The sequence below is a fragment of the Alcaligenes sp. 1735tsa3 genome, from assembly GCF_024134565.1.
Classification (GTDB): Bacteria; Pseudomonadota; Gammaproteobacteria; order Burkholderiales; family Burkholderiaceae_B; genus Alcaligenes; species Alcaligenes phenolicus.
Window position 1 is genome coordinate 854864 of record NZ_CP099862.1, and the last position, 461373, is coordinate 1316236.

Consider the following 461373-nt stretch of genomic DNA (forward strand, 5'->3'; position numbering starts at 1 on the left):
TGTGGCCGATCAGGCCAATACGGTCACCGCGCATCAGCACGGTGGAGAAATCCTTGATCAGGATGCGGTCGTCGTAGCCGTGTGTGACATCTTGCAGTTCAGCGACCAGCTTGCCGGAGCGCTGGCCTTCGGAAATGGCGAATTTGACGTCGCCCGAGCGCTCGCGTCGCTCGGCACGATCACGGCGCAATTGTTCCAGGCGGCGAACACGACCTTCATCTCGGGTGCGGCGGGCTTGCACGCCTTTGCGAATCCAGACTTCTTCCTGGGCCAGAAATTTGTCGAATTTGGCATTTTGTTGCTTCTCTGCTTCCAGGTATTCAGCCTTGCGTTCCTGCCATTGGCTGAAGTTACCGGGGAAACTGAACAACTTGCCGCGATCCAGCTCGACAATTCGCGTTGCCACCACATCCAGGAAACGGCGGTCGTGGGTAATGATGACCGCGCTGCCGCGGAAATCCAGCAGCAATTGTTCCAGCCAAAGAATGCCGTCAAAGTCCAGGTGGTTGGTGGGTTCGTCCAGCAAGAGCAGGTCGGGTTCGTTCACCAGGGCATTGGCCAGAGCGACGCGTTTACGTTGTCCGCCCGACAAGCTGCCAGCCAGTGCATCCGGATTCAAGCCCAGCTTGTCGATCAGGGCGTTGACGCGGGCAGGGCGTTGCCAGTCTTCGGCTTCGGTGAAATCGCCACACAGCAAATCGTAAATGCTCAGATTCGGATCCAGCTCCGGTTCTTGTTCGACGGTGGCTACTTTCAGCCCGCCCAGTCGTTTGACCTGACCATCGTCGGGAGCTTGACGTTGATCCAGAATTTTCAAAAGCGACGATTTGCCAGCACCATTGCGCCCGATCAGACCGATACGTTCGTTGCTTTGAATGACCAGATCGGCATGGTCCAGCAAAGCATGGTGGCCGAATGCCAATTGGGCATCGGTCAGGGAAATCAGATTGGTGGACATAAGACTCCAGATAAATCAGCGCGTCCTGCGAATTTCTCTATTGTCGCAGGTTACAATGCATCTGTGAGGCAGGCTGGGCAGTCGCGGTACCAAGTATCGAGGAAGGTCCGGACTCCATAGAGCAGGGTAGCGGCTAACAGCCGTCCGGCAAGTGTGGCATCGCGCCAGACGAGCCGAGGACCAGGGCCACAGAGACGAGACCACAGCAAGGGCTTGCGCAAGCAGGCACAGATACGGCGACTTCCGTGTTTTCTTGTACTTCGGTGCAAAGTGCTGTGGGGTGAAACGCGGTAACCTCTACCCGGAGCAATACCAAATAGGCATACGCAGGCTTTTAGCCCGAGAGGCGGCTCGTCTCAGTATGCGGGTAGGTAGCTAGAACCGGCCAGTAATGGTCGGTCCAGAGGAATGATTGCCGGCCAGCGGGTTCCCGCTGGCATACAGAATCCGGCCTATAGGCCTGTCTCACACTTCTCCCGGCGTTCGCCATCAATTGCACCGATTTCGTACATTTGAAAGCAATTGTTAAGGATGTTGAATCCTTGGCAAGAGTCGCTTGCGCGCATTTTTATAACAATTCACTTTTAATGCGCCCTGCAATTTCTTGATTTCACACAGTATTTTTTTTTAGTCACTTCTAGGATAGTGCGCTAAGTGCTTGTTGTGATTGAAAAAATTGCAACCACTGCCTTGACCGCAAAGGCTTTCCCCCGTAGAGTGGGGAAAAGTAGGAAATAGTGTAAAAAAGTGGGGGAAAATAGTGTTCCAAGGCAGCAGCGCACTCACACTGGATGCTAAGGGTCGGATGTCCATTCCGACTCGGCACCGTGACGCGCTTTTGCAGCAGGAACAAGGCCGCTTGACCCTCACTCGCCATCCCGACGGCTGTTTGCTGGTGTATCCGCGCAGTGTGTGGGAAGAAAAGCGCGAACAAATTGCCCGCTTCCCCATGAGTGCCCGTTTCTTGCAACGCCTGCTGCTGGGTAGTGCTCAGGACGTTGATCTGGACTCCGCTGGTCGGATATTGATCGCTCCCGAACTGCGCACCGCAGTGGGGTTGGAGCGCGACGCCATGCTGCTGGGTATGGCCACCCATTTTGAGTTGTGGAATGCGCAGGAACTGGAACGCCGACAGGCCCAGGATCTGGCTGAAAACTCCACAGACGTATTCGACACTTTTTCTTTCTGAGTAAGTCATGACGCTGGTACATCGATCCGTGCTGCTGGAGCCTACGGTGGCGGCCCTCGTGGATCCGTCCTTTGAGGCCCGGCGCTGGGCGCAAAACCCCGAAATCCAGGGTTTGGTCGATGGTGTGTACGTCGATTGCACTTTTGGTCGTGGCGGTCACAGCCGTCTGTTGTTGTCGCACTTGAGTCCCCAGGGGCGCCTGATCGTGATCGACAAGGATCCGCAAGCGATCGCCGTGGCCCAGGAGCTGGCAGCACAAGATAGCCGTGTGACGGTTGTACATAGTGGTTTTGGTGATTTGGCCCAGGCTCTGGACGAGCTGGATGTGGGGCCATTGCAAGGCGTCATGATGGATTTGGGCATTTCCTCGCCACAAATCGACGACGCAGAACGAGGTTTCTCTTTTATGCGCGAAGGTCCGTTGGACATGCGCATGGATACCAGCGGTGGTTTGACCGCTGAACAGTGGCTGGCCGAGGTCAGCGTAGAAGTTTTAAAGGAGGTCATTGCAGAATATGGCGAAGAACGGTTTGCTTTCCAGATTGCAAAGGCGATTGTTGATCGCCGCCAATCCCGCCCGCTACATACAACGCGTGATCTCGCCGAGCTCGTCGCCGGTGTCGTCCGCACGCGCGAAAAGGGTCAACATCCGGCAACCAGGACCTTCCAGGCTATACGGATTTACCTCAATCGTGAGCTCGAAGAGCTCGCGTACGCGCTTCCGTCAATTCTGAGTCGATTGGCGACTCGGGGCAGGCTTGCGGTGATTGCATTTCATTCACTGGAGGACCGCATGGTCAAACAGTTCATGAACGCAGCTGCGCGTCCCGCGCAGGAACAGTCACGTCTACCTATCCTAGAAAAAGACTTGCCCCAGCCTCTGGTGCAGTCTTTGGGCAGAATCTTGCCCACCGATGAGGAGTCCAGCGACAACCCCCGAGCCCGCTCGGCGGTATTACGTGTGGTGCAACGCACCGACACCCCCATCCCCCAGGACTGGATGCGCAGCGCCAGCGAGCGTCTGCTGCAACAGGCCGCCTATAGCCGACAGCCCGCCGGCAAGCGAGGCCGCCGATGATGCGCCTGGTCATCACCCTCTCTTTGGTGTTGATGCTTTCGGCCATCTCTTTGGTGACGGCGCGCTATCAGGCGCGCGAGCTGTTTGTGCAAACCGATCGTCTGGTCACCAAAGCCGGTGAACTGGATACGGACTGGCGTCGTCTGCAACTGGAACGGGCCGAGCTGGCCCGTAACGCTCGCGTGGACGATATTGGTCGCAACGAATTGGGCCTGGTGTTGAGCTCTCCCGAGCGCACTCTCTATTTGCAAGGGGGTGAGCTGAGCTCGACCCAGGTGCAGTCCGGAGGGCGGCCATGAAACGATTCGGTTATCACGAAAATCCCGTCCTGAGCGTCCAGATTCCATTCTGGCGCTCGCGTTTGGTGCTGGTCCTCTTGTTTCTGGGTTTTGGCGCCCTGATCGTCAAGGCTTTGTATTTGCAGGGCCTGTCTACCGAATTTTTGCAGCAGCAAGGCGAGCGCCGTTACGAGCGCACCCAGGTGCTGCCGCCCATGCGTGGCAAGGTTTTTGATCGTACGGGTTCTGTGGTGCTGGCCTCCAGTGTGCCTGTCAAAGCCATCTGGGCTATTCCTGATGATGCTCGGAATGCCAAACCCGAGCAGATCGGTCAGTTGGCCAAGCTCCTTGGTATGGGGCAGTCCGATATCGAGCGTCGTCTGTCCGTTGAAGATCGTAACTTCGTCTACATCAAGCGTCAGGTGGATGTGGATGTGGCGGCTCAAATCGCTGAACTGAAAATCCCTGGTATCCACCAACAAGAAGAAATGCGTCGTTTCTATCCCGAAGGGGATGTCATGGCGCACATTGTGGGCTTTACGAATATTGAAGACCAGGGCATCGAGGGCATTGAGCTTGCCTTCAACTCCGCCTTGTCCGGCACGCCCGGTTCACGTCGCGTAATTCGTGACCGTCTGGGACGTGTGGTGGAGGACGTACGCGCCATCATCCCGCCTACCCACGGTCAGGATTTGCACTTGTCCATTGATGCCGGCTTGCAGTTCGACGCGTACACCGCCTTGAAAAAAGGCATGGAAGACGTCAAGGCCAATGCCGCTGCGGCCGTGGTGATGGACGTGAAAACCGGGGAGATTCTGGCCCTGGTGAACTTGCCTACCTACAACCCAAACGATCGGGACGATCGTAAGGGTCCAGCCCTGCGTAACCGTGCCTTGACCGACACCTTTGAGCCCGGTTCCATCATGAAGCCGTTTACCGTGGCTCTGGCGCTGGATATCAACCGCATCACCACCGCCACCCAGTTCAACACGGGCAATGGTCAGTACCGCTACCAAGGTAGCGTGATCAGTGACGTTAGTCGCAACAATGGCATGCTGGATGCTGCCGGTATTTTGCGTCGGTCCAGCAATATTGGCATGACCATGATTTCCGAGCGCCTGACTTCGCAGGAAATGTGGAACAAGTTTACCGAGCTGGGTTTTGGCCGTTCTCCGCAGGCCGATTTTCCCGGTATTGCCAGTGGGAGACTGCGCCCCTGGGAGCGTTGGCGTCCCATCGAGCGCGCCACCATGTCGTATGGCTATGGCCTGTCGGTTTCCCTGCTGCAAATTGCCCACGCCTACACGGCGTTTGCGCGTAATGGCGACATGGTTTCCATGACTTTGCTCAAGCGCGAAGGCAAGCCCGCCAGCGTTCAGGTTTACACCCCTAAAGTGGCCGCGGAAGTTCGCGCCATGCTGGAAGCCGCGGCGGGTCCCGCCGGTGCCCGTCTGGCTCAGGTGCAAGGCTATCGCGTCGCTGGCAAGAGCGGTACGGCCCGCAAGATTGTGGATGGTCGCTACAGCAAGTCCTTGTATCGCGGCTCTTTTGTCGGCTTCGCGCCTGTCTCCGACCCTCGCATTGTCGTGGCCGTCACGATCGACGAACCACATAGTTCCAATTATTACGGCGGGCGTATTGCCGCGCCGATTTTTTCAGAAATTGTGGCCCGGAGCTTGCGACGCCTAGGTGTCCAGCCTGATGCGCCCATAGATTCGCTGGTGGCCGTTGGCCCCGGTGCGGAGAATGTACGATGAACGCCGCAGCAATATTGGAGTGGCTGGCGCAGCATGTAGCGCCCACGGCTAATCTGTGTTTGGATTCCCGCCAGATCAAGGCGGGTGATGCGTTTTTCGCCTGCCGCGGCCATCAGGGTGATGGTCGTGAGTACGAAGTTCAGGCTGTGCAGCAAGGTGCAGTAGCGATTGTGCGCGAGCAGGGCGATCAGGCGGTTGATCCCGGTGTGCCTGTCTTGCAAGTTCCCAATCTGGGTGCCTTGCTGGGTGAAGTAGCTCACGAATGGTGGGGCCGTCCTTCCGAGGCCATGACTGTCGTGGCGGTGACCGGCACCAATGGCAAGACGTCCACCGTGCAGTGGGTGGCGTCGGCCTTGAATCATTCCCAAGTGCCTTGCGGCACGATCGGTACGCTGGGCGTGACCTTGCCCGATGGCTCCAATCTGGGTGGCGTTCTGACGACGCCGGACGTGCTGACCGTACACCGTAGCCTGGCTGCTATTCGCGCCCAAGGCGGCAATGCCGTGGCCCTGGAAGCCTCGTCCATTGGTCTGGAACAAGGCCGTCTGGATGGTGTCCGTATTGATATTGCCGGGTTCACCAATCTGACGCATGACCATCTGGACTATCACCACAGCATGGAAGAATACAAACAGGCCAAGCTGCGCCTGTTCAGTTGGCCTGGTCTGCGTAGCGCCGTCGTGAACGCTGACGATGAAACGGGCCGTGAATTGATGCAGGCCGGTCTGGCTGCCCGTGTGATTTCCTACTCCATGAGCCAGCCCGAGGTAGATTTGCTGGCTCAGGACGTGCATACCGGTGCCGATGGTCAGGTATTCAATCTGGTGACTGCTCACGGCACCGCCCAAATTCTGACTCACCTGCTGGGTGAGCATAACGTGGCCAACCTCTTGCTGGTGGCCGGTGTGCTGCAAGAAGTAGGCTGGCCCGTGTCCAAGATCGCTCGCATCATGGACAAGCTGGAGTCCGTGCCTGGCCGTTTGCAAATTGTGACGCCCAAGAGCACCGCAGGTCGTCAGCCCTTGCCTTTGGTCGTGGTGGATTACGCTCATACTGCCGATGCGCTGGAACGCGCCCTGCAAGCCTTGCGTGAAGTGGCCAGCGTACGTGGCGGCAAGCTGATTTGCGTATTTGGTTGCGGCGGTAACCGCGACACAGCCAAGCGCCCCATTATGGGTGAAGTGGCGGCCCGTCTGGCTGACAGCGTTCTGGTCACGACCGACAACCCGCGTTTTGAAGATCCTGCCGAAATCATTCGTCAGATCGTGGCTGGTATGCCTGAGGCGCCGGCCGTGCAGATGGATCGGGCTCGCGCCATCCTGTCTTCGATCTGGGCTGCCAGCCCTGAAGATATTGTTTTGCTGGCCGGTAAGGGCCACGAAACCTACCAGGAAGTGCAGGGCGAGCGCTCTGTGTTTGACGATTCCGACTGGGCCAAAGCCGCCTTGCTGTGGTTGCGTGGCGTGCGTTTGAGCACCGATTCCCGCAGCCTGAGCAAAGGTGATGTGTTCCTGGCCCTGAGCGGCGAGCAGTTCGATGGTCATCGCTATCTGGAAAAAGCGAAAGAGCAGGGTGCTGTGGCGGCCCTCGTGGCTCAGCGTGATGCCGAAGTCGAGTTGCCTCAGATTGTGTTGGGCGATACGCGTCGTGCGCTGATGACCTTGGCGACCGAGTGGCGCTCGCGCTTTGACATCCCTGTCATTGGCGTGACCGGCAGCAATGGCAAGACCACGACCAAGGAAATGATTGCCGCTATCTTGCGCGCCTGGTTGGGCGAAGCAGAAAGCCTGGCAACTCGCGGTAATTTGAACAACGATCTGGGCGTACCCCTGTCGATCCTGCGCTTGAGCTCCGAGCACAAGGCCGCCGTTCTGGAAATGGGCATGAACCACCCCGGCGAAATTGCCGTGCTGGCGTCCATGGCTCGCCCCACGATTGCCCTGATCAATAACGCACAGCGTGAGCACCAGGAGTTCATGCACAGTGTGGAAGCCGTGGCTCGTGAAAACGGTGCCGTGATTGACGCGCTGCCACAAGATGGTGCGCTGGTGATTCCTGATGATGATGCCTTCAGCGCCATGTGGGCTGAGCAGGCTGGTCAGCGTCCCGTATTGCGTTTTGGCCTGAGCGGTCAGGAAACGGTCTTTGCGGCCGATATGTTTGTCGAGCCAGCTCAAACCCGTTTTGTGTTGCATGTGGCAGGCCAGTCTGCTGCCCTGACCTTGAACAGCCCCGGTATCCACAACCTGCGCAATGCCTTGGCCGCTGCCGCTTGCGCTCATGCCGCCGGTGCGCCGTTGAGCGCGATTGTGCAGGGTCTGGAAAGCTTCCGTCCTGTCACGGGCCGTATGCAGCCCAAGCAGCTGTCTTCCGGTTACCAGTTGATTGACGACACCTACAACGCCAACCCGGATTCGGTACGTGCTGCCATTGATGTGCTGGCACAGCTGAAAGGCCGCAAGGTGCTGGTGCTGGGCAATATGGCCGAGATCGGTGATAACAGCTCCGAATTGCACGCTGAAGTGGGTGCCTACGCCAAAGAGCGTGGCATGGATGAATTGCTGACCTTGGGTGGCGATGCCAGCCATGCTGCCCAGGCTTTTGGTGCGCGCGCGCATCAATTCGAGACTTTGGAAGACATGGTGGCTTACCTGCTGGCGCTGGAGCCGTCTCATGTGTTGATCAAGGGTTCGCGCAGCGCTCGTATGGAGCGTGTGGTTGCCGCCCTGGAAAACCACTTCTCCCATAATGAAGGGGCCACTCATGCTTCTTGAACTGGCACGTTGGCTATCGGACGATCATATTCGCGCCTTTGGGGTGTTTGAGTACATCACCCTGCGTGCTATTTTGGCCAGCGCCACTGCGCTGGCAATTGGCTTGTTGGCAGGACCCTGGGTGATTCGCAAGCTGACCGAACTGAAGATTGGTCAGGCTGTCCGCGCTTACGGCCCGGAATCGCATTTGCAAAAGAACGGCACGCCCACCATGGGCGGTGTCCTGATCCTGATTTCTATCGGTATCAGTACCTTGTTGTGGGCAGACTGGACCAACCGTTTTGTGTGGGTTGTTCTGCTGGTGACTTTTGGTTTTGGCTGGATTGGTTGGGCAGACGACTACAAGAAAGTCGTCAATCGTGACCCCGAAGGCATGTCCTCGCGTCAGAAATTTTTCTGGCAAGCCTTGATCGGTATCGTTGCGGCCGTGTACCTGAGCTTTGCCGTTTCGGTGCCTGCCAATACTGAGCTGTGGCCTTTGTTCAAAGAGTGGGTCCTGAGCGGCTTCACCATGCCCCTGCCTACGCAGGCTGACCTGATCGTGCCGTTCTTCAAGTCCGTCAGCTACCCGCTGGGTGTGCTGGGCTTTGTGGTACTGACCTGGGCAGTGATTGTTGGCTCCAGCAACGCCGTCAACCTGACGGACGGCCTGGACGGTCTGGCCATCATGCCTACCGTGCTGGTGGGCGCTGCCCTAGGTATTTTTGCCTACGTGGTTGGCCGGGTCGACTACTCCAAATATCTCTTGTTCCCCTATATCCCCGGCGCGGGCGAGTTGATGGTGATCTGTGCAGCCATTGCCGGTGCGGGTCTGGCCTTTTTGTGGTTCAACGCCTATCCCGCCCAAGTGTTCATGGGGGATGTGGGTGCGCTGGCCCTGGGCGGTGCGCTGGGCACGATTGCGGTGATCGTTCGCCAGGAAATCGTGCTGTTCATTATGGGTGGCGTGTTTGTGGTGGAAACCTTGTCGGTGATGCTGCAGGTGACCTGGTTCAAGTACACCAAGAAACGCTACGGGCAGGGTAGACGAATGTTCCGTATGGCGCCGCTGCACCATCATTTTGAAGTTGGCGGCTGGAAAGAAACACAGGTGGTGGTTCGCTTCTGGATCATCACCATGATGCTGGTCATGGTCGGTCTGTCTACATTGAAATTGCGATGAATGCGTTGAGTTTTCCTTCGATCCGTAAAGACGGTCTCATGCTTATCCTTGGGTTAGGCGAGACAGGCTTTGCTGCGGCTCGCTGGTCTTTGGCCCAGGGGGCCAGCATTCGTTTGGCGGATACACGCGAGAATGTGCTGGGTCTGGACAAGCTTCAGGCCCTGAGCAGTTCGGCTCTGGATACGCGTCTGGGGCAAAATGCCCTGCAGGCCGATAGCCTGAACGACGTGCATACCCTGGTGATCAGCCCCGGCTTGTCGCCCCTGGATCCTGCTCTGGCCGCCTTTTTAAGCCAGGCACGAGATCGTGGAATCGAAGTCATTGGCGAGATCGAGCTATTTGCCCGTGCCTTGAAAGATCTGGCTGATCAAGGCCATGAAAGCCGTGTGGTGGCCATTACCGGCACCAATGGCAAGACTACCGTCACGGCCATGACGCGCCACTTGCTGGAGCAGGCAGGTGTTTCTGCACTGGCCGTGGGCAATATCAGCCCTGCTGCGCTGACCGCCCTGTGCGACGCTCTGGAAAACAATGCCTTGCCGCAGGTCTGGGTGCTGGAGTTGTCCAGCTTCCAGCTGGATAGCACTTTTAGCTTGCAGGCGGATGCTGGCGTTGTACTGAATATCTCCCAGGACCATCTGGACTGGCATGGCGGCATGGACGCTTACGTCGAGTCCAAGCAGCGCATGTACAGCATGTGTGATGTGGCCTTGGTCAATCGTGATGATCCAGCCGTTATGGCCATGATTCCCGATGCCAGTCAGGAGTCGGTGCGCAGCTTCGGTTTGGACCAGCCCGCTTTGCTGGGCGATATGGGCTTGCTGACGGATGGCGGCATGCAGTGGTTGGTGACCAATGAGCCTACCGATTTTGAGCTGCCGGCCACAGGCCTGAAAAAACGTAATGCACCGGCTGAGCCTGCCGTGCGCGGTAAAGGTGGCTTGAAACGCCTGATGCCGGTTGAGGCTTTGCAGATCAAGGGGCGTCACAACGCCTTGAATGCCCAAACAGCCTTGTTGCTGGCTCGTTGTCTTGGTCTGGGTTGGGCTGAGTTGCTCAATGGTCTGCGCACCTATCAAGGGGAGCCGCACCGTGTCGAACTGGTGCGTGTGATGGACGGTGTTCAATATCTGGATGACAGCAAAGGTACTAATGTCGGCGCGACTGTTGCCGCCTTGCGCGGGTTTGATCAGCGTGTCTGGCTGATTGCCGGTGGTTTGGGCAAAGGCCAGGATTTTGAGCCGCTGGCCGTTGCGGCTGCCTCGAATGTGGCCGAAGTGTTTTTGATTGGGCAGGACGCCAAGCTGATTGCCTCTGTTCTGGACGCTCATGATGTCCGTTATCGTTTCTGCGAGGGTCTGGAAGCTGCTGTGCAAGCTGCTGCCGAGCAGGCGCGTTCGGGCGATGTGGTCTTGCTGTCTCCGGCCTGCGCCAGCATGGATATGTTCAAAAGCTATCACCATCGCGGCATGTGTTTTGTCGCCGCCGTGACCGAGATGGCACTGGATAGAGGAGAGCCGGCATGAGTCTGTTTGCTGAGCTGACCTCGGGTGTCAATGCCGTACGTCCCGGACGCACGGCATTGCCTGCGTTTGATCGCCCCTTGCTGGCCGCCACACTGATGCTGACCCTGTTTGGTTTGCTGATGGTGTATTCGGCCTCGATCGCTTTGGCAGACGGACCGCGCTATGAAAGCTACGGTCGTTACTACTTTGTAATTCGCCACGCCTTGTTCATTGTGGTGGGTGTGGTGCTGGCCATGTTTACCGCAACCGTGCCGCTGCGTGTGTGGCAGAAGTTGGCCGTGCCTCTGTTTGCTCTGGCTATTTTCTTGCTGCTGGTGGTGCTGGTTCCCGGCATTGGCCGTGAAGTAAACGGTGCACGTCGCTGGTTGCCTTTGGGCATCATCAACTTCCAGCCTTCGGAGCTGATGAAAGTAGCCATGGTTCTGTATGCCGCTGATTACACCGTGCGCAAGCAGCAGCATCTGCATACCTTTATTCGGGGTTTCCTGCCTATGGCGGTGGCCCTGGGTCTGGTTGGTGTGTTGCTGTTGATGGAGCCTGACTTGGGCGCCTTCATGGTCATTGTGGCCATTGCGGTGGGCATTTTGTTCATTGGCGGAATTAACGGCAAGTTGTTCTCTGCCTTGCTGGGCATTATGGTCAGCAGCTTCCTTTTGCTGATCTGGCTCTCGCCCTGGCGTCGTGAACGTTTGTTCGTGTATCTGGACCCCTGGAATCCTGACAATGCTTATGGCAGTGCCTATCAGTTGTCGCACTCGCTGATTGCTTTGGGCCGAGGCGAATGGTTTGGCGTGGGTCTGGGTTCCAGCGTGGAAAAACTGCATTACCTGCCTGAAGCCCACACCGACTTCATCGTCGCGGTAATTGGTGAAGAGCTGGGCTTTGTTGGCGTGGCCGCCCTGATCCTGACCTTTGGCTTTGTCGTATGGCGCAGCTTCAATATTGGTCGTCAGGCCTGCGCCATGGATCGCTTGTTCAGCGGTGTCGTCGCTCAAGGTGTGGCGCTGTGGTTCGGCGTGCAGGCTTTTATCAATATTGGTGTGGTGCTGGGTTTGTTGCCTACCAAGGGTCTGACCTTGCCTTTGGTCAGTTACGGTGGTTCGGGCATTGTGATGAATCTGGTGGCTTTTGCCTTGTTGCTGCGGGTGGATTTTGAGAATCGGCAAATGATGCGAGGTAAGCGCACATGAGCACTCCAACCATCCTGATCATGGCAGGCGGTACAGGTGGGCACATCATGCCCGGGCTGGCCGTGGCTGAAGCCATGCAGCAACGCGGCTGGCAAGTGTTGTGGCTGGGTCATCCCGAGCGCATGGAAGGTAGCTTGGTCCCACAGCATGGGATTAAAATGCTGCCTCTGCGATTTTCCGGACTACGAGGCAAAGGCGTGAAGGCATTGCTCTCTTTACCCTTTACTTTGATCCGTGCCTGCTGGCAGGCTCATCGCTGCCTGCAGGAAGCCAAGCCGGATGTGGTACTGGGTATGGGCGGCTACGTGGCTTTCCCCGGTGGCCTGATGTCTTTTGTGTCGCGCCGCCCGCTGGTAGTGCACGAGCAAAATGCGGTGGCCGGTACGGCGAATCGCTACCTGGCCAAAATGGCGACCAGTGTGTTGACCGGCTTCCCCGGTGCCTTGCCTGGTGCAGTAACTGTGGGCAACCCGGTGCGCGATGCCTTCGTAGGCCAAGGTCCGGCTGCCGAGCGTTATGCCAAACGCAGCGGACCGCTACGCATTCTGGTGGTGGGCGGCAGCCTGGGGGCCGCCGCGCTGAACAAAGTGGTGCCTGAGGCCATGGCGCTGATCCCTGCCGAGCAGCGTCCGCATGTAACCCATCAGTCCGGCCAGCAGCATCTGGAAAGCTTGCAGCAAAGCTACGCAGACAATCAGGTGCAGGCCGACTGCAAGGCCTTTATTGGCGATATGGCGCAGGCCATGAAAGAGGCCGATGTGCTGATTTGTCGCGCCGGTGCCATGACGGTAGCTGAAGTGGCTGCAATCGGCGTAGCGGCTCTGTTCGTGCCTCTGCCACACGCGATTGACGATCACCAGACAGCCAACGCCCGCTACCTGAGCGAATGCTCGGGTGCGTGGCTCAAGAAACAATCGGAGTTGACGGCTCAGTGGCTTGCGCAGTGGTTGCAAGGACTGAACCGTGAAGAGTTAAGTCGTGTGGCCAGCCACGCGCAAGAACATGCACAGTTGAATGCCACGCAGCAGATTGCCGAAGCATGTCAGCAGGCGGCAAGGAGGGTGGGATGAAACACCGCATTCAACATATTCATTTTGTAGGGATTGGCGGCTCGGGCATGAGCGGCATTGCCGAAGTCATGCTGAACCTGGGCTTTGCCATCAGTGGCTCGGATATTCAGGAAACGGCGGTGACTCGTCGCCTGGAGCAGCTGGGTGCTCGTATCGTGATCGGTCATAAAGCCGAAAACGTCGCTGGCATGGGCGCGATCGTCACCTCCACCGCCATTGCGGGTGACAACCCCGAAGTGCTGGCCGCGCGTGCCGCCCGCATTCCGGTGGTGCCACGTGCCCTGATGCTGGCCGAGCTGATGCGCTTGAAGCGCGGCATTGCCGTGGCTGGTACGCACGGCAAGACCACCACCACCAGCCTGGTAGCGAGCCTGCTGGGCGCGGCTGATCTGGACCCCACCTTTGTGATCGGTGGTCGCCTGAATTCGGCCGGTGCCAATGCCCGCTTGGGGCAGGGCGATTACATCGTGGTGGAAGCGGATGAGTCTGATGCTTCTTTCCTGAACCTGTTGCCGGTGATGGCCATCATCACCAATATCGACGTCGACCATATGGACACCTATGGTCATGACGTTGCCCGACTGAAAAGCGCCTTTATCGACTTCACGCACCGCCTGCCGTTTTACGGTAGCGCCATCGTGTGCAACGACGATGCGAATGTGCGCGAAATCATTCCTTTTGTATCGCGTCCTGTCACGACTTACGGCATTGATACCGATGCCCAGGTCCGCGCGATCAACATCGAAAGCCGTGGCACTACCATGTGTTTTGATGTGCAGCGCAAAGGGGCCACAGGCGATCTTCCCCTGCTGTCCGTGTGCCTGAATCTGCCCGGAAAGCACAATGTACTCAATGCCTTGGCTGCCATTGCGGTTGCCACTGAGCTGGGTGTCAGTGATGAGGTCATTGCCCGTGGCCTGAAAGAGTTCACCGGCGTGGGGCGCCGCTTCTCCATGGTGGGTGACTTCCCGGTTTCCCAGGAGCAAGGTGGTGGCACGTTTACCGTTGTTGACGATTATGGTCACCATCCTGTCGAAATGGCTGCTACCTTGGCGGCCGCACGTGGTGCTTGGCCTGATCGCCGCATCGTGCTGGCATTCCAGCCACACCGCTACACACGCACCCGTGATTGCTTTGAAGATTTCGTGCAGGTACTTAGCCAGGCCGATGCGGTCCTCCTTGGAGAGGTCTATCCCGCCGGTGAGGCTCCCCTTGTGGCCGCCGATGGCCGAGCCTTGAGTCGCGCAGTGCGTGTGCTCGGCAAGGTCGAACCCATTTTCGTGGCCGAAATCAGCGATATGGCACAAGCCGTTCTGGACTTTGTCCGTGACGGCGATGTGGTGTTGGTAATGGGTGCAGGGTCCATCAGCCGGATCCCTGCTCAATTGGGAGAAATGGCATGACAGCGGATTTTGGTCGGGTCGGCGTGTTGTACGGCGGCAAGTCCGCCGAACGTGAAGTGTCCTTGATGTCTGGCGCAGGCGTGCATGAAGCGCTGTGCAGCATGGGCGTGGATGCGCATTTGTTCGATATGGGCGAGAAAGGACTGACCGAACTGGCTCAGGCCGGTTTTGACCGCGTGTTTATTGCTTTGCATGGTCGTTACGGCGAAGACGGCACCTTGCAGGGTGCTTTGGAGTGGATGGGCATTCCTTACACCGGCAGCGGTGTGATGGCCTCCGGCCTGGCCATGGACAAGATCATGACCAAGCACATCTGGCAGCACCTGGGTTTGCCCACTCCCGGTTTTGCGCAACTGGATCATGTCAGCCAGGTTGCCGCTGCGGTTGAACGTCTGGGTGTGCCCCTGATCATGAAGCCGCCCCATGAAGGTTCCACCGTGGGGGTGGTGCGTGTGGATCGCCCCGAGGAGGCTGTTGCCGCCTTTGAAACCGCCATGCATTACGACACGGTCGTGCTGGCTGAGCAATTCGTTCGTGGTCGCGAATTGACTGTACCCATCATCGGCGTGGGGGCCCAGGCACGTGCCTTGCCCGTGATCGATATTGTGGCCCCACAAGGCAATTACGACTTTGAACACAAGTATTACTCGGACGAAACCCAGTACTTCTGTCCTGCAGATCTGTCGCCTGAGTTGACGGCACATATCCAGGATCTGTCCGTCCGTGCGTTCAATGCACTGGGCTGCGAAGGCTGGGGCCGTGCCGATTTCATGCTGGACGAGCAAAACCGCCCCTGGCTGCTGGAGATGAATACCTCTCCGGGCATGACCAGCCACTCTTTGGTGCCCATGGCAGCCAAAGCAGAGGGCACCAGCTACGCCCAGTTGTGCGTGAATATTTTGGCAACGGCGCGCTGCAAGGTGCAGGCCATTGCTCGCAGCCTATAGAACGGGGAGCCTGACTCATGTTTTCCGATGCACGTCTGACCAACCTGATCGCCAATACGCTGGCTTTGCTAGCGGTATCGGCATTGGTGATCAGTGTTGTGGTTTGGGCTGTGCGTCGTCCGTACTTCAATATCGAACGCATTCAGATCGAGTCCTCGCAAGGCGAACGTCTGGCCTATGTGACTCCTGAAGGGGTGAAAGCCACGATTGCCGGTCGCCTGCAAGGCAACTTCTTCACAGTAGATCTGGACAAGTCCCGCGCTCTGATTGAAACGGCTCCTTGGGTACGTCGCGCGCAGATCCGCCGCGTTTGGCCCAATAGCTTGTCGGTACGGATTGAAGAACAGCAGCCGCTGGCCTATTGGAACGAAGACGAAATGATCAACACCTGGGGTGAATCATTTTCGGCCAATAAAGCCGTGGTGCCTGATGACGTGGATTTACCCCAGCTAAGCGGTCCTCCGAATTCGGAGCGTCTGGTGGTGCAACGGTATGCCGAGCTGGCACGCTGGTTTGGGCCGCTGGATGTACAGGTCAGTGAAGTGACGCTGAGCCCGCGCTACGCCTGGGATGTGGTGTTGTCCAACGGCATGCAGCTAAGCCTGGGGCGTGACCCGGCTGCTGATATTGCCGACCCGCACGGTCGTAAAGGTGCATTGCCCTTTGCAGTACGTGTTGAACGATTTGTGCAGGCTTGGCCTGCCTTGATGCAACGGCTTGGCGACCGTGCTTTGCAAAGTGCCGACTTACGTTACCCGAATGGCTTTGCGATAACGCTGGCTCCGGTTTCATCTACCCCTGTGAAGTAAAGAACATATGACTCGTGACATCAAAGACCTGATCGTTGCATTGGACATCGGCACCAGCAAAGTGGTTGCGGTGGTGGCCGAAGTGCTGCCGGAAGGCCGGTTTGAAGTGCTTGGTCTGGGACAGCATGAATCCCAGGGCATGCGCAAAGGGGTGGTCGTCAATATCGAGACGACAGTCAATTCTATCCAGCGCGCTTTGGAAGAGGCGGAGTTGATGGCCGATTGCAAGATCCGTGAGGTCTACACCGGAATTGCAGGCAGCCACATCACCAGCTTCAACTCCAGTGGCATGGTGGCGGTGAAAGACAAGGAAGTCACAGCGACCGATGTGGCACGCGTGATTGAAACGGCCAAGGCCGTGAATATTCCCACCGACCAGCAAGTGCTGCACGTGCTCACGCAGGAGTTCATCGTGGATTCGCAAGAAGATATTCGCGAACCCATAGGCATGAGCGGTCTGCGTCTGGAAGTGCGGGTGCACATTGTGACCGGTGCCGTCAGCGCGGCGCAGAACATCGTCAAGTGTGTGCGTCGTTGTGGTCTGGAAGTACAGGACCTGATTTTGCAGCCTCTGGCCTCCAGCCTGTCTTGCCTGACGGCGGACGAGAAAGAGCTGGGCGTGGTGCTGGTAGACATTGGCGGCGGTACGACCGATATCGCCATCTACACCGGCGGTGCGATTCGTCATACCGACGTGATCCCGATCGCGGGCGACCAGATCACCAGCGACATTGCCGCCATGTTGCGCACCCCTACGCCGGATGCGGAAGAGATCAAGCTGCGTTTTGGTGTGGCCAAGCAATCGCTGGCCCATCCGGAAGAAATGATTGAAGTGCCCGGTCTGGGTGATCGTCCCAACCGACAGGTCAAGCGCCAGGCCCTGGGTGCTGTGATCGAGCCGCGTGTGGAAGAGCTTTTTACCTTTGTGCAGCAAAGCCTGCGCGAATCGGGCTACGAAGACTTGCTGTCCTCGGGCGTGGTGTTGACTGGTGGTACGGCCATGTTGCCGGGCATCGTGGAGCTGGCCGAGGACGTGTTCTTGAAACCTGTGCGTATTGCTGTGCCCAGCTATGAAGGTAGCTTGGCTGATGTCATGCGCAACCCACGTTTTTCGACCGTGATGGGCTTGTTGACCGAGGCACGCCTGCAAAGCGCTCGTGGCCGCAAGGTGGCTCAGCAAAAAGGCAGCGTCAAAGGTCTGATGGCCCGTATGAAGGAATGGTTCATGAATTAAGGGCGTTGCAAGACGCTCAGGTCGGGCAGCCTGAAAGGGCGGTCCAGGAGGCAGTTCAAACCGGGTGCGAACCCCTTGGTTGGCAGATGTTTTGAGCTGATTCCAAATTTCAGTTGTATCGGGGAAGTACGTAGAAACTTGACTAATTAAGTGTTTGAGTGGGAGTCAATCATGATGAACTTTGAAATGTTAGATACCAGCGGTAGCGGCACGGTCATCAAGGTCGTGGGCGTGGGCGGCGCAGGCGGTAACGCTGTGACGCATATGATCAACTCTGGTGTTCAGGGCGTTGATTTCATTTGCGCCAATACCGATTCGCAGGCGCTGGCCAGCAGCGATGCACCTATCCAGATTCGTCTGGGCCGCAGCGGCTTGGGCGCCGGTGCCAAGCCTGACCAAGGCCGTGCAGCCGCTGAAACCGCTCGCGAAGAAATTCGCGCAGCATTGAACGGCGCCAACATGGTGTTTATTACAGCCGGTATGGGCGGTGGCACCGGTACGGGTGCCAGCCCCGTTGTGGCTGAAGTGGCCAAGGAATTGGGCATTTTGACCGTGGGTGTCGTCACCAAACCTTTCTCCTTTGAAGGCAATCGCCGTCTGCGCATGGCCGAAGAAGGGATTGAGGAGCTGAGCAAGCACGTTCACTCCCTGATCGTTGTATTGAATGAAAACCTGTACGACTTGATGGATGAGGACGCAACACAGTCCGATTGCTTCAAGGCAGCTGACGATGTCTTGCACAATGCCTGCGCCGGTATTGCCGAGATCATCAATGTTGAAGGTAACGTGAACGTCGACTTCGAAGACGTGAAAACCATCATGGGCGAGCAAGGCCAGGCCATGATGGGTACCGCTGTGGCTTCCGGCTCGAACCGCGCTCGTGAAGCGGCTGAGCGCGCCATCGCTTGCCCATTGCTGGAAGGTGTGGACCTGCACGGTGCCCGCGGCATGCTGGTGAACATCACCTCTTCGTCGTCCCTGAAAATGCGCGAAACGCGCGAAATCATGGACACCATCCGTGGCTACGCTGCAGAAGACGCCACCGTTATCTTTGGTACCGCTTACGATGAGTCCATGGGCGACAGCCTGCGTGTGACTGTTGTTGCTACTGGCCTGGGTCGCAAGCAAGCGCGCCCACAGTTGGTACAAAACAACGAAGAAGTGTTACGTACAGGTACGGACAACATGCCTGTCATCGGTGCGGATTACGCCAACGCCGACGTGCCTGCCGTCATCCGCAATCCACGCAGCCAGGCTTCGGCTCAGGTGCGTGCACTGGAGACTGCCGGTATGGATCACTTCGACATTCCGGCGTTCTTGCGCAAGCAGGCTGATTAAAAATCAGGTTCGGCGATTACCCGAGTCGCCAATTTGATTTCTCCCACGACTCCCCCTGGGCGTTCGCGCTCAGGGGGCGTAAGTGCTTTGTTGTGTCGTGGTGTTTGACGCTTGACAATTGCTTATGATTTTAGAAAGCGTATAGTGGATAACCCGTATTACGGTTACAATAGTCTTTGCGAACAACACTTTACAAATACAAGAACAGCCATGCTTCGTCAGCGCACCATCAAGAATGTCATCAGTACCAAAGGAGTCGGCTTGCACTCTGGTCGTCGTGTCGAACTGACACTGCGCCCCGCTGCGCCTGACACGGGTATTGTGTTTCACCGTATCGATCTGCCCGAAATCGTGGATTTGCCCGCACAGGCAGACAAGGTCGGTGGTACGCGTATGGCTTCGGTGCTGATCAAGGATAATGTTCGGGTTTCAACCGTCGAGCATTTGATGTCGGCCATCGCTGGCCTGGGCATTGATAATCTGCACGTGGACCTGACGGCTGAAGAAGTGCCCATCATGGATGGCAGCGCCGGCACATTCGTGTATTTGTTGCGTTCGGCGGGCTTGCAGGAGCAGGAAGCCGCCAAGAAGTTTTTGCGTGTCCTCAAACCCATCGAAGTCTCTGAAGGCGAGGGGCAGGACATCAAGTGGGCCCGTCTGGAGCCCTACGAAGGCTTTGCCCTTCAGTTTTCTATCGATTTTCACCACCCGGCCATTGATGCAACGGCCAATTTTGCCGAGGTGGATTTTGCGCATGACTCGTACGTGAAGACTATTTCACGTGCGCGCACCTTCGGGTTCGCCAGTGAAGTCGAAGCTTTGCGTGCGGCCGGTCTGGCCCGTGGCGGCAGTTTGGACAATGCCATCGTCATGGACGAGTACCGCGTCCTGAACAGCGACGGTCTGCGTTATGAGGACGAGTTCGTCAAGCACAAGATTCTGGATGCTATTGGCGACTTGTACCTGATTGGCCACCCCCTGATTGCACGCTATGTGGCGTGCAAATCCGGCCATGGTTTGAATAACCAGCTGGCGCGTGCCTTGCTGGCCGCCCAGGATAGTTGGGAGCTGGTGACTTTCGAGTCGGCTGCCAGTGCACCCCACGCTTTTTCCAGCGAGTGGAAATTCGCTTGATACTTGCTTAGGGGCCCGATCCTGGTGCTTTGCTTAGCCGCGATGATGACGCAACAAGCGTTCGATGGCTTGCGCCAAGGGACCTTGCGGCAATGAGTCATGCAGCTTTTCAAATGATTCCAAGGCCCGTTCGTCCAGGACTTGTACCTGGCGTGCGGGCTTTTCTGTCACAGCTGCAAACAAATGGGCTTGCACGTGCACCAGCGCCTCGCTAATGTTCCAGCCAGCGGCATTCATCTGCCGTGTGACAGTGGGCAACAGCTGACGCAGCTTGGCCGCATGTGCGGCGCTGGGAACTGCCAGCGTCAATTGCTGTCTGTCTATACGGGCTACTTTACAAGCCTTGCCCAAAGCAGGTGGCAAGGCTTTGCTTACATGGGTCTGCGCCGCCATCAGCTGCCGGGCCATTTCCAGTACCTGGGAACCTTGCTGGTCGCTGGCCAGCCAACCCAAAGCGTGGCTTTGCCCGCTACTGCGTTTTGGCGCGGATGAGGAAAAAGGGGGCTTCCAGGTCATGTTCGAGGTTATACGATAGTGGATCAACATAAAGACTATACGTCCTTAGATGCCAAAGCCAAAGGGGTGCGCCGTACGGTGATCGCCCTGGTGGCCCTGGTATCGCTGGGCGTTTCCGCAGCGGCGGGAGCTCTGGTGCAGTCGCACTGGGGTGAACGCGGTGGCGTGTCGCTGGATGCGGACATGGCCCAAAGCCAGGCCGCTGCCATGCAGGACAACGTGACCCGCCTGGCCGAAAAAGTCGGCGGTTTGCAGGCCAAACTGATCGAGATGGACGGTGTCAGCAAGCGCGTGGCCAAGGCGGCCGGCATTGAGTACACCGATCCGGAGCTGGCCGGTGCCATGCCCGTGCAGGATCTGGCCGTCATGGACAGCATGGATGGAGCCGACCTTGTCTGGAACGCCGACCGTCTGGGCGAGCAGCTGGATAATCTGGCCAAACAGATGTCCGAGCAACAGGACTGGTTTCAGATGCTGGACTCCGTGCTGACCGAGCGTACCGGCAACGAAGCCCGTCTGCCCAATTACCGTCCGGTGGATTATGACGAGGTGGCCTCCTCCTTTGGCTGGCGTCGTCACCCGATTTCGGGCCGTCATGCCTTGCACGAAGGCCTGGACTTTCCAGCACCCAAGGGGACGCCTATCTATGCCGCATCCGGTGGGGTGGTATCGGAAGCCCGCTATATGACAGGCTACGGCAAGCTGGTGGAAATCAATCACGGCAATGGCATGAGCACGCGATACGCCCATGCCTCATCAATCGTTGTTAAATTAGGCGACGTAGTAGAAAAAGGGCAGTTGATCGCCCGTGTCGGATCTACCGGGCAGTCCACAGGCTCGCACCTGCACTTTGAAGTGCGCATGGCCGGACATGCCCTGGATCCCAAGCTTTTTCTGCCGGCGCGTGAGTATGTAGAACAGCAGATCGCGCAATTGGATTCGGACAAGTAGTTCCGTCTTGCAGCATGTGCGTTAAACTGATTGTTTGCTTGCGCATCCCTTTTAACCAGAGATAGGCTCGAGGCACAGATTCAAGCCCTTGCGGCCTCGCCTACATTGACGACACAAGAATGGTTTCATTGCTGAAAAAGCTTATTGGCAGTCGTAACGACCGATTGCTCAAACAGTACCGTAAGCAGGTCGCCCAGATTAATGCTCTTGAGCCTACTATTCAGGGCCTGAGTGACGAGGCCTTGGCAGCCAAGACGCAGGAGCTGCGCCAACGTGTTCAGGATGGCGCCTCGCTTAACTCGCTCCTGCCCGAGGCTTTTGCTGTAGTGCGCGAGGCGGGTGTCCGTGTATTTGGCATGCGCCACTTTGACGTGCAGATGCTCGGTGCCATTGCCTTGCACAACGGCAAGATTTCCGAAATGCGTACGGGTGAGGGTAAAACCCTGACCGCGACCTTGGCCGTGTACCTGAATGCACTGTCCGGCAAAGGCGTGCACGTGGTGACCGTCAACGATTACCTCGCTCGACGCGATGCGAACTGGATGGGGCGTCTGTACAACTTCCTGGGTCTGAGCGTGGGCGTCGTAGTTCCCCAGCAAGACAATGCCGAGAAGATTGCTGCCTATCAGGCTGACATTACCTACGGTACCAACAACGAATTTGGTTTTGACTACCTGCGCGACAATATGGAATACCGCGCCGAGGATCGCCGCCAGCGCGGTTTGTCCTACGCGATTGTCGACGAAGTTGACTCCATCCTGATCGACGAAGCCCGTACACCGCTGATCATCTCCGGCCAGGCCGAAGATAATACCGAGCTGTACGTGCGCATGAACGTGGTTCCGCCCATGCTGACCCGCATGACGCAAGAGCCTCGTCCACACGAGCCCGAGCCCGAAGGCGACTTCTGGGTCGATGAAAAGGGCCAGCAGGTTCATATTTCCGAAGCCGGTCACGAACGTGCCGAGCAGATCCTGACCGAAATCGGTTTGCTTCCCGAAGGCGAGTCGCTGTACGAGCCACGCCACATTTCCCTGATGCACCACCTGATGGTCGCCCTGCGCGCCCACAACCTGTTCTTCCGCGATCAGCAATACGTGGTCCAGGACGGCGAAGTGGTGATTGTGGACGAATTTACTGGCCGTTTGATGGCCGGTCGCCGTTGGTCCGATGGCCTGCATCAGGCTGTGGAAGCCAAGGAAGGCGTGCGCATCCAGAACGAAAACCAGACGCTGGCGTCGATTACTTTCCAGAACTACTTCCGTATGTACGACAAGCTGTCGGGCATGACGGGTACGGCCGATACCGAAGCCTATGAGTTCCAGGAAATCTATAGTCTTGAAACCGTCATCATTCCACCGAATCGTCCGCTGGCCCGTAAGGACCAAAACGACCAGGTCTTCAAAACCGATGACGAGAAGTTCAATGCCATTCTGAAAGACATTCAGGACTGCCACGAACGTGGTCAGCCTGTACTGGTGGGTACCACCAGCATTGAAAACTCCGAGCTGATCTCCACACGCCTGAATGCCGCTGGCGTCAAGCACGAGGTGCTGAACGCCAAGCAACACGCCCGTGAAGCCGACATCGTGGCTGAAGCTGGTATGCCCGGTCACGTGACCATCGCCACCAATATGGCCGGTCGTGGTACGGACATTGTCTTGGGGGGCAGCATCGAACGTGCAATTTCTCAGGTGCGTGAAGACGAGTCCCTGAGTGCCGAGCAAAAAGAAGCCAAGATCCAGGCTATTCGTGCTGCTTGGGAACCCCTGAACCAGCAGGTCAAACAGGCTGGTGGTTTGCGCATTATTGGTACCGAGCGTCACGAATCCCGCCGTATTGACAACCAGCTGCGTGGTCGTGCCGGTCGTCAGGGTGACCCAGGTTCCTCGCGTTTCTACCTGTCGCTGGAAGATTCGCTGATGCGTATCTTCGCCGGTGATCGTGTGCGCGCCATCATGGAGCGTCTGCGTTTGCCTGAAGGCGAGCCTATCGAAGCCCGCATGGTGACTCGTTCCATCGAATCCGCTCAGCGCAAGGTCGAGGCCCGCAACTTCGATATTCGTAAACAGCTGCTGCAGTATGACGACGTGGCCAACGATCAGCGCAAGGTGATCTACGCCCAGCGTAATGAAGTGCTGGAGTCGGCTGATATTTCCGACACCATCAGCAGCCTGCGCGAAGCCGCCGTCAGCCGTCTGTTCCGTGAATACGTGCCGCAAGACACCATGGAAGAGCAATGGGATATTCCTGGCCTGACCACCGCTTTGCAAAGCACCTTCCAGATTGAGCTGCCTTTGGCTGAAATGCTGGAGAAAGAATCCAATCTGACCGACGACGATTTGCATGATCGCGTTATCGAAGAATCCCAGCGTCTGCTGCAAGCCAAGATTGATCTGGTGGGTCAGCCTAACTGGGGCAACTTCGAGCGTTCCGTGCTCTTGCAGTCCATTGATACGCAATGGCGTGGCCATTTGCAGGCCCTGGATCACCTGCGTCAGGGGATTCATCTGCGCGGTTATGCCCAGAAAGACCCCAAACAGGAATACAAGCGCGAAGCTTTCGAGCTGTTTTCCGACATGCTGGACCGTGTGCGTGATGAAGTGGTCAAAGTGCTGATGACCGTGCGTATTCAGACTCCGGAGCAGGTCGAGGAAGCCGCGGTTGAGGTTCCTGCCAACTCCAATGTCCGTTTCCATCATTCGGACTACGATGCTGCCTTGAGCGGTGAAGATCCCGGTCTGGACGAAGCGGCCAAGGGCGAAGTGCCACGCGTGGGCCGTAACGATCCTTGCCCATGCGGCAGCGGCAAGAAATACAAGCAGTGCCATGGCCGCTTGAATTGATTCTGACTCAAGCTGCCCAGCCTGCAGGCTGCGAGATCAAACCCCATGAGCCCCTGGCGCATGGGGTTTTTTCTTGGATGCCAGCTTTGTTGCTGCGAACTGATCTCTGAATGGTTGTATCCCGCTCATGCAGGGCCGTTTTTCCCTGTAAGCTACGGGACGCAGCCTGGTGCTACCGGCTGTGGCTGATCGTTTCTTCTGTGTGTTTTTCTATGACAACATCTCCCTTATTACATCGTGTTGCCCTGATCGGGGCGGGCGAAGTCGCGCGTTTTTATGGTGCTGCCTTGAAGTTGGCTGGTGTGCAGGTGCCGTTTATCCTGGTGCGCCGGGAAAGTGCCGCAGCCAGCGAACTGGCGCAGCAATTGGGAGCGAAACTGTGTTTGCAGGCGGATACGGATTGGCGGAGTCTTGACGGCGTGTTGTCGGCAGTGACGGGAACACAGGCATACATAGTGGCCAAGGCCGTCATGCCGCATTTGTCTGTGGGAGCGCTGTACATGGATTTGTGTACGGCCGAGCCCCAGGACATGGAGAGCATGGACGCTTTGGCGCAAGAGCACGGAATCGAGCTGGCTGACCTGGCGATTATGGGCTCTGTGCCCTCTACAGGCGCTCAGACGGCTTTGTTGGCGGCAGGGCAAGGGGCAGGCAGGGCTGCGGCGTTTTGGCAGGCTCAGGGCGCTTCTGTGCGTATCTTGCCGGGACAGGCGGGGGATGCAATGCGCTTGAAGCTGCTGCGCAGTTTGATGACCAAGGGGCTGGAGGCCTTGGGAATTGAAAACTTGATGCTGGCCGAGCGCATGGGTTTGCGGGCCGAGCTGTATGAAGTCCTGGAGGATTTGAATCAGCGGGGCTTGCAGGACTTCATGGAGTCCTGCCTGCGCAGCCATCTGGTGCACGGCGTGCGCCGCCGTGACGAGGTTCTGCAAGTGCGTCGTCAGCTGGAGTTGGCAGGCATTGCGCCGCGAGTGACCAATGGCGTACTGGATTTTTTTGAGCACACAGCGCAGACCGAGTCTTTGCAAAAAGCTCAGGCCGTGGGGACACAGGAGAGTCTGGAAGTGTTCTTGGAAGAGGCCCGACTGTCGTCCTCACGATCTTAGTTGTTTGGAAGGACAGTTTGGTGCGCGTGTTTGAGTTTGCAGCAACTTCTGAGATTGGCTACCACGTTTTTCCCCGGGAAAAGGTAGAGAGCTTGTGCTTAACAAGATAAGGCAAACATACTGAAATCCAACGGATCAACGGATCAACGGATCAACGGATCAACGGATCAACGGATCAACGGGCCAACGCCCCGATATTTTGGTGTTCCAGTGTTCGGATTTTCAGGTTCCCTGGGGCCAAAAGATTCAAAGAGGCGATTTACTCCTTTTGATGCAGAAATCAAAAAACCGGCCAGAAGCCGGTTTTTTTTAATCATACCCGCAGGCGATTTACAGCAAGAACACCGTCGCCAGTCCCAGGAACAGCAAGAAACCTAGCGAGTCCGTCGCAAAGGTCAGCAATACCGAGGAGCCCACAGCCGGGTCATTGCCAAAGCGATCACGCAGAATCGGGATCATCACGCCCAGCGCCGCGCCAATCAACATATTGCCGATCATGGCGGCCATCATCACGGCAGCAATGGCGATCGAGCCGGAGATAAACCAGGCAAAGAATGCCGTTACCGCGCTGCCACAGACACCAACCAGAAAGGTCACCAGCAGTTCGCGCTTGATCAATGGCAGGACGTTGGAACCTGTGACTCGGCCGGTGGCAATGGCACGAATGATCATGGTCATGGTCTGGTTGCCGGAGTTGCCACCAATACCGGCCACAATCGACATCAGGAAAGCCAGGATCACGATGTGGCTGACAGTGTCTTCAAAGCGCGAGGCAATGAAGGAAGCCGTTGCCGCCGTACAGAGGTTGATCAGCAGCCAGGGAGCCCGGTTGCGGATAGCCGTACGGATGGGCGAGAAAATATCGTCCTCTTGCAGACCGGCACGAGACAGGGCCTGTTCTTCCGAGTCCTCTTGCAGCACGTCCACTACTTCGTCAATGGTGACTCGGCCAATCAGGCGGCCAATATCGTCCACCACAGGAGCAGAAACCAGGTCATAACGTTCAAAAGCCCCGGCCGCATCCGAGTCCGAATCCAGTGGGTTCAGAGTCAGATAATCGGTGGACATGACAGAGGACACCAGGGTTTCAGGCTCGCTGACCAGCATGCGGGTCAGGGACAGTGTGCCTTGCAGTTTATCGGCCCGGTCCACCACGAAAATCTGGTCAGTGTGGTCTGGCAGTTCCTGCAAACGACGCAGGTAACGCAGGACCACTTCCAGGGTGACATCCTCGCGCACGCGCACCATGTCAAAGTCCATGATGGCGCCCACGGTGTCTTCGGGGTAGCCCATGGCTTCGATCAGTTGTGCACGCTCCTCGTCCGTCAGGCCGCGCTGCACGGCTGCCACCACATCGGGCGGCAGGTCAGGGACCAGATCGGCAATTTCGTCGGCATCCATATTGCCGGCGGCAGCGATCAGGTCCGCGGCGTCCATGGAACGAATCAGGGATTCACGTGCCCAGTCCGCTACTTCCAGCAGTACGTCGGCGTCGTGCTCGGCATCCACCAATTGCCAGATGGCCTGGCGTTCCAGCTCGGGCAAGGACTCCAGAATGAAGGCAATGTCAGCTGGGTGCAGATCGTTCAGGATGGACTTGATCTCGCTCTCATGCTGGCGATGGATCAAGCCCTCAAGCAGGTTGGAGCGGTCGTCGTCTTCGAACTGGCGCTGGGCCAGCGACTCCACCACTTCCTGGCGCTTGAGGATGTTTTTCAGGCGATACAGTGCCTGCTGCGCATCCTCGGGCTCCAGACGGCGCGGCTTGGGAGTGTCACTGGGCGAAGTAGGGGGTACCAGGTTTTCCTGCATAGGCCTGCCTGTCACGAATACTTAGAGAGGGGGCAGCGGGCGGCTGCGGCGCTCGTCATCGGTAGCCACATAGGTAAGCGTGGCTTCCGTTACCTTGACCGTTTCAAGTTGCAGGCGTTTGCGTTCTGCATACACTTCCACCGAAACCGTAATGGAGGTGCGGCCTGTTTTGATGATTTCTGTGTAGAAACTGAGCAAATCACCCACAAACACGGGCTGCTTGAAGGTGAAGGCATTCACGGAAATGGTGGCAACCCGGCCTTGGGCGCGTCGTGTTGCAGGAATCGCTCCGGCAATGTCCACCTGGGACATGATCCAGCCACCAAACACGTCACCGTGAATATTGGCGTCTGTGGGCATGGGCATGACGCGCAGGGTGGGGGCTCCGTCCGGGAGCGAAGAGATGTTGCTTGAAGTAGTCACAAATACTCCCGTATTGGAAGAAAGGGTGGTGGGACAGATGCCCGTCGCGCGGAGCGCACGCCGTCAACAATAGAACCTGCCATTGTAACGGCAAGCTTTGGCCCCGCTATGAAACATTTGTTAAAGCATCAACGGTGTTGTGCCAGCCAGTCCAGAGCCAATTTGGCCCAATAGCTGGCACCAATAGGAATCAGGGCGTCGTTGAAGTCGTAGCTGCCGTTGTGCAGCATGCACGGACCCATGCCGTGGCCCTGGCTGCGGTGGTCGCCATCGCCATTGCCTAGCCAGACATAGCAGCCGGGGACTTCTTGCAACATGAAGGAGAAATCTTCGGCACCCATGGAAGGGCGGATGTCCTGACGCAGCTTGTCGGGGCCAACCAGCTCCTTGATGACTTGCGCGCAAAAGGCCGCTTGCTCGGGATTATTGATGGTGGGAGGGTAGCGGCGGTCAAAGTCGAACTCGGCCTTGCAACCCTGGGCGGCACAGCTTTGCTCGCACAGTTCGCGCATGCGGGTCTCGACCAGGTCCAGGGCTTCGGTGGAGAAGGTGCGTACCGTGCCGCGCATGACTGCTTCGTTGGGAATAACGTTATCGGCAGAGCCGGCATGAATCTGGGTAATGCTCAGCACCACGGGTTCGAGGGGGTCCACATTGCGGCTGACAATGGTTTGCAGACTTTGCGCCAGTTGCACGGCCGCCATGATGGGGTCCACGCCCAGATGGGGCATGCCTCCATGGGCGCCTTTGCCTTCAATGCGAATTTCAAAGGTATTGCTGGAGGCCATCATGCCGCCTGGCAAAACCCCGAAGGTGCCGGCAGGCATGCCGGGCCAGTTATGCAGGCCAAAAACAGCTTGCATGGGGAACAGCGTGAACAAGCCATCCTTGATCATTTCGCGTGCGCCGCCAAAACCTTCTTCGGCAGGCTGAAAAATCAGATAGATGGTGCCCGCAAAATCACGGTGCTCGGACAGGTAGCGCGCTGCACCCAGCAGCATGGCGGTATGTCCATCGTGTCCACAGGCATGCATCTTGCCGTCGTGACGGCTTTTGTGTTCGAACTCGTTCAGCTCCTGCATGGGCAGGGCGTCCATATCGGCGCGCAGCCCCACGGATGGACCTTCGCCGCCCGTACCCTTCAGGATACCGACAACGCCTGTCACGCCCAGGCCACGATGTACCGGAATATCCCATTTCTCCAGCCAGGACGCGACTTGATCGGCCGTCCGGGTTTCCTCGAAAGCCAGTTCGGGGTAGGTGTGGAGATCGCGCCGGATGGCCGCAATTTCATGCGACCAGGCGGAAATGGGTTCAAACAGCTTCATGATGCGGGCTTGTCCTTGGGTTTGAACAATAAAGTAGAGTAGAGTTAACCATAAATAAACACGTATTAGGTGACAAGCCCTTGGATACTCAGCAAAAACCTTGGCTCGAGCATTATCCGGCCTCCGTGCCCCATGAGATTCAGTTAGGCGCCGAGCAGACCTTGATCGATTGTCTGGATGCCGCCATGAAAAAGCATAAGGACAGGACTGCGCTGACCTTTATGGGGCATGACATTTCCTATGAACATCTGGACCGCAGCGCGGATGCCTTCGCGGCTTGGTTGCAGGCACAGGGGCTGGAGCGTGGCAGCCGTGTGATGCTGATGCTGCCCAATGGTTTGCCCTTCCTGATTTGCTTGCTGGGCACCATGCGGGCGGGCATGGTGGGCGTCAATACCAACCCGCAATACACCGAACGCGAACTGGAGTTCCAACTGGCCGATAGCCAGGCCCAGGTCATTGTGATTCTGGAAACCTTTGCGCATGTGCTGCAGCAAGTTCCTGACAATGTGAAGCCTGCCCACGTGGTGTTGAGTACCGTGGGTGATCTGATGGGGCTCAAGGGCAGCGTGGTGAATTTCGCCGTGCGTTATTTGAAACGCATGGTGCCGTCTTATTCCTTGCCGGGTTCGCACAGTCTGGAGGCCGTGCTGGAGCAGGGCAGCAAATTGAGCCTGAGCCGTCAGCCCGCCAAACCGGATGATCTGGCGCTGTTGCAATACACGGGCGGCACAACGGGCCGTCCTAAAGGCGCCATGCTTAGCCAGCGCAATTTGATGGCAAACGTCTTGCAGGTGGAGGCCGTGGGCTTTCCCGCTTTGGGCGACTTTAAAGGTCCGGCTTACACCATGATGGTGGCCTTGCCGCTCTATCATATCTTCGCGCTGACGGTTTGCGGTCTGTTTGCTATGTATGCAGGTATGCATATGGTGCTGGTGATGAATCCGCGCGATCTCAATTCGGTTTACAAGGCCTGGAAACGCAATCCGCCTGAAGTCGTTCCAGCAGTGAATACCTTGTTCAATGCGCTGGCGAATCACGAAAAATTCCGTACCTTGCCGTTTGCGCAGCTCAAACTGTGTCTGGCCGGTGGTGCCGCCTTGCAAAAAGCCGTGGCCGAGCGTTGGCTGGCTGTGACGGGCTGCCCTTTGATTGAAGGCTATGGTCTGTCGGAAACCTCCCCGGTGGTGGCGGTGAACTCGACGGATTCACGCGATTACAGTGGCACGATTGGATTTCCCTTGCCTTCAACCGATGTGCTCTTGCTGGACGAACAGGGGCAACCGGTTGCCATGGGCGAACAAGGCGAGCTGGCCGTCAAAGGGCCGCAGGTTATGTCGGCTTACTGGAACCAGCCGGAGGAAACCGCCAATGTCTTTACGCCTAATGGTTTCTTGAAGACAGGTGATATCGGTGTCATGGATCAGCAGGGACGTATTCGTCTAGTGGATCGCAAGAAAGACATGATTCTGGTGTCGGGCTTTAACGTCTATCCGAATGAAATTGAAGACGTGGTGGCGGCGCATCCTGATGTGCTGGAAGTGGCGGCGGTGGGGGTGCCCAGCGAGCACAGTGGTGAAAGCATCAAGCTGTTCGTGGTCAAACGTAATCCGTCCTTGACTGAAGCCGATATCAAGCAATGGTGCAAAGAGCGTCTGACGGCGTACAAGCGTCCCCGCATTATTGAGTTCCGTGATGAACTGCCCAAGAGCAATGTGGGCAAGATCTTGCGCCGCGTCCTGCGGGATGAGCAAGTCAAGCCTGAAGCGCAGGCTTGATTTGGCGGTTTTGGGGGACGATTACTCAGCAAATCGCTAAACCTGGCCTGCAACCTGATCTGTATGAAAAAAGCGAGCCGTTTAAAACGGCTCGCTTTTTTATCGGGCGATGAAGATCGGAGCAGGAAGTTTGGCAACTGGCCCCGAATAAGGCGTTAAGGCTTGGGTTTGGTCGGACGCTGTGTCAGCGACGGACGCACCATGCCCAGCAACTCATCGGCAATGTGGGCATTGCCTGCGTAGACGTGACCGCTGACGGGCCAGGGCTCTTCCTGATACAGGTCCTGACACACACCCTTGGCTTCACGCACCAGCAAGGTGCCAGCGGCAACGTCCCAAGGGGCCAGGCCCATTTCCCAGTAACCGTCGTAACGGCCACAAGCCACCCAGGCCAGATCCAGCGCGGCGGCACCCATGCGGCGCACACCACGGCTGCCTGTAATGGAGGCGTTCAGGCTGGGCATGTATTGGTCGGAAAAAGAGAAGTCGCGGAAGGGAAAGCCTGTGGCCAGGACCGAGTCCGCCAGTTTTTTCGATGAGGATGTCTGAATACGGCTGCCATTTAACCAGGCGCCCACACCGTACATGGCGGTAAACAGCTCTTCGCGATTGGGGTCGTAGACCACGGCAATGACCGGCGTGTCCTGGGCCAGAACGCCGTTATCCATTTGCGTGCCGGCCGGGGCAATCAGGGCAACTGAGACGGCATAGTGAGGAATGCCGTGCAGGAAGTTGGTCGTGCCATCCAGCGGGTCGATATACCAGGTGGGACGGCCTGTATTCACGCCGCCGCTTTCCTCGGCCACGATATCAATGTCCGGGGTGCGCTCCATCAGCACACTGATGCAGGCCTGCTCGGCTTCATGATCGGCTTGCGACACCAGATCGTTGTGCATTTTGTTGCTGATCACCAGAGAGCTACGGTCCGACGCATAGGCTTGTAAAATAGCGGCGGCGGCATGGGCTGCGGTAACAGCAGCGTCCAGGCAGGCGCTGAGCGGTAAACGTGACAATGGCATGGCAATCCGGTTTTAAAAAAGAAAAGTCTGAAGCTGAGACTTTTCATTGTACGTGTTTGTTGGTGTCAGTTTGATTAAGGCCAGTTTAAGGGGTTAGAGCGTGTGTGAGTGTTGTTATGGGCAGGAAAATTAATGGCTGCCTCTGCGTTTGAGCCCCTGGTCCCGGCCGTTCTGGAATTCAATGAGCATGGCGTGCCTGTCAGCGCGGTGTATCAGGATAGCTATCACCCGGCAAATGGCCCTTTGGGGCAGGCACGACGGGTGTTTCTGCACGGTAATGGTCTGCCCGAGCGTTGGCGGGGGCGATCCCAGTTTACGATTTGTGAAACCGGCTTTGGACTGGGGGCCAGCTTTCTGGCTACCTGGCAGGCCTGGCGTCAGGACCCGGAGCGCAGCCAGCGGCTGCATTTCGTGTCGGTTGAGGCCCATCCTTTCCGCCAGTCAGATTTGGCGATTCTGTACGCCCGCTTGCCCGAGGAGTTGCAGACCCAAGCCCAGGAACTGCTGGCAGCCTGGCCCATACTGGTGCCGGGCATACACAGGCTGGAGCTGGATAGGGGACAAGTCACACTGACCTTGGCCTTTGGGCAAGCCGAAACCATGATGCGCGAGCTGCACTGCCATGCGGACGCGTTTTACCTGGATGGCTTTGCGCCCCGTGGCAATCCTTCCATGTGGTCGCGGTCGGTCCTGGGGCAACTGGTGCGTCTGGCTGCGCCGGGGGCGACAGCGGCTTCCTGGTGCTGTGCCGGGCAGGTGCGACGTGATCTGGCCTCGGTAGGTTTTGAAGTGGAAAAAGTCCCCGGTGCCGGGGGTAAGTGGTGCACCATTCGCGCTCGCTTGCGTCCCCACCTGGGACGACGCAGCAATTTGCCACCACAGCAAGGGCGGGCGGTAGTGATTGGTGCCGGTTTGGCAGGGGCGGCCTGTGCCTGGGAGTTGGCCCGCAAAGGTGTGCCCGTTCTGGTTTGTGATCCGGCACTGAGCGAGGGCCTGGATGCAACGCATCAAGGTCACCGTCTGGCTGCCATCTCCCCCGTGTTCGCCCTGGATGATGCCCCCTTGGCCCGCTTGAGCCGTAATGCTGTTCTGCATGCCTGGCAGGGCTGGAAAGACTTGCCGGAAGCGGCTCGCCCGCGTCGAGTCGGAACCTTGGTGTTTGGGCAGGCGGGCAATAGTGATGCCGAAATTCAGCAGGCGCTGGAGCGTTTGGCCTTGGACCAGGATTGGGTGCAATGGCTGGATCGTGAGCAGGGCTCGGCCTTGGCTGGGGTGCCGCTGCAAGGCGGTGGCCTGTATTTTCCGCAAGGCATGGTGGTGAATCCCGGTGCACTGGTCGCCCATCTGTTGGATCACCCCTTGATTCAATGTCTGCCAGAGCAGGTGTCCTTGCGAGCCGGCCCGGAGCCGGAAGTGTGGGAGGTCTGCAATCGGCAGGGGGAGTGCCTGGAAAGCAGCAATCGTGTAGTGATAGCTGCGGCAGCCCAAAGCCTGAGTTTGCTGCCCGACGAGTTCTTGGCCCAGCATCCCCTGCCACGGCTGGCGGCCATGCAGCGTCTGGCCGGGCAGGTGACATACTTGCCTGCCGAACAGGCTTTGACTCGTGGCGAAGTGACTTTAAGCGGTCAGGGCTATATCCTGCCTGTAGGCCCGCAGGGGCAAGTCATTGGTAGCACCTACGAACGTTTTGGTGAGTCTGCCCAGGTCAGCCGCCAGGGTCATCAGCAAAATATAGAAAAAGTTTCTGCCATGCTGGCTCATCCCGCTGTGGCGGTGGCAACACCCGAACAAGGATGGGCCGGTTGGCGCTGTGCTTTAAGTGATCATTTGCCCGTGATGGGTTTTGTGCCGGGCCCGCCCGGTTTGTTTATGGCTGCGGCTTACGGCTCACGTGGTTTGAGTTGGAGCCTGCTGGCAGCCAGTTTGTTTGCCGCTTATTGTCTGGAGGAACCCATTCCTTTGGAGCGGCGTTTGGAGCAAGCCTTAATACCTCGCTAAGGCCCTTTTTTCGAATTATTTCGGCGAAATTTGAAGCAACATTTTCCTTTGTAGCGCAAATACGTCAAAATAGTGGCCTTGTTAAGTAATCTTGAGCGTGACCCTGCGATCAGCATCGTGCCGTTCGCTCCACTCTGACGACGTGACACAATTGTTTAATCATCTGAGTTTGTTGACGACGAAACCGGCCCAAGCCGATTTCGCTTTTGTCGAAACCGATTTTGCGCTGCGCATCGAAGCTCATGCGCCGGGTGTTTTTCGTTTCCGCTGTATGCCGGCTACCCGGCTCGATAATGAAAAGCTCAGTACCCGTGCCAAAGCTTTGGGCGATATGCTGCTGGCCCGCCATGAGGCGGTCAGCGAATTTCAACTGGAAGCAGCCGATTCGGGCTGGCGGATTGAGCAGGGCGAGCTTGCCCTGCACATTCAGGCCAATCCGTGGCGCTTTGAAGTCCGGCGTGGCGAGCAACTGCTCTTGAGCAGTGGCGATCAGCCATTGACACTCGAGCAAGAGCCCAACAGTTGCTGGCAGCTGGCTCTGGCCCTGGCCGAGGAAGATGCCCTGTATGGTTTGGGCGAAACCCTGGGCGAGCTGGACCGCCGCGAGGAAACAGTCGACACCGATCGCCCGGACGACCGCAGCCTGCCTTTGCTCTGGAGCACCCAAGGCTGGGGTTTATACATCAATACCTTCGAGCGGGTTGAACATGATCTGGGTCAGCAAGACCTGGATGCGTACCGCGCTCGTGTACACGCTGCCGACCTGGATTTCTTCCTGTTCCTGGGTGATCCCAGCGAAATTATCAACCAGTACTCCGCCTTGACGGGCCGTGCTGGTCAGCCCGGTGTCACGCCTATGGGCTTGTGGCTGGATGGCGCTCAGGCGCAGGATGTAACGTCCTTGCGTGAGTTGGCCAATCAGTGCCGTGAGCAGGGTATTGCGCTGGATGTGGCCGTCTTGCCGCCACCCGAGCCTTACGATTTTCAGCAGGACAAGCCTACGCTGGAGTGGAATGCCGCCCGCATGGCTGACCCCCGCGACGCTTTCTCTGCCTTGCAGAATGATCAGTTGCAGCTGGCCGCCTGGACTCGTCCTTGCGTACTGGCGGGCACCAGCTTGTTCGAAGAGTGGGAAGATCGCGGTTGGTTGCTTATCAATGATGACGACGGCTGCGCCTATGTCTTCCCTGGCGATGAGCTAAGCGGTGGTCGCGACTACGGTTTGCTGGACCTGACCCACAAAGACGTGTTCCGCATGTGGACCGAGCGCCAGCGTCAGATGGTCGACGATGGTCTGGGTGCCGTGCTGTGCAATGCCCGCTTTGATATTCCGGACGCCATCACCAGTCGTGGTGGCGAGTCTGGCGCCCTGTTGCGTGCGATTTACCCTGTGCTGGCACGTCAGGCCCTGTTTGATGCTGTTGCCGGTCACAAGACACCGCAAGAAGGCGTGGTTGCCAGCCGCGACCTGAGCCCATCTTCCCAGCGCTTTGCCTGGCAGTTGGGCCCGCAGGTGGAAAATACCTGGGCAGGTCTGACTGAATCCTTGAAGTCCGCCTTGGCTACCGGTAATAGCGGCGTGCCTATCCAGATTCATGGTTGGGGCAATGCGGCTGCATCGACTAGCGAAATGACGCCAGAACTGTATCTGCGTTGGTTGGCCATGTCGGTTTTCTCGGCAAACTTCAGCCTGCAAGGTGTTCCTGCTTTGCGTCCTGATGCGTTTGACGAAGAAACCCAGGCTCAGGTTGCTCATTGGCTGGAGTGGCGTTTCCGTCTGGTGCCTTATGTATTGGGCATTATTGAAGACGCCGTGCGTACTGGCTTGCCGGTACAGCGCTCCATGGCTCAAAGCTTCCCGGCAGATGCCCAGGCTCGCTTGTGGGATACCCAGTATTTGTTGGGTCCTGCCTTGCTGGTGGCTCCTGTCTTGCAGCCCGGCCAGGATATCGAGGTCTACCTGCCTGAAGGCGATGCCTGGTGGGATCTGAGCACGGGCTGGCGCTATGAAGGCGGCACCATCCTGAAAATGACTGTGGGTCTGGACCGCTTGCCGGTCTTTGGCCGCGAAGGCCATATGCTGTGTCTGGGACCGGTGGTCAAGCATACATCCGAGTTCAACTCGGCTCGTTTGCTGGATGAGGTCTGGATGTTTGGCATGCCCGAGCACAGCCCGGTTGTGATGCGCAACAAGATTCGCGTCATGCAGATGCAGGGTTCCAGCTACATCAAGGGTCTGGAAGGATTGAAGATCCTGCCGTCCGAAGGGCTGGAGGTCAAACGCCGTGGTGCCGAGGTTCGTATTTCTCGTGCCCGTTAAGCGCTAGACGAGCCTGATCGTCTTTGAATGCCTCCCGGCATTGGGGTCTGACCTCAGTCTCGGGAGGCATTTTCTATTTTCAGCAGTAAATGCTCCTGGATAGATGTTCCGATTTTGTTTCTGGAACCGGGAAAAGGGTGGGGGTCGGGCCCTAGCAGGAGGCTGTTTTCATGTTTTTTCAAGAAAAACGCCTTTTTTCCAATTATTTTGCATTTAGTGCTTGACGGCTCCTTCAAATCAGGCCATAATTTCATCTTTCAGTCGGGGGTCGTTAGCTCAGTCGGTAGAGCAGCGGACTTTTAATCCGTTGGTCGCGCGTTCGAGTCGCGCACGACCCACCACTAAACTGAAACGTAGAAACAAGGCCGCTCTTAGCGGCCTTTTTCTTTGGGCGCTTGCCTTGCACAGCCAAGGTCACATCCGCGCATTGGCCGGTCGGAAATCTTGCTATACAGTGCAGCCCTCAGTATGGTTTCAATATTTCCTTGGGTTATATCTATCTGGTCATAGTCAAATTTGCTTTATGGTAAATTTCGCTTACAGCTCAGGCTTTTATAACTCGACTGACTAACTAGGCTGAGTTCATCTTGATTCGTCTTGAACACATCTCAAAAACCTATTCCCTGGCAGGCAAGACCGTTCATGCTTTGAACGACGTTTCCTTGCAGATTCACCAAGGAGAGGTCTTCGGTATTATTGGTCGCTCGGGTGCTGGGAAAAGTACGCTGATCCGCATGCTCAATCTGCTTGAGCAACCCAGTTCAGGCCAGGTCTGGGTACAGGATCAGGACATCACACGCTTTTCGGGTGCGCAGTTGCGCGCGTTCCGACAAGGCGTGGGCATGGTGTTCCAGCATTTCAACCTGCTCCATTCCCGCACGGTTCTGGATAATGTCTGTTTTCCTCTGCGCCTGGCAGGGGTGGATCGCGCCCAACGTCACGCTCGCGCTCTGGAAGTGCTGGAGCTGGTGGGCTTGAAGGACCATGCCAATAAGTATCCCCGTCAGTTGTCGGGCGGACAACAGCAGCGCGTCGGTATTGCCCGTGCCCTGGCCAATCGGCCACAGCTTTTGCTGTGCGACGAAGCGACCTCGGCGCTGGATCCGGAAACCACCCAGTCGATCTTGCGTTTGCTGCGCGAGATCAATCAGGAATTGGGGCTGACGATTGTCCTGATTACGCACGGCATGGACGTGATTCGCTCTGTCTGTGATCGGGTTGCCGTGATTGATGCCGGCAAGATCGTGGAGTGTGGTGAAGTGCTGGATGTGTTCCTGCACCCGCATCACCCCACCACGCAGTCCTTGCTCAGTGAAAGCGGCGTGAACGCTGACGACTGGCATGCCTTGGCAGAGGGTGTGCCCGGTAGCGTCATGCGCTTGAGCGTGCGCGGTGTGGCCACAACGGAGCCTTTGATCAGCCGTATCACCAGCCAGCTGGGGCTGAATGTCAGTATTTTGCAGGGGGCCATTGGCCGCATCAAGACCGAGCCTTACGGACAACTGGTCGTGGCCGTGGAAGGCGATGCGCAGGCTAAAGCAGGGCTGGATGCCTTGCTGACTGAATTGAATGTCCAATTTGAGGTATTGCGACCATGAACTTTAGCAACCTGGATTGGGCGCTGATTGGTGAGGCCACGATTGATACCTTGTTGATGACGGGTATTTCGCTGGGCTTTACCGCAATTATTGGTTTGCCATTAGGCGTGCTGCTGTTTCTGACCAGCCGCAAGCAGATGCTGGACAATGCCTGGATCTACCAGAGCTTGTCCTTGATCGTGAATATTCTGCGGTCCGTGCCGTTCCTGATTCTCCTGATCGTCATTATTCCTTTGACGCGCATTCTGGCTGGTACGTCGTTGGGCGTGCAGGGCGCTATTCCACCTTTGGTCCTGAGCGCCGCGCCGTTTTTTGCCCGTTTGGTGGAAAACGTCCTGCGTGAACTGGACCCCGGTGTGAATGAGGCCTGCCGTGCCATGGGAGCGAACTCCCGTCAGACCGTTTTGCTGGCTTTGCTGCCTGAGGCGACGACCGGCATTGTGGCGGCCCTGATTGTGACCGCCATTGCCCTGGTGGGGTATTCGGCCATGTCCGGTGTGATCGGCGGTGGTGGCCTGGGTGACCTGGCCTTGCGCTTTGGTTATCAACGATATCAAACGGATGTCATGGTGGTGACCGTGACTATCCTGGTGGTGCTGGTGCAACTCCTGCAGGTGTTTGGAGACGCCATGGTGGCTCGCTTGAGCCGAAAATAAGTCCTGGCAGCTATCGTCATAGTCTTGCCTTTCTGAAACTGGAGTCGCTCATGTCTTTGAAGAAATTTGTTCCCGTTCTGGCCTTGTCCGTGTCGGCTCTGCTGGCCAGCGTGGCCCAAGCTGCCGAGACCCTGTCGGTTGCTGCTACCCCCGTGCCGCATGCCGAGCTGCTGGAGTTTGTGAAGCCTGCTTTGGCCAAGGAAGGTGTGAACCTGGATATCAAGGTGTTCACCGATTACGTGCAGCCCAACCAGCAAGTGGCTGACGGCCATATCGATGCCAACTTCTTCCAGCACAAACCTTACCTGGATACCTTCAACAAAGAACACAAAACCGATCTGGTGTCGGTGGCCGTGGTTCACGTTGAGCCCTTTGGTGCCTATTCCACCAAGATCAAGAGCCTGGACGAGCTGAAAGAAGGCGCACTGGTGGCGATCCCCAACGATCCCTCCAACGGTGCCCGTGCCTTGTTGCTGCTGCAAAAAGCCGGTGTTCTGACTCTGAAAGATCCCTCCAACATTCTGGCAACCTCGCGTGATGTGGACCAGAACCCCAAGAAGCTGAAGTTCAAGGAGCTGGAAGCCGCTACCTTGCCTCGCGTTCTGGCTGATGTGGATATCGCCCTGATCAACACCAACTACGCGCTGGAAGCCGGTCTGAACCCCACCAAGGATGCTCTGGCTATCGAAGGTGCAGACTCCCCTTACGCCAACTTGATCGCTGTGGCTGCCAAGTCCAAGGACGACCCACGTGTGGCCAAGTTGATCCAGGCTCTGCATAGCGAAGACGTGAAGAAATTCATCGCTGACAAGTACAAAGGTTCTATTGTTCCTGCGTTCTGAATTTGAGTGTTGATACGACTCGTTGTATGAAAAAACCTCGGGATTTCCCGAGGTTTTTCTTTTTTTAAAACTATTAAATACAAACAGTTGTGCTGCTTCGGGTAGGATAGATCAACGCTGGGGCAGGTCATGAGCCTGCGCTGACTTGGGTAAAACATCGAACTGGCTGGTTTCGGGTCAGTCCCTACAGAGGAGTAACGGATGTTCAATAAGAAAATGAAAACCCTGATGGCCGGTTTGGCCTTGGCTTTGGCTTTGCCCGCTGGGCAGGCTCTGGCACAACAAGGCAAAGAGCTGGTGGTCGCAACCGATACGGCGTTTGTGCCTTTTGAGTTCAAGCAAAACGGTAAATACACCGGTTTTGACATCGACCTGTGGGATGCGGTCGCCAAGAAGGCCAATCTGAATTACCGCTTCCAGCCCATGGACTTCAATGGCATTATTCCGGGCCTGCAAACTCGCAATCTGGATGCTGCGCTGGCCGGGATCACCATTCGTGATGACCGCAAGCAAGTGATCGATTTCTCCGATCCTTACTACGAAAGCGGTCTGGCCATTCTGGTCAACACCGATAACTCGGCCATCAAGACTGCCTCCGATCTGGAAGGCAAGACTGTAGCGGTGAAGATCGGTACCGCCACGGTGGACTTCATGCAGCGCTCGGTTCCTACTGCCAAGCTCAAGCTGTTCCCCAATATCGACAATGCCTTCCTGGAGCTGGCAACTGGCCGTGTGGACGCGGTGGTGCACGATACGCCTAACGTGCAGTACTACGCCCAGACCGGCGGCAAAGATCGTGTGAAGGTCACTGGTGCCGTGAAAAGTGGCGACTTCTACGGTATTGCCTTTCCCAAGGACAGCGAATTGGTGCCGGTTGTGAACCAGGCTTTGAAAGATATTCGTGCTGATGGCACCTACGACAAAATCTACCAGAAATGGTTTGGTAAACAGCCTGAATAAACAGGCGTAAAGCCAAGCGCATGCCAAGCGGTGATCGCGTGTCGTAACGGGATCACCGCTTTTATTTTTTGACGCTCTGTTGTGGGCGTTTATTCAAAGACAAAGGTAGCACTGTGACTTTTGAATGGGACGCTATCTGGGGGGCTTTACCCAGCCTTCTGGAAGGTACAAAAATGACGCTGCTCATTACCCTTTTGGGTTTGGTGGGTGGCGCTATATTGGGTTTTCTGACCGGGGTGATTACCACCTATATTCGGGTACCGGTCACCTGGCGCCGAGCCGCCTTGTTCGTGTTGGGCGTGTTTGCACTGGGCTTTGCGCTCAAGGGCCTGTCCTGGCTGATGAGCAATTGGCTAAGCTTTGTGCCAGCCTGGATCTGGAGCTCCATACAGGCGCTGATCGCTCTGTCGCTATTGGGTTTTTTCAGACGCTATCTGCTGTATGTACTCTCTTTCCTGTGCCAGCTTTACGTGCTGTTCATCCGCGGCACGCCTATCGTGGTGCAGGTGATGTTCATCTACTTCGCGCTGCCCATGCTGGCCAGTATCCGAATTGACGGGCTGACCGCGGCGATCTTCACCTTGATGATCAACTCCGGGGCCTATATTTCCGAGATTGTGCGTGGTGCCTTGCAATCTGTGCCCAAGGGCCTGAAAGAGGCCGGAGAGGCCATGGGCCTGCCATTTCACAAGATCTTGCGCCACATTATTGGACCGGTGGCGTTTCGCCGCATGATTCCCGCCATGGGTAACCAGTGCATCATCAGCTTGAAGGATTCTTCGCTGTTTATTGTGATTGGGGTTGCCGAGCTGACCCGTCAGGGCCAGGAAATTATTGCGAATAACTTCCGTTCGGTGGAGATTTGGGGAGCGGTGGCGGTGATCTACCTGATCCTGACCAGCCTGATTGCCCTGACTTTGAAGTTTATTGAACACCGCATGAGGATTGTATGAGTATTGTCGAGTTCAAGAAGGTAACCAAGCGCTTTGGCGACAATATCGTGCTCGACGATATCAGTCTGAATATTGATAAAGGCGAAGTGGTTGTGGTGGTGGGCCCGTCCGGGTCGGGAAAATCCACCTTCCTGCGCTGCATCAACAAGCTGGAAGACATTCAGGCTGGCGATATCGTGGTCAATGGTTTGAGCGTCAATGGTACGCCCGCTCAGGTGCGCGACTTGCGCCGGGAAGCAGGGATGGTGTTCCAGCAGTTCAATCTGTTTCCACAGATGAGCGCTTTGGAAAACGTCATGTTCGGGCCTATCCATACGCGTGGCACCAGCCGCTCTCAGGCGCGTGAGGAAGCGACGGAGCTGCTCGCCAAGGTCGGTCTGGCCGAGCGTATGAATCATTATCCTAACGAGCTGTCCGGTGGTCAGCAGCAGCGGGTCGCCATTGCTCGTGCCTTGGCGATCAAACCCAAGCTGATGCTGTTTGATGAGCCTACCTCCGCACTGGACCCGGAACTGCGTCAGGAAGTGCTCAAGGTCATGCAGTTGCTGGCTGAGGAGGGCATGACCATGGTGGTGGTGACACACGAGATGGATTTTGCGCGTCGTGTGGGGAGCCGTCTGATCTTTATTGATCAGGGCAGGGTGGCACACGATGGCCCACCTGCGGAGTTGCTGAGCAATCCACCTAGCCAACGTCTGAAAGACTTTTTGCAGCACGTGGCTTAAGAGTCTGGCTGGATCGTCGGCTAAAAAAAGCCCTTCAGGATTTTGGCGATGAAGCCAAGGGCCTGAAGGGCTTTCTTGTGACTATCAGCCTGTGCGTGACAGGTCAGCGCTTATCGGGAAGGCGTCACGTAGATGGTGCGCGTGGCAACGACGCGGTTCGCGCCATCCGGCTTGATGCGGATCGTGACCTGACGGGGCGTAAAGCCGGCGGGCAGCTCTGCGGAGCCATTGATGTAGGCGTAACGGCCGACGCTGACAGGCTGGCTGGGCAGGTCCACATTGCCGCTGCGACCATTGCTGTAGCGGCCAGCAGCAACCAACTCCATGGTGCCGGTGAATTCGGCGTCCTTGCCCTTGTCCTGCATCAGCAGCACAAAGTGGTTCAGTTGGCCGTCCGTAACCGAGAACTCGGCAGCGCGAATGCCAGGGGAGGTGCCGCGCGGGTCAGGAGGCATGGCATCGGCAAATAGCGCGATATCCTTTTCCAGCTTGGTGACCATGGCCTGCAGATCGCTGGTCTGTTTGCCCAGCTTGTCTTCCTTCTGGCTGACATCTTCAAGATCGCGACTGGTCTGGTTCAACTGAGCTTGCAGACGTTGCTTGTCAGCATTGGCGCTGTTGAGGTCATAGTGCAGTTGTTCCGACTGCTCCACGGTCAGGCGCGTAGGGCCATAGCTTTTTTGCAAGAACAGCAGGCCACCAGCACCTAGGGCAATACCTGTCAAAAGCAGGACAAACCAGCGTGGAATACGGCGTTTTCGACGGCTGGAGCCGTAGGCGGTGGGTTTGAATACGGTGCGTTTGGAGGAACCAAGCATGAGAACAGACGTTCCTGTCAGACAAGGGACTCAAAGCAAATCAAGTCCCGATTACAAAACCCATTAGCATAGACGTCATTGGGGCTACGGAGGCGGGATGGCTGGCTTTGTTGCCCTTTGTTGTGCTTGGAAACGTCTGCCAGCTAGCCTGGAAAATATCAGTTTACTGTGAGGGTGCTAACGATTCCAAGTGTTGGTTTAACTCGGCTAATCGTTCGGGGGTACCGACATCCATCCAGAAACCTTCATGCAGACTGCCCAGCACCTGCCGGCGCTCGATGGCGGCATGCAGCAGGGGGGCGGCTTTGGCAGGCTGATCTTTGGGCAGATGGGCAAAGAGTTCGGGTTTGTAGACCCCTATGCCGCTCAAGGTGGCGCTGCGGGCACCCGCAAGGGTTTTAGCACATAGGTGCAATTGTCCTTCTTGCATGCCAAAGTCGCCTTCGGGGTGGTGGGGCGGGTTGGGGGTCAGGATCAACCAGGCCTGCTCCGGGCCAGCTTGCAAACGTTCGGCCATGGCAAAGGCTTGGGCAGGATCCCAATCGGACCAGATATCGCCATTCATTAACAGGAAAGGCTGGCCCTGGAAAAAATCCAGTGCCTTGGCAATGCCACCGGCAGTTTCCAGGGCAGATGATTCAGGCGAGTAGCTCAGGCGCAGGCCCCATTGGCTGCCATCACCCAGAGTGGATTCAATCTGCTCACCCAGCCAGGCGTGGTTGATGATGACTTCTCGAAAGCCGGCTTTGGCCAGCGCGCGCAAGTGCCAGACGATGAGAGGCCGACCACCTGCTGGAATCAGGGGTTTGGGGCAGGTGTCGGTCAAGGGGCGCATGCGCTCACCTCGACCGGCCGCCAGAATCATGGCGCGCATCAGACCGTCATGCCCAAAACAGTTTGGCGACCTTCCAGGCGGTTCAGCAGGCGCAGCAAACCGTTAAAACACTCGTAGCGGCTGGCCACCTGATGTACATAGCCCAGCAGGCGGGGCATATGGTCCAGATAATGATGTTTGCCGTCACGCAGAGAGAGGCGGGCAAACACACCCAGAATGCGCAGATTGCGTTGCAGGCCCATCCATTCGTATTGCTGGTGGAACACGGCAAAGTCGGCAGGCACATCCAGGCCGGCTTCCATGGCGGCTTGCCAGTAGCGAATTGCCCAGTCCAGTTGCTGCTCTTCCGTCCAGGTAACACGCGCGTCCATCACCAGGGAGGCAATGTCATAGGTGATAGGGCCAGCCAGGGCGTCCTGGTAGTCGATAACACCGGGCTCGCTTTGGCCGGGCAGGGGCATCATCAAATTAGGGCTGTGGAAATCCCGGTGCACGAGTACAGTAGCGCTTTGCACATTGGCTTGAACCAGCTCGGCAAAGGTTTTGCGCAACATCTCCTGATCTTTTTCGCTCAGTTCGAACTGGCGATGTTTTTGGATGTACCACTCGGGGAACACCTGCAGCTCTTCCAGCAAACGCTGTTCGTTGTAGGGAGGCAAGCCTGTGGTGTCGGCTTGTTGCAATTTCACCAAGGTCAACAGCGTACTGCGGTACAGTTTGTCCAGCTCGCTTTGCGGCATGGGGTTTTTCAGCGCGGTCTGAAAATTGTCCTGACCCAGATCGCTGAGCAGCAAAAAGCCTTGTTCAGTGTCTGCTGCCAGGATTTCGGGCACGTGGATGCCCGTCGGTGCCAGCAGTTCGGTAACGTGCACAAAGGGCTTGCAGTCTTCCGTGGCCGGAGGCGCATCCATCAAAACGACGGTTCGATCCTGGGCTTGCAGGCGAAAGTAACGGCGAAAGCTGGCGTCGCTGGAGGCCGCTTGCAGGCTGTCCAGATCCAGCCCAAAACGGGACTTCAGGGTGTTCAGCCAAGTGATCGCTTGTTGCAAACGAGGGTCGGTAGCGGCAGAAATAGAAGCAGACATAAATAAAGGGAAGCAGAAGATCGTAACGGATTAGTGTTTAGCAGTGCCGCTAAACGGCAGGCTTAACTATAATACCGGGTCGCCAGGGTTTTTCGTCTCTGGTGGAACAAATGCAGGACATAAATGCAGGACACAACTGGAGGCGCAGTCTTAGTGCGAGTTGCGGCGTGGTATATCGTGTTGATGATGACAGGCATGGGGGTCGCCCAGGCTCAGTCGTCCGTGCGTCCGTCTTTAAAGACGTCCCCCGGTTTGCAAGTGCGCAAGCTCCAGGAAGAGGATATGGCCGTCTATCTGATAGGCGACCAGATGAAAACACTGGAAGATGGCACCTTGCGTCTGGAAGGCGGTGCCCAGGTCCGGCGCATTGATTCTGTCGTCAAAGGCGACCGGATCGACTATCAGGAAAAAACCGGCCAGGTGGAAGTACGTGGCAACGGCCTGATCATGCGTGATGGGGCCCTGGTGCGCAGCCCGGAGTTTGATTACAACCTGGACGCGGATACAGGGCGCATGTCGTCCCCGGAGTTCTGGCTGGGGGCCACCGGCGGTAGCGGTACCGCGACGCAGGCTGATATTCTCAGTTCCAACCATATGCGGCTATCCGATGTGAATTACTCGGGTTGTCCATGTCCTGAGCCTGCCTGGTATATCCAGTCGCCCAAGGTTGATCTGTATTCCAAGGAAAACGAAGGGGTGGCGCGTAATGGCGTCTTGTACTTCAAGGGTATGCCCCTGTTGTATTCCCCCTACCTGACCTTTCCGCTACGCAAAGAGCGCAAGTCCGGTTTCCTTTTGCCTACTTACGGCATGACGACGCGGGGTGGTGTAGACCTGAGCGTGCCGTATTACCTGAATCTGGCCCCTAATTACGACGCCACCCTGACGCCCCGCTTCATGGCTAAACGCGGCGCCATGTTGGGGGGAGAATTCCGTTATCTGGGTGACAGCTTCTCCGGAGAGTTGACCGGTAACTATCTGCCTGATGACAAGGAGCTGGGTTACAAGCGTTGGCTGTTCATGGGGCAATATCGCCAGAACCTGCCTGCCAGCTTCTATTTGAATGCGGATATCCGCCGTGTCTCGGATGATGATTACTTCCGTGACTTCAGCAGCTTTGGATTGAACGATTCCACCATTCAGGATCTGGCCAGTACGGTGACTCTGGGTTGGGGCGGTTCCAAGTATTTCCGCTCTCACGTCAGTGCGACGCGTTATCAGACTTTGCAGGACTCTTCGTCCTGGTATCGTCAGCCGCAGTACGACAAATTGCCAGAATGGTATTTGGGCGCATCCCGTTATAACTGGGGTGGCTTTGATGTGGTCAGCGATAACTACGCGACGCGTTTCCGCATGCCCTTTTATAGTGGCAACCTGAGCGAATTCGATAATATGCGCAGTACCCGTCTGGCTCCAGATGGTACGCGTTTCTCGTCTTACACAACGGTGGCTTACCCCATCGTTCGCCCAGGTTGGTACATCACGCCCAAAGCTGGCTTGCATATGAGCCAATACCAGACAGACTGGTATGTGGGTGACCCCAATATGGCCAAGTTTGCAGGCCGTTCCCGCACTCAAAGTCGTGTCTTGCCTATCCTGTCCCTGGATACCGGCATGACCTTCGAGCGTGACACCACCTTGTTTGGCAACGACTCCATTCAAACCCTGGAGCCGCGTGTTTACTATCTGTACGTGCCTTATCGCGACCAATCCTCGCTGCCCTTGTACGACACCAGTCTGGCCAGTTTCAACTTTGCCCAGGCTTTCAGCGAAAATATCTTCTCCGGTGGTTGGGACCGTATCTCCAATGCGAACCAGGTCACCGTCGGCCTGACGTCCCGCTGGCTGGATGCGGACACGGGCTTCGAGCGTCTGGTTCTGCAGGCCGCTCAGCGCTTGTATTTTGATAAGCAAACCGTAACACTGGGCGATGAAAAAGCGCGTACCAGCACTCGTTCCGATTATCTGGTCGGTGCCAGTGCGGCTTTGACCAATACGTTCTCGGTCAACTTCGATGCGCAATTCAACCCGGACGAAAAACGCCGCAACCGTCTGGCCTCCGGTATTCGTTGGCGTCCTAAACGCCTGGCAACACTGGGTTTGAACTATCGTTATGAACGTGACCCCCGTCAGGTTGTTGATCCAAACTTTACGCCCGTTGACGAAGACCATCGTGGCAAGGAATACGTCTCCATGACGGGCCAATGGCCTTTGAGCAACAAGGTGTACGCTGTGGGACGTTACGATTATTCCATCCAGGAAAGCCGTGGCACGCAAACGGTGCTGGGGCTGGAGTATAAAGGCGACTGTTGTTGGGCGGCTCGTGTGGTGATGCAACGCTATGCGGTTTCGGCCAGGGAAACCAATAAGGCCCTGTTCTTCCAGCTGGAGCTATCCGGTTTGGGCGGAATTGGCAACGACCCTATCAAAATGCTGCGTGACCGTGTGATTGGCTATGAACCCGTCACCAATCCCGTACAGGAAAAAATGATTCATGAGAGGTATGAATAATATGCGTTTCAGCTTGAAAAACCGTACCCTGTCATTGGCTTTGATGGCCGTCATGGGGCTGGGCACGGCTCAAATGGCTCAGGCGCAGTCCAAGCCCGCTGCAGCCAAGGCGGCACCCGCTGCTTCCTCCCAGTTTGTGGATGGCATTGCTGCCGTGGTCAATGACGAGGTGATTACCCTGCGTCAGGTTGATCTGGAAGCCGCGCAGGTGCTGGAACAGTTAAAGCAGCAGAAAATTCCTGCTCCTGATCATGACATCTTGCGCAAACAAGTTTTGCAACGGCTGATCAATGAGCGCCTGGAGCAGCAGGAAGCTCGCGCCATGGGGATTTCAGTCGGTCCACAGCAAGTGGATGAAGGTGTGCGCATGATTGCTTCGCGCAACAATATGACCGAAGCCCAGTTGCGTGCCGAGATTGAAAAGAATGGCATTAGCTGGGAGCAGTACCGTGCCAATCTGAAGCAGGAAATCCTGCTGGATCAGTTGCGCATGCGTGCGGTCGACAGCAGCATCAATATTACGGACGCCGACATTGATATTTACCTGCGCTCTCAAGGTGGCGCAGGTTTGGGCAATTTGGGGCAATCGGCGGCACAGGCGCAAAATGCACCTGTCAGTCTGGCGCAGATCCTGGTGCGAGTGCCTGAAGGCGCGAACTCCAGCGAAGAAGCGCGTTTGCGGACCAAAGCAGAAGGCCTGCTGGCCCAGGTTCGTTCCGGCGCAGACTTTGCCGGTTTGGCTGCCTCCAACTCGGATGGTCAAGAGGCCCTGAGCGGTGGTGCGTTGGGAACTCGTTCCTTGTCCGACTGGCCTGACTTATTTGCACAAGCTGTCCATAACCTGGCCCCCGGCCAGGTTTCCGACCTGATTCGCAGTGGTCAAGGTTTCCATATTCTGAAGGTGCTGGAGCGTGGCGGTGCTGCGCCAAGCAATACTTCGCCTGTCGCCAGTGCGGCATCGGCGCAGTCCGGTCCCATGATGGTGACCCAGACTCATGCTCGCCATATTCTGGTCAAGCTGTCCAAGGTTATGACTTCCGAGCAGGCTCGTCAGCGTATTGAGCAACTGCAAGTGCGTTTGCGCAATGGCGAGTCCTTCCAGGATCTGGCCAAGCGGTACTCGGAAGACAGCAGCGCACCACAAGGTGGTGATTTGGGTTGGCTCTCGCCTGGCGAGACTGTGCCTCCGTTTGAGCAAGCCATGGACAAGCTGCAACCCGGCAACGATACCGCCGTGGTGGAGTCCCAGTTTGGCTGGCACCTGATCCAGGTGATCGAGCGCCGTACCCGCAATATGGAAGGTGAGTACAAGCGCATGCAGGCCCGTCAGGCTCTGTTCCAGCAGCGTGCCGAGCCTGCCTTTGAAGATTGGCTGAACAGCCTGCGCGGCCGCGCTTACATTGATAACCGTTTGGACCCCGAGTCCAGCACCCGCCGTCGCTAAGGATAAGTATGGCCCAGCATCAGGCGCGCAAGCGCTTTGGACAGAACTTTCTGGAAGATGAGGCCATCATCGACCAGATTATCCGTGCGATTGGCCCTCGGCCTGTCGATAATATGGTGGAAATTGGTCCGGGCCTCTCGGCCCTGACCCGACCACTGACGCAGGCGCTGGAGCGTTTGCGTGTGGTCGAGATTGACCGTGATCTGGCAGCCCGTCTGCGTAATCACTATTCGCCCAGCAAACTGGAAATTATTGAGGCCGATGCCTTGAGCGTGGACTTCGGTGCTTTAGGCCCGAATCTGCGTATTGTGGGTAATCTGCCGTACAACATCTCCAGCCCCTTGCTCTTTCATTTGCTGGACTATGCCGATGCCGTGGTGGATCAGCACTTCATGTTGCAACGCGAAGTGATTGATCGCATGGTCGCCAAACCCGGCTCTTCAGACTACAGCCGCCTGTCGGTGATGTTGCAGTCGCGCTATCGCATGGTGAAGTTGTTTGAAGTGCCGCCCGAGGCATTCAACCCACCACCGCGTGTTGTGTCGGCAGTCGTGCGTATGGTGCCCCTGGCGGCAGATCGTCCCCAGGCGCGTGACGCGCGTGTGTTCAGCCAGGTTGTGGCGCGGGCCTTCTCGCAAAAACGCAAGATGTTGCGCGGTGGTCTGGGTGATTGGACGGCTCATATCGACTGGGAGGCGCTGGAAATTGCACCTACCAGCCGACCGGCTGATTTGTCCCTGGAACAGTACATTGCCCTGGCCGATCACCTGATGGATAAGGGCGTTATCCAAGCCGCCTGATAGACAAAACTCCATAATGAACGACACCCCAAAACGGGATATAGATTCCGTTTTGGGGTGTTTTTTTATGAGGGACACCGTTGAGGCCATACGGAATGATCGGCCATTCCTGGCTGAGTCTGCAGTGGCAGAGTTTCCTGTCCTCATGCAGAGCCCTGGCTTCTAGCCAAAGAACCAATAACAAACTGCAATCGAGGCCAGCACGCCTGCCAGATCAGCAATCAAGGCGCAGGAAACCGCGTGGCGGGCACGTTGGATGCCGACCGCACCAAAGTAAACCGCCAGCACATAGAAAGTTGTCTCTGTGCTGCCCTGCACGGTCGCACCCAGCAGGGCCGGGAAGCTGTCCACGCCGTGATGCTGCATGGTTTCAATCAACAGGGCACGAGCGGCACCGGCTGAAAAGGGTTTGACCAGAGCGGTAGGCAAGGCATCAATAAAACGCGTATCCAGTCCAGTCAGGTTCACCAGCCAGCGGATCACGTCCAGCACGATATCCAGAGCGCCAGAGCTGCGTAGCACGCCCACAGCGCACAGCATGGCAACCAGATAGGGCAACAGATCCCTGGCAACACTAAAGCCTTCTTTCGCGCCTTCTACAAAGGCTTCATACAGAGGAATCTTGCGCCGCCAGCCCATCAGCAGGAAAAGCCAGATGATGGACAGCAAGGTCAGGTTGCCCATCAGAGAGGACAGCGACTGGATGGCTGCCGCACTGAGTGTTGCCAGCAAGGCCATGAAAGAGCCCAGGATCAGCGCAAAAACGCCAAACCACAGCATCAGAACGGGATCAAATAAACGCAGGCGCTGAACCAGGGCAACGCTGAGCAAGCCCGCCAGGGAAGAGGCGGTGGTGGCCAGCAAAATAGGCAGGAACACCATCGTAGGATCGGGCGCACCTTGCTGAGCCCGGTACATGAAGATGCTGATGGGTATCAGCGTCAGGGACGAGGCATTCAGCACCAGAAACAGGATCTGGGCGTTGGTGGCCGTGTCCGGATGCGGGTTCAGCGTTTGCAGCGATTTCATGGCCCGCAAGCCGATGGGCGTGGCGGCATTGTCCAGACCCAAGCCATTGGCCGCGAAGTTCAGCGTGATCAGCCCCAGAGCGGGGTGACCGGCAGGCACGCCGGGCATCAGGCGGCTGAACAAGGGGCCTAGCCAGCGGGCCAGGGTGTCGATCAGCCCGGCCTTCTCGGCAATTTTCAAGAAACCCAACCACAGGGTGAGCGTGCCAAAAAGCAGCAGCATCAGTTGCACGGACAGGGCGGCCATATCGAACAGGCTGCGCACCATCTGCGCAAAAATTTCGCTATTTCCCCCGACCAGCCACTGGTAAAACCCGCTGACGGCGGCAATCAGGAAGAAAAACAGCCAAAGAGTATTGAGCATAGTGTTGGCAGTAAACAGGGCAGGGAAAAGCCAAGCTAGATTGTCGCAGAATACAGGCGGGTTTTAACGGCTACGGTATGTAAGGGTGGCGGCACAAATAGTCGCAAAACACGATTTGGGCCTATTTTTGCTGGGTTGGAAAATAAGGGGCCAAAAAAAACCGGCCAATTAAGGCCGGTTCTGTTTGCTTTAATCCACGCGCCCTTTGGCCTGGATCAGTTCAATCTTGTAGCCGTCCGGGTCTTCCACAAAGGCGATCACGGTGGTGCCGTGCTTCATCGGGCCTGCTTCGCGTACGACTTTGCCGCCACGAGCCTTGATGTCCTCACAGGCTTTGTAGGCATCAGGCACTTCCAGTGCAATGTGGCCATAGCCGTCGCCCAGATCGTAGGAGGGGGTGTCCCAGTTGTGGGTCAGCTCCAATACGGCGGCTTCGGACTCGTCCTGATAGCCAACAAAAGCCAGGGTGAAGCGGCCGTCCGGGTAGTCGGACTGGCGCAGCAATTTCATGCCCAGCACTTCGGTGTAAAAGGCCAGAGAACGGTCCAGATTGCCGACACGCAGCATGGTGTGCAGGATACGCATAAGGTAGAGCTCCTAGAGTTCAACCTGCCTTAAAGCAGGGGCAGGGTGCCTGGATCATATTGTCGTAACTGATTGCGCGCATTGACAAAATCAGGGTAGAGCGTTTCGACCAAGGCCCAGAAACGTGGGCCGTGATTCATCTCTTGCAGATGCGCGACCTCGTGAGCGACGACGTAATCAATGATGGATGGGTGAAAGTGTATCAGGCGCCAGTTCAGCATAATCGTGCCGTCACTGTTGCAGGAGCCCCAGCGTTTGGCGGGGGCCGCCAGCCGCAATTTGCTGGCACTCAAGCCCGACAGGTTCAAATAATGTTGCAGCCGTTGCTCAAACCATTGTTTGGCCTGTTTTTGCAGCCAGGCCTGGGTCAGTTCCTGGACACGCTGGGGTTCGGCGCCCACGGGTAGGGGTAGCGACAGGCATTGACCTCGTTGAACCTGACCGGCTTGTCCGTCGAAATGTACCTGTTGAATCTGCGGGTTCAGGCTAAGGCGGATGGGCACCCCCATAAAGGGCAGGGTATCGCCATCAACCCATTGCAGGCTTTGCAAGGCCAGTTGTTCGCGACGTTGCTGGTATTCGCGCAGCTTGCGCAGGATCCAGGCGCTTTTGCTGTGCAGCACTTGTTCTGCCTGACTGATCTTGACCCAGGAGGGCAGGGCAACGGTCAGGCCACTGTCGTTAATGGTCAACCCCAGAGTCCGGCGGCGGGAGCGTTTGAGCTGATAGCCAATGGTGTGGCCATCCAGCTGCACCTGCTGCCATTGCACGCCTTCCGGCAAGCTTTCGGGCCGGACAGTCAGGGCACTTTGGGGGGGCAGAGCAGAACCGGCGGGCGGCTTTTCTTGCCGCTGCGCCGGGTGGGGAAAGGCCGTGTCAGGAAACAGAGCCAGTTGGGGGGGGACCGTCATAGCGTTCCGGATTCAAGACGCGCATTTCGGTTTCAATCCATGTCTGTACGCGTTGGTTTACTTCTTCAGGGGTCAGCCCGGCAGGATCAATGGGAGGACCAAAGGAGATAGTAACCAAGCCCGGCGTCTTGATAAAGGCATTGCGACGCCAGCATTCGCCCGCATTATGCGCCACGGGAATAATGGGCGTGCCAGTACGGCTGGCCAGCAAGGCGCCACCCATCTTGTAGCGGCCGGTAGAGCCTGGGGCGGTACGGGTGCCTTCGGGAAACAACAAGGGCCAGCGGCCTTCGTCAATGCGCTGCTGCCCGATCTTGATCACCTGTTCAAAGGCATCCCGGCCCTTGGCACGATCAATAGGGATCATGCGCAGCAAGGCCAGCCCCCAGCCAAAGAAGGGGACTTTGTGCAGTTCACGCTTGTACACAAAGCACACCTGACGCGGCATGTAAGAAGGAAAGAACAGCGTTTCCCAGGCCGACTGGTGCTTGGACAGGATGATGGCCTTGCCATCGGGCAGGTTTTCCCAGCCCTTGGTCTGCCAGCGTATGCCCAGGATCGTGCGCGCACCCCAGACAGCCAGACGTGGCCAGCCAGTGGTAAAGCGATAGCGTATATCCAGGGGCAGTGGCGCAATAATCAGGCAGGCAAAGGCGTAGGGGATAACGGTAATCAACAAAAAGAGTTGATAGAGTGAAGCGCGGATAATGCCCATATCAGTTTCCGTGGAGCCATTTGTCGACAACAGCGGCCAGATCGGCCTCGACGCGCGTGCCTTCGGGCAAGCCGCCTTTCTCTAGGGTACGCATGCCTTTGCCGGTCTGGACCAGCCAGGGGGCACAACCGGCTTGGCTGGCCGCTTGCAGATCGCGCAAGGAATCGCCCACCGAGGGTACGGCTTGCAGGTTCACTTCATAGCGATGTGCAATGTCGCGAAACATGCCGGGGGCCGGTTTGCGACAGGTGCAGCCATCATCCGGGCCGTGCGGGCAAATAAAGATGGCGTCGATAAAGCCACCCAGCAAGGCCAGTTCACGGCGCATCTTGGCATGGATGGCATTGAGCGTGGTCATGGAAAACAAACCACGCGCCAGACCGGACTGGTTGGTGGCAATGACCACCTTCCAGCCGTTTTCGGTCAGGCGAGCCAAGGCCTCCAGACTGCCTGGGATAGCCTCCCACTCTTGTGGGCTTTTGATAAAGGCATCGCTGTCATGGTTGATGACACCGTCCCGATCAATGATGGCAAGTTTCACTAGTTAGCCAGCCTGGAAAGATCCGCAACCTGGTTCATCAGTGCATGCAGCTTGGCCAGCAAGGCCAGGCGATTGGCACGGATGGCAGGGTCTTCGGCCATGACCATGACGTCCTGGAAGAAGTTGTCCACGGCACCACGGGCCTGGGCCAGCGTGGCCAGGGAAGCATCAAATTCACCGGCTTCAAACTGGGCCTGGGCAACGGGCTGCAATTCCTGAATCTTGGTAGCCAGCTCACGCTCGGCGGGCTCGACCAGCAGTTGGTCGTCCAGTGTTGCCAGTTCGCCTTCGGCTTTCTTGAGCAGATTGCTGACGCGCTTGTTGGCGGCAGCCAGGCTCTCGGCTTCAGGGCGTTGGGCAAAAGAGGCGCAAGCCTGAATGCGGGCGTGAACCTGTTCCAGCGGTGGACGCAGGGCCAGCACGGCATCGACCACGCTGCGCTCGTAATCGTTGCTGAGCTGATTGCGGTAACGCTCGTAGATGAAGGTCTGAACCGCATCGACCGTGTCATCGGCCAGAACCCCGTCCTTGAAGAAGGAAGCGGTGGTGTTCAGCAGCGTATCCAGATTCAGGCTATTGGCCTTCAATTGGGAACCGGCTTGCAGTTGTTCGTAGGCGCTGATCAGGCCCAGAGCCGCACGGCGCAGGGCGTAGGGGTCGCGTTCGCCAGTTGGAGCCAGACCAATGCCCCAGATACCGACCAGAACTTCGGCGCGCTCGGCCAGGAACAGAATGGCTTGGGTCAGGCTGGCTTCTGTGACAGGCTGGTCCAGACGGTGACGGTATTGCTCGCGAATAGCCAGCACGATGTCCTCGGGCTCGCCATCGCCTTGGGCGTAGTAAGCGCCCATCACGCCTTGCAGCTCGGGGAACTCGCCCACCATATTGGAGTTCAAGTCCGCCTTGGCCAGCAAAGCGGCACGACGGGCATGCTCTTCATTCGCGCCCAGTTGCTTGGCAATGTAGCCAGCCACGGACTGCAGGCGCTCGATGCGGTCCAGCTGCGAACCCAGCTTGTTGTGGTACACGCTGCCGGCCAGCGTAGGAACACGCTCGGCCAGAGTTTGCTTGCGATCGGTTTCAAAGAAGAACTGAGCGTCCGCCAGACGGGGGCGCACCACACGCTCGTTACCTTCGATGATGTTGCTGGGATCGTCCACCTTCATATTGCTGACGATCAGGAAGCGATTGGTCAGCTTTTGTGTGGCGGGGTCAAACAGCGGGAAATACTTTTGATTCAGACGCATGGTCAGAATCAGACATTCGGATGGCACTTGCAGGAACTGCTCGTCAAACTGGCCCACGTACACGGTGGGGTATTCGACCAGAGCGGTGACTTCGTTCAGCAGGGCTTCCACTTCGGGATCGTTGCCCAAGGTGGAGTTCAGGCGTTTGGCTTCAGCTTCCAGGTCGGTGCGAATCTGCTCGCGACGAACTTCGAAGGAAGGAACCACCCAGCCTTGCTCCTGGACTTGTGCGGCCCAGCTGTCGGCATCACGGATGTCGAAGGGGGCATCGCACATGAAGCGGTGACCGTGTGTCTGGCGACCGGCTTGCAGGCCCAGGGCGCTGACGGGAACGATGTCCGACCCCCACAGGGCGACCAGGCCGTGAGCAGGGCGTACAAAGCGCACGCTGCTGACACCATCGGCCAACTGATAGCGCATCACTTTAGGGATGGGCAGGTGGGTAATGGACCATTCCATGGCCTCTTGCAGACCGTCTTTCAGGGCGGCGCCAGTGGCAATGCCGCTGGCGTACAGGTAATCCTGCTTGCCATCGGATTCGCGCAGCAGGTCGCTGGCCTTCAGATGCTCCAGGCCTTTGGCAGCCAGGCGCTTGGCTAGTGCCGGGGCGATCTCACCATTGGCATCCAGGCCAATATGGGCGGGCATCAGCTTTTCGGTATAAGGCTGGTCTTCGGCTTGCTGGTACGCAGCGCTGAACCAGGCCGCCAGACGGCGAGGCGTAGCATAGGCGCGCACTTCACAGTTCGGGGCCAGCAGGGCTTGCTCGCCCAATACTTTTTGCAGACCTTCGCTAAAGGCTTGCCCCAGCTGTTGCAGCGCTTTGGGGGGCAGTTCTTCGGTGAACAGTTCAATCAGCAAAGGCTGTGTCGTGGAGGCATTCATTACTTGGCCTCCGAGGATGTGTTGCTCAGCATGGGGAAACCTAGGCGTTCGCGGGAGTCGTAGTAAGCCTGTGCGACAGCGCGGGACAGATTGCGGATACGGCCAATATAGGCAGCGCGCTCGGTCACACTGATGGCGCCGCGGGCATCCAGCATATTGAAGGTGTGGGCAGCTTTCAGCGTTTGCTCGTAAGCGGGCAGGGCCAGCGGCACGTCAATGATGCGCTTGGCTTCGGCTTCGTAGTCGTTGAAATGCGCAAACAGTACATCGGTGCTGGCGTGCTCGAAGTTGTAGGTGGATTGCTCCACTTCGTTCTGGTGGAACACGTCGCGGTAATAAATACGCTGGCCGTTGTGACCTTCGGTCCAGACCAGATCGTAGACGCTTTCCACACCTTGCAAGTACATGGCCAGACGCTCCAGACCGTAGGTGATCTCGCCCGTGGTTGGCGTGCAGTCCAGACCGCCTACTTGCTGGAAGTAGGTGAACTGGGTGACTTCCATACCATTGAGCCAGACTTCCCAGCCCAGACCCCAGGCGCCCAGTGTCGGGTTTTCCCAGTCGTCTTCAACAAAACGGATGTCGTGCGCTTTGGGGTTGATGCCCAAGGCTTCCAGCGAGCCGATATACAAGTCCAGAATGTTTTCAGGTGCGGGCTTGAGCACGACCTGAAACTGGTAGTAGTGTTGCAGGCGGTTGGGGTTGTCCCCGTAACGCCCGTCTTTGGGGCGGCGCGAAGGCTGCACATAGGCAGCGCGCCACGGTTCAGGGCCGATGGCCCGCAAAAAGGTTGCCGTATGAGAGGTTCCGGCACCGACTTCCATATCGTAGGGCTGAAGCAGAGCGCATCCGTGCTTGTCCCAGTATTGCTGGAGCGTAAGTATGATTTGCTGAAAGGTGAGCATGAGCAATGGCCAGTAAAGCGAGAATCTGCAAAATTTTTCTATTTTAGCGTGAACTGCGCCCTTGCAGCAGAAAAGCGCCCGCAATGGGCTATTTTAGCCGTCCGGGCCATGGGCAAGGCCGCTGTGTACCGGGCGGTCAAGTTGTTTTTAGACGTATCATATGCGTTTGTCCAAATACTGCTTATTTGCTGACCTGATCTTGAAACAGAATCTCGGGCAGCAGTCTAAAGGAGGCTAGGTCCATGAGTGAACTTGTCACGCTTGAACGTATCGGCAAGGTATTGTTGATTACCTTGAACCGTCCCGAGGCACGTAATGCCATCAACCTGGAAACCGCGCAGGCACTGGCCCAGGCCCTGGATGAGTTCGATGCGGATCCCGGCATTGCCGTGGGCGTGCTGACGGGGGCAAACAATACGTTTTGCGCCGGTATGGACTTGAAAGCCTTTGCCAAGACAGGTCAGCGTCCCTATGTGGGCGACCGTGGCTTTGCCGGTATTTGCGAGCGCCCGCCTGCCAAGCCCCTGATCGCTGCTGTAGAAGGCTACTGCCTGGCCGGTGGTTTTGAAATTGCCCTGTCCTGCGACCTGATTGTTGCGGCCGACAGCGCCAACTTTGGCCTGCCTGAAGTGAAACGCGGCATTGTCCCCGGATCGGGCGGCATGGTGCGCTTGCCTAGCCGTATTCCTTACCACATGGCCATGGAAATGGTGCTGACCGGGGGTATGTACCCCGCTGCCCGCATGGCCGAGCTGGGTCTGGTCAGCCGTCTGGCCGAACCCGGAAAAGCCACCGAGCAGGCGCTGGCACTGGCCGAGCAGATCGCCGCCAACGGTCCTTTGGCCGTGCAAACCGCCAAGAGCATTATTTCCCAGTCGCGCGACTGGCGTCAGTCGGATCTGTTCGATCTGCAGCGCCCCCGTATCGCCGGCATTTTTACCTCTGCAGACGCCAAGGAAGGCGCGACGGCTTTTGCCGAGAAGCGCGAACCTGTCTGGCAGGGCAAATAGTTTCCCCTTGTTCATCCCGTTTTTTATATAGACGCCACCATGACCACGATCAAAGAAGACGATCTGATTCAGTCCATCGCTGATGCGGTGCAGTTCATCAGTTACTACCATCCCACCGACTATCTGGAACATCTGGCCCGCGCTTATGAGCGCGAACAGAACCCGGCGGCCAAAGATGCCATCGCCCAGATCCTGACCAACTCGCGCATGTGTGCCGAGGGCCATCGCCCCATCTGTCAGGACACCGGGGTGGTGAACGTATTCCTGAAAGTGGGCATGGGTGTGCGCTTTGATACCAAGCGCTCCTTGCAGGAGCTCTGTGACGAGGGGGTGCGTCGCGGTTATCTGAATCCGGATAATCCACTGCGTGCCTCCATCCTGAACGACCCCTTGTTCACCCGTAAAAACACGCGCGATAACACACCCTGTATTGTGAATGTGGAACTGGTCGCTGGGGATCAGGTTCACATTCAAGTGGCCGCCAAGGGCGGTGGTTCGGAAAACAAGAGCAAGTTCGTGATGCTCAACCCCAGCGATTCTCTGGTGGACTGGGTGCTCAAGACGGTTCCTACGATGGGCGCTGGCTGGTGTCCTCCGGGCATGCTGGGTATTGGCGTGGGCGGTACGGCTGAAAAAGCCATGCTGATGGCCAAGGAAGCCCTGATGGAAGATATCGATATGTACGAGCTGCTGCAACGCGGCCCGCAAAGCAAGCTGGAAGAGCTGCGTATCGAACTGTATGAGAAGGTCAATGCTCTGGGTATTGGCGCGCAAGGTCTGGGCGGTTTGACCACCGTGCTGGACGTGAAGATCAATACCTTCCCGACTCATGCCGCTTCCAAGCCTGTGGCCATGATTCCCAACTGTGCGGCAACCCGTCACGTACATTTCTCGCTGGACGGCAACGGCCCCGCCGAGCTGGCACCTCCGCCGCTGTCGGCCTGGCCTGACATTCACTGGGCGCCGGACTACAACAAGTCCCGCCAGGTGAACCTGGACGAGCTGACTCCTGAAGAAGTGGCTTCCTGGACGCCAGGTCAGACCTTGCTGCTGTCGGGCAAGATGTTGACTGGCCGTGACGCCGCCCACAAGCGTATTCAGGACATGCTGGAAAAAGGCGAATCCTTGCCTGTGGACTTCACCAACCGCGTGATTTACTACGTGGGCCCGGTTGATCCTGTGCGCGACGAGGCCGTTGGTCCAGCAGGCCCGACCACCGCCACTCGCATGGACAAGTTTACCGAGATGATGCTGGCCAAAACTGGCCTGATCTCCATGATCGGCAAGGCCGAGCGTGGCCCAACCGCGATTGAAGCGATTCGTGCTCACAAATCGGCTTACCTGATGGCTGTGGGCGGTTCCGCGTACCTGGTTTCCAAGGCCATTCGCAATGCGAAAGTGGTGGCTTTTGAGGACCTGGGTATGGAAGCCATTTACGAGTTCGAAGTTCAGGACATGCCCGTGACCGTGGCTGTGGACTCGCAAGGCGTGTCCGTTCACAACACTGGCCCTGCCGAGTGGCGCAAGCGTATCGCAGAGATCTCTTTGGTCGCTGTGTAAGACGTGAAACGGGAAGCTTGGGCTTCCCGGCGCTATAGATAGAAAACCCGCCTGAGTGTTTCTGGTCTGCTTGTAATAGCAGCGTCAGCACAACATTCAATGCGGGTTTTTTTATGTCTGTCGTTTGTATGAGCTTTGCTTGGCTGCCTGAATGTTCTGGTTTTAGGAGAGGCTCATTACCGCCACAGATGCCAGGACCGTATATTTCTGGCGGCTCAAGAGGTCGCGTAAACAAGAATTCGATCTGTTGATCTGCCTGCCGCTAGAAGCAGATGATCTCAGGCCCGCTCTTTGCCTGGGCACTGGCTTTTTCAGCATTGCCCGTTCAGGACTTGATCAGCAAGCCGCGCAGTAATAAATCCAGTGCAGCCAGCCCTTTTACCAAGCGGGCATCCCCATCCTCTCCCTGCGCAATCCAGAAGGCGGCTTCGGCCAGACTGCCGTAAATCAGGGAAGCCAGGGCGTGGGGATCTGCCTGTTCAATCCGACCTTGATCCATCAGTGCCTGAATCAAGCCTTCCATTGAACCCACGCAATACTGATGCGATTCGGGTGATGCGCCCCCCAGTACGGCCTTGGCATCACACAAGACAATGCGCTGCATTTCCGGTTCCAGCGCCATTTCCAGATAGGCATGGCAGCGGCGTACAAACCCGTCCCATGCGTCCTCGGAATTGTTTGAAATAGCCTGCAGGCGCTCGTCCATTTCCGCATCGATCTGGTCGACCACCGCCGCCAGCAAACCCTTTTTGTCACCGAAATGATGGTAGAGCGCACCACGTGTCAGGCCCGCTTGCGCTGTCAACTCGTCCATGGATGTGTCGGCATAGCCACGTTCCGCAAAGAACGTGCGAGCGGTGGCCAGCAGCGTGGCGCGGGTTTCTTCCATCTCGGCGCGGGTACGGCGTGCCATAGTTTCTCCTTACATACGAGTTGAATGTATATTTACATGCACGGCGTATGTATATATCATTTTAAACATACGCCCTGTATGTATTGTCGACGCATCACCGTGTCGTGGCAAGCGGGCGCTCACGGAGAATGTAATGGCTCAGCCTTATCGAGAACTTTTTGCCGCGCCTGGCACACGGGGATTCGCCCTGGCCGGGCTGCTGGCCCGGATTCCGCTGCCCATGATAGGGATAGGAATCATCACCATGCTGTCGCAACTGCGGGGCAGCTATGCCTTGGCGGGGGCGGTGTCCGCCTCCTTTGTATTGAGCTATGCGCTGCTATCGCCACAAGTGTCCCGTTGGGTGGACCGGCGTGGGCAAAGCCGTGTTCTGCCGCTAGCAACAGCCATTAGTGTTCTGGGCTTGTTGCTCTTGTTGGGGGCGACATGGTGGCAGGCGCCTGACTGGACCTTGTTTGCAGGCGCGGTGCTGGCCGGTTTCATGCCTAGCATGTCGGCCATGGTGCGTGCTCGCTGGACGGCGATTTATCGTGGGCAGGATCGCTTGCAAACAGCGTATTCGCTGGAAACCGTGCTGGATGAAGTCACCTTTATTGCCGGGCCGCCTTTGTCGGTGGGTTTGGCGGTCCTGGTGTTTCCACAAGCCGGTGTACTGGCTGCCGCGCTACTGCTGATTGCCGGTGTGTCGGCTCTGTTGTTGCAAAAGGGGACTGAGCCGCCGATCCAAGCGCAGGAGCAGGGCAGCCGCCCTTCGGTCCTGCGTCTGAATAGTGTGCGTTTGCTGGCATTGCTGATGGTCGCCATGGGTGTGATTGTGGGCACCGTGGATATTGTCAGCGTGGCCTTTGCCCAGCAAATGAGGCAGCCGGGGGCGGCCAGCCTGGTGCTGTCGGCTTACGCCCTGGGTTCTTGCGCAGCAGGTCTGGTGTTTGGTGGTTTGAAGCTGAACATCCCTTTGCATCGCCTGCTGCTGTTGGGCGGTTTGGCTACCGCCGCTACGACCTTGCCTTTATTGCTGGTGGCCAGCGTGGCACAGCTGGCAGGGGCGGTTTTGCTGGCTGGTCTGTTTTTCGCCCCCACCATGATTGTGGCCATGTCGCTGGTCGAGCGTGTGGTGCCGGAGCAGCAATTAACCGAGGGCATGACCTGGCTGCTGGCTGGTCTGAATATTGGTGTGGCTATGGGGGCTGCCGCTTCGGGGCGGATGGTGGATCAGGGCGGAGCCAGTTCCGGCTTTATGGTTGCGCTCTATGCCGCTGCCCTGATCGTCTTGCTTGCCTTGTGCAGCTATCAAAGTTTGCGCGCACCCGTAGTAGCCCGCTCCTGCGCTGTCTAGACTTCTTTCTTTGAGCATGTAGCGATGAATACCTCTTCTCTATCCATGACCGGGCAGCCCAGCAAGCGGCAGTCCTGGCTGGCCGTTATCGCCGTTGGCCTAGCCACTTTTTCTGTGGTCACGACGGAAATGCTGCCCGTAGGTTTACTGACTCCTATTGCAGACAGTTTGCAGACTTCCACGGGGACGGCTGCTTTGCTGATTTCCTTGCCTGCCTTGTTGGCAGCCCTGTTTGCGCCTCTGGTGGTGCTGGCCTCTGGTGGCGTGGACAGACGCCGCATTCTGTGCGGTTTGCTGGCCTTGCTGGTGATGGCCAATATAGCGTCCGCCCTGGCTCCCAGCATCGGCTGGATGCTGGCCGCCCGTGTTCTGGTTGGTTTTTGTATGGGAGGCATCTGGGCCATTGCAGGTGGCTTGGCATCCCGTCTGGTTCCGGCTCAGTCTGTAGGTTTGGCAACCTCGATCATCTTCGGTGGGGTTGCCGCCGCTTCTGTGTTGGGCGTGCCATTGGGCGCATTGATGGGTGAACTGGCTGGATGGCGCTGGGCGTTTGGCGGCATGGCGCTGCTGAGCGCTTTGGTATTGATCTTCCATCTGGCCGTGATTCCGCCCCTGTCCGTGTCGCGCTCGACCACATGGCGTCAGTTCGCCGAGCAGTTTGGCAATCGGCAGTTATGGTTTGGTTTGCTCTTGACCCTGATTCTGGTCGCGGGGCATTTCAGCGCATTTACCTTTGTGCGTCCTCTTTTGCTGTCTGTTTCCGGTATAGGTGCTCAATGGATAGGAGCCTTGTTGTTTGCTTACGGAGTGGCCGGGATTGTGGGCAATTTCCTGATCGGGATGTCGGTGGCCAAACGCACTGAAGCCAGCTTGATGGCGATAGCGTTGGGTCTAAGCATCACTGCTTTGCTTTTCTTGACAGTGGGTAGATCACCGCTGAGTGGAGGTGCGATTTTGCTGCTTTGGGGCCTGGCGTATGGCGGGGTGTCGGTAGGGCTGATGAGCTGGATGATGAAGGCCGCTGCCAATGCTGTTGAGGTGGCTACGTCGTTGTACGTGGCTGTGTTCAATATCGGCATAGCGCTTGGCTCCTGGCTGGGCGGGCAGACTGTGGATGCCTACGGTTTAAGCGCGAATCTGGGGTTGGCTGGAGCCGGATCGTTTGTTGTGTTTTTGCTGCTTTTCGGAACAATTTTGCATCAAAAAAAATGAGCAGAAAAAACGGGCCCGGACTGATTTTTCCGGGTTTGCCAGGGCGCAAGCGCGGGTTATTGCTTATTGGAGTCTTGGAGGAGCGCTGCGACGATGTCTGTCAGAACTCCTTGAAATATTCTGTACATCGTTATGTTGTACGGTATAGGGATGCTTTCTGGCTGACCTCCCTTATGGGCACACAACGTCGGTATGGGTGGTCTTAATTAAGGGCCTTGTATGACGCAACTTCAGCGCTCCATCACTATTCCGCAGCTCAACCCCACAATCTGGAACACTCTTGAGCTCGTGCGCTTACGCCAAACCCCCTGGCACAAGAAACAAGCAGTTTTTGAACAATTACAGTCGCTGGGATTAGTCCAAGCCATCCCGCAAACGACGCAGACTCCTTCCCCTTTCCCCGCTCCCCTGATAGCCATGTTGACCGAAGAAGGGCGGCAATTGCTGGAAGCTCGATCCAATCATCAAGAGGCCTTGATCAAGCTTTTGGACGCGTGATCCTTTAGCTTGAACTGGTTTGCCTGGCTTGTCCTTTGCCGGACAGGCCAGGCCGCTTGCCCTCTTTGAACGTTTTCTGGATAAGTGACGCCTTGAGCGAAAACTGTATAATGCTGTTTTTATATACAGTATTTCGATCATGGAGCTATCGCGCAAACTCGAAATTCTGGCCGACGCGGCAAAGTACGATGCCTCTTGCGCCAGCAGTGCCGCGCCCAAACGGGATTCCCGTGGGCGTACGGGTCTTGGGGCCAGTACGGGGGCCGGCATCTGTCATAGCTTCACGCCTGACGGGCGCTGCGTTTCGCTGCTCAAAATACTGCTGACCAATTTTTGTCAGTATGACTGCCTGTATTGCGTGAACCGGCGCTCCAGCAACGTGCCACGCGCGCGTTTTCGGCCTGCTGAAGTGGTTGATCTGACGCTGGATTTTTATCGGCGTAACTATATAGACGGTCTGTTCCTGAGCTCGGGCATCATACGAAGTTCGGACTACACCATGGAGAGCCTGGTCGAGGTGGCGCGCTCCTTGCGCGAAGATCACCATTTTCGCGGCTATATCCACCTTAAAACCATTCCTGATGCAGATCCCCAGCTGATTACGTTGGCTGGTCTTTATGCAGACCGCCTCAGCGTCAACATCGAGCTTCCCACAGACGCTGGCCTGAGCCGTCTTGCGCCCGAGAAAAGTGGGCATACGATCAAGCGCGCCATGGGCGTCATTCGTCTGTCCCAGGAACAGGCTCAGGAGGAGAAGCGGCCTAAAGTGCCTGCCGGGCAAAGTACACAAATGATTGTCGGTGCGGATGCAGCGGATGACCGCAATATCCTGCAAACGGCGCAGACCTTGTACGGAGCCTACAAGCTCAAGCGGGTGTATTACTCGGCATTCAGCCCCATCCCGGACAGTTCGTCGGCGCTGCCAGCCCAGCCGCCGCCGCTCTTGCGGGAGCATCGTTTGTATCAGGCCGATTTCCTGCTGCGTAGCTACGGTTTCCGGGCCGAGGAGCTGTTTCAGGATAAGGGCGATTTACCCTTGGACATTGATCCCAAGCTGTCGTGGGCCTTGTCCAATCGAGCGGTTTTTCCGGTAGATCTGAATCGGGCGCCCGAGCGTCTGATTGCGCGTGTTCCGGGTATAGGCATACGCAATGCCAAGCGCCTGGTCGAGCTTCGTCAGATGCGGGCGATCCGATATCAGGACTTGATCCGTTTGCGGTGTTCCATCAAAACATTGCAGCCGTTTGTAGTGGTCCAGGATTACCGTCCCGGCCTTGCTGAGGCTGCGTCAGACAAGCTGCGACGCATGCTCTCGAGCAATCCGCAGCAACTGAGCTTGCTATGAATCCTCCTTGTGTGACGACCTTGCTTCTTTCTGGCAGCAGGAGCCAACAGTCATGATGACTCTAACGGTGAACGGCGGTTATCTGGCCTGGCGCGAGCAGGCATTACGCGCTTTGGCCGAGGGCTGGTCGCCGGAGGAGCTTTGTTGGGCAGAAGCAAGCCCGGATTCGGGGCGGCAAGGGCAGCAAATCGGGCTGGAGTATGAAGCAATCCATACGCCGCTTTCCCCGCCTGTTTCCTTGCAAGAGCCCCAGGCGCAGCAGCCCGTTTCCAGTGTGTCTGTGCGTATTTCCAAAGGGCTGGCTGCCTTGCTGCAGGATGCGGCCCTGTGTCGTGCGCCGGCGCGTTGGGCTTTACTTTACCGTGTCCTGTGGCGCTGGCATCAGGGTGATCGCAGTGTGGAGTCGGTAGCAGACGAAGATGGTGCCCGTTTGTACGAGATGGCCAAAGCGGTACGTAAGGAAAAACACGACATGATGGCTTATGTACGGTTCCGCCATTGTGGCAAGGGCATGCAGCCCGAGTACTGGGCCTGGTTTGAACCCGAGCATGATGTGCTGGAGTGGATTGCGGACTATTTCTCCAAACGCATGGGGGGCACGTCGTGGTGTATCGCGACGCCGCAAGGGCTTGCATTGTGGGATGGTCAGAATCTGCAGCTGCTGGATGCCCCCGACAATATAGAGGCGTTACGGGTGGGCCCGGCCGATGATCAGGTGGAGGCCTTGTGGCTGCGCTATTACCAAAGCATTTTCAATCCCGCGCGGCTGAATGAAACCGCTTTGCAGCAGAGCATGCCAGTGCGATTCTGGAAAGGCCTGCCCGAAGCCAGCTTGATTCCCGCCATGATTAGCGAGGCACGTAATGGCGCCCGGCGAGTGGGGCAGTTTAGTGCGGTAGCCCGGATGCCGGGCAAGTCAGTCGCGGTGGAGGCCCACAGCGCACAGCCTTACCGCAGTGAACCGTCTGTACTGGAAGCCTGTCGTCGCTGCGGCCTTTGGGAGCATGCTACGCAAGCCGTGCCGGGAGAAGGCCCGGCAACAGCGCGCATGATGTTGCTGGGCGAGCAACCCGGTGATTACGAGGATTTGGCAGGGCGTGTCTTTGTCGGTCCTGCAGGGCGGGTTCTGGATCAGGCTTTGCAGCGTGCCGGTATTGAACGCAATGCGCTGTATCTGAGCAATGCCGTCAAGCATTTCAAATGGAAAGGGCGAGGCAAGCAGCGTTTGCATGTCAGCCCCTCTCCAACCGAAGTGCAGGCATGTGGGCACTGGTTACAAGAAGAGCTGGCGCGTCTTGAACCTGCTGTCATCGTCACCTTGGGAGCGACGGCCTTGACTGCTTTGCTGGGAACCCAAGTGCCGCTTGCTCAGTATTTGGCCAAGCCGTTTCTTTTAGGGCAGACGTGGGTAATTGCAGCTTGGCATCCTTCGTATGCGCTGCGTGTGGACTCTGCGGCCCGCCGCGAGGAAATTGTCAGCAGTATTGCTCAGGTCTTGCAAATGGGATGGCGGCTGGCGGCAGGCCCCGCTATGGACGGGGGCCTGGCAGCGGGTATCAGCTCAGCCGCTTGATTTCCTGATCTTGCACGTTGATCAACAACTCGCTCATGTGGCCTTGGGCCAGTTCAAGTTCAGGAGCCAGATCAGCCAGCGGTACCAGCACAAAAGCACGTTCATGCATGCGGGGGTGGGGTACGATCAGCCGCTCTGTGTTGATCTGCTCTTGCCCGTAAAGCAGCAAGTCCAGATCCAGGGTACGGGGGGCATTACGGTACAGGCGCGTGCGGCCGTGCTCTTGCTCGATGTGTTGCAGACGGTCCAGCAAGGTCTCGGGAGCCAGGGTGCAGGAAAAGCGAACGACAGTATTGACGTAATCCGGACCGCTGGAATCGACAGGAGCCGTGCTGTAGAAATGGGCCAGCGTCAGATCCTGGATGCCAGCAGTAGCGGCCAGTTCAGCCGCTGCTGTTTCCAGGGTTTGTCGTGCTTCGCCCAGATTTGCGCCCATGGCGACGAAAACGGTGGTGCTGCCTGGAATCACGATTCGCTTCCACCCGTTGCGTTGCTGCGCTTGGCGTTGGAGCGACGGCGGCGGGTACGGCGCTGACCGCTGCGCGAGCCGGTAGCGGCGGTGCCAGTAGGTTTGCGCACGGCAATCATATTGCTGCGTTCTTCGTCACCGGCATCGGCCAGATCCATCCACCACTGCGCCTGCACGCTATCCACCTCTTTGGCTTCGGCGCGTAGTTGTAAAAAATCCACAGCGGCACGGAAACGAGGTTGTTCCGTCATGCGCCAGATAGCGCGATTGGCGATGCGCTCAAAACGGGGCTGCATGAACCAGATTTCGCGCATATCCGACTGGAAGCGCTTTTGAATCGGCATGATGCGGCTTTGTTTTTCCAGGATCAGGTCGGCGGCTTCCAGCAAGGCTTGCTGGGGATGCATGTCCTGGGCACTGCGTCGTTCCCATTCTTGCTTGACCAGCTTCCAGAGCAGGCAGGCATAGATAAAGCTGGGGCTGACCGATTTGCCAGCACGAACGCGGGTGTCGGTGCGGGCCAGGGCCATATCCAGGAATTCAGAGCCACCGGGCAGGCGTTGAACCGGTTCCACCATGGGCAAGAGCTTGCTGTGCAGACCCAGCGCCTGCAGGCGCTGGATGCAATCCATGGCATGGCCGCAGTTCAGCAGCTTGAGTGTTTCGTCAGCCAGACGGGACTCGGGGACGTTCTCGATCAGACGCGACAAGGAACGAATGGGCGCATCCGTTGCCGGTTCGATGGTGGCATCCAGCTTGGAGGCAAAGCGCACGGCACGCAGCATGCGCACCGGGTCTTCGCGATAGCGGGTTTCCGCATCACCAATAATGCGTACCTGACGGTCTTTCAGATCGGCTACCCCGTTGTGGTAGTCGATGACGGTTTCAGTCAGGGGATCGTAGTACAGCGCGTTCAGTGTGAAGTCGCGGCGTGCGGCATCGTCTTCGATGGTGCCGTACTCGTTGTCGCGCAGGATGCGGCCATGTTCGTCCGTTTGCTTGCCGCTATCATCGGCCCGGAAGGTCGAGGTTTCGATGATTTCCTGGCCAAACACCACGTGAACCAGGCGGAAGCGACGGCCAATGATGCGGGCACGACGGAACAGGGGGCGGATTTGCTCGGGTGTGGCGTTGGTTGCCACGTCAAAGTCCTTGGGCTCCAGGCCCACCAGCAAATCGCGCACTGCGCCGCCCACGACATAGGCTTGATAGCCTTCGTGGTTCAGGACCTCGCACACTTTGATGGCATGACGCGAGACCAGACGCCGGTCTATGCCATGTTCTTCTCGTGTGTAGCGGCGCGGCCCTTTGGGACGCGCGCTTTTGGCTGGTTTGAGCAGCCGGTCGACAAATGTTTTTATTGTTCGCTTGAGCATGCGTCTGATTTTACGATTTGCTGTCCATCATGTCAGCGAACAAATCGATGACGACCCAATTGCGTTCGGTGGCCACGGCACGCAGCTTGTCGCTGGGGTTGGTTGCCACGGGGTCGGTCACCACTTCCATCAGGGGCAGATCGTTGGGCGAATCGCTGTAAAACCAGCTGCGCTCGAAGTCGGCCAAAGTTTTGCCCATGGTTTGCAGCCACTGTTCTACACGGGTGATCTTGCCAGCCTGAAAGCTGGGCACGCCGCTGATCTTGCCGGTGTAGCGGCCGTCTTTCATCTCGGGGGTGGTGGCGATCAGGTGGTCTACGCCCAATGCCGCAGCAATGGGGCGTGTCACAAATTCGTTGGTAGCGGTCACGATTGCCACCAGATGGCCCTGGTCCTGATGCTGGGCCAACAGTTCGCGTGCAGCGGGGCTGATCGAGGGCAGGATCACGGCCTGCATGAATTCGTCCTGCCAGGCCAGTAACTCTTCCTGGCTGGCATTGGTGAGCAGGCCCAACATGAATTCGGCCGATTCCTCGGCCGTCAGCAATCCCTGGTTATAGCGTTCCATCAGGTCTTCATTCAGACGAATGGCTTCAGCGGGGTCACCGACGCGGCCGGTACGGGCCAGGAAGTCAGCCCACTGGTAATCGCTATCTAAAGGAAGCAGAGTGTGGTCCAGATCAAACAGGGCAATAAAAGAAGAAGCAGTCATGACTCAACTAGAAGATTGGGTCTGGCTGTTGGCCAGAAGTTCTTTGAGCAGGGGTAAAGTGATGGGGCGTTTCTTTACCAGTGAATAATTGTCCAGCGCATCGATCAGTGCGCTCAAGCGGTTCATATCGCGATCGTAGTGAGTCAGTATCCAGCTGAGCACTTCCGCTTGCAGCTGCAGACCGCGGGCAGCGGCTCGCTGTTGCATGGCTTCGGCCCGGTGGGCGTCCGACAGGTATTCCAGCCTGAATACCAGGTCCCAGCCCAGGCGTGTGCGCAAGTCCTCGCGCACGGACATGGTTTTGGGGGCCCGGTCGCCGGAGACCAGCAGCGTGAAGGCGTCTGGCCGGGTGGCCGACTCGCGCCAGCGATTGTACAGTGCAAATACGGCAGCCTGTCCGTGCTCGTCAAAACGTTCGATATCGTCGATGGCCAAGAGGCTGGGAGGGGCTTTGTCATCGGTAGCGATGTCAAAGATGGGCTGGGAGGGTGTATCTGAACTAAAATAGCGGCTGTCGTCTTGACTGGCCATCGCCCGCAGCAGATGTGTTCGACCTGCGCCGGGCGGTCCCCACAGGTAAACCGCGCGTCCTGGACTGCACTGACGCAGAGCCTGCAACGCAGCCTGATTCGCTCCGGCAACAAAGTTGTCCAAAGAGGCAGGCGGTGCTGGAGATATATCCAGAATCAGTTGCTCGGTCATGTGTCGTACAATTTCGTCCAACTCGCAATTTTCACATATCCCACGGCTTTTCCCATGAAAAACACTACTTCTGTTTCCTTGACCTACCGCGATGCAGGCGTGGATATCGACGCGGGCGATGCCCTGGTCGATCGTATTAAACCACTGGCTGCCAAAACCATGCGTGCAGGCGTCATGGCTGGAATCGGAGGCTTTGGCGCTTTGTTTGAAGTGCCTACCCACCTTAAAGAGCCCGTTCTGGTGTCTGGCACCGACGGTGTTGGTACCAAACTACGCCTGGCATTTGACTGGCAGCGCCACGACACTGTGGGTATAGACCTGGTAGCCATGAGTGTCAACGACATTCTAGTCCAGGGCGCAGAACCCTTGTACTTTCTGGATTACTTTGCCTGCGGCAAGCTGTCGGTCGACACGGCTGCTCAAGTAGTTGGCGGCATTGCCAAGGGTTGTGAACTGTCCGCTTGTGCCCTGATCGGTGGTGAAACGGCAGAGATGCCCGGCATGTACCCCGAAGGCGAGTACGACCTGGCCGGTTTTGCAGTGGGAGCGGTAGAAAAATCGCGCATTATCGATGGCAAGTCCATTGTTCCTGGTGACGTGGTTCTGGGTCTGGCTTCCAGCGGTGCCCACTCCAACGGTTACTCCCTGATTCGCAAGATTCTCAAGCACGCCAACGCCAAGCCTACCGACGAGCTTGATGGCCGTCCTTTGGCTGACGTGGTCATGGAACCCACCCGCATCTACGTGAAATCCGTGCTGGCTGCCTTGGCTGCCCACGGTGCGGACATCAAGGGCCTGGCTCACATCACCGGCGGCGGCTTGCTGGAAAACGTGCCCCGCATCCTGCAAAAGCACTTGACTGCCCGTCTGAAGCGCGATTCCTGGACCATGCCTGCCTTGTTCCAGTGGTTGCAAAGCAACGGTAACGTGGCCGACGAAGAAATGTACCGTGTGTTCAACTGCGGTATCGGCATGATCATCATTGTTCCTGCAGACAAGGCAGACGCCATTAGCGCCACCTTGTCCGAGCAAGGCGAAACCGTTTACCAATTGGGTGAAATCCTGGAGCGTCAGGAAGGTCAGGCACAGACTGAAGTGGTCTAAAAACCTCTGATCTTTCCGTCAGTAAAAAAGCCGGCTCATCAAGCTGGCTTTTTTTATTCCTGCATCCTGCTTTGAATTGCCCTGTATTACCGCATCGAATCTGATGTATTTGATTTTCAAATAAATATTATATGGATTTGATTATGTCGTTTTTCGAGCTAATCCGAATTTAGGTATTACTCGTACATTCCATAATGTTCCCCGATCAGCAAGGCTCCTACAGTAGCGGCAAGCACATAGAAATTTCAGCTGAAATGTTAGAAGCAATTTCTTAGGGGGAAGAAAATGGAGCACAGCGATTTATCTTTGAAAGACCCGCATCCTGCTTTGCACAACGAAGACTTGGCGCCTTTGCCACGACAAAAACGCTTGTGGGGCTGGTTCGAGATTTTCAACGTCTGGTCTAACGATATTCAAAGTCTGTTTGGCTACACCTTGGCCGCCACCTTGTTCATTTCTTATGGTTTGAATGGTTGGGCCGTATTTGCTGGTATCTTGCTGGCCGGTTTTATTGTGATGGGACTGGTGAACCTGAGCGGTAAACCCAGCGTGCTGTATGGCGTTCCCTATCCTGTGATTGCCCGTATCAGCATGGGGGTGAAGGGCGCCAAATTCCCGGCCTTGGTGCGTGGGATTGTGGCTATCTTCTGGTATGGCGTGCAGACCTACTTTGCCTCCACGGCCTTGGCGCTGTTGTTCAATGCCTTGCTGGATCATCCCGGCGGGGCCTTGTTCCTGGGGCTGGATTGGGTGGGCTGGGTGTCTTACGTGGTGGTTTGCATCCTGCAGCTGGGTATTTTCCTGATGGGCATGAAGTGGATTACGCGCTTCCTGAACTGGGCGGGCCCGTTGGTGTATCTGGTGATGTTCGCCTTGCTGGCCGTGATCTGGTACAAGGCTGGCGGTGGTTTGCTCGACAAAGTGGGCGAGATCTTTGCTGGTAAAGGCTCTTACGAAGGCGGACCCTTGATGGCCTTTGGCGCGGTAGTAGGAACCATGGTGGCGTACTTTGCTGCCGTTGTGATCAACTACGGCGACTTCTCGCGCTTTGTGAAAGACGAGCGCAGCATGCGTATCGGTAACTTCATGGGCTTGCCTGTCAGCCTGGCCGTGTTCTCCTTCCTGGCCTTGTTCATTACCGCCGGTACAGCTGTGTTGTTTGGCGAAACCTTGACCAACCCTACCGATATTGTGGATCGCGTCGATAGTTTGGCTTTGACCGTGATCGCGGCTTTGACCTTCTTTGCCGCAACCGTGGGTATCAACCTGGTGGCGAACTTTATTCCACCGGCCTTTGATTTGGCCAACCTCAAGCCCGAGCTGATCTCTGCCAAAATGGGCGGCATTCTGACAGCCGTAATTGCTTTCTTTATCGGTGCCTTGTGGCTGCCCTTGATCAGCGCTATCGGCATTACGGGTTTTGTGGATACCTTGGGCGCCTTGCTGGCTCCCTTGTACGGCATCATGATTGTGGACTTCTACTTGATCCGCAAACAGCGTGTCGTGGTGTCGGATCTGTTCAGCCTGGCAGAAAGCGGTACCTACTACTTCCAGAACGGCTGGAACAAGCGTGCAATGGCCGCTTTCTTCCTGGCGGCGGTGTTCTCGGTAGCGACCGTCTGGGTGCCTGCGCTGGCGAATATGGCGGGTTACGGCTGGCTGATTGGTGCCTTGTTGGGTGGCGCGTTCCAATACCTGGCCATGCGCACCAAAGTTTTGCCCAAGCTGAGCGGCGCTTCGGTATAAGAGGCGTTTCGGGTAAAAAAACGGTCTCTTTGAACGGCCCCTTGGCAGTCGGATACTATCCGGCCGTCAAGGGGCCGTTCCTACGAGCGAGCCTGGTGTATCAGGCTGGCCAGATCTGGCGTGCCGCTTGCACAATCTGCTCGGCGGCTTGCGGGCTCTGGCAGTTGAATTGCAGACGCTCGGGTTCGGAGCGTAGCCAGGTCAATTGACGTTTGGCTAGCTGGCGAGTCGCGGCAATCGCCTGTTCGATCGCCACGTCCAGACTGACTTCGCCGTCCAGATACGACCACAGTTGCCGATAGCCCACACAGCGAATGGAGGGCAGACCGGGATGCAAATCAGGGCGCTGGTACAGCTTCTCCACCTCCTGCAGCAGTCCTTGTTCGATCATGTCGTGATAGCGAGCCGCAATGCGCTTATGCAGCCAGGATCTATCTTCTGGCTCCAGGCTCATGGTGACGTATTGGTGGCTCTCTTCTTGCGGCTGGGCTTTGTCCTTGAGCCAGTCGCTCATGGTCTTGCCGCTGATATGGAAAATCTCCAGCGCACGTTGAATGCGCTGGCTGTCGCGGGGAGCCAGTCGGGCAGCCGTCACCGGGTCGATGCGGGTCAGTTCCTCGTGCATGCCGGGCCAGCCAATTTCCTGGGCACGCTCATCCAGTTGCTGGCGAATGGCAGGGTCTGCCTGCGGTAAATCGTTCAAGCCTTCGCGCAAGGCTTTGTAATACAGCATGGTGCCGCCACATAGCACAGGGTAATGCCCGCGCGCCCGGATTTCTTGAATAAGACGGGTTGCGTCGGTGGCGAACTCTGCGGCTGAGTAACTCTCTACCGGGTCGCGTATATCCAGCAAGTGGTGGGGGATAGCGGCTTGTTCTTCGGCGCTGGGTTTGGCGGTGCCAATGTCCATGTCACGGTAAATCGTGGCCGAGTCCATCACAATCACTTCAATCGGCCAGTGTTGCGCCAGGATATGCGTGCTTGCGCTTTTGCCACTGGCCGTCGGGCCAGCCAGGCACAGAATGGGTAAATCGTTCATTGTCCACGCATAAAAAGTTTGTCCAGCTCGCTGAGCTTCCATTGGAACCAGGTGGGGCGACCGTGATTACACAGGTCGGCCCGGTCAGTTTGTTCCATCTTGCGAAGCAGAGCGTTCATCTCGGGGATGCTCAGGCGACGATTGGCGCGTACGGCGCCGTGGCAGGCCATGGTGGAGAGCAGTTCGTTGCGTTGCTCATCCAGGTGGCGTGACGAGCCTACCTGAGCCAGATCGCGCAGTACGGCACGGGCCAGCGATTCGATGTCGCCTTGGGCCAGGAGGGCGGGGACGGCACGCACGGCCATGGTGGTGGGGCCTGCCGGGTTCATGCTCAGGCCCAGATCGGCCAGGGTTTCCTGATGCTCATCCAGCAAGGCGATATCACTTTCCGAGCAACTGAATACGACCGGCACCAGCAGATCCTGACGAGGCAGTTCGCGGCCATCCAGAGCCTGCTTCAATTGTTCGTAGACCACGCGTTCATGTGCGGCGTGCATGTCCACCAGAATCATGCCCTGACGGGTTTCGGACAGAATATAGATGCCGTGCAACTGGCCCAGGGCCATGCCCAAGGGAAATTCGTCCGTTGTGCTGTCTGCCTCGCTTTGATAGCTGGTGACAGGCGTGTTGCTGGGAGCAGGTTCAATCGGGCGATACATGCTTTTCCAGTCGACATTGCCGCCTCCAGATGGCTCGCGCAGGCTGAAACTGGATTGCCAACCTTGACGGGCCGGATGGCTATACGGCATGGCGGGTTCGCTGCTGGTGTAGGAGCTGCTGGGTGCGCCAGGCGTGGCCGAAGGGTAGGGTGTGCCCGTTATAGGAGGCTGGGTAGCGCCTTCAGGTAAAGGCATGGCGGCAACAGGCGTTTCGCCGGCCATGCTGCCTTGCGCCAAGGTTTGTCCGACAGACTGCAGCACAAAGCGGTAGACGGCACCGCTGTCACGGAAGCGAACCTCGTGCTTGGCGGGGTGTACGTTCACATCCAGCGTGGATGGGGCAATGTCCAGAAACAAGGCATAGGCAGGCTGGCGATCTCCATGCAGTACATCGGCATAGGCACTGCGTATGGCGTGCGAGACGGTGCGGTCGCGTACAAAACGGCCATTCACGAACAGGAACTGTTTATCTGCACTGGGGCGAGCATGGGCGGGGTGAATCACCAGACCGCGCAAGCTGATCAGCCCCTGTTCCTGGGCAACGGGTAGGCTTTGTTCAATAAACTCTTTGCCCAAAATATCCAGCAGACGCTGTTCCAGCGTGCCGCTGCGCCAGTGGCGTTGGGGCTTGTCATTGTGAAACAGTCGGAAAGCGATCTGCGGCTGTGCCAGGGCAATGCGCTCCAGCGCGGTCACGCAATGGCCGTACTCCGTGCCTTCTGTACGCAGGAACTTGCGACGGGCAGGGATTTCGTCAAATAGCTGACGTACATCCACATGCGTGCCAATTTGCCCGGAGGCGGGCTGGGGTTCGCCTTGACCCAGTGAGTACTCCCAGGCGTGCGGGTCGTCCTGAGTGCGCGAGTTGATCGTCAGGCGGGCTACCGAGGCAATTGAGGGCAGGGCTTCACCCCGAAAGCCCATGGAGGCCACGGACTCCAGTTCTTCCAGCGAGCGAATCTTGCTGGTGGCATGTTGCAGCAGCGCCAGGGGCAATTCTTCCTGGGTGATGCCGTGGCCATCGTCGCTGACAGAGATGCGGCGTATGCCGCCGCCGTCCAGACGAATCTCGATGGCACTGGCTCCGGCATCAATCGCGTTTTCCAGCAGTTCCTTCAGGACAGATGCCGGGCGCTCGATAACTTCACCGGCTGCAATTTGGCTTACAAGCAGGTCCGGGAGTGGGATAATACGGCGTCTTGATGACATAGGGCGGCTGGCCTTGTGTGTATTCAGGGTTGAACATTACACGTTCAACGGGTTTCAAACGGTAGCGGCTTATTTTAACCGCTTGCTCTATGGTGTCGGTCTGGCCAGTATCGGACTGGCTGGATTGTTATTTTGGTGTGGAACTATGCCCGATTTACTCAGCATGATCCTTCATATTGACCAGTACCTGGGTGTGTGGGTCGAGCAGTATGGAGCCTGGATTTATCTTGTTCTGTTCTTGATTATATTTGGCGAGACTGGGCTTGTGGTTTTGCCCTTCCTGCCGGGCGATTCCCTGCTGTTTATTGCCGGAGCCTTTGGCGCTTCGGGCATGTTGGACCCGGTCATGCTGGGCGGCCTGCTGATCGTGGCAGCCGTGCTGGGTAACACCGTGAACTATCACGTGGGGCGGTATATAGGTCCGAAAGTCTTTACCCAGGAATCCCGATTCCTGGATCGTCGTGCGCTGGTCAAAACCCATGCTTTTTATGAAAAGCATGGTGGCAAGACCATTGTCATTTCCCGCTTCCTGCCTTTGTTCCGTACTTTTGCGCCTTTTGTAGCGGGCGTGGGCCATATGAATGCCATGCGCTTTCAGATGTACAACATTACTGGCGCGGTACTGTGGATTTGCAGCTTGATTACCCTGGGCTACTTCTTTGGTAATGTGCCTTTCATCAAGGCGCATTTGAACACCATTGTGCTGATTGGTATTGCGGCAGCGGCAGTGCCTGTTGTGGCTGGGGCCTTGTGGAAGATCTTCAAGCGCAAGAGCAAGGGTGATGCGACTTTGTAGGATTTGAGATCGGATTGTTTGCTTGTTAAAGGTTAAGGAAAGGACGCCAATAGGCGTCCTTTTTTATTTCGGGAACCTGTCAGATATCGCTGTTGTTGGCGAGGGGGTAAAAGCCGTCGCAAAATCTGGGTTCAAGTGTTCAAGTGTTCAAGTGTTCAAGTGTTCAAGTGTTCAAGTGTTCAAGTGTTCAAGTGTTCAAGGTAACTATTGGCACTCTCCGTATTTTTGAAAAAGCCGCCTCTGTTTCAGCCTTTAGCAAAGAATGCCTCAGTTTTCTTGAGGGGGAGCCGCTAGTCTGCAGGCGGGGCCCTGGCCCGTGCTGCGCACGGGTACCCTTGTCTCTTGAGCTATCCAGGCGCCCCGTGAACTCGCGCGATAGCTCGTCCCCCGGACGAGCTATAAGCGTCGCGCTCAAACAGCACGGGGCTTGTATCCTGGATAGCTCAAGAGCCTGCGGCCAGAACCCTGACTCGCCTGCAGACTAGCGGCTCCCCCTCAAGAAAAGGCCATGCCGATTCAGGTGCAAACAGGTCCTTGCCCAAAGATGCTCTCTTTTTCGAACAGCCTCAGACTCTACGGAAACAAAAAAGCGCAGCATTTTTGCTGCGCTTTTTTCATCGAACCAAGCAGATAGTTAGCTACGGCTGGCCAGTGCCGGAAACTCGGCAAAATATCCCCGGATGCCGGTCAGAATGGCTTGGGCAATCTTGTCCTGATGCGAAGAACTACGTAGCAGACGCTCTTCTTCCGGATTACTGATAAATGCCGTTTCGATCAGAATCGATGGAATATCCGGTGCTTTCAGCACAGCAAAACCAGCGCGTTCAACATTGCGCTTGTGCAGGCGGTTGATCTTGCCGATCTCGCCCAGCAGGCGCGAACCCACTTTCACCGAATCGTTAATCTGTGCGGCTGTGGACAGGTCCAGCAGAATCTGTGCGACCTGACGGTTGTGGGAACCCAGGTTCAGACCACCGATCAAGTCAGCATCGTTCTCTTTCTTGGCCAGCCACCGAGCAGCCGAGCTGGTGGCACCGTTTTGAGACAGGGCGTAGATAGACGAGCCACGCGCACTAGGCTTGATCCAGGCGTCAGCGTGAATACTGATGAACAGGTCGGCTTTCACCCGACGGGCTTTTTGCACACGCACTTGCAGCGGCACGAAGAAGTCCGAATCACGCGTCAAATAAGTACGCATATTGGGCTGAGCATCAATCAGACGCTTCAAGCGGCGGGCGATATTCAGCACCACATCTTTTTCACGGGTCCCACCGGGGCCGATGGCACCGGGGTCCTCTCCACCGTGGCCGGGGTCCAGCGCAATCAGCAAAGGACGATTGGGAGTACCCGGCGTGGCTGCAGGCGAAGGGGAGCGCGGTGGAGTCGTGACAGGAGGCGGCGTACGAGCGACGGGCGGCAAGGTTTGCCCTTGTACCGTAGGGACAGGCGCGTCAGGCGAGTTTTGAGCCAGGCTTTCCAGGACGGAAGCCAGGGGGTCGTTATCGTCCTGAATTTGCAAGGCCAGCAGCGGGTCTTGCGCCACACGCGGGTACAAGTCCAGCACCAGACGGTACTTGTATTCGCCAACGGGCTTGAGCGTAAAAATCTGGGGAGCGACGGCCTGTTTCAGATCCAGCACCAGACGCACGACGTCGGGGCGGTTCTGGCCCACGCGCACGGAGCGAATGTAGGGGTCATTGGGGCGGACCTTGGAAACCAGCTCCTCGATGGTGCGGTTCATGGTCAGGCCCTGGATGTCCACCACCATGCGATGGGGGTTTTCCAGTGTGAAGTGCTCGGCCTTGAGCTCGCTATCCATTTCCAGGGTGACGCGGGTGTATTCGTCTGCCGGCCAGGTACGGACGGCCACGATGGTGCTGGCGTTCGCCAGCCGCGGTATGACGGGAAGCAGGAACAGGGTGGTGGCCGTGGCGACGAATCGGCGACGGGCCTTGCCGGCTGGGGCTACTTCTGCAGGCTGGGGGCGAGTGTCGTAATCCATAGCGTTCCTTTGGCGCTGCGTGCATCCAGGGTGGCCAAACGACCGTCACCGCAATAATCCAGGTGTAAATCCAGATCGGGCTCGGGCAATAAATCCCCTGCTTTTTCGGGCCATTCGATCAGCACAACAGCATTGTCTTGCAAAATATCGCGAAAACCTGCGTCGACCCATTCTCGTGGATCGCTAAATCTATAAAAATCAAGATGATAGAAGTATAAGCTAGAAACTTTATAACTTTCAAGCAAAGCGTAGCTAGGACTTTTGATACGACCGGTAACGCCACAAGCCCGTAACAGGGCCCGAACAAAGTGGGTTTTACCGGCGCCCAGGTCACCATGAAGATGAATTCGGCCACCCACAGGCACACCGGGAACCTGACCGCTTAGCAGCGGGGCAAGGCGCTCGGCCAAGGCGGTGGTAGCGTCCTCGTCAGGCAAGGACAGGGTTAAAGCTTGCGGATTCATAGGCTTGGATCAGGTAGCGAGGGATAACCACAATGGAATGGTCAAGCCCGCTAGTATAGTGCCGATCGACATGGTCAGCGCGACCAGACGGCTATCGGCTCCCATGCGGGCAGCCAGTACGTGGGCAGAAGAGGCCGTAGGCAGGGCAGCAAATACCAGTAACATCTGGCGCTCCAATGTGCTCATATCCAACACCCAGGCAATCGCCAGCGCCGCCAAGGGCAAAGCCAGCAGCTTGATGGCCGTAATCCAGCCGATCAAGGCCCCCGCACGCCGCGAGCCTTGCAGGGACAAGGTGGCGCCTACACACAACAAACCAATCCCCAAGGCACAAGCCCCCAAGCGGCTAAAGGCCAATTGAACCGGGCCTGGTACGGACAAACCAGCCAGATTCCAGGCCAGTGCAGCAACAGTAGACAGAATCAGGGGATTTTTAAGCAGCTCGATGGCGATACGGCCTTGCTGCCCCCGCGCCAGCACGGTCACTGCCACCATATTGGCCATGGGAACAGAAAAGCCCACCAGCAAAGCCATGATAGCGACACCCGATGGCCCGGCAATCGCACTGGCCAGAGACATCCCCAAATAGGTATTGAAGCGAAAGGCGCATTGAGTCAGGGCCGCGTGCTGCAAATGTTCGGGTTTCAGAATGGGCAGGGCCAGCCAGGCCAGAACCGTGCCTACGGCAATTAAAACAGCCGCAGCGACCAATAAAGGCCAGGTATCGCCCAGATTGAGCGGAATGCGGGTAATGGAATCAAACAGCAGGGCTGGAAACAGGACGTAATAGACTAGCTTCTCCGCACCCTGGAAAAAATCCCGGCTGAAATGAAAGCGATGCAGCAGTAAAGCCCCCAGTGCAATTAACAGGAAGTCGGGCAGAATCAGCGGGAATATTGTGGCCATGATGAGGGTAAATAGAAGCAGATATAGGTATATCCCCTGTAGGTATCTGCTTTCAGAATTAACAATTGATGGGGATTAGCTGCGCTATTATTGGTTAGTTCCCCTTACCCAGGGGATGGATCTACAAAAAGACTAAAGAGGAGATGTTCCCATGATAGAGAAGTTTCCCAAGAAATTTGCGCTGCTATCCCTTTGTGCAAGTTTGTCCATGATCGGCACGGCTAATGTCGCTCATGCTCAAGCGGATTATCCGAATCAAGCGATTCGCGTCATTGTTCCTTTTGCGCCAGGCGGCTCCACCGATATTGTGGCGCGCATTGTGACCAAGGGCATGAGCGAAGTGCTGGGCCAGTCCATGGTGGTAGAAAACAAGGGTGGTGCCGGTGGCGCTATTGGAGCGGCAGAAGCGGCTCGCGCCAAACCTGACGGCTATACCTTGTCAATTGCCACCATTTCGACTCTGGCAGTAAATCCCGCTTGCCGCCCCAATGATTTGCCTTACGACCCCTTGAAAGACTTTGTGCCGGTCAGCAACTTTGCCAACCTGCCCAACGTGATCGAGGTGAACCCCAAATTCCCGGCACAGAACTTCAAGGAGTTCGTGCAGCAACTGAAAGACAATCCAGGTAAGTATTCTTACGGCAGCTCGGGCACTTGCTCGGTGCTGCACTTGTTTGGCGAAGCCTTCAAGCTGGAAACTGGCACCGACATCGTGCACGTTCCTTACCGTGGTGCCGGCCCGGCTGTAACGGATGCGGTCGGTGGCCAGATCAATGCCATGTTTGATAACCTGCCTTCGTCCATGGCCCAGATCCAGGCTGGCAACTTGCGCGCATTGGCTATTGCCTGGCCCGAGCGCCTGCCTGCTCTGAAAGATGTGCCGACCCTGGCTGAAGAAGGCTACCCGCAGCTGAACAGCCCGGCCTGGTATGGTCTGCTGGCTCCCAAGGGTACGCCGCCTGAAATCGTTGCCAAGCTGCATGCCGCTGCTGCGGAAGCCTTGAAGAAACCCGAAATTATTTCGGCTCTGGAAAAGCAGGGGGCAACACCGTCGGGTAATTCGCCTGAAGAGTTCGCCAAGGAAATCAAGGAGCAGTACGACTGGGCCCACGACGTGGTCAAGAAAGGCAATATCAAGCTGGAATAAGCCTTGGACTTTAAATGTTAGCTATAAAAAAACCGGCCTGCACAGGCCGGTTTTTCATTTCAGCCCCAAGGCCTAGCCACGATTGGCTTGCAGCACGGTCAAGGCCGTCATATTAATGATGCGGCGCACGGTCGAGCTGTAAGTCAGGATGTGTACAGGAGCATTGGCGCCCATCAGGAAAGGACCGATGGCCACGTTGCTGCCGGCAGCAGTCTTCAGCAGGTTGTAGCTGATATTGCCAGCGTCCACGTTCGGGCAGACCAGCAGGTTGGCCGAGCCTTTCAGCGAAGAGTTAGGCAAGGTGCGGCTGCGCAGGGCTTCGTCCAGCGCGCAGTCGGCGTGCATTTCGCCGTCCACTTGCAGCTCGGGAGCCTGTTCCTGAATCAGCTTCAGGGCCTCGCGCATCTTGGGACCGGAAGCGGCCGAGTCCGAACCGAAGTTGGAGCGCGACAGCAGGGCGACCTTGGGTTCCAGGCTCAGCGTGCTCAACATACGGGCGGCTTCAATCGTGTATTCCGCAATTTCCTGTGCGTTCGGGTCGTCGTTGACGTGCGTGTCAGTCAGGGCAACGGTGCGCTCGCCCAGCAGCAGGATGTTCATGGCGGCGTACACGCTGGAGTCGGGTTTGCGACCGATCATCTCGTCGATGTAGCGCAGGTGGTTGTGGTAGGAACCGATCGTGCCGCAGATCATGCCGTCGGCATCACCCAGGTGCACCATGGTCGAGCCAATCAGGGTCAGGCGGCGACGCATTTCCACGCGAGCCATTTCCTTGCTGATACCGCGACGGCACATTTTTTCCCAGTAGGTGGTCCAGTACTGGTGGAAACGGTCGTCAGACTCGGGGTTGGTCACTTCCACATCCACGCCCAAGCGCAGGCGCAGACCAAATTTCTTGATGCGGGACAGCAGCACGGCAGGGCGGCCAACCAGAATCGGGTGGGCCAGCTTCTCGTCCACAATCACTTGCACGGCACGCAGCACACGTTCTTCTTCACCTTCGGTAAAGACGATGCGAGCCTTGCCGCCTTCGCGCACCAATTGCTTGGCTACGGCAAACACGGGCTTCATGAATGCGCCGGAGTGGTAGACAAACTGTTGCAGCTTGGCGATGTAGCCTTCCAGGTCAGCGATAGGGCGGGTTGCCACGCCTTCTTCCATGGCGGCTTGAGCCACGGCGGGGGCGATGCGCACGATCAGACGTGGGTCGAATGGCTTGGGAATCAGGTAGTCGGGGCCAAAGCTCAGGCCGTAACCACCGTAGGCTGCGGCCACGGCTTCGTCTTGCTCTTCTTCAGCCAGAGCCGCAATCGCGCGGGCAGCAGCTTTTTCCATGCCACGGGTAATCGTGGTGGCGCCCACATCCAGCGCACCGCGGAAGATGTAGGGGAAGCACAGCACGTTGTTGACCTGATTCGGGAAGTCCGAACGGCCGGTTGCCATGATGACGTCATCGCGAGCGGCTTTGGCGACTTCAGGCAAAATTTCGGGGGTGGGGTTGGCCAGCGCCATCACGAAGGGACGGTCTGCCATTTTCTGCAGCATTTCAGCTTTCAGTACGCCACCGGCGGACAGGCCCACGAACACGTCAGCATTTTCGATGACATCAGCCAGCTTGCGTGCTTCGGTTTCTTTGGCGAAACGGGCCAGTTCAGGAACCTGGTGACCAGGGCGGCCTTTGTAGACTACGCCGTCAATGTCGGTGACCCAGACATTTTCTTCGGGCAGGCCCATGTCCACCATCAAGTCCAGGCAAGCCAGCGCGGCCGCACCGGCACCGGAGGTCACAACCTTGATCTTCTTGATATCTTTGCCGACCACTTTCAGGCCGTTCAGGAAAGCCGCCGTCACGCAAATGGCGGTACCGTGCTGGTCGTCGTGAAAGACGGGGATGTTCATGCGTTCGCGCAGCTTGCGCTCCACTTCAAAACACTCGGGTGCCTTGATGTCTTCCAGGTTGATGCCACCGAAGGTGGGCTCCAGACCGGCGATGATATCCACCAGCTTGTCGGGATCGGTTTCGTTGATCTCGATGTCAAACACGTCCAGGCCAGCAAATTTCTTGAACAGAACGGCCTTGCCTTCCATCACGGGTTTGGAGGCCAGGGCACCAATATTGCCTAGACCCAGCACAGCGGTACCGTTGGAGATCACGCCCACCAGATTGCCCCGGCCGGTGTAGCGGAAGGCGTTTTTCGGGTCGACCACGATTTCTTCGCAGGCGGCAGCAACACCAGGGGAATAGGCCAGGCCCAGGTCACGTTGGCTGACCAGGGGTTTGGTCGCGGCAATGGTGACTTTGCCGGGAATGGGGAACTCGTGGTAATCCAGGGCGGCTTGTCGATCTACAGGTGAACTCATCGTGTCCTCTTGCTCAGGCGCCAAACAGGTGTTTGGTGAAATCCAGGGAAGGCGTGGCGAATAGTGCGCCAGCGCCGGCTTTCAACAAGTGTAGATAATTAAACAGTCCGCAGTATTAGGGCTTATTATTGCCCTATTAGTAAATGCTTATAGATAGGGGTAAAGGCTTGGAAACAAACGATATCGCCCATCGCCTGGTACAACGACTCAGGTTGCGTCACCTGGCTCTGCTGATCGAAATCGACCGCTTGGGCTCGCTGACCAAAGTGGCGGATTTAATGGCGATGACTCAGCCTGCGGTCACTCAAGCCTTGGCCGAGGTGGAGCAAGTCTTTGGCACACCGCTATTCCTGCGTTCATCGCGTGGTATGGAGGCAACAGCGCAAGGGCAGATCGTGATTTCACGTGCTCGGGCCATGGTGCAGGACATGGAGTTGTTGAGTCTGGACTTGCAGGCGCACAGCATGGGGCGGCAAGCACATTTGCGGCTGGGGGTGATTCCCCTGGTGTCCGGCAAGCTGGTTTCCACGGCCTTGCGGGCAACTCGCCCTCAAGGGCAGGTCGTGTCCGTCAGCATCACCGAAGGGCTAACGGAAACGCTGCTGGAACAACTGCGTGATCACGCTTTGGATGCAGTGGTGGCGCGCAGCTCTCCGGACTTGAATATGAAAGGGCTGCGCCATGAAGCCTTGTACGCGCAGCAACCACGCCTGATTGCCAGCCGGGAACTGGCGGGGCGATTGGGCCGACGCAAGTTGGATTGGGCGCAATTGCAGGATCTGGACTGGATTCTGGGACCGCGCAATACCCCGATGCGGCGGCAGGTGGCGAATCTGTTTTTGCGGGCAGGCTTGTTGGAGCCGGTGCCCAGTGTGGAAACCTCTTCACCCAAGCTGATCGGTGAACTGATCGTGAATCACTCCCGTGCCGTGTCTGTGGTCCCGACCGAAATTGCTGAAGAACTGGTGCGCGTGTCCGGCGTGGCGATTGTGCCGTACTCCTTTGAGTGGGGCTTGTCGCCTATCGCGCTTTTTACGCGGGTGGCCGGCCAGCAGCGTCCGGTGGACAAGCTGTTCGCACAGGAGCTGAAACGGGTGTGTACTGATAAGACGGTGCCTTTGGAGCGGGGGGCTTTTTTCTACTAATGTCGTTCTGTCTGCTGCGGGCTGATTGCTAGTGTTACACCGTGAGCGCCCTATGCCGAGCGGGCAGGGCAAGGGCTGGAAGCAGGATGTCATACCTGCTCAAAAAACCGGAGCAGCTCAGTGGTAAGAACCACCCCCCGCTTGTATGCCCAGGAGTCTGGAAGGGGGGGGCGGTGTGCAGCGCCCGGTTGATTGATGCCGGGGCTATGCAAGCAGTGGCTTACTGGTTCACATACCAGATGGCCTTGGTTTGCTGGTACTGATCCAGGGCTTCCATTCCCTTGTCCTTGCCGCCAAAACCGGACAGTTTGAAGCCGCCAAAGGGCGCGGTGATATCACCTTCGGAAAAGCCATTTACCGAAACGGTGCCTGCCTTGATTTTGCGCGAGACACGCTGCGCCCGCCGTACATCAAGCGTGTAGAGGGAGGCGGCCAGGCCATATTGGGTATCGTTTGCCAAGGCGATGGCTTGCTCTTCTGTCTCGAAGGTCGTGATGGCCAGAACGGGGCCGAACACTTCCTCCTGGAACAGGCGGTCTTCCGGGGTGATGTGATCGAAGATGGTGGGCTCGATATACCAACCACTGCCCAGGTCACTGTGAATGCGCCCCCCATGAACCAACTTGGCGTTTTTGCCGGGGTTCTGCAGAAAGCTGGCCACTTTTTCAAAGTGCGCTTGTTCTACCATCGGCCCGATAGACACATCCGGGTCCGTAGGCAGACCTACTTTCCAGGAGCTTAGCCCCTGTTTGAGTTTTTGCAGCAGCGTGTCTTTCAGGCTGCTGTGTACGATCAGGCGGGAGCCGCAGCTGCAGTTTTCGCTCATGTTCCAGAATGCGGCCGCCAGGATGGACGGAACTGCTTCGTCCAGCAGGGCATCCTCAAAAACGACCTGGGGGCTTTTCCCGCCGCATTCCAGCACGACCTCCTTCAGATTGCTTTCTGCGGAATACTTCAGGAACAGGCGGCCCACTTCGGTGGAGCCGGTAAACGACACAATGTCCACGTCCCCGTGGCGTCCTAAAGGCTCTCCGACTTCCTCGCCTGTGCCTGTGATCAGGATCAGGGCTCCTGCGGGAACGCCTGCCTGATGTGCCAGCTGTGTCATGCGGTAGGCGCTCAGGCTGGTTAGCTCGGACGGTTTCACAATGACCGAGTTGCCGCACACCAGCGCAGGGGCAACTTTCCAGGCGTACATTTGAGCCGGGAAATTCCAGGGCAGGACGGCCGCCACCACACCAATGGGCTCCTTGGTGATCAAACCCAGTGCGTCGGAGCCGGTTGGGGAAATTCGACCAAAGCATTTATCGGCCGTCTCTGCATACCAGCTGAAGGTATCGATGGTGGCGGGCATGTCGGTGTTCAGGCATTCAGTAATGGGCTTGCCTGCGTCCACACAATCAAGTGCGGCCAGTTCCTCGGCGTGTTGCTCCAGCAAGGCCACCCATTTGAGCATGATTTTTTTGCGTTCTGCCGGAGACAACTCAGACCACTCGCCGGACTCAAAGCTTGTGCGCGCGGCAGCGACCGCCGCTTCTACATCCGAGGCTTGGCCGGCAGCGATTTTGCCAATTACGGCCAAGTCGATAGGGCTGACGTTATCGAGCAGGGCCGAAGCCGTGGTTTGATAGCCAGGAATCAAATGGGAAGCGTGCAGCTTTCCGGCGCGGGCCAACTCAAAGACAGTCTCTTGTTGCGTGGGCATTCAAGCCTCCTGTTCTACTTGATAAGCGTTGATCTGGGCCAGGAAGTCATCTCGTTCCTGCGCGTCGACTGGCAGCAGAGGCAAGCGTACCGAACCGACATCAATGCCGTGACGCACGCAGCCCAGTTTGGCTTTCTGGTTGTAGTTGCCAGACTCCATGGCGGCAATGGCGGGCAACATGGCGGCCATCATGCGACGTACCGTGTCCCAGTCTCCTTGCTCGGCGGCTTTCAGCATTTGGACCTGCTCGGCAGGAAACACATTGGCCCCGCCACTGATCCAGCTACGAACTCCCCAGAACAGGAAATCGGCTGCCTGGTCATCGCAACCACAAACAACCTGGAAATCGGGCAGATTGGCATTGACCATGGCAACCACCCGGCTGAAGTTGCCGCTGCTCTCCTTGATGCCCACAATGTTCTTGACCTTGGCCAGTTCGTAAACGGATTCAAGCTCGATCTGGATGCCAATGCGTGCCGGGAAGTTGTACATGACGATGGGCAGTTCAGTGGCCGCGGCGACCTCCTTGAAATACGCCACCACTTCATTCTGGCCGGGCAGGCTGTAAGGGGTGGGAGAGAGCATCAGTGCCTTATACCCTAGCTCTTCCGCTTCACGGATTCGGCTGATGGCTTCGGCAGGCGACATGGAGTTCACGCCGGCAATCAGTGTTGTACGGCCACGGCCAGTTCTGGCAACAATCTCCAGCACGCGGCGACGCTCCTGTGCACTGAGCGCGTAGTATTCGCCCGTGGTTCCACAAGCCACGATACCGCCTACTCCGGCTTCAATAAAGCACTCAACCAGACGTTCCAGCGCAGCTTCGTTTAACTGGTTGTTGGCGTCAAAGGGGGTAACGATGGGAACGAGGATTCCGTTCAGATTCATGATGTCTCCAGATTATTAATAGTTGATCTATCGGTTTATTCAATGACTTTGCGGGTGAAGGCGCTGAGGTAGGCCATCAGCGTCTCGGAGCCCTGCAAGGCCTGTTCGGGGTTTCCATCCTGGATGCCTTCGGCCAGGGTCAAATGAGCTTGGGCTCCGGCCTCCAGGTCCCCTTCATATTGATAGGCGTACCAGAACCGTCGGCACTGAACGATCATGGGAGTGACCGCTTGCACAGCAAAGGTGTTGCGACAGGCCTGGTGGATGACTTCGTCCAGATGCTGGTCGGCTAGCATGTAGGCGTCGATATCCTTGGCGTCGGCAGCATCCACCATGGCCTGGGCGTGACCGAGCAAGGCGCTGCGCTGGGCTGGAGTCGCCCAGCGGGCGGCGCCCTGCACAATCAGGCGCTCCAGGACACGGCGCGTTTCAATCAGAGTCAGATGTTCAGCCACACGGATTTCACTGACACGCAGGCCGCGGCGGGGCTGTTGCTCGATCAATCCCAAGGCCACCATGCGCATCAGGGCTTCACGCAAGGGGGTGCGTCCCAAACCTGTCATTTCCACCAAATCACTTTCTACAATGGCCTGACCAGGCTCCAGTTTGAGAGTGGCAATTAACTGCTCAATCGCTTGATAGGCGATTTCAGCGGCACGAGAAGAGGGGGTGGGGGCGCTACTCACGGAGACTCCAATATAAAAATTGCGTTAAAAGCCGGATACTTGCTGGGGTAGCCAGGTGGCAATCGCCGGAAACAGGGCGACGATCAGCAAGGTCAGCAATTGAGCAAGAATAAACGGCACTACACCTCGACAAACTTGTCCGTAGCTCATGTCTTTCGGGGCAATGGACAGCAGGTAGAAAATGGAAGAGGCCAGAGGCGGTGTCAGATAGCTGGTCTGAATGACAACGATCACCATCACGCCAAACCATAAGGGGTCCAGCCCGCTTGCCACAATAAAGGGCAGGAAAAGCGGAACGCAAATCAGCACGTTCGCTGTCCAGTCCAGTACAAAGCCCAGCAGAAAGACGATGCCCAGGAACAGGATGATCGTACCTGTACTGCCCAGTCCCAAGTCGCTGGTCAGCATCTGTACCAGCTTGGCACCTCCATTGGCCGCGAAGGCGCCGGTAAACATGGTGCCTCCCGCCACGATCAGCATGATCATTGCCGTAATGCGTACCGTAATCCGCAAGGCTCCACTGAAAACTTCCCAGTTGAACTGACGGTAGAAGATACAAAGAACAGCGGCGGCGGCAGCGCCCAAGGCGGCGGCCTCGGTGGGTGATGCGATCCCTTTCATCAGGGAGCCCAGAACAGCGATGATCAGCAGCATCATGGGAACCAGACCACGCATTGTGATACTGATTTTTTCCCCTAAAGGTCGGCGCATATCCTCGTCATCTGCCCGTGGGCCCAGCTCCGGCTTGAGGGTGGTGGCGATCAGGATATAGGCCACAAAGAGCGTGGTCATCAACAGGCCCGGAAAGAGCATGGCAGCAAACAGCTCGCCAACCGGAACCTGTGCCAGGGAGGCATAGACGACCGCGACCACCGAGGGAGGAATCATGGTGCCCAGGGAACCCCCGGCGCAGATCGTGCCCGCGATCAGCGAGTTGTTGTAGCGAAAGCGCTTCATGGCCGGGATGGCCATCAGCCCCACCATAATTTCTACCGCGCCAACCACGCCTGCTGCAGCGGCAAAGGTCGCCGCCATGGCGATGGTGGCAATGGCCAGCCCGCCTGGCAGGCCGCCCAGCCATAACTGCATGGTGCGAAACAGGCGTGCCGCAATGCCCGAGCGCTCCAGCAGGGCTCCCATCAGCACAAACATGGGAATCGCTGACAGGATATGGTTGGTGGCCGCTCCATACAAAGCACCATACATCTGGTCAAAGACCATGGGGCCAAAGGCGTACCAACCGGCCAGAAAAGCGGGCAGGATCAGCGCAAAAGCCACGGGCATGCCCTGAAAAATCAGCAGGAACAGAGCAGGGAACATCAGTCCGGCGATCCATAAATTCATGGGTTCACCTCGACGTCAGCAGTGTTCTGTTCTTTGACCGCACAGCGCAAGCCATGGGCCAGCAGTTGCAAGGTAAAGGCGATCAGGCCAATGGCAATGCAGGCGTAGAAGGGCCACATCACCGGGGCCCAGGGGCTGACCATTTCGACCTCGTTCAGCTTCCAGGCCATCCAGGCTTTGTGTATCCCGACTTTGCTCAAGATGGCAAACAGCGGAAACAGCACCAGCAGGTACAGGAGCACGTCAGACACACGGGCCAGGGGCTTGGGCAAGTGCTTGCGAACCACATCAATGCTGATGTGTTCGTTCTGACGCATCACCCAGGCCATGCCCAGCAGAAAAATAGCCCCATTCATCATGTACGCCACATCAAAGGCCCAGACGGTGGGGGCATGCAGAACATAACGGGCAAACACTTCCCATACCATGGCGGTTACCAGGATTGCCGCCGCCATTTCCGCCAGCCGAGCGCTTGCAAGAGCGATAAAGTCGATCAGTTTTGAAATAGGCTGCAGCATGGCAGCTCTCCTTCAGAAAGTGGGACTTAGTCTCGGATCAGGTAATTGCTTTCACTGCGCCAACGGTTCAGAAATCCGTCGTAATCAGTCAGCAAAATCTTCATGTAGTCGTTGCCCGATTGCGCTTGCGCTTCGGCTTTCTTGTGTACCCAGTCATTGCCAGCATCCGCTAACTGCTTGATGAAGGCAGGGTCCAGAGTGATGACTTCATTGCGGCCTTGGCGGTACTTCTCCATGGCTTTGATGTCGGCGTTGTAGAAGTAGTCCAGGGACTGGTGGGTGGTCAGTTCGGCAGCGGCCTCGATCAGTTGTTGCAAATCGGTCGGCACTTTATCCCAGGTTTCCTGCTTCAGGACGACTTCCCACATAAAGGTGGGCTGATGCACACCAGGGACCACAATGTATTTGGCGGCCTGATGAAAACCTTCGGGGGTATTGGAGGAGGGGGTAGCCCATTCCACCGCATCGACCCCTTTGCGCTGCAACAGGGTGTACGTGTCGCCGGGTGGCACCACGGTGGGAACGGCACCGAAATAGTCTTTCATTACGTCCGCCCAGGCACCGGAAGTGCGATATTTCAGGCCTTTCAAGTCCTCTGCAGTTCGGATGGGGGTGTTGGAGTGGGCCAGCACTTCCGTTGAACCCAAACCGACAATCATGGTTTTGAGACCGTTTTTGGAACGCAGCTCCTGCAGTTTTTCCTTGCCGCCGCCTTCATACAGCCAGACGCGATAAGCATCAGGTCCCATGCCACCGGGGTAGCCAGCAAAAATGGCATTGGCCGGGTCCTGGTTGACCAGGTAGCTGGAGGTGGAGTGCCCCGCCTCTACCACGCCGGTCTCTACCGCTTCAAAAACTTTAAGGGCGGGAACAATAACACCTGCTCCAAAGGGCTGAATCTCGACACGATCCCCCGTCATGAGCTTCACGTTCTTTGCAAAACGCTCCAGAAAATTCTGATAAAACGGGGAGCCTTCGGGTACGGAAGTTGGTACGCGCCAACTGATTTCGGCCGCTTGCGCCGAGGCCATGCTGCCCAGCAGAAACAGGCCGGCCAGGGTGGATGCAACAAGTTTGGATTTCATGTTTGTCTCCGGTGGTTTTTTTATAGTCCAGCTCCGTCGCAGGCTGGCGGCCAGCGTCAAAGCATGGGATGGATCTTAATATTTTCTAAATATATTAACAACATATTTATTTTGGGGTTTGTCCTAGAAAGCGCCGGAGGTGGCTTGCTGATTGGGTTTCGGTGTTCGTTTTGGATGGTGGAAGGACAGGGTAAGGGCGTTCCAGACCTGGTTTTGACGCGGATTTTCAGCGGTGAAATCATTCGTGATGCGGATTTTTTCATGCTTGTTTGAAGCACTGCGGGGTAGCCTTGTTGAGCTGTTTCAATCCTTTCGTCCCCGCGGTCTAGCTGGTACACTTTGCGACTGCTTTTTTAGAAGCGCACGGCGGCAGGACAGGGTCTTTGGACCGTTCTTTTGCTGTAGCACTTTCGGTAGCAGCAGGCAGGAAAATAGCTGGTTGTTTACGAACAAGAGAGGGCGTCGAATCTACTCTTGCGTGTTGTAAAGCCTGGATTCCTGCGGTGCATGTAGTGTCTGGCCCGCCTGGGCCCACTGCGCAGACAAGCCACCGGGCCCATAGTTAAATGGATATAACTTTCCCCTCCTAAGGGAAGATTGCAGGTTCGATTCCTGCTGGGCCCGCCATTCTTATGCATGACGCCTGCCCGGCTTCATGGTCCTGAAGGCTCGTTCTGATAGGCCGAGCTTTGATATCCCACTTGATGATTAGCATCCTGTGCTTTTTGCGCAGGGCTGTTCGTGCCCGCTCGTTTTCTTTTTTCGAGCCAGCCCTGTTTTGAGCAACAAGGCTGGCTTGAGCACCTGACTAATCGTTCATGATGACAATTCAAGAGTCATGCGCGCTATGGAATGCGGGAGGCGCTAATGGAACGGTCGATTGTCAAAGCCCGGAGATGAGCTTCTGGGGTTCTGTTGCTGTCCCCATGTTTTGCCGGGATTTCTTGTTGAGGACAGATAGTCATCTACATTCCCGGTCCAGAGCTTGAATCCCAGACAACTTTTCCATTTGTCTTGTTGATAAAGCCAGTGAGTTTGGCAAACGGAGCAGCGAAACAGGCTCTGTGCTCCCTGGTCTCCATAGTCCTCTGTTTTGGTGACGCGTTCCATATAAGCATGCTTAGGTGTATGCGCTTTGGAAAGCGGCAGAGTCTGGCACAAAATACACATGGTTTTATGGTCAATCTTGCCCACTTCTTGCTCCTTTTTAAATAAAGGCTATGGGAAATAGCGTGTTTTAAAAAAAGACAGCAATGTACTTTCTACAAAAACTATCAAACTGAAAGCAAGATAGTCAGCCCGCATCTTACAAATCTTGTTGGGGCTTGGGTAGTGTCAGCTGTAAAAGGATATTTCGTTCGCAAATACCCGTAAAAAAAACAGAGGAGTTCTTGGCTATCCTTGCATCAGACAAGGGGATAAGGCTGGGTCAAATCGTTTGGCTGGCTTGTCGTCGGTGTGACTCAAGTCGGTGGCAGGAAAATCAGGTGTGTCCTTGATCGAGCTCTGTTTGAATTTTGCCCAGTTTCGTTTTTATTTGAAATATATGAGGCGGGCTCCCGACTAAACTGCTTTTATTTATAAGGAATTTGCCATGAAAAACGACAAGCGTTCCTTGGAAAAAGACCCGTTTTCCTCCTCTGCGTGCAAGCAGGAGGAGCCACCCGTGGTTAAACCTTGCAAGCCAGATTCTGTAGACAGTTTGTTTGACTGCTTTGCCAAGACCGTGACCCGCTTTGCCGGCTCGCCCATCATGTTCTCTGTTGCTGTTTTAGCCGTGCTGGTCTGGGCCTTGTCCGGGCCTTATTTTAATTATTCGGAGACCTGGCAGTTAATTATCAATACCGGAACCACGATTATTACTTTCTTGATGGTGTTTTTAATTCAGCAAAATCAGAATAAAGATAGCAAGGCACTGCATATAAAACTTGATGAGCTGATTATTTCACTGACAGATGCCAATGAGCGCTTGATTGATGTTGAGGAGCTGGATGAAAAACAGCTCAAGAAATTGGAGGCCTATTATTCCTCCATCGCGTTGAAAGCACGCCGACGTCTGGACGGCGATACATAAAGATAAAAGGGCCTTGCGGCCCTTTTTTTACAGCATCTTGTTGCGTTGCTGCTCGGCCCGCGAGGCCCCGATCGGCGTTTCGACTTGCTTTTGCTCTTCTGGCGGAGGCAGCACGGCAGGAAATCCCAAGGATTGAATCCACAGCTCGCGAGACCATCCCTGGGTATGGTACAGGTGATGGCCCTCATCGGGAGCGACGGCGTCATGAGCCTGCTTGAGCAATGTTGCCAGTTTCTTGTCTTTGCTCTGCTCGCCAACCAGGCCAATCAACTGCCAATTCAGATGGTCTTTGGTTTCGGCCAGAATGACACATTCGGATGCGACCAGCTCTGCCGCTTTCGGATCCCCTGCCTGTTTGGCCAACCCCATGGCCTTGACCAGTGCAGAGGCGATCTGTTTCAGTACTTGTCGGCCGGGTGTTTGTTTGGCGGGGTCCAGTGCCAGCTCCTCAAAGATACTTTTCAGCACCTGTTGGTGTGTCAGTGTTTCTTCCAGGTAGCCTTCCCATTCTTTTTTCAGGTCCGCGTTATTGGCACAGGAAATGGCCGCTTTATAGACTTGCTCCCCACCCAATTCAGTTTCCAGGGCTTGATACAAGAGTTCATGCAGCTGTTCGGTGTTGGCTTTATGTAATGTCATTGTTCGCTCCAGTCCAGAGGTTGAGGGTTGGAACTGACACCATAAATGCTGCGGGGCGTACAGATTATGCGATTTGATGAGGAGTGATACGGGCTGTGAATGGCGTAAGGCTTGGGTAACAATATTGCCCGATCGGGTTTGAAAAGGGTTATTGGAGCTGCCCTGCAAACCGTCTGCTTGCCTGTGGTAGGATTGTGCGCTTTATCGCAGCTTCGATGCGGGCTGAGGGCCTGTGCATCGGATTTGCCACTCCATTTTTGAACGCATCGTCTCGTCCGGCTGAATCTCTTTCAGTGCCAGGCTGATGCACCGCAGCAGGGTAGTCATGACACTCCAGGGTTGGAAACGCCGCGTTTTTTACGTGGGTTTGTTCGAGTTTTTTGCCATTGTTTTTTCTTCTTTCTTGCTGGCGTACTTTGCCGGTGGGGAGGCTTCAGAGTCCGCGCCCATTGCTGTGGCGATCTCGGTGATTGCGATTGTCTGGAACTACGTGTTCAACACGGCGTTCGAACATTGGGAATCCCGCCAAGCTGTCAAAGGCCGCAGTCTGTTGCGCCGCAGTGTGCATGCCATCAGCTTTGAGGCTGGCCTGGTGATTGCTATCGTGCCTTTGTATATGTGGTGGTATCAGGTCGGCTTGCTGGAAGCCTTGCGTATGGAAGTAGCCATTCTGGTGTTCTTTCTGATTTACTCCTTTATTTTCAGCTGGACCTTTGACCGGGTATTCGGTTTGCCGGCCAGTGCGGCTTGACCCCGTCGTCCAAGAAAAAGCCGCGTAATGCGGCTTTTTTTGTTTCTGCTGGATTGGCTTTCTCACTGCACCTGAGCTTCCCGCCGCGCCTGACAGATACGGGCGTGGTGTACGTCTGCCCACTTCACCAGTTCTCGCATAGGTACCAGAAAAGACTGCCCCAATTCGGTCAGCGTGTATTCCACGCGGGGCGGTACTTCGGCGTATAAGGTCCGTTGTACAAACCCATCGGTTTCCAGCCTTTTGAGCGTACGCGAGAGCATTTGACGGGAAATATCACCGATTTCCCGACCCAGCTCATTAAAGCGCAGGGTGCCCGGTGCCAGCGATTCCAGGATCAGCAGGCTCCATTGGTCGCCAATCCGATCCAGTACATCTCGGATGGGACAGGGTTGTTCAAATTCTTCCTGAATGGGGCTGGAAGCCAATGTGGCTGCGCTTGATGAGGACATGGTGGCTTGCTTTCCTGTGTTCAATAGTCACTTCCGTGTGACCTGGTATGGCCTGCGTGACTTCTTGTGGACTGTCAAAAAACTGTCTAGCATCACGCTTAATGGTCTACTTTATAGACCAGGTCTTTATTTGAGCACACAAGGAGCTGTTATGTCTCGTATTGCATTGATAGGTGCTTCTGGCGAAGTCGGTTCGCGCCTTTTGAAAGAACTCTCGGATCGCGGTCATACGGTGACAGCGATTGCTCGCCATACTGAAAAAATTGCCAGCCTGCCCAATGTCACCGCAGTTCAGGGCGATGTGAATGATCTGGATGGTTTGATTGCGCTATTGAAAGGGCACGATATTGCAATTAGCGCGGTTCGTTTTGCGTCGTCAGATCCTTCCAAGCTGATTACGGCGGTTCGTGCGGCCGGTGTGCCTCGTTATCTAGTGGTAGGCGGTGCCGCCAGCCTTGAAGTGGCCCCCGGTCAGCGATTGATTGATCAGCCTGCGTTCCCGGACGCTTACCGGACCGAGGCCTTGGGTGGCATTGCCTTTCTGGATCAGTTGCGTCAGGAAAAAGAACTGGATTGGACTTTCCTGTCGCCCTCGGCAGAGTTTGGCCCCGGTCAGCGCACAGGCAAATTCCGTATCGGCAAAGACAGCCTTTTGGTCTCCGACCAAGGCAGCAAGATTTCTTATGAGGATTACGCCATCGCTTTGGTGGACGAGATTGAACGTCCTGCCCATTCGCGCCAGCGCTTCACCGTAGGTTATTGAATAGGGAGTGGGACTGATGAAAGGTTTAATCCGATGGGTATCTCCAGTTTTATTAGCGGGCTCTTTCTTGTTGAGCACAAATGCAGCGTTGGCTGCCAATTCGCCGACTCGTGATGTGGCTCAGGAAGAGAGCAATCGCAAGCTGGTGGTCGATTTTTACGACAGCTTCTTTAATAAGCATCAGGTGCAGGAAGCGGCGGCGGTCGTAGCTGAGGACTATATCCAGCACAACCCGGAGGTGCCGGACGGAAAAGCGCCTTTCGTGGGGTATTTTGATGGCTATTTCAAAGAGAACCCGCAGTCTCGCGCACGGATTGTGCGTAGTGCCGCAGACGGCGATCTGGTTTATCTGCATGTGCATTCGACCAATGGCAAGGCCGATCGCGGGCAGGCTGTGATGGATATTTTCCGGGTGCAAGACGGCAAGATTGTGGAGCACTGGGATGTGATTCAGGCCGTGCCGGAGCAGGCGGCCAATAGCAATACCATGTTCTAAGCTCACTATTCGGGCAACCCGTTCTTTACCACCGATAAGGCAGCAGCCTTGCGCGGCGCCGTAAGGGGGCAAGACTTTGCCCCGTTATAACGAGGACTTATGCTTACACCAAATAAAAGACCCGCCAGCCATGGCGGGTCTTTTTGATAAGGGGGTAAGCGGAGTTCTTCTTTGGGCAACCGTTTGTGCTGTTGCTTGGTGAAGTTTCGATTGCGAGTTGTCTAAGCCGCCTGCATCTTGATCTTGGCTTCGCGAATCGGCAGGTTGACGATGGCCGCCAGTACGGCCAAGACAATATCAGCCCACCACATCCAGCTGTAGTCACCAAAGCGGGTCAAGGCGATACCCCCCAGCCATGCGCCCAGAAAGCCGCCGATCTGGTGCGAGAACAAGGCCAGACCAAACAGGGTTGCCAGATAGCGCGTGCCAAACAGCTTGGCGACGATATTGGCGGTAGGGGGCACGGTAGCCAGCCAGGTCAGCCCCAGGCCGATGGCAAAGACGTAAAACACCAGATCGGTTTTAGGCATCATCAAGTACCACAGGATCAGCACGGCGCGCGAGGCATACATCAGGGCCAGCACGTATTTGCTGCGCCAGCGGGCAATGCAGGAGCCGGCGGCAATACTGCCAAAGATATTGGCCAGGCCGATCAAGGCCAGCGACCAGCTTGCTACCGAAGGTGGCAGCCCGCACAAGTCAATTTCCCCCGGTAAGTGGGTGACCAGAAAAGCAATGTGAAAACCGCAGGTGAAAAAGCCCAGACTCAGCAGCAAGTAGCTGCGATCCTTCATGGCGCTTTTCAGTGTCTCGGCCAGACCGGGACCGCTGACAACAGGAGCTGGGGTGGCTGCGGCTTTTTCGGGCTTGCTGCCCGGACTTAGCTTGCGAATCAGAGGCAGGGTCAGCAGGGCGGTCAGGGCCAGAACCCAAAAGGTCGACATCCAGCCGACCCAGCCGATCAGCTTTTGCACCACGGGGGCAAAGACGAACTGCCCGAAGGAGCCACCGGCATTGATCAGGCCCGAGGCCTGACCGCGGGCGTGATCCGGAATACGTTGGGCGGCAGCGCCAATCAAGGTGGAGAAACTGGCCGCGCCCGAACCAATATTGGCCAGCAGGCCCAGCGTCAGGGTCAGCCCGAGCCCGGTACCAATAAACGGCGTTACCGCACAGCCCAGTGCCAGAATCAGAAGGCCCGCGATCAGAACCCGGTCCGGGCCCCAGCGGTCGGAGCAGGCACCGGCAATAGGCTGGATGGCCCCCCAGGCAAGTTGGCCCACGGCCATGGCAAAGCTGATGGACATGATGCCCATGCCGGTTGCCTTATCAATGGGGCCAACGAACAGGCCAAAGGATTGGCGTATCCCCATGGTAACCATCAGGATGCCAGCAGCCGCCAAAGTCACCGTCATGACGGCGGGCTGGCGCAAGGATTGAAACATGGGGTCCCCTCTTATTATTCAGGTTTGAATTATCTGGCGAAATGTCACACAGGTGCAATCTCCTGCTTTTGTGAAGAGTGATGGAGCGGACAGTGTTGTAGTCCGCTGCTATCCAGTTCCAGTTCCAGTTCCAGTTCTAGTTGCGGGAGGAGGAGGAGGTGGTGGTGGTGGCTGCGCGTGGCAGGAAGTGCAGGGAGCAGAACCAGGCTGTTTATTGTGACGTTTGAGGGTTCAAGCAATTGCGTGACAAAAAAAAGACGGGCTGACTGCGCCGTCTTTTTATACCTGCTGCCAAGTAAGATCAGCCTTTTTCCAGGCCAGCCTGTACTGGGCGCGCCCCCAGCTTGTCGATCAGAACCTGGGGATTGATACCCAGCAAATAGCCGCGTCGGCCACCATTGATGTAAATGGTGTCAAACTCCAGCAGTTCTTCTTCCAGCCATACGGGCATGGCCTTGCGGGTGGCAAAGGGCGAGGTGCCGCCAACCATATAGCCCGAATGGCGTTGAGCCACATCCGGTTTACAGGGGGCGATCTTTTTCGCGCCGGTTTGGCGGGCCAGATTCTTGGTGGAGACCTCACGGTCGCCGTGCATCACGATGATCAGGGGCTTGGCGCTTTCATCTTCCATGATCAGGGTCTTGGCCACCCGGTGCAGGTCCAGACCCAGCTGGGCTGCCGCTTCCATGGCCCCGCCATGATCGACATAGTTGTAACTATGCTCGGTAAAGGAAATGCCATTTTTACGTAGCCACTGTGTGGCCGGTGTTTCGCTAACGTGTTTTTCTTTAGCCATATCTTGGTAGTGCGCTCAGGCGCGTGGATGATGGGCTGCGTGCAAGGCTTTCAAGCGCTCACGTGCCACATGAGTATAAATCTGGGTCGTGGAAATGTCGGCGTGTCCCAATAGCATCTGCACCACGCGCAAGTCGGCGCCGTGATTGAGCAAATGGGTCGCGAAAGCATGACGTAAAACGTGCGGCGACAAGGGGGCCAGAATACCGGCCTGAACCGCATATTTCTTGACGATCAACCAAAAGGATTGGCGGCTCATGCAGGTACCACGCCCTGTAATAAATACAAAGTCGCTGCGGCGCTGGCCCAGCAAGGCAGGGCGGGATTCCTGCATATAGCGTTCGATCCAGTGCAGGGCCTCCTGCCCCAAAGGCACCAGCCTGTCCTTGCCCCCCTTGCCCTGGTCGATGCGCAGCACGCCATCGCTCAGGCTCAGGTTCTGCAAGGGCAGTTCAGTCAGTTCCGTGACGCGCAAACCGCTGGCATACAAGGTTTCCAGCATGCAGCGATCGCGCAGCCCCAAGGGATTATGTATGTCCGGGGCAGCCAGCAGGCGTTCTACCTGTTCTTCGGACAAGGTGTGCGGGACGCGTGGGGCCTGTCGGGCGCTGCTCAGTTCCAGGCAGGGGTCGTCCTGCCGCATGCCTTCTTGCACCGTCCAATCGTAAAAGCGGCGCAAGGTGGCCAGCCTGCGGTTGGCCGTGCTGGCCTTGCTCTGACCGGTCTGGCTGGCCATCCATTCGCGCAGATCGCCGGCTTCCAGTTGCTCCAGTGGCTTGCCTTCGCGCTCTTGCTGAGCCCATTCCTCCAGGCGTTCCAGATCCTGCCGATACGCTTGTTGGGTGTTGGCAGACAGGCCGTCCTGCAACCAGAGCATGGTGATGAAATCGGAAATCAGACTGGCTTGCGTCATGGGGATGGAAGAGTCGTAAAGCGTGCTTTTGGCAGCCGGAATGAAGCTGGAAAGCCATCATGCTATCACTCCGAGATGATGAGCTTCATTCAGCAGACGGGTAGATTTACGCTATATACCTATATATATTTCCTGATTATACTAATTCGTTACACCTGCCCTTGGAGGAGAAAACAATGTTCAAACGTGTCGTATCGGTCGCTGCCTTATCCCTGTTCTTGCAAGGCACCGCGCAAGCCGATGAATTGGTTGTGGCCGCCGCCGCCAGTCTGACCAACGCCTTCAAGGAATTGGCTGGCCAGTTTGAGGCAGAGCATCCCGGCACCAAAGTGCTGACCAGCTTTGCGGCATCGGACGTGCTGTTGCAGCAGATCGTCAATGGCGCTCCTGTGGATGTGTTTGCCTCGGCCGACCAGAAAGCCATGAACAAGGCGGAAGAAGCCAAGGCTGTGGATCCTGCTACCCGCAAGAATTTTGTACAGAATCAGGTTGTGCTGATTGTGCCGACAGATAACCCCGCCAAAGTGAGCAACGCTGGCGATCTGGGCAAGGCAGAAGTCAAACGTGTGGCTTTGGGTAACCCGGCTGTTGTGCCTGTAGGCCGCTACACCCAGGCTGCTCTGGAAAAGGCCGGTCAGTGGGATGCAGTCAAACAGCGTGAAATTCTGGGCCAGAACGTGCGTCAGGTGCTGGATTATGTCGCTCGTGGTGAAGTGGAAGCCGGTTTCGTGTTCGCGACTGACGCGGCCATCATGAAAGACAAGGTGGAAGTGCTGGAAGTGCTCAAGACCACGGAACCTGTCACTTACCCGATCGCCTTGGTGCAGCGCGAAGGCCGTAATGACAAGGCTCAGGCTTTCCAGGATTTCGTCATGTCTGAATCCGGACAGCAAGTGCTGGCAAAATACGGTTTTGCCAAGCCTTGATAGGATTTTGATCGTCGGATGACTTCACTTTGGATTCCTCTGTGCTTATCGCTCAAGGTCGCCGGTTGGGCGACCTTGTTTGCCTGTGTGCTGGGTATAGGAGTGGCCTATGCCTTGTCGCGCTGGCAGTCGCGCTGGTGTGATCTGCTTGATTCCATCTTGACCTTGCCCATGGTTTTGCCGCCTACCGTCATCGGCTATTACCTGCTGGTCTTGCTGGGTCGGCGCAGTGCCTTTGGGCAATGGCTCTCCAGCATGGGCATTGAGCTGGTCTTTACCTGGCAGGGGGCGGTGATTGCCGCCACTGTCGTGGCCTTTCCCATGATTTTGAAGGCCGCGCGTGCGGCTTTTGAGGATGTGGACCCCCGCCTGGAAAATGCGGCCAGCGTGCTGGGTCTGAAGCCCTTGGCCATCTTCTTTCGTGTCAGCCTGCCTTTGGCAGCGCGTGGCATCATGGCAGGCGTTTTGCTAGCCTTTGCCCGCGCCTTGGGCGAGTTTGGCGCTACGTTGATGATCGCGGGCAGCATACCGGGGCGCACCCAAACCATGTCCATCGCCATTTACGAGGCAGTCCAGGCAGGGGAGGATCAGCAGGCATTGGTGCTGGTCGCTATTATTTCGATTACCTGTGTGCTGGTCCTGTGGAGTACCAGTGCCTTGTCACCCCGTCACGTACGCCGTAAAAGAGGGATGCAATGAGCCTGACTGTACAGATTCAACGCACCGTGGTCAGCGAGGCCCGTCATTTCGACTTGAATATTCAGATTCAAACCGAAGCCCGTCATATTGCCCTGTACGGGCCTTCGGGTTCGGGCAAGTCCTTGACGGTGCAAAGCGTGGCGGGCTTGTTGCGGCCCGACCATGGCCGCATTCAAATTGGCGATCAGGTCTATTTTGATTCTGAAAAAGGCATCAACCTGAAACCACGCGAGCGTCGGGTGGCGTACCTGTTTCAGGACTACGGCCTGTTCCCGCATCTGACGGCGGCACAGAATATTTGCTTTGGTCTGAACACGGGCTTGTTCAACCGCTCCGTGCGAGACATGCCTGCGGCTGCCCAGCGTTGGGTAGAAGCGTTTCAGCTGGAGTCGGTATTAAGCAGCTATCCCGCCCAACTGTCGGGCGGGCAAAAGCAGCGTTGTGCCTTGGCGCGAGCCTTGGCTATTGAACCTCAGCTGCTTTTGCTGGATGAGCCTTTGGCGGCCCTGGATCAGGACTTGCGTGCGCGTTTGCGGGCTGAACTGGCTCAGTTGCAAAGCCAGATCGATATTCCCACTATCCTGATCACACACGATCCTGAGGATGCCAGGGCCCTGGCCCAAGAGGTCTATCGTATTCGCGATGGACGCATTATCGAATGCTGTACCAGCGCGGATCTGGAAGTTCTTACAGCGTAGCGATCATCACGCTGGATGCCTTGAACAGTGCATAGGCGGATTGGCCTGCCTCCAGGTGCAAGCGCTGTGTGCTGTCCAGGGTGATGCTGGCGGTGACTGTCAGGCCCTGTGGCAGTTCCAGACGTACTTCTGCATTAACGGCACCAGTAATGACGTCGGTAATGGTGCCGGGCAGTTGATTGCGTGCGGACAGGGAGTTACGGGTGTCGCCCGTGCCAATCATGATCGAGGACGCTTTCAGAAAAGCCAGAACCTTCTGCCCTTCACGCAGGCCCAGGTTTTCCGTGCTTTCTCGTGTGATGGACGCGACCACGATTTGGCCCTGGCCAATATCCACATGAATTTCGTCGTTGACGGCTCCCGTTTTAATCGTGGTAACGATACCGGGCAGTTGGTTGCGAGCCGAAGTTTGCATGATCATGGTTTGGAGTAACTCCATTTGAGTCGCCACGGAAGGCATTAAACGACCAATACGGCTCATGAAGCGTTGATGCAGCCGGTCGTAGGTTTGATACAGCTCCAGCAGTTCGACGGCTTTGGGAGTCAGGGTGGCACCGCCACCACGATGACCGCCCGTACTGCGCAGCACCAGAGGTTCGCCCGCCATATTATTCATGATGTCGATGGCGTCCCAGGCCGCTTTGTAGCTGATGCCAATATGACGGGCAGCGGCAGAGATCGAGCCCTGCTCGGCAATGGCGGCCAGCAAGGCCATACGGCGGGCGCTACCCCAGGTATGGTCGCCAGTGCGCAGCGACAGGCTGCCGGTTAATTCGGGATTGGGGGTGTTTGAACTAGACATGGTGATAAGTGTAAGGGCGGGAACAAACTAGGGATAGAGCGCCGGTACAATGGCCGGATCAGCGCTGCTGGCCGTTCTGTTTTCTTGCAACCTTAACTGGTTTTTTCTATGTACGACACCCCTGCTGTTTCCATGGCTCAATTGCAGGAGCTCAATAGTGCCGAGACGGTTGTCTTGACCGTGAACAAGCGCTATGCGCGCCGCCTGCTGGGACATTTGTCGGCCCGTCTGGCGGGTGCTGGCGGGACGGTTGCCGTACCGGAAATTGTGCCTTTGGGCGCGTGGCTGGCGCAGGCCAGTGATCAGCTCTGCTTTTCCGAACAATGGCAACCATCCGCGCACCAGATGGATCGCTTTGCCGCCTTGCAGCGCTGGGAACACAGCATCGAGCAATGCGAGGAAGAGGGTTATTTCCTGGATGTAGGCCAGGCAGCGCGCCTGGCCTGTGAAGCCGATACCTTGCTGGAAGAATGGAATATCGAGCTGAAACCCGGCGAGGCCAGCGTGGATTTTGAACGTTTCATGCAATGGCGCTCTCACTACCGGCAAAGCCTGGAGCAGGCAGATCTGGATGATGCAAACCTGGCTGCGGAGCGTGTGCTCAAAGCGGTGCAGGCAGGCGCCTTGCACATGCGTCATCGCCATATGGTGCTGCATGGTTTTCATGAATATTCGCCACGCCTGCAAAGATTGTTGAGTGGTTTGCAGGACATGGGGGTAGAGATTCTCCAGCTGCAGCATGAAGAGGCTCCGGCGACAGAGGTGTATCGGGTGCAGGCGCAGGATGCGGATACGGAATGGCGCCTGGCGGTGCAGTGGGCGCGTCGTCAATTGGACGAGGACCCGGATCGCACAGTAGCCATTGTGGCCGCGCAGCTGGAAACGCAATTGCCGTTGGTGCATCGTCTTTTGCGACAGGCCATGCACACGGATCAAGGTGCTTTGCCCTATAACGTGGCGGCAGCCCGATCCTTGGCTGAGTGGCCAGTGGTTGAAGCGGCCATGGCCTGGTTGAAGGCCTTATTTACCTTGGCGACCAAGGGGCAGGCTGAGCCCGCCATGCTGGGCGAAGCCTTGCGTTTGGGAGCGTGTCAGGCAGAACAGTCTGAAGCAGGTGGCCGTGCCCGCATTGACAAGGCCTGGCGCGACAACCGCATTACACAAGTTAGCCGTAAAGAATTTGCCGACATGCTCAGCTTCCACACACCCGAACTGGCTCTGGCCTGGGGCAAGGCGGTGGAACGCTTCGAGTCCGTATCGGCAGGCGCTCAAGGAGTGGATACCTGGGCGTCGGTCATGCGCCAATGCCTGGAGGCTTTGGGCTTTCCGGGCACTAACCGTCTGGATAGTGCCCAGTTTCAAACTCTGGAGGCTTTGGAAGCCTTGCTGCTGCAATTGGCGCAGCAAGCGCCGGTCTTGGGTCGCATCAGTGCCTTGAAGGCACAAAGCGCTTTGGCCCGCATGGCCCGTGAAAATTTGTTCCAGCCACAACGAGACCCACGTTCCCGGCTGGACGTGCTGGGTTTTCTGGAAGCGGAAGGCGGGCGCTGGGATGCCGTATGGGTGCTGGGCCTGACCGATGATATTTTGCCTGCCGCGGTCAAACCCAATCCTCTGATTCCTGCCCAGGTGTTGCGTCGAGTCTCGGCACCTCGCAGTACGCCAGAGCGGGAGCTGGAATGGGCGCGCTGGATGCTGAGTGCCTTGCTACGCTGTGGGAATCAGGTTTTGCTAAGTGCGCCTTTGCATCAGGGCGAACAGGAGCTGAGGCCCAGTCCCTTGATTGCTCATTGGCCTGTGCTTGAAATGCCTTGGGCGGTGCAGGCAGAGCAGGCCGTCGCACAGGAAGCCTTGCTGGACGAGCAAGGCCCCAGTCTGAAGCTGGAAGAGCGCATACGTGGCGGGATCAGTGTGCTGGATACCCAGGCTCGCAATCCCTTGTGGGCTTTTGTGAAGTTTCGGCTACATGGTCAGGCCTTGCCCGACTACGCCCGTGTGGGCGATATGAATACACGCGGGATGTTCCTGCACCGCGCCGTCGAATTGTTCTGGCTGCGTGTGAAGGATCAGGACAGCCTGCATGAGCTGATTGGTGAGGGCTCACTGCTGGATGTGTTGCAAACGTGCATCGATCAAGCGGCGCAAGAAGAGCTGGCCGATTACGGTCCAGTGCTGCGCAGCCTGGAAATGGAGCGGGGTCTGGCCGTCTTGAATGAGTACGCTCATCAGGAAGCCCAGCGCCCACCGTTCGCCCTGGGGGCGACGGAGCATGAGTTGAGTTGGAACCGTGGCTTGTTACGTCTGAACCTGCGTCTGGACCGCTTGGATGATCTGGCTGATGGCGAGCAATTACTGTTGGATTACAAAACCGGCATAGGCGAGCTGCGGCCCGATAAAGACTGGCTGCGGCCCAGACCCGTGAATCTGCAATTGCCGTTTTATGCCGCCGCCTTGCAGGATGAGGGCCGCACCGTCAGTGGTTTGGCCTTTGTACGCTTGCATGCCCGTCAGGTCGGTTTAAGCGGTTTGGCCGCGCCCGGCATGGATATTGAGGGTCTGACCGAATTGGAGAGCGCCCAGCAGTGGACCGCCCAAATCGCGCAGTGGAAACAGGCGGTGGAAGGCTTGGCAGATGAGTTCCTGCAAGGGCAGGCCGCCAATCAGATCTGGAACCGCAACGATTTGCTGTATTGCGATGTTTTGCCCTTTTTACGTTTGTTCCAGGAAGACCTCCAAGACAATGGAGGAGAGGTGTAATGGTGACAGTCCCTAGCGATAGCCCCGCCCGTGCACGGGCACTGGACCCTGAGTCCTCCTTTCTGGTCCAGGCCCCAGCCGGGTCCGGCAAGACAGAGCTGCTGACCGACCGGATTCTGGCCTTACTGGCTCGCGTGCAGCGGCCAGAAGAAATAGTGGCCATTACCTTCACCCGTAAAGCTGCGGCTGAAATGCATGCGCGTGTACTGGAGAAGTTGGCCGCTGCCAATCAGGAACGGCCTGCCGAGCCCTACCGGGTACGCAGCTGGGAACTGGCGCGTGCCGCCATGCAGCGTAATCAGGAGCAACAGTGGGATTTGCTGGCTTACCCGGCCCGTTTAAGCATCCGGACCATCGACTCCTTGTGTGCCCACCTGGTGCGCGCCATGCCCTGGATTACGGGGCTGGGCGGGGTTCCGGCCATTACCGATAAGGCCCAGGAGCATTACGAAGCGGCGGCTTGGGCCACGCTGGAGATGGCGGAAAGCGTGCCCAGCGTGGCGCGCTTTCTGGAACATATGGATGTGAACCTGCTGCAGGCGCAAGCTCTGTTGGCCGGTATGTTGGCCAGCCGCGATCAGTGGCTGCCAGCCGTGGGGCAGGGCGGTGATGTGGCGCTTTTGCAAGACAGCTTGCGCGAGGTGGTGGAGCAGCAGCTGCAGCAGCTAAGCGATTCACTGCCACCCGGTTGGGCGCGAACCTTGGCCCCCCTGGCCTGCTTTGCAGCCTCGAATCTGGAAAGTGGCGATGTGCTGGCCTTGGCGGATTGGCAAGGCGATAACCTGGCCCCGGTCATGGACGATTTGCCGCGCTGGCGTGGTCTGGCAGCCTTGTTGCTGACGGATAAAGGCGATCTGCGCAAAAGCCTGACGGTGCGTAATGGCTTTCCCCCTAAAACGGCACAAAAAGAAATGCTGACCGAGTGGTTGAGCAATTGTCTGGGGGCTGAGCCCTGGATTGCTCGCCTGGCCAGTGCACGCCTTTTGCCCGAGCAATACTCCCCCCAACAGCAAGAAGTCTTGTCCAATCTGATTCAGGTCTTGTGGCTGGCTGCGGCGCAATTGAAACTGCGCTTTGCCGAGAAAGCTGAGGTCGATTTCACCGAGATTGCCCAACGTGCCTTGCAAGCCTTGGGTGATGCCGACGAGCCGGGCGAGCTGCTCTTGCGCATGGACAGGTCCATACGCCATTTGCTGGTAGACGAGTTCCAGGACACCAGCCAATCCCAGGTGCAGTTGCTGGAACGCCTGACCAGCGGCTGGGAGCCGGGCGACGGGCGCAGCCTGTTTTTGGTGGGCGACCCCATGCAGTCCATTTACCGTTTCCGCAAGGCGGAAGTGGGTTTGTTTTTGCAAGTCTGGCAAGCTCGACGCTTGGGCGAAGTAGAGCTGGAGCCACTGAATCTCAGTAATAACTTCCGTTCACATCCGCGCTTGGTGGAATGGGTGAACAAGGTGGGGGCGCAATTGTTTCCGGCTCGACCTGACCCGGATCTGGGCATGGTCACCTACGAACATTCGACCGCCTTCAAGCCCGATATTCCCGAGTGGGCGGTGCATTTTCACCCGTCCTGGCATTTCCGAGTGGCTAGGGGAGAGGATGCTGTGCCGTCGCAGCAAGCGGCTCAAGAGCGTGCAGTGCAGGAGGCGGTTCAGTGTGCAGCTCAAGCTCTGGAACGTTATCAGGACAGTGAGCATCCGGTGGCAATTCTGGTGCGAGCACGCTCGCACTTGCATGGTCTGGTGCGCAAGCTGGGCGAGCAGGGCATCCCGTGTCGAGCCGTAGAACTGGAACCTTTGCAACAGCGTCCTGTGGTGGCTGATCTGGTGCAATTGGTCCGTGCCTTGGCGCACCCGGCTGATCGACTGGCTTGGCTGTCTGTCTTGCGCTCGCCATTGATCGGCCTGCGTTTGGAGAGCCTGCACCGCCTGTGTGCCTTGCATCCCACACAGACCTTGGCCGAGCTTGCAAACAATCAGGATTTTGAAGACTGGGATGCCAACGAGCGTGCTCGTCTGCTATTTGCTTGCCAGATCTTGCTGGACAAAGGCAATCGTAGTGGCTTGATGCCGTTTGCTGCCTGGGTGCAAGAATGCTGGACGCGCTTGGGCGGGCCGCAAGTCTATCCAAGCCTGGCTGATCAGGCGGATGCAGAACAAGTCTTGCGTCTGCTGGAGGAGTTATGCCCTTACGGACCGCCCGACCAGCAACAATTGCAGGCCCGTGTGGAGTCGCTGTATGCCACCCCGCAAGGTACGGGCAAGGCCGTGGAGGTGATGACGATTCACAAGTCCAAGGGGCTGGAGTTTGAAACTGTCATTTTGTTTGGTTTGCACAAGCAGTCAGCAGCCGACTCCGAGCCGTTGATTCGTCTGGAACACAGTGCCGAGCGCCTGATTCTGGGGCCCATCAGCCATAAGGGCAGCGAGCAACGCGATCCGGTATCGCAGTTTCTGGCGGCGCGGGAGCGTATCCGGGCCGAGCAGGAAAGCCACCGTCTTTTATACGTGGCCCTGACGCGTGCCCGTCAGGAGCTGCATCTGTTTGCGGAATTGAGCATCACCCAGGATAAGGGCCTGCGCGAGCCGGATGGCCGCTCCTTGCTGAGCCGTGTCTGGCCGGTCCTGGATCAGCCACAGGCTCCTGTTTGGCAAGCCGAGCAGGGCGGACAGCAAGAGGAAGCCGGGCAAGGTTCTGCGGCATTGTTGCAGCGTGTGGTGAGCTTGCCGGCCGCGCCGCCCGAGCAGTTGCAGGCCGACAGCCCGCAGTATCAAAGCTGGCAGTGGTCCCTGGACACGACTCATGAAAAAGCCATTGGTACGGTTGCCCACGACTGGCTGGAAAAGCTGGGCCGTGAAGGGCTGGAGCAATGGCCGGTAGAACGCTTGCAGCAAGGCCGCGCCGTGATGCGTCGTCAACTGCTGCGTGCTGGTGTGCCAGCGACCTATCTGGATGAAGCCGCCCAATCCCTGTTTGAAGCGATTACTGCGACCGTACAGACGGAACGGGGCCGCTGGCTTCTGGGCGTCAGCCGAGCTTACCGGGAATGGTCCTTGCTGGACGTCAGTGGCCGTGTGTCGATTATTGACCTGGCCATTTCCCAGGAAGATCACTGGCTGGTGGTGGATTACAAGACTGGACGACCTGCCGAGCATGAAAGTTTGGACGATTTCAAGGCACGGATGCTGGAGCGTTATGCGCCGCAATTGCAGCGGTATTGTGAGCAGGTGCAGGCTCTGGATGGCCGGCCCGCGCAGGCTGCGCTTTATTTCCCGAGAGCCGATCTTTGGCTGCCGTATTGATGCTACACTATTGGTCGGCGGGCCCCTCCGCATGGTTCGGCGGTGAATCTGGTCAGGTCGGGAACGAAGCAGCCACAGCCGTGCAGAATCAGTGCCGGAGTCAGGCTCGCCACTTCATTTGCTTATCGGGTTATGCGCGCCCGGTCTATCTGCTTCCCTTCAGCACCGAATCCGGTACACTTTTCCTTTCGCTTATTTGTATTGATGGTTCACGCCGTCCGGAATTCGCATGACCTATCTCGTTCTGGCCCGCAAGTGGCGCCCCCGTTCCTTTGACACCTTGGTTGGTCAGGACCACGTGGTGCGCGCTCTGACGCACGCCCTGGATACCCAGCGCCTGCACCATGCCTGGCTGTTTACGGGCACACGCGGCGTGGGCAAGACCACCTTGTCGCGTATTCTGGCCAAGTCGCTGAACTGCGAAACTGGCATCACTTCCAAGCCCTGTGGCGTTTGCCGCGCTTGTACCGAGATTGATGCTGGCCGCTTTATTGATTATGTAGAGCTGGACGCCGCTTCCAACCGTGGTGTGGAAGAGATGACCCAGCTGCTGGAGCAGGCGGTCTACGCCCCCAGCTCGGGCCGTTACAAGGTCTACATGATTGACGAAGTTCACATGCTGACCGGGCACGCCTTTAACGCCATGCTCAAGACGCTGGAAGAGCCGCCAGCGCACGTCAAATTCATTCTGGCCACGACCGATCCGCAAAAGATTCCGGTCACGGTCTTGTCGCGCTGTCTGCAATTCAATTTGAAGCAGATGACAGTGCCCGCGATTGTGGGCCACCTGCAAGACATTCTGACCCAGGAAGAAATGCAGTTCGAGCTGCCTGCCTTGCGTTTGCTGGCACAGGCAGCCGATGGCTCCATGCGCGATGCCTTGTCGCTGAGCGACCAGGCCATTGCTTATAGCGCAGGCGATCTTAGCGCCCAGGCTGTACAAGCCATGCTGGGCACCATTGATCAACGCCACCTGGCGCAATTGCTGCAAGCGCTGGTCGCTTATGATGCGCAGGCCATTATGGGTGTGGCCGATGATCTGGCCTTGCGCGGCCTGTCTTATTCGGGAGCTCTGGCTGATCTGGCAACCTTGTTATCCCGTATCGCCATCGAGCAGCGCATCCCCGGCACGATTTCTGATGATGATCCTCTGGCAGAGGCGGTGCGGCAACTAGCGCCCATGCTCTCGCCCGATCATGTGCAGTTGTTTTATTCGGTAGCGGTGCATAGCCGTCAGGAGCTGTCTTTGGCTCCGGATGAGTACGCCGGTTTTGTGATGGCGTGCTTGCGCATGCTGGCTTTGCTGCCCGAGCCTGTCTCGGCGTATGTGCCACCGCCAGCAGGGCCTTCGGGGTCTGATACTGCTGGTGCTGCTCAGGCTGCTCAGGCTGCTCAGGCTGCTCCCGCTCCTGCGGCAGCCCCCGCTGCCTCAGAGCTTGCGTCGGCACCGGCTACCTCTACCGCCTCTGTTGATGCCGCCGCCTCTGCCGCGCCTCAGCAGGCACAGGCTTCTGCCCCTGTAGTCGTCCCGGTTGCTGATGTTGCCAGTGCACATGCAGCCCAAGCAGCGCCTGTCGCAGAATCCATCCCCGCTGACGACGATTTTGTCCCGGCCTGGGAAGATGCTCCCGAGCCTGCCGGTGCAGGGGCCAGCTATGACTCTTCAGAGTCTGCCCCAGCGGATGCAAGCTTTGAAGCCGGTTCCGCGACCAGTCAGCCTCAAGAAGCTGCGACTGCAGTTGCTGACAGCAGCGCTGTTGAAGCCGCCCAAGCGGCATCGACGCCGTCAGCCCAGCCAGCCGCAGAGCCCACCTCCGCATCCCAGGCTGATTCCTCTACCGACCCTGTAGCGGAATCCCCCAAAGCCCAGGGCAAGAGCAGTGCTCAGCCCCTGATGTCGTCTCAGGCTCAGGCCGCCGCCCGAGTAGAACCCGTGGCTGAAGAAGCGCCGCCAGCCGTCTCCACCCAGGACGGCCCGGAAGAGCCCGCCTGGCTGTCCGAGGGCATGGACGAAGAGTTCGAGAATTACCAACCTCTGGATATGGACGCGGCTCGTGCCGAAGAAGACGGCGATGTACCGTCTGTGTCCCTGTCTGATCGCTTCATGCCCGATACTGAACTGGGCCTGCCTGTACCGCAAAGCGGCTCGGACAGCCCGCGTACCGTCCGTCTGGGCGGCATGAAACCGGAAACCTGGCCCGAAGTGGCAACCAGCCTGCCCTTAAGTGGCTGGGCCGCTGAATTGGCCCGCCAGAGCGAATGGCTGGGCGTGAAAGGCCAGGAAATCCATCTGCGTGCCAAAATCAAGGCCACTGAAGGCAGCCAGGGCAAAGCGCGCTTGCGCACCGTTTTGTCGGAATACTTTGCCCAGTCCATTCAGTTGGTGATCGAATACGGGGATACGGGCGATGCTACCGCGCATGCCGTGGAGCAGGCCAAGCTGGCCGAGCGCCAGCGGCAGGCCGAAGAGCAGGTTGCCCAGGATCCCTTTGTCTTGAGCCTGATCCAGGACTTTGACGGCAGCGTCAAAGCCGGGTCGATCAAGGCCACTCCTTTGGTTCGGGCCGCCTGAATGGCCCCTTGTCAATTTATATCAATCAGGAAAACCAAACCATGATGAAAGGTCAGATTGCCGGCTTGATGCGCCAGGCGCAGCAAATGCAGGAAAACATGAAAAAGGCCCAGGAAGCCTTGGCCGATATCGAGGTCGAGGGCGTTTCCGGCGGTGGTCTGGTCAAGGTCATCATGAACTGCCGCCACGATGTGCGCCGTGTCTCTATCGACCCCAGCCTGCTGGAAGACGAAAAAGAGATGCTGGAAGATTTGATTGCTGCTGCCTTTAACGATGCACAGCGCAAAGCCGAGGCAACGTCGCAGGAAAAAATGGCGGGTGTTACCGCTGGCCTGCCACTGCCACCCGGTATGAAGTTCCCGTTCTAATGAACGAACCGCAGATCGCTGAGCCCGAACCGCTTCGGGCTCTGATCCAGGCTCTGCGTCGGCTACCCGGTGTGGGCGAGCGTAGCGCTCGCCGCATGGCCTACCACTTGTTGCAACACGACCTGGTAGGCGCCGACCAATTGAGCCGCGCTCTTGAACATGCCACGACGGCACTGCAGCACTGTCAGCGCTGCAATGGTTTCACTGTTCAACCTATCTGTGAAACCTGTGCCAATCCCCGCCGTGATCCGGCGTTGTTGTGTGTGGTGGAGACGCCTGCCGATCAAAACATGATCGAGGCTACGCATGGCTATCGAGGCCTTTACTATGTGCTGATGGGGCGTTTGACGCCGCTGGAAGGCATAGGCCCGGATGCCTTGCAATTTGACCGCTTGCTAGAGCGAGCCGGTGATGGCCAAGTGCAGGAAGTGATTCTAGCGACCAATTTCACCGCAGAGGGCGAAACCACCGCCCATCATTTGGCGGAAATGCTCACTAGCCAAGGTTTGAAAGTGACTCGACTGGCACGCGGTGTGCCAGCCGGGAGCGAGCTGGAGTACGTAGACCCCAGCACCATTGCCTGGGCCTTGATGGAGCGTCGCGCCACGTAAACGGGTTTGACCGCTTGGCGGACAAGGGGGGGACACCCCCCTTTGTTTTTTAGTATAAGTATCAGACCTAAATAATTAATGACCAACAACAAGAAGGGGATTGCCATGAAACTGACTCGTCGTCATGCACTCAAGCTGGTTGGAGCATCGGGATTGGCACTGTCGCTGCCAACATTGGCCCGTGCACAGGAAATCGAGAAAAAAAGCATCACGATTGCCGTCGGTGGCAAAGCGCTGATCTATTACCTGCCTTTGTCCATTGCCGAGATCAACGGCTATTTTGATGATGAAGGCCTCAAGGTCAAAGTGGCCGACTTTGCCGGTGGCTCCAAGGCCCTGCAAGCGGTTGTCGGTGGCAGTGCCGATGTCGTCTCAGGCGCTTTTGAGCACACCATCAACTTGCAGGCCAAAGGCCAGATGTACCGTGCCTTTGTGCAGCAAGGACGCGCACCGGCCATCGTTTTGGCCGTGTCCAACAAGACGATGGCTGACTATAAGTCGCCTGCGGATTTGAAGGGCAAGAAAATCGGTGTGACCGCACCGGGTTCCTCGACCAATATGATGGTCAACTTCTATCTGGAACAGAACGGTCTGAAACCCTCGGACGTGGCCTTTATCGGCGTAGGCGCTGGCGCGGGTGCGGTCACCGCCATGCGTACGGGTCAGATCGATGCCATGGCTAACCTGGACCCGGTTATCGGCACCTTGCTCAAGGAAAACGAGGTACGTGTCATTGCTGACACCCGTACCGTTGCCGACACCAAGACCATTTTTGGCGGCAACATGCCGTCGGCTTGCTTGTACGCTTCTGAAGACTTCATCACCAAGAATCCGAACACGGCTCAGGCCCTGGCCAACGCCATCGTGCGCGCCGACAAATGGATTCAGGCCAATGACGCTGAAACCATTGCCAAAACCGTGCCTGCCACCTACCTGCTGGGTGATGTAGAGCTGTACAAGCAATGTCTGGACGCCAATAAAGAAGCACTCTCGCCAGATGGTCTGGTCGATGCTGATGGCCCCGCTACCGCCTTGAATGCACTGGCCGCTTTTGTGCCGAATCTGGACGCATCCAAGATTGATACCAGCAAGATCTTCACCAACGAATTTGCTGAAAAAGCCAACAAGAAGTATCCCAATGTCTGAGGCAGCACTTTCTTTAGATAACATCAGCTGTGTTTTTGCATCCCGCGATGGCAAAGGTACGTACACAGCGGTTCGTGACGCCAGCCTGAACATTGCTCCAGGCGAGTTTGTGTCGGTTGTAGGCCCAACGGGCTGCGGCAAATCCACGCTCCTGAACGTAGGGGCGGGTTTGCTGAGCCCTTCGTCGGGCGAAGTGCGTGTGTTCGGCAAACCCCTGGAAGGGGTGAACGAGCGCGCTGGCTACATGTTCCAGGGCGAAGCACTCATGCCCTGGCGCAGTGCCGAATCCAACGTGATGGCCGGTCTGGAGTTTGCCGGTGTCCCGCAGGATGAGGCCCGCGAGCGTGCCCAGGAATGGCTCAAGCGAGTCGGCCTGGGTGGTTTCGGGGATCGTTACCCGCATCAGATGTCTGGCGGTATGCGCAAACGCGTCATGCTGGCCCAGACCCTGATTCGTGATCCCGACATCATTCTGATGGACGAGCCGTTTTCGGCACTGGACATTCAGACCCGCCAATTGATGGAAAACGAAGTGCTGGAGATCTGGATGGCGCAGCGTAAAGCCGTGCTGTTCATCACTCACGACCTGGACGAAGCCATTGCCATGAGCGATCGGGTGGTGGTTCTGTCGGCCGGGCCGGGCACTCATCCCATCGGCGAATTTCATGTCGATCTTCCACGCCCTCGTGACGTGGCCGAAGTACGCAATGATCCTCGCTTTGTCGAACTGCATGCGGCAATCTGGGCCGTCTTGCGTGATGAAGTTCTGAAGGGTTATGCCCAGCAAAAGCGTGCCTGATATGTCTAAATCTATTACTCAATCCAAGCTGGCCCTGCGCGGCTGGCAAATCTCGCTGCTCATCGTCATTCTGGCTGCCTGGCACTTTTTTACGCTGGACCCCAAAGTAGCCTTCTTCTTTGGCCAGCCACTGGAAGTGGTCAAGGTGATCTGGGCCTGGTTCGTCACCAACGGTGATATTTACCTGCACCTGGGCGTGACCTTGAGCGAAACCCTGCTTGCCTTTGCCATCGGTACGATTGCCGGTCTGGCTTGCGGTCTGTGGCTGGGGCTCTCGCCCCGTGCGGCGGCCTTGCTGGACCCGTATCTGACGGCGGCCAACTCCATGCCACGCGTGATTCTGGCGCCTATTTTCGGCATGTGGTTTGGTCTTGGCATCTGGTCCAAAGTGGCTCTGGCCGTGACACTGGTGTTCTTCATCGTGTTTTTCAACGTGTACCAGGGTGTGCGTGAAGTCAGCTCCACCTTGCTGGACAACGCCCGCATGCTGGGTGCCAGCCGTCGCCAGTTGCTGCGCCACGTCTATATTCCTTCGGCAACCAGCTGGGTGTTCTCCAGCCTGCACACCTCGGTCGGTCTGGCCTTTGTGGGTGCTGTGGTGGGTGAATACCTGGGTTCAGCCAGTGGGGTCGGTTATCTGATCCTGCAGGCAGAGGGCACATTGGACGTGAATACGGTGTTTGCCGGTATTGTGGTGCTTACGGTATTTGCGCTGATTCTGGATGGACTGGTCAGTGTGTTTGAAGACCGCTTGTTGGCCTGGCGGCCTCAAGGTGGTGGTACAGAAAAGCTCTGATTCATGTCGCTTGCGGTCAGATAGCGATCTGACAGGGCTTGCCCCGAAAACCGGCTTCTTTTTGGAGAGGCCGGTTTTTTTGTGCCGGCATTTTTGTGGCTCGGCATTTTGGTGAGCGCTGAAAGTTTAGAAAACTGAAGCCTAGTGGGGAGCACGTCGTGCCTTGAGGAAGCCGTGCACGGCTTGAGGCGTTTTTCTGCTTAGAGTCACTTTGGATAGGACTGAGCGCAAAGCAGAAAGCAGGCCTATTTAGGCTGATATATAACCCTTGATCAAGATCCGTTCATTTCCTTGCAGGCTCTTTGCTTTCATGTCCGACCGCCGTGCCTTTCGTAAAACCTGGCTTGCTCACTACAGCGAGCTGCTGGGGGCGTGGCGGCGTCGATCTCAAGTTGATCACGATGTGGAAGACGCCATGCACGACGCTGTGCTGCGCATACTGGAAAACGGCTCGGTTTCGGCCGATAATCCGGCCGCCTATCTGCAACGCAGTACCTCCAACGGTCTGATCGACCGACACAGACGGGAGGAAAAGCTGCCCATGGTGCCTTTGCATGAACTGCATGAGTCCGAGCATCCGCTGGCAGTTGGCCCGGAGTCCCAGGTTTATTCCAGCCAGATGGTCGATGATTTAAGAACGGTTCTGGATGAACTGCCGGACATTTGCAGGCAGGTGTATATTTACCAGCGCCTGGAGGGAAGCTCCCATGCCGAGATTGCCCGTGAATTGGGCATCTCCCGTGCCATGGTGGAAAAGCATATGAACAAAGCGCTGCGTCATTTGAGTACAAGGTTACAGAAGTATGCCCCCTGATGTCCTGAACGCAGCGACCGCGCAGGATCAGGCGGCCGCCTGGTTTTCTCATCTGCGCTCGGGTGATGCCTCGCCCGAGGATTGGCGTGCCTTCGAGCAATGGCGTCAGTCCGATCAGGAGCATGATCGCTGTTACCGCCATCTGGAGGCGATCTGGCAAGCGACCTTGCAGATTCCCGAGTCCGAGCTGCGGGCTGCCTTGCGGGCTTCGCGCTCATCGGCTCCGGTCAACAAGCCACGTCGTCGTTTTGCCTGGGGCATGACGGCAGGACTGTGTGCGGCGGGTGTGCTTGCCGCTGTGGGCATACGGGCTAGCCTGGATACTGAGCCTTCCTATCAAGCCACATTGACGACCCCACGCGGGTTGCACGAGGAATTGCGTCTGCCCGATGGCTCTATCCTGATGGCCAATACCGGCACACACGCGCAGATTCGTTTTTACGAGAATGAGCGTGTCGTTGATCTGTATGCAGGCGAGGTGTTCTTTGATGTGCAGCCTGATCGGTCCCGGCCGTTTGTAGTGCATGCCGGGCAAAGCAGGGTGGTGGTTACAGGCACACGATTCAATGTTCTGCATGAGCAGCAGCAATTGCAGGTGACGGTAGAGTCCGGTTCGGTCAAGGTGCAGCAGGGTGCCTGGTGGGACCGGGATACACGCTTGCTGGAGCGTGGGCAATCCGTTTATACGGCTGAGGATGCTCCTCTGGGCCAGGTACAAAAGGCGGATCTGGATACCAGCCTGGCATGGCGTAATGGCATGATTGTGTTCGAGAACACGCCGCTGGAGCAGGCGGTAGCGCAGATCAATCGTTACTTGCCGCAAGCGGCCGTTTTCGATGCACCCCGTTTTTCCTCCTACAAGGTGGCTGGGGTTTTCAGTGTGAATGAGCCTTTGGCCCTGATCCATACCTTGCCGGATCTGGTGCCAGTGAAAGTTCAAACCTTGCCCAGCGGACAACTGCGAATCAGCGAATAGAGCACGAGTTTGCCTGGCAATCCAGGCTCTGTTTTTTATTTATCAAAAATAATTCTCATTTTTGTTCCGGTGTTTTGATTCTGGTTCGTCGATAGAGTAAGGGGAGCTGTTTTGTGTCGCAGACGGCAGCGCCCATCACCTTGCCTTGAGGCCGCCTTGCGCGTGCCTTGCTACTCTTTGGACCTAGTCAGACTGTGAATACACCGACCTTTTCTGTGTGGCGCAACAAGCCCGCGATCAATACACGCTTGACGATTCTGGCAATCAGCCTGGCCTGCGCCGTCAGCGCCTTGCCGCTGGACGTACGTGCGCAGGCTCAAGCCACCTCCATCAATCTTCCCGTGCAGCCCCTTAGCAAGTCCTTGTTGCAGTTGGGGCAGCAGGCCTCGGTCCAGATTTTCTTTTCTCAGGAATTGGTGGATGGCCATCAGGCACCGGCCTTGTCGGGCAGCTATTCCCCTGAGCAGGCCTTGCAGCAGCTCTTGGCGGGCACGGGCATCACGTACAAGCGCAAGGGCAATACCATCAGCCTGACGCCGGACCCGGCCTCCTCGGTGGTCGAGCTGTCCACCATTACCGTCAAGGGCGGGATTCTGGGCGACTTGTCGCCTGCCTATGCTGGCGGGCAAGTGGCAACAGGGGGTAGCCTGGGTTTGCTGGGTTCCGTGGATGTGATGGACAACCCCTTTAGCACCACCAACTACACCTCCGAATTGCTCTATGACCAGCAGGCCAGAACTCTGGCCGATGTGGTGGTGAATGATGCGGCGGTGCGCACGACGACCTCGACCGGCGGTTTTGGTGAGGACTTTGTGATTCGCGGCTTTGCGGTAGGCAGTGGTGATGTCAGCGTGAACGGCTTGTATAGCCTGGTGTCTTCCAGCCGTGTGCCCGTGCAGATTCTGGAGCGTGTGGAAGTCCTGAAAGGGCCCGGCACCTTGATGCGCGGTATCCCACCCGGAGGGAGTATAGGCGGGGCGATCAATCTGGTGACCAAGCGGGCCGAGGACGAGCCGCTGACCCGCGTGACGGCCAGTTATGTCAGCCAGGCAAATGTGACGGCACAGCTGGATGTGGGTCGCCGCTTCGGTGAAAACAAGGAATGGGGCGTGCGCTTTAACGGCGTCAAGCGCGGTGGAGAAGCCACGTCACGCGACGGCAAGCAGGATCTGGGCATGGCCGCCCTGGGCGTGGATTATAGAGGCGCCCGTTTGCGCTGGTCTGCGGATGTCATCCACCAGGAAGACACGCTGGAAAATATCCGTTCGCAAATTGGCTTTCAAAGCGATCTGACCGAGCTGCCTGCACCTCCGGATGGCCGTACCAATTTCTACCCCGGCACTCGCCTGACCCAGCGCGACAACACCATCATGTCCCGTCTGGAATATGACTTCAGCGATTCGGTCACCGGACATATCGGGATGGGCTACCGTCATGGCAAGAATCGCCAGATTTTCCCGGTGAATGTGAAACCGGGGAATCCCAATGTGCGCCAGTCTGTAGATGCTGACGGCAATTTCAGCGTGATCTCCACGTTCTATGACTCCTATTCCAAAACGCTAAGCAGCGACGCGGGTTTGAGCGTGGATTTCGACACGGGCAGCGTGGCGCACAAGCTGGCTTTCGGAGTGAGCTATATGGATCAGGAGCTGGGCAATGCCTACAGCCCTGGCACGGAAGTGGCGGACTCCAATATCTATAATCCTGTGCCTATTCCGGCAGGTCCAACAGAGCGGCTGACGCCACAAAAAGCGTCCAGTACCGGCCTGCTCAGCTTTGCCGTGGCAGATACCTTGTCCTTTGCTGATGACCGTGTCTTGCTGACGGTGGGGGCGCGTCGTCAGACCGTGGATGTCACCAGCTTCAATACGACTACAGGTGTAAAAACCTCCGATTACAAGGCCAGTTCCATCTCGCCTTTGGCGGGGATTGTGGTCAAGCCGATGGAGAATGTCTCGGTCTTCGCCAACTTCACCGAAGGTTTGACGCGCGGCACGATTGTTGGGGACACCTACGCGAATCGTGGCGAGATTCTCAAGCCTTTCAAGTCCCGTCAGTATGAGGCGGGTGTGAAAGTGGATTGGGGTGGCATCATGACCTCGGCCTCCCTGTGGCAGATTGCCCGACCTGCAGGGCAAGAGGATGGAAACAATGTGTATGGCTACTTTGGCGAACAGCGCAACCGTGGTTTGGAGCTGAGTGCCTACGGTGAATTGATGCCAGGTTTGCGCATGATGGCCAGTGCTGGCTTTACCCAAGGCAAGCTCACCAAAACCCAGAACGGTGTGAATGAAGGCAACCGGGCACCGGGTGTACCTGCCAGCACCTATAACCTGGGTCTGGATTGGGATACGCCTTGGGTACAAGGCCTGAGCCTGAATGGTCGCGTGATTCATACCTCGTCCCAGTATCTGAACAACACCAATACCTTGAAGCTGCCCGCCATGACCCGCTTTGATGTAGGTGCGCGCTACTACGCCGATATTGCGGGCAAGGATGTGGTGATTCGCGCCAATATCGAAAACCTGACCGACAAGCGCTACTGGCTGGCTTCCAGCAACTTTGCCACGAACGGGGCAGGGCGCACATTCATGTTGTCGGCCTCCGTGAATTTCTGATTCGCTGATTGTTAACGTCAGGCAGGGCTTCGCGGCTGTATTCGATACCGCCTGGCCCTACCTGGACCTGGAAGGGAAAAACAAAATGTTGAAACGATGTTTTCTGATGTCCGTTCTGTCGGCGGCCCTGTTGAACGTGACCGCGTATGCTCAACCTACCCAGCCATCTGTGCAGCCCTTGAGTCCAGAGTTGGCGCAGCGCAGCTCGATCACGGCCGATGGCGCCTTGCGCAAGGAACTGGCTTACGGGATTTATCAGATGGCTTACAGCGCGTCTGAAAAGGCCCTGTATGTAGCCTCGGCAGAAATGCTTGATGGTGTGCGGGGCGGGGCGCTCTACAAGCTGGACCCGCAGACTCTGGATGTGCTGGGTGTGATTCACACCGATGAAAGCAATTTTGGCTTGAGCAGCAATACCGAGGGGAATGTGCTGTTCATGACGAACAGCCTGAACCCGGCAGTTGCGCGCGTGGAGCTGGGCGAAAAGGGCGGTCTGAAACGTACGGCTTTCAGCAATATGGGGACGGATGGTTTCAAGGTGGGGCCACGTACGGTGAAGCTGGATGAGGCCTATAAGCGTCTTTATGTAGGGGGCGTAGGCAATCCGGCGGTAATCTGGGTGCTGGACACGAGCAGCATGGAAGTGCTCAACACCATTGAGAATGCGGGCAAATGGGTGACCGGTTTATTGTTGGACACGGATCATCGCCGTATGTACGCAGGCAATGGTGACGGTGAAGTGCTGGTGATTGATACGGACAAGAACCAGATCCAACAGCGTTGGAAACCTGCCGGGGACAAGCCGGCGATCTTGCTCAACTTTGCTCTGGACCCGAAGCGCAACCGTTTATACGCCACGGAAAATCAGCATCAGAAAACGGTTTATGTGCTGGATGCCAGCACAGGCAAGCTGCTGGAGCAACTGGACGTAGGGGACGCGCTGGATATTGTCTATAACCCCAAGCGTGACGAGCTGTATGTGTCGCACCGCCAGCAGGGCAAGGTGTCTGTGCTGGATGCGGGCAGCTATGCGAAAAAGGCGGAATACAGCTTGCTTGCTCATCCCAACAGTCTGCTGCTGGGGCCGGACGATCAACTGTATGTCACGGTGAAAGCTCCCTTCACGCCTGACCATAAGGTCAGCGCCCGCGAAAGTGTGGTGCGTATTGATCTGAGCAAGATCTGATTGCAGCCTGAAGGTTCAAAGCAAATCAGCCCGGCGCAATGCCGGGCTGAGTCTTTTTGCTGCTCAAGTTCTTGATCAAGCAGGGATTCTGCTTTCTGGGCTTTGCAGGGTGCAAAGCCTTCTAAAGTGTTGTGCCAGTGATCAAGCCTGCTGACGCGCTTGCTGAATCAAGGAGTCCAGCTTGATGCCATCCGCGGTGAACTGACGGATGCCTTCGGCCAGCTTTTCAGTAGCCATCGCGTCCTGGTTCAAATCCGTGCGGAAAGTGATTTCATTGCTGGCACGCCATTCGGGGGCAACCGCCTTGGCGCGCGCCACATCCAGCATGGCAGGGACTTCACCTTGGGCTGCATCCAGCTGGCCCAGCAGATCCGGGCTGATGGTCAGCAGATCGCAACCGGCCAGCGCCTTGATCTGGCCGACATTGCGGAAGCTGGCACCCATGATCTCCGTGGGGATGTCATAGGTTTTGTAGTATTCGTAAATGCTGCGGACCGAGCGCACGCCGGGATCGTTCTCGCCTTGGTTGGCGCTTTCGTCCCAGTCCTGGCCAGCGGTTTTCTTGAACCAGTCGTAGATGCGACCCACAAAGGGCGAGATCAGGGTGACTTTGGCCTGGGCGCAGGCGATGGCTTGCGGCAGGCAGAACAAAAGGGTCAGGTTGCAGTTGATGCCTTCGGCTTGCAGCGTACGGGCGGCCTGAATGCCTTCCCAGGTGCTGGCCAGCTTGATCAGTACCCGTTCGCGCGGCACACCGGCCTTTTCGTAATGCTGAATGATATGGCGGGCGCGCTCGACACTGGCCAGGGTATCAAAAGACAGGCGAGCATCCACTTCGGTGGAGACGCGGCCGGGAACAATGTCCAGAATTTGTTGGCCAAAGGCAACCAGCAACAGGTCGCTGGTTTCTGCCAGGCTGGCGTGAGGGTGGTCGGCGATGACACGGTCCAGCAAGGGGCGATAGGCCGCCTGCTGGACAGCCTTCAAGATCAGGGAAGGATTGGTTGTTGCATCGGTAGGGCGATACGCACGCATCGCTTCAAAATCGCCTGTGTCGGCCACTACGGTTGTGCACTGGCGCAGGGAGTCAAGCTGAGTAGTCATGTCTGTTACTAGTCCATCGCAAAGCCATCAAACCAATCAATTACTGTAGTCGATTTTCCAGGTTTTCGTGCCTGGTTTCGGTGTTATTACCGATAAACTACCGGAAAAACCCCGTTTGAGCATATAATTAGAAGGTTTAATATTAATTTCAGAATCCGGGGTTTTTAACGTGCTGCCGTCTTTATTTCCTGAGGAGTCCCGCACTATCACTAGTGCCGTCCTAGCCCTGGCGGATGGAACCCTATTCAAAGGGGTATCAATCGGTGCCGAGGGGCACTGTGTTGCTGAGATCGTTTTCAATACAGCCATGACGGGCTATCAGGAAATCCTGACAGACCCAAGCTACAGCGGTCAAATTGTTACGCTTACCTATCCGCACATCGGTAATACCGGTGTCAATCCAGAGGACTCCGAATCCACCAAAGCCCACGCTGCCGGGCTTGTCATTCGCGATTGTCCCGCCCGCCTGTCCAACTTCCGCTCCACCCAGTCTTTGCCCGACTACCTGAAAGCTCAGGGCGTTGTGGCCATCTCCGGTATCGACACCCGCAAGCTGACTCGCATTTTGCGCGAGAAAGGCTCCATGGGTGCCTGCATCTTGGTGGGTGATGATGCTGAACGTGCACTGGAACTGGCCCGCTCTTTCCCTGGCCTGAAAGGTCAGGACCTGGCCAAGGTGGTTACCACCGACAAGTCCTACAACTGGACCGAAGGTTCGTGGGAACTGGGCCAAGGTTTCTCCAAGCCCGAAGGCGACCGCTTCCATGTGGTGGCTTACGACTTTGGCGTCAAGGCCAACATCCTGCGCCTGATGGCGGACCGTGGCTGTAAGGTCACCGTCGTGCCTGCGCAAACTCCATTGGCCGATGTGCTGGCTTACGAACCTGATGGCGTGTTCCTGTCCAATGGCCCTGGTGATCCGGAGCCTTGCGATTACGCAATCGAAGCTTGCAAGGGCTTGCTGGAGCGCAAGTTGCCTGTGTTTGGTATTTGCCTGGGTCATCAGATCCTGGGTCTGGCCGTAGGTGCTCAGACCTTGAAGATGAAAAATGGCCACCACGGTGCCAACCACCCTGTGCAGGAACTGGCCAGCGGCCGCGTGTTCATCACCAGCCAGAATCACGGTTTTGCGGTGGATGCCACAACCTTGCCAGCCAATGCCAAGGTCACGCACATTTCTTTGTTCGACCAGAGCCTGCAAGGCTTCGAGTTGACAGATCGCCCCGCGTTTTGCTTCCAGGGCCACCCCGAAGCCACTCCCGGCCCGCGCGATATTGCCTCGCTGTTCGACAAATTCATCAGCCTGATGGCTGCCCACCAGGCCAATAAATAAATCGCACTATGCCAAAGCGTTCAGACTTAAAAAGCATTCTTATCATTGGCGCAGGCCCGATCATCATTGGTCAGGCTTGTGAATTCGACTACTCGGGAGCCCAGGCATGTAAGGCCCTGAAGGCCGAGGGTTACCGGACTGTGCTGGTCAACAGCAACCCGGCCACCATCATGACGGACCCGGATACGGCCGACGTCACCTACATCGAGCCCATCACCTGGCAAGCTGTCGAGAAAATCATTGAAAAAGAGCGTCCCGATGCGCTCTTGCCCACCATGGGCGGCCAAACCGCGCTGAACTGCGCCCTGGATCTGGCCAAGCATGGCGTGCTGGAAAAATTCGGTGTCGAGCTGATCGGTGCCAACGCCGCTGCTATCGAAAAAGCTGAAGACCGCCTGAAATTCAAAGACGCCATGACCTCCATCGGTCTGGAGTCCGCCAAGTCCGGCGTGGCTCACAGCATGGACGAAGCCTGGGCGGTTCAAAAGCGTATCGCTGAAGAAATCGGTACCGCCGGTTTCCCCGTCGTGATTCGCCCCAGCTTCACGCTGGGCGGTACGGGCGGCGGTATTGCCTACAACCCTGAAGAATTCGAAACCATCTGCCGTCGTGGTCTGGAAGCCTCGCCAACCAACGAACTGCTGATTGAAGAATCCCTGCTGGGCTGGAAAGAGTTTGAAATGGAAGTCGTGCGTGATCGCGCCGACAACTGCATTATTGTGTGCTCCATTGAAAACCTGGACCCCATGGGTGTGCACACCGGTGACTCCATCACCGTGGCTCCTGCCCAAACCCTGACCGACCGCGAATACCAGATCATGCGTAATGCATCGATCGCCGTATTGCGCGAAATCGGTGTGGATACCGGTGGTTCGAACGTTCAGTTCGCGGTGAACCCCGATAACGGCCGCATGATCGTTATCGAAATGAACCCGCGCGTGTCTCGTTCCTCGGCTCTGGCTTCCAAAGCCACGGGTTTCCCTATCGCCAAGATTGCTGCGCGTCTGGCCGTGGGTTACACCCTGGACGAGCTGCTGAACGAAATCACCGGTGGTGCGACCCCCGCTTCGTTCGAGCCCACCATCGATTACGTGGTTACCAAAGTGCCACGTTTCGCCTTCGAAAAATTCCCTCAGGCCGACTCGCGCCTGACCACCCAGATGAAGTCCGTGGGCGAAGTGATGGCTATTGGCCGCACTTTCCAGGAATCCTTCCAGAAAGCCCTGCGTGGCCTGGAAGTGGGTGTGGATGGTCTGAACCAGAAAACCACCGACCGCGAAAAACTGCAGGTCGAACTGGGCGAACCCGGCCCAGAGCGTATCTGGTACGTGGGCGATGCTTTCGCTCAAGGCCTGACCCTGGACGAAGTTCACAACCTGACCAAGATCGACCCCTGGTTCCTGGCCCAGATCAAAGAGATCGTGGACATCGAACTGGCTCTGGAGCAAAAGACGCTGGCCGATCTGGACCGCGACACCTTGTTCGGTCTGAAGCGTCGTGGTTTCTCCGACCGCCGTCTGGCTTTCCTGCTGGACACCGTGGAATCGGAAGTGCGCAAACTGCGTCACCAGTTGAACGTGCGTCCTGTCTACAAGCGTGTGGACACCTGCGCGGCTGAATTCTCCACCGATACGGCCTATATGTACTCGACCTACGAGGAAGAGTGCGAATCCAATCCTACGGACAAGAAGAAGATCATTGTTCTGGGTGGTGGTCCTAACCGTATTGGTCAGGGTATCGAGTTTGACTACTGCTGCGTGCACGCAGCTCTGGCATTGCGCGAAGATGGTTACGAAACCATCATGGTCAACTGCAATCCCGAGACCGTTTCTACCGACTACGACACCTCCGATCGTCTGTACTTCGAGCCTCTGACTCTGGAAGACGTGCTGGAAATCGTTCACATCGAAAAACCCGTGGGCACCATCGTTCAGTACGGTGGCCAGACTCCGCTGAAATTGGCACGTGCTCTGGAAGCCAACGGTGTACCTATCATCGGTACCAGCCCTGAATCCATTGACGTGGCTGAAGACCGTGAGCGCTTCCAGAAGCTGCTGACCAAGCTGGGTCTGCGTCAGCCGCCAAACCGTACGGCTCGTACCGAAGGCGAAGCCATTGCTCTGGCTGCTGAAATTGGCTACCCCCTGGTGGTGCGCCCAAGCTATGTGCTGGGTGGCCGCGCCATGGAAATTGTGCACGAGCAGCAAGACCTGGAGCGCTACATGCGCGAAGCGGTCAAGGTCAGCAATGACTCGCCCGTGCTGCTGGATCACTTCCTGAACAACGCTACCGAAGTGGACGTGGACTGCCTGGCCGATGGCGAGCGCGTGTTTGTGGGCGGTGTGATGCAACACATTGAACAAGCTGGTGTTCACTCCGGTGACTCCGCTTGCAGCTTGCCTCCTTACTCGCTCAGCGACGAAACCGTAGCTGAAATCAAGCGCCAGACCGCACTCATGGCCAAGGCCTTGAACGTGAAGGGCCTGATGAACGTGCAGTTCGCCATTCAGGATGGTGATGTGTACGTGCTGGAAGTGAATCCACGTGCTTCGCGTACCGTGCCGTTCGTGTCCAAGGCTACCGGTTTGCAGCTGGCCAAGATCGCCGCTCGCGCCATGGCTGGTCAGACTCTGTCCGAGCAAGGCATTACTGAAGAAGTCACGCCGTCTTACTACAGCGTGAAAGAAGCCGTGTTCCCCTTCGTGAAGTTCCCTGGTGTGGATACCATTCTGGGACCTGAAATGAAGTCCACCGGTGAAGTCATGGGCGTGGGCACCTCGTTTGCCGAAGCCTTCGTGAAGTCGCAGATGGCTGCCAGCGTGAACCTGCCCAAGGGCGGTCTGGCCTTCATCAGCGTGCGTGCTCAGGACAAACCACAAGCGGTTGAAGTGGCTCGTGGCCTGATCTCGCTGGGCTTCAAGGTTGTGGCTACCCGCGGTACCGCCAGCGCCATCGAGCAGGCCGGTCTGGCTGTTCAAGTGGTGAACAAGGTTACCGAAGGTCGTCCGCACATTGTGGACATGATCAAGAACGGTGAAGTTTCCTTGGTCATCAATACGGTTGAAGAGCGTCGCAACGCCATCGTTGATTCGCGTACAATCCGTACACATGCGCTGGCTGCCAACCTGGCCTACTACACCACCATTGCCGGTGCTGTGGCGGCGGTTCAAGGCTTGCAGTATCTGAGCCAAGGTGAGGGCTTGAAAGTTTACGCGGTTCAAGAGCTGCACGCTCTGCTCGCGAAACACTAAGTCTTACCCGGCTGGAAAGGCGCACCTTAGTGGTGCGCCTTTTTTTGTTCTTGCATCAGACAAGACCAAGCCGTCGTATTGGGGCAGCACGCAGGCCACCGCCTGCACAGTGCAGAAGTTTTCTTCTTTGGAGATCATGTCGTGAAATGGTTCATTCTTGCCTTGTTCATCGTGTGCACGATTGTTGTGCACTTCAGGGGTCGAGTCAGGCACCGGTTTTCTCGCCAGTTGCTGGATCATTCCACCTTCACGGCTCCTCTGAACGTCTTCATGTACGGCTTTTCGGCAGTACCGAACGAGCCGTATCTGGATTTGAAACATTTTCCCGAGCTGAACAAGCTGCTGGAGCACTGCGATGAAATCCGTGCCGAGGCCGAGCAGCTATTTGGCGAAGGCCATATCAAGGCCTCGGACAAGTACAACGATGCGGGTTTCAACTCCTTCTTCAAAACCGGCTGGACGCGTTTTTACCTGAAGTGGTATGACGCGGATCATCCTTCGGCACGCGAACTGTGCCCGGTGACGACCAATCTGCTCAAGGACATTCCTTCGATCAAGGCGGCCATGTTCACCTCCTTGCCACCCGGTGCCCGTTTACCGCGTCACCGCGACCCTTATGCGGGTTCGCTGCGCTTTCACATGGGGCTGATGACGCCTAATAGCCCGGATTGTTATATCGAAGTGGACGGCCAGCGCTACCACTGGCGTGATGGCGAGGCCGTGGTGTTTGATGAAACCTTTATTCACTACGCCGAGAACAAAACGGATCAGAACCGCATTATCTTGTTTGCGGACGTAGAGCGCCCCATGCGTTACCGCTGGGCACAGGCGATCAATCACGCAGTAGGTGGTTTCTTGCTGCGCGCCGCTGCCGCTCCTAACCAGGAAGGCGACCGCACGGGTGGTATCAACCGTATTTTCGGTACGGTTTATGCAGTGCGTCGTTTCGGCAAGGCGATCAAGAAAAAGAACGAAACCCTGTACTACATCCTTAAGTGGTTGCTGGTGCTGGGCATTGCTGCCCTGATCTTCCTGTAAAAAGCAGGCAAAGATGCAAACCGTCTTTATCACGGGCGCCAGCAGCGGTCTGGGCAAAGCGCTGGCCCAGGAATATGCCGCTCAAGGTGCTTGCCTGGGTTTGCTGGGCCGGCGTCAGGAAGAACTCCAGGCGCTGGCTGAGAGCTTGCCCGGTGTGCACCGTATCTATGTGGCGGATGTACGTGACAGAGACGCCTTGCATCAAGCGGCCCAGGACTTTTTGCAGTTCACAGGGCAAAGAATTGATGTGGTCATTGCCAGTGCGGGGATCAGCGCTGGCACCTTGACGGAAGAAACCGAGGATTTTGCCGTCTTCAAAGCCATTGTGGATACAAACCTTCTGGCCATGGTGGCGACCTTCGAGCCTTTTATCGGCACCATGAAAGCGGCGGGGAAGGGAACCTTGGTGGGTATTGCCAGCGTGGCGGGTATTCGTGGTTTGCCCGGTGCGGGGGCTTATAGCAGCTCCAAGGCGGCTGTCATTGCCTATTGCGAAAGCTTGCGGCTGGAGCTGTCGCTGTACGGTGTTTCTGTTGTCACCATTACGCCCGGCTATATTCGCACAGCCATGACGGCGCAGAATCCTTACTCCATGCCGTTTCTGATGCCTGCTGAGGACTTTGCCCGCAAAGCTCGCAAGACCATCGAGCAGGGCGTGTCCTATCGAGTCATTCCGTGGCAGATGGGAGTTGTCTCGCGCCTGATGCGTCTTTTACCTAATTGGCTGTATGACCGTCTGGCTCGTCGGGCACCTCGCAAGCCACGACTGAACAAAAAAAGCTGATCATTGCCCCTGTAGCTGATTTTTTAAGCCCTTAATGGCCTCAGCGTGGCTATGCTTATGGCCGCAACCGCAACCGCAACCGCAACCGCAACCGCAACCGCAACCGCAACCGCAACCGCAATAGTGCCTGTGGCTCTTCCTGGTATGGGTCCGTCGCTATCGTAAGGATAAAGCTTGCGGGCGTGGCGCTGGAGACACTGTCAGGAACTGACGAGGTGAGTCAGGCGGACAGGACTCCGCACAAGTCTCAGGCTGGTTTATCGAACGCTGCAGCTAATCCGATCTGCGGGTACCTGCCTGATCATGGCTATGTATGGCTTAGAGTTGCTCGTCCAGTGCCGTATTCAGATGTGGCAACTGCCCCCACTGCGTACAGGTCCAGTTCAAGTCCGCATCAATGCTGAAGAAGTTCAGGCTGGTATTCAGAATTGCGTGAGTGCGCTTGGCATTCAGCGCCTGCTGGTTCAGCTTGCGCCAAACCATATCAATGACACCGCCATGGGCAAAGACCAGCAAGTTCTTGCCCGTATTGTCCTGTGCCAGCGCCTCAAAGCAGCTCAGAACCCGTGTTTGAAACTGACGCAGTGATTCGCCGCCCTCTACGGCGTAATCGATATCGACGGTGTCGTCGGGCTGATCCGGCCCATGGCGGCCTGCCGCATCCCAGGCCTGGCCTTCCAGCTTACCAAAGCCGCGTTCGCGCAGTCCCTGGACTTGCTGGATTTCAATATCCCAATGCTGACAGGCAATTGCCGCTGTTTCCGAGGCGCGTTGCAGATCGCTGCTGATGATGGCATCCACAGACATGTGAAACGCCGGGGAGCTCAGGTAGCTTTGCAGGGCACGGGCCTGTTCGCGGCCGGTCTCGTTCAGCTCTATATCCTGCCAGCCCTGTAAACGGCGTACGGCGTTCCAGGCGGTTTCACCATGGCGGATCAGACAAATAGACGTACTCATGCTGGCGTAATCACTCTGCTAGGGAATCGGACTGCCAAAGGCAGGCTGATTGTCTATTGTAATGGGCCAGTCAAGCACAGGCAGATAGAGGGGGTATATACCGCATATAGCGCGAGCATCGACGCCAAAAGGCAGTTTGAAACCTGTATTGGCTGGATCCATGTTGGGGTTTACCGCGTACTGCCTTATTTTCAGGTGCCTTGTTGAGTCTTTCACGTTTAAAATCATGCCTCAACGAATCAGCCAGTGCCTCAGGGAGCACTGCGCGACCGTCTGACGAATTGCGCTGTATTTCTTTATTCCTTTTCTGGAACCCTTTATGTCTCAGTCTTACTTCCCGCGTTGGCGCCGAGTGTCCGGCAGCGAACCCGGTGCGGTTGTGCAGCCCGACGAATGTCTAGCCACGCCGCAAAACATTGCCATGGGTGCGCAGCACGTGGTGGCCATGTTCGGCTCCACCATTCTGGCTCCCTTGTTGATGGGCTTTGATCCCAATCTGGCCATCTTGATGTCCGGTATTGGTACGCTGATTTTCTTTGTGTTTGTCGGTGGCCGGGTTCCCAGCTACCTGGGTTCCAGCTTTGCGTTTATTGGTGGTGTGATTGCGGTTACCGGCTATGCCGGTAGCGGCCCGAATCCCAATATTGGCGTGGCCTTGGGGGCCATTATTATCTGTGGTCTGGTCTATACGCTGATCGGTGTTCTGGTCTGGGTGTTCAATGCCCGTACCCAGGGTGGGGCAGCGCGTTTGATCAACCATTGGATGCCTCCGGTTGTTACCGGCTCGATTGTGGCGGTGATTGGCCTGAACCTGGCTCCTATTGCGGCCAAGGGCGCGATGGGTAGCGGCACCTTCGATTCCATGATGGCCTTGATGACCGTGTTGTGCGTGGGTGGTATTGCGGTCTACACCCGCGGGGTGGCTCAGCGCTTGCTGATTCTGGTGGGTTTGGCTCTGGCTTGCGTGTTGTACTGGGTTTTCACCAATGTGATGGGCTACGGCACCCCAATCAACTTTGCGCCGGTTGCTGAAGCCGCCTGGCTGGGTCTGCCCAGCTTTGCCGCGCCTGTGTTCCAGGCTCATGCCATGACCGTGATTGTGCCGGTGGCCATTATTCTGGTGGCTGAGAACCTGGGTCACATCAAGGCGGTTAGCGCCATGACCGGTCAGGATCTGGACGGTTATCTGGGTCGTGCTTTCGTGGGTGATGGCGTGGCGACCATGCTGTCCGGCTCCGTAGGCGGCACTGGTGTGACGACTTACGCTGAGAATATCGGCGTGATGGCCGCTACCCGTATCTACTCGACGCTGGTGTTTGCCTTTGCTGCCGTGATCGCGATTTTCCTGGGCTTTTCGCCCAAGTTCGGTGCCGTGATCCAGTCGATTCCTGGCCCTGTGCTCGGTGGCATGTCCATCGTGGTGTTTGGTTTGATCGCTATTGCCGGCGCCCGTATCTGGGTGGTGAACCAGGTGGATTTCAGCGATAACCGCAATTTGCTGGTGGCAGCCGTCACCCTGATTCTGGGGGCTGGTAACTTCTCCTTGCAGTTTGGCGTGATTCGTCTGGACGGCATTGGCTGCGCCACCTTTGGTGCTATTTTGCTGCACGCTTTGTTGCGAGGCCGTCGCCAGAATATGGTGTAGTCGGCCCAAGGCGGATCAAGACTGGCCTGGCTCTGACCAGTTTGGCCATCAGCCTGTCGCCAGCCTCGAAATAGCCTGCTCTAAACCCGTGGCCCTTGAGCTTCTGTTTTTTTACACAGGGGTTTCAGGGGCTTGCTATTTTCAGGCAGTTTGCCGACAATAGATCTCACACCCCGGTTCTTCGCGGGGTTTTTTTCTGCCGCAGAATTTCTCTGTGTCGGAAAAGCCATATTGGGGCAGCCGGCAGGTTTGGCTTGAGCAGTGTGTTTGAATGTACGCTGTAGGGTCAGCAGGACTTTCAAGTCGGCCGATTCAACCTGTTTGATTGTTTGCCCCATCATCGTTATCCCCCTATCTTCCAGGCGCTCCTGCTACGGAGCGTCTTTTACTTGTTGAGCAGGAATACTATGTCTGCGATCCCATTGACTGCGCAGGGCGCACAACGTTTGCAAGTCGAATTACACCGCCTCAAGACGGTGGAACGCCCGGATGTAATTAACGCCATCGCCGAAGCGCGAGCACAAGGCGATTTGTCCGAGAACGCCGAGTATGATGCCGCGCGCGAGCGCCAAGGCTTTATCGAGGGTCGGATTGCCGAATTGGAAGGCACTTTGTCCAATGCCCAGATTATCGAACCGGCCGCGCTGCAGGCGGATGGCCGCATCGTGTTCGGTGCCACGGTTGAAATCGAGGACCTGGAGTCCGGCAACACCGTGACTTACCAGATTGTGGGTGACGTCGAGGCCGACATCCGTGCCAACAAGATTTCCATCTCCAGCCCTGTGGCTCGTGCCCTGATTGGCAAGAGCGAAGGCGATGTGGTCGAGGTCAAGGCGCCCGCCGGTATTCGTGAATACGAAATCCTGTCGATCAGTTACGTTTGACCTTGCTTCTGACAGCAGGCTTGTCCTGCTGTTGATTCGAGCCCGCAAAAGAAAGGCCCCTGCACATTGTGCGGGGGCCTTATAATTTACGGCAGTTTAGCGTTTGCCCGAACCGCCCAGTCCGCGACGAGCGCCTGCCCGCAAGGACATGGCACTGCCAGGACGGTTGGTATTGCTACGGGGCGCGGCAGCAGGTTTGACTGCCGAGAACTTTTGAACACTGCGTGGTGCGGCCGAGGCTTTCTTCTCTTGGGTGCTGCTGCGTTCAGCTTGCATTTCAGCACGGCGAGCACGTTCCGTCTTGCGCGTACGCTGAACACCGGAAGCGGCCAGCTTTTTGGGCGTGTAAGGCTCCGAAGGCTTGCGCACCGCACGGGTAGGTTTTTCAACAGGCGCTCCCAAAACAGGGGGGCGTTCGATATTGGGTCTGTAGATAGTCAGGATTTTGCCCAGATGATGAATAGGGGCAGCATCGAGCGCATCGCAGATTTGTTCTAACATGGTCAGACGAGCCTGACGGTCATCACCGGCCACACGGATCTTGATGAGCTGGTGAGCCTGCAGGTGGACGGTGATTTCTTTGATCACGGCGTCGGTCAGGCCATTGTCTCCAATCAGGACAACTGGGCGCAGAGCGTGAGCAGCAGCACGAAGTTCGCTGCGCTCATGAGGTGTAAGGTTGAGTTTTGGCATAAAGAGATTGTACGGGAATGGCCAAGAAAAAATTCTCTAAAGAGTGGGTTCAGCAGCATATAAATGACCCCTACGTCAAATTGGCGCAACAAAAAGGGTATCGCGCGCGTGCGGCCTTCAAGCTCAGTGAAATATTGGATCTGGAGAAGATTCAGGTTCAGGGCAAGGTGGTGGTGGACCTGGGGTCTACGCCGGGCAGCTGGTCGCAATTGATACGGGAACGCATGGTCGGCCCTGGCGGTGTGCTCAATGGTCGCATTATCGCACTGGATATATTGGAAATGGAACCAATTGCCGGGGTAGAGTTCATGCAAGGCGACTTTCGCGAGGACTCTGTACTGGAGCAATTGCAAGATTCCTTAAAAGGTGCGGCGGTAGACCTTGTGATTTCGGATATGGCCCCCAACTTGTCTGGTGTGGCATCGGCCGATTCCGCCCGCATCCAGCATTTATGCGAGCTGGCACAGGAATTTGCCCTGCAGCATCTGACCGATGAAGGGGTACTGATCGTCAAAGCCTTCCACGGCAGCGGGTTTTCCCAGATCGTGGAGTCTTTCAAGCAGAATTTTGTCAGAGTCGTCGAGCGTAAACCCAAGGCTTCGCGTGATAAATCCTCCGAAACCTTTCTCGTTGCCCGTGGCTTGAAGCGCAGGTAATTTATGACTTGCCGGGCTTTGAATCGGGTAGAATGAACTATGTATGGCGCTTGTTCAGGTATGTGTAAGCATATGGAGCAAGTTATCGCAATCGCAGGAGATTGGCTTTGAACAATTCGTTTTCCAAAGTCGCGATCTGGATGGTTATTGCGCTGGTGCTGTTTACTGTTTTCAAGCAGTTTGACGGCCGGCCACCAGCCACTGATGGCGTCACTTACACACAATTCATGAATGATGCCCGCTCTGGCCGCATCAGCAAGGTGGATATTCAGGGCGATACCCTGCATGTCACGCCGGATTCTGGCCGCAGCTACTCGCTGACGTCCCCCGGTGACCTGTGGATGGTGCCTGAACTGGTGAAATCCGGTGTGCAGGTATCGGGTAAAGCCCGTGAAGAGCCTTCCTTCCTGACCAGCCTGTTCATCTCCTGGTTCCCCATGCTGCTCCTGATTGGCGTGTGGGTGTTCTTCATGCGTCAGATGCAAGGTGGCGGCAAGGGCGGGGCATTCAGCTTCGGTAAATCCCGTGCACGTTTGCTGGACGAGAACTCCAACCCTGTTACCTTTGCGGACGTGGCCGGTTGCGACGAAGCCAAGGAAGACGTACAGGAACTGGTGGACTTTCTGCGCGACCCAAGCCGCTTCCAGCGTCTGGGTGGCCGCATTCCACGCGGTATCTTGATGGTGGGCTCGCCGGGTACAGGTAAGACCCTGTTGGCTCGTGCCATTGCAGGCGAAGCCAAAGTGCCTTTCTTCAGCATTTCCGGTTCCGACTTCGTCGAAATGTTTGTGGGTGTGGGTGCTTCCCGCGTTCGCGATATGTTCGAGACCGCCAAGAAGCAATCGCCTTGCATCATTTTTATCGACGAAATTGACGCCGTGGGCCGCCAGCGTGGCGCAGGCCTGGGCGGTGGTAACGACGAACGTGAACAGACACTGAACCAGTTGCTGGTCGAGATGGACGGTTTTGAAACCGGCCAAGGCGTACTGGTCATTGCTGCAACCAACCGTCCTGACGTACTGGACCCCGCTTTGCTGCGTCCTGGCCGTTTTGACCGTCAAGTGGTTGTTGGCCTGCCTGACATCCGTGGTCGTGAGCAGATTCTGAAAGTGCACATGCGCAAAGTGCCTTTGGCTCCCAACGTGGACGCCGTGGTGCTGGCTCGTGGTACTCCCGGTTTCTCCGGTGCTGATCTGGCTAACCTGGTCAACGAAGCCGCTTTGTTCGCTGCGCGCCGTAATGGTCGCACCGTGGATATGCAGGACTTCGAGCGCGCCAAGGACAAGATCATCATGGGTGCAGAACGTCGCACCATGATCATGCCTGAGGAAGAGCGTCGCAACACCGCTTACCACGAAGCCGGTCACGCTTTGGTAGCTTGCATGCTGCCCAAGACGGACCCGGTTCACAAAGTCACCATCATTCCTCGTGGTCGTGCGTTGGGTGTCACCATGCAATTGCCCGAAGGCGATCGCTACAGCATGGACAAAGAGCGCCTGTTGAACATGATCGCCGTGCTGTTCGGTGGCCGTATCGCTGAAGAAGTGTTCATGAATCAAATGACCACGGGCGCATCGAACGACTTTGAACGTGCCACGCAAATTGCGCGTGACATCGTGACTCGCTACGGCATGACAGACTCCCTGGGGCCTGTTGTGTACGCCGAGAACGAAGGTGAAGTGTTCCTGGGTCGCAGCGTCACCAAAACCACGCATGTGTCCGAAGCCACCATGCAGAAAGTGGACTTCGAAATCCGCAAGATTATCGACGAACAGTACGCGGTTGCCCGCAAGCTGATCGAAGACAATATGGACAAGATGCATGCCATGGCCAAGGCCTTGCTGGAGTGGGAAACCATTGATGCCGACCAGATCGACGACATCATGAAAGGTTTGCCACCACGGGCGCCACACGTGCCCAACAGCAATGACAACACACCCTCCGATGGCTCCACGCCACCAGCCGCTGGTCCTCGCCCAGCCGATGACAAGGGTGCCGCGGCGACAACGCCGGTTGCTTAACTTACAACATAGGCCATGCCTATTTCATGAATTACCCTGAGTGGTCTTGTGGGCGCTTCCAGTTTGGGCTGGAGCGCCCTTTGGTTATGGGGATTGTGAATGTCACCCCAGACTCCTTTTATGACGGCAACGCACACAATGATTTGCCTCGGGCGCTGGACCACGCCCGTCAATTAATCGCCGAAGGCGCAGACATTCTGGATATTGGTGGCGAGTCGACTCGTCCCGGTGCTGAACCCGTTTCCCTGGAACAAGAGCTTGAGCGTGTCATTCCCCTGATCGAGGGCTTGCGCGACAGCGGTGTGGCCTTGTCGGTGGATACGTTCAAGCCTGAGGTCATGCGCGCCAGCCTGGCGGCCGGTGCAGACATGATCAATGACATCTATGCCTTGCGCATGCCCGGTGCCATCGAGGCCGTCAAGGACTCCAATTGCGGTCTGTGCATCATGCACATGCAAGGTGAGCCCCGGACCATGCAAGAGCAGGTTCACTACGATGATGTGGTCGTTGATGTACGTCATTTTTTGCAACAACGATGTGACGCCATAGTGAGCGCAGGCATTCAATCCGAGCGTATCATGCTGGATCCCGGCTTTGGCTTCGGTAAAACAGCGGCACATAATTATCAGTTGCTACGGGATTTGCAGCAGGCGGCAGTGCCTGGTTACCCCTGGTTGATCGGCTTGTCGCGCAAATCCATGATTGGCCATGTCACGGGGAAACCCGCCAGTGAGCGTTTGATTGGCAGTCTATCGGCAGCCCTTGCCTGCGTGGCACGGGGCGCAAAAATTGTCCGTGTCCATGATGTAGCCGCCACGCGCGAAGCGCTGGATGTGTGGAACGCGGTTGAATGTGGAGTCTCTGAATGAGCGATCGTAAGTATTTCGGCACCGATGGTGTCCGCGGTGAAGTAGGTGGCCCAACGATTAACCCGGAGTTCGCTTTGCGCCTGGGTTACGCTGCTGGGCAGGTTCTGGCTGCCCAGTATGAAGGTACAGGCCGCCCCACCGTGGTGATTGGCAAGGACACCCGAATTTCCGGCTACATGCTGGAATCGGCGCTGGAAGCCGGTTTGTCGGCCGCCGGGATCGATGTATTGCTGGCTGGCCCTGTGCCTACGCCCGCTGTGGCCTATTTGACGCGTACGCTGCGCCTGACGGCCGGTATCGTGATCTCTGCCTCGCACAACCCGTATTACGACAACGGTATCAAGTTCTTTTCCGCACAGGGCACCAAGCTGCCTGACGAGATCGAGCTGAAAATCGAGCGAGCCATTGACCAGCCCATGCACTGGGTGAGGTCCGAGTCCCTGGGCCGCGCCCGTCGTCTGGCTGACTCGGCTGGCCGTTATATTGAATTTTGCAAGAGTGCCTTCCCGAACGACTTGAACCTGAACGGGCTCAAGATTGTTGTGGATGCCGCTCATGGCGCGGCTTACAACATCGCTCCGCACGTGTTCCGCGAATTGGGTGCCGAAGTGGTTGCCGTGGGTGTTCAACCTGATGGGTTCAACATCAATCAGGAAGTGGGCGCGACTTATCCCGAGAAGCTGGCCGAAGAAGTACGCAAGCACGGCGCAGATTTGGGGATTGCGTTGGATGGTGACGCAGACCGTCTGCAAATGGTCGATTCCCAGGGACGCATCTACAATGGCGACGAACTATTGTATCTAATTGTTGCTGATCATCTGCAGACCCAGCCTGTAAAAGGTGTGGTCGGCACGCTGATGACCAACCTGGGTTTCGAGAAGAAAATGCAGGAATTGGGCGTGGAGTTTGCCCGAGCCAAAGTGGGCGACCGTTACGTGCTGGAATTGATGCAGCAAAACGGCTGGGTGTTCGGTGGCGAAAGCTCCGGTCACCTGCTGTGCCTGGACTGGCACACCACAGGCGATGGTATTATTGCCGCCTTGCAAGTGCTGACCGCCCTGTGCCATAGCGGCAAGAGCCTGCCAGAACTGATGGAAGGCCTGAAGATGTACCCGCAAATTATGGTTAACGTGCCATTGCAAGCGGGCCAGGACTGGAAAAACCATGCGGGTTTGCAACAGGCAACCCGTGAAGTGGAGCAAATGTTGGGTGACCGTGGGCGAGTGCTTATTCGTGCATCAGGTACAGAACCCAAGCTGCGCTTGATGGTGGAAGCAGAACAAGCCGATCTGGCTCAAGCAGGCATCGATACCTTGCTTGCAGTGGATTTAATGAAATAGTAATGTGGCTATCAAATACCTGAAACATTGTTTGTGCATGATGCACGAAAGTGTTTGGAGTCATCACGATGCTAAATCTTGAGCGCGAACGTACTGAAGTGGATTGGGCGAATACTTGGGCAGGTCATACCGTTGGAGGCTTGGCCTTGCGCCTGGCTCGTACCCAGGCTGAGCTTGAATGCCTTCAGCGCTTGCGTTTTCAGGTTTTCACCCAGGAAATGAACGCCGTCTTTCCAGACCAGCACAATGGTCTGGATATAGACCGCTTCGACCCCTGGTGCGAGCATTTCATGGTTACCGAACCCGAGGAAAACCGGGTTGTAGGAACCTACCGCTTGCTGACCCCTGAAAATGCCAATAAAGCGGGCGGCTATTACTCAGAGTCCGAATTCGATATCAGCGCCCTGGATGCGCTGCGCCCCAGCCTGGTTGAGGTTGGGCGCTCCTGCATCCATCCCGACTACCGTAATGGCTCGGCCATCATGATGCTGTGGGGTGGCATTGCTGCCCTGACGCGTGTAGGCGGTTACCGTTACCTTCTGGGTTGTGCCAGTGTCAGTTTGCGTGACGATGGCGTCACCGCTGCCGAAGTCTGGCGTGTGGCCCAGAAGTCCATGCAGGACAACAAGCACATTCCGCATGTGCAGCCCTTGAATCGCTATCCGGTTGAACGACTGAACAGCGATTTGCCAGCGCGCATTCCACCGCTGATCAAAGGCTACCTGAAGCTGGGTGCCACGATTTGTGGTGAGCCTGCCTGGGATCCGGACTTCAATACGGCAGACTTTCCTGTCCTGCTGGATCTGGAAGCCATGGACGAGCGCTATAAACGTCACTTTGGCCTGGTCTGATTGCGTATTGCTCAGGCCTGACCAAGTCGGGCCTGAATAGGGCCTGCGAATAAAAAGAACCCCCGAAAGTTGGATTGCAATCCAACTTTCGGGGGTTTTTTAGGTTCTGATGATCTGCTTGGCTTGGCCCACCTGGCCGCTACACGTCCAGCAGGCCTTGTCAGACCAGCTCCAGGCTCAAATCATTGATATCGCTTTGCCAAGCCTGTACTTCAGCCAGCAAGGAGGCCTGGGATAGGGGATGGCTGGCCATCCATTCGTGATCCAGATGAATCATGACGGTTTTGCCACGCGCTTGCAGGCTCAGCGGCAAGGTTTCCCTGTCCTCGCGACGGCGCATCAGCATGACGGCCAGACGCAGGCTCAGCAATGTCAGCCACCAGGCGTTATTGGACTCAAAGCGCTTGAGCTTGCCCAGCTTGCCCTGGTGACCCAGGCTCAGGAAGCTCAACAAGGCTTGGTCGTCGTTGGAAAAACCGGGCATATCGGCATGTTCCAGCACGTAGGCCGTGTGCTTGTGGTAATCCGCATGTGCAATGCTCAGGCCCACTTCATGAAGATCGGCGGCCCAGCCCAATTGACGCTGCAGTTCCTGCACTTCAGGGGTGTCGGGCAGCTTCAGTTGTGCGAAGAACTTCATCGCCGCATCGTGCACACGATGGGCCTGGCGTGTGTCGACCTGATAGCGCTTCATCATTTGCTGAACGGTCTGGTCACGCTGATCGTGTTCCGATTCGCGCCCCAGCATGTCGTAGAGCACACCCACACGCAGTGCGCCTTCACCAGGCAGCATCTGGCGAATCTTCAGCTCCTGGAAGGCGGCCATCATAATGGCCAGACCTGCCGCCAGCACGGGCGCGCGGTGAGGCTTGATACCGCTCAGATTGCGTGTGTCCACCTTGCCATCGTGTACCAGGCGTTTGCGCAGCAATTCCATGCCTTCCAGGGTAATCCCCTTTTTGGACATGCCGTTCTCTTGCAGGATGGCGATCAGACCCTTGGCGGTTCCGGAGGAGCCATACGCTTCCTGCCAGCCCGTTTTGCGGTATTGGCGCGTAATTCCTTCCAGTTCGCGACGAGCCGTCAGGATCGCATTGCTCATGCGCTCTTCGGTGATCACGCCATCGGAGAAAAACTTGTCGGTATAGCTGACACAGCCCATGTAGAGCGAAGACAGCAGCAGAGGTTTGAGGCCCTTGCCAATAATGACTTCGGTCGAACCGCCGCCGATGTCGATCATCAGACGGCGATTGGGGGAGGGGGGCAGCTCGTTGCTGATCCCCGAGAAAATCAGGCGGGCTTCCTCGTGGCCGGAGATGACCTCGATAGGAAAGCCAAAGGCCGCCTCGGCAGCCGGCAGAACCTCGCTTAAATTGCGTGCCACCCGGAAGGTATTGGTGGCCACAGCGCGAACGCGATTGGGGTGAAAACCGGCCAGACGTTCGTTGAAGCGTTTCAGAATGACTACGGCGCGTTCAATGGCATCGGGACTGATGTATTTGTCGGGACCCATGCCAGCGGCGAGTCGGACGGATTCATTCAGGCGGTCAATGGTGTAGATCTGGGCATGACCGTTGTGCTGAACCACTCGTCCAATGGATAAACGAAAGCTGTTGGAGCCCAGGTCCACAGCGGCAAGAAGTTGTTCCATGAGGCATCGCTCGGGATGATTACTGTGCGATTATAAGGACATTAATCATGGGTTTTGTTACATAAACCGGAAAATTAAGAAAAGTTAGACGAAAGCATCTTGGGAAAGGCGATGTGATATTTGCGCTCCTGCCAGGCAGAGCTGTTTTAGACTTGAATTGCTACGGGTCATAGAGCTGTAACATTCATGTAGTAAAAGTCTCACGATCCCATTTTCTTTGGCTTTTTAACGACCTCACCATGCTGCCTTCTCCAGATTCAACCTTGCTAAACCGTGAGTTGTCCTTGCTCAAGTTCAATGAGCGAGTGCTGGCCATGGCCGAAAATTCGACCACGCCTTTGCTGGAGCGCTTGCGCTACATCTGTATCGTGAGCTCTAACCTGGATGAATTCTTTGAAATTCGTATTTCCAGTCTGAAAGAACAGATTTTGCAAAATCCTCATCAAGTGGGGGATGACGGGTTTTTGCCTCAACAAGCGTTTGACAAGGTGCAGGCTGCGGCTCACCAATTGGTCGAGAAGCAAAACGACTTGCTGATGGACGAGGTCTTGCCGACCTTGATGGATGAAGGCATAGGGTTGCTGCTGACCGCGCTATGGACACCTGCTCAGCGTGAATGGGCGTATCAAACCTTTTTGCGTGACGTTATGCCTTTGCTCACGCCTATTGGTCTGGACCCGGCACATCCCTTTCCGCGCGTCTACAACAAAAGCCTGAACTACATTGTTGAGCTGAGCGGTGAAGATGCCTTCGCCCGTACTGGCACGATTGCCATTGTGCAGGCACCCCGTGCCTTGCCACGCGTGATTCGTGTGCCAGACGATATCGCCGGCATTCCCCAGGGCTATATGCTGCTGACCTCCCTGATCAGCGTATTTGTGGGCGAGCTTTTTCCCGGCATGGACGTAAAGGGCTGCTATCAGTGGCGCGTTACCCGTAACAGCGATCTGTTTGTGGACGAGGAAGAAGTCACCAACTTGCGCGCCGCCTTGCAGGGCGAGCTGTCGCAACGTAACTTTGGTGCGGCCGTGCGTCTGGAAATTGACCGTTCCATGCCCGAGCGCCTGGAGCGCTTTTTGCAAAGCGAGTTTTCGCTGGATGTGCCAGATACTTATCGCGTCAGCGGCCCGGTCAATCTGACGCGCCTGATGCAGCTGTGTAATGTGCCAGACCGTCCGGATCTTCTGTTCCCGGATTACCGTGCGCCTATTCCGGCGCCGTTTGATTCTTCATTTGAATCCCCCGCACAGTTTTTTGAGGCGATTTCCCGCAAAGACCAACTGCTGCACCATCCGTATCAGTCCTTCCAGCCCGTCTTGAGCTTCTTGCGTGCCGCAGCGGCGGACCCGGCCGTCGTCGGTATCAAGCAGACGATTTACCGTACTGGTGAAGATTCGGAGTTGATGAATATCCTCCTATCGGCGGCGCGTGCTGGCAAAGAGGTAACGGTGGTGGTGGAGCTGATGGCTCGTTTTGATGAGCAGACCAATATCAATTGGGCCGCCAAGCTGGAAGAGGTGGGAGCACACGTCAGTTACGGGGTGGTGGGGCACAAGACCCACGCCAAGATGGCCCTGGTGCTGCGTCGTGAAGGGGGTTCGATCCGGCGTTATGGCCATTTGGGTACGGGTAACTATCACCCGCGCACTGCTCGCCTGTACACGGACTTTGGCCTGATTACCGCTAATCAGGAAATTTGCGAGGACATGGACAAGGTGTTTTCCATGCTGACCGGGCTGGGTGCCTGGCGGCCCCTGAAGCGCTTGCTGCAGTCGCCGTTCACCTTGCATGACAGCATGATGGATCGCATCCAGGCGGAAACCGAGCGCGCCCTGGCAGGCAAGAAAGCCCGCATCATGGCCAAGATGAACTCCCTGCTGGAGCCCAAGATCATTCAGGCGCTTTATGATGCCAGCCAGGCCGGAGTCAGGGTAGACCTGATCGTGCGTGGTGCTTGCGCCTTGCGTCCGGGGGTCAAGGGTTTGTCGGAGAGCATCCAGGTGCGTTCAATCATCGGACGCTTTCTGGAGCACTCGCGTGTTTTCTATTTCTACAATGGCGGTCAGGAAGAGGTCTTTATTTCCTCGGCCGACTGGATGGACCGCAACTTCTTCCGCCGCGTGGAGCTGGGTGTGCCAGTGCTGGACCGCAGCCTGAAAAAGCGGGTCATTGCCGAAGCCTTCACCTATGCCTTGCGTGACAACCAGTTGTCCTGGAAGGCCAATCCGGATGGCACTTATAACCGCATCCGCAGTCGCGGTGCCCCGTTCAATCTGCATCTGAGCATGATGCAGCGCTTGGGCGGTGTGTGAAATACAGACTGTCATGAACGTGTCATATAGTCTGTTTACTATGACGACACATACAGGGTGGGCCTGTGATCTGACTATCATCAAGAGGATTTCTCGATGTTAAAACGTGTATTCAACAAGGTAAGTATTGCTCTGGCGTTCAGCGCTTTTGCGGCTACTGCCACAGCTGCAGACGTAACCGGTGCTGGTGCGTCGTTCCCTTACCCAATCTATGCCAAATGGGCGGCTGAATACGCCAAACAAACGAATAACCGCGTCAACTACCAGTCGATTGGTTCGGGTGGTGGTCAGCAGCAGATTATTGCCAAGACCGTGGATTTCGGTGCTTCGGACGACCCAATGAAGGTCGAAACACTGGAAAAAGAAAACCTGTTGCAGTTCCCCGCCGTGATCGGTGGTGTGGTGCCTGTGATCAACGTCGAAGGCATTGAGCCTGGCAAGCTGAAACTGTCCGGTAAAGTACTGGGCGATATCTACCTGGCCAAGATCACCAAGTGGGACGATGCAGCCATCAAGGAACTGAACCCCGATTTGACCTTGCCTAACAAGGACATCGTGGTGGTTCACCGCTCCGACGGTTCGGGCACCACTTTCGGTTGGACCAACTATCTGTCCAAAGTGTCCCCGGACTGGAAGTCCCAGGTTGGTGAAGGCAAGGCTGTGAAGTGGCCTACCGGTCAAGGTGGCAAGGGTAACGAAGGCGTGGCTGCTTACGTACGTCAGCTGCAGAACTCGATCGGCTACGTTGAATACGCTTACGCCAAGCAAAACAAACTGTCCTGGACCCAGTTGCAGAACAAGGACGGCCAATTCGTCCAGCCTGGTCAGGAAAGCTTTGCTGCCGCCGCTGCCAACGCAGACTGGGCCGGTACGCCTGGCATGGGTGTGATTCTGACCGAAGAGCCTGGCGCACAATCCTGGCCTATCACTTCGGCTACCTTCATCCTGATGCACAAGGTGCAGGACAAGCCCGAGAACGGTAAAGAAGTGCTGAACTTCTTTAACTGGGCCTTCGAGAATGGTGCCAAATCTGCTGAAGAGCTGGATTACGTTGCGTTGCCTAAGGACGTAACCGACCAGATCAAGGCGGCTTGGGCCTCGGAGATCAAGTCCAAAGACGGCGCTGCGGTCTGGAAGTAAGATTCGTGTTCAAATACAGGTCAGTTGTAAATTGATCCTGCGAGACGGCCCACCTCTAGGTGGTGCCGTCTTTATTATGTAAAAATTACGGTTTTGTCTTGAACGCACAGCGCGTAGCGTTATCCGGTTTGTTGGGCTGGAGCAGCCTTGGCTGTTACAGAATCTGTGAATCGGTTGCAGTGCGTTCGTCCTATTCCGGCCTGACCCTTCATCTGTCTACATGAAATCAAATCAGAACGCCTTTATGGACGGCATTTTCAAGAACATGACACGCTCGTTTGCGTTTCTCGTGTTCATATTGCTGGCTGCCATCTCTATTTCCCTGATCTATGGAAGCCGGGAATCCATTGCCGAATACGGTTTCTCTTTTCTCTGGACGAATAACTGGGATCCGGTCAATAACGAATATGGCGCGTTGGTGCCCATTGCCGGTACCTTGCTGACTTCTTTCATCGCACTCTGTATTGCCGTGCCGGTCTCGTTTGGCATTGCGATGTTCCTGACAGAGCTCTCGCCAGCCTGGTTGCGTCGCCCTCTGGGTACGGCCATTGAAATGCTGGCTGCGATTCCCTCCATTATTTACGGTATGTGGGGCCTGTTTGTTTTTGTGCCCCTGTTCCAGCGCTATGTACAGCCTGGCCTGATCTCCTTTTTTGACGGGGTGCCAGTGCTGGGTCAGATCTTTGCGGGCCCTCCCTTCGGGATTGGTGTGTTCACCGCCGGTCTGATTCTGTCCATTATGGTGATCCCCTTCATTACCGCCGTGATGCGCGACGTGTTCGAGCTGGTGCCTCCCATGCTCAAGGAGTCCGCTTATGGTCTGGGCAGCACGACCTGGGAAGTGATGTGGCGTGTGGTGCTGCCTTTCACCAAGAACGGGGTGATTGGCGGGATCATGTTGGGTCTGGGACGTGCGCTGGGTGAAACCATGGCTGTCACCTTTGTGATTGGTAACTCCTTTAACTTGCCAAGCTCGCTGTTTTCGCCCTCGAACTCGATTGCGTCTGCACTGGCCAACGAGTTTAACGAAGCCGGTGGCATGCAGAAATCCGCCTTGCTGGAGCTGGGTCTGATCCTGTTCCTGATCACCACGGTTGTATTGGCGATCTCCAAGTTGCTCTTGTTGCGTCTGGCCAAGAACGAAGGCACGTCGCGCTAAGGATCACCTACCATGTTTGATAAAAAATCCGCAATTAGTCTGAGCAACCCGATTTACAAACGCAGGCAGGTGTTTAACCGCCTGATGCTGGGTGTGTCTTTTACTGCCTTGATCTTCGGCCTGTTCTGGCTGTTCTGGATCATCTGGACCCTGATCGAAAAGGGCAGCAGTGCCATGGCCTGGTCCCTGTTGTTTGAAAGCACCCCGCCTCCTGGTGGTGAGGGTGGTTTGCTGAACGCCATTGTTGGCAGTGTCATGATGGCTGGCGTCGGTACTCTGATCGGCACACCTATCGGCATTCTGGCCGGCACCTATCTGGCCGAATACGGTCAGCGTGGCTGGCTGGCTCCGGCCACCCGCTTTTTGAACGACGTGCTGTTGTCGGCACCGTCCATCATTATTGGTCTGTTCATCTATGCCGTATACGTGGCACAGGTGGGGCACTACTCGGGTTGGGCCGGTTCCTTGGCTTTGGCTATTTTGGTGATCCCCGTGGTGGTACGTTCCACAGACAATATGTTGATGCTGGTTCCCAACGGTCTGCGCGAAGCCGCGGCGGCTCTGGGCTGCCCCAAGTGGAAGATTGTGATGTCCATCTCCTACCGTGCTGCCTTGCCCGGTATCGTGACGGGCGTTCTGCTGGCTGTGGCTCGTATTGCGGGTGAAACGGCTCCCTTGTTGTTCACCGCCTTGAACAACCAGTTCATGTCCCTGAACATGAACGCGCCGCTGGCCAACTTGCCAGTGGTGATTTTCCAATATGCTGCCAGCCCCTTTGAGGACTGGAACCGTCTGGCCTGGGCAGGTGCGGTGCTGATTACCTTGCTGGTCTTGGGTATCAATATCCTGGCTCGCAGCCTTTTCCGCCAAAAATAACGTTTTCACGGAGCGCCCTAGTCGGCCAACGCTATGAGTCAAATTATTACCTCCGACGAATCGACCAAGATTGAAATCCGCAACCTGAATTTCTTCTATGGCAAATTCCATGCCCTGCGCAATGTGAACATGTCTATCAAGGAAAAGAAGGTCACGGCCTTTATCGGACCATCCGGTTGCGGTAAATCCACCTTGCTGCGCACGCTGAACCGCATGTACGAGCTGTACCCCGGCCAGCGCGCTGAAGGTGAAATCCTGCTGGACAATGAGAACCTGCTGACGTCCAAGCAGGATATTTCCCTGATCCGCGCCAAAGTGGGCATGGTGTTCCAGAAACCGACACCGTTCCCCATGAGCATTTATGACAACGTGGCCTTTGGCGTGCGTTTGTTCGAGCGCCTGAGCAAAGGCGAAATGGACGAGCGTGTGGAATGGGCCTTGTCCAAAGCTGCGCTGTGGAACGAAGTGAAAGACAAGCTGCACCAAAGCGGTAACGGCCTGTCCGGTGGTCAGCAACAGCGTCTGTGCATTGCCCGTGGTGTGGCGATCAAACCCGAAGTTCTGCTGCTGGACGAGCCTTGCTCGGCACTGGACCCGATTTCCACGGCCAAGATTGAAGAGCTGATTGCTGAACTGAAAGCGGATTACACCGTGGTGATCGTGACCCACAACATGCAGCAAGCGGCTCGTTGCTCGGATTACACCGCCTATATGTATCTGGGCGAGCTGATGGAATTTGGTGAAACTGACCAGATCTTCGTGAAGCCCGCTCGCAAGGAAACCGAAGACTACATCACGGGTCGTTTTGGTTAATCAGACGGATACGGGCAGAGCGGCCTTGCGGCGCTTTGCCTGGAGTTTGAATAAAACCATGCCTCCACATCGGGACAGTCGTTCCTGTGTGGTAAACACCCCAATCGCTGGATTTATGTCCAATGATTGGGGTGTTTTTTTATCCATTGGGGCGGCGATGCTGTTTTGGCTCCAGTAAAGGGAGTAGCGACGGCCTTGTGTTGTGCGGGTGCCGCCTGCAGCTTGTGCCTTTACTGGCTCAATTTGCGTAAAGCATGACGTATGACTTTGCCGGTGGTTGTCATAGGCAGGGCATCGACAAACTCAATCAGCCGTGGGTACTCATGTGCAGCCACCCGGCGTTTGATGTGCTCCTGAATCTCCTTGACCAGTTCCTGGGACGGTTCGATATCCTCCTTCAGCACCACAAAAGCTTTCACGACTTCGGTGCGTTCGGGGTCGGGGACACCGATCACTGCCGCCATGGCGACAGCGGGATGCCCCATCAGGCCATCCTCAATCGGGCCGGGCCCAATGCGGTAGCCGGAGCTGGTGATGACATCATCATCGCGGCCTACGAACTGGATATAGCCATCCTCGTCCTGCATGCCTTTGTCGCCGGTCAGCAGCCAGTCACCCACAAATTTCTCGCGAGTGGCTTCAGGCCGTTGCCAGTAACCCAGGAACATAACCGGATCGGGGGACTGCACGGCAATATGGCCTTCGATGCCGGGTTTCTGAATTTGCCCCTGGTCATCCACAATCGCGACCTTGTGACCAGGCACGGCCTTGCCGATCTTGCCCGCCTGTCCTGGAAACCAGGCCGAGCAAGAGGATACGATCATATTGCACTCGGTTTGTCCGTAGAACTCGTTGATGGTGATGCCCAGTTCCTGCTTCGCCCAATCCAGCAACTGTACGCCTAGTGACTCCCCGCCACTGGCAATGGATTGCAGCTTCAAAGGCCATTGCTCGCGTGACCATTGGCTGCGACGCAGCATTTTCAGGGCAGTAGGGGGCAGGAAGGTATGCGTGACACCGTGCTCGGACATCAGCTTCCAGGTGGCCTCGGCATCGAATTTGGGGAAGCGGTAGGCCAGTACGGGTATGCCGTGATGCCAGGCCGGTAGCAGCACATCCAGCAAGCCACCAATCCAGGCCCAATCGGCAGGTGTCCACATCAGGCCTTCGCCTGTGGGCAGGAAGTTGTGCGACATCTCTACGCCCGGCAGATGCCCCAGCAGCACACGGTGGGCATGTAGAGCACCTTTGGCCGAACCTGTGGTGCCGGAGGTATAGATCAGCACGGCAGGGTCGTCTGCGCGGGTGTTCAATGTGCGCGGTGCCGGTTCGGGGTGGGCGGCAATGGCTTGCCATAAGGAAAGTGCATCGCCTTGATCCTGCTGGCTGTCACTTTGGTAAAGATGTTTGAGCTGTGGCAGGTGCTCGCGCAAGGGCAACACCGTCTCCAGGCCTTGTTGATCGGTAATCAAGGTGCTGGCACCGGAATCATTCAGCCTGTAGCGCAGCGCGTCCGTGCCAAACAGGGTGAACAAGGGCATGGCAATGGCGCCAATCTTGTAGGTCGCCAAATGCGCCAGCGCCGTTTCCAGTCCTTGAGCCAGAAAGATGGCGATACGGTCGCCTGCCTGAATACCCTGGGCTTGCCAGGCAGCCGCTAAAGAATCGGACCAGGCTTTGAGCTGATCGAAGGTGTAGCGCTTGATCTGACCATCGGGCAATTGCTGGATCAGGGCCAGACGCCCGGACCCGTCAGCCCATTTGTCGCAGGTGTCGTGAGCGATGTTGTAGTGCTCGGGGATGGACCAGTGAAATTCCGAGTAGCTTTGTGAGTAAACCGAATCAGCAGACAGCATGAGAGACACTTTTCCCAAAGGTGAAACAGACTCTCATCCTAACGTCTTGAGCGGGATGACCCTATCCGGGCTAATCAGTAGAAAAGAAAAACGGCGCTGGGGGGCGCCGTTTTTCGTCCTGCTACCGACTTCTACTGCTAAAACAACTGCGTGTTGTCACTGCTACTGCTTGCGAACATCAACTGCTTAGGGGAAAGTGATGTGATGATCAGGACTTGGTGGCCTCTTTCGTGGCGCTGTCACGTTGTTGATCGTGACCGGAGCGGTGGCCGCGACGATGCTGACCGTCGTTCTTGCGCTCTACAACCGTAAACTCGCCATTGGCACCCTCGGAACGGACACGTACAACCTTGCCGTCCTTATCGACCACCATGGCCATGATGTTGTCGCCTCGCTGATGCAGGCTGCCCACTTTGGTGTAGCCGGCATCTTTCAGGCGCTGGTAGGCGGGACCGATATCGGTGACTTGATCAGCGGTCAGCGGTTTGTGGTCGCGGGCCTGACGGGCTTGTTTCTGCGTGCTCTGTGTTTGGGCTGCGCTTGTGGCTTCCTGTGCAATGGCAGCGGTGCCACCCAACAGACTTGCGCTCAATACCAGGGCAGAAAAGAGGGAAGTGCGTTTCATATATAGCTCCTTCATGTAATCAAAAAGTGGTGCTGTCAGATTCCTGGGTAGCTTCCTTTTGAGGTGGGAAGGTTTGTTTGTCCTGTCAGCCTGGTGCCCATTATGGACAGGTGGCTCTGAATCTAAACTGAAGCCGCTGTTCATGTTATGTTCATCCGCAGCTTGCTATATAAGGGGGAGTGATCGTTTGATCCCTCTTTTTTTTCTGCACGTACCGATTCTTATGACGTCCATTAAACAATCCGCCTTGCTGATGAGTTTGGCCGCCGTTTTGACGGCGGTGATGCCATTGGCACTGGCCCATTCTCACGACTACCCTGACTGCGGCAGCAAAAAGCAGAAGGGTGATTCGTCGTGGGACAGGGAGCAGCGTTCGGATTGGTCTGGACATGATTACCTCGGGGACGATGACTGTTTTCGTCGTTTGCCCCCTCCGCCGCCTCCACCCCCGCCTCCCCCTCCTAACGAGCGTTTCGGCCCCAGCCCGTACTGGCCTCCGGGCCCGGCCTATCGGGGCCACGATCAGGCCCGCGAAGCCGTGCGCCGTGGGGAAGCCTTGCCGCTGCGGGAAGTCTTGAAGCGGGTGCGCGAGACCTATCCCGGACGAGTGCTGCGTGTGCAGTTTGAATATGACGAGCGCTTTGAGCTTTGGGTGTATGACTTGCGCATGCTGGTTGATGACAACCGCCTGTTACGTCTGAAAGTGGACGCCTTGACCGCCAAAGTGCTGCTTGTGCGCGGCGTGAAACGCTCGCATTCCCGAGGACATTAAGATGCGGATACTGGTTGTTGAAGACGAACCTACCCTGGCAGCGCAATTGCAGCAGGCGCTGGAACGGGCCGGTTATGCCGTTCAGGTGGCTCATGATGGTGAGCAAGGCCATTACCAGGGCGAGGTGGAAGCCTTTGATGCTGTAGTGCTGGACCTGGGTTTGCCGGGCATGGACGGGGTATCGGTCTTGCGTCGCTGGCGTGCTTCGGACATCAATATGCCGGTGCTGATTCTGACGGCCCGCAATGATTGGCACGACAAGGTCGAAGGCATGGATGCCGGTGCCGACGATTACGTGGCCAAGCCCTTTCACATGGAAGAATTGCTGGCTCGTATGCGCGCCTTGCTGCGCCGTGCGGCCGGTCAGGCGAACCCACGTTTGCAGCTGGGCAAATTGGAGCTGGACGCGCGCTCGTCCTCCATCAGTTGTGCGGGCATGGTCTTGTCGCTGACCAGTCATGAATACCGTTTGCTGGCGTTCATGATGCATCACCCTGGCCAAGTGCTGTCGCGTACTCAATTGACCGAGCATATTTATTCTCAGGACTTCGAGCGCGACTCCAATACCATCGAGGTTTTTATCGGCCGTCTGCGCAAGAAATTGCCCGCCGGTTATATCGAAACGGTGCGAGGTATGGGCTACCGTCTGGTGGACCCTGAAGCATGATCGCCTTGCGGGGGCATACCATTCTGGGCTCTCTGCGTGGCCGCCTGCTGCTGGGGACTTTGGCCTGGATTCTGATCAGTATTGTTCTGGCCGGTTTGGGCCTGAACCGCTTGTTTCAAGACCACGTTTACCGTCAGTTCGAGCAGCGTTTGCAAACCCACCTGGACCAGATCATGGCGGACGTGAATCTGGACAATGCGGATGGGGTGACTTTGCAATCGCGCCTGAGCGATCCTTTATTTGAGCAGCCCTATTCGGGCATGTACTGGCAGATTGCCCGCCAGGAAGCGGGCAGTGAGCAGTGGACGGTGGTTTTGCGCTCGACCTCCTTGTGGGACGAGGCGCTGGATGTGAATGCTCCCGATACACCCAATGGCGTCTTGTCGTTGACGGGGCCGGAAAAGCAACGCCTGGTTGTGTTGCGTCAGGAGCTGGACGAGGTGAATGACAAGGGACAAAGCTTGCAGATCATGGTGGCCGGCAACCGGGAGCTGCTGGCCGAACCATTAGCCCGTTTTGAGCGGATTCTGTTCCTGTCGCTAGGTGGTTTGGCCGTGGGTTTGATCCTGGCGGCAATCTTGCAAGTGGTGCTGGCCTTGTACCCTCTGCATCTTTTGCGACGTCGTTTGCTGGATGTGCAGGAGGGGCGGGAGCCACAAGTCAGTGGCAATTTCCCCAGTGAAATTCAACCCTTGGTGGATGATTTCAATGCTGTACTCAGTGCTAATGCGGGTATGGTGGATCGCGCACGGGCGCAGGCGGGAAATCTTGCCCATGCGGTCAAAACCCCGCTAACAATTATGGGCAACGCCGCGCAAGCCGAAGATCCGCATTTGGCGGCTTTGGTTAGCGAGCAGGTGGCCTTGGCCCAGCGTCAGGTTGACCACCACTTGTCTCGTGCACGAGCCATGGCGGTACGCGCCATAGGTGTGCGTACGGATGTGTCTAGTTGTCTGCAGTCCTTGTGTCGGGTGATGGGGCGTTTGCATAGCGACAAGCAGATTCATCTGGATTTACCCGATCAGGAGTTGATCTTTAAAGGCGAAGAGCAGGACTTGCAGGAGATGGCTGGAAACCTGTTGGATAACGCCTGCAAATGGGCGACGCAGAATGTGTGGTGTCAGGTGTGGCAGCAGGACAATGTGCTGCATCTGGTGGTGGAAGATGATGGTCCTGGCCTGGAGCCGGAACAGTTGGAGCGTGTGTTTGGTCGTGGCCAGCGTGCGGATGAGCGACATCCAGGCTTTGGATTGGGACTGGATATTGTGCGTGAGCTGGCGCGCAGTTATCAGGGGAAGGTGCAAGCCAGTGCGTCGGAGAAAGGGGGGTTGCGGCTGGATTTGACCTTGGCGAGTTAAGGCCGGAAGCCAGGTGCCAACGCCAACTAACTTTAACTTCCGTGCAAGTGCAGTAGCGTCGAGCGTAGAGGTACCTGAGACCAGCGGACTGAGTGGCTAGGGCGAACAAGGGGGGGCAGGTGGGGGTTATGCTTGATCATCCATGAAAAACGCCCGGCGAAGCGGGCGTTTTCCAGCACATGAATCGGGCCAGCCTTAGTTCCAGGGGCCGCCATCGCCACCCAGGCTGTAGCGTCCGGCGCCAATCAAGCCGACTGTGAGCGCACCAATCAGGAACATGCCTTGCAACTCCAAGGCCCAAATACCTTGGGCATTGAAACTGCCGATCTGGTTGCTATGGGCCAGCAACAAGGCAATGACCATGTTCATGGCTACAATCAAACCGCCGGCACGGGCGTAAAAACCCAGAATCATCAGGACGGGAGCAATCACTTCGCCTATGTACACGCCCCAGGCCAGAAAGCCGGGCATATTGTTGGCGATCAGCATTCTTTCGATTCCTCCGATGCCATAACGTATCTTGGCGATGCCGTGCAGCAGGATCAACACACCGACCGTGACACGCAGCAAGAGTTTTCCAAGATCATCACGAGACATACAGGCGCTCCATTATGTAGTGGGACAGGAAGGTGCGTTATTGTAGAAGACCGGGTTCTTAAAAGTATGACGGAGCATTTACATGACACAAAAGCAGGCTGTCGCAGCAGAACTGGCCCCCAGCGGGGTTTTGCGTGTTGCCATGAATTATGGCAATCCCGTCCTGGCCCAACGCGGTGCCAATGAGCAGTCGCCCAAAGGGGTCTCGGCGGACCTGGCGCGCAGTGTGGCGCAAGAGCTGGGCCTGAGCGTGCAATTTCATGGCTACGATGCGGCCCAGGCTGTCGTAGAGGCGGTCTACAGGGACGAGTGGGATCTGGCGTTTTTGGCGATTGATCCCAAGCGTGCGGAAAAGATTCGCTTCAGTGAAGCCTATGTGCATATCGAAGGCACCTATCTGGTGCGTGACGAGTCCGCCTTTCAGAACGTGGATCAGCTGGATCAGCAAGGCGTGTGCATTGCCGTTGGCAAAGGGGCGGCCTACGATTTGTTCCTGAGCCGTCATTTAAAACATGCCGATCTGGTACGGGCAACGACCTCTGCCGATGCGATTGATCTGTTTGTGGAAGAAGAGCTGGATGCCGCTGCGGGCGTACGACAGCCTTTGGAGCGCTATGCCCGCTCCCGCAGCGGCTTGCGTGTGCTGCCCGACAGTTTCACTGTGATTCGTCAGGCCATGGCGGTGCCGTCAGAGCGTACGCTGGCCCATGCCTGGGTTGAGGCCTTTATTGCCCGGCAGAAAAAGGAAGGGATGGTGGCGCAGTTCCTGGCTGATAGCGGTCAGGCGAATGTCACCGTACCGGAATAGGCGCAAGACGCGTATTCAATTCGTCTTGCAGGGCCTGTCTGAACAGGGCCTGCGCCTTGCCCACATCCTGTCCCTTGGATTGCAGAAGATAAATGGGCAAGTCCAGACCATTGCTGCCGGTAGAGAACTGGATACGGTGCAAACGGCCAGACTCCAGTGAGGGCCGCAGGCAAGACAAGGGCAGATTTGCCCAACCCAATCCCCGTTCCACTAGTTCCAGTGTCATGGGCAGACTGTCCGTTTTCCATTGACGCAGGCTGAGCATGGAACGGTCCTTGCGTATATCCTTGTCGGGGCTGGTAATCACAATCTGCCGGTAGGCTTTCAAATCTTCCAGGGGCCTGGGGCTGTCCTGTAGCAAGGGATGGCCGGGTGCAGCGACAGCGCTAATGGTTTCGGTCCACAGCGATTGCACAATCCCCACGCTTTCCAGTTCCCGTCCGCCATAGGCAATGCACAGATCCAGCTCGCGCTTTTGCAGTGCTTCGACCAGCGCGTCTTGGGGCGCGGTTCGCAGTTCTATGTCCAGACCGGGATAGCGTTGCTCCAGAGCCTGCAAGGCAATCAACGCCGGTTCGGGATCGACATCGCACACGATACCCAGCCGTAAATGGCTTTCCAATCCCCCCGATAATTCCTGCAAATGCAGTCGCAAACTCTGCAAGCGGCTGGCGATCAGCTTGGCGTCGGGCAGCATGGCCAGTAGTTCGGCCGTGGGTACAGGTTCACGTCGGCTGCGGTCAAAAAGCGACAGATCCAGCTCGGCCTCCAGATTGGCCACGGCCATGCTGACGGCCGATTGTGTGCGGCGCAACGCCCGCGCGGCGGCGGAGAAGGAGCCGTGTTCAACCACGGCAAGCAAGAGCTCAAGATGATCACTGGTAAGCATGGCTAAACCATAAGTAAAACTGATGGAATCTGACTTTTTCTAGAAGCTGTACTGCGGATAATCATGCTTTCTGAGCTTTTGATCAAGGATATTTATCGTGCAGGGATGGAAAAGAAGAGTCGTCTACATAGGGATGTTCGAGTTGCTGGGCATGATGGTAGCGGCAACCGTATTGGGGCACTTGAGTGGGGCAGGGGCCATGGAAAGCGGGATGCTGTCTTTCATGATCAGCACCTGCGCAGTATCGGTGAACCTGTTCTACAACATGCTGTTTGAAGCCTGGGAGCGCCGTCGTCAGATTCAGGCGCGTACGTTCTGGCACCGGGTGCTGCACGTGGCCGGTTTTCAGATTGTGCTGGTGTCTTTGCTGATCCCGCTGATTGCGTGGTGGCTAAATGTCAGCTTGTGGAAAGCTTTTTTGATGGAAGCGGTGTTGCTGGCTTTCTTTCCTATCTTCGCCTTTATCTACAACTGGGCATTTGATTCTATTTTTGGTTTGCCCGACTCGGTGGGTGTGAGCGCCAGCCAAAGTTAAATGACGCAGTGAGCCGAACCGGCAAAACTAAAAGGCCTTGCAGATTGCTCTGCAAGGCCTTTGAATTTTTTGGTCGGGGCGGCGGGATTCGAACTCGCGACCCTCTGGTCCCAAACCAGATGCGCTACCAGGCTGCGCTACGCCCCGACTAAGAAAAAAATTATATCCCGTCGTGGTGAACTTGGCAAGCATAGGCCCACATCAAAAAGGGGCTTGCACGCATTTATCGGGAGTCAGCTAATTTTCAGCCCTGTAAAGATGTGTTTCTTATGTTGGGCTTAAACATTTTAGGTGCTTATAGTTAAGTGACAAGCTGATCATAAGGCATTGTGTTCTTTGTTTTTTTCCACACGAGTAGCATTCATGCACCGGGGGCAGGCAAAGAAGTTGGGGGCGAATGCTGCTCATCATTTTTCCAAAAGGAGAAAGGACGATGAGCCAAGTTTCACAGGGTGGAATACTGACACGGCGACATTTCCTGACCATGGTCGGGTATGCCGCAGGTGGCGCGGCCATGTATCAGGCCATGATGCGTCTGGGCCATGCGGCGGAGGGCAGTTACGATGGCCCGATTCGCCTGGAAGGCAAGCCCAAGCCAGGGACCTCTGTGGTGATCCTGGGGGCGGGTCTGGCTGGCATGGTGGCCGCTTTGGAGCTGCGCAACGCAGGGTACAAAGTCAAAATCCTGGAGTTTCGGGAAAAAGTGGGGGGGCGCAACTGGTCCTTGCATGGCGGGGACAGCTATACCGAGCTGGGGGGCGCCAAGCAGGATGTCAAGTTCGACAAGGATCAATACATCAACCCCGGCCCGTGGCGGATTCCTTTCCATCACCGGGCCTTGCTGGATTATTGCAAGCGGCTGAAAGTCAGGCTGGAACCGTTTATCCAGTACAACTACAACGCCTATCTGCATAGCAAAGAGCATTTTGGTGGCAAGCCTCAGCGGTTTCGCCATATCCACGCGGATTTTCAGGGGCAGGTCTCCGAGCTCTTGTCCAAAGCCATTAATACTCAGTCGCTGGATGCACCCTTGTCCAAGGAGGATCAGGAAAAGCTGCTGGAAGCTTTGCGCAGCTGGGGGGCCTTGGACAAGAACATGGCTTATGTGAAAGGCCATGCCAGTTCCGAGGTACGCGGTTTTGAGCGTGATCCGGGAGGTGGTCTGAATGCGCAACCCGAGTTTTCCGAGCCTTTGAAATTGGCCGATATTGTGCGCTCCAGTGTTTGGCACAATATGGGCATCCATGATCTGTACGAGTTCCAGCAGACCATGTTTCAGCCGGTGGGTGGGATGGACCAGATCGGCGCTGCTTTTGGCAAAGAGCTGGAGGGCCTGTTTACCTTTAATGCCAAGGTCACTGCGATCAAGCAGAGCGATGGCAAGGTGACGGTTAGCTACAAGGATCAAAGCAAGGGTAGCGAGCACACTGAAACAGCAGACTGGTGCGTATGTACCATTCCCTTGTCGATTCTGAGCCAGATAGATCTGGATGCCAGCAAGGAAATGCACGCTGCCATTGACGCTGTGCCCTACGCTCCCTCGGTCAAGATCGGGCTGCAGTTCAAACGGCGCTTCTGGGAAGATGATGACGCGATCTATGGCGGCATCAGTTATACCGACCTGCCCATCACACAAATCTCTTACCCCAGTGGCGGCATGATGGCCGGTGGCAAAGGCGTATTGCTGGGGGGGTATATGTTCGGTCCCAGCGCCGTGGAATGGTCGTCGCTCAGTCCCGAGGATCGGGTCAAGAAGGCCCTGGAATATGGTGCGCAAATCCACCCTCAATATAAGGATGAGTTCGAGAGTGGGGTGGCGGTCGCCTGGCACCGCGTTCCCTGGACATTGGGCTGCTATGGCATGTGGACGGACCAGACACGGGCCGCGCACTACGAGAACCTGTGCCAGATTGATGGTCGACTGGTTTTAGCGGGTGAGCACGCTTCTTACGTCAACGCCTGGCAGGAAGGTGCGATCCTGTCGTCCCTGAACGCGATTTCCCGCTTGCATAGCCATATTGTGGGTAATCAACAAGCCGATTCCAAAGGAGCCTAGTCATGATGATGCGATCTCTAGCGGTTTTTCTGGCCTCGGGACTGTTGACCATCAGCCATGCGGATACGGCGGTGGTAGGGGGTGATACGGTGGTCTTTACCCAGAAAACCGGCCAGGAAATTTATGAGCAGGTCTGTGCGTCTTGCCACATGATCGATGGCAAGGGCGCTCAAGGGGCGGGCATGTATCCGTCCCTGTCCAAGAATCCGAAACTGGGGGCGCCTGCTTATGTGGTGTTCATGGTGAACCAGGGCAATAAGGGCATGCCCGGTTTTGGTGGCGTTCTAAATGACGAGCAAATAGCCGAAGTCGTCAACTATGTGCGCTCTCACCTGGGCAATGAGTTCACTGACAAGATTACGGCCAAGGATGTGGCAGGCCAGCGTCCCAAGGACCACCAGTACTTTGATCTGAACTGATCAAAGGCTGCTTGTCGTCATGCTGACACCTGATTGGAGCACGGTCTTCGCACTGGAAATACCTGTGTTGGAGTCCGTGCTGCGAGGCACAGTGGTGTATTTTGTTCTGTTCATCCTGCTGCGGCTTGCGGGACGACGGGAGCTGGGCTCGCTGGGCGTTGCGGATTTGCTGATTCTTTTGCTGATTGCCGATGCCAGTGGTAATGCGATGTCAGGCGGCAGCAATTCCTTGACGGATGGTCTGCTGGTGGCCGCAACCATTGTGGCCTGGGGGTACATAGTCGATTGGCTGATGTACCGATTCCCGGCGCTCAATGCACTGGCCACTCCGCGCAAAGTGTGTGTGGTCAGGGACGGGCAATTGCAGTGGCGCAATATGCGTCGGGAGTTTGTGACCCGCGATGAAATCCTGAGTGAAATGCGTTTGGCCGGAATTCAGTCGCTGGAAGAGGTAGCGGCGGCTTATATCGAGCCTAATGGCAAACTCAGCTTTTTGAAGGACACATCCGTGTAGTGTGAACGGGTCAGGAACAGGCAGGGCAGAAGGCTCAGGCCCGATAGCCCTGCGAAATCCATTGCATGCAGAAAATAAAGGTGCACACCGCTACGGGGAAGGGCAGCAAGGCAAAAAGCCGAATAGCCAGACTGCGAGTTTGTCCGCGCAGGCCACGCTTGTAAACATAGAGGCCGATCAGGCAGGCGATCAGGGGGAACAGAAAGACTGGCAGGAGCAGAAACAGGGTAGGGACGGTCAGGAGGCACAGCAGTAAGGCCAGGCTGCTCAGACCTAGAATTTTTGAATTGCTCATTTCCGATTCCTGATCAGGGTAGGTCGTCAGAGCATAACGCAAATAAGGCGATGCCCTGGGAGCAGGCAAAGAAAAAGGCTTAGTTCACTGTGCAATGAACTAAGCCTTTAATTCTTTAATGGTCGGGGCGGCGGGATTCGAACTCGCGACCCTCTGGTCCCAAACCAGATGCGCTACCAGGCTGCGCTACGCCCCGACTAAAGACAAGCATAATAGAACGAATTCAGGACTTCGTCAAGCCCTGAGCCTTCGGTTTTAGCGTTTTTGCAGGTGGGGCAGGGTGTAAGCCTGTTCGTGATACGCCCAGCTAGGCCAGAGCACGTGGGCAAGGGCTTCCTTGGCCAGCCCTTCGTCTATCTGGTCCAGCGGCTCGTACTTGTCCGGCGCGGTATAGCGATACTGACAAGGCGGCAGGTGTGGCATCAAGACAGTCAGGATGTCGCCTTTCAGATAACCGTAGTTCTCGAAGTACTGCATCATGGCCCGGTCGCTGTCCTGCTGGGTCAGGTCGCGCCCGATCATGGGGTGCTCGCTTTCAATGCCCATCAGGGATAGCAGGGTGGGGGCCAGGTCAATCTGGCTCATGATGCGCTCGTCCTGACGGCTGGGAACGCCTGCGCCCAGAATCAGGGCAGGAATATGGAAGTGACGCACAGGCACCAGATTGGCACCGCCCACGCGCGAGTCATGGTCGGCCACGATCAAGAATACTGTGTTGTCCCAATAGTCGGATTCACGCGCTTTTTTGAAGAAGTCCCCAATGGCCCAGTCGGCGTAACGTACCGTGTTCTCTACCGTGGCGGGATCGCCTTCCACCTGAATACGGCCAGCCGGGTATTCCCAAGGCGAGTGGTTGCTGACGGAGAAGGCCAGCGTCAGGGTGGGTTGCTCCTTGTCCTGGCTTAGCAACTGGTGCAGCTTGTTGAACATGTCCTCGTCGCTAGCGCCCCAGGTGCCGACGAACTCGGGGGACTCAAAGCTGGATTGCTCATGCAGCTCATCAAAGCCATTGCCCAGGAAAAAGCTCTTCATATTGTCAAAGTGGGCTTCGCCGCCATAGATAAAGCGTGAGCGGTAACCTTGTTCCTTGAGCAATTGGGCCAGGGTGAAAAAGCGGGTTTGCGAGCCGGGCAGACGCAGTACAGCGTCTGCCACGGTTGGGGGGAAACCGGCAGAAACCGCTTCCAGACCCCGTACCGAACGCGTGCCGGTAGCGTAGGCGCGGCGAAAGTTCCAGCCCGTTTGGGCCAGTTTGTCCAGTTCGGGGGTTAGATTGGCCCCGCCCAGATTGCTGACATATTGCGCCCCCAGGCTCTCTTCCACGATCAGGACCAGATTGGGTTTGCGCTCACGTTTTTGCACTGGCGTCTGACGATGCTGGGTGGGGAGTGTGTCAGGGCCAGCCGGCAAGGCAGCCGCATCGCGCACGATCTGGTTCATTTCTGCGACGTCCAGGCCACCGTAAATATCCTCGGCCGAGCGCTCGTTTTTCATGCTGTAGATGGCGTAGGCCACGTTATACAGCGAGTTCAAGGGCAGCGTATTGAGCATGCTGTCGCTGCTCCAGGCGACCGAAGAAGGATTGATGGGGCGGTGGGCCAAGGTGCCCCGAATTGCCAGGATGCACAGGGCCGCAGCAATCAGCATCCAGATAGGACGCAGCCACCAGCTCATCACGGGGTCGGCAGACACATGACCAAAAATAGACCAGCCCGAATACACAATCAGCCCCAGACCAATCAGGGCGATGCCTATCATCAGCTTGTAGCCTTTCCAGAGCATGCCCACTACTTCTTGAGGGTGCTTCAGATAGTCCACATACAGCCGATTGGGGCGAGTGTCGTATTCAATAATGAATTGGGGCGTGGAAACTTCCAGCAAGGTCAGCAGGAACCAGGCGAAGGTAAACCAGATGGCGGCTATCGTCGTCATGACGGGATAGTGTCCTAGCCAGGGGGCCAGCAAGACCACGGGGGCGCTGAGCGCGGCGATCATCAGGGCGTCGATACGCAAGCCGCCAATCAGGATGGGCAGCAGACCTCCGGCCTGACGCACACGCGGCCATTGCCACAAGGCAAAAGCCAGCCTGAAAGCGGTCAGCAAAATCAGGGCTGAAGGAACAAAAACGTAAACAAGATGGCGCATAAAATGTGGTCCTGGTCGACCTAATTGCCACGGACGGTGGCACTGGCATCGAATTGCACGATTGTATGTCAGTTTAATGAGCAAACTATCTTGCTAAACGCTTGGGCTTCTCGGGGAAGTGTGGCCGCATGCCGGTTCGGGGTTTAAAGACGAAAAAAAAGCAGGCCGCTTTGAAAGACAGCCTGCCGCTAAGGAGGAGTTAAGGGGAGCCAGCCCTGTGTTACCAGGGCTGGCGATAGGTTTAGGCAACGCGTTGGCTGGGTTCGGTACGAGAACGGAACTGGCTGCGTTGTTGTTCACGCTGGGCGTAGGCTTTGACGTGGCCCGCATCTTTGACATGGCCGTAGCCACGGATCAGATCCGGGTAGTTCAACCAGCGCTGGGCCACTTCCATATTGTCCGCATCCAGGTGGGCGCTGACTTCATTCAGGTCTGCCAGATAGTCTTCAATGTTCTGACGTTCCTGACGGCGTTCCTGGGTGTAGCCAAAGATATCCAGCGCACCACCGCGCAAACCACGCAGACGGGCCAGAATCTTGAACAAGCTGCGGGTCGAAGGGCCAAACTTGCTCTTGACTGGCTGACCCTGGCTGTTCTTGCGACCGAGCAAGGGCGGGGCCAGATGGTATTCAATCTGGTAGTCCTTGCCAGGCTCACCCGCAAACTGGGCACGCAGCTTGTCCAGGAAGGCCGGGTCGGTGTAAAGGCGGGCCACTTCGTACTCGTCCTTGTAGCTCATCAGCTTGGCCAGCTGCGTGGCGGCGATACGAGTCAGGGGTAGGGCCTTGTCCTGATTCAGGCGCGATTCGCGTTCCATGACCTTGTTGATGGCGTCGCGGTAGCGCTTGGCCCAGGCCGGATTCTGATACGCAGTCAGGTGTTCTTCCATGCGCTTGATCAGGGACTGCACACTTTCAGGGAAAGTGACTTCACGGGCTTTGGGTGTCGCACCTTCCATCAAGGCGTCGATACCCTTTTCAGCCGCCAGACGCCCCCACTGGAAGGCTTCACGGTTGGCTTTGACAGCGACGCCGTTCAGTTCGATAGCGCGCAGCAAGCTGTCCATATGCAGCGGAATCCAGCCGCGCTGGAAGGCATAGCCCAGCAAGATGGGGTTGGCATAGAGCGCATCGCCCATAACGTGTACGGCCAGGGCATTGGCGTCCAGATAGCGGATTTCCTTGCCTACGGCATTTTCGATATCCGTGCAGGCGGTTTGCAGCGGGAATTTCCAGTGCGCATTGCCGATCAGGTCCGAAGTCGGGCTGGCTGCGGTGTTGATAATGGTGTGGGTGCGATCGCGGCTGACACGGCTCAGGACATCCGTGGAGGCGCTAACCAGAGCATCACTGCCAATCAGCAAGGAGGCCTCGCCCGTTGGAACGCGGGTGGCATGGAGCAGATCGGGCTGGCGTGCGATTTGCACGTGGCTCAGCACCGCACCACCTTTCTGGGCCAAACCGGCCATATCCAGAACGCTGACCCCTTTTTGCTCGATATGAGCAGCCATACCCAGCAGGCCGCCTACCGTCACAACACCTGTGCCACCAATACCGGCGATCAAAATACCGTAGGTCTTGTCCAGATCCGGCAGTTTGGGCAAAGGCAGATCGGCCAGATTGAAGGACTCCAGCGAACGGCCCTGAGCTTCCGGCTTGCGTACCTGCGCCCCTTTCAGCGTGACAAAGCTGGGGCAGAAACCGTTAACGCAGGAGAAGTCCTTATTACAGGAGGACTGGTTGATGCGGCGCTTGGAGCCCATAGGGGTGTCCAGAGGCTCAACGGACAAGCAGTTGGATTTGACCGAGCAGTCCCCGCAGCCTTCACAGACCGTGTCGTTGATGAAGGCGCGCAGGGCAGGGTCCGGGTAAGTCCCTTTCTTGCGGCGACGGCGTTTTTCCGTGGCGCAGGTCTGGTCATACACCAGGATGGTGGTGCCGGGCACTTCGCGCAGCTCGCGCTGTACGCGGTCCAGCTCATCACGGTGATACACAGGCGGGTTGCCAGCCAGGGTCACGCCCTTGAATTTCTCGGGCTCGTCGGTGACCACCACAATCTTGCGAGCGCCCTCGGCATGGACCTGGGCAATGACGTCGGTGACTTTCAAGATCCCGTCTACGGGTTGGCCGCCTGTCATGGCGACGGCATCGTTATACAGAATCTTGTAGGTGATATTGGAGTTGGCTGCGATCGAGGCTCGGATCGCCAAAATTCCCGAATGGAAATACGTGCCATCGCCCAGGTTGGCGAAGACGTGTTTTTCATCGGTAAAGGGTTGTTGGCCAATCCAGGCGACGCCTTCGCCGCCCATATGACTGAAAGTGGAGGTGCTGCGATCCATCCAGACCGTCATGTAGTGGCAGCCAATCCCGGCCATGGCGCGCGAGCCTTCGGGCACGCGAGTGGAGGTATTGTGCGGACAGCCCGAACAGAACCAGGGCTTGCGCTCTACGCTGACGCGCGGCATACGGGCTTCGCGGTCCTTGGCATCCAGAATGGCCAGACGGGCCTGGATGCGGGCTTGCAGCTCCTCGGAAATGTCCATGGTGCACAAGCGGCGGGCAATGGCGCGCGCAATAATCGCAGGAGACAGTTCACCTTGAGGAGGGAGTAGCCAGGGCGAGCGCAAGCTGGACCATTCGCCGCCACCGTGTTCGGTCTCGTCAAACTTGCCGTAGACCTTGGGGCGTACGTCATCGCGCCAGTTGTACAGTTCTTCTTTCAGTGCGTATTCCAGAATCTGGCGTTTTTCTTCCACCACCAGAATTTCGGACAGGCCGGTTGCGAACTGGCGGGCGTCTTGCCCGTCCAGGGGCCAAATACAGCCCACTTTAAATAGTCGGATACCTAGCTCGGCGCATAGCTCGTCGGACAGGCCCAGATCGGCCAGTGCCTGACGGGTATCCAGATAGGCTTTACCCGCCGTCATGATGCCAAAGCGGGCTTCGGGCGAATCAATCTCGACGCGGTTCAACTTGTTGGCGCGCACATAAGCCAGAGCGGCGTACCACTTGTGGTTCATCATGCGGGCTTCTTGCGCCAGTGGCGGGTCTGGCCAGCGGATGTTCAGACCATCGGCGGGCATGTCCTCGATCTCGGGCAGGACAATGTTCAGGCTGTCCGGGTCCAGATCGACTGAGGCGTTTGACTCCACCACTTCGGTGACGCATTTCAAGGCTACCCACAGGCCGGAGAAACGGCTCATGGCCCAGCCGTGCTGGCCAAAGTCCAGGTATTCCTGCACGTTGGCCGGGTAGAGCACGGGAATACCGGCGGCGGCGAAAACGTGATCGGACTGGTGGGCAACGGTGGAGGATTTGGCACCGTGGTCATCGCCTGCCAGTACCAGCACACCGCCGTGGCGGGCGCTACCGGCCGAGTTGGCATGCTTGAACACGTCCATGGAGCGGTCCACGCCAGGGCCCTTGCCGTACCACATGGCAAAGGTGCCGTCGAAACGGGCACTGGGGTACAGATTGGTTTGCTGGCTACCCCAGACGGCGGTAGCGGCCAGATCTTCGTTCAGACCGGGTTTGAACACGATGTCGTGTTCTTTCAGGTGTTTGCTGGCTTGCCACAGAGCCTGGTCTACGCTCCCTAATGGGGAGCCCCGGTAGCCAGAGATGAAGCCTGCTGTATTCAGACCCGCACGCCGGTCCCGTTCTTTCTGCAACATGGGCAAGCGCACCAGGGCTTGGGTGCCGCTCATATAGGCGCGGCCCTTGGTGACAGTGTATTTGTCATCCAGGGACACGGATTCCAACATGGCCTTGTAAGGTTTGTTGAGTGGGGCATTCATGAGTTTGTCTCCTGCAAGAAGGATGGTTTTCGTGCAAGTTGTTGTAGTTTGTTCTTTAGTCTAGGGCAGCTTTTTGTTATCGTAAAATCAAATTTACGTGTACCTGATATCTGAAAAACGGATGGCTATGAAGCACGAAGTGACTCTGAGGCAGTTTCGATATTTCATCGCTGCGGCGGTCAGCGGGCAGTTCTCGGCGGCGGCCCAGGCGGAGAATGTCTCCCAGTCGGCTATCAGTAATGCGGTGCAAAGTCTGGAGCGCCAGCTGAATGTGGCCTTGTTTGAGCGTTTGCCCCATGGTGTGGAGTTAACGCCACAGGGACAGGCGTTCTTTCACCACGCCCATCACGTGATTGATGCCGTCAGCGATGCGCTGAACCATGCGGATTTGCGGCGACAAAATATCGAAGGGCAGATTCGGGTAGCCGCGGGCTATACGGTTCTAGGCTACTTCTTGCCTGATCTGATCAGTCGTTTCAAGCACAGCTATCCGAATATCGACATCGAGCTGGTGGATATGGAGCGCCCCGAAATGGAGGCCGCCCTGGAGGGCGAGCGTATCGATCTGGGTGTTGCTATTTTGTCGAATATCACCGATTTGGCCATGTTCGGGCACCATCGCCTGAGCAGTTCCCGCCGGCGCTTATGGGTGTCGGATCAACATGCCCTGGCCAATGAGTCCAGTGTGTCCCTGGAGCAGGTCAACAACTATCCCTACATCTTTCTGACGGTGGACGATGCCGATACGGCGGCCATGCGACATTGGGGCAGCCCCGGCTTTCCGGAGCGTGTCGCTATGCGGACCCGCTCCCTGGAGGCGGTGCGCGGTTTGGTGGCTTATGGCTTTGGGGTGACAATCTTGTCAGATATGGTTTACCGGCCCTGGTCTCTGGAAGGCAAGCGTATCCATGCCATCGGGATTCATGACCCGGTGGAGTCGGTAGAGGTGGGCTTGTTATGGCCCAAAGGACGTGAGCCGGAAGGATTGGTGGCCTTGTTTCAGCGCTTTCTGATTCAGGCCTGTGATCATGATATGGCCCGCGCCGGCATGGGAAGCCGACGCGGTGGGGGACTGTTGTAGAAGCGCTTACGGCACCAGCGCCAGACCGATACGGAACTGCGAAGAGCTGCGCTCGCGGTAGCTCAACATGGTTTCCGCGTAACCCGAGAAGTACTGGGCGTAGAGGTAGCCGTTCATGTTCAACGGTGTGCGGTTCAACGGCCAGGCAATAGACAGTTCATGTGTATTGCGGCTGCCGGCGCCCTTGTTGTACATGCCAGACAGTACTAGCCCGTTATCTTGGGCGTAGCGCAGCTTCCAGTCCACTCGACCACGGTAATGTGCCCAATCGTCGTTTTCGCCCATAAATACATAGTGTTTTATGCGTGGGGCAAACGTCAGTGTGGCACCGTGATCAAAGCGGTAATTGAACTCGGGCTGGATGAAGACCTCGTTCATGGAGCGGGAGTCATCTCCTGCTTTGCCGTTGGAAGCGTGTTCGTAGCCGGTTGCCAGGCCCATGAACAGACGTTTCTGCTCGGATTCCCAGATGGAGTCCTTACGCCAGAAGAAGCTGGGGCGGTAAGTGGTATCCACAAATGGCTTGGAGTCAGAGTGCAAGTCCCACAGTGCCGTTTGCGTATAGCCAATATAGAAATGGTCGTAGAACTTTGGATTGCTGGGGTCCGACGGCGAATGCAGACGATACTTGAAGCTCAGCTGGAAGCGGGCATTGGTGCCGCCTTTATTGCCGACAATAAAGTAGGTCGGGTCGTGAGCCGAAATTGCGTTGCTGAAGTTCTCGAAACTGGAGTTTGCGGGTTTCAGGCCTTGTCCGTTATTGATGGCTGGCCCTTCGCGTTGTGCGCCGGCCGCGACGGCCTGGGCATAGGGCAGGGCAGGGTCAATGACACGTGGGTCATGGCCAGCACCTGCGTTCACCACAGCGGCGTTTGCCGGTTGCGAGGTAATCGGGCTTTGGCCTTCCGGATTGGTGTCCAGCGCCAACATCACACGCTCGCCTTCAATATTGACGGCTTGCAAGCCGGTCAAACCATTGGGGACCACAGCTCGCCAACTGTAGGCGGTGAAGTTGTTGATGGGGATGGATGCTCGGGGCCGCGGGCTGACCAGCTCGGCCAAGCTGCGGATGACGTTGCCGTTATTGTCGCGCCACTGCAAAACCAGGTTTTGCGGGGCGGTCCAGCTCATCAAGCTGCCTGTGTCGTTGTAGACGATGGCGTCAATATCGACGGTTTCACCAGAACTGGCCTGTACTTGGCGCAACTGATAGCTGATACCTGCCTGTGCGGTATTCAGGATTGCGCTCAAGATAAGAAAGGGGGCCGATAGTATTAAAGAGTGCTTACTTAGTTTCTTTTTGGTCGGCATGGAGAAAAGTCCAGGAAAACGGGTTAATCCGTACACGACTGTACCATTTGCGACTAAAAATACTACCTATAATTATTTTTCTTACAGTATTGACACTCTGACCAGAGTGCTGCTTATCTAAAACAGATTTTCAGGCTAGAATATTCGATTGTCCTTTTCAGGTCTGTTTTTTTACAAAAAATGGGCCTTGAATTCGGTCCTTATTCCTTACGGACCGTTATCTCGGACCTTGCATCGCCTGACGGTTTTGACGATGCCACCATCACCTGGCGGGTGTAGCTCAGTTGGATAGAGCACAGGCCTTCTAAGCCTGGGGCCGGGGGTTCGAACCCCTCCACCCGCGCCAACCTTACTCCCTTTTTCTTGCGTGCTTTTTTGCTCCTAGGCATTACCCTGAGCCGATGCATTTAGTAAGTATGGTGTAAGTGTCGGGCTCTAATGTTCACCGCATAGACGTCGGCAGGCGTCTTCATAGCGCCGTTTTCAGCCTTTTCGGGCTGGGCCGGTTCAATAAGATACGCCAGCAAAATAAGGCGTTCAGAACAATGCGGAGACAAACTATGCAAGACCCCCTTGTAGGTCGGATTACGGCCAATCCTCGCTATCAGAATCTGGTCAAGACCCGGTTGCGGCTGGGTTGGATACTCACCATCGTCATGCTGGTGGCTTACTACAGTTACATCGGCATTATTGCTTTCGACAAGGAATTGTTTGCAGAGCGCTTGGGTGATGGCGTCATGACCCTGGGTATTCCTATTGGTTTTGGAGTCATTGTGTTGGCTGTTGTCATTACGGGCATTTATGTCTGGCGCGCCAATACCAAATTTGACCAGATGGCCAAGGACGTCCTTGAGGAGGTGCGTAAATGAAGCATTCCTACCTTCGTTCCGGCCTGGCTCTGGGCCTGATGCTGGCCAGTCCTGCCTTGCTGGCAGCTGGCGGCGATCTGGGCGAGCTGCAAAAGCAGCCAACCAACTGGACCGCCATCGGCATGTTTGCGGTCTTTGTGCTGGCGACCTTGTGGATTACCAAATGGGCGGCTGCCCGCACCAAGTCGGTCTCTGACTTTTACACGGCAGGTGGCGGTATTACAGGCTTTCAAAACGGCCTGGCCATTGCCGGTGACTATATGTCTGCGGCTTCCTTTTTGGGTATTTCGGCGGCGGTGATGATCAACGGCTACGATGGCCTGATCTACTCCATCGGCTTTCTGGTCGGCTGGCCCATCATTACATTCCTGCTGGCAGAAAAGCTGCGTAACCTGGGTAAATTCACCTTTGCTGACGTAGCCGCTTACCGCTTCCGTCAAGGTCCTATCCGCGCCTTTGCCGCCTCGGGCACGCTGGTTGTGGTTCTGTTCTATCTGATCGCACAGATGGTAGGCGCCGGTCAGTTGATCAAGCTGCTGTTTGGCCTGGAGTACTGGGTGGCTGTGGTGCTGGTGGGCGTGTTGATGATGGTCTACGTGCTGTTTGGCGGCATGACAGCCACCACCTGGGTGCAGATCATCAAGGCTGGCCTGCTGCTGTTCGGTGCTTCCTTCATGGCCATCATGGTGCTGGCACAGTATGGTTTTTCGCCAGAAAAACTGTTCGCCGCCGCTGTGCAGGTCAAGACAGATGCCGCTATTGCAGCCGGTAAAGATGCTGTCCAGGCCTCCACAATTGGTCAAGCCATCATGGGCCCCGGCAACTTCATCAAGGACCCTATCAGCGCGATTTCCTTCGGTATGGCTCTGATGTTTGGTACTGCTGGTCTGCCACACATCCTGATGCGTTTCTTTACCGTGCCTGATGCAAAAGAAGCACGTAAATCCGTGTTCTGGGCAACCACCTGGATTGGTTACTTCTACATCCTGACCTTCATTATTGGTTTCGGCGCTATCGTGCTGGTGTCCACCAATCCCCGCTTCCTGGAAGTTGGCGGCGATCTGATTGGCGGTTCTAATATGGCCGCTGTGCACTTGGCTGATGCTGTTGGTGGCGACGTGTTCCTGGGCTTTATGTCGGCAGTGGCGTTTGCCACGATTCTGGCTGTGGTGGCTGGTTTGACGCTCTCCGGTACATCCGCCGTGTCGCACGACCTGTACTCCACGCTGATCAAGAAGGGCGAAGCCACGAACGAGGAAGTCATGCGTGTATCGCGCACTACCACCTTGATCCTGGGTGTGGTTGCCGTGTTGCTGGGTATTATTTTCGAGAAGCAGAACATCGCCTTCATGGTGTCTCTGGCCTTCGCGATTGCTGCCTCGGCTAACTTCCCGGTCCTGTTCCTGTCCATTCTGTGGAAAGGCTGCACGACACGTGGTGCCACGATTGGTGGTTTCCTGGGCTTGATCGTTGCCTTGCTGCTGACTTTGCTCTCGCCTTCGGTGTGGGAAGCTACGCTGGGCAATCCAGCCGGTTCTTCGCCATTCCCTTATGCGTCGGCAGCGCTGTTCTCCATGCCTTTGGCTTTCGTGGCGATCTGGTTCTTCTCGATCACTGACCGTAGCCCACGTGCCGAGATCGACCGTGCTGGTTTTGAGGCTCAGTCGGTACGCTCCGAGACAGGTGTGGGTGCAGAGGCAGCGTCTGCGCACTAATCTGCTCTGACAGGCCGGGCTTGTTTGCCCGTGCCCGAGCCAGATTGTTAAGGGTGCAAAAAAACCCGGTGTGATTCAGATCACACCGGGTTTTTCATTTGCTCATGCCGCTATTGCTGTCAGTACTGCTGGTCGTGTGCTGCGGATATCAAGCACACAGCAGTCAGTCTCTCTATTCAGGGATTCAGCTTCAGGCCTGGGTCTCGGACGGGACGGGCAGGCCGTCAAAACGCTCGTAGAAGTAGGCGGCGGCCTCCGGTGCCTGTTCATCCTCGGCCCGCAAGGTGGACAGAATATAGCGCTCGGCCTTGCCGCAGACCTGACGGTATACATCCCGGCACAGCTCATAAGCCTGTTTCCCTGCCCAGCCTGCTGGCAGTAGCTCAATAGGCAGTTGAGGGTCGTGCAGCTGAATACGGCGGAACTCGTGAATCAGCAGGGTGCGAATCACAAAGGCCAGCTCGTCGTTATAGTCGTGGCCTGCATCCAGCATGGCCAGAGCGGGCGCAAAGCGCTGGATGAACTGACCGTAGCCGCTGGCCACCTGGGCCAGATCCCAACTGTCCTGAATCAGTTGGGACAGAGGGCGGGTTTGCGGCAGTTGGGAAGGTTCCAGCTTGCCCACATACACCTGCGACTGCGCCTGTGTCGCCTGCAGGATGTAGTCCAGAATCGTGTGATCCGGGTTGGGGTGCAGGAAAGCCGTGGGTGACAAGGCGCAAAAACCTTCCCACAGCAGTTCCTTGCGCAGGTCTGCCCGTTGCTTGGAGTTCATCATCAAGCTGGGCATGCTGAAGATCAGCGTCCATTGCCCGTCCCAGGCCAGATAGGTCGGGGTGTAGATGCGTTGATACGCGTGTTCGAAGCGCTGGCTGGCTTCGGGACGCAAGGTGTACTGGCTGCGTCGCCCTTCACGCTGCGCGCTCAGCCAGCCCTCCTCGGCCAGCCTGTACACGCTGGTGCGCACCAGTCGGTCGCTGATCCCGAAGGGGGCCAGCAACTGAATCAAACTGCCTAGCCAAAGTTTGCCGCCATGTGGGCGAATCACGTCGCCAAACAAGGTCATGACCAGGGACTTGGCTCGGGGAGGGCGGTTTTCCAGATGGTGGGCGGCCCATTGGGCCAGGTCGGAATAAGGAAGCTCGGACATTGTTTTTTTAATGGCGCTCAAGTCTGTTTTGGAACGGCACGCCTGTCTGTGTAGACCGTTTAAGCGCTTGATTATAAAGGGTGGGTGCGCAAGCGGATTGAAAGATTGTGCAAGCCAGGGGCTTTCTTGAAGCTTGCAGCAGTTTCTGGTGCGCACACATTACAGATAGGGGCTGGCCAGCCAGATCAGGCGGTTGCACAAGCGCTTGCCAAAGCCAATTGAACTTAAGGACTCCAGGCTGACGGCTTCGGCGTCCTCAATTTCCAGATCAATCAGGTTCTGGATTTGGCGGGCCGTGTCGCGGCTGTAGATTTCTACGTCCAGCTCGAAGTTCAATCGCAAGCTGCGCGGGTCCAGATTGGACGAACCAATATAAGACCAGACTCCGTCAATCGTCATGAGCTTGGAGTGGTTGAAGGGGCCGCTGGCGCGCCAGACCCGGCAGCCTGCGCGCAGCACCTGATCCAGTTGGGCTGTCATGGCGTAATTGACCAGGCGCAGATTATTTTGCCCGGGGATGACGATATCCACTTGAATGCCGCGTCGGGCGGCGGTGTTCAAGGCACCCAACAGGATCTGATCGGGCAGAAAGTAGGGAGACTGAATACGGATATGGCGCTGGGCAATGGCAAACGCCCCTTGCAGCATATGGTGGGTACTGGCCATGAAACGATCCGGGCCAGAAGCAATGCAGCGAGCTGGAACATGAGGTCTGGGGGCGGGCGAGGAGCTGGCATGCCAGTAGGCGGGCGATAGGTCTTCGCGAGTCGTGAACTGCCAGTCGTGGCGGAAAGAAGCCAGCAATTGCATGACTGCCGGGCCTTCCAAGCGGAAATGGGTGTCTTGAGAGGGCTTGCCGTCGCTGTACTGCGCCATAAAGGACTCACGCAGATTCATGCCGCCGGTAAAACCTACCGTGCCATCCACAATCAGCAATTTGCGGTGACTGCGCAGATTGGCGTAGGGCATGCGCAGAAAGCCCAGGGGGTTGGTCATGAACAGGGCGCAGCGTATGCCTTCGCGGCGCAGCAATCGAACAATGGGCGTACGCGAATATTTCGCCCCGATGGCATCGACCAGCACACGAATCTGCACGCCACGTTGATGGGCGCGCGACAGGGCGCTGACAAATTCACGCCCCAGGCGGTCGCTATCGAAGATATAGCTTTGCAAGGCAATGGTGCTGTGGGCCTGATCAATGGCTTCCAGCATGGCAGGATAAGCCTGATCGCCGCCGACCAGAACGCGCACATTATTGCCATTGCGTAGTTGGCTGCGGCTGACGCGGTCACCCAGAATTTGCAAAGAACGAAATGGGGCGCCGACCAGGGCACCAATGTCCGAGACGGGAGGGTGCAGATAGGTGACCTGTTCATAGAACACGTCTGCACTTTGTTCCAGAAGGCTTTGTCTGCGTACGCGGTTGATCCCCGCGATCAGATACAGAAACGGTCCCAATAGGGGCGACATGATGATGACGCCCACCCAGCTGATGGCGGCGCGGACATCATTTTTGGTCATGGCGGCATGAATGGCCGCTGAAGCGCCCAGTATCACGCTGAGCGCCAAGGCTAGATGCGGCCAGTAATCGTGCAGCAGGGAGCGCAGGTGTATCAGATGCTCTTGCATGGGTTCAGGTGCTACGGTTCTTGTCAGGCAGGTCCGGGCGTTGGTAGAGGCTGTGCATCCAGGACGGGTTCGGTTCGCCGCGGGCGGCAAACTGCTGCAGGCGGGAGGGAGAGCGCCATACGCCACCGCCTATGCCAGGCGAGGGCTGGACGCCATACCAGAACCATTGGCCGTCTTCATCCTGTGCAAGCCAGTCCCAATTGACGGGTGCCTGATCCCAGCAGGGGAAACCGAGTGTCATCAGCAAACTTCCAGAAAATGGGACAGATTAGAGTATAAGAAAGCGTGGTTTTGTGCCAGTTTCTATTACAGAGGAGGCGGGCTGAAATGCCGGGTGTTTGATGGGGGAGGGACTTTTGCTGTGCGGGCCTGCCAACTCGAAGGGCTGGGTCGCAGGCGAAAGCCAGGACTGGCCTGGGGTTCACAATCAAACACAGTTTATTGTCCAGCCTGAACTTGCGTGGGGTGTGCGAAGGCGGCAAACTTGTTACGATGAACAAACGCAAAAAAGCCCGCTGCGTGGCGGGCTTTCAAGTATGTTTTTTTCCAGTTCCTGGTCTTGTCACCATTTAAGGAGATTTGCAAAACCTTGGAAGCGGTAAATTTCTGGGGTGACCGATGGGGCTCGAACCCACGACAACCGGAATCACAATCCGGGACTCTACCAACTGAGCTACGGTCACCACTGTTTACTGCTTTTTTGCTTCTGGCCTACATCAAGGTGGGCTGTGAAGTAAAAAATGTATTCTAGCATGCTTTTTTTAAAGAATGCAACACTCGTGCAAGAATACTTCGACCCTGAGTCTTGCTCCGGTCTTGCCGGTTAGAGCGTGACTCAGGTTTAATGATTTCCCCTCGTAATAGCAAGGAAGCGCGAAATGTCTCAATTATTCGTCGTTCATCCCGAAAATCCTCAACCCCGCGCATTGGCTCAAGCAGCCGAACTATTGGCTAAAGGAGGGCTGCTCGCCATTCCTACCGATTCCAGTTATGCCGTTGTCGCCCGCCTGGATGACAAGTCCGCCGCTGACAACCTGCGTCGTTTGCGTGGCTTGGATGATCGTCATCATCTGACCTTGCTGTGTCGTGATCTGGCCGAGATCAGCCACTTTGCCAAAGTGGATAACCCGCAGTATCGCTTGTTGAAGATGGCCACCCCTGGTCCGTGGACGTTCATTTTGGAAGCTACCAAGGAAGTGCCGCGCCGCGTGTCGCACCCTTCGCGCAAAACCATTGGTATTCGGGTGCCCGACCAGAAAGTGGCCCTGGCCCTGATGGAAGAAGTCGGCAGCCCCTTGATTTCCACCACGCTGATTCCTGAGGGCGAAGACGAACCCTTGAACGACGCCCAGGAAATTCTGGACCGTTATGCCCATCAGTTGGCGGCGGTTGTCGATGGTGGACCTTGCCCCTTGCAGGCCACTACCGTGATCGATCTGACCGGCCCTACGCCGGAGGTGTTGCGTCGTGGCTCGGGTGATCCTGCCACTTTGGGCCTGTCCTGATCTGCGGGCTTGCACAAAACTCGCGTCCAGGTGCCTATCCGTGTTTCAATTCTGAACCTTGGGGCAGCACTCGCTGTCCCAATCAGACAGGCTGATGACAGGCGACTTATCGTCTTGAAAAAGTAGGGGATAAGTCCCCGGCCTGGACCAAGGATCACCATGGACTCTTTTATACAGACCTTGACGGTCTATGCTTTACCAGTCGTTTTCGGTATTACGCTGCATGAAGCTGCCCACGGCTACGTCGCCCGCATGTTTGGCGACCCGACGGCCATGCTGGCCGGTCGCATCAGCCTGAACCCACTGCGTCATATCGACCCCATCGGCACGATTGTGGTGCCGGCGGTGCTGTTGCTGTCCAGCGCCATGATGGGCATGGGCGGCATTCTGTTTGGCTGGGCCAAACCCGTCCCTGTGGATTGGGGGCGCCTGCGCAATCCCAAGCGCGACATGCTCTGGGTTGCTCTGGCCGGACCGGCCTCCAATATGCTGATGGCTATTTTGTGGGTTCTGTATGCCCATTTGATGGTCAAGATCGGGCAGGGTGACAGCCGCTTCTGGATGGGCATGGCGGTGGCCGGTGTGCAGGTCAACCTGGTTCTGATGGCACTGAATCTGCTGCCTTTGCCGCCTTTGGATGGCGGGCGCATTGTATTTAGTCTATTGCCTAATCGTTTGGCCTATCATTATTCTCGTATCGAGCCTTATGGCATGGTCATTTTGATCCTGCTGATGTTTACCGGCGTACTGTGGACCCTGATGAGTCCCTTGATTGCGCTGGGCGAAGGCATATTGAAATGGTTCTTATGATTTAACGGCTTATCCGTTAAACTTGTGAGTCATATTTTTTTTCGGCTATAGGGCCTTAAACCCGGAGATTCATCTCATCATGGCAAGTTCGGACTCTGCTATTTCCAATTTTCAGGGCAGCATGGTTGCCCTTGTTACACCCATGGATCCCAATGGGGGTCTGGATTTTGCCGCTTACCGAAAGCTGATCGACTGGCACATTCAGGAAGGAACGCGTGTGCTGGTGGTCGTTGGAACCTCGGGCGAATCGCCCACGGTGTCGGTTGATGAGCACGCTGAACTGATCAAGGTAGCCGTTGAACACGCGGCTGGCCGTGTGCCCGTGATTGCCGGTGTGGGTGGCAACTCCACTCGCGAGGCCATCGAACTGTCGCGTCACGCCCAGGAAGTGGGTGCAGACGCCGGTTTGTCGGTGGTGCCTTACTACAACCGTCCTACTCAGGAAGGCATGTACCAGCACTTCCGTGCCATTGCAGAAGCGGTGGATCTGCCGCAGTTCCTGTACAACGTGCCGGGCCGTACCGTGGCCGATCTGCAGAACGACACCGTGCTGCGTCTGGCTCAAATCCCCAACATCATCGGTATCAAGGACGCAACGGGCGATCTGGCTCGTGGCGGCTTGCTGCTGCGTGATGCCCCCGAAGATTTCATAGTGGTCAGCGGCGATGATCCTACCGCTGCTTCGTATATCTTGCTGGGCGCCAAAGGCAATATCTCCGTGACGGCCAACGTGGCCCCACGCCTGATGAGCCAGTTGTGCCAGGCCGCTTTGGATATGGACGTACCGACGGTACGCCGTTTGAATGCCTATCTGGCAGGTCTGAACAAGAACCTGTTTGTTGAGGCTAACCCCATCCCCGTGAAATGGGCAGTTGCAGAAATGGGCCTTACTCAGCTGGGATATCGTTTACCATTGACGCCGTTAAATGCACAGCATCACGAGTTGCTGCGTCAATCTTTGAAACTTGCGGATCTTCTTCCATGATTGCAAAGCCAGTTAATAAAAGCCTGATCGGGCTGTCTTTGAGCCTGTTGGTGCTGTCGGGCTGCTCGACGATGGACCAGATTATGGGCCAGGGCGAGTCGGTTAATTACAAGAGTACGGTAGCAGGCGATCCCTTGAGCATTCCGCCGGATCTGACCCAGGCCAACCGTGACGCACATTACCGTGCGCCAGAAGGTGCCACGTCTTACTCGGTCTACTCGCAAGGTCAAACCGCGCAGCAGGCCAAGGGCGGTGCCGATACGATCCTGCCTCAGTCTGATGCCATCAAGGTGATGCGCGATGGCGATCTGCGCTGGCTGGTCGTAGACCGCCCCGTGGAAGACCTGTTTCCCCGCATCGTCGATTTCTGGGGTGAGCATGGTTTTACCATTCAGTCCCAGGACCCCCGTGCCGGCTTGATTCAGACCGACTGGGCTGAAAACCGTGCCAAGATTCCAGAAAGCTGGATACGCAGTGCCTTGGGTTCCATCATTGACCAGGTCTTTGATAGCGGCGAACGTGACCGCTTCCGTACCCGCTTTGAGCGTGTCGGCAACAAGACCGAAATCTATGTGTCCCACCAGCACATGGAAGAAACACCCACGGCAGACGGTTCCGCCTTTAAATGGGTGTTCGCCAAAGAAGATCCAGGTCTGAATGCGGCCATGCTGGCTCGCATGATGGTCTTCCTGGGCTCGGATATTGAAACAGCACGTGAACAAGTAGCCAACGCTTCCAAGGATCCTTCCAGCGTTCAGGTCCAGGCATCGGATAAGGGCGATCAGGCTGAGTTGATGCTGAACGAGTCCTTTGATCGTGCATGGCGTCGTGTTGGCGTAGCCATCGACTCCGCCGGTTTCTCGGTTGAGGATCGTGACCGTTCCGCTGGCGAGTTCTTCATCCGCTATCTGGATTCGGATACCGGCGAGAAGATCGAGCAGCAAAACATCATTGGCCGCATCTTCGGCAGCCGCAACACCGCCGAAGCCACACCCTTCCGCATCAAGCTGAGCGCCCAAGGTGCTGGCACTCGCGTAACGGTGCTGGATCAGCAAGGTCAGGAGCAGACAACTCCGACAGCCAAGCGCATCATCAATGTGCTGTCTACCAATCTGCGCCCCGGCAACTGATTGTTTTGAGTCGGCCTGCGGGCCGTCTGGAAAAAGCCCTGGTTTCATGCCAGGGCTTTTTTTATGCACTAGCTCCGTTCTGAGTTACTTTGGCTCTCTTTCTCTTGTCGAAGAGGAGCCAACAGAGGCCAGGAATCTGGCGAGGTCAGCGCGATTAGCGCTGGCTTTCCCTTTACAGAAGAAGAGGTCATTGGGGGCATTTCCTGAAAGGACACAGTCTCTTTTCCAGGCTACGCTGCGCTCTCTTTGTAACGCCTGTATTGCGGTGCTCCCTGAAATGGCGCAAAGCCTTTCTTTGGCAAAGACTTGAGGGGGGCCATCTTTTATTTTGTGAGCAGAGTTAATCTTTCTTGAGCAGGGCTGGACTTTCTCTAAAACAGTAAAGATAATAGGAACCATTATCATTTAATGTGTTTTAGGGAGTGGCCCATGCTGAAATCGTTTTGCCGTAACGGTTTAAGTTTTTGCCTGCGTATGCTGCGTGGCACACAAGCCTCTGCTCACGCTCCTTCTGAACCGGGTGCTCGTATGCTGGCCATGATCGAGGCCTTGCCTCGTCGTCGTCGTGAAGCCTTTGTGCTGCATCGCTTCGAGGGCCTGAACTACAAAGAAATTGCGACACGCATGGGTACCAGCCCCCGAGTGGTTGAGCACTATATCCGCATGGCCATGTTGGCGTGCCGCCATAATCCGGCACCGCTCAATCGGGCGGACGGGGCAGTGCCGCGTCCTGCTGGTTCGTATGTCTAAGGACGAACACATGCAGCACATTGATGAGCAGGCCTTGAGCTGGCTGCTCAAACAGCACGACCCCAAACATCAGAACGATGCCCGCAGCCAGTCTGCTTTCCGGGCCTGGTTATCCATTGATCCCGAGCATCAGGCCGCCTTCTTGCGCTGGAAGCTGGAGTGGGAAGCCATGGATGGAATCAGCGAGGAGCATCTGAGTCGTTTGCGTGCAAACTCCCGGCAAGCCGCAGGCGCGGCAGGGTCGGGGACATGGCGTCAACGTTTGCTAAATAGCTGTTTGGACGCCTGGTCCACCAACCCGGCCTTGCGCTTTGCCTTGGGTGGCGCCGTGTGTCTACTGCTAGGCGTGGCGTTTCTGGGGAGTGTAGGTAGCTACTTTCTATAAGCCCTGTCCAAAGGCCTATTCTCTATCTTCCCAAGGCGAGCGTAAATATTGCGCAGCTTGCTGGATACGCTCATCCAGTGTTTTGGCTTCCAATCTGGGAATGACACCCAGGCAAGGGCTCGGCAGATAGTCATGCAGCGTTTGCAGGTTCTCCTGGGCATAACTCATCTCCGGCGCTATGTGGTTGACGACCCAGCCCAGCAAGTTCAAGCCGCTGGCGCGTATGGCTTGAGCCGTCAGCAAAGCGTGATTCAAGGCACCCAAACGTAGACCGATAACCAGCACCACAGGTAGTTGCAAGGCTTGCGCTAAATCTACGCCTGTCCGTCCTTGCCCCAAGGGCAGCATGAAGCCTCCTACTCCTTCAACGATTGCATAATCGGCTTGCTCCGCCACCGTTTGAACCGTTGTTTTGATCAGAGCCGGGTCTATTTCGATTCCTGCTTGTTCAGCCAGAATATGGGGTGCCGCAGCGGGCTTAAACAAGTACGGTGTCAGGGTTTCGGGAGCGAGCTTCAGGCTGGAATGCCGCGCCAGTGCATCCACATCTTCGTTCTGTAAACGTCCTTCTACCTCTACGGCCCCCGAAGCAATGGGTTTGATGCCGAGCGTGCGTGCGCCGCTTTGGCTTAGTAAATGAAGTAAAGCCGAGCTGACCAGCGTTTTGCCAATTTCCGTATCGGTGCCCGTCACAAAGCAGGCCCTCATGCGTATTCCTTCAGCAGACGACCCAGCCCATGCAGGCAATGCTCCACCTCTTTTGTGCCCCAGAGATAGCCGGGCATCAGGTACACCGTATTGCCGATAGGGCGTAGCATCAATCCCTGCTGCAAAGCAGAGCGGTAAAAGCGCCGGGCAAAGCCCTGGTGATCGTAGCGAGCTGGGCCCGTGTCCAGATCAAAGGCCCAGATTACCCCGCAGCGGCGCAGATGCTGCATCTTGGGATAGTGCCGGTTCAGTCTATGCAAACCTTCATCAAGTGCTTGTCCCAGCGTTTTTTGCAGCTCGTAGACGGGGTATTGCTGGAACAAGTCCAGCGTGGCCAGCGCGGCTCGGCAGGCCAGGGGATTGCCGGTATAAGAATGGGAATGCAGAAAGCCTCTGCGCAAGTCCTGGTCATAAAACCCTTGATAAATCGAGGGGCTGGATAGCACTACGGACAAGGGCAGCGTGCCGCCGGTAATTCCCTTGGACAAGCACAGCAGGTCAGGCCAGATACCGGCCTGCTCACAGGCAAAGAACGTGCCGGTACGGCCGCAACCCACGGCAATCTCGTCCAGAATCAAATGCACCTGATAGCGGTCGCACAGCTCGCGCACACCGCGCAGATAGTCGGGGGAGTGCATGTGCATGCCAGCCGCACATTGCACTAGCGGCTCCAGAATGACGGTGGCAATGTCCTGATGACCATCCAGAATCTGCTCCAGCGAGTGCAATGCGTTTTCGGTGACCTGCGTGTGTTCGTCCGGGCTAGTGGCTTGACGCAGATCGGGGCTGGCTGCGGTGTATTGCTGGCCCAGCTGTGTGCCGTAGTTTTCCCGAAACAAGGGCACATCGGTCACGGCCAGAGCACCCAGTGTTTCGCCGTGGTATCCCTGCGCGATGCCTACAAAGCGGTGCTTGTGTTCCTGGCCTTGGTTGCGCCAGTAGTGCACGCTCAGCTTCAGGGCAATCTCTACCGCGGAAGCACCGTCGCTGGCATAAAAAGCATGGCCTAAACGATGGCTGCTCAAGGCGGCCAATCGTTCGGAAAGCTGCACAACCGGCTCATGGGTCAGGCCGCAGAGCATGATGTGATCCAGTTGCTGAACCTGATCGCTAATGGCTTGCACCAGATGCGGGTGGCTATGGCCAAACAGATTCACCCACCAGGAGCTGATAGCGTCCAGATAGGCGTTGCCGTCGGCATCATGAAGCCAGGCGCCTTGGGCGCGTTTGATTGCCAGTAGCGGCACGCCTTGATCGTGATGCTGCATTTGAGTGCAAGGATGCCAGACCGCTTGCAGGCTGCGTTGGGCCAAAGGGGGAAAGGAGTTTGAGTTCATGGCAAATCACCGTAAAGAGTGGGCGGCTTCATGTAGTGCCTGGACTAGTTTTTCAATGTCCTGTTGCCGGTGGGCGGCAGACAGGGATATGCGTAATCGGGCTTGATGGCGGGGAACGGTAGGCGGGCGTATGGCCGGTGCCCAAATACCTTTTTGCAGGAGGGTTTCGGCCAGTTGCAAAGCAGGTTCTACCTCGCCAATCAACAGGCTTTGCACGGGCGTATCGGAGGGAGCTAGACGCCAGGGCAGATCCTGGCTCAAGGTTTGCAGCGTCTGGATATGCTCTTTCAACAAGGTCCGCTGGGGCTGGGCTTGTTTGATCAGCTGCAGACAGGCCAGCAAGGACGCACAATGCGCCGGGGCCAAGCCGGTGCTGTACACATAGCTGCGGGCAGATTGCGTGAACCAGTCGGCCAGCTTGTGGGAGCAGGCAATAAATGCACCGCCTTGACCGGCCGCCTTGCCAAACGTCCCCAGGTAAATCAGACGCCGTCGCTGCGTGGCCGTGAGCTGGAAATGCTCAGGCGCTCCGCGTCCGTTCTCACCCAAAATTCCCAGACCATGTGCATCGTCCAGATACAGCAAGGCATCGTGGCGTTCGCATAAGGCGATCAGCTCATCGACCGGGGCTATTGTCCCGTCCATGCTGAACAGGCTGTCCGAGATCACCAGTTTGAAGCCCGGTGTTGGCCTGCCGAGCAAATCATCCAGCCGTGCCATATCCCTATGGGGATAGACACGTAAACGAGCGCCGGATAGGCGGCTGGCATCAATCAGGCTGGCGTGGTTAAGCCTGTCACAAAAGATCGTGTCGCCTGTTCCGATCAGCGCGGGAATCACGCCCAGGCTGGCTTGATAACCGCTGACAAAAAGACGGCTGGCCTCGAAGCCGCTCCATTCAGCCAGCTCCTGCTCCAGTGCTTGAGCCAGCGCATGATGCCCACAAATCAGCGGGGATGCCGTCGCTCCGGCGACGTCTTGTGCTTCTAGCCGTTTGAGTTGTGGATGCTGACTAAGGCCCAGATAGTCATTGCTGGCGAAATTCAGCAAGACCTGGCCATTGCGTTCGATATGGGCGTTTGGCAAGGGGCGGCTGATTGCTCTGTGGCGCCACAGTTTCCTGGTCTTCAAAGTCTCCAGCTGTTGATCCATATGAGCGAGAAAGGCACTCATGACTGTGCCGCCCGGTATTGAACCGGCAAGCGGTTCCAGCCCCGATAGGCGGGGAGCCGAATACGCTCACCTTGCGTCCATTGCAGGCGAGGGAGCAAAGGCAGGAATTGCTCAAGTACGAGCTTGGCTTCCAGCTGCACCAAACCGGCTCCCAGGCAATGATGAATTCCGTGTCCCATGGATAGCTCGGCCTGATTGTTGCGGCTGAAGTCCAGATCGTCGGGATTGGCAAACACCGCCGGATCGCGGTTGGCAGCGCCCAAGAGCAAAAGCAGCAACTGCCCCTTGCGCAAATGCTGACCATGCCAGTGCTGGTCATGCATTAAACGTCTGGCTGTGTACTGAATCGGGCTGTCGTGACGCAGCACCTCTTTGATCGCGGCAGGAATTTTCTGCGGATTCGCTAGCAAGTCCTGCAGCGTTGTGGAGTCGGCCAGCAGTGTTTGAAACAGGGAGCTAAGCAGATGCCGGGAGGTTTCATAGCCTGCAAAGAGCAACATACAGGACTGTGCCAAGCGCTCGCGCCTGCCTTGAAGGGAAAGCTGCTCATCATGCAAAAGCCGCCAGGCCAACCCGCCTTCTTGCAGATTGGCACTGTTGCCTAGAAAGTCAGCCATATCCAGCAAGGCGTCCTGGGTGCTTCTCAGCAAAGGCAGATCCGGCGTGGCTTGTCCGATAAAACCTGCCAGTTGCTCTGACCAGGCCTGAAAAACAGACAAAGGCAGTTGCTCCAAGCCGAGCACGTCCATCATGACCAAGGCGGGGAGCGGGCGACAGACCTCATCAACCAGATCCACTGAACCGTGCCGCAGCTTGTCTTTTAACTCCAGGTGGATGTGCGTAACGCGCTTTTCAATCGTGCTGTGCAGGGTTTCCAAAGCCTTCGCACTAAAAGCCGCATTCACTACTCGTCTGACGCGTGTGTGACGGGGGCGGTCCAGAAAGACCAGTGTCCTAGCCATCAAGCCCTTGAAGGCTTGCAAACGAGGGGAAGGATCAGCGCCAGCCTGGGCCACCCACCCGCCAACACGCCGCACGCTTAAATCGGGATTGCGCAGGGCAGCTTGTACATCGCTGTGCCTATGAACTAACCAGGCCCCACCGCAGAAATCCGCATCCCAAACCAAAGGCGGCCCCTGACGAAGACGGGCATAAGCCGCATAGGGTGACGCAAGATCGAAATCGCCAAACATGACACCGTTTCCTGAAGATCAAAGCCAGCGCAGGCTAGCACTTGAGCGTGGAAGAGGCAGTCAATAGATTGTGTCTATTAATTCTTACAGGGTTTTTTGCCTGCAGTAGGGCTAAGTTGCAGGTTTATAGTGCTTATTGATGGGTTTTTTGTGACTAGTTTTTACAATAAAATCAGTGGTATTCAAGGCAGTAATCCTGCATGGGCAAGGGGAATGTTCTTGCCATTCAGGCCAGAAACTCTGTTCTGGCCTGAATAGGTTTTTATGAGTTACCGAGCATCAGACGCCGGAAGCCCCTCAGTACCCAGCTTTTCCGTTTTACGCTGTGGCAACTTTCCATTCAAAATAAAGTACGCCAGCAGACCGATCACCAGGCCCCAGAAAGCCCCGCCAATCCCGAACAGAGTGATATTGGCGGCTGATGCCAAAAAGGTAATCAAGGCTGCTTCACGTGATTTGACGTCTGCCATGGCTCCCGCCAGGCTGCCGCCGATGGTGCCCAGCAAAGCCAATCCCGCCAGCGTGGTAATAAAGCTCGCAGGGAAGGCCATGAACACAGCGGCCAGGGTTACTCCAAAAACGCCAACCAGAATGTAGAACACACCGGCGGCAATCCCGGCAACCCAGCGTTTGGAAGGGTCCTGGTGCGCCTCTGGCCCGGTGCAGATAGCGGCGGTAATGGCGGCTACGTTCATGGCATGGGAGCCAAAGGGAGCCATGATCAGCGAACCCAGTCCTGTCACCCAGACAATTGGGTTGGCACTGGTACGAAAACCGTCGTTACGCAGGACCAGCATGCCGGGCATGTATTGGCCGGTCAGCGTGATCAGGAATAAGGGCAAGGCGACGCTTAGCAAGGCATTCAGGGTGAATACTGGCATGGTGAATACCGGCGCGGCCAGTTCCAGTTTCAGACCACTCAGGTCTACGCGATGCTCCAGCAGCAGAAAGCTCAGGCCCAGGATCAGAATGCCTACCACTGCGTAGCGTGCGGAAAAGCGTTTGATGATCAGGTAGGCCAGAATCAGCAGACCTGCCAGTTTCGGGTCCAGTGTCATGCTGCCAAATGCGCCAATGCCAAATTGCAGCAGAATGCCAGCCAGCAGACCGGCAGCGATGCCGTTGGGGATCAGACGGATCAGGCGCTCGAAGTAGGAGGACAGGCCCAGGACGACAAAGGCTGCGGCCGAGATCAGGTAGGCGCCCACAGCTTGCTCGTAAGGAGTGCTGGCCAGAGCTGTCACCAGAAATGCGGCAGCAGGGGTAGACCAGGCGGTGATGATGGGCTCGCGCGAAACCCAGCTCAAGAGCAAACCGGTAACACCCACACCAATGGAAATTGACCAGACCCAGGAGGCGGTCAGCTCAGGGCTGAGGCCGGCTACTTTGGCGGCCTGGAAAACCAGAATAAAGGTGCCGCCGTAGTTGACGATGACCGAGATCAGACCGGCCACGATAGGTGGGATCAGGTCGCTGACTAGAGAGGATGAGGTCGATCGGGAGGTAGACATAGTGCTCTGCGCTTTCCAAAAGGAGAGATGACAAACGAGCACTATTTATAGCGATTAAATGGACTGGCCAGATAGGACGCTTTCTGGGTGTAGGGCAGACCACTTTTGAGTTGGGTAGGTGCCTGACTAGATTGAGCGGGGTGGCTACGTGATTTTGAATGTGGCCCGAGCTGGATTGAAGCTCGGCTGCAAAGCCACTAATGGTGGCTTTATGACGAATTGCTCGTCTTGTGAATCGCGTTGTTCATGATAGTGCTTTTTCTTGCTGGATGGCGTGAATAAAAAACTGTGGCAACTGCAACTGCAACTGCAACTGCAACCAGCAAATGTATCGGTTTTTCGATTCCTGAGGTGTTAGCAATAAAAAAGCGAAGCAGCCTGCAAGCTGCCCCGCTTTTTTTCTGAACTCGCCAGAGTTAGTGGCTCAGTGCTCAGTTTTCCTTGAACTGCAGCCAGCCGTCATCCAGCCAGGCATTCAGCATTTCGCGCTCATCTTCATCCAGGGCTTCGAAACTGTCGCCGGGGATCAAGAGTTCACGTTGGTCAGCCAATTGTTTCAGGGCCGGGCTGGCGGGGCAGGGGGCGACCTCACCGTTGATATACAGCTCATCGCCGCGATACATCATGCGCGAGCAGCGATCCAAAGCCAAGCGGCCTGCAGGCAGCTCGGGGTCATGCAGATCAACCGGGTCTTCGGCAATGTCGAACCAGCTATTACTGGGCAATTCGGTCAGCCAGACGCCCAGGAACCGTGAGGCCAATGCTTCGTCAAAACGAATGGCGTTCAAGGCATCCAGCGACTTCTGAACAAGCTTCTCCGGCAAGGCGGCAGGTGTGGTGCTGGCCTGGGCATCCGGGTCGGTGTAGCGCTGCTGCAGGCTCTCGGGCATGGGCATCGGTGGGTCGGCATACAAGCCAAAGCCTTCGCCACTGGCGGCGGCCAACTGATCCGAGGCGGCATCCATCAAACCACGGGCCAGCGTTGCCTGGGTAGGCGAGCGAAAGCCGATGGAAATCGTCATGCAGTCGCCCATTGCAATCCCGTCATGTGCCACGTGCGGGGGCAGATACAGCATGTCGCCGGGTTCCAGCGTGAACTCTTCTTCTACCTGGAAATTGCGCAGAATCTTCAAGGGCAGGTCGGGCACCAGGCTCAGGTCTTTTTGCTGGCTGATACGCCAGTGACGCTTGCCGTGGGCTTGCAGCAGGAACACATCGTAGCTGTCGAAGTGTGGGCCTACGCCACCGCCGTCAGAAGCAATGCTGATCATGGCGTCGTCCAGACGGGCATCGCCAATGAAGCGGAACTGACGCATCAGGGCGGCGGTGTTGTCGTCGTGCAGATCCACGCTTTGTGCCAGGGCGGTCCAGTTGGGCTGCGAGGCGGGCGGCAGCTCGTCAAAAGGCCCGGTTTCCATTTCCCAGTCTTCGCCGTCATGAATGATCAGGCGCGACTCGACTTCTTCACGCGTTACCAGCTCGCGGATATTGTCTATGCTCAGCGAGTGCTTGAAATTAGGAATGGCGCCGCGTATCAATAAAGGTTTGCGTTGCCAGTAGGTTTGCATGAACTCATGCGCGCTGATGCCGCCCAAAAGGGTCAATGGCTGGTCGATAGTCATGGACTGCCCGAACAAGAATTAAATTAGCCCGTAGCTTAACTGATCCGGCCTGTCCCGGTGTATGGCTAGCCTGCGTATCAGGCGTATCCAGCGCAAAGAATCCAGAGAAATACTCGCGATATAGAGTGATTGACTCACGGTGGGGAGGCTAAGAATGATTGATTGTCGATCTGCTCGCCAACGGCCCTCGGAAAACTGCATAAAGAAGGGAGCCTCTTGGGCTCCCTTCTGGACTGTTTAACCCGCCGCCTTCATCTCTTTTTTCCAGCGGTACAGCAAATCCAGGGCGTCGCGTGCGCTCAGGTCATCCACATCCAGTTGCTTGAACTGATCCAGCAGGTCCAGTGCTTTTTCTGTGGTCGGATCAGGCTCGGCGACCGTGGCTTCCGGAGCGCTGCCTGCATTGAACAAATCCAACTGTGCGCTAGGATCGTTTTGTGCTTCCAGACGGCTTAGCTCGCGACTGGCCTGACGGATGACCGCAGAGGGAATGCCGGCACGTTGTGCAACCTGAATCCCGTAGCTGCGGCTGGCGGGGCCTTCCTGAACTTCGTGCAGGAACACAATGCCGGAGGCCGATTCTGCGGCGGCCAAGTGCACGTTGGCAGCGGCAGGCAGCTCGTTGGGCAGGCGCGTGATTTCGAAATAGTGCGTGGCAAACAGGGTCAGTGCCTGATTGTGGCTGAGCAGGCGATGCGCGATGGACCAGGCCAGGGCCAGACCATCATAGGTGGAGGTGCCGCGACCAATTTCATCCATCAGCACCAGGCTGTAGGGGGTGGCACCGGCCAGAATGGCTGCTGCTTCGGTCATTTCCATCATGAAGGTAGAGCGGCCACCGGCCAGATCATCCGCTGCACCGATACGGGTAAAGATGCGGTCGATCTGACCAATACGGGCTGTGCTTGCCGGTACAAAGCTACCGATGCGGGCCAGCAAGGCAATCAGGGCAACCTGACGCATATAGGTGGATTTACCGCCCATATTCGGGCCGGTAATCAGCAACATGCGACGTTGCGCGTGCATTTCACAATGGTTGGGCGTGAAGCGCTCGATGCTGTGCTCCACCACAGGGTGACGGCCTGCTTCAATCCAGATGCCAGCCTGCTCGGTCAACTCGGGGGCGACCCAATTATTGTCCAGTGCGTGCAAGGCCAGGGAGGACAGGGTATCCAGTTCGGCCAGGGCGCTGGAGCACAAGGCCAAGGGGCCTGCATAGCTTTGCAGCTTGTCCAGCAATTCATCGAACAGGAACTTCTCGCGGCTCAGACTGCGGTCCTTGGCGGACAGGACCTTGTCCTCCCACTCTTTCAATTCAGGCGTGATGAAGCGCTCGGCATTTTTCAGTGTCTGGCGGCGGCGGTAGTCGTCGGGAACCTTGTCGGCCTGACCGCGACTGACTTCAATAAAGAAACCATGCACACGGTTGTATTCGACGCGCAAGGTAGCAATGCCGGTGCGCTCGCGTTCGCGGGCTTCGATCTTCACCAGCACATCGCCGCTATCGCTGGCCAGGCTGCGTAGCTCGTCCAGATCCGCATCGTAGCCATCGGCAATGACACCACCATCGCGTATCAGCAAGGCGGGCTCGGAGGCGATGGCAGACTGCAGCAAGGAAGCCAGCTCCGGGTCCAGAGCCAGACTTAACAAATGCCCATGCAAGTGTTCAGACTGAGCAAAGTTCTGTTCCAGCTCCCGACGTAGTTCAGGCAGTGTCACCAGCGCATCGCGCAAGCTGGCCAGCTCCCGAGGACGCACGCTGCGTAGCGAAATACGCGTGGCAATACGCTCCAGGTCCGGGAAGCGGCGCAGGGCATGGCGCAGCACACCCAAAGGATCGCCTGCATTCAAGCTGGCGCTTTGCTGGGTTTGGAAGAACAGGGACACCACATCCTGACGCTGCTGAACGGCGTGGTTCAAGCGCAAGGGGTGATGCAGCCAGCGGCGCAGCAAACGGCTGCCCATGGGGGTCTGGCAATGATCCAGTGTGGAGAACAGGGTTGGGCTGGTTTCACCGCTAATGGTTTCGGTAATTTCCAGATTCTTGCGCGTGACGGCATCCAGCACCAGAAAGTCCGAGCTGTGTTGAACACGGATAGCGGTGATGTGGACCAGGGACTGAGATTGTGTGCTGCCGACATAACGCAGCAGGGCTCCGGCTGCCGCCGTCGCCGCAGGCAGATCGTCCAGACCAAAGCTGGCCAAAGAATCCAGGTCAAAATGGTCCAGCAAGGTTTCGCGTGAACCGTCCTGTGCAAAGTGCCAATCCGGCAGGGTGTGGCAGCTGGCTTGCGGCAGTTCCGGGGCAGGGCGCAGCGATTCGGGATAGACCAGTTCTACCGGGCCGATACGATTCAGCTCCGTATCCAGCATGTCGGGTTCGCACTGGCTGACCAGAAACTCGCCACTGGCCAGGTTCATCCAGGCCAGCCCCACCATTTCCTGACGTTGCACCTTGATCAGTGTGCAGGCGGCGATCAGGCGGTCTGCCTTGGGAGGCAGCAAGGCGTCATCAGTTAGCGTACCGGGAGTAACTACACGCATGATCTTGCGCTCGACCGGACCTTTACTGGCAGCCGGGTCACCGACCTGCTCACAGATGGCGACGGATTCGCCCAAGGCCACCAAACGCGCCAGATAACCTTCCATGGCGTGAAAAGGCACACCAGCCATGGGGATAGGCTCGCCGTTGGAGGAACCGCGCTTGGTCAGCGTCAGGTTCAGCAGGCGTGCGCCGCGTTCGGCATCGGCGTAGAACATCTCATAGAAGTCCCCCATCCGATAGAACAGCAGATGCGAGCCAGCCTCCGCTTTGAGCTGAAGGTATTGACGCATCATGGGCGTGTGGGCGGACAGATCGGCAGCAGAAGTCATAGCGCAGTACAGGTCAGGGAATTCAACAACAAGGCCGCCCAGAAGGCGGCTGAGTCGATATTGTAGCGAGGGCAGTCAAGTGGGGGATAGGGAAGCGGCTGATTTAGTCCCGCGTGTTTCTCCTTAAGGTGCAGGGATATCCCGATTTTGAGCATGGAAGTGCTTAATGCAATAATACAAATGATAATCACTTCTATTTCTAATACGGGATATTGAAATGTTCACACGTCGCCTTGCTTTGTCTGTCTTGTCTGCCGCTTTGCTAAGTGCCGGATCTCTTGCCCACGCCCAGTCGTCCGAGGTGATCTCGCTGCCCTTGACGCCGGAGCTGGCGCAAAAGACGTCAATTACGGCAGAAGGGGCTTTGCGCAAGGATCTGGCTTACGGGGTTTATCAAACGGTTTACAGCCCGTTTGATAAGTCCTTGTATGTGGCCTCGGCAGAGCGTGCGCCTTCGGTTCGGGGTGGTGTGATCTATAAACTGGACCCCATCACCCTGGATGTGAAGGGGACGATTTATACCGATGAAAGTAACTTCGGCCTGGCGACGAACGCGTCGGGCGACACCCTGTACGTCACCAATAGTCTGGCTGCTGCCGTCTCCAAAGTTGAGCTGAAAGAGGACGGGAGCCTGGAGCGAGTCCGCTTTAGCAATACCAGTTTTGATGACACCAAAATGGGGCCACGCACGATTCGTCACGACTCCCAGCAAGGCCGTGTGTATGTGGGGGCCGTAGGTGCGCCGGCCGTGATCTGGGTGCTGGATGATCGTAATCTGGAACTGATCGACACCATTGAAAACGCAGGAAAATGGGTGACCGGTCTGCTGATAGATTCGGGATCGCATCGTCTGTATGCCGCCAATGGCGACGGCGAAGTGATGGTGATCAATACCCAAACCAACAAGATTGAACAGCGCTGGAAACCGGCGGGCGCCAAACCCGCCTTGCTCTTGAATTTTGCGCTGGATCCCAGGCGCAATCGTCTGTACGTGACCGAGACCAAAGACCAGAAAACCGTGTATGTGCTGGATGCCCGCAACGGCAAATTGCTGCAGGAACTGCCGGTGGGGGATGCCATGGATATCTTGTATAACGCTGATCGCGACGAGCTGTATTTGACTCACCGCGAGCAAGGCAAAGTGTCTGTGCTGGATGGCGGCAGCTATGCGATCAAGGCGCAATACAACTTGCCTGATAACCCCAACAGCCTGGAGCTGGGCCCGGATAGCCAGTTGTACGTCACCGTTAAAGCTCCTTCCACTCCGCAGTACAAAGCCAGCAAGCGTGAAAGTGTGGTGCGTATTGACCTGAAGAACATCAAGGCTTGATAGGTAATCGTGATGACCAGCTTATTCAAGCCTTGCCTGGGACGCTCTCTCGTCCTGTCTCTGTTTGCTCTTCATTGTCAGGCTCAGGCGCAAGACCAGAGGGATGTTGCCCAGCCGCAGGAGTTGTCCACCATTACCGTTAATGCCAGTGCGGATGCGTCGCGTCAGGGCTTGTTGCCGGAGTATGCGGGCGGTCAGGTCGCCAGCGGCGGGCGAGTGGGGATATTGGGTTCTCTTGAAAACATGGACTCGCCTTTCAGCGTCAATAGCTACACCAGCCGCTATATCGAGCAATTGCAGGCGTCGACCGTAGCCGATGTGGTGCGCCATGATCCTTCCGTGCGCGTGGCCCGTGGTTTTGGCAATTTTCAGGAAAGTTTTTTCATTCGGGGCTTTTTGACGGCGTCCGATGATATTGCCTACAACGGTTTGTTTGGTTTGCTGCCCCGGCAAGCGACGGCTGCCGAACTGGCCGAGCGTATTGAAGTGCTGCATGGCGCAGGTGGCTTTCTGTACGGTGCCGCGCCTTCCGGCGGTGGTATTGGGGGCACGATCAATGTGCTGCCCAAACGGGCTGGCGAGAGCCCGCTGACCAAGGTCGGTGCAGGTTATGGCAGTGGCGGGCAAAGCCAGATCAAGGCGGATATTGCGCGTCGTTTTGCCGATGATGCGGCAGGCATTCGTATCAATGCCATCAAACGCAGTGGTGATACGGCGGTCGACAATGAGCACACCAGTCTGGACCTGTACACAGTAGGGGTGGATTGGCGTGGTGAGCGTGTACGTTTGTCGGCGGACTTGGGCTATCAAGAACATAAGCTGCGTGAAGTCCGGCCTAATGTGGCTTTAAAGGCGGGCTTGTCCGCTTTGCCGGGCTTGCCTTCGCACACGCGCAATTTCGCCCAGCCCTGGACCTACGCTAATGAGAAAACCATTTTTGGGACGGTACGCGGGGAATATGATCTGAATGATTCCATGACCCTGTGGGCTGCTTTCGGTATGAAAGATGGCAAGGAAAAAAATCAGCTTGCGACTCAGACGGTAACGGATGCCGTTTCTGGAAAAACCACCTTCTCGCGTTTCAACAATTCCCGACGTGATGACGTGAAAACAGGCGAGTTGGGTTTGCGAGCCAGTTTTGAGACCGGGCCTGTGTTGCATGAGCTGGTCGCTGCTGCTTCTTTGTATGACCACAAAGAGAAAAATGCCTGGGCTATGGGTAGCGTGCAGGAAAGTAATCTTTATGATCCTGTGAATCACGCCTTGTCACCCTTCGCTTATACCGGGGGAGATTTGGGTTCACCCGCTTTGGTGGGACGCACCAAACTGACCAGTTATACCCTGGGCGACCTGATGTATCTCTGGGACGACAGGCTGGAAGTCATGTTGGGGCTGCGCCATCAAATCATGGAAACGCGCAGCTATGACTATGGCACCCAGGCCTTGCAGCGCAAAGATCGTCAGCAACATACCAGCCCTGCTGCGGGTGTGGTGTTCAAGCTGACTGATGAATGGGCTTTGTACGGCAACTACACGGAAAGCCTGGCGCAAGGCGATCTGGCACCGACTCGCTTTAACAATCAGCCGGTTCAAAACGCCGGGCAGCGCTTGTCGGCCTTTGTGGCCAAGCAAAAAGAGCTGGGAATCAAGTACGACAACGGTTCCATGGGCGGTGGGCTGACCTTCTTCACCACGACCAAACCGCGTGGTGTGGTGAACGACGATCTGCGTTTTGTGGAAGCGGGCAAGGATCGCCATAACGGGTTGGAGCTGAGCTTCTACGGCCAGTTGACGGACTCCCTGCGCATTCTGGGTGGGGTGACCGCCTTGGACACCAAGCAGAAAAACACGGGTGACCCGCTGAGCGAAGGTCAGCGCGTGATTGGCGTGCCGCGTTGGCAAGGCAGTCTGGGCCTAACCTGGGATGTGCCGCAGGTGACAGGCTTGTCGCTGGATACGCAGTTGCTGGCAACCGGTGCCCGTTACGCGGATTCGGCCAATGCGATCCGTGTGCCAGGTTGGGTGCGTTGGGATCTGGGGGCCAGCTATCAGCGCAAGATTTCCGGTGTGCCCATGACGTTCAGGGCCAGTGTCGAGAATGTGGCCGATACGGCGTATTGGGCTTCGGTCGGTGGCTATCCCAATAATGGCTATCTGGTCTTGTCGCAGCCACGCACGTTCATGCTGAGTGTCTCGGCGGAGTTTTAAGGAAAGGACCGGGCAGGGGGCACAGTCCTGCCTGTTCTCCACCACATAGGGCGTCCAGCAAATGTTTGACGCCCTTATCTCAAGCCCATCGCTATAACTTTTACAAAATAAATGTCCGGAAAGTGGGCTCTCAAACGTCTTTATAAGGAAGGCCTGAAAAAGGACCTCTTGCCCTGTCCGCTTGACTGTACCGTTTAGGTGGGAACCTCCTTGTCTGCTAAGTAGCGTGGAGCCGGTTTTGGTCTAAGCAAGTACCTGCCTTCTTGACCACTTTTGTTTTTTTGATCACCTGCCGCGCATGATACGGCGGGTGCAGATCTACGGTTTTTTGGGATTAGTTATGAAGTCCAAAGCAGTAAAGCGCCGCTGGGCGTTGGCCCTGGTGGCGGTGCTGGTGCTGGGGGCGCTTGCCGCACAGGCCGGGCGTTCTTCAGAGCAGTTTGAAACGGTGGCCGTGGAGCAAAGTGATATACGCGCTACCGTTGCTGCGGTGGGAACTTTGAAGCCCAGTCGCTATGTGGACGTGGGTGCGCAGGTGTCCGGGCAGATTACGGCTTTGCCGGTTGCGCCGGGCGATCAGGTTGAGCAGGGTCAGTTGCTGGTGGAAATCGATCCCAGTGTGCAGCAAGCCACCGTCGATGCAGGCCGCGCTTCCTTGGCCGCGTTCCGGGCCCAGTTGGCCGAGCAGCAGGCTCAGCTTTTATTGGCGCGTCAGCAATTGGCTCGCCAGCGTCAACTGGAGCGCCAGCAGGCCAGCCGTCAGGAAGATATTCAGATTGCCCAAGCTAATCTGGCGACTGCGCAGGCTCGGGTAGCGCATGTACAAGCGCAGATGGAGCAGACTCAGGCCACGCTGAAAGCCGATGAGGCACGCTTGGGCTATACGCGCATTTACGCGCCCATGAGTGGCACGGTCATTGGCGTGCAGGCTCGTGAAGGTCAGACGCTGAATGCCACGTATCAAACTCCCAATATTCTGCGCATTGCAGACCTGAGCACCATGACGGTGTGGACCAGCGTGTCCGAGGCCGATATTCGTCGTATCAAGCCCGGTATGACCGTCACCTTCACGACTCTGGGAGAGCAGGGCGAAACGCGGGCGCGTCAATGGCAGGCCAAGGTTCGCCAAATCATGCCTGCGCCAGAGGGCAGCACTCAGGATGAAAGCACGGCGGCGGCACCGACTGCCACACAGGCCATCATGTATACGGTGCTGTTTGATGTGGCCAATGAAGACGGCGAATTGATGCCGCAGATGACGGCGCAGGTGCTGTTTGAGATTGATCGTGCCGACCAGGCCTTACTGATACCCCTGGTGGCTTTACGCCCAGACCCTGATCGTGGTCCTGATGCTTTTACGGTGCCGGTGCTGGAGCGGGGCAAGGTGCAGGAAAAGCCGGTCGACCTGGGAGTGCGCAATCGTCACCAGGTACAAGTCGTGAACGGGCTGGTTAAAGGAGAGCACGTTGTTCTGGCGGTGCTCACTCCTGAGCGTGGCTGGCGGTGGCTGCAATGGTAGGCTCTGCACCTCCTTTGATTGAGCTACGCGACATTAACCGTATCTATGGCGGCCCGCCCAGCACTAAGCCTCCTGTGCAGGTTCTGTTCGATGTCAGCTTGAGTATTGAGCCGGGCGAGTTTGTGGCGATTGTGGGGGCCTCGGGGTCCGGTAAATCGACACTGATGAATCTGCTGGGTTGCCTGGATAAACCCAGCAGCGGCACCTATCTTTTTCAAGGTCGGGATGTCGCACAGCTCAGTCCTGATGAACTGGCCCAGTTGCGCCGTGAGACCTTTGGTTTTGTCTTTCAGGGCTATCACCTGATTCCGACTGAAAGCGCCAGTGAAAATGTCCAGATGCCTGCCATTTACGCGGGAATGGATGAGGGCACGCGCGTGGCACGCGCCGCAGAGTTGCTCAGTAGCTTGGGTCTGGCGGACAAGCTGGATAACCGGCCCAATCAGTTGTCCGGCGGCCAGCAGCAGCGGGTGTCGATTGCTCGTGCCTTGATGAACGGTGGCCGTGTCATTCTGGCCGACGAACCCACGGGTGCTCTGGACTCGCGTAGTGGTGCAGAAGTGATGGCCTTGCTGCGCAAGCTCTCGAACTCTGGTCACACCATTATCCTGATTACGCACGATCATGAAGTCGCGGCGATGGCAGACCGGATTATTGAAATTCGTGACGGCTGCATTCTCTCGGATAGCCGCCCAGAAACGGCTACCGAGCCCAAGCTTGAACAGCCTTTACCACCGCCCGAGCACCGCCGCTCGCCCTGGGTTTTGGAGATCAAGGATGCTACCCGCAGCGCCTTGCGCAGCATGTTCATTAACCGTCATCGCACGGCCTTGACCTTGTTAGGTGTGATCATCGGGGTGGCCTCGGTCATCGTGATGCTGGCGGTGGGCGAAGGTGCTCGCCAACGTGTCATGGATCAGATGGGTACGATGGGGACCACGATCATTTACTTGAGCAGTTCATCACCGCCCAATGGGGTCGCCAAGGGACAGCTGACAGAAGAGGATCTGGAGGCGATTGGCGAGCTGCCGTTGATACGACGTGTCATGCCGGTGATTGGAGATCCGATTACCGTGCGGCGTGGCAGCGTGGACCGCCAGGTGTATGTGTTTGCCGCCAATGAAACCATGCCGGATATTCATCGCTGGCAGTTGGCACAAGGTCGCTACTACACCGATGCCGAGGACCGGGATCTGGCTCCCCTGGTTGTGTTGGGACATCGTGCCGCCAAGCAATTCTTCCCCGATATGGACGTGCCGTTGGGGCAGCAGCTCCTGATCGGCAATTCACCTTTTGAGGTGGTCGGGGTGATGCAGGAGCGCGGTGCCGATTCGGGCGCGCAGGCTTACGACGATATGGTGTTTGTGCCTTATCACGCGGCGCGTGCCCGTGTGTATCAGGCCCAGACGCAGCCCGACTATGTGGTGATTGATGCGCAGGACAGTTCCACCGTTCTGGAAGCGGAACAAGACATGCGTCAGTTGCTGACACAGCGTCATGGCGGGCGAGAAGACTTTTCAATCGGGAATGCGGCGGCTCGCTTGCAGGCTGAAGCGTCCACGCGTCAGGCCATGAGCATGATGCTGGGCCTGATTGCCGCCGTGTCTTTGGTGGTAGGCGGCATCGGGGTCATGAATGTGATGCTGATGACGGTGCGTGAACGTACACGGGAAATTGGCATACGCATGGCAACCGGTGCACGGCAAAGTGACATCATGCGCCAGTTTCTGACTGAGGCGGTTCTGTTGACGATTACAGGCGGTTGCCTGGGCGTGCTGGCTGGTGCTGTGGTGGGTATCGGCCTGATTTTTGGTGGGGTGGATGTGGTGTTTTCCTTGCGGGCGGCCTTGGGCGCCTTTGGCTGCGCCGTGGTGACGGGCATGGTTTTTGGCTATATGCCAGCACGAACGGCGGCCGCGCTGGACCCCGTTCAGGCTTTGGCAGGGGAGTAAGCATGGCTCATTACCGATGGATAGCAGGGGCCATGAGCACGCTTGTGCTGCAAGCGTGCGGCTCCTTGTCCTCTGATCTGGACAAGACCCCGCCGACGCTGCCCCAGGCGTACCAACAGCAAGCCAAGGCGACACCCAGTCCTGTACTGGCCCAGGTCGAGCCGGAGTGGTGGCGTGCTTATAACAGCCCCGCCTTGAATAGCCTGATGCAGGAAGCCTTGAAGGACGTGGCGGTGCTGCGTCAGGCACAGGCCCGGATCTTGCAGGCGCAGGCTCAGGCACGCATGGCCGGAGCCAGTTTGCTGCCGGAATTGCAGGGCAATCTGTCTGCGCAAAGGGATGCGCCGTTTTCTTCCTCGCATGGAGACACTCGCTCGCAATATGTGGCCGGTGTGTTCATGAGCTACGAGCTGGATGTGTGGGGACGCAATCGTGCTCAGGCCGACAGTGCCGTGTTCCTGGCCCAGGCGGCAAATTACGAGCTGGATGTGCTGCGTGTCAGCGTGCAGGCGCAGGTGGTGCATTTAAGCCTGCAAGCCTTGGGCGACAAACAGCGCGTGGCCATTGCCCGTCAAAACCTGGCCATTGCGCAACGCTTGTTGAGCCTGCTGGAAGCACGCTTGCAGGCGGGGGCGGCTTCGCCTTTGGAGCTGGCACAGCAACGCCAATTGCTGGCTTCGCAACAGCGCAAATTGTTTGTGATTGAAGAACAGGCCATTCGCACGCGGGTGGAGCTGGCGACCTTGTTGGGCCGTACTGAAATCATGCCCGAGCCCCAGGAAGATATTGCCAGCTTGCACGTGCCGGAGCTGGAAGCAGGTCTGCCTTCACAGCTCTTGTCGCAGCGCCCTGATATTGCGCGCATCGAGGCCCAGTTGTCAGCGGCTCATGCCGATGTGCATGTGGCGCGCGCTGCCATGTATCCCAGCCTGACCTTGGGGGCGCGGGCAGGGGCATCGGGCAATCATTGGGAAGAAAGCTTGCGCCATCCGGTTTACAGTCTGATTAGCGGGCTGGTGGCGCCTATCTTCAATGCTGGTCGTCTGGAGGCGGGCAAGGATTTGAGCGACGCCCGTTTGCAGGAATGGCTGGCGCAGTATCGGCAGACCATTGTGCAGGCTTATATGGATGTGGAAGGCGTGCTGGCACAACTGCATAGCCTTGATGCCCAGGCGCAGACTATGGAGCTGGAGTGGGAGCAAGCCAGGCTGGCGTTTCAACTGGCCGAAGCACGTTATCGCTCCGGCTCGGAAACCTTGCTGTCTTTACTGGATGCGCAGCGTACCTTGTACGCCGCTCAGGATGTGCGCGTCAGTTTGATGCAGGCACGTCTGCAATCCCGCGCGGCGCTCTTCCGAGCACTGGGCGGGGGCTGGCAAGCTGGCTCAGGCAGCCTGGCTGATCAGGGGGCGGTGGCAGAGGCTGGGGTCTAGCAGGCTGGCAGCCGCCTCATCCAGCAGGATGTGGGTGTTGGCGTGCTGCTTCAAGGCTGTGAAAGGCAGCTCGGGCGTGACACCGCCTTCCTGGTAATTGAGCATGGTGCGAGCCTTGTGCTCGCCGGTGACCACCAGGGCAATTTCACGGGCGCTCAGAATATCGGCAATCCCCATGGTGATGGCCGATGCAGGCACTTCGTCCATGGAATCAAAAAAGCGGCTGTTGTCGATACGGGTGCGCTCGGACAGGGCCACCACATGGGTGCGGCTGTCAAAAGGGGTGCCCGGTTCGTTAAAGCCGATGTGGCCGTTGGTGCCTACGCCCAGCAATTGCAAGGCGACACCCCCACTGGCCGCAATCGCGGCGGAGTAGTCCTGGCAGTGCTGCTCCAGCTCTTGGGTCAGGCCATTGGGCAGATGCAAACGAGCGGCATCAAAAGGCAGTTGGCCGAACAGGTGCTGGCGCATGTAGTAGGCGTAACTTTGCTCGTGCGCTGCCGACAGGCCTACATACTCATCCAGATTGAAGCTGTTGATCTTGGAGACATCCAGCCCATTGGCACGTACGTCCTGTACGAAACGGGCGTAGACGGGTTCCATGGTCCCCCCGGTTGCCAGACCCAGAGTCGCTTGTGGATCCTGACGAATAATTTCCTGAAGACGGGCGCTCAGGTGTGCCGCAATGGCGGCGGAATCGGGGAAGACTAAAAACATAATCTTGTTCTATGTATGGGCTGAATAAGTTGAAAAAAAACTTCGCCGCAAGCACGGCGAAGTTTGATCTTTCGAAATTCTAATGGGACAAAGATGTAACGTCAGTTTTTTTTTGCAAGCAAGTGACACGTTTTAACTATCTTGTTTGCCAGTCTCTCCCAGGAAGCCACCACTTTGACGTGCCCACAAACGAGCATACAAACCACCTTTTTCCAGCAATTCCTGGTGGCTGCCTTGCTCGATGATGCGGCCCTGATCCAGCACAATCAAGCGGTCCAGTGCCGCAATGGTGGACAGGCGGTGGGCAATGGCAATTACCGTCTTGCCGTGCATCAGGGTGTTGAGGCTTTCCTGGATGGCGGCTTCCACTTCAGAGTCCAGCGCGCTGGTGGCTTCATCCAGTAACAGGATGGGGGCGTCTTTCAGCATGACGCGGGCAATTGCCACACGCTGACGCTGGCCGCCAGACAGTTTCACACCGCGCTCGCCCACATGCGCCTCCAGGCCCTCACGGCCCTGGCGGTCATGCAGCTGCGGGATGAAGTCGGCAGCGGCGGCACGCTCAACGGCCATATGCAGCAGCTCGTCGTTGGCATCCGGGCGGCCATACAGAATGTTGTCGCGCATGGAACGGTGCAGCAAGGAGGTATCCTGCGTCACCATGCCAATGGCGGCACGCAAACTGTCCTGCGTGACGTGGGCAATGTCCTGGCCATCAATGCGGATGGTGCCGCTATCCACATCATGGAAACGCAGCAGCAGGTTGACTAACGTGGACTTGCCCGCGCCAGAACGGCCAATCAGACCAACGCGCTCGCCCGGCTTGATCACCAGATTGAGCTTGTCGATCACCTGACGGCTTTTATCGCGGTAGGCAAAGCTTACGTCCTGGAATTCGATGCGACCTTGCTCGATTTGCAGGGGCTTGGCATCGGGAGCATCTACCACCGTGGGTTTTTGCGTCAAGGTATTGATGCCGTCCTGAATCGTGCCTACGTTCTCGAACAGATTGGTCAGCTCCCACATCAGCCAATGGGAATGGCCGGACAGACGCAGTGCCATGGCAATGACGGCCGCCACTACACCGGCTGTGGATTGATCAATCGACCACAAGTACAAGGCCAGGCCTGCCGAACTGATCAGCAAGACAATAGCCAGCACATGGTTGGTCACTTCAAACATGCTGATCAGACGCATCTGGGCATGGCCGGTTTCCTGGAAGCGGCGCATCGCGTTCTTGGCATGGTCAGCTTCACGGCGTGTGTGGGCAAACAGCTTGACCGTGTTGATATTGGTGTAGGCGTCGGTAATACGGCCCGTCATCAGCGCACGGGCGTCGGCCTGTTCAGCCCCGACTTTGCCCAGACGGGGCACAAAGTACACGCAGGCCAAAGCGTAGCCTACCAGCCAGAGCAGGAAGGGCAGGATCAGCAGGCGGTCAAAGCTGCCTGCCAGAATCAGAATACCGATCAGGTAGGCGCTCATGCCCACGACCACTTCCACGGCCATGAACAGAGTTTCACGCACCGCCAGAGCGGTTTGCATGATCTTGGTGGTGATGCGACCGGCAAACTCGTCCGCGTAAAAGGACATGCTCTGATTCAGCATCAGCTTGTGAAACAGCCAACGCAGGCGCATGGGGAAGTTGATGGCCAGTACCTGGTGCATGACCAGCGTATGCAGGCTGATCAGCACGACGCTGCCCAGCAGAACAGCGGCAATGGTCAACAGCGTGCCACCCTGCTGGCTCCAGAACTGGGCAGGTTCAATCGAGGGCAGCCAGTCCACGATATAGCTGAGCAGGGCAAACAGCATGGCCTCGTAGGCCGACAGGCCAATCGAGGTTACGGTCATCAGGCCAATCCAGCCGCGTGAATTTTTCGTACAGGCCCAGATGAAGGGGAAAAATCCTTTGGGAGGAGGGGCGACGTGTTGTTCGGGATAGGGATCTAATCGACGTTCAAAGAATGACAGCACCGAATGGGCTCCAGCGTACGGCCCTCTGGATGACAGGGCCGTTTAGACAAATAGAAAACCGCTTCCGGGGTATGAAGCGGCAATTTTTGATGGTACAGCAGTCATTCTGTCTGGCTGAAGAAAACCTGATAAAAACACAGTCTTTGTGTAGGGAAAGTGTCAGATATTGACCACGGTGTACGTTTAGTGGGCCAAGTCGATGCTGGAGTCTGCTTTGGGGGCTGAAGGGAGGGGGCCTTGGTGAGCGTGTCTTTGTTTCGTCGAGTGGTTTGTCTGAATAGAGATAGGGAGGCCCAAAGGTATTTGGGGTCTGGATGTTCTTATCCAGACCCCAATCAGAAAGTGGCAGTGATCTCTGGAAGGCAAATAGGCTTAGTAAGCCACCACCTGACCATCTTTACGTGGGTCGGAGCCGCCCACGTAATGATTGCCCTGACGCAGAATCAGTTGTGCACCGCCAAAGGCGAACACACCGCTGCCGGGTTCAACGACGACTTCATGACCGCGCTCGCGCAAGGCCTGAACCAGCGCCGGATCGAAAGTGGGTTCTACTGCCACCCCACGGCCACCCGTCACGCGCCAGCGTGGGGCATCGGCAGCGGCTTGCGGGTTCTGACCGTACAGCAGAACACGCAGTGCCATTTGCATATGGCCTTGCGACTGGAATGGGCCACCCATCACACCAAAAGACATTTGAGGGGTGCCATCGGCATTCATGGCAAAGGCCGGAATGATGGTGTGCGAAGGGCGCTTGCCACCGGCCACTTCATTCACATGACCGGGGCGCAGGGTAAAGCCATGACCACGGTTCTGCATGCTGATGCCGGTGCCGGGAACGACCACGCCGGAACCAAAACCCATGTAGTTGGACTGGATCAGGGACACCATCATGCCGCTGGAGTCGGCGGCGGTGACATAGACCGTGCCGGAGGGGCCAGGCAGGCCGTGCTTGGGGTCGCCTGCCTTGTCCATCTGAATCAGGGCGGCGCGCTCGCGCAGATAGGCCGGGTCCAGCAAATGCTCGGGATGATGAATCATGTGCTCCAGATCTGCGTGGTGCTCGTACAGATCTGCAAAAGCCAGCTTCATGGCTTCAATGCTCAAATGCACCGTGTCGATATGGTCCAGCGGCTGCTGGCCCACACCAGCTTGTTCCATGATGCCCAAGGCCATCAAGGCCGCCAGACCTTGTCCATTGGGCGGGATTTCGTGAATCACGGACTGGGCAAAAGGATGGCTGATGGTGCCGCACCAGTTCGCGCGGTGCTCGGCCAGATCCTGCTCGTCCATGGCGCCGCCATGCTGGCGGGAGAAGTCGGCAATGCGTTTGGCCAGCTCGCCGGTATAAAAGTCCTGACCCTGGGTGGCCGCAATGCGTTCCAGCGTATTGGCCTGGTCCTGGTTCTGATACCACTGGCCAGCGACTGGTGCTTTGCCATCACGTAAAAAGGCTTCGGCAAAACCGGGTTGATCGCCCAGACGCTGACGACCTAGCTCCCACAAGCGCGCGATTACGGGCGAGACCGGGAAGCCTTCTCGGGCGTAATGAATCGCGGGGGCGGCCACTTGCTCCAGACTCAGACGGCCCAGCTTGCTGGATAGCTCGGCCCAGGCAGAGACCGCACCGGGAACGGAGACACTTTCCCAACCCTTGTCGGGGATGGCATCGTGACCTTTGAAACGATCCGACGACCAGCCACGGGGCGAGCGCCCGGAGGCGTTCAAGCCATGCAGTTCTTTGCCGTCCCAGACGATGGCAAAGGCATCACTGCCTATCCCGCAACCCGTGGGTTCGACCACAGTCAGTGTGATGGCGGCCGCCAGGGCGGCATCGACGGCATTGCCACCGGCCTGCAACATGCGCAGGCCCGCTTGCGCGGCCAAGGGGTGGGAGGTGCTGACCATGTTCTGGCCAAGTACCGCAGAGCGGGCGGACGGGTAGGGGTTGTTCCAGTCCATACAGGTGTCAGTCTTGTTCATTGAATCTGTATTCCAGTCAGTTGGATCAGGCCTTGCCAGCGTGCGCTGTCCTCGCGGACCAGAGAAATAAACTCTTCTCGGCTGGTGCTGCGGGGTTGGTCCACGCCCAATGTTTGCAGGCGCGAGCGTACTTTGGGGTCCTGAACGGCATGTGAAAAGGCCTCATAAGCCTTGTCACGAATTTCGTCGGGCAAGCCTGCGGGGGCGTACAGGCCAAACCAGGTCACCGACTCATAGCCCGGCAGGCCGGACTCCTGAAAGGTGGGCAAATCGGGTGCCAGCGGCGAGCGCTGCTGGCCGGTTACTGCCAGGGCGCGCAACTGGCCGCTGTTCACATAGGGCATCCCGGTGGGGATGGCGTCCAGTAAAACATGAATGGAGCCGCCCAGCATATCGTTAATGGCCTGACCAGTTCCTCGGTATGGAACGTGGGACATGACGATATTGGCCTGATTCAAAAAGGCTTCGGTGCCCAGGTGCACGATGGTGCCATTGCCACTGCTGGCGTAGTTCAACTCATCAGGATGGGCGCGAGCATAGTCAATCAGCTCTGGCAGCGTTTGTGCGGGTACGGACGGGTTCACCAGCAAGACGCTGGCGGCATCGCCCAAGTGAGCGATAGGGGTGAAGTCTTTTTCTGCATCGTAGGGCAGGGACTTGTACAGGTGCGGAGCAATCGCGTGGGTGCTGCTGGTGGTGAACAGGAGGGTGTAGCCATCAGGCTTGCTGCGAGCGACTTCGCCTGAACCAATCGTGCCGCCCGCGCCCGTGCGGTTGTCCACAATGATGTTGGCGTTCATCGCTTTGGCCGCGCTTTCGGCAATCAGGCGGCTGATGACGTCGGTGGCACCGCCAGTGGGGAAGGGTACGATCAGGCGAATGGGACGATCCGGCCAATCGCTGGCATGGGCCGCCACGCTACTGACGGCCAGAACAGCACCTAATAAGGTTTGGGCAAGACGCCGCCAGGGGCGACGGGTCGATGGGGGCTGCGCATTGCTTGCGGCGTTGCTGGGTCTTGTCATGGCTATCTCCTCAATCAAGAGATGATAGGAAAGGCGATGATGCCGAACCAGCAACAAATAAGCAGGTCGGCGTTGCTATTTTGGCAAGGCTTGCGGGTCGACTTCAAGCTGCGGCAGCAACTCGTCCAGAAAGCGGCGAACAATAGAGGGCAAGCGGCGGCCAGCCAGGGCCTGCACTTCAATTTGACGATTCAGCAAGCCGCGTTCATGAATGAAACTGGCTTGCAGCAAACCTTGCTCAATCAGGTGACGAGCCGAGAGCAAGGCCGACACCGTCACGCCTGCGCCGGACAAGGCAAATTGATGCAGAGACTGCATGTGATTGCTGCTGAATACCGGGTCCAGACTCAGGTTCTGTGCGCTGCAGGCCACATCCATCATTTGCCGCACGGTGGTGTCGGGGCCGGGCAAGGCCAGAGGGTGTGCCAGAAGGCTTTTCAGGCTGATGCGTTCGGTACGGGTTACTGGGTGGCCGGGAACCGCCAGAGCCATGACAGGCGCATCGCGGCGGAATAAGGTCTTGATGTCTTTTTCAGCCGTCTGGGTGAATTTGATGCCTATATCAATCTGGCCGCTTAGCAGCAGCATGGTGATGCGGTGTGGTGGCAGTACGTCCAGTTGAAAACGTATGCCCTGATGTTTTTCACGAAACTGTGCAATGCATTGCGGCAGTAGCTGGGCGGCCAAACCTTCAGAAGAGGCGATGCGTATCAGGCCGGTTTGCAGTCCTTGCAAGGCGGCAATATCGTGCAGGGTGCGTTCGGCATCCATGGCGCTGCGACGGGCATGGGCCAGCAGTAGTTCTCCCGCAGCGGTCAGATTCATGCCACGGGCATGGCGCTCGAACAAGGCCATGCCCAGGTTTTCTTCCAGTCCGCTGATCTGGCGGCTGATGGCCGATGTGGCTACATGCAGATTGCTGGCCGCCTGCGAGATAGAGCCACAACGCGCTACTTCCTGGAAGTAGCGCAGTGCGGTCTCCTGAAGATGGCGTGGGTTCATACCAGACTGCCGCGCAGCTCGGCGGCAATCTCGTAGGAGCGCAAGCGCTTGTTGTGGTCAAAGATATTGGCGTTCAGCATCAGCTCGTTGGCACCTGTCAGCTGAATGAAGCCTTTCATCTGTTCAAGCACTTGCTCCGGATTGCCAATGGCCGTACAGCTGAGCAAGGAGTCCAGCAGATGCTGGGCCGGCGGGCTGCATTGCTCGTAGTAATCACGCACGGGGGGTGGCAACTGGCCTGGACGACCACTGCGCAGGTTCACAAAAGACTGTTGCCAGGAGGAGGCCAGCAGCTTGGCTTCGTCTTCCGTGTCGGCGGCAAAGACGTTGTAGCCCAGCATGACGTAAGGTTTTTCCAGATGCACGGAAGGCTGGAACTGACGGCGGTAAACCTCAATAGCGTCCATCAATTGAGCAGGTGCAAAATGCGAAGCAAAGGCGTAGGGCAAGCCCAAGGCGGCGGCCAGTTGAGCACCAAACAGGCTGGAGCCCAGAATCCAGACCGGCACATTCAGTCCGCGACCGGGCACGGCCATGATGCGGTTGCGCGGCTCGTCGGACATATAGTCCATCAGCTCCAGCACGTCGCGCGGAAACTGGTCGGGGTCGCTGTTCAGATTGCGGCGCAAGGCGCGGGCGGTTTCGGGGTCGGAGCCAGGGGCACGACCCAGGCCCAAGTCAATACGGCCGGGGTACAGGGAGGCCAGCGTTCCAAACTGCTCGGCAATCACCAAAGGGGAATGGTTGGGCAACATGATGCCGCCCGCGCCCACACGAATGCGGCTGGTTTGACCGGCAATGTGCCCGATCAGAACTGAAGTGGCTGCACTGGCAATACCGGGCATGCCGTGGTGTTCGGCCAGCCAGTAACGGTGATAGCCCCACTGCTCGGCATGACGGGCAATGTCCGCCGAACAGCGAAAGGACTGGGCCGGGGTAGAGCCCTGAACAATAGGGGACAGGTCTAGGACGGAGAGCGGATAGCTTGGCTTCATGGCATCAGATTCAAATTGGACTCAGGATATAGTCGATCCATCGTTAGGCAGCGTCAAGTAAACCCATAGCATAGGCAAGGATGTTCAGATGAAAGAAACCAGTCGTCGCACCGTCAATCATTACCAGGACCATGCGCAGGCTTATCGGGACGGCACGTGGGATCATGATGTCAGCCAGAATCGCGATGCTTTGTTGGCAGCCATCGGCTTGCCGGGGCCTGTGGATATTCTGGATCTGGGCTGTGGACCGGGGCGGGATCTGGTCGCGTTTCAGGCCATGGGTCACCGCCCGGTGGGCCTGGATGGCTGTGCGGCTTTCGTGGAGATGGCTCGTCAGCAAACAGGCTTGCCGGTGCTGCATCAGGACTTTCTGGATTTGAATTTGCCCGCTGTGGCTTTTGATGGTGTGTTTGCCAATGCGGTTCTATTCCATATACCCAGCGCGGAGCTGCCTGCGGTTTTGACTGCTTTGCGACACAGTCTGCGACCGGGCGGCGTGCTGTTCTCCTCCAATCCGCGTGGTCAGGGGCAAGAAGGCTGGAATGGTCAGCGCTATGGTTGCTACTACAGTTGGGAGCAGTGGTCAGAGCGTCTGGAGCAAGCGGGCTTTGACTATATCGATCACTTTTATCGCCCCACAGGCAGGCCGCCGCAGGAGCAGCATTGGCTGGCTTCCCTGTGGCGCGTACCGGCTTGAACAGGTGCAAAATGGTGAATCCCTGACCTGGCTACTTAGGTGGTTGTTTTATAAGCCTATTTTTTGCTAATACAGGGGTTTTCCCTATTTTTATGCACATCTTTTGTGGATAAGCCGGTTTTCAACAAGCTGAGGCTTGCCCGAGGAAAAAAATGGTAAAGAATTGTCGATTCTCTGCTCGCTATTTCTAAGTGCTTGATTGCACGGGGATAAGTGCAGTGATTCACGGTTTATCCTGTGACTTGTCCACATTTTATGGGGATAAGCTGGCGTCTGTTTCCGGATTTGGATGTTTTCTGTTCGTGGTTTTCAAGTGGCTGATACTACGGAAGGTTTTTCTGATTTGCCCAGTTTTTCCTATGAGCTATCCACAGTTTTCGGGGATAAGATGGTGGGCTTGCTCAACTTGGGTTCAGACCCGTCCCAAGGCTATGATGCGCACTAGCAATGTTTACCCTTGGCGGCCAGTCCCTTCGGTGCTTTGCCTTTTAATTGAGGAGATTGAAACGTGGAAAAATTGCAAGCCTGGATGACAGAGTTTCCAGCCGTTGTCGCGATTGCGCTCAACGTCGTGATTGCTTTGTTGATTCTGATTATTGGCTGGTGGCTGTCTGCCGTCGCCGGTCGTGCCATCAAGCGCATGGCAGCCCGCTCGCCTCGAGTGGATCCGACGATTGTGCCTATGGCCCAGTCCGTAACGGTCTGGACAATCCGCATCTTTGTGCTGATTGCCGTGTTGGCCCGTTTTGGTGTGCAGACCGCCAGCATTATCGCGGTACTGGGTGCCGCCGGTTTGGCGGTGGGCTTGGCCTTGCAGAACACACTGCAGAATATCGCCGCCGGCATCATGTTGCTGATGCTGCGTCCCTTGCGTGCGGGCGAGTTTGTGTCGGTTGTTGGTAAAGGTGACGGCACTGTGCAGGAAGTGGGTTTGTTCCTGACCCGCTTTGAGCAAGTGGATGGCATTCAATTCACGCTGCCCAACAGCCTGATCTGGGGCAACCCTATCATCAACTACAGCCGTAACACCACTCGTCGTTTGGACTTCGGGGTGGGCGTACGTTATGGCGATGATCTGGACCTGGCCATCAAGCTGCTGCAAGACCTGCTCAATGAACATCCTCAGGTGCTGAAAGACCCGGCTCCTTTGGTCATGGTCATGGAGTACAAGGACAGCGTAATCACCGTCAATCTGCGTGCGTGGATCAATGCTGCTGACTTCTGGGATGCCCGTTTTGATCTGTTCCGCCGTGCGGTCCAAGTGCTGAATCAGGCTGGTTTGCAGACGCCCGTTCCAGTACGTGAAATCGTGCAGTCGGTTGGCGAGAAAAAGGCTGCGTGAACATGATGGGTTCAAGGCCTGACTCCGGCTTTGAACCGTGTCCTGCAGGCTTCAAGCCCATGCGGTTCCGATAGAAAGTATGAATGCCCCGAGCCTTGCTTTTAGCGGCTTGGGGCATTTTTTTCGGGTTAGCCTGCATTGGACTTACTGCGGGCTTCTCCCATACTGTACTCTTTGCTCTGGCGCTGTTTTTCCACCTGCCCTCACGATGTTTCTGATCGACGAAAAAATCACGGTACGACGCCTGGAAGTTCTGCTGGCTTTTCTGGAAGCCGGCACGATTGCCCGTGCCGCAGAACAATTGGGCACCAGTGCGGTGAGCGTGCATCGGGCCTTGAAAAGCCTGGAGGAAGGGTTGCGCTGCCCGCTGTTCTTGCAGGAAGGCCGCAACCTGGTGCCACAGGAGTCGGCGCGCGAGCTGGCCGAAGCGGCCAAGGAAACCATACGTACCTTGCAGCACGGTATTGATGCTGCCCGCGAAGCCGGGGGGTATTCGTCGGATCAGTTGCGCATAGGCTCCATGTATTCGCTGACGATACGTTTGGTGCCGCGCCTTTTGGTAGAGCTGAAGGTTCACAAGCCTTTATTGCAGATTGATCTGGTGCTGGACTCCAACGAGAAGCTGCTGCAAAAGTTGCGGGGTGGTCATATTGACGCAGCCCTTATCGAGTTGCCACAGGAGCAACCGGATGATCTGGAAGTGCTGCCCATTTTTGATGATGAACTGATGTTTGCTGCTCCCATGGATTGGCGAGGATCGGACTCGTCCGTGGTGGATCTGGAGCGTTGTTCCAAGGAACGTTTTGTGTCGCTGACCGATGATTTTGCAACGGGGCGGGACATGCAGCGCATGTTGGCCAAAGCCGGGTTTGATGCCGATATTGTGATGCGCACCGGAGACATCTTTTCCTTGATGAGCCTGGTCAGTGGTGGTGTGGGATGCTCCCTTTTACCTGCGCGAGCCAAAGCGGTTTTTTCTGACAAGATTCAGTGGCTGAGCCTGGAGCCGAAGTATCGACATTCACAGCGTATCGGCCTGGTGTGCATGAAGTCGCGCGAGCGCAGCCCGAATGTGTTGAGCTTGTTACGGGCCTGCCGGATCGTGCGTACTCAGTTGGAAAAAGAAGGGCCGACGTCGGGCTGATGCGGGTCTGCGCAAGCCGCTGTCCTGCGTTTATCCAGCCCAGCGAGACAGCCAGCGCTGCAAGCCATCCAGGGTTTGGAACTCATCCACACCGCGCGCAGGAAGCTCCGGATAGCGTTGATTCCACATGGTCGCCAGACTGCGGCCCGGACCAATCTCCAGCACCACATTGGGCTGTCGCTCTTCAATCTGCTCCATGCACGAATCCCATTGCACGGTTTGCATCAACTGCGCTGATAAGGCCTGGGCAGCGGTAGTGGCGTTATGTACCCATACACCGGCATTGGTGGGCCAAGGCAAGGTCGGGGCAGTCAGTTCGCTTTGATTCAGTTGCTCTTGAAAGGCCTGGGATGCGCTGCTCATCCAATGGGTATGGGAGGCAATATTCACGGCCAGGGGTGTGCAACGTGCCCCTTGTTCTTGAGCGAATTTTTCCAGGGCAGCAAGCTTGTCACGTGGTCCCGCACAGACAGCACTATCAGGACCATTGCGTATGGCCAGGGCAGCGCCGTGCGCTTGGCACCATTGCTCAATCGTCCGGATTGAAACCCCACTTATGGCCACCATGCTGCTGTCCTGTCCGGCCCCGGCTTGATCCATCAAGGCGGCTCTTTGTTTGGCTAGCGTGACGGTATCGCTGGTCGATAACACACCCGCTACACAAGCGGCTGCCAGTTCACCAATGCTGTAGCCCGCCACGGCCACCAAAGATCGCCTGGAGGTTTGCAGGGCAGGGACGTGCTCCTGCAATTCCTGCCAAGCGGCCAAGGCGCAAGCTGTCAGCACAACTTGGGCATGGGCATTGGTGCTGGCCCAACGGGTATCGCGCATGGCAGCGCGCCAATCGGGAACGTGCAACTGCTCCTGCATTTGCAGCAGCAAGGGATTGGCCGGATTTATCCAGGGCAGCATGTCTGCGTATTGCATGCCTTGCCCGGAAAACAGCAGGGCGATTTTCATAGTCAGGCTCCAGTAGGGCGACGCTGGCTGGCACTGCCGGGTGCATAGGCTTGCAAGCGATCCAGCCAGCAGCAGGCCGACAGGGTGTCGGCTGCGCCGCCGGGGGACAGGCGACGCTTCATGAAGGCTTGATGCAAGGCTTGGGCGCGTTGCACCGCATCGGGGCTGAATGCACTGCCTGCTTGCAGGTAGTGCATGGCGCAGCGGCGCGCGTAGTGTAGCCCCTCCAGTCCGCCACGATGGGCCAGATTACTATCGTCAAGGACCGCCATAACAGAAAAGAAGGTATGCAAACCCACGGTTTGCAACCGCTGTTCTGCCACTGGTGTGCTGTGCGGAGACAAAGTTTTGACAGCGACTTGCCAGGCGGGCCAGGCCGTTTCAAACAAGGTGGGAAAGCCCTGGGCTGCTTCCTGGTTCGCGCCTTGCAAGCCATAGCGGCGTACCGCCCGTCCACCCGGCAGTGCGGACGAAGCTTGCAGGCTGCGGGCCTGTAAAGCCGCCCCCCATAATGTTTGAAGTTGGTCCCGAATCGTGGCGGGAGTCAGGGTGCGAAAAGGTAGGCAAGCGCCTGCGGCTGCGCACAGCAGGCCCAGCATGAAGATGGCGCCTCGGTGGGTATTGATGCCCCCGGTTGCCGCCTGCATGCGAGCCTCCGCTGCAATCCCGCGAGTTTGCAGCTGGCTGAATGGAACACGCTGTTGGCCCAGAGCCGCCATGTCCGAAAAATAATGGCGCAGGGCAAACAGACTGCGATAAAAAGTGCTGGCATCCATATCGTCATGGCTGCCGCTGTCGAGCAAGGAAACCAGCCCCGGTTTGGGAGCCAGAATCAGTTCGTCATACAGCGCCAGAACCGCCGCACGGCCTATGGCCGCACAACTCCAGGAACGAGATGGATCCATGAAGTCGGCGGCAGTGGGGCGATGCGCCAATGTTCTGGTTTCAATTGCATCAAGCAGCATGAGAGGACTCCGGAGCAGGAGCGTGCTCGGGCCAGTCCGAGTGCGCCTGAATACGTACACCATGAGTGCGTTTGATCATGACTTTGCTGCTGGCACCGCTGCGCCATTGTTGCCATTCACGCCAGGCAATGGCGGCGTCATCGGGGAACAGTAACTCGCCATCCAGGCGGGGCAAACCGGACAATTCGCTGATTGCACTTAATAGCTCCACCAGACGATCTGCTTGCGTGGCGCTCTGCACGGGTAGCAGCAAATCCAGGTCTGAACCTTCACGCACATAGCCCTGTCCTGTGATCAGCTCCCAGCCATAACTGCCATAGACCTGAGCCGTGCAGCCATGTGCTTGCATACGCTTACATAAGCTCAGCCAGTCTTGCGCCAAGGAGGCTGGCAATAAGGTTTGGGCTTCGTGGGCGAGGGGAAAACTGCCCCAAGACAGGCTCTGGTTCTGGGAAACGATCAGGGAAAGACGTTGCCGCCCCCAATCGCTCGGTAAAGGAATACCCACTTGCAACTGTCCGCTACGCAGTTCGCCTGGCTGACGGCTGACGACCAGCGGCCAGCCTCGAGCCTGCCATTGACGCAGGCTCTGGCAGACGTGGCTGGTCGGCTCCAGATCAGCCAACACCTGATCCCAGGCTGTGTTGTCCAGCGTGATCAGGTGGTGACGGCGAGCGGGCGGCTGGGCGTTCATCAGGATGCCTGCAAGACCTGTTCAATGATCTGGGCAGCCAGGCGGCGGCCACCACGTTCGGCACCATCGCTGGCGCGGCGATCCTGATCATTGGATTGAGCCAGTGCTGCCCGCAAGGAAGCACGCAGTTGCTCTGGCGAGCTGCTGTCCCAGACAGACTGAATGCCTCCCATGGCCACATAATTGCCTACGCCGGGCGCAAAGACCGGATTGGACTGCGCCAGCTCTTCCAGCATGGCTTCGGGCAGCTTGGTCACGCGGGCCATGGCAGGAATGCGCATGACGCGAATTTCGGCTTCGGGCACGGCATAGCAGGCATCGGCAATCAGACCGGAGGTGATGAAGCCACCGGACAGGGCCTGGTCGTACACCAGCCCAATGACCTTGTGGCCTTTGCGTCGGGCCAGATCCAGGCACATACCCAAGTGAGCCATGGCGCGGTTGATGCCAAGCAGCTCATCGCGGCGGCGCAGTTGCTGGCCCTGGGTATCGACCAAAAGCAGCAGGCTACGGCCAGGATGGTTCTTGATGGTGTCCAGCACGGCCTGTGCCTGGGTCAAGGCCAGGGACACGCCGATGGGGGCGTGTTCCGTCGTGCCGATCACGGCCAAGGTTTCACCATCAAACTCGGCATTGCCTTGCAAGAACAAATCCTGTTCGCTAATGCTGTGCTGCGTATCGAACAGCGATTGCACCAGTGTTTCCCATTTCATGACAGCGCCTCCTGGCTGCGTAATGCTTTGACGGCTGCAGCATCCATCTGCCCGACTTGATCACTTTGTTCCAGCCCCAGTGCTTGCCACAAGGCTTGGGCCTGATTTTCAGTTTGGTCCCATTGCTCCACAGGCAGCAGGGCTGCGCGGTGTGCCAGCAGCTGATGTTCCTGTTCCAGCTCTTCCAGGGTGACGGGACCACGAGCTGGATTCTTCAAGCCTTGTACGGCAGCGGCGCGGAAAGCGGCCACGGTGTCCGGTACAAGGTCGTCGCAATCGGCAGTCAGCCAGCGGTGTTTTCCGCCACTGGTTTGCCAGACCAAAGCGCGGTCCTTGGAGTCGTATTCTTCGACTCCGTGGGAGGCTTCAATCACTTCCGGGCCGGACATGGCCAGACGGCCGACGTCGCTCATGATCAGGTGGTTGGTGCAGCGGGCCACAATGCCCATACCCCCAAAGCAACCGTTTTGCCCGCCTACCAAAGCAATCACAGGCACTCCGGCATTACGCGTGTCCAGCAGGGCGCGCATCACTTCCGAGACGGCTATCAAACCGGCGTTAGCTTCGTGCAAACGCACACCACCGGACTCCAGCAGCAGCACTACGCCTGCAGGACGGTCAGTCATGGCTCGACGCAGCAGGCCCACCAGCTTGGCGCCGTGGACTTCGCCCACGCCACCGCCCATGAATTCGCCTTCCTGCGCCGCCACATACACGGTCTGCCCCTCCAGCAAAGCGCGGCCGATAGCTACGCCATCATCAAAGGAAGAAGGCACTCCCAACTGGGCCAGATGGGGGCTGCTCAAGCGTTGTGCGGGGGGCAGCCATTCGTGAAAGCTGTTGGCGTCAAACAGAGCCTGGACGCGCTGGCGGGCAGAACATTCCAGATAACTACTCATGACTGTGTTCCTTGTGCTTGGCTGCGTGCCAGGGCTTCGCTGGCGGCCTGGTCCAGACGCAGACTGACCACGGCAGGGGTGGCCCCCATATCGTTAATGTCAAAGTGAATACCGGCCAGCGGATGGCGCTGGTGAAAGTCCCGCACCACCGCATCCCAGATCGTGGAGAAACCACGTGCCGAGGTATGAATATGGATGGTGCATTCGGCGCTGTCCTTGGGCTCGGCCAGCACTTCCAGATTGCCCGAACCTACCACGCCCACCAGCACAGGCTGGAAGGTGCCAATAGGCTCTTGTCCTTTGAAGCTATAGGCCAGAGTTTCCAGGCCGTGAGGAATGTTTGTCATCGTGATCTCCTAATGCAAATAGCGTGGCGGGCCATTACCAGTTACGGAAGCGTGCCGGAGGTTGATACAGCCCGCCGGAGGCTTGAACCAGATCCCGCATGCTGCGTGCGGCCAATAAATTGCGGGTGGCCTGGCGTGGGTCTATGCCCAGATCCTGAGGGCGACGGATGATGCCGCGATCGCGCAGGTTCTCCACCATGCGGGCATCTCGGCCCAGGCCCACTTGCGTGTAGCCGGCAACGCCCCGTATGGCTTGCTCGCGCTCTTCGTCGGTACGGCACAGCAAGAGATTGGCGATGCCTTCTTCTGTCAGGATGTGAGTGACATCGTCGCCGTACACCATGATGGGCGGCAGATCCATGCCGGTCTGCTCCTGCAGGGTCCAGGCATCCAGGGTGTCCACAAAGGCGGGCGTCATGTGTTCGCGGAAGGTTTCCACAATCTGCACCACCAGCTTCTGACCACGTGGCGTACCGGCTGCACCTTGGCGTCCTTGGCGTGCCTCTTGCCCGGCTTTCAACCAGGCGGGGCTGGCGTGGCGACGACCGCGTGCATCTGCGCCCATATTGGGTGCGCCACCAAAACCGGCAATACGGCCCAGCGTGGCGGTGGAGCTATTGCCATGCAGGTCGATCTGCAAGGTGGAGCCGATGAACAGGTCACAGGCGTAGTGGCCAGCCGCCTGACAGAACGCGCGGTTGCTGCGCATGCTGCCATCCGGGCCGGTGAAGAACACATCGGAGCGGGCGCGCAGATAGTTTTCCATGCCCAGCTCGGAGCCGAAGGAGTGCACCGATTGCACCCAACCGGCTTCGATGGCCGGGATCAGGGCAGGATGCGGATTCAAGGCCCAGTGCTGGCAAATCTTGCCTTTCAGGCCCAGTGATTCGCCGTAAGTGGGCAGCAACAATTCAATGGCGGCGGTATCAAAACCGATGCCGTGGTTCAGGCGTTGCACACCGTATTCCGCGTAGATGCCCTTGATCGCCATCATGGCCATCAAGACCTGGATTTCGCTGATCTGGGCTGGGTCGCGGGTAAACAGCGGTTCGATAAAGTGCGGGCGGGGAGCGGGCACGACAAAGTTCACCCAGTCGGCGGGAATGTCCACACGCGGCAGGCGGGTGGTCTTGCTGTCGACCAGCTCGTTGACCTGGGCGATGACAATGCCGCCGGAAAAGGCAGTGGCTTCCACAATAGCCGGGGTATCTTCGGTATTGGGGCCGGTGTACAGATTGCCGTGCTCATCGGCGGCCTGGGCCGCGATGAGCGCGACATTCGGGGTCAAGTCTACAAAGTAACGGGCAAACAACTCCAGATAGGTATGAATGGCACCGATGTTCAGCCGTCCTGCCGAGGCCAGCCTGGCCAGGCGCGCACCTTGCGGGCCGGAAAAGCTGAAGTCCAGGCGGTTGGCAATGCCTTTTTCAAACACATCCAGATGCTGGGGCAAAGCCAGCACGGATTGCACCATGTGCAGGTCATGAATCTGCGCTGGGTCGACGCCCACCAGTGCGTCGGCCAGAAAGTCGGCCTGCTTCTGGTTATTGCCTTCCAGACATACTCGATCTCCTACTTGTAATACGGCTTCCAGCAAGCTGCTGGCTTTATCCGTGCTGCATATCTTGCCTTGCAAAGAGTCTCCCAGTGCGCGGCTGGCACGTTGCAGTCTTTGCTGGCGGGCTTGATTCTTAAGATTCCAGTTGCTGTCCGTCATTGGGTTTCCCTGTCCTACCTCTGTCGATGTGATCCGTTGAGTAAGCTGCCCGACCCTTCAGGTTCGGAGTTCAGGCAGCGCGATAGTTAATGTGCCCAGGCGATGGGCAATGCGGGTGGCCGCTTCCAGTAGCAGGTCATCTTGCCCAGGGCGGGCAGCCACTTGCAGTCCTAAAGGAAGCCCGTGGCTGCCAAAGCCGATGGGCAAGTTGATGCATGGAATGCCCAATGCCGTCCAGGCACGGCACAGCACGGGATCGCCCGTGGTGTCGCGTGTGGGAGCCTCGCCCAAGGCGGCTGCGCTCAGGATCAGGTCTGCGTCGCCGAAGATCAGCTCGGGTTGGCGCTTGACCTGATTGATCAGGCCTTGAGCCTGAATCAGTTCGGCAGGTTGAGTCTGTGCGCATTTATCCAGATAAGTCTGCAAAGCAGGCGAGAGCAGTTCCAGGTGTTGCTGGCGTTCATGGCTTAAATGGGCCAGTACTTCAGCTCCCATGATGGTTTGCTGCGCGTGGGTCAGTTCACCAAACAGACTGTCCCTGTCGCTAAGCTGAACTTCAAACTGGCCGTCATCCGTTTTCAGGTGAGTTACGGTCGCTTCCAGCCGATCACGCAAATCCTCGGCAATGTCCTCCCACCAGGGCGTGTGCAAAAAGCTCAGGCGCAAAGGGGCTTGCTGCAGGACTTGCGATAATTCCGGCGTGCTGCGCAGTGCGTTGAACACACGGCGCACATCCTCCAGCCGCTGGCCCAGGATTCCCACGGTATCCAAAGACGGGCTGATGGTTTTCAAGCCGCTGCTGGGCAAGGCGCCGAAGCTGGGTTTGAAGCCATAAATTCCGCAGAAGGTGGCGGGGCGTACCACGGACCCCGCTGTCTGGGTGCCCAAAGCTACCGGCACCACATTGGCGGCCACGGCAGCGGCCGAGCCGGATGACGAACCGCCCGGCGTGTGCTCCAGATTCCAGGGGTTGCGTGTCTTGGGAGGGCTGAACAGCGCAAATTCCGTGGTGACGGTTTTGCCAAAAGGCACGGCACCGGCCGCACGCAGGGCCTGCACAATGGCAGCGTCCTGGGTGGGGCGGTTGTCGCGATAAATGGGCGAACCATAGGTGGCTGGAGCGTCCGCCGTATTGATCAAATCCTTGATGCCGATGACCAGCCCCTTTAAAGGGCCGGTGTTGTTCTCCTGCTCTTGGGCGACACGCCGTACCTGCTCCTTGTCCAGATGGGCAAAGGCCTGAATCAGATCCTCGGTTTGTTCGTAGCGGGCAATTGCTGCCTCTGCTGCCTCCTGGCTAGATGTCCTGTTTCGGGTAGCGAAATCATTCACAGACATGGCGCGTCCTTAGATCGTGAAGGGTGCGATAAGAATAGCAATCGTCAAAATGACGGTGCCAATCAGAAAGGCCACGACGGTAAAGCCCATGACCTGTCGTACATTCAGGCGCGCAATGGCCAGCACAGGCAGGAGCCAGAAGGGCTGAATCATATTGGCCACCGCTTCACCAAAAGCCACGGCCATGGACATCAGGCCCAGATAGGCGGGGCTGTCCTGACCAATGGCCAGGGCCGACTGCACGGCGATGGGGCCTTGCACACCCCAGTGTCCGCCACCGGAAGGAACAAACAGCGAGATGATGATGGAGGCGATAAAGGTCAGGAAGGGCAGAGTGTATTCATTGGCCCCAGTCACCAGCGCGGAGGACAGAATTTCTTCCAGGGCGCGACCGCCTTCCATAGGGATATAGGCCAGCAAGCCCATGATGCCGCCATACAGCGGGTACTGCAGAATCAGCGGGCCTGCCGTTTTTGCGGACTCGACAAAGGACTTGATAAAGCGGATAGGCGTCCAGTGCAGCAGGGCACCGGTGACGGTAAACAGCATGATCATGGATGAGATGTTCAGCGCAAAACCGCTGCGCACGAAGTAGTACATACCCGCGGCAAAGAACAGCACATTCAGAATCCACAGGTTTTCCAGCTTTTCGGCTGGGGTGCTGGACTTGGTTTTGGGCAGGTCTTTCTCAATGTCCGCAAAGACGGCCGGGTCGGGTGGTAAGGCGTAGTCCGGCTCCATGCGCCAGATCGTCAGGAACAGCAGGATGATCAGGGCCACGACCGGAATCCAGCTATAGGGCTGGAAAATGGTCAGGCTGAAAGGCACCGTCATGCTGGTCAGTTGATGGATGACGTTGATGGGGCTGTTGGGATCGGTATTGGCCAGGGCAATCGAGCTGGACAGACCTTGAGTCCAGAGCAGGTAGCCCATATAGCCCGAGGCAATCAGATAACCAAAGTGCACATTGGGCAAACGGCGGGCAACCTGGCGTGCAACCAGGGCACCAGCCACCAGACCCAGGCCCCAGTTCAGCAGGCAGAAGATCGCGCCCACGGCAAAGCACAACAGGGCGCCTTCAACTTGTGTGCGGGCACGGGAGGCCAACCAGATGATGGCGCGTTTCAAGGGTGGTGCTTCGGCCAGGGTGTAGCCCGTCACCAGAATCAGCACCATTTGCAGGGCAAAGGTGAAAATGCTTTTGGGGCCCCATACCCCGCGATACCAGGCATCCACCATTCCTCCGGGGGTGGCGCCATCGACAAACAGGGCAATCAGTCCTACAACCAGCAAGCTCAGGATGACGGCGAACAGATACGGGTCCGGCATCCACTTTTCTACGTAACGCACGCAGATATTGGTAAAGCGGGTCAGCAAGTTTGGCCTGGGTTTGGCCGAGAGGGTAGCAGTGGTGTTCATGATGAACTTATCCTTGTTTTTGTCTCCCCGACCTGGCTAGTGGGTCGGCTGATGGATGTGGATGCTGGATACACAGTCCCGCTAGCGCGTACTCCTCGGTAATGACTGTTGCCTGTATCTCGCCTTCCTTTTTTATGGTGTGCCCCTTAGGGGGCTTATCGTTGTGCCCACAAGATAGCGACAGGCTAGTGCGTGGATCAATAAAGCAAATGTTGTTTTATTTACGCGCGGCGAAACGATGACGCGTTAACCCTAGGGGGAAAGGGCTTGCGAATGCTGCGACACGCGGCTTTGGGTATAAAGCCGCGTGTTTTACGGGAGATGGGGATATTTAGCTAAAACGAACTGATTAGAGGATCAGTTTGAATGGTGGATAGGGCGCTGTTTGAAATGGAGCTGTTTTTTCAGAAGCCAAGCTGGGATGAATGCGGCTGGGGAAGGGGGCAGGCTTATCGTCGGCGTAGTTTCTCTTTTTTTTGACAGGCTGAGCCTGGAGGAGCCATCTGCGTTGATTGGAAAAGCAGACAGAGGGAATGAACTTCGAGACGTAAAAAAGCACACAGGGCAGGCTGTGTGCGGATGAGGGTGTTAACGATCCCGACACCCTTCAGGGGGAGAAATCCGCCCAGATTTAAAACTTGTCGGCGACCGAATCCAGCGCGTCGCGCAGCAAACCGGCAATTTCTTTTTGCCGTGGCGCAGGCATGCGCTCGGTAATGGCCGTGACACTCATGGCCAGAATGGGGCGGCCTTTGTGATCGCACAACGCGCAGCCCACACCCAAAGCACCGCGTACGGCGTAATTGCCTACAACCGAGTAGCCCCGGATACGGGTGTTGGTGACCAACTGGCGCATCTCGCGCTGAGTCATGCCACCGTACTGATCCAGTTGATTGGCATTGCGTTCGATAATCTGCTCGATCGCTTCGTCCCCAAGTGTGGCCAGATAGGCCATGCCACCCGAACCCACGCCCAAAGGCTGACGCTTGCCGACATAAGTGGCCAGAATCTGTACCGGGTAGGGGCCAATTTCGCGCCACAGGCTAACGGAGTCGTCGCCATCGCGGCCCACCAGAAAGACCGCGTCGCCAGTCTGTTGAGCCAGCTCTTGCATGATGGGCTGCATGATGGTGACACGCGGGTCCAGTCCAAACAGGCCCTGATCCTGGCGCGTGGCGCTGTAGCGACGGCTATGGCTGCTGTTCTGAACCAGACCGTGATCGATCAGGGCGGCCAGCAGCCGGTAGATGGTGGGGCGCTGTAATTGCGTGGCGCGCGACAGGTCGGTGACGCTCAGTCCTTTGCCTTGATGATTCTGCAAAGTCTTGAGCACCAGCAGGCCGCGTTGCAAGGTGCGCGGCCCGGCCTGATCCTGCGGTTCTACGGTCTCGGGAGTGTTCATGCTTGAAAACAGCTATTGCTTACCGAAAAAGTAACTCAGTAAGAATATACGCCAGCCAAGAAAGTGTCCACTGTGTGATCGCTCATAAAAGACAATGCCCGCTGGGTGCAGCGGGCAAGAGGGGTAGCGCGTTTGAAGGCAGGTTTTAGCGATGTTCCGGGCCTGCCGACTCGTCTTTACGTTGTTCGGGGATGGGGTGGCCCGCTGTTTTGGCGGTCTTGATCATGGCGGTACACAGGCCGCGCAACATATCCACTTCGTCCAAACTAAGCTGGGCGCGACCGAACAGGTGCTGCATGCGGGGCACCAGCTTCTTGGGGTGTTTGGGGTCCAGGAACTTGACGCTTTCAATGGCCTGTTCCCAGTGCTGCAGCAAGGCTTGCACTTTGGCTTGGGGAGCCAGCTCCTTGCCAGGGTCTGCCTTGCCATCCGTATGGGGCAGCAGGCTGGCACCGCTTTCAGCCAGCAGCGCGTAGCGCAATTCCCAGGCAGCCAATTGCAAAGCCTGGGCGACATTCAGGGAACTGTATTCAGGATTGGCCGGAATATGGCAGACGTATTGGCACTGGCTGATGTGATCGTTGGTCAGGCCCACGCGTTCGGTCCCCAGCACAATGGCGACGGTTCCGGCGTGCTGGCGCAGATGCTCACGGCTCAGTTCGGCAGTCTGACGTATATCGGCGGCTGGCGGTCCTAAATAGCGGGGGCGGGCCGTCAGGGCAAAAGCCAGAGTGACCGGTTCCAGTGCATGCGCCAGAGTGGGAACAATAGTTGCTTGCTCCAAAACGTCGACGGCACCGCTTGCCAGCGAGATTGCCTGAGGGTTTTGTGCAACGTCCGGGTCTAGCGGGTCGACCAGACATAAGTCGCCAAAGCCCATGGTTTTGATCGCTCGCGCTGCTGCGCCCACGTTTCCAGGGTGGCTGGGTTGCACCATAATGAAGCGAACCCGGTGAAAATTATCATCAAATGCCGATGCTTGCGTCTGAGTCATTTAAAATAGCTACTTTGAAGCTACGCTTCCTGTGTCTGCTCACGCGATTTTGCCCTGCAACAGGGCACGCCAGGCAGGCTCAATTATTGTTAAAAAAACGGAATTTCCATGCACCCGATGCTCAATACCGCCATCAAGGCGGCTCGCCGTGCCGGCACCATTATCTCTCGCGCCAGTCTGGACCTCCAGCACCTGTCGGTTGCGCGTAAAGGCCCTAAAGATTATGTCACGGAAGTGGATCGCGCAGCAGAGGAAGCCATCATTGAAGTGTTGAGCGAAGCCTACCCCGACCACGGTTTTATCGGCGAGGAAACGGGCGAGCGCCCACCGCTGGAACCCGCAGGCGAAGGTACTCCCGAATATCAGTGGGTCATTGATCCTCTGGATGGCACCACCAACTTTATCCACGGCTTTCCGTGCTACGCAATTTCGATTGCCTTGATGCACCGTGGCCAGGCTGCCCATGCCGTTATTTACGACACCAACCGCAATGAAATGTTCACGGCCAGCCGTGGCGGTGGTGCCTTCCTGAATGACCGTCGTATTCGTGTCTCGGGCCAGACCCGTTACCACGATGCCTTGATCGGTGCACACGTGCCGGATTCGGGTGCAGGCGTGAAACCCACCTCTCCATTTGCCGATATGCTGGCCGAATGTGCTGCCGTGCGTCGCGTGGGTGCAACGGTTTTGGATCTGGCTTATGTGGCTGCAGGTCGTCTGGATGGCTTCTGCGCCGTTAACCTTAAACCCTGGGATCTGGCTGCCGGCACCTTGCTGGTGACCGAAGCCGGCGGTCTGGTGGGCGACTTTGAAGGCGAACAAACCTGGAAAGAGACTGGCAATGTGATTGCCGCCAGTCCGAAGATCTTTATTCAGATGCTGTCGCACCTGCAAGATTAAGAACCTAGACCCCGGCATTGCCGGGGTGTTCTTTTAATCACAGCGCCAAGGAGCTGAGATGGAGTGGTTGATGGACCCGACCGCCTGGGTTGGGTTACTCACACTGGTAGTTCTGGAAATTGTGCTGGGCATCGATAACCTGGTGTTCATTGCAATTTTGGTCGACAAGCTGCCTCCGGCGCAGCGCGACCGGGCTCGTGTGCTGGGCCTGTCACTGGCCTTGCTGATGCGCCTTGGCTTGCTCACGGTCATGTCTCATCTGGTGCAGCTGACCGATCCTTTGTTCTCCATATTCAGCCTGGATTTCTCAGGTCGCGATCTGATCATGATCGTGGGCGGTTTTTTCCTGCTGTTCAAGGGCACACTGGAGCTGCACGAACGTATTGAGAACCGCAGCGCTCATGCTTCCGGCTCGCGCATGTATGCCAGCTTCTGGGTCATCGTGGCGCAGATCGTGGTGCTGGATGCCGTGTTCTCCATCGACGCGGTCATTACTGCGGTGGGTATGGTCGAGCACCTGCCCATCATGATGGCGGCGGTGGTCATTGCCATTGGCATCATGCTGGTTGCTTCCAAACCCTTGACGGCTTATATCAATAGTCGCCCCACGGTGGTGATCCTGTGCCTGGGCTTTTTGTTGATGATCGGCTTCTCCTTGCTGGTGGAAGGCTTTGGCGTACATGTACCCAAGGGTTACCTGTATGCGGCCATTTCCTTCTCCATCCTGATCGAAATGTTCAATCAGCTGGCGCGTCGCAAGTTGCGTATGCTGCAGGCTGGTCGTCCCATGCGTGAGCGTACGGCCGAGGCTGTGCTGCGCATGTTGGGCAAGCGTCCCGCTTCCGGTGAAACGGCCATCGGGCCGGATCTGCCCGGTGCGGCGGCGCAAATGGTGTTCGGTCAGGAAGAACGCAATATGGTCAGTGGTGTGCTGACTTTGTCCGAACGTACCGTGCATTCGGTGATGACGCCGCGCAATGCGATTACCTGGGTGAATGTGCAGGACGATCCTGAGGTCCTGCGCGAAAAGATGACACATGAACCCCATAGCATGGTGCCAGTGTGTCGCGGTTCGCTTGATGAGGTTATTGGCATTGGTCGAAGCAAAGAGTTACTGGCAGACCTGCTGATTCATGGTCATATCCGTCTGGACCAATTGCGTCAGCCGGTTTTTGTGTATGAGTCCATCGGGATTTTGGACCTGATGGAAACCATCAAGCAAAGCCGCGGGCAGTTGGTCATGGTGACGGACGAGTTCGGCACTATTGAAGGTTTGGTGACGCCTTTGGATATTTTCGAGGCGATTGCAGGCGACTTCCCCAGCGAGGACGAAACCCCCGATATTGTCCAGGAGTCTCAGGACCACTGGCTCCTGGACGGCTCCACCGACTTGCATCATCTGGAACAGATGCTGGGTGTGGATGGTCTGGTGGATGAAGAGGAAGAATATGCCACCCTGGCCGGTTATCTGCTGACGCGTTTCGGACAATTGCCCAAGGTGGGCGATGTGTGTGTGCTTGAGCAAAGCGATGCGGTGTATCGCTTCAAGGTGGAAGAGCTGGAAGGGCGTCGCATTTCGCAGGTCAGCCTGGAACGTGTGCCATACGATGATGAACAAATCGATCCATTTCTGGCGTCTTAATTTTTATTGGCTTTGATTCGGACAACATGACTGAGCAAACTCTCTATTTGTTGAAAGCCCTGTTTCTGGGGATTGTTGAGGGCATCACGGAATTCATTCCGGTTTCCAGTACGGCGCACTTGCTGATCCTGGGCTCCTGGATTGATTTTTCGTCCGGCGATGCCAAGGTCTTCGAGGTTGTCATTCAGTTTGGTTCGATTCTGGCCGTGATCTGGATTTTTCGCGCCCGTTTGATTCAGCTGATCACCGGGGTCTTGCGCGGTGATCGCACCGAGCTGATGTTCACTCGCAATCTGCTGATTGCCTTTTTGCCCGCTGCCGTTATTGGTGCCTTGACGATTCAGTACGTTAAAGCCTTGTTCCATCACCAGATTGTGTTTGTGTTCACGCTGGTATTGGGTGGTTTGTTGATGCTGTGGGTCGAGCGCAAACCGCAGTACGCGAAGAACACGTCAGAGCTGGATCAGAGTGAAACCGCCACCTCGCAAAAGGCTACCGCCTTTGCCTTGGAAGAGATCACCTGGAAGCAGGCTTTGGTGGTGGGGTTTGCCCAATGTATTGCCATGGTGCCAGGTACTTCACGTTCGGGCGCCACTATTATCGGCGGCATGCTGGCCGGTATTCAGCGCAAGACCGCCACGGAGTTTTCTTTCTTCCTGGCCATGCCAACCATGCTGGCTGCTACGGTTTATGACCTGTATCGCAACGGTGCGTCCTTGAGTGCAGATCAAAGCACCGCGATTATTGTGGGCTTTGTTGCTGCTTTCTTTAGCGCCTTGTTCCTGGTGAAGGCGGTGCTGCGCTTTGTGTCCAGTCGCACCTATCGTCCTTTTGCCTGGTATCGGATTGCGTTGGGCGGAGTATTGTTAGTGTGGCTGATGACTTAGACCTTTGCCGCCTAAGATGTTTTGAAATCCCCGCTTGCTTGATCTGCCAGCGGGGATTTTTCTTTTCAGGGAGGCTCGGTAAATGTCGTCTTTTCACGCACATACTTTACCTACCTATCTGTCTGCTTATCTAGCGATGTACCAATTTGATAGGCACTTTTTTGGTGATTATTGTGTTCAAGGGTTTGTTGGCAAATAGCGGGTTTGTCGCCTGTCATTTGGTCTGGCCTGGTTCGGTTTCGATACGCTGCTGCTTATTGAAGGGAGCTTGGTCTCAGCAAGACGCCTCTCGGTTCGTCTGCCCCGGTATCCGGGCTGACTACTTGCCGGTGCTGCGCACCGGTACCCTGGTCGGTGTTCGGATACGGGCGCGCCCTTAACTCGCGGGGTGTCTTGTCCACCGGACAAGACACAAGCGCCCCGCTCAAACAGAAGGGCGCTTGCACCCCGTATCCGAACACCGCCTGCGGCAAGCAGTCTGAACCGCCCGGATACCGGGGCAGACGAACCGAGAGGCTCAAAGTGAGGAAGGGACAAGCAGCCTTGCTGCTCATGGTGCCAAGAGTCGGTGTTCGGGCACGAGATCAGCCTTCGGTGGTCCGCTTTGGTTGCCGCGAGCGAAAGTATCCTGTTGGCAAAAATCACGGTCTCTTTTGCGTTTTTGAGGGGGCAGTTGGGCTCGACGGGCGAGTCAGGGCTCTGGCCGCAGGCTCTTGCAGTATCCAGGATGCAAGCCCTGTGCTGTTTGAGCGGGGCGCTTGTGGTTCGTCCGGGGGACGAACCACCCCGCGAGTTCACAGGGCGCCTGGATACCGCAAGAGACCAGGGAACCCGTGCGCAGCACGGGCCGGAGACCCGCCAAGTCGAGCCCAACTGCCCCCTCAAAAATGCTTATGCAGCCACCTTGATTCCTGCCACCAGCACCGTGTGAAGAAAAACAGGTTTTATCGCAAGAAGGTATAAAAAGACGTGGAGCTTAAACCTAGCTGGCTGTAGGTGAAGTCACTCTTACTGAGGTCCCAGTGTCTGACACTGATCCTCTTGCCCCCACTGGTGCAGGCAGAGCTGTACACCTTCAATGCTGATATAGCCGCCCCGTCGTCCTCCTTCCGAGGAGTCAGACTCCCAATCCGGGAGTACCCAGCGGCGTACCGGCTCAAAGCCGGGAATGTCATGTACTGCAGGGCGATGTGTATGGCCATGAACCATGGCCTGCACAGAATGCGCCTCGCAGGCTGCCACAATAGCTGCAGGCTGCACATCCATGATGTCTTTGGACTTGTATTGCTTGCCGCGCTGGCTACCGGCGCGGGCTGAATCAGCAATACGCTGACGCAAGCTTAAAGGGCAGGCCAGATAGAGTTTCTGGAGCCAGGGTTTGCGTACCCAATGGCGAAAGCGTTGATAGGCCAGATCGTCCAGGCAGTACTCGTCGCCGTGCGACATCAGAATCAGGCCGGCAGAAGTATCCAGAACGACTTGATCAGGCAATAGCGTGGCGTGAACATGGCGGGCGTAGGTTTGGCCCAGCAGGAAATCGCGATTGCCGCGCATCAGATACAGCGGATGCTGCTGCGCGAATGTGCGCAGCGCCTCACTGACTTGAGCAAGCCAGGGAGCAGGGTGGGCGATTTGATCGTCACCAATCCAGGCATTGAAAATATCACCGCCCAGGATCAAGGCATGAGCTTGATGCTGGGCGGAGTGCAGAAACTGCAGGAAATCCTGGACGGTGTCTGGATTGTCCGGACCCAGATGCAGGTCCGCGGCAATCCAGATGTTGCCCGCAAGCGTGAGCTTATTCGACAAGCGTGGCTTTTTCCAGAACGACGTCCTCAACGGGCACGTCTTGGTGGAAGCCCTTGTTGCCGGTGCGCACGGTCTTGATCTTGTCGACCACGTCCATGCCTTCGATCACGCGGCCAAATACGGCGTAGCCCCAGCCATTGGCGGTAGGAGCGGTGAAGTTCAGGAAGTCGTTGTCAGCCACGTTGATGAAGAACTGAGCCGTAGCCGAGTGTGGGTCGGAGGTGCGAGCCATGGCCAGGGTGTACTTGTCGTTCTTCAAACCGTTGTCGGCTTCGTTCTTGACAGGAGCGTTGGTGGCTTTTTGCTTCATGTCGGCCTCAAAGCCGCCGCCCTGGATCATGAAGTTGTTGATCACACGGTGAAACACGGTGCCGTCGTAAAAACCGCTGGACACGTAGTCCACAAAGTTGGCTACGGTGTTGGGGGCTTTTTCTGCGTTCAGTTCGATCAGGATGGTGCCCTGGTTCGTCTGCAGTTGGACGCGTGGAGAGGTGCTCATAGAAGTGCCTTCAGAAGAAGTGGAAGAATCTGCTGCCATAGCCGGACTGCTCATCATAGGCATAGCCATACAGGCAGCAATAAGCAGGGTGCGCAAGCTGCGAGCCTGATCACACCATTGAAATGTGCTTGCAAACATAAGATAGGGACAACCCAGTCAAAGAAAAATCTTATTGTTGCAGAATTTGGCCAGTTTGTTGCGCACGCTGGGCTGCTTTGGGCACACCACTGGCGGCGGCCTGACGGTAGGTGTCATTGGCCAGCATCAGTTGGACTTCACCCATATTGGCGCGGGCCAGTGCGTAGGAGGGATCGGCGGTCAAAGCCATTTTCAGGGCTTCCAGGGCCAGGTCCAGCTTGTCCTGCGCAATGTACTCGGCCGCCAGATTATTCCAGGGCTCGGGCAACTCCGGGTAATAGGTGGTCATGTTCTGGTAAAGGCTGATGGCGCCATTGTGGTCACCACTGGCCGACAGGGCGCGTGCCTTCAAAAACAGCAACTGCACATTGGCACCGGGCTCGCCCCGGTCCTTGCGTTGCTCCAGCTGTTTTTCGATCGCCTGCAAGGCGTCGGCATGACGGCCCTGGGCAATCAAGGTGCTGATGCGCTGGCTGACTTCAGCGGCGCTAAGCGGCAAAGAGGTATCGACGCTGGGGGCCAGCACGTCCAGAGCACGGGCCAGACCCTTCCAGCCACGTTCAGGTTCGGGAGCGATATCCAGCAAGGGATCGTTCACCCGCGCACTGGGCGGGGGCAAATCGGGCAGGGATTGGGCGCTCACGTTTTGACCCAGGGCCAGAAAAAGGGCCAGGGTGCAAGGAGCGAGAAACCGAGTCCGTCTAGGTGTACTGAACACAGAGGGGGCGCCTATAAAATCTGGCTTGAAGACCAGGAAGGTTGGTAGATTGCTGCCTTTAACGAGGTCTGCTTGCTATACTTATTGACCATCATTCTAACCTTGCCTCTTGCCGGGCGGGAAATACGGAACCTGATCCAAGGGCAATTGTTCTGGCACAAGGTTCCGATTTTATGACGATTACAGGCCATGTTGCGCATTTATAACTCGTTGTCACGCTCTAAAGAGGTGTTTTCTCCGGTTGAACCGGGCCACGTGCGTATGTACGTCTGTGGCATGACGGTGTACGACTTCTGTCACCTGGGACACGCTCGTATGCTGGTCAGCTTTGACATCGTGCAGCGCTGGTTGCGAGCAAGCGGCTATCGCGTCTCCTATGTGCGCAATATTACCGATATTGATGACAAGATCATCCGCCGTGCCGTCGAGCGCAAGCAACTGATGTCTCAGGTAACGGACTTCTATATTGCCGCCATGCATGCCGACGAAAAGGCCCTGGGTGTGCAAAGCCCTGACTCGGAACCACGCGCCACGCAGCACGTGCCCGATATGCTGGGCATTATTGCCAAGCTGGAAGAAAACGGCCTGGCCTATCAATCCGAAGACGGTGATGTGAACTACGCCGTGCGTCAGTTCCCCGGCTACGGCAAATTGTCGGGTCGCTCTTTGGATGATCTGCGTGCCGGTGAGCGTGTTGCCCTGAACTCGGCCAAGCGTGACCCTCTGGATTTTGTGCTGTGGAAGTCGGCTAAAGAAGACGAACCCGCCGAATCCAAATGGGAGTCCTCCTACGGCCTGGGCCGTCCGGGCTGGCACATCGAATGTTCGGCCATGAGCAAGGCGCTGCTGGGCCTGCCACTGGATATTCACGGTGGTGGCCCGGACTTGAAGTTTCCTCACCACGAAAACGAAATTGCTCAAACGGAAGGCGCCTTTGGCGGTCAGTTGGCCAATGTCTGGATGCACTGCGGCCCCCTGATGGTGGACTCGGAGAAAATGTCCAAGTCCCTGGGCAATTTCCGTCGCATCCGCGATACCGTGGCGCCCGAAGGTCTGGCCGACGAAGAAAGCAGCTACATCGCCAACCCGCGTGAAGCTGAAATGTTGCGCTTCTTTATTGTGCGCAACCATTACCGCAGCCTGCAAAACTACGCACCAGATAATCTGCGCGATGCTCAGCAGGCTTTGGACCGTCTGTACCAGACCCTTCAACACGTTCCTGCCGCCGACGTCCAAATTGACTGGACTCAAGGCCCCGCTTTGGCTTTTGCCGAAGCCATGAATGACGATTTCAATACTGCCGGTGCTATTGCCGTTCTGTTTGAGCTGGCTGGCCAAGCCAACCGCGACAAGGATGCGCAGGCCGCCGGTTTGATGCGTGCTCTGGGTGGCGTGATTGGTCTGTTGCAAGTGGACCCCGCCGTCTACTGGCGCGCCAGCACACGCTTTGGTCAGGCGGCCAGCGTGGCCGGTGCCGACTCCTTGAGCGACGCCCAGATTGACGAGCTTCTGGCGGAACGCGGCCAGGCTAAACAGAATCGCGACTTTGCGCGCGCCGACGCCATCCGTGAGCAGCTTAAAGAGCAGGGCGTAGAGCTGGAAGATCGGCCAGGTGGAGCAACACAATGGCGCAGGGCCTAAGCGGCGTTCAATCCGGCCCTCAAGTTCGTTTGGTGGGCAAACCTGATTACTGGGACGACGCGTGCGCCCAGCTGATGAAGCGCGATCGTATCTTGCGCAAGCTCATCCCCCAGCATGGCGACTACTGGCTGCAACATCAGGCACCGGCTTTCACCACCTTGGTGCGTTCCATCGTGGGCCAGCAACTGGCCTCGCGTACGGCGGATCAGCTGTGGCGCAAACTGCTGGACGGCTGTGGCCAGGCGCTCTCGCCTGAACTTATTTTGGAACTGGGTTACGAGGCCCTGCACGGTTTGGGTTTGCCCAAACGCAAGGCCGAATATATTGTTGATTTGGCGACTCACTTTGATGCTCGTAAAATCGACCCCCAGGCATGGCAGTCCCTGTCTGACGAAGCCGTTATTGCGGACCTGTGCGCCATTCGTGGTGTAGGCCGCTGGACGGCTGATATGTTTCTGATTTTCAACTTGCACAGACCCGATGTTCTCCCTTTGGATGATGCGGGCCTGCTCAAGGCAATCTCTCAGCACTATTTCAGCGGCGAGCCGGTCTCCCGGTTCGAGGCGCGTGAAGTTGCTCAAGCGTGGGCACCGTGGTGCACGGTGGCTACCTGGCATCTGTGGCGCAGTCTGAACACAGTTGCGGTACGATATTAAATTAGGCCTAAACCTTAAGAACCGACATGCGAAATACATTCCTGGAATTTGAGCAGCCTTTGGCCGAGCTCGAAGGCAAAATCGAAGAGCTCCGCTATGTGCAATCTGATTCCGCTGTGGATATTTCAGAGGAACTCAGCCGTCTGCAGCAAAAAAGCCAGACGCTGGCCAAGAACATTTACGCCAAGCTCACGCCTTGGCAAACGGCCCTGGTTGCTCGCCATCCACAACGTCCATACACCCTGGACTATGTAAACCAGATCTTCTCGGACTTTCACGAACTGCATGGCGATCGCATGTATGCGGACGACCTGGCAATTGTGGGTGGTCTGGCTCGTTTCAACGGTACGCCTTGCATGGTGATTGGTCACCAGAAAGGTCGTGATACCAAAGAGCGCGCCCGTCGCAACTTTGGCATGCCGCGCCCCGAAGGCTACCGTAAAGCCCTGCGCTTGATGAGGTTGGCGGAAAAATTTGGTATCCCTGTCTTTACCTTCATTGATACTCCCGGCGCCTACCCTGGTATTGGCGCTGAAGAGCGTGGCCAGTCCGAGGCAATCGGTCATAACCTGTTTGCCATGGCCAAACTGCGTGTACCTATCATCTCCACCATTATTGGTGAAGGCGGTTCGGGTGGTGCGTTGGCGATTGCCGTGGGTGACGTGGTCTCCATGCTGCAATACTCCACCTACGCCGTGATCTCGCCCGAAGGTTGCGCCTCGATTCTGTGGCGCAGCGCAGACAAGGCTCCTGTGGCGGCTGAAGCCCTGGCCATTACCGCTCCCCGTCTGAAAGAACTGGGCCTGGTCGATCGCGTGATCAACGAGCCCATTGGTGGCGCACATCGCGACCCCACCATGATGGCGCGCCAATTGGGCCGTGCCCTGGCCGACGCCTTGCGTCAGGTCTCGGGCCTGAGCACCGAACAACTGCTGGCGCAGCGTATGGAACGTCTATTGGCCTACGGCCGTTATCAGGAAGTTCGTGCCTGATCCATTGCCTTCCAGTCAGCTGGGGGGCTTTAGCCCCTCACCCCCGCTGCTGGAGGCGCTTAACCATCACCTAAGTTTCAAAAGCGGCGATTGCGTCGCTGTCGCCTTAAGTGGTGGTGCGGACTCGGCAATGCTGGCGGTACATGCCCATCTTTGGGCCAGCCGCCGCAAAGTCACACTTCATTTTTTTCATATTCATCACGGCCTGCAAGCCATTGCCGATCAGTGGCAAGCGCATGTGCATGACTTGGCCGCGCGTTTGCAGCGGCCCTGTCACAGCTTGCGGGTCCAGGTGCAGTCTCACCGTCTAAGCGCTGATGGTATGGAATCTGCCGCGCGTGATGCCCGTTATCAGGGCCTGGCTGAACTGGCGCGCTTTGTTGGCTTGCAGCATGTACTGCTGGCCCATCATCAAGACGATCAGGCCGAAACGGTTCTGATGCGTTTGCTGCGTGGCACGGGCACAACCGGCCTGGGGGCGATGGCTCCCCGTATGCAGCGCGATCAATTGCAGTACTGGCGACCCTGGCTGGAGCAGCCCAGGGCACTTATTCTTCAAGCCAGTGATGCGTTTGCCGCAGCCACAGGCTGGCATGCGGTACAAGATCCCACCAATATCAATCCTGATTACACCCGTGGCGCAGTGCGCGATTTGCTCACGCCTGTGCTCGACGCGCGCTGGCCGGGCTGGCAAAGCCGTTTGCAGCGTCAAGCCCAGCTAAGCCGCGAAACGCAGGAAGTATTGGATAGTGTGGCCAGCCAGGACTGGCTGACACTGGAACCTGATGAAACAGGACGCAGTTTCAGTTTGGTGGCCTGGCGTAGCCTGGAGCCAGCGCGGCAAAGCCTGGTGCTCCGTTATTGGTTGCAGGAGCAGGGAGCTGGCTTGCCTACGCAAGCGCGTCTGGCAGAACTGCTCAAGCAACTGCGCGGGCTGCATGCCCGGGGACACGACAGAAATTTGATGTGGAAGCATGGACAGAGCCTGGTGCGCTGTGTGCGAGGCCGGGTGCAGATCGAATCTGCCGGTCCAGGCGACCAGCAAGCTGGCCGGGTGGCCGATCAAGCAAGTAAGTAGTTTGGGGTGGCCTGTGGCAGGAGCGTGGGCTATGGTGTTGAGTCGACAAAGTATGTGTTTTTTTGCGTGTGTATGTGGTAGAGCCTGCGCTTGGGGCACAGAAAGTCGTTAGAATAGTTGGGTTTTGTGTCTATCCCAGACCTTAGCCCTTTGATGCAGAGTAAAAGATGTCCCTGATCGTACATAAATATGGCGGCACGTCGATGGGCTCGATCGAGCGCATCCAGAATGTGGCGCGTCGGGTTGCCAAATGGCATGCCGCCGGGCACCAAGTTGTGGTGGTTCCTTCGGCCATGTCCGGTGAAACCAACCGTTTGCTAGGCCTGGCCAAAGAACTGAGTATTCAGCCTGATCCACGCGAGCTGGATATGCTGGCCGCTACGGGTGAACAAGCCAGTAGCGCTTTGTTGGCCATGGCCTTGGCTGCCCAGGGCGTTCCCGCCCGCAGCTACGCCGGTTGGCAAGTTCCCGTCAAGACCGACAATGCCTACACCCGTGCCCGCATTAGTTCTATTGATGACACCCGCATTCGCCAGGATCTGGACGCAGGCCGTGTGGTCGTTGTGACCGGCTTCCAGGGGGTGGATGATGAAGGCAATATCACGACCTTGGGTCGTGGTGGCTCGGATACTTCCGCGGTGGCTGTTGCCGCTGCCATGAAGGCCAGCGAATGCCTGATCTTTACCGATGTGGATGGTGTCTACACCACCGACCCACGCGTCGTGCCCGAAGCACGTCGCATGAAAGTGCTGTCCTTTGAAGAAATGCTGGAAATGGCCTCTTTGGGCTCCAAAGTTCTTCAAATCCGGTCTGTGGAATTTGCTGGCAAGTACAAGGTGCCTGTGCGCGTCTTGTCCTCCATGACCGACCCCATGATTTCGCTCGAAGAAGAAATGTCTTCGGGTACGCTGATTACTTTCGAGGAAGACCAAAAAATGGAAGCTGCCGTTGTCTCTGGCATCGCCTTCAGCCGTGATGAAGCCAAGTTCACCCTGCGTGCCGTTCCCGACACCCCCGGCGTGGCCTATTCCATTCTGGGCCCCATCGCAGCGGCCAACATCGAAGTCGACATGATTTTGCAGAACCTGTCGGTTCAGGGCACCACAGACTTTTCCTTTACCGTCAGCCGCAACGACGCGCTGCGTACTAAGGAACTGCTGATGAACCAGGTCGGCCCGGCTGTGGGCGCTGGCGAAATCGTGTTTGATGAAGCCGTGTGCAAAGTGTCCATCGTTGGTATCGGCATGCGTAACCACGCTGGTATTGCCAGCTCCATGTTCCGCGCCTTGTCCGAAGAGGGCATCAACATCCAGATGATCAGCACCAGCGAGATCAAGACCTCGGTGATTATTGCCGACAAGTACATGGAATTGGCGGTGCGTGCTCTGCACAAGACGTTCGAGCTGGATCAGGAAAAATAATCCCTTTAGCTATTTGCATTGGTTTTTTAAAAATGCTATAGTTACTTCTTTCCTAGAGCTGGAGACGTGGCCGAGAGGTTGAAGGTACTCCCCTGCTAAGGGAGCATACGGCTTATACCCGTATCGAGGGTTCGAATCCCTCCGTCTCCGCCAGCTGGAATTAAATTAAGCCCTTGTTTTCAAGGGCTTTTTTTATTGTCTGACGCATAGTGTCGCCAATGTTCGGGCCCACGCTCAAGCTTGGCTTTGTGCAAACCCGGTCCTGGTTCAGGCAGTAATGGCGACAACAAGACGGGCATCACGCTTTTCCAAACACAAGAACAAAAAATAATTGTTACTTTTTTATTTTGCCCACTGAGGCGAAGTGAAACGGTAGAGCGTCCTTGGCAGCAGCGTTTCAAACAGCATGGATTGTTAAAGCGCAAGGCTTTTCAGTCCAAGACTGTTGAGGATTGAAAAGGCTGTGTCGTTTTTGGCACAGGCAAAGAAAAGCAGTCATTCCCGTGCTTACAATCGACCAATGTGTTTTACGTCGTTCAAGACGGGTGGTCTTGTTTTTTAGGGCGAGCGATGATTAAACGAGTCCTCTGTATCTGTAGCATGGCCTTGATGGGCCTGCCTTTTTTGGCATCGTCAACTGAGCTGGCATTGGATGACCAGGTCGTGACTCGTTATGTGCAAAGCCTGGGTGAAATCTTGCCGGTGCTGCAAACCGTGGAGCGTAGCGAGCCGGTTTGGGATGGCGGTCTGCCAGACGGTTTCCCACCCATGCTGGAGGTGGATCAGGTCGAGCGCGGTTCGGATATTTACCGTCAATTGAACAGTCTGACGCAAAAATATGGCTTTGCCGGACTGGAGCAATGGGATAGCGTGGGACGCCATATTTGGCTGACCCGTCTCTATATCCAGGAGCGCGAAGATCTGGACTCGGTTTACGAGCAGCTGGATGCGCTGGAAGCGGCCTTGCGCGATAACGCACGCCAATACTCCACGGCTGAACTGGAGCAGTTGATGCGCACCTTCCAGATCAGTAAAAACCATATTCTGCGCCTGGTTGCAACCCGTAGCGATGTACCGCCGGTACAGGCTCATCTGGCTGAATTGGACGCTGCCCTGGCTTCTCTCGAATAAGCAACTAATCTGCTTTTTTCCATTTTCTCGGGCGTCGCAATGGCGTCTGTTCAAGTTTTGTTACCAGCAATACTGTCCATTTGTCATATTTTGACGCTTCTTTTCTGAGCGTGACAGAAGGAATCGGGGATAATTGCGCTCTGACTGAAATCTAGTGGGAAGACTGAAGCGTCATGCGTATCATCTTGATTTTGTTGGGGGCCGCTGTGCTGGCCTACCTGATTGCCAAAGGCATACGGCAACTGATGGTGGAACGTCGTCAATTAAAAGACCAGACGCGTCAGCCACATAAAGGAAGCCGTGATGAGCACTGATAAAAATCCATTTACGAAACTGGCTGCTAAAACAAAGCCAGAAGGTGGCACTGCCAACTACTCCAAGGGACTGGGTTTCCTGGGAGCGGCGGTTGTTATTTTCCTGATCCTGATCGTGGCCTCCATGGGCTCGTTCTTGCAGGTAGACCAGGGTGAACGTGGCGTGGTGCTGCGTAACGGTAAGCTGGTTCGCGTGGCCGAACCTGGCCTGGACTTCAAGGTTCCGTTCTTTGACACGGTACGTACCATTTCGGTACGTGATCACACGGTTCGCATGCAGCTTGAGGCGTACAGTTTTGACCAGCAGTCCGCCTCCATGGTGGCTTCGGTAACGTATCGCGTACCTGAAACTGATGTGGCTCAGCTGTACTCCGAGTACGGTTCACTCGATGCCCTGGAAGCCCGCTTGCTGGAACGGAAGGCTCTGGACGTGATCAAGAACGTGTTTGGTAAGTACACTGCTGCTCAGTCGATTCAGAATCGCGAGAAGCTGGGTGCTGACATCAACGAAGCCATGCGCGTGACCCTGGAGTCCGCTCCATTGCAAATGATGGGTGTGCAGGTTGAGGAAGTGTCGTTCTCCAAAGCCTACGAGCAATCGATTGAAAACCGCATGTTGGCCCAGGTTCAAATTGAAACCACCCGCCAGCAAAAAGAAACTGCTTCCATTCAGGCTGAAATCAAAGTGGTTCAGGCTGAAGCAGAAGCCCGCGCTCAGCGCGAACGCTACATGGCCGAAGCTGACGGTATTCGCCTGCGTGGTGACGCCGAAGCCAAGGCCATTTCTGCCAGGGCCCAGGCATTGGCCCAGAATACCAATCTGGTCAATTTGAATGCGGTGGAAAAATGGGACGGTAAGTTGCCAGAAAGTCTGGTTCCCGGTTCCGCCATGCCATTTATTGGACTGCGTTGATCTCCAGGCAGTCACTGACCTGAACAGGTTTTCTTCGGTAGCGTTACGGGATAGGTAACGCTACCGTTTATTTTTCCAAGGAGTTACGGATGAATGAGGAAAGGAACCCGGTCCCACAAGGCGACGGTACAAACCAGTTGGTCAGTCTGCGTAATCTGACTCTGATCAATTACGCGCTGTACATCTTGTCCATGTTTGGCGGCATCACCGCCCTGGTCGCCATCATCATCAACTACATCAAGCGCGATGAAGTGCGCGGCACCTATCTGGAGTCGCACTTTGATTGGCAAATCCGTACTTTCTGGTGGGGATTGGTCGGCGTGGTGCTGTCTTTCTTGTTGATGGCGATTCTGGTTGGTTTTGTGACCATCGTGATTGTCAGCGTGTGGATTCTGTACCGTCTGATCAAGGGTCTGCTGGCTCTGAATGACGGCAAGGCGATTGCCTGATCGCCGGATCGCCGGACCGCCGGACCGCCGGATCAGATAGGCATCGTGTTTGTTTGGACCTGGGCCCGCATACTTTCGCGGGCCTCTTTAGGCGGCACACCAAAGCGCTGCCGAAATGCCCGGCTGAAATGGGCAGAGCTACTGAAGCCCCAGTGATACGCAATTTCAGTGATGGTCTTGTGGTGATGGGCTAGACGGCGCAAATCCTGTTCAGCGCCTTGCAGGCGCATGGACCAAATCCAGTTTGTCAGTGAATCGGCCTCGCCTTCCCAGGTGCGATGCACAGTGCTGGCTGTCAGGCCCAGGCGATTGGCAATCTTGCCTATATTCAGCTCGGGGTCGCGCAGATTCTCCAATACATAGGCTTTGATCCGGTCGCGCCGCACGGTTCCCGTATCGTCCTTTAAGGACGGGCTGCCCAGATTCTCGGCCAGCGCTGCCACCAGAATACCGACCAGGCTGTCGGCAAGTGATAGATCCACAATAGGCCCGCCGGTTGGCGGGCAGGCCATCAGCTCGCTCACCATATAGGCGAGCAGGCGTGCCGTGCCGGATTGGGCGCTGGTTATTTTGCAGGCTGTCATATCTTCGGCATTGCGCAAACGCTTGCGCAGGATGGAGCCGGGCAAAGACAGGACATACTGCTCAAAGTCCTGGTCAAACAGGAGTTGATAGGGGCGGGTGGAGTCGTACAGGGCCAGATCGCCGGGTTTCAGCTTGGCGATCTTTTCATCCTGAACTAGTTGTCCCGCTCCTGCCACTTGAATACTGAGCAGAAAAATATCCTCGGACGCTCTGGAAATTTGCAGTGGCGTGCGCAGCACGGTCTGGGTGGTCGAGGAGATACGAGATAGGCTGACCTCTGCCAGTTCACGTCGCGTAATGGCCCCGAAGAAAGGGGTCGCGGAACGGGAGGGGACGGCGCATTCCAGCTGCACATAAGCTTTGTTGACGGCCTCCATCCAATAGGGGGCGCGCCGGGTAGCGGGAACTGCCGTGGTGGACCATTGCTCCATTGATGATCTCTCCGTCGTGGGTCCAAAGGCTGACGGCAGGGACTGCGATCAACTGGACTGACTAAGTATCAGGCAAGATCTTTGGTTTGAGCCAGACCAGAAAGAGTGGCGGGGGGCGATAATTTCCGACCAGGACGACGCGGATGCAGGACCGGGGAGCAGAAGGAATCACGGCCCGGGCAAGCTGTCCGGGCCTTGTCATCTCTTGGGATCAGGACGGCTCTTGCACGAGCAGTGTGTCCGAGTCCTGTGGATGGCTGATAGCGACTGAGGTAGCCGTACTTTGCACACCTGGCTCGGGAGCCTCTGCCTTGGTCACGCTTTTGGAGTGCACCCGAGTCATGGGTTCTCGGTGCCCCAAGTCCAGCACCAGACGGGTGGCTTCAGGTTTGGAATAGTGGCCCACGGGGTCATTGATCGCCTTGGCGAAGGCAATCTCCTCCATATCCAGATCGGCAATGATCAAGCCCTCGGCATCGTGAGGCAGGTAGGGAGCCAGTGTACGTCCATCCGGTGCAAAAATCATGGAGCTGCCACCGCCCACTTTCAGCAAAGAGGCGTTGTGCTCACCCACTTCCAGCATGTCTAGCGTCTCTTGGGTGACCACACTGCTGGCGGCGATGGTAAAGCACTGGCCTTCCACCGAATAGATTTGCGAGGCGGCCATGTTCACCTTGGCACTGAGGGCGTGGGCCTGTTCGCTGTATAGCGAAAACGACGGCCAGGCAGCAATGTGAATGGCTTCATGCTGGGAGTACAGCGCGTACTTGCTCAAGGGCGACAAATGCTCCCAGCAGCATAGAGCGCCGACGCGTCCCAGTTCTGTGTCGGACACAATCAGATCACGGGCATAACCCTCACCAAATACGGTGCGCTCTACATGCGTGGGTTTGAGTTTGCGACGTGACCATAGCATCTCGCCTTTGTCATTGATCAGGCATTGGCCCAGATACAGGCTGCCACCGCTGCGTTCGCTATAGCCCAATGCGATGAAAATGCCCAAGGTTCGCGCAGCCTGGGCAATGCGCTGAAACTCTGCACTGTCTAGCGAGAGTGAGTTGGCATAGTAACGAGCACTGTATTTCAGTGACCAGGCCGGCGCACCTAGCCAGACGTGGAAGGGATAGCCTGGCAACCAGGTTTCACCAAATACGATCAGGTCGCAGCCTTCATCACGCGCTTGTCGAGCCAGTTCAATGGTTTTATCAACACCTGCTGCCAGGTCGTAGTTGGGAGAGGCGGCCTGTACGGCGGCTGCCCGGACGATTTTCCTTGTCTGCATACATCCTCCTTGTCGCGGTATCCGCGATCTTGATCGCCAGGCCGTGCTGCTTACAGAGCCCGGCCATCCTGTTTTGTGTCAGTTTAGGAGGGGAGGACAGTGCTGAATTGACTGACAGGCGCAGAAGGCTTGACTGGGAGTCGCAGACGTGGGGGCAGGAAGCCCCCAATCCTGACCCGGATGTCCGTGCAGTGAACGAGAAAAGTGCGGCCCGTCTGGCTTAAAGCGCGAAACTGTATTGCACCGTCAGCCCCAGGCCCACGACCCACAAAATCAGGGGGATAGGGCGCATCAGCAGGCCGGGAATGGCACGCAGGATAAAGCCGATCAGGCGGGTGAACAGCCAGAGCAGGGGCGGCGATTGATCTTTTTCCTTCATATAGATAATGCCTTGCGACAGCAAAAAGGACTGCGACAAGTAGGCGGCGTAAAACACCATGCCTAGGGAAAAGGCCAGCCAGTAATACAACATGCTCATAGGATGCAAAAAGAAAGAGTACGGCGCATTATATCGGTCTGCAGCAGCTATGATCGTATTTTTGGCCGGACCTTGGGCCGGCTGTGGGTGCAGGCTTTTTGTACGAGGCAGGTATGCAAAATATTTATTCTATTGATGGGCTGGTGCCAGTGGTTCACCCCACGGCCTATGTTCATCCTACCGCTGTACTGATTGGTGACGTCATTATTGGCGAGGGCGTGTATATCGGTCCTTTGGCCAGTTTGCGCGGGGACTTCGGGCGCATCATCATGAAGGCCGGCTCCAATATTCAGGACACCTGTGTTATTCATGGCACGCCTTATCAGGACACGGTGGTGCATGAGGATGGCCACGTCGGGCACGGTGCCGTGCTGCATGGCTGCGTCATTGGTCGCAATGTGCTGGTGGGCATGAATGCGGTCGTCATGGACGCGGCGGATATTGGTGCAGACAGCATTATTGGCGCCATGGCCTTTGTGAAGAAAGGGATGCAAGTGCCGCCCCGCAGTCTGGTGGCCGGTTCTCCCGCGACGGTGGTCAAAGAACTGGATCAGAAAGCCATTGATGGCAAGTTTTTCGGCACACGTATGTACCAGCGTCTGGCCCAGCGTTCACTGGCAACCATGCAGCGTGTGGAGCCTTTGACCGAAGTGGAAGCCGATCGCCCACGCCTGCGTGAAGATCAGATTTATCCAGTGGATAAATAAGGCAGCTCTGTCTTTCTCCAGGCTTGTTGCTTGCCAAGCGCAACGCAGTTTCGGAGCCGGTCTGAAAGTGCTGGGGATACGTCACCCAGCAGCCGTTTCTGCTCACGTATTCCAGGCAATAAAAAACCCCTTGAGAGCCGGATGAGAATCCAGCATCAAGGGGTTTGTCCATTCAGTGCGGACCAGCAGGCGGGTGGGGCAGGCCCACCACGCATTGCTGTTGCGCTCTGAATTTCTCCGGCTTATTTGCCAGCTGCAGCCAAAGCCTGTTTCCAGGCTTCGATGACCGTTTCGTACTCGGCAGCAGCCTTCAAAGGATCGATGTTGGCCACTTTGATCTGATCCAGGTTAGGCAACTTGGTCAGCTCGGCCACATTGATGTCGCTGCGAGTAGGACGGCGGAAGTTCTCCACCAGTTCAGCTTCCTGTACTTCTTTGGAGAGCAGAACGTCGACCAGTTTGCGAGCCGCTTCCTGGCCGTTCTTGGGGTTCTTGATCACGGCCACGCCTTCAGGAGCAATGAAGGTACCGTCTTCAGGGTAGATCAGCTCAATGCCTTTCTGACCACCGGCCACGTAGGCGTAGGCCGCGTATTCCATGGTCACGCCCAAGGGGTACTCGCCGTTAGCCACGCTTTTGTAGACCTGGCCCGAGCTCTTGGACACGATCACGTTGGCTGCCAGCTTTTGCAGGCCTTCTGCACCGTACAGTTGGTAGATGCCATAAACCTGGTCGTAGGCACTGCCCGATGATGCGGGGTCACCAATAATGACCTTGCCTTTCCACTGAGGATCGAACAGATCGGACCAGGTTTTGGGAGCGGCCTGGCCTTTCAGTTGGCGCTCGTTGGCCATGATGACCATGACGTGGGCGTTGGAGCTGGTCCACAGGCTGTCCTTGCCGTGGAAGGCTTCAGGAATGGCCTTGTTCTCGGGCGATTCGTAGGCTTCAAAGTTCTGCTGGAAAGCCGCCATGGTGCCGTAGCCAGTGCCCCAGACCACGTCACCCAGCGGGTTCTGTGCTTCGGCTTCGATACGCTTCATCAAGGCACCAGCGCCCGAGGTCACTTGTTGAATGGACAGGTCAGGCGCGGTCTTGCGAGCAATTTCCAGCGCCGTATCAATGGTTTGCACATTATTGGGCGTGTACATCACGGCATTGGCGGCCATGGCGGCACCGGACAGGGACAGGGCGCCGACACTGAGGGAGAGTGCCAGACCAGTTTTCAGAAAACGTGTAGTCAGCATAGTGAGCCTTTTTAGATTAGCGGCTGGAAAACAGATCCAGCTTGAGAAAACGGATAGCCAGATAAATCGGCACCAGAATCACGACCATCAAGATCACCCCATAGGCCGAAGCGCGGGCCAGGAAGCCGGCGTCGATCTGACGGAACATCTGGATGGGCATGGTCTCCATACCACCGTAATACAGCACGATAGTGGCGGAAATTTCAGCCAGCGAAGTGACCCACATCAGGATGGCCGCACCCAGAATGGCGGGCTTCATCAAGGGCAGAACCACTTTGAAGAAACTCTGGAAGGGGCTGACACCCAGATTGATGGAGGCCTCTTCGATAGAGTCGGGAATGTTGTAGAGCGAGGCCGAGGCCGAGCGAATGGAGAAGGGGACTTTACGCACAAAGTACGCGCCGGCCATGATGACCCAGGTGCCAGTCAGTACCAGCATGCCGCTGTTGTAGGTCTGGATCAGGGCAATACCCAGCACGGTGCCGGAAATGGCCAAAGGCAGCATCACCATATAGTCCAGCGCGGTGACCACGAACAGGCGCTTTTTCACGATCAGGTAACTGCAGATCGTGGCAAAGCAGGTGCCTGCAATAGTGGCGACACTGGCCAGCATCAGTGAGTTCAAGATGGGCTCGGGAGCGTAGCGCAGGGCACGCTCCATATTGTCCAGCGTGAAGGTTCCGTATTGCATGACCGGGCCGCTGGCTTTGGTGAAGGCACCAATCAGCACGATAAAGGCCGGAATCAGCGAGAAGGTCACAAACAGCACCGCACCAACGGTCAGCAAGATGCCGGCCAGCCCTTGAGCACGAACCGGACGTGGGGCGCGGCCTTGCTGCATCTGGAAGGTCTTGCGCTCCAGTACCCGTTTCTGAATGAATAGCACCGCACCGACCAGAATCACGGACACCACGGCCAGCACACCTTGCATGGTGGGGTTACCGCTCATCTCGGACAGGAAGGTGGTGTAGGTCAGCGAGGACAGCACATCGACCTGACCGCCCAGAATCATGGGGATGGAGAAGTTGTCCACGGCCAGCGTGAACACAATCATGGCATTGACCAGCAGGGCAGGCATCAGCACCGGGAAGGTGACGCTGAGCGCGCGCTTGAAATTGCTGGCACCCAGGTTCACGGCGGCTTCTTCCAGCGTGCCGTCAATGGCCTTGAGCGCAGCCAGCATGCCGATATACACATAGGTGTAATCGTTCAGGATCAGCACATAGGACATGCCAAACCAGCCGTAGAAACTGGGCAGGTCAATACCAATGCTTTCCAGGGCCAGACGCACCACACCGTTATTGCCCAGCAGCATCAGCCAGGCCTGCGAGACGATGATGTCCGGCAGCACAATGGTGGTCAGGGGCAGGATGGCCACAATAGCCTTGCCGGGGAAGTCGTAGCGAGCCACCACATAGGCCAGCGGCGCACCCAGCAGCAGCGTCCCTATCGTGGAGATAAGCCCCAGCTTGATGGTGTTGAAGAAGGCCTCAACATAGCGTGGGTCGCTAAAGAAGGTTTCAAAGCCGTGCAGGCTGGGCATGCCCGTTGCCGGGTCGATCACGCTTTGATAGAACAGGGAGGCGAGTGGCCAGACAACCCAGAACACCAGCACCACCAGACAGACCAGGGCGGGCAGGAACCAGGGAGAACGAAGGGCCAGGGGTCTTGCAGCAATAGCCATGGGTCTTACGCCTCGACCAGACGACATTCAGGGCTAAAGCTCAGGTTCACCGAAGCACCTGCAGACAGATGCGGGTCCTGGGCAGCGGCAACGTCGGCAATAATTTGCTTACCATCGCTCAGTTTCAGGCTGTAGGCCGTTTTGGTTCCCAGATATTGGCGAGCCACAATCTGGGCCGGAATGCTGCTAGCCTGGGCTTCGGTATGCAAAGTGATGTTTTCAGGGCGCACTGCCAGCAGTACCTGGCCGGCAGGCGGCGGGTTGTTCACCATGATGTGTCCACCGGCAATGCTGACGGTGGTGTGATCAGCTTCCACATGCACGCCCAGGGTGTCGATCAGGTTGGCCGCACCAATAAAGTCGGCAGCATAGGCAGTGCGTGGTGTGGAGTACATGGCTTCGGGGGTATCGAGCTGGTCGATACGGCCCTGACGCAGCAAGGCAATACGGTCCGACATGGACAGGGCTTCTTCCTGATCATGCGTCACGAAAATAGCCGTGATATTGGATTCCTGCTGCAATTCGCGGATGACCTGGCGCATTTGAATACGCAGCTTGGCATCCAGGTTGGACAAAGGTTCATCCATCAGCAGAACACGGGGTTCGATCACCAGGGCGCGGGCCAGGGCTACACGCTGGCGTTGGCCTCCGGACAGCTCAGCCGGGTAACGCTCGCCCATGCCCCCCAGTTCCACACGCTCCAGAATGTAGGCGACTTTTTTCTTGATCTCGCTGCTGCTGACTTTGCGTACCCGCAAGCCGTAAGCCACATTGTCAAACACGGTTTTATCGGGGAACAATGCATAGTCCTGGAACACCATGCCGGTCTCGCGCTTGTGCGCGGGCAGGTAGGTAATGTCTTCCTTGTCCAGAAACAGACGGCCTTCATCGGGGATGATGAAACCGGCAATCATGCGCAGCAAGGTTGTTTTGCCGCAGCCGCTGGGCCCTAATAAAGTGAAGAACTCGCCATGCCGGATTTGCAGGCTCAGTTCATTGATGATGGTATTGCTGCCGTAGCGTTTCACTACGTGATCGATGTAGATGTCTGCCATGGGGATAGATCAGCCTGGGACTGAGTAGTGCAGGTAAACCGCGCATCAAGGGGGGCGGTTGCCTAGGCTTTGAAAAGAAGTGGTTCAGCGGCCAGTAGCGACGCAAACATCACCGGGGCGTGAACACGAACATTAATTACAAGTTAGTGACAAGTTTTATAGGAAGTTGCTATCTTAGCAGCAGGCCAATGCTTGTAGTTTTAATTATCAGGTGTCTAAGTCCGTAGCAAAGGCTGATCTACTCAGTGTTACCCAGTGGGCAAGCAAAAAAAATCCCGTCGAACAGGCATCATATTGCGATAATCAGGTGGTAGTAATGTGTCTTGCTTTTTCGTCTAAAGCGGTCTAGTGCGGGTCGGGGTTTCTTGTGTCAAATAAAGGCCCTTATAGTGAGTTCAAAAAGAATGACAGTTTCCTGCAAGGGGCAGGAGTGGGAGAGGGACACTAAAGGGTAGGTTTCTATCCTGTTCAGGCCGGTCTGCACCAGGCCTGTTTTTTGCACATCCGAATTTATAGATGGTGTTCCGGTGTTGAGGGCAAACACACACCGGGCCGGAGAGGTTGTTGGGTCGTGTCCACGTGGTGACAGACTCACCCATCCGGGTACTGCACGTCGTCAGAGATCGTAGAAGTTAGTTAATTAACTGGAGATTGAAGATGCGACTGGGTGTACTAAGCCCCCGGGGGACCGGGGAAAAGAGGGTAGCGGCCACGCCCGATACCATCAAGGCTTACCGCAAGGCGGGCCATGATGTGATTATCGAGGCGGGTGCCGGACAGGGGATTGCCAGCTCGGATGCCGATTACGAGGCAGCAGGGGCAACGATAGGAGATCCCTATCAAGCCACCGTGCTGCTGGTAGTGGGCCCGGCTGATGTGGATTCGGCGCGTTTGCGTGCCGAGCATGTGGTCGTCGGTATGCTGGACCCTTACGAAAGTCAGGGTCTGGACAGGCTGGCTTCTTCGGGCTGCCAGGCGTTCGCCCTGGAGCTGATCCCGCGTACCACGCGGGCGCAAAGCATGGACGTTCTGTCCTCGCAGGCCAATATCGCGGGTTATGCCGCTGTGCTGAAAGCAGCCACCTTATATCCCCGATTCTTTCCCATGATGATGACCGCGGCGGGTACCGTCAAAGCGGCCCGTGTCGTGGTGCTGGGCGCGGGTGTGGCCGGTTTGCAGGCGATTGCCACGGCACGTCGTCTGGGGGCGGTGGTAGAAGCCTCTGATGTGCGTCCTGCCGCGCGTGAGCAGATCGAGTCCCTGGGCGGCAAGTTTATTGATGTGCCCTACGAGACCGATGAAGAGCGCGAAGCGGCACAAGGGGTAGGCGGTTATGCCCGTCCCATGCCCGCTTCCTGGTTGCAACGGCAGGCGGCGGTGGTGGCGGCGCGTTGCGCCCAGGCCGACGTCATCATTACTACGGCCTTGATTCCGGGGCGGCCCGCCCCGCGTCTGATTGCCGAGGAAGTGGTGCAGTCCATGCGGGCAGGTTCGGTCATTGTTGACCTGGCTGCGGCCCGTGGCGGCAACTGCGCCCTGACCGAAGCCGACCAGATTGTGGAGAAATATGGCGTGACCCTGGTGGGCGAGACCAACTTCCCGGCCCGTGTGGCTGCGGATGCGTCTGCCTTGTATGCACGCAATATTCAACAGTTCCTGGGCTTGATGCTCAAGGATCAGTCTGACGAGCTGCATATCCCTGCGGACGACGACATTGTGAATGCCAGCCGTGTTGTACAGGGTGGCAAACGACTCTTTCCACAGCAGGGAGCCTGACGCCATGGATATTATTTCTCCCCTGGTCATTAACCTGATCATCTTTGTGCTGGCCATTTACGTGGGTTACCACGTGGTCTGGACAGTAACGCCCGCTTTGCACACGCCCTTGATGGCGGTGACCAACGCGATTTCGGCCATCATTATTGTGGGTGGGATGCTGGCAGCGGCCCTGACCGAAAGCCCTTGGGCGCAGGCGATGGGCATTATTGCCACCGCGCTGGCCTCGGTAAACGTGTTTGGTGGTTTCCTGGTAACCCGCCGCATGTTGGAAATGTTCAAAAAGAAGGGCGCTAAAAATACGCCCAAGGAAGGGCAGTCATGATTTCCATGAATACCGTTACCTTGTGCTATTTGCTGGCCTCGGTGTGTTTCATTCAGGCCCTGAAAGGCTTGTCGCATCCAGCCAGTTCGCGTCGCGGCAATCTGTTCGGCATGGTGGGGATGGCCTTGGCCATTGCGACCACAGCCGTGCTGATTTATAGCCTCGCTCCTGAAGGCAAAGAGCTCTCTGGCCTGCTGCGGGTTCTGATTGGTCTGGTGATTGGTGGCGTGCTGGGTACCGTCATGGCACGCCGTGTCGAGATGACCAAGATGCCGGAACTGGTGGCCTTCATGCACAGCATGATTGGTCTGGCGGCGGTGGCCATTGCGATTGCCGTGGTGCTGGAACCCGTGGCCTTCGGCATTGGCTCGGCCGAGGTGGCTCTGCCCATGGGTAACCGTGTGGAGCTGGCTTTGGGTGCGCTGGTCGGTGCCATTACCTTCTCTGGTTCGGTGATCGCGTTTGGCAAGCTGTCGGGCAAGTACAAGTTCCGACTGTTCCAGGGTGCCCCCGTCACCTTCAAAGGTCAGCACATGCTGAACCTGCTGCTGGGTCTGCTGGCCCTGGCTTGCGGCGTGGTTTTTGTGATGACGCAAGCATGGTGGGCCTTTGGCGTGCTGTTGGCCTTGTCCTTCCTGTTGGGCGTGATGCTGATCATCCCGATTGGCGGCGCAGACATGCCCGTGGTGGTGTCCATGCTGAACAGCTATTCGGGCTGGGCGGCAGCAGGGATTGGTTTTTCCCTGAACAACTCCATGCTGATCATTGCCGGTTCGCTGGTGGGTTCCTCCGGTGCGATTCTGTCTTACATCATGTGCAAGGCCATGAATCGCGCTTTCTTCAACGTGATTCTGGGCGGTTTTGGTGCCAATCCGGAAGCGGCTGCGGGTGGTGCAGATCAGGGCAATCGTTCGGTGAAATCCGGCAGTGCTGAAGATGCCGCGTTCATGATGAGCAATGCCGAGTCCGTGGTGATTGTGCCTGGTTATGGTTTGGCCGTGGCCCGTGCTCAACACGCCTTGAAAGAGCTGTCGGACAAGCTGACCAGCCAGGGTGTGAATGTGCGCTACGCCATTCACCCGGTCGCTGGTCGTATGCCTGGCCATATGAACGTCTTGCTGGCCGAGGCCGAAATGCCTTACGAGCAGGTCTTTGAAATGGACGACATCAATAGCGAGTTTGCTCAGACCGATGTGGTGCTGGTGCTGGGGGCCAACGACGTGGTCAACCCGGCTGCCAAGAACGATCCGGCTTCGCCGATTGCGGGCATGCCGATTCTGGAGGCCTACAAAGCCCGAACCGTGATCGTGAACAAGCGCTCCATGGCTGCTGGTTATGCTGGTCTGGATAACGAGCTGTTCTATATGGACAAGACCATGATGGTGTTTGGCGATGCCAAAAAGACCATCGAAGATATGGTCAAAGCGCTGTAAGACGATTCGGTCTTTGCGCTGGCAGTAAAAAGCGCTCTGGTTCCTTGCGGGCCAGAGCGCTTTCTTGTTGGGTAGAACGAATTTAGAACTTGGGGCCGGAGCGCAATTGCTCGCACATCTGCTTGCGCTGCTCGGCAGTGGCTTTTTGCAGATCCTGACGGCCACGGTCCAGGCCTTGCTCAAAGGCTTTATCAAAGTCCTCGTCGTTCAGGCCCATGCTTTGAATGGAAGACTTCTGCTGTTTTTTCATCTCATCAAGCTGGGTCTGGCTGTAGTCACCGCAAACTTCGGCGGCAGCGTGCATGGCTCCGCCCATTTGCGCCAGCTGAATGGCAGGGCCGCTATCCTGGGCGTAGCTATTGGCGCTGGCCAGAAGGAGGGCCGCTAAAGGCAAAAGAAGTTTTGTGCGCTCAAACATGGTCAATCCTGTCGATTAAGAAGAGGTCCGCGCAGACGCTGTGGTCTAACAAGAGCAGGCAGGCTCTGTCTGGGCGGAAGTCGCTACTTTACACCGCTTGTCCCTTTACGGTTGAGGCCGTAGGGGCGGGAAAGTGCAACAGACATTGTGCCCGGTCTGCAGTCGTGGAGTTTTGATCTGTTTGCAGGCAAGCGGCGGTATGCAGGGTAAAAGCAGCAGGCAAAGAAAAAGCCCTGATGACGATGTCATCAGGGCTGATCTTTTCAGAGTCTCATCCATTGGGTTTGACCCCACGAGTTCTAACTCTGGTCGCTGATTTCCGTGAAGAAACCAACTTGAATATGGCGCGGCTGGCAAGATTCGAACTCACGACCCCTTGGTTCGTAGCCAAGTACTCTATCCAACTGAGCTACAGCCGCTAAAGAAGTGAAACTATAGCAGACTATTTATCTGAATGACAAGCCTAAAAAGCATTTTTCTAGAAATAAATGCAAAATAGTTTGGGAAAGCACTAAAAATCAGGCTTGGAGAGGGGCCGGAGCCCCTTGTGGCACAGATTTAACCCGGCACTTTGTAATGTCTTTATCCTGCTGGCTGCAAGGGCAAATGGATGCGTACACAAAAACGCTGTTCCTGGTGTCCAAACTCCAGCCGTCCACCATGGGCGCGCAGGGCTTCATCGCAAATACTCAAGCCCAAACCATAGCCCCCGGTGGAGCGATTGCGGGAGGTCTCCAGGCGGTAGTAAGGGCGCAGGACCTTGGCTTGCTCGTCCAGAGGAATGCCGGGGCCCTCGTCGGCCACGGTAATGATGTATTCCGTCGCTGCTTTATGTGCGGAGATGTATACGTGCTGCCCGTAGCGCAAGCCATTGGAGATCAGGTTTTCAAGGCAACGGCGAAAGCGCTGAATCTGTATGTTCAGAATGGCCGGTTCCAATTCTGCCAGCGCGATGCTTTCTCCCAGGTCCTGACGATTCACGCTGACTGCCGTCAGCAGGGCGGCAACATCGACTTCGGCAAAGGCTTCGTCAGAGGTCTGAAAGCTCATCAGTTCCAGCGTGGAGTTGACCAGTTCATTGAGCTGTTCCACATCCCGCTTCAGGCTCAGGCGCAAGGTCTCGTCCTGCACTTTCTGTACGCGCAGCTTCAGGCGTGTGATGGGTGTGCGCAAATCATGGGATACGGCCGAGAAGAAATAGGCACGCTCTTCAATATGCTTTTGTACACGCTCCACCATATTGTTAAAGGCCACGCCCAGCCGCTTGAACTCTTTGGAGCCACCCAGCTGTATCTTTTCCTGATTACGGTTTACATCCATTTCCAGCACGCTTTTTTCCAGCTTTTTCAGTGGCCGAAAAATGAAGTTCAGGCACAGGGTCAGGGCGATGACCACCAGAATCAGGCGGAAGAAATAGATGCGCAGGAAATAGTCGTAGGTGAATTTCAGATTGCCGATGGAACTCCAGCCCTGGTTTTCCACCACATGCAGTCGCCAGTGCTGGCCATTGGACAGCTTGAATACGGCGGAGAAAGACACATCCACCAGATTCAGTTCGCGCGAAAAGGCGTCCAGCAAAGGAATGCCCGCCTCCTTGTCTGTAGGTCTGGCCTTGTTCACCGACAGCAGATGAAACTTCTTGCAGGCTCCGGTGCGCTCTTGAATGACTTTTTCAAAGAACAGCCCAAAGTCCTCCCCCATATTGGACTGGTAATCCAGTGGCAGATCTGCGCTGACGGGTGTGGCGGATACGCCTGACAGAAGGCTGGAGTCAATGTCCGCGCCATGGGCTAGCTGGGACTCGGCATATAGATACCAGTCTGAAAAACGCACGGCAGCAATACGGGCCGGGGTTTCTATCAAGACCTGCCGGCGCATTTGCGACCACATGGTGCCGGTCAGAATCTGGGCCACCAGCAGCCCCACGACTACGACCAGAGTGATCTTGCTGCGTAATCGTTCAGGATAGAAAAAACAGAAGGTGCGGCGCAGTTTCTCCGGCCACGTGCTTGAGGGTGAAACAGCCATGCTTTATTCAGCGTGCAGGGATTGCGGGTCTATGTACAGGATGTAGCCCTCGTTGCGGACGGTGCGCACGATCTCCGGCTTGGAACGATCCTTTTCTATGTAATGGCGGATACGGCTGATGCACACATCAATAGCCCTGTCTTCGTAGTTCAGATTGCGGCCAAAGGCGCGGCGCAGCAGCAGGGCGCGTGACAGTACTTTATTGGGGGCTTCCAGCAAGGACAGCAGCACATGGAAGTCTGAATTGGGCAGGGAGATGGTGACGCCTTGGGGCGAATATAACTGGCGTGCATTCAGGTCCAGCTGCCAGCCCAGAAAGTGATAGCGCGAGGGCGGAGCATCCGCGATGGCGGTTTCTGCCTGGGCCTGTGGAGCTGCATGGCGCCGAATCACCGCCTTGCAGCGTGCCAATAGTTCTCGGGATTCAAAGGGTTTGACCACGTAATCATCCGCGCCCAGCTCCAGACCCGCCACCTTGTCGGCCAGTTCATTACGGGCTGTCACCATGATGATGGCTGGAGGATCGTCGATGCCGCGCAATTGTTTGCACAGTTCCAGGCCATCCTCGCCGGGCAGCATCAGGTCCAGCAAGACCAGAGAAATCGGGTGGCGCTTGAGCAGTTCAAACGCTTGAGCACCGCTTTCGGCGATGTACGTGGTGAATCCGCCAAAGCTCAATTCCTGGGCGGTCAGCTCGGCAAGTTCTACATCATCTTCAATGATTAATACACGGCGTTGGGGGCTGGAAAAACCTGTCATTACATACCATTACATTGCGATTGGGCGGGAACATAAGGCGAAACATCGCCTGAAACCATACACGCTAATCTTACGGCGAACAAGAATTGTTCTCATTATTAAACAGGAGTCATGTTTTGCCGTTCCCTTCATCCCGTCCACCACTCAAGCCTCTTGCGGCCTTGATTCTACTTGCCCTGAGTGGGCAGGCAGCCTGGGCACAAGATGCGCCCGCCATGCTCAAGCCCATTACGGTCAAGGGGCACGAGCAGGCAGAGCCCGAAGACAGCTACCAAAAGATTTACAGCAAAAGCTCGACCGGGCTGCGCATGGAAGAAAAAGATACGCCGCAGGCCATCACCAACATTACGCGCCAGCAAATGGAGGATCAAAACATTCAGTCGCTGGACGATGCCTTGACCTCGGTGTCGGGTATCAGTGTCAATGAGGTGGATATTGGTTCGCGTACAACCTACCGGGCGCGTGGCTTCAACATCAATAACTACAAGATTGATGGCCTGGAGTTCAATGGCGAGTCCGGTTTTTCCGGCATAGGCGGAGCGGTGAATATGGACCTGTACGAAGACGTCAGCGTCTTGCGCGGGGCCAACGGCTTGCTGGGCGGTACGGGTGATCCGTCGGCCAGTATTTCCCTGTCCCGTAAAAAGGCGTACCGGGAATTTGGCTTGCAAGGCAATGTCGAGCTGGGTAGCTGGCGCAAACGACGCCTGATGGGGGATATCAATACTCCCCTGAGCAAAGATGGGGATTTGCGGGCGCGTCTGGTGCTTAGCGGGGATGACAGCCATACCTTCCGCGACAATGAGAACCCCAGGAGCTTTGGCCTGCTGGCTACCGTGACTTACGACTTCTCGCCCGACACCAGCGTGACGGCGGGTTACGAGTACACCTATAAAAAGCACAAGGGCACATCCTGGGGCACGAACGTGCCTATCTGGTTCTCGGACGGCACTCGTACGGATTTTGATCGCAGCTATCACCCGGTTGCGGACTGGAGCTATACCCAGCGCAAGAATCACACCTGGTTTGCAAACCTGGAGCAGAACCTGGGCGGTGGCTGGCATGCCGACGCCAACTACAGCTATAGCGACCTGGAAAGCATCAACAGCTTTGGGGTGTTGAAAGCCAATAGCGCCGGTTCCAAATGGGGCCTGTTTGATAGAGAAACGGGCCTGGCGTATTTGAACAGCCTGCATTCGGAGAGCGAGGGCACGCAGCATGCCTTTTCCTTGAATGTCACCGGGCCATTCCAACTATTGGGTCGCGAGCATGAGTTGATTCTGGGTTTTAACGGCCAGCGCTCAGAGGAGACTTCCTATCAGTTCAGTGGGGCCTTGGGGAACTGCCATATTGATGGTCATGTGCCTGCTCGTGGATGTCAGTACCGTCTGGATCTGCCGGCCAACTGGCAGACCTGGAATGGTAATGAGTACGGTGCGCCGCAAACCTTCCGTACCGATGCGCGTGGTGTGACACGGACGACCAATTACGGCCCGTACATCGCCACCCGTCTGGAGCTGGCTGACAATCTGAAAGTCATTCTGGGTTCGCGCTACAGCTACTACAAAACCTATGCCTACGATTACGACAAGGACAATGTCAAAAGCGCACGTCGCTCCGAGCTGGACAAGAAGGTATGGACACCCTATCTAGGCCTGACCTTTGATGTCACGCCGAATCACACGCTCTACACCAGCTATACCGACGTGTTCAAACCGCAAAGCCAGCGCGATGTGGCAGGCAATATCATCAAGCCAATTACGGGGGCCAGCTACGAGGCGGGCATCAAGAGCTCCTGGCTGGATGATCGCTTGTCCAGCACCGTAGCGGTGTTCCATGCCAAGCAGACCAACGTCGCCAAGGCGGATGATGATCGTACCGTACTGGATACCGGCGATCAGGCGTATGTGGCCAATGCTACGGGTATCAAATCTACTGGCCTGGACTTGCAACTGGCGGGGGCACTGACCAATCGCTGGAATGTGTATGCTGGCTACACCTATATGAATGTGGTGGATTCCAGTCCCAATAGCAGTCCACGTCAGGACCCGCGTCACAGCTTCCGTGTTAGCACCACGTATCGTCCGAACGTGCTGGCCGACAAGCTGACGTTGGGGACCAGTATCAGCTACGACAGCTCCACGACGTCCACGCCTATGCCCGGTCGTCCCTTGGCGGGCGGCGGCTTTGATAACAGCCCGATTCGTCAGTCCGGCTACATGCTGGCCCACGTGATGGCGCGTTATGACGTGAACAATAATCTGAGCGTGACGGCACGCGTCAATAATCTGTTCGATAAGGAATACTATCGAGAGTTCGGTTTCTATAACGGCCTGATTTATGGCGAGCCACGTAACTTTATGGTGAATGTGCAAGCCCGCTTCTAAGCGCGTCTGCTTTGGGTTGTAAAAAAAGCGGCGCTATCAGGTAGCGCCGCTTTTGCACGTCTGTTATTTGTTTGTAGGGATAGTCCATCTGGCAGGACGTGACCCCAGGTCTCCGATTCGTCTCCAGGTACCTGAGTGATTTGAGCTATAGCCGAGATCAGGAGTGAGCAGTGGCATTCAGAGTCTTGCCAATGCAAGAGTGGCTTGCTGACTGGGGAGAGGAACTATTATTCTTCGTGGCGGCTGCGTCAACATCAAGCGTGATGATGACGCAGCCCCAAGTCAATTAGTTGCAGTTTCAAAGCCCCAGGAGTTACAGGTATGGTCCCATTCGGCTTAAGTCCGGCACAGTTTCAGCTGCGTTACAGGCGGTGTCTGGAACGAGCTTCAAAGCCTCTCATTACCGAGTTACGTACCTTGTTCGCCTTGCCTGTGCCAGATAGCGTTGCGGATGCCCAGGTGCAAATTTTTTTTGGTGAAGATGGCCTGGAAACCCCGTCGGCATGGATTTACTACAGCGGTGAAAATAATAAAGTAGATAGCAGCGACCCTTCCATCTTTCCCGGTAGAGCCCTGGAACTGTCTCTGGCTTTGGACAAGATGGACACCTTCCACGACGACTATTTCCTGGATGAAGACTTTGATGGACTGAGCATCGCGGCTAACACCACCAAAGCGTGGTTTGCAGAATGCTGGTGGAAAGCGGGTGGATGGAGCTATGCCGTCCCCGTGGCGGTGTGGGTGCATGATGGCTTTGGGGACGGTGAGGGTATTGAGTTGTCAGAAAGGCGATAAGGCCGTGCAGGAGTTATTCCTGTCTACATAAAAAGCCACTACTGCTCATTCTATTTCTTCGTTCCAGCCTGCTCGTATTGCTATTGTGGGTGGGGTTGGGGTGGTGGCTGGCAGCGTAGTGGGTCTTTTTCCTGCCTGTTGTCCGAGAGCAGAAAGCAAAAAAGCCATTTCCGAAGAAATGGCTTTTTTACTGAATATGGCGCGGCTGGCAGGATTCGAACCCACGACCCCTTGGTTCGTAGCCAAGTACTCTATCCAACTGAGCTACAGCCGCTAAAGAAGTAGAAATATAGCACGGCTATTTTTACTTGTCACCAAAATATCAACAAATTTTACTGAAATCGCCTTTTTTTATGGTTTTCGGGGTCGGCGGGCAGGCCCTAAAGCCAGAGATGGCAAGGCGTGCAGCGGGACAACAGTGAATCTCTTTATTTTTGGTCTTGGGGGCTCGTCTTGGTGGTCCTTTAGGCGCGCCAGACAGAAACTTCGAACAGTCTGCCCCGGATGACTTGCCCCACAGGGCACAAAGTCGCATTATTACGCCATTGTTTTGGAGCCCAATGTAATGGATCTGTCGAAAATTACCTGCACTGAAGATTTCCGCTTGGCGGCCAAACGCCGCGTGCCCAAGATGTTTTATGACTACGCCGACTCCGGCTCCTGGACGCAGGGCACGTATCATGCGAACGAGCAGGATTTTCACAAGCTGAAATTCAAACAGCGCGTGGCCGTGGACATTGACCATCGCAGTCTGAAGACCAAGCTTCTGGGTCAGGATGTGGCCATGCCCGTGGCTATTGCCCCTACCGGTCTGACCGGCATGCAGCACGCCGATGGTGAAATGCTGGCGGCTTTGGCCGCACGGGATTTTGGTATTCCTTTCACCCTGTCCACCATGAGCGTGTGCTCGCTGGAAGACGTTGCCCAGGCGACCCGTGCCCCGTTCTGGTTCCAGCTGTATGTGATGCGTGATCGCAGCTTTATTGAAAACCTGATTGCGCGTGCCAAGGCGGCTAATTGTTCGGCGCTGGTCCTGACCCTGGACTTGCAGGTTTTGGGGCAGCGTCACAAAGATATTAAAAATGGCCTGACCACACCTCCGCGCCTGACCATTCCTAATCTGCTGAATCTGGCGACCAAGCCGTACTGGTGCCGAAATATGTTGCGCACGCACCGTCGTAGCTTTGGCAATATCGTCGGCCACGCCAAGGGGGTGTCGGATCTGCGCTCCTTGTCTACCTGGACGGCCGAGCAGTTCGACCCGAGCCTGAACTGGAAAGATATCGAGTGGATCAAGAATGCCTGGGGCGGCAAGCTGATTGTTAAAGGCATTATGGATGCCGACGATGCTCGTTACGCCGTGGATAGCGGTGCCGATGCCTTGATCGTGTCCAATCACGGTGGCCGTCAGCTGGATGGCGCGCCATCCTCAATTTCCTGCCTGCCTGCGATCAGCAAGGCGGTAGGTGACAAGATCGAAGTGCTGGTCGATGGTGGTATTCGCAGCGGTCAGGATGTGTTGCGTGCCCGCGCCTTGGGCGCTCAAGGTGCCATGATTGGCCGTGCTTTCCTGTATGCCTTGGGTGCGGCGGGGCAGGCCGGTGTGGCCCGTTTGCTGAAATTGATGGCGAATGAGCTGGACGTGTCCATGGCGTTTTGCGGTCGTACCGATATCAATCAGGTAGACCGCTCCATCTTGCTCAATCCCGATATTTTCGATCGTCCCGGTTACTGAAGACCGATATGCAAGGGCCCTGGCTGGACGGGTAAATGACCTCGTCCGTGGGGCCCGTTCAGATCCAGTACAGGGCCAGCCGGCACAATACCCGTCGGGTTCAGATGGCGGTGACTGCTGTAGTAATGGGTCTTGATGTGATCCAGGCTGACCGTGCTGGCCACGCCAGGCATTTGGTACAGCTCCAGCATGTAGTTCCACAGATTCGGATAATCAATCAGACGGCGCAGATTGCATTTGAAATGGCCAACATAGACCGGATCAAAGCGAATCAGGGTAGTGAACAAGCGCCAGTCGGCCTCGGTCAGTTGCGTGCCAGTCAGGTAGCGCTGCTGGCTCAGGCGAGCCTCCAGCCCGTCCAGGCTGTTAAACAGGGCATGAACTGCTGTGTCGTAGGCGGCTTGTGAGCGGGCAAAACCTGCTTTGTAGACCCCGTTATTGACGGTGTCATACACATGGGCATTGATCTGGTCGATTTCGCCCAGCAGCTCGGCAGGTGCCATATCCAGGCTGCGCGCGCCCAAAGTATCAAAGGCGCTATTGAAAATACGCATGATCTCGGCCGACTCGTTATTGATGATTGTGCCGCGCTGCTTGTCCCACAGTACGGGCACGGTAATGCGCCCCGTAAATTGCGGGTCCGCCTTGGCATAGAGCTGATGCAGGAACTGCGCATCCATGACCGGGTCCGGCACCACGCCCTCCGCCGGTTCAAAGGTCCAGCCCTGATCGCCCATGATGGGGTTTACCACCGACACTGAAATCAGCTTTTGCAGCCCCTTTAATTCGCGCATGATCAAGGTGCGATGCGCCCAGGGGCAGGCCAGCGAGACATACAGATGATAGCGATTGGCCTGGGCAGGCTGCGCTGCCTGGCCGTCCGGGCCGGGGCCGCCGTCGGCGGTAATCCAGTCCCGGAAGGCAGACTGGGCACGTTGAAATGTATCGGACTGGGTGCTGCTGACAGGCTCTTTGCTATGCCATTGTCCATCTATCATCATGCCCATCTGTGTACTCCGTTTTAGCCTTTCAGCTTGATTGCAATTTCAGCAATATGACGGCCCTGGTAGCGGGCGCCGTCCAGCTCGTTCTGGCTGGGCTGACGTGAACCGTCGCCACCGGCAATGGTGGATGCGCCGTAGGGGCTGCCGCCAGTGACTTCGTTCAGCAGTGTCTGGCCTGCAAAGCTGTAAGGCAGGCCCACCACAATCATGCCAAAGTGCATCAGGTTATGAATAATGGACAGTAGCGTCAGCTCCTGCCCACCGTGTTGGGTGGCGGTAGAGGTAAAGGCACCGCCTACCTTGCCATTGAGTGCGCCGCGCGCCCACAGGCCACCGGCCTGATCCAGAAAACTGGCCATTTGCGAGCTGATGCGCCCGAAACGGGTGCCGGTGCCGACAATGATGGCGTCGTAGTTTTCCAGGTCGCCAATAGTGGCTACCGGGGCGGCTTGATCCAGCTTGAAATTCGCTTTCTGGGCCACGGCTTCCGGGACCAGTTCGGGGACACGCTTGATGTCCACCGTTGCGCCAGCGCTTTGAGCACCTTCGGCAACCGCTTGGGCCATTTTTTCTACGTGGCCATAGGCGGAGTAATAGAGAACCAGGACTTTTGCCATTTGAACTTCTCCAGAAAAGCGATCAACAAGGAATCGGACGGGGCAGCGGCCACAGGGCTAAGCCGGGGCGCAGCTGCTATGACGATGATAGTCGTGCCAAGCCCGCTATGCCAAACCCTTGGACGGATTGTTTTGTGTCAGAGTCTGTCTTGCAAAGCGGGCGGGGGTTTTGGGCGGAATCAGCCCGGCAGGAGCGCGTAGGTGGTGGTGGCGTGGGCGGCCAGTCGACCTTGCTCGTCCAGCAGCTTGATGTCGCCAAAGACCATGCTTTTGCCACGTTTCAGCACTTGGGCGTGTACCAGCACATCCCCCTGGCTAACCGGGCGTACAAAGCTGGTGTTCAGTGAAACTGTAGTCATGGGGCGAAACTCCCCCAGGCTTTGACTGACGGCCAGCACCATGGCGGTATCGGCTGCCGCCATATACACCTGACCGCAGACCACACCGGCCACCTGCGTCAATTGATCCGAAAAAGGCAGGCGTAGAACCACGCCGTCTTCATTCATGCTTTCTACACGCAATTTCAGGGCTTGCACCCAAGGGGCAAATAGCGTGTCCAGCAAGTGTTGGCTTTGCTCAAGAGTCATCAGGGATCAGCCGCAGTAAACAGAGGTAATTTTGTTTTGTTCGTCCACGCGGATGTTCAAACGGGTGGGGTCGTAGTCCGTGGTGTACATGCGGTCCGGAGCCAGGACGCGGGCTTTTGCCGCACCGGCCTGTTTGACCAGACGTTCAACTTGGCTTTGGCTGGCGGTTTGACCGGCTGGATTCAAGGCGTCCGCATTGCACAGACCACCAGAAGAGTCGCTGAACGAAGAAGTCGAGCTTGTTTGCGCGCTATTGCCCGTGGCCGTGCAAGCAGCCAGCAAAACGGCGGGAAGGACGCTAAGTAGTACGGAGAGTCGCATGGGAAATCCTTAAAAGCAGCTGGGAAGCATTCAGCTTGAAGGATTAATAATACCTGTTCTAGGCGGGGCGTTTAAGGCCTTTGACACTGCGTTTTGTGGTGGTTTTGCCCGGCTTGACGGACACCTCGGGATGCTGGGCAATCGAGTAGCGCAAGGGGGCCTTGGCCCAGGCGCCCGCGTACTCTACGCCGATGCGTGGGCTGATCAGAATTTGCTCCGGCGGCAGGGCGGGGGCGTCCAGCCAATGCATGGCAGGGGCGCAGGCATCTGCACCGTTATAAGCTTTGTCTATACCCAGCCCTTTGCACAATCGTCCGGGGCCTGACAGGGACGGGCCATCCTCGGGCGACGTCCATTGCGCCGCCCGCAGCAAGACCGCCGTACCATCGCCTTCAACACCGCTGACGATATTCATGCAGTGGTGCAGGCCGTAGATCAAATACACATAGGCGTAGCCTGCCGGGCCGAACATCAGTCGCGTGCGCTCGGTGATACCGCGTCGGCTGTGGGCGGCCTGATCCTGGGGACCCAGATAGGCTTCGGTTTCTACAATGGTGGCGCAGCGCTGCCCGCGCTCGTCATTCAAAACCAGGGTTTTGCCCAGCAATTCCAGGGCAACGTAACGCGGATCACGGGCAAAGAACGCACGTGGAAGGTACAGCGCGGATTCAGTCATTTCCGGGAATCTGCTCCAGCTTGTTCAACCAGGCCTGCTTTTGCTCCTTGGGTAAAAAGGAGGAGCGCAAGCTATTGGCTGCCAGAGTGCGTAAATCAGCCTCCCGCAGATTCAGGGCCTGGGCGGTTTGCAGGTAGTTGTCCAGCAGATAGCCGCCAAAATAGGCTGGGTCGTCCGAGTTCACGCAGACATTCAGGCCGCGATCCAGCAAATGCTTCAGATTGTGCTGGTGCAGGCTATCAAAAACCTTGAGCTTGATGTTGGACAGCGGACAGACTGTCAAGGAAATGGCGTGGTCGGCCAAATACTGCATCAGGGCCGGGTCGTCCTGGCTGCGCACGCCATGGTCGATGCGTTCTACTTTCAGAAGCTGAAGGGCATCGCGTACATAGCTGGCCGGGCCTTCCTCACCCGCGTGGGCGACCAGTCGGAAACCCAGCTCTCGGCAACGGGCATAAACCTTCTCGAATTTGGCGGGCGGGTTGCCCTTTTCCGAGGAGTCCAGGCCAATGGCAATCCACAGGTCGGAATACTGATTGCGCAAGGGCAAGGCGGCGTCCAAGGTGTCAAACGCCTCGGCTTCGCTCAGGTGGCGCAGGAAGCTCAAGATCAGATAGCTGCTGACCCCTAACTCGGATCTGGCCTGGCGGGCGGCGCGGGCAATCCCCGCAAACACGGTTTCCATGGCGATCCCGCGTGCCGTGTGCGTCTGCGGGTCAAACATGATTTCCGTGTGGACAATGCCATCGGCCTGGGCGCGCAGAAAGTAGGCCCAGGTCATGTCAAAGAAATCCTGCTCGGTGATCAGAACCCCCGCCCCGGCGTAGTACAGGTCCAGAAAGGACTGCAAGTCGGTGAACTGATAGGCGGCGTGCAGGCTGGCCTGATCGGGATAGGGCAGCGTAATGTGATTGCGCTGGGCCAGCTTGAAGATCAAGTCCGGTTCCAGCGTGCCTTCGATATGAAGGTGCAGTTCAGCCTTGGGCAGTTGGCGGGTAAATTCGCGTAGGGAAAAGGCGGAATCAGACACGGGGCGCTCCTGGTAGGCAGAATATGCGCCCCATTATACGAAGGCAAAGGCCTGGGGTCAGGCGTCCTTGCCACGCAGGGCGGCAATGGCCAGAAAGAGCCAGGCCAGAATCATGGCTACTCCGCCAATAGGGGTAATCGCGCCCAGCCATTTCACGCCGCTAAGCACCAGAATGTAAAGGCTGCCGCTGAAAATCAGTACGCCAGCCAGCATCAGAATTGCGCTGCGCGACTGCCAGGTCGCATTCAATTGCGAGCCCAACGCGGCAATCAGCAGCAAACCCAGACCATGCAGCAATTGATACAGCACGGCCGTGTGCCAGGTTGCCAATGCCGAAGCGTCAACCATGGCGCGCAGGGCGTGGGCACCAAATGCGCCCAGGCCTACGCCCAAGGCCATAATCAGTGTGCCCAGGCACAGAATGGATCGTGATTTCATGTCGTTCCTTGCAAGTCGCTGCGGTCGCAGCGCGGAGGGAGGCCAGTGCTATTATCGAACAAAAAAATTGGCTTTGTCTGCAAGGAGACAGCATGCAAGAAATAGCTCCGGTCGCCCCTGATGCACAAGACGTTGTGGTGGCCGCGTATCGCTATCAGTCTGGCCAGCCAGCACAGGCTTTGGATATTCATCACCTGCCTGTACACGATCCCTTGAAGGACGGCTTTATCTGGATTGGTTTGAAAGACCCCAGCGAGGCGACCTTGCGCGAAGTAGGGGCGCAACTGGGTCTGCCAGACAATGCCGTTGAAGAATTGATTGCCCCTCATCGTCGTCCCAAATTGCTGGAGTTCAGCAATTGCCTGATTGTGGTGGCGGTAACCTTGGGCCTGAAAGATCTGCGCCCACTTTTTGGTACTACGCAGATTCTGATTGCCCACGGCTTGTTGCTGACGGTGCGGCGTGGTTCCAACAGCAGCTATTTAGAGCTGCGTGCCCGTCTGGAAAGCACACCGGCCTTGCTGGAGCGGGGCAGTGATTTTGTCGCCTCGGAGTTGCTGGATCTGATTGTGGACCAGTATCAGACTTGCCTGGAACAAACCGAAAAGGCGGTAGAGGCCATTGAACAGCAATTTCTGATTCGGGGCTTCAAGGAAAACGATGTACGGCGTATTTATCGTTTACGGCGTGATTTGCTGCGCGTGTATAACGCGGTAACGCCATTGGCGGAGCTAAGCCGTCGTTTGTCGCGCATCGAGCTGGCGTATGTGGATGCGGAAAGTCGGGCATATTTCGGTGAAGTGGCAGACCGCATTGCCCGCACTTCCGAATTTATTAACAGCCTGCGGCAAGCCCTGGCCTTCGCCTTTGAAGGTGGCTTGATGATAGGGCAGATGCAGCAGACTGACACTACCCGCAAGCTGGCGGCCTGGGCGGCCATTTTGGCCGTGCCGACCGCGGTGGCGGGGATTTACGGCATGAACTTCAAATTCATGCCCGAGCTGGAATGGACGCTGGGCTACCCCCTGGCCTTGGGCCTGATGGGCAGCGTGTGCGGATTTTTGTACTGGAAATTCAAAAAGGCCAAATGGCTCTAGATTAAGAGACGGGGCAAGACGGCCGGAATCAAGGAGGCGAGATGGGTCTGGAACAGCAGTTACAGAATCAGGTGCCGGATTTGATGAATGACGATCTGTTTGGCGAAGATCCGGCTTTACAACATTGGCAAAGCAAGCTGGCCTCCCAGAAGGTCCGGCAAGCGCTGGCGGACTACGGCCAGAAACTGGGCTCTGCCCATTGGCGCGAGCAAGGTGCCTTGGCCAATCGCCAGCCGCCGCAATGGCGAGGCTGGTCTGCCCAAGGGCAACGAGTTGATCAGGTGGATTTTCATCCCGCCTGGCATCAATTGATGAGCCTGGGCATGGAGCAGGGCCTGCATATCTGGCCCCATCAGTCCGAACCTGGCCAGCACCTGCAACGAGCCATGGGCTTTTACATGCATGGTCAGATTGAGGCGGGCACCTTGTGTCCCTTGACCATGACGCGCGCCGCTGCGCCCTTATTGCAGGCTGATCCGTTTCAGGAATGGGCGGCCAAGCTGGACATCAATCAGTACGACTCTTCTGATCAGTTGATGACAGAAAAAAGCAGCGTGCTGCTGGGCATGGGCATGACGGAAATGCAGGGCGGCTCTGATCTGCGCGGCTGCACCACTGAAGCGCATCCTCAGGCTCAGGCGTTTCGTCTTTACGGGCACAAATGGTTTTTCTCCGTGCCGCAGGCGGACGGGCATCTGGTACTGGCGCGTGAGCACGAGCAGTTTTCTTGTTTCCTGATGCCGCGCTATACCGAATATGGCTTGAATCGCCGGTATATACGCAGGCTGAAAGACAAATTGGGCAACCGCTCTAACGCCAGTGCCGAAATTGATTTTGATGGTGCACTGGCCTGGCGCGTGGGCCAAGCCGGTCGCGGTATTGCTTTGCTGGCCGGAATGGCGGCCCGTACCCGTATTGATTGCGTGCTGGGCAGTGCCGCCCTGATGCGGCAGGCTTTGGTGCAGTCCCTGCATTACTGTCAGCATCGACGCTGCTTTGGCAAACAGTTGATCGATCAGCCCTTGATGCAGGCGGTATTGCTGGATATGAGCCTGGAAAGCGAAGCGGCCACCCATCTGGCCCTGTTCCTGGTGGACTTGCAGGAACGGGCTGATGATCCTGTGGCGCAGGCGGTGCTACGCGTGCTGGCCCCGGCTGCCAAGTTCTGGGTATGCCGTCGGGCCATCGCCCTGTGTGCCGAAGCCATGGAAACCTGGGGCGGCAACGGCTATATCGAGGATGGCCCCATGCCGCGCTTGCTGCGCGAAGCTCCTGTCAATTCTATTTGGGAAGGTTCAGGCAATGTGATGTGCCTGGATGTGCAGCGCGCCTTGAGTCAGGAAGGCGTATTGGAGGACTTGCAGGCAGACTTGCGTGCTCGTACCGGGGATGATGCGGAACTGGGTCAGGTTGCACAGGATTTGTTGAGCACGGTTTCCCAGGCCGGAGGCCGTGTCTGGACGCAGAAACTGGCTCTTCTGTACCAAGCCTGCCTGATGCGCCACGTGGCTCCCGATGCCGTCGCGGATCTGTTCGCGACCCATCGTCTGCAACAAGGTCCGGCTACCGTATTCGGGCTGGAAGGTGTGGAGCAGGCTTCCTGGTATTTGCATCGCATCTGGCCCCGCCTGCAGGCGTCTTGACGCAGGCCTGCCTACTAGGGACATTGCTCTGGACAGGCGGTGCGCAGTATCTATAATTTGTTAGCCTAGTTTCTGCTACCCGCCTGGAGTGTTGTCCGAATCATGACTGTGTTTTCCCTGTCCGGCTTTTCTTCTTTGACGCGGCGCACAGCCGTTTGTGCTGGCTTGACGGCTGTGATGGCTGTCTGGGCCTTGCCTGTTCAGGCTCAAGACTTCGAGCTGACAGGGCGGGTGGTGCGGGTGGCCGACGGCGATACGCTGACGATTTTGCCCAGTAATAACAGGCAGGTGCGCGTGCGTCTGGCCAGTATCGATGCTCCCGAAACCACCAAAGACAGCCGTCGTCCCGGCCAGCCCTTTGCGGTGGCCTCGCGGCGCTTCCTGTCGGATTTGGTTTCCGGTAAACATTTGACCCTGTCTTGCTATGAGCGCGACCGCCACGGTCGCGCTGTATGCGATGTGCCTTTGGCCGATGGCGAAACCGCCAACCAGAAACTGGTACGGGCTGGAATGGCCATGGCCAATCGTGAAAAACGCGGCCGCTTCCTGCGCGACCCTCGTATTGATCAGCTGGAGCGCGAAGCCAAGGAAGCCGGTGTAGGCATCTGGTCAGAGCCCAGTCCTGTCCCGCCATGGAAATGGCGTTATGACTGCTGGCAGCAAGGGCAATGCTAAGCCCTTTGCGGCGGATGGGGCTGGCCTTGTTGTGCGTCGGATTGGCAGCTTGCTCCAAACCCGTTAACAGCCCTTATCAGGAAGGCAGCGCAGCAGAAAACACGCTCTACAGCGCGTTCACGACCCGCTCCCCCAATCACCTGGACCCGGCCTTGTCCTACTCCGGTGACGAGACACCGTTTACGTATTCGATTTATGAGCCGCTGTACGGCTATCACTATCTGGACCGTCCCTACCGCCTGATTCCCAAGGCGGCGGCCGAGCTGGTAGAGCCTTTATACCTTGATGAGCAGGGTAATCGTTTGCCTGCTGATGTGCCGGGCGAACAGGTGGCAGTCAGCCGTTACGATATTCCCATCAAGCAAGGCATTCGCTTTCAGCCGCATCCGGCCTTTGCCTTGGATGAGCAGGGCGAGTACCGCTATTACCCCATGCGGGCGCCGGACCTGAACGATGCTTTCAGCATTGCCGACTTCGCCCATACCGGCTCGCGCGAGCTGACGGCTCACGATTACGTTTACGCCTTCAAGCGTTTGGCCAGCCCGCGCTTGGCCTCTCCTGTGCTGGGTGTGATGGCCGAGCACATCCGGGGCTTCAAGGAGTTCAGTGAAGAGCTGGCCCGTATCGACAAGCAGGAGCCGCGTCCACAATGGCTGGATTTACGGCCCTACACCTTGCCGGGTGTGCGAGCTCTGGATAAACATACCTTGCGCATCGAGGTGAATGGCAAGTACCCACAGTTCAAGTACTGGCTGGCCATGACCTTTACCGCGCCCATGGCCTGGGAGGCCGAGCGTTTTTATAGCCAGCCGCGCATGGCGCAGCACAATCTGACACTGGATAGCTGGCCCGTGGGTACAGGCCCATTCATGCTGACGGAATCCCTGACCAATCGTCGTCACGTTCTGAGCCGTAACCCCAATTACCGGGGGGAGCCATACCCTTGTGTGGGCGAGCCCGGCGACCAGGCTGCTGGTTTACTGGAAGATTGCGGCAAACCCATGCCTTTCCTGGATAAAGTGGTGTTCTCTCTGGAAAAAGAGGGCGTCCCCTTGATGGGCAAGTTCCTGCAGGGCTATTACGACATTCCGCAGGTGGAGCGGGGCGAGTACGGTGTCGCCATGACAGTAGCCGCGCAGGACTCGGTCGACAAAGCCAATCTGTATCAGGAGCGCGGCCTGCAATTGCGCACGGCTCCCGAAGCGCAATTGTTTTACATGGGCTTTAACTGGCACGACCCGGTGGTCGGCCAGGGCGACACGCCCGAGCAGTTCGAGAAAAACCGCAAGCTGCGCCTGGCCATCAGCATTGTGTTCGACTGGGAGCAGTACGTTTCCATTTTCATGAATGACCAAGGGGAAGCCGCGCATAGTCCTTTGCCGCCTGGCGTGCCGGGCTATCAGCCGCTGCCCCAGGGTGCCAACCCTTATGTCTACACCAAGGACAATGGCGTGGTGAAACGTCGCAGTCTGGACGAAGCGCGTGATTTGCTGCGACAGGCGGGCTATCCCGATGGACGGGACAGCCGTACCGGCAAGCCCTTGATTCTGTATTACGACTCCATGATGGGTATGGGCTCGGATGCCACGGTGGACTGGATGCGCCGTCAGCTGGCCCAGGTAGGCTTGCAGCTGGAGGTGCGAGCTACCGATTACAACCGCTTTCAGGACAAGATGAAGCGGGGCGCGGCACAGCTATTTCTGTGGGGCTGGGTAGCCGACTACCCGGATGCCGAAAACTTCTTCACCTTGCTGTATGGCCCCCAGGCCAAGAAGGATTTTGGTGGTGAGAACGCCGCCAATTACCAAAGCGCGGAGTTTGATCGCCTGTACGAGCAAATGCGCTTTCTGAACGACGGCCCGGACAAGCAGGCGGTGGTGCAGCAGATGATCCATCTGGTCCAGCATGATGCCCCCTGGATGTTTGGCTATGTGCCCAATGCGGGTGGTGCCTACCAAAGCTGGGTGCGCAATGCCAAGCCGTCCATGATGGTGCGCGACAGCATCCAGTATTACCGTATCGACCCCGAACAGCGTGTGGAGCGCATTGATCGCTGGAACCGCCCCGTCTGGTGGCCCGCCATTCCGCTGGGCTTGCTGGCCTTGATTCTGGTGTGGGTGGTGCGCTCGCAGGCTCAGGCGCGTCGTCGCCATGTGGCTCTGCGCAAGGAGAAAGACTGATGTTTTCCTATATGCTGCGGCGCATTCTGTATGGCGTGCTGATTCTGATTGGGGTCAATCTGCTGACCTTTGTGTTGTTCTTTGCCGTGAACACGCCTGACGATATGGCCCGTTTGTCCATTGGTGGGCAGCGCGTCAGCCAGACGGCCATTGAAAACTGGAAGGCAGAGCGCGGTTATAACAAGCCGCTGTTTTATAACGCGCAGGCGGAGGGCTCCAAAACCTTTACCGACACGCTTTTCTACGAGCGCTCGGTTCCTTTGTTGCGCCTGGATTTTGGCTTGTCAGACCAGGGGCAGGATATTGCCTATCAGATCAAGCAACGCATGGGGCCCAGTCTGGCGCTGGCCTTGCCCACCTTCTTTTTGGGCTTATGGGTGTGCATCAGTTTTGCCTTGCTGATGGTGTTCTTTCGGGGAACCCGACTGGATTTTTCCGCCGTTGTGCTGTGCGTCGTGTTGATGTCCATTTCGGGCCTGTTCTACATCATTGCCGGGCAATGGCTGTTTGCACGGGTGCTGCGCTGGGTGCCGTTTTCGGGCTGGGTAGAAGGGATGGATAACTGGCGCTTTCTGGTCTTGCCGGTGTTGGTGGGGATTTTGTCGCGTATCGGGGCGGAATCGCGCTTTTATCGCAGCCTGTTTCTGGAAGAGGCCAGCCGTGATTATGTGCGTACGGCGCGCTCCAAGGGGCTGGCGGAATCTACCGTTTTGTTCCGCCATGTCTTGCCCAATGCGCTCTTGCCCATTCTGACGGGCACCGTATCGGCTTTGCCCCTGCTGTTCATGGGTAGCCTGATTTCCGAGTCTTTTTTTGGTATTCCGGGTCTGGGCAGCTTCACCATTGATGCCATCAATGCCCAGGACTTCTCCATTGTGCGTGCCATGGTGTTTCTAGGATCGATGCTTTATATCGCCGGTTTGATTCTGGCCGATATCTCCTACACCCTGGTTGACCCCCGCATTCGTTTTAGTTGAGCCCGCCATGCCACAGTTCGTCTTTCTCTGGACCGATACCTTTGTGCTGGCACTGTTTCTGGCCATGGCGCTCTACACCTGGCGCGTCGTCAAGCGGCCTGCCTTGCGCTCGGCCTGGGCCAGTGTGGCACGTACGCCCTCGGCCATGTGTGCTGCTGTTTTTCTGGTCTTTTTCCTGCTGATTGGTCTGCTGGACTCCATCCACTACCGGCCTTTATTGCCGGCTGCCCCTGGGCAGGAAGCCAGCACAGCCAGCTATGCCCCCGTCGCCCGTTCTGCGTTGGACGATATTCTGAAAAAAGCCGGGCTGGCCGAGGTGGAAAAAACCTATTCCGCTCCCTTGGCCCGCTTTCAGCTGACCAAAGAAAGCATGCTGATAGATGGCAAGCCCGTGCGGGACTTTCCGCGTCTGGTTAATGCCGGGGTGGGTATGGATACGCCTGCCGCGCATAGACACGATATTTTGCAGCTAGGCGCCAAAGGTTTGGCCTGGGGTGTGCTGGGCAGCGTGCTACTGGCTGTTCTGCTGACGCTTTGGGGGCGCAAGCAATCCATGGAATCGGGTTGGGGCGCGGCCTGGCGTTATTGGTGGCAAGGGCAGGGCTTGGTGAATTGGCGACTGGTCTGGTTCAGCGCCTGTGTGCTGGTGATACTGCTATGCCTGGTGCTGAGCCTTAGCGCGAATTACTACGTGCTGGGCACGGATCGCACGGGTAACGACATCATCTGGCAAGCCTTGAAAAGTGTACGCACGGCTTTGGTGATTGGCACTTTGACCACCTTCGCCATGCTGCCACCTGCCATCATTCTGGGCTTGGCCGCTGGATACTTCCGGGGCTGGGTGGATGATGTCATTCAATACATTTACACCACGCTGACTTCCATCCCTGGCGTGCTGCTGATCGCCGCTTGCGTGTTGATGATGCAGGTCTATATCGACACCCATCCCGACAGCTTCGACACCGTGGCCGCTCGCGCAGATCTGCGCTTGTTCATGCTGTGCCTGATTCTGGGGTTAACCGGCTGGGCGGGCCTGTGCCGCCTGCTGCGGGCCGAGGTGTTGAAGCTGCGCGAGCTGGACTACGTTCAGGCAGCCCAAGCCTTTGGTGTCGGTCATCTGCGCATCATGTTCCGTCACCTGCTGCCTAACGTCATGCACATTGTGCTGATCACCCTGATTCTGGAGTTCTCCGGCCTGGTGCTGTACGAGGCTGTGCTGTCTTATCTGGGTATTGGTGTGGACCCCAGCATGCCATCCTTTGGGCGCATGATTGACGCCGCCCGTAGCGAGCTGTCCCGCGACCCGATCATCTGGTGGGGCCTGGCCGGGGCTTTTGTGATGATGCTGGGTTTGGTACTGTCTGCGAACATTTTTGCCGATGCGGTGCAAACGGCGTTTGACCCTCGTACTCGTCGCTTCAAGGCTTTGCGAGTACGTCGTCCAGGAGGAGCCAAGGTATGAGCGAGCTTGAAAATGTCTCCGCCGTGAAGCCCGCTGCAACGCCTGCCGTGCTGAGTATCGAGGGTCTGGAACTGCGTGTGCAGTCCGATGCCGGTGTGCAAAGTGTGGTGCGTAATCTGTCTTTGGCCGTGCAGCGCGGTGAAACCTTTGCCTTGGTGGGGGAGTCCGGCTGCGGCAAAAGCATGACGGCCATGGCGATCCTGCGCCTCTTGCCCGAAGCCGCCTGGATGCAATCTGGTCAAATTGCCTTGGACGGGTTGGAACTGCCACCTTTGCCTGAACAGCAAATGCAGGATGTGCGCGGTAAACGCATCAGCGTGATTTTTCAGGAGCCGTCCACCAGCCTGAATCCGGTCATGTCCATTGGCCGGCAGATCAGCGAGGTGATTCGTCGTCATGGTGTGGCTCCTGCGGGGCAGGAAAGGGCAAGGGCCATCAAATGGCTGGAACGTGTCGGCATCCCCGGTGCCGCACAGCGTTACGATGACTTTCCATTCCAGTTCTCCGGCGGCCAGAAGCAACGCATCATGATTGCCATTGCCTTGGCGGCGGAACCTGATTTGCTGGTGGCTGACGAACCAACTACCGCGCTGGATGTAACGGTTCAGGCGCAGATTCTGCAGTTGTTGGCCGATATACAGAAAGAGATGGGCCTGGCTATCTTGCTGATTACGCACGATTTACTGCTGGTCAAACAGTATGCCGACTATGTGGCCTTGATGCGGCACGGACAAATAGTGGAAGCCGGGCTGGCAAGCCAGTTCTTTTTGCGCCCTAGCCATCCTTATGCTCGTGAATTGCTCAATGCCATTCCCACTTTTGAGAAACGTGGGCGTCCCTTGTCCCGTGCCCCTGCGCCCATTGAAGCAGTCCCACCGCGCAATAGCGGCAAAGAGCTGGTGCTGGATATTCAGGGCTTGTCTGTTTCCTATAAGCAGGCTGGCTCCTGGTGGCGACGCCTGCCTGTCATTCCCGTGGTCAAAGACTTGAGCCTGCAACTGCACAAGGGCGAAACCCTGGCTTTGGTCGGCGAGTCGGGTTGCGGTAAAAGCACGGTCGCACGTACTTTGATGCGCTTGCTGGATCATCAGGCTCAGATCAGCGGGCAGGTGCAGATGCAGGGGCAGAACGTCTTGCAAGTGAAAGGCAAGGCCTTGCGGCAACTGCGCTCACGTTTGCAGATCATTTTTCAGGATCCCTATGGGTCGCTGGATCCGCGCATGATGGTGGGGGATATTCTCCTGGAAGGCCTGACCGCGCTGCGTCCTGAGCTGGACACGAAGGCGCGTCGCAAACGAATTGAAACTTTAGTGGACCAAGTCGGTCTACCCAAGAATGCCCTGGATCGTTACGCACATGAGTTTTCCGGCGGGCAACGTCAGCGCATCGCTATTGCCCGTGCCTTGGCGGTAGAGCCCGCCGTTCTGATTTGCGATGAACCCACCTCGGCCCTGGACGTGTCCGTACAAGCGCAAATTCTGGATTTGATGCGTGAGTTACAAATGGAACTGGGTCTGGCTTATTTGTTCATTACCCATAATTTCGGGGTTGTGGAGTATCTGGCCGATCGAATTGCTATCATGGCCAAGGGACGCATCGTGGAGCAGGGCAGCGCACAGCACGTTCTGTTCCATCCGCAGGAAGAGTTGACGCAGCGTCTGCTGGCCGCTGTTCCCCGTTAAGCCGCGCCACATGCCGGACTTGCCATATTTAGTCCGGCACTTCTATGTCACAATACGGCGGTCTGTCCGCCCATTGATAAACACATTATGAGTCTGAAGGTTTTTGATCTTGAATGCGAACACGGCCATGTGTTCGAGGGTTGGTTTAGCTCACGCGAAAGTTACGATGAGCAGATCAGTCGTGGGCTTTTGTGTTGCCCCGTCTGCGACAGCCACGAGGTCAAACGCAAACTTTCGGCTCCACGTATCAATGTAGGTGCGCAGGAAAGCCTTGGCGCTCCTGCCAGTGCTCCAGTTCCGCCTCCCTTGCCTTCAGCCATGCCTACCGAAGCGCAAATGCGGGCGATTCAAGGTCAGCTTTTACAAGAGCTGCGTTCGGTGATACGCAAGTCAGACAATGTGGGCACCCAGTTTGCCCAGGAAGCACGCCGCATGCACGAGGGCGACATTGAGCCGCGCGCAATCCGTGGTCAGGCCACGGTGCAGGAGTATCAGGAACTGGCCGACGATGGCATTATTGCCATGCCGATTCCGGACTTTCTGGATGATGACCGCCTGCAGTAAATAACTGCGACATTTCTTTCAGCCTGCGGTGCAAGGTACTGCGATGCAGTCCCAAGGCGCGCGCCGCTTGTGAAATATTTCCCTGATGCTGTTTCAAAGCCTGCTGCACGGCAGCGTATTCCTGTTCCTTCAGGGTTTGTGGCTTGGGGGAGTCAAGGGAGCTGGTTTCCGTCATGCTCCGGACCTCCGGGATGGCAGGCTCTTGGACCAGCACCGGGTGTTCTGCATTCAAGCATGGCAAGGCAGGCAGGTCCTGGGCCAACCAGAGCCGCCCCGGAGAATCTTGCACAATGATTTGCAGCAGCACCGATCGCAACTGGCGGTAATTGCCTGGCCAGTCGTAGTCCTGCAGTATTTGCAGGGCTTCGGGATGTAGCTGGGGCGCAGCCTGGCCTTGTGCCAGAATAGCCAGTTCTTTGGAAATGTAGTCGCCCAGATCGTTGCGTTCCCTAAGGCTGGGGACTGTGCAGATATAGTCTTGCAGTCGGAAGTACAGGTCGGCACGGAAGCGGCCATCACGCACCAGTTTTTCCAGCGGTTGATGGCTGGCGCTGATCAGCTGGAAGTCCAGCCTGTGTGTGCGTTCCGAGCCCAGTGCCTGCACCTCGCGCTCTTGTAGGACTCGCAGCAGACGGCTTTGCAAGCCTACAGGCATATCGCCAATCTCATCCAGAAACAGCACACCGCCATGGGCCTGACGCAATTTGCCTGCATAGCCCTGACGGCGTGCACCTGTAAACGCACCGGCTTCATAACCAAACAGCTCGGCTTCGATCAGGGTTTCGGGCAGGGCGGCGCAGTTAATCGCCACAAAAGGACCGGATTGCGACTTGTGACGACGATGCAGCTCACGCGCCATGCGCTCCTTGCCCGAGCCGCTAGGACCGCTGAGCAAGATGGACAAGCCCATCTGCATGGCGCGCAAAGCCGGCTCCAAAGCTTTTTCCTGTTGAGGGGACAGTTGTGTAGTTTCTGCCGTCTCAGTCCGAGCCAGCACCGCACGGGCTGGAGCCGGGGTTTTAGCCGCTGTGCTCAGGTGGAGCGTTACAGGTCGACTCGTGCTTTTCGCCTGTTCCAGTACCGAACTTAAGTCCTGGCCGGGCAGCTCCTGCCAGTCCTGGCGCAACATGCGGGCGGCCAACTCATCGGCAGCCACAATGGTGTCGTCCTCCAGAACCAGTCGACCGCTAAAAGCACTATTGAGCAGGCTGGGGTCTGTATGCAGATGCAGCAGGCGGCGGGATGGCGTGCACAGTGACTCCAGCATCTGGCGGCTGATCTGGCGGGCATACAGCTGTGCCAAATCCAGCGCGTAGTGATGTTCCAGCTCCGAAGGCCCGGAGATATCCAGCACTCCAATAATCTGGCCGTAAGGGTCGTAAATGGGGGCGGCGTGGCAGCTAAGAATCCGGTTGTCAGGCAGATAGTGCTGGCTGCCGTGAATCTTGATGGGCTGTGCGCAGACCAGAGCCGTACCGATAGCATTGGTGCCGCGATGGTTCTCCGCCCAACTCACACCCGCACGCAAGGCAACCTGCTCGGCCCGCTGCAGAAAGTGTGGGTCCCCCGCCTGTTGCAACACCGTGCCTTGTGCGTCGCACAATAAAACCAGACTGCGATGCGGGTGCACCAGCGTCGCCAGATCCTGTACCGCTGCCGAGGAGTGATGCAACAAGTGATGCTGTTGTTCCAGCAACTGTCGCAGCGCACCTTGGCTCATGTCCCGAGGTTCCGCGCTTAACTCCGACTCCATCGTCTGACAGCGCTCCCAGGATTGACGCCACATGGTTTCGTTGGTCTGCGGGCAAAACGAGTGTAGAGAAGTCATGAGTGTGCTCCGGGAGGGGTGTCGCATTCTGCGACAGTGCTCGCGTTTTGCGACAGTAGCTGTCGCAGCCTGCGACTGGAGGTCGTTCCATTATGGAGGCGGGCGAGCTCAGGATCGAGTCGGGACAATCGCTAGCTAGTTTGGCACGTTATTTGCTTTAGTTAAATCAGGATAAAGGCACCCCTAACCTTTCCCTGCGGTGCACGTCTTGTGGCACCGAACTAAATCAATAAGGAGACATCATGAATCTGTCCGATCTCAAATCCATGGGCCTGGATCTGGAATTCCCTTTCAAATCCCGTTACGACAACTACATTGGTGGACGTTGGGTGCCGCCGGTCGAAGGCGAGTATTTTGATAACGTCTCGCCCGTCACCGGGCAGGTGTTTTGCCAGGTAGCCCGCTCGGGTGCAGCGGACATTGACCTGGCGCTGGACGCCGCGCACAAGGTGCGCCATCAGTGGGCCAATACCCCGCCTGCCGAGCGCTCCGCCGTCTTGCTGCGCATTGCTGACCGTATCGAACAAAACCTGGAACGTCTGGCGGTTGCTGAAACGATCGACAACGGCAAACCCATTCGTGAAACCCGCGCGGCTGACTTGCCTTTGGCCGTCGACCATTTCCGCTACTTTGCCGGTTGCCTGCGCGCACAAGAGGGCAGCATCTCGGATGTGGACAGCACCACGGTTGCCTACCACTTCCACGAGCCTATCGGTGTGGTCGGCCAGATCATCCCCTGGAACTTCCCGCTACTGATGGCCGCTTGGAAACTGGCCCCCGCCCTGGCGGCCGGTTGCCCCATCGTCCTGAAACCCGCCGAGCAAACTCCCGCTTCCATCCTGCTGCTGATGGAAATCATCGGTGACTTGCTGCCCGCTGGCGTACTGAACGTCGTCACCGGCTACGGTAAAGAAGCAGGCCATGCCTTGGCCAACTCCAAGCGCATCGCCAAAATCGCCTTTACTGGCTCCACCCCCGTCGGCCGGGAAATCCTGCACGCCGCAGCTGATCGCCTGATCCCCGCTACGGTAGAGCTGGGCGGCAAGAGCCCCAACATCTTCTTTGAAGACGTGATGCAGGCTGATGATGCCTTCCTGGACAAAGCCCTGGAAGGTTTGAGCATGTTTGCTCTGAACCAGGGCGAGATTTGCACATGTCCATCGCGTATCCTGATTCAGGAATCCATCTACGAGCGCTTTATCGAGCGTGCCGTAGAGCGAGTCAAACGTATCCAGACCGGCAACCCCCTCAACGCCGGGACAATGGTGGGCGCGCAGGTGTCCGAGAAACAGATGGAGCGCATCCTGGGCTACATCAATATCGGTCGGGAAGAGGGCGCACAAGCCTTGACTGGCGGCGAACGCAATCGTCTGGGCCAGGGTCTGGATAATGGCTACTACATCAGTCCCACCATGCTGCTGGGTAAAAACAGCATGCGTACCTTCCAGGAAGAAATCTTCGGCCCGGTGGCCGCTGTGACCACTTTCAAGGACGAAGAAGAAGCCATCGCCATCGCCAACGACACTGAGTTTGGCCTGGGCGCTGGTGTCTGGAGCCGCGACGGCTCGCGTGCCTACCGCGTAGGCCGTGGCATCGAAGCTGGCCGCGTCTGGACCAACTGCTATCACCTGTACCCCGCCCACGCCGCCTTCGGTGGCTACAAGCAATCCGGCATCGGCCGCGAAACCCACAAGATGGCCCTCAATAACTACCAGCAAACCAAGTGTCTGCTGGTCAGCTACAGCCCGAACGCCCTGGGCTTCTTCTGATCCTTTGATCTATTCGTAGTGTTGTAAGACCTCCCCCCATGCAATATGGGGGGATTCCCTCCTTGCGCGCTCTCAGTTCGTATACCCCCGAGGTCGCAGGGATTCTCTTCGATCATTAATAAGGAATACGCACCATGACAGTCTCGGAATTCTTTATCCCCTCGCACAATATTCTTGGCCCCGGCGCACTGGACCAGGCCATGCCGATTGTCGGGAAAATGGGCTTCAAAAAAGCCCTGATCATTACTGATGCCGATCTGGCCAAGCTGGGTATGGCGAAGCTGGTGGCTGACAAGTTGATTGCGCAGGGCATCAATACAGCGATTTTTGATCAGGTGCAGCCTAACCCCACCGTGGGTAACGTCAATGCAGGCCTGGATGCTTTGAAAGCACATGGCGCAGACCTGATCGTCTCCCTGGGTGGTGGCTCGTCGCATGACTGTGCCAAAGGCGTCGCCCTGGTCGCCAGTAACGGCGGCAAGATTGCAGACTATGAAGGCGTAGATAAATCCGCCAAACCGCAACTGCCACTGCTGGCTATCAACACCACAGCAGGCACAGCGTCGGAAATGACGCGCTTCACCATCATTACTGATGAAACCCGCCACGTAAAAATGGCGATCATCGACCGCCACATCACCCCGTTCCTGTCAGTGAACGACTCCGACCTGATGGAAGGCATGCCCGCATCCCTAACCGCCGCGACTGGTATGGATGCACTAACTCATGCAGTCGAAGCCTACGTTTCCACAATCGCCACCCCCATCACCGACGCCTGTGCGGTGAAAGTGGTAGAGCTGATCGCCAAATACCTGCCGACTGCCGTGCGCGAGCCGCATAACAAGAAAGCCCGTGAACAAATGGCCTATGCGTAGTTCCTGGCAGGGATGGCATTCAATAACGCGTCACTGGGCTATGTCCACGCCATGGCGCACCAGCTAGGTGGCTTCTACGATCTGCCGCACGGAGTCTGTAATGCCCTGTTGCTGCCGCATGTGCAGGCTTTCAATATGCAGGTGGCGGGGGAGCGATTGAATGAACTCGGCAAGCTGCTATCAGATAACAATCCAGATCTGAAAGGCCTGGATGTCATCGCAGCGATTAAAAAGCTGGCGGATATTGTGGGGATTCCGAAGTCGCTGGAAGAACTGGGTGTGAAGCGGGAGGATTTCCCGGTGCTGGCAGATAACGCGCTCAAGGATGTCTGTGGTGCGACTAATCCGATTCAGACGGATAAGAAGACCATTATGGGGATTTTTGAGGAGGCGTTTGGGGTGAGGTAAAGCGGTAGAGGGAAGAGCTGTAGGCTCTTCCTTTTTATCCGTTGGATGAGGAGGCTAGTAGAATAAGTAATGGCAGGTTCAGACCCTAAGCAGACAGCACTAAGGTTTAACTTAAGCGGCACCGTTAGGCGTCCGCTTCAGGGATGGGGTCGAACTCAAATGCAACCTCGCGGTGATCCGCTGTTTGCTTCGTGACAGAAAAGCTCGAGGGTGTTTCGTCGCCAATGTCGATTTCTACAACAGCCACATTGGGGAAGGCTGCGATTTTTTTTGCGACGGTTTGATCGCGAATGGATAGCTTCGATACCTGCTGAATTTCATTCTTTAAACGGGCGAAGTCTGAGTCTTCGAGGCTGTTTCGCGTTCGATTGGCATAGTGAGCGAAATTGATCTGCAGTCTGATTGCGGACGGATTGGTCTCGTCAATGACTGTGTTGCGCCCCAAAAGTTTGTCTACGTAAGTATCTTTGCCGAAGACGAAGGTCGTGGCAACATCACCGAGCTTGAGCGTTGGCATTGCTGAATTCCTTTGAGTTTTAACGCCTAAATCAGGTGCGCCGTAGGCGTTACCTGCATTTACTTGTTAGCTTTGATTATTTTTTTGCCCGGCCTGCTCGGCCTAATGCTTGCACAACAACTGAAGTGCCAACTGATCCTCTGAGTGACATGATGGCTTTTACCGCTTCGTCACCACCAGCTTCGCCTAATGCTTCTACAACTGTGGCGGTTCCGACTGAGCCTCTCAGAGACATAATCGCTCGCACTGTTTCATCACCTCCGGCCCGGCCTAATGCTTTCACAACAACTGAAGTGCTAACTGACCCTCTGAGTGACATGATGGCTTTTACCGCTTCGTCACCACCAGCTTCGCCTAATGCTTCTACAACTGTGGCGGTTCCGACTGAGCCTCTCAGAGACATAATTTCTTTTACTGCAGACATTAGTAATTACTCCTTGTTTTTGAAATGTAGTTGAAAGCTAGCTGGATTTAGACGATACGAGAAAATTGATCATCGCTCTTATACGAATGAATCTATCCATAAATATTAGAGCGAGCAATCGTAAGAAAGAAAGATTTTTAGGAAAATTTTAGATTGAGGGCTGTTATAAGTTCCCAAAGGCCAGTGATGAAATGACTGCTGATCGCCGATTGCGGAAACTCTTAAACTTTGTGTGTTGATCAGACTTAATTACTCACCTCATCCCCGGCATAGCACAAGAATGCCCCCCATCCACCGGCAGACAAACCCCCGTAATAAACCCCGCCGCATCCGAAGCCAAAAACACCGCTGCATTTGCAATATCCCACGGTGTTCCCGTTCTCTTCATCGGCACCGCATTAGCCCGCTGCTCCTTGATATGTTCAATCGAATCATACTGGACAGCAATCTGCTGATAAACCAGTGGCGTATCAATCACCCCCCGGCGAAAATGGCATTCGCCCGTATTCCTTTATTAGCAAACTCCAATGCCGTAGCAACAGTAGCCTGATTCAGCGCCGCCTTAGACGCGTAATAGGCGAAGTAAGAGTAGCCACTCCAACGGATTGAAGCCAGGGAAGATATATTAGTAATCACTCCCGAGCCTTGTTTCAGAAAGTGCGGTAATACTGCGCGAGTGTGCGCAGAATAGATCCAACATTGATACCCATGGTCTGCTGAAAAAGAGCGTCATCTATATCTAATGGTCCACCCGCAGGTGCAATGCCTACGTTGTTATGGAGAACGTCGATTTTTCAGAAATGCGCTATAGCTAAGGTCACTGTTTTTTCTACCGTCTCGGTATTACAAACATCTGCCTCCAAAGCCAGCGCTTCTCCACCTTCCTCAAGAATATGATCCGCGCTGCGTTTAGCCGCTGCCAAATCCTTATCCACACAAACCACCTGCGCCCCGGCCCTGGCATAAGCCACCGCCGCCGCTTTCCCGTTATTCCAATCCTCTAAAGGCGCGCCCGCCCCAAAAAACACTACTGTTTTGCCTTGCAGGCTTTGCGTAAAAACGGCGGAGTTGTGCTGCTGTGTCATAGCCATATCGCTTACAGAAAACCAATCGAAATCCAGGGGAAGGCGACCACAAAAACCAGGCCAATCAATAGGGCCAGCATGTGGCCCCAGATCGGTTGGATGCCTTCATCCGGGTTGACGCGGGCGATGGCGCAAGCGGTGTAGTATCCAACGCCGAAGGGTGGTACGAACAGGCCCAGGCCCATGGAAAGAATCACGATCATGGAAGTGCACGTCATGCACTTCCATGACTCGTGCAATGGGGAACAGCAGCGGACCAAAGAGCACAATGGCGGGGATGCCTTCGAGCAGGCTGCTCAGGATGATGAAGGCGATCACCGACACAATCAGGAAGCCCATGCGGCCTCCGGGCAGGGTTTGCATGAATTGGGCCAGCTCGCGGGAGAAGCCAGATTGGGTCAGGGCCCAGGCCATGCCGGAGGCTGCGCCGATGATGATCAGGATGGCTCCTGACAGAACAGCGGCATTCACCAGCATGGGGTAGAGCTTGCGCCAGTCGAACTGGCGGTAGATGCCCCGGCCCCATCATGACGCCATTGGCCATGCAGGTGCACACGGGGCAGGTGCAGGAAACCTGGAAATCTGCCGTGCCCATGCATCGCTATGGCACGCCGCGTGAGGTAGCGCAGGCGATCTGCTTTTTGCTGGATACCGAAAAAACAGCCTATATGACCGGGCAGGTCATCAGTGTGGACGGTGGTTTTGTGAATACCGGCCTGCTGGCCTGAGGATGATGTGGTGATTCGAGCAGGCAGGAAAAAGGGGCTGTAAAAACAGCCCCTTTTTTTGCGCGTACCGCACTGGACGGTACGACGTCTTTCTTACATCACGCGGCTGCGGTATTCGCCAGTGCGGGTGTCGATTTCGATCTTGTCGCCGATGTTGCAGAACAAAGGCACGCTGATTTCGGTGCCAGTGTTGATCTTGGCGGGTTTCAGCACTTTACCGGAGGTATCGCCTTTCACGGCTGGCTCGGTGTAGGTGATTTCGCGCACGATGATGGTGGGCAGCTCAACCGAGATAGCACGACCTTCGTAGAAAACGGCCTCAACGGACATGTTTTCTTCCAGGTAATCCAGGGCGTCGCCCATGCTTTCAGCTTCGATTTCGTACTGGTTGTACTCTTCGTCCATGAAGACGTACATAGGGTCAGCAAAGTAGGAGTAAGTACATTCGCGCTTTTCCAGCTGGACCACTTCAAATTTTTCGTCAGCTTTGTGCACGGCTTCGCTGTTCGAGCCGGTCAGCAGGTTCTTGAACTTCAATTTGACAACGGCGGAGTTGCGACCGGATTTGTTGTATTCCGTTTTCTGAACGACCAGAGGGTCGCCATTAACCATCGCGACGTTACCAACGCGCAGTTCTTGTGCGGTTTTCATTAAAAAAACTCCGAATGGGACAGGCTCCGCCAAACGCAGTGTCAGGGAGCTTTTAAGAGGTAATCCGTTATTTTAGCGTTTTCGGGCGACTTGGGTGTAAAAACTCAGCAAACTGCTGGCCAAATCGGCTTGTTCGGCCAGTTTTCCACTATAAGCACGGGCTTCTTGTTGCCATAGACGCAACACCTTGGAGTCCAGGCAGCGGCTCAAGGCAGTGACGGCACCGGCCTGATCGGCACTGCTCCAGGCCAGATGCAGGGCTTGAACCGGCTCGGGCAAATTGCTGGTATCCAGCCAGGCTTGCAGCTTGTCCAGATGGGCCTGTTCTTCCTGTACGTAAGGCTGCCACAGCATGGGCTGAGCGGCCCAGATGGCGCGTACCAGGGAGTCCTCGCCACGCACAATATTCAGCGCGCTACGCCAGAGCAGGGCATCAAAATCGGCCTGATTCACAGCGGGGATGCGCTGAACGTGCAAGTGGCCTTGCTCCAGATCCGGGATACCTTGGGCAACAGACTCGGGCACTAGCAGCAGGGTTTTCTGCTTTAGTGTAGATAGCACTTCGGGCAGGGCCAGGACGGGCGCATCGGGATAGCAGAACAGGAACATTTGCTGCATCTCGCCCTGGAGCAGAGCTTGAATGTGCTCCTGCGCCACGCCCAGACGACTCAGCATGGCCTGGTAGGCGACATCGTCCTGTTGAAAGGCATCGCGACGGGCCAGCAGATCGCTTTCACGCAGCAGCCCCCCTGTTTGCGGGACAAAGCCGGGAAAGAAAAAATATTTGTTCGCACCACCGGCTTGTGGGGAGGGCAGGCCGTGGCAGCCCTGTACCCAGGGTTCGGCGCTCAGATAATCCAGATTGATCCACACATGGCTATCTGCCGTCAGTTGCCGTGTCATGGCTTCGGGCGGTTCGCAGGCAAAGGCCTCGATCACAAAGGGGTGTGGAGCGGGGTAATCCTGGCGCGCGTCGTGCCAATGCTCAATATCTACGCCTTGCAGATGCTGGCTTTGCCGTTCGCTTTGAATTTCGGACTGGATGCGGCTGAAGCTGTGCAGATCATCTACCCACAGGCGTAGCTGGGCGACCTCGGGTCTGGCCGCCAACTGACGGGCCAGCCGCCAGCACACGCCTATATCCCCCAGATTGTCGATAACACGGCAAAACAGGTCTATGGATACAGGTTGGGAAACAGTAACGGTGTTCAATTTAGTGCAGCTGTACGGGGTCCAGATCGATTTCGTCCGGCAGTTCCGGGTGCTGCATCTCGCCGTTGATGTCCGGGAAGAAGGGCGCGTTGCAATCGTCGCAGGTCTCGGTGGAGTGCAGGCCGGGCAGGCGCTGAATCTGGACCAGGCCCAAGGTGCTGAGCAGGGCGGCAATCACGTCCGGAATGTCGATATGGTCGTCGCTGTGGAAAGAGGACTCGGCCTCTTCCTGGCTCAATACAGGCCAGATACAGCCATAAATCACGGTGGGCGAGGAAATGGTGCTAAAGCCCACGCGATATTCTTCGATCTGTTCTTCGCCGCAAGCAACGATGACCGCACGCAAATGGTCGGGCGAGAGCTTCACGGCTGTTTGCAGCCAGGTGATGCCGGCCTTCAGGGCCAGTGGGCGAATCTCGCGGTCCGACTCACGGTTGTTGACGTAATAAGCGTTGGGGGCCAGAAATTGCAGCTGGCAGCCGGTAAACAACGGCGTGACGATGGCGGAGTAACGCTCCACCCATTGCTCTACCCAGCGCAGGTGGTCGGCTTGCAGATTGTCGCTGGATTGCTGCCAGCGAAACAGGGGCTGACCGACCGGAGCCATAACCACACCAATCAGAAAGCGGGCGTCGGCCAACAGGCTACTGGCTTCTTCGGGTTTGTTCAGTGGAGCAGGCTCCTGGCTGCGGCCCAGAGCTTGCGCAGTCAGGCTGCGCGTCCAAGCGTAAGCCTGCTGGTAGGTCTGCGGCATCTCGTCGTAATTGACCAGATTGGGCAGCAGGGCGCACATTGTGCCTTCGGCCAGAACCGTGGCGCGCAAGGCCTCTTCCAGTTCCTTGTGTTGCTGGGGTTTCAGTACTCCCTGGGGCAGTTGATAGCGTGTCCAGGCGGTCAGCGGGGCCGAAAACAGCAGGGCGTCGTACAGCACACCGTCATGCTCGATTTGCTGACACTCGGCGTGGGACTCGGCCAGTTCCATCAGGATTTCGTAATGCTGGTTTTGTTGCTGGCTGCCCAGCAGTTCCAGTGTCTGTTCAACCGCTGTATTGCGGCGCCCGCTATAGAGCTTGTCCAGCAATTGAGCGGTCAGCCCTTGCCAATAGCGATCTTCGATCTGCGAGCCGGAACGTACCAGTGCGTCGGTGTAATTGATCAGACGCTGGATTTCTTTGGGTTGTTGGGCGAGCAGTTTGGAATTGAGTTGCGACATGGACATACAAAACCGAGAGAGGGACAAGCTAGTTTACCCTTTGCCACGACCGGGGTGTGTGAATGAGGGTAGCCCCTAGGGGATGGTTGGTAGAGTTCTGGTGCTTGCAAAATAGAGGCTGGCGATAATTTGTGACTTATCAGGCATGTACGCGAGGGGCCGCCTCCATGCACCCGGCGCCTCCCCTGTGATAGCGGGGGAGGCGCCGGGCCCGGTCCGATGTTGGCAGTTTGCGATCAGTACAACACGCTAGGTAGCCACAGGCCGATGCCAGGGAACAGGTACAGGATGATGATCGCCAGGATCTGGATGCCCATGAAGGGCATCATGCCCAGGAAAATCTGGTTCAGGGTGACATGGGGTGGCGAGACGCCCTTCAGGTAGAAAGCCGACATGGCAACCGGTGGTGACAGGAATGCGGTTTGCAGGTTCAGGGCGACGAGCAGGCCGAAGAACAGGGGGTCGATCTGATAGTGCGCCAGCAGTGGCAGGAAGATGGGCATGAAGATGATGATGATCTCTGTCCATTCCAGCGGCCAACCCAGCAGGAAAATAACGATCTGCGCCAGGATCATGAACTGAATGGGTGTCAGATCCATGGACAGCACCCAGCCATTGATCAGTTCCTGACCACCCAGCAGGGCGAAGGCGGCCGAGAAAATACTGGAACCGACGAACAGCCAGCAGACCATGGCACTGGTCTTGGCGCTGAGGTACACCGATTCGCGCACCATGGAGAAATTCAAGCGGCGATAGGCGAAGGCCAGCAGGATGCCGCCCAAGGCACCCAAGGCCGCCGCCTCGGTGGGAGTGCACAGGCCAACGATAATACTGCCCAGCACGGCAAGGATCAGCATGGTCAGCGGAAAGAAGGAGCTGAGCAGCATCTTGAAGATTTCCAGCCGTGCGAAGTTCAGCATGGCGTAGTAGCACAACAAGGCCAGACTGCCCACGATCAGAAAGATCCAGAATGTCATTGGCGCGGCTTGGCGCTCTGCCGTAGTGGTTTCTTCGGCTACCTCTGCTGCAGCTGCGGGGGCTTCTGCGCCCGGTTCGCTGGCACCCAGCGCCACGAGAGGCTCGCTGCCTTCAGGTTCGGATAAACCGCCAGCACCCGGAGGTTCTGCCAGCCCACCGCCGCTGTAGTCACTGTCGAAGTTATTGAAACCGCCGCCCATTTCCTGCAGCTCGTAGTGCTCGGCTACTTTGGGTGCAGTGACCGACTGGTAGCTAAAGCCCATGACAGCGATGAAGATCACAGCGGGCAGCAAGGCCACGGCCAGATTCTTGACCAGCAGCTTCATGGGCACGTCGACGTTGCGAGGCCCCTTCATGGCGTTGATCAGGCCGGGTACAGCACGGTCTGTAATGGTCTCCTTGATGGTTTGTGCGAAGGCTGGCAGAGGCACGATCCGGTCTTCCGCGGAAAGCGGAGGCGCGACACTGGGCTTGAGCTTGGCCAGAATGATGACGTACACCACGTACAGGACAGCCAGCATCAGGCCGGGGAAAAAGGCCCCGGCATACAGTTTCACGACCGAGACACCCGCGACGGCGCCGTACAGGATCAGGAGTACGGAGGGGGGCAGCAAAATGCCCAGGCAGCCCCCAGCGGTAATGGAGCCAGCCGTTAGCTGCACGCTGTAACCCGCTCGCAGCATGGCGGGCATGGCCAGTAGCCCCATCAGAGTCACCACGGCCCCCACAATGCCCGTGGCCGTGGCAAAGATGGCGCAGGTGGCAATGGTGGCTACTGCCAGCGAACCTGGAATTCGTGCCATGGCCAGGTGCATGCCCTGGAACAGGCTCTGGATCAGGTTGGCGCGTTCAACCAGGTAACCCATGAAGATGAACAGAGGCACCGCAATCAGCACGTCGTTGGTCATGACGGCGTAGGTGCGCAGAACCATCAGGTCCAGGGTCTGCTGGATTGCTTGCTGCGTGCCCATGTCGCGATAGGCCAGCCAGGTAAAGATCACCCCCATCCCCATCAGGGTGAAGGCAGTGGGAAAGCCCAGCATGATGGTGACGACAATCAGGGCCAGCATGAGCAGGCCCAAATGGCCGTTGCTCATGTCTGCTGGCGCTGGCATGAAGATGGCAATGCTCAGGACAATCCCGATCAATATGGTGAGCCCGAACCAGATTTCTTTTCTCATGTTGGACTCCCTTTCTTGCCGTCGCCTGTGACAAAGGCATCCAGTTTCTCAATGTCATCGCTTTTGACGTCCACCATATCCATGAGCTTGTCGACATCGACTTCCTCAACGTCCTTGTCGCGCGAAGGCCATTTTCCGTCTCGCAAGCAGCGTACGCAGTACACCATTTCCACGAAGCTTTGCAGCAGAAGGCAGAAACCGGCCAGCGGGATGATGGCCTTGAACGGGTAGATGGGCGGTCCGTTTGCCGTGATATTGGAGTGCTCCGTGATGGCCCAGGACTCGGCTGCGAAGTAGTAACCGGCCCAGAACATGGCGACCACACCAGGGATGAAGAACAGGATGTACAGGATCAGATCCAGGGCTGCCTGCAGACGGGGTGGAAAAAAGCCGTACAGCACATCCCCGCGCACATGGCCGTTCTTGGAGAGCGTGTAGGCACCGGCCATCATGAACAGGCCACCGTACAGCATGTTCATCATGTCAAAGGCCCAGGCGTGTGGGTTGGAGAGTACGTATCGAGAGAAGACCTCGAAGGAAACGAACAGGGTCAATGCCAGGACTAGCCAGCCGAACAACTGGCCTATCCACGTATTGAACCGGTCGATAAAGACCAGAATTTTCTGCATGGTAGGTTCACCTTGCTAGCGCGGAAAGGGTCTGATGCGTGTCGGCTGCGGCTTGGGGCGCGGCCGGCCTGGAGTGGGGAAGGAGACGTCATCCACATCCGGCTGGACGGGATGACGCAGTGCAATTGCCGTTAGGGGTCAGCTCTTGGCTTGGGGGGCCTTGCGACCGAAGTAGTGGTTGTAGGCCATACGGCGGTTATTGTTGGTGTCCATGTCCCACGCCATGGCGCGTGCCGCGAACGCTCGTTGCGATGCGTCGATTTCCTTGAAAAGGGGGTTGGTCTCGGCCTTCTTGGCAACGATCTGGTCCCACACGACCAGTTGTTGCTGCAGGATGGTGTCGGGCGTTTTGTAGAATTTGACGCCGTCTTCCTTTTGCAGGCGTTGGTAGTCCTGCGAGTAACGGTCCACCGCCTTCCAGGACATGTCGGCCGATGCGGCCTCCACGGCGTTGTCGACGATGGCTTTCAGCTGTGTCGGCAAGGCGTTGTACTTGTCCTTGTTGAACATGATCTCGAAGGTTTCCGAGGCCTGGTGAAAGCTTTGCAACATGCAGACCTTGGACACGTCCGGAAAGCCCAGAGCGCGGTCCGAGGCGGCGTTATTGAACTCCGCACCATCGAGCAGGCCGCGGTCCAGTGCCGGAACAATTTCACCGCCCGGCAAAGCATTGACGGCCGCGCCCATTTCAGTGAACAGGTCGATAGCCAGGCCATTGGTGCGGAACTTCAGACCCTTGAGGTCTTCTGTCTTGGTGATGGGTTTCTTGAACCAGCCGAATGGTTGCGTGGGCATCGGGCCGGTCAGGAAGGAGACGACATTGCCACCGATGGCATCGTACAGCTTGGCCAGTAGCTCCTTGCCACCGCCATACTTGTGCCATGCCAGGACCATATTGGCGTCCATGCCGAAGGCCGGTCCTGACGAAAACAAGGCCAGGGCGTTCTGCTTGCCGTAGTTGTAACCCAGCACGCCGTGGCCCCCGTCCAGCGTTCCCTTGGAGACGGCATCCAGCAGGCCAAAAGCCGGTACAACAGCCCCTGCCGGCAAAACTTCGATTTTCAGATCTCCACCGGTCATGTCGTTGATCTTCTTGGCGAAATCAAGAGCGAATTCGTGGAAGATGTCGACGGTGGGCCAAGTGCTTTGGAAGCGGAAGTTGATGGGACCCTGCGCGCGAGCGATGGCAGGAAAGCCCATCGTTGCTGCAGCCGCGGTGCCGGCTGCAGCACCGCTCAGGAACTTGCGCCGGGATGCGCCAGTTTGTGCTTGAGGCGCGGTGCTTTTTTTGATCCTGTTTCTCATGAGGTGTGTCTCCGAAGTGGCTGTAAGCGTTCGAGAGCAAACTGCAGCAATCTGATGTGTTTTCAGCTTTATTTCAGTCTTCTTTCAGTTTGCTTTCAGCTTTATATGCGATTCGAACACTGGCCGTACATAAGGAGTAACCACAATGATGATAGGGGTATACCCGTGGGCAGATAAGCGTGAGTGAGTGCACCTTTAGCGACGGGTGGACTGTGCTGAACAGGCTTTTTACAGGCCTCTTGAGAGGGAAGTCATTTCAAACAGGCAAAGAAAAACGCCTTCGCCGCATGAAGCGGCGAAGGCGTTTTTTGCAAGCGCTAGGGCTTACAGACCTACGGAGTCAGCAATTTCCTTGAACTCTTCGATCTGGTCGAAGTTCATGTAGCGATAGATGTCTTCGCTATTGGCTTGCAGAACGCCCATGTCGGCCAGGTACTCTTCGCGGGTCGGGATGCGGCCCAGACGCGAGCAGATGGCAGCCAGTTCAGCCGAACCCAGGAACACGTTGGTGTTCTTGCCCAGACGGTTGGGGAAGTTACGGGTGCTGGTGGACATGACGGTGGCGCCTTCGCGAACCTGTGCCTGGTTACCCATGCACAGCGAGCAACCGGGCATTTCCATGCGAGCACCAGCTACGCCCAGAACGCCGTAGTGGCCTTCTTCGCTCAGCTGTTGCTGGTCCATCTTGGTCGGAGGAGCGACCCACAGACGGGTTGGAATGTCGCGCTTGCCTTCCAGCAGCTTGGAAGCGGCACGGAAGTGACCGATGTTGGTCATGCAGCTACCGATAAACACTTCGTCGATCACGGTGCCGGACACGTCGGACAGCGTCTTCACGTCGTCTGGGTCGTTCGGGCAAGCTACGATAGGTTCGTGGATTTCAGCCAGATCGATGTCGATCACAGCGGCGTATTCAGCGTCTGCATCGGGCTCCAGCAGTTCCGGGTTGGCCAGCCAGGCTTCCATGCCCTTGATACGACGGGAGATAGTGCGCTCGTCTTCGTAGCCATTGGCAATCATCCACTTGAGCAGCGTGATGTTGCTGTTCAGGTATTCGATGATGGGCTCTTTGCTCAGGCGCACGGTACATGCAGCAGCGGAGCGCTCGGCCGAAGCGTCGGACAGCTCGAAAGCCTGTTCGATCTTCAGGTTGGGCAGACCTTCGATTTCCAGAATGCGACCGGAGAAGATGTTCTTCTTGCCGGCTTTCTCGACGGTCAGCAAGCCTTGCTTGATGGCGTACAGAGGAATGGCGTTAACCAGGTCACGCAGGGTGACGCCGGGCTGCATTTCGCCCTTGAAGCGCACCAGCACGGATTCTGGCATGTCCAGAGGCATCACACCGGTAGCAGCGGCAAAGGCCACCAGACCGGAACCAGCGGGGAAGCTGATGCCGATAGGGAAACGGGTGTGCGAGTCGCCACCGGTACCCACGGTATCGGGCAACAGCATGCGGTTCAGCCAGGAGTGGATGATACCGTCGCCTGGACGCAGGGAAACACCACCGCGTGTGCTGATGAAAGCAGGCAGTTCGTGGTGAGTTTTAACGTCAACAGGTTTGGGGTAAGCGGCGGTGTGGCAGAAGGACTGCATTACCAGATCGGACGAAAAGCCCAGGCAAGCCAGGTCTTTCAGTTCGTCGCGAGTCATTGGGCCAGTCGTGTCCTGGCTACCAACGGTAGTCATGCGTGGTTCGCAGTAAGTACCGGGACGCACGCCCTGGCCTTCAGGCAGACCGCAAGCACGGCCAACCATCTTCTGGGCCAGGGAGAAGCCTTTACCGGAGTCGGCAGGGCTTTGTGGCAGGCGGAAAAGGGTGGTTGGGGGCAGACCCAGTGCTTCGCGAGCACGGGTGGTCAGGCCACGGCCAATGATCAGGGGAATACGGCCACCGGCACGCACTTCGTCAAACAGGACGTCGGACTTGACCTGGAATTCGGAGATCAGTTCGCCATTCTTGAAGGCCTTGCCTTCGTAGGGACGCAGTTCCACCACGTCGCCCATTTCCATTTTGGAAACGTCCAGTTCGATAGGCAAAGCGCCGGCATCTTCCATGGTGTTGTAGAAGATAGGAGCAATCTTGCTGCCCAGACACACGCCACCAAAGCGCTTGTTGGGAACGAAAGGAATGTCTTCGCCGGTGAACCACAACACGGAGTTGGTGGCCGATTTACGCGAAGAACCGGTACCGACCACGTCGCCCACGTAGGCAACCAGGTGGCCCTTTTCTTTCAGGGATTCGATAAAGCTGACAGGACCTTTCTTGCCGGGCTCTTCAGGTTCGATACCTGGGCGCGGGTTCTTCAGCATGGCCAGAGCGTGCAGCGGAATGTCCGGGCGGCTCCAGGCGTCAGGGGCGGGGGACAGATCGTCCGTGTTGGTCTCGCCGGTGACTTTGAAAACGGTCACGGTCAGGCTTTCTGGAACTTCAGGACGGCTGGTGAACCACTCGCCGTCGGCCCAGCTTTGCAGCACTTCTTTTGCAAAGGCATTGCCCTTTTCGGCTTTTTCCTGAACGTCGTGGAAAGAGTCAAACATCAACAGGGTGTTTTTCAGGCCGTTGGCGGCGATCTGGCCCAGTTCAGGCGAATCCAGCAGATCGATCAGCGGGCTGATGTTGTAGCCACCCAGCATGGTTCCCAGCAGCTCAGTGGCACGCTCGCGGCTGATCAAAGCACAGGTTTCTGTGCCCAGCGCGATGGCGGCCAGGTAGGAGGCTTTCACTTTGGCAGCATCGTCCACACCGGCGGGGACGCGGTGCGTCAGCAGGTCGACCAGAAATGCTTCCTCACCGGCAGGTGGGTTCTTGATGAGCTCGATCAGCTCGGCGGTCTGCTGAGCCGACAAAGGCAGCGGGGGAATGCCCAGAGCAGCGCGCTCGGCAACATGTTCGCGGTAAGAGTCCAGCATAGTGCGGGTGCCTATCGGTAAATGGTTGATATGAAAATGCAATAAATCGCGTGTTGCCCCAATTGTAATTTGAAGCGCGCAGCGAAGCAATGGTCTTATATCTTATATAAGACTTACGGGAACCTGAATATTGCCGGGCTCAGGCCAGCAAGTCGGCGTATTCAGGGTGGCGGCGGAAATAGACCACGGCATAGCTGCAAACGGGGCGCACTTTCCACTGTTGGTTTTTTGCCGTTTCCAATGCGAAGCGGGTCAGTTGCCCCGCAATGCCGCGGCCTTCCAGCTCAGGCGGCACACGGGTGTGGGTGATGCTCATGACAGCATCGTCCAGTTCGTATTCGATCACGCTGCGGCGGTTTTCAATGTCGCAGTAAAACAGACGCGCTTGCGGGTCGTGGTGGATCTCGGTAGTCATGGCAGACTCCTTCAAGTGGGGTTGGAGTGCAGGGCGATCAGAATCCAAACAGCCAGCATGGCGATCATGCCCAGAAAGCAGCCGCCCCACAGCCCCATCAGGGGCCATTTGATGCCCATGGGGACATCATCGGGTTGCACGTGCTTGAGTAGCCGGTTGGCATTGCCAAACAGCGAGTTTTGGCGTTTGGGGAAATTCAGACGTAAAAAATAATCCAGCAGTACGCCTGCCTTCAGCGAAAAACTGAGTTTTTCCCAGGGGTACTGATCCAGATAGGGATGACGCAACACCTGGTTGCTGCGGCGCAGATTGAAAAGCAGTAAATAAGCGCCGGAGACCAGACTGGTCAAGGCACAGGCAATCATCAAGGTGCCGGCCAGCGGCAGGGCGTAGCGTACAAATTCAGAGAGCATGGAAGTCATCAGCAAGACGGCCCCGCGTGCGCAATGCAGCGGGGCCGTGTGGGTTAGATCACAGGCAAATAATAGCCCAGGATCTGTGACTTATGGGCGCTGATCCAGAGGCACAAAGCTCTGGTTTTCAGGGCCAATGTAGTTGGCGGTAGGACGAATAATCTTGTTGTCCACGCGCTGCTCAATGATGTGAGCCGCCCAGCCAGCCGTACGCGCGATCACGAACAAAGGCGTGAACATGGCAGTAGGGACACCCATGGTGTGGTAGGACACGGCCGAGAACCAGTCCAGGTTGGGGAACATTTTCTTCACTTCCCACATCACGCTTTCCAGACGTTCGGCAATGTCGAACATGCGGGTGTTGCCATCGGCCACGGCCAGCTCTTTGGCCACCGATTTGATTACTTCGTTGCGTGGGTCGGAGATAGTGTAGACGGGGTGACCGAAGCCAATAATGACTTCCTTGTTTTCCACGCGCTTGCGGATGTCTTCTTCAGCCTGATCGGGGTTCTCGTAGCGCTTCTGGATTTCAAAAGCCACTTCGTTGGCACCGCCGTGCTTGGGACCGCGCAGGGCACCGATGGCACCGGCAATCGCGGAGTAGAAGTCCGAACCTGTACCGGCGATAACGCGGCTGGTAAAGGTGGAGGCGTTGAACTCGTGCTCGGCGTACAGGTTCAGCGAGACATGCATGGCTTTTTCCCACTCGGCCGATGGCTTCTCACCATGCAGCAGGTGCAGGAAGTGCGCGCCGATACTGTCGTCGTCGGTCTGTACGTCAATCATCTCGCCGTTGTGGCTGTAGTGGTACCAGTACAGCAGGGCCGAACCCAGGCAAGCCATCAGACGGTCGGCGATGTCGCGTGCGTCGGGCAGGTTGTGGTCGTCTTTTTCAGGTAGCACGCAGCCCAGAACCGACACGGCAGTACGCATCACGTCCATGGGGTGGCTGTGGGCAGGCAGGGTTTCCAGCGCGGTTTGCAGGGCCAGAGGCAGGCCACGCAGACGCTTGAGCTTTTGTTTGTACGCGCGCAGTTCGTCGCGGTTGGGCAGTTTGCCGTGGATCAGCAAATGAGCCACTTCTTCAAATTCGCAAGCCTGGGCCAGGTCCAAGATATCGTAGCCGCGGTAGTGCAGATCATTGCCACTGCGACCGACCGTGCACAAGGCGGTATTGCCTGCAACAACGCCAGACAGGGCAACAGATTTCTTGGGCTTGAAGCCAGTGCTAGGGGTGTTCTCAGTACTGCTCATAAAGGTCTCCTGGTTGCTGGGCAGCCAGCACGAGGCTGGCTGCTGAATGGGGTTTTACCCGCGCGACGGCCCTGATCACGGGCCGGGCGGGAGCCTGTGGCGGCTCAGGACTTCTTGTTTTTTTGGAACAGCTTGTCGAGGCTTTGCTCGTAAGCATGGTAGCCGATACGATCGTACAGTTCTTCACGAGTCTGCATCAAATCGATGACATTTTTTTGATGTCCGTCACGACGGATCGCCTGGTAGACAGTTTCGGCGGCCTTGTTCATGGCGCGGAAGGCGGACAGGGGGTAGAGCACCATGGCCACATTGGCCGACGCCAGTTCTTCCACGGTGAACAGCGGGGTCTGACCGAACTCGGTAATGTTGGCCAGCACAGGCACATTCAGGGTTTCGGTAAAGCGACGGTAGGTGTCCAGGTCGTAGCAGGCTTCAGCAAAAATGCCGTCTGCACCTGCTTCCACGCAAGCCTGGGCACGCTCCAGAGCAGCGTCCACGCCTTCGACGGCAATCGCGTCTGTACGAGCCATGATGAAGAACTCGGGATCGGTACGGGCGTCAACAGCGGCTTTCACGCGGTCGGCCATTTCACCAGTGCTGACGATTTCTTTGCCGGGGCGGTGACCGCAACGCTTGGCGCCAACCTGGTCTTCAATGTGGCAAGCGGCAGCGCCGAACTTGATCAGGCTTTTGATCGTGCGAGCAATGTTGAAGGCGGAAGCGCCAAAGCCGGTATCAATGTCCACCATCAAAGGCAGATCGCACACATCGGTAATGCGACGAATGTCGGTCAGCACGTCGTCCAGCGTGTTGATGCCCAGATCAGGCAAGCCCAAAGAGCCAGCCGCGACACCGCCACCCGACAAGTAGATGGCGCGGTAGCCGGCGCGTTGGGCCAGCAAAGCGTGGTTGGCGTTGATGGCGCCGATGATTTGCAAAGGCTGTTCTTCACGCAGGGCCTGGCGGAAACGGGCGCCTGCCGATGTCAGTTGGTTTTGGCTCATTTGGGGCTCCAGATCACAAGATATAAAAATGTCGTCAGCGTAGTGCTGCGATGGGTTGGTTCTACTAAAGCAAATGCTGTGCCAAGTTCAAATATGGGGAGCGATGAAGAGCCTGAACCCAGAGGAGGCGGGAATTTCTCGCGTGGTGTGATGTCGTCGCTCCCTTCCAGGAATATTGTCTTTTCCTGTTTTGTGTTTCAATATTGAAACGTAATTTGAAACAGTGTCGCATTATTGAAGCCCGGGTGAAACCATATGCCTTATCCTTCCTCCCCGCCTGCGCGTCTGCGTCTGGTAGCTTTTGGCTTGCATGGACTGCGTTCTCTATTGGAAGAGCTGGTGCCGCAGTTTCGCGCTCAGGCCGAAATACTGATTGTGGACAAGGCCTATGGAGAGGCCGTGGAGGCCGTGCAGGTTTTACGACAAACAGGCGAAATTGACGTGCTGGTGTCTGCCGGTTCCAACGGCAGTTATTTGCGCGAACATCTGGACTTGCCGGTGGTGTTGGTCCATCCCGGTGGCTTCGACATTATGGGCAGCCTGGCCTCGGCACAGGCAGAGCGCAAAGCCGTGGTGACCTATGGCGAAATGCCGCTGGAGCTGCTGGAGTTCGTGCAGCGTTTTGATCTGCCTGTGGAGCTACGTAGCTATCGCAGTGAAGCCGACGCCCGTAGCTGTGTCCAGGATTTGAAAGAACTGGGCGTGGAGTGGGTGCTGGCACCCGGTCTGGTGGTGGATCTGGCGCGCGAGAATCAGATGGAAGGCGTGTTGCTGTACTCACAAGGAGCGGTGCGACAGGCTCTGGAATCCGCTATCGAACTGGCTCGCGTGGCTCGCGCTGAGGCCGCTCGCCGGGATCGCTTGAATACGATTCTGGCGCAGTTGCGTGACGGCGTGGTGTCAGTGGACAGGGACGAGCGGATTGAAACCGTGAACCCGGCGATGGAAGCCTGGTTGGGCCAACCGGCTCAAGCCATGATTGGCCGTCGTTTGGGTTCCTTGTATCCCGAGCTGGATCTGGCTGGCACGCTGCGCAGTCTGGAAGTGCAGTTGGATACGGTGCAGCAAGTAGGTGGCCGTACCGCGATCGTGACCCGCATGCCGATTCTGGAGCAGGGGCGCTTGAGCGGGGCAGTGCTACTTTGCCAGGACCCGGCAGCGATTCAACGACTGGACCGCAGCTTGCGTTCACGCAGTCAGCAAGCCGCATCGCGTCATGCCCGTTACGAGCTATCTGATCTGGTGGGGCAAAGCTCGCCCATGCGCAAGCTGCGTGCTCAAGCCCAGGCTTGCGCTCAAAGTACAGCCACAACCTTGATTATTGGTGAAAGCGGCACAGGCAAGGAATTGCTGGCTCAAGGCATTCACAGCGCCAGCGCCAGACGCGCGCAACCCTTTGTGGCCGTGAACTGCGCGGCTTTCCCGGACAGCCTGTTGGAAAGCGAGTTGTTCGGGTATGTGGAGGGGGCATTTACCGGCTCCAGTCGAGGTGGCAAGGTGGGGCTGGTGGAAGCGGCTCACACCGGCACCCTGTTTCTGGACGAGATCGGCGAAATGCCCTTGCCGCTACAAACCCGTTTACTGCGTGTGCTGCAAGAAAAAGAAGTGCTGCGTATCGGGGCGATTGAGCCAACGCCGGTGGATGTGCGCGTGATTGCGGCTACTCACCGCGATCTGGCCGCGCAGGTTAAAGAAGGCGTGTTCCGCCAGGATCTGTTTTATCGACTGAACATCCTGGTGCTGCGTTTGCCGCCTTTGCGTCTGCGCACGCAGGACTTGCCGGAGTTGGTGGAGCATTTATTGGCCAAGGTTGCCCAACGTCTGGGTGGTGCAATCACGCTCAACTCGCAGTGGATGGCGGAGCTGCTCGAACTAGGCCGCCACTACACATGGCCGGGCAATATTCGCGAACTGGAAAACCTGATCGAACGTTTGATGGTGTTGGGCACAGTGCAAGGGGATCAGGCTGTGGTGCTGGAAGATATTGCGCCTGAGTTGCGGGCCGTGGTGAGCGAGCCCGCCTTGCCAGCCTTGCGTGATCAGCAGGAGCGCAGTGAACAAGAGCATTTGGCCAAAGTACTGGAAGAGTGTGGTGGCAACCGCGCCTTGGCGGCACAGCGGCTGGGGATTAGCCGTAGTACCTTGTGGCGGAAGTTGCGTAAAACGGAGTAGCTATCGGGTCGCTCCTGTGCTCGGAAACGATAAATTGATACGTCAGCTCATTATGAATGAGAATCATTGTTATTATGTCGGCTTTCATTCTTTTGCAGCTTGTTCCGTATGCCCCGATCATCCGCGCCCAAGAAAACGTGGCTCGCTCATTACATTGAGCTGGTTGCGGCGTGGCGTCGGAAGGCACCTCATGAAGATAGCGAAGACGCTATGCAGGATGCAGCGCTGCGCTTATTGGAAAATGCTGCGGCTACGGTTGACAATCCGCGCGCGTATCTGAAGCGCAGCACCGCCAACGGCGTTATTGACCGTTATCGCCGCCAGGCGATTTTGCCTACCACTCCTTTGCACGAACTGGACGAGCATGAGCATCCGCAGGCCCCGGAGTTGGAGTCGGAGTTGGTCTCGCGGCAAATGCTGGCAGACTTGAAAAGCGCTCTGAATGAGTTGCCTTTGGTGTGTCAGCAGGTCTATGTGCGTCATCGCATTGAAGGCTGGACGCATGCGGAGATCGCGAGTGCCATGGGCATTTCCCGCTCGGTCGTCGAAAAGCACATGAGCCGCACGCTGCGCCATTTGAATAAAAAGTTACAGAAATATGCCTCTTGAACCGACAAATTGTTCGGGTCTTGCCCCTTCTCGAACGTCTATAGGTATGAAGGGGTATATTTCCATGCGGCTGCTTTGTTGTGCAGCTTGCTCTCTTGTTGTGCTGTGATGAAACCACCGAACGCTTCTTCCTCCTCGGTAGAACCGGACGAGCTTGCCGCTCAATGGTTTGCCTATTTGCATTCTGACGATGCTTCGTCGGAGGATTGGCGTGCGTTCGAGCAATGGCGACAGGCGAATCCCGAGCATGACCGGCAGTACCGCAATGTGCAGCGTATTTGGGATGCAAGTCTGCATATTCCCAAGGAAGAATGGAGCGAAATTCTATCGCGCCGCGAGGCTCCCAAGCCTGTCCCTGCACTGACGCGTCGACGCTTTGCCTGGGGGCTGGCGGGCATGTGTACCGCGGCCGTGGTAGGAAGCGTGGCCCTGAGTGGTGGCTGGTTGGAGTCGCCGCAACAGACCATGAGCTTATTGGCCCAGCGTGGTGAGCAAAAGCAGATGAGCTTGCCGGACGGTTCCGTGCTGGAGCTGAACTCGGGTGCACGAGCAACAGCGCGCCTTTACGAAGGCAAACGTGTGGTTCAGCTGCTTGAAGGGGAGATCTTCTTCTCAGTGCAACATGACCCATCCCGCCCTTTTGTGGTGGAGGCGGGCGAGAGCCGAATCGTGGTAACGGGTACGCGCTTTAATGTGCGTTACGACGCTCAGACCACGCAAGTCAGTGTGGAGTCGGGCTCGGTCAATGTGTCCAATGGGCCGTGGTGGAATCGTCAGTCACGAGCTCTGGAAAAAGGGCAGGGGCTGGCTGTGTCGGACGAGTTGGGCTTGGGGCCGGTGCACCTGCCTGACCTGGACAGCACGCTGGCTTGGCGACGCGGCAAGATCGTCTTTGAAAATACGCCTTTGTTCCGCGCTGTTGCTGAGATCAACCGTTATCTGGATCGTCCCGTAGTGCTGGATGCACCGACACGACGAGATCATCAGATCGCGGGTATTTTCAGTGTGGATGACCCCCAATCGTTTCTTGAGATGCTGCCGGTTTTCGCTCCGGTGCTTGTGGTGAGTGCCCCGGATGGGCGCCTGCGCATCGTCGCCAAATAATTTCCTGTAATGCGCGAGCCGTGGTGTGAGCTCCCTGTTCGCGTCTTGCGTTACACTTTGTTTCGAAAATGATTCTCATTTCCCATCCGATGTTTGCGGGGCTGGCTCGTCTATAGACATGAGGGGGGAGGATTTGCGATTTGCGCACAGTCCCCTGAAAACACCTTTGGCCAAAGGTATATCTGCGTCAGACGCGAAACTTCATTTATGGAATTTGCAGGATTGTGAAAACGGCATCATTACGTGCGGCATCGCGCACGCCCTTATCGAGCATGCAGTTCAGCATGTCGGCCTTGGCCATGTCTATTGCGCTTGCGCTGGGTACGCTGCCTCAAGCTGCAGTCGCTCAATCAGCAAGCATTCAGTTCCACATACCGGCTCAGTCATTGAGCAAGGCGCTATTGGAATTTGGTGAGCAGGCCTCTTTGCAGATTTTCTTCTCCCAGGATGTGGTGCAGGGATATAGCGCTCCGGCGCTGACAGGCAGCCTGTCTCCCGAGGAAGGGTTGCGTCGCCTTCTGGCAGGTACCGGAATCGAGTTTGTGCGATCCGGAAAAAATGTATCGCTGCGGCGTCCTGCTCAGAGCGAGGCTACACAGCTGGCGCCTATTCAGGTCAAGGCCAGCCTGGACCCGACCACGGAAGGCACGGGCTCCTACACAACGCCGCTGACCAACACCGCAACCAAGATGAACTTGTCGATCAAGGATACGCCGCAATCCATCAGCGTGATTACCCGTCAGCAGATGGAAGATCAGCAGTTGAATACGATGACGGATGTCCTGGGGCAGACGCCGGGTGTGACCATGGCGCAGGATGGTGGCCAGCGCTTCAATATTTATTCGCGTGGTAGTGCCATTGATACCTATCAGCTCGATGGTGTGACCACGACGCAAGTGAATCAGACACGCACCATGCCCAGCACCTTGCTGGATATGGCGCTGTATGACCGGGTAGAGGTGGTGCGCGGGGCAACCGGTCTGATGACGGGAGCGGGCAGCCCCAGCGGAACGGTGAACTTGATACGTAAGCGCCCAACGAAGGAGTTCCAGGCCCACGTGCAGTTGGGGGCGGGCTCCTGGGATTTTTATCGGGCAGAAGCGGATGTGTCCGGGCCCCTGACTGAAAGCGGCAACCTGCGAGGGCGACTGGTTTTTGCCAAGCAGGACAACAACAGCTTCATGGATGCCTACAAGCAGGACAAGGATCTGTTCTATGGCGCTTTGGAGGCGGACCTGACAGAGACCACCTTGCTACGCCTTAGCGTGGATCATCAGCGCTACAAGGCCAAGGGCGCGCCTGGCGTACCCTTGATCTTTACCAATGGTGAAGCAACCGATTTCTCGCGCTCGACCAGCACGGGTGCCCGGTGGATGTATGACGAGTTCAAAACGACCAACTACACGCTGAACCTGGAACAGGATTTACCCAATGATTGGCAGTTCAAGGTGGCGGCCAATTACATGGATGTGGACCGGGATAATCTGAATGGCTCCTACCAGGTCGGCTCGGGTCGTTCTTTCCTGGATAAGGAAACAGGCAGTGCAGGAATGCTGCGCTATCGCGCAGGGGCGACGCAAAGCCAGAAAGGTGTGGATGTTACCTTGCAAGGGCCTTTCGAGCTGGGCGGGCGTCAACACGATTTCATTGCCGGATTCAATTTCCAGAACTATGAAAACAAGCATACGGGCTGGGATGTGGGCGTTTCCAAAGTCAATTTCTATACCTGGAATAACGAGCTGGAACGTCCTGCGAATACGGGGCAGGTAGGAGAGATTTTTAATGTGAAGTCTCGCCAGACAGGTGCTTATGCCGCGGTGCGTTTCAATCCGCTTGAAAGGACGCATTTGATTGTGGGTGCGCGGGTTTCCAGCTATGACTACGACTACTATTACGCCAGCCCAACTGACAAGTTCTTGCAGACCTATGGCATGCGTGAGCGTGACCAAATCACGCCTTATGTTGGCCTGGTTTATGACCTGACACCTGAGCAAACCATCTATGCCAGTTACACGGATATTTTCCAGCCTCAGTCCGCGCAGGATCGTAATGGCAAGGTCCTGGATCCAATTATTGGCAAGAATCAGGAGCTTGGCTGGAAAGGCGAGTTTCTGGATCGTCGTCTGAACGCGAATATCGCCCTCTATCAGTCCCAAAAAGATAATGTGGCCGAGGAAGACGCGGGCTTTACGGTGCCAGGCCAGAATACCCAGGCTTTTCGTTCTGTGGATGGGGCCAAGACCAAGGGGATTGACCTGGAACTGGCTGGGGAGATTACGCCGGATTGGAATGTGCATTTCGGTTTCAGCCACTCCAAGACCAAAGATGCCCAAGGCGAGCAGTTGCTGACAGTGCTGCCCGTGAACACCTTGCGCTTGTGGACGACATACCGTTTACCAGGCCAATGGAGTGCCTTGACGGTAGGCGGGGGTGTCAACTGGAACTCCAAGACCTCCTTACGCTTTAGCCGCTACAACAGCACCGTGGAGCAGGACAGTTATGCGGTGGTGAACTTGATGGCGCGCTATCAGTTCAACAAGAAATTTGCGGCGACTCTGAACGTGAATAACTTGTTCGACAAGACTTACTATCAGGGCATGGGCGGCAGCTACGGCCACTACGGTGCGCCACGCAGTGCATTCCTGAATCTGCGTTACGACTTCTGATGCAGGCAGGCTAGCCCTCAGGCAAAAAAAATCCCCGCCAATCAGGCGGGGATTTTGCAGACTAGCGGGTCAATTAACCCAGCAGGTCTTTCACACCGTCACGCTCTTCCAGCAGCTCGTTCAGGGTGTGGTCCATGCGCTCACGCGAGAAGGCGTCGATTTCCAGACCTTCAACACGCTTGTACTCACCGTTTTCGGTGGTCACAGGCACGCCGTAGATGATGCCTTCAGGAATGCCGTAGGAGCCGTCCGAAGGAACACCCATGGTGACCCATTTGCCGTTCGAACCCAGCACCCAGTCGCGCACGTGGTCGATGGCGGCATTGGCAGCCGAAGCAGCCGAGGACAGGCCACGGGCTTCGATGATGGCGGCGCCACGTTTGCCCACGGTGGGGATGAAGGTTTCGCGGTTCCAGGCCTGATCGTTGATGATCGCGTCGATCTTCTCGCCGTTCACGGTAGCGAAACGGGTGTCAGGGTACATGGTGGGCGAGTGGTTGCCCCAAACGATCAGGTTCTCGATGTCAGCAACAGCCTTGCCGGACTTGGTGGCCAACTGCGACAGGGCGCGGTTGTGGTCCAGGCGCAGCATGGCGGTGAAGTTCTTCGCTGGCAGATCAGGAGCGGACTTCATGGCAATGTAGGCGTTGGTGTTGGCTGGGTTGCCGACCACCAGCACTTTCACGTCACGGCTGGCCACTTTGTTCAGGGCACGGCCTTGTGCTGTGAAGATCTGGGCGTTGAAGGCCAGCAGATCTTTACGCTCCATGCCTGGGCCACGAGGACGGGCACCGACCAGCAGGGCGATATCAGCATCTTTGAAGGCGGTTTCAGGATCGCTGTGGGCGGACATGCCTTGCAGCAGCGGGAAGGCGCAGTCGTCCAGTTCCATCATGACGCCCTTCAGGGCCTTTTGGGCTTTCTCGTCGGCGAGTTCCAGCAGCTGCAGGATTACAGGCTGGTCTTTGCCCAGCATTTCGCCAGAAGCGATGCGAAACAGCAGGGCGTAGCCAATCTGGCCAGCAGCGCCGGTAACGGCGACGCGCATTGCGGGTTTGGACATGAGAGTAAGACTCCGTTTTTGGGTTTGAAGACGGTGACGAAAAACACAGTTTAAATCTTTTGCAGACCGGGCGGCTGGCGTGGAAAACGGTTTTTCGCAAGAGGAAAAGCCTCTTTTTTCACTGCGCAGACTAGACCAAAACGATAGCGGCGTCAAACGTCTTATATCTTATATAAGACATAAGAGCGTTAGACATTCGGGGCCGGTCATGCGAAAATTAGTGCACTGTCTATTTTATGAACAAATGCGCGTTCCAAGCTGTATCTGTCGCGCATTTTTTATGAGCCCCATGTCTGATAACGTGCCGCCGCTACGCACCCAGGAAATCGAAAAATCCGCTCCTAGCGCGGCCTATAGCCCTCTGTATCAACAGATCAAGGCTTTGTTGCTGCAGGGGCTGGATCGTGGCGAGTGGAAGCCCGGCGAAGCCATCCCCAGTGAACTGGAGCTGGCTGCCCGCTTTCAGGTCAGCCAGGGCACGGTGCGCAAGGCCATTGATGAGCTGGCCGCCGATAACCTCCTGATCCGTCGTCAAGGCAAGGGTACCTTTGTGGCCACCCATCACGAAGCTCGTGTGCGCTTTCGTTTCCTGCGCCTGGCCCCGGATGATGGCAAGCCTGTGGCTTCCCAGAGCCGTATTCTGGATGTGCGTCGAATGAAAGCGCCTACGGATGTTGCCGTGCTGCTGGATTTGCGCACCTCCGACATGGTGGTGAACCTGCGCCGGGTTCTGTCCTTTGATCAGGTCCCGACCATTTATGACGATATCTGGCTGCCTGGCTCCGTCTTCAAGGGTTTGACCCTGGAGGCCGTTGAGCAGAACAAGGGCCCGATGTACGCCTGGTTCGAGAGCAAATTCGGCGTGAGCATGGTGCGCGCCGATGAAAAGATTGGTGCTGTCAGTGCCACCGAAGAGGCCGCTTCGGTCTTGCAGGTCGCTGCCGGTTCGCCGCTCCTGCATGTGGAACGCGTGTCCTATACCTATGGTGATCGACCGATGGAGTTGCGCCGGGGCTTGTACCTGACTGAGCGCTTCCATTACCGAAACACGCTCAGCTAGTTCGGCGGCATACGGTATTTGATACTGCACCGTAGTGTCAAATAGGTGAAAATACCAAGGTTAAAAATTTTATGACTTTTTTTTATCTACTTCGAGGCCATCATGTCTGATACCGCACCCAAGCAGCGTCCGCAGTATCGCAATATCAGCGTGCCGCAGATATTGAGCTACCGCTTGCCCCTGGCTGCAAAATCGTCGATTTTGCATCGTGTCAGTGGTGCATTGCTGTTTCTTTGCCTGCCGCTCGTTCTATTGCCACTGTTCTCTTTGAGCGTCAGCTCTCCAGAGTCCTTCGAGACCTTGCGCAGCTACGTCGACAACCCTGTCTGTAAGCTGATCCTTCTGGTCCTGATCTGGGGCTACCTGCACCACTTCTGTGCCGGCATCCGCTATCTGGCACTGGACCTGCACCTGGGTAACGACAAAGAGTCCGCCAAGAAGTCGGCCGGTATGGTGTTCGGGGTCAGCCTGGCGCTGACCGTTGTGTTTGGTTTGAAACTGTTTGGGGTGTGGTAATGGCAAATCGTGAGCGCATTGGCGCAAACCGCCTGGTAGTGGGTGCCCACTACGGTACCTTGGACTTTCTGGCACAGCGTGTCACCGCAGTCATCATGGCCATCTACACCTTGGTCATCATCGGCGGCATCCTGTTTAGCAGTGAACTGAATTTCGAGACCTGGCGCGGCCTGTTCTCGTTCACGGTCGGCTCCCTGCCTTTGGGTCAGTTGCTGGCAACCTTGTTCTTCCTGTCTTTGTCCTGGCACGCCTGGATTGGTGTGCGTGACATCTGGATGGACTACGTCAAGCCCGCTGGTCTGCGCTTGTTCCTGCAAGTGTTGACCTTGCTGTGGCTGGTTGCCAGTGTCGTCTTTTTTGCAAAAATTATCTGGAGTCTCTAAACCGTGGCTTCCATCACAAAATCTTTGCCCCGCCGTCAGTTTGACGTAGTGGTGGTCGGTGCCGGTGGCGCCGGTATGCGTTGTTCCCTGCAATTGGCTCAGGCTGGCTTGTCCGTGGCCGTGCTCAGCAAGGTGTTCCCAACCCGCTCCCACACCGTGGCTGCTCAAGGTGGCGTCAGTGCTTCCCTGGGTAACATGAGCGAGGATCACTGGTACTGGCACATGTACGACACCGTTAAGGGTTCGGACTGGCTGGGCGACCAGGACGCCATCGAATTCATGTGCCGTGAAGCTCCACACGCTGTGTACGAGCTCGAGCACTTCGGTATGCCGTTTGACCGTAACCAGGACGGTACGATTTACCAGCGTCCATTTGGTGGTCACACTGCCAACTTTGGTGAAAAGCCTGTTCAACGTGCCTGTGCCGCTGCTGACCGTACCGGCCACGCCATGTTGCACACCCTGTACCAGCGTAACGTTGCAGCCCGCACCCAGTTCTTCGTGGAATGGATGGCGCTGGACCTGCTGCGTAACGAAGCGGGCGACGTTCTGGGCGTAACCGCTCTGGAAATGGAAACCGGCGAAATCTACGTTCTGGAAGGCAAGCGCGTGGTGCTGGCTACCGGTGGTGCTGGCCGTATCTGGGCTGCTTCCACCAACGCCTTCATTAACACGGGTGACGGCCTGGGTATGGCTGCTCGTGCTGGTCTGCCTTTGCAGGACATGGAATTCTGGCAATTCCACCCCACTGGCGTAGCCGGTGCTGGCGTGCTGATTACCGAAGGCGTACGCGGTGAAGGCGGTATCTTGCTCAATAAAGACGGCGAGCGCTTCATGGAGCGTTACGCTCCCACCCTGAAAGACTTGGCCCCACGTGACTTCGTGTCCCGTTCCATGGACCAGGAAATCAAGGAAGGTCGTGGTTGTGGCGACGGCAGCTACGTGGTTCTGAAACTGGATCACCTGGGCGCTGACGTCATCAAGAAACGTCTGCCTTCGATTCGCGAAATCGCGATCAAGTTCGGTAACGTGGACCCGATCAAAGACCCAATCCCTGTGGTTCCAACCATCCACTATCAGATGGGCGGTATCCCCACGAACTACTACGGTCAGGTTGTGACCCAAACGCCAACGGGCGAGAACAAGATCGTCAACGGTCTGTACGCCATCGGTGAATGTGCCGCTACTTCCGTGCACGGCGCCAACCGTCTGGGTACGAACTCCCTGCTGGACCTGATCGTGTTCGGTCGCGCTGCCGGCAACCACATTGTGGATTCGCACCCCGAGAAAACGCACGCGCACCAGGAAATCAACGAGTCCTCCATCGAGTACTCGCTGGACCGCGTCAACCGTCTGGAATCCCGCACATCGGGCGAAAAGGCACAGGACGTGGGCAACAAGATTCGTGTGGCCATGCAGGCTCACTGCGGCGTGTTCCGTACCCTGGATCTGTTGCACAAGGGTGTCGACCAGATCGAATCCCTGGTTCCCGAAGTCAAGGATATTTACTTCAAAGACAAGTCCAAGGTGTTCAATACCGCCCGTATTGAAGCTCTGGAAGTGGCCAACATGATCGAAGTGGCTCGCGCTACGACGAAGTCGGCCGCCAATCGTACTGAAAGTCGCGGTGCTCATGCCCTGAACGACCACCCAGAACGTGACGACGAAAACTGGCTGCGTCACACCTTGTGGTTCTCGGAAGGCAGCCGTCTGGAGTACAAGCCTGTCCAGATGAAGCCTCTGACAGCCGAAACGATTCCGCCCAAGGCCCGGACTTTCTAAGCAGGATACAGACATGAGTCAAAAACGTAAGGTCAAATTTGAAATCTACCGCTACGATCCTGACAAGGACGAGCGTCCCTACATGCAAAAGATCGAAGTCGAGCTGGAGCCCACCGACAAGATGCTGCTCGATGCGATCCTGCGCATTAAAAACGACATGGACGACAGCCTGGCGCTGCGTCGCTCCTGCCGTGAAGGTGTGTGCGGTTCCGATGCCATGAACATCAATGGCAAGAACGGTCTGGCCTGCACCACCAATATGCGCGACTTGAAAGAGCCTGTGGTTCTGCGCCCACTGCCAGGTCTGCCGGTTATCCGTGACCTGATCGTGGACATGACCCACTTCTTCGATCAGTACCATTCGGTCAAGCCGTTCCTGATCAACGATGCTCCTCCTCCCGAGAAAGAGCGTTTGCAAACGCCTGAAGCCCGTGAGGAGCTCGATGGTCTGTACGAGTGCATTCTGTGCGCCTGCTGCTCGACCTCTTGCCCATCGTTCTGGTGGAACCCCGACAAGTTCGTCGGTCCTGCTGGTTTGTTGCAAGCCTATCGTTTCATTGCCGACTCGCGTGACGAAGCAACGGGCGAGCGTCTGGACAATCTGGAAGATCCATACCGCTTGTTCCGCTGCCACACGATCATGAATTGCACGGACGTCTGTCCAAAAGGACTGAACCCGTCGCATGCCATCGGCAAGATCAAAGAAATGCTGGTGCGTCGCAGTATCTAAAAAGGTGGGTATGTACCGATGAGAACATTGACGGAATTGGAGCGTGCGCGCCTGCGCTGGCGTGCGCGCCGGGGCTTGCTTGAAAACGACTTGATGATCACCCGTTTTCTGGATCAATACGAAAACGAGCTGACTGATCAGGACGTCTCGGCCCTGACCCGCTTGTTCGAAATGGACGATACAGTTTTGCTGGATGTCCTTCTGGCTCGCTCCGAGCCAGAAGGGCAGTACGCCACACCGGACATTCAGCGACTAGTAGACATTATGCGAAAGCTATAACCATTGAGGAAAAAAGTGATGGAATTGTCAGATAAAAAAGCCACGCTATCCTTCTCCGACGGTAGCCCTTCGGTTGAGTTCCCTGTACACAAGGGCACCGTAGGTCCGGACGTGATCGATATCCGTAAGCTCTACGGTCAGACAGGTATGTTTACCTATGACCCGGGCTTTATGGCAACGGCGGCTTGCGAATCCGGTATCACCTACATTGACGGCGACAAGGGCCAGTTGATGTACCGTGGTTACCCGATCGACCAGTTGGCACAAAAGTGCGATTTCATGGATGTGTGCTACCTGATCCTGAACGGCGAGTTGCCCAACGCAGATCAGAAGCAGGAATTTGACTCCCTGGTCACGAACCACACCATGGTTCAGGAACAGATGCAGCACTTCCTGCGCGGCTTCCGTCCGGACGCTCACCCCATGGCAATACTGACCGGCCTGGTCGGTGCCCTGTCGGCGTTCTACCATGATTCCACGGACATCACGAATCCTCATCACCGTCATGTGTCGGCTATCCGCTTGATCGCCAAGCTGCCTACTCTGGTTGCGATGGCGTACAAGTATTCTTTGGGACAGCCTTTCATCTATCCCAAGAATGATTTGTCCTACACCGGCAACTTCTTGCGCATGATGTTCGCTACCCCTTGCGAAGACTACAAGGTCAACGAAGTGGTTGAGCGCGCTCTGGACCGTATCTTCATCCTGCATGCAGATCACGAACAAAACGCCTCCACCTCCACCGTGCGCCTGTGCGGTTCGTCGGGTACCAATCCTTTCGCTGCGATCGCTGCGGGTGTTGCTTGCTTGTGGGGTCCTGCACACGGTGGTGCAAACGAAGCGTGCCTGAACATGCTGGAAGAGTTGCAAGCCAACGGCGGCATCGACAAGGTTGGCGAGTTCATGGAGAAGGTCAAGGACAAGAACTCGGGCGTTCGCCTGATGGGCTTTGGTCACCGTGTCTACAAGAACTACGACCCACGCGCCAAGCTGATGCAAGAAACCTGCAAGGAAGTTCTGGAAGCCCTGGGCCTGGAGAACGATCCTCTGTTCAAGCTGGCCATGGAACTGGAGCGTATTGCTCTGGAAGATCCATACTTCGTCGAACGCAAGCTGTACCCCAACGTAGACTTCTACTCGGGTATCGTTCAGCGCGCTATTGGTATCCCAACATCCTTGTTCACCGCTATCTTCGCTCTGGCTCGTACCGTGGGCTGGATTGCTCAGTGGAACGAAATGCTGTCCGATCCAGATTACAAGATTGGCCGTCCACGTCAGCTGTACGTGGGCCCAACTCAGCGCGACGTACCTGCTCAACGTTAATGCTGTCGGGCTGCGATCCCTGGGGCGTGCCCCGGTTGTTCATGTAGCCCGTAGCGTTATGAAGCAGTAGCTGGAAGGTCAAGTGCACCATTGGGTGCACTTTTTTTTGCCTGTTATTTCTGTATTGCTATGGCTACAGCTGTAGCCACAGCCACAGCGATCACCAACACTGCCCGCATCGCCAGAGTCGCTGGCATTGCTGTTGGCATTGTCACCACCATATGCACGTCAACATGCAGCAGCCCAAATGCCTGACAGGCTAGGCTTCAAGGCTGAGACAGGTGGTTGTTGAAGCGGAAAATCCGCTGTTCACGAGCTTTGTTCTCTTCAGAAAATCGGACTTTGGCCTGGACATGATCCAGGTGGTGCCCGATCAGCTCGCGAGCCCGTTCTGCATCACCATCCAAAATAGCTTTCATGACTCCCGCGTGCTGCTCGGTCAAAATTTCCACTTCTCGTGCATTGTCGAACTCGAACATGGCGCGCCGGTTCTCTTTCACTGTGGAGAACACTAACTGGAACAGGCCATTCATCAGTTGCACCAGCACGACATTATGAGAAGCCATGGCAATTGCCAGATGAAATTGGGCGTCTGCACGTGCCGACAGGTCTGCATCCTGGTTTTGTTGATGCCGAACCATCACTTGGAAACACTGTTCAATGCGCTTTTTGTCCGCATCTGTTGCTCGTTGTGCCGCATGCCAGGCTGTGCTGGCTTCCAAGGCCCGACGTGCCTCCAGGACATCATAGCGATACAAGGGGTCTTCATTGATCAGCTCCTCCAGAGGCGCAATGCTCTGGGCTGGCCAGTTGATCAACTCGCTGTCTTGAACATAAGTACCCCCACCACGGCGGGTAACCAGCAAGCCTTCAGAGCTTAGCGAGCGCAAGGCCTCCCGTATCGGTACACGCGACACATCCAGCCGTTCAGCCAATTGACGCTCGGACGGGATTCGGTCACCGGGTTGCAACTGTTCATCCTGTATAAGTTGCCGGATTTTTTCAGCAACCAGGTCCGATAGGCGAGTGCTGGGATTCATAGTCATATAAGACGCTTCTTTAAATTTGGTATTACCACTTTCTTGGTTTTTTAATCGTATTAAGGCCTTGAGGCGCCAAACTAGTCAGGGTTTCTGCTGGTAATGCAAAGGTGGTAATACCGCTATGATGCTCAAAAATACAAAACGGGAAGTGGTTGCGCTGCCCAGGGCCGGGCTCCTAGCCGCATTTTGTTCACCAACAAAACCTCTTCCTCCTATATGTGCAGTCACACAAAGGAGAATTCGGGATGAGTCTTTTATACACCTTGTTGGCTCTGACGCCATTATTGGTTGTTTTTCTATTGATGGTGGTGATGGGGCGATCAGCCAAACTATCGATGGGGGCCGCGTATCTGGTTACGGCGATTCTCGCTTTATTTGTATGGGGGAGCCAGGCCGAAGTTATTGCTGCAGCCACGATCAACGGCATTGTTACCGCATTGACCCTGCTGTTCATTGTATTTGGTGCCGTGCTGCTTTTGAATACGCTCAAGGTGGGCGGAGCATTAAGTGCGATTCGCCAGGGCTTTATGGATGTATCGCCGGATCGTCGCATTCAGGTCATTATTGTTGCCTGGTTGTTCGGCTCCCTGATCGAGGGCTCGTCGGGTTTCGGTACGCCTTCCGCTGTTGGGGCTCCCTTGCTGCTGGCTCTGGGCTTTCCTGCCATGGCAGCGGTGATGGCTGTGTTGGTTATCCAGTCCACGCCTGTGTCTTTCGGGGCGGTCGGTACGCCCATGCTGGTTGGAGTGCGTTCGGGTATTGATAACAAGGTTGATGTTGCAGCTGCCATTGCGCCCCTGCAGCCGCTTGAGTATTTGCAGCAGATCGTCGAGAACGTCGCCTTGATTCATGCCATGACCGGCTTTGTGATTCCACTGTTGCTCTGCGGTTTGTTGACTCGCTTTTTCGGTGAACGCCGCTCCTTTGCCGAGGGACTGGGGGCATGGAAGTTTGCTTTGTTTGCCGGTTTGGCCTTTACCGTTCCGTACTACCTGATTGCCATTACCCTGGGCCCTGAGTTTCCCTCCATGCTGGGTTCGATGGTCGGACTGGTAATTGTGGTGAGCGCAGCTCGAAAGGGCTGGTTTGCACCTCGCAAAACCTTTGATTTCCCGGATCGCAGTCAATGGCCGTCCCACTGGCTGGGTACAGTGGCGATGGATAACACGGAATCGCAGCAACGCTTTTCGGTATTGCGGGCTTTCTCGCCGTATGTGCTGGTGGTTGCACTTTTGATCTTTACTCGTACTGTTCCTGCGGTAAAAGCCTGGTTGACGGGGCCTTCGGCCACAATCAAGGTGGAAGGTATTTTGGGCACTGGTATTTCTACGTCGGCTCAGTTGCTGTTCTCGCCAGGGGCCATCTTGATTCTGGTCTCACTGGCCTGCATTGCGATTTTTCGCATGAGCAGTCAGCAGTATGTCATCGGTGTGAAAGCATCGCTGCGTACCATGGGCAGCGCAGCTCCTGCTTTGTTGTTGGCCGTGCCTATGGTGCAGGTGTTTATCAACTCGGCAGCGGCTGATGGTTCCATTGCCAGCATGCCGCTGGTGTTGGCTCAAGGGGCCGCGTCGGCGGTTGGGCAGGCATGGCCTACGGTTTCACCCTGGGTGGGCAGTTTGGGGGCATTTATTGCGGGCTCCAATACTGTCAGCAACATGATGTTTTCGTACTTCCAGTTCTCTACCGCTCAGCAAATTGGCTTGAGTGTGGACCAGTCCGCTATCGTGGTTGCATTGCAGGCGGTAGGTGGAGCAGCTGGCAATATGATTTGCGTCCATAACGTGGTGGCTGCCGGTGCGGTTGTCGGCATGTTGGGACGTGAGGGCGAGATTGTTCGCAAGACCTTGATACCCATGGTGTATTACGTCATTCAGGCAGGCCTGATCGGCCAGGCCTTGATTACTGGTGCCGTGGGCTGGTGGATAGCTGCCGCAGTCTTCCTGGCACTGACCATAGGGGGCTTGAGCCTGTCCCGGGGCCGTCAGATGACACCGGCCATGGCTTGAAAATTTTGCTCTGTTTATTTGCGGCTTAAAGGAGTCGTTGTACAATTTCTTCCTGGAGATGACGTTCCTCCTTTAACCGCCGTTTCGTTCTGAAGCAGCTGATGACGTCTACAGTGACCTGACCACCGTCGGGGCTGTAGGCGTCTGCGTTTACATCTTCTGTTTGTGGTCAGCCCGATTCCATTGAGCTTACAACCCATGAACAGACTCAAAACCTCACTCTTGCTAAACCTGCTGTCGTATTACGGCAAATGGTTTGTGCTCGCTTGCCTGATTGCCGTGCTGGCAGGCAGCGCTTCCGCTTTTTTCCTTTTTTCACTCGAGCAGGCTACCTCCTGGCGGATACAGCATGCCTGGCTGATTTGGCTACTGCCGCTGGCAGGCTTGGCCGTAGGCTGGGTGTATGAACGCGTAGGGCAGTCTGTTAGTGCAGGTAATAACCTGCTGATCGAGGAAATTCACGACCCCAAGAAAGTGGTGCCTTTGCGCATGGCGCCCTTGGTACTTGGCGGAACCGTGATTTCCCATTTGTTCGGTGCATCGGTAGGCCGAGAGGGCACCGCCGTACAAATGGGTGCCGCCTTGTCGGACCAGCTAACCCATGTGTTTCGCTTGGACCGGGAGGATCGACGCATTCTGTTGATGGCAGGTATGAGTGCCGGCTTTTCATCTGTGTTTGGCACGCCTTTAGCCGGAGCCGTGTTTGGCATGGAAGTGCTGGCGATAGGCCGTATGCGCTACAACGCCTTGTTTCCTTGCCTGATCGCTGCGATTGCTGCCGACCTGGTGGGCCTGATCTGGGGCGTGCAGCATACCCATTACGTCGTTGAGTACGTCGTGTCACTAGACAGCTGGAGCATGCTGGCTGTGTTGATCGCCGGGGTTCTGTTCGGCCTGATCGGCATGTTGTTCGCCATGCTGACTCACCAGCTTTCCGCCTGGATGAAAAAGAGCATCAAGTATGCACCCATGCGACCCTTCTGGGGCGGGCTGGTGGTGGCGATCGCTGTCTGGGCGTTGGATGCCTACCAGTACATTGGCCTGGGTGTTCCGGAAATAGTGCGCGCTTTCCACGAGCCTATGCAGCCATGGGATTTTCTGGGCAAGCTGGGGTTTACTGTCCTGTCTTTAGGCTCCGGTTTTAAAGGAGGGGAGGTCACGCCCTTGTTCTACATAGGGGCGACGCTGGGTAATGCCTTGGCTCCCTTGCTGCACATGCCTTTTTCAATGATGGCGGGCTTGGGCTTTGTGGCCGTCTTTGCCGGCGCAGCCAATGTACCGATTGCGTGCACACTGATGGCGATGGAGCTGTTTGGTGCAGAACTGGGGCCTTTGGCGGCGATCGCTTGTGTAGCAGCCTATGTGTTCTCGGGGCATGCAGGGATCTATCATGCGCAACGTGTGGGTCATCGCAAGTTCAAACTTCGTCGGCCTGTTTGAGCTGGGTCAGTCAGTCAGTCAGTCAGTCAGTCAGTCAGTCAGTCAGTCAGTCAGTCAGTCAGTCAGTCAGTCAGTCAGTCAGTCAGCCACTCGGTGAGCGAGTGGCTAGGGATGCCTCATGTGCCTGCTTAAAAATAGTCTCTTTTTTACGCTGGTTTCCAGGCTCCGCGTTTAGCAAACTACTATATGGCTTGATATCAAGAGACAAAGGTGAAGCGATGGCAGACTCCCAGTTCAAAGATCACTTTTCCCAAGTTGCAGCCGACTATGCCAGTTACCGCCCCAGTTATCCGCAAAAGCTGGCGGATGTGTTGGCCGAACTGAGTCCCGCACAGGATAGGGCGCTGGATTGTGCCTGCGGGACTGGGCAGCTTTCTGTGTTGCTGGCCAAGCGATTCAAGGAAGTGATCGCCACGGACGGCAGTGCCGATCAGATTGCTCAGGCGCAGCCGCAAGAGGGTGTGAGCTATCGCACGGCTTTGGCTGACAACAGCGGTCTGGCTGATAACAGCGTGGATTTGATCACCGTCGCGCAAGCGGCTCATTGGCTGGATCTGGGGCCTTTCTATGCCGAGGTTCAGCGTATCGCTCGCCCCGATGCCTTGCTGGCTTTGATCACCTATGGCGTCTTGCATGTGGAGGGTGAAGTGGATAGCGTCATGCAGCATTTCTACTATGAAACCATCGGTGCTTACTGGCCACCGGAGCGCCGTCATGTGGAAGAGGGGTATCGCAGCCTGGCCTTTCCTTTTCAGGAGCTGAGCTTGCCGCCTTTGGCCATGGAGGTGGATTGGAGTTTGCCACAGCTCCTGGGATACATCAGAACCTGGTCGGCTGTGAAAGCGGCTGAAAAAGCGCTGGGCGCCAGTCCCTTGAGCGCAGTGGAAGTGGAGTTGCGCAAGCAGTGGGGTGATCCCGATCAGCGTCGCCGAATCAGTTGGCCTTTGTCTGTGCGTGCGGGACGCGTGTGGAAGCAGGCCCTTGGTGGGGCGTGATGTTTTTGTTTTGAAATGCGCTCGGTACGGCCATGCACGTGTTTCCGGAGTTCAAGCGCTGCCACTCCTGAAACAGACCAGAAGAGATCAATTTGACTGGAAATGAAAAATAATTGATTGGGTATGTGCTGCTTGAGAAGTGTATGGGTACTTAGAATAATCCTCTCTTGTGTGCAGGCCGATACACATTGATTCTTCAACAAGCACAACGCAAAACTACCTATGCAACTTATCAGTCAAAGCTTTCAAGATGGTCAGGCGATTCCTGGCGAATTCGCTTTTGCCGTTCCCGATGCCAACGCGCATATTGCCTTGTCCTCGAATCGCAATCCGCATCTGGCCTGGAGCGATGTTCCCGCAGGCACTCAATCGTTTGTCATTGTCTGCCACGACCCGGATGTGCCCAGTCGTGGCGATGATGTGAATCAGGAAGGCCGCCAAGTGCCTGCCGACCTGTCACGAGTCGACTTTTTTCACTGGCTGCTGCTCGACATTCCCGCCAGCACGATAGAGATCGCGTCCGGCTCGCATTCCAGCAGCATCACGCCGCGCGGCAAACCCGGCCCAGAGCTTGAGGGCGGTTTGCGCCACGGCATCAATGACTACACCGCCTGGTTCGCCGGCGATGAACAAATGAAGGGCGACTACCACGGCTACGATGGCCCATGCCCGCCCTGGAATGACACTCTGGTTCACCACTACATCTTTACGGTCTATGCCTTGGCTACCCCCTCGCTTGCCGTGGATGGACCACTGACAGGGGCCAATGTACGTGCGGCACTAAGCACCGCTCCAGTGCTGGGACAAGCCAGTCTGACGGGTTTGTACAGCCTCAACCCATCCGTGTCTCTTGGCTGATTTGTGAGCCAGCGCAAACAGCTTACTGCAGAGTCACGGCAAAGCGCCCAAATAGTCGCCCAGGCAACTGCACAATCTGAGCCTTGCTGTCACTGGTCGCTGCCATCGGGCACACCAGTGTTGCGGCGCGGCTTGTGCGCGTTGGCGCAGCCTGTTCTAACGCAGGTGCAGTACACGCCGCGGTTTCTGTTCCACGATGCTACCGTCCTGCTTGTCGCTGCCGGACGGCTCGACTTGAATGACGATCTTCACCCGCTCGCGGTCGATGTGGTGAGCGATGCACCAGGGTCGCTGCTGCTCGTCGAGCCGGGCACTAGCGTCGATTTGCTGAAAACACCAGATGAACAGGAGAAGCGCTTTCGTTCCATTTTCCTGACGCTCTCGACAAGCCTGCTGGAGATGTTTCAGCGTTATGGTTCTGCTCCTTCGTCGGAGAGCAGTAGCTTGGCTCCTTATCGGCTGGCACAGCTGGACGAGGACCTTGAATCAACGCTCCATCGCGCACTCGAAGGCGTGGATGCCAAGCGTGTAAGTGACGAACGGCTCCAGTGTCGGCTGATGGATTTTCTTTTTGCACTGGCTGAGCGAGGCCATGCTTTCAAGGGCAGCAGGCAGAGTAGGACAGCCGGGCGCTTACGCACCTTGATAGGCGAGGCGCCGGATCAGAACTGGACAGCGCAGGAAGCTGGCCGTGCATTAGCGATGAGCGAGGCCACCTTGCGACGACGTCTTGCTGGCGAAGGTGTGCGCTTCGAGGAGTTGCTGATCGACACTCGCATGCACCACGCCTTGATGTTGCTACAGACGACATCCTGGACCATTCCACACATTGCGCAGGCCTGCGGATACCAGTCTCGTGCTCGTTTTTCTGACCGATTCCGTACTCGTTTTGGTTATCTTCCATCTGCGGTTCGCTGACAGGCATTGCTCACGTCAGAGGCAGCTACGAATCTGCGATATTTTTTTGTGGATTGCTTGTCGGGGTCTGCCAGAGCTGCGACATGGGCACTTTGCGACTGACGAAGCGATCTTGCACGAGATGATGGGTACTGGGTGTCCCGGAGACAGGGTACTCGCCTGTGCTGCGTCCATTACAGGCTGATTGAGCTTGCTCTTGGCCCTTCAGGCCTTTGGTGGATCGGACGACAGCTTTGCCCATCGCAACAGGCCGCCAAAGTCATCATGAAATAAAAAACCGGATGCCGCTTTACGCTGCATCCGGTTTTTATTCAGCTAAACAGGATTAGCTGTTTTGCTGGGCTTCTTGCTGTGCATCCACAACAGCCAAGGCTGTCATGTTGATGATACGACGCACCGTAGCGCTGGTGGTCAGGATGTGGATGGGGCGAGCCGCACCCAGCAGGATGGGGCCCATGGCCACACCGTTGCTGCCTGTCATCTTCAGCATGTTGTAGGTGATGTTGCCGGCGTCCAGGTTAGGAGTAATCAGCAGGTTGGCCGAACCGCGCAGCGTGCTGTCGGGGAAGGCCTTCAGGCGGATTTTCTCGGACAGGGCGGAGTCAGCGTGCATTTCGCCGTCCACTTCCAGGTCGGGAGCGCGTTCAGCCAGGATCTGACGAGCCTTGGCCATCTTGCGGGATGACTCGGTCTGGCGGCTGCCAAAGTTCGAGTGCGACAAGAGCGCGACACGAGGCACCACACCGAAGCGTTTGACTTCGTCAGCGGCCTGGATCGTCATGTCGGCGATCTGTTCGGCAGTGGGGTTCTCGTTGACGTGGGTGTCGCACACAAACAGAGTTTGTGTAGGCAGCATCAGCACGTTCATGGCGGCGAAAGTCTGGGCTTCTTTCTTCAGGCCAATGACTTGCTCAACATAGTGCAGCTGGCTGTCGTAGTTGCTGGCCACGCCGCAGATCATGCCGTCAGCATCACCACGTTGCAGCAGCATCACGCCGATCAGCGAGTTGTGCTTGCGTATCATGGCTTTGGCGATGTCTGGAGTCACGCCTTCACGTGCCTTGAGCTTGTAGTAGGCAGTCCAGGTCTCGGTGAAGCGATCATCGTCTTCAGGATCAACGATTTGCACGTTCTTGCCCGCTTCCAGACGCAGGCCAGCTTTCTTGACGCGCATGTCGATCACGCTGGGGCGACCCACCAGAATAGGCTGGGCCAGCTTCTCGTCCACGACGGTTTGCACGGCACGCAATACGCGCTCGTCTTCGCCATCAGCGTAAATGATGCGCTTGGGCGCAGCCTTGGCCTGCATGTACAACGGACGCATCAGCGGGCCGGTGTGGTAGGTCATGGCGATCAGCTTCTGACGGTAGGCGTCCATGTCTTCGATAGGACGGGCGGCAACGCCGGAGTCCATCGCAGCTTGGGCCACGGCAGGAGCGATCTGAACAATCAGACGGGAGTCGAACGGTTTGGGGATGATGTACTCAGGACCAAAACGCAGATCTTCGCCGCCGTAAGCAGTGGCCATATCGTCGCTTTGCTCGACCTGGGCCAGCTCGGCAATGGCTTTCACGCAAGCCAGCTTCATTTCTTCGTTGATCACGCTGGCGCCAACGTCCAGGGCACCACGGAAGATGAAGGGGAAGCACAGCACGTTGTTGACCTGGTTCGGGTAGTCCGAACGGCCAGTCGCGATGATGCAGTCAGGGCGGGCAGCCTTGGCTACTTCAGGACGGATTTCAGGCTCGGGGTTGGCCAGGGCCAGAATCAGGGGCTTGTCGGCCATGGTCTTGACCATGTCGGCGGACAGGACGCCAGGAGCGGAACAACCCAGGAACACGTCAGCGCCAACCATGGCATCAGCCAGGGTACGGGCGTCGGTTTCTTGAGCGTAGCGAGCCTTGTTGGGCTCCATGTTCTCGTCGCGACCTTTCCAGATGATGCCGCGCGAGTCGGCCACGAAAATGTTGCTCAGCTTCACGCCCAGGGCAACCAGCAAGTCCAGGCAAGCAATGGCAGCAGCGCCAGCGCCCGAGCAAACCAGCTTGATGTCGGCGATGTTCTTGTTGACGACTTTCAGGCCGTTCAGAACAGCGGAGGACGAGATGATGGCGGTACCGTGCTGGTCATCGTGGAACACGGGAATGCTCATGCGCTCGCGCAGCTTCTTCTCGATGTAGAAGCATTCGGGGGCCTTGATGTCTTCCAGGTTCACACCACCCAGGGTGGGTTCCAGTGCGGCAATGATGTCGACCAGCTTGTCCGGATCGGTTTCGTTCAGTTCGATATCGAACACGTCGATGCCGGCGAATTTCTTGAACAGGCAGCCTTTGCCTTCCATGACGGGCTTGGCGGCCAGGGGGCCGATATTGCCCAGACCCAGCACGGCGGTACCGTTGGTAACCACGGCAACCAGGTTGGCGCGCGAGGTGTACTTGGCGGCGGCTTCTTCGCCTTCGGCGTGGATGGCCATGCAAGCAGATGCGACGCCGGGGGAGTAGGCTAGCGAGAGGTCATCTTGATTGGCTAGGGTCTTGGTAGGGACCACCGAGATTTTCCCGGGAGTGGGATACGCGTGATAGTCCAGCGCAAGTTTGGCCAGATCGGCGTTGGCATCCATTTTGGTAAAGCTCCTGATAGGATTTTCTAGTGTAAAAGTGAATCTAATTTATAAGAAATACAGTCACCAGGTAGGTGCTGATTTGTTATAGGCAGCATATGTCATGGCAACGCTTGTTGCCTGCCTCAAGGTGACCAAGGGCAGGCTGGGCTCGGTTTGGTGGAAAAGGGGCCCGCGAAGCGCGTACTTGCTGCACCCGATTAGCATATCGGAATTTTTCCTTCATGTGGGGCAGCCAAGGGGCGTCAATCATGATTTGGAGCGCTTCTTTTGTAAGAATTCGCCCTCGTGATAGATCGATGTGTTTGTTAATGCCAACGGTATGACGCAGTCGCCAAGCATTTTAGATGTCATTAATTGCGCCTTTTGTGTGCGGCGTTATACTAGATCAATACGGCTTGTATAAGGCGTCCTACGTTGCCTTCTGCTCCTGCTATCCGCTAACCGGCGAGGTCCGTGTCGCGGAAGGTTTTCCTGCATCTCAACACGAGTGAAACACTCGGATAGGTGAAGCGTAATAATGTCATCGCAAAAAGAACTGCTCAGTAACTCTTATTTGTTCGGGAGCAATGCTCCTTACGTCGAAGAACTCTACGAGTCCTACCTCGACAATCCAGGCTCCGTCGCCGACCAATGGCGCGAGTACTTCGACCAGCTGCAGCACCAGCCTGCGACTGACGGCCGCGACAGCACCCGCGATCAAGCTCACGCTCCCATCGTCGAGTCCTTCGCTCAGCGTGCCAAAGCCAATGCCTTCCTGACCAGCGCCCAAGCACCGGACCTGACAGTTGCCATGAAGCAAGTGTCGATTCAGTCCATGATTGCTGCTTACCGCTCCCTGGGTGCACGCATTGCTGATCTGGATCCCCTGAAGCGCTCCGAACGCCCCAGCATCCCTGAACTGGACCCTGCTTTCTACGGTTTGACCGAAGCAGATCTGGACCAGGTCTACTCCGCCACCAACACTTACTTCACCAAAGCCGACACCATGACGCTGCGCGACATGCTCAAGGCCTTGCGTGATACGTACTCCCGTTCGGTGGGCGCAGAATTCATGTACATCTCCGACCCGGTCGTCAAGCGCTGGATTCAGCAGCGCCTGGAGTCGGTGCATGGCACAGGTTCTTTCAACGTTGACCAAAAACGCAACATCTTGCAGCAGCTGACCGAGGCCGAAGGCCTGGAGCGCTTCCTGCACACCAAATACGTCGGTCAGAAACGCTTCTCCCTGGAAGGTGGCGAGAGCTTCATCGCTTGTATGGATGAAGTGGTCAACCACGCTGGCGAGAACGGCGTTCAGGAAATCATCGTGGGTATGGCTCACCGTGGTCGTCTGAACATGCTGGTCAACATCATGGGCAAGATGCCCGGTGACCTGTTTGCCGAGTTTGAAGGCCGTCACGCTGAAGGCTTGACCGACGGCGACGTGAAGTACCACAACGGTTTCTCCAGCGACCTGTCCACTCGTGGCGGTCCGGTTCACCTGTCTCTGGCCTTTAACCCATCCCACCTGGAAATTGTTAACCCAGTGGTCGAGGGGTCGGTCCGTGCTCGTCAGGATCGTCGTAGCGACGAAGACGGCAGCCAGGTTCTGCCCGTGCTGGTTCACGGTGACGCGGCTTTTGCCGGTCAGGGTGTGGTCATGGAAACACTGAACCTGGCCCAGACCCGTGGCTACGGTACCGGTGGTACGCTGCACATTGTTATTAACAACCAGATCGGTTTCACCACCTCTGATCCTCGCGATACACGCTCCACGCTGTATTGCACGGACGTGGTCAAGATGATTGAAGCCCCTGTGTTCCACGTCAATGGCGACGATCCTGAAGCCGTGGTGTTCGTGACTCAGCTGGCTCTGGACTTCCGCCGCGAGTTCAAGCACGACGTCGTGGTTGATATTGTTTGTTTCCGTAAACTGGGCCACAACGAGCAAGACACTCCCTCGATGACCCAGCCGCTGATGTACAAGAAGATTGGTCAGCACAACGGTACGCGCAAACTGTACGCCGACAAGCTGGTTGCTCAAGGTATTCTGTCCGAGAACGAACCCGAAGATCTGGTCAAGGCTTACCGTCAACTGATGGAAGATGGCAAGCGCACGGTTGAACCTGTTCTGACAGACTACAAGAACAAGTACGCCACCGACTGGTCTGCCTTCCTGGGCGCCAAATGGACTGACCAGGCTGACACCGCCTTGCCGATGTCTGAACTGACACGCATCGGTGAAAAACTGACCACCGTGCCAGAAGGTTTTACGGTTCACCCGCTGGTCAACCGCATGCTGAATGACCGTCGTGCCATGGCACGTGGCGAAGCTCAGGTGGACTGGGGCATGGGCGAGCACTTGGCCTTTGCAACCTTGGTGAACAACGGCTACGCCATCCGTATTACCGGCCAGGACTCGGGCCGTGGTACGTTTACCCACCGTCACGCTGTGCTGCACGATCAAAAACGTGAGCGCTGGAACGACGGCACCTACATTCCTTTGCAGAACGTCTCCGAAGGCCAGGCCAACTTCACGGTGATCGACTCGGTTCTGTCCGAAGAGGCCGTGCTGGCATTTGAATACGGTTACGCTTCGGCAGAGCCCAACATTTTGACTATCTGGGAAGCTCAGTTCGGCGACTTCGCCAACGGCGCCCAGGTTGTGATCGACCAGTTCATTACGTCGGGTGAAGCCAAGTGGGGCCGTCATTGCGGTCTGACTCTGATGCTGCCACACGGCTACGAAGGTCAGGGTCCGGAGCACTCCTCGGCCCGTATCGAGCGCTTCTTGCAACTGTGCGCTGACAACAATATCCAGGTTGTTCAGCCCACCAACGGCGCCCAGATCTTCCACGTGCTGCGTCGTCAGATGATCCGTCCTTTCCGCAAGCCTTTGGTCATCATGACGCCCAAGTCCTTGCTGCGTAATAAAGACGCTACCTCGCCACTGAGCGATCTGGCTGAGGGTCACTTCATGCCGGTGATCGGCGAGACCGATCAGGCGATTGATGCAGCCGCTGTCAAACGTGTTCTGGCTTGCTCGGGCAAGGTTTACTACGATCTGGTGAACCACCGTAAAGAGCTGGAGCGCAACGATATTGCCATTATCCGTGTGGAGCAGTTGTATCCGTTTGCCCACAAGGCCTTCCAGGCAGAGCTGGCCAAGTACAGCAACGCCAAGGAAGTTATCTGGGTTCAGGACGAACCTCAAAACCAAGGTGCATGGTTCTACGTTCAGCATCACATCTACGAGAACATGACCGAAGGTCAGAAGCTGGGTTACGCCGGCCGTGCCGCGTCCGCTTCGCCTGCCGTTGGTTACCTGGCCAAACACCAGGAACAACACAAGGCGCTGCTGGAGCAGGCTTTCGGCGCTCGCAAAGGCTTCATGCTGACCAAATAACGCACCCTAAATTTTAAATACGGAAAATATAATCATGGCAATTACCGACGTTCTGGTTCCCCAACTCTCTGAATCCATCTCCGAAGCCACTTTGCTGGAGTGGAAAAAACAACCTGGCGAAATGGTCCAGGCTGATGAAATCCTGATCGAAGTCGAAACCGACAAGGTTGTGCTGGAAGTTCCCGCTCCTGCCTCGGGCGTGCTGAGCGAAATCGTCAAGGCCAACGGCAGCACCGTTACCTCCGGCGACGTGCTGGCCCGTATTGACTCCGAAGGCAAGGCCAGCGCTGCCGCTCCTGCCGCCGCTGCACAAGAAGCCGCTCCTGCTGCTGCCCCAGCTGCTGCCAGCTCCGCCGCCTCTTCGGTTGCTTCGCCTGCTGCTGCCAAGATCCTGGCTGAAAAGGGTGTGGAAGCCAGCTCCGTGGAAGGTTCCGGCCGTGGTGGTCGCATCACCAAGGGTGACGCTTTGGAAGCCAACGCCGCTGCTGCTAAGCCTGCTGCCGCTCCTGTTGCCCCTCCAACCCTGTCCCTGGACGGCCGTCCAGAGCAGCGCGTGCCCATGAGCCGTCTGCGCGCTCGCATCGCCGAGCGTCTGCTGCAGTCGCAGTCCGAAAACGCCATGCTGACCACGTTCAACGAAGTCAACATGCAAGCTGTGCTGGATCTGCGCAAGAAGTACAAGGATCAGTTCGAGAAAGAGCACGGCGTGAAACTGGGCTTCATGTCCTTCTTCGTCAAGGCTGCTGTTGCCGCCCTGAAGAAATACCCCGTACTGAACGCCTCGGTTGATGGCAAAGACATCATCTACCACGGTTACTTCGACATCGGTGTGGCCGTTGGTAGCCCACGTGGTCTGGTGGTGCCTATCCTGCGTAACGCTGATCAAATGTCCATCGCTGACATCGAAAAGCAAATCGCTGACTTCGGTGCCCGTGCCCGCGACGGCAAGCTGACCCTGGAAGAAATGACAGGCGGTACCTTCTCCATCTCCAACGGTGGCGTGTTCGGCTCCATGCTGTCCACCCCCATCATCAATCCACCTCAGTCCGCCATCCTGGGCATTCACGCCACCAAGGATCGCGCTGTTGTGGAAAACGGTCAGATCGTGATTCGCCCCATGAACTACCTGGCCATGTCCTACGACCACCGTATCATCGACGGCCGCGAAGCCGTTCTGGGTCTGGTGGCCATGAAGGAAGCCTTGGAAGATCCACAGCGTCTGCTGTTGAACGTCTAAGCACGCGGTAGTTTCGGTCTAGTATGTTTACGGCCAAGTGCTTGCTTCTAAGCCTTGGCCGACTTTGTTTAAGGCCCTGGGGGTTGGCGTTCGCCACCTGATACTTTCCCGCCCGACTTCTGGGCGGTCCAGCGTGCCTTTTCACATTTATGGGATTTTTTATGGCTAAGCAATTTGATGTTGTCGTGATTGGTGCAGGCCCTGGTGGCTACATCGCCGCCATCCGTGCTGCTCAACTGGGTATGAGCGTCGCTTGCGTGGACGCATGGTCCACCGCTGAAGGCAAACCCGCTCCTGGCGGTACTTGCACCAACGTTGGTTGCATTCCTTCCAAGGCCTTGCTGCAATCGTCCGAGCACTTCGAGCACGCCAATCTGCATCTGGCTGATCACGGTGTGGACGTCAAGGGCGTATCGCTGAATCTGGACAAGCTGATCGGTCGCAAAGACGTTGTCGTCAAGCAGAACAACGACGGCATCCTGTACCTGTTCAAAAAGAACAAGGTCACTTTCTTCCACGGCACCGCTTCCTTTGGCGCCAAGGTTGACGGCGGCTGGTCGGTGAACGTGGCCGGTGCCAACGCTGAAGAGCTGGTTGCCAAGAACGTCATCATCGCTACCGGTAGCTCGGCTCGTGCCTTGCCCGGTGCCGAGTTCGACGAAGAGCAAATTCTGTCCAACGACGGCGCACTGCGTCTGCCCAAGGTTCCCAAGAAACTGGCCGTTATCGGTGCCGGTGTGATTGGTCTGGAACTGGGTAGCGTGTGGCGTCGCCTGGGTGCCGAAGTGACCATTCTGGAAGGTGCTCCCGAGTTCCTGTCCGCCGTGGATCGCGACGTTGCCAAGGAAGCCCTGAAGGCTTTCACCAAGCAAGGTCTGAAGATCAATGTGGGCGTGAAAGTTGGCGAAATCAAGAAGTCCGCCAAACAGGTCACCATCAACTACGTGGATGCCGCTGGTGCCGAGCACAAGCTGGAAGCCGACAAGCTGATCGTGTCCATCGGCCGTGTGCCTAACACTGCCGGTCTGGGTGCAGACACCATCGGTCTGAAACTGGACGAGCGCGGCTTCGTGGTTGTGGACGACGATTGCGCCACCAGCCTGCCAGGTATCTGGGCGGTGGGTGACGTGGTGCGTGGTCCTATGCTGGCTCACAAAGCCGAAGAGGAAGGTGTGGCTGTGGCCGAGCGTCTGGCTGGTCAGCAACCCCACGTCAACTTCGACACTGTGCCTTGGGTTATCTACACTTCGCCCGAAATCGCCTGGGTTGGCAAGACCGAACAGCAACTGAAGACCGAAGGCCGTGCTTACCGCGCTGGCAGCTTCCCCTTCCTGGCTAACGGCCGTGCCCGCGCACTGGGTGACACGACCGGCTTTGTGAAGGTTCTGGCGGATGCCAAGACGGACGAGGTCCTGGGCGTGCACTTTGTGGGCCCTGTGGCTTCCGAGCTGGTGGCTGAAGCTGTTGCAATCATGGAATTCCGTGGCGCGTCGGAAGATATCGCCCGTATTTGCCATGCTCACCCAACCCTGTCCGAAGCCCTGAAAGAAGCGGCCTTGGCAGTGGACAAACGCGCTCTGAACTTCTGATAGACTTTCAGGGTGTTGTTGGAAAAGGGCGGGCACGGGCTCGCCCTTTTTTTCGTCACGAAAGGCTGATCACAGCAGTCCGTAGCGGCTGCGATGCGTGAGATAATTGACCGCGCAGTATGCTCAGACCCTGCATCAAAAGCGGTGCTGCTGTGGATCGCAGTGCATGCTGGCAGACCACTACCTGTCTTGGACAGGTTCTTTTATTTTCAGTGATATGAATGTTCGCGAGTATTACCATCAGGCTTTAGCGGAAAAAGGCTACCGTGCCGACCAGGCACAGGAGCAAGCTATAGACCGGCTGCAACGCTATTACGATGAGTGGGTGGAGTATCGCAAAATGCGCTCCAGCGCCTTGCGTCGTATGTTCTCCCGCCCGGAAGTGCCGCGTGGTGTGTACCTGTGGGGTGGGGTCGGGCGCGGCAAGAGCTTCCTGATGGACGCCTTCTACCTGACGGTGCCGCTCAAGCGCAAAACTCGGATTCACTTCCATGAGTTCATGCGCGGCGTGCACAAAGAGCTGAATCAGGTCAAAGGCATGAGTGATCCCTTGGATGAGGTCGCCAAGCGTATCGCCAAGCGTTATCGCCTGATCTGTTTTGACGAGTTCCACGTCTCGGATGTGGCCGATGCCATGATTCTGTACAAGCTGCTGTTGGGTCTGTTCGAGCGCGGTACGTCCTTTGTGATGACGTCCAACTACGAGCCCTCCACGCTGTATCCGGAAGGCCTGCACCGCGATCGCATTCTGCCCGCCATTGCGCTGATTCAGAAGAACATGGACATCATGAACGTGGATACGGGTGTGGATTACCGCCGCCGTGCGCTGGAACAGGTGAAAACCTATTTGACGCCATTGGGTCCGGAGACCACCGCAGAACTGCAATCCATGTTCACGGCCTTGTCGGACACGGCCCCTCAAGAGCCGGTGCTCAGTATTGAAAACCGGGATGTAAAAGCGGTCGCCTTGTCCGGTTCAGCCGTCTGGTTTGATTTCGAGACCCTGTGCGTCAGCCCACGTTCGCAAAACGACTATCTGGAACTGGCGAACCGCTTCCAGACCGTGATTTTGTCTGATGTGCCTCGCATGACAGCGCGTGATGCCTCTGCGGCGCGACGCTTCACCTGGCTGGTCGACGTTTTTTACGATCACAAGGTGAAGTTCATCATGTCCGCAGCGGTGCCTGAAGAAGAATTGTATGTGGATGGCCCTATGGCCAATGAGTTCCACCGTACTGTCTCGCGTTTGATGGAAATGCAATCGCGGGAGTACCTGGAGTCAGAACGGCGCCAGGCAGTTATTTTGTAGGATGCTGGGCGCGGCCACTGGCCACGCGTCTGATTCCTGAACCCTGACACGTAGTTTTATAAGCGTATTTTTTATCATGACGACACGAGTACTGACCGGCGTTACAACGACCGGTATTCCACACTTGGGTAATTATGCCGGGGCGATTCGTCCTGCTATCCGTGCTAGCCAGCAAGCCGATGTCGACGCATTTTTCTTCATGGCGGACTACCACGCCCTGATCAAATGTGACGATCCGGAGCGCGTAGCCATTTCGCGCCGTGCGATTGCTGCTACCTGGCTGGCCTGCGGCCTGGATGTGGAAAAAGTAACGTTCTACCGTCAATCCGATATTCCGGAAATTCCGGAGCTGTCCTGGATGCTGGGTTGCGTAACCGGCAAGGGCTTGATGAACCGTGCACACGCTTACAAGGCTTCTGTCGACAAGAATGAAGCGGCGGGCGTAGAGCCTGATGATGGCGTCACCATGGGCCTGTTCAGCTACCCCGTACTGATGGCGGCTGACATCCTGATGTTCAATGCCCACAAGGTACCCGTGGGCCGGGATCAGGTGCAGCACCTGGAAATGGCACGCGATATCGCCAAGAGCTTCAATCATCTGTATGGCCGTGGCAAGGAGCTGTTTGTATTGCCTGAAGTACAAGTGGAAGAGGACGTGGCCCTCTTGCCTGGTCTGGATGGTCGCAAGATGTCCAAGAGCTACGACAACACGATTCCTCTGTTCGAGGGTGGTGCCAAGGCACTGAAGGCGGCCATTGCCCGCATCGTGACGGACTCCAAAGGTCCCGGCGAGTCTAAAGATCCCGATGATTCGCATCTGACGGCCTTGTACAAGGCATTTGCGACACCCGAGCAGACCCAAGCCTTCCGTCAGCAGTTGATCGACGGCATGGCCTGGGGCGAGGCCAAGGATGCCTTGCATCACTTGCTGGAAGCCATGATTGCGCCCATGCGCGATCGCTACGAAGCCTTGATGGCTCGTCCCCAGGATATTGAGGATTTGCTGCAAGTTGGCGCGCGCAAGGCTCGTGCCTACGCTACCCCCTTCATCCATGAATTGAAGGCGGCCGTGGGCCTGCGTGACCCCTTGAGCGTGGCAGTTAGCAAGACTGAAGCCAAGGCTCGTAAAGCTCGTTTTGTGAACTTCCGCGACGAAGACGGCACCTTCCGTTTCCGCCTGCAAGATGCTGCTGGACAAGAGCTGTTTCTGTCTCGCTCTTACGCAGACCCAAAACAGGCTGGTGTGGCGATCAAGGCACTGCAGACTGCGGCTTTTGCCGAAGTTGCCAAGCAGGACGGTCAGGAGTTGCAAATCCATTGTGCCGGTGAAGAAGTGGCACGAGTATCGGCAGATCTGCGTGATGCCGTTGCAGCCGCTTTGGATTCGATGCGCGACTAAGTGGTTCGTCTACTGTGGGATTGATCTGCTATTCAGGATTGATGCCGCAGTGGAGGCAGCAAGCTTCTTTGAGCAGCAGCGCTTCAGCTTGAGGATTGCTTGAAAATGAGCAGCCCCAAAAGAGAGACCTATCTCACTTTTGGGGCTGTTCTTTATTCCTTGTACTGAGCGTGTGCAGAAGATCAAGCTGGAGCTTGGCTTGACCCTGCTCGTGTAATCGGCTTTGGCCTTGAATTCATTCTTGAAATCAGGTCAGGTCAAACCAAACCAAACCAAACCAGATCTGATCCGAACGTGAACTCTGAATTCTGAGCCCGAAATCTGGATTCGGACTTAAGACTTGGACTTAAGACCTGGACTTGAGCCTGGGCCAGTCGCTCTTAGGCTTTGGACTTCTGATCCCAGTCCTGGCTGGCCAGCTCCAATGCTGCAATATCTTCTGCGCAGATCACATCCCTTAGCGCCGTGAATTTCTCTTCCGGCCACTCATACATCTTCAGACCCAGCAATTGCTCAATCGTTGCCTCATCAAAGCGCTTTCGCACGGGTACAGCAGGATTGCCAGCCACAATCGTGTAGGGTGCCACGTTCTTGGTCACAATTGCTCCCGAGGCCACGACAGCGCCTTCACCAATCACGACACCGGGCATGATCATGGCTCGCATGCCGATCCAGGCACCATCGTGAATATGGGTGTCGCCTTTACCGACGTAAGCCTCCGTAATCTTGTCCACGAAGGGGTACAGGCTGAACCAGTCCATGCGATGGGTATGGTTGCCGCCCATCAGAATCACGGCCTCGGCACCGATGCACACGTAGTCGCCAATATGCAACTGGTCTACCGGCCATTGCGAGGTCCAGGCCTTGCGGCTGTATTCGTCCCCGTACAGGTAACGCACTACGCTTTCTTCAAAACTGTCTGTCCAGGCATGGCTGTAATAGCTGTGTGTGCCGCGTACGTGAATATTGGGATTGGATACGGTTTCGTGCAGGAGTTCGACCTGCGACCAGTGTTTTTGCTCCATGTTTCTCCTTCTGGACCTTGCCGCGCGGGAACTGACTTTGCGCCGGTCCCGGCAAAGTGGGTGTTCATGTTTGGGCCAAGCAGCCAAGCGAGCACAAGAGGCTCGCTTGCTGATGTTGATGGCGGGACTAGTCTAATGCGCTTTGAGCTGCTTGGCATTCAAGCGGGCCAAAAGCATCAAGCCCTGCATGAATGCTCACGCAGGGCTTGGTGTGTTTGGGCCGGGATTACTGGCCTTATTCGGCTGCTTGAGCGGGAATATCCAGTTTTTCACACAGACTTAGAATTTCTTCCAGGTTCTCGCGTTTGACCACGATCAGCTGAAATTCCTCGTCATAGCTTTGGGCAAATTCCAGCAGGCAGTAGGAGGGGTGAAACTCCTGCAACTGCTCGTTCGCCCATTGGAAAAAGCCGTCCACGTCCTGAAAAGGCATGTCGTCGTAGGGAAAGGCGGGCAGATCCTGGCTTTCAAAGGCAGCCAGAATCTCTTCCCACAGTTCGTCCACGGTATCGGCCAGAGCCAGATAGTCGTCCAGCTCGTAGCTGATGGCCAGGATCAGAGCGCCATCCGGATCGTGTTCCATCAAGTTCTGGGCGTGCTTGCCATACGCCTCACCCATCGCTGTCGGGCTGGCGCTGGCTGTCAGCACGGACTGGCTGATGGCTGCAATATCCTGTTCCTTCTGATCAAATCCGGTCAGCAGATTGAGCAGACGCGTCAGTTGGGAAAGGCGCTCGGTCTCAGTCATGGCTTATCTCCGAAGTTTGCTAAAGGCGGCTGCCATAGCACCTGTCGGTGCCGGTTCAGCTTGCCGGTTGGGGCGATTGTTTCCGGAACGGCGCTGGGGAGCGTTGCCGGTGTTGCTGGAACCACGCACAGGGCCGCTGTCGTCGTTCAGGCGCATGGTCAAGCCGATGCGCTTACGAGCTACATCCACTTCCTGGACTTTAACCTTAACGGTCTGCCCAACGCGAACCACATCACGCGGATCTTTGACAAAGGTCTCGGACAGGGCCGAGATATGCACCAGACCGTCCTGGTGCACACCCACGTCCACAAAGGCACCAAAGTTGGCCACATTGGTGACCACGCCTTCCAGAATCATGCCGGGCGTCAAATCGTTCAGGGAGTTGATGCCTTCCTGGAACTTGGCGGTGGTGAATTCAGGGCGAGGGTCGCGACCGGGCTTTTCAATTTCATTAAAAATATCACGCACGGTGGGCAAACCAAAGCGTTCATCCGTGAAGTCCGAAGGCGACAAGCCTTTCAATGCGCCGGATTTACCCATGACATCGCTGGCTTCGGTTTGCAGGCGCTCCAGAATGCGGGCGGCAACCGGGTAGGCTTCGGGGTGAACCGCCGAGGCGTCCAGAGGGTTGGCTGCACCGGGAATACGCAAAAAGCCCGCTGCCTGTTCAAAGGCTTTTTCACCAAAGCGCGGCACCTCACGCAACTGCTTGCGGCTTTGGAAGGCACCGTTTTCGTCACGCCAGGTAACGATGTTTTTGGCCAGCGTGTTGTTCAGGCCCGAAACGCGCGCCAGCAGGGGAGCAGAAGCGGTGTTGACATCCACACCTACGGCGTTCACACAATCCTCGACCACGGCGTCCAGGCTGCGAGCCAGTTCGCGCTGATTCACGTCGTGCTGGTATTGGCCGACACCAATGGATTTGGGGTCGATCTTGACCAGCTCGGCCAGTGGGTCTTGCAGGCGGCGGGCGATGGAAACAGCACCGCGCAGGCTGACGTCCATATCCGGGAATTCTTGTGCGGCCAGTTCAGAGGCGGAGTACACCGAAGCGCCGGCCTCGGACACGACTACGCGAGTCAAAGGCAACTGCGGGAAAGCGGATTGCAGGTCGGCAACCAGTTTCTCGGTTTCGCGTGACGCTGTGCCGTTACCAATCGCCACCAATTCAACTTGGTAGCGAGTCGCCAGGCCGGCCAGGGTACGAATGGCGCCTTCGCGGTCACGACGGGGCTCAAAGGGGTAGACGGTGGCCGTATCCAGCACCTTGCCGGTTGCATCGATCACAGCAGCTTTCACGCCGGTACGAATACCTGGGTCCAGGCCCAGAACGGCTTTATTGCCGGCGGGGGCCGCCAGCAGCAAATCGCGCAGATTAGCGGCAAACACGCGGGTGGATTCTTGCTCGGCTTCTTCGCGCAGGCGGCCAATCAGCTCGGATTCGAATGCTGTCAGCAACTTGACGCGCCAGGTCCAGCGGCAAACCTCGGCCAGCCAATGGTCGCGTGGGCTGGCGTCGGCGGAAAAGTCAGCGCCAATATCGGTCAGCTCGGCGACTTTCAGTACACAAGGGTGAGGCAGAAGCGCATCCTGCTCGGGGTTCAGGCCCAGGCGCAGGTCCAGTGCACCTTGCTGACGACCGCGCAACAAAGCCAGTACGCGGTGAGAAGGCAGTTGGCGCAGCGCTTCGTTAAAGTCGAACCAGTCGCGGAACTTGTCGCCTTCCTGTTCCTTGCCTTCGGCAACCTTGGAGTACAAGTGAGCGGACTTCCACAGATAGTCGCGCATGGCTTCCAGCAGGTCGGCCTGCTCGGCAAAGCGTTCGGCCAGAATGTCGCGGGCACCGTCCAGGGCGGCTTTGGCCGTGTCGATCTTGGCTTCGGCATTCAGATAGCCTTCGGCCAGCGCCACAGGGTCTGCATCCTTCTGGGCCAGAATGGCGTCCGCCAGCGGCTCCAGGCCGGCTTCGCGGGCAATCTGGGCACGGGTACGGCGCTTGGGCTTGTAAGGGGCGTACAAGTCTTCCAGACGCTGCTTGGTGTCAGCCGCCAAAATGGCTTGCTCCAGCTCGGGCGTCAGTTTTTCCTGCTGGCGGATCGATTCCAGAATGGCATGACGACGCGATTGCATATCGCGCAAATAGATCAGGCGCACTTCCAGATCACGCAGGACATTATCGTCCAGGCCGCCGGTAGCTTCCTTGCGGTAACGGGCAATAAAAGGGACCGTGGCCCCGTTGTCCAAGAGCTCAACCGTAGAGGCGGCTTGTTGGATGCGGATGTTCAGTTCAGAGGCCAGTAGCGCCAGAATCTGTTGGTGATCCTGTTGCTGGGCGAGGGTTTCCACAGTCATTTCAGTTATGGGTCCATCGTTGTAAAAGGGTCTGCAAGCGCCGCATTTTGCCATAAAGACCGGCAGCGACCCAGAATTGGCAGGTATCATCTTGTATGTATTCCACTGTGATTGTAGACAGTTCTGTCATTCGTCACCTCTCCCTGAGCGGTTTTGCCCCATGTTGTTGCAGGATTATTCCGATATCTTTTCTCCCCAAGGCCCTCTGGCAGAGTCTGTCTCGCACTATCGTCCGCGGCAGGCTCAGCTGGAGCTGGCCCAAGCCATCAGCGAGACGGTCGCCGAGTCCGGCGTATTGATTGCCGAGGCGGGCACAGGCACGGGCAAGACCTGGGCCTATCTGGTGCCTGTGTTCATGCAAGGTGGCAAAGCCTTGGTCTCGACCGGGACGCGCACCTTGCAGGATCAATTGTTCCGTCGGGATATTCCCCACCTGCGTAAAGCGCTGGCCTTGCCGGTGGATGTGGCCTTGCTCAAGGGGCGCAGCAACTACGTTTGTCATTACCATTTGGAACGATTGGGTCAGGATGATCGAGCCCTGAAGTCCCGTGCGGAAATTGCTTATCTGCGGGCCATCCAGCTTTTTACTGAACGCAGCCGTAGCGGCGACAAGGGTGAGTTGGCCGAAGTCCCGGAGGACGCGGATATTTGGCACCGAGTCACTTCCACACGCGATAACTGCCTGGGACAGGATTGCCCCTTTGTGCGCGACTGCTTTGTGATGAAGGCGCGCCGTCATGCCCAGGATGCGGATGTAGTAGTGGTGAACCATGCTCTATTCATGGCGGACCTGGCCTTGCGCGAAGAGGGTGTGACAGATTTGCTGCCTAGCGTGGATCTGGTGGTGTTTGACGAGGCACACCAACTGCCCGACGTGGCCACCCGTTTTCTGGGTAGTAGCGTGTCCTTGTATCAATTGACGGATTTGTGTCGTCAGATAGAAGCGGCGGGTCTGGCCCAGGCGCGCGAGACCGTGGACTGGAGTCAGGTGGCGCGCAAGCTGGAGCAAGCGGCTCGGGATTTGCATTTGCGCACCGCGTCGCTGGCCGCCCAAGGTGGCCGTGCCACTTTTCAGGCCTTGCCCGAGCCCGAGCTTTTTGACGAGGCGCTGGAGAATTTGCTGGAGACCTTCGACAAGGTCATCAAGATGCTGGCCATGGTGGCTGAACGCCATCCAGATCTGGCGGCGGCGCATAAAAGCGCCTTGGAGTTACGTGCGCGCTTGTTCCAATGGAGCCAGCCGGATCGTCAAGGCCGCCACGCCTATTTGCCAGAAAGCGAAAAAGACGAAGACCAGCCCGACGAGTTCGTGCGTTGGGTAGAAAGTGGGCAGCATTATCTGCGCCTGCACAGTGCCCCTTTGTCGGTCGCCAAGATTTTCTCGCGCTACCGAGGCAAGGAGCAGTCCTGGGTGCTGACCTCGGCCACCTTGTCGGTGCATGGTGATTTCAATCACTTCAAGCGTCAACTGGGTTTGTTTGATGCTCGCACCGAAGCCTGGGCTTCGCCTTTCGATTATCCGAATCAGGCGCTGTTCTACGTCCCCAGCACCTTGCCGCTTCCTAGCCATCCCAACTTCAATCAGGCCTTCGTGGATGCGCTCATTCCGCTGATCAAGGCGGGGCAGGGTGGGGTGCTGGTGCTCTGTACCACCTTGCGCTCGGTCGAGCGGATTGCAGATATGCTGCGGGACCGATTTGATCGGGAAGACATCGAACGCAATGTGCTGCGCCAGGGGGAGCGTTCACGGCAAGTTCTGCTGGACGAGTTCCGTGCCCGTGGCAATGCGGTTTTGGTGGGGAGCGCCAGCTTCTGGGAAGGGATTGACCTGCCCGGTGATGCCTTGACGCTGGTTGCTATCGACAAGCTGCCCTTTGCTCCGCCGGATGATCCGGTGCTGGAAGCGCGTATCAAGGAGTGCAAGGACAGGGGCGGTAATCCCTTCATGGAATACCAGTTGCCCGAAGCCGCCATTGCCTTGAAGCAAGGGGCAGGGCGTCTGATTCGTACCGAGCGCGACTGGGGCGTGCTGATGGTGGGCGACACCCGTATTGTCGAGAAGCCCTACGGCAAACTGCTATGGCGTGGTTTGCCACCTTTTGCCCGTACCCGTGATCCTGCTCGTGCCTTGGCGTTTCTGCGGGAGCAGAAAGCGAAGCGGCAGAGCGCTCAGGTCAGTGATGTGGAGCTGAACGACAGCTCGGAGCAGGCTTGAGCGTATTCCGTCTATAAAAACTAGGGTAAGGACTCGTCTGCGACGATGTCCTCTGCCACCAGGCCCCATAAGAACAGGCTGGGTGTGCCAGCGCCTTCCAGACTGCCCTCTATCTGCTGAAGAACGGACATGACGGCACTGCGATTGCTGACTGCCTCAAACGCTTCCCGAGTGATAGGCGTAAACCAGCCTTTTTTGAGCACCGCTACCGCCATTGCCAGCGCGACGGAAAACACATGCTGGCCCAGCATGGGGACCTGAACCGTCTCGCCTGCGCGATTGTGCACATCAAACATCTGCTCTTCATCAGGCAGTGCTGCACCCAGGCGCCAGGCCAATGCCAGCCCGAAGGCTTCGGGAATCATCACGCAAAGCTTGGTCGCACGGACTTCAGACAGGCCGCTGGCTTGCAGTTGAGCGATGCACTCCTCAATGCTTTGATCCTTTGCCAGTACAGGAATGGCTTCTAGTACCCGTGTTTCTGCTTGTTCGTGGTTCATGGAGTATGTTTTATGAAAGGGGCATTCTTGGACATTGGAAAATGTCTGTTTTCATGTTCTTGTGACGTCGGGAAGCGGAGTAGTGGGTCTTACGGGCCAACAACTTAGGACAGGTTTCAGTCATTGCTTGCCACGGTGGAGTTTTGAGCTAGGTGCTGCACAGTAGCAGGCACGGGGCACGACATTGTATAAAGTCGCAGCATCATAAGCTTGGACTTCAATTTCGCGTCGTTCTCCGTTCTACATCAAGGCTTTTTGGCATCGTACGTTTGACGTGATTCCTGTATACGCGGAAGGTTCTCTTTGACCCACACATTGATGCCTTTCAGCGCATCGAGCATGTTTTTCCCCATCTCCGTCAGTTCGTATTCCACACGTGGGGGCACCTCGGGAAAATAATGGCGTTCTACCAAGCCATCTCGTTCCAGGTTTCGCAGTGTCAGCGTCAGCATGCGCTGTGTGATTCCTTCTACCTCACGCTTGATTTCGGAAAATCGCAGTCTACGATCACCCGCGATGGCAAGGCGCCAGATGACCTGCACGGTCCACTTGTCACCGAGTCGCGTGCAGATTCCATTCAAGGGAATCGGCTGGAAGGATGAGTCGCTGTCGGGCTTCTCCTTGAGAGAATCCGACTCTGCTGGATCTATGGGTTTCATTTTTGTGCCTGAGGTTCAAAAAAGTGCCGTCTTCCGCAATTCAGATATCGAGGAAAGAATACGACATTCTCTTTTTTTTCGAGCTGAATCATGAACAAAGTACATCGTCCCATTCTGGTTTTCGGAGCCACAGGCCGGCAAGGTGGATCGGTGGCCAAAGCACTCCTGGAGGCTCACTGGCCTGTCCGCGCCTTTGTGCAATCTCCATCCAAACCGGCTTCAATCGCTCTGCGGGAAGCAGGCGCTGAACTCGTGCAAGGGTCATTGGACGATGCCAATCTTAGCGCGTCGGCCATGAAGGATGTGTATGGCGTATTTAGCGTGATGCCTGCGAACCTATCAGCAGAAGAGGAGGTTTGTTATGGCACACGTCTTGCTGATCTGGCGGCAAAAAATGGCGTCGAGCATTTCATCTATTCCTCGGGGGCTAGCGCTGGGGACAAACTGACAGGTGTTGCGCGCTTTGATGCCAAGCCTCTTATTGAGGCACATATTCGCGAACTGCCGCTGACTGCAACCATCATCCGTCCCATGATCTTCATGGAGATGCTTGTGCGGCCGGGCTTTGGCCTGGAGGAAGGGCGGTTGGTTTCTCTGATACACCGTGATCATTCGATCCAACTCACTGCGGTGCAAGACATAGGGAAAGTCGTTGCCGCCCTGTTTGCGGACAGGGCACGTTTTGCCGGGATGACCTTGAAGATCGCCAGTGATCGTGTGACCGGCCAGGAGCTGGAGGCCGCCTTTTCTGAAGCCGCAGGTCGCTCTATCACTTATGCCCGATTCCCTGATGAAGTATTAGCTGCCAACGTCGATTTGGGGCATATGGCGTCTAGTCTGGAGGATGGCCCTCTTGCAGAACAGATGGACCTCGGTCTGATGCGAGAAATCAATCCTGAACTTGTCTCGCTGCGTTCTTGGCTGATGGGAGAAGGGCGTGAAAAGCTGGAAGAAGCGTTGCGCAGAAAACAGCCAAAAGCGCTACCAAGAACCCTGCTTTCAGATCCTGTTACAAGGCTAATTTAATTATTTAAATATAAAGCTCTCCCGCTTGGAACGCAGGGTAATCCCCATCTCTCCACGCATTGACGCGTCAAATTCGGCTCATTACCATCACAACATACAACTATGTATGTTCTAAAACCACTTGTGTTTGGTGATCCACATGACAACAGAAAAAACTTTGCCGCGAGTAATGCGTTTTGACGATTTGGTCTTTCAGCCCAGACAGGAAAAACCGGAGATGGCGCAGTTGGCGGAAATCGTGGGTGAGGAAGATGGGACGCCTTTGGGGGCGGGGTATGCGCGCTTGAACCAGGCCCGCATCGAATGGACCGTGCTGTATGACGAGGTCGTGACGGTGATCGAGGGCAGCATGCGCATTCATACGCCGCAGGGCATTCTGGAAGCCGGTCCACGTGATTGTGTGTGGTTGCCAGCGGGCACGCCCCTGATCTATGAAGCAGAATCTGCTCTGATCCATTACTGCCTGCATCCCAGCAACTGGGCCAGCGCACGGACGACGGCATGAGCATCAAGAGAATTACGCGTCTGCCGGAGAACGACAAGACCAATGGGTGGAGTCGGCTCCTGGCTCCCCGTACGCCCAAGCCCGCTCTGGCCAAAGACGTGCAGGCTGATTGGGTGATTGTCGGCGGTGGCCTGGCCGGTTTGGCGGCTGCCCGTCGCCTGGCAGAGAATCGTCCCGGTGACAGCATCGTGGTGCTGGAGGCCGATCTAGTGGGCGAGGGCGCTCAAGGCCGAAACTCCGGCTTTGCGATTGATAGCCCTCATAACGTCGGCAGTTCCATGGGCGAACTGGACGCCGCCCGCTCGCATGTGCGCCTGGCGCGTACCGCGATTGCTTATTTAAGAACCCAGGTCGAGCGTTACGGTATCGAGTGCGACTGGAGCCCCATCGGGAAATTCCACGCAGCGGTTTCGGAGGAAGGCGTACGCACAACCTTGAAGCCTACGCTGCAAGTGCTGGAGTCCTTGAAGGAACCGCATGAGTGGCTGGACGGCAAAGCCTTGCACGACAAGTTGGGGTTCACGCATTTCCGCACAGGCATTTACACCCCCGGTACGGTGTTGCTGAACCCGGCGGGTCTATCGCGTGGTCTGGCCGACAATATGCCTTCCAACGTCACCGTCTACGAAAAAACGCCCGTGCTGTCCTTGCAGCAAGACGACGGTGTCACGCTGGAAACCCCCGGTGGCAAGGTTCGTGCAGGCAAGATGATTCTGGCCGTGAATGTGTTCGCCGAGCAGTTCGGTTTTTACAGCGGCAAGCTGATGCCGATGGCGGCTCATGCAAGCCTGACCCGTTGCCTGACAGAAAGCGAGCAGCGCGAATTGGGTGGTTTGCCCAGCTGGGGTTTGACGCCCGCCAATGCCTTTGTGGGCATCACCATGCGTCGCACCAATGACCAACGCATTCTGATCCGCCAGCACATGACTTACGCGCCCAATTTGCGCAGTGATGATGAAAGCCGCCGCCGCGTGCGCATTGAGCACAAAACCCTGTTTGACGAGCGTTTCCCGAATCTGAAGAACGTGGAGATGGAACACACCTGGACCGGCTTTATCTGCCTGTCCCGTAATGGTTCCCCAGGCTTTGGGCAGGTGGCACCGCATGTGTATTCCGCGGTGTGTCAGAACGGGGTGGGTCTGACCAAGGGCACGATTTCCGGCATGTTGGTCGCCGATCTGGCTTGCGGTGTGGACAATCCCTTGATTGCCGATATGCAGGCTTTGGGGCAACCCGATGCCTTGCCGCCACGTCCGTTTCTGGATGTGGGTGTCCGGGCCCGTTTGGGCTGGGAGTTATGGCGGCACCGGGCGGAAGCCTGATAGCCGAAGTTTGAACAATAAATTTAAAAGACATACCCAGGAGGAGTTATGAAGCTTTTGAGCAAGACCTTGCTGACGGTGATGTTCAGCCTGAGCGCGGCCACCGTGTCCGCACAGACCATGCGCATTGCCACGGACTCGGGCGCGCAAGGCTCGCCTAGCGGTGATGCAATCGAGAAATGGGCTGCGCTGATCAAAGAGGGTACGCAAGGCGCGGTGTCGCCACGCGTTTTCTATCAAAACCAGTTGGGTGGTCAGGAAGAGGTGTTCGACCAGCATGTAGCCGGTGATGTGCAGTTGATGCTGAACTGGCCCATGACTTCCTACGACAAGCGCATTGCGGTGATCTACACGCCCTACATGTTCACCACCTGGGAAGAAGCCTTGGCCGCGTACCAGCCCGGTGGCTGGTTGAATGAAACGCTGGACGGTATCTACAAAGAGAACGGCTTGAAGTTCTTTGGTGCCTGGCCTGAAGGATTCAATGGCGTCGCCACTAAAGGCAAACATGCGGTGACGGTAGAGGACGCCAGGAACATCAAGGTACGTGTCCCCCCAATCTCCATGATGCAGCAGTCCGTGCAAGCCATGGGTTATCAGACGGCAGCCATTGACTGGGGCGAAGTGTTTACGTCAATTCAGACCGGCGTGGTGGATGGCGATGCAGCCAACGTCATTTATTACGACTACGAATATTTCCGCGACACGCTGGATTACTACGTGCGCAGCAAGCAGCAGTTCATTACCGGTGTGCTGTCCATGAACCTGGAAGCCTGGGAAGCCTTGACGCCCGAGCAGCAGGAAGTGATCCAGACCTCGGCCATCACCATCATGCAAGATCAGTTTTCCAAGGCCCAGGTAGCGGACGCGGCCATTGTGGAGAAGTGGAAAGCGCTGGGTAAAACCTACCTTGAGCTCGACAAGGATCAACTGGCTGCTTTGGGCACCCATGTGCGTGCCAAGGTCTGGCCTGCGATGCACGCTGAAGTGGGCGACAGCATCATGGCCCATATCGAGAAAAACGCCTCGGCTCTCAAGTGAACACCTTGGAACAAGGGAGTATGAATGTGAGTGAGGACCTTCTGATCAAGCGAGGGCCGACCCTGATCGCCCTGGAATGGCTGGCCATTGCGTCCAGCGTTGTGGTGGCGGCAGGTTTGGCCTATGTGGTGGCCGCACGTTATTACCTGAATTGGCCGGCAGCCGGTGTGCACACCATTGTGATGGTGGCGGCGATCTGGCTGTATATGACGGGGGCCTTGATTGCCAGCCAGTCCCGTCAGCATCTGGTGGTGGATTACCTGTCGCATCGTTTGAAGACCCCAGGGGCGCGTGCTATCCATCGTTTCATCGTGTCCGTACTGGTGCTGATCATTGTGGTGGCTTTTGCCTATTGGACCTTGCGCATGTTCATGTGGGGTTCCCGGTTCTCGACCACGATGGCTGAGCTGGGAATTCCTGTCTGGGTGCCGCAAGCTGCTATTGGTCTGAACGCCGCCGGTAGCCTGATGTATGCCTTGCGCGATGTTTATCAGTCTTTGATGGCCTTGCGCCATGGGGGCCATTGATTATGCATGCTGGATTTTCTGTTCTCTTGCTCTTGTTTCTGCTGGGTGTCGGGGTGCCGGTGGCCTGGTCCTTTGCGGGCACGCTGCTGATGTTGACGCTGGTGTATGACGTCAACTTGAACACCTTGATGCTGCAAGGTTTCCGTTCCTTGAACTCTCTGGTTCTGCTGGCTTTGCCTTTGTTCATCATGGCGGGATACTTGATGCAGGCAGGCGGGATTGCGCACCGTTTGGTGGGTTTTGCCGAAATGCTGGTCAAGAATCGTCGTGGTGGCATGGGGGCCAGCATGGTGCTGGCTTCCGGGGTGTTCGGGGCGATTTCGGGTACGGCCTCGGCGGCGGTGGCGTCCATTGGCACCATTCTGGTCGATCCCATGGAGCAGCGCGGTTATCCGCGTCAGTACTCGGCGGCCTTGCTGGGGATTTCCTCTTTGCTGGGGATTCTGATTCCGCCGTCCATCACCATGATTCTGTTCGCGGTGGTGACGCAGCAGTCGGTAGTGGCGTGTTTTGCAGCCACGATCGGGCCAGGGATTCTGTTGATGGTCGGGCTGACGCTGTTCAACTATGTGGTGGCTGGACGCTGGTTCAAGGAGTTGCCTGCACAGCCTGCTGATGAGCAATCCCGTCGTTCTTCCCTCAAGACCTTGCTTTATGCTGTGCCCGCCTTGTGTATTCCCGCCTTGATTCTGGGTGGTATTTACGGGGGCGTATTCACACCCACGGAAGCTGCGGCGGTGGCGGTTGTGCTGGTGATTGGCATCGGCTGTTTTGTGTATCGTGAACTGACCCTGCGCAAGCTGCGTGACAGCTTCGTACGTACGGCAGAGACTACGGGCACCGTTATCCTGATCTTGCTGTTCTCCTTTCTGATCGGCCGTATTTTGGTTGCGCAAGGCGTGCCACAGGACCTGACCGCCTTTGTGACGGGTCTGGTGGATAGCCCCATCGGCATTCTCTTGATGGTCAATGTGTTCCTGATTCTGGTGGGCATGATTATTGACGATGTGTCCTTGACCGTGGTGGTGGCTCCCTTGCTGCTGCCTTTGGTAGGCGTGGCCGATGTCAATCCGATACAGTTTGCCGCGATTGTGGCGTGTGCGGTGATTGTGGGTTCCAACAGCCCGCCGATGGCACCTGTGCTGTACATGTCCTGCCGTATCAGCAAGGTGACGGTACATCGTTCCTTTGGCCCGGCCATCGCCATGATCGTGTTTGTGGCTATTCCGATTCAATTGATCACCACCTTCGTGCCCGCTGTTTCCTTGGCGTTTCCACGAATGCTGGGCCTGTTATAAGAGGAGCGCCGGTATACTTTGGCGACTAAAGCGACTCTACAAGCAGGCGATATGAGCGATAAGGAATTGATTGAACGTGTGGCCCAGGCCGGCGCGCTGACCGAGCCCAATGTGCATTTGACGCGGGCGGACTGGCTGGAGGCGGCCATTCGCCTGTTTATGCAGGAAGGCGTGGAGGCGGTGCGCATCACTCGTCTGGCGCAGGTCATGGCCGTCACGCGAGGCAGTTTTTATTGGCATTTCAAGGACAGGGACGATCTGCTGGATGGGTTGGTCGGTTTCTGGGAACAAAAGAATATGCGCTCCACCATGTTGGCGCTGGAGAATGTGGACAATCTGCAAGATGGCATGTTGTCCCTGTTCTCCACTTGGCTGGATGTGTCCCGTTTTGAGCCGGGCCTGGATATGGCCATGCGGGATTGGGCAAGGCGCTCCGAGCGAGTGCGTCAGGCCGTCGCGCGGGCGGACAAGGCCTGCATGAATGCCTTGGCCAATTTCTTTCAGCGCATGGGTGTGGAAGAGATTGAAGCCCAGACCCGAGCCCGGACGACGTATTTTTGTCAGATTGGCTATTACCTGATTGGCCTGCAGGAAGAGCTGGAAGACCGCATGGTGTATCTGGACGACACTATGAAGATTCTGGGAGGCCAGCCCCTGGACCCAGCCAAGGCCAAGGCTTTTGCAGAGCGTATGTATAGCGTGCAAAAGGACAATGCCAAGAAGGTGGGGTGATATTCAGGAGGCTCTGGAGCCTGTGGGGGCGGGGTGTGTTTAGATGGCTGCAGGCTAAGGAGCTACCTGACTTGTCGTTACTGTTTTGATGAGCAGGGCAGAGCAGACTGGTAAGGAATATCAGCTTGAAGCCGGAAAACTAAAAAGGCCGAATCCTGTATGGGATTCGGCCTTTTTTTGACTGCGTTCTGTGAGACGTTTTATTGTCGCTTCACAAAAGCAGCCTGTGTTTTATGCTGCTTTGCCTAAAGGTTTAGAACCAGTTAATCGGGTTCCAGTAGTTAACCTTGGCATCCAGACCGTCCTTGAAGTAGGTGGAGTCCGGGAAGTTCTGATCCATCACGCGTTTGGTGGTGTCACGCAGCTCGGTTTGACCCATCTTGTCGTAGGACAGGTACATCAAGTACAGCGCGCGTTCAGCAATAGGCACGCCCTTGAAGTCCGTAATCACGGTTTGCGCACGGTTCACAGCAGCCACGTAAGCGCCACGCTTGTAGTAGTACTCGGCTACGTGCACTTCGTTCTGGGCGATGGTGCTGACCAGCCAGGTCAAACGCTTGGCGGCATCCGGTGCGTAACGGCTATTGGGGTAGCGTTGCAGCAGATCGTTAAAGGCTTCGTAGGATTCGCGCAGACCTTTGGGGTCACGCTCGCTGGGGTCCTGTTGGGTAATGTTGGACAGGGCAGCGCTAGGAGGCGTAAAGGAGATCAGCCCTTTCAGGTACAGCATGTAGTCGGTACCGGGGTGGCTGGGGTATTGCTTCTGGAAGCGGTCGATAGCGGCCAGGGCTTTGGCAGGCTCTTCGTCTTTCCAGTTGATATAGGCTTGGTCGATCAGCGATTGCTGTGCGTAAGTGCCAAAGGGGTAGCGGGACTCGACGGCTTCCAGGCGGGTACGCGCGTCTTTCCAGTTGCCGGCGGACATTTCTTCACGGGCGTCTTTATACAGGCGCTCGGCGGTCCAACCCGAGGTAGGGTCAACTTCTTTTTTGGTAGTGCCGCAGCCAGCAAGCAAAGTGGCAGCCAGCATTAATGCGGCTACGTGGGCCAGCTTGGTACCACGAATACGTGGCAAGTTCAGGTTCAGGCGAGTCACAAAAGCGTCCTTGGTGTTAGCATTGCTGCTCAATTATATGATTTGTCGCCATGCCTGACACAGATACTGAAAAAGATAGTGTTGTTTCTTCCGACGCACTGCGTTTTATCCTTCCCATCACTGCGTCTCCCGACCGTCTGGACAAGACCTTAGCGCGTTTACTGCCACAGCATTCGCGCAGCCGTCTACAGTCCTGGGTCGAGAGTGGGCATGTTCTCGTCAACGGCCAGGCCGTCAAGGTCAAGCATACGGTTTACCCCGGTGATACCGTGCTGGTCTGGGAGCAACAGGCCCCAGAAGACATGGCCTTCGAACCCGATGACGTGGACTTCGAGATTGTGGCTCAAAGCGACTCCTGGCTGGTGGTTAACAAGCCAGTGGGTCTGGTCACGCATCCTGGCGCGGGTAACTGGCGTGGCACTTTGCTCAATGGTTTGCTGTTTCGCTTCCCCAATCTGCGTCAGGTACCCCGTGCCGGTGTTGTACACCGGTTGGACAAAGACACTTCCGGCTTGCTGGTCGTGGCCCGCACGGAAGTCGCACAAACTCATTTTGTCCGACAACTGCAAGAGCGTAGCATGGGACGCCAGTATCTGGCGTTGGTCCATGGCGTCTTGCCGGGCCAGGGCTCGGTCGATGAGCCGATTGGACGCGATTTGCGCGTGCCAGTGCGCATGAGTACTGGGCCGTCCGTCGCTCCCAAGCATGCTGTAACGCATTATCAAATGTTGCGTCAGGGTTATGCAGGCGAGGAAGCGGTGACCGAGGTGGCTTGCCGACTGGAGACAGGGCGTACCCACCAGATTCGTGTCCACCTGAGCTCAATCAAGCATCCTCTGCTGGCCGATACCTTATATGGTGGCCGCGTTGTCGCGGGGGCGCAGCGCCAAATGCTGCATGCCCATGTGCTGGAGTTTGATGATCCCGATACGGGCGAGCGCCGTCGCTTCTCGGCGGAGCCACCGTCTGACTATCAGTCTGTTGCAGAGGCGATTGAATGGCACACTCAAAGCTGATTCCTGGTGTTAGCGGCCCCGAACAAGCGGGGCTGCTTTATTTCTGTACGACTCGGGCTGGGGGCGTCAGCCAGGACGAGCGTGACAGCCTGAATCTGGGCCTGAATACCGGCGACGATCCGGAGCGGGTGCAGGTAAATCGCCAGCGGCTGGCGGACTTCCTGGCTTCGGAGCCAGTCTGGCTGGCACAGGTACACGGCACAGATGTGCTGGATGCAGATCAGGATGTGTTGCCTGCCGTGCCCAGAGAGTTTGATGCTGCCATCACTACACGCCGGGATCGTACCCTGGCCATTCTGACCGCCGATTGCCTGCCGGTGGTGATCTGGGACGAGCAATCTCAGGTATTGGGTGTGGCCCATGCCGGTTGGCGTGGTCTGCAAGCCGGAGTCCTGGAGCGTACCTGGCAGGCGATGGCCGCCCGTTGTCCCCAGGCGCAATCCTGGCAAGCCTGGATTGGTCCGGCAATCAGTCAGGAGCACTTCGAAGTCGGGCAGGAGGTCTTTGATGCCTATGTTCAGGATGAGCCGGAATTGGCCGCCTTTTTTATTCAGGGAAAGCGTCCTGGAAAATGGCAGGCGGATTTGCCCGGTATTGCCCGCCACCGTTTGGAAAAATTAAGCCCTGGAAAAATGACCGTGCACTTAAGTGGCTTGTGTACGTTTCAAGAGAATGGATTGTTTTATTCCTACCGCCGCTCGCCCTTGACCGGCCGACAAGCCACCATTGCTCGCTTGAACCTGCTTTAACGGTTTTTTGATCGTATTAAATACGATATGGAATCTTTAATTCCGTCTATTGGCGTGCCAGCCTAATTAATTACCCCAATTGACTGCTTTTGTTACGAACGTCATGCTCTAAGCGTATTTGCAATTCGTTTACAGGTGGCAGATGTCGAGTAACAACAGAGCTTTTCAAGGTTTTGGCAAACCGATCGATGCCACCCGCTGTGCTGAACTGCAAGCTCGTTATATGCAACAGTGGCAGGAGTTGTGGGACCAGGCCCAGCGCGGTGCCTTGCCACCTCCCCAGGATCGCCGGTTTGCGGATGCCGCCTGGCAGAGCAATCCCACCGCCTTGTTCAATGCCCATATCTGGCAGCTTAGCGTTCAGGCCATGAACGAGATGCTGGACTCGATGGAGCTGGAAGCCGCGCAGCGTGAGCGCCTGAGCTTTTCCATGATGCAGTGGGCTGAGGCCATGTCGCCCAGCAACTATTTGATGCTCAACCCCCAGGCCCTGCAAACCATGATGGATACGGGCGGCCAGTCCGTGCTGGAAGGGATGTCCAATTTTATGGACGACTGGCAAAAAGGCCGTCTGACACAAACGGATGAAAGCCAGTTTCAACTGGGGCAAAACGTGGGTACCACCCCCGGTGCCGTGGTGTTCCAGAACGATATTTTTCAACTGATTCAATACGCACCTACTACCAGCATGGTCCATGCCGTGCCCTTGCTGATCGTGCCGCCTTGCATTAACAAGTTCTACATTCTGGACCTGCAGCCGGAGAATTCCTTTGTACGCCACGCTCTGGATCAGGGGCTGACGGTATATCTGATGTCCTGGCGCAATCCCCAGCCGAATGACGCGGCCCATATCCATGCACTGAGTTGGCAGGATTATCTGGAGCAGGGCGTGCTGGAGGCGATTCGTGTCAGCCAGGAGCTGTCGGGCCAGGAAAAAATCAATACGCTGGGCTTTTGTATCGGTGGCACCTTGCTGGCCAGCGCTTTGGCACTGGCACGCGATAAAGGTCAGGACCCAGCCGCTTCCATGACCTTGCTGACCACCATGTTGGATTTCACCGACGTGGGCATGCTGAATGTCTTTATCGACGAAGCACAGGTTGCGTTTCGGGAATGGCAGTTGGGGCAGGGCGGATTGCTCAATGCCCGTGAGCTGGCCAGTACCTTTTCTTTCCTGCGCCCCGCCGAGCTGGTTTGGAACTATGTGAACAGTAACTACTTGCAGGGTAAAAAACCACCTGCCTTTGACTTGCTGTACTGGAACTCCGACGGCACCCATTTGCCCGGTCCTTTCTTTACCTGGTATTTGCGCAACACCTATCTGGAAAATCGTCTGGTTCAAAAAGGTGGTGTCCCCGTGGGGGCGCACCGCGCCGATCTGAGCCAACTGGATTTGCCTGTGTACCTGTATGGCTCCAAAGAAGACCATATCGTGCCCTGGCAGTCGGCCTATGCGTCCTTGCAGGCACTGCCTGCGGCTCAGCATCGTTTTGTGCTGGGAGCTTCGGGCCATATCGCAGGCGTGATCAATCCGCCTGCCAAGCAGCGCCGTAATTACTGGGTGCTGCAAGATGGCGAGCCAGTCGCCACGCTGGATGCCCAGCAGTATATGGAGCGGGCTCAGTCCGTACCTGGTAGCTGGTGGTCCGATTGGATTGCGTGGCTTGCACCCTTGTCGGGTACGCGGCGTCGCGCAAAACGTCGTCTGGGCCATGCGCGTTATCCCGTGCTGGAGGATGCGCCCGGCAGTTATGTGAAAGTGCGCGCCAGTTAATTTTCAATTTTTCAGGTTTCGGGAGCAGGGCGGTTTGCCTGTTTCCATTATCCCGACGCCAGGCTTTTTCATTGCCCGGGCCGGCCCAGGGATCGAGCTTTGTCACCCCTTTCAGGAGAAGTATATGAGCAGCAAAGTAGCTTACGTCACTGGTGGTATGGGAGGGATAGGGACAGTCATTTGTCAGCGTCTGGCCAAAGACGGTTTTACCGTTATTGCAGGCTGCGGCCCCAACCGTGATTTTCAGAAATGGTTGGGTGAGCAGGCCGAGCTGGGCTACACATTTCATGCTTCGGTGGGCAACGTAGCAGACTGGGACTCGACCGTTGAGACGTTTAAAAAGGTATTTGCCGATTTTGGTCGTGTGGATGTTCTGGTCAATAATGCCGGGATTACACGCGACGGTACCTTCCGTAAAATGAGCCAGGAAGACTGGCGTGCGGTAATCGACACCAACCTGAACAGCCTGTTCAACGTGACCAAACAAGTTATTGATGGCATGGTAGAGCGCCAATGGGGCCGCATCATCAACATCAGTTCAGTAAACGGGCAGAAAGGGCAGTTTGGCCAGACCAACTACTCCACGGCTAAAGCCGGGATCCACGGCTTTACCATGGCTCTTGCCCAGGAGGTTGCCAATAAGGGGGTGACGGTCAATACTATTTCCCCCGGTTATATTGGTACGGACATGGTGCGTGCGATTCGCCCCGACGTTCTGGAGAAAATCGTGGCGACCATTCCAGTGGGCCGTTTGGGTACACCGGATGAAATTGGCTCCATGGTGGCCTGGCTGGCCTCGGGTGATTCCGGCTTTGCCACGGGTGCGGATTTCTCCTTGAACGGTGGCTTGCACATGAGCTAAGGCTTGTTGCAGTGCATAGCGCGTGTTTTTGATTTATTGATTAGGAAGTAAGCACCAGCATGGGATCCCCTCGACTCATCAAGAAATACCCCAATCGTCGCTTGTACGACACGCAGGCCAGCGCTTACATCACTATGGTCGATGTCAAGCAACTGGTCCTGTCAGGAGAGGAGTTCGCGGTCGTCGATGCCAAAAGCGGCGAGGACCTGACGCGCAGTATTCTGTTGCAGATCATTCTTGAGGAAGAAAGCGGGGGTATCCCCATGTTCTCCACTCCGGTGCTGATGCAGATCATCCGCTTTTATGGCAATGCCATGCAGGGGGTGATGGGCTCGTATCTGGAAAAGAACATTCAGGCCTTCATGGAAATCCAGGAGCGCATGACCGAACAGTCCAAAGGCGTCTACGGCGGTCAGTTCGGCCCCGAAGCCTGGGCGCAATTCATGAGCATACAGGCGCCTGTGATGCAAACCGTCATGAACAGCTATATCGATCAAAGCAAGAATCTGTTCGTGCAAATGCAGGACCAGATGCAGGATCAGACCCGGCAAATGTTCTCGGTCTTTCCCTTTGCGCCACCAGGCAAAGACAAGAAAGACTGATTTTTAGCCTGCTAGCGTTTTAAACGGGGTATGGCTGCTTAATGCTTCCTGATAGCGGGCCACATGGCCCGCTTCTTCATGCAGGAACTCTTCAATGGCGTGGGCAAAGCGGGGGTCAGCAATCCAGTGCGCCGAGCTGGTGGGAGTGGGCAGCAAACCTCGCGAGAGCTTATGCTCCCCTTGAGCACCGCCTTCAAAGAAACGCAGTTGCTGCGCAATGCAGAACTGAATTGCCTGGTTGTAGCAGGTCTCGAAATGCAGGCCTGGCACGTATCGAGTACAGCCCCAGTAACGTCCATAAAGTGTGTGTCCGTCCCGCAGCGACAGGGCGCAGGCTACATCTTGCCCATCTTGTTGCGCCAGAATCAGTACCAGAGAGTCGGGTAGATGTTCGTGCAGGCGCGCAAAGAAATCCCGATTCAGATAGGGGTGTTGTCCGCGCTCCTGATAGGTGTTGGCATAGCACTGGTAAAAGTAGTCCAGGTTCTGCTCGCTAATCTCCTGACCCTGTTTGTGCTCAAAGGACAGCCCCTGCTCGTAAACCTTGCGGCTGTCCTGTCGCATTTTTTTGCGCTTTTGTTGGGTCAGGGAAGCCAGGAAGTCTTCGTAGCTGGCGTAGTTCTGGTTTTGCCAGTGAAACTGCACATCGTGGCGAATCATGAAGCCCGCCTGCTCCAGAGCTTGCCTGTCCTCTGGATTCGGGAACAGGACATGCACAGAGGACAGCTGATTACTTTGCGTCAGCTGGATCAGTTGCCTGGCCAGCAGTACGCGGTCCTCCTGGGTGTGGGCCAGCAGGCGAGGGCCGCTGACGGGTGTAAAGGGGATGGCACACAGGAGCTTGGGGTAATAGTCCAGCCCATGGCGTTGATAAGCCTGAGCCCAGCCCTGATCAAACACATACTCGCCGCGCGAATGGTGCTTCAGATACAGGGGCACGGCACCACACAGCGTCTGTCCACGATGCATCAAGAGGTAATGTGGCGACCAGCCTGTCTGTGGAATGGCGCAGCCAGCTTCGTCCAATGACGTCAGAAAAGCATGACTGAGCAACAGGTGATGGCCAGAGAGCGCGTCCCAGTGTGCTGCGTCGAGCTGACTCAGCTGTGTGCAAAGTGAAAATTGGATCGGTTCAGTGCTGACCATGGCAAGGAGTACGTCGGTAAGCTCAACTTGAAACAGGGCTAGGGCATAGACCCTGACGGCTTTGTATACTAGCCAGCGTTTCACACAAAGGGAAGGCTTGATTGGTATTGTTGCCAGCGCTTGCCCAATAAGAGGAATTCATGAAGAAAATTACCTTGGCGCTGGGTACGTGGATGGTGCTGGCAGGTTCGGCTCAAGCGGGTCCTGCTTGTGAGTATTTGCGTAATTATGTCGCTTTACAGCCGCAATCCGGCGACGAGCTGCAGATGCAGGATCAGGAGGGGGCTTGTCTGGTTCGGAATGGACAATGGTCGGCCGGTTTTTCGTCAATGCTGCTGGCCTTTGATGAGCTGGTCTTGCGTGATGAAGGCTTGGCATCCTTGTCCGAGCGGCAAGTTATTCCAGACTCCATGGATCTACAAGTAAGCGGGATCTATGTTCTGACGGGACGTTTGCCAGGGCAGGACTACGTAATGCGCCTGCAAGCCAAGCCTATGGATTTTACTTTCAAGTACAAGTGGGACTCGGCCTCGGCACAATTGAATTTGGAGCAGGTTCGACTGCGTAGTCAGTACCTGCGTGAGGTTCGTGCTCAGGCGCAATTCGGGATTGAGTCGGCCGCAGGACGCCCCTTGGGTGCCGATGATCTTGAGCAGGCAGAGCTTAAAAGTCTGAATCTGTACCTGGATAATCAGAATCTGATCCAGTCCATGATCATGCCTGCGTTGGTGATGAACATGAGCATGTACGAAGACCCGCGCCCCGGAATTGAGAAGGCCTTGCTGGCCGCACGCACTTCTGTGCAGTTGATGCCTGACTCGGTGGCGGATCGGGACAGCCGTGATGCCTTGCTGGCATTTATTGCTCAGCTCCCCGCGCCTCAAGGGCGCTTGTCGTTGAATATGACAATGGATCCCCCTTGGCCAGCGGCACGTCTGGAGTCTGGCTTGTCTGTGGATCAGGTGCGTAAATTGATGTCTGGCATGAAGGTGCAAGCCAGATTCAATACAGGGCAAGAAGCCCCGTCTGTCTATGTCTGGCTGCGTGATCGTCTGCGTGATGGTTTGCGGTTTTTCGATCTTCGCAAGGATGACGCGGCGCGCTAATGAGCGTTTGGCCCTGGTGGCGGGAGGCCCTGTAATACCGGACCAACCCCATCTTGCTTGGGGTCTGCCATTGCCAGTGCGCAGGCTGCGCTCTCCTGCTTACGGAAAACGCAGCCCTTAGCCTGGTTTCGTCAGGCGTCGGGTAGCATGTTGTAGTTTCTGATCATGCTGTTGTAGTCGTTCTCCAGCTTGGAGAGCTGGTACTCCACATTGGCTTGCTTTGCGTCCGATGCCAGGGCTCGGCGCAGATCCTTCAAGCCCACCAGGAAGGTATTGAAGTTGCTGGACAGGGCAAACCACTTGGGCGCGTTGCCCAGCTGCGTTTTGGTGTCGGGATGTGCTTTGGCAAAGGCATCAGCCTTGTCGAAGGCGGCTTGATACGCTTGCTCGATTTTCTCGATGGACTGGCCAGTGAGCTGCTCGGACTCTGCCAACGTGCTGATGGCATCAACGGCGCGGCGGGCGGCCAGAGAGACATTCAGCGTGTGCCAAGCAAAGTTCTCGGTGCCGTAAGCCTCTTCAATCGCTACCAGCTGTTTTTCCCGCAGACTGTGATTGCGCTCCGAGACTGTTTGTCTGAGCGTGTCTTCCGCATCAAAGAAGCTGATGAACAGAGGCATGATCTGCTCGTCCAGCTTGCGGCCTTTCTTCATCTGGTCGTCAATATTGTCCTTGCGACTGTAATAGAGATCCGCTTCATTCATGACGGGAATCAGCTTTTCCAGCGTGTCAGCAAACACTTGACCAGGCTTGTCCAGTCCAGCGTCTGCTGGCGGCATGGCGATGGCATTGCGCATTTGGGTGATGCATTCGCGCGAGATGGAGTTGTTCTGCTCGTACACCTTGATCTTGAAGCTGGCGGCAATGCGGGTAGAGCCAGGCGTGGCGACAAGGTGTTGATATTCCTTGATGTAGTTCTGGGCGTGCTGGCTCAAGGGGCCGGCAACGTCATTCAGGCAGGCAATCACTGGCTGCAGTTTTTCGGCCAGTTGCATATCCTGTTTTTGCAGGTTGACCTCACCATTACCCAGAAGGGAGCTGCTGGAGGTGCCGACCTTCATTTCCTGTGGCAGCCAGGTATTGAATTGGCCACTGGCGTAGGCCCCGACGGCAATACCGATCGCGCCCAGGATCACAATACTTGTAAGTTTCTTCATTTTCGCGCTGTAGAGATAAGCTGCGCTGCCCCTGGAGAGGGGGCAGAGACATGTCTTTTGGGGGAGAGGGGGATTACTGCTCGAAGCCGCTGCGTTCGGCGGAAATGGCGCTGCAACTGCCCTGATCTTTCTCGCCTACCATGCGGCGATCACGGATGATGGTGCCGCTTGCCAGGTCAATTTCCCAAGCAATCGCGCCTTCATTCAGGCTGGCCTTGTTGTCGGCAAAGGTGCCTCGTTCCATTCTTTCGCTGCCCGAAGCAGGAACGTACACCCCAAAGGTGCCAGCCTCTTGATCCAGGGCGAAATTGAAGACCTGGGGCTTGCCAGAGGGGTCGGCAAACTCGCAAGTCAAATAGGTGGTGGCGGCAAAGGTGCTGGTGCTGGCCATCAGCAAGGCCAGGGCGGCACCTGCGGTTGCTGGTACTAGTTTCATGTCTTGATCCTTTAGTCGGCTGTCTCCAGCCAGTTCCGGTTGTTTTTGATTGACTGCAGAAAAAGTACGACTTGTCCCAGGATCACGCAGGCACGCGCTTGCTCCAGCGCTGGAGAAGAGGCGGCCTGGCTTTCATAAGGGATGTCGTCTTTCTTGAAACTCAGCTTGGCTGTGGATCGTGCACGTACAGCGTTGGCGGCACCCACGGGATGCCACTGTGTTCACGCACAGATAAGCTGATTGACGGGTTTTGAAGCACGATTAGAGGGGCTGGAGCTGACTTGTTATTCTGTGTTCTGGTCATGCTCAAGCTGGCTAATCACCCGCACGGGAAGGTTTATCGCACGGTGAGACTGCGGCCGTCAAGAAAATTTCGTGCTTGAAGTAGATGGGGGCGTACTGGCGGGATGGGAGTTACTGCAGGAAGGGGGGGCTTGTCTTGGGTTCGCCTTGTTTATTGTTTTGACGAAGCCGGACTATTTAAAAATAACAGGCATAAAAAAAACCGGAATAAATCCGGTTTTTTTAAATTTATCTGCAAGAAGCCGATAAATGAATTTGGTTGCGGGGGCAGGATTTGAACCTACGACCTTCGGGTTATGAGCCCGACGAGCTACCATGCTGCTCCACCCCGCGTCAGAAAAGTAACTATAACATAGTTTTTGATTATGTACATAGTGTGGCGTGTTTATTTCATCAATATTTGGCGATTGCCGCTGGAAGGGGCATAAAGGCTGGATAAAACGATCCTCAATTTTCTTGCGTCTTGCTGGTCGCAATGGTGTAATACGAACTGTGCTTACAGGTTCAGCCGGACTGGCATTTCAAAAAGTTCAAACGCGCAAGCGGCTTCCTGTATAGCGACCAGTTCTTGATGGCTGGCATCTGGCTTTGATAGCAGTCGGCTCCCCTACTAGGCGGGATGTCCCGGCAAAACGAATTTCTCTGTTTCTGGCTTTGCTTCAGGTTTAGGCAATCGATAAGCCCTGCGGTGGTCTGTTGGTGCCTTGATGTTGGCATTTGACAATGTAGACCTGTCGCCCCGATCAGTTATTGCCCCAAACGTTGTTGTGCTGTTTTCGCGTTCCGCCAATCCGGAGCGCCAATTCAAATCCAGTCCGATAGGGCTTGCGGACATACTCATCATCAGCATGTGTGCTTACACAACATTTTTAATTGCTTTTAAAGCGGCTGTTTCTGGTTTGAGCCAGGGCGGCGGGCTTGTGTGCGCGTCCGGCCCGATGCAAAAAGGCCCGATGATGGCGACGATGGTGATTCGGATGCGTGCTGCGGCTGCTGTGGTGGCCTTTGTTTGGGCTGGGGTTGTTGCCACATTGCTGATGGCTGGCCTGCGTGTTCTGGCTGTGGGCTGCGCCGCGCGCAAGATTGCAGATCAAAACAGCGGACAACAAAAAAGCCAGCACAAATTGGCTGGCTTGTTTGATTCTGCTAAGCAGTTCCGGGTGATGGTTGCGGGGGCAGGATTTGAACCTACGACCTTCGGGTTATGAGCCCGACGAGCTACCATGCTGCTCCACCCCGCGCCGGAAAAGATAAATACTAACATGGAATTTTTGCTTTATGCAAGTATCGCCAGAAAGTGAGGCTTCCCAGCAGTGACTGAAAGTGAAATAATCCGAGTCCTGGAGACGGCTTTGCTGTGTGCACAGCAGCCCATGAACAGCGCCGAGTTGCGCAAAATGTTTGTCTCCCCGCCGTTGAGCGCGGATGATCTGCGCCGTTATCTGGCTATCTTGCAATTGGATTGGAAAGAGCGTGGCCTGGAATTGGTTCAGGTTGCCTCGGGTTGGCGCTTTCAAAGTCGCCCGGCCATGCAAGTGTTTTTGTCCCGTCTTAGTCTGGAGCGCGCGCCCAAGTATTCGCGGGCCGTGCTGGAAACCTTGGCGATTATTGCTTGGCGGCAACCTGTTACCCGTGGGGATATTGAGGACATACGTGGTGTGAGCGTATCGACTCAAATTGTGCGTACCCTGGAGGATCGGGGCTGGATTGAAGTGCTGGGCTATCGTGATGCGCCTGGACGCCCGGCATTGCTGGGAACGACCCGTCAGTTTCTGAATGATCTGGGTCTGCGCTCTTTGGATGAGTTGCCTTCGGTTGAAACTCTGGACTCCCTGGATGCCTTGGCTTCCTTGCCAAACGGGCAAGCAGCTGCGTCGGCTGATCAGGAGCAGAACAAAGAATTGGATCAAGAACGGGATCAGCAACAGGATCAACAGCAAGATCAACAGCAGGGTGGGGATCATCAGGATCAGAGCCAGGAGCAAGCGGCAGAGCAGGGTGCAGAGCAAGAGTCTGCATCTGTGGCAGGGCAGCAAACTGGTTCCGAAGCAGGGCAAGAAATAGAACTAGAAGCAGAGCAAGACGCTGCTTTGGAAGTGGGCATGGAGCCGCTACAGGCCTCTGTTGCTCAGCTTGAGCTGGAGTCCGAACCGGATTTCGAGCCAGGCAGTCAGGACGATTTGCTTGAGGCAGTTTCAGAAGCGGAGCTGCCACAAACCGAACAAGCTGAAGTGAATACGACACCGGACCCCGTGGATGAGGCCCAGGCTGCGGCTGGCCTATCGGATATACAGGTACCGGACGAAATAAAAAACTCTGGAGTAAATGATTAAAAATGACTGATTCGCACGAGACGAACACAGCCTCCATGTCGGACGCCTCTAGCGCGGCCGACCCCAAGAATCCCCGCGCGAAGGGCCAGGGGCGCAAGCTGCGCACGCCGTTTCGCCGCCGTCGTGGCGATGCCACGCAAGAGTCGGCTCCCCGCCAGAATGAAGAGGTCCAGGCGGCCGCTCCTGGTGAGGCCAAGGCCCGCCCAGCTCGCCCACAAAACAATCGACGCAAACCTGCGGCTGCTGGTCGTCGTCCAGATACACGCAGTGGCGCCAACAAGCGACCAGGCAACACCCAGGCCGCTCGTTACTCCAACCCTGCTGACGACGCTCCGGTTGTGATTCTGGATGGTGATGATGACATCGCATTCAGCCATCTGGACAAACAAAGTCGTTTGTCGCAGCGCCTGGGTAAGTACATGGGCAGCGACTTGGTGCAGCCTAAATTGCACAAGGTGCTGGCTGAAGCCGGTATCGGTTCGCGCCGCGACATGGAAGAGCTGATCGTTGCAGGTCGTGTCTCAGTGAATGGCGAACCTGCCCATATCGGTCAACGTGTCAGTACCGATGACAAGGTGCGTATCAATGGTCAATTGATCAATCGTGCGAACACCAAGCGTCCTCCGCGCGTGATTCTGTATCACAAGCCGGCTGGCGAAATTGTCACGCACGACGATCCCGAAGGCCGTGCCACCGTGTTTGGTCGCCTGCCTTCCCTGAAAGTGGGCAAGTGGTTGTCGGTCGGTCGACTGGATTTGAATACCGAGGGTTTGCTGATCTTCACGACATCGGGTGATATTGCCAACCGCATGATGCATCCGCGCTACGGTGCCGAGCGTGAATACGCTGTACGTGTTCTGGGTGAGCTGAGCGAAGAGCAAATGCAATCCATGCGCGATGGCGTGCAGTTGGAAGACGGTGTGGCCAAGTTCGGCATGATCGAATTTTTGGGTGGCGAAGGCAGCAACCGTTGGTATCGCGTCACTATTCATGAAGGCCGTAACCGTGAAGTGCGCCGTATGTTTGAAGCGATGGGTGTGACGGTCAGCCGTCTGATTCGCACTCGTTTTGGGGATGTGGGTCTGCCTAAAAATCTGCGCCGTGGCCGTTGGGAAGAATTGGATGCTGATGTGGTGATGGCATTCATGCTGCGCCTGGGGCTGGTGAAAGAGTCGGATGACGAAGGCACCCACCAGCGTCGCGAACGTCAACCTCTGTCCCACGACAGCGCTTTGCCTCCCGGTTTCGGTACGCTGGAGCACAACGGTCTGAGTGGTGCTCGCATGGGGCGTGGTGGTCGTGTGGCAGGTCGCGGTCGCTCCTCAAATAATGTGCGTGTAAACGAATCCGTCAGCGGTGCCTTGTTCATTAGCGGTGGTCTGGCCAATGGCCATCCTGATGGTGGTCGTCGTGAACACGGTGGTCAAGGGCGTGGTGCTCCACGTAGCGGTCAGGGTGTCCGTGGTGGCCAGCAACGCGGTCGTTCGGCGGAAGGGCGTTCTTCGGAAGGACGCGCGCATGAAGGTCGCAGTCGCGAGGGGCGTTCGCAGGAAGGTGCACGTGTGCACAATGGCCGCCGTCCAGTGCGTGGCGACCAGGCGCGCGGTGAGCAGGGGCGTGGTGATCAGGCCCGTGGTGGTCACGCTCGCGGTGCTCAGGAAGGACGTGCGCCTTCGGCCCGTCGCGGCGCGTCCGATCGTGCCGGAGCCGGGCAAACGCCCAAGGCTCATGTGAAGAAAACAACGGTGGTGCGCCGTGTCAGCCGTCGTGATGATGACTGGCAACCAGCCAGCTCGGCGGCCCATGAATCCCACCTGGGACGCGGGCGCCGGTAAAGCCAGGACGCACGGACTTTGAGTTTGTGGCCCGAACCCTGCGGTTTGGGCCTGTAAGGCCGTGTGAATGCACGTATTTTCCGGTTTTCTGGTAGAATATAGAACTTGGCTCAGAGACGTTTGTGTCGGCTGGGTCTTTTTTGATGCTGCGCGCCAGCGAATAGGGCGGTCTTTCAAGGCAGAGACCGCGTGGATCATCCGGTTCGGTTGCGCCTGCAACTATCCCGATTTGACGTTGGCAATGCGCAAGACCAGGGCCCGCTTGATTCTCAAGCGTGCATGGTGACCATGGGCTGGCGTACAGCCCATTTTTTTTGGATTTTATGGCAGACATTCTAGCTTTGGCACAAGAGACCCTGGCGGGTACCGAGTACGAACTGGTGGACGTGGAGCGTGCGCCGCTAGGCTTGTTACGCATCGTCATCGATCACCCGGAAGGGGTGCGTATCGAACACTGTGAATGGGTGTCTAAACAATTATCACGCGTTTTCGAAGTGGAAAACGTGGATTACAAGCGCATGGAAGTGGCCTCGCCGGGGATAGATCGCCCCTTGTTGCGTATTGGCGATTACGTGCGCTTTGCGGGCAGTCGGGTGCAGGTGCGCCTGCACGAGGCGCTCGACAATCGGAAAGTGTTTGTGGGTACGCTCCACGCTCCTGAAGGGGCGCTACCGGCTAGTGTTCCGCTGGATACCGTTTTTAGGCTGGAACTGGACGAAGCATCGGGCAAGCTGACGCAGGTCGAATTCACCTATGACCAGGTGGATCGTGCCAAATTGGATCCCGTTCTTGATTTCAAGGGTAAGAAGCGATGAGTCGCGAAATTCTATTGCTGGTCGATGCGCTGGCGCGTGAAAAATCCGTAGCGCGTGATGTCGTGTTCACCGCGCTCGAGAGCGCCTTGGCCTCGGCCATGAAAAAGCGCTTCAAGGAAGATGTCGATATCCGTGTGGAAATCGACAGGGAAACCGGCGCCCACGAAGGCTTCCGGCGCTGGCTGGTCGTGCCCGACGAGGCCGGTCTGCAAGAGCCCGACAAGCAGGAGATGCTGTCGGACGCCCAGGAGATCGATCCCGAGCTGCAAGTGGACGATTACATCGAAGAGCCACTCGAGCCTATCGAGTTTGGCCGTATCGGTGCCCAGGCTGCCAAGCAGGCCATCCTGCAAAAAATCCGTGATGCCGAGCGTGAGCAAGTGCTCAACGACTTTCTGGAGCGTGGTGAGACCATCGTTTCCGGTACGGTCAAGCGCATGGACAAGGGCGATGCCATTATCGAAATGGGCAAGATTGAAGCACGTTTGCCTCGTTCGGAAATGATCCCCAAGGAAAATATCCGCGTGGGCGACCGTGTCCGTGCCTGGGTACAGAAGGTGGACTACGCAGCACGTGGCCAGCAGGTCATCTTGTCGCGTACAGCACCTGAATTCATTAAAGAACTGTTCGAGAACGAAGTACCCGAGATCGAACAGGGCCTGCTGGAAATCAAGGCCGCTGCCCGTGATGCGGGTGTGCGCGCCAAGATCGCTGTTATTGCTTACGACAAGCGTATCGATCCTATCGGTACTTGTGTGGGCATGCGAGGTTCGCGCGTTACTGCGGTGCGTAACGAGCTGGGCGGCGAGCAGGTCGATATCGTGTTGTGGGCCGATGATCCGGCCGAATTCGTGATCGGTGCTCTGGCACCGGCGCACGTCGAATCCATTCTGGTGGACGAAGACAAGCACGCCATGGATGTGGTGGTAGACGAAGAAAACCTGCCCAAGGCGATTGGTTCGCGTGGTCAGAACGTGCGTCTGGCATCGGAATTGACGGGCTGGCAGATCAACATCATGACACCGGAAGAAAGCCGCAACCGTCAGGACGAAGAGCGCGAAGAATTGCGCGCTACCTTCATGTCCCGTCTGGATGTGGACGAAGCCGTGGCCGATATTCTGATCGACGAAGGGTTTACCGGTCTGGAAGAAATCGCTTATGTGCCTATGCAGGAATTGCAGGACATCGAAGCCTTTGACGAAGAAACCGTCAACGAGCTGCGTGCCCGCGCCCGCAATGCGCTGCTGAGCGAGGCCATCGCCAAGGAAGAATTGGTACAGACCGCGGTCAAGGAATTGGCAGGAGTCGAGGGCATGACGCCTGAGCTGATCGCCGTACTGGCCGAAAACGAGATTACAACGCTGGATGAACTGGCGGAACTGGCAACGGACGAACTGTCCGAGATGACCGGCCTGGCGCAAGATGCGGCCAGCGAACTGATCATGCGTGCCCGTGCCCACTGGTTTGACGACGAGGCCTGATATGTCTAGCTAGGTCCCGCGCGTTGTATTCATTAAGAATAGTTGTAGTAAAGCAAGAGAGAGTCGAATGTCGAGTAACACTGTCGCCCAGTTCGCTCAAGAACTGAAAATGCCTGCGAATGTTCTGCTGGAGCAGTTGCGTAGCGCAGGTATTGAGCTCAAATCAGTTGATGACGCCATCACTGATTCGGATAAGGCGAAGCTGCTTGAATCGTTGCGCCGCTCGCACGGCAGTCAGGAAGGCAACAAGATCACCCTGACTCGCCGTCAAACATCGGAGATCCGTCAGGATGACGGATCGGGTCGCTCCCGCACGATTCAGGTGGAAACACGCAAAAAACGCGTGTTTGTAAAGCGTGATCCCTCCGAGCTGGTGGCAGAAGCCAATGCGGCATTGGCACAGGAAAATGCAAAGGAGCAAGCTGCTCAGGCCCAGGCGGTCAGTCAGGAAAAGCAAGCTGTTGAACAGGCGCCTGCCGCGCCTGTCAGCAAGCCCGTAGATCCTGTGGCAGCAACTCCTGAAGCTCCTGTGAAAGAGCAAGCCCCTGTCGAGCCCAAGCCAGAGCCTGAGCCCGAAGTGGTCGCTGCTCCCGAGCCGACTCCTGTTGCCGAGCCTGCGCCCGAACCTGCTGCTCCTGCACAGCCCGTTGAGGCTGCTCAGGAAGATACAAAGAAACCCGAGCCTCAGCCTCAGGAACAAGCACCTGCTGCAACGGAGCCATCCGAAGCCGCGGCAGCGCCTGTTCAGGAAAAGGCCGAATCGGCTCCCTCTCCTACGGCCCAAGAAAAGCCCGTGGAACCTACTAAATCTGTAAACGACGCCCGTCAAGCTAACTCTGTGAATAAAAATCAGCACCCTCAAGGGACTAAAACGCCCACTTCGACTGGAAAACCTCGGGATATGGCCGCTACTGGTCAGCGCCGTGCAGTGCGTGGCCCGGTGATTCCTCCTGTTGCCGCCGATGTGGAGCAAGACCAGGATCGTGATCGCGCCCGTAAGGCCGCAGAGGCCGAAGCCGCTGCGTTGCGCGATATGTTGAACCGTCCTCGTAAGGTCTTGCGTGCTCCCGAGCCAGAGGCTGATAGCAAGGCAGGTGCCAAGGGCGCTCAGAAGAAAGACGCCAAAGGCTCCAAGACCGAGAAGGCCCCGGGCAAACCCGTCAAGACTGACAGCACCCCTGGCTGGACCAGCGATGCCAGCCGCAAGAAGCAGCCTTCCAAAGCTGATGTGGCTTCCGCCGGTGCCGGTGGTGGTCGTGAAGGCTGGAAAGCCAATGCCAAGGCAGGTCGTGGCAAGGGTGGTCGTGGTGGCCGCAACGCTCAGGCCGAGCGCCGTGAACCACAAGTGGCAGAATTCATTGCCCGTGAAGTACACGTGCCGGAAACCATTTCGGTCAGCGATCTGGCTCACCGGATGGCCGTCAAGGCTGCCGAGGTGATCAAGCACCTGATGAAGCTGGGTCAGATGGTTACCATCAACCAGGTTCTGGATCAGGAAACAGCCATGATTCTGGTCGAAGAGCTGGGTCACAAGGCGATTGCTGCCAAGCTGGACGATCCTGAAGCCTTCCTGGTCGATACCGATGCTCAGAACGACGCCGAACTGAAGCCCCGTGCTCCAGTGGTAACTGTCATGGGTCACGTTGACCACGGTAAGACTTCGCTGCTGGACTACATCCGTCGTGCCAAGATCGCCTCGGGCGAGGCCGGTGGTATTACACAGCACATCGGTGCGTACAACGTCAAGACAGAACGTGGCACGGCCACGTTCCTGGACACCCCCGGTCACGAAGCCTTTACGGCCATGCGTGCTCGCGGTACCAAAGCCACTGACGTGGTGATTCTGGTGGTGGCCTCCGATGACGGTGTGATGCCCCAGACCCGTGAAGCCATTCACCACGCTCGCGCCGCTGGCGTGCCGCTGGTGGTGGCGATCAACAAGATTGATAAACCTGAAGCTAATCCAGAGCGCGTCAAGCAGGAACTGGTAGCCGAAGAAGTGGTGCCTGAAGAATACGGTGGCGATGTGCCCTTTATTCCTGTGTCGGCCAAAACCGGCCAGGGCATCGACGAATTGCTGGAAAACGTGCTGCTGCAGGCCGAAATGCTGGAGTTGAAAGCTCCGGTTGACGCACCTGCCAAGGGTACGGTTATTGAAGCCCGTCTGGACAAGGGCCGCGGTCCTGTGGCCACCATCCTGGTTCAAAGCGGTACCTTGAACCGTGGTGACAGCGTGCTGGTTGGCGCCTCCTTCGGTCGCGTTCGCGCCATGCTGAACGAAACCGGCAAGTCGCTGAATTCGGCTGGTCCGTCGATTCCTGTAGAAATCCAGGGTCTGACTGAAGTGCCCGCTGCGGGTGATGAACTGGTTGTGATGGCTGACGAACGTAAAGCTCGTGAGATCGCGCTGTTCCGTCAAGGCAAGTTCCGTGATGTGAAACTGTCGCGTCAACAGGCCGCCAAGCTGGAGTCCATGTTCGACAACCTGGGCGAAGGCATGCAAACCCTGTCGCTCATCATCAAGACCGACGTTCAGGGCTCGCAAGAAGCGCTGGTACAGTCGCTGGTCAAGCTGTCTACCGACGAAGTGCGTGTGGTGGTTGTACACGCCGCCGTGGGTGGTATTTCCGAGAGCGACGTCAACCTGGCGATTGCCTCCAACGCGGTAGTGATCGGCTTTAACGTCCGTGCCGAGCAAAGCGCCAAGAAACTGGCTGAAGCCAACGGCATTGATCTGCGTTACTACAACATCATTTACGATGCAGTTGACGAGGTCAAAGCAGCCCTGTCCGGCATGCTGGCTCCCGAGCAGCGCGAAGAAGTCATCGGTATGGTTGAAATCCGCGAAGTCTACAACGTGTCGCGTATTGGCAATATCGCCGGTTGTATGGTTACCGAAGGCGTGGTCCGTCGCGATTCGCAAGTTCGCTTGCTGCGCAACAACGTCGTGCACTGGAGTGGCTACCTGGATTCCCTGCGCCGCTTCAAGGACGACGTCAAGGAAGTGCGTTCCGGCTTCGATTGCGGTATCACGCTGCGTGGCAACAACGACATCCAAGTGGGCGACCAGCTTGAGATCTTCGAGATCAAAGAGATCGCCCGGACACTGTAATTTATGGCACGACACAAGTCCAAACCAAACCCAGGGCGCAACCTGCGCCTGGCCGACCAGATTCAGAAGGATCTGGCGGTTCTGATCCAGCGCGAGATCGACATGACCCGCGCTGGTCTGATTACCTTGACCGGCGTGGAGCTGTCTCCAGACTACGCACACGCCAAAGTGTATTACTCGGTGCTGGGCGCCGAGCCCGAAGTCGCTCAGGCGGCTTTGACCGAGAAGGCCGGTTGGTTGCATTCGCTGCTGTTCAAGCTGCTGCACATCCACACGGTTCCTACTCTGCATTTTCATCACGACCGACAGTTGGAACGCGGCATGGAGCTCTCCAAGCTCATCGACAGCGCCAACCAGGCCGATAGCGAATTGACTGGCTCTGCTTCCAAATCGGACGAGCCAGACGAACAGCCCTGACGCGGCTGTTGTTTCTTCACGGATTGACACACGATGGCTACGCGAAAACGCGGGCAGTTGATTGATGGTGTGCTGCTACTGGACAAGTCCGACGGAATGTCCAGCAACCACGCTTTGCAGCGTGCCCGCCGCACTCTGGATGCCCGCAAAGCTGGCCATACTGGAACCCTGGACCCGTTTGCAACGGGCCTGCTGGTTTGCTGTTTTGGCCGGGCTACCAAGATTTCCGCCACGATGCTGGAAGCAGACAAAGCCTATGAAGCTACCTTGCAGTTTGGGCAGGAAACCGATTCAGGTGACTTGACCGGCAATGTGGTGTCCCAGGCTCCGGCAGATTTTGCCGGTGTCACCCTCGAGGCGCTGGAGGCAGTTCTACCTGCTTTCCGAGGACCCATTACCCAGGTGCCGCCCATGTATTCCGCGCTCAAGCGCGATGGCAAGCCCCTGTATGAATATGCCCGTCAGGGTATAGAGCTGGAACGTGAGGCACGACATCTCGTGATTCACGATTTGCAGGTGCAAGACTTTACGCCGCAATCGGCGCGTTTGTTTGTACGTTGCAGCAAGGGAACCTATATCCGGACCCTGGCGCAAGACATTGGACGTGCTCTGGGGTGTTTTGCCCATCTGACGGCCTTGCGCCGGACAGAATTAGGACCTTTTCATATCGACGACGCCTACACCCTGGACGGGTTGCAGGCGATGGAAGACCCGATGTCGGCCTTGCTGGCCATCGAGAGCTTGCCTACCGAGATTTTGCCCAAAAAACTTCAATCAGAAGGATGAGTTATGAGACGCGCATTGCGCAATGTGGCCATTATTGCCCACGTTGACCACGGGAAGACCACCCTGGTCGATCAATTGTTGAGACAGGCAGGTACGTTCCGTGACAACGAACATATCTCCGAACGTGTCATGGACTCGGGCGATATCGAGAAAGAACGCGGTATTACCATTCTGGCGAAGAACTGTGCCGTTGAATACGAAGGCACCCACATCAACATTATCGACACCCCCGGTCACGCTGACTTTGGTGGTGAGGTCGAACGCGTGCTGTCCATGGTTGACGGCGTGTTGTTGCTGGTGGATGCGGTTGAAGGCCCCATGCCTCAAACCCGCTTTGTGACTCGCAAAGCTCTGGAACTGGGTCTGCGTCCGATTGTGGTGGTCAACAAGGTTGACCGTCCCGGCGCCCGTCCTGACTTCGCGATCAACGCCACGTTCGACTTGTTCGACAAACTGGGCGCGACCGACGAACAGCTGGATTTCCCCATCATTTACGCATCGGGTCTGTCGGGCTACGCCGGTTTGACCGAAGACGTGCGTGAAGGCGATATGCGTCCTTTGTTCGACGCTATCCTGGAGCATGTGCCTCAGCGTGAGGACGACGTCAACGCACCGTTGCAGTTGCAGATCTGTTCGCTGGACTACAGCTCCTACGTGGGCAAGATCGGTGTAGGCCGTGTGAACCGTGGCCGCGTGCGCGCTGCCCAGGACGTGGTCGTGAAATTTGGTCCTGATGGCGAAGTCATCAAAGGCCGTATCAATCAGGTTCTGAAGTTCAAGGGCCTGGAGCGTGTATCGGTAGATGAAGCTGAAGCCGGCGACATCGTGCTGATCAACGGTATTGAAGAGCTGGGCATTGGTTGCACGGTGACCGATCCTGCTCACCAGGAAGCTCTGCCTTTGCTGCGCATTGACGAGCCTACGCTGACCATGAACTTCATGGTGAACACCTCGCCTCTGGCCGGTCGTGAAGGCAAGTTCGTGACCAGCCGTCAGTTGCGTGACCGTCTGGACCGTGAATTGAAGTCCAACGTGGCTTTGCGTGTTAACGAAACCGACGACGACACCGTATTTGAAGTGTGCGGTCGCGGTGAGTTGCACTTGACCATTCTGATCGAAAACATGCGTCGTGAAGGCTATGAAATGGCCGTGTCGCGTCCACGCGTGCTGATTCGTGAAGAGAACGGCGTCAAGATGGAGCCCTACGAGCAGCTGACCGTGGACGTCGAAGACGGCCACCAAGGTGGCGTGATGGAAGAACTGGGTCGCCGTCGCGGTGACTTGCAGGATATGGTTGCCGATGGCCGTGGTCGTACACGTCTGGAGTACCGTATTCCCGCCCGTGGCCTGATCGGTTTCCAGGGCGAGTTCATGACGCTGACACGCGGTACCGGCTTGATGAGCCACACCTTTGACGAGTTCCGCCCCATGCGCGAAGGCACGGTTGGCGAGCGTCGTAACGGCGTGCTGATCAGCCAGGACGACGGTGATGCCGTGGCCTACGCCTTGTGGAAGCTGCAGGATCGTGGTCGCATGTTCGTGTCCCCGGGTGATGCTCTGTACGAAGGCATGATCATCGGTATTCACAGCCGCGACAACGACCTGGTGGTTAACCCCATCAAGGAAAAGAAACTGACCAACGTGCGTGCTTCCGGCAAGGACGAGCATATTGATCTGGTTCCACCTATTCGTCTGACTCTTGAATACGCCGTGGACTTCCTGGATGACGACGAGCTGGTTGAAGTGACTCCCAAGTCCATTCGCCTGCGCAAGCGTTACCTGAAAGAACACGAGCGCCGTCGCAGCCAACGCGAAAGTTAATTTTTCGGGTTTAGCGATACGAGAAAACGCCTGCTTGATGCAGGCGTTTTTTTTGTCTTACTATGGTTGGCGTCAGCCGGATTTAGAACGCGGTATTAAAAAGCTGGGGTGTATGCATAAGCACCCCAGCTTGATTTTTAAATTCAAGAAAGGGTGTGGGATAAATAAAATTGATTAAGTGGCTTATTGAGTCTGATGGGTTGCTTTAATCTCTGCTTAATACCTGCCTGATACAAACTGGCTGGACACATTACCAAGCTCGCTTTGCAAAGTCTCAGTTGTAGCTGGGCATCTTCTTGTTTTTGAAAAGATTTTTTCATTGCAAGAGCCGGTGCGCAGTTTCCCCCATTAAGGAGAATACTGATGGTGCAGCATATTGTGATTGTAGGTGGTGGTATTGGCGGTACGATGACCGCCAATCATTTAGTGACCAAGCTATACCCGGAAATTCGCTCTGGTAAAGTCCGCATTACCATGCTGTCCAACTCTCCCTGGCATTATTACAAGCCCGCTTTTATGTACGTGGCTTTTGATGCTTTTTTTCGGGACGAGTTGCGACGTCCGCAAATTTCACTTTTGCGCCCCGAAATTGATTTTCAGCTAGAGGAAGTCAGTGGTTTTGACTTCAAGGCCAGCCGCCTGCACTGCGCCAGTGGCAAGAAGATTGATTACGACTACCTGGTGCTGTCTACGGGCTGCGTGCCCTCTCCGGAAAAAATTGAAGGTTTGAAAGAGGGCGGTGACCACTTCTATCAGCATGCTCCTGCGCGTCAACTGGCTGACCGCCTGAGCAAGCTGGAAAAAGGCCGCGTATTGGTAACGGTCACCTTCCCCAAAACTCATAACGTCCCTCACCAGTGCGGTATTGCACCGGTAGAAACAACCTTGATGCTGGACGAGTACCTGCGTCGTCGTGGTGTACGCGACAAGGTAGAGATTGCTTATACCTATCCCACGACCTCCCAGCTTTTGCGTAACTGCCTGTTCATGCAGAACGAGGTTTGTCAGGTCTTGCCTCCCATTTTTGAGGATCGTGACATCAAGCATCAACGCGGTTTCACCCTGAGCCGTGTGGACCCTGAACGCAAGATTGCCTATTCCGAAGAAGGCGCAGAAGAGCCGTTCGACCTCCTGATGGCGACTCCTCCCATTACGGCGGTGCCTGCTGTACGTGACTCGGGGATTTCTCAAGCCGCCGACAACGAAGGCTGGGTCCCCACCGATCACCAAACCATGAAGGTGCTGGGGCTGGACAATGTATACGTGCTGGGTGACACGGTGGACCTGCCTATCAGTAAAGCGGGCGGCTCCTGCCATAACCAATCGCCCGTAGTGGTCAACAACCTGGCCTCAGAGTTGCGATTTGGGCGCACCAGCGACGAATACGATGGCCGGGTGGTGGCGGTAGCCCAAATGGGTCTGGAGGGCGGTATGCCGCTCTGGTACGACTACAAGGAGGATGTGCATCCCACGCCGCCCACCAAACTGGGTGGACTGCTGCGCAAGGGTTTTAACCGGGGTATTTACTGGGCCGTGGCCCGTGGCTTGGTCTAATTCAGGAGAGACAGATGAATTCGGTATCGGATAAATCCTTGAATCCCGGTGATGCGGGCGCTGCTCAGAAGTCCCCTTCCGCCCTGGAAAGCCTGCTTGGAGAGGATCCGGGCATCAAGGGCCTGGATGAACTGATCGGCAAGATCGAACCTTTGCTGGCCGGTGGTCGCCTTAATCGGGTGGTGGATGCGGTGTCCCTGCTGGCCGATCTGGTGGATATGACGGACGACTATATGCTCGAAAAGCTTATGAAGGGCTTTGAGGAGGGCATAGGGGCCGCCTGGTCGGTTGGAAATGCGGCACGTATGGCTTCGGATCAGGTGCGGGCCACGGAGACCACACCGACCCTGATGGGCCTGATACGACTGGCCAAGGAGCCGGAAGTGCGTCGCGGCCTGACTTTCTTTTTGATGATGGCCGGTGTGATGGGGCGCCAGATGCGTTATCAGGACCTGGATCACACGGGGGATTGACACGGCCGCTGTATCGCTAAAGAAAAAAGGGCGGCTTGTGAAAGCGGCCCTTTTTTCTTGTTCGGCACCTCAGCACCTCAGCACCTCAGCACCTCAGCACCTCAGCACCTCAGCACCTCAGCACCTCAGCGTTCAGTGATTCAAAAATGCCATTTGGCGCTTTTCCACGATACGGAAAATGCCCACCAGAATGAAGGACACGCACAGGTAAATCAGTGCAGCAATCCCGTAGGAGGTGAAGGTTTGATAGGTGGCCGCATTGGCGTCACGAGCAATCTTGAGCAGATCCGGGACGGTGGCTGTAAAGGCCAGCGAGGTGGCATGCAGCATCAGCACCACTTCATTGCTGTAAGCAGGCAGCACACGGCGCAGGGCTTGCGGCAGAATCACGCGGCGGTACAAGGTCCAGCCGGACATGCCATACGCACGGGCCGACTCGACTTCACCGGGAGGCATGGAGCGGATGGCTCCGGCAAAAATCTCGGTGGTGTAGCCAACAGTGTTCAAGGTCAGTGCCAGAATCATGCAATTGAAGCCGCTCATGAAGAAGGCTTCCAGTGCAGGTACGGATTTGACGATGGCCAGCTTGTACATGGCGGTGTAGATCAGCAGGATCTGCACGTACAAGGGGGTGCCACGGAAAAAGTAGGTGAAGGCACCGATAGGACGCGATAGCCAGGCCTTGCCCGAGACACGGCCAATGGCCATGAAAATCGACAGGAAAAAGCCGATGGCAACCGAGATCACCAGCAGCCAAAGTGTCATGGCCAGACCCGAGAGCTGACCATTGCTTTGGTACAGATAGGCGCGCCAGAATTCGTTCAGAACATCCATTAGAACTGTGCTCCTTTCACGCCAATGTTGTAGCGTCGTTCCAGGTAGCCCAGTCCAATATTGCTGACGGCGGTCAGGCCCAGATAGATCAGGGCAGTGATGCCCACAAAGAGGAAGGAGTTGAAGGTCGCGTTACCGGCATTTTGCGCAATCTTGACCACATCGCTCAGGCCGATCAGGGACACCAGCGCGGTGGATTTGAGCAGGATTTGCCAGTTATTGCCCAGTCCGGGCAGGGCGTAGCGCATCATTTGAGGAATCTGGATGCGATGCAGAACTTGCCAGGCGCTCCAGCCACAGGCTTTGCCCGCTTCCATTTGGCCCTTGGGGATAGCCATCAGGGCGCCACGGAAGGTTTCGGCAAAGTAAGCACCATAAATAAAGCCCAGCGTGACCACACCGGCTCCGAAGGGATCGATCTCGATCATGTCCCATTCCAGCCAGTCAGTCAGTTCGTTCAGCCAGATTTGCAAGCTGAAAAAGAACAACATCAAAAGCACCAGATCCGGGACGCCCCGGATCAAGGTGGTATACAAACCGCCCACCCATCGCAGCAGCGAGGTGCGGGACAGTTTCATCAGGGCAGCGACCAGACCCAGCACCAGGGAAACCAGCAGCGAGAGCACTGCCAGTTTGATGGTTTCCCAGGTGCCGACCAGCAACTGCGGCCCATAACCGTAAAGCAACATGGTTCAGGTATCCAGGTCAGGGCGCGATGCGAATGTTTTCTTTTTGGAAGTATTTGTCGGCAAAGGTCTGCATGGTGCCATCGGCCTTCATTTCACGCAGAACTTCATCAACGGTTTTCTTGAGTTTCTTGTTGCCCTTGCGAATACCCATGGCGATAGGCTCGTTCAGGATGGGGCTGTCGTCCACGGTGCTGCCAGTCAGCTCAAAGTCGGCACCGGCAGGCTTGGTCAAAAAGCCTTCAACGGCGTTCTGGGCTTCCTGGAAGGTGGCGTCCACGCGGCCACCGGCCAGGTCATTGAAGGCGTCGGTGTAGCTGGGGTAAGCCACGATGGTGACACCGTTGTTGGCCCAGTTCTGGCGCGCATAGGTTTCCATGGTGGTGCCTTGCTGCACACCGACACGCTTGCCTTTCAGGGATTCGGCGGTGGGCTCCAGACCGCTGCCTTTGCGGGCGGCCAGGCGAACCGGCACGATATACATGGGCTCGCTAAAGTCGATCACCTTGGCGCGTGCCTCGGTGGCGGTCATGGTGGAGTTGGCCAGATCGAATTTGCGCGCTTGCAGGCCGGGGATCAAGCTGTCAAAGGACTGATCGATCCACACGCACTTGGCTTGCAGGCGCTTACAGATTTCGTTGCCGATGTCGATGTCAAAGCCTTGCAGCTCGCCACTGGGGTCCAGAAACTCGAAGGGGGGATAACCCGCCTCAGTGGCAAAACGGATTTCGGACGGCCCGGCTGCATGGGCAGCAGCGGGCACCAAGGCACTGCAAAAAGCCACCATCAGGAGGCGGGCAAGCATTTTGTTCATGTGGAGGACTCCGGCAAATATCGACTAGCTTGTGGCATTCAATACAAATTCGGCCCTGCTGATGGAGGGCCGAAGAAAGACTGCAAATTTAACCCGTACGCCTTACTGGGGCAATGCGGGTTCCGCCCTAGGCAGTACGCAGCACTGGTTGATGTAGCCCATGACCTCGTCCAGATCGTCGGTCAGGACCAGCAAATTCAGGTCTTTCGGACCAATCAGGCCCATCTCCATCAATTGGTCACCAATCCATTCGATCAGGCCGGACCAAAAGGAAGTGCCGATCAGTACAATGGGTGCGGGTGGGACTTTGCCTGTTTGAACCAGGGTCATGACTTCAAACAGCTCGTCCAGGGTACCGAAACCGCCAGGCAGGGCAATGTAGGCCCAGCTGTGCATGAAAAAGGTGGCCTTGCGCGAGTAGAAGTACTCGAACTGCAGACTTTGTGTCTGGTAAGGGTTGTTGGTGGTTTCGTGAGGCAAGCGTATATTCAGGCCAATACTTTGCCCGCCTGCTTCGTACGCGCCTTTATTGGCGGCTTCCATCAGGCCAGGGCCACCGCCAGCAATCAGGGTGACGCCCGCTTCGGCCAGACGACGGCCCAGTTCCTGGGCCAGTTCGTAGTAAGGATGACCGGGTTTGATGCGTGCGCTGCCGAAAACACTAACGCCAGCACCCATTTCTTTTAATGTATCGACCGCAGTTTGCAGCTCCTTCATGATGGTAGGAATCTGCTCAGAGGCCGGTAAACGGACGATTTTATTGTTAGACATGAAAAAAACCTTGTTGCTCGTTGATGGTTCCAGCTATCTGTACCGAGCGTACCATGCGATGCCCGATCTGCGAAACGCGCAAGGCCAGCCCACAGGCGCCTTGTACGGGGTCATCAATATGCTGCGCCGTCTGCTACAGGATTATCAAGCGGACTATATGGTATGCGTATTTGATGCCAAAGGCCGCACATTCCGGGACGATCTGTACGATCAATACAAGGCTAACCGGCCCTCCATGCCCGAAGATATGGCGGTGCAAATAGAGCCTATTCATAAAGCGGTACGCGCCATGGGCTGGCATCTGATTTGTCAGCCTGGCGTAGAGGCCGACGATATCATCGGCACGCTTTCCCGTCTGGCGGCAGAAAATGGCATCGAGACCGTGGTGTCTACCGGGGACAAGGACCTGGCCCAACTGGTCAATGAGCATGTGCAGCTGGTCAACACCATGAGTAACGAGAAGCTGGATGTAGAAGGCGTTACCAGCAAGTATGGGGTACGCCCAGATCAGATTATCGATTATTTGATGCTGATTGGCGACACCTCGGACAATATTCCCGGCGTTCCCAAGGTGGGGCCCAAGACGGCTGCCAAGTGGTTGGGCGAATATGGCAGTCTGGATGAACTGTTGCAGCATGCCGACAAAATCAAGGGGGTGGCCGGCCAGAATCTGCGCGACTTCAGCTCCAACTTTGAAATGACGCGCAAACTGGTCACCGTCAAACTTGATTGCGAAGTGCCTGGGTTTACCGGGGATTTCGAGGCGCTGGAGCCAGAGCCCCGCGATAACGCCGTGTTGCAGGATATCTACGAGACCTTCGGTTTCCGCACCTGGTTGCGTGAATTGACGGATGATCCCAAGCGCGTTCCTGCCCAGGATGCCCGTGTCGAGGCTGAAACACCTGCTGCGCCTGCCGAGCTGGATTACCAGACCGTCACGACGAAAGAACAACTACAGACCCTGCTAAGCCTGCTGGAAAAGGCCGAGCTGGTGGCCTTGGATACCGAAACCACCTCCCTGGACCCCTTGATGGCGCGTCTGGTGGGCTTGTCGGTGTCGGTCAAGGCGGGGCAGGCTTTTTATGTGCCGGTGGCTCATCGTGGCTCGCTGGATGTAGAACAGCTGGATAAAGACTATGTGCTGGAAACGCTGCGCCCCTGGTTGGAAAGCGCAGAGGCGGCCAAGGTCCTGCATAACGCCAAATACGATACCCATGTCCTGCTGAATGAAAAAGTCAGCCTGCGCGGTATTCGCGAGGACACCATGTTGCAGGCTTATGTTCTGCAATCGCACAAGCGTGTCGGCATGGAAGAGCTGGCCTTGCAATGGCTGGGTCTGAAAGGCGCCTCTTACGAGGATATTTGCGGCAAGGGTGCCAAGCAGATCGGCTTTGACGAGGTGGATATTCCCGTGGCCTCGCAATACGCTTGTGAAGACGCGGATTACACCTTGCGTCTGCATCAGTGCCTGCGCCCTCAAGTAGCCAAGGAAGAGGGGCTGGAGCGTATCTATTTGCTGGAAGTGCAGGCGTCGGACGTGCTGACCATTGTGGAGCGCAATGGCGTCAAGATTGATGTGCCTACTCTGGCGCGCCAAAGCCACGAGCTGGGCCAGAAAATGCTGGAACTAGAAAACAAGGCTTACGAGCTGGCCGACCAACCTTTCAATATGAACTCCCCCAAGCAAGTGGGCGAGATTCTGTTCGGCAAGCTGGGTATTCCGGTGGTTCGTAAAACCGCCAGCGGTGCTCCCTCTACCGATGAGGATGTGCTGACCCGTTTGGCTCAGGATTACCCCTTGCCCCAGGTACTGCTGGAATATCGTGGCCTGGCCAAGCTCAAGTCCACCTATACGGACAAACTGCCCAAAATGGTGAACCCGGACAGTGGCCGTGTGCATACTCGTTACGCACAGGCTGCCGTCATTACCGGACGTCTGGCTTCCTCCGATCCCAACTTGCAGAACATTCCAGTGCGTACCGCAGAAGGCCGCCGTGTTCGCGCCGCTTTCGTGTCTGAACTGGGCAAAGTGGTGTCGGCTGACTATTCCCAGATCGAATTGCGTGTCATGGCCCATGTATCGGGCGACGAGAATCTGCAGCAGGTGTTTGAGCAGGGTGGGGACGTGCACACGGCAACCGCTGCCGAGATCTTCGGTGTGGATGCCAAGGACGTCAGCTCGGACCAGCGTCGTGCGGCCAAGGCGATCAACTTTGGTCTGATCTACGGCATGGGTGAATTTGGTCTGGCCAGCAATCTGGGCATTACTCGTGATGCAGCCCGTGCCTATATTGATCGCTACTTCGCCCGCTATCCTGGCGTGGCCAGCTACATGACGCGCATCAAAGCGCAGGCGCATGAGCAGGGTTATGTGGAAACCGTGTTCGGTCGCCGTCTGTGGCTACCTGAACTGAAGGGCGCGAAAGGGCCACGCATGGCCGGTGCAGAGCGTGCCGCCATTAACGCGCCGATGCAGGGCACGTCGGCCGACCTGATCAAGATGGCCATGGTGGCTGTGCAGCGCTGGCTTGAAGAAAAAAAGCTGCGCACGCAGATGGTGATGCAGGTACATGACGAGCTGGTATTCGATGTGCCCGAAGACGAGCTGGATGTCCTGCGTGAAAACCTGCCGGGCCTGATGTGCAATGTAGCCAAGCTGGATGTGCCGCTGGTGGCTGAAGTCGGCGTGGGTGATAACTGGGAACAGGCTCACTAAGGCTTCCTGGCAAGCTAAAGGAAAAGGCGACCTGATGGTCGCCTTTTTTTTAAGTAGCAGAGCGGCTTGTTTTCACCGCCTGGCTGCAGTCTGTTTATTCCTCGTTGGAGCGTACTCGGTTGGGCAGCAACTCGTCGTGCTTGGCCAGAATCGGATAGGCGGCGGCGCTGACCAGATAGGAGTTGATGGTACGCACGTCGCGCAAAATCTCCAGGTACAAGGAGCCCTGCTCGGCGGAATCCAGCTGTCCGGCCTTGATCTTGCGAATATGACGGTCTCCCGCCGCCACTTCCAGTTCGCGGAAGAAGTCTTTTTCAAAGGCCAGGAAGCGGGCGGTTTTTACATCTTCGGCCACAAACAGGGCTGCTGCCTGACGCTGGTTGCGAATCAGCCTGTCCATGACTTTGCCGATTTCGGCCTGTTCTTCCGATTGCAGTATCCAGCCTTGTTTACGCAGCTTGGCCGTGTGGCTGAGCAAGCCATTGACGCTGATCGTGGCGGCGTGCGAGATATTGGTGGAGAACGTCAGAATATCGTTCAGACGACGGGTATCTTTCTTGCTGAGGTTTTCCTGGTCCATACTGGCCAGATAGGTGGTGATCAGCGGCTCCAGACGGTTGACGGCATTACTGATATAGCGCGCATGGTTAATGCTTTGGGCGCTATTGTTCAGCATGTTCTGACGGGCCGTATCCAGGATTTCCTGCAACATATCGGACAGACGCAACGCCTCACGCGCTGCATTGCCCAAGGCCACGGCAGGCACTTCCTGAGCGGACTGGTCCAGATACAAGGGCAGGCCGGGATCATCCGGGTCGGTGCGGCGGGGCAGATAACGGCTCAGCAGACGCGAATAGGGTTTGAGTAAAGGCAGGAACAAGGCTGCCACGGCCAGGTTGAAGAAGGTATGGAAGTTGGCCACAGCACGGGCTGGGTCATTGGTGAACCAGCTCATCAAATCCGGAATCCAGGGCAGCAAAATCATGCCGACCAGACAACCAAACACACGTGTGCCCAAGTTGCCGATGGGCAGACGTTTGTTGGCTGGGTCCTTGGAGCCGCCAGCCCCTTCCAGAATCGGGTTGATAGCGGTACCCACATTGGCACCCAGCACCAATGCGTAGGTCAGTTGCGGGTCCATATGCTGGTGACTGGCCAGCGAGATGATCAGCACCACAATGGCCACACTGGAGTGTGCGGCCCAGGTCAGCAAAGCGGCCAGCAGCATGCCCGTCATGGGACTGCCTGCCAGCGCTTCCAGAATGGTTTGCAGCAGGGGGGCGTCCTGAATGGGGGAGAACAAGCCCACCAGTTCATGCAGGGACAGCAGCAAGAGGCCCAGACCAATAAAGACGCGACCCAGGTCACGACGGCGTCCAGGCTCCTGCGAGCGGAACAGCCAGACGCCCAGAAGAATCAGGGCCGGGGCCAGCGCGGTCATTTTGAAGGACAGCAGTTGCACGATCAGCGTCGTACCCACATTGGCGCCCAGCATGGCGGCCAGGGCCGGAACCAGGGCGACCATGCCAGTGGCGGCAAAGCTGGTAATCATCAGCCCGGTGGCGGTACTGCTTTGGATGGCGGCCGTAATGGCCGCTCCGGCAACAAAAGCACGGCGGGGACGCCCCAGGGCATGACCCATCCAGATGCCCAGTTCGGCACCGAAGGCGCGTTGCACACCGCTTTGCACCATGTGGATACCCCACAGGAGCAAGGCGATATAACCCCCGAAATCGAGAAGTGCGAAGATTTCTTTCATTGCTAAATAATAGCCCAGCGCCTCTTACAAGCGTGAGCCTCAGGTATCAGTTAGACACATCTAGGTGTTGGAAGATTGCCGCGCTTGTCGGGCAGCCTGATCCAGCCCGTGTGCAAACTGCGTTTGTTCCTGATCGGAAAAGGCCGACAGAAACAGTTCCTGCACAGCGCTTTGGTAGATCTGCCACATCTGTTTGCGCAAGGCCCGGCCTTCATCCGTGATGCTGGCAAAGGCGGCCCGGCCATCTTCCGAGGAACGACTGCGCTGGACCAGCCCCTGGGCTTCCAGCCGGTCGATCAGTCGCGTCAGGTTATAGCGTTCTATGACCAGTCGATCGGCCAGTTCATGCATGCGACGGGTTCCCTCCGGCCCGCTTTCCAGTCCCCACAACACGTCGTACCAGGCATAGGGTGGCAACTTTTCGGCAGCCAGTCTGCGTTCGATTTCTTTCAGGATGCTGCGGTGCGCGCGCACAAAGGAAAACCACAGATCAGTGTCGGAGCGACTCATCGTTCTTTCCCCCAGGAATTTATTTTTTAGTTGCAAATGCAATTATACGCGGATAAGATGCGCTCATAAAGTAGTTGCAATTGCAATCGTATGGGTGAGGGTCTGTCCTGCCCTGCGTCTTGTTCAGGCCGTGAGGACGTCGCGTGGCGGATCCGGCCTATCCACCTGGAGATTGTTATGAATCACGCTTTGCAGATCGCGGATGTGGACCCGCAAGAGACGACCGAGTGGCTGGATGCCCTGGAATCGGTCACGGCGGCAGTAGGACGCCCCCGTGCCCACTATCTGATTGATCAATTGCTGGATTTCGATGCGCGTCATCACGGTGACCTGTACACACGCGTGACCACCTCGTATGTGAATACCATTCCGGTGCATCAGCAAACCCCGTATCCCGGTGACAAGGAACTGGAGCGCAAGCTCAATGCCTATGTGCGCTGGAACGCCATGGTCATGGTGCTGCGTGCCGGTCGGCACTCCAATGTGGGCGGACACATTGCTACTTATCAGTCCGCGGCCGTTCTGTACGACGTGGGCTTTGACCATTTTTTCCGGGGCCGCACAGAAAGCTTTGATGGTGACCTGGTCTATATACAGGGTCACTCTGCCCCCGGTATTTATGGCCGTGCTTATGTGGAAGGGCGTCTGGATGATGAACAGATGGACAACTTCCGTCGTGAGGCGGGGCGTCGTGGCTTGTCGTCTTACCCGCATCCACGCCTGATGCCCGAGTTCTGGCAATTTCCCACGGTGTCCATGGGCCTGGGGCCTTTGATGGCTGCCTATCAGGCACGCTATATGCGCTATCTGGATTTCCGTGGTTTGAAGCCTATGGATGGTCGCAAGGTCTGGGCGTTCCTGGGGGATGGGGAAATGGATCAGGCCGAGTCCCTGTCCGCCATTGCCGTGGGTGGGCGTGAGAAGCTGGATAACCTGATCTTCGTGGTCAACTGCAATTTGCAACGTCTGGACGGCCCTGTGCGTGGCAATAGCAAAGTCATTCAGGAACTGGAAGCGAACTTCCGTGCGGCAGGCTGGAATGTCATCAAGGTAATTTGGGGCGCGGGCTGGGATGAGCTGCTTGCCAAGGATAAAACCGGCTTGCTGCGCAAACGCATGATGGAATGCGTGGACGGGGATTATCAGACCTTCAAGTCCCAAAGTGGCGCTTATGTACGTGAGCATTTCTTTGGTAAGTATCCCGAGCTGCTGGAACTGGTAGCGGATTTGTCGGACGACGACATCTGGGCCCTGGCCCGTGGTGGTCACGATCCCGACAAGGTCTACGCCGCGTATGCCCAAGCCGCACGTAACAGCCATGGCGGGCCGACCGCAATTCTGGTGAAAACCGTGAAGGGTTTTGGTATGGGCGAGGCTGGTGAAGGCCAGAACATCAATCACCAGCTCAAGAAAATGAGCGCAGATGCCGTGCGTGCCTTCCGGGATCGTTTCCAGCTACCCGTTACGGATGAACAACTGGAAGAGCTGCCTTATCTGCGCCCCGAGCCAGGCAGCCCGGAAGCGGTGTACTTGCAGCAGCGTCGTGCTGCCTTGGGTGGCTTTGTGCCATCGCGAAGAACCTCTGTTCCGGCCTTGACGGTGCCCACGCTGGACAGCTTTGCGGCCCAGTTGAAGGGCACGGGCGAGCGTGGCCTGTCCACGACCATGGCCTTTGTACGTATTTTGAGCACCTTGTTGAAAGACCCGGTACTGGGCAAATTGATTGTGCCCATCGTGCCGGATGAGTCGCGCACCTTTGGTATGGAAGGTCTGTTCCGCCAGATTGGTATTCACTCGTACTTGGGGCAGTTGTACACGCCACAGGATGCTGGCCAGCTGAGCTATTACAAAGAAGCCAAGGACGGGCAGATCTTGCAGGAAGGCCTGAATGAGTCTGGGGCAATCTCCTCCTGGATTGCAGCAGGCACGGCCTACAGCAATCACGGTGTGCCCACGATTCCGCTCTTTATCTTCTACTCCATGTTCGGTTTTCAGCGAGTAGGGGACTTTATCTGGGCTGCGGCGGATGCACGGACACGAGGCTTCTTGTTTGGTGCAACGTCGGGTCGCACCACCTTGATGGGCGAAGGTTTGCAGCACGATGATGGTCATAGCCATGTGCTCTCCAGCGTGGTGCCTAGCTGCTGCTCTTATGACCCCACCTTCTCCTATGAGCTGGCCGTGATCATGCAGGATGGTATTCGTCGCATGTATCAGGATCAGGAGGACGTGTTCTATTACATTACCGTGCTCAATGAAAACTACCCGCATCCCGAGATGCCGGAAGGGGTGGAGCAGGGCATTATCAAAGGGCTGTATCTCTTGCAGGCGGGACCGCAGCAAAAAGCCAAGGCCCCGCGTGTGCAGTTGATGGGCAGTGGCTCTATCTTGATGGAGGTGCTGGCTGCCGCACAATTGCTGCAAGAGGACTTTGGTGTGGCCAGCGATGTGTGGAGTGCGCCCAGCCTGAACCAACTGCGTCGTGATGGCCTGGATACGGAGCGCTGGAACACCTTGCACCCGGAAAGCGAGCCGCGTATCCCTTATGTGCAGTCTTGCCTGGAAGGGCATGCAGGCCCGATTGTGGTTGCCACGGATTATATGAAGATTGTGGGCGAGCAGATCCGGCCCTTTTTGCCGGAGCGTCGTTTGCTGGTTTTGGGTACGGACGGCTTTGGGCGTTCCGACACACGGGCCTCGCTGCGCGAGTTCTTTGAAGTGGACCGGCACTTCATCGTGGTCTCGGCCTTGAAGGCCTTGGCCGACGAAGGTTCGGTGCCTCGCTCGTTGGTCAGCGATGCTTTGCAGCGCTATCAAATCAATCCAGAAAAGACCAATCCCATGAAGCCTTGAGTCTTGCCAGTCCGGTCGTCTTTTTGGGCAAATGGTGACCGGCGGCGGGACACCAGCCAGCAAAGGGTGTGATGGCTTGATGTCTCCCCCGGTCAGGTCAGCTCTTTGCTGGCTGGTCCCTTTTCATGGCGGCGAGTCCGCCATTTTTCTCCATCAAATCTTCATCATTCTGTGCCACAGTGCGGCATGGATTATTCAATTTCTCTGGCCCGCCTGGCGGGCCTTGCTATCTCTGGGGTCTTGGGCAGCCAGGCTTATGCTCAAACGCAGCTACATGAATTGGCGCGTGCAGATGGCAGCACCATTCATTATTACGTCCAGCCTGCCATCGCCCCTCAAGAAGGTGTGCAGGAGCTGCTTCTGATTGTGCAAGGCTCGGATTGCAATAGCGTGGCGCACAAGAAAGTTGTTTGGGAAACCCTGGCCAAGGCTCGTCCACAAGCCCAGGTGCTGGCGGTGGAAAAATATGCGCTGACGGCCGCGCTGCCTGATAGCGACGATCCCGAGCGTAGCGACTGCCCGACAGACTATATTCAGCGCGACCAGCCCCAACAGCGTGTGGCTGATCTGGATGCGGTTTTAAAACAGCTGCAAAGTCAGACCCGCTATGACAAGCTTTTTGCCTTGGGTGGCAGCGAGGGAGCGGTGTTTGTTCATTTGCTGGCGGCCCAGACTTCGCATCTGGATGCGGCCATCAGTTTTAATGGCGGCGGGCGCTGGTTCCAGGATGATGTGCTCTATAGCGCCTCAATCCAAGAGATGCCGGCTGCCGACAAGCAAACCATGCTTGATGGCTTGGGCGAATTTTTGAGGCAGGCCAGGGCCGGCCTGGATACTCGGATGAGCGGACATGGACGCGATTGGTGGCAGCAGATGCTGAATCTGGATCAGGCTGAGGTGCTGCGACGGATTGCTATCCCCACTCTGGTGATTCAGTCCGGGCGCGATACCTCGGTCTCGCCGCAAGCCGCTGCCCAGATGGTGGCACAGGTGGATAACCCGCATGTGGTGTGGCGCAGCTATCCCGATCTGGATCACGTCATGACGCAGGCCGATGGCAGCTCGGCCATGCCCCAGGTCGTGGGCGACATTGCCCAGTGGTTGAGCCAACTCAACACTGACACCCCTTAAGTCTTTTGTATGGTCGATGACGTGATGATTTGCCGTCATTGCCCTTTTTATATTGGAGTAGTGAATGAGCAAGATAGTCTTGCGCGCTGCAGTGCCTGATGACGCCCGCGAATGCCTGCGTATCCGGGGACTGACTCGTGAAAATGCTTTTTCTGAAGAGGATCTGGCCGCCTTGGGAGTTACCGCCGAAAGCTGGGCCGCAGGTATTGAGGATGGTAGTTGCCCCGGCTATGTGGCCCTGGTCGATGAGCAGATGGCTGGCTATTGCTTCGGTGATAGCGAGAGTGGCGAGATCATGGTGTTGGCGCTATTGCCCGACTATGAAAGCCTGGGTCTGGGCCGTCGTTTGCTGACACAGATGATGCAGGACTTGCAGGGGCGTGGTTTTACGCGCCTGTTCCTGGCTTGTAATAGTGATCCTCAGGTGCGCTCCTATGGTTTCTATCGTCATTTAGGCTGGACCGAAAGCGGCCAGCGTGATGAGTTCGGTGACGATATTTTGGAATATCACTTTGCTGATTAGGTTTGGAGTTAGGTGAGACCTTTTTATGGCTTACGAAAACATGATCGATTTAAGCCAGGATATCCCAGCCCTGAAGATGTTGTATGCGCCTTTGCAGCACCATTTTCGGGTGCTGGATGTGCCCACTTTGCCGTTTGCCATTCTGGATGGCAAAGGTGCTCCCGAGCCTGTTGCGGTGGGGGCGGCTATCAAGACCTTGCAGCTTGCTATTGAGCCTATCCGTCGAGAGGCACGCCAACGCATGGGGCGTGACTTTATGGAAGCGCCGGTCGAAGTTCTGTACTGGGCTGCGGATCCGAAAGATGTGGAAGCAGGGCGGCGGGAAAACTGGCAGTGGCGTGTACAAGTGACCTTGCCTGTATGGACCGATAAGGCGGGTCTGGAAGGTGCGGTAGCCCAGATGCGTGCTCAGTTGGGGAACGCTCCAGCTCCCAGGTGGGAAGCCGTGACGGAGGGCAAGTGCGTGCAGGTGATGCATGTGGGCTCCCCAGCCGATCTGTCAGCTTTGTTGTCGCAGCTCTATACGAAGTTCCTGCCGCAGGAAGGGCTGGAGCCTTTGGGCGTGTATCACGAGATCTATCTGAGTGATTGGAGCAAAGCGTCGTCGAGTCGGCACAAGATGATTGTTCGGCAGCCCATACGCTAACTTTGCGCCAAGGCATAAAAAATGCCCCAAAAGCCTGTGTGCTTTTGGGGCATTTTATTTGGCTGTGCCGTTCAGGCCGCCTGGGATCTTAGACTGATTGAGCGCTTTGCAAAGCCTGAATACGTGCAGCGATAGGAGGGTGGGAGGCGAAGATCGCACTGATCGAACGACCACCCGAAATACCGGAGGCTTCAAAGTTCTTGGGCAGTTCGCCAGGAGCCATGCCGCCCAGGCGGGCCAGCGCGTGAATCATGGGCTGACGCGAACCCAGCAACTGAGCGGAACCGGCATCAGCACGGTATTCACGCTGACGCGAGAACCAGGCCACGATGATGGAGGCCAGCACGCCAAAAATCAGCTCAAACACAAAGACCGAGGCGTAGTAACCCATGCCCACATCGCGATCATTGCGCAGTAGCACGCGGTCAACAAAGTAGCCGGCCAGACGGGCCAGAAAGATCACAAAGGTGTTCACCACGCCTTGGATCAGGGTCAGGGTGACCATGTCGCCATTGGCAATGTGGGCAACTTCGTGGCCCAGCACCGCCATGACTTCTTCTTCGGTCATGCCGCGCAGCAAGCCGGTGGACACGGCGACCAGAGCATCATTCTTGAAAGCGCCGGTGGCAAAGGCATTGGGCTCGCCTTCGTAAATGGCCACTTCGGGGCGGCCAATACCGGCACGGTCGGCCAGTTGGTGCACGGTATCGACCAGCCAGGCCTCTTCGGCATTGGCGGGGGCATTAGGGTCAATGACACGGGCGTTCACGCTTTGCTTGGCCATCCATTTGCTCATCAGCAAGGAGATAATGGCGCCGGTAAAACCGACCAAAGCCGAGAAAATCAGCAATTGAGTCAGGTCCAGACCTTGCGCGTTCAGGTAACGTCCCACACCCAAAATATTCATGGAGGCGCTGAGCACCAGCATGACGGCCAGGTTGGTGATTAAGAAAAGGACAATTCGTTTCATGAATGCGGATTCCGGTGTAACAGAAAAAATCGTGATCGTGAGAACACGATCTGCGCGAATTTTAGCCTTGATTCCAGGCGTGAAAATAAAATATTCAGCTTTTAGTCAGCTTCCGGGCAAGATAGTTTCTTGCGCCGAGGTTCTTGCTGTTGCGTAAGTGGTCTGGATATGGGGTTACCGGTCCACTTTTACAAGGTGGGGAGTATAGTAATGGCTTTCCCTTATTACTGAATCTGGTTTGATCACATGCAGTCATTATGGATGCTGGTAGCCTGCGCCATGTTTGCCATTATGGGGGCCTGTGTCAAAGTGTCCGCCGATGCCGGGGCGTCGATGGCGCAAATTGTTTTGTTCCGGGGTGTGCCCTCGGTTCTTCTTCTGGTGTTCTGGGCTAAAAGCCGTGGCTTGAGGCTGGCTCCTCAAAGCTGGAAACTGCATGTCCGGCGTAATGTCTCCGGGGTCAGTTCCATGTGGCTGGGCTTTCTGGCTCTGGCTAATCTGCCCTTGTCCACCGCGGTCAGCCTGAACTACACCGCTCCCTTGTTTATTGCTTTCTGGATGCTTGCCTGGGGTGGCACCCAGCGTGACCCTGTGCGTCTGATTGCCGTGTTGCTGGGCTTTATGGGCGTGATCGGTGTCCTGCGCCCCAGCATTACGCCAGACCAATGGTGGGCCGCCATGCTGGGCCTGTGTGCTGGCGCCTTGAGCGCGGTGGCCATGATGCAGGTACGTGCCCTGGGGCGCTCTGGGGAGCCAGAATGGCGCACCGTGCTGCTGTTCTCCTGTTTTGTCGTCTGTTCCAGCCTGGTTGGACTTTTGTGGGAAGGCTGGCGCGAGTTGAGCTGGCGCGCGTGGCTGGCCTTGCTGGGCGTGGGCCTGTCCGGCTTGTTCGGGCAATTGACCATGACGCGTGCTTTTGGCTTGGGCTCGGCCTTGTTGACCGCAGCCTTGCAATACACCACCATTATTTTCGCCGCCCTGATTGGCATTGCTTTCTGGGGTGATGTGCCTGACTGGTTAGCCTGGGCAGGTATGGCATTGATTATTGGGTCTGGTCTGTTGTCGGCCTGGCGTACCTACAGCGAGGATCGTATCTTGCGAGGTCAGGCCGCGACAGCGGAGCAGGCTCCCGTCAAGGAGGCAGAACGTGTTTGAATTTCTGATTAGCGCAGAGCAAGTCCAGGCCAATCTGAATAATTCGGAGTGGCTGATTCTGGATGTACGCCATGATTTGGCCGACCATCAGGCAGGACGACGCGCTTACGAACAGGGGCATATTCCGGGTGCCGTGTTTCTGGATCACGAGCTGGATCTGGCGGCACCCAAGACGGGTCTGAATGGCCGTCATCCTTTGCCCAGCCGTCAGGAGCTGGCGCAGCTTTTGCAGAAAAACGGCTTGCGTGATGGTATGCAGGTCGTGGTCTACGACGCCCAAGGTTCTTTATTCGCCAGCCATATGTGGTGGATGCTGCGCTGGTTGGGGCATCCTCAAGTCGCCATTCTGGATGGGGGCTGGCAGGCCTGGCAGCAGTTGGGCGGAGCCGAAGAAAGCGGCCCGGCCAAGCCTGTACCAGCAGCTGCTAAATTGAGTGTGCCTGAGCAGGCTGCCATGCCTACTGTGCAGACCGAGCAGGTACTGAAAAACCTGTCCAAACCTATCTTTACCGTATTGGACGCACGTGCTGCCGAGCGATATCGCGGTGACGTGGAACCGATGGACCCGGTCGCAGGTCATATCCCCGATGCGCTTAACCGGTCGCATCTGAATAATCTGGGTGAACAGGGGCGTTTCAAACCGGCCGATCAGCTGCGTCAGGAGTTTCAGGACTTGCTGGGAGCGATTTCGGCAGAGATGGTTGTGCACCAGTGTGGTTCCGGTATTACAGCTTGTCACAATCTTTTTGCCATGGAGTTGGCCGGTTTGTCTGGCTCCAGCATTTATCCCGGCTCCTGGAGTGAATGGGTGAGTGACGCCAGCCGACCTGTTGCGCGCAGCTAGTTCAACGCCCTGAGTTTCTGGTGCTGAGAAAGCCGCTCCGGAGCGGCTTTTTTGCTGTGGAGCGGTCCCAAAGTAGAAAGTACTCCTTGGGAAGGGCAGCAAGCCGCCGCCTCCCGTACAATGCCACTTCCAATTGGGTCTCAGCCAGTCCTGACGGCCCTCATTGATCAGGAATAGTTATGGTTAAATCTCGCGATGATAATCAAAGCGCCCAGGCGCCAGCCCAGCAGGATTTCGAGTCCGCTCTGGCACAACTGGAAGCGCTGGTCGCTCGCATGGAAAGCGGGGCATTGCCGCTGGAGCAGGCTTTGCAGGCTTACGAGCAGGGCGTGGAGTTAGCCCAATTGTGTCAGCGCAAGCTGGACCTTGCACAAGAACAAGTCAGCGTATTGCAAGGCAATCTGCTGCGCCCCTTGTCCGGGGATGAAGCTGTTGGAGATAGTTAAGATGAGTTCTACCAGTTTTTCTGATTGGCTGCAGGCGCGGGTTGAGCAGACCGAGACCGTACTGGAACAATTGCTGCCCCCTGTCAGCCAGGAACCTGCTCGTTTGCACGAAGCCATGCGCTACTCCGTGCTGGGTGGCGGCAAGCGCGTGCGCGCTGCCTTGGTGTATGCCGCCGGTGAGGCTGCCTTGCAAGGCAAGCCCATGGCCGCTGCCCAATTGAAAGCATTGGAGTTGGCAGCGGCGGCGGTGGAATTGATCCACGCCTACTCGCTGGTTCACGACGACTTGCCGTGCATGGATGACGACAAATTGCGGCGTGGTCGCCCAACCACCCATGTTCAGTTTGATGAAGCGTGCGCCATGCTGGCTGGCGATGCTTTGCAGCCCTTGGCCTTTGAGTTGTTGGCACAAATGCCGATTGCCCCTGCGCTGATTGTGCAAGCCATTACCCAGTTGGCGCAGGCCGCCGGCAGTGCCGGTATGGCCGGTGGTCAGGCTATTGATTGCGCCAGCGTGGGCATTGCCCTGGACCGTGATCAGTTGCAAGAGATGCACAGCATGAAAACTGGCGCCATGTTGCAGGCCAGCGTTTTGCTGGGTGGTATTGTGGCGGGTGCTTCCTCTACCGTGCGTAATGGTTTGGAAGAGTACGCTCAGGCTGTGGGTCTGGCCTTCCAGGTCGTGGACGATATTCTGGATGTGACGGCTGACACCGCCACGCTGGGCAAGACGGCGGGCAAAGATGCCGCCGATAACAAGCCCACCTATGTCTCCATCCTGGGTATGGACGGATCGCGCGAGTTGCTCGGTGCTCTGAATGAGCAGGCCCAGTTGGCCTTGCGTCCTTTGGGACCTGCTGCGGCACGTCTGACGCAACTGGCTGATTACATCGTGGGTCGCAATCATTAAGCGACGCGGGCCTGTGCTACTTTGGCACAGGCCGCGAAGCGTTTTACAATAGCCGATTGGCGATTGTTTTTAGACAGTCGTTTCACTTATTTGCCCGGATAGACGTCTTTAGTATGACAACCGTTTCCCTAGAGCAGATCCAGTCTCCCGCCGACTTGCGCCAGCTTGATCAACGTGATCTTCCCGAGCTGGCACGACAACTGCGCGAGTTTGTTCTGCAATCCGTATCCAAAACCGGTGGGCATTTGTCGTCCAATCTGGGCACGGTTGAATTGACCACTGCCTTGCACTATGTGTTCGAGACTCCCCACGACCGTATCGTGTGGGATGTGGGTCACCAGTCCTATCCGCACAAGATTCTGACTGGCCGCCGCGATCAGATGGGTAGCTTGCGTCAGCAAGATGGCATCTCCGGTTTTCCCAAGCGTTCCGAGTCCGAGTATGACGACTTTGGTACGGCGCATTCCTCAACCTCGATTTCCGCAGTGCTGGGAATGGCCGTGGCCTCGCGCAATGCCGGGATCGAGCGTCAGCACATTGCCGTGATCGGTGATGGCGCGATGACGGCCGGTATGGCGTTTGAAGCCCTGAACAATGCCGGTGTGACGCCCGATGTGAATGTGCTGGTGGTACTGAACGACAACGATATGTCGATCTCGCCGCCGGTGGGTGCCCTGAATCATTATCTGGCTCGCCTGATGTCGGGCCGGTTCTACGCCGCTGCCAAGAATGTAGGCCGTACTGTCTTGCAGCATGTCCCGCCTGTGCTGGAACTGGCGCGCAAGTTTGAAGGCCACGCCAAGGGGATTCTGTCTCCGGCCACGCTGTTTGAAGAGCTGGGTTTTAACTACGTAGGCCCGATTGATGGTCACGATCTGGATGCGCTGGTCTCTACCTTGAGCAATCTGCGTGATCTGGGTGGTTTGCAGTTCCTGCATGTGGTGACCCGTAAAGGGCAGGGCTACAAGCTGGCTGAAGCCGACCCGGTGCTCTATCACGGTCCCGGCAAATTCGATCCTTCTGTGGGTTTGGTGACGCCTACGACCAAGCCACGCCCTACGTTTACACAGATCTTCGGTCAGTGGCTGTGCGATATGGCCAGGCAGGACCAACGTCTGTACGGTATTACTCCCGCCATGCGTGAAGGCAGTGGCATGGTGGAGTTCGAGCAACAATTCCCCCGTCGTTATTTTGATGTGGGTATTGCCGAGCAGCACGCCGTGACCTTTGCCGGTGGTTTGGCCTGTGAGGGGCAAAAGCCGGTTGTGGCGATTTACTCTACCTTTTTGCAGCGCGGCTACGATCAACTGATTCATGATGTAGCCCTGCAGAATCTGGATGTCACTTTTGCGCTGGATCGCGCCGGTATTGTGGGCGCAGACGGGGCAACGCATGCCGGTAATTACGACATCGCCTTTCTGCGCTGCATTCCGAACATGGTGGTGGCCACGCCGTCGGACGAAAACGAAACCCGCTTGCTGCTGACCTGTTGTTATCAGCACCCAGGGCCCAGCTCGGTGCGCTATCCGCGCGGAGCGGGTATCGGTGCTGAAGTGGATCAGGAGCTCCATACCGTGCCGCTGGGCAAGGCCAATCTGCGCCGTCAGGGCAAGAGCCTGGCCATTCTGGCTTTTGGTCCCGTGTTGCACGAGGCGCTGAAAGCAGCCGAGGTTCTGGACGCTACCGTGGTAGACATGCGTTTTGTAAAACCGATGGACGAAGCCTTGCTGCAAGAGCTGGCACAAGGCCATCAGGCTTTTGTGACTGTGGAAGAGGGCTGTTTGATGGGGGGCGCAGGCAGCGCGGTGCTGGAGTTTGTCAGTCGTGAAGCGCTGGTAATGCCGGTATTGCAACTGGGCTACCCCGACGAGTTCATCGATCACGGCGATCAGAAGAAAATTGCTCAGGATCTGGGCCTGGATGCCGCAGGCATTGAGCGCTCCATTCGTGAACGTTTCTCAAGTTTGCTTGAGGCGTGAGGCAATTTCTGCACAGTTTAGGGTTTAAATACCCCAATATGCGCGTTCTTATTAAGGTTATCGAACCTCGCGTGCGATAAGCGTAAGATAATAATTCATTATTGTTTTTATTTACGGTTGCGGCTCTGTCGTAGCTGAACCTGATGGATATGAATACAGTGTCGGAATCGCCTTTGGCCATGCCAGATGTGCAAAGCAGCACGGATACACGCCGTGTTGCGATTCAGCGCGTGGGTGTGCGCGGGGTGCGGCATCCGATGATGCTGGACCTGCAAGGGCAGGCCGTGCCCACCGTGGCGCAATGGGAGTTGACGGTGGCCTTGCCGCCCGAAGAAAAAGGCACCCATATGTCGCGCTTTGTGGCTTTGCTGGAAGAGTACCGCCGTCAAGCCATGACGCCCGCCGGTTTTGTGCAGATGGCCCAGGCCATGCTGCCTTTGCTCAATGCCGGGCGTGGCGACATGACAGCCACCTTCCCCGTTTTCCTGGAAAAAGTGGCACCCGTATCCGGTGTGGCCAGCCTGATGGATTACACCGTCAGCTGGACAGCACGTGTCGGTGTGGATGCCCAGCCCGAATTTGAGTTGTCCGTGCTGGTTCCGGTTACCAGCCTGTGCCCGTGCTCCAAGGCAATTTCAGAGTACGGTGCGCATAATCAGCGCTCGCACGTTACCGTGCAGGCCGTGTTTGCGGATCCGGCTGCGCTGGACTTGCCTACGCTGATCAAATCGGTTGAAGAGCAGGCGTCCTGCCAGCTGTGGGGCTTGCTCAAGCGTACTGACGAAAAGTACGTTACCGAATACGCGTACGACAATCCCAAATTCGTCGAAGATCTGGTGCGTGATGTAGCCGTCAGCGTGCGCAGCTTGCCCGGAGTGTTGCGTTATAGCATCGAAGCCGAGAATTTTGAGTCGATTCATAATCACTCTGCCTACGCAAGCGTGCAGGGCTAAGGCTTTTGGCTTGTCAGCCAGCCTTTCTTGGTGCTAGTATCTATGGTTTCTTGCTCGACCCGGATTGAATGGGCGGGCTGTCGCGCTTGGTGCCTGACTGGTTTTACAGCGGGTAGTAGGCGATATCCACAAGGAGTTGTTCCATGCGTCACTACGAAGTAGTGTTCATTGTGCATCCCGATCAAAGCGAGCAAGTGCCCGCCATGATCGAGCGCTATTCGGCGATTGTTACTTCCGAAGGCGGTGCTATTCATCGTCTGGAAGACTGGGGCCGCCGTCAACTGGCTTACCCAATCCAGAAACTGGTCAAGGCTCACTACGTGTGCCTGAACATCGAATGCGGTCAGTCCACCCTGGACGAGCTGGAGCATTCCTTCCGCTACAACGACGCTATCTTGCGTTACCTCGTCGCTGGCACGAAGAAAGCCCCTGAAGGCGCTTCGGTCATGATGAAGTCCGTCGAACGCGAAGAAGCACGTAAAGCAAGTACTGAAGCCAGCGCTCCTGCAGCTGCTGAAGCCGAAGCTCAAGCTGAAGAGTAATAGCTCCGACTACGTGAACCAGTTCTCTCTTGCCGGTCAGCTTGTCGACATCAAGCCCTTGCGTTATACGCCGGCTGGTGTCCCAGCTCTGGAATTGGTCCTGGAACACGAATCTTCCGTAATGGAAGCCGGTCACTCCCGGCAAATCGCTTTGACGATGCAGGTAGTGGCTTTGGGAAATAATGCACTGGGTCTGGCAGACACTCCTTTGGGAGCCCGTTTGCAGCTACAAGGTTTTATTGCCCCAGCCCGTAAAGGTTCGACGCGTCTGGTGCTGCATGTACAGCAATATCAGCGTCACTTTCCGGGACAAGGCTCTGTTACGGTTTGACTGGTCTGGCTCGATCGTCGCGAAGTGTTCAACACCTCGCTTCACACTGAATTCTTCCGGGTATAGCCCGGTTACTAACGAGGCACAAAATGGCTTTCCGTAGAGGCAAAGACAAAAAACGCAAATTTGCACAACAGAACCCACTGTTCAAGCGCCGCAAATTCTGCCGCTTCACCGTCGCTGGCGTTGAAGAAATTGATTACAAAGATCTGGACACCCTGCGTGATTTCATCCAGGAAAATGGCAAGATCATCCCTGCACGTTTGACGGGCACCAAAGCTCACTACCAGCGTCAGCTGGACACCGCTGTCAAGCGCGCTCGTTTCCTGGCTCTGTTGCCGTACACCGACAACCACAAATAATCCAGAGGAACCTTAGTCATGCAAGTTATTTTGCTCGAAAAAGTCGCCAACCTGGGTAATCTGGGTGACGTTGTGCGCGTACGTGATGGTTACGCCCGTAATTTCCTGCTGCCACGCAAAGTTGCTCGCCGTGCTACGGCTGCCGCTCTGCAAGAGTTCGAAGCACGCCGTGCCGAACTGGAAAAGCTGCAAGCTGAAAAGCTGGCCGCTGCTCAGGCTCAGAACGAAAAGCTGAACGGCCAAGCTTTCACCCTGGTTCAAAAAGCCGGCGTGGACGGTCGTTTGTTTGGTTCCGTGACCACCATGGACATCGCCAATGCATTGCAAAATGCCGGCTTTGCCGACCTGGTCAAGACTCAGGTTCGTCTGCCAGACGGTCATCTGAAAGCCATTGGCGAGTACCCCGTTCAGGTTGTTCTGCACCCTGACGTGATCGCTGAAATCAACGTTGTGGTTCAAGGCGACGTAGCCTAAGCCTAGCGCGTTGACGCATGGTACATTCTTTCATGGAGTGTATCTGCCAAGCTCAAAAAAGCCGGTGCAAGCCGGCTTTTTTGTTTTCTCTTCATTCCGTTTGAAGAGAGCCAGCACGCCTGCGGCGTGACTGTATTGCCGCATTCGGTCCTGTCGGCCCAGCACGCTGTTGAGCCTGACTGTTCTGACCCCAGATACACATACTGTTCAAGCCCGCACAACACATTCTGTTGGCTGCGGCGTCGATTTTTTTCCTTGATTTGAAGGTATATGCATGGAAAGCAAGTCAGCCAAATCCGATTCAACGCTGGATTACCTCAGGGTCCCGCCTCATTCCATTGAGGCGGAGCAGTCGGTGCTCGGTGGCTTGTTGCTCGATAATGCCGCGTTTGACCGGGTGGCCGATATTGTCACCGACGAGGATTTTTATCGTTTTGATCACAAGCTGATCTGGCAACACATTACCCGCTTGATTGGTCTGGCCCGTCCTGCCGACGTCGTCACGGTGTTTGAGTCCTTGTCGGTTGCAGGCAAGCAGGAAGAGGTGGGTGGGCTGGCCTATTTGAATGCGCTGGCTCACAACACGCCATCGGCGGCCAATATTCGTCGCTACGCCGAGATCGTTCGCGAACGTTCCACGCTGCGCAAGCTGGTCACCGTTGCTGATGATATTTCCTCGGCCGCCTTCAATCCGCAGGGCAAGGAGGCCCGGCAGATTCTGGACGAGGCGGAAACCCGTGTGTTTCAGATTGCCCAGGAAGGGGCGCGTGGTTCGCAGGGCTTTCTGGAAATCCAGCCCCTGCTAAGCCAGGTGGTGGAACGTATTGACGAGCTGTATCACCGTGAAGGCGATTCGGAAGTAACCGGGGTGCCAACTGGCTTTATTGACCTGGACAAGATGACGTCAGGCTTGCAGCCGGGCGACCTGGTGATTGTGGCGGGTCGTCCTTCCATGGGTAAAACTTCGTTCTCCATGAATATTGGCGAGCACGTTGCGATTGCCCAGGGTTTGCCCGTTGCCGTGTTTTCCATGGAAATGGGCGCGGTACAGTTGGCCATGCGTATGGTCGGTTCGGTCGGTTTGCTGGACCAGCACCGTATGCGTACCGGCAAGCTGACAGCCGACGATTGGCCACGTCTGACACATGCCGTGCAGCAGGTGCAGGAGGCCCAGATTTACATTGATGAAACGCCCGGCCTGTCGTCCATGGAAGTGCGTGCACGGGCTCGACGTCTGGCACGACAGTGTGGCCAACTGGGCTTGATCATCATCGACTACTTGCAGCTGATGTCCTCAAGCGGTGGCGAGAACCGGGCAACGGAAATTTCTGAAATCAGTCGTTCCTTGAAAGGTCTGGCCAAAGAATTGAACTGTCCCTTGATTGCTTTGTCGCAGTTGAACCGAAGCCTGGAGCAACGGCCAAACAAGCGCCCAGTGATGAGTGACTTGCGCGAATCCGGTGCTATTGAGCAGGATGCTGACTTGATCTTGTTTATTTACCGTGACGAGGTCTACAACCCGGACTCGCCCGATAAAGGCACGGCTGAAATTATTATTGGTAAACAGCGTAACGGTCCTATTGGTTCGGTTCGCTTGACCTTCGCCGGAGCCAGCACGCGCTTTCTGGATTACATGCCCAATTAAAAAGCACAGTGGCTGCTTCAGTGCGCGGGCTTGTGAGGCCGTTTGCCAGATGTCAGGACAAAAAAGAGGCATACCTTGGTATGCCTCTTTTTTATTCATCGTTCAGCGTGTATGGGTAGTCAGGCGAGGAGGTTCGTCGTTCTCTTAGTTTTCACTCCGAGCCGCCAGTCTTTTCGCCAGCCATGCACATACCAGTAGCTGCCACTGGTGAAACAACATGATCGGCAAGATGATAGGCCCGACCATGGCACTGGGGAAAATGACATTGGCAATCGGGATGCCGCTGCTCAGGCTTTTATTGGAACCACACATTAGCAGGCTGACACGGTCCTCAAAGGAAAAGCCCAGCCAGCGCCCCAGGTTCCAGGCCAGCACTTGCGCCAAGGTCAGCAGAACGGCGTTGGACAGCACAATCAGTCCCAAGGCACTCAATGGGGTGGAGGACCACAGGCCGCCCACCACCGCGCCTGAAAAAGCCGTATACACCACTAGCAGAATCGATCCCTGATCCACGACTTTCAGCAGTTGCTGGCGCTTCATGACCCAGGCTCCGATCAGGGGACGCAGCATATGCCCGAAGACAAAGGGGAAAAATAGCTGCAGCATGATCTTTCCCACCGCCTCCAGCGACACGGTGGCCTGGGCGCTGGTGGCACCTGCCAGCATGATGCCGACCAGCAAGGGAGTGATGAACACCCCCAGCAAGGTGGAGGCCGAGGCGCTGCAAATCGACACCGGCACATTCCCTCTAGCCATTGAGGTCAGCGCCACCGCAGATTGCACGGTGCTGGGCAGGCAAGCCAGAAACAGAATTCCCAGGTACAGATTGTCGGTTAGCCAGGGACGCAGCACAGCCGCCACGCCACTGCCGAGAATCGGGAAGAGCACAAAGGTGACGGACAGAATCAACAGGTGCAAACGCCAGTGGGACAAGCCGCCCCAGATAGCCTCACGAGACAGGCGGGCACCATGCAGAAAGAACAGCAGGGCAATCGCGATCTGCGTGATGTGTTGGAACAGAGGCACGCCCCAACCTTGGGCGGGCAGCAGGCTGGCAAGAGCAACAGTGGCAAACAGCTTCAGCAAAAACGGGTCAATCGGTAAGCGCTTGATCATGCTTGATGCGCGCTCATGGAAAGAGCCATACGGTAGGCATAGCCCAGGGAGGAGGCGTCGGCCTTACCCTGTCCGGCAATGTCGTACGCGGTGCCGTGGTCGACACTGGTGCGAATAAAGGGCAGACCCACCGTCACGTTCACGCCTTCGTCCAGACCCAGCAGCTTGATGGGAATCAGCCCCTGGTCATGGTACTGGGCCACCACAATATCGAACTCTCCCTGACGAGCTCGCATGAAAATCGTATCGCCAGGCCAGGGGCCGCTGGCCTGGATGCCTTCGGCGCAGGCTTGTTCAATGGCCGGTGTGATCTGCTCAATATCCTCAGAGCCGAATTTGCCACCCTCACCGGCATGGGGGTTCAAGCCTGCCACAGCCACACGGGGCTTGGCGATCCCGGCCTGGGTGCAGGCCAACTGTGCCAGCCGGATGGTTTGCAAGACGCGTTCTGTAGTAATCAGGGAAGGGACACGGGCCAGCGGCTCATGAATGGTGACCAGAATGGAGCGCAAGTGTTCGTTAGCCAGCATCATGGCGTAGTGCTCGGTGTGGCTGCGCTCGGCCAGAATCTCGGTGTGGCCAGGGGCATCGATACCGCCTTTTTGCATGGCCAGCTTGTTCAGTGGGGCGGTGACGATGGCACGGATCAGACCGGCTTGGGCATCATCAATAGCGTGGCACAGGTATTCGTAGGCGCCGCGTCCGGCCTGAGCGTTAACTTCGCCATAGGGCAGATCGTCGGGCAGGGCTTGCCAGCGATTCAGGACGGCAATGAGCCCCTTGGGTGTGCAAACAGGCTGCTCCACCTCCTCGACGTGCCAGTCCTGGTCGGCGCCAATCAGTGTCAGGGCACGGCGCAGCGCACCCGCATCGCCATAGACTACGGCGGGGTGGGGCAGGCCTTCAACAATCAGGCGGGCAATAATTTCCGGGCCTATGCCAGCGGCATCGCCCATGGTAAGCCCAATGGGCTGTGCGGTACGTTTCATAACAGTCATTAAAAATCCCCAAGCTGCGTCTTTGCTGTGCTTGTTGGCCTTGATGCAGCCTGGCGGTAAAAAAAAACCGGGTCCAGGACCCGGTTTGAGTGAGTAGCGATTCGGTTTAGAGTGCGTCGCTGGCGTAATCGGCCAGACGGGAGCGCTCACCACGTTGCAAGGTAATGTGGCCTGCATGCGGCCAGCCTTTGAATCGGTCTACTACGTAGGTCAGCCCCGAACTGCCCTCGGTCAGGTAGGGCGTGTCGATCTGGGCAATATTGCCCAAGCAGACAATTTTAGTTCCTGGACCGGCGCGCGTCACCAGTGTTTTCATCTGCTTGGGCGTCAGGTTCTGCGCCTCGTCGATGATCAGGAACTTGTTCATGAAGGTACGACCGCGCATGAAGCTCAGGGATTTGACCTTGATCTTGGAGCGCACCAGTTCCATGGTGGAGTTGCGCGGAGCCTCGGTGCCTTGGGGGTTGTTCAGGTTGCTGGAGGACTTGCCGGTGCCCAGATGCAGCACTTCCAGGTTGTCCTCAAGCGCACCCATCCAGGGCTGCATTTTCTCTTCCTCGGTACCCGGCAGGAAGCCGATGTCATCCCCCACCGGCACGGTGGCACGGGTGATGATGATCTCGTTGTAGCGCTTGGTCTCCAGGGTTTGGGTCAACGCACTGGCCAGGGCCAGCAGCGTTTTACCCGTACCGGCATGGCCCAGCAGGGAGACGAAATCAAAGTCCGGGTTCATCAACAGGTTCAGGGCAAAGTTCTGTTCGCGGTTGCGAGCCGTAATGCCCCAGACGTTGTTCTTGCCGTGACTGTAGTCGCGCAAGGTGGCCAGTACGGCGGTATTGCCAGCGGTTTCGCGTACCTGGGCATACAAGGGATCGTCGCCTTCGGTAAATACGAACTGGTTGACCATGAACTGGCTGCACAGCGGCCCGCTGATACGGTAGAAGGTGGTGCCACCCTGTTGCCAGGACTCCATGTTCTTGCCGTGCTTGGTCCAGAAATTGTCCGGCAAGGGCATGACCCCGTCGTACAGCAAGTCGGAGTCATCCAGTACGTGGTCGTGGCGGTAGTCTTCGGCCAGCAGGCCCAGTGCCTTGGCCTTCAGGCGCATATTGATGTCTTTGGATACCAGCACCACTTCGCGTTTGGGCATGCTCTGGGTCAGAGCATTGACCACGGCCAAAATGGCGTTGTCCGCCTTGCCCAGCGGCAGCTGGATAGGCAGGGTGGTATCCAGAGCGCTGGTCTGGAAGGTGACGGCGCCACGCGCTTCGGTATTGCCGATGCCATCCAGATTGATGGGCTTGTCCAGACCATGATCGCCCACCAGACCTTCCAGGGAGCGGCTGACCTGACGTGCATTACGAGCCACTTCGGACAGGCCCTTTTTCTGGTGATCCAGCTCTTCCAGCACCATCATGGGCAGGAAGATGTCGTGCTCTTCAAATTTGAACAGCGAATTGGAGTCGTGCAGCAAGACGTTGGTATCCAGCACAAACAATTTGCGCTGGGTGGGGGCCAGACGGGTGCGTTTGCTGGCTGCGCCGGCGACAGGCTTGGGAGCCTGGGCAGGGCTGGCGGCAGCGCTTTTGCTGGGAGCTGCTTTGGCCACACTGGCGGGCGCAGGCGCTGCTGCGGGGGCCGCGGGCGCCGTTTTGACGGGCGCAGGCTTTTTGGAGCGTGGCGTAGCAGCCGCTTTACTGGGGGCGGCTTTGGGGCTGGCGGGGGGAGTGTCGGGTTCGTCTAGTGGTACGGGTGGATCGGCAAGGATGACACTGTCATCTTTTTCGCTAAGCAGGGTTCCCAGCTTGGTGGGCAACGTTGGTAGCGGCATATAACACGTACTCCTGGTTGTGTGCCGACCTGCAAGTCGGCACGGTAAGGTTTCAGGCGGCTTGCTGAACAGCCTGTAATACAGCTTGGACGTGGCCGGGCACTTTGATGCCACGCCATTCTTGAATCAACACACCTTGGGCGTCGATCAAAAAGGTGCTGCGCTCGATGCCACGTACCTGTTTACCGTACATGTTTTTCATTTTCATGACCCCAAACAGTTCGCACAAGCGCTCTTCGGTGTCGGCAAGCAAAGGGAAAGTCAGGGCTTGCTTGTCGATAAAACGTTCGTGCGAACTGAGCGAGTCGCGCGAAACGCCAATGATTTGCGCGCCTGCAGCCTGAAATTCGGGCAGGGCATCGCGGAAATTCTGGGACTCGGTGGTGCAGCCCGGCGTGTTGTCTTTGGGGTAAAAGTACAACACTGTCATTTTTCCTTTCAGGTCAGCGGCGCTGAACTCGCCCTGGGTGGAGGGCACGGAAAAGTCGGGGATGGGGGCACCAATTTGTAGGGCTGTCATGCTTTTTCCTGTATGAGTAAGGCGGCGACAACTTTGCGGCCTTCGGACATGAGGATATTGTAGGTTCTGGCGGCGGCCTGGGTATCCATGATTTCCACACCTATGCCCCACTGCAGCATTTCCTGCGTGACAGCCGGGTGCAGAAAGTGTTGGCGCTGGCCAGTCCCAATCAAGATCAATTCGGGGGCGTTGTCAGGGCGCGCCGGCGGGGCGTCGTCCAGAAAGGCCATGGGGTCTTGCTTGACCGATTCCAGTCCGGCAATCCGGCGCAGCAACGGGGCTGTCAGCTCGGTTGCGCTTTGAATGGCCAGGTCCTGCACAGGACCTTCAGGGCTAAAGAAGATGGAATGATCGTGGTTTTGAAAGTTGATTGCCACATAGTCCTCACCGTAAGCGGTGATGGCATTCATGGCTGGATTGTGTTCGCGTTGCAGTTGCACGATGAGTCTCTCCCGTTACAGGGTCGATGATAGCGCAAAGAGTCAGGGACGATGCGGCACCTGATCTGTTTGCAGTGATTCTCAGTAAGTCAATCATGGATTAAACTCTTTGATTTACTTCGCACCTTTTGGTTTGGGTCTTCGCTGTTTTCTTCTCAAGGAATGTCATGATTCGCTTTCCGCGCATCGAGCGTTTGCCGCCTTACGTGTTCAACATTACAGGCGAGCTGAAAATGGCCGCCCGCCGTCGTGGCGAGGACATTATCGACATGTCCATGGGGAACCCGGACGGCGCGACACCGGCGCACATCGTGGAAAAGCTGGTCGAGGCGGCCACCCGCCCGGACACTCATGGTTATTCTGTCTCCAAAGGCATTCCGCGTCTGCGCCGAGCCGTGACCAATTGGTACGAGCGCCGCTACAATGTGCACTTGGATCCTGATAGTGAAGCGATCGTTACCATCGGTTCCAAAGAAGGTCTGGCCCACTTGATGCTGGCAACCCTGGACAAGGGCGACACCGTTCTGGTGCCCAACCCCAGCTACCCGATTCATATATATGGTGCCGTCATTGCCGGCGCGAATATCCGTTCGGTGCCCATGGTCCCCGGCGTGGACTTTTTCGAGGAAATCGAAAAAGCCGTGCGGGAGTCCATTCCCAAGCCCAAAATGATGATTCTGGGTTTTCCCAGCAATCCGACGGCCCAATGTGTGGAACTGTCCTTTTTTGAGCGTATTGTGGCGCTGGCACGCGAGCACAATATTCTGGTGGTACACGATCTGGCCTATGCCGACATTACCTTTGACGGCTACGTGGCCCCCTCCATCATGCAGGTGGAAGGTGCGCGCGATGTCGCAGTCGAGTTTTTTACCATGAGCAAAAGCTACAATATGGCCGGCTGGCGTATTGGCTTCATGGTGGGGAACGAGTCCTTGGTCAATGCCCTGGCACGTATCAAGAGCTATCACGACTACGGTACCTTCACACCGATTCAGGTGGCCGCCATTGCGGCGCTGGAAGGACCACAAGATTGTGTCAGCGAGGTGGTGGAGCAGTACCGCCGCCGTCGCGACGTATTGGCCAAGGGCCTGCATGAAGCAGGCTGGATGGTCGATGTCCCCAAGGCATCAATGTATATCTGGGCCAAGATTCCCGAGTTCTACAAGGACATCGGTTCGCTGGAGTTTGCCAAGCGCTTACTGAGCGATGCCAAAGTAGCCGTATCCCCCGGCATCGGCTTTGGTGAGTATGGCGACAACTATGTGCGCTTTGCGCTGATCGAAAACGAGCAACGTACCCGTCAGGCGGTACGCGGCATCAAAGAAATGTTCCGTAAGGACGGATTTGTTCAATGAGTCCTATCAAAGTAGGTTTGCTGGGTTTGGGTGTGGTTGGCAGCGGCACCTGGAACGTATTGAAACGCAATGCAGATGAAATCGCTCGCCGCGCCGGTCGCCGTATTGAGGTGGTCGCTATTGCTGTGCGTGACCTGGAAAAGGCACGCGCGCTGGTGGGGGACGAGGTCACCCTGACCACAGACGGCATGGATGTGGTGCGCAACCCCGAGATCGATATTGTGGTCGAGCTGGTGGGTGGCGACACCCTGGCACGCGAGTGGGTCATGGAAGCCATTGCCCAGGGCAAGCACGTGGTCACCGCCAACAAGGCGCTGCTGGCCAAGCATGGCAACAAGATTTTTGCCGCTGCTCACGAGCGTAGCGTCATGGTGGCCTTCGAAGCCGCTGTGGCCGGTGGTATTCCTATCATCAAGGCAATTCGCGAAGGCCTGACGGCCAACCGTATTCAGTGGCTGGCCGGCATTATCAACGGCACCACCAACTACATCCTGTCCGAAATGCGCAACCGTGGTGTCAGCTTTGCTGAAGCCCTGGCCGATGCCCAGCGTCTGGGTTACGCCGAAGCCGATCCTACTTTCGACATTGAAGGTGTGGATGCTGCGCACAAGCTGAGCCTGCTAGCCTCCCTGGCCTTTGGTATCCCCGTGCAATTTAGCAAGGCTCACGTGGAAGGCATTACCAGCCTGGCACTGGAAGACCTGCAACACGCACAACGCCTGGGCTACAACATCAAGCTGCTGGGTATTACCCGCGCCCGTGAAGAAGGTATCGAACTGCGCGTACACCCCACCTTGGTTCCGCTGCAAAGCATGCTGGCCAATGTGCAAGGTGCCATGAACGCGGTGCTGGTGCATGGCGACGCCGTGGGCCAGACCGTGTACTACGGTGCCGGTGCCGGTGCCTTGCCAACCGCGTCGGCGGTGGTGGCCGATCTGGTGGACGTGACCCGTCTGCAAACTGCAGAACCCGAACACCGCGTGCCTTACCTGGCCTTCCAGCACAACGCCATGTCCGATACCCCCATCCTGCCTATGGATGAGGTGGTGTCCTCGTACTACCTGCGCTTGCGTGTGGACGACCGTCCTGGTGTGCTGGCTGATGTGGCCCGCATTCTGGCTCAAGCCTCGATCTCGATCGGTTCCATGTTCCAGGAGCCAGCCGGTGAACAGGCCGATATCATCTTCCTGACGCACGAGGCGCGTGAAGGTGCCATCAATGGTGCGATCAGCCAGATTCAGAATCTGCCTTTTGTTCAGTCTGCCGTGACCCGTCTGCGCGTGGAGAACCTGTAATGAATTACATCTCTACTCGTGGCGGCATGAAGGCCCAGCCATTTTCGGACATCTTGCTGGAAGGCTTGGCTCCGGATGGCGGTTTGGCCATGCCAGAGAGCTACCCTCAAGTCAGTGCAGAAACGCTGGAGTCCTGGCGCGCCCTGAGCTACCCCGAACTGGCCGCCAAAGTGCTGGGCCTGTTCGTCACCGATATTCCGGCTGATGAACTGTCCGCCTTGACGGCACGTGCTTACGCCCCTGGCGTGTTCGACAGCGAGCAGGTGGTACCGGTCAAGGAACTGGAACCCGGTTTCTCCTTGCTGGGCTTGTCCCAAGGCCCAACGCTGGCTTTTAAAGACATGGCCATGCAGTTCCTGGGCCAGGTTTTCGAATACGTGCTGACACAGCGCAACAGCACCTTGAACATTGTGGGTGCCACGTCTGGCGACACGGGTTCGGCGGCTGAATACGCCTTGCGCGGCAAGCGTGGCGTCAGCGTGTTCATGCTCTCGCCTTACGGTCGCATGAGTGCTTTCCAACGCGCTCAGATGTACTCCTTGCAAGACGAAAACATCCACAACCTGTCGGTGAAAGGTGTGTTCGATGATTGCCAGGACATCGTCAAGGCCTTGGCGGGTGATCTGGAGTTCAAGTCCAAATGGCATTTGGGCGCCGTGAACTCCATTAACTGGGCCCGCATTTCGGCTCAGGTGGTGTACTACTTCTGGGGCTGGCTGCGCAGCACGAACCAGGCCGGTCAAAAGGTTTCGTTTGCTGTTCCTTCGGGTAACTTCGGCAATATTCTGTCGGGCCACATTGCCCGTCAGATGGGTCTGCCTATCGCCAAGCTGGTTCTGGCCACCAACGAAAACAACGTGCTGGAAGAGTTCTTCCGCACCGGTATTTATCGTCCCCGTGGTTCCGAGCAAACTTACGCCACGTCCAGCCCATCCATGGACATTTCCCGCGCCTCCAACTTCGAGCGCTTTGTGTTTGATCTGCTGGGCCGTGATGGTAGCAAGGTCAAGGCATTGTGGGAGCAGCTGGCCAAAGAAGGCCAATTCGACCTGAGCGAGCATCTGCCACGCTTCCAGGAAGAGTTCGGCTTTGTGGCTGGTGCCAGCTCGCACCAGGATCGTCTGAACACCATTGCTCAGGTGAACAAGCAGTACCAGACTCTGATCGACCCGCACACGGCAGACGCCGTCAAGGTGGCTCAGAACTTCCGCGAAGAAGGCATCCCCATGCTGGTGCTGGAAACCGCGCTGCCTGCCAAGTTCTCCGAGACAATCGAAGAAGCGATTGGTCAGCCCGCTCCGGTGCCTGCGCACCTGACCGGTCTGGCAGACTTGCCACAGAAGGTGGTGGTGATGGATTCGGATGTAGCTCAAGTACGTCGCTACATCGAGGAACACGCCCCAACCTGATGCCCGCTACCTGCGCTGGCCTGGTGCTAGCGCATGCCTGGCGGCTAGGTAGTAGTTTCAAACCCCGATTTTGATATTCCTGCTGGCCTGACTGATGTTCAGTTTGCTATACAGGAATATCAAAATCGGGGTTTTTGCGTTTTTGGCCGGTTTCGCTGCAAGACCGGCAGGGCTGTGGTTTCGCAGCCAACTGAACTTTTTCTATCAGCCCTTCATCAAAAACACACGATATGCGGGCATGATGTCTATGGCCTTTGGTATAGGCAGATAGGCGGCTCGTCTATCGAACATAGAGAAAGGATAGAAAAATCATGAGTAAAACGACTCACGTTAAATTACGCCCTCTGGAGCGCGAAGATTTGCGCTTTGTGCATTTGCTGGACAATAACGCCAGCGTGATGCGCTACTGGTTCGAAGAACCTTACGAAACCTATGGCGAGCTGGCGGCTCTGTACGATGAGCATATTCACGATCAGCGTGAACGTCGTTTCGTTGTGGAGTGGGAAGGGCAGCCGTCCGGCGTGGTGGAACTGGTGGAAATTGATTATGTACACCGCCGGGCAGAGTTCCAGATCATTATTGCGCCGGAGTTCCAGGGCAAGGGCATTGCCTCGCGGGCGACCAAGCTGGCTATCGAGTACGGCTTTGGAGTGCTGAACCTGTACAAGATCGTGCTGATTGTGGACAAGGAAAACCACAAGGCGATTCACATTTATCAGAAGTTTGGTTTTCAGGTGGAAGGCGAGCTCAAGCACGAGTTCTTCATTAACGGCCAATATCGGGATGTGGTGCGCATGTGCCTGTTTCAATCGGAGTTTCTGGCCGCTCATAAGCCTGCGCAAACGTTGCTGACACCGTCGGCACAATAGTGTTTTGCCTCAATAGCGCTTGTGTTACGGGTGTCTTAAACGAGGCCTTCGCTGATGGCCGGGTTTCTGGGCATGACTCTGTTTGATTGCCTTGATGCGTAGTGAGTGTTTGCTGGTTTGTGCAGGACTGCTTTGCAAAGGGCGGATGCCGTACTAGTCAGAGTAGTTGCCAAAGCCGAGCCCACGGTTCAAGCCAGGCTACACCAAGCAGAGCTCGGTCGGCGGTAGAGCAAGAGCTGGATAAACGGGTGGCAGGGAAGACGGTTACTCGGCAGATTCTTTCCAGCTGTGATGCGCTCAGAGCTGGTGCTTATAGATGTGCCGCTTTCAGACCGCTGCGCACAGCTCCTTCCAGCACACCGGGGTAGCCGGTATCGGTCCAGTCGCCTGCCAGGCGAATAGCTGGCCAAGGTGTCGCTACCGAAGGGCGACGCAGACCGGGCACAGCCGCAAACGTGGCCCGTTTTTCGATAATCAGCTCGCTGGCCCGTATGGCAGGCATGGCTTTCAGGTGCCGGGTCTGGCTGCGTACCTGCTCGATGATCGCGGCAATGGCCTGCTCGCGGTCCAGCGCTTGCAGGCGCACAGCATCGCTGATGACGATCCCCACCAGCGTTTCACCGCTGCCCGGTTTCAGGGCGCTGTGATCAAACAGCCATTGGCCACCACTGCCGCTTTTATCGTCCAGCATCAACATGGAATGGGGCAGATTCCAGGCCTGTTCCAATTCCAGATACAGGGTGGCAATAGGGATGTAGCCGAAGGCTTCCAGATCGGCCAGCAGTTGTTCGCTGGCCGGGCTGCTGGGTAGGCTATGCAGCAGGCGCGCAGCCTGGACGGGAGGGCAGGCCACAATGGCTGCATCAAACTGCAGGCCGTCAATTTGTACACCTGACTCTGTCAGTTCCAGTCTTTGTACTCTGTGGCCCAGCTGTAGCTGAATGTCACGCAGGGCGGGCTCGCACCAGAGCTGGCTTAAATCCATCAAGGGAATCAAGGTTTGGCTGGCTTGCCGGGGACCGCCCAGGCTGTCGCGCAAGACATGGGCAAATAGTTGGGCGCAGGCTTGCTCAATGGGCGTGTTCATGGCCGCCACGCAGAGCGGCTGCCAGAACAAACGGATGACATGGCTGTCTTGCTGATGCTGCTCCAGGAGCTGCAAAACCGTCAGACCATCCGGGGTGCGCCATTGCTGTTTCATCAGCCAGCGGCAAAAACGTGCCAGCTTGATTTTCTGCGACCAGCTCAGGCCCTGGGCGCCCAGCAGGCCAGTCAATAAATGGAAGGGGGCAGGCAAGGGGCGATTGCGCAGGCGAAAGCGCCCATCGGCCGAGATCACGTCCAGATCCTTGCGTTCCAGACGGGATGCTTCGTCCAGCCCGATTTCTCCCATCAAACCCAGAATGACGGAGTAGGCGCCCAGCATGATGTGCTGGCCGTTATCAGTATCACGCCCCAGATTGGGGCTGTGGATGCGGCGGGCACGCCCGCCTATATGGCGCGAGGCTTCAAAGACACTGACCTGATGGCCTTGCGTCTTCAGCCGCCAGGCGGCAGCACAGCCCGCCCAGCCCGCCCCGATAACCGCGACTTTCATCGGCCCAGTTTGCGTTGCAAGCTGCGGCCGCCCGATACCCAGGTTTTCCAGGCCAACCAGAATTTACGAATGGGTGTCAGCGAAATGCGCTGCTCCAGCACATGCCAGCGATCATTGGCAATTTCTACCAGCAGGGCATGGTAGATGGCGGCCATCAACAGGCCTGGGCGTTGTGCCCGGCGATCAGCGGCGGGCAGGGCGCGCATGGCCTGGCGGTACAAGTCCTGGGCGCGTTCGGTTTGAAAGGCCATCAGGGCCTCGAAGCGCTCCGAATGCTGCTGATCCAGGATCTCGTGAGGTGACACACCAAACTTGTCCAGATCTTCCTGGGGCAGGTAGATGCGGCCACGACGAGCGTCATCGCCCACATCACGGATGATATTGGTCAACTGAAAAGCCAGGCCCAGTTTTTGGGCATAATCGCTGGTCTGCTCCTGGGTTTGGCCAAAAATACGCGCCGACAGCAGTCCCACCACGCTGGCGGCGTGCCAACAGTAGCGTTCCAGCTCGCTCCAGCTTTGGTAGCGAACCTGGTCCAGATCCATTTCCATGCCGTCAATCACGGCCAGCAGCTCCTCCTGAGGCAGATCGAACGCCTTGATATGCGGTGCCAGGGCCTGCATGACCGGGTGATGGGCACGGCCTTCGTACAGATCGGCCACTTGCGTGCGCCACCAGACCAGCTTCATGCGGGCAACCGATTCCTCGTGAACCTCGTCCACCACGTCGTCCACCTCGCGGCAAAACGCGTACAGCGCCGTGATGGCACGGCGGCGTTCAGGCGGCAGAAACAAAAAGGCGTAGTAAAAACTGGAGCCGCTCTGGGCTGCCTTGTTCTGACAATACTCGTCTGGGCTCATGGACGTTCAGGGTCGGTAAGGGGTACGGCTCAAGCCGCGGGTAATCAGGCGTAGCCAGTCCAGGCGGGACAGGGTGGGACGATGGCTGAAGACATCAAACTTTACCGCTTCCAGGCGTTCCAGAATACGCAGGCCGCCCAATACCATCATTTTCAGTTCCAGGCTGATGCGCCCGGACAGATAGCTGGACAGCAGCAGCCCGGCTTGCAGGCGTTGACGGGCATCGGTAACCAGCAACTGCATCATTTCCTGCCAGCGGGCATCGGCCTCGGGCTGACGCAGCAGCTGGGTACGGGCCTGGATGTAATCATCATCCAGATCATATTGGGCCAGCAGGTCTTGCGGGATATAGACACGGTTCTTGTGCCAGTCCAGTGCCACGTCCTGCCAGAAATTAACCAGTTGCAGCCCGGTACAGGTGGAGTCGGCCATCTCGACCAGCTCCGGGCTGTGGGCTTGATACAGATGCAGCATCAAACGGCCGACCGGATTGGCCGAGCGGGTACAGTAATCCAGCACCTGGGCCATATCGCTATAGCGATGAGTGGTGACATCCTGGCGAAACGCAGACAGCAGGTCCAGAAAAGGCTTGAGCGGCAACTGGAAGTTGCTGATGCTGCTGGCCAGAGGGACAAAAATTTCACTGTGCGGGGTATCGGCCAGGACGGGCTGGTGATATTGCAGTTGTTCTATTCCGGCTTCGAACTGCGCCAGCAGTTCCAGGCGCTCGGCAGCGCTTAAATCGCCTTCATCAGCAATGTCGTCGGCGCTGCGGGCAAAACGATAAATATCGGTGACCGGTCGGCGTAGCCGACGAGGTAGCAGCACAGAGGCGACAGGGAAGTTTTCATAGTGCTCGATAGACATAGTCCGCCAGTATACGGCTTTCGTTTCCACTAGGGCTGGTTTAGACTTTCGTATTGCTTCGGGGAGAACCATGCCACGTCCTATCTCGGCCACCATTCATATTGCGTCACTGCGTCACAATCTCGATATGGTTATTCAGAGCCTGAATAACGCCACGGCTCCATCCGGCGTAAAACGGCCCCATATCTGGGCCGTCATGAAGGCCAATGCTTACGGTCATGACATCGAAAATGCAGTGCGGGCATTCAGTGCCGCCGAAGGCATGGCGATGCTGGACCTGAAAGAAGCCATACGTTGTCGGGCTGCCGGTTGGACCGGCCCCATCATGTTGCTGGAAGGTTTTTTCCAGCCTGAAGATCTGGATGTGCTGGCCGAGTTTGGCCTGACCACTGTCATTCATTGCCACGAGCAGCTCAAGATGCTGGAGCAGTGGAAGGGCGGGGTGGCCTTGAATGCCATGGTCAAGCTCAATAGCGGCATGAACCGTCTGGGTTTCAGCGTGGACGATTACCCCGCCGCCTTCGAACGCGCTCAGCGTCTGCAAAAAGCGGGCAAGCTGGGAACCGTGGGGCGCATGACGCACTTTGCGCGCGCTGACGACAATATTGACGCCACGCTGGAGCAGATTCGCTGCTTTAACCGGATCACCGACGGCTTGCCGGGCCCGGTCAGTGTGTGTAATTCAGCGGCAACACTAAGCCCTGACCTGGGTGCATACATGCCCTCCGGTCCGGATCACTGGGTACGCCCCGGTATCTGTCTGTACGGCAGCTCTCCTTTTGCGGACATCAGCGCCGAGGACTTCGGCCTGCAGCCTGGTATGACTCTGGCCGCAGAGCTGATCAGCGTGCGCGGCGTCAAGCAGGGCGAGGGTATTGGCTACGGCCATACGTACATTGCCGAGCAGGCCATGCGTATTGGCGTGGTGGCTTGTGGCTATGCCGACGGTTACCCGCGTCACGCGGGAACTGGCACCCCCATTACCGTGAATGGGGTGCGCACTCGTTTGCTCGGTCGTGTGTCCATGGACATGCTGGCAGTCGACCTGACCCCGGTGCCCGCCGCCGGTGTAGGCAGTCAGGCGGTGTTGTTCGGTCAAGGCGGGCCCAGTGTGGATGAGGTTGCTGCGGCAGCCGGAACCCTGGGCTACGAATTGATTTGCGCGGTGGCCCCACGCGTGCCGCGCGTCATCCAGGATTAACACCAACAAGGCATAGCCATGAAAAATAAATGTGTACTCGTTACCGGCGCTACCAAAGGAATCGGCTGGGCAATCAGCCAAAGGCTGGCTGATGCCGGGGCCCACGTTGTGGGTCTGGCCCGCCACACCGAAAGCATTGATTTCCCCGGATATCTGTACTCCTGCGATTTGAGCAATGCAGGCGAAACCGAGGAAATGCTGCGCGTTATCCGCGAAAAATATCCCGTCGATGCGGTGGTGAACAACGTAGGTATGGTCGCGCCCGAACCGATTGGTCAGGTGGACCTGGGCAATCTTTATCAGGTGTTTGACCTGAATGTGCGTGTGGCGGTGCAAGTGGCCCAGGCTTTCATCCCTTCGATGAAAGCGCGCAAGGAAGGCCGCATCGTCAATATTTGCAGTCGTGTTGTGCACGGCGGTTCCGATCGCACCAGCTATGCCGCGGCCAAAAGTGCCTTGCTGGGTTGTACCCGCACCTGGGCCTTGGAATTGGCTCCTTACGGCATTACCGTCAATGCGGTCTCTCCTGGTCCGATCGAAACCGAATTGTTCCGTGCCAATCATCCCGTCGGCAGCGAAGCCGAACAGCGCAGCCTGTCCTCCATTCCTTTGGGACGTTTTGGGCAGGCGGCCGAAGTGGCTGCTGCGGTTACCTTCTTGCTAAGCGATGAAGCCGCTTATATCACCGGCCAGAACCTGGGCGTGGATGGCGGTGGCAGCTTGGCCGGACGTTAAGGAATTTCTATGGCCACCAGTACTCGTGCGGCCCGCAAGGCCAAAGTTGTATTTGTTTGCACGGAGTGCGGGGCAGATACACCCAAGTGGGCAGGCAAATGCCCGGCCTGCGGGGCTTGGAACAGCTTGCAGGAAACGGTAGAGACACCGGCTGCGGCCAGTGCGCATCGTTTTGCTTCCCTGGCTGGCTCCAGCCCGGTCCAAAGTCTTTCCGATGTACAGGCGCGGGAACTGCCCCGTGTGCCCACAGGCATAGGCGAGTTCGATCGTGTCCTGGGCGGTGGCCTGGTGGAAGGCGGCGTGATCCTGATCGGGGGCGATCCCGGTGTCGGTAAATCCACGCTGCTGCTGCAAGCCATGGCAGCCTTGGCCCAGCAAACCAAAGTTCTGTATGTGACGGGCGAGGAATCCGCCGAGCAGGTCGCCTTGCGTGCTCGCCGTTTGGGCGTGCCTACCGAGGGTGTGGATCTGCTGGCTGAAATTCGTCTGGAATCCATCAGCCAGGCCTTGCAGTCGCACCAGCCTAGCGTGGTGGTGATCGACTCGATTCAAACCCTGTATTCCGATCAGCTCAGTGCGGCCCCAGGCTCGGTATCGCAGGTGCGTGAATGTGCGGCGCAGCTCACCCGTCTGGCCAAGCAAAGCGGTACTTCCATGATTTTTATCGGTCACGTCACCAAAGACGGGACCTTGGCCGGTCCGCGTGTGCTGGAGCACATTGTGGATACGGTGCTGTATTTCGAGGGGGATACCCATTCCTCCTTCCGCATGGTGCGCGCGTTCAAGAACCGCTTTGGCGCGGTAAATGAATTGGGCGTGTTTGCCATGACGGAAAAAGGCTTGAAAGGAGTCAGCAATCCTTCGGCCCTGTTCTTGTCCCAGCATTCCCAGTCAGTAGCCGGTTCCTGCGTCATGGCCACCCAGGAAGGCACACGGCCTTTGCTGGTGGAAATTCAGGCATTGGTGGACTCGGCCCATGTACCCAATCCGCGTCGCCTGTCTGTGGGGCTGGAAAGCTCCCGTCTGGCCATGCTGCTGGCGGTGATGCATCGTCATGCTGGCGTGGTCACTTACGATCAGGACGTGTTCGTGAACGCTGTAGGGGGCGTCAAGATTACCGAGCCAGCCGCTGACTTGGCTGTGTTGCTAGCTATTTTGTCCTCCCTGAATAATCGCCCCTTGCCACGGGGTCTGGTCGTGTTTGGGGAAATCGGCCTGGCCGGTGAAATTCGTCCGGCCCCGCGTGGGCAGGAGCGTTTGCGCGAAGCGGCCAAATTAGGCTTCAGCATTGCCTTGATTCCCAAGAGCAACGCCCCGCGTCAGGCGATCGAAGGCCTGGAAATCTGGGTGGTAGACCGGGTGGAAGACGCTGTCGACCGTCTGCGTAATCTGTAACCGCCATGATAAGTATTGAGTTGATCCTGGCCTGCTTGCTGGGAGGCGCGCTTATTGGCTATACCGGCGGGGTCCTGGGGATCGGTGGCGGCTTGCTGGCTATTCCATTGCTGGGCCTGATTCTGGGTATGGATCAGCAAACCGCTCAAGGTACGGCTTTGATCATGGTGGTGCCTGCGGTGCTGCTGACCGTGCGTCAGTACCATCGTCGCAACCACATTGATTTTCGTCGGGCAGCATTGGGGGCGATCTCCTCCATCATCTTTACCTGGCTGGGCGCACGTCTGGCTCTGGGCATGGATGCGATCTTGCTGCGTCGCATTTACTCTGTATTTGTGATGGCCATTGCCCTGTATTATTTCGACCAGAGTTTGGGCTTTTCCCGGCGGCGCCGTCGCAGTGACAAGCCGCGTCCGGACCCGGAGTCGTTTGGCCAGCTGTGGTATATCGCGGTAGGCATGATGGCGGGCTTGGCCGGAGGCGTGTTTGGTGTGGGCGGTGCGGTGCTGGTAGTGCCGTTCCTGACCAGTCGTATGGGTTATAGCCAGACCGGTGCGCAAGGCTTGGCCCTGTCCATGATTATTCCCGGCACGTTGGTCGCCTTGGCGACGTACGCGTTTCATGGTCAGGCTACCTGGCAGGTCGGCATACCGATGGCGATAGGCAGCCTGCTGCTGGTGCCGTTTGGCGTGCGCTTGGCCTATCGTTTGCCCGAGAATCGTCTGAAGTTTATTTTTGCCTGCATGCTGGTATTGATCATGGCCCTGTTGCTGGTTCGAGCCTGAGGAGCTGCCGTGAGCACCCAATCCGAAACTGTCTATTCTTTGCCCGGTGGCGGTGCCTTGTTGGCTCCGGAGCTGGCCAATCAGCTGGATCTGGAACCCGAGGCCTTGCAGCGCTGGTTCGAGGCCGCCTCGTATGGCGACCAGGCCAGCAAGGTGGGGCAGGGTGGTCGTCAGGCCGCCTGGTTTGTGAACGGGCCCTTTGGTCAGGCGGTGCTGCGCCACTACCGGCGTGGTGGCCTGGTGGCTCGCTTCAATGAGTCTTCCTACTTGTGGCAAGGGGCATCGCGGACTCGCAGCTGGCGAGAATTTCAGGTGATGTCTTATTTGCACAACAAGGGCTTGGCCGTCCCCAAAGTGCTGGCGGGTGCATGGTGGCAACAGGGTTTTTGGTACCATGCGGCCCTGATAAGCCAGCGTGTGCCCGATGTGCAGCCTTTGACTCTGTGCCTGGACCGTGCCTCCCCCGAAGCGGTGGCACACGAGATTGTCCGCATGCACCAATTCGAGGTTTGGCACGCTGACCTTAACGCCTACAATATTTTGCTGGATGCGAATGACAAAGTCTGGCTGATCGATTTTGACCGTGCACGACAGGGGCCCGTCAGCCCCGCCCAGGCGCTGGGTAATGTGCAACGCCTGAGACGATCTTTGCTCAAAGTGTGTGGGCCGCGTGGCGATCAGTGGTGGCAGCAGATGTTTTCTGCTTACCGTCACCAAACGCAGCGTTAATTACGACTACGGGCTTTAAAAAAGCTTTATCATCTCGCCTTTTGGGTTTTTCGCTTTCGATAGGAAGGGGACTCGTGATGTCTTTTGGGATGAACACACCACAGGTACTCGCCGGCCTGCTGGCCGCTGCTGCCATCATGCCTGTTGCACAGGCACAAAATCAGGTTGTTAACGTCTATAACTGGGCTGAATATACGGCCCCCGATACCTTGTCCGGCTTTCAGAAAGCCACGGGCATTACCGTGCGTTATGACGTTTACGATAATAACGACACCTTGCAAGCCAAGTTGTTGACGGGCAAGTCGGGGTACGACGTGGTGGTTCCCTCCACGCATTACGCGGCGCGTCAGATCGAAGGCGGTTTGTTCCAGAAGCTGGATAAAAGTCAGATTCCCAACTGGTCCCATCTGGACCCGGACATCATGGCCTTGCTCTCGGACGTGGACCCCGGAAATGAATACCTGATTCCCTGGGGCTATGGCACCAATGGCCTGGGCTACAACGTGACCAAGGTCAAGGAAATCATGGGTGAGCAGGTGGACCTGGGTAACTGGGACATGCTGTTCAAGCCTGAAAACGCCGAGAAGCTGAAAGGCTGTGGCATTTCCATTCTGGACGAAGCCGCCCAGGTGTTCCCGGCCGTGCTGCACTACATTGGCAAAGACCCCAACAGCAGCAATGAAGCCGATTACCGCGAAGCCCTGGACTTGCTCAAGCAAATCCGTCCTTACGTGCGTCAGTTCAGCTCCTCGGGCTATATCGATGAGCTGGCCGCGGGCGATCTGTGCATGGTCTATGGTTTCTCCGGCGATGTGATGATCTCCGCTGATCGTGCGCGCCAGGCTAAAAAGCCGTACGCCATCGACTACTACATTCCGCAAGGCGGGGCGCCGGTCTGGTTTGACACCATGGCCATCCCCAAGAGCGCGAACAATGTGAAAGAGGCTCACGCCTTCATCAACTACATTGAAACGCCGGAAGTCCATGCCGCCATTACCAACACCATGTTCTACCCGAACGCCAATAAAGATGCGCGCGAGTTCGTGGTCAAGGAAGTAGCTGACAACCCCATGATTTACCCTTCGCCCGAAGTCTCCAAGACTTTGTTCGTCATCAAACCACAGCCACTGAAGGTGCAGCGTCTGCAAACGCGCCTGTGGGCTGAACTCAAGTCTGGACGTTAAGGCATCATGCAAGATATCCGTACCGGAACCTCGCCCTGGATGGATGGCGAGGATGCTTTCGTGCGTGTGGACGAAGTCGTCAAGATTTTTGGCGATACGGTGGCCGTCCAGTCTGTAAGTCTGGACGTCGCCCGTCACGAAATTTTTGCGCTGCTGGGTAGTTCAGGCAGTGGCAAATCCACCTTGCTGCGTATGCTGGCAGGTTTCGAGGAGCCGACTTCCGGTCGGATTTATCTGGACAACGAGGATATTACCGACCTGCCGCCTTACCGGCGGCCGGTCAATATGATGTTCCAGTCCTACGCGCTGTTTCCGCACATGTCGGTTGAGGCCAATGTGGCTTTTGGCTTGAAGCAGGAAGGCGTGCCCCGCAACGAAATCCACGAACGCGTATTTGAAGCCCTGGATCTGGTGCAGATGGCGGGTTTTTCACGCCGCAAACCCAATCAGTTGTCAGGCGGGCAGCAACAGCGTGTCGCTTTGGCGCGTAGCCTGGTCAAGCGTCCCAAGCTGCTCTTGCTGGACGAACCCATGTCCGCATTGGACAAGCAGATTCGTCAGAAAACCCAGATTGAGCTGGTCAAGATTCTGGAGCGTGTGGGAGTGACCTGCATTATGGTGACTCACGACCAGGAAGAGGCCATGACCATGGCCAGCCGACTGGCGGTAATGTCCGATGGGCAGATCATCCAGTCCGGTACGCCTTACGATGTGTACTCCTTCCCGAACTCGCGCTTTGTGGCGGGCTTTATCGGTTCCACCAATTTGTTCACCGGCGTAGTGACGGTGGACGAACCGGACCACGTTCATATCGAGTGCGAGGAGTTAAACCGCCCCTTGTATGTCAGCCACGGGATCAGCGAACCGCTGGGCATGGACGTGTATGTGTCCATTCGTCCCGAGCAGATCAAGGTGAGTCGTGAGTTGCCTTCCGAGGACACCAACTGGGGCCACGGCATTGTGACCCACGTGTCCTGGATGGGGAGCTACACCCGCTACCAGATTCGTCTGGACGCCGGCATGCTGATCGAAGCGCAAATGCCCAGTGGCACCTTGGCCCAGCCAGATGCTCCCGGCGTGGACGAAGAGGTCTACGTGTCCTGGTCCGACGATAGCGCAACGGTACTGAGCACATGAAGAACCTGTCCTGGCGCAAACTGCTGCCTACCAGTCGCACGCTGGTGGTCGCACCCACATTCCTGTGGATGATCCTGTTTCTGCTGGTGCCATTTTTGCTCGTGCTCAAGATCAGTTTTGCCGATCTTGATTTCGGGGTGCCGCCGTATACGCCCTTGGCCCAGTTTGCCGAGGAAAGCATTTCCTTTGTACTGAACCTGCGCGGCTATATCCTGCTGTTCAGCGACAATCTGTATTTGGCCACCTACGTTAGCTCCTTGAAGATGGCCGCCGTCACCACGATCTTTTGTATCCTGATCGGCTACCCGGTGGCTTACTACATTGCGCGCTCTTCACCCGCCGTGCGTAGTCTGTTGTTGCTGGCGGTGATTCTGCCTTTCTGGACCTCCATGCTGCTGCGTGTCTACGCCTGGGTAGGCATTTTGCGTGGCGATGGCCTGCTCAATCAGGTCTTGCTGTGGATGGGTATTATTGATGCGCCGCTGGAAATCTACCGCACCGATCTGGCCGTCTATATCGGTTTGATCTATGCCTATCTGCCATTTTTCATCCTGCCTTTGTATGCGAATCTGGTAAAGCTGGATATGCGCTTGCTGGAAGCGGCTTACGATCTGGGCGCGCGTCCCTGGTCGGCGTTCTGGAATATCACCTTGCCCATGTCCATGTCCGGCGTGATTGCCGGTGCCATGCTGGTGTTTATTCCGGCCGTAGGTGAGTACGTGATTCCGGAAATGCTGGGTGGGGCTGACACCTTGATGATGGGCCGTGTCATGTGGACCGAGTTCTTCAATAATGCGGACTGGCCGATGGCTGCTGCCGTCACTTGCGTGATGGTCCTGCTCTTGATCATTCCCTTGATTTTCTTCCAGTACAGCCAGATGCGACAGATGGAAGCGCAACGGGGAGGCCGCTCATGACCAAGCCTAATCCCTGGCTGCGTGCCATCGTCCTGACGCTGGGCTTTGGTTTTCTGTACATTCCTATCCTGTTCCTGATCGTCTTTTCATTTAATGAATCGGCCATCATGACGTCCTGGTCGGGTTTTTCCTTCCGCTGGTACGAGTCCCTGTTTCAGGATAAAGCGCTGCTCAGTGCTGCCAAGCTGTCTTTCCTGATAGCCGTGCTGACCGCGACCATGGCCACCATTCTGGGCACCTGGGCCGCCTATGTACTGGCCCGTATGGGACGCTTCAAGGGCTTTGCTCTGTATATCGGTCTGGTCAGTGCACCGCTGGTCATCCCGGAAGTGGTGCTGGGTATTTCCCTGCTGCTGATGTTTGTGGAGCTGAACTCCCTGTTTGGCTGGCCGGAACAGAACGGTATCTTCACTATCTGGATTGGTCACGTGGTGCTGTGCACCGCGTACGCGACCGTGATTTTGCAATCGCGTATGCGTGAGCTGGATCGCTCTCAGGAAGAAGCGGCGCTTGATTTGGGTGCCACCCCCTTGAGGGCGTTTTTCCAGGTGGTCCTGCCTTCGATCGTGCCTGCCTTGATGGCGGCCTGGTTGCTGGCCTTCACCTTGTCGCTGGACGATGTGGTGATCGCCTCCTTCCTGTCCGGTCCGGGCTTTACCACCTTGCCGGTGGAAGTGTTTTCGCGCGTACGCTTGGGTCTCAAGCCCGAGATCAACGCGTTGGCGACCCTGCTGATTTTGGTGATTGGTATTTTTGTTGTGGTCGCCAGCCGCTTGCAGGTACGCCGCGAGCGTCGCGCCTGATTGATAAGGAGTATTGCCGTGTTCACGATGTATGGTTTGAAAAATTGCAGCACCTGCCAAAAGGCGATTGCCTGGTTTGAGCAAAACGGTCTGCCTTTGAACTTTGTGGATTACCGCGAACATCCCTTGGAAGCGGCCCGCCTGCAACAATGGGCGCAGGAGCTGGGTGGCTGGCCCAAGCTGGTCAACCGTGCCTCCATGACCTGGCGTAATCTGCCTGCAGAACGTAAAGAGCCGCAGGACGATGCCCAATGGCTGGCCTTGATTGCTGAATTTCCGGCGCTGGTGCGCCGCCCCTTGCTGATTACGCCCGAGGGCGAGGTCAGCGTGGGTTTCAACGAAGGCAAATTTGCCGCTCGTTTTCTTAAGTAAACCAAGGGGGGCCAAGCCCCCCCATTTTTATATCTGCCATGTACACACAGACCGAACTCAAACAACAGGTGGCTCAGGCTGCGGTTGATTACGTCCTTCCTTTCCTGACCCCGGATTCCATTCTGGGTGTGGGTACGGGTTCCACGGTTGATTTGTTTATTGATGCTCTGGCGGCGCACAAACATGCCTTCAAGGCTGCAGCTTCCAGCTCGGAGCGCTCGACCGCTCGCCTGCAAAGTCTGGGTATTGCAGTGCAAGACTTGAACACCATCGAACGCATGGACTGGTATGTGGACGGTGCCGACGAAATCGATGCGGCGTTGAACATGACCAAGGGCGGTGGTGGCGCTTTGACCCGCGAGAAAATCGTGGCTTCGGTCTCGGACAAGTTCCTGTGCATTGTGGACGATTCCAAACTGGTGGATCGCCTGGGTGCATTCCCCTTGCCGGTGGAAGTCATCCCCATGGCCAAGAATGCCGTGGCTCGCCAATTGCGCGCCTTGGGCGGTAATCCCGTCGAGCGCACGGGCTTTGTCACCGATAACGGTGGCCTGATTCTGGACGTGTCCGGTTTGTCGATTGCAGACCCGGCTGCTCTGGAAGCCCAGATCAACAATATGCCCGGTGTGGTGTGCTGTGGTCTGTTCGCGATTGCCCCAGCCAGCGTGGCCTTGATTGCCGGTCAACAGGGTGTGCGTACCCTGCCTGGCGACGGTTTCTGAATTTTAATGTCTCTGTCATAATCGGTGCTTAATCTATGCACGGATTAAGGGCTGGCGCGAGCCATTTTGCTGTTACAGAAGGCCACTATGAACGAACATACCAATAAGCAGTTTCACTCCGATCTGGAGGCCACCCGTTCGCTGTTCTTGCAGATGGGCGGTATTGTTGAATCTATGGTTCGCAGTGCGACCGAAGCCCTGCAAACCGGGGATATGTCGCTGGTCGATCAGGTTCGCGAGCGTGAAAAAGAAATCAACCGCCTGGAGGTGGAGATTGACGAGCGCATCACCAATCTGATCGCCCGTAATCAACCCACCGCCATTGACTTGCGCATGCTGCTGTCCATCTCCAAAATGCTGACCGATATGGAACGCTGCGGGGACGAGGCCGAGCGCATCGCCAAGATGGCTCGCCGTCTGCACGAAGGTACCGCTGGCTACGAGCCCGTGGTGGAACTGCGCCACATGAGCTCCTCAGTCGCTGGCATGATCAACGATGTGCTGGACGCCTTTGCGCGCCAGGATGCCGTCCACGCAGCACAGATTGTGCGTAGCGACAAGGAAGTGGATCGTGAGTGGAAGGGTTCGCTGCGTCACATCATCACTTACATGATTGAAGATCCACGCACGATTTCGCACTCCATTGATCTGATCTTTATCGCCCGTGCGCTGGAGCGCATTGGTGACCACGCCAAGAACATGGCTGAACGCGTGATCTACATGGTGCGTGGTGACGACGTGCGTCACACCGGTGTGAAGAACACCGAGCGTACTGCACGTGGTGAACCCTTGCCAGAACCGGAATCCGAAGACAAAGCCTGATTCCGACCCGGGCCCTCTTGCTGCAAGCCTTGCATGACAACATGCAAGGCTTGTTTGCTTTTCAAAAACTAAAGCCGTAGCCTTGGGGGGCTTGGTCAGGATAGAACTGGGTACGTAGCAGTACCGCATCCTGCACCGTAATCAATACTGCTGAGTTCCACCAGGGTGGGGTCAGCGTTGGCAAGGCCAGCAGATAGCCCTGCACGCCGTGTGCACCGGACTGGCGCACAAACTCCAGATCAGCCTCGTCCTCGACACCTTCGATGATCACGTAGGGGCTGTAATCGGCGCAGACATTGACCAGATTGCGCAGCAAATGGGCTGGTTGACCGGGGCTGCGTGCCCGCAGCAAGATCGAGCGGTCAATTTTGATAATGTCGGCATGGGTCTGTACCAGAAAGGCCAGGGTACTATTACCCGATCCCGTGTCGTCCAGAGCAATCCGTACCCCCAGGTTTTGTAGTTGGGCAATCAGGCGCAGCGCCGTGGGCTTGTGGGCGATGGTGCCGGTTTCCGTCACCTCCAGAATCAGGCGCTGGGCCACATCCGGGCGACTGTCCAGATAGCTGAACAGATCCTGCCACCACAAATCGTCCTGCAGGGAGCCTGCGGAGATATTCACTCCCAGACAAAGACCGGGTTTTGTACTGAGCAGCTCCACCACACTGCCCAAGACACTGCGATCCAGCCGGGACACCAGACCTAATCGCTCCAGAGCGGCGATGGCCTCGGGTAAAGAGTAATCCGCCGTGCCGCAGTGACGAATCAAGGCTTCTTCATAAAAGTCCTTGTTCTTGTGTTTTTCACCCAGGTGATAGATGGGCTGAAAGGCCAGGGCCAGCAGCCCATTCTGTAAATCATCCAGCATGCGAACTGCCAGACTCATATCGTCCCGGTACGTCTTGGCCCAGACCTTGTGCCAGGCGGCCAGCGTGGCTGGATGATTATGAGAGCAGGGGTTGGGAGCGGGAGGGTGGAGCTGATTCGTGTCGTACTGACGGCTATCGTAGTGGTAAGCCATCTGGGTGTGCAGGTAGATGCGGTGCTCATCCTGGGTGATGGGGTCACACTCCAGTGCCGCACCCAGCAATTGGGCCAGGGCATTGGGATGGGTACGCTGAAAGCGGTGTTGCTTGCCCAACTGCTTCAAGGCAATCAGGACAAAATCCCCCCGGATAAAGATTTCATTGGCAGTCAGCCCACAGTCCAGCAGCCTTTGCTGCACGGTATCCAGCACAAAAGCATGAAACTGCGGCCCATACAAAGCCTCCAAATAGCTCAGGTTGACCAGCCACAGGCGCAAGTGAGTGGAGTACTGGTCAATCTCGGGTAGGTCTAGGCGGCACATGAACTTCTTTTCCTGTGGGTAAAGCAGTAAGCGGCGGTGCTGTGCAGGGCTCGGCGCAAGGCTGCTCAGACATGGACACGTGATGGGCCGGTGTGGCTTGGGCACTGTATGCGCATCAAGGCCAGCCGTGATTTTGTGCCTTAGGGCTTCAGGTAACTGTAGAAAAATCCCATTTCTTTTGATTTTTGACCAGTCTGAAACTAACTTGTCGCGCAGCGTTTCATTTAATTACGTTTTGGCTGCGTGTTGAAGGCGGGGCTATTTGATAGGAATGCGGGGAAAGGCGGGGGAGTCGGGGGCAGAAATAAAGAAACCCCGGAGCACGATGGTAATGCTCCGGGGTTTGGGTGCGTGTCCTGAATCGGGACTTAAGCGGAAGGGGCGGTAAAACCGTCGGCTTCCACGTCCTTGTCTTCAAACAGATATTGCTCCATCTGTTCTTTCAAATACGTGCGGGCACGGGCGTCGGCCAGGTTCAGGCGGTTCTCGTTCACCAGACGGGTTTGCACGTCCATCCAGTTGGCCCAGGCTTGTTTGGAAATCGAGTGCCAGATCTTGGTGCCCAGCTCGCCGGGGTAGGGGGGAAACTCCAGGCCCTCGGCTTCCTGTTTCAGCTTCACACAGTGAATCATGCGTGCCATATGTGTTCCTTTTCAATCAAATGCTTGGATGGGCGTATTGTACTTAGGGGCGCAGGAGGGTCAAACCGGCTTACAGCTTTTTAATAAAGACCATGCTGTTGCGCGAACGGTTGTAATGCGACTGCTTGCCCTTGGGCAGATCGGACACGCCACCTTGTACAAAGCCACGCTTGATAAACCAGTGAGACGTGCGGGTGGTCAGCACAAACAGACGCTTGAAGCCGGCCGCACGGGCCTTGGCTTCGGTATGGCGCAAGAGAATTTCACCTTCGCCCGAGCCTTGCCATTCCGGGTGCACGATGAGACAGGCCATTTCGGCCATGCTTTCTTCTTCGTATGGAATCAAGGCCACACAGCCGTAAATAATGCCGTCGTGCTCCAGAACCGTGAACTGCTCCACCTCGCGCTCGATGACCGAACGGCCACGGGGGACCAGGGTGCCGTCAATTTCAAGGGGTTCGATCAGTTGCACGATTGCACCCACATCGTCCAGATTGGCCGGGCGCAAATCGTCCAGTGTGTCTTCCACCACCATGGTGCCCACCCCATCGTGGGTGAAGATCTCCAGCAAAATGCTGCCGTCCTGCTTGTAGGGCACCAGGTGCGCACGGGCAATACCGCGTTTGACGGCTTGCGAGGCGTAGCGCAGGAAGGTGGAGCAGTCCTCGTCCAGCTTGCCCGAGGCCAGCAGGGAGTCGGCATCGGCACGGGCCAGCTCCGAATCGATATCCAGATTATTGGAGTGCCCGATATGCTCCGGGGTCAGGAAAATCAGCTTTTCAGCGCGCAGGGCGATGGCCGTGCTGGTGGCCAGATCTTCCATGTCCAGGGTAAAGGCCTCGCCAGTTGGAGAAAAACCCAATGGGGAGAGTAGAATAAGCGCTCCTTGGCTCATGATCAGCCGCATGGCGTCCACGTCCAGCTTGCGTACCGCGCCAGAATGCTTGAAGTCCAGGCCATCAATCACGCCCACCGGACGCGCGGTCACAAAGTTGCCCGAAATGATGCGAATCTGGGCATGTGACATGGGGGTGTTGGGCAAACCCTGGCTGAATGCGGCTTCAATGTCCAGGCGAATTTCACCAGCGGCTTCTTTGGCGCATTCCAGAGCGACCGCACTGGTTGGCTCGGTACCGCGACCAAATTGCGTGGTTTCGCCTTTCAGGCGCAGTTGCTCATTGACCTGGGGGCGGGAGCCATGCACCAGCACCAGCTTGATGCCCAGTGCTGACAGCAGCGACAAATCCGGGATCAGGGTGTAGAGCAGTCCATCGTTGATGAGCTCGCCCCCAAAGGCCACCACGAACGTCTTGCCACGAAAATCGTGCACATAAGGCGCCACTTCCCTGAACCATCGCACAAATTGTGCCTGGGATTCATCAGGTGGTTCGATGGCGTTGTACGAGTCGGGGATGTCTGTGTTCATTGCGGGGGATCTTTGCGTCCAAATGGTTTCAAGCCAAAATTATAATGATGTCTGTACCAGAAACTACCTTTCATGCACGAGTCCGACGAATTGACTGAAAACCCACACTCTTTACCAACAATTTCGTACCCTGATGACCTGCCAGTCAGCGCCCGACGGGCCGAAATTGCGCAGGCGATCAAAGACCATCAGGTGGTCATTGTGTGTGGTGAAACCGGCTCGGGCAAAACCACCCAATTACCCAAAATCTGTCTGGAGCTGGGCCGTGGCCTGCAGGGCAAGATTATTGGTCATACTCAGCCGCGCCGTCTGGCCGCCACGTCGGTCGCCAAGCGTATTGCCCAGGAGCTGCAATCGGAGATTGGTGACTGGGTAGGGTATCAAATCCGCTTTAACGACAAGACCGGACCGCGCTCGGCCATCAAATTGATGACAGACGGGATCTTGCTGGCCGAGTCCCAGCGCGATCCCCTGTTAAGCCGCTATGACACCATCATTATTGACGAGGCCCATGAACGCAGTCTGAACATCGACTTTCTACTGGGCTTTTTAAAGCAACTGTTGCCACGTCGTCCGGACCTGAAGCTGATTATTACCTCGGCCACAATTGATGCCGAACGTTTCGCGCAGCACTTTGCCCACAAGGGCAAGAAGGCGCCTGTCATTGAAGTGTCGGGCCGTCTGTATCCCGTCGATATTGTGTACCGCCCGATTCTGGACCCGTCTTTGGTCGATGCCGAAGAACGCCGTTCCGCCTCCGAGGAGGAGCGGGATCTGATGCAAGGCATTGTGGATGCGGTGCAGGAATGTGCCCGGCATGGTACGGGCGACATTCTGGTCTTCCTGCCTGGTGAGCGTGAAATCCGCGAAGCCACCGAGGCGCTGGAAAAAGAAAAGCCCATCAATACCGTGATCCTGCCCTTGTTTGCGCGTCTGTCGCAGGCGGATCAGGAACGTATTTTCCGACCCAAAGGCAATGCGCGCCGTGTGGTGCTGGCGACCAATGTGGCAGAAACCTCGCTGACCGTGCCCGGCATTCGCTTTGTGGTCGATAGTGGTCTGGCGCGTATCAAGCGCTATTCCTGGCGCAACAAGGTCGAGCAACTGCGTATTGAAGCGATCAGTCAGGCATCGGCCAGCCAGCGGGCAGGGCGTTGCGGTCGTATTGGCCCCGGTATCTGTATTCGTCTGTATGACGAGCAGGATTTCAAGAGCCGCCCCCCCTTTACGGATCCCGAGATTCTGCGTTCCTCGCTGGCCTCGGTGATTTTGCGCATGAAGGCCTTGCATCTGGACGATGTGGAAACCTTCCCCTTTGTGGAGCCGCCAACTGGCCGAGCGATTGCCGATGGCTATCAAATTCTGCAAGAGCTGGGTGCGCTGGATGAACAGCAGCGCCTGACCAAGGTGGGCCGTTCCCTGGCCAAACTGCCTGTGGACCCGCGTGTGGCCCGCATGATTCTGGCCGGTCATGAACATCATTGTTTGACGGAAATGCTGATCGTGGCCTCGGCCATGTCCGTGCAAGATCCGCGTGATCGTCCTGTCCATGAGCGCGAAGCGGCCAATCAGGCCCATGCCCGTTTCAACGACGACAAGTCCGAGTTCCTGTCCTATGTGAAGCTGTGGAACTGGTTGGAAGAGCTGTCGCAGGAACAAAGCTCACAGCGCAAGTTTGCCAATAGCGTTAAACAGGCTTTGCTGTCCCCTTTGCGTATTCGTGAATGGCGAGATGTTCATACCCAATTACGCAGTCTGGTACAGGAGCAGCGCTGGGTCGCCAACCCCTCGGCAGCGACGTATGAGCAGGTGCATCTGGCCTTGTTGACGGGCTTGATCGGCAATATTGGCTACAAGAGTGAAGAAACGGGTGTCTATCAAGGTACGCGTGAATTGCGCTTTGTGATTCACCCCGGCTCCAAGCTGGTCAAGAAAGCAGGCCGCTGGATTCTGGCGGGCGAGCTGATGGAAACCACGCGACTCTTTGCCCGCTGTGTGGCGCGTATCGAGCCGCAATGGATTGAAAAAGTTGGCGCCCATTTGCTGCGTAAAACCTGGGGCGATCCGCGCTGGGAGAAGAAAGCCGGGCAGGTAGTGGCCAACGAGCGTGCTACCTTGTATGGCTTGCTGATTTACAGTGGCCGTCGCATTCACTTTGGCCGCATTGATCCGGTGCAGGCACGCGAGTTGTTCTTGCGCCAGGCTCTGGTGCCAGGCGAGATCGACTCCAACCTGCCTTTCCTGCGTCATAACCGTCAGCAGATACAGGCGGTAGAGCGTTTGGAGCACCAATCCCGCCGCCCGGATATTTTGGTGGACGAAGAACTGATTTACGCGTTTTACGATCAGCGCATTCCCAAGGACGTGTACCAGACCGCCACATTGGAAAAGTGGTTCAAGGGCTTGTCCAAAGAAGAGGCCAAGGGCCTGGAGCTGAATCGCGACGAATTGATGCAGCACGACGCAGCCGGCATCACCACCGAGGTCTTTCCGCGCTCCGTTGAATGGCAGGGCGTGAAGATGGCGCTGGATTATCACTTCGAGCCGGGCTCGGTGCGCGATGGGGTGACCTTGAGCGTTCCCTTGTTCGCCTTGAACCAGATCGACGCTGCGCGTTGCGAGTGGCTGGTGCCCGGCATGCTGAAAGAAAAAGTGCTGGCTTTGCTGAAATCCTTGCCACAACGCATCCGCCGCCATTGTGTGCCGCTGCCCGATTATGCTGCCGCCTTTCACCAACGCTGGTTTGAAAAAGCAGCCGATCCGGGCATAAGCCTGCTGGACGCCATTTCGCAGGATATGTGGACTCAGCTCAAGCAAAGGCCGCAGCGCAGTGACTTCAAACCCGAGACGCTGGCGACGCACTTGTTCATGAACTTCCGGGTCATTGACGAGCATGGCCGCATGTTGTCGGGCGGGCGCAATCTGGATCAGCTCAAGGCCGAGCATGGCCGTCAGGCCCAGGCCTCCTTCCAGCAAATGGCCGCCAGCGACGAACAGGTAGCGCAAGTGCTGGATCACGAGCAACTGACCAGCTGGAGCTTTGGTGAACTGCCCGAGCTGATGGAAATCAAACGCAAGGGGCGCAGCTTTATTGGCTACCCGGCCTTGATCGACAAGAAAACCCATTGCGATCTGGATGTGTTCGATGACCCGGCCCAGGCCCAGCGTCAGCACCGTCAGGGTTTGCGCCGCTTGTTCCGTTTGGCCCTGCGCGAGCAGGTGCGCTTTCTGGAAAAGAACATTACGGACCTGACTCGTATCAGCATGCTGTACATCAATCTGGGGACGCAGGAACAATTGCGTGATCAGGTCATTGATGTGGCTCTGGAGCAGTCCTGCATGATGGAGCCCTGGCCCAAGAACCAGGCCGAGTTCGAGGCTCGCGTGCAGGAGGGCCGCAGCCGTCTGGGTCTGGTGGCCCAGGAAGTGGCGCGTCTGGCCGGGCAGATTCTGACTGAATGGAGTGCCGCCCAGAAGAAACTGGCGCAAATCAAGGCCCACCCCGAGGCTTTGAAAGACATACAGCAGCAATTGAACGCCTTGATGCCCACCTTGTTTCTGGAAAGCAATGAATACGCGCAGTTGGCGCATATGCCGCGTTACTTGAAAGCGGTACAAACACGGGTGGACAAGCTGCGTGCCGATCCGGCTCGCGATCAACGCCTGATGCAGGATATGTCGGTTTTGCTGACCAAGTACCAGCGTGCCGTGGCCGCGCTGAAAGGTGCGACTGATAGCGGTTTGCGGGATTTCCGCTGGATGCTGGAGGAACTGCGCGTGTCCTTGTTTGCGCAAGAGTTACGCACCCCCATGCCGGTTTCGGTCAAGCGTCTGGAAAAAGCCTGGGCGGCGCTGCAACGCTAAGACGGTAGCCGTTTGAGATCTGCAGGGCGATATTGGGCATTGGGATGCGCCCTTGCAGATCATGTGCTTTGGGTTTGAATGCCTTGCAATACGTTTCAAGGTATTCACCCGTAGCGCCATTTCAGCCTCAACAATGTCCTTAGGCTTCAGTACAATTCCATCATGAGCGAAACCACCCCTTCCTTTGTCCATTTGCGATCCCACTCGGAGTTCTCCGTGGTGGACGGCATCGCCCGTATTCCCGAAATGATCAAGAAAGCGCAGGCCTATGGGCAGCCTGCACTGGCTTTGACGGATTTGTGCAACTTGTTTGGGCAGATCAAGTTCTATACCTCGGCGCGTAAAGCCGGGCTGAAAGCCATCATGGGTTGTGATATCTGGCTGCAGAACGAGGAAGACCGCGAAAAACCGTCGCGCTTGCTATTGCTGGTGCAAAACGAGGCCGGTTACTTGAGTCTGTGTGACATTCTGACCCGCGCCTGGCTGGGCAACCAGTACAAGGGGCGAGCAGAAGTGCAGCGCGCCTGGCTGAAAGAGTGCAGTGGCCTGATTGCCCTGTCCGGTGGACGTATGGGCGATGTAGGCCAGGCCCTGGCCGATGGCAATCTGGAATTGGCCCGTGATTGCGCCCGCCACTGGGACAGTCTGTTCCCGGGCGCTTTCTATATTGAGTTGCAACGCAGCGGTGCGGACGGCGACGAACTGTATGTACAAGCTGCCATGCGTTTGGCAGCAGAGATGGACCTGCCTGTCGTTGCTACGCACCCGATTCAGTTTATTGCCCCGGACGATTTCCGCGCGCATGAGGTGCGGGTGTGTATTGCCGAAGGCGAACAGCTGGCCAACCCCAAGCGTGTGAAGCGTTTTACGCAAGAGCAATATTTTCTAAGCTCGGACGAAATGCAGCAGCGCTTTGCGGACGTTCCTGCTGCGCTGGAAAACACGTTGGAAATTGCCAAGCGTTGCAACCTGGAGCTGGAACTGGGTAAACCCTATCTGCCCGATTTTCCCACGCCCGATGGCATGTCGCTGGGTGACTTCCTGATTCAACAGGCCAAAGACGGTCTGGAAATCCGCTTGAAGCAGCTGTATGCCGACCCCGAGGAGCGCGAGAAGCAACGCCCCACCTACGAAGAGCGTTTGATGTGGGAGTGCAACACCATTATTTCCATGGGCTTCCCCGGCTACTTCCTGATCGTGGCGGACTTCATCAACTGGGGTAAGCATAATGGCGTGCCCGTAGGACCGGGTCGAGGATCGGGCGCGGGTTCCCTGGTGGCTTACAGCATGGGGATTACCGATCTGGACCCCTTGCGCTATGACTTGCTGTTCGAACGTTTCCTGAACCCCGAGCGGGTATCCATGCCTGACTTTGACGTGGACTTTTGTCAGGACAACCGCGAACGCGTTATTGATTACGTTAAACAGAAATATGGCCGTCAGGCCGTCAGCCAGATCGCCACGTTCGGTACTCTGGGCGCAAAAGCCGTGGTGCGCGACGTAGGCCGTGTGCTGGAATTGCCTTACAGCCTGTGCGATGGCTTGTCCAAACTGATTCCTTTCAACCCCGCCGATCCCTGGACGCTGGAACGTGCGCTGGCCGATGAGCCGGCCTTCCGCGAGCGTTACGAGAACGACGAGGAAGTCAAAGCCCTGATCGATCTGGCCCGTCCCTTGGAAGGCCTGACCCGTAGTGTGGGCATGCACGCCGGGGGGGTCTTGATTGCGCCCGGCAAATTGATCGATTTTTGCCCGCTGTATGCCCAGTCTGGCCCGGACGCCAACGCCGTGTCGCAATACGACAAGGACGACGTGGAGGCTGCCGGCCTGGTCAAGTTCGACTTTCTGGGGCTGCGTAACCTGACGATTCTGGACTGGGCCGTGCGCTATGTACGCCAGTTCAATGCGGACAAGCGCGAGTTCGACATCATGGCCTTGCCATTGGATGACGACGCCTCCTACAAGCTGTTGTGCGAAGGTAATACGACAGCGGTGTTCCAGCTGGAGTCGCGTGGGATGAAGGAGCTGCTGCGCAGTCTGCGGCCTTCCACCTTTGAAGACATTATCGCCATGCTGGCCCTGTATCGTCCGGGGCCGCTGGAGTCGGGCATGGTGGTGGACTTCGTGAACCGTAAACACGGTCGAGCCGAGGTCGATTACTTCCACCCGGATCTGGAAAGCACCTTGAGCAGCACCTACGGGGTCATCGTCTACCAGGAACAGGTGATGCTGATCTCGCAGATTATTGGTGGCTACTCGCTGGGTGGCGCCGACTTGCTGCGCCGTGCCATGGGCAAGAAAAAGCCCGAGGAGATGGCCAAGCACCGGGTTCTGTTTGAGGAAGGGGCGGTCAAGAAAGGCCACGACCCTGAATTGGCGGTCAAGCTGTTTGACCTGATGGAAAAGTTTGCGGGCTATGGCTTTAACAAGAGTCACTCCGCTGCTTATGCTCTCATTGCCTATCAGACGGCCTGGCTCAAAGCCCACCATCCGGCCGAGTTCCTGGCCGCGACTTTGTTGTCCGATATGGACGATACCGACAAGGTCCAGATTTTCTGGAAAGACGCGCTGGCCAACGGCGTGGAAGTCTTGCCGCCAGATATCAATGCGTCCAACTATCGCTTTGAGCCTGTGCAGGACAGCTATACGGAAAAAGGCTTGCCGCCACGCACCATGCGCTACGGTCTGGGCGCCGTGAAGGGGACCGGTCAGGCTGCGGTTGAAGCAATTGTGGATGCTCGCAAGCAAGGCGGTCCTTTCACCAGCCTGTTTGATTTCTGCCGTCGTGTAGACCGCCATCAGGTGAACAAGCGCACCATTGAAGCCTTGGTGCGTGCCGGCGCTTTTGACACGATTGATGAAAACCGCGCCGCTTTGTTGGCCAGTATCGGTGCCGCTACCGAAGCTGCCGAACAGGCCGAACGTAGCGCCAACCAGTCTTCGCTGTTTGATGACGACTCCAACGATATTGTGGAAGGCGAGGTTGCGAAAGTGGCTCCCTGGAGCCTGCAAGATCGCTTGCGTCAGGAAAAGACGGCACTGGGCTTTTACTTCAGCGGCCATTTGTTTGACGCCTGGCGTGATGAGGTCCGCCGTTTTGCACCGACACCGTTGGCACGTCTGGAAGCGTCGCGTAGTCCGCAGTGGTTTGCCGGTGTGCTCTCAGCGGTGCGTGTACGCATGACACGTCGCGGCAAGATGCTTTACGCCATGCTGGATGACGGCTCGGCGCAGCTGGAAGTGGCCATCTTCAATGAGCTGTTTGAAGAGCATCGCCAGCGTCTGAAAGAGGACCAGTTGATCATCATCCAGGGCAAGGTCAGCAACGACGATTACACCGGCGGCTTGCGTATCAATGCTGACGCTATTTTTGACTTGCAGCTGGCCCGTGAAGCCCGTGCCAGTTGCCTGAGCATCGGCCTGAACAATAATGCCGACGCACAGCGTCTGCAAACCTTGTTGGCACCACACCGTGCCCAGGAGCAGGGCGGGGTGCCGGTCGAGGTACAACTGCAGCGTCCCGATTATGAGTGCGTGGTGCAGTTGGGCCCGCAGTGGCGTGTTCGTCTGGCGGATTCTTTGCTGGAGCAGCTGGAAGGCTGGGACGCCACGCGCGAGGTGGAGATCAGCTACCGATGAGGCCCTTGCGCATTCTGCACTCGGAAGCTGCCACCAGCTTTGGTGGTCAGGAAAACTACATCCTGCGAGCCATGCGCATCTTGCGCGAAAGGGGGCATCAGGTGGAGGCCGCCTGCCAACCCCACGCCCAGTTGACCGAGCGCCTGCGCGACGAGGGTTTTGTGGTTCATACCCTGTTGATGGATGGCCCGGCCAATTACATGCGCGGTGTGCGCCAGTTGCGTCGGGTCTTGCGCCAAGGTCAGTTTGATGTGCTGAACAGCCATAGCCGCCGTGACACCATGCTGGCCGGTGTGGCCGGGCGCCTGGCGGGAACCCCCTTGATTGTGCGTACGCGCCATCTGGCCAAGAAAGTGGGCTCCTTGATGTCTTACACCATCGTGCCCAAACGGGTGATTACGCCCAGCGATTATGTGCGCGATCACCTGATCGAGCGGGGCGTGAAACCTGGGCATGTTCGGGTGGTCTATCCCTGTGTCGATCCCAGCGTGATTGATTCAGCGCCCCTCCTGGATTTGCGTGCCCAGTTGGGTTTGGCGTCTGATACCTTGCTGGTAGGTTGCGTTGCCGTATTGCGGCGCGAAAAAGGCCATCATGAACTGATCGCCGCCATGCAGCCTTTATTTGATCGCTACCCTCAATTGCACTTGGTGCTGGTGGGGGGCGGCTCTCCGGGTTATGAACAGTTGCAGGCCTTGATCGCGGAGCTGGGGCTGCAAGGGCGGATTCATATGCTGGGCGCTCGTGCAGATGTGCCCTCGATTCTGCCCAATCTGGATATTTTTGCCTTGGCGACCCATATGGAAGCGTCGGGCACTGTTTTTGTAGAGGCTGGAAGCGCTGGCATTCCTGTGCTGGGCAGTCGCGTTGGCGGGGTCCCGGAGATGATGCAAGAAGGCCGCAGCGGTTTGCTGGCGGATTTGCACGACCCGGAGCAGTGGCGTGCCGCCTTGGAAAAAATGATCCGGAGCACGGAGTTGCGTCAGGAAATGGGAGCCGCAGGGCGCCTGTTTTGTCGTAGCGACGAGCGCTTTACCCCGGTTGCCATGGGCGACCGGCTGGAAGGCGCTTATTATGCTTGGTTAAAGGAGCTTCAGGGATGAAAGTGGCAAGCACTGTGCCCGTCATGATGTACCACCATGTCACCCCGGAAGGGGGCATGATCAATGCCAGTCCCGAGCATTTCGAGCAGCATTTGCAATGGTTGAAGAAAAACGGCTGGACCAGCCTGACAACCGAGCAATTTGTAGGCCATCTGCAAGGGCAGGGCGTACCGCCCAAATCGGTACTGATTACCTTTGATGACGGCTACCTGGATAACTGGGTCTACGCTTATCCCTTGTTGAAAAAATATGGCTTCAATGCCGTGATTTTCCTGGTGACAAGCTGGATCAATGAGGGGCCTGTGCGCCCTTATCTGGGCCAGGGCCAGGACGTGCCCGAATGCCCGGATCATCGTGAATGTGAAGCGCGTATCGAGCAAGGTCGCAGCGACGAGGTGATTTTGCGCTGGAGTGAAATCCACGCCATGCAGGCTGATGGTGTGTTCGAGTTCCACAGTCATACTCATACCCATACTCGCTGGGACCTGAGCGAACAGCGCGATCAAAAGAACGACAAGATGCGTTGGGAACTGGAGCAATCCCGTCAGACCTTGAAGGCCAATATGGGTATGGTCTCTGACCAGCTGTGTTGGCCGCAAGGCTATTTTGATCCTGATTATGTGCAGGTCGCCCAGCAAGCCGGTTTCCGCTATCTGTATACAACGCGCGCCTTTGGCTCTAACCAGCCTGGTAGCGATCCTTTGCACATTTATCGTTTCGCCGTGCGTGACACGACGGGCGTATCGGTAGGACGCAGGCTGAATGTTGCGGTACATCCCGTGATCGGTCCGATTTTCAACAGGTGGAAAGCATGGCGTCGTCGTCAACGACAGAAGTAGGGCAAAGCGCCGCGTCGAGTTCTGGCAAGCGCCTGTCCGTTATCCTGATTACGAAAAACGAGCAGGCGCATATTCGTGCCTGCCTGGAATCCGTTGCCTTTGCGGACGAGATTATTGTGGTGGACTCGGGCAGTACGGATGAGACGGTGGAAATCGCCCGTTCCATGGGGGCGAACGTGACGGTCACCCCGGATTGGCCCGGTTTTGGGCCGCAGAAGAATCGGGCACTGGATCAGGCCACGGGCGAGTGGGTGCTGTCCATTGATGCAGACGAGCGTGTTACGCCCGAGCTTGCACAACTGATTCAGCAGGAAATGACTCAGCCTCGTGGTACGGCTTACCGGATTGCCCGCCTGTCAGAGTTCGCTGGCCGCTGGATGCGCCATAGCGGTTGGTGGCCAGACCGGGTATTACGACTGTTCAAGCGTGGTACAGCCCGTTTTAACGACGCCAAAGTCCATGAAAGCGTGCAGACCGAGCATCCAGTCCTGATCTTGGATGGGCATTTTCTGCATTACCCCTACGCCAGCCTTGAAGTCTTTATCGACAAGATCAACCGTTATTCCTCGGATGCGGCCCGTCAAATGCAGGCCAAGGGCAAGACCACCAGCCTGCCGGGCATTGCTGGCCATGCCAGCTGGACCTTCGTGCGTCACTATATTGTTCGACGGGGATTTCTGGATGGCCCGCAAGGCTTCATTCTGGCGTGTATGGCCGCTTCTGGCAGCCTGTTTCGATATAGTAAGCTGTGGTATTACACCCGTCAGAAGTCTGATTAGCCCCTTATAATGCCGCCTATGATTCCGATTCTTATGTACCACCAGGTCGGGGTGCCTGCTCCCAAGGGCTCGCCTTACCGTGGTTTGACCGTGCATCCTACTGATTTTCGGCGCCAGATGACTTGGCTCAAGCGCTTGGGTTACCGTGGTTTATCCATGGCGCAACTGATGCCGTACCTGCGGGGTGAAAAGCAGGGCAAGGTTGTGGGAATCAGCTTTGATGATGGCTACCGTAACGTCTTTCAGAACGCCATGCCGGTGCTGGATGAATTGGGCTTTACGGCGACCAATTACATTGTGGCGCGGCATCTGGACGGTTCGAACTTCTGGGACCAACCCAAAGGAGTGCCGCATTCCGGTCTGATGTCCTTGCCAGAACTGCGCGCCTGGGTGAACGCCGGTCATGAAGCCGGTTCGCATACGCTGGACCATGTGCATCTGACCGATGTGTCCTCGGAAATTGCCCATTACCAGATCGCGCAATCCAAGGCAGAGCTGCAAGACGTGCTGCAAGTGGAAGTCAGCGCGTTTTGCTATCCCTATGGCGATCAGAATCAGGCTATTCGTGAGCAGGTGCGTCAGGCTGGTTATTTGAATGCCACCACGACCAATCGCGGTCTGGCCCGTTCAGACGATGATTTATTTGACTTGCCCCGTGTGACGGTCTCGCGTTCCACCAATATTTTGCGCTTCGTGCAAAAGTGCGTGACACGCCTGGAAGACAAGCGTCGTACGGTTTCCCGCTCATGAGCTCAGATCAAACCCGCGACACTCCCGCTGCGATTCCCGAGCGCCTGCGCATCGCTTTTGTGGTCGATCGTTTCGGTAACCGCTTTGGCGGCGCTGAAGCGTATGGGGTGGAACTGATGCGCGAGCTGGCCGAAAAACACGAAATCACCGTGTTTGCGCGCGAATATGACAGTCGCTGTGATTTGAAGCTGGCCTATGTGCCTATTCGACATTGGTCGCATTGGCCGGGCTGGATACGCGGCATTCTGTTTGCCCGTCAGGCCGCCAAGGCCACTGCGCAAGGTTTTGATATTGTGCACTCGCACATGAACGGCTGGTGCGGGGACGTGGAAGTAGTGCATGTCACCCCCGTGCGGTTTAACTGGCGCGTGCGGCCTTTGCCTTTATTGAAAAAACTGGGCTCCTACTTCAGCCCGAGGGTCTGGGGGTATCTGGGTTTGGAAAAACGCCGTTTGCGCCCCGGTCCTCATGCCGTAGTCGCCGTTTCGGGCCTGATTGCCGAACAATTGCAGCAAGCCTATGGCAGCGTGCACGACTATCCCGTCATTGCTCCCGGTGTGGCCTTGCCGCAAGCCGATGCCCAAGGCCAGGAGCGCACCCAGGTTCGCGAGTCTTTGGGTTTTACGAACGATCAGGTTGTCTGCCTGTTGGTGGCTCGTAATCCGCTGCGTAAAGGCTTGAATACGGTGCTGGAAGCCTTGGCGAAACTGCCTTCTCATTATCGATTGCTGGTGGTGGGCGGAAAACCGGGTTTGCGTGACCAGATACGCCAGCAGCTTCAGACTCTGAATATGCAGGATCGCGTCATCCTGCAGGGTGAAACCTCCAACGTCGAACCTTTTTATCGCGCTGCCGATATCTACGTGCATCCCACCCTGAATGACAGCTTTGGCATGGCACCGCTGGAAGCCATGTCCTATGGCTTGCCGGTTGTCCTGAGCCCGGCTCCGTGGTGCGGCTTTGCCCAATATGTGCAGGGCGGCTATCACGCACTGCTGCTCAGCCATCCGGAGGATGCTCAGGAACTGGCTCAGGCGATTGAGAAAATCAGCAAGGACCCGGCCATGGCCAGGAACCTGATCGAGAACTCGCGTGAGTTATTGGTTCAATTCAGCTGGCCTGCCGTCGCGACTCGCTATCAGGACCTGTATCAAAAAGTGTTGCTTCGCCGCCAAGATTAAAGGCAGGTGCAGCCAGGTTTTCTCTTTTACCGAGATTAAATCGTCAAAACTGCTGTTCAGTCATTGTTCAGCTTACGCAATAGCGGATACACTTTGTGGCCTGTAGATGCTCGATCTGAGTATTTGTCTGTCATTCACAGCCGCTGACGGAGCGAGTTTTGAAGGTCCTGATCACTGATATTCACCATGGTAATGGCGGTGGCCATGTCACCTATATTCTGGGTTTGTTGCGCGGTTTGGCCCATCAGTGTGAATTCACTCTGGCGGCACCGGCAACGGGCCGACTGTATCGGGAAGCGTCGCAGATACCCGGGGTAAGAGTGTTGCCAGGCCTGTATACCGCCCGTATCGGGACGGCCCTGTCGGAAATCTGGAACCTGCGCCGTTTTTTGCAGCGCGAAGCCTTCGATATCGTGCATTGCAATGGCAGTACCGATCATCGTCATGTCATGATCGCCTGCAAAACCTTGTCGAATCCTCCCGTTATTATCTGGACCAAACACAATACCAAGCGTCTACACAGCATGGGTAACCGTTTGCGGGCGCGCTTTGGGACTGATCTTTGCATTGCTGTCAGCGATTATGTTGCCCGCCAACTCGCCAATTCCGATTATCGGCGTTGCAACGTTGAACGGATTTATCACGGTCTGGACTTGGAGCATTATTCCCCGGTTTCCGCGCAGGAAAAGCAGGCTGCACGCCAAGCACTTTTCGGCGCTGATTTGGCAGAGAACAGTTTGGTGCTGGGCTCAGTGGGTGGCACGGATCTGGAAAAAGGTTGGTTGCTGCTGGTTGAAGCAGTGTCCCGTCTGGAGCCGGAACTCAAGCAGCGCGTTCGGATTGTGGTAGCAGGTGATCCACCTGCGCAGGCTGTTCGGGAGCAAGTGCAGGCTTTGGGCTGTGCCGAACAATTGGTTTTCCCCGGCTTGGTTAAGGATGTGCGGTCGATCCTGGCTGCCTGTGATGTGGGGTTTGTGCTTTCTTACAAAGAGTCGGCCTCGTACGCGTGCTACGAATCCTTGGCTTTGGGGCTGCCCGTCTTGATCTCCAATGCGGGTGGTCTACCGGAAAGCATCGAGCATTTGCATGAGGGTTGGGTGGTGCCTTGTGGAGACGTGGCAGCCATTGAGGCGCATGTCCGAGACATGTTATGTCAGAAGTACTGCTTGCATACCGTGGGCAAGCGTGCCAGGCAGCGCGCAGAAAACCGTTTTGATGCGCAGCGTTTTTCGGTGGATACCTATCAGGCCTATTTGAAGGCGCGGGCGCTATAAAGTCAGATGCAGGCCAAGCCTGTAGTAAAAAGCGTTCTGAGTGTATTTCAGAACGCTTTTTTTATGCTTAGTTGTTGAGGGACGGAGCAGTGATTGTTTCCAGCTCCGTCAGCCAGATCAAGGCATCTTCCCGCTTTTCTCCACACATTTCCGGCGAGGCTTGCAAGCCCGAGCAACAGGCAGGGCGTTCGGGTTGGCCAAAAATCCGACAACGTAGCTGTTCGTCCAGCTGAATACAGGGCACACCCGCAGGCTTGCCGTGGGGCATGCCGGGGATAGGACTGGAGATAGAGGGGGCGATACAGCAGGCCCCACATTCAGAACGGCAAATCATGCCCAGCCTCGGGACCAGTACACCAGAATCCCGACATATTCCTTGATGATGGAGCGGCTGGATTGCAGGGCCATCAGATTGGGTTTCCACATGGAAAACTCGGGGCTGTTCGGAACCGTTAGCTGTGGGGCGGCACCAGCCGCAATGACATCGACCCCTTGCTTGCGGAAAATTGCCATGGCGCGTGGCATGTGCAGGGCAGAGGTTACCAACAAGACTTTCTTGGCCTGCTTTTCTTGCAGTAGCTGGGCGGTGTATGCACCATTTTGCTGGGTGGTCAGGCTTTCGTTTTCCATCAGTGTGGCCGAGGCGGGCACATCCAGATTAGTCAGGGTGTTGGCCATGACCTTGGCTTCACTGATGCCGCCGTCCAGCGCGGCTCCCGACAAGACAATGTAAGGCGCACGGCCCGCTTTATACAGATCGGCCGCTCGTTCTACCCGCGCCGATGTTTTCTGTGCTGTTTGGGGCAAGAACCAATTGCTGCGGTTTTGAGCGGTGTGGCCGCCCAGAACCACAATGGCATCGGCTTGCGTTACCTGCTCAGCCGGCTGATAGGGATACATTTTTTCCAGATAACCGCCCGCATACAGACTGGTGGCAGGCAGGGACCAGGCGCCGGTCCAGAGCAGTCCGGCCAAGGCCAGAGCGGCGGCGGTTTTGCGCAGGCGCAAGATAAAGAGCAGCACCGCCACAAGTAGTAGGGCGGCAAACAAATTCAGCGGAATGACCAGGCTGGTCAGGATGCTCGATACATTCATGGGTGCTCCCGCTCTGACTCCAGCACTTGCACCACCTCGTCCAGCGTTGGCCATTGGCCATCGCGCCCCAGGCAAATCGCCCGTGGCGACCAGGGACCGGTGTCTTCAGGGTTGGTGACGCCACATAAGGTCAGCTGCTGGGCCTTGATGGCTGCCGCGACATGGGAGACGCCAGAGTCATTGCAAATAACCCACTGCGCCTGTTGGCAAAGCCGCGCAAACGCTCCTAAAGGCAGGGGCGGCAGGCAACGTGCGCTGGGCGCATTTTGCAGGGCAGCCTCATGCTCGTTGGGCGGGGGGCACATAATGACGGTTTTGCCTTGGGCTTGCAGATGGCGGGTCAGTTGGTCGAAATACGGCCAGACTTTGACGCGGCCTTTGTGCAGTCCCGTTGCGGTAGGGGCGATCAGAATATAGTCACCGGGGCGCAGGGCGGCTTGGCGCAGACTGTTGTCGCCTTCTTGCCGTTGCAGGGGGCTGAGCGTCAAATCCAGGGTGGCTGGGGCTTGTTCAGGCGCCGGGTTCAATTTCCACAGCGCCAAAGCCTGCTGAACAATATAGAACCAGGATTGCACCGCATGCAACTGCTTTTGCGGCTTATTTAACGGCCATCGTAATAAAAGGCTACGGCCATCGTCCCGGTAACCGCAGGCTGGCAGACCTGCCAGTTTGAAGCTGAGGGCACTGCTCAGCGAATCGGGCAGCAGCAGGCCATACGCTTGGCGATGGCCGTGTTGGCGACGATAACGGCGTATGGCTTTGGCATCCTGGTGCCAGTGGCTGCTCATGGGGATGAAGCCATGCAAGGGGTAAGCCGACAGCAGTTCGCGGGCCCAGGGACGGGCGCAAACCACGACGGGCAAACCGGTATCCAGCAGAGCCTGTAAACACGGCAGGCTCATGCATACATCGCCTAGCCAATTAGGCAATCGTAAATAAAGGGCAGAGGGATCAGACATGAACAGGACAACTAGGCAGAACCAACAAGTGCGGAGGCGCTCGACTCAGGCAATGAGCGTTAGAATAAACACAATTAGATAGTATATAGGGTGTCCTCGTTGTCCAACGCCATAGAAACCAAAATCAAGCCTGCTGGGCACGATCCTGTCAAATCCGATCTCTGGAAGCGCATTTATAGCCGTTTGCTGCCTTATTGGAAGGTAGCGGTGCTGGCGCTGATCCTGGTCAGCATCTCCTCAGCTACCCAGCCAGTGCTGGCGGTGATCATGAAGCCTTTGCTGGATGATGGCTTTACGGGTGCCAATCCGGACTATATGTGGTCCATCCCGCTGGCGGTGATCGGGCTGATGTTTGTGCGCGGCGTGACCAGTTACGGCAGTTCTTATTTGTTTGCCTGGATCGCCAACAAAATGTTGCTGACTTTACGTGGTGACATGTTCTCCCGCTTGCTGGGATTGTCCGATTCGGAGTTCAAGCAAGGGGATACTGGCCGTTTGCTGAACCGCTTCACGATTGATGCCGGCACCATGACTGGCGTTGCCACCGAGGTGGTCACCGTCGTAGTGCGTGAAACCTTGACCGTGATCGCCTTGTTGGGCGTTCTGCTTTACATGTCCTGGCAATTGACCGTGATCGTGTTTCTGGTCATGCCCGCCTCGGTCTTTGTGGCCAAATTGGTGTCGCGTCGCCTGCGCCGCATCAACCGCGATACCGTGAACATGAATGCCGAGCTGACTCGTGTGGTCAGTGAAGCTATCGATGCCCAACGTGTCATCAAGCTGTTTGATGGCTACGAGCGCGAAAACACCCGTTTCATGTATGTGAATGCGCGCCTGCGCCGCTTCGCCATGCGCGCAGCTTCTGCGGATGCCGCTCTGTCGCCTATTACACAGTTGTTTGTGTCGATTGCCGTGGCCGGAGTGATTTTTGTCGCTCTTTACCAGGCTAATACCGGCACGCTGACTATCGGTAGCTTTGCTGCTTTCATGGCTGCCCTGGGACAGATTTTTGACCCTATCAAGCGTTTGACCAATATCACCGGCACGATGCAGCGCATGCTGGTGGCGGCAGAAAGTGTCTTCAAGCTGGTTGACCAGGACCCGGAGCCCGATACCGGGACTCGAGAGTTCACGCAGCCTGTGCATGGTCATATCGAGTTCGACTCGGTGTCACATCGTTTCCCCAACGCGCATCGCGATACCTTGTCCGAGGTCAGTTTTGCGGTGCAGCCCGGCCAGACCATTGCCCTGGTTGGCCGTTCCGGTAGTGGCAAGACCACACTGGCCAATATGTTGCCGCGTTTCTTGATTCCTAGCAGTGGGCAAGTGCGGGTAGATGGCATTCCCTCCGAAGAGCTGACCTTGCGTAGCTTGCGTAGCCAGATTTCTTTGGTCAGCCAGGACGTGGTGCTGTTTGAGGCGACGATTGGCCAAAACGTGGCCTATGGTGCAGGAGCCGATGTTACGCCGGAGCGTATCTGGGAGGCGCTGGAGGCAGCCAATCTGCGCGAGTTCGTGGAAGGCTTGCCACAAGGTCTGGATACGATGGTGGGCGAGAATGCCAATTCCCTGTCTGGCGGCCAGCGTCAGCGTCTGGCCATTGCCCGTGCCTTGATTAAAAATGCTCCCATTCTGATTCTGGATGAAGCCACCTCGGCTCTGGATAATGAGTCCGAGCGTCAGGTTCAGATGTCGCTGGAGACCCTGATGAAGGGCCGCAGTACCTTGGTGATTGCGCATCGTCTGTCTACCGTACAAAATGCGGATCAAATCCTGGTGCTGGACGAAGGGCGGATTATTGAGCAGGGCCGTCACGACGAATTGCTGGCCCGCAACGGTGTGTACGCCGGTTTCTACCAAATGCAGTTTCAGTTCAACGAATAAGCAGCCTGGGGCTGCACGATAAGGAACATCATGAAGAAAATCATTCTTGCGCTGGCCGGGCTGGCTGTGTTGGCAGGGTGTGCCAAGCAGGGTGCGGAACTGCGAGAACAAGATTTGCGTCGTCCCAGCTACTTCAAGACGGAGCGCCGCATCAATACGGACTTTGTGGGTATTCAGCGTGCCTTGTTCAAGCATCAGGCCGAGTGTGGCAAAGCAGCGGTTTTCAAAATGGATGAGCGTCAGGCCAGCTACGGCACTTTGCGCTACGAACTGGAACCGGGGGCGGGCTGGGATAAAAGTATCCTGATCGATCTGACCATGATGCAAAAGGGTTGGGTAGACGCAAAGGTTTACGCTTACCGCGCTGATGTGAAGCGAGAGATTCAGGAGATCTTCACTTCAATTCGTGCTCCAGGTGTGTGCAATCCGGACGATGCACCAAAAGAAGTGCTGCCCGAGGATGATTTTGTACCGGTTGCGCCGCTGTAAGTGTCCAAGCTTTGTGCTGGGCAACTCGCTCAGCACATGAGGCGCCCTGATCGCAGGACAAATTTGTCCTGCTCGTGACCCGCTTTTTCAGGCGGGTTTATTGTTTTTAGTCCCTCTCAATGAACAGAGATGATTATGGATCTTGCCTCTACACCCCCAGTCAGACAGACAGCCTCGACAGCAGCGATGCTTTATCTGATTTGCGGCAAGATTGCGGCGGGTAAATCCACCCTTGCTAAAAAGCTGTCCGAGCAGCCCAAGACCGTGCTAATCAGCGAAGATTTCTGGCTGGCTAACGTATACCCCGGTCAAATTGCGTCTTTGGAAGATTACGCGCGCTGTTCAGCGCAGTTGCGGGCGGCCATGGCACCGCATATTGCTGCTTTGTTGCAGGCTGGGATGTCTGTAGTGCTGGATTTTCCGTCCAATACCTTGGCAACACGCGCTTGGGCGCGGGAGCTGATTGAAAAGTCGGCTGTGGCTCACGAACTGCATTATCTGGATGTAGCTGACGAACTGTGCAAGGCACGTTTGCATGCTCGTAATGCCAGTGGTGAGCATCCCTTTGAGACGACCGAAGCGCAGTTTGATTTGTTCAGCTCTTACTTTGTGGCACCTCAGGAGTCAGAGGGCTTTCATATCATTCGCCATCAGATTAGCGAATAAGCCGGGGCGTGTTTTTCTGCTGCTAGTTGCCGCGTGCCAGAAGATGTTTGCTGGTTTGCTTGTATCTGTGCCTGAGCTTTGCGAGTGTAGGAGCGTGTCCGAGCAGGCCGTAGACTTGCCGTACAAGAGCTAATGCAGGGGATTGGCTACTCAGCCAACCCCAACGCTGACCAATTACAGCAAAATAATATCGTACTGTTCCTGGGAGTAGTGTGGATCTACTTCCAGGGAAATGGGCTTGCCAATAAAGTCGCCCGCCACGGCCAGGTGCTGGCTTTCTTCTTCCAGAAACAGGTCCACGACCTCTTGAGCCGCCAAAATACGAAATTCTTTGGGATTGAATTGTTTGGCTTCGCGCAGGACCTCGCGCAAGATTTCATAGCAGACTGTGCGGGCCGTGCGGACGGAACCTCGCGATTGGCAGGTGGGGCAGGGCTCGCATAGTTGGTGCGCCAAAGAGTCACGCGTACGTTTGCGCGTCATTTCCACCAGACCTAATTGACTAAAGCCATTGATCGTCACGCGAGTGCGGTCTTTGGCCAGCGCTTTTTGCAGCTCCTGCAAGACAGACTCCCGGTGAGCAGGGTCGTCCATATCAATAAAGTCCAGGATGATGATGCCACCCAGATTGCGCAGACGCAGTTGGCGGGCCAGGGCAATCGCTGCTTCCAGGTTTGTTTTGAAGATCGTGTCGTCAAAGTTGCGACCACCGACGAAACCGCCGGTATTCACATCCACCGTAGTCAGTGCTTCGGTCTGATCGATAATCAAATAGCCGCCGGACTTCAAATCCACCCGACGCGACAGGGCGCGATTGATTTCTTCATCTACATGGGCTGTATCAAACAGAGCGCGACTGCCTTTGTGGTGACTGATGCGCTCAAGCACCGAGGGCGTGTAAATCTGTGCCCACTCCTTCATCTCCTGCACGACGGTGCGTGAGTCCACGATGATGGATTGGGTGTTGGGCGTCACCATATCGCGTAAAACACGTTGCGCCAGGCTCAAGTCCGTATAAAGCACAGAGGGGGCGCCTTGCTCGCGGATACGTTCCTGAATACGTGTCCACAAAGTACGCAGATACTGCTGGTCTGCACTGATCTCTTCATCCGTCGCGCATTCGGCCTGAGTCCGTACGATGAAACCGCCTTTCTCATCCTTGGGCATAAGACGACTGACACGCTCGCGCAGCTCGATCCTGTCTGCATCCGAACCAATCCGTTGCGATACGCCAATATGAGGATCAAAAGGCAGATACACCAACATGCGGCCCGCAATACTGATTTGTGTTGATACACGAGCACCCTTGGTGCCCAAAGGATCCTTGATGACTTGTACTAATAGAGACTGACCTTCGTACAAGAGCTTTTCAATCGGCGTGGTGGGACTACCCTGATTACGCTCGGTGCGATTCTGGCGTAAGTCCGCGACATGGATAAACGCCGCGCGTTCCAGGCCAATATCAATGAAGGCACTTTGCATGCCGGGCAAAACCCGTGCCACCTTTCCCAGATAGACGTTCCCCACATAACCGCGTTGGATGCTGCGCTCGATATGAATTTCCTGGACAGCACCTTGCTCGACCAGGGCAACACGGGTTTCAAACGGAGTGACGTTAATCAGGATGTCTTCATGCATAGTAATTTCGCTCAGGAATATCTGTTCCGGGCTAGTGTAGGGCCAAGTCGGTGAGGCTGCTATGCCTTTATGACTATATAGAGAGTTTAGGGAGGATGAATGCTTCGCTTGTCTTTGTTTGGGAGACTGCTTGGAGGCGTTTATGGTTCCAGTTGCTTTATGCAGGTCGCCACTCGAGGCCCCGGGACCGGGTGTTGGGGCGGACTACTTGCCGGCGCAATGCGCCGGTCCCCTTGTCGGAGTCACAATCGGGGCGCAGTCTGAACTCGCCCAGTGATTGGTCCCCCGGACCAATCACAAACTTTGGGCTCAAACAGCAGACTGCTTGCATCCCCGATTGTGACTCCGACTGCGGCAAGTACTCTGACTCGCCCCAACACCCGGTCCCGGGGCCCCGAGTGGCTAGCAGCCCTGCATAATGCTCGATCTTGGAGGCCATTCAACTCGTTATCTCTATATAGACACTGTTGGTTGAAGGCACAGGGCCGATGCAGCGTTCGTGTGGCCGTTCTTTTGTCCGCTATCTATCTATCCATCCAGCAACCAACCAACCAACCAACCAACCAACCAACCAACCAACCAACCAACCAACCAACCAACCAACCAACCAACCAACCAACCAACCCATCGACTGGCGACTATTTTTGGGAGGGGGGGCTCCCCTATCTATATAGAAGGAGGATAGAGGGAGGAATGGTCAGAGGACGGGGGAGATGATTTAACGAATTTCCGTGAGGAAAATAGCTTTCTGTTCGTGTTTTGCTCTGAAGAAGCTTGAAGCCTCCTGCCTGAAGGCAAAAAGTCGAAATAAGCTAAAAATTATTTTTATAGTTATTCTTCATAGTTATCAATCAGCTACATCGTTTTACGGAGTTTTCTATCCTGAACTACCAAGAAAAAACCCATGAAACGCTTGCAAAGCGGAAAATCCTCGTGCTATAGTTCTTTTCTCGCTGCAGCACACACAGGGTTTTCCCTGAAGCGCTACAGAGAGCAGTTAGACAAGTTTCACCGCCTTGGCCAAGAGGCCCGCACCGAAGCTTGAATGACTGGTCAGGAAACTGACAGGGTGTAAAACCCGGAGCTTGACAAATCAGAAAATTCTGTGTTAAAGTTCTAGGTTCTGCTCCAGAGAACGCAACGTTAAGTTTTTAAGCGGTTTTGCAGGTTGAAACGGTTTTGAAAATTTACCCTTGTTTGTGAAGTTGGATGGTTAGCCTCACGGTTGATTGTTCAGCAGGTAGAAAGGAACGAAAGTTCTGGTTTAAGCGAGACGAGTTGGACGGTTTTAAAACTTTCTAACTTCTTCAAAAAAACGCTTGACACACTGCCTGATCTGCTTCATAATCTCGTTTCTCTGCTGCTAACACAGCAAGGCACGAAGCGCTAGGCGCGACGAGCCAGCCGGGTTAGTCAGTAGAACGACAGGCAACTGTCACTGCTCTTTAACAATTAACAGCCGATAAGTGTGGGCGCTTGGAATGAGCGAGTCGAACCCTTCGGGGATCGCCACAAGTTTGTATCAAGTGCTCACAAACGAAAGATGAAGAATTACCTTGTGTAACTCTGAATTTTTCTTTGAGACACAATCGGTCTCGTCGCAAGACGGGACAACCACAGAGATTAAACTGAAGAGTTTGATCCTGGCTCAGATTGAACGCTAGCGGGATGCTTTACACATGCAAGTCGAACGGCAGCGCGAGAGAGCTTGCTCTCTTGGCGGCGAGTGGCGGACGGGTGAGTAATATATCGGAACGTGCCCAGTAGCGGGGGATAACTACTCGAAAGAGTGGCTAATACCGCATACGCCCTACGGGGGAAAGGGGGGGATCGCAAGACCTCTCACTATTGGAGCGGCCGATATCGGATTAGCTAGTTGGTGGGGTAAAGGCTCACCAAGGCAACGATCCGTAGCTGGTTTGAGAGGACGACCAGCCACACTGGGACTGAGACACGGCCCAGACTCCTACGGGAGGCAGCAGTGGGGAATTTTGGACAATGGGGGAAACCCTGATCCAGCCATCCCGCGTGTATGATGAAGGCCTTCGGGTTGTAAAGTACTTTTGGCAGAGAAGAAAAGGTATCCCCTAATACGGGATACTGCTGACGGTATCTGCAGAATAAGCACCGGCTAACTACGTGCCAGCAGCCGCGGTAATACGTAGGGTGCAAGCGTTAATCGGAATTACTGGGCGTAAAGCGTGTGTAGGCGGTTCGGAAAGAAAGATGTGAAATCCCAGGGCTCAACCTTGGAACTGCATTTTTAACTGCCGAGCTAGAGTATGTCAGAGGGGGGTAGAATTCCACGTGTAGCAGTGAAATGCGTAGATATGTGGAGGAATACCGATGGCGAAGGCAGCCCCCTGGGATAATACTGACGCTCAGACACGAAAGCGTGGGGAGCAAACAGGATTAGATACCCTGGTAGTCCACGCCCTAAACGATGTCAACTAGCTGTTGGGGCCGTTAGGCCTTAGTAGCGCAGCTAACGCGTGAAGTTGACCGCCTGGGGAGTACGGTCGCAAGATTAAAACTCAAAGGAATTGACGGGGACCCGCACAAGCGGTGGATGATGTGGATTAATTCGATGCAACGCGAAAAACCTTACCTACCCTTGACATGTCTGGAAAGCCGAAGAGATTTGGCCGTGCTCGCAAGAGAACCGGAACACAGGTGCTGCATGGCTGTCGTCAGCTCGTGTCGTGAGATGTTGGGTTAAGTCCCGCAACGAGCGCAACCCTTGTCATTAGTTGCTACGCAAGAGCACTCTAATGAGACTGCCGGTGACAAACCGGAGGAAGGTGGGGATGACGTCAAGTCCTCATGGCCCTTATGGGTAGGGCTTCACACGTCATACAATGGTCGGGACAGAGGGTCGCCAACCCGCGAGGGGGAGCCAATCTCAGAAACCCGATCGTAGTCCGGATCGCAGTCTGCAACTCGACTGCGTGAAGTCGGAATCGCTAGTAATCGCGGATCAGAATGTCGCGGTGAATACGTTCCCGGGTCTTGTACACACCGCCCGTCACACCATGGGAGTGGGTTTCACCAGAAGTAGGTAGCCTAACCGTAAGGAGGGCGCTTACCACGGTGGGATTCATGACTGGGGTGAAGTCGTAACAAGGTAGCCGTATCGGAAGGTGCGGCTGGATCACCTCCTTTTAGAGCGAATGGCTCGCAAAGCGAAAGCGTCCACACTTATTGGCTGTTAGTTAATGTCATGACCATTGAAGGTATCGCCCACTGGTGATAGATGGGTCAGTAGCTCAGTCGGTTAGAGCACCGTCTTGATAAGGCGGGGGTCGTTGGTTCGATTCCAACTTGACCCACCAACGATTACCTCGGGGGATTAGCTCAGCTGGGAGAGCACCTGCTTTGCAAGCAGGGGGTCGTCGGTTCGATCCCGTCATCCTCCACCACCGCTTTTGTGGTTGGTTGTCGATACAGCAAGGTTCATGACAGAGTATAGGGCACAGGCCAACAGCGGTTGACCTGGCGCTAGATTCAACGAAGAGTGTTCTTTTTAAAGAATACTGCTCGTTGGGTTATGCAACCCACGAATTGCTCTTTAACAATTAGGAAGAAGCACAACGAAGGTGTGTTGTCTAATAAACGCAAAGCGAATTTCGCCTTGTGATGACAATACACGGGTTGTGATTGCAACAGAACAAATTATGTTCAACGAAAGTTCTCAAAAATATAGACGTTGTTCAGTCTTCGGATTGGATAACAGCTAAGGATTGATGAACGGCAACAACGTATACTCATATTCCTATAACAGCATCAAGCGTTATAGGATCAAGCGAATAAGTGCATATGATGGATGCCTTGGCGATCACAGGCGATGAAGGACGCGGTAGCCTGCGAAAAGCTACGGGGAGCTGGCAAACAAGCTTTGATCCGTAGATGTCCGAATGGGGAAACCCACCGTAGTAATACGGTATCCCATGCTGAATACATAGGCATGTGGAGGCGAACCGAGTGAACTGAACCATCTCAGTAACTCGAGGAAAAGAAATCAACCGAGATTCCGGAAGTAGTGGCGAGCGAAACCGGACCAGCCTGGATGTTTTAGCGTAGTGAATAGTCGAATGGAATGGAAAGTCCAGCCGTAGCAGGTGATAGCCCTGTAGGCGAAATTCAGTACGTGGAACTAAGCATCGAACAAGTAGGGCGGGACACGTGAAATCCTGTCTGAATATGGGGGGACCATCCTCCAAGGCTAAATACTCGTGATCGACCGATAGTGAACCAGTACCGTGAGGGAAAGGCGAAAAGAACCCCGGAAGGGGAGTGAAATAGATCCTGAAATCGTATGCATACAAACAGTAGGAGCACCTTCGTGGTGTGACTGCGTACCTTTTGTATAATGGGTCAGCGACTTACATTCAGTGGCAAGCTTAACCGAATAGGGGAGGCGTAGCGAAAGCGAGTCCGAATAGGGCGATTCAGTCGCTGGGTGTAGACCCGAAACCAGGCGATCTATCCATGGCCAGGTTGAAGGCACGGTAACACGTGCTGGAGGACCGAACCCACTAATGTTGAAAAATTAGGGGATGAGCTGTGGATCGGAGTGAAAGGCTAAACAAGCCTGGAGATAGCTGGTTCTCTCCGAAAACTATTTAGGTAGTGCCTCGTATATTACTGCCGGGGGTAGAGCACTGTTATGGCTAGGGGGTCACAGCGACTTACCAACCCATGGCAAACTCCGAATACCGGCAAGTACAGTACGGGAGACAGAGCACCGGGTGCTAACGTCCGGACTCAAGAGGGAAACAACCCAGACCGCCAGCTAAGGTCCCTAACTATGGCTAAGTGGGAAACGAAGTGGGAAGGCATAGACAGTCAGGAGGTTGGCTTAGAAGCAGCCATCCTTTAAAGAAAGCGTAATAGCTCACTGATCGAGTCGTCCTGCGCGGAAGATGTAACGGGGCTAAGCCATAGACCGAAGCTGCGGATGTGTACTTTAGTACACATGGTAGGAGAGCGTTCCGTAAGCCTGTGAAGGTGTTCCGTGAGGAATGCTGGAGGTATCGGAAGTGAGAATGCTGACATGAGTAGCGATAAAGGGGGTGAAAAGCCCCCTCGCCGTAAGTCCAAGGTTTCCTGCGCAACGTTCATCGGCGCAGGGTGAGTCGGCCCCTAAGGCGAGGCAGAGATGCGTAGCTGATGGGAAGCGGGTTAATATTCCCGCACCGTCGTAGAGTGCGATGGGGGGACGGATTGCAGAATGTTATCGGGGTGTTGGATGTCCCCGTTGGCGCATCATAGAAGGCACTTAGGCAAATCCGGGTGCGTAATTCAAGGGTGTGACTGGATAGAGCTTCGGCTCTAAACTAACTGGAAGCAGTTCCAAGAAAAGCCTCTAAGCTTCAGCTCTACGAGACCGTACCGCAAACCGACACAGGTGGACGGGATGAATATTCCAAGGCGCTTGAGAGAACTCAGGAGAAGGAACTCGGCAAATTAATACCGTAACTTCGGGAGAAGGTATGCCTCATTAGTGTGATGTGCCTGCGCACAAAGCATGAAGAGGCCGCAGTGAATCGGTGGCTGCGACTGTTTACTAAAAACACAGCACTCTGCAAACACGAAAGTGGACGTATAGGGTGTGACGCCTGCCCGGTGCCGGAAGGTTAAGTGATGGGGTGCAAGCTCTTGATCGAAGCCCCGGTAAACGGCGGCCGTAACTATAACGGTCCTAAGGTAGCGAAATTCCTTGTCGGGTAAGTTCCGACCTGCACGAATGGCGTAACGATGGCCACACTGTCTCCTCCTGAGACTCAGCGAAGTTGACATGGTTGTGATGATGCAATCTCCCCGCGGCTAGACGGAAAGACCCCATGAACCTTTACTGTAGCTTTGCATTGGATTGTGAACCGGCCTGTGTAGGATAGGTGGGAGACGTTGAAGCGTGGTCGCCAGATCGCGTGGAGTCATCCTTGAAATACCACCCTGGTCTGTTTGCGGTTCTAACCTAGGTCCCTAATCGGGATCGGGGACCGTGCATGGTGGGCAGTTTGACTGGGGCGGTCTCCTCCTAAAGTGTAACGGAGGAGTTCGAAGGTACGCTAGAGACGGTCGGAAATCGTCTTGATAGTGCAATGGCATAAGCGTGCTTGACTGTGAGACTGACAAGTCGAACAGGTACGAAAGTAGGACATAGTGATCCGGTGGTTCTGTATGGAAGGGCCATCGCTCAACGGATAAAAGGTACTCTGGGGATAACAGGCTGATACCGCCCAAGAGTTCATATCGACGGCGGTGTTTGGCACCTCGATGTCGGCTCATCTCATCCTGGGGCTGTAGCCGGTCCCAAGGGTATGGCTGTTCGCCATTTAAAGAGGTACGTGAGCTGGGTTTAAAACGTCGTGAGACAGTTTGGTCCCTATCTGCCGTGGGCGTTGGATACTTGACGGAGCCTGCTCCTAGTACGAGAGGACCGGAGTGGACGTACCACTGGTGTATCGGTTGTCATGCCAATGGCATTGCCGAGTAGCTACGTACGGAAGAGATAACCGCTGAAGGCATCTAAGCGGGAAACTCGTCTGAAGATTAGGTATCCCGGGGGCTTGACCCCCCTGTAGGGTCGTCCGAGACCAGGACGTTGATAGGCTGGGTGTGGAAGTGCAGTAATGCATGTAGCTAACCAGTACTAATTGCCCGTGTGGCTTGATCCTATAACCCTTGAGGTTGTAGTGAGTTAAGTTGTTGACCACAGAACGTAATATTGAAGTGCAGCGCAACCCGCGCTTGACACCTTCGTAACCGCTGCTAGTTGATCCGTACTGATCGCTAGCGGTGTGCTTCTTCCAATTGGCTGGGGCGTCCCTTAAAAAGACGACTCGGCAACCAGTTACGCTTGACGACCATAGCAAGGTGGTCCCACACCTTCCCATCCCGAACAGGACTGTGAAACGCCTTTGCGCCGATGATAGTGGACGGACGTCTGTGAAAGTAGGTCATCGTCAAGCTCTTATTCCTCAAAACCCCCGCAAGCATCCCTTGCGGGGGTTTTGTTTTAGGCGTCGACAAAAGCGCAGGCTACCGGCCTGTCTCGGATTGCTCGAAGGCCTGACCCTGGACCGCCCGGTTCAGGCGTACCGCCCCCCCTCCTGGCCTGTTCTGGGCTGCGTGTATTCCTTGCTCTTACCGACGCCGTTTGGCCTAAGCCTAGTAGGTCGGTCATGGCATCCAGTCCCTGCACCCTAGGATTGGCGTTCAATCCGTCGTTGCCTATCTGCAGGGTGGTCGGTCGCTCCACTCTTGCTGTGCCGACTGTTTGTTGTGGAGGCGCGCCTATACACCGCTTCTTCTTCTTCTTCTTCTTCGTCTGCTGCTGCTGCTGCTGCTGCTGATTGCCCCGGGTAGTGACTCTGATCGGCATGAGGGGAGGCCTGCTCTATGATTGGTGCGCATAGCGCGTTTAATGCTTTAGTTGCAGACAACGTGGCTGGATCATCGCTGCAGAGTGGCCGCTCTACTCTTCGCGCTTGTAGCATTAGCAGCTGAGCTTTTCGCACCAATCAGCTTTGTCTACCAAGATTGGCGCCTGCAACTGCCGGCATCTGTCTCCTTAGCTTAGGGCTGTAGCGTACTTAGTCACTGCCTGTATTCGTCCTCCCTGATCCTCCTGAAATTCCTACTCAGTTTTCTCTTTGCGCCGTAGAATACGGATAAATACTTTAGAGCTAAAGGAGTTGCCCGTGGGTGCAGAGACAGTAGTAGACGCGATTGTGGTTGGGGCAGGGCACAACGGCTTGGCAGCAGCGGTTGAACTGGCCAGTAAAGGCTGGAAAGTTCAGGTTGTGGAAGCCAAAAGCTCGGCAGGTGGTGCGGTCAGCACTCAGGAGTTGACCTTGCCAGGCTTCAAGCATGATGTGTGCGCCATGAACTTGTCCTCCTTCGCAGGCTCTGCGTTCTTCCAGCGCCATAAAGAAGCTTTGGCTCGCCATGGCTTGGCATTCGTCCCTGCAGAGCATTGCTTTGCCAGCGTGTTCCGGGATCAAAGTTATTTGGGCGTCAGTACAGACCTGGAAACGACCTTAAAGCGTATTCGAGCTGTTTCTGAGAAGGACGCTCAGGCTTGGCAAGCCATGCTAGATGACTTCCAGAGCAAGGCTCCCCATCTGTTTGCTGTGCTCGGTAGCCCTATGCCTTCGTGGGGCCTGATGAAAAGCGCCTGGAAGAGCTGGCGGGAGCTGGGCAAGGATGGCGTTGCAGAGCTGATGCAATTGCTGCTGGCGACGCCTCGTGACTTTCTGGACCGCCATTTCGAGAGCGACTCAGTGAAAGCCATGATGGCAGCCTGGGGGCTGCATGTGGATTTCACACCAGACACAGCAGGCGGTGCCTTGTTTCCTTATCTGGAGTCCATGGCCAACCAAGCCTTCGGCATGGTGATCGGGCAGGGCGGTGCGGACACGATTATCCGTGCCATGACGAGCTTGCTGCAGGAGTTGGGCGGTGAGCTGCTGTTGAATGCCCCCGTGCAGACAATTGAACAAGAGAATGGTCGCGCCAGTGGTGTTGTTTTGGCCGACGGTCGCCGCTTGAAGGCACGCAAGGCGGTCATCGCGAATCTGAATCCTCAGCTCGTCTTTGGGCGCCTGGTGCAGTCTGCTACCGTCCCCAAGGATTATCAGAAGAAAGTCGATGCCTTCCGCCCCGGTTTAGGCACCATGATGATCCATTTGGCTCTGGATGGCTTGCCTGATTGGACAGCTGGCACCGAGCTGCAGCGTTTCTCCTACGTCCATCTGGCACCCGATATGGCCATGATGAGCCGCGTCTATGCCGAAGCAGCTGCAGGTTTATTGCCTGCCGAGCCAGTTCTTGTGGTTGGACAAGGTACAGCACTGGATCCTTCGCGCGCCCCGGAGGGGAAACATACTTTGTGGATTCAAGTGCGTGTGCTGCCAGCCCAAGTCAAAGGCGACGCTTCTGGCAAGATTGCCGCTGGCGATTGGTCGCAGCTTAAGGATGCATATGCAGAGCGCGTCCTGGATCTGCTTGAAAGTTATGCGCCGGGCCTGCGTAGCAAGATCCTGGCCCGCCATATCATGTCGCCCCAGGATCTGGAGCAGTTCAATGCGAACTTGATTGGCGGTGATAACCTCTCGGGCAGCCACCATCTGGATCAGAACTTCTTCTTCCGTCCAGTGGCCGGTTACTCCAAATACAAGACGCCGATCAAGGATCTGTATTTGTGCGGCGCCTCGACCTGGCCCGGTGCAGGGACGGGGGCCGGATCAGGTTATATGCTGGCCAATCTGTTGGCGAAGTAAGTCAAAGAACTAAAGGCCATTCAGACGTTGCCGGGCATGTTCCAGGCGCAGCTGTTTGGCCTCCATCTCCTGTAGTTGTCGTCGTATCCCATCGATATGTTCTTTGGCCGCGCGTCGGGCCAAGTCAGCTTGGCCTTGCGTGACGGCATTGCATAAACGCGCATGTTGTCTGTCCAACCTGCGTTTGGAGTCATGGTCGGGATACAGGTGCTGCACGGACACGCGCACCGTAGATAACATCAAATCGTTGAACAGGCTGATCATGTGTACCAGCACCGGGTTGTGCGAGGCCTCACAGATTGCCGCATGAAAAGCATGATCTGCCCGCGCGACCTGTTCAGGCGCTGCATCCTGCATTTGCAGATCCTCCAGTTCCTGAAAGCGTCGTCGTATCATGATGTGATCGGCTTCCGTCCCCCTGGAGGCGGCTAGTTGAGCCGCCTCGCTTTCCAGCAGTTCACGCACTTCCAGCAAGTCATATAGAGTGCGCCCTTGCGCTTGAAGCAGGTGCTCCAGCGGCTTGCTGACGGCTGAATCAATCAGGTTGGCGACAAAGGAACCTTTGCCATGCCGGGTTTCAATCAAGCCGCGCACGCGCAGGATTTGTAGCCCTTCGCGCAGGGCCGATCGGGACACCGCTAGCCTTTGCGTCAGTTGCCGCTCGGAGGGCAGGACTTGTCCCGGTTTCAGGACGCCATCCATAATAAAAGTTTCGATGCGTTGGGCGACCAGCTCGGCGGTGACTTCCAAACGCTTGGGTTCCTGCATTTTCATTCGTGGTCAGACCAGTTTTATACCTGTGGAAATGATAACAAGCTGATTATCTATCTGTCTGATTTATAAGTATAAAGATAAACCCTAATACTCTCTTAGGGTAAAAACTGGTCGGACCAGTAGCCTGACGGCTGGACAAGCCAGCCCGCATCAAAGACCATCCGTTTCAGGAGACTTTAAAAGACAGGAGGCGTCATGAGCTTGCGCTACGACGAAAAACTGGACGGTGTGCTGCCCCGCGTGGACAGGATGCAGCTGCTTAGCCGTTTGCGTGATGATATTCCCGGCCTGGATGTGCTGCACACTGATGAGCAACTGCATCCTTACGAGTGCGATGGACTGAGTGTTTATCGTGCCAAACCCTTGCTGGTCGTTTTGCCCCGTAATGTGGAGCAGGTACAGGCCGTGATGCGCTTGGCTCACGAAGTCGGCGTGCCGGTGGTGGCCCGTGGTGCGGGTACCGGCTTGTCGGGCGGTGCCATGCCTTTGGAGCAGGGCATTTTGCTGGTGATGGCGCGCTTGAACCAGATTCTGGATCTGGACCCCGTAGCCGGGATTGCTCGCGTTCAGCCCGGCGTGCGTAATATCGCGATCTCTCAGGCGGCCCAACCCTTTGGCTTGTATTACGCACCGGACCCGTCTTCGCAGATTGCCTGTTCAATTGGGGGCAACGTAGCGGAAAACGCGGGTGGTGTGCACTGCCTGAAATATGGTCTGACCGTACACAATATCCTGCGTCTGGAAGTGATTACCGTCACAGGCGAACGATTGATTTTGGGCTCCGAAGCTCTGGATACGCCCGGCTTTGATTTGATGGCCCTGTTTACGGGTTCCGAAGGAATGCTGGGGGTAGTCACGGAAATTACCGTCAAGTTGCTGGCACGTCCCCCCTGTACGGTGGTGCTGCTGGCCAGCTTTGACGAAGTGGAAAAAGCAGCTGATGCCGTGGCCCAGATTATTGCCCAAGGCATTGTGCCGGCAGGGCTGGAGATGATGGATCAAATGTCCATCCGCGCAGCCGAGGACTTTATCCACGCTGGCTATCCTGTTGATGCACAAGCGATCTTGCTTTGCGAGATTGATGGCGCTTTGGAAGACGTGCAGGACGATGTGGCTCGTGTTGAGCAGGTTCTTTTCAAGGCCGGCGCGCAAGAAGTGCGGGTTGCGCGGGACGAGCAGGAGCGACAACGCTTCTGGGCCGGTCGTAAAAATGCCTTTCCCGCTGTGGGCCGGATTTCTCCCGACTATTACTGCATGGACGGCACCATTCCGCGTCGTCAGTTGGCTTATGTGCTGAAGAAAACTGCGGAGCTTTCCGAAGAGTACGGCCTGCGTGTCGCCAACGTGTTTCATGCAGGCGATGGCAATATGCACCCGCTGATTCTGTTCGATGCGAATCAGCCCGGCGAGCTGGAGCGAGCCGAAGCCTTGGGCGGCAAAATTCTGGAATTGTGTGTGGAAGTCGGCGGCACAATTACCGGCGAGCACGGTGTAGGCCGAGAGAAAATCAATCAGATGTGTGTGCAGTTCAATGAAGACGAGCTGCAGTTTTTCCATGCGATCAAAGCTGCCTTTGATCCCAAAACCATGCTGAATCCCGGCAAGAACATTCCCACTTTGCATCGCTGTGCAGAAATGGGCGGCATGCACATCCATCACGGGCAATTGCCTTTCCCAGAGTTGGAGCGTTTCTGATGAGTACCGTAGAACATAAAAATCAGGATCGCAGCGCTGAATTGCTGGAGCAGGTCCAGCAAGCCCTGACCACTAAAACCCCCTTGCGTTTGCAAGGCGGCAATACCAAAGCTTTTTTAGGCAAAGCCGTGCAGGGGCAAGAGCTGAGCCTGGCAGGCCATGAAGGGGTGGTCGATTACGATCCGGCGGAACTGGTCGTCACGGTGCGTGCCGGGACTTCCGTGCAGGCGCTGGAAACGATCTTGAACGAGCAAGGCCAATGCCTGCCTTTTGAGCCGCCTCTGTTTGATGGCCGCGCCACTGTTGGTGGAGCCACCGCCTGTGGTCTGTCGGGACCGCGTCGTCCCTGGGTAGGCTCATTACGAGATTATGTACTGGGCTGCCGTTTGATCAGTGGCATGGGCACACATATGCGTTTTGGTGGCCAGGTCATGAAGAACGTCGCCGGTTATGACGTATCGCGGCTGATGGTCGGCGCACAGGGTTCTTTGGGTGTAATTACCGAGGTGTCCTTCAAAGTCTTGCCGCGCCCACGTAGCCGTGCCAGCCTGGTTCTGGAGGTAGCCCAGCAGGAAATCGCCGGTTTATTGCGCAGTTGGCGTGACCAAAGCCGTCCCATTACGGGCGCAGCTTGGCAGGACGGACGTTTGCATTTGCGTCTGGAAGGTGGCGACAGCTCGGTGCAATTGGCTCAAGAGCAAATCGGTGGCGAAGCTTTGGACTTGTCCTATTGGGACGATTTGTGCGAGCAGCGCCTGGAGTTCTTCAAGCAACCCGGCACCTTGTGGCGAATTGCCTTGCCAGTCGATGCCCCAGTGCAAACATGGCCCGGCCAGGTTCTGGTGGATTGGGGTGGGACACAGCTGTGGCTGAAGTCCGATGCTGCTGCCGAGCAGATTCACGCGCAGGCTCAAGCTTTGAAAGGGCATGCCCGTTGCTGGTCCGGATCAGGTGCAGGGCAGGATGTCTTGCCCGAGTCCTTGTTGATATGGCATCAGCGTTTGAAACAACAGCTGGATCCTGCTGCCATTTTTAATCCAGGTCGTCTCTTTCCTTCGGCGGAGTCCACATGCAAACACAACTGACACCATGGGCTCAGCAACTACCGCAAGCCGAGCAAGCTGAAGCTATTTTGCGCTCCTGTGTGCATTGTGGGTTTTGCAATGCCACCTGTCCGACTTATCTGGACCAGGGCAACGAGCTGGACGGCCCCCGTGGCCGTATATACCTGATCAAGATGTTCCTGGAAGGCAAAGCGACCTCGGAGCTGACCCAGCATCACCTGGATCGTTGCCTGAGCTGCCGCAATTGTGAAACGACCTGTCCTTCGGGGGTGAAGTATCACAACTTGCTGGATATAGGTCGGGCCGCACTGGAGCCCAAAGTAAAGCGTCCCTTGAAGGACCGTGCCATGCGAGTCGCACTGACGCAGATTTTGCCAGAGCCTGCTCGAGTCAGTGCCTTGCTGGGGGTAGCGCGAACCATGCGTCCCTTGCTGCCATCTTCTTTACAGGAAAAAATCCCGCCCAAGCAAAATGTGGATTTGACTCGACCCGCACAGCGGCACAGCAAGCGTGTCCTGATGCTGGAAGGCTGTGTTCAGCCAGCCATGGCGCCTTCCATTAATGCTGCGACGGCCCGGGTGTTGGATCGCTTGGGCATCAGCGTGACGCCCATCGCTCAGGCAGGCTGCTGTGGCGCTTCGTCTTTTCACTTGGGTGCGCAAGAACAGGGCCTGGAGCAGGCGCGTCGCAATATCGACGCCTGGTGGCCGCAGATCGAACAGGGAGCTGTGGCGATTGTGCAGACCTCCAGCGGTTGCGGTGCTTTTGTGAAAGAGTACGTGGACCTGCTCAGGAACGATCCGGCCTACGCCGAGCGCGCTCGCCGCGTCAGTGAACTGGCCAAGGATCTGGTCGAAGTGCTGGAAGAGCAGCCTTTGGAAGAATGCCTGAACACGCAAACCCGCCCACGCCTGGCTTTCCATTGTCCGTGTACTTTGCAGCATGCGCAAAAACTGGGGGGGCGAGTTGAGGCCGTGCTGACTCGCCTGGGTTTTGATCTGGGCGCTGTGCCGGATAGCCATTTGTGCTGCGGTTCGGCGGGCACCTATTCATTGACTCAACCCGAGATCGCAGGACGCCTGCGGGATCGCAAGATGGATGCGCTGGAAAGCAGCAAGCCTGACCTGATTGTCACGGCCAACATGGCCTGCGGGAATCATTTGAATGGAGCAGGTCGGACTGCGGTCAAGCATTGGATTGAGTTGGTGGATGAGTTTTTGAGCTGAGTTCGTTGGTCCGTCAGTGCTTATGTTCGTACGGGCTTCCAGTCAGACCAAACAGCATAGAGGGAGCGAATGCCCCCTCTGTTCGTTTGAATCCAAGATACAGGAAAACCATGGCATAGACACGCTGTTCTGACCTGTAATGGTCTTCAGTTCTACGTGCTTATATTCGGCACGAGCGCGATAGCGGATGAGCTTGTTGTCACCGCCCTGGATGCGTATCTAGGCTATACCTCTGGCTAGTCTATCAACCATGACAAGCAATCAAGGCTTGCTCCTGAAAGTAGCGCGCGAATTACAGGCTTGGACTGGGGGGCTACTTCAGCTCACGTACCTTGCAACGAGTCTTTCCTAGCTCGTCCTCTCGGCAAGAGGTAGCCGCGGTGCCGTCGGCATCAAAATAAATCCCCATATTTTCTTTCTTGTTGTTGGGCGGGCCGAAGCGATTGGCCGGGTTTCTGTTCTGCTCAAGCTGGGGCAGGCGGTTGCGCTCCAGTTGCTGTTCTCGTGCCGCTTGGCGTGCCTTTTCCTCATTGTTCATCGCCTTCTGGAAGTTTCTGCTGAACTCCGAGTCCTTGGCCGGATCTTTGGGTGTGGCTGCCGAGGGACTCGCTTCGCGTGGCATGACGGAGGTCGAGCGCAGCTTTTTAAGATCTTCAGTCGTGACGGAAAAGTCCGGAGAAGCCGCATGGCTGGTAACGGCGAGGAAACTGAGCAAGCCAACTGCAATAGGGTTCAGATATTTGCGCATCAGAATTTACTCGACCTGGATGAGGTTTGATTATCTATCGTTTAATGGACACTGCATGTTTTTTCGTCTGCATTCTATATAAAGGATTTACACGAGCGCAAACGGAAACAGGGTGAGCCAGGTGCCTGTGGCTTAGCTAAATAGCACCATGCCTTGCAAGGGGTGATTGAACAGAATAATGTCACGAACGCACGTGGTCAGTCGTTTAATGTGGTTTTCTGACATGGGCTTGGGAAAACGCATTTAGCGTTGCCGCGACGTAATATGTGCTGTGTATTTAGATAACAGCTTAGGGAGGAGAGAAAATGAGCGGGCAAAAGCAAGATCACAGTGCGTTTTTTTCAGTACGAACAGCCGCCATATCGCTAGTGCTTTGTATGGGAGGTGCAGCGGCTAATGCCGCTTCAGTGACGTTTTCTCATAAAGACTGGGATCTACGTTGCGATAACACGCTAACCTGCCGCGCTGCCGGTTATGCGGCTGATGGTGAGGAGCTGGGTTCAACGGTGTTATTGACGCGTAAAGCGGGCAGTGGAGAGCCGGTGGCAAATAGAGTCATGCTTGCACACTACGACGATCCCGAGTGGCCAAAAGACTCATTGCCAGAACTTGTTATTGCGGGCCGTAAAGCCGGTTCACTGAGTGTCGCGGGGGATGAGTCTTGGCAAATGAGTGAGGCGCAGTTAGCCCAGTTTTTGGCAGCCTTGAAAAAAGACGCCGTAATTTCCTTTCGTGGGAATGGCAGCACTTATGCATTCTCGGGGGCAGGTTCAAGTGCCGTCTTGTTGAAAATGGATGACGTTCAAGGACGTGTCAATACGCCAGGGGCTATTCTGCGTAAAGGGAAGGGCAGCGAGTCTACGGTCAAGGCACCTATTGCTGCGCCAGTTATCAACCGTGCACCGGTAGTGGATAAAAGCTTGCGCCCCATGACAGCGCAAGAGGACGCCTTGATAAGGCCTGTGCTGTTGAAGGTACTTGCCGCTGATGAAGAGCAATCCTGTAGTGCTGACATGCTGTCCGAGCCATGGGAAATCGCACGATTGAATCAGCAGTTCTCCCTGGTTGGCGCGCCTTGCTGGTTAGCCGCTTATAACGGTGGGGCAGCCTATTTTGTGATCAATAACAATATGCAGTCTGCTCCGGTGTTAGTGAGTACCAGCGCCACTGATTACGATAATGGAATGATCTCGTCCAGCATGAAGGGGCGGGGTTTGGGCGATTGCTGGAGTTACGAGGCATCGGTCTGGGATGGAACCGACTTTGTTGAAAGTGAACGCGGCGACACCGGGCGTTGTGCTCTGATTCGCGCTGGGGGCGCCTGGAATATTCCGGAGCATGTCAGCCAAGTGGTCGGGCCGTGAAGTTATAAAAACGCCACCGATGTGGGCTTGGAGTACTGATCCCCCCAGCTTTCGAGCCTGGGGGTTTGTTTTTTTGGTTCTCAGCTCGGCAATGATGTGTGGGTGAGCGGAGAAACCTAACGGTTTCTGGGCTGGCTTGCTATGGCCGCTGCATGTTTGGCATTGCTTGCCATATGCCTATTTGCATGAGGCCAGTCGTGGGGCTTTTTGGGGCCGTCTATGTGGAATAGCTGAAAGCGGGCGATTAATTGCTTCGGATGTCAGGAAGCTAAACCATTGATTCGATTAAATTATTGATTATTTTATTTCAATGGTTTTAGATTAGCTGGTGCCGATGAAAGGAATCGAACCCTCGACCTTCTCATTACGAATGAGCTGCTCTACCGACTGAGCTACATCGGCTAACCTAAGACGATAAGTATATCCTGTTTTTTTCGGGTTTGTAAATTCTGCGCACGCATTTGGGCTGCGGCGTGCTATGTTGGGCGTTTTCAGCCTGTGAAGGGGACGATGATGCTGGGGATCAAGATCAGTTTGGTGGTAGCGGCTTTCTTGCCTTGGTTGGCGGCGATTTGTGCCAAAGCCGGTGGGGCGGGCTTTACGAATCATGAGCCTCGTCCGTGGTTGGCCAGCCTGTCGGGCTGGCGTGGTCGGGCCAATGCAGCGCAGGCCAATGCGTTTGAGGCCTTACCGTTCTTTTACGCGGCTGTCTTGCTGGCCTTGTGGTCGGGGGCGGACGCCTTGCGCGTGCAAAACCTGATGATTTCCTGGATTGTGCTGCGCGTGCTGTATTTGCTGATGTACATAATGGACAAGGCCACCTTGCGTTCGCTGGTGTGGTTCCTGGCCTTGGCCGTCAATATCTGGATTGTGTTCCTGCCCGTGCTGCGGACTTGATGAAATGAATAAGGGCCTGTTCTGTGCTTTTGATCAAGCATGGAACAGACCCTGGGATTGTTTGCTTGGACTATTGGCAGGCCAGCCGCAAAGCTGGCCTGTTTTTATTTGCCGTTGCTTTCTTGCTCTTCCGCTTCCACGCGGGCGCTGACGGCTGAAGGGAACAGGTCCCAGCAGGCAATGAACATGGCGGCGATCAGCGGGCCAATCACAAAGCCGTTCAGGCCGAAAATCGACAAGCCGCCCAGGGTGGAGATCAGGATCACGTAGTCCGGGATCTTGGTGTCTTTACCCACCAGCAGGGGGCGCAGCAGGTTGTCTACCAGGCCGATTACCAAAATACCAAAGGCGGTCAGGATGATGCCGGGAACGTAGTGGCCCGAGACAAAGAAGTAGATGGCAACCGGAGCCCAGATCAGCGAGGCGCCCACGGCAGGCAGCAAGGACAGCACGGCCATCAGCACACCCCAGAACAGTGCGCCTTGAATGTCCAGGAACCAGAACATGACCCCGCCCAGCGCACCTTGGGTGGCTGCCACAGCGATATTGCCTTTGACGGTAGCGCGTACCACAGTGGTGAATTTGCGGAACAGATGGGTTTTCTGGCCCTCGCTCAGAGGGATCAACTGGCGGTAATGACGACCCAACTCCACGCCATCGCGCAGCAGGAAGAACAGCATGTACAGCATGATGCCCAGGCTGACCAGGAACTGGAAGGTGTTCTGGCCGACGTTCAGGGCTTGTTTCGTCAGGAACTGGCCGCCTTGCACGGCAAACTCAGAGAACTTCTCTTGCAGGGATGCAAAGTCATGCAGACCAAAACGAGCGGCAAAATCCGTCACGCTAGGGGGCAGGGCATTCAGTATTTTTTGCAGGTAGGCGCCCGGATTGAGCTGACCGCTATTCATCAAATCGTACAAAGAGGCGATTTGTTGAACCAGGGAAATGGAAATCAGGATGACTGGAATAATGACGATCAAAATGATGACCAGCAAACTGATCAGGGCAGATAGAGACCGCCGGCCTTTGGTTTTAGCCAGCAGTTTGCGTTGCAAAGGGGTAAACAAGATAGCCAGAACGGCACCCCAGAATACGGCCCCATAAAAGGGAAGAAGTATCCAGACAAAGGCAGCGGATACAGCGGCCAGCAAAAGCAAAAAGGTATGGAATTGTAGATTTGGCCGGGTGGACATGGAGTTTTTCCATTAGCGTGAATTTGAGCCGATTGTAAGGGGGAATCCTTACTATGAGCGTGAATCTTGGTATCTGTTTATTGGGTTTCTGTGGGCTTTAAAACACGCTTGTTTTGCATATTCTTGTCATATGAGTTTTGCGCGGCAGGAGAGTCCCAAAAGCTGCTTTAAGTATGAAGGGTAAGCTGGGGGCGCCTGCTTGCGGGTAGCGGCGCCAGCCGGGTTGATGCATGGGCTTGGGGCTTATTGCTCCGGTTGGCGAGCCAGCTGCAAGTAATAGCTGCTGCGCCAGACATGCTGGCTGCTGCGTTCGAACCAGCGATGGGTGTCTGTGATGCGCAAGGTGCGTGAGACATCATCATGGCTTTGTGGCGCGGCTAGAAGCTGACTGCGAACGGCGCTTAACAAATCAGCCAGGGCCTGGGCTCTGGCTTGTACTTGCTCCAGCCAATCACCAGGGGCTTGTCCGTGCAGGCCTTGCTGCGCCAGGGTATTGAGCTCTGTTGCCAGGGTTTGGGCTTGCTGGTAACGATTGTCCTGCAGGTCCGTGCTGGGCGGATGTTGCAGCCGGCTGCGCAGGCGCTGCATGTGGTCAATGGTGTGCAAGAGCGCGCTGATACGGGCGGCAACGGCGGGATCATCGGCAGCGCTGGGGATGCGTAATACAAATTCGTAGGCTTGATCCAGGACTGTCTCGATTTGCTGCAGGTCGGCAGTGGCGGTGCTGGGGCGGCTCATGTTCAGACTGTGCTGATACAGGTTCAGCAGGCGCTGGGCCAACTCTTCCAGAGTGCGTTGTGTGGTTTCCAGGGCCAGGGCCGGTACTTGCAGCAAGCTGTCGTCCAGATGGTGCTGGGGGCGGGCAGCGCGATCTGGCACCAGGCGCTGTACCCAGCGGGCAAACTGCTGGGTAAAGGGCAGGCACAAGGCGGCCCCCAGGCCAATGAACAGGCTATGGAAGGCCGCCAGTCCTAATGCACCGGGAGGAACGTTGATGTAGGAGCCTGTGGCGTACATGGCTTTCAGGAACAAGGGCAGGATCAGCAGCCCCAATAGACCGGCAATGACGTTGAACAGAATGTAGGCAATGGCCGTGCGTTTGGCGTAAATGGTGCCACCGATCGCAACCAGTACGCCGGTCAGGGTGGTGCCTATGGAGGCTCCTACGACAATGGCGGCGGCCTGGTCAAAGCTGACGGCACCGGCATCCAATGCGGTCAAGGTCATGGCGATTGCGGCGGTCGAGGATTGCAGCACGGCAGTTAGAGCCAGGCCGGTCAGCATGATCAACAAGTGTGCGCCATAGCCTCCTGTCGGCATATGGGCCAGGCTGAAGCTGGCCGCCAGCCCTTGCATGCCGTCTTGCAGCATGCCCAATCCTAGAAATAGAGTGCCAAAGCCCGCCAGTGCCCGACCCAGCTCCTTATAGCGACCGGGGGCCAGCAGTTTGAGCAGGGCACCCAAGCCGATCAACGGCAGGGTGTAAAAGCCCAGATTCACTTTCAGGCCCAGGCCAGAGATGATCCAGCCGGTGGCGGTATTGCCCAGACTGGCACCGATGACTACGCCTATGGCTTGTGTAAAGGAGATCAGGCCTGCACTGACAAAACCAATCAGTGTGACGGTGGTGGCGGTAGAGGATTGGGCCAGTGCGGTAATCAGGGCGCCGGAAACAAAGGCCTTGATGGGCCTGCCGGTAAACGCCAGCAGGATCTGCTTGAGAGAGCCACCCGCAAAAGCCACCAGTCCTTCGGACAGCAGCATCATGCCAATCAGGAAAAGGCCAAGCCCCCCTAAAAAGGGGAAAAGAGTATCAAGCATAAAAGAGTGCAAGCAGCGAAATAATCGGCAGGTTCCGGCGCGACAGACCGGGATAGAAATCAGGATGCTGCATTATCGCCAGTTACGCAGCCTATGGAGTGAAATACTTCAGTGTTGCAAACTGGACGTTTCTGGAAGCGTATGTTGCAAACACAGCGGTCATTCTCTTTTTTGTGTATAAGAGCGCTTGGGCTTCTATTGCAAAAGAGAGGGCAATGTGGATTTTCGTAAAAGTGTGAAGCTGGCTGCAGGGACCATGCTGCTGGGTGGTGTGGTTGCTGGCCAGGCACAGGCGGTGCAGATGTGGCATTCCGATACGGTCTTTGCGAATCAGGGAATGTGCGCTGCGAACTTTACTTTTGATTCCCAAATGGAGCCGGTGCAGCAACTGAGGGTTCATATTCAGGTGCTAAGCAAGAAGAACAATAAGCTGGTGGCCGAGGATGTGATCGAGGTGGACGATTTTGGAAGTTCCAGTGCCGATCGCTATGCCACTGGTTATTGGTATAACGAAATCGCTTGCGATCAGAATTTGCGGGTGGTGGTGACGGGGGCGACTGCAGTGATGAATGGCGAGCGTGTTGATTTGTTGGCCAAGGATCTGCTGGAAGTGGAGAACTTCGTGCCGTATGAGATCAGCATTACACCCGCAGGAGCCAAGTAAGCGATTCTGGATAGTGATCTTGCAGACAAGGCCTCTGGAGCAATCAAGAGGCTTTTTTCATGAGGCCAGACGTAGAAAAGCCCAGCTACTTGCGTAGCTGGGCTTTTGTATTTTTGGCTCCCCGACCAGGGCTCGAACCTGGGACCTGCGGATTAACAGTCCGTCGCTCTACCGACTGAGCTATCGGGGACCAGCAAAGAAAATGATTATAGGGTAGGGCTACCGAGATTGTAAAGAGGTATTTTTTGAGAAATGTATTTTCATATACGCAAAACCGGATACGGCCTTGGCAATAGGCGTAAATCCTGATTTTTTCATTGGGAACATACCGTCTGGTCAATAAGGCTCATGAGCCCGCTTTGTAGCAAATGGTTGCAAGCCTTTTGTTTATTGGCTTTGCGACCGTTTAGCCCATTTTTTGCTGAATTCTCTGTAGGTGAAAAACTAGGGAAAATGCGTATGAAACCCAGTAAACACGCTGGATTCGGTTTATTGACACCAATATTGTTTATGTCTGAAATATAAATGCTTGCAGTATATGTGCCTCAACTATCAAGCCCCTTTCATCCCTGTTTCAGGGCTGATCTGTTGAGCAGTTTTGCTTCAAGAAATAGGAGGGGGTGCAGGGGATTGACGTCGGGAAATCAGCTTTTCAGGCGGTGGGACCCAGCACTTGATCAAGAGCCGGACAACGATAAGAAATCCGGCATTCAGACGTTTACAGAGAACAGAGAACATGAAAAAAACTATCTTGGCAGCCATGTTGATGCCTGTGTTGGCGGTTCCCGCATACGCCGCATCGAACGTGACCTTGTACGGCGTGGTGGATACAGGCCTGGGCTACGAGCAGTGGAAAGGGAGCGACCTGAAAGGCGGCGCAGAAAAACAAAGTCGTTTTGGTCTGTACGATCAGGGCTGGATGGGTAACCGCTGGGGCCTGATGGGCAGTGAAGATCTGGGTGGCGGTCTGAAAGCCAACTTCATGCTGGAAAGCGGCTTTGATCTGAGCGATGGCAATATGCGCCAGAACCGCTTGTTTGGTCGTCAAGCCACCTTGGGCCTGAGCGGCGAATCCTGGGGGCGTGTGGATCTGGGTCGTCAAACCACTGTGACTTCCCTGTACGTTGCCGGTGTAGCCAGTCCCTTTGGTGGCAACGGCTACCAGTACGGCGTGGGTGCTGCATTTGATGCGGCCAACACGGTTCGTTACGACAATATGGTCGCCTACCAGAGCCCCGAGTTCTCCGGCTTCCAGTTCGGTGCTGGCTATTCTTTCAACACCAACGGCGCACAAAAGTGGGATCGTAGCGGTTTGACTGGCAATGCCATCAACAGCGACGACGCTAACGTGAAAGCCTTTAGCGTGGCTATGCGTTACACCAATGGTCCTTTGAAAGCGGCCTTGAGCTTTGACCAGGCCCGTTATGGTTCGGCTCGTGAGCAAGGCGGCAACCTGGTTGCGGCTGAAAGCGGCAATGTCAGCGCCTGGAACCTGGCTGCCAGCTACAAATTCAGCTTTGCTACCTTGCACGCTGCTTTTGGACAGAGCCGTAATGGTTACATCGGTGGCTCGCTGCAAACCGAACAGTTTGGTCCCGGACTGCACAAAGACCTGAAGGTTAACTCCTACGCGCTGGGCGTGACAGTTCCTGCAGGCAAGGCCGGCTCGGTTCTGGCTTCCTGGACCATGGCTGATCCACGCTCGACTCCGCGCAGTACTGATGATGCCAAGACCCAGCACGTATTTAGCGCTGGCTACCTGCACAACCTGTCCAAGCGCACCAATCTGTACGCGATTGGCTCCTACGCTCGCAACATCGGCTACTACAGCGATCTGAAGAGCACGGTTGCCACGGTCGGTATCACGCACCGTTTCTGATCTTTCTGACTGATTCTGCCAGCTCCGGGTCGACGTAGTGCGTTAGCAGCGGCGGCATCGTCCCGGGCAGGGGCTAGGTCAGGGGAAAAGAGCCACAGCGGGGCTGCATCAACATGCAGTCCCGCTGTCTTTTCGGCTGAAGGATTTTGTTTGTCCAAATGTTAATGGCGCCGCTGCGTCGTTATCGGACAGACGCGTTTTGCAAGGACAAAAAAAATCAGCCCAAAGCAAATGCTATGGGCTGATTTCAATGGTTTTCTTGGCTCCCCGACCAGGGCTCGAACCTGGGACCTGCGGATTAACAGTCCGTCGCTCTACCGACTGAGCTATCGGGGACCAGAGAAAAAGAATATAGCATGTATTTTGCGAAATGTGCAAGTTTTCATGGAGGAACAGCACAAAAGTTTTGGCATGTTGGTGCTGTTTTCACGGGCGGGCAGGCTAAGTCCTTGTCTTTATTGGGGAGTTGGCTCGACATCGTGTCATTCGCGATATTCGGTTTTGGAGACTCGCGCACTCTAGTGGGCCATTGGCTGCAATAGTGGCAGGGTCAACGTGGCCGCTGCCAGAAGCAAAGAGTAGAATCGACGGCTTGTTGACTCTTTTTTTCGCTGGGGCCAGCAGCTCTTGTGCTGACGGTGTCGCCCTGCAAAGTGATGAATTCCCATGCAAGCTAGTCAAAGCTCCAGTGCGCAGCGCAGTTCCTTTTTAATTGGACTGGCCCTGTCGGGGGGCGGCTCTATTCTTTTCTCCGCCAAAGCGGTGGTTGCCAAGCTGACCTACCAATACGATGTCAACGCCTTGACCGTTATTGGCTTTCGAATGCTCTTGTCGCTGCCTTTCTTTCTGGCTATTGCCCTTTGGCAAGTGAAGAAAGTACGGCAGGGCAAGCTGGCCGCACTGACTGGTCGTCAGAAGCTGGAGCTGGTGGTGCTGGGCTTTCTGGGCTATTACCTGGCCAGTTTGCTGGACTTTATCGGCCTTGAATATATTTCGGCAGGGCTGGAGCGGCTGATTCTGTTTTTGTCGCCTACCTTTGTGCTGATGTTCTCCGCCATCTTTCTGAAACGACGCATTCTGCCCAAACAATGGCTGGCTTTGGCGCTGGCCTATTTAGGGGTAGGGCTGGTCTTTGTGCAGGACTTGAGCCTGACCGGCGATGATGTGCTGCTGGGTGCGCTTTGCGTGTTGGGTTCGGCCATTTCCTATGCCATCTACCTGATTGGTTCGGGCGAGCTGCTCAAGGCCATTGGTTCTACACGGCTGGTGGCGTATGCCATGTCCTTCTCGGCGGTCTACACCCTGATTCACTTTTTTGCCGTGCTGGGCTGGCAGGGGCTGGTGCAGCCTGCGCCGGTCTATGGCCTGTCCATGATTCACGCCGTCTGCAATACGGTTTTGCCCACCTTTATGACTATGTGGGCGGTGGAGCGCATAGGCGCGCCCATGAGTGCTCAAATGGGGCTGATTGGCCCAGTTTCGGTTCTGTTTCTGGCGAACTGGTTTCTGGGGGAACCGATTACGCTCATGCAACTGCTGGGTACGGCCTTTGTACTTAGCGGCGCGATGGTCTTGAGCCGCCGCTAAGTCCCGGCACAGGCTGGCTTACTTGCCGTTGTTGGCCAGCCGTTTTTCGATTTCGTCGCGGTGCACGTCGTAGGTGGTAAAGCCGGCCAGGTTCTCCGGCATGTTCAGCTTGTCTCGATGGATCAGCGTCTGGCGAATATCATCCAGACCGCTACGCCAGTGCTCGCGCATGGTCATGCGACCAAACTGATAGTCCTTGTAGTGCTGCTCGTAGGGCTGGTTGCGGTAAATCAGGTGCACCACGTTGTAGCGCTTGTTGCTGGCCAGCTCTTCGGCCAGGCGGCACGGCAACAGGTCTTTGCGTTGATCTTCGGGGATCAGGGTGAGCAGCTCTGACAGGATATGACGCATGTACTGCGAATGACGCATGTCCTCGGTCACCATACGGGTACGGCTGGAGTAGCGGATCTCGTTCAAGCGGTCGCTGACTTCACCCATATTGTTGGGTACCGGGCCGCGCGCACTCCACAAATCCACTTGAAACACCAGGGTGTCCCGGCGGGGTGACTGATCCAGCACATAAGAGAGCGGCGTATTGGAAACCAGACCGCCGTCCCAGTAATACTGACCATCAATTTCCACGGGGGCAAACGCCGGAGGCAGGGCACCCGAGGCCATGAAGTGTTCGGCTCGCAAGGTGGTGCGATGGTTGTCAAAGTAAACAAAGTTGCCCGTGCCTACATTGACCGCACCTACCGAGATGCGCTGACGCTTGTCGTTGATGCGATCAAAGTCACATAAACGTTCCAGCGTGTCTTTCAGGGCGCTGGTGTCGTAATAGCTGGCACCTTCGGGCACGCCCGGTGTGGCTTGCATTGGAGGGGGGAAACGGGGGCGGAAAAAGCCACGCTGTCCCAAGACCAGGGCGTTGCTGGCATTGAAGGCGCTGATGGCCTCACGCATGACATCGTTGATACCAAAGAGGGCACGCTCCAGGCAGGCTGGGCTGGACCAGCCATAGTAGGGCTCGCAAATGGTATTCCAGAACTCCCGCAGGCGTTCTACCTGCCGCTCGGGGGGATTGCCCGCAATAATCGCGGTGTTCAAGGCCCCAATCGAAATCCCGGATAAACAGTCTGGCTCGATTCCTGCTTCCAGCAAACCTTCATATACACCGGCTTGATAGGCTCCCAAAGCGCCGCCGCCTTGCAATACCAGGGCTACCGTTTCGTAGGGTGGCAAATAAGAGGGGCGGGCAAAAGCGGGGACATCTTGCGCTTGTGGCGTAGGAACAGTGTTCATGGCATCACTCGGTTCAAGAGGTGGGCAGGAGAGCGGGACTTATGGTCCCTTCTGTTTGTGCTGCACTGCAGCAAGAATAGCATTGCTGCGGGTGTCAACCATCATCAGAATGCAAACTTGCGTCAAGTTTCCGATGCGCTTGAACCGGACTCCGGGCTGTGTACATGTTCCGCAAAAGCGCTTAACACCTGGCTACGGTAGCGTTCTTTATGCAGGACCAGGGACAGGCGGCGCTTCAAATCCAGAAAAGGGGTGTCCAGGATGCGTAGTCGCTGATTGGCAACAGCATCCAGGGTAGCTGCCTGTGGCAGGCAAGCCAGGCCCAGTCCGGCGATGACCGCCTGTTTGATGGCTTCTACCTGACCCAGCTCCATCAGCACATGGCCGCCGGGCAGCACATTCAAGGCTTGTTCGGTCAGCGCTCGGGAGGCCGAGCCACGTTCGCGCATGATCCAGCTCATGCCCGCAAAGTCCTGTTTTTCCAAGGTGGCCTTGGTAGCCAGCGGGTGATCAGGGGCGGCGCAGACGACCAGCGCATCTTCGCGCCAGATCCAGGTTTCCAACTGAGGGTGATTGACCGGGCCTTCCACGCAGGCAATGTCGCAGTCATGTTCCAGCAATTGATTGATGATGTTGGCCGTGTTGTCCACGGACACATGCAGGGACACGCGCGGGTGCTGGCGCACAAACTGCCCCACCAGATCCCCAATCAGATAGTTGCCGACGGTATTGCTGGCCCCGATGCGGATTTCACCACGCAACTCGCTTTCTTCCTGCTGGCTTTGCATCTCCCGCAGGCGCTCCAGAATTTCGCGAGCGTGCGGCAGCAATTGCTTGCCGCGGCTGGTCAGCTGCATGCGCCCTGGCGTGCGTTCAAAAAGGGGACAGTCCAGCTGCTTTTCCAGCTCGGCCAAAGCCATGCTGGCGGCAGGTTGGGACAAGTGAATCTGGGCTGCGCAAGCACGCACGGTGCCCAAGGTGGCAATGCCTACGAACACTTCCAGTTGTCTGATGCTGATCGCATTCATGATAAATAAAATTGATACTTACGATAAGTAATAATGAATTTTTTAATACTCGGGGTCAACCTAAAATTACTTTTACTTATTACATATCTGGAATGACGAGATGAGCAGTGTGACCGATTTACCAGCAGGAAGCACGACCCTGAAGGCACAGGGCAAATCGGGTTTCTCTCTGAAGCCGTCGCGTTGGTGGGGTTTTTTACTGGCGGTGGCCGTAGGTGTTGCGGCTATGGGCCTGGGCAAAGTGTGGCCTTTGATTGGCGGTCCGGTTTTTGCGATTGTCTTGGGCATGGTACTGCGTAACAGCATGGGCGTGGCTACGGTGTTTCAGCCCGGTTTGCGCTTTTCGTCCAAGGTATTGTTGCAGTGGTCGATTATTGGTCTGGGTTTTGGTTTGAGCCTGCCGCAAGTGATGCGTACTGGTATGGATTCGCTGGCGGTGACCCTGGTGACCTTGACGGTGGCGTTTGTGACGGCGCTGGTGCTGGGCCGAGCCTTGGGGATTCCTTCCAAGCTGCGCACCTTGATTGGGGTGGGGACGGCGATTTGTGGGGGCTCGGCCATTGCAGCGGTCACGCCCATTCTCAAGCCTGAGGAACATGAAACCGCACTGGCGATTTCCACCATCTTTATCTTCAATATTGTGGCTGTGCTGATTTTCCCCTTGGCCGGTCACATGATGAATATGTCCGATGCCGGTTTTGGAGTGTGGGCGGGAACCGCCATCAACGATACGTCTTCGGTAGTGGCTGCAGGCTATAGCTACAGCCGTCAGGCGGGCGACCACGCCACTATCGTCAAGCTGACTCGGGCAACCTTGATCATCCCGATTTGCCTGATTCTGGCGGGTCTGGAAGTGTGGCGTTCGCGTCAGGCTGGTCGGGACTTTGACTTGATGCGTGTGTTCCCCTGGTTCATCGTCTGGTTCATGGTGGCCTCGGCTCTGCGCTCGCTGGGTTGGGTGCCGGTGGAGTGGCTGGAACCGCTGCGTTTTCTGGCTGAGTTCCTGATGGTGCTGGCCCTGGCAGCTATCGGTTTGTCTTCGGACTTGCGTGTGATGGCCCGAGCTGGCGTGCGGCCTGCCTTGCTGGGCTTGGGAGTCTGGATCGCGGTAGCGGTCAGCAGTTTGCTGGTACAGCGTTGGATAGGTGTCTGGTAAGACAGGTATGTAAAAAGCCCCTGTCAGTGGAAGATAACTTTCACTGACAGGGGCTTTTTTGTCGCCGGGCCGTCCCAAGACAAAAACTCCCCCTCGGGGGGCAGCAAGCCGAAGGCGTAGCGTGGGGGCTTTTTTTGTCGCCGGGCCGTCCCAAGACAAAAAGCTCTCCCTCGGGGGGGCAGCAAGCCAAAGGCGTAGCGTGGGGGCTTTTTTTGTCGCCGGGCCGTCCCAAGACAAAAAGCTCCCCCTCGGGGGGGCAGCAAGCCAAAGGCGTAGCGTGGGGGCTTTTTTTGTATGTGGGCTACTGGTTTAGACGAACCAGGACGCCGGGCTGCGATTCAGCGCCACGCCTACGATATAGGCAAAGATGGCAATCGCAATCAGGGCTGCCACGCCGCGGCTAAAGGCGGTTTTACCGCGCTTGATGGCATAGCTGCCCACCACGATGTAGACCACCAGCAGCACAATCTTGGTCAGCAGCCAGGGCTGGTTGGCGGCTGCGCCCAACATGCCGGCCAGCGCCAGACCACAGACCAGCAAGACGGTATCGATGACATGCGGGGCAATGCGCACAAAGCGATTCTGCAAACAGGATGATCCGCTGACTGACCAAAAGGCCCGAATAATGAAAAACAAAATGCTCAGCCCGGCGGCTGTCATGTGCAAGTGTTTGATGGCCACGTAAGTCATGCCTGTTATTTCCTTCTGAAGTTCAGGGTGCAGAAAAGGGCAGTATACGCAGGCTGAGCCTTAAAAGTTTTTCTACGTCCGAGCCTGTGTCTGCCCGGACGCAAAAAACAGTCGTATTCAAAGCAGATTGACGGGCAGTTTCAGATAGATCTGACCATTGCTTTCTGGTTCGGGAAAGTGTCCGGCGCGGATATTGACTTGAATGGAAGGTAGGATCAGGCGCGGCATGCCCAGGGTTTTATCGCGTGCGCGGCGGCGCTCGCAAAACTGTTCCTGGCTGATGCCGTCGTGTACGTGGATGTTGCCGTCCTTCTGCTCCTGAACCGTGCAGTGGAACTGGGGCTCCCGTCCTTCAGGCGGATAGTCGTGGCACATGAACAAGACCGTATCTGCGGGCAGGGCCAGCAGGCGCTGGATGGATTCATAAAGCTGGCTGGCGCTGCCGCCCGGGAAGTCGCAACGGGCGGTACCGACATCGGGCAGGAACAAGGTGTCGCCCACAAATACGCCCAGACCTTGAACGTGATAGGCCATATCTGCCGGTGTGTGACCGGGCACGTGCAAAGCCTGCACCTGAATGGCGCCGATCTGGAACGGTTCCTGATCCTTGAACAGCGTATTGAAGGGTGTGCCGTTGGCCTGAATTTCGGCCTCTATATTAAAGATGCGGCTGAACGTGGACTGCACTTGCTTGATGTGTTCGCCAATGGCTATTTTCCCGCCCACCTGTTCTTGCAGCCAGACCGCAGCGGACAGATGGTCGGCATGGGCATGGGTTTCCAGAATCCATTGCACCTCCAGCTGATGCTGGCGCACAAAGTCCACGACCTTCTGGGCAGACACGGTGCTGCTGCGGCCGGATGCGGCGTCGTAGTCCAGCACCGAGTCAATGATGGCGCATTCGCGTTGATCTTCGGCATAAACCACGTAGGTGAACGTGGACGTGTCCGTATGAAAGAAGCTGGCGACCTGGGCTTGGAGCATGTCAGACCTCTTGTTGCTTATAAAATATGAAAAGATATTATATAATAATATATATTGTATTTTTGTAGAACGTTATGAATCAAACCGAACTGGAAGCCCTGCGACAGGTAGCGGGCCGAGCCAGCAGCTTGCTGGGCAGCCTGGCCAACCCCGACCGCCTGATGATTCTGTGCACTTTGGTGCAGGGCGAATGCAATGTGGGGGAGCTGGCGCAGCGCAGTGGAATTTCACAACCTACTTTATCCCAGCAATTGACGGTTTTGCGGCGCGAAGAGCTGATTGCCAGCCGCAAAGAGGGCAAATACGTCTATTACCGCCTGGAAAACCCGGCGGTGCTGGCTGTCATGCAAACTTTATATGGAATTTTTTGTGCCTCAGGAGGCATTGATGATCGCAATTGACTGGAGTTCCTTTACCCCGTGGAGCGCCTTGTTTGGCGGTGCCTTGATTGGTTTGGCGGCCGCTGTGCTGGTGCTGTTCAATGGTCGGGTGTTTGGCATATCCGGCCTGCTGTCGGGCACCTGGAGCGGGGAGGCGGGTGACAAGGGCTGGCGCTGGATGGCCTTGTTGGGCCTGGCGGCGGCACCTTGGCTGTACCGCCTGGCCGGGGAAACCGTACCTGTCGTGCAGCCGCAGCCCTGGATGTGGGTGGTGGTAGCCGGTTTGCTGGTGGGGTTCGGAACCCGTTTGGGTTCGGGGTGCACCAGTGGTCATGGTGTGTGTGGTTTGTCGCGTTTGTCGCCCCGTTCTTTGGTGGCAACACTGACGTTTATGGCCAGCGGCTTTCTGACCGTGTTTGTCTTGCGTCATCTGATCTAAGGGGCCCGCCATGCACTATTTCATCGCTTTAGTTTCCGGCCTGATTTTTGGCTTGGGTTTATTGATTTCTGGCTTGGCCAACCCCAGCAAGGTGCTGGCGTTTCTGGATCTGGCCGGAGCCTGGGACCCGTCTTTGGCATTGGTAATGGCCGCGGCAATTGCGGTGGCGATTGTGCCGTTCAGTCTGGCCCGCCGTCGTCCTTGTGCTTTTGTGACTGGCCAGCCCATGAATCTGCCCAAGCAGCGTCAAATAGACCGTCCTTTGGTGTTGGGTGCTTTGATTTTCGGCGCTGGTTGGGGTGTGGCAGGTTTCTGCCCCGGACCGGCCATTGTGCTGGCTGCGTCGGGCGCACCGTTGGCTATTTTGTTTCTGGTCGCGATGCTGATCGGAATGTGGGCGGCAGGGCGGGTGCGTGGCTAAGGACCACGTCACACCGCCTTAGCCCAAATGGGTTGTGGGAGCCGGGACTTGATCCGGCTCCATATTCACCAATCCCTGCAAAATGCCGCAATGCTCCAGGCCACCGGCCTGTCCGCAGCGGTGACGCAGTTCAATCAGTTGTTTTTGCAGGTGTTCCAGCTCGGCAATGCGTACGGCCACATGCTCGATGTGTTCATCCAGCAAATCGTTGACCGGGGCGCAGTCTTGCGCTGGGCCGTCCATGAATGCCAGCAGGCCGCGAATTTCTTCGTGCGTCATATCCAGGCTGCGGCAGTTGCGAATAAAACGTAGCCGTTCCAGGTGGATACTGCGGTACAGGCGGTAGTTGCCCTCGCTGCGCTCCGGCTCGGGCAGCAGCCCAACTTTCTCGTAATAGCGGATGGTTTCCGTGTTGCAGTGGCTTTTTTCCGCCAACTCACCAATTTTCATTGCTTGGCCTCCAAAGGGCTTGACCTTGTAGTTACTTTAGGCTTTCTACTGGTCCCATGCAAGAAGCGAGGAACTGCTATGACATCAGCTAACAACACATCAAAGCTCGGCGTGGGGCAGTGCACAACATCAGCCTGCCAGACCGAGCACGTACATGACCATAGTCATGATCACGACCATGCGGCGGGCGATCACAGCCACGAGCATAGCCATGATCACGATCACAGCCATGCAGAACAAGCGTCGCACTCCCACGAGGGGGCGTGCTGCTCGGCACCCGCATTTGGCCCATCGGTGACCTTGGCGGCCAGTACCTCCACTCGTCTGGTCGTGCATATTGCTGATATGGACTGCCCGGCGGAAGAGAACATGATTCGCTCCGGCCTGAAAAAGCTGGATCAGGTACAGAACCTGGGTTTTGACCTGATGCAGCGTGTTTTGACCGTAGACCACGTGGATGGTGCCCGTGACAAGGTGCTGGGTGCGTTGCGCGGCCTGGGCTTTGAACCCCGCATGGCCGATGAAGAGCCTGTGAAGCAGGTATCGCCCAAGCAAGGTCTGATTCGCATTGCCGGCGCCGTGGTGCTGGCTTTGGCCGCCGAGATCAGCCACTGGCTGGCGGCCCCAGAGTGGCTGGTGATTGTTCTGGCTCTGGCCGCGATTCTGTCCGGCGGCGTGCAGGTCTACAAGAAGGGCTGGATTGCGCTGCGTAATGGTCAGCTCAATATCAATGCCTTGATGAGTATTGCCGTTACCGGCGCGGTACTACTGGCCCAATGGCCTGAAGCCGCCATGGTGATGTCCTTGTTCAGCCTGGCTGAGTGGATTGAGGCTCGTTCCCTGGACCGCGCCCGTAATGCGGTGGACAGCCTGCTCAAGCTGGTTCCGGATGAAGTGCTGGTCAGTGCCGATGGCAAGGATTGGCAGCGTGTACCGGCCAATCAGGTGCAGGCAGGCTGGCAAGTACGCGTGGCCCCCGGCGAGCGTTTTGGCCTGGATGGCAAAGTTCTGCAAGGGCTAAGCACGGTTAACCAGGCTCCTATCACGGGTGAAAGTGCCCCCGTGGACAAAGCGCCCGGTGACGAGGTTTTTGCAGGCACCATCAATGGCATGGGCGAATTGGTGTATCAGGTCCA

394 protein-coding genes, 16 tRNA genes, 3 rRNA genes, 2 other RNA genes, 4 pseudogenes and 1 riboswitch (2 of these 420 only partly in view) are annotated in these 461373 nt (G+C 56.7%); of the genes and pseudogenes, 250 read left to right on the plus strand and 169 right to left on the minus strand.

What is annotated here, in order from left to right:
• A protein-coding gene (locus tag NIZ92_RS03920; RefSeq protein WP_035271091.1) for an ATP-binding cassette domain-containing protein crosses the window boundary here: on the minus strand, positions 1-958 show its 5' portion. 857 nt of this gene lie to the left of the window's left edge; 958 of the gene's 1815 nt are visible here — the first part of the coding sequence; its start codon is at positions 956-958; its stop codon lies off the left edge, out of view.
• A 65-nt stretch (positions 959-1023) separates the two neighbouring features.
• Between NIZ92_RS03920 and rnpB the strand changes: the two genes are divergently transcribed.
• The 16 genes from rnpB to lpxC all read left to right on the plus strand — a co-directional run bounded on the left by rnpB (position 1024) and on the right by lpxC (position 19847).
• Positions 1024-1429: RNase P RNA component class A (gene rnpB, locus NIZ92_RS03925), an RNA gene on the plus strand.
• Positions 1430-1718: 289 nt separating this feature from the next.
• Positions 1719-2147 (plus strand): division/cell wall cluster transcriptional repressor MraZ, encoded by a 429-nt coding sequence (mraZ, locus tag NIZ92_RS03930; RefSeq protein WP_009455053.1) that lies wholly within the window; start codon positions 1719-1721, stop codon positions 2145-2147.
• A 7-nt stretch (positions 2148-2154) separates the two neighbouring features.
• Positions 2155-3225 carry a 16S rRNA (cytosine(1402)-N(4))-methyltransferase RsmH gene (gene rsmH / locus NIZ92_RS03935; protein WP_115634210.1) on the plus strand — a complete coding sequence of 357 codons (1071 nt, stop codon included), beginning with the start codon at positions 2155-2157 and terminating at the stop codon, positions 3223-3225.
• The gene (gene ftsL, locus NIZ92_RS03940; RefSeq protein WP_009455049.1) at positions 3222-3524 is read left to right on the plus strand and encodes a cell division protein FtsL; all 303 of its coding nucleotides are present in this window, start codon (positions 3222-3224) and stop codon (positions 3522-3524) included. Before rsmH ends, ftsL begins: the two co-directional genes overlap by 4 nt.
• On the plus strand, positions 3521-5260 hold the full coding sequence (locus NIZ92_RS03945; RefSeq protein WP_035271088.1) for a penicillin-binding protein 2: 1740 nt from the start codon (positions 3521-3523) through the stop codon (positions 5258-5260). Before ftsL ends, NIZ92_RS03945 begins: the two co-directional genes overlap by 4 nt.
• Entirely contained in the window at positions 5257-8034 is a 2778-nt protein-coding gene (gene murF, locus NIZ92_RS03950; RefSeq protein ID WP_137431400.1) for a bifunctional UDP-N-acetylmuramoyl-L-alanyl-D-glutamate--2,6-diaminopimelate ligase MurE/UDP-N-acetylmuramoyl-tripeptide--D-alanyl-D-alanine ligase MurF, read from the plus strand. Before NIZ92_RS03945 ends, murF begins: the two co-directional genes overlap by 4 nt.
• Positions 8024-9196 (plus strand): phospho-N-acetylmuramoyl-pentapeptide-transferase, encoded by a 1173-nt coding sequence (mraY, locus tag NIZ92_RS03955; RefSeq protein WP_035271084.1) that lies wholly within the window; start codon positions 8024-8026, stop codon positions 9194-9196. The genes murF and mraY overlap by 11 nt, the downstream gene beginning before the upstream one ends.
• On the plus strand, positions 9193-10722 hold the full coding sequence (gene murD, locus NIZ92_RS03960) for a UDP-N-acetylmuramoyl-L-alanine--D-glutamate ligase (RefSeq protein WP_254002732.1): 1530 nt from the start codon (positions 9193-9195) through the stop codon (positions 10720-10722). The genes mraY and murD overlap by 4 nt, the downstream gene beginning before the upstream one ends.
• The gene (gene ftsW, locus NIZ92_RS03965) at positions 10719-11912 is read left to right on the plus strand and encodes a putative lipid II flippase FtsW (protein ID WP_022983452.1); all 1194 of its coding nucleotides are present in this window, start codon (positions 10719-10721) and stop codon (positions 11910-11912) included. Before murD ends, ftsW begins: the two co-directional genes overlap by 4 nt.
• Complete coding sequence (gene murG / locus NIZ92_RS03970) at positions 11909-12982, plus strand: undecaprenyldiphospho-muramoylpentapeptide beta-N-acetylglucosaminyltransferase (RefSeq protein WP_035271078.1); 1074 nt, start codon at positions 11909-11911, stop codon at positions 12980-12982. The genes ftsW and murG overlap by 4 nt, the downstream gene beginning before the upstream one ends.
• Entirely contained in the window at positions 12979-14385 is a 1407-nt protein-coding gene (murC, locus tag NIZ92_RS03975) for a UDP-N-acetylmuramate--L-alanine ligase (RefSeq protein ID WP_239055172.1), read from the plus strand. Before murG ends, murC begins: the two co-directional genes overlap by 4 nt.
• Complete coding sequence (locus NIZ92_RS03980; RefSeq protein ID WP_254002733.1) at positions 14382-15332, plus strand: D-alanine--D-alanine ligase; 951 nt, start codon at positions 14382-14384, stop codon at positions 15330-15332. Before murC ends, NIZ92_RS03980 begins: the two co-directional genes overlap by 4 nt.
• 17 nt (positions 15333-15349) lie before the next feature.
• Complete coding sequence (locus NIZ92_RS03985; protein WP_009455041.1) at positions 15350-16141, plus strand: cell division protein FtsQ/DivIB; 792 nt, start codon at positions 15350-15352, stop codon at positions 16139-16141.
• A gap of 7 nt (positions 16142-16148) precedes the next feature.
• Positions 16149-17375: a cell division protein FtsA gene (gene ftsA / locus NIZ92_RS03990; RefSeq protein WP_009455039.1), complete on the plus strand. Its 1227-nt coding sequence runs from the start codon at positions 16149-16151 to the stop codon at positions 17373-17375.
• Positions 17376-17546: 171 nt separating this feature from the next.
• Entirely contained in the window at positions 17547-18713 is a 1167-nt protein-coding gene (gene ftsZ, locus NIZ92_RS03995) for a cell division protein FtsZ (protein WP_035271073.1), read from the plus strand.
• 210 nt (positions 18714-18923) lie between these two features.
• Positions 18924-19847 (plus strand): UDP-3-O-acyl-N-acetylglucosamine deacetylase, encoded by a 924-nt coding sequence (gene lpxC, locus NIZ92_RS04000; RefSeq protein ID WP_026485180.1) that lies wholly within the window; start codon positions 18924-18926, stop codon positions 19845-19847.
• A 33-nt stretch (positions 19848-19880) separates the two neighbouring features.
• Here the strand turns inward: lpxC and NIZ92_RS04005 are convergent, their stop codons facing one another.
• Positions 19881-20363: a DciA family protein gene (locus NIZ92_RS04005; protein ID WP_115634326.1), complete on the minus strand. Its 483-nt coding sequence runs from the start codon at positions 20361-20363 to the stop codon at positions 19881-19883.
• Positions 20364-20381: 18 nt separating this feature from the next.
• On the opposite strand from NIZ92_RS04005, the gene NIZ92_RS04010 reads away from it, so the two are divergent.
• The 3 genes from NIZ92_RS04010 (at position 20382) to NIZ92_RS04020 (ending at position 25266) form a co-directional block, all read left to right on the plus strand.
• The gene (locus tag NIZ92_RS04010; protein ID WP_009455033.1) at positions 20382-21314 is read left to right on the plus strand and encodes a M23 family metallopeptidase; all 933 of its coding nucleotides are present in this window, start codon (positions 20382-20384) and stop codon (positions 21312-21314) included.
• A gap of 119 nt (positions 21315-21433) precedes the next feature.
• Positions 21434-24160 (plus strand): preprotein translocase subunit SecA, encoded by a 2727-nt coding sequence (gene secA / locus NIZ92_RS04015; RefSeq protein ID WP_009455031.1) that lies wholly within the window; start codon positions 21434-21436, stop codon positions 24158-24160.
• Positions 24161-24372: 212 nt separating this feature from the next.
• Positions 24373-25266 carry a DUF1932 domain-containing protein gene (locus NIZ92_RS04020; RefSeq protein WP_254002734.1) on the plus strand — a complete coding sequence of 298 codons (894 nt, stop codon included), beginning with the start codon at positions 24373-24375 and terminating at the stop codon, positions 25264-25266.
• 330 nt (positions 25267-25596) lie between these two features.
• Here NIZ92_RS04020 and mgtE read toward each other — a convergent pair whose 3' ends face one another.
• The 3 genes from mgtE to NIZ92_RS04035 all read right to left on the minus strand — a co-directional run bounded on the left by mgtE (position 25597) and on the right by NIZ92_RS04035 (position 28829).
• Positions 25597-27078: a magnesium transporter gene (gene mgtE, locus NIZ92_RS04025; protein WP_109088800.1), complete on the minus strand. Its 1482-nt coding sequence runs from the start codon at positions 27076-27078 to the stop codon at positions 25597-25599.
• A 21-nt stretch (positions 27079-27099) separates the two neighbouring features.
• Positions 27100-27444: an acyl-CoA thioesterase gene (locus NIZ92_RS04030; protein ID WP_003803527.1), complete on the minus strand. Its 345-nt coding sequence runs from the start codon at positions 27442-27444 to the stop codon at positions 27100-27102.
• A gap of 185 nt (positions 27445-27629) precedes the next feature.
• Positions 27630-28829: a M20 aminoacylase family protein gene (locus tag NIZ92_RS04035; RefSeq protein ID WP_088451031.1), complete on the minus strand. Its 1200-nt coding sequence runs from the start codon at positions 28827-28829 to the stop codon at positions 27630-27632.
• Between the two features lie 80 nt (positions 28830-28909).
• On the opposite strand from NIZ92_RS04035, the gene NIZ92_RS04040 reads away from it, so the two are divergent.
• Positions 28910-30607, plus strand: a complete 1698-nt coding sequence (locus NIZ92_RS04040) for an AMP-binding protein (RefSeq protein WP_203145058.1) — start codon at positions 28910-28912, stop codon at positions 30605-30607.
• A 155-nt stretch (positions 30608-30762) separates the two neighbouring features.
• On the opposite strand, the gene NIZ92_RS04045 is transcribed toward NIZ92_RS04040, so the two are convergent.
• Positions 30763-31626, minus strand: a complete 864-nt coding sequence (locus NIZ92_RS04045; protein WP_060185615.1) for an inositol monophosphatase family protein — start codon at positions 31624-31626, stop codon at positions 30763-30765.
• A 132-nt stretch (positions 31627-31758) separates the two neighbouring features.
• Here NIZ92_RS04045 and mnmC point away from each other — a divergent pair, with 132 nt between their 5' ends.
• The 9 genes from mnmC to glnQ all read left to right on the plus strand — a co-directional run bounded on the left by mnmC (position 31759) and on the right by glnQ (position 41678).
• Positions 31759-33624 carry an FAD-dependent 5-carboxymethylaminomethyl-2-thiouridine(34) oxidoreductase MnmC gene (gene mnmC / locus NIZ92_RS04050; protein ID WP_254002735.1) on the plus strand — a complete coding sequence of 622 codons (1866 nt, stop codon included), beginning with the start codon at positions 31759-31761 and terminating at the stop codon, positions 33622-33624.
• 151 nt (positions 33625-33775) lie between these two features.
• A complete protein-coding gene (locus NIZ92_RS04055; protein WP_254002736.1) occupies positions 33776-35944 on the plus strand; it encodes a glycoside hydrolase family 31 protein in 2169 nt (722 codons plus the stop codon).
• A gap of 265 nt (positions 35945-36209) precedes the next feature.
• Positions 36210-36285, plus strand: a tRNA-Lys gene (locus NIZ92_RS04060).
• 246 nt (positions 36286-36531) lie between these two features.
• Entirely contained in the window at positions 36532-37542 is a 1011-nt protein-coding gene (locus NIZ92_RS04065; protein ID WP_045930959.1) for a methionine ABC transporter ATP-binding protein, read from the plus strand.
• Entirely contained in the window at positions 37539-38198 is a 660-nt protein-coding gene (locus tag NIZ92_RS04070; RefSeq protein WP_022983463.1) for a methionine ABC transporter permease, read from the plus strand. Before NIZ92_RS04065 ends, NIZ92_RS04070 begins: the two co-directional genes overlap by 4 nt.
• Before the next feature lie 50 nt (positions 38199-38248).
• Positions 38249-39040 (plus strand): MetQ/NlpA family ABC transporter substrate-binding protein, encoded by a 792-nt coding sequence (locus NIZ92_RS04075; RefSeq protein WP_009455007.1) that lies wholly within the window; start codon positions 38249-38251, stop codon positions 39038-39040.
• 201 nt (positions 39041-39241) lie between these two features.
• Positions 39242-40000, plus strand: a complete 759-nt coding sequence (gene glnH / locus NIZ92_RS04080) for a glutamine ABC transporter substrate-binding protein GlnH (protein WP_009455006.1) — start codon at positions 39242-39244, stop codon at positions 39998-40000.
• A gap of 173 nt (positions 40001-40173) precedes the next feature.
• Positions 40174-40953, plus strand: a complete 780-nt coding sequence (locus tag NIZ92_RS04085; RefSeq protein ID WP_022983464.1) for an ABC transporter permease subunit — start codon at positions 40174-40176, stop codon at positions 40951-40953.
• Complete coding sequence (glnQ, locus tag NIZ92_RS04090; RefSeq protein WP_009454997.1) at positions 40950-41678, plus strand: glutamine ABC transporter ATP-binding protein GlnQ; 729 nt, start codon at positions 40950-40952, stop codon at positions 41676-41678. Before NIZ92_RS04085 ends, glnQ begins: the two co-directional genes overlap by 4 nt.
• Positions 41679-41788: 110 nt before the next feature.
• On the opposite strand, the gene NIZ92_RS04095 is transcribed toward glnQ, so the two are convergent.
• From NIZ92_RS04095 to NIZ92_RS04105, 3 genes are all read right to left on the minus strand, one after another.
• The gene (locus NIZ92_RS04095) at positions 41789-42496 is read right to left on the minus strand and encodes a hypothetical protein (protein ID WP_009454993.1); all 708 of its coding nucleotides are present in this window, start codon (positions 42494-42496) and stop codon (positions 41789-41791) included.
• Between the two features lie 163 nt (positions 42497-42659).
• A complete protein-coding gene (gene murU, locus NIZ92_RS04100) occupies positions 42660-43370 on the minus strand; it encodes an N-acetylmuramate alpha-1-phosphate uridylyltransferase MurU (protein ID WP_035271047.1) in 711 nt (236 codons plus the stop codon).
• Complete coding sequence (locus NIZ92_RS04105) at positions 43370-44416, minus strand: aminoglycoside phosphotransferase family protein (protein WP_035271044.1); 1047 nt, start codon at positions 44414-44416, stop codon at positions 43370-43372. Before NIZ92_RS04105 ends, murU begins: the two co-directional genes overlap by 1 nt.
• 123 nt (positions 44417-44539) lie before the next feature.
• Between NIZ92_RS04105 and NIZ92_RS04110 the strand changes: the two genes are divergently transcribed.
• From NIZ92_RS04110 to rsmA, 3 genes are read left to right on the plus strand one after another with little or no spacing between them, the layout of a single operon-like run.
• Complete coding sequence (locus NIZ92_RS04110) at positions 44540-46927, plus strand: LPS-assembly protein LptD (protein WP_367881689.1); 2388 nt, start codon at positions 44540-44542, stop codon at positions 46925-46927.
• Positions 46920-48371 (plus strand): peptidylprolyl isomerase, encoded by a 1452-nt coding sequence (locus NIZ92_RS04115; RefSeq protein WP_083054099.1) that lies wholly within the window; start codon positions 46920-46922, stop codon positions 48369-48371. The genes NIZ92_RS04110 and NIZ92_RS04115 overlap by 8 nt, the downstream gene beginning before the upstream one ends.
• An 8-nt stretch (positions 48372-48379) precedes the next feature.
• Entirely contained in the window at positions 48380-49171 is a 792-nt protein-coding gene (gene rsmA / locus NIZ92_RS04120; protein WP_035271038.1) for a 16S rRNA (adenine(1518)-N(6)/adenine(1519)-N(6))-dimethyltransferase RsmA, read from the plus strand.
• 162 nt (positions 49172-49333) lie between these two features.
• Here the strand turns inward: rsmA and NIZ92_RS04125 are convergent, their stop codons facing one another.
• From NIZ92_RS04125 to glyQ, 7 genes are all read right to left on the minus strand, one after another.
• Positions 49334-50563, minus strand: a complete 1230-nt coding sequence (locus NIZ92_RS04125; RefSeq protein WP_035271036.1) for a nucleoside recognition domain-containing protein — start codon at positions 50561-50563, stop codon at positions 49334-49336.
• Positions 50564-50752: 189 nt separating this feature from the next.
• Complete coding sequence (gloA, locus tag NIZ92_RS04130; protein ID WP_035271035.1) at positions 50753-51148, minus strand: lactoylglutathione lyase; 396 nt, start codon at positions 51146-51148, stop codon at positions 50753-50755.
• Between the two features lie 29 nt (positions 51149-51177).
• Entirely contained in the window at positions 51178-52059 is an 882-nt protein-coding gene (locus NIZ92_RS04135) for a M48 family metallopeptidase (protein ID WP_254002737.1), read from the minus strand.
• A complete protein-coding gene (locus NIZ92_RS04140; protein ID WP_254002738.1) occupies positions 52025-52774 on the minus strand; it encodes a 1-acyl-sn-glycerol-3-phosphate acyltransferase in 750 nt (249 codons plus the stop codon). The genes NIZ92_RS04135 and NIZ92_RS04140 overlap by 35 nt, the downstream gene beginning before the upstream one ends.
• A gap of 1 nt (position 52775) precedes the next feature.
• A complete protein-coding gene (gene gmhB / locus NIZ92_RS04145; RefSeq protein WP_026485199.1) occupies positions 52776-53315 on the minus strand; it encodes a D-glycero-beta-D-manno-heptose 1,7-bisphosphate 7-phosphatase in 540 nt (179 codons plus the stop codon).
• Complete coding sequence (gene glyS, locus NIZ92_RS04150) at positions 53315-55447, minus strand: glycine--tRNA ligase subunit beta (RefSeq protein WP_254002739.1); 2133 nt, start codon at positions 55445-55447, stop codon at positions 53315-53317. The genes gmhB and glyS overlap by 1 nt, the downstream gene beginning before the upstream one ends.
• Positions 55447-56352, minus strand: coding sequence for a glycine--tRNA ligase subunit alpha (gene glyQ, locus NIZ92_RS04155; protein WP_094195782.1), 906 nt, complete (start codon positions 56350-56352; stop codon positions 55447-55449). The genes glyS and glyQ overlap by 1 nt, the downstream gene beginning before the upstream one ends.
• Here glyQ and NIZ92_RS04160 point away from each other — a divergent pair.
• Genes NIZ92_RS04160 through NIZ92_RS04170 form a run of 3 tightly spaced genes read left to right on the plus strand, consistent with a single transcriptional unit; the run spans position 56299 to position 58922 of the window.
• A complete protein-coding gene (locus NIZ92_RS04160; RefSeq protein ID WP_162473396.1) occupies positions 56299-56544 on the plus strand; it encodes a hypothetical protein in 246 nt (81 codons plus the stop codon). The two genes, glyQ and NIZ92_RS04160, sit on opposite strands and share 54 nt — an antisense overlap.
• Before the next feature lie 50 nt (positions 56545-56594).
• Positions 56595-57362 (plus strand): crotonase/enoyl-CoA hydratase family protein, encoded by a 768-nt coding sequence (locus tag NIZ92_RS04165; protein ID WP_254002740.1) that lies wholly within the window; start codon positions 56595-56597, stop codon positions 57360-57362.
• Between the two features lie 39 nt (positions 57363-57401).
• On the plus strand, positions 57402-58922 hold the full coding sequence (locus tag NIZ92_RS04170) for a fumarate hydratase (RefSeq protein WP_022983469.1): 1521 nt from the start codon (positions 57402-57404) through the stop codon (positions 58920-58922).
• Positions 58923-59247: 325 nt separating this feature from the next.
• Here NIZ92_RS04170 and NIZ92_RS04175 read toward each other — a convergent pair whose 3' ends face one another.
• Positions 59248-59835, minus strand: a complete 588-nt coding sequence (locus NIZ92_RS04175) for a TetR/AcrR family transcriptional regulator (protein WP_254002741.1) — start codon at positions 59833-59835, stop codon at positions 59248-59250.
• Between the two features lie 133 nt (positions 59836-59968).
• Between NIZ92_RS04175 and NIZ92_RS04180 the strand changes: the two genes are divergently transcribed.
• From NIZ92_RS04180 to NIZ92_RS04200, 5 genes are all read left to right on the plus strand, one after another.
• A complete protein-coding gene (locus NIZ92_RS04180) occupies positions 59969-61171 on the plus strand; it encodes an MFS transporter (RefSeq protein ID WP_247965894.1) in 1203 nt (400 codons plus the stop codon).
• A gap of 24 nt (positions 61172-61195) precedes the next feature.
• Positions 61196-62383 carry an MFS transporter gene (locus tag NIZ92_RS04185; protein WP_254002742.1) on the plus strand — a complete coding sequence of 396 codons (1188 nt, stop codon included), beginning with the start codon at positions 61196-61198 and terminating at the stop codon, positions 62381-62383.
• Between the two features lie 219 nt (positions 62384-62602).
• A complete protein-coding gene (locus NIZ92_RS04190; protein ID WP_022983473.1) occupies positions 62603-62881 on the plus strand; it encodes a hypothetical protein in 279 nt (92 codons plus the stop codon).
• Positions 62882-63020: 139 nt separating this feature from the next.
• The gene (locus NIZ92_RS04195; protein WP_009461276.1) at positions 63021-64226 is read left to right on the plus strand and encodes a putative DNA modification/repair radical SAM protein; all 1206 of its coding nucleotides are present in this window, start codon (positions 63021-63023) and stop codon (positions 64224-64226) included.
• A 52-nt stretch (positions 64227-64278) separates the two neighbouring features.
• The gene (locus tag NIZ92_RS04200) at positions 64279-65799 is read left to right on the plus strand and encodes a UdgX family uracil-DNA binding protein (protein WP_254002743.1); all 1521 of its coding nucleotides are present in this window, start codon (positions 64279-64281) and stop codon (positions 65797-65799) included.
• Here the strand turns inward: NIZ92_RS04200 and folK are convergent.
• From folK to hda, 4 genes are read right to left on the minus strand one after another with little or no spacing between them, the layout of a single operon-like run.
• Entirely contained in the window at positions 65783-66235 is a 453-nt protein-coding gene (gene folK / locus NIZ92_RS04205) for a 2-amino-4-hydroxy-6-hydroxymethyldihydropteridine diphosphokinase (protein ID WP_254003202.1), read from the minus strand. The genes NIZ92_RS04200 and folK overlap by 17 nt on opposite strands.
• A gap of 29 nt (positions 66236-66264) precedes the next feature.
• Entirely contained in the window at positions 66265-67644 is a 1380-nt protein-coding gene (gene pcnB / locus NIZ92_RS04210) for a polynucleotide adenylyltransferase PcnB (protein WP_254002744.1), read from the minus strand.
• A 10-nt stretch (positions 67645-67654) separates the two neighbouring features.
• On the minus strand, positions 67655-68356 hold the full coding sequence (locus NIZ92_RS04215) for an HAD family phosphatase (RefSeq protein WP_009461280.1): 702 nt from the start codon (positions 68354-68356) through the stop codon (positions 67655-67657).
• A gap of 3 nt (positions 68357-68359) precedes the next feature.
• Positions 68360-69058, minus strand: coding sequence for a DnaA regulatory inactivator Hda (hda, locus tag NIZ92_RS04220; RefSeq protein ID WP_022983475.1), 699 nt, complete (start codon positions 69056-69058; stop codon positions 68360-68362).
• Between the two features lie 54 nt (positions 69059-69112).
• Here hda and purM point away from each other — a divergent pair, with 54 nt between their 5' ends.
• Positions 69113-70162: a phosphoribosylformylglycinamidine cyclo-ligase gene (purM, locus tag NIZ92_RS04225; RefSeq protein ID WP_022983476.1), complete on the plus strand. Its 1050-nt coding sequence runs from the start codon at positions 69113-69115 to the stop codon at positions 70160-70162.
• 18 nt (positions 70163-70180) lie between these two features.
• On the opposite strand, the gene NIZ92_RS19670 is transcribed toward purM, so the two are convergent.
• A complete protein-coding gene (locus NIZ92_RS19670) occupies positions 70181-70282 on the minus strand; it encodes a hypothetical protein (protein ID WP_367881690.1) in 102 nt (33 codons plus the stop codon).
• Between the two features lie 165 nt (positions 70283-70447).
• On the opposite strand from NIZ92_RS19670, the gene NIZ92_RS04230 reads away from it, so the two are divergent.
• Positions 70448-71908 carry an NCS1 family nucleobase:cation symporter-1 gene (locus NIZ92_RS04230; RefSeq protein ID WP_226348900.1) on the plus strand — a complete coding sequence of 487 codons (1461 nt, stop codon included), beginning with the start codon at positions 70448-70450 and terminating at the stop codon, positions 71906-71908.
• Positions 71909-72008: 100 nt separating this feature from the next.
• Here the strand turns inward: NIZ92_RS04230 and miaA are convergent, their stop codons facing one another.
• The gene (miaA, locus tag NIZ92_RS04235) at positions 72009-72947 is read right to left on the minus strand and encodes a tRNA (adenosine(37)-N6)-dimethylallyltransferase MiaA (protein WP_035271024.1); all 939 of its coding nucleotides are present in this window, start codon (positions 72945-72947) and stop codon (positions 72009-72011) included.
• Positions 72944-74815: a DNA mismatch repair endonuclease MutL gene (gene mutL, locus NIZ92_RS04240; protein ID WP_254002745.1), complete on the minus strand. Its 1872-nt coding sequence runs from the start codon at positions 74813-74815 to the stop codon at positions 72944-72946. The genes miaA and mutL overlap by 4 nt, the downstream gene beginning before the upstream one ends.
• 145 nt (positions 74816-74960) lie before the next feature.
• On the opposite strand from mutL, the gene NIZ92_RS04245 reads away from it, so the two are divergent.
• A complete protein-coding gene (locus tag NIZ92_RS04245) occupies positions 74961-75611 on the plus strand; it encodes a VTT domain-containing protein (RefSeq protein ID WP_026485215.1) in 651 nt (216 codons plus the stop codon).
• A 634-nt stretch (positions 75612-76245) separates the two neighbouring features.
• Here the strand turns inward: NIZ92_RS04245 and NIZ92_RS04250 are convergent.
• Genes NIZ92_RS04250 through NIZ92_RS04260 form a run of 3 tightly spaced genes read right to left on the minus strand, consistent with a single transcriptional unit; the run spans position 76246 to position 78983 of the window.
• Positions 76246-77613 (minus strand): N-acetylmuramoyl-L-alanine amidase, encoded by a 1368-nt coding sequence (locus tag NIZ92_RS04250; RefSeq protein ID WP_009461284.1) that lies wholly within the window; start codon positions 77611-77613, stop codon positions 76246-76248.
• Entirely contained in the window at positions 77577-78077 is a 501-nt protein-coding gene (locus tag NIZ92_RS04255) for a bifunctional alanine racemase/tRNA (adenosine(37)-N6)-threonylcarbamoyltransferase complex ATPase subunit type 1 TsaE (protein WP_009461285.1), read from the minus strand. Before NIZ92_RS04255 ends, NIZ92_RS04250 begins: the two co-directional genes overlap by 37 nt.
• A 9-nt stretch (positions 78078-78086) precedes the next feature.
• Positions 78087-78983 (minus strand): AEC family transporter, encoded by an 897-nt coding sequence (locus tag NIZ92_RS04260; protein WP_254002746.1) that lies wholly within the window; start codon positions 78981-78983, stop codon positions 78087-78089.
• A gap of 208 nt (positions 78984-79191) precedes the next feature.
• Here NIZ92_RS04260 and NIZ92_RS04265 point away from each other — a divergent pair, with 208 nt between their 5' ends.
• Positions 79192-80130, plus strand: coding sequence for a tripartite tricarboxylate transporter substrate binding protein BugE (locus NIZ92_RS04265; protein WP_022983479.1), 939 nt, complete (start codon positions 79192-79194; stop codon positions 80128-80130).
• A 72-nt stretch (positions 80131-80202) separates the two neighbouring features.
• On the opposite strand, the gene NIZ92_RS04270 is transcribed toward NIZ92_RS04265, so the two are convergent.
• Complete coding sequence (locus tag NIZ92_RS04270) at positions 80203-82491, minus strand: NADP-dependent malic enzyme (protein ID WP_035271015.1); 2289 nt, start codon at positions 82489-82491, stop codon at positions 80203-80205.
• A 143-nt stretch (positions 82492-82634) separates the two neighbouring features.
• Between NIZ92_RS04270 and NIZ92_RS04275 the strand changes: the two genes are divergently transcribed.
• Positions 82635-83636, plus strand: a complete 1002-nt coding sequence (locus tag NIZ92_RS04275) for a LysR substrate-binding domain-containing protein (RefSeq protein ID WP_083054089.1) — start codon at positions 82635-82637, stop codon at positions 83634-83636.
• Positions 83637-83856: 220 nt separating this feature from the next.
• On the opposite strand, the gene NIZ92_RS04280 is transcribed toward NIZ92_RS04275, so the two are convergent.
• Genes NIZ92_RS04280 through dctP (NIZ92_RS04305) form a run of 6 tightly spaced genes read right to left on the minus strand, consistent with a single transcriptional unit; the run spans position 83857 to position 89862 of the window.
• Positions 83857-85341 (minus strand): aldehyde dehydrogenase, encoded by a 1485-nt coding sequence (locus NIZ92_RS04280; protein ID WP_254002747.1) that lies wholly within the window; start codon positions 85339-85341, stop codon positions 83857-83859.
• The gene (gene dapA, locus NIZ92_RS04285) at positions 85342-86229 is read right to left on the minus strand and encodes a 4-hydroxy-tetrahydrodipicolinate synthase (protein WP_254002748.1); all 888 of its coding nucleotides are present in this window, start codon (positions 86227-86229) and stop codon (positions 85342-85344) included.
• Between the two features lie 35 nt (positions 86230-86264).
• Positions 86265-86915, minus strand: a complete 651-nt coding sequence (locus NIZ92_RS04290) for a GntR family transcriptional regulator (RefSeq protein ID WP_035271006.1) — start codon at positions 86913-86915, stop codon at positions 86265-86267.
• Between the two features lie 24 nt (positions 86916-86939).
• Positions 86940-88259 carry a TRAP transporter large permease subunit gene (locus tag NIZ92_RS04295; protein WP_254002749.1) on the minus strand — a complete coding sequence of 440 codons (1320 nt, stop codon included), beginning with the start codon at positions 88257-88259 and terminating at the stop codon, positions 86940-86942.
• The gene (locus tag NIZ92_RS04300; protein ID WP_254002750.1) at positions 88256-88777 is read right to left on the minus strand and encodes a TRAP transporter small permease subunit; all 522 of its coding nucleotides are present in this window, start codon (positions 88775-88777) and stop codon (positions 88256-88258) included. Before NIZ92_RS04300 ends, NIZ92_RS04295 begins: the two co-directional genes overlap by 4 nt.
• Positions 88778-88803: 26 nt before the next feature.
• Positions 88804-89862, minus strand: a complete 1059-nt coding sequence (gene dctP, locus NIZ92_RS04305) for a TRAP transporter substrate-binding protein DctP (protein WP_254002751.1) — start codon at positions 89860-89862, stop codon at positions 88804-88806.
• A 552-nt stretch (positions 89863-90414) separates the two neighbouring features.
• Here dctP (NIZ92_RS04305) and NIZ92_RS04310 point away from each other — a divergent pair.
• Positions 90415-90489: transfer RNA gene (locus NIZ92_RS04310), tRNA-Arg, on the plus strand.
• A gap of 967 nt (positions 90490-91456) precedes the next feature.
• Positions 91457-91936, plus strand: coding sequence for a low affinity iron permease family protein (locus tag NIZ92_RS04315; protein ID WP_115634146.1), 480 nt, complete (start codon positions 91457-91459; stop codon positions 91934-91936).
• 27 nt (positions 91937-91963) lie between these two features.
• Here NIZ92_RS04315 and NIZ92_RS04320 read toward each other — a convergent pair whose 3' ends face one another.
• Complete coding sequence (locus NIZ92_RS04320) at positions 91964-92575, minus strand: hypothetical protein (RefSeq protein ID WP_035270998.1); 612 nt, start codon at positions 92573-92575, stop codon at positions 91964-91966.
• Between the two features lie 325 nt (positions 92576-92900).
• On the opposite strand from NIZ92_RS04320, the gene NIZ92_RS04325 reads away from it, so the two are divergent.
• Positions 92901-93326 carry a PACE efflux transporter gene (locus NIZ92_RS04325; RefSeq protein WP_009461311.1) on the plus strand — a complete coding sequence of 142 codons (426 nt, stop codon included), beginning with the start codon at positions 92901-92903 and terminating at the stop codon, positions 93324-93326.
• A gap of 62 nt (positions 93327-93388) precedes the next feature.
• Here NIZ92_RS04325 and NIZ92_RS04330 read toward each other — a convergent pair whose 3' ends face one another.
• Entirely contained in the window at positions 93389-93778 is a 390-nt protein-coding gene (locus NIZ92_RS04330; RefSeq protein WP_203145041.1) for a helix-turn-helix domain-containing protein, read from the minus strand.
• Positions 93779-93929: 151 nt separating this feature from the next.
• On the opposite strand from NIZ92_RS04330, the gene NIZ92_RS04335 reads away from it, so the two are divergent.
• Positions 93930-94541: an NAD(P)-dependent oxidoreductase gene (locus NIZ92_RS04335; protein ID WP_009461315.1), complete on the plus strand. Its 612-nt coding sequence runs from the start codon at positions 93930-93932 to the stop codon at positions 94539-94541.
• A 16-nt stretch (positions 94542-94557) separates the two neighbouring features.
• On the plus strand, positions 94558-95037 hold the full coding sequence (locus tag NIZ92_RS04340; protein WP_083054084.1) for a nuclear transport factor 2 family protein: 480 nt from the start codon (positions 94558-94560) through the stop codon (positions 95035-95037).
• A gap of 221 nt (positions 95038-95258) precedes the next feature.
• Here NIZ92_RS04340 and NIZ92_RS04345 read toward each other — a convergent pair whose 3' ends face one another.
• The 3 genes from NIZ92_RS04345 to xerD all read right to left on the minus strand — a co-directional run bounded on the left by NIZ92_RS04345 (position 95259) and on the right by xerD (position 98190).
• Positions 95259-96482: an MFS transporter gene (locus tag NIZ92_RS04345; protein WP_137431373.1), complete on the minus strand. Its 1224-nt coding sequence runs from the start codon at positions 96480-96482 to the stop codon at positions 95259-95261.
• Between the two features lie 301 nt (positions 96483-96783).
• Positions 96784-97278, minus strand: coding sequence for a Cys-tRNA(Pro) deacylase (gene ybaK / locus NIZ92_RS04350; protein WP_035270993.1), 495 nt, complete (start codon positions 97276-97278; stop codon positions 96784-96786).
• 15 nt (positions 97279-97293) lie between these two features.
• Positions 97294-98190, minus strand: a complete 897-nt coding sequence (gene xerD, locus NIZ92_RS04355; protein ID WP_254002752.1) for a site-specific tyrosine recombinase XerD — start codon at positions 98188-98190, stop codon at positions 97294-97296.
• Between the two features lie 176 nt (positions 98191-98366).
• On the opposite strand from xerD, the gene modA reads away from it, so the two are divergent.
• Genes modA through NIZ92_RS04370 form a run of 3 tightly spaced genes read left to right on the plus strand, consistent with a single transcriptional unit; the run spans position 98367 to position 100513 of the window.
• Entirely contained in the window at positions 98367-99116 is a 750-nt protein-coding gene (modA, locus tag NIZ92_RS04360) for a molybdate ABC transporter substrate-binding protein (protein ID WP_026485228.1), read from the plus strand.
• Positions 99117-99134: 18 nt separating this feature from the next.
• Positions 99135-99815: a molybdate ABC transporter permease subunit gene (modB, locus tag NIZ92_RS04365; RefSeq protein ID WP_009461324.1), complete on the plus strand. Its 681-nt coding sequence runs from the start codon at positions 99135-99137 to the stop codon at positions 99813-99815.
• On the plus strand, positions 99812-100513 hold the full coding sequence (locus tag NIZ92_RS04370; protein WP_035270991.1) for a sulfate/molybdate ABC transporter ATP-binding protein: 702 nt from the start codon (positions 99812-99814) through the stop codon (positions 100511-100513). Before modB ends, NIZ92_RS04370 begins: the two co-directional genes overlap by 4 nt.
• Here NIZ92_RS04370 and NIZ92_RS04375 read toward each other — a convergent pair.
• Positions 100503-101315 carry a TOBE domain-containing protein gene (locus NIZ92_RS04375; protein ID WP_254002753.1) on the minus strand — a complete coding sequence of 271 codons (813 nt, stop codon included), beginning with the start codon at positions 101313-101315 and terminating at the stop codon, positions 100503-100505. The genes NIZ92_RS04370 and NIZ92_RS04375 overlap by 11 nt on opposite strands.
• A 108-nt stretch (positions 101316-101423) precedes the next feature.
• Here NIZ92_RS04375 and NIZ92_RS04380 point away from each other — a divergent pair, with 108 nt between their 5' ends.
• The 13 genes from NIZ92_RS04380 to NIZ92_RS04440 all read left to right on the plus strand — a co-directional run bounded on the left by NIZ92_RS04380 (position 101424) and on the right by NIZ92_RS04440 (position 119260).
• Positions 101424-104072, plus strand: coding sequence for a hypothetical protein (locus NIZ92_RS04380; protein WP_254002754.1), 2649 nt, complete (start codon positions 101424-101426; stop codon positions 104070-104072).
• Positions 104072-107374 carry an exodeoxyribonuclease V subunit beta gene (locus tag NIZ92_RS04385; RefSeq protein ID WP_060185645.1) on the plus strand — a complete coding sequence of 1101 codons (3303 nt, stop codon included), beginning with the start codon at positions 104072-104074 and terminating at the stop codon, positions 107372-107374. The genes NIZ92_RS04380 and NIZ92_RS04385 overlap by 1 nt, the downstream gene beginning before the upstream one ends.
• Before the next feature lie 16 nt (positions 107375-107390).
• Positions 107391-107488: signal recognition particle sRNA small type (gene ffs, locus NIZ92_RS04390), an RNA gene on the plus strand.
• A gap of 115 nt (positions 107489-107603) precedes the next feature.
• A complete protein-coding gene (gene dnaX / locus NIZ92_RS04395; RefSeq protein ID WP_115634140.1) occupies positions 107604-109946 on the plus strand; it encodes a DNA polymerase III subunit gamma/tau in 2343 nt (780 codons plus the stop codon).
• 41 nt (positions 109947-109987) lie between these two features.
• A complete protein-coding gene (locus NIZ92_RS04400; RefSeq protein WP_009463063.1) occupies positions 109988-110314 on the plus strand; it encodes a YbaB/EbfC family nucleoid-associated protein in 327 nt (108 codons plus the stop codon).
• Positions 110314-110925 carry a recombination mediator RecR gene (recR, locus tag NIZ92_RS04405; protein ID WP_003803396.1) on the plus strand — a complete coding sequence of 204 codons (612 nt, stop codon included), beginning with the start codon at positions 110314-110316 and terminating at the stop codon, positions 110923-110925. Before NIZ92_RS04400 ends, recR begins: the two co-directional genes overlap by 1 nt.
• A 105-nt stretch (positions 110926-111030) precedes the next feature.
• The gene (locus NIZ92_RS04410) at positions 111031-112071 is read left to right on the plus strand and encodes an ABC transporter substrate-binding protein (protein WP_035271448.1); all 1041 of its coding nucleotides are present in this window, start codon (positions 111031-111033) and stop codon (positions 112069-112071) included.
• Positions 112064-112870 carry an ABC transporter ATP-binding protein gene (locus NIZ92_RS04415; RefSeq protein WP_115634139.1) on the plus strand — a complete coding sequence of 269 codons (807 nt, stop codon included), beginning with the start codon at positions 112064-112066 and terminating at the stop codon, positions 112868-112870. The genes NIZ92_RS04410 and NIZ92_RS04415 overlap by 8 nt, the downstream gene beginning before the upstream one ends.
• Before the next feature lies 1 nt (position 112871).
• Positions 112872-113666 (plus strand): ABC transporter permease, encoded by a 795-nt coding sequence (locus tag NIZ92_RS04420; RefSeq protein ID WP_009463067.1) that lies wholly within the window; start codon positions 112872-112874, stop codon positions 113664-113666.
• Between the two features lie 310 nt (positions 113667-113976).
• Positions 113977-114480, plus strand: coding sequence for a sigma-70 family RNA polymerase sigma factor (locus tag NIZ92_RS04425; RefSeq protein WP_060185648.1), 504 nt, complete (start codon positions 113977-113979; stop codon positions 114478-114480).
• On the plus strand, positions 114470-115456 hold the full coding sequence (locus NIZ92_RS04430; protein WP_060185649.1) for a FecR domain-containing protein: 987 nt from the start codon (positions 114470-114472) through the stop codon (positions 115454-115456). The genes NIZ92_RS04425 and NIZ92_RS04430 overlap by 11 nt, the downstream gene beginning before the upstream one ends.
• A 194-nt stretch (positions 115457-115650) precedes the next feature.
• Entirely contained in the window at positions 115651-118074 is a 2424-nt protein-coding gene (locus tag NIZ92_RS04435) for a TonB-dependent receptor (RefSeq protein ID WP_254002755.1), read from the plus strand.
• Positions 118075-118159: 85 nt separating this feature from the next.
• A complete protein-coding gene (locus NIZ92_RS04440) occupies positions 118160-119260 on the plus strand; it encodes a YncE family protein (RefSeq protein ID WP_254002756.1) in 1101 nt (366 codons plus the stop codon).
• 141 nt (positions 119261-119401) lie between these two features.
• Here NIZ92_RS04440 and tal read toward each other — a convergent pair whose 3' ends face one another.
• On the minus strand, positions 119402-120364 hold the full coding sequence (tal, locus tag NIZ92_RS04445; protein ID WP_009463071.1) for a transaldolase: 963 nt from the start codon (positions 120362-120364) through the stop codon (positions 119402-119404).
• Positions 120365-120569: 205 nt separating this feature from the next.
• Between tal and carA the strand changes: the two genes are divergently transcribed.
• The 4 genes from carA to NIZ92_RS04465 all read left to right on the plus strand — a co-directional run bounded on the left by carA (position 120570) and on the right by NIZ92_RS04465 (position 126770).
• The gene (gene carA, locus NIZ92_RS04450; RefSeq protein ID WP_256868629.1) at positions 120570-121697 is read left to right on the plus strand and encodes a glutamine-hydrolyzing carbamoyl-phosphate synthase small subunit; all 1128 of its coding nucleotides are present in this window, start codon (positions 120570-120572) and stop codon (positions 121695-121697) included.
• 8 nt (positions 121698-121705) lie between these two features.
• Complete coding sequence (carB, locus tag NIZ92_RS04455) at positions 121706-124948, plus strand: carbamoyl-phosphate synthase large subunit (RefSeq protein WP_035270977.1); 3243 nt, start codon at positions 121706-121708, stop codon at positions 124946-124948.
• Positions 124949-125089: 141 nt separating this feature from the next.
• Positions 125090-125986, plus strand: a complete 897-nt coding sequence (lpxO, locus tag NIZ92_RS04460; protein WP_026485242.1) for a lipid A hydroxylase LpxO — start codon at positions 125090-125092, stop codon at positions 125984-125986.
• Positions 125987-125999: 13 nt separating this feature from the next.
• Positions 126000-126770: an SDR family oxidoreductase gene (locus tag NIZ92_RS04465; protein WP_254002757.1), complete on the plus strand. Its 771-nt coding sequence runs from the start codon at positions 126000-126002 to the stop codon at positions 126768-126770.
• Between the two features lie 318 nt (positions 126771-127088).
• On the opposite strand, the gene NIZ92_RS04470 is transcribed toward NIZ92_RS04465, so the two are convergent.
• The gene (locus NIZ92_RS04470; protein ID WP_254002758.1) at positions 127089-127727 is read right to left on the minus strand and encodes a histidine phosphatase family protein; all 639 of its coding nucleotides are present in this window, start codon (positions 127725-127727) and stop codon (positions 127089-127091) included.
• Positions 127728-128046: 319 nt separating this feature from the next.
• On the opposite strand from NIZ92_RS04470, the gene NIZ92_RS04475 reads away from it, so the two are divergent.
• Complete coding sequence (locus tag NIZ92_RS04475) at positions 128047-129372, plus strand: solute carrier family 23 protein (protein ID WP_137431449.1); 1326 nt, start codon at positions 128047-128049, stop codon at positions 129370-129372.
• A 407-nt stretch (positions 129373-129779) separates the two neighbouring features.
• On the plus strand, positions 129780-130256 hold the full coding sequence (gene greA, locus NIZ92_RS04480) for a transcription elongation factor GreA (RefSeq protein ID WP_022983494.1): 477 nt from the start codon (positions 129780-129782) through the stop codon (positions 130254-130256).
• A gap of 96 nt (positions 130257-130352) precedes the next feature.
• Here greA and NIZ92_RS04485 read toward each other — a convergent pair whose 3' ends face one another.
• Entirely contained in the window at positions 130353-130949 is a 597-nt protein-coding gene (locus tag NIZ92_RS04485) for a YhbY family RNA-binding protein (protein ID WP_026485246.1), read from the minus strand.
• Between the two features lie 17 nt (positions 130950-130966).
• Between NIZ92_RS04485 and NIZ92_RS04490 the strand changes: the two genes are divergently transcribed.
• The 5 genes from NIZ92_RS04490 (at position 130967) to NIZ92_RS04510 (ending at position 136686) form a co-directional block, all read left to right on the plus strand.
• Positions 130967-131605 carry an RlmE family RNA methyltransferase gene (locus NIZ92_RS04490; protein ID WP_009463090.1) on the plus strand — a complete coding sequence of 213 codons (639 nt, stop codon included), beginning with the start codon at positions 130967-130969 and terminating at the stop codon, positions 131603-131605.
• A gap of 107 nt (positions 131606-131712) precedes the next feature.
• Positions 131713-133626 carry an ATP-dependent zinc metalloprotease FtsH gene (gene ftsH, locus NIZ92_RS04495; RefSeq protein WP_009463092.1) on the plus strand — a complete coding sequence of 638 codons (1914 nt, stop codon included), beginning with the start codon at positions 131713-131715 and terminating at the stop codon, positions 133624-133626.
• Between the two features lie 26 nt (positions 133627-133652).
• Entirely contained in the window at positions 133653-134495 is an 843-nt protein-coding gene (gene folP / locus NIZ92_RS04500; RefSeq protein ID WP_031232995.1) for a dihydropteroate synthase, read from the plus strand.
• Positions 134492-135835: a phosphoglucosamine mutase gene (glmM, locus tag NIZ92_RS04505; protein ID WP_254002759.1), complete on the plus strand. Its 1344-nt coding sequence runs from the start codon at positions 134492-134494 to the stop codon at positions 135833-135835. The genes folP and glmM overlap by 4 nt, the downstream gene beginning before the upstream one ends.
• Positions 135836-135903: 68 nt before the next feature.
• Complete coding sequence (locus NIZ92_RS04510) at positions 135904-136686, plus strand: GNAT family N-acetyltransferase (RefSeq protein WP_009463097.1); 783 nt, start codon at positions 135904-135906, stop codon at positions 136684-136686.
• A 160-nt stretch (positions 136687-136846) separates the two neighbouring features.
• On the opposite strand, the gene NIZ92_RS04515 is transcribed toward NIZ92_RS04510, so the two are convergent.
• On the minus strand, positions 136847-138337 hold the full coding sequence (locus NIZ92_RS04515) for a Ppx/GppA phosphatase family protein (RefSeq protein ID WP_026485250.1): 1491 nt from the start codon (positions 138335-138337) through the stop codon (positions 136847-136849).
• Positions 138338-138576: 239 nt separating this feature from the next.
• Here NIZ92_RS04515 and ppk1 point away from each other — a divergent pair, with 239 nt between their 5' ends.
• From ppk1 to pstB, 5 genes are all read left to right on the plus strand, one after another.
• The gene (gene ppk1, locus NIZ92_RS04520; RefSeq protein WP_254002760.1) at positions 138577-140649 is read left to right on the plus strand and encodes a polyphosphate kinase 1; all 2073 of its coding nucleotides are present in this window, start codon (positions 138577-138579) and stop codon (positions 140647-140649) included.
• Positions 140650-140745: 96 nt separating this feature from the next.
• Positions 140746-141789 carry a phosphate ABC transporter substrate-binding protein PstS gene (gene pstS, locus NIZ92_RS04525; protein WP_035270965.1) on the plus strand — a complete coding sequence of 348 codons (1044 nt, stop codon included), beginning with the start codon at positions 140746-140748 and terminating at the stop codon, positions 141787-141789.
• A gap of 220 nt (positions 141790-142009) precedes the next feature.
• Entirely contained in the window at positions 142010-142948 is a 939-nt protein-coding gene (gene pstC / locus NIZ92_RS04530) for a phosphate ABC transporter permease subunit PstC (protein WP_026485253.1), read from the plus strand.
• 12 nt (positions 142949-142960) lie between these two features.
• A complete protein-coding gene (pstA, locus tag NIZ92_RS04535; RefSeq protein ID WP_022983498.1) occupies positions 142961-143824 on the plus strand; it encodes a phosphate ABC transporter permease PstA in 864 nt (287 codons plus the stop codon).
• A gap of 33 nt (positions 143825-143857) precedes the next feature.
• Positions 143858-144637 (plus strand): phosphate ABC transporter ATP-binding protein PstB, encoded by a 780-nt coding sequence (pstB, locus tag NIZ92_RS04540; RefSeq protein WP_009463840.1) that lies wholly within the window; start codon positions 143858-143860, stop codon positions 144635-144637.
• 230 nt (positions 144638-144867) lie between these two features.
• Here the strand turns inward: pstB and NIZ92_RS04545 are convergent, their stop codons facing one another.
• Together NIZ92_RS04545 and NIZ92_RS04550 are read right to left on the minus strand one after the other, a co-directional pair.
• Positions 144868-146493 (minus strand): acyl-CoA synthetase, encoded by a 1626-nt coding sequence (locus NIZ92_RS04545; RefSeq protein ID WP_035270964.1) that lies wholly within the window; start codon positions 146491-146493, stop codon positions 144868-144870.
• Between the two features lie 208 nt (positions 146494-146701).
• The gene (locus NIZ92_RS04550; protein WP_035270962.1) at positions 146702-147118 is read right to left on the minus strand and encodes a hypothetical protein; all 417 of its coding nucleotides are present in this window, start codon (positions 147116-147118) and stop codon (positions 146702-146704) included.
• A 223-nt stretch (positions 147119-147341) separates the two neighbouring features.
• Between NIZ92_RS04550 and NIZ92_RS04555 the strand changes: the two genes are divergently transcribed.
• Genes NIZ92_RS04555 through NIZ92_RS04565 form a run of 3 tightly spaced genes read left to right on the plus strand, consistent with a single transcriptional unit; the run spans position 147342 to position 149915 of the window.
• Positions 147342-147890, plus strand: a complete 549-nt coding sequence (locus NIZ92_RS04555) for a PepSY domain-containing protein (protein WP_254002761.1) — start codon at positions 147342-147344, stop codon at positions 147888-147890.
• 1 nt (position 147891) lies between these two features.
• The gene (locus NIZ92_RS04560; RefSeq protein WP_009457946.1) at positions 147892-148557 is read left to right on the plus strand and encodes a response regulator transcription factor; all 666 of its coding nucleotides are present in this window, start codon (positions 147892-147894) and stop codon (positions 148555-148557) included.
• Positions 148554-149915: a sensor histidine kinase gene (locus tag NIZ92_RS04565; protein ID WP_254002762.1), complete on the plus strand. Its 1362-nt coding sequence runs from the start codon at positions 148554-148556 to the stop codon at positions 149913-149915. The genes NIZ92_RS04560 and NIZ92_RS04565 overlap by 4 nt, the downstream gene beginning before the upstream one ends.
• Positions 149916-150110: 195 nt before the next feature.
• Here the strand turns inward: NIZ92_RS04565 and NIZ92_RS04570 are convergent, their stop codons facing one another.
• Complete coding sequence (locus NIZ92_RS04570; protein WP_009457944.1) at positions 150111-150512, minus strand: DoxX family protein; 402 nt, start codon at positions 150510-150512, stop codon at positions 150111-150113.
• 82 nt (positions 150513-150594) lie between these two features.
• Between NIZ92_RS04570 and NIZ92_RS04575 the strand changes: the two genes are divergently transcribed.
• On the plus strand, positions 150595-151320 hold the full coding sequence (locus tag NIZ92_RS04575; protein ID WP_060185658.1) for a transporter substrate-binding domain-containing protein: 726 nt from the start codon (positions 150595-150597) through the stop codon (positions 151318-151320).
• Here the strand turns inward: NIZ92_RS04575 and NIZ92_RS04580 are convergent.
• Complete coding sequence (locus NIZ92_RS04580) at positions 151304-152209, minus strand: LysR family transcriptional regulator (protein ID WP_035270956.1); 906 nt, start codon at positions 152207-152209, stop codon at positions 151304-151306. The two genes, NIZ92_RS04575 and NIZ92_RS04580, sit on opposite strands and share 17 nt — an antisense overlap.
• A gap of 97 nt (positions 152210-152306) precedes the next feature.
• Between NIZ92_RS04580 and NIZ92_RS04585 the strand changes: the two genes are divergently transcribed.
• A complete protein-coding gene (locus NIZ92_RS04585) occupies positions 152307-152744 on the plus strand; it encodes a PACE efflux transporter (RefSeq protein ID WP_009457937.1) in 438 nt (145 codons plus the stop codon).
• Between the two features lie 70 nt (positions 152745-152814).
• On the opposite strand, the gene NIZ92_RS04590 is transcribed toward NIZ92_RS04585, so the two are convergent.
• Positions 152815-152891, minus strand: a tRNA-Pro gene (locus tag NIZ92_RS04590).
• A 286-nt stretch (positions 152892-153177) separates the two neighbouring features.
• On the opposite strand from NIZ92_RS04590, the gene NIZ92_RS04595 reads away from it, so the two are divergent.
• The 3 genes from NIZ92_RS04595 to NIZ92_RS04605 are packed head-to-tail and all read left to right on the plus strand — an operon-like array spanning position 153178 to position 155733.
• A complete protein-coding gene (locus NIZ92_RS04595; RefSeq protein WP_009457935.1) occupies positions 153178-154800 on the plus strand; it encodes a flavin monoamine oxidase family protein in 1623 nt (540 codons plus the stop codon).
• A gap of 2 nt (positions 154801-154802) precedes the next feature.
• Positions 154803-155219 carry a cytochrome c gene (locus NIZ92_RS04600; RefSeq protein ID WP_009457933.1) on the plus strand — a complete coding sequence of 139 codons (417 nt, stop codon included), beginning with the start codon at positions 154803-154805 and terminating at the stop codon, positions 155217-155219.
• Positions 155220-155238: 19 nt separating this feature from the next.
• Positions 155239-155733 carry a DUF421 domain-containing protein gene (locus NIZ92_RS04605; RefSeq protein WP_035270952.1) on the plus strand — a complete coding sequence of 165 codons (495 nt, stop codon included), beginning with the start codon at positions 155239-155241 and terminating at the stop codon, positions 155731-155733.
• 34 nt (positions 155734-155767) lie between these two features.
• On the opposite strand, the gene NIZ92_RS04610 is transcribed toward NIZ92_RS04605, so the two are convergent.
• From NIZ92_RS04610 to NIZ92_RS04625, 4 genes are all read right to left on the minus strand, one after another.
• The gene (locus NIZ92_RS04610) at positions 155768-156028 is read right to left on the minus strand and encodes a hypothetical protein (protein WP_254002763.1); all 261 of its coding nucleotides are present in this window, start codon (positions 156026-156028) and stop codon (positions 155768-155770) included.
• Between the two features lie 119 nt (positions 156029-156147).
• Positions 156148-156224: transfer RNA gene (locus NIZ92_RS04615), tRNA-Pro, on the minus strand.
• A 59-nt stretch (positions 156225-156283) separates the two neighbouring features.
• Positions 156284-158173: an LTA synthase family protein gene (locus NIZ92_RS04620; protein ID WP_254002764.1), complete on the minus strand. Its 1890-nt coding sequence runs from the start codon at positions 158171-158173 to the stop codon at positions 156284-156286.
• Between the two features lie 241 nt (positions 158174-158414).
• The gene (locus NIZ92_RS04625) at positions 158415-161972 is read right to left on the minus strand and encodes an indolepyruvate ferredoxin oxidoreductase family protein (RefSeq protein ID WP_254002765.1); all 3558 of its coding nucleotides are present in this window, start codon (positions 161970-161972) and stop codon (positions 158415-158417) included.
• Positions 161973-162093: 121 nt separating this feature from the next.
• Between NIZ92_RS04625 and NIZ92_RS04630 the strand changes: the two genes are divergently transcribed.
• Positions 162094-163053, plus strand: coding sequence for a LysR family transcriptional regulator (locus NIZ92_RS04630; protein WP_031233005.1), 960 nt, complete (start codon positions 162094-162096; stop codon positions 163051-163053).
• 6 nt (positions 163054-163059) lie between these two features.
• Here NIZ92_RS04630 and NIZ92_RS04635 read toward each other — a convergent pair whose 3' ends face one another.
• Positions 163060-164304, minus strand: coding sequence for a phospholipase A (locus NIZ92_RS04635; RefSeq protein WP_235332476.1), 1245 nt, complete (start codon positions 164302-164304; stop codon positions 163060-163062).
• 329 nt (positions 164305-164633) lie between these two features.
• Here NIZ92_RS04635 and NIZ92_RS04640 point away from each other — a divergent pair.
• From NIZ92_RS04640 to NIZ92_RS04650, 3 genes are all read left to right on the plus strand, one after another.
• Positions 164634-164710, plus strand: a tRNA-Arg gene (locus NIZ92_RS04640).
• Between the two features lie 214 nt (positions 164711-164924).
• Positions 164925-165233 carry a DUF485 domain-containing protein gene (locus NIZ92_RS04645; protein WP_009457917.1) on the plus strand — a complete coding sequence of 103 codons (309 nt, stop codon included), beginning with the start codon at positions 164925-164927 and terminating at the stop codon, positions 165231-165233.
• On the plus strand, positions 165230-166948 hold the full coding sequence (locus NIZ92_RS04650; protein WP_035270945.1) for a cation acetate symporter: 1719 nt from the start codon (positions 165230-165232) through the stop codon (positions 166946-166948). The genes NIZ92_RS04645 and NIZ92_RS04650 overlap by 4 nt, the downstream gene beginning before the upstream one ends.
• 190 nt (positions 166949-167138) lie before the next feature.
• Here the strand turns inward: NIZ92_RS04650 and paaX are convergent, their stop codons facing one another.
• The 4 genes from paaX to NIZ92_RS04670 form a co-directional block, all read right to left on the minus strand.
• Positions 167139-168098, minus strand: a complete 960-nt coding sequence (paaX, locus tag NIZ92_RS04655) for a phenylacetic acid degradation operon negative regulatory protein PaaX (RefSeq protein ID WP_022983507.1) — start codon at positions 168096-168098, stop codon at positions 167139-167141.
• A 159-nt stretch (positions 168099-168257) separates the two neighbouring features.
• The gene (locus tag NIZ92_RS04660; protein ID WP_254002766.1) at positions 168258-169727 is read right to left on the minus strand and encodes a phospholipase D-like domain-containing protein; all 1470 of its coding nucleotides are present in this window, start codon (positions 169725-169727) and stop codon (positions 168258-168260) included.
• A gap of 4 nt (positions 169728-169731) precedes the next feature.
• Positions 169732-169968 carry a hypothetical protein gene (locus NIZ92_RS04665; RefSeq protein WP_022983509.1) on the minus strand — a complete coding sequence of 79 codons (237 nt, stop codon included), beginning with the start codon at positions 169966-169968 and terminating at the stop codon, positions 169732-169734.
• 366 nt (positions 169969-170334) lie between these two features.
• Positions 170335-170410, minus strand: a tRNA-His gene (locus tag NIZ92_RS04670).
• A gap of 195 nt (positions 170411-170605) precedes the next feature.
• On the opposite strand from NIZ92_RS04670, the gene NIZ92_RS04675 reads away from it, so the two are divergent.
• From NIZ92_RS04675 to NIZ92_RS04700, 6 genes are all read left to right on the plus strand, one after another.
• On the plus strand, positions 170606-171232 hold the full coding sequence (locus tag NIZ92_RS04675; protein ID WP_009457902.1) for an L-threonylcarbamoyladenylate synthase: 627 nt from the start codon (positions 170606-170608) through the stop codon (positions 171230-171232).
• A 159-nt stretch (positions 171233-171391) separates the two neighbouring features.
• A complete protein-coding gene (locus tag NIZ92_RS04680) occupies positions 171392-172042 on the plus strand; it encodes a site-2 protease family protein (RefSeq protein ID WP_254002767.1) in 651 nt (216 codons plus the stop codon).
• A 79-nt stretch (positions 172043-172121) separates the two neighbouring features.
• The gene (gene dapA / locus NIZ92_RS04685) at positions 172122-173027 is read left to right on the plus strand and encodes a 4-hydroxy-tetrahydrodipicolinate synthase (RefSeq protein ID WP_009457899.1); all 906 of its coding nucleotides are present in this window, start codon (positions 172122-172124) and stop codon (positions 173025-173027) included.
• Positions 173024-174157 (plus strand): outer membrane protein assembly factor BamC, encoded by a 1134-nt coding sequence (gene bamC, locus NIZ92_RS04690; protein WP_009457893.1) that lies wholly within the window; start codon positions 173024-173026, stop codon positions 174155-174157. The genes dapA (NIZ92_RS04685) and bamC overlap by 4 nt, the downstream gene beginning before the upstream one ends.
• Positions 174158-174586: 429 nt before the next feature.
• A complete protein-coding gene (locus tag NIZ92_RS04695) occupies positions 174587-174907 on the plus strand; it encodes a sigma factor-like helix-turn-helix DNA-binding protein (protein WP_009457891.1) in 321 nt (106 codons plus the stop codon).
• A 10-nt stretch (positions 174908-174917) separates the two neighbouring features.
• The gene (locus NIZ92_RS04700; RefSeq protein ID WP_022983511.1) at positions 174918-175292 is read left to right on the plus strand and encodes a DUF4880 domain-containing protein; all 375 of its coding nucleotides are present in this window, start codon (positions 174918-174920) and stop codon (positions 175290-175292) included.
• A 15-nt stretch (positions 175293-175307) separates the two neighbouring features.
• On the opposite strand, the gene bioD is transcribed toward NIZ92_RS04700, so the two are convergent.
• The 7 genes from bioD to mutS all read right to left on the minus strand — a co-directional run bounded on the left by bioD (position 175308) and on the right by mutS (position 185710).
• A complete protein-coding gene (gene bioD / locus NIZ92_RS04705) occupies positions 175308-176000 on the minus strand; it encodes a dethiobiotin synthase (RefSeq protein WP_254002768.1) in 693 nt (230 codons plus the stop codon).
• Positions 175997-177337, minus strand: a complete 1341-nt coding sequence (gene bioA / locus NIZ92_RS04710) for an adenosylmethionine--8-amino-7-oxononanoate transaminase (RefSeq protein WP_254002769.1) — start codon at positions 177335-177337, stop codon at positions 175997-175999. Before bioA ends, bioD begins: the two co-directional genes overlap by 4 nt.
• A gap of 6 nt (positions 177338-177343) precedes the next feature.
• Positions 177344-178510 (minus strand): 8-amino-7-oxononanoate synthase, encoded by a 1167-nt coding sequence (locus NIZ92_RS04715; RefSeq protein ID WP_254002770.1) that lies wholly within the window; start codon positions 178508-178510, stop codon positions 177344-177346.
• Positions 178507-179703: a cytochrome P450 gene (locus tag NIZ92_RS04720; RefSeq protein WP_254002771.1), complete on the minus strand. Its 1197-nt coding sequence runs from the start codon at positions 179701-179703 to the stop codon at positions 178507-178509. The genes NIZ92_RS04715 and NIZ92_RS04720 overlap by 4 nt, the downstream gene beginning before the upstream one ends.
• A 269-nt stretch (positions 179704-179972) precedes the next feature.
• Entirely contained in the window at positions 179973-181214 is a 1242-nt protein-coding gene (locus tag NIZ92_RS04725) for a benzoate/H(+) symporter BenE family transporter (RefSeq protein ID WP_083054055.1), read from the minus strand.
• A gap of 431 nt (positions 181215-181645) precedes the next feature.
• Positions 181646-182836: a cupin domain-containing protein gene (locus tag NIZ92_RS04730; RefSeq protein ID WP_009457871.1), complete on the minus strand. Its 1191-nt coding sequence runs from the start codon at positions 182834-182836 to the stop codon at positions 181646-181648.
• A gap of 237 nt (positions 182837-183073) precedes the next feature.
• Positions 183074-185710: a DNA mismatch repair protein MutS gene (gene mutS, locus NIZ92_RS04735; protein ID WP_022983514.1), complete on the minus strand. Its 2637-nt coding sequence runs from the start codon at positions 185708-185710 to the stop codon at positions 183074-183076.
• A 217-nt stretch (positions 185711-185927) separates the two neighbouring features.
• Here mutS and NIZ92_RS04740 point away from each other — a divergent pair, with 217 nt between their 5' ends.
• From NIZ92_RS04740 to NIZ92_RS04760, 5 genes are all read left to right on the plus strand, one after another.
• A complete protein-coding gene (locus NIZ92_RS04740; RefSeq protein WP_254002772.1) occupies positions 185928-187040 on the plus strand; it encodes a YncE family protein in 1113 nt (370 codons plus the stop codon).
• A 12-nt stretch (positions 187041-187052) separates the two neighbouring features.
• Positions 187053-189248, plus strand: a complete 2196-nt coding sequence (locus tag NIZ92_RS04745; protein ID WP_254002773.1) for a TonB-dependent siderophore receptor — start codon at positions 187053-187055, stop codon at positions 189246-189248.
• A gap of 340 nt (positions 189249-189588) precedes the next feature.
• Complete coding sequence (locus NIZ92_RS04750) at positions 189589-190767, plus strand: efflux RND transporter periplasmic adaptor subunit (protein WP_254002774.1); 1179 nt, start codon at positions 189589-189591, stop codon at positions 190765-190767.
• The gene (locus NIZ92_RS04755; RefSeq protein WP_254002775.1) at positions 190761-192719 is read left to right on the plus strand and encodes an ABC transporter permease; all 1959 of its coding nucleotides are present in this window, start codon (positions 190761-190763) and stop codon (positions 192717-192719) included. Before NIZ92_RS04750 ends, NIZ92_RS04755 begins: the two co-directional genes overlap by 7 nt.
• A 32-nt stretch (positions 192720-192751) precedes the next feature.
• On the plus strand, positions 192752-194152 hold the full coding sequence (locus tag NIZ92_RS04760) for an efflux transporter outer membrane subunit (RefSeq protein ID WP_254002776.1): 1401 nt from the start codon (positions 192752-192754) through the stop codon (positions 194150-194152).
• On the opposite strand, the gene NIZ92_RS04765 is transcribed toward NIZ92_RS04760, so the two are convergent.
• The 6 genes from NIZ92_RS04765 to NIZ92_RS04790 all read right to left on the minus strand — a co-directional run bounded on the left by NIZ92_RS04765 (position 194105) and on the right by NIZ92_RS04790 (position 201848).
• Positions 194105-194869, minus strand: a complete 765-nt coding sequence (locus tag NIZ92_RS04765) for a glucosamine-6-phosphate deaminase (RefSeq protein ID WP_254002777.1) — start codon at positions 194867-194869, stop codon at positions 194105-194107. The two genes, NIZ92_RS04760 and NIZ92_RS04765, sit on opposite strands and share 48 nt — an antisense overlap.
• Positions 194870-195001: 132 nt before the next feature.
• The gene (locus NIZ92_RS04770; protein ID WP_254002778.1) at positions 195002-196846 is read right to left on the minus strand and encodes an ABC transporter ATP-binding protein; all 1845 of its coding nucleotides are present in this window, start codon (positions 196844-196846) and stop codon (positions 195002-195004) included.
• Between the two features lie 372 nt (positions 196847-197218).
• Positions 197219-198826: a gamma-glutamyltransferase family protein gene (locus NIZ92_RS04775; RefSeq protein ID WP_254002779.1), complete on the minus strand. Its 1608-nt coding sequence runs from the start codon at positions 198824-198826 to the stop codon at positions 197219-197221.
• Positions 198823-199851: a tripartite tricarboxylate transporter substrate binding protein gene (locus tag NIZ92_RS04780; RefSeq protein WP_052159336.1), complete on the minus strand. Its 1029-nt coding sequence runs from the start codon at positions 199849-199851 to the stop codon at positions 198823-198825. Before NIZ92_RS04780 ends, NIZ92_RS04775 begins: the two co-directional genes overlap by 4 nt.
• A gap of 75 nt (positions 199852-199926) precedes the next feature.
• Positions 199927-200853: a LysR substrate-binding domain-containing protein gene (locus NIZ92_RS04785; RefSeq protein WP_026484229.1), complete on the minus strand. Its 927-nt coding sequence runs from the start codon at positions 200851-200853 to the stop codon at positions 199927-199929.
• Positions 200850-201848, minus strand: a complete 999-nt coding sequence (locus tag NIZ92_RS04790) for an LLM class flavin-dependent oxidoreductase (RefSeq protein ID WP_026484230.1) — start codon at positions 201846-201848, stop codon at positions 200850-200852. The genes NIZ92_RS04785 and NIZ92_RS04790 overlap by 4 nt, the downstream gene beginning before the upstream one ends.
• A gap of 88 nt (positions 201849-201936) precedes the next feature.
• Here NIZ92_RS04790 and NIZ92_RS04795 point away from each other — a divergent pair, with 88 nt between their 5' ends.
• From NIZ92_RS04795 to NIZ92_RS04805, 3 genes are all read left to right on the plus strand, one after another.
• Positions 201937-202545, plus strand: coding sequence for a class I SAM-dependent methyltransferase (locus NIZ92_RS04795; RefSeq protein ID WP_254002780.1), 609 nt, complete (start codon positions 201937-201939; stop codon positions 202543-202545).
• Between the two features lie 529 nt (positions 202546-203074).
• Complete coding sequence (locus tag NIZ92_RS04800; protein ID WP_035271438.1) at positions 203075-203887, plus strand: mechanosensitive ion channel family protein; 813 nt, start codon at positions 203075-203077, stop codon at positions 203885-203887.
• 208 nt (positions 203888-204095) lie between these two features.
• Positions 204096-205031, plus strand: coding sequence for a LysR substrate-binding domain-containing protein (locus NIZ92_RS04805; protein ID WP_254002781.1), 936 nt, complete (start codon positions 204096-204098; stop codon positions 205029-205031).
• 30 nt (positions 205032-205061) lie between these two features.
• Here NIZ92_RS04805 and NIZ92_RS04810 read toward each other — a convergent pair whose 3' ends face one another.
• From NIZ92_RS04810 to NIZ92_RS04860, 11 genes are all read right to left on the minus strand, one after another.
• Positions 205062-205991, minus strand: coding sequence for an acyltransferase domain-containing protein (locus NIZ92_RS04810; protein ID WP_254002782.1), 930 nt, complete (start codon positions 205989-205991; stop codon positions 205062-205064).
• 2 nt (positions 205992-205993) lie between these two features.
• Entirely contained in the window at positions 205994-206956 is a 963-nt protein-coding gene (locus NIZ92_RS04815; protein ID WP_254002783.1) for a triphosphoribosyl-dephospho-CoA synthase, read from the minus strand.
• Positions 206946-207650 (minus strand): malonate decarboxylase holo-[acyl-carrier-protein] synthase, encoded by a 705-nt coding sequence (gene mdcG / locus NIZ92_RS04820; RefSeq protein ID WP_254002784.1) that lies wholly within the window; start codon positions 207648-207650, stop codon positions 206946-206948. The genes NIZ92_RS04815 and mdcG overlap by 11 nt, the downstream gene beginning before the upstream one ends.
• Complete coding sequence (gene mdcE, locus NIZ92_RS04825; RefSeq protein ID WP_226348580.1) at positions 207650-208363, minus strand: biotin-independent malonate decarboxylase subunit gamma; 714 nt, start codon at positions 208361-208363, stop codon at positions 207650-207652. Before mdcE ends, mdcG begins: the two co-directional genes overlap by 1 nt.
• On the minus strand, positions 208360-209262 hold the full coding sequence (locus tag NIZ92_RS04830) for a biotin-independent malonate decarboxylase subunit beta (protein WP_035270906.1): 903 nt from the start codon (positions 209260-209262) through the stop codon (positions 208360-208362). Before NIZ92_RS04830 ends, mdcE begins: the two co-directional genes overlap by 4 nt.
• On the minus strand, positions 209259-209609 hold the full coding sequence (mdcC, locus tag NIZ92_RS04835) for a malonate decarboxylase acyl carrier protein (protein ID WP_009457832.1): 351 nt from the start codon (positions 209607-209609) through the stop codon (positions 209259-209261). Before mdcC ends, NIZ92_RS04830 begins: the two co-directional genes overlap by 4 nt.
• Before the next feature lie 34 nt (positions 209610-209643).
• Entirely contained in the window at positions 209644-211326 is a 1683-nt protein-coding gene (gene mdcA / locus NIZ92_RS04840; RefSeq protein ID WP_009457830.1) for a malonate decarboxylase subunit alpha, read from the minus strand.
• 57 nt (positions 211327-211383) lie between these two features.
• Positions 211384-212664: an amidase gene (locus NIZ92_RS04845; protein WP_254002785.1), complete on the minus strand. Its 1281-nt coding sequence runs from the start codon at positions 212662-212664 to the stop codon at positions 211384-211386.
• Positions 212665-212673: 9 nt separating this feature from the next.
• Entirely contained in the window at positions 212674-214083 is a 1410-nt protein-coding gene (locus tag NIZ92_RS04850; protein WP_254002786.1) for a short-chain fatty acid transporter, read from the minus strand.
• 631 nt (positions 214084-214714) lie between these two features.
• A complete protein-coding gene (locus NIZ92_RS04855; protein ID WP_022983524.1) occupies positions 214715-215485 on the minus strand; it encodes an IclR family transcriptional regulator in 771 nt (256 codons plus the stop codon).
• A 145-nt stretch (positions 215486-215630) separates the two neighbouring features.
• Positions 215631-216479: an RNA methyltransferase gene (locus NIZ92_RS04860; RefSeq protein ID WP_009457826.1), complete on the minus strand. Its 849-nt coding sequence runs from the start codon at positions 216477-216479 to the stop codon at positions 215631-215633.
• Positions 216480-216587: 108 nt separating this feature from the next.
• Between NIZ92_RS04860 and NIZ92_RS04865 the strand changes: the two genes are divergently transcribed.
• The 3 genes from NIZ92_RS04865 to NIZ92_RS04875 are packed head-to-tail and all read left to right on the plus strand — an operon-like array spanning position 216588 to position 219908.
• A complete protein-coding gene (locus NIZ92_RS04865) occupies positions 216588-217379 on the plus strand; it encodes an inositol monophosphatase family protein (protein ID WP_035270898.1) in 792 nt (263 codons plus the stop codon).
• A 58-nt stretch (positions 217380-217437) separates the two neighbouring features.
• Complete coding sequence (locus NIZ92_RS04870; RefSeq protein WP_035270896.1) at positions 217438-219021, plus strand: TerC family protein; 1584 nt, start codon at positions 217438-217440, stop codon at positions 219019-219021.
• Positions 219022-219047: 26 nt separating this feature from the next.
• Positions 219048-219908 (plus strand): undecaprenyl-diphosphate phosphatase, encoded by an 861-nt coding sequence (locus NIZ92_RS04875; protein WP_254002787.1) that lies wholly within the window; start codon positions 219048-219050, stop codon positions 219906-219908.
• A gap of 1008 nt (positions 219909-220916) precedes the next feature.
• Here the strand turns inward: NIZ92_RS04875 and NIZ92_RS04880 are convergent.
• From NIZ92_RS04880 to NIZ92_RS04890, 3 genes are all read right to left on the minus strand, one after another.
• Positions 220917-221717 (minus strand): UDP-2,3-diacylglucosamine diphosphatase, encoded by an 801-nt coding sequence (locus NIZ92_RS04880; RefSeq protein WP_254002788.1) that lies wholly within the window; start codon positions 221715-221717, stop codon positions 220917-220919.
• Entirely contained in the window at positions 221707-222216 is a 510-nt protein-coding gene (locus NIZ92_RS04885; RefSeq protein WP_045931048.1) for a peptidylprolyl isomerase, read from the minus strand. The genes NIZ92_RS04880 and NIZ92_RS04885 overlap by 11 nt, the downstream gene beginning before the upstream one ends.
• A gap of 169 nt (positions 222217-222385) precedes the next feature.
• Positions 222386-222997: a tetratricopeptide repeat protein gene (locus tag NIZ92_RS04890; RefSeq protein WP_226348582.1), complete on the minus strand. Its 612-nt coding sequence runs from the start codon at positions 222995-222997 to the stop codon at positions 222386-222388.
• Positions 222998-223261: 264 nt separating this feature from the next.
• Here NIZ92_RS04890 and cysS point away from each other — a divergent pair, with 264 nt between their 5' ends.
• The 10 genes from cysS to NIZ92_RS04940 all read left to right on the plus strand — a co-directional run bounded on the left by cysS (position 223262) and on the right by NIZ92_RS04940 (position 231667).
• Positions 223262-224713 (plus strand): cysteine--tRNA ligase, encoded by a 1452-nt coding sequence (cysS, locus tag NIZ92_RS04895; RefSeq protein ID WP_035270889.1) that lies wholly within the window; start codon positions 223262-223264, stop codon positions 224711-224713.
• Positions 224698-225369, plus strand: a complete 672-nt coding sequence (locus tag NIZ92_RS04900; RefSeq protein ID WP_042483969.1) for a DNA-3-methyladenine glycosylase — start codon at positions 224698-224700, stop codon at positions 225367-225369. Before cysS ends, NIZ92_RS04900 begins: the two co-directional genes overlap by 16 nt.
• A gap of 26 nt (positions 225370-225395) precedes the next feature.
• Positions 225396-226361: an acetyl-CoA carboxylase carboxyltransferase subunit alpha gene (locus tag NIZ92_RS04905; RefSeq protein WP_022983527.1), complete on the plus strand. Its 966-nt coding sequence runs from the start codon at positions 225396-225398 to the stop codon at positions 226359-226361.
• A complete protein-coding gene (gene tilS, locus NIZ92_RS04910; RefSeq protein ID WP_254002789.1) occupies positions 226354-227439 on the plus strand; it encodes a tRNA lysidine(34) synthetase TilS in 1086 nt (361 codons plus the stop codon). Before NIZ92_RS04905 ends, tilS begins: the two co-directional genes overlap by 8 nt.
• Before the next feature lie 167 nt (positions 227440-227606).
• Positions 227607-228860 (plus strand): aspartate kinase, encoded by a 1254-nt coding sequence (locus NIZ92_RS04915; protein ID WP_022983529.1) that lies wholly within the window; start codon positions 227607-227609, stop codon positions 228858-228860.
• Positions 228861-228920: 60 nt separating this feature from the next.
• Positions 228921-229013: transfer RNA gene (locus tag NIZ92_RS04920), tRNA-Ser, on the plus strand.
• A 417-nt stretch (positions 229014-229430) separates the two neighbouring features.
• On the plus strand, positions 229431-229991 hold the full coding sequence (locus NIZ92_RS04925) for a hypothetical protein (protein WP_230940584.1): 561 nt from the start codon (positions 229431-229433) through the stop codon (positions 229989-229991).
• A gap of 173 nt (positions 229992-230164) precedes the next feature.
• Positions 230165-230305: a hypothetical protein gene (locus NIZ92_RS04930; RefSeq protein ID WP_022983530.1), complete on the plus strand. Its 141-nt coding sequence runs from the start codon at positions 230165-230167 to the stop codon at positions 230303-230305.
• On the plus strand, positions 230295-231218 hold the full coding sequence (locus NIZ92_RS04935) for a prohibitin family protein (RefSeq protein WP_080655542.1): 924 nt from the start codon (positions 230295-230297) through the stop codon (positions 231216-231218). The genes NIZ92_RS04930 and NIZ92_RS04935 overlap by 11 nt, the downstream gene beginning before the upstream one ends.
• A gap of 89 nt (positions 231219-231307) precedes the next feature.
• Positions 231308-231667, plus strand: a complete 360-nt coding sequence (locus tag NIZ92_RS04940; RefSeq protein ID WP_254002790.1) for a hypothetical protein — start codon at positions 231308-231310, stop codon at positions 231665-231667.
• Between the two features lie 32 nt (positions 231668-231699).
• On the opposite strand, the gene NIZ92_RS04945 is transcribed toward NIZ92_RS04940, so the two are convergent.
• The 3 genes from NIZ92_RS04945 to NIZ92_RS04955 all read right to left on the minus strand — a co-directional run bounded on the left by NIZ92_RS04945 (position 231700) and on the right by NIZ92_RS04955 (position 234443).
• Entirely contained in the window at positions 231700-232683 is a 984-nt protein-coding gene (locus NIZ92_RS04945; protein ID WP_254002791.1) for a helix-turn-helix domain-containing protein, read from the minus strand.
• Between the two features lie 211 nt (positions 232684-232894).
• Positions 232895-233965 carry a nitrilase gene (locus tag NIZ92_RS04950; protein ID WP_226348586.1) on the minus strand — a complete coding sequence of 357 codons (1071 nt, stop codon included), beginning with the start codon at positions 233963-233965 and terminating at the stop codon, positions 232895-232897.
• A gap of 220 nt (positions 233966-234185) precedes the next feature.
• Positions 234186-234443, minus strand: a complete 258-nt coding sequence (locus NIZ92_RS04955; RefSeq protein WP_022983531.1) for a hypothetical protein — start codon at positions 234441-234443, stop codon at positions 234186-234188.
• 113 nt (positions 234444-234556) lie between these two features.
• Here NIZ92_RS04955 and NIZ92_RS04960 point away from each other — a divergent pair, with 113 nt between their 5' ends.
• Positions 234557-235150, plus strand: coding sequence for a phenylacetic acid degradation protein PaaY (locus NIZ92_RS04960; RefSeq protein WP_035271432.1), 594 nt, complete (start codon positions 234557-234559; stop codon positions 235148-235150).
• Between the two features lie 242 nt (positions 235151-235392).
• Here the strand turns inward: NIZ92_RS04960 and NIZ92_RS04965 are convergent, their stop codons facing one another.
• From NIZ92_RS04965 to NIZ92_RS04975, 3 genes are read right to left on the minus strand one after another with little or no spacing between them, the layout of a single operon-like run.
• Positions 235393-236397, minus strand: coding sequence for an extracellular solute-binding protein (locus NIZ92_RS04965; RefSeq protein WP_035270879.1), 1005 nt, complete (start codon positions 236395-236397; stop codon positions 235393-235395).
• A gap of 16 nt (positions 236398-236413) precedes the next feature.
• Positions 236414-238081, minus strand: coding sequence for an iron ABC transporter permease (locus tag NIZ92_RS04970; protein WP_080748018.1), 1668 nt, complete (start codon positions 238079-238081; stop codon positions 236414-236416).
• Positions 238082-238086: 5 nt separating this feature from the next.
• Positions 238087-239136 (minus strand): ABC transporter ATP-binding protein, encoded by a 1050-nt coding sequence (locus NIZ92_RS04975; RefSeq protein WP_254002792.1) that lies wholly within the window; start codon positions 239134-239136, stop codon positions 238087-238089.
• A gap of 657 nt (positions 239137-239793) precedes the next feature.
• Here NIZ92_RS04975 and NIZ92_RS04980 point away from each other — a divergent pair.
• The 3 genes from NIZ92_RS04980 to NIZ92_RS04990 are packed head-to-tail and all read left to right on the plus strand — an operon-like array spanning position 239794 to position 242670.
• Entirely contained in the window at positions 239794-240912 is a 1119-nt protein-coding gene (locus NIZ92_RS04980; protein ID WP_026484257.1) for an NAD(P) transhydrogenase subunit alpha, read from the plus strand.
• A gap of 4 nt (positions 240913-240916) precedes the next feature.
• Positions 240917-241237, plus strand: coding sequence for an NAD(P) transhydrogenase subunit alpha (locus NIZ92_RS04985; RefSeq protein WP_009457776.1), 321 nt, complete (start codon positions 240917-240919; stop codon positions 241235-241237).
• On the plus strand, positions 241234-242670 hold the full coding sequence (locus NIZ92_RS04990; protein WP_088450874.1) for an NAD(P)(+) transhydrogenase (Re/Si-specific) subunit beta: 1437 nt from the start codon (positions 241234-241236) through the stop codon (positions 242668-242670). Before NIZ92_RS04985 ends, NIZ92_RS04990 begins: the two co-directional genes overlap by 4 nt.
• An 82-nt stretch (positions 242671-242752) precedes the next feature.
• On the opposite strand, the gene NIZ92_RS04995 is transcribed toward NIZ92_RS04990, so the two are convergent.
• From NIZ92_RS04995 to NIZ92_RS05010, 4 genes are all read right to left on the minus strand, one after another.
• A complete protein-coding gene (locus NIZ92_RS04995; RefSeq protein ID WP_035270874.1) occupies positions 242753-243088 on the minus strand; it encodes a hypothetical protein in 336 nt (111 codons plus the stop codon).
• A gap of 342 nt (positions 243089-243430) precedes the next feature.
• Positions 243431-243507: transfer RNA gene (locus NIZ92_RS05000), tRNA-Arg, on the minus strand.
• Positions 243508-243670: 163 nt separating this feature from the next.
• Positions 243671-245116 carry a cell wall metabolism sensor histidine kinase WalK gene (locus NIZ92_RS05005; protein WP_254002793.1) on the minus strand — a complete coding sequence of 482 codons (1446 nt, stop codon included), beginning with the start codon at positions 245114-245116 and terminating at the stop codon, positions 243671-243673.
• 3 nt (positions 245117-245119) lie between these two features.
• Positions 245120-245875: a response regulator transcription factor gene (locus tag NIZ92_RS05010; protein WP_035270868.1), complete on the minus strand. Its 756-nt coding sequence runs from the start codon at positions 245873-245875 to the stop codon at positions 245120-245122.
• Between the two features lie 116 nt (positions 245876-245991).
• Here NIZ92_RS05010 and NIZ92_RS05015 point away from each other — a divergent pair, with 116 nt between their 5' ends.
• Positions 245992-248262 carry a TonB-dependent siderophore receptor gene (locus NIZ92_RS05015; RefSeq protein ID WP_254002794.1) on the plus strand — a complete coding sequence of 757 codons (2271 nt, stop codon included), beginning with the start codon at positions 245992-245994 and terminating at the stop codon, positions 248260-248262.
• A 321-nt stretch (positions 248263-248583) separates the two neighbouring features.
• Positions 248584-249057, plus strand: coding sequence for a hypothetical protein (locus NIZ92_RS05020; protein WP_254002795.1), 474 nt, complete (start codon positions 248584-248586; stop codon positions 249055-249057).
• Between the two features lie 197 nt (positions 249058-249254).
• Here NIZ92_RS05020 and NIZ92_RS05025 read toward each other — a convergent pair.
• Positions 249255-249331: transfer RNA gene (locus NIZ92_RS05025), tRNA-Arg, on the minus strand.
• 291 nt (positions 249332-249622) lie between these two features.
• Here NIZ92_RS05025 and NIZ92_RS05030 point away from each other — a divergent pair.
• The gene (locus NIZ92_RS05030; RefSeq protein ID WP_009457768.1) at positions 249623-250792 is read left to right on the plus strand and encodes an alpha-hydroxy acid oxidase; all 1170 of its coding nucleotides are present in this window, start codon (positions 249623-249625) and stop codon (positions 250790-250792) included.
• On the opposite strand, the gene NIZ92_RS05035 is transcribed toward NIZ92_RS05030, so the two are convergent.
• The 7 genes from NIZ92_RS05035 to NIZ92_RS05065 all read right to left on the minus strand — a co-directional run bounded on the left by NIZ92_RS05035 (position 250786) and on the right by NIZ92_RS05065 (position 255465).
• Positions 250786-251799 carry a glutathione S-transferase family protein gene (locus NIZ92_RS05035; RefSeq protein WP_254002796.1) on the minus strand — a complete coding sequence of 338 codons (1014 nt, stop codon included), beginning with the start codon at positions 251797-251799 and terminating at the stop codon, positions 250786-250788. The two genes, NIZ92_RS05030 and NIZ92_RS05035, sit on opposite strands and share 7 nt — an antisense overlap.
• A gap of 14 nt (positions 251800-251813) precedes the next feature.
• Entirely contained in the window at positions 251814-252413 is a 600-nt protein-coding gene (gene wrbA / locus NIZ92_RS05040) for an NAD(P)H:quinone oxidoreductase (protein WP_009457766.1), read from the minus strand.
• 179 nt (positions 252414-252592) lie between these two features.
• A complete protein-coding gene (locus NIZ92_RS05045; RefSeq protein ID WP_254002797.1) occupies positions 252593-253000 on the minus strand; it encodes a PaaI family thioesterase in 408 nt (135 codons plus the stop codon).
• A 6-nt stretch (positions 253001-253006) separates the two neighbouring features.
• Entirely contained in the window at positions 253007-253321 is a 315-nt protein-coding gene (locus NIZ92_RS05050) for an I78 family peptidase inhibitor (RefSeq protein ID WP_022983535.1), read from the minus strand.
• A gap of 58 nt (positions 253322-253379) precedes the next feature.
• Positions 253380-253997, minus strand: a complete 618-nt coding sequence (locus tag NIZ92_RS05055; RefSeq protein ID WP_035270859.1) for a DNA-3-methyladenine glycosylase — start codon at positions 253995-253997, stop codon at positions 253380-253382.
• A complete protein-coding gene (locus tag NIZ92_RS05060; protein ID WP_254002798.1) occupies positions 253990-255027 on the minus strand; it encodes an adenosine deaminase in 1038 nt (345 codons plus the stop codon). The genes NIZ92_RS05055 and NIZ92_RS05060 overlap by 8 nt, the downstream gene beginning before the upstream one ends.
• A 57-nt stretch (positions 255028-255084) precedes the next feature.
• Positions 255085-255465, minus strand: a complete 381-nt coding sequence (locus tag NIZ92_RS05065; protein WP_009457750.1) for a DUF423 domain-containing protein — start codon at positions 255463-255465, stop codon at positions 255085-255087.
• 92 nt (positions 255466-255557) lie between these two features.
• Here NIZ92_RS05065 and NIZ92_RS05070 point away from each other — a divergent pair, with 92 nt between their 5' ends.
• From NIZ92_RS05070 to NIZ92_RS05105, 8 genes are all read left to right on the plus strand, one after another.
• A complete protein-coding gene (locus NIZ92_RS05070; RefSeq protein WP_083054029.1) occupies positions 255558-256562 on the plus strand; it encodes a magnesium and cobalt transport protein CorA in 1005 nt (334 codons plus the stop codon).
• 41 nt (positions 256563-256603) lie between these two features.
• Positions 256604-258205 (plus strand): acyl-CoA dehydrogenase family protein, encoded by a 1602-nt coding sequence (locus NIZ92_RS05075; protein ID WP_254002799.1) that lies wholly within the window; start codon positions 256604-256606, stop codon positions 258203-258205.
• 102 nt (positions 258206-258307) lie between these two features.
• Entirely contained in the window at positions 258308-258880 is a 573-nt protein-coding gene (locus NIZ92_RS05080; protein ID WP_230940585.1) for a thermonuclease family protein, read from the plus strand.
• The gene (locus tag NIZ92_RS05085; RefSeq protein ID WP_254002800.1) at positions 258874-261060 is read left to right on the plus strand and encodes an ABC transporter substrate-binding protein; all 2187 of its coding nucleotides are present in this window, start codon (positions 258874-258876) and stop codon (positions 261058-261060) included. Before NIZ92_RS05080 ends, NIZ92_RS05085 begins: the two co-directional genes overlap by 7 nt.
• Positions 261060-262037, plus strand: a complete 978-nt coding sequence (locus NIZ92_RS05090) for an ABC transporter permease (RefSeq protein WP_254002801.1) — start codon at positions 261060-261062, stop codon at positions 262035-262037. Before NIZ92_RS05085 ends, NIZ92_RS05090 begins: the two co-directional genes overlap by 1 nt.
• 7 nt (positions 262038-262044) lie before the next feature.
• Positions 262045-263499 (plus strand): ABC transporter permease, encoded by a 1455-nt coding sequence (locus tag NIZ92_RS05095; RefSeq protein ID WP_254002802.1) that lies wholly within the window; start codon positions 262045-262047, stop codon positions 263497-263499.
• Positions 263496-265181, plus strand: coding sequence for an ABC transporter ATP-binding protein (locus NIZ92_RS05100; protein WP_203145006.1), 1686 nt, complete (start codon positions 263496-263498; stop codon positions 265179-265181). The genes NIZ92_RS05095 and NIZ92_RS05100 overlap by 4 nt, the downstream gene beginning before the upstream one ends.
• A gap of 87 nt (positions 265182-265268) precedes the next feature.
• Positions 265269-265745, plus strand: coding sequence for a DUF1178 family protein (locus NIZ92_RS05105; protein ID WP_254002803.1), 477 nt, complete (start codon positions 265269-265271; stop codon positions 265743-265745).
• Here the strand turns inward: NIZ92_RS05105 and NIZ92_RS05110 are convergent.
• Entirely contained in the window at positions 265696-267573 is a 1878-nt protein-coding gene (locus NIZ92_RS05110; protein WP_254002804.1) for a sigma-54-dependent Fis family transcriptional regulator, read from the minus strand. The genes NIZ92_RS05105 and NIZ92_RS05110 overlap by 50 nt on opposite strands.
• Before the next feature lie 242 nt (positions 267574-267815).
• On the opposite strand from NIZ92_RS05110, the gene NIZ92_RS05115 reads away from it, so the two are divergent.
• Together NIZ92_RS05115 and NIZ92_RS05120 are read left to right on the plus strand one after the other, a co-directional pair.
• Positions 267816-269342 (plus strand): aldehyde dehydrogenase family protein, encoded by a 1527-nt coding sequence (locus tag NIZ92_RS05115; protein ID WP_035270842.1) that lies wholly within the window; start codon positions 267816-267818, stop codon positions 269340-269342.
• Between the two features lie 134 nt (positions 269343-269476).
• Positions 269477-270625 (plus strand): annotated as a pseudogene (locus NIZ92_RS05120) (iron-containing alcohol dehydrogenase).
• Positions 270626-270749: 124 nt separating this feature from the next.
• Here NIZ92_RS05120 and NIZ92_RS05125 read toward each other — a convergent pair.
• From NIZ92_RS05125 to NIZ92_RS05150, 6 genes and pseudogenes are all read right to left on the minus strand, one after another.
• Positions 270750-271142, minus strand: coding sequence for a hypothetical protein (locus tag NIZ92_RS05125; RefSeq protein ID WP_254002805.1), 393 nt, complete (start codon positions 271140-271142; stop codon positions 270750-270752).
• A 76-nt stretch (positions 271143-271218) separates the two neighbouring features.
• On the minus strand, positions 271219-271566 hold the full coding sequence (locus NIZ92_RS05130; RefSeq protein ID WP_254002806.1) for a hypothetical protein: 348 nt from the start codon (positions 271564-271566) through the stop codon (positions 271219-271221).
• Between the two features lie 253 nt (positions 271567-271819).
• Complete coding sequence (locus NIZ92_RS05135) at positions 271820-272044, minus strand: SDR family oxidoreductase (RefSeq protein WP_254002807.1); 225 nt, start codon at positions 272042-272044, stop codon at positions 271820-271822.
• A complete protein-coding gene (locus NIZ92_RS05140) occupies positions 272041-272202 on the minus strand; it encodes an SDR family oxidoreductase (RefSeq protein WP_254002808.1) in 162 nt (53 codons plus the stop codon). Before NIZ92_RS05140 ends, NIZ92_RS05135 begins: the two co-directional genes overlap by 4 nt.
• A 158-nt stretch (positions 272203-272360) precedes the next feature.
• The gene (locus NIZ92_RS05145) at positions 272361-272651 is read right to left on the minus strand and encodes an SDR family oxidoreductase (protein WP_254002809.1); all 291 of its coding nucleotides are present in this window, start codon (positions 272649-272651) and stop codon (positions 272361-272363) included.
• Positions 272652-272662: 11 nt separating this feature from the next.
• Positions 272663-273164, minus strand: a pseudogene (locus NIZ92_RS05150) (TRAP transporter large permease subunit); the annotation flags it as partial.
• Between the two features lie 14 nt (positions 273165-273178).
• On the opposite strand from NIZ92_RS05150, the gene NIZ92_RS05155 reads away from it, so the two are divergent.
• A complete protein-coding gene (locus tag NIZ92_RS05155) occupies positions 273179-273379 on the plus strand; it encodes an SDR family oxidoreductase (RefSeq protein WP_254002810.1) in 201 nt (66 codons plus the stop codon).
• A gap of 93 nt (positions 273380-273472) precedes the next feature.
• On the opposite strand, the gene efp is transcribed toward NIZ92_RS05155, so the two are convergent.
• From efp to prpB, 11 genes are all read right to left on the minus strand, one after another.
• Positions 273473-274030: an elongation factor P gene (efp, locus tag NIZ92_RS05160; RefSeq protein WP_003802564.1), complete on the minus strand. Its 558-nt coding sequence runs from the start codon at positions 274028-274030 to the stop codon at positions 273473-273475.
• 72 nt (positions 274031-274102) lie between these two features.
• On the minus strand, positions 274103-275242 hold the full coding sequence (gene earP, locus NIZ92_RS05165) for an elongation factor P maturation arginine rhamnosyltransferase EarP (protein ID WP_254002811.1): 1140 nt from the start codon (positions 275240-275242) through the stop codon (positions 274103-274105).
• 1 nt (position 275243) lies between these two features.
• Positions 275244-276455 (minus strand): DUF2863 family protein, encoded by a 1212-nt coding sequence (locus NIZ92_RS05170; protein WP_254002812.1) that lies wholly within the window; start codon positions 276453-276455, stop codon positions 275244-275246.
• 236 nt (positions 276456-276691) lie between these two features.
• Entirely contained in the window at positions 276692-278614 is a 1923-nt protein-coding gene (locus tag NIZ92_RS05175; RefSeq protein WP_254002813.1) for a TRAP transporter large permease subunit, read from the minus strand.
• Positions 278611-279243 (minus strand): TRAP transporter small permease subunit, encoded by a 633-nt coding sequence (locus NIZ92_RS05180; protein WP_009457722.1) that lies wholly within the window; start codon positions 279241-279243, stop codon positions 278611-278613. Before NIZ92_RS05180 ends, NIZ92_RS05175 begins: the two co-directional genes overlap by 4 nt.
• Positions 279244-279381: 138 nt before the next feature.
• Complete coding sequence (locus NIZ92_RS05185) at positions 279382-280548, minus strand: TRAP transporter substrate-binding protein (RefSeq protein WP_009457721.1); 1167 nt, start codon at positions 280546-280548, stop codon at positions 279382-279384.
• A gap of 324 nt (positions 280549-280872) precedes the next feature.
• A complete protein-coding gene (acnB, locus tag NIZ92_RS05190) occupies positions 280873-283458 on the minus strand; it encodes a bifunctional aconitate hydratase 2/2-methylisocitrate dehydratase (RefSeq protein WP_022983544.1) in 2586 nt (861 codons plus the stop codon).
• 139 nt (positions 283459-283597) lie between these two features.
• A complete protein-coding gene (locus tag NIZ92_RS05195; RefSeq protein WP_009457716.1) occupies positions 283598-283873 on the minus strand; it encodes a GNAT family N-acetyltransferase in 276 nt (91 codons plus the stop codon).
• Between the two features lie 11 nt (positions 283874-283884).
• A complete protein-coding gene (locus NIZ92_RS05200) occupies positions 283885-284295 on the minus strand; it encodes a hypothetical protein (protein WP_230940590.1) in 411 nt (136 codons plus the stop codon).
• A gap of 81 nt (positions 284296-284376) precedes the next feature.
• Positions 284377-285540, minus strand: coding sequence for a 2-methylcitrate synthase (gene prpC, locus NIZ92_RS05205; RefSeq protein WP_009457712.1), 1164 nt, complete (start codon positions 285538-285540; stop codon positions 284377-284379).
• Positions 285541-285644: 104 nt separating this feature from the next.
• Positions 285645-286544, minus strand: a complete 900-nt coding sequence (gene prpB, locus NIZ92_RS05210; RefSeq protein ID WP_026484284.1) for a methylisocitrate lyase — start codon at positions 286542-286544, stop codon at positions 285645-285647.
• A 255-nt stretch (positions 286545-286799) separates the two neighbouring features.
• Between prpB and prpR the strand changes: the two genes are divergently transcribed.
• The 4 genes from prpR to NIZ92_RS05230 all read left to right on the plus strand — a co-directional run bounded on the left by prpR (position 286800) and on the right by NIZ92_RS05230 (position 293095).
• On the plus strand, positions 286800-288716 hold the full coding sequence (gene prpR / locus NIZ92_RS05215; protein WP_239055240.1) for a propionate catabolism operon regulatory protein PrpR: 1917 nt from the start codon (positions 286800-286802) through the stop codon (positions 288714-288716).
• 108 nt (positions 288717-288824) lie between these two features.
• The gene (locus tag NIZ92_RS05220; protein WP_035270828.1) at positions 288825-289325 is read left to right on the plus strand and encodes a sigma-70 family RNA polymerase sigma factor; all 501 of its coding nucleotides are present in this window, start codon (positions 288825-288827) and stop codon (positions 289323-289325) included.
• Positions 289326-289433: 108 nt separating this feature from the next.
• Positions 289434-290429: a FecR family protein gene (locus tag NIZ92_RS05225; RefSeq protein ID WP_254002814.1), complete on the plus strand. Its 996-nt coding sequence runs from the start codon at positions 289434-289436 to the stop codon at positions 290427-290429.
• A gap of 299 nt (positions 290430-290728) precedes the next feature.
• Positions 290729-293095 carry a TonB-dependent siderophore receptor gene (locus tag NIZ92_RS05230; RefSeq protein ID WP_254002815.1) on the plus strand — a complete coding sequence of 789 codons (2367 nt, stop codon included), beginning with the start codon at positions 290729-290731 and terminating at the stop codon, positions 293093-293095.
• A 73-nt stretch (positions 293096-293168) separates the two neighbouring features.
• Here NIZ92_RS05230 and NIZ92_RS05235 read toward each other — a convergent pair whose 3' ends face one another.
• Positions 293169-294158: a malate dehydrogenase gene (locus NIZ92_RS05235; protein ID WP_022983546.1), complete on the minus strand. Its 990-nt coding sequence runs from the start codon at positions 294156-294158 to the stop codon at positions 293169-293171.
• A 289-nt stretch (positions 294159-294447) separates the two neighbouring features.
• Here NIZ92_RS05235 and NIZ92_RS05240 point away from each other — a divergent pair, with 289 nt between their 5' ends.
• The 7 genes from NIZ92_RS05240 (at position 294448) to gltA (ending at position 300231) form a co-directional block, all read left to right on the plus strand.
• Positions 294448-295218, plus strand: a complete 771-nt coding sequence (locus tag NIZ92_RS05240; protein WP_009457695.1) for a GntR family transcriptional regulator — start codon at positions 294448-294450, stop codon at positions 295216-295218.
• 102 nt (positions 295219-295320) lie between these two features.
• The gene (gene sdhC, locus NIZ92_RS05245; RefSeq protein ID WP_009457694.1) at positions 295321-295734 is read left to right on the plus strand and encodes a succinate dehydrogenase, cytochrome b556 subunit; all 414 of its coding nucleotides are present in this window, start codon (positions 295321-295323) and stop codon (positions 295732-295734) included.
• On the plus strand, positions 295734-296117 hold the full coding sequence (gene sdhD / locus NIZ92_RS05250; protein ID WP_003802535.1) for a succinate dehydrogenase, hydrophobic membrane anchor protein: 384 nt from the start codon (positions 295734-295736) through the stop codon (positions 296115-296117). Before sdhC ends, sdhD begins: the two co-directional genes overlap by 1 nt.
• A gap of 3 nt (positions 296118-296120) precedes the next feature.
• Complete coding sequence (gene sdhA, locus NIZ92_RS05255) at positions 296121-297899, plus strand: succinate dehydrogenase flavoprotein subunit (protein ID WP_022983547.1); 1779 nt, start codon at positions 296121-296123, stop codon at positions 297897-297899.
• Positions 297900-297912: 13 nt separating this feature from the next.
• Positions 297913-298629, plus strand: coding sequence for a succinate dehydrogenase iron-sulfur subunit (locus NIZ92_RS05260; protein WP_003802530.1), 717 nt, complete (start codon positions 297913-297915; stop codon positions 298627-298629).
• Between the two features lie 18 nt (positions 298630-298647).
• Complete coding sequence (locus NIZ92_RS05265; RefSeq protein WP_003802528.1) at positions 298648-298908, plus strand: succinate dehydrogenase assembly factor 2; 261 nt, start codon at positions 298648-298650, stop codon at positions 298906-298908.
• An 18-nt stretch (positions 298909-298926) separates the two neighbouring features.
• The gene (gene gltA, locus NIZ92_RS05270; RefSeq protein WP_022983549.1) at positions 298927-300231 is read left to right on the plus strand and encodes a citrate synthase; all 1305 of its coding nucleotides are present in this window, start codon (positions 298927-298929) and stop codon (positions 300229-300231) included.
• Between the two features lie 266 nt (positions 300232-300497).
• Here gltA and lldR read toward each other — a convergent pair whose 3' ends face one another.
• Positions 300498-301277 carry a transcriptional regulator LldR gene (gene lldR, locus NIZ92_RS05275; RefSeq protein WP_026484289.1) on the minus strand — a complete coding sequence of 260 codons (780 nt, stop codon included), beginning with the start codon at positions 301275-301277 and terminating at the stop codon, positions 300498-300500.
• A 242-nt stretch (positions 301278-301519) separates the two neighbouring features.
• Between lldR and NIZ92_RS05280 the strand changes: the two genes are divergently transcribed.
• The 5 genes from NIZ92_RS05280 (at position 301520) to NIZ92_RS05300 (ending at position 307494) form a co-directional block, all read left to right on the plus strand.
• On the plus strand, positions 301520-303283 hold the full coding sequence (locus NIZ92_RS05280) for an L-lactate permease (RefSeq protein WP_254002816.1): 1764 nt from the start codon (positions 301520-301522) through the stop codon (positions 303281-303283).
• A 45-nt stretch (positions 303284-303328) separates the two neighbouring features.
• Positions 303329-303401, plus strand: a riboswitch (Fluoride riboswitch).
• Between the two features lie 80 nt (positions 303402-303481).
• Positions 303482-304723: a voltage-gated chloride channel family protein gene (locus tag NIZ92_RS05285; protein ID WP_254002817.1), complete on the plus strand. Its 1242-nt coding sequence runs from the start codon at positions 303482-303484 to the stop codon at positions 304721-304723.
• Positions 304724-304941: 218 nt separating this feature from the next.
• Positions 304942-305718, plus strand: coding sequence for a class I SAM-dependent methyltransferase (locus tag NIZ92_RS05290; RefSeq protein ID WP_035270817.1), 777 nt, complete (start codon positions 304942-304944; stop codon positions 305716-305718).
• A gap of 222 nt (positions 305719-305940) precedes the next feature.
• Positions 305941-306576, plus strand: coding sequence for a YbhB/YbcL family Raf kinase inhibitor-like protein (locus NIZ92_RS05295; RefSeq protein WP_254002818.1), 636 nt, complete (start codon positions 305941-305943; stop codon positions 306574-306576).
• 3 nt (positions 306577-306579) lie between these two features.
• Entirely contained in the window at positions 306580-307494 is a 915-nt protein-coding gene (locus tag NIZ92_RS05300) for a helix-turn-helix domain-containing protein (RefSeq protein ID WP_254002819.1), read from the plus strand.
• 325 nt (positions 307495-307819) lie between these two features.
• On the opposite strand, the gene NIZ92_RS05305 is transcribed toward NIZ92_RS05300, so the two are convergent.
• Complete coding sequence (locus tag NIZ92_RS05305) at positions 307820-310114, minus strand: NADP-dependent malic enzyme (RefSeq protein ID WP_026484296.1); 2295 nt, start codon at positions 310112-310114, stop codon at positions 307820-307822.
• A gap of 520 nt (positions 310115-310634) precedes the next feature.
• Here NIZ92_RS05305 and NIZ92_RS05310 point away from each other — a divergent pair.
• The 5 genes from NIZ92_RS05310 to NIZ92_RS05330 all read left to right on the plus strand — a co-directional run bounded on the left by NIZ92_RS05310 (position 310635) and on the right by NIZ92_RS05330 (position 319036).
• Complete coding sequence (locus NIZ92_RS05310) at positions 310635-313502, plus strand: 2-oxoglutarate dehydrogenase E1 component (RefSeq protein ID WP_035270812.1); 2868 nt, start codon at positions 310635-310637, stop codon at positions 313500-313502.
• Positions 313503-313536: 34 nt separating this feature from the next.
• The gene (odhB, locus tag NIZ92_RS05315; RefSeq protein WP_254002820.1) at positions 313537-314739 is read left to right on the plus strand and encodes a 2-oxoglutarate dehydrogenase complex dihydrolipoyllysine-residue succinyltransferase; all 1203 of its coding nucleotides are present in this window, start codon (positions 313537-313539) and stop codon (positions 314737-314739) included.
• 161 nt (positions 314740-314900) lie between these two features.
• Positions 314901-316328, plus strand: a complete 1428-nt coding sequence (gene lpdA / locus NIZ92_RS05320; protein WP_009457672.1) for a dihydrolipoyl dehydrogenase — start codon at positions 314901-314903, stop codon at positions 316326-316328.
• Between the two features lie 217 nt (positions 316329-316545).
• Positions 316546-317637: a cell division protein ZapE gene (zapE, locus tag NIZ92_RS05325; RefSeq protein ID WP_254003203.1), complete on the plus strand. Its 1092-nt coding sequence runs from the start codon at positions 316546-316548 to the stop codon at positions 317635-317637.
• Positions 317638-317713: 76 nt separating this feature from the next.
• On the plus strand, positions 317714-319036 hold the full coding sequence (locus NIZ92_RS05330) for a tryptophan--tRNA ligase (protein ID WP_254002821.1): 1323 nt from the start codon (positions 317714-317716) through the stop codon (positions 319034-319036).
• Positions 319037-319416: 380 nt separating this feature from the next.
• Here the strand turns inward: NIZ92_RS05330 and NIZ92_RS05335 are convergent, their stop codons facing one another.
• The 3 genes from NIZ92_RS05335 to NIZ92_RS05345 form a co-directional block, all read right to left on the minus strand.
• Positions 319417-320061, minus strand: a complete 645-nt coding sequence (locus NIZ92_RS05335) for a CatB-related O-acetyltransferase (protein WP_254002822.1) — start codon at positions 320059-320061, stop codon at positions 319417-319419.
• Positions 320062-320296: 235 nt separating this feature from the next.
• Positions 320297-320809: a hypothetical protein gene (locus NIZ92_RS05340; protein WP_035270806.1), complete on the minus strand. Its 513-nt coding sequence runs from the start codon at positions 320807-320809 to the stop codon at positions 320297-320299.
• A gap of 3 nt (positions 320810-320812) precedes the next feature.
• Positions 320813-323161, minus strand: coding sequence for a Tex family protein (locus NIZ92_RS05345; protein ID WP_035270805.1), 2349 nt, complete (start codon positions 323159-323161; stop codon positions 320813-320815).
• Positions 323162-323321: 160 nt separating this feature from the next.
• Here NIZ92_RS05345 and NIZ92_RS05350 point away from each other — a divergent pair, with 160 nt between their 5' ends.
• Complete coding sequence (locus NIZ92_RS05350) at positions 323322-325376, plus strand: ATP-dependent DNA helicase (RefSeq protein WP_226348616.1); 2055 nt, start codon at positions 323322-323324, stop codon at positions 325374-325376.
• Between the two features lie 20 nt (positions 325377-325396).
• Here NIZ92_RS05350 and NIZ92_RS05355 read toward each other — a convergent pair whose 3' ends face one another.
• Both NIZ92_RS05355 and NIZ92_RS05360 read right to left on the minus strand, forming a co-directional pair.
• Complete coding sequence (locus NIZ92_RS05355) at positions 325397-325876, minus strand: hypothetical protein (RefSeq protein WP_083054000.1); 480 nt, start codon at positions 325874-325876, stop codon at positions 325397-325399.
• Positions 325877-326121: 245 nt separating this feature from the next.
• Positions 326122-326535, minus strand: a complete 414-nt coding sequence (locus tag NIZ92_RS05360) for a helix-turn-helix domain-containing protein (protein ID WP_063693539.1) — start codon at positions 326533-326535, stop codon at positions 326122-326124.
• A gap of 90 nt (positions 326536-326625) precedes the next feature.
• Between NIZ92_RS05360 and NIZ92_RS05365 the strand changes: the two genes are divergently transcribed.
• The 7 genes from NIZ92_RS05365 to NIZ92_RS05395 all read left to right on the plus strand — a co-directional run bounded on the left by NIZ92_RS05365 (position 326626) and on the right by NIZ92_RS05395 (position 332986).
• Positions 326626-327561, plus strand: a complete 936-nt coding sequence (locus NIZ92_RS05365; RefSeq protein ID WP_254002823.1) for an NmrA/HSCARG family protein — start codon at positions 326626-326628, stop codon at positions 327559-327561.
• Positions 327562-327700: 139 nt separating this feature from the next.
• Complete coding sequence (locus tag NIZ92_RS05370; RefSeq protein ID WP_235332468.1) at positions 327701-328066, plus strand: ethanolamine utilization protein EutQ; 366 nt, start codon at positions 327701-327703, stop codon at positions 328064-328066.
• A complete protein-coding gene (locus NIZ92_RS05375; RefSeq protein WP_115634082.1) occupies positions 328063-329388 on the plus strand; it encodes an FAD-binding oxidoreductase in 1326 nt (441 codons plus the stop codon). Before NIZ92_RS05370 ends, NIZ92_RS05375 begins: the two co-directional genes overlap by 4 nt.
• A 48-nt stretch (positions 329389-329436) precedes the next feature.
• A complete protein-coding gene (gene dctP / locus NIZ92_RS05380) occupies positions 329437-330429 on the plus strand; it encodes a TRAP transporter substrate-binding protein DctP (protein ID WP_035270797.1) in 993 nt (330 codons plus the stop codon).
• Positions 330430-330449: 20 nt separating this feature from the next.
• A complete protein-coding gene (locus NIZ92_RS05385; RefSeq protein WP_251196112.1) occupies positions 330450-330956 on the plus strand; it encodes a TRAP transporter small permease in 507 nt (168 codons plus the stop codon).
• Between the two features lie 2 nt (positions 330957-330958).
• Positions 330959-332254 (plus strand): TRAP transporter large permease, encoded by a 1296-nt coding sequence (locus NIZ92_RS05390; protein WP_035270793.1) that lies wholly within the window; start codon positions 330959-330961, stop codon positions 332252-332254.
• Between the two features lie 51 nt (positions 332255-332305).
• Positions 332306-332986: a TetR/AcrR family transcriptional regulator gene (locus NIZ92_RS05395; protein ID WP_051316344.1), complete on the plus strand. Its 681-nt coding sequence runs from the start codon at positions 332306-332308 to the stop codon at positions 332984-332986.
• Positions 332987-333239: 253 nt separating this feature from the next.
• Here NIZ92_RS05395 and NIZ92_RS05400 read toward each other — a convergent pair whose 3' ends face one another.
• Positions 333240-334037, minus strand: coding sequence for an outer membrane protein assembly factor BamD (locus tag NIZ92_RS05400; protein WP_170978632.1), 798 nt, complete (start codon positions 334035-334037; stop codon positions 333240-333242).
• 95 nt (positions 334038-334132) lie between these two features.
• Between NIZ92_RS05400 and NIZ92_RS05405 the strand changes: the two genes are divergently transcribed.
• The 5 genes from NIZ92_RS05405 (at position 334133) to phaR (ending at position 339085) form a co-directional block, all read left to right on the plus strand.
• Positions 334133-335098 (plus strand): RluA family pseudouridine synthase, encoded by a 966-nt coding sequence (locus NIZ92_RS05405; RefSeq protein ID WP_026484310.1) that lies wholly within the window; start codon positions 334133-334135, stop codon positions 335096-335098.
• Complete coding sequence (pgeF, locus tag NIZ92_RS05410; RefSeq protein ID WP_254002824.1) at positions 335080-335847, plus strand: peptidoglycan editing factor PgeF; 768 nt, start codon at positions 335080-335082, stop codon at positions 335845-335847. Before NIZ92_RS05405 ends, pgeF begins: the two co-directional genes overlap by 19 nt.
• A 142-nt stretch (positions 335848-335989) precedes the next feature.
• Positions 335990-337621: an alpha/beta hydrolase gene (gene phaC / locus NIZ92_RS05415; protein ID WP_060185736.1), complete on the plus strand. Its 1632-nt coding sequence runs from the start codon at positions 335990-335992 to the stop codon at positions 337619-337621.
• 124 nt (positions 337622-337745) lie between these two features.
• Entirely contained in the window at positions 337746-338483 is a 738-nt protein-coding gene (gene phbB / locus NIZ92_RS05420; RefSeq protein ID WP_009457629.1) for an acetoacetyl-CoA reductase, read from the plus strand.
• Between the two features lie 59 nt (positions 338484-338542).
• Positions 338543-339085, plus strand: coding sequence for a polyhydroxyalkanoate synthesis repressor PhaR (gene phaR, locus NIZ92_RS05425; RefSeq protein WP_009457627.1), 543 nt, complete (start codon positions 338543-338545; stop codon positions 339083-339085).
• Positions 339086-339088: 3 nt separating this feature from the next.
• Here phaR and NIZ92_RS05430 read toward each other — a convergent pair whose 3' ends face one another.
• A complete protein-coding gene (locus NIZ92_RS05430) occupies positions 339089-340231 on the minus strand; it encodes a GNAT family N-acetyltransferase (RefSeq protein ID WP_254002825.1) in 1143 nt (380 codons plus the stop codon).
• 140 nt (positions 340232-340371) lie between these two features.
• Between NIZ92_RS05430 and NIZ92_RS05435 the strand changes: the two genes are divergently transcribed.
• A complete protein-coding gene (locus NIZ92_RS05435) occupies positions 340372-341337 on the plus strand; it encodes a hypothetical protein (protein ID WP_254002826.1) in 966 nt (321 codons plus the stop codon).
• 131 nt (positions 341338-341468) lie between these two features.
• Here the strand turns inward: NIZ92_RS05435 and NIZ92_RS05440 are convergent, their stop codons facing one another.
• On the minus strand, positions 341469-342494 hold the full coding sequence (locus NIZ92_RS05440; RefSeq protein WP_254002827.1) for a DUF3829 domain-containing protein: 1026 nt from the start codon (positions 342492-342494) through the stop codon (positions 341469-341471).
• A gap of 73 nt (positions 342495-342567) precedes the next feature.
• Complete coding sequence (locus NIZ92_RS05445; protein WP_083053988.1) at positions 342568-342930, minus strand: hypothetical protein; 363 nt, start codon at positions 342928-342930, stop codon at positions 342568-342570.
• 375 nt (positions 342931-343305) lie between these two features.
• On the opposite strand from NIZ92_RS05445, the gene NIZ92_RS05450 reads away from it, so the two are divergent.
• Positions 343306-343482, plus strand: coding sequence for a hypothetical protein (locus NIZ92_RS05450; RefSeq protein ID WP_254002828.1), 177 nt, complete (start codon positions 343306-343308; stop codon positions 343480-343482).
• A 7-nt stretch (positions 343483-343489) separates the two neighbouring features.
• Here the strand turns inward: NIZ92_RS05450 and NIZ92_RS05455 are convergent.
• Both NIZ92_RS05455 and NIZ92_RS05460 read right to left on the minus strand, forming a co-directional pair.
• Positions 343490-343566: transfer RNA gene (locus tag NIZ92_RS05455), tRNA-Met, on the minus strand.
• 831 nt (positions 343567-344397) lie between these two features.
• Positions 344398-344474: transfer RNA gene (locus tag NIZ92_RS05460), tRNA-Met, on the minus strand.
• 72 nt (positions 344475-344546) lie between these two features.
• On the opposite strand from NIZ92_RS05460, the gene scpB reads away from it, so the two are divergent.
• The 10 genes from scpB (at position 344547) to NIZ92_RS05510 (ending at position 357860) form a co-directional block, all read left to right on the plus strand.
• Complete coding sequence (gene scpB / locus NIZ92_RS05465; protein ID WP_254002829.1) at positions 344547-345566, plus strand: SMC-Scp complex subunit ScpB; 1020 nt, start codon at positions 344547-344549, stop codon at positions 345564-345566.
• A 35-nt stretch (positions 345567-345601) separates the two neighbouring features.
• Positions 345602-347401 carry a 23S rRNA pseudouridine(2605) synthase RluB gene (rluB, locus tag NIZ92_RS05470; RefSeq protein ID WP_254002830.1) on the plus strand — a complete coding sequence of 600 codons (1800 nt, stop codon included), beginning with the start codon at positions 345602-345604 and terminating at the stop codon, positions 347399-347401.
• 323 nt (positions 347402-347724) lie between these two features.
• A complete protein-coding gene (rimP, locus tag NIZ92_RS05475; RefSeq protein WP_009457607.1) occupies positions 347725-348216 on the plus strand; it encodes a ribosome maturation factor RimP in 492 nt (163 codons plus the stop codon).
• The gene (gene nusA / locus NIZ92_RS05480; RefSeq protein ID WP_035270771.1) at positions 348213-349697 is read left to right on the plus strand and encodes a transcription termination factor NusA; all 1485 of its coding nucleotides are present in this window, start codon (positions 348213-348215) and stop codon (positions 349695-349697) included. The genes rimP and nusA overlap by 4 nt, the downstream gene beginning before the upstream one ends.
• A gap of 67 nt (positions 349698-349764) precedes the next feature.
• Complete coding sequence (gene infB, locus NIZ92_RS05485; protein ID WP_254002831.1) at positions 349765-352809, plus strand: translation initiation factor IF-2; 3045 nt, start codon at positions 349765-349767, stop codon at positions 352807-352809.
• Positions 352810-352812: 3 nt separating this feature from the next.
• Entirely contained in the window at positions 352813-353226 is a 414-nt protein-coding gene (rbfA, locus tag NIZ92_RS05490; RefSeq protein ID WP_009457603.1) for a 30S ribosome-binding factor RbfA, read from the plus strand.
• Positions 353227-353259: 33 nt separating this feature from the next.
• Complete coding sequence (gene truB, locus NIZ92_RS05495; protein WP_022983561.1) at positions 353260-354012, plus strand: tRNA pseudouridine(55) synthase TruB; 753 nt, start codon at positions 353260-353262, stop codon at positions 354010-354012.
• Between the two features lie 3 nt (positions 354013-354015).
• Positions 354016-355833: a translational GTPase TypA gene (gene typA / locus NIZ92_RS05500; RefSeq protein ID WP_009457601.1), complete on the plus strand. Its 1818-nt coding sequence runs from the start codon at positions 354016-354018 to the stop codon at positions 355831-355833.
• A 363-nt stretch (positions 355834-356196) separates the two neighbouring features.
• On the plus strand, positions 356197-357387 hold the full coding sequence (locus NIZ92_RS05505; RefSeq protein ID WP_035275100.1) for an FAD/NAD(P)-binding oxidoreductase: 1191 nt from the start codon (positions 356197-356199) through the stop codon (positions 357385-357387).
• 14 nt (positions 357388-357401) lie between these two features.
• On the plus strand, positions 357402-357860 hold the full coding sequence (locus NIZ92_RS05510; protein WP_170978586.1) for a DUF1641 domain-containing protein: 459 nt from the start codon (positions 357402-357404) through the stop codon (positions 357858-357860).
• Positions 357861-357992: 132 nt separating this feature from the next.
• Here NIZ92_RS05510 and hisM read toward each other — a convergent pair whose 3' ends face one another.
• From hisM to NIZ92_RS05530, 4 genes are all read right to left on the minus strand, one after another.
• Positions 357993-358694 carry a histidine ABC transporter permease HisM gene (gene hisM / locus NIZ92_RS05515; protein WP_022983563.1) on the minus strand — a complete coding sequence of 234 codons (702 nt, stop codon included), beginning with the start codon at positions 358692-358694 and terminating at the stop codon, positions 357993-357995.
• Positions 358694-359383 carry an ABC transporter permease gene (locus tag NIZ92_RS05520; RefSeq protein ID WP_009457595.1) on the minus strand — a complete coding sequence of 230 codons (690 nt, stop codon included), beginning with the start codon at positions 359381-359383 and terminating at the stop codon, positions 358694-358696. Before NIZ92_RS05520 ends, hisM begins: the two co-directional genes overlap by 1 nt.
• A gap of 16 nt (positions 359384-359399) precedes the next feature.
• Entirely contained in the window at positions 359400-360194 is a 795-nt protein-coding gene (locus NIZ92_RS05525) for an ABC transporter substrate-binding protein (protein ID WP_009457593.1), read from the minus strand.
• A gap of 102 nt (positions 360195-360296) precedes the next feature.
• Positions 360297-360965, minus strand: a complete 669-nt coding sequence (locus NIZ92_RS05530; RefSeq protein ID WP_009457591.1) for a TIGR00730 family Rossman fold protein — start codon at positions 360963-360965, stop codon at positions 360297-360299.
• Here NIZ92_RS05530 and polA point away from each other — a divergent pair.
• Positions 360964-363681 (plus strand): DNA polymerase I, encoded by a 2718-nt coding sequence (polA, locus tag NIZ92_RS05535; RefSeq protein ID WP_251196122.1) that lies wholly within the window; start codon positions 360964-360966, stop codon positions 363679-363681. The two genes, NIZ92_RS05530 and polA, sit on opposite strands and share 2 nt — an antisense overlap.
• A gap of 94 nt (positions 363682-363775) precedes the next feature.
• Here polA and NIZ92_RS05540 read toward each other — a convergent pair whose 3' ends face one another.
• Entirely contained in the window at positions 363776-365440 is a 1665-nt protein-coding gene (locus tag NIZ92_RS05540) for a Na/Pi cotransporter family protein (RefSeq protein ID WP_035270762.1), read from the minus strand.
• A gap of 60 nt (positions 365441-365500) precedes the next feature.
• Positions 365501-365950, minus strand: a complete 450-nt coding sequence (locus NIZ92_RS05545; protein WP_035270761.1) for a MarR family winged helix-turn-helix transcriptional regulator — start codon at positions 365948-365950, stop codon at positions 365501-365503.
• Positions 365951-366127: 177 nt separating this feature from the next.
• Between NIZ92_RS05545 and aceE the strand changes: the two genes are divergently transcribed.
• The 4 genes from aceE to NIZ92_RS05565 all read left to right on the plus strand — a co-directional run bounded on the left by aceE (position 366128) and on the right by NIZ92_RS05565 (position 371103).
• Positions 366128-368803 (plus strand): pyruvate dehydrogenase (acetyl-transferring), homodimeric type, encoded by a 2676-nt coding sequence (gene aceE / locus NIZ92_RS05550; protein ID WP_254002832.1) that lies wholly within the window; start codon positions 366128-366130, stop codon positions 368801-368803.
• A gap of 186 nt (positions 368804-368989) precedes the next feature.
• On the plus strand, positions 368990-369934 hold the full coding sequence (locus NIZ92_RS05555; RefSeq protein ID WP_254002833.1) for a prolyl oligopeptidase family serine peptidase: 945 nt from the start codon (positions 368990-368992) through the stop codon (positions 369932-369934).
• A 64-nt stretch (positions 369935-369998) separates the two neighbouring features.
• Positions 369999-370457, plus strand: a complete 459-nt coding sequence (locus tag NIZ92_RS05560) for a GNAT family N-acetyltransferase (protein ID WP_009457575.1) — start codon at positions 369999-370001, stop codon at positions 370455-370457.
• 25 nt (positions 370458-370482) lie between these two features.
• Positions 370483-371103: a GyrI-like domain-containing protein gene (locus NIZ92_RS05565; RefSeq protein ID WP_035270757.1), complete on the plus strand. Its 621-nt coding sequence runs from the start codon at positions 370483-370485 to the stop codon at positions 371101-371103.
• Positions 371104-371191: 88 nt separating this feature from the next.
• Here the strand turns inward: NIZ92_RS05565 and htpX are convergent, their stop codons facing one another.
• Entirely contained in the window at positions 371192-372073 is an 882-nt protein-coding gene (htpX, locus tag NIZ92_RS05570; protein ID WP_009457574.1) for a protease HtpX, read from the minus strand.
• Here htpX and NIZ92_RS05575 point away from each other — a divergent pair.
• The 12 genes from NIZ92_RS05575 (at position 372072) to NIZ92_RS05630 (ending at position 381714) form a co-directional block, all read left to right on the plus strand.
• The gene (locus tag NIZ92_RS05575; RefSeq protein WP_155624324.1) at positions 372072-372230 is read left to right on the plus strand and encodes a hypothetical protein; all 159 of its coding nucleotides are present in this window, start codon (positions 372072-372074) and stop codon (positions 372228-372230) included. The genes htpX and NIZ92_RS05575 overlap by 2 nt on opposite strands.
• An 89-nt stretch (positions 372231-372319) precedes the next feature.
• Positions 372320-373228, plus strand: a complete 909-nt coding sequence (locus tag NIZ92_RS05580) for a DMT family transporter (protein WP_080655545.1) — start codon at positions 372320-372322, stop codon at positions 373226-373228.
• Between the two features lie 4 nt (positions 373229-373232).
• Entirely contained in the window at positions 373233-374072 is an 840-nt protein-coding gene (locus tag NIZ92_RS05585; protein ID WP_226348642.1) for a sulfurtransferase, read from the plus strand.
• Positions 374073-374251: 179 nt separating this feature from the next.
• Entirely contained in the window at positions 374252-374518 is a 267-nt protein-coding gene (locus NIZ92_RS05590) for an exodeoxyribonuclease VII small subunit (RefSeq protein ID WP_003802451.1), read from the plus strand.
• A gap of 1 nt (position 374519) precedes the next feature.
• On the plus strand, positions 374520-375428 hold the full coding sequence (locus NIZ92_RS05595; RefSeq protein ID WP_022983568.1) for a polyprenyl synthetase family protein: 909 nt from the start codon (positions 374520-374522) through the stop codon (positions 375426-375428).
• 113 nt (positions 375429-375541) lie between these two features.
• On the plus strand, positions 375542-377407 hold the full coding sequence (gene dxs, locus NIZ92_RS05600) for a 1-deoxy-D-xylulose-5-phosphate synthase (protein ID WP_088450773.1): 1866 nt from the start codon (positions 375542-375544) through the stop codon (positions 377405-377407).
• Between the two features lie 149 nt (positions 377408-377556).
• Positions 377557-378360, plus strand: a complete 804-nt coding sequence (gene folE2 / locus NIZ92_RS05605; RefSeq protein WP_026484336.1) for a GTP cyclohydrolase FolE2 — start codon at positions 377557-377559, stop codon at positions 378358-378360.
• Between the two features lie 143 nt (positions 378361-378503).
• Positions 378504-378902, plus strand: coding sequence for a 30S ribosomal protein S6 (gene rpsF, locus NIZ92_RS05610; RefSeq protein WP_026484337.1), 399 nt, complete (start codon positions 378504-378506; stop codon positions 378900-378902).
• A gap of 13 nt (positions 378903-378915) precedes the next feature.
• On the plus strand, positions 378916-379233 hold the full coding sequence (priB, locus tag NIZ92_RS05615; protein WP_009457572.1) for a primosomal replication protein N: 318 nt from the start codon (positions 378916-378918) through the stop codon (positions 379231-379233).
• 89 nt (positions 379234-379322) lie between these two features.
• On the plus strand, positions 379323-379595 hold the full coding sequence (gene rpsR / locus NIZ92_RS05620) for a 30S ribosomal protein S18 (RefSeq protein ID WP_003802444.1): 273 nt from the start codon (positions 379323-379325) through the stop codon (positions 379593-379595).
• Positions 379596-379613: 18 nt separating this feature from the next.
• On the plus strand, positions 379614-380069 hold the full coding sequence (rplI, locus tag NIZ92_RS05625; protein ID WP_009457571.1) for a 50S ribosomal protein L9: 456 nt from the start codon (positions 379614-379616) through the stop codon (positions 380067-380069).
• A 274-nt stretch (positions 380070-380343) separates the two neighbouring features.
• A complete protein-coding gene (locus tag NIZ92_RS05630) occupies positions 380344-381714 on the plus strand; it encodes a replicative DNA helicase (RefSeq protein ID WP_009457570.1) in 1371 nt (456 codons plus the stop codon).
• Positions 381715-381858: 144 nt separating this feature from the next.
• Here NIZ92_RS05630 and NIZ92_RS05635 read toward each other — a convergent pair whose 3' ends face one another.
• The 5 genes from NIZ92_RS05635 to NIZ92_RS05655 form a co-directional block, all read right to left on the minus strand.
• The gene (locus NIZ92_RS05635) at positions 381859-382830 is read right to left on the minus strand and encodes a bile acid:sodium symporter family protein (protein ID WP_254002834.1); all 972 of its coding nucleotides are present in this window, start codon (positions 382828-382830) and stop codon (positions 381859-381861) included.
• A complete protein-coding gene (gene pdxA / locus NIZ92_RS05640; RefSeq protein WP_035270748.1) occupies positions 382827-383819 on the minus strand; it encodes a 4-hydroxythreonine-4-phosphate dehydrogenase PdxA in 993 nt (330 codons plus the stop codon). The genes NIZ92_RS05635 and pdxA overlap by 4 nt, the downstream gene beginning before the upstream one ends.
• Before the next feature lie 115 nt (positions 383820-383934).
• Positions 383935-385659, minus strand: a complete 1725-nt coding sequence (locus NIZ92_RS05645; RefSeq protein WP_060185752.1) for a PhoH family protein — start codon at positions 385657-385659, stop codon at positions 383935-383937.
• A gap of 52 nt (positions 385660-385711) precedes the next feature.
• The gene (locus NIZ92_RS05650; protein WP_009457565.1) at positions 385712-386179 is read right to left on the minus strand and encodes a peroxiredoxin; all 468 of its coding nucleotides are present in this window, start codon (positions 386177-386179) and stop codon (positions 385712-385714) included.
• Complete coding sequence (locus tag NIZ92_RS05655; protein ID WP_009457563.1) at positions 386176-386619, minus strand: Mth938-like domain-containing protein; 444 nt, start codon at positions 386617-386619, stop codon at positions 386176-386178. The genes NIZ92_RS05650 and NIZ92_RS05655 overlap by 4 nt, the downstream gene beginning before the upstream one ends.
• A gap of 167 nt (positions 386620-386786) precedes the next feature.
• Here NIZ92_RS05655 and alaC point away from each other — a divergent pair, with 167 nt between their 5' ends.
• The 4 genes from alaC (at position 386787) to speG (ending at position 391547) form a co-directional block, all read left to right on the plus strand.
• Complete coding sequence (alaC, locus tag NIZ92_RS05660) at positions 386787-387974, plus strand: alanine transaminase (RefSeq protein ID WP_026484343.1); 1188 nt, start codon at positions 386787-386789, stop codon at positions 387972-387974.
• Positions 387971-389269: a homoserine dehydrogenase gene (locus tag NIZ92_RS05665; protein WP_022983573.1), complete on the plus strand. Its 1299-nt coding sequence runs from the start codon at positions 387971-387973 to the stop codon at positions 389267-389269. Before alaC ends, NIZ92_RS05665 begins: the two co-directional genes overlap by 4 nt.
• Entirely contained in the window at positions 389269-390678 is a 1410-nt protein-coding gene (gene thrC / locus NIZ92_RS05670; RefSeq protein ID WP_009461628.1) for a threonine synthase, read from the plus strand. The genes NIZ92_RS05665 and thrC overlap by 1 nt, the downstream gene beginning before the upstream one ends.
• A gap of 311 nt (positions 390679-390989) precedes the next feature.
• Positions 390990-391547 (plus strand): spermidine N1-acetyltransferase, encoded by a 558-nt coding sequence (gene speG / locus NIZ92_RS05675; protein ID WP_009461630.1) that lies wholly within the window; start codon positions 390990-390992, stop codon positions 391545-391547.
• A 310-nt stretch (positions 391548-391857) separates the two neighbouring features.
• Here the strand turns inward: speG and hpnE are convergent, their stop codons facing one another.
• The 3 genes from hpnE to hpnC are packed head-to-tail and all read right to left on the minus strand — an operon-like array spanning position 391858 to position 394871.
• Positions 391858-393144 (minus strand): hydroxysqualene dehydroxylase HpnE, encoded by a 1287-nt coding sequence (gene hpnE, locus NIZ92_RS05680; RefSeq protein ID WP_254002835.1) that lies wholly within the window; start codon positions 393142-393144, stop codon positions 391858-391860.
• On the minus strand, positions 393141-394004 hold the full coding sequence (gene hpnD / locus NIZ92_RS05685; RefSeq protein ID WP_254002836.1) for a presqualene diphosphate synthase HpnD: 864 nt from the start codon (positions 394002-394004) through the stop codon (positions 393141-393143). The genes hpnE and hpnD overlap by 4 nt, the downstream gene beginning before the upstream one ends.
• A gap of 6 nt (positions 394005-394010) precedes the next feature.
• On the minus strand, positions 394011-394871 hold the full coding sequence (hpnC, locus tag NIZ92_RS05690) for a squalene synthase HpnC (RefSeq protein WP_251196127.1): 861 nt from the start codon (positions 394869-394871) through the stop codon (positions 394011-394013).
• Positions 394872-394941: 70 nt separating this feature from the next.
• Here hpnC and alr point away from each other — a divergent pair, with 70 nt between their 5' ends.
• The 12 genes from alr to phoU all read left to right on the plus strand — a co-directional run bounded on the left by alr (position 394942) and on the right by phoU (position 405673).
• Positions 394942-396072: an alanine racemase gene (alr, locus tag NIZ92_RS05695; RefSeq protein WP_009461638.1), complete on the plus strand. Its 1131-nt coding sequence runs from the start codon at positions 394942-394944 to the stop codon at positions 396070-396072.
• Between the two features lie 18 nt (positions 396073-396090).
• The gene (locus NIZ92_RS05700) at positions 396091-396807 is read left to right on the plus strand and encodes an SDR family oxidoreductase (protein WP_009461640.1); all 717 of its coding nucleotides are present in this window, start codon (positions 396091-396093) and stop codon (positions 396805-396807) included.
• Positions 396808-396816: 9 nt separating this feature from the next.
• Complete coding sequence (radA, locus tag NIZ92_RS05705; RefSeq protein WP_254002837.1) at positions 396817-398202, plus strand: DNA repair protein RadA; 1386 nt, start codon at positions 396817-396819, stop codon at positions 398200-398202.
• A 5-nt stretch (positions 398203-398207) separates the two neighbouring features.
• Positions 398208-398987, plus strand: a complete 780-nt coding sequence (locus NIZ92_RS05710; protein WP_009461644.1) for a sulfite exporter TauE/SafE family protein — start codon at positions 398208-398210, stop codon at positions 398985-398987.
• Between the two features lie 9 nt (positions 398988-398996).
• Positions 398997-399716: a 3-deoxy-D-manno-octulosonic acid kinase gene (locus tag NIZ92_RS05715; RefSeq protein ID WP_060185757.1), complete on the plus strand. Its 720-nt coding sequence runs from the start codon at positions 398997-398999 to the stop codon at positions 399714-399716.
• 77 nt (positions 399717-399793) lie between these two features.
• On the plus strand, positions 399794-400900 hold the full coding sequence (locus tag NIZ92_RS05720; RefSeq protein ID WP_060185758.1) for a polyamine ABC transporter substrate-binding protein: 1107 nt from the start codon (positions 399794-399796) through the stop codon (positions 400898-400900).
• Positions 400901-400906: 6 nt separating this feature from the next.
• Complete coding sequence (gene potA / locus NIZ92_RS05725) at positions 400907-402037, plus strand: ABC transporter ATP-binding protein (RefSeq protein WP_009461650.1); 1131 nt, start codon at positions 400907-400909, stop codon at positions 402035-402037.
• Complete coding sequence (locus NIZ92_RS05730; RefSeq protein WP_254002838.1) at positions 402034-402954, plus strand: ABC transporter permease subunit; 921 nt, start codon at positions 402034-402036, stop codon at positions 402952-402954. Before potA ends, NIZ92_RS05730 begins: the two co-directional genes overlap by 4 nt.
• Entirely contained in the window at positions 402951-403757 is an 807-nt protein-coding gene (locus tag NIZ92_RS05735; RefSeq protein ID WP_009461654.1) for an ABC transporter permease subunit, read from the plus strand. Before NIZ92_RS05730 ends, NIZ92_RS05735 begins: the two co-directional genes overlap by 4 nt.
• A gap of 12 nt (positions 403758-403769) precedes the next feature.
• Complete coding sequence (locus tag NIZ92_RS05740; RefSeq protein ID WP_161808944.1) at positions 403770-404129, plus strand: Spx/MgsR family RNA polymerase-binding regulatory protein; 360 nt, start codon at positions 403770-403772, stop codon at positions 404127-404129.
• 38 nt (positions 404130-404167) lie between these two features.
• Positions 404168-404851, plus strand: a complete 684-nt coding sequence (rpiA, locus tag NIZ92_RS05745; protein ID WP_035270715.1) for a ribose-5-phosphate isomerase RpiA — start codon at positions 404168-404170, stop codon at positions 404849-404851.
• Between the two features lie 87 nt (positions 404852-404938).
• Positions 404939-405673 (plus strand): phosphate signaling complex protein PhoU, encoded by a 735-nt coding sequence (gene phoU, locus NIZ92_RS05750; protein WP_009461659.1) that lies wholly within the window; start codon positions 404939-404941, stop codon positions 405671-405673.
• A gap of 61 nt (positions 405674-405734) precedes the next feature.
• Here the strand turns inward: phoU and NIZ92_RS05755 are convergent, their stop codons facing one another.
• The 3 genes from NIZ92_RS05755 to argA all read right to left on the minus strand — a co-directional run bounded on the left by NIZ92_RS05755 (position 405735) and on the right by argA (position 409088).
• The gene (locus NIZ92_RS05755) at positions 405735-407021 is read right to left on the minus strand and encodes an EAL domain-containing protein (RefSeq protein ID WP_009461660.1); all 1287 of its coding nucleotides are present in this window, start codon (positions 407019-407021) and stop codon (positions 405735-405737) included.
• 368 nt (positions 407022-407389) lie between these two features.
• On the minus strand, positions 407390-407662 hold the full coding sequence (locus NIZ92_RS05760) for an oxidative damage protection protein (protein WP_009461661.1): 273 nt from the start codon (positions 407660-407662) through the stop codon (positions 407390-407392).
• 70 nt (positions 407663-407732) lie between these two features.
• Positions 407733-409088 (minus strand): amino-acid N-acetyltransferase, encoded by a 1356-nt coding sequence (gene argA / locus NIZ92_RS05765; RefSeq protein ID WP_009461662.1) that lies wholly within the window; start codon positions 409086-409088, stop codon positions 407733-407735.
• Positions 409089-409160: 72 nt separating this feature from the next.
• On the opposite strand from argA, the gene hrpA reads away from it, so the two are divergent.
• The 8 genes from hrpA (at position 409161) to NIZ92_RS05805 (ending at position 422517) form a co-directional block, all read left to right on the plus strand.
• Complete coding sequence (gene hrpA, locus NIZ92_RS05770; RefSeq protein WP_254002839.1) at positions 409161-412952, plus strand: ATP-dependent RNA helicase HrpA; 3792 nt, start codon at positions 409161-409163, stop codon at positions 412950-412952.
• A gap of 162 nt (positions 412953-413114) precedes the next feature.
• Complete coding sequence (gene dnaE, locus NIZ92_RS05775; RefSeq protein ID WP_254002840.1) at positions 413115-416591, plus strand: DNA polymerase III subunit alpha; 3477 nt, start codon at positions 413115-413117, stop codon at positions 416589-416591.
• Entirely contained in the window at positions 416588-417694 is a 1107-nt protein-coding gene (locus NIZ92_RS05780) for a glycosyltransferase family 4 protein (protein ID WP_083053968.1), read from the plus strand. The genes dnaE and NIZ92_RS05780 overlap by 4 nt, the downstream gene beginning before the upstream one ends.
• Positions 417691-418533, plus strand: a complete 843-nt coding sequence (locus tag NIZ92_RS05785; RefSeq protein ID WP_022983576.1) for a polysaccharide deacetylase family protein — start codon at positions 417691-417693, stop codon at positions 418531-418533. The genes NIZ92_RS05780 and NIZ92_RS05785 overlap by 4 nt, the downstream gene beginning before the upstream one ends.
• Positions 418506-419312 carry a glycosyltransferase family 2 protein gene (locus tag NIZ92_RS05790; protein WP_254002841.1) on the plus strand — a complete coding sequence of 269 codons (807 nt, stop codon included), beginning with the start codon at positions 418506-418508 and terminating at the stop codon, positions 419310-419312. Before NIZ92_RS05785 ends, NIZ92_RS05790 begins: the two co-directional genes overlap by 28 nt.
• 9 nt (positions 419313-419321) lie before the next feature.
• Positions 419322-420062: a polysaccharide deacetylase family protein gene (locus tag NIZ92_RS05795; protein ID WP_026484362.1), complete on the plus strand. Its 741-nt coding sequence runs from the start codon at positions 419322-419324 to the stop codon at positions 420060-420062.
• Positions 420059-421243: a glycosyltransferase family 4 protein gene (locus NIZ92_RS05800; RefSeq protein ID WP_137431242.1), complete on the plus strand. Its 1185-nt coding sequence runs from the start codon at positions 420059-420061 to the stop codon at positions 421241-421243. Before NIZ92_RS05795 ends, NIZ92_RS05800 begins: the two co-directional genes overlap by 4 nt.
• A 158-nt stretch (positions 421244-421401) precedes the next feature.
• Positions 421402-422517, plus strand: coding sequence for a glycosyltransferase family 4 protein (locus NIZ92_RS05805; protein ID WP_035270697.1), 1116 nt, complete (start codon positions 421402-421404; stop codon positions 422515-422517).
• 67 nt (positions 422518-422584) lie between these two features.
• Here the strand turns inward: NIZ92_RS05805 and NIZ92_RS05810 are convergent, their stop codons facing one another.
• Genes NIZ92_RS05810 through NIZ92_RS05820 form a run of 3 tightly spaced genes read right to left on the minus strand, consistent with a single transcriptional unit; the run spans position 422585 to position 424514 of the window.
• Positions 422585-422851: a YkgJ family cysteine cluster protein gene (locus NIZ92_RS05810; RefSeq protein WP_254002842.1), complete on the minus strand. Its 267-nt coding sequence runs from the start codon at positions 422849-422851 to the stop codon at positions 422585-422587.
• The gene (locus tag NIZ92_RS05815) at positions 422848-423612 is read right to left on the minus strand and encodes a YdcF family protein (RefSeq protein ID WP_009461680.1); all 765 of its coding nucleotides are present in this window, start codon (positions 423610-423612) and stop codon (positions 422848-422850) included. The genes NIZ92_RS05810 and NIZ92_RS05815 overlap by 4 nt, the downstream gene beginning before the upstream one ends.
• On the minus strand, positions 423609-424514 hold the full coding sequence (locus tag NIZ92_RS05820) for a glycosyltransferase family 9 protein (RefSeq protein ID WP_035270695.1): 906 nt from the start codon (positions 424512-424514) through the stop codon (positions 423609-423611). Before NIZ92_RS05820 ends, NIZ92_RS05815 begins: the two co-directional genes overlap by 4 nt.
• A gap of 156 nt (positions 424515-424670) precedes the next feature.
• On the opposite strand from NIZ92_RS05820, the gene msbA reads away from it, so the two are divergent.
• From msbA to NIZ92_RS05835, 3 genes are all read left to right on the plus strand, one after another.
• The gene (gene msbA, locus NIZ92_RS05825; RefSeq protein WP_031233031.1) at positions 424671-426455 is read left to right on the plus strand and encodes a lipid A export permease/ATP-binding protein MsbA; all 1785 of its coding nucleotides are present in this window, start codon (positions 424671-424673) and stop codon (positions 426453-426455) included.
• A 30-nt stretch (positions 426456-426485) separates the two neighbouring features.
• Positions 426486-426944 (plus strand): hypothetical protein, encoded by a 459-nt coding sequence (locus NIZ92_RS05830; protein ID WP_009461686.1) that lies wholly within the window; start codon positions 426486-426488, stop codon positions 426942-426944.
• Between the two features lie 186 nt (positions 426945-427130).
• Complete coding sequence (locus tag NIZ92_RS05835) at positions 427131-427610, plus strand: ATP-binding protein (RefSeq protein WP_238441682.1); 480 nt, start codon at positions 427131-427133, stop codon at positions 427608-427610.
• A 174-nt stretch (positions 427611-427784) separates the two neighbouring features.
• Here NIZ92_RS05835 and rng read toward each other — a convergent pair whose 3' ends face one another.
• Positions 427785-429248 carry a ribonuclease G gene (rng, locus tag NIZ92_RS05840; RefSeq protein ID WP_009461688.1) on the minus strand — a complete coding sequence of 488 codons (1464 nt, stop codon included), beginning with the start codon at positions 429246-429248 and terminating at the stop codon, positions 427785-427787.
• 488 nt (positions 429249-429736) lie between these two features.
• Between rng and NIZ92_RS19675 the strand changes: the two are divergent.
• From NIZ92_RS19675 to NIZ92_RS05875, 8 genes and pseudogenes are all read left to right on the plus strand, one after another.
• Positions 429737-429862, plus strand: a pseudogene (locus NIZ92_RS19675) (PT domain-containing protein); the annotation flags it as partial.
• A pseudogene (locus tag NIZ92_RS19680) lies at positions 429801-429965 on the plus strand (PT domain-containing protein); the annotation flags it as partial. The pseudogenes NIZ92_RS19675 and NIZ92_RS19680, both read left to right, overlap by 62 nt.
• Positions 429966-430873: 908 nt before the next feature.
• Positions 430874-432410: ribosomal RNA gene (locus NIZ92_RS05850) — 16S ribosomal RNA — on the plus strand.
• 93 nt (positions 432411-432503) lie between these two features.
• Positions 432504-432580, plus strand: a tRNA-Ile gene (locus tag NIZ92_RS05855).
• Between the two features lie 11 nt (positions 432581-432591).
• A tRNA-Ala gene (locus NIZ92_RS05860) sits at positions 432592-432667 on the plus strand.
• Between the two features lie 377 nt (positions 432668-433044).
• Positions 433045-435928 (plus strand): 23S ribosomal RNA (locus tag NIZ92_RS05865).
• A 181-nt stretch (positions 435929-436109) separates the two neighbouring features.
• A 5S ribosomal RNA gene (gene rrf / locus NIZ92_RS05870) occupies positions 436110-436222 on the plus strand.
• Together the 16S, 23S and 5S rRNA genes with 2 tRNA genes alongside form the textbook arrangement of a ribosomal RNA operon.
• Before the next feature lie 732 nt (positions 436223-436954).
• Positions 436955-438535: an NAD(P)/FAD-dependent oxidoreductase gene (locus NIZ92_RS05875; RefSeq protein ID WP_137431372.1), complete on the plus strand. Its 1581-nt coding sequence runs from the start codon at positions 436955-436957 to the stop codon at positions 438533-438535.
• 9 nt (positions 438536-438544) lie between these two features.
• Here NIZ92_RS05875 and glcC read toward each other — a convergent pair whose 3' ends face one another.
• Positions 438545-439309, minus strand: coding sequence for a transcriptional regulator GlcC (glcC, locus tag NIZ92_RS05880; protein WP_051316371.1), 765 nt, complete (start codon positions 439307-439309; stop codon positions 438545-438547).
• Between the two features lie 195 nt (positions 439310-439504).
• Between glcC and glcD the strand changes: the two genes are divergently transcribed.
• The 3 genes from glcD to glcF are packed head-to-tail and all read left to right on the plus strand — an operon-like array spanning position 439505 to position 443294.
• Complete coding sequence (gene glcD / locus NIZ92_RS05885; protein WP_035268958.1) at positions 439505-441004, plus strand: glycolate oxidase subunit GlcD; 1500 nt, start codon at positions 439505-439507, stop codon at positions 441002-441004.
• The gene (gene glcE / locus NIZ92_RS05890; protein ID WP_052159231.1) at positions 441004-442089 is read left to right on the plus strand and encodes a glycolate oxidase subunit GlcE; all 1086 of its coding nucleotides are present in this window, start codon (positions 441004-441006) and stop codon (positions 442087-442089) included. The genes glcD and glcE overlap by 1 nt, the downstream gene beginning before the upstream one ends.
• Positions 442074-443294, plus strand: coding sequence for a glycolate oxidase subunit GlcF (gene glcF, locus NIZ92_RS05895; protein WP_254002844.1), 1221 nt, complete (start codon positions 442074-442076; stop codon positions 443292-443294). The genes glcE and glcF overlap by 16 nt, the downstream gene beginning before the upstream one ends.
• 313 nt (positions 443295-443607) lie before the next feature.
• Here the strand turns inward: glcF and NIZ92_RS05900 are convergent, their stop codons facing one another.
• Positions 443608-444042: a hypothetical protein gene (locus tag NIZ92_RS05900; protein ID WP_083053902.1), complete on the minus strand. Its 435-nt coding sequence runs from the start codon at positions 444040-444042 to the stop codon at positions 443608-443610.
• Positions 444043-444347: 305 nt separating this feature from the next.
• Between NIZ92_RS05900 and NIZ92_RS05905 the strand changes: the two genes are divergently transcribed.
• Positions 444348-445406 carry a DUF1176 domain-containing protein gene (locus NIZ92_RS05905; protein ID WP_226349710.1) on the plus strand — a complete coding sequence of 353 codons (1059 nt, stop codon included), beginning with the start codon at positions 444348-444350 and terminating at the stop codon, positions 445404-445406.
• A gap of 326 nt (positions 445407-445732) precedes the next feature.
• Here the strand turns inward: NIZ92_RS05905 and NIZ92_RS05910 are convergent.
• Positions 445733-445808: transfer RNA gene (locus NIZ92_RS05910), tRNA-Thr, on the minus strand.
• 111 nt (positions 445809-445919) lie between these two features.
• Between NIZ92_RS05910 and NIZ92_RS05915 the strand changes: the two genes are divergently transcribed.
• Positions 445920-446303 (plus strand): MAPEG family protein, encoded by a 384-nt coding sequence (locus tag NIZ92_RS05915; protein WP_021446846.1) that lies wholly within the window; start codon positions 445920-445922, stop codon positions 446301-446303.
• A gap of 104 nt (positions 446304-446407) precedes the next feature.
• Here NIZ92_RS05915 and NIZ92_RS05920 read toward each other — a convergent pair whose 3' ends face one another.
• Both NIZ92_RS05920 and NIZ92_RS05925 read right to left on the minus strand, forming a co-directional pair.
• Entirely contained in the window at positions 446408-447496 is a 1089-nt protein-coding gene (locus tag NIZ92_RS05920; protein WP_035268966.1) for an AI-2E family transporter, read from the minus strand.
• A 243-nt stretch (positions 447497-447739) separates the two neighbouring features.
• Positions 447740-449317, minus strand: coding sequence for a Na/Pi cotransporter family protein (locus NIZ92_RS05925; protein ID WP_254002845.1), 1578 nt, complete (start codon positions 449315-449317; stop codon positions 447740-447742).
• A gap of 217 nt (positions 449318-449534) precedes the next feature.
• On the opposite strand from NIZ92_RS05925, the gene NIZ92_RS05930 reads away from it, so the two are divergent.
• On the plus strand, positions 449535-449981 hold the full coding sequence (locus NIZ92_RS05930) for an IrmA family protein (protein ID WP_115634889.1): 447 nt from the start codon (positions 449535-449537) through the stop codon (positions 449979-449981).
• Positions 449982-450095: 114 nt separating this feature from the next.
• Here the strand turns inward: NIZ92_RS05930 and NIZ92_RS05935 are convergent.
• A tRNA-Asn gene (locus NIZ92_RS05935) sits at positions 450096-450171 on the minus strand.
• 546 nt (positions 450172-450717) lie between these two features.
• On the opposite strand from NIZ92_RS05935, the gene NIZ92_RS05940 reads away from it, so the two are divergent.
• Complete coding sequence (locus tag NIZ92_RS05940; RefSeq protein WP_035268974.1) at positions 450718-451860, plus strand: porin; 1143 nt, start codon at positions 450718-450720, stop codon at positions 451858-451860.
• A gap of 260 nt (positions 451861-452120) precedes the next feature.
• On the opposite strand, the gene NIZ92_RS05945 is transcribed toward NIZ92_RS05940, so the two are convergent.
• Positions 452121-452196, minus strand: a tRNA-Asn gene (locus NIZ92_RS05945).
• Positions 452197-452526: 330 nt separating this feature from the next.
• Between NIZ92_RS05945 and NIZ92_RS05950 the strand changes: the two genes are divergently transcribed.
• Positions 452527-453447 (plus strand): DMT family transporter, encoded by a 921-nt coding sequence (locus tag NIZ92_RS05950; protein ID WP_026484585.1) that lies wholly within the window; start codon positions 452527-452529, stop codon positions 453445-453447.
• Positions 453448-453465: 18 nt separating this feature from the next.
• Here the strand turns inward: NIZ92_RS05950 and NIZ92_RS05955 are convergent, their stop codons facing one another.
• A complete protein-coding gene (locus NIZ92_RS05955) occupies positions 453466-454689 on the minus strand; it encodes a patatin-like phospholipase family protein (RefSeq protein ID WP_026484584.1) in 1224 nt (407 codons plus the stop codon).
• 122 nt (positions 454690-454811) lie between these two features.
• A complete protein-coding gene (locus NIZ92_RS05960) occupies positions 454812-455717 on the minus strand; it encodes a LysR family transcriptional regulator (protein WP_254002846.1) in 906 nt (301 codons plus the stop codon).
• Between the two features lie 100 nt (positions 455718-455817).
• On the opposite strand from NIZ92_RS05960, the gene NIZ92_RS05965 reads away from it, so the two are divergent.
• Positions 455818-456873 (plus strand): YeiH family protein, encoded by a 1056-nt coding sequence (locus NIZ92_RS05965; RefSeq protein ID WP_060186834.1) that lies wholly within the window; start codon positions 455818-455820, stop codon positions 456871-456873.
• Positions 456874-457182: 309 nt separating this feature from the next.
• Here the strand turns inward: NIZ92_RS05965 and NIZ92_RS05970 are convergent, their stop codons facing one another.
• Both NIZ92_RS05970 and NIZ92_RS05975 read right to left on the minus strand, forming a co-directional pair.
• Positions 457183-457563, minus strand: a complete 381-nt coding sequence (locus NIZ92_RS05970) for a SirB2 family protein (protein ID WP_060186835.1) — start codon at positions 457561-457563, stop codon at positions 457183-457185.
• A gap of 117 nt (positions 457564-457680) precedes the next feature.
• Positions 457681-458547, minus strand: coding sequence for an MBL fold metallo-hydrolase (locus NIZ92_RS05975; protein ID WP_254002847.1), 867 nt, complete (start codon positions 458545-458547; stop codon positions 457681-457683).
• A 74-nt stretch (positions 458548-458621) separates the two neighbouring features.
• Between NIZ92_RS05975 and NIZ92_RS05980 the strand changes: the two genes are divergently transcribed.
• The 3 genes from NIZ92_RS05980 to NIZ92_RS05990 are packed head-to-tail and all read left to right on the plus strand — an operon-like array spanning position 458622 to position 459787.
• Positions 458622-458948 (plus strand): helix-turn-helix transcriptional regulator, encoded by a 327-nt coding sequence (locus NIZ92_RS05980; protein WP_254002848.1) that lies wholly within the window; start codon positions 458622-458624, stop codon positions 458946-458948.
• The gene (locus NIZ92_RS05985; protein WP_026484580.1) at positions 458938-459366 is read left to right on the plus strand and encodes a YeeE/YedE family protein; all 429 of its coding nucleotides are present in this window, start codon (positions 458938-458940) and stop codon (positions 459364-459366) included. The genes NIZ92_RS05980 and NIZ92_RS05985 overlap by 11 nt, the downstream gene beginning before the upstream one ends.
• Before the next feature lie 10 nt (positions 459367-459376).
• Complete coding sequence (locus NIZ92_RS05990; protein WP_009455401.1) at positions 459377-459787, plus strand: DUF6691 family protein; 411 nt, start codon at positions 459377-459379, stop codon at positions 459785-459787.
• An 18-nt stretch (positions 459788-459805) separates the two neighbouring features.
• Here NIZ92_RS05990 and cadR read toward each other — a convergent pair whose 3' ends face one another.
• A complete protein-coding gene (cadR, locus tag NIZ92_RS05995) occupies positions 459806-460237 on the minus strand; it encodes a Cd(II)/Pb(II)-responsive transcriptional regulator (RefSeq protein WP_021446839.1) in 432 nt (143 codons plus the stop codon).
• A gap of 78 nt (positions 460238-460315) precedes the next feature.
• Between cadR and NIZ92_RS06000 the strand changes: the two genes are divergently transcribed.
• Positions 460316-461373, plus strand: partial view of a cation-translocating P-type ATPase gene (locus NIZ92_RS06000; protein ID WP_254002849.1) — the 5' end (the start) only. 1264 nt of this gene lie beyond the right edge of the window; 1058 of the gene's 2322 nt are visible here — the first part of the coding sequence; its start codon is at positions 460316-460318; its stop codon lies beyond the right edge, outside the window.

What these genes read in the sequence shown, in the direction of transcription:
- rsmH (WP_115634210.1), top strand. Translation starts at nt 2,155, where the DNA reads ATGACGCTGGTACATCGATCCGTGCTGCTGGAGCCTACGGTGGCGGCC.
- ftsL (WP_009455049.1), top strand. Translation starts at nt 3,222, where the DNA reads ATGATGCGCCTGGTCATCACCCTCTCTTTGGTGTTGATGCTTTCGGCC.
- NIZ92_RS03945 (WP_035271088.1), top strand. Translation starts at nt 3,521, where the DNA reads ATGAAACGATTCGGTTATCACGAAAATCCCGTCCTGAGCGTCCAGATT.
- murF (WP_137431400.1), top strand. Translation starts at nt 5,257, where the DNA reads ATGAACGCCGCAGCAATATTGGAGTGGCTGGCGCAGCATGTAGCGCCC.
- mraY (WP_035271084.1), top strand. Translation starts at nt 8,024, where the DNA reads ATGCTTCTTGAACTGGCACGTTGGCTATCGGACGATCATATTCGCGCC.
- murD (WP_254002732.1), top strand. Translation starts at nt 9,193, where the DNA reads ATGAATGCGTTGAGTTTTCCTTCGATCCGTAAAGACGGTCTCATGCTT.
- ftsW (WP_022983452.1), top strand. Translation starts at nt 10,719, where the DNA reads ATGAGTCTGTTTGCTGAGCTGACCTCGGGTGTCAATGCCGTACGTCCC.
- murG (WP_035271078.1), top strand. Translation starts at nt 11,909, where the DNA reads ATGAGCACTCCAACCATCCTGATCATGGCAGGCGGTACAGGTGGGCAC.
- murC (WP_239055172.1), top strand. Translation starts at nt 12,979, where the DNA reads ATGAAACACCGCATTCAACATATTCATTTTGTAGGGATTGGCGGCTCG.
- NIZ92_RS03980 (WP_254002733.1), top strand. Translation starts at nt 14,382, where the DNA reads ATGACAGCGGATTTTGGTCGGGTCGGCGTGTTGTACGGCGGCAAGTCC.
- NIZ92_RS03985 (WP_009455041.1), top strand. Translation starts at nt 15,350, where the DNA reads ATGTTTTCCGATGCACGTCTGACCAACCTGATCGCCAATACGCTGGCT.
- ftsA (WP_009455039.1), top strand. Translation starts at nt 16,149, where the DNA reads ATGACTCGTGACATCAAAGACCTGATCGTTGCATTGGACATCGGCACC.
- ftsZ (WP_035271073.1), top strand. Translation starts at nt 17,547, where the DNA reads ATGATGAACTTTGAAATGTTAGATACCAGCGGTAGCGGCACGGTCATC.
- lpxC (WP_026485180.1), top strand. Translation starts at nt 18,924, where the DNA reads ATGCTTCGTCAGCGCACCATCAAGAATGTCATCAGTACCAAAGGAGTC.
- NIZ92_RS04005 (WP_115634326.1), bottom strand. Translation starts at nt 20,363, where the DNA reads ATGACCTGGAAGCCCCCTTTTTCCTCATCCGCGCCAAAACGCAGTAGC.
- secA (WP_009455031.1), top strand. Translation starts at nt 21,434, where the DNA reads ATGGTTTCATTGCTGAAAAAGCTTATTGGCAGTCGTAACGACCGATTG.
- NIZ92_RS04020 (WP_254002734.1), top strand. Translation starts at nt 24,373, where the DNA reads ATGACAACATCTCCCTTATTACATCGTGTTGCCCTGATCGGGGCGGGC.
- mgtE (WP_109088800.1), bottom strand. Translation starts at nt 27,078, where the DNA reads ATGCAGGAAAACCTGGTACCCCCTACTTCGCCCAGTGACACTCCCAAG.
- NIZ92_RS04030 (WP_003803527.1), bottom strand. Translation starts at nt 27,444, where the DNA reads ATGCCCATGCCCACAGACGCCAATATTCACGGTGACGTGTTTGGTGGC.
- NIZ92_RS04035 (WP_088451031.1), bottom strand. Translation starts at nt 28,829, where the DNA reads ATGAAGCTGTTTGAACCCATTTCCGCCTGGTCGCATGAAATTGCGGCC.
- NIZ92_RS04045 (WP_060185615.1), bottom strand. Translation starts at nt 31,626, where the DNA reads ATGCCATTGTCACGTTTACCGCTCAGCGCCTGCCTGGACGCTGCTGTT.
- mnmC (WP_254002735.1), top strand. Translation starts at nt 31,759, where the DNA reads ATGGCTGCCTCTGCGTTTGAGCCCCTGGTCCCGGCCGTTCTGGAATTC.
- NIZ92_RS04070 (WP_022983463.1), top strand. Translation starts at nt 37,539, where the DNA reads ATGAACTTTAGCAACCTGGATTGGGCGCTGATTGGTGAGGCCACGATT.
- NIZ92_RS04075 (WP_009455007.1), top strand. Translation starts at nt 38,249, where the DNA reads ATGTCTTTGAAGAAATTTGTTCCCGTTCTGGCCTTGTCCGTGTCGGCT.
- glnH (WP_009455006.1), top strand. Translation starts at nt 39,242, where the DNA reads ATGTTCAATAAGAAAATGAAAACCCTGATGGCCGGTTTGGCCTTGGCT.
- NIZ92_RS04085 (WP_022983464.1), top strand. Translation starts at nt 40,174, where the DNA reads ATGACGCTGCTCATTACCCTTTTGGGTTTGGTGGGTGGCGCTATATTG.
- glnQ (WP_009454997.1), top strand. Translation starts at nt 40,950, where the DNA reads ATGAGTATTGTCGAGTTCAAGAAGGTAACCAAGCGCTTTGGCGACAAT.
- NIZ92_RS04095 (WP_009454993.1), bottom strand. Translation starts at nt 42,496, where the DNA reads ATGCTTGGTTCCTCCAAACGCACCGTATTCAAACCCACCGCCTACGGC.
- murU (WP_035271047.1), bottom strand. Translation starts at nt 43,370, where the DNA reads ATGCGCGCCATGATTCTGGCGGCCGGTCGAGGTGAGCGCATGCGCCCC.
- NIZ92_RS04105 (WP_035271044.1), bottom strand. Translation starts at nt 44,416, where the DNA reads ATGTCTGCTTCTATTTCTGCCGCTACCGACCCTCGTTTGCAACAAGCG.
- NIZ92_RS04110 (WP_367881689.1), top strand. Translation starts at nt 44,540, where the DNA reads ATGCAGGACACAACTGGAGGCGCAGTCTTAGTGCGAGTTGCGGCGTGG.
- NIZ92_RS04115 (WP_083054099.1), top strand. Translation starts at nt 46,920, where the DNA reads ATGAATAATATGCGTTTCAGCTTGAAAAACCGTACCCTGTCATTGGCT.
- rsmA (WP_035271038.1), top strand. Translation starts at nt 48,380, where the DNA reads ATGGCCCAGCATCAGGCGCGCAAGCGCTTTGGACAGAACTTTCTGGAA.
- NIZ92_RS04125 (WP_035271036.1), bottom strand. Translation starts at nt 50,563, where the DNA reads ATGCTCAATACTCTTTGGCTGTTTTTCTTCCTGATTGCCGCCGTCAGC.
- gloA (WP_035271035.1), bottom strand. Translation starts at nt 51,148, where the DNA reads ATGCGTATCCTGCACACCATGCTGCGTGTCGGCAATCTGGACCGTTCT.
- NIZ92_RS04135 (WP_254002737.1), bottom strand. Translation starts at nt 52,059, where the DNA reads ATGACGGTCCCCCCCCAACTGGCTCTGTTTCCTGACACGGCCTTTCCC.
- NIZ92_RS04140 (WP_254002738.1), bottom strand. Translation starts at nt 52,774, where the DNA reads ATGGGCATTATCCGCGCTTCACTCTATCAACTCTTTTTGTTGATTACC.
- glyS (WP_254002739.1), bottom strand. Translation starts at nt 55,447, where the DNA reads ATGAATGCCTCCACGACACAGCCTTTGCTGATTGAACTGTTCACCGAA.
- glyQ (WP_094195782.1), bottom strand. Translation starts at nt 56,352, where the DNA reads ATGCTCACCTTTCAGCAAATCATACTTACGCTCCAGCAATACTGGGAC.
- NIZ92_RS04165 (WP_254002740.1), top strand. Translation starts at nt 56,595, where the DNA reads ATGAGTGAACTTGTCACGCTTGAACGTATCGGCAAGGTATTGTTGATT.
- NIZ92_RS04170 (WP_022983469.1), top strand. Translation starts at nt 57,402, where the DNA reads ATGACCACGATCAAAGAAGACGATCTGATTCAGTCCATCGCTGATGCG.
- NIZ92_RS04175 (WP_254002741.1), bottom strand. Translation starts at nt 59,835, where the DNA reads ATGGCACGCCGTACCCGCGCCGAGATGGAAGAAACCCGCGCCACGCTG.
- NIZ92_RS04180 (WP_247965894.1), top strand. Translation starts at nt 59,969, where the DNA reads ATGGCTCAGCCTTATCGAGAACTTTTTGCCGCGCCTGGCACACGGGGA.
- NIZ92_RS04185 (WP_254002742.1), top strand. Translation starts at nt 61,196, where the DNA reads ATGAATACCTCTTCTCTATCCATGACCGGGCAGCCCAGCAAGCGGCAG.
- NIZ92_RS04190 (WP_022983473.1), top strand. Translation starts at nt 62,603, where the DNA reads ATGACGCAACTTCAGCGCTCCATCACTATTCCGCAGCTCAACCCCACA.
- NIZ92_RS04195 (WP_009461276.1), top strand. Translation starts at nt 63,021, where the DNA reads ATGGAGCTATCGCGCAAACTCGAAATTCTGGCCGACGCGGCAAAGTAC.
- NIZ92_RS04200 (WP_254002743.1), top strand. Translation starts at nt 64,279, where the DNA reads ATGATGACTCTAACGGTGAACGGCGGTTATCTGGCCTGGCGCGAGCAG.
- folK (WP_254003202.1), bottom strand. Translation starts at nt 66,235, where the DNA reads ATGGGCGCAAATCTGGGCGAAGCACGACAAACCCTGGAAACAGCAGCG.
- pcnB (WP_254002744.1), bottom strand. Translation starts at nt 67,644, where the DNA reads ATGCTCAAGCGAACAATAAAAACATTTGTCGACCGGCTGCTCAAACCA.
- NIZ92_RS04215 (WP_009461280.1), bottom strand. Translation starts at nt 68,356, where the DNA reads ATGACTGCTTCTTCTTTTATTGCCCTGTTTGATCTGGACCACACTCTG.
- hda (WP_022983475.1), bottom strand. Translation starts at nt 69,058, where the DNA reads ATGACCGAGCAACTGATTCTGGATATATCTCCAGCACCGCCTGCCTCT.
- purM (WP_022983476.1), top strand. Translation starts at nt 69,113, where the DNA reads ATGAAAAACACTACTTCTGTTTCCTTGACCTACCGCGATGCAGGCGTG.
- NIZ92_RS04230 (WP_226348900.1), top strand. Translation starts at nt 70,448, where the DNA reads ATGGAGCACAGCGATTTATCTTTGAAAGACCCGCATCCTGCTTTGCAC.
- miaA (WP_035271024.1), bottom strand. Translation starts at nt 72,947, where the DNA reads ATGAACGATTTACCCATTCTGTGCCTGGCTGGCCCGACGGCCAGTGGC.
- mutL (WP_254002745.1), bottom strand. Translation starts at nt 74,815, where the DNA reads ATGTCATCAAGACGCCGTATTATCCCACTCCCGGACCTGCTTGTAAGC.
- NIZ92_RS04245 (WP_026485215.1), top strand. Translation starts at nt 74,961, where the DNA reads ATGCCCGATTTACTCAGCATGATCCTTCATATTGACCAGTACCTGGGT.
- NIZ92_RS04250 (WP_009461284.1), bottom strand. Translation starts at nt 77,613, where the DNA reads ATGGATTACGACACTCGCCCCCAGCCTGCAGAAGTAGCCCCAGCCGGC.
- NIZ92_RS04255 (WP_009461285.1), bottom strand. Translation starts at nt 78,077, where the DNA reads ATGAATCCGCAAGCTTTAACCCTGTCCTTGCCTGACGAGGACGCTACC.
- NIZ92_RS04260 (WP_254002746.1), bottom strand. Translation starts at nt 78,983, where the DNA reads ATGGCCACAATATTCCCGCTGATTCTGCCCGACTTCCTGTTAATTGCA.
- NIZ92_RS04265 (WP_022983479.1), top strand. Translation starts at nt 79,192, where the DNA reads ATGATCGGCACGGCTAATGTCGCTCATGCTCAAGCGGATTATCCGAAT.
- NIZ92_RS04270 (WP_035271015.1), bottom strand. Translation starts at nt 82,491, where the DNA reads ATGAGTTCACCTGTAGATCGACAAGCCGCCCTGGATTACCACGAGTTC.
- NIZ92_RS04275 (WP_083054089.1), top strand. Translation starts at nt 82,635, where the DNA reads ATGCTTATAGATAGGGGTAAAGGCTTGGAAACAAACGATATCGCCCAT.
- NIZ92_RS04280 (WP_254002747.1), bottom strand. Translation starts at nt 85,341, where the DNA reads ATGCCCACGCAACAAGAGACTGTCTTTGAGTTGGCCCGCGCCGGAAAG.
- dapA (WP_254002748.1), bottom strand. Translation starts at nt 86,229, where the DNA reads ATGAATCTGAACGGAATCCTCGTTCCCATCGTTACCCCCTTTGACGCC.
- NIZ92_RS04295 (WP_254002749.1), bottom strand. Translation starts at nt 88,259, where the DNA reads ATGAATTTATGGATCGCCGGACTGATGTTCCCTGCTCTGTTCCTGCTG.
- NIZ92_RS04300 (WP_254002750.1), bottom strand. Translation starts at nt 88,777, where the DNA reads ATGCTGCAGCCTATTTCAAAACTGATCGACTTTATCGCTCTTGCAAGC.
- dctP (WP_254002751.1), bottom strand. Translation starts at nt 89,862, where the DNA reads ATGAAATCCAAACTTGTTGCATCCACCCTGGCCGGCCTGTTTCTGCTG.
- NIZ92_RS04315 (WP_115634146.1), top strand. Translation starts at nt 91,457, where the DNA reads ATGAAAAACGACAAGCGTTCCTTGGAAAAAGACCCGTTTTCCTCCTCT.
- NIZ92_RS04320 (WP_035270998.1), bottom strand. Translation starts at nt 92,575, where the DNA reads ATGACATTACATAAAGCCAACACCGAACAGCTGCATGAACTCTTGTAT.
- NIZ92_RS04325 (WP_009461311.1), top strand. Translation starts at nt 92,901, where the DNA reads ATGACACTCCAGGGTTGGAAACGCCGCGTTTTTTACGTGGGTTTGTTC.
- NIZ92_RS04330 (WP_203145041.1), bottom strand. Translation starts at nt 93,778, where the DNA reads ATGTCCTCATCAAGCGCAGCCACATTGGCTTCCAGCCCCATTCAGGAA.
- NIZ92_RS04335 (WP_009461315.1), top strand. Translation starts at nt 93,930, where the DNA reads ATGTCTCGTATTGCATTGATAGGTGCTTCTGGCGAAGTCGGTTCGCGC.
- NIZ92_RS04340 (WP_083054084.1), top strand. Translation starts at nt 94,558, where the DNA reads ATGAAAGGTTTAATCCGATGGGTATCTCCAGTTTTATTAGCGGGCTCT.
- NIZ92_RS04345 (WP_137431373.1), bottom strand. Translation starts at nt 96,482, where the DNA reads ATGTTTCAATCCTTGCGCCAGCCCGCCGTCATGACGGTGACTTTGGCG.
- ybaK (WP_035270993.1), bottom strand. Translation starts at nt 97,278, where the DNA reads ATGGCTAAAGAAAAACACGTTAGCGAAACACCGGCCACACAGTGGCTA.
- xerD (WP_254002752.1), bottom strand. Translation starts at nt 98,190, where the DNA reads ATGACGCAAGCCAGTCTGATTTCCGATTTCATCACCATGCTCTGGTTG.
- modA (WP_026485228.1), top strand. Translation starts at nt 98,367, where the DNA reads ATGTTCAAACGTGTCGTATCGGTCGCTGCCTTATCCCTGTTCTTGCAA.
- modB (WP_009461324.1), top strand. Translation starts at nt 99,135, where the DNA reads ATGACTTCACTTTGGATTCCTCTGTGCTTATCGCTCAAGGTCGCCGGT.
- NIZ92_RS04370 (WP_035270991.1), top strand. Translation starts at nt 99,812, where the DNA reads ATGAGCCTGACTGTACAGATTCAACGCACCGTGGTCAGCGAGGCCCGT.
- NIZ92_RS04375 (WP_254002753.1), bottom strand. Translation starts at nt 101,315, where the DNA reads ATGTCTAGTTCAAACACCCCCAATCCCGAATTAACCGGCAGCCTGTCG.
- NIZ92_RS04380 (WP_254002754.1), top strand. Translation starts at nt 101,424, where the DNA reads ATGTACGACACCCCTGCTGTTTCCATGGCTCAATTGCAGGAGCTCAAT.
- NIZ92_RS04385 (WP_060185645.1), top strand. Translation starts at nt 104,072, where the DNA reads ATGGTGACAGTCCCTAGCGATAGCCCCGCCCGTGCACGGGCACTGGAC.
- dnaX (WP_115634140.1), top strand. Translation starts at nt 107,604, where the DNA reads ATGACCTATCTCGTTCTGGCCCGCAAGTGGCGCCCCCGTTCCTTTGAC.
- NIZ92_RS04400 (WP_009463063.1), top strand. Translation starts at nt 109,988, where the DNA reads ATGATGAAAGGTCAGATTGCCGGCTTGATGCGCCAGGCGCAGCAAATG.
- recR (WP_003803396.1), top strand. Translation starts at nt 110,314, where the DNA reads ATGAACGAACCGCAGATCGCTGAGCCCGAACCGCTTCGGGCTCTGATC.
- NIZ92_RS04410 (WP_035271448.1), top strand. Translation starts at nt 111,031, where the DNA reads ATGAAACTGACTCGTCGTCATGCACTCAAGCTGGTTGGAGCATCGGGA.
- NIZ92_RS04415 (WP_115634139.1), top strand. Translation starts at nt 112,064, where the DNA reads ATGTCTGAGGCAGCACTTTCTTTAGATAACATCAGCTGTGTTTTTGCA.
- NIZ92_RS04420 (WP_009463067.1), top strand. Translation starts at nt 112,872, where the DNA reads ATGTCTAAATCTATTACTCAATCCAAGCTGGCCCTGCGCGGCTGGCAA.
- NIZ92_RS04425 (WP_060185648.1), top strand. Translation starts at nt 113,977, where the DNA reads ATGTCCGACCGCCGTGCCTTTCGTAAAACCTGGCTTGCTCACTACAGC.
- NIZ92_RS04430 (WP_060185649.1), top strand. Translation starts at nt 114,470, where the DNA reads ATGCCCCCTGATGTCCTGAACGCAGCGACCGCGCAGGATCAGGCGGCC.
- NIZ92_RS04440 (WP_254002756.1), top strand. Translation starts at nt 118,160, where the DNA reads ATGTTGAAACGATGTTTTCTGATGTCCGTTCTGTCGGCGGCCCTGTTG.
- tal (WP_009463071.1), bottom strand. Translation starts at nt 120,364, where the DNA reads ATGACTACTCAGCTTGACTCCCTGCGCCAGTGCACAACCGTAGTGGCC.
- carB (WP_035270977.1), top strand. Translation starts at nt 121,706, where the DNA reads ATGCCAAAGCGTTCAGACTTAAAAAGCATTCTTATCATTGGCGCAGGC.
- NIZ92_RS04465 (WP_254002757.1), top strand. Translation starts at nt 126,000, where the DNA reads ATGCAAACCGTCTTTATCACGGGCGCCAGCAGCGGTCTGGGCAAAGCG.
- NIZ92_RS04470 (WP_254002758.1), bottom strand. Translation starts at nt 127,727, where the DNA reads ATGAGTACGTCTATTTGTCTGATCCGCCATGGTGAAACCGCCTGGAAC.
- NIZ92_RS04475 (WP_137431449.1), top strand. Translation starts at nt 128,047, where the DNA reads ATGTCTCAGTCTTACTTCCCGCGTTGGCGCCGAGTGTCCGGCAGCGAA.
- greA (WP_022983494.1), top strand. Translation starts at nt 129,780, where the DNA reads ATGTCTGCGATCCCATTGACTGCGCAGGGCGCACAACGTTTGCAAGTC.
- NIZ92_RS04485 (WP_026485246.1), bottom strand. Translation starts at nt 130,949, where the DNA reads ATGCCAAAACTCAACCTTACACCTCATGAGCGCAGCGAACTTCGTGCT.
- NIZ92_RS04490 (WP_009463090.1), top strand. Translation starts at nt 130,967, where the DNA reads ATGGCCAAGAAAAAATTCTCTAAAGAGTGGGTTCAGCAGCATATAAAT.
- folP (WP_031232995.1), top strand. Translation starts at nt 133,653, where the DNA reads ATGAATTACCCTGAGTGGTCTTGTGGGCGCTTCCAGTTTGGGCTGGAG.
- glmM (WP_254002759.1), top strand. Translation starts at nt 134,492, where the DNA reads ATGAGCGATCGTAAGTATTTCGGCACCGATGGTGTCCGCGGTGAAGTA.
- NIZ92_RS04510 (WP_009463097.1), top strand. Translation starts at nt 135,904, where the DNA reads ATGCTAAATCTTGAGCGCGAACGTACTGAAGTGGATTGGGCGAATACT.
- NIZ92_RS04515 (WP_026485250.1), bottom strand. Translation starts at nt 138,337, where the DNA reads ATGGAACAACTTCTTGCCGCTGTGGACCTGGGCTCCAACAGCTTTCGT.
- ppk1 (WP_254002760.1), top strand. Translation starts at nt 138,577, where the DNA reads ATGCTGCCTTCTCCAGATTCAACCTTGCTAAACCGTGAGTTGTCCTTG.
- pstS (WP_035270965.1), top strand. Translation starts at nt 140,746, where the DNA reads ATGTTAAAACGTGTATTCAACAAGGTAAGTATTGCTCTGGCGTTCAGC.
- pstC (WP_026485253.1), top strand. Translation starts at nt 142,010, where the DNA reads ATGAAATCAAATCAGAACGCCTTTATGGACGGCATTTTCAAGAACATG.
- pstA (WP_022983498.1), top strand. Translation starts at nt 142,961, where the DNA reads ATGTTTGATAAAAAATCCGCAATTAGTCTGAGCAACCCGATTTACAAA.
- pstB (WP_009463840.1), top strand. Translation starts at nt 143,858, where the DNA reads ATGAGTCAAATTATTACCTCCGACGAATCGACCAAGATTGAAATCCGC.
- NIZ92_RS04545 (WP_035270964.1), bottom strand. Translation starts at nt 146,493, where the DNA reads ATGCTGTCTGCTGATTCGGTTTACTCACAAAGCTACTCGGAATTTCAC.
- NIZ92_RS04550 (WP_035270962.1), bottom strand. Translation starts at nt 147,118, where the DNA reads ATGAAACGCACTTCCCTCTTTTCTGCCCTGGTATTGAGCGCAAGTCTG.
- NIZ92_RS04555 (WP_254002761.1), top strand. Translation starts at nt 147,342, where the DNA reads ATGACGTCCATTAAACAATCCGCCTTGCTGATGAGTTTGGCCGCCGTT.
- NIZ92_RS04560 (WP_009457946.1), top strand. Translation starts at nt 147,892, where the DNA reads ATGCGGATACTGGTTGTTGAAGACGAACCTACCCTGGCAGCGCAATTG.
- NIZ92_RS04565 (WP_254002762.1), top strand. Translation starts at nt 148,554, where the DNA reads ATGATCGCCTTGCGGGGGCATACCATTCTGGGCTCTCTGCGTGGCCGC.
- NIZ92_RS04570 (WP_009457944.1), bottom strand. Translation starts at nt 150,512, where the DNA reads ATGTCTCGTGATGATCTTGGAAAACTCTTGCTGCGTGTCACGGTCGGT.
- NIZ92_RS04575 (WP_060185658.1), top strand. Translation starts at nt 150,595, where the DNA reads ATGACACAAAAGCAGGCTGTCGCAGCAGAACTGGCCCCCAGCGGGGTT.
- NIZ92_RS04580 (WP_035270956.1), bottom strand. Translation starts at nt 152,209, where the DNA reads ATGCTTACCAGTGATCATCTTGAGCTCTTGCTTGCCGTGGTTGAACAC.
- NIZ92_RS04595 (WP_009457935.1), top strand. Translation starts at nt 153,178, where the DNA reads ATGAGCCAAGTTTCACAGGGTGGAATACTGACACGGCGACATTTCCTG.
- NIZ92_RS04600 (WP_009457933.1), top strand. Translation starts at nt 154,803, where the DNA reads ATGATGATGCGATCTCTAGCGGTTTTTCTGGCCTCGGGACTGTTGACC.
- NIZ92_RS04605 (WP_035270952.1), top strand. Translation starts at nt 155,239, where the DNA reads ATGCTGACACCTGATTGGAGCACGGTCTTCGCACTGGAAATACCTGTG.
- NIZ92_RS04610 (WP_254002763.1), bottom strand. Translation starts at nt 156,028, where the DNA reads ATGAGCAATTCAAAAATTCTAGGTCTGAGCAGCCTGGCCTTACTGCTG.
- NIZ92_RS04620 (WP_254002764.1), bottom strand. Translation starts at nt 158,173, where the DNA reads ATGCGCCATCTTGTTTACGTTTTTGTTCCTTCAGCCCTGATTTTGCTG.
- NIZ92_RS04625 (WP_254002765.1), bottom strand. Translation starts at nt 161,972, where the DNA reads ATGAATGCCCCACTCAACAAACCTTACAAGGCCATGTTGGAATCCGTG.
- NIZ92_RS04630 (WP_031233005.1), top strand. Translation starts at nt 162,094, where the DNA reads ATGGCTATGAAGCACGAAGTGACTCTGAGGCAGTTTCGATATTTCATC.
- NIZ92_RS04645 (WP_009457917.1), top strand. Translation starts at nt 164,925, where the DNA reads ATGCAAGACCCCCTTGTAGGTCGGATTACGGCCAATCCTCGCTATCAG.
- NIZ92_RS04650 (WP_035270945.1), top strand. Translation starts at nt 165,230, where the DNA reads ATGAAGCATTCCTACCTTCGTTCCGGCCTGGCTCTGGGCCTGATGCTG.
- paaX (WP_022983507.1), bottom strand. Translation starts at nt 168,098, where the DNA reads ATGTCCGAGCTTCCTTATTCCGACCTGGCCCAATGGGCCGCCCACCAT.
- NIZ92_RS04660 (WP_254002766.1), bottom strand. Translation starts at nt 169,727, where the DNA reads ATGCAAGAGCATCTGATACACCTGCGCTCCCTGCTGCACGATTACTGG.
- NIZ92_RS04665 (WP_022983509.1), bottom strand. Translation starts at nt 169,968, where the DNA reads ATGACACTCGGTTTCCCCTGCTGGGATCAGGCACCCGTCAATTGGGAC.
- NIZ92_RS04675 (WP_009457902.1), top strand. Translation starts at nt 170,606, where the DNA reads ATGTCTCAATTATTCGTCGTTCATCCCGAAAATCCTCAACCCCGCGCA.
- NIZ92_RS04680 (WP_254002767.1), top strand. Translation starts at nt 171,392, where the DNA reads ATGGACTCTTTTATACAGACCTTGACGGTCTATGCTTTACCAGTCGTT.
- dapA (WP_009457899.1), top strand. Translation starts at nt 172,122, where the DNA reads ATGGCAAGTTCGGACTCTGCTATTTCCAATTTTCAGGGCAGCATGGTT.
- bamC (WP_009457893.1), top strand. Translation starts at nt 173,024, where the DNA reads ATGATTGCAAAGCCAGTTAATAAAAGCCTGATCGGGCTGTCTTTGAGC.
- NIZ92_RS04695 (WP_009457891.1), top strand. Translation starts at nt 174,587, where the DNA reads ATGCTGAAATCGTTTTGCCGTAACGGTTTAAGTTTTTGCCTGCGTATG.
- NIZ92_RS04700 (WP_022983511.1), top strand. Translation starts at nt 174,918, where the DNA reads ATGCAGCACATTGATGAGCAGGCCTTGAGCTGGCTGCTCAAACAGCAC.
- bioD (WP_254002768.1), bottom strand. Translation starts at nt 176,000, where the DNA reads ATGAGGGCCTGCTTTGTGACGGGCACCGATACGGAAATTGGCAAAACG.
- bioA (WP_254002769.1), bottom strand. Translation starts at nt 177,337, where the DNA reads ATGAACTCAAACTCCTTTCCCCCTTTGGCCCAACGCAGCCTGCAAGCG.
- NIZ92_RS04715 (WP_254002770.1), bottom strand. Translation starts at nt 178,510, where the DNA reads ATGAGTGCCTTTCTCGCTCATATGGATCAACAGCTGGAGACTTTGAAG.
- NIZ92_RS04720 (WP_254002771.1), bottom strand. Translation starts at nt 179,703, where the DNA reads ATGTTTGGCGATTTCGATCTTGCGTCACCCTATGCGGCTTATGCCCGT.
- NIZ92_RS04725 (WP_083054055.1), bottom strand. Translation starts at nt 181,214, where the DNA reads ATGTCTACCTCCCGATCGACCTCATCCTCTCTAGTCAGCGACCTGATC.
- NIZ92_RS04730 (WP_009457871.1), bottom strand. Translation starts at nt 182,836, where the DNA reads ATGACTATCGACCAGCCATTGACCCTTTTGGGCGGCATCAGCGCGCAT.
- mutS (WP_022983514.1), bottom strand. Translation starts at nt 185,710, where the DNA reads ATGACTTCTGCTGCCGATCTGTCCGCCCACACGCCCATGATGCGTCAA.
- NIZ92_RS04740 (WP_254002772.1), top strand. Translation starts at nt 185,928, where the DNA reads ATGTTCACACGTCGCCTTGCTTTGTCTGTCTTGTCTGCCGCTTTGCTA.
- NIZ92_RS04745 (WP_254002773.1), top strand. Translation starts at nt 187,053, where the DNA reads ATGACCAGCTTATTCAAGCCTTGCCTGGGACGCTCTCTCGTCCTGTCT.
- NIZ92_RS04750 (WP_254002774.1), top strand. Translation starts at nt 189,589, where the DNA reads ATGAAGTCCAAAGCAGTAAAGCGCCGCTGGGCGTTGGCCCTGGTGGCG.
- NIZ92_RS04755 (WP_254002775.1), top strand. Translation starts at nt 190,761, where the DNA reads ATGGTAGGCTCTGCACCTCCTTTGATTGAGCTACGCGACATTAACCGT.
- NIZ92_RS04760 (WP_254002776.1), top strand. Translation starts at nt 192,752, where the DNA reads ATGAGCACGCTTGTGCTGCAAGCGTGCGGCTCCTTGTCCTCTGATCTG.
- NIZ92_RS04765 (WP_254002777.1), bottom strand. Translation starts at nt 194,869, where the DNA reads ATGTTTTTAGTCTTCCCCGATTCCGCCGCCATTGCGGCACACCTGAGC.
- NIZ92_RS04775 (WP_254002779.1), bottom strand. Translation starts at nt 198,826, where the DNA reads ATGAACAAGACTGACACCTGTATGGACTGGAACAACCCCTACCCGTCC.
- NIZ92_RS04780 (WP_052159336.1), bottom strand. Translation starts at nt 199,851, where the DNA reads ATGACAAGACCCAGCAACGCCGCAAGCAATGCGCAGCCCCCATCGACC.
- NIZ92_RS04785 (WP_026484229.1), bottom strand. Translation starts at nt 200,853, where the DNA reads ATGAACCCACGCCATCTTCAGGAGACCGCACTGCGCTACTTCCAGGAA.
- NIZ92_RS04790 (WP_026484230.1), bottom strand. Translation starts at nt 201,848, where the DNA reads ATGAAGCCAAGCTATCCGCTCTCCGTCCTAGACCTGTCCCCTATTGTT.
- NIZ92_RS04795 (WP_254002780.1), top strand. Translation starts at nt 201,937, where the DNA reads ATGAAAGAAACCAGTCGTCGCACCGTCAATCATTACCAGGACCATGCG.
- NIZ92_RS04800 (WP_035271438.1), top strand. Translation starts at nt 203,075, where the DNA reads ATGACAGAGTTTCCAGCCGTTGTCGCGATTGCGCTCAACGTCGTGATT.
- NIZ92_RS04805 (WP_254002781.1), top strand. Translation starts at nt 204,096, where the DNA reads ATGTTTCTGATCGACGAAAAAATCACGGTACGACGCCTGGAAGTTCTG.
- NIZ92_RS04810 (WP_254002782.1), bottom strand. Translation starts at nt 205,991, where the DNA reads ATGAAAATCGCCCTGCTGTTTTCCGGGCAAGGCATGCAATACGCAGAC.
- NIZ92_RS04815 (WP_254002783.1), bottom strand. Translation starts at nt 206,956, where the DNA reads ATGCTGCTTGATGCAATTGAAACCAGAACATTGGCGCATCGCCCCACT.
- mdcG (WP_254002784.1), bottom strand. Translation starts at nt 207,650, where the DNA reads ATGAACGCCCAGCCGCCCGCTCGCCGTCACCACCTGATCACGCTGGAC.
- mdcE (WP_226348580.1), bottom strand. Translation starts at nt 208,363, where the DNA reads ATGAAATGGGAAACACTGGTGCAATCGCTGTTCGATACGCAGCACAGC.
- NIZ92_RS04830 (WP_035270906.1), bottom strand. Translation starts at nt 209,262, where the DNA reads ATGAGTAGTTATCTGGAATGTTCTGCCCGCCAGCGCGTCCAGGCTCTG.
- mdcC (WP_009457832.1), bottom strand. Translation starts at nt 209,609, where the DNA reads ATGACAAACATTCCTCACGGCCTGGAAACTCTGGCCTATAGCTTCAAA.
- mdcA (WP_009457830.1), bottom strand. Translation starts at nt 211,326, where the DNA reads ATGACGGACAGCAACTGGAATCTTAAGAATCAAGCCCGCCAGCAAAGA.
- NIZ92_RS04845 (WP_254002785.1), bottom strand. Translation starts at nt 212,664, where the DNA reads ATGTCTGTGAATGATTTCGCTACCCGAAACAGGACATCTAGCCAGGAG.
- NIZ92_RS04850 (WP_254002786.1), bottom strand. Translation starts at nt 214,083, where the DNA reads ATGAACACCACTGCTACCCTCTCGGCCAAACCCAGGCCAAACTTGCTG.
- NIZ92_RS04855 (WP_022983524.1), bottom strand. Translation starts at nt 215,485, where the DNA reads ATGAACACTCCCGAGACCGTAGAACCGCAGGATCAGGCCGGGCCGCGC.
- NIZ92_RS04860 (WP_009457826.1), bottom strand. Translation starts at nt 216,479, where the DNA reads ATGACTCAGACGCAAGCATCGGCATTTGATGATAATTTTCACCGGGTT.
- NIZ92_RS04865 (WP_035270898.1), top strand. Translation starts at nt 216,588, where the DNA reads ATGCACCCGATGCTCAATACCGCCATCAAGGCGGCTCGCCGTGCCGGC.
- NIZ92_RS04870 (WP_035270896.1), top strand. Translation starts at nt 217,438, where the DNA reads ATGGAGTGGTTGATGGACCCGACCGCCTGGGTTGGGTTACTCACACTG.
- NIZ92_RS04875 (WP_254002787.1), top strand. Translation starts at nt 219,048, where the DNA reads ATGACTGAGCAAACTCTCTATTTGTTGAAAGCCCTGTTTCTGGGGATT.
- NIZ92_RS04885 (WP_045931048.1), bottom strand. Translation starts at nt 222,216, where the DNA reads ATGAGCACCTCTCCACGCGTCCAACTGCAGACGAACCAGGGCACCATC.
- cysS (WP_035270889.1), top strand. Translation starts at nt 223,262, where the DNA reads ATGTTGCGCATTTATAACTCGTTGTCACGCTCTAAAGAGGTGTTTTCT.
- NIZ92_RS04900 (WP_042483969.1), top strand. Translation starts at nt 224,698, where the DNA reads ATGGCGCAGGGCCTAAGCGGCGTTCAATCCGGCCCTCAAGTTCGTTTG.
- NIZ92_RS04905 (WP_022983527.1), top strand. Translation starts at nt 225,396, where the DNA reads ATGCGAAATACATTCCTGGAATTTGAGCAGCCTTTGGCCGAGCTCGAA.
- NIZ92_RS04915 (WP_022983529.1), top strand. Translation starts at nt 227,607, where the DNA reads ATGTCCCTGATCGTACATAAATATGGCGGCACGTCGATGGGCTCGATC.
- NIZ92_RS04925 (WP_230940584.1), top strand. Translation starts at nt 229,431, where the DNA reads ATGATTAAACGAGTCCTCTGTATCTGTAGCATGGCCTTGATGGGCCTG.
- NIZ92_RS04930 (WP_022983530.1), top strand. Translation starts at nt 230,165, where the DNA reads ATGCGTATCATCTTGATTTTGTTGGGGGCCGCTGTGCTGGCCTACCTG.
- NIZ92_RS04935 (WP_080655542.1), top strand. Translation starts at nt 230,295, where the DNA reads ATGAGCACTGATAAAAATCCATTTACGAAACTGGCTGCTAAAACAAAG.
- NIZ92_RS04940 (WP_254002790.1), top strand. Translation starts at nt 231,308, where the DNA reads ATGAATGAGGAAAGGAACCCGGTCCCACAAGGCGACGGTACAAACCAG.
- NIZ92_RS04945 (WP_254002791.1), bottom strand. Translation starts at nt 232,683, where the DNA reads ATGGAGCAATGGTCCACCACGGCAGTTCCCGCTACCCGGCGCGCCCCC.
- NIZ92_RS04950 (WP_226348586.1), bottom strand. Translation starts at nt 233,965, where the DNA reads ATGCAGACAAGGAAAATCGTCCGGGCAGCCGCCGTACAGGCCGCCTCT.
- NIZ92_RS04955 (WP_022983531.1), bottom strand. Translation starts at nt 234,443, where the DNA reads ATGAGCATGTTGTATTACTGGCTGGCCTTTTCCCTAGGCATGGTGTTT.
- NIZ92_RS04960 (WP_035271432.1), top strand. Translation starts at nt 234,557, where the DNA reads ATGCAAAATATTTATTCTATTGATGGGCTGGTGCCAGTGGTTCACCCC.
- NIZ92_RS04965 (WP_035270879.1), bottom strand. Translation starts at nt 236,397, where the DNA reads ATGCTGACTACACGTTTTCTGAAAACTGGTCTGGCACTCTCCCTCAGT.
- NIZ92_RS04970 (WP_080748018.1), bottom strand. Translation starts at nt 238,081, where the DNA reads ATGGCTATTGCTGCAAGACCCCTGGCCCTTCGTTCTCCCTGGTTCCTG.
- NIZ92_RS04975 (WP_254002792.1), bottom strand. Translation starts at nt 239,136, where the DNA reads ATGGCAGACATCTACATCGATCACGTAGTGAAACGCTACGGCAGCAAT.
- NIZ92_RS04980 (WP_026484257.1), top strand. Translation starts at nt 239,794, where the DNA reads ATGCGACTGGGTGTACTAAGCCCCCGGGGGACCGGGGAAAAGAGGGTA.
- NIZ92_RS04985 (WP_009457776.1), top strand. Translation starts at nt 240,917, where the DNA reads ATGGATATTATTTCTCCCCTGGTCATTAACCTGATCATCTTTGTGCTG.
- NIZ92_RS04990 (WP_088450874.1), top strand. Translation starts at nt 241,234, where the DNA reads ATGATTTCCATGAATACCGTTACCTTGTGCTATTTGCTGGCCTCGGTG.
- NIZ92_RS04995 (WP_035270874.1), bottom strand. Translation starts at nt 243,088, where the DNA reads ATGTTTGAGCGCACAAAACTTCTTTTGCCTTTAGCGGCCCTCCTTCTG.
- NIZ92_RS05005 (WP_254002793.1), bottom strand. Translation starts at nt 245,116, where the DNA reads ATGGCTGTTTCACCCTCAAGCACGTGGCCGGAGAAACTGCGCCGCACC.
- NIZ92_RS05010 (WP_035270868.1), bottom strand. Translation starts at nt 245,875, where the DNA reads ATGACAGGTTTTTCCAGCCCCCAACGCCGTGTATTAATCATTGAAGAT.
- NIZ92_RS05020 (WP_254002795.1), top strand. Translation starts at nt 248,584, where the DNA reads ATGGTCCCATTCGGCTTAAGTCCGGCACAGTTTCAGCTGCGTTACAGG.
- NIZ92_RS05030 (WP_009457768.1), top strand. Translation starts at nt 249,623, where the DNA reads ATGGATCTGTCGAAAATTACCTGCACTGAAGATTTCCGCTTGGCGGCC.
- NIZ92_RS05035 (WP_254002796.1), bottom strand. Translation starts at nt 251,799, where the DNA reads ATGGGCATGATGATAGATGGACAATGGCATAGCAAAGAGCCTGTCAGC.
- wrbA (WP_009457766.1), bottom strand. Translation starts at nt 252,413, where the DNA reads ATGGCAAAAGTCCTGGTTCTCTATTACTCCGCCTATGGCCACGTAGAA.
- NIZ92_RS05045 (WP_254002797.1), bottom strand. Translation starts at nt 253,000, where the DNA reads ATGACTCTTGAGCAAAGCCAACACTTGCTGGACACGCTATTTGCCCCT.
- NIZ92_RS05050 (WP_022983535.1), bottom strand. Translation starts at nt 253,321, where the DNA reads ATGCGACTCTCCGTACTACTTAGCGTCCTTCCCGCCGTTTTGCTGGCT.
- NIZ92_RS05055 (WP_035270859.1), bottom strand. Translation starts at nt 253,997, where the DNA reads ATGACTGAATCCGCGCTGTACCTTCCACGTGCGTTCTTTGCCCGTGAT.
- NIZ92_RS05065 (WP_009457750.1), bottom strand. Translation starts at nt 255,465, where the DNA reads ATGAAATCACGATCCATTCTGTGCCTGGGCACACTGATTATGGCCTTG.
- NIZ92_RS05070 (WP_083054029.1), top strand. Translation starts at nt 255,558, where the DNA reads ATGCAAGAAATAGCTCCGGTCGCCCCTGATGCACAAGACGTTGTGGTG.
- NIZ92_RS05075 (WP_254002799.1), top strand. Translation starts at nt 256,604, where the DNA reads ATGGGTCTGGAACAGCAGTTACAGAATCAGGTGCCGGATTTGATGAAT.
- NIZ92_RS05080 (WP_230940585.1), top strand. Translation starts at nt 258,308, where the DNA reads ATGACTGTGTTTTCCCTGTCCGGCTTTTCTTCTTTGACGCGGCGCACA.
- NIZ92_RS05085 (WP_254002800.1), top strand. Translation starts at nt 258,874, where the DNA reads ATGCTAAGCCCTTTGCGGCGGATGGGGCTGGCCTTGTTGTGCGTCGGA.
- NIZ92_RS05090 (WP_254002801.1), top strand. Translation starts at nt 261,060, where the DNA reads ATGTTTTCCTATATGCTGCGGCGCATTCTGTATGGCGTGCTGATTCTG.
- NIZ92_RS05095 (WP_254002802.1), top strand. Translation starts at nt 262,045, where the DNA reads ATGCCACAGTTCGTCTTTCTCTGGACCGATACCTTTGTGCTGGCACTG.
- NIZ92_RS05100 (WP_203145006.1), top strand. Translation starts at nt 263,496, where the DNA reads ATGAGCGAGCTTGAAAATGTCTCCGCCGTGAAGCCCGCTGCAACGCCT.
- NIZ92_RS05105 (WP_254002803.1), top strand. Translation starts at nt 265,269, where the DNA reads ATGAGTCTGAAGGTTTTTGATCTTGAATGCGAACACGGCCATGTGTTC.
- NIZ92_RS05110 (WP_254002804.1), bottom strand. Translation starts at nt 267,573, where the DNA reads ATGACTTCTCTACACTCGTTTTGCCCGCAGACCAACGAAACCATGTGG.
- NIZ92_RS05115 (WP_035270842.1), top strand. Translation starts at nt 267,816, where the DNA reads ATGAATCTGTCCGATCTCAAATCCATGGGCCTGGATCTGGAATTCCCT.
- NIZ92_RS05125 (WP_254002805.1), bottom strand. Translation starts at nt 271,142, where the DNA reads ATGCCAACGCTCAAGCTCGGTGATGTTGCCACGACCTTCGTCTTCGGC.
- NIZ92_RS05130 (WP_254002806.1), bottom strand. Translation starts at nt 271,566, where the DNA reads ATGTCTGCAGTAAAAGAAATTATGTCTCTGAGAGGCTCAGTCGGAACC.
- NIZ92_RS05145 (WP_254002809.1), bottom strand. Translation starts at nt 272,651, where the DNA reads ATGACACAGCAGCACAACTCCGCCGTTTTTACGCAAAGCCTGCAAGGC.
- NIZ92_RS05155 (WP_254002810.1), top strand. Translation starts at nt 273,179, where the DNA reads ATGACGCCATTGGCCATGCAGGTGCACACGGGGCAGGTGCAGGAAACC.
- efp (WP_003802564.1), bottom strand. Translation starts at nt 274,030, where the DNA reads ATGAAAACCGCACAAGAACTGCGCGTTGGTAACGTCGCGATGGTTAAT.
- NIZ92_RS05170 (WP_254002812.1), bottom strand. Translation starts at nt 276,455, where the DNA reads ATGTCGCAACTCAATTCCAAACTGCTCGCCCAACAACCCAAAGAAATC.
- NIZ92_RS05175 (WP_254002813.1), bottom strand. Translation starts at nt 278,614, where the DNA reads ATGAGAAAAGAAATCTGGTTCGGGCTCACCATATTGATCGGGATTGTC.
- NIZ92_RS05180 (WP_009457722.1), bottom strand. Translation starts at nt 279,243, where the DNA reads ATGCAGAAAATTCTGGTCTTTATCGACCGGTTCAATACGTGGATAGGC.
- NIZ92_RS05185 (WP_009457721.1), bottom strand. Translation starts at nt 280,548, where the DNA reads ATGAGAAACAGGATCAAAAAAAGCACCGCGCCTCAAGCACAAACTGGC.
- acnB (WP_022983544.1), bottom strand. Translation starts at nt 283,458, where the DNA reads ATGCTGGACTCTTACCGCGAACATGTTGCCGAGCGCGCTGCTCTGGGC.
- NIZ92_RS05195 (WP_009457716.1), bottom strand. Translation starts at nt 283,873, where the DNA reads ATGACTACCGAGATCCACCACGACCCGCAAGCGCGTCTGTTTTACTGC.
- NIZ92_RS05200 (WP_230940590.1), bottom strand. Translation starts at nt 284,295, where the DNA reads ATGACTTCCATGCTCTCTGAATTTGTACGCTACGCCCTGCCGCTGGCC.
- prpC (WP_009457712.1), bottom strand. Translation starts at nt 285,540, where the DNA reads ATGAGCAGTACTGAGAACACCCCTAGCACTGGCTTCAAGCCCAAGAAA.
- prpB (WP_026484284.1), bottom strand. Translation starts at nt 286,544, where the DNA reads ATGAGCCAAAACCAACTGACATCGGCAGGCGCCCGTTTCCGCCAGGCC.
- prpR (WP_239055240.1), top strand. Translation starts at nt 286,800, where the DNA reads ATGCCTTATCCTTCCTCCCCGCCTGCGCGTCTGCGTCTGGTAGCTTTT.
- NIZ92_RS05220 (WP_035270828.1), top strand. Translation starts at nt 288,825, where the DNA reads ATGCCCCGATCATCCGCGCCCAAGAAAACGTGGCTCGCTCATTACATT.
- NIZ92_RS05225 (WP_254002814.1), top strand. Translation starts at nt 289,434, where the DNA reads ATGAAACCACCGAACGCTTCTTCCTCCTCGGTAGAACCGGACGAGCTT.
- NIZ92_RS05230 (WP_254002815.1), top strand. Translation starts at nt 290,729, where the DNA reads ATGTCTATTGCGCTTGCGCTGGGTACGCTGCCTCAAGCTGCAGTCGCT.
- NIZ92_RS05235 (WP_022983546.1), bottom strand. Translation starts at nt 294,158, where the DNA reads ATGTCCAAACCCGCAATGCGCGTCGCCGTTACCGGCGCTGCTGGCCAG.
- NIZ92_RS05240 (WP_009457695.1), top strand. Translation starts at nt 294,448, where the DNA reads ATGTCTGATAACGTGCCGCCGCTACGCACCCAGGAAATCGAAAAATCC.
- sdhC (WP_009457694.1), top strand. Translation starts at nt 295,321, where the DNA reads ATGTCTGATACCGCACCCAAGCAGCGTCCGCAGTATCGCAATATCAGC.
- sdhD (WP_003802535.1), top strand. Translation starts at nt 295,734, where the DNA reads ATGGCAAATCGTGAGCGCATTGGCGCAAACCGCCTGGTAGTGGGTGCC.
- NIZ92_RS05260 (WP_003802530.1), top strand. Translation starts at nt 297,913, where the DNA reads ATGAGTCAAAAACGTAAGGTCAAATTTGAAATCTACCGCTACGATCCT.
- NIZ92_RS05265 (WP_003802528.1), top strand. Translation starts at nt 298,648, where the DNA reads ATGAGAACATTGACGGAATTGGAGCGTGCGCGCCTGCGCTGGCGTGCG.
- gltA (WP_022983549.1), top strand. Translation starts at nt 298,927, where the DNA reads ATGGAATTGTCAGATAAAAAAGCCACGCTATCCTTCTCCGACGGTAGC.
- lldR (WP_026484289.1), bottom strand. Translation starts at nt 301,277, where the DNA reads ATGACTATGAATCCCAGCACTCGCCTATCGGACCTGGTTGCTGAAAAA.
- NIZ92_RS05280 (WP_254002816.1), top strand. Translation starts at nt 301,520, where the DNA reads ATGAGTCTTTTATACACCTTGTTGGCTCTGACGCCATTATTGGTTGTT.
- NIZ92_RS05285 (WP_254002817.1), top strand. Translation starts at nt 303,482, where the DNA reads ATGAACAGACTCAAAACCTCACTCTTGCTAAACCTGCTGTCGTATTAC.
- NIZ92_RS05290 (WP_035270817.1), top strand. Translation starts at nt 304,942, where the DNA reads ATGGCAGACTCCCAGTTCAAAGATCACTTTTCCCAAGTTGCAGCCGAC.
- NIZ92_RS05295 (WP_254002818.1), top strand. Translation starts at nt 305,941, where the DNA reads ATGCAACTTATCAGTCAAAGCTTTCAAGATGGTCAGGCGATTCCTGGC.
- NIZ92_RS05305 (WP_026484296.1), bottom strand. Translation starts at nt 310,114, where the DNA reads ATGGATGCCAACGCCGATCTGGCCAAACTTGCGCTGGACTATCACGCG.
- NIZ92_RS05310 (WP_035270812.1), top strand. Translation starts at nt 310,635, where the DNA reads ATGTCATCGCAAAAAGAACTGCTCAGTAACTCTTATTTGTTCGGGAGC.
- odhB (WP_254002820.1), top strand. Translation starts at nt 313,537, where the DNA reads ATGGCAATTACCGACGTTCTGGTTCCCCAACTCTCTGAATCCATCTCC.
- lpdA (WP_009457672.1), top strand. Translation starts at nt 314,901, where the DNA reads ATGGCTAAGCAATTTGATGTTGTCGTGATTGGTGCAGGCCCTGGTGGC.
- zapE (WP_254003203.1), top strand. Translation starts at nt 316,546, where the DNA reads ATGAATGTTCGCGAGTATTACCATCAGGCTTTAGCGGAAAAAGGCTAC.
- NIZ92_RS05330 (WP_254002821.1), top strand. Translation starts at nt 317,714, where the DNA reads ATGACGACACGAGTACTGACCGGCGTTACAACGACCGGTATTCCACAC.
- NIZ92_RS05335 (WP_254002822.1), bottom strand. Translation starts at nt 320,061, where the DNA reads ATGGAGCAAAAACACTGGTCGCAGGTCGAACTCCTGCACGAAACCGTA.
- NIZ92_RS05340 (WP_035270806.1), bottom strand. Translation starts at nt 320,809, where the DNA reads ATGACTGAGACCGAGCGCCTTTCCCAACTGACGCGTCTGCTCAATCTG.
- NIZ92_RS05345 (WP_035270805.1), bottom strand. Translation starts at nt 323,161, where the DNA reads ATGACTGTGGAAACCCTCGCCCAGCAACAGGATCACCAACAGATTCTG.
- NIZ92_RS05350 (WP_226348616.1), top strand. Translation starts at nt 323,322, where the DNA reads ATGTTGTTGCAGGATTATTCCGATATCTTTTCTCCCCAAGGCCCTCTG.
- NIZ92_RS05355 (WP_083054000.1), bottom strand. Translation starts at nt 325,876, where the DNA reads ATGAACCACGAACAAGCAGAAACACGGGTACTAGAAGCCATTCCTGTA.
- NIZ92_RS05360 (WP_063693539.1), bottom strand. Translation starts at nt 326,535, where the DNA reads ATGAAACCCATAGATCCAGCAGAGTCGGATTCTCTCAAGGAGAAGCCC.
- NIZ92_RS05365 (WP_254002823.1), top strand. Translation starts at nt 326,626, where the DNA reads ATGAACAAAGTACATCGTCCCATTCTGGTTTTCGGAGCCACAGGCCGG.
- NIZ92_RS05370 (WP_235332468.1), top strand. Translation starts at nt 327,701, where the DNA reads ATGACAACAGAAAAAACTTTGCCGCGAGTAATGCGTTTTGACGATTTG.
- NIZ92_RS05375 (WP_115634082.1), top strand. Translation starts at nt 328,063, where the DNA reads ATGAGCATCAAGAGAATTACGCGTCTGCCGGAGAACGACAAGACCAAT.
- dctP (WP_035270797.1), top strand. Translation starts at nt 329,437, where the DNA reads ATGAAGCTTTTGAGCAAGACCTTGCTGACGGTGATGTTCAGCCTGAGC.
- NIZ92_RS05385 (WP_251196112.1), top strand. Translation starts at nt 330,450, where the DNA reads ATGAATGTGAGTGAGGACCTTCTGATCAAGCGAGGGCCGACCCTGATC.
- NIZ92_RS05390 (WP_035270793.1), top strand. Translation starts at nt 330,959, where the DNA reads ATGCATGCTGGATTTTCTGTTCTCTTGCTCTTGTTTCTGCTGGGTGTC.
- NIZ92_RS05395 (WP_051316344.1), top strand. Translation starts at nt 332,306, where the DNA reads ATGAGCGATAAGGAATTGATTGAACGTGTGGCCCAGGCCGGCGCGCTG.
- NIZ92_RS05405 (WP_026484310.1), top strand. Translation starts at nt 334,133, where the DNA reads ATGCCTGACACAGATACTGAAAAAGATAGTGTTGTTTCTTCCGACGCA.
- pgeF (WP_254002824.1), top strand. Translation starts at nt 335,080, where the DNA reads ATGGCACACTCAAAGCTGATTCCTGGTGTTAGCGGCCCCGAACAAGCG.
- phaC (WP_060185736.1), top strand. Translation starts at nt 335,990, where the DNA reads ATGTCGAGTAACAACAGAGCTTTTCAAGGTTTTGGCAAACCGATCGAT.
- phbB (WP_009457629.1), top strand. Translation starts at nt 337,746, where the DNA reads ATGAGCAGCAAAGTAGCTTACGTCACTGGTGGTATGGGAGGGATAGGG.
- phaR (WP_009457627.1), top strand. Translation starts at nt 338,543, where the DNA reads ATGGGATCCCCTCGACTCATCAAGAAATACCCCAATCGTCGCTTGTAC.
- NIZ92_RS05430 (WP_254002825.1), bottom strand. Translation starts at nt 340,231, where the DNA reads ATGGTCAGCACTGAACCGATCCAATTTTCACTTTGCACACAGCTGAGT.
- NIZ92_RS05435 (WP_254002826.1), top strand. Translation starts at nt 340,372, where the DNA reads ATGAAGAAAATTACCTTGGCGCTGGGTACGTGGATGGTGCTGGCAGGT.
- NIZ92_RS05440 (WP_254002827.1), bottom strand. Translation starts at nt 342,494, where the DNA reads ATGAAGAAACTTACAAGTATTGTGATCCTGGGCGCGATCGGTATTGCC.
- NIZ92_RS05445 (WP_083053988.1), bottom strand. Translation starts at nt 342,930, where the DNA reads ATGAAACTAGTACCAGCAACCGCAGGTGCCGCCCTGGCCTTGCTGATG.
- rluB (WP_254002830.1), top strand. Translation starts at nt 345,602, where the DNA reads ATGTCGGACGCCTCTAGCGCGGCCGACCCCAAGAATCCCCGCGCGAAG.
- rimP (WP_009457607.1), top strand. Translation starts at nt 347,725, where the DNA reads ATGGCAGACATTCTAGCTTTGGCACAAGAGACCCTGGCGGGTACCGAG.
- nusA (WP_035270771.1), top strand. Translation starts at nt 348,213, where the DNA reads ATGAGTCGCGAAATTCTATTGCTGGTCGATGCGCTGGCGCGTGAAAAA.
- infB (WP_254002831.1), top strand. Translation starts at nt 349,765, where the DNA reads ATGTCGAGTAACACTGTCGCCCAGTTCGCTCAAGAACTGAAAATGCCT.
- rbfA (WP_009457603.1), top strand. Translation starts at nt 352,813, where the DNA reads ATGGCACGACACAAGTCCAAACCAAACCCAGGGCGCAACCTGCGCCTG.
- truB (WP_022983561.1), top strand. Translation starts at nt 353,260, where the DNA reads ATGGCTACGCGAAAACGCGGGCAGTTGATTGATGGTGTGCTGCTACTG.
- typA (WP_009457601.1), top strand. Translation starts at nt 354,016, where the DNA reads ATGAGACGCGCATTGCGCAATGTGGCCATTATTGCCCACGTTGACCAC.
- NIZ92_RS05505 (WP_035275100.1), top strand. Translation starts at nt 356,197, where the DNA reads ATGGTGCAGCATATTGTGATTGTAGGTGGTGGTATTGGCGGTACGATG.
- NIZ92_RS05510 (WP_170978586.1), top strand. Translation starts at nt 357,402, where the DNA reads ATGAATTCGGTATCGGATAAATCCTTGAATCCCGGTGATGCGGGCGCT.
- hisM (WP_022983563.1), bottom strand. Translation starts at nt 358,694, where the DNA reads ATGGATGTTCTGAACGAATTCTGGCGCGCCTATCTGTACCAAAGCAAT.
- NIZ92_RS05520 (WP_009457595.1), bottom strand. Translation starts at nt 359,383, where the DNA reads ATGTTGCTTTACGGTTATGGGCCGCAGTTGCTGGTCGGCACCTGGGAA.
- NIZ92_RS05525 (WP_009457593.1), bottom strand. Translation starts at nt 360,194, where the DNA reads ATGAACAAAATGCTTGCCCGCCTCCTGATGGTGGCTTTTTGCAGTGCC.
- polA (WP_251196122.1), top strand. Translation starts at nt 360,964, where the DNA reads ATGAAAAAAACCTTGTTGCTCGTTGATGGTTCCAGCTATCTGTACCGA.
- NIZ92_RS05530 (WP_009457591.1), bottom strand. Translation starts at nt 360,965, where the DNA reads ATGTCTAACAATAAAATCGTCCGTTTACCGGCCTCTGAGCAGATTCCT.
- NIZ92_RS05540 (WP_035270762.1), bottom strand. Translation starts at nt 365,440, where the DNA reads ATGAAAGAAATCTTCGCACTTCTCGATTTCGGGGGTTATATCGCCTTG.
- NIZ92_RS05545 (WP_035270761.1), bottom strand. Translation starts at nt 365,950, where the DNA reads ATGAGTCGCTCCGACACTGATCTGTGGTTTTCCTTTGTGCGCGCGCAC.
- aceE (WP_254002832.1), top strand. Translation starts at nt 366,128, where the DNA reads ATGAATCACGCTTTGCAGATCGCGGATGTGGACCCGCAAGAGACGACC.
- NIZ92_RS05555 (WP_254002833.1), top strand. Translation starts at nt 368,990, where the DNA reads ATGGATTATTCAATTTCTCTGGCCCGCCTGGCGGGCCTTGCTATCTCT.
- NIZ92_RS05560 (WP_009457575.1), top strand. Translation starts at nt 369,999, where the DNA reads ATGAGCAAGATAGTCTTGCGCGCTGCAGTGCCTGATGACGCCCGCGAA.
- NIZ92_RS05565 (WP_035270757.1), top strand. Translation starts at nt 370,483, where the DNA reads ATGGCTTACGAAAACATGATCGATTTAAGCCAGGATATCCCAGCCCTG.
- NIZ92_RS05575 (WP_155624324.1), top strand. Translation starts at nt 372,072, where the DNA reads ATGAATGCGGATTCCGGTGTAACAGAAAAAATCGTGATCGTGAGAACA.
- htpX (WP_009457574.1), bottom strand. Translation starts at nt 372,073, where the DNA reads ATGAAACGAATTGTCCTTTTCTTAATCACCAACCTGGCCGTCATGCTG.
- NIZ92_RS05580 (WP_080655545.1), top strand. Translation starts at nt 372,320, where the DNA reads ATGCAGTCATTATGGATGCTGGTAGCCTGCGCCATGTTTGCCATTATG.
- NIZ92_RS05590 (WP_003802451.1), top strand. Translation starts at nt 374,252, where the DNA reads ATGGTTAAATCTCGCGATGATAATCAAAGCGCCCAGGCGCCAGCCCAG.
- NIZ92_RS05595 (WP_022983568.1), top strand. Translation starts at nt 374,520, where the DNA reads ATGAGTTCTACCAGTTTTTCTGATTGGCTGCAGGCGCGGGTTGAGCAG.
- dxs (WP_088450773.1), top strand. Translation starts at nt 375,542, where the DNA reads ATGACAACCGTTTCCCTAGAGCAGATCCAGTCTCCCGCCGACTTGCGC.
- folE2 (WP_026484336.1), top strand. Translation starts at nt 377,557, where the DNA reads ATGAATACAGTGTCGGAATCGCCTTTGGCCATGCCAGATGTGCAAAGC.
- rpsF (WP_026484337.1), top strand. Translation starts at nt 378,504, where the DNA reads ATGCGTCACTACGAAGTAGTGTTCATTGTGCATCCCGATCAAAGCGAG.
- rpsR (WP_003802444.1), top strand. Translation starts at nt 379,323, where the DNA reads ATGGCTTTCCGTAGAGGCAAAGACAAAAAACGCAAATTTGCACAACAG.
- rplI (WP_009457571.1), top strand. Translation starts at nt 379,614, where the DNA reads ATGCAAGTTATTTTGCTCGAAAAAGTCGCCAACCTGGGTAATCTGGGT.
- NIZ92_RS05630 (WP_009457570.1), top strand. Translation starts at nt 380,344, where the DNA reads ATGGAAAGCAAGTCAGCCAAATCCGATTCAACGCTGGATTACCTCAGG.
- NIZ92_RS05635 (WP_254002834.1), bottom strand. Translation starts at nt 382,830, where the DNA reads ATGATCAAGCGCTTACCGATTGACCCGTTTTTGCTGAAGCTGTTTGCC.
- pdxA (WP_035270748.1), bottom strand. Translation starts at nt 383,819, where the DNA reads ATGAAACGTACCGCACAGCCCATTGGGCTTACCATGGGCGATGCCGCT.
- NIZ92_RS05645 (WP_060185752.1), bottom strand. Translation starts at nt 385,659, where the DNA reads ATGCCGCTACCAACGTTGCCCACCAAGCTGGGAACCCTGCTTAGCGAA.
- NIZ92_RS05650 (WP_009457565.1), bottom strand. Translation starts at nt 386,179, where the DNA reads ATGACAGCCCTACAAATTGGTGCCCCCATCCCCGACTTTTCCGTGCCC.
- alaC (WP_026484343.1), top strand. Translation starts at nt 386,787, where the DNA reads ATGATTCGCTTTCCGCGCATCGAGCGTTTGCCGCCTTACGTGTTCAAC.
- NIZ92_RS05665 (WP_022983573.1), top strand. Translation starts at nt 387,971, where the DNA reads ATGAGTCCTATCAAAGTAGGTTTGCTGGGTTTGGGTGTGGTTGGCAGC.
- thrC (WP_009461628.1), top strand. Translation starts at nt 389,269, where the DNA reads ATGAATTACATCTCTACTCGTGGCGGCATGAAGGCCCAGCCATTTTCG.
- speG (WP_009461630.1), top strand. Translation starts at nt 390,990, where the DNA reads ATGAGTAAAACGACTCACGTTAAATTACGCCCTCTGGAGCGCGAAGAT.
- hpnE (WP_254002835.1), bottom strand. Translation starts at nt 393,144, where the DNA reads ATGAAAGTCGCGGTTATCGGGGCGGGCTGGGCGGGCTGTGCTGCCGCC.
- hpnD (WP_254002836.1), bottom strand. Translation starts at nt 394,004, where the DNA reads ATGAGCCCAGACGAGTATTGTCAGAACAAGGCAGCCCAGAGCGGCTCC.
- hpnC (WP_251196127.1), bottom strand. Translation starts at nt 394,871, where the DNA reads ATGTCTATCGAGCACTATGAAAACTTCCCTGTCGCCTCTGTGCTGCTA.
- alr (WP_009461638.1), top strand. Translation starts at nt 394,942, where the DNA reads ATGCCACGTCCTATCTCGGCCACCATTCATATTGCGTCACTGCGTCAC.
- NIZ92_RS05700 (WP_009461640.1), top strand. Translation starts at nt 396,091, where the DNA reads ATGAAAAATAAATGTGTACTCGTTACCGGCGCTACCAAAGGAATCGGC.
- radA (WP_254002837.1), top strand. Translation starts at nt 396,817, where the DNA reads ATGGCCACCAGTACTCGTGCGGCCCGCAAGGCCAAAGTTGTATTTGTT.
- NIZ92_RS05710 (WP_009461644.1), top strand. Translation starts at nt 398,208, where the DNA reads ATGATAAGTATTGAGTTGATCCTGGCCTGCTTGCTGGGAGGCGCGCTT.
- NIZ92_RS05720 (WP_060185758.1), top strand. Translation starts at nt 399,794, where the DNA reads ATGTCTTTTGGGATGAACACACCACAGGTACTCGCCGGCCTGCTGGCC.
- potA (WP_009461650.1), top strand. Translation starts at nt 400,907, where the DNA reads ATGCAAGATATCCGTACCGGAACCTCGCCCTGGATGGATGGCGAGGAT.
- NIZ92_RS05730 (WP_254002838.1), top strand. Translation starts at nt 402,034, where the DNA reads ATGAAGAACCTGTCCTGGCGCAAACTGCTGCCTACCAGTCGCACGCTG.
- NIZ92_RS05735 (WP_009461654.1), top strand. Translation starts at nt 402,951, where the DNA reads ATGACCAAGCCTAATCCCTGGCTGCGTGCCATCGTCCTGACGCTGGGC.
- rpiA (WP_035270715.1), top strand. Translation starts at nt 404,168, where the DNA reads ATGTACACACAGACCGAACTCAAACAACAGGTGGCTCAGGCTGCGGTT.
- phoU (WP_009461659.1), top strand. Translation starts at nt 404,939, where the DNA reads ATGAACGAACATACCAATAAGCAGTTTCACTCCGATCTGGAGGCCACC.
- NIZ92_RS05755 (WP_009461660.1), bottom strand. Translation starts at nt 407,021, where the DNA reads ATGTGCCGCCTAGACCTACCCGAGATTGACCAGTACTCCACTCACTTG.
- NIZ92_RS05760 (WP_009461661.1), bottom strand. Translation starts at nt 407,662, where the DNA reads ATGGCACGCATGATTCACTGTGTGAAGCTGAAACAGGAAGCCGAGGGC.
- argA (WP_009461662.1), bottom strand. Translation starts at nt 409,088, where the DNA reads ATGAACACAGACATCCCCGACTCGTACAACGCCATCGAACCACCTGAT.
- hrpA (WP_254002839.1), top strand. Translation starts at nt 409,161, where the DNA reads ATGCACGAGTCCGACGAATTGACTGAAAACCCACACTCTTTACCAACA.
- dnaE (WP_254002840.1), top strand. Translation starts at nt 413,115, where the DNA reads ATGAGCGAAACCACCCCTTCCTTTGTCCATTTGCGATCCCACTCGGAG.
- NIZ92_RS05780 (WP_083053968.1), top strand. Translation starts at nt 416,588, where the DNA reads ATGAGGCCCTTGCGCATTCTGCACTCGGAAGCTGCCACCAGCTTTGGT.
- NIZ92_RS05785 (WP_022983576.1), top strand. Translation starts at nt 417,691, where the DNA reads ATGAAAGTGGCAAGCACTGTGCCCGTCATGATGTACCACCATGTCACC.
- NIZ92_RS05790 (WP_254002841.1), top strand. Translation starts at nt 418,506, where the DNA reads ATGGCGTCGTCGTCAACGACAGAAGTAGGGCAAAGCGCCGCGTCGAGT.
- NIZ92_RS05795 (WP_026484362.1), top strand. Translation starts at nt 419,322, where the DNA reads ATGCCGCCTATGATTCCGATTCTTATGTACCACCAGGTCGGGGTGCCT.
- NIZ92_RS05800 (WP_137431242.1), top strand. Translation starts at nt 420,059, where the DNA reads ATGAGCTCAGATCAAACCCGCGACACTCCCGCTGCGATTCCCGAGCGC.
- NIZ92_RS05810 (WP_254002842.1), bottom strand. Translation starts at nt 422,851, where the DNA reads ATGATTTGCCGTTCTGAATGTGGGGCCTGCTGTATCGCCCCCTCTATC.
- NIZ92_RS05815 (WP_009461680.1), bottom strand. Translation starts at nt 423,612, where the DNA reads ATGAATGTATCGAGCATCCTGACCAGCCTGGTCATTCCGCTGAATTTG.
- NIZ92_RS05820 (WP_035270695.1), bottom strand. Translation starts at nt 424,514, where the DNA reads ATGAGCCTGCCGTGTTTACAGGCTCTGCTGGATACCGGTTTGCCCGTC.
- NIZ92_RS05830 (WP_009461686.1), top strand. Translation starts at nt 426,486, where the DNA reads ATGAAGAAAATCATTCTTGCGCTGGCCGGGCTGGCTGTGTTGGCAGGG.
- NIZ92_RS05835 (WP_238441682.1), top strand. Translation starts at nt 427,131, where the DNA reads ATGCTTTATCTGATTTGCGGCAAGATTGCGGCGGGTAAATCCACCCTT.
- rng (WP_009461688.1), bottom strand. Translation starts at nt 429,248, where the DNA reads ATGCATGAAGACATCCTGATTAACGTCACTCCGTTTGAAACCCGTGTT.
- glcC (WP_051316371.1), bottom strand. Translation starts at nt 439,309, where the DNA reads ATGAAAATGCAGGAACCCAAGCGTTTGGAAGTCACCGCCGAGCTGGTC.
- glcD (WP_035268958.1), top strand. Translation starts at nt 439,505, where the DNA reads ATGAGCTTGCGCTACGACGAAAAACTGGACGGTGTGCTGCCCCGCGTG.
- glcE (WP_052159231.1), top strand. Translation starts at nt 441,004, where the DNA reads ATGAGTACCGTAGAACATAAAAATCAGGATCGCAGCGCTGAATTGCTG.
- glcF (WP_254002844.1), top strand. Translation starts at nt 442,074, where the DNA reads ATGCAAACACAACTGACACCATGGGCTCAGCAACTACCGCAAGCCGAG.
- NIZ92_RS05900 (WP_083053902.1), bottom strand. Translation starts at nt 444,042, where the DNA reads ATGCGCAAATATCTGAACCCTATTGCAGTTGGCTTGCTCAGTTTCCTC.
- NIZ92_RS05905 (WP_226349710.1), top strand. Translation starts at nt 444,348, where the DNA reads ATGAGCGGGCAAAAGCAAGATCACAGTGCGTTTTTTTCAGTACGAACA.
- NIZ92_RS05915 (WP_021446846.1), top strand. Translation starts at nt 445,920, where the DNA reads ATGCTGGGGATCAAGATCAGTTTGGTGGTAGCGGCTTTCTTGCCTTGG.
- NIZ92_RS05920 (WP_035268966.1), bottom strand. Translation starts at nt 447,496, where the DNA reads ATGTCCACCCGGCCAAATCTACAATTCCATACCTTTTTGCTTTTGCTG.
- NIZ92_RS05925 (WP_254002845.1), bottom strand. Translation starts at nt 449,317, where the DNA reads ATGCTTGATACTCTTTTCCCCTTTTTAGGGGGGCTTGGCCTTTTCCTG.
- NIZ92_RS05940 (WP_035268974.1), top strand. Translation starts at nt 450,718, where the DNA reads ATGAAAAAAACTATCTTGGCAGCCATGTTGATGCCTGTGTTGGCGGTT.
- NIZ92_RS05950 (WP_026484585.1), top strand. Translation starts at nt 452,527, where the DNA reads ATGCAAGCTAGTCAAAGCTCCAGTGCGCAGCGCAGTTCCTTTTTAATT.
- NIZ92_RS05955 (WP_026484584.1), bottom strand. Translation starts at nt 454,689, where the DNA reads ATGAACACTGTTCCTACGCCACAAGCGCAAGATGTCCCCGCTTTTGCC.
- NIZ92_RS05960 (WP_254002846.1), bottom strand. Translation starts at nt 455,717, where the DNA reads ATGAATGCGATCAGCATCAGACAACTGGAAGTGTTCGTAGGCATTGCC.
- NIZ92_RS05965 (WP_060186834.1), top strand. Translation starts at nt 455,818, where the DNA reads ATGAGCAGTGTGACCGATTTACCAGCAGGAAGCACGACCCTGAAGGCA.
- NIZ92_RS05970 (WP_060186835.1), bottom strand. Translation starts at nt 457,563, where the DNA reads ATGACTTACGTGGCCATCAAACACTTGCACATGACAGCCGCCGGGCTG.
- NIZ92_RS05975 (WP_254002847.1), bottom strand. Translation starts at nt 458,547, where the DNA reads ATGCTCCAAGCCCAGGTCGCCAGCTTCTTTCATACGGACACGTCCACG.
- NIZ92_RS05980 (WP_254002848.1), top strand. Translation starts at nt 458,622, where the DNA reads ATGAATCAAACCGAACTGGAAGCCCTGCGACAGGTAGCGGGCCGAGCC.
- NIZ92_RS05990 (WP_009455401.1), top strand. Translation starts at nt 459,377, where the DNA reads ATGCACTATTTCATCGCTTTAGTTTCCGGCCTGATTTTTGGCTTGGGT.
- cadR (WP_021446839.1), bottom strand. Translation starts at nt 460,237, where the DNA reads ATGAAAATTGGTGAGTTGGCGGAAAAAAGCCACTGCAACACGGAAACC.